Annotated in this window: 308 protein-coding genes, 26 tRNA genes, 4 rRNA genes, 3 pseudogenes, 2 riboswitches and 2 other annotated features (1 of these 345 cut by a window edge); of the genes and pseudogenes, 70 read left to right on the top strand and 271 right to left on the bottom strand. The window is 38.2% G+C overall.

From position 1 onward, the window contains the following. Window positions 1–28 precede the first annotated feature (28 nt). The 19 genes from BQ5341_RS04530 to BQ5341_RS04435 all read right to left on the bottom strand — a co-directional run bounded on the left by BQ5341_RS04530 (window position 29) and on the right by BQ5341_RS04435 (window position 20,747). Window positions 29–1,586, bottom strand: a 16S ribosomal RNA gene (locus tag BQ5341_RS04530). A gap of 642 nt (window positions 1,587–2,228) precedes the next feature. After that, window positions 2,229–2,579, bottom strand: coding sequence for a hypothetical protein (locus tag BQ5341_RS04520; RefSeq protein WP_083378593.1), 351 nt, complete (start codon window positions 2,577–2,579; stop codon window positions 2,229–2,231). 68 nt (window positions 2,580–2,647) lie between these two features. Then, a complete protein-coding gene (locus BQ5341_RS04515; protein ID WP_071130833.1) occupies window positions 2,648–3,016 on the bottom strand; it encodes a CvfD/Ygs/GSP13 family RNA-binding post-transcriptional regulator in 369 nt (122 codons plus the stop codon). Window positions 3,017–3,190: 174 nt separating this feature from the next. Further along, the gene (gene ileS / locus BQ5341_RS04510) at window positions 3,191–5,974 is read right to left on the bottom strand and encodes an isoleucine--tRNA ligase (RefSeq protein WP_071130832.1); all 2,784 of its coding nucleotides are present in this window, start codon (window positions 5,972–5,974) and stop codon (window positions 3,191–3,193) included. A 283-nt stretch (window positions 5,975–6,257) separates the two neighbouring features. Continuing rightward, window positions 6,258–7,079 carry a DivIVA domain-containing protein gene (locus BQ5341_RS04505; protein ID WP_071130831.1) on the bottom strand — a complete coding sequence of 274 codons (822 nt, stop codon included), beginning with the start codon at window positions 7,077–7,079 and terminating at the stop codon, window positions 6,258–6,260. Between the two features lie 17 nt (window positions 7,080–7,096). Further along, a complete protein-coding gene (locus BQ5341_RS04500; RefSeq protein ID WP_071130830.1) occupies window positions 7,097–7,879 on the bottom strand; it encodes a YlmH family RNA-binding protein in 783 nt (260 codons plus the stop codon). Between the two features lie 16 nt (window positions 7,880–7,895). Then, window positions 7,896–8,168, bottom strand: coding sequence for a YggT family protein (locus tag BQ5341_RS04495; RefSeq protein WP_083378592.1), 273 nt, complete (start codon window positions 8,166–8,168; stop codon window positions 7,896–7,898). Between the two features lie 11 nt (window positions 8,169–8,179). Next, window positions 8,180–8,701, bottom strand: coding sequence for a cell division protein SepF (locus BQ5341_RS04490; RefSeq protein ID WP_071130829.1), 522 nt, complete (start codon window positions 8,699–8,701; stop codon window positions 8,180–8,182). A 148-nt stretch (window positions 8,702–8,849) separates the two neighbouring features. Next, on the bottom strand, window positions 8,850–10,091 hold the full coding sequence (ftsZ, locus tag BQ5341_RS04485; protein ID WP_071130828.1) for a cell division protein FtsZ: 1,242 nt from the start codon (window positions 10,089–10,091) through the stop codon (window positions 8,850–8,852). Between the two features lie 12 nt (window positions 10,092–10,103). Next, on the bottom strand, window positions 10,104–11,417 hold the full coding sequence (gene ftsA / locus BQ5341_RS04480) for a cell division protein FtsA (RefSeq protein WP_071130827.1): 1,314 nt from the start codon (window positions 11,415–11,417) through the stop codon (window positions 10,104–10,106). Window positions 11,418–11,567: 150 nt separating this feature from the next. Continuing rightward, window positions 11,568–12,638 (bottom strand): cell division protein FtsQ/DivIB, encoded by a 1,071-nt coding sequence (locus BQ5341_RS04475; RefSeq protein WP_071130826.1) that lies wholly within the window; start codon window positions 12,636–12,638, stop codon window positions 11,568–11,570. 34 nt (window positions 12,639–12,672) lie between these two features. Next, a complete protein-coding gene (gene murG, locus BQ5341_RS04470; protein WP_071130825.1) occupies window positions 12,673–13,758 on the bottom strand; it encodes an undecaprenyldiphospho-muramoylpentapeptide beta-N-acetylglucosaminyltransferase in 1,086 nt (361 codons plus the stop codon). Next, on the bottom strand, window positions 13,755–15,128 hold the full coding sequence (murD, locus tag BQ5341_RS04465; protein ID WP_071130824.1) for a UDP-N-acetylmuramoyl-L-alanine--D-glutamate ligase: 1,374 nt from the start codon (window positions 15,126–15,128) through the stop codon (window positions 13,755–13,757). Before murD ends, murG begins: the two co-directional genes overlap by 4 nt. A 2-nt stretch (window positions 15,129–15,130) precedes the next feature. Next, window positions 15,131–16,108: a phospho-N-acetylmuramoyl-pentapeptide-transferase gene (mraY, locus tag BQ5341_RS04460; protein ID WP_071130823.1), complete on the bottom strand. Its 978-nt coding sequence runs from the start codon at window positions 16,106–16,108 to the stop codon at window positions 15,131–15,133. 36 nt (window positions 16,109–16,144) lie between these two features. After that, window positions 16,145–18,310 carry a penicillin-binding transpeptidase domain-containing protein gene (locus BQ5341_RS04455; RefSeq protein WP_071130822.1) on the bottom strand — a complete coding sequence of 722 codons (2,166 nt, stop codon included), beginning with the start codon at window positions 18,308–18,310 and terminating at the stop codon, window positions 16,145–16,147. Continuing rightward, window positions 18,311–18,691: a cell division protein FtsL gene (gene ftsL, locus BQ5341_RS04450; protein WP_071130821.1), complete on the bottom strand. Its 381-nt coding sequence runs from the start codon at window positions 18,689–18,691 to the stop codon at window positions 18,311–18,313. It lies immediately after the preceding gene. Further along, entirely contained in the window at window positions 18,684–19,646 is a 963-nt protein-coding gene (rsmH, locus tag BQ5341_RS04445; RefSeq protein WP_071130820.1) for a 16S rRNA (cytosine(1402)-N(4))-methyltransferase RsmH, read from the bottom strand. Before rsmH ends, ftsL begins: the two co-directional genes overlap by 8 nt. Before the next feature lie 15 nt (window positions 19,647–19,661). Beyond that, window positions 19,662–20,093, bottom strand: coding sequence for a division/cell wall cluster transcriptional repressor MraZ (gene mraZ / locus BQ5341_RS04440; RefSeq protein WP_071130819.1), 432 nt, complete (start codon window positions 20,091–20,093; stop codon window positions 19,662–19,664). Between the two features lie 294 nt (window positions 20,094–20,387). Further along, a complete protein-coding gene (locus tag BQ5341_RS04435) occupies window positions 20,388–20,747 on the bottom strand; it encodes a DUF3397 domain-containing protein (RefSeq protein ID WP_083378591.1) in 360 nt (119 codons plus the stop codon). 138 nt (window positions 20,748–20,885) lie between these two features. Between BQ5341_RS04435 and BQ5341_RS04430 the strand changes: the two genes are divergently transcribed. After that, the gene (locus tag BQ5341_RS04430) at window positions 20,886–21,008 is read left to right on the top strand and encodes a DUF4044 domain-containing protein (RefSeq protein ID WP_071130818.1); all 123 of its coding nucleotides are present in this window, start codon (window positions 20,886–20,888) and stop codon (window positions 21,006–21,008) included. Window positions 21,009–21,219: 211 nt separating this feature from the next. Here BQ5341_RS04430 and BQ5341_RS04425 read toward each other — a convergent pair whose 3' ends face one another. The 9 genes from BQ5341_RS04425 to BQ5341_RS04385 form a co-directional block, all read right to left on the bottom strand. Then, the gene (locus BQ5341_RS04425) at window positions 21,220–22,164 is read right to left on the bottom strand and encodes an aromatic acid exporter family protein (RefSeq protein WP_071130871.1); all 945 of its coding nucleotides are present in this window, start codon (window positions 22,162–22,164) and stop codon (window positions 21,220–21,222) included. Window positions 22,165–22,258: 94 nt separating this feature from the next. Further along, on the bottom strand, window positions 22,259–23,941 hold the full coding sequence (gene recN, locus BQ5341_RS04420) for a DNA repair protein RecN (protein ID WP_071130817.1): 1,683 nt from the start codon (window positions 23,939–23,941) through the stop codon (window positions 22,259–22,261). Window positions 23,942–23,972: 31 nt separating this feature from the next. After that, window positions 23,973–24,434 carry an arginine repressor gene (locus BQ5341_RS04415; RefSeq protein ID WP_071130816.1) on the bottom strand — a complete coding sequence of 154 codons (462 nt, stop codon included), beginning with the start codon at window positions 24,432–24,434 and terminating at the stop codon, window positions 23,973–23,975. Window positions 24,435–24,451: 17 nt separating this feature from the next. After that, complete coding sequence (locus BQ5341_RS04410) at window positions 24,452–25,267, bottom strand: TlyA family RNA methyltransferase (RefSeq protein ID WP_071130815.1); 816 nt, start codon at window positions 25,265–25,267, stop codon at window positions 24,452–24,454. A gap of 35 nt (window positions 25,268–25,302) precedes the next feature. Beyond that, complete coding sequence (locus tag BQ5341_RS04405) at window positions 25,303–26,184, bottom strand: polyprenyl synthetase family protein (RefSeq protein WP_071130814.1); 882 nt, start codon at window positions 26,182–26,184, stop codon at window positions 25,303–25,305. Between the two features lie 15 nt (window positions 26,185–26,199). Next, a complete protein-coding gene (locus BQ5341_RS04400) occupies window positions 26,200–26,430 on the bottom strand; it encodes an exodeoxyribonuclease VII small subunit (protein ID WP_071130813.1) in 231 nt (76 codons plus the stop codon). Further along, window positions 26,423–27,781, bottom strand: a complete 1,359-nt coding sequence (xseA, locus tag BQ5341_RS04395; RefSeq protein ID WP_071130812.1) for an exodeoxyribonuclease VII large subunit — start codon at window positions 27,779–27,781, stop codon at window positions 26,423–26,425. The genes BQ5341_RS04400 and xseA overlap by 8 nt, the downstream gene beginning before the upstream one ends. After that, entirely contained in the window at window positions 27,778–28,623 is an 846-nt protein-coding gene (locus BQ5341_RS04390; RefSeq protein WP_071130811.1) for a bifunctional 5,10-methylenetetrahydrofolate dehydrogenase/5,10-methenyltetrahydrofolate cyclohydrolase, read from the bottom strand. The genes xseA and BQ5341_RS04390 overlap by 4 nt, the downstream gene beginning before the upstream one ends. 209 nt (window positions 28,624–28,832) lie before the next feature. After that, the gene (locus BQ5341_RS04385; protein WP_071130810.1) at window positions 28,833–29,276 is read right to left on the bottom strand and encodes an NUDIX hydrolase; all 444 of its coding nucleotides are present in this window, start codon (window positions 29,274–29,276) and stop codon (window positions 28,833–28,835) included. Between the two features lie 233 nt (window positions 29,277–29,509). Between BQ5341_RS04385 and BQ5341_RS04380 the strand changes: the two genes are divergently transcribed. Next, window positions 29,510–30,970, top strand: coding sequence for a UDP-N-acetylmuramoyl-L-alanyl-D-glutamate--2,6-diaminopimelate ligase (locus BQ5341_RS04380; protein WP_071130809.1), 1,461 nt, complete (start codon window positions 29,510–29,512; stop codon window positions 30,968–30,970). Next, complete coding sequence (locus tag BQ5341_RS04375; RefSeq protein WP_071130808.1) at window positions 30,970–32,193, top strand: dicarboxylate/amino acid:cation symporter; 1,224 nt, start codon at window positions 30,970–30,972, stop codon at window positions 32,191–32,193. The genes BQ5341_RS04380 and BQ5341_RS04375 overlap by 1 nt, the downstream gene beginning before the upstream one ends. A 46-nt stretch (window positions 32,194–32,239) precedes the next feature. Here BQ5341_RS04375 and BQ5341_RS04370 read toward each other — a convergent pair whose 3' ends face one another. After that, a complete protein-coding gene (locus BQ5341_RS04370) occupies window positions 32,240–33,139 on the bottom strand; it encodes a deoxyribonuclease IV (protein ID WP_083378590.1) in 900 nt (299 codons plus the stop codon). Window positions 33,140–33,340: 201 nt separating this feature from the next. On the opposite strand from BQ5341_RS04370, the gene BQ5341_RS04365 reads away from it, so the two are divergent. Next, on the top strand, window positions 33,341–35,809 hold the full coding sequence (locus BQ5341_RS04365; RefSeq protein ID WP_071130807.1) for a transglycosylase domain-containing protein: 2,469 nt from the start codon (window positions 33,341–33,343) through the stop codon (window positions 35,807–35,809). A gap of 175 nt (window positions 35,810–35,984) precedes the next feature. Here BQ5341_RS04365 and BQ5341_RS04360 read toward each other — a convergent pair whose 3' ends face one another. From BQ5341_RS04360 to BQ5341_RS04320, 9 genes are all read right to left on the bottom strand, one after another. Next, window positions 35,985–37,781, bottom strand: a complete 1,797-nt coding sequence (locus BQ5341_RS04360) for a glycoside hydrolase family 2 protein (RefSeq protein ID WP_071130806.1) — start codon at window positions 37,779–37,781, stop codon at window positions 35,985–35,987. A gap of 85 nt (window positions 37,782–37,866) precedes the next feature. After that, on the bottom strand, window positions 37,867–38,880 hold the full coding sequence (locus tag BQ5341_RS04355) for a Gfo/Idh/MocA family protein (RefSeq protein ID WP_071130805.1): 1,014 nt from the start codon (window positions 38,878–38,880) through the stop codon (window positions 37,867–37,869). Window positions 38,881–38,899: 19 nt separating this feature from the next. Further along, the gene (locus tag BQ5341_RS04350; RefSeq protein ID WP_071130804.1) at window positions 38,900–40,060 is read right to left on the bottom strand and encodes a Gfo/Idh/MocA family protein; all 1,161 of its coding nucleotides are present in this window, start codon (window positions 40,058–40,060) and stop codon (window positions 38,900–38,902) included. After that, on the bottom strand, window positions 40,060–40,935 hold the full coding sequence (locus BQ5341_RS04345) for a sugar phosphate isomerase/epimerase family protein (RefSeq protein WP_071130803.1): 876 nt from the start codon (window positions 40,933–40,935) through the stop codon (window positions 40,060–40,062). The genes BQ5341_RS04350 and BQ5341_RS04345 overlap by 1 nt, the downstream gene beginning before the upstream one ends. Window positions 40,936–40,986: 51 nt before the next feature. Next, window positions 40,987–42,987: a glycoside hydrolase family 88/105 protein gene (locus BQ5341_RS04340; protein ID WP_071130802.1), complete on the bottom strand. Its 2,001-nt coding sequence runs from the start codon at window positions 42,985–42,987 to the stop codon at window positions 40,987–40,989. Between the two features lie 17 nt (window positions 42,988–43,004). Further along, window positions 43,005–43,649: a hypothetical protein gene (locus tag BQ5341_RS04335; RefSeq protein WP_071130801.1), complete on the bottom strand. Its 645-nt coding sequence runs from the start codon at window positions 43,647–43,649 to the stop codon at window positions 43,005–43,007. Window positions 43,650–43,654: 5 nt separating this feature from the next. Next, window positions 43,655–44,545 carry a carbohydrate ABC transporter permease gene (locus BQ5341_RS04330; protein WP_071130869.1) on the bottom strand — a complete coding sequence of 297 codons (891 nt, stop codon included), beginning with the start codon at window positions 44,543–44,545 and terminating at the stop codon, window positions 43,655–43,657. Window positions 44,546–44,553: 8 nt separating this feature from the next. Beyond that, a complete protein-coding gene (locus BQ5341_RS04325) occupies window positions 44,554–45,426 on the bottom strand; it encodes a carbohydrate ABC transporter permease (protein WP_071130800.1) in 873 nt (290 codons plus the stop codon). A gap of 16 nt (window positions 45,427–45,442) precedes the next feature. After that, window positions 45,443–46,735, bottom strand: coding sequence for an ABC transporter substrate-binding protein (locus BQ5341_RS04320; RefSeq protein ID WP_071130799.1), 1,293 nt, complete (start codon window positions 46,733–46,735; stop codon window positions 45,443–45,445). 251 nt (window positions 46,736–46,986) lie between these two features. On the opposite strand from BQ5341_RS04320, the gene BQ5341_RS04315 reads away from it, so the two are divergent. Next, window positions 46,987–47,895: an ArsR/SmtB family transcription factor gene (locus BQ5341_RS04315; protein ID WP_071130798.1), complete on the top strand. Its 909-nt coding sequence runs from the start codon at window positions 46,987–46,989 to the stop codon at window positions 47,893–47,895. Window positions 47,896–48,258: 363 nt separating this feature from the next. Here the strand turns inward: BQ5341_RS04315 and recD2 are convergent, their stop codons facing one another. From recD2 to BQ5341_RS04295, 4 genes are all read right to left on the bottom strand, one after another. Further along, a complete protein-coding gene (gene recD2 / locus BQ5341_RS04310) occupies window positions 48,259–50,838 on the bottom strand; it encodes an SF1B family DNA helicase RecD2 (RefSeq protein ID WP_235836367.1) in 2,580 nt (859 codons plus the stop codon). Then, a complete protein-coding gene (locus BQ5341_RS04305) occupies window positions 50,813–51,478 on the bottom strand; it encodes a histidine phosphatase family protein (RefSeq protein ID WP_071130797.1) in 666 nt (221 codons plus the stop codon). Before BQ5341_RS04305 ends, recD2 begins: the two co-directional genes overlap by 26 nt. Window positions 51,479–51,526: 48 nt before the next feature. Next, window positions 51,527–52,033, bottom strand: coding sequence for a tRNA (uridine(34)/cytosine(34)/5-carboxymethylaminomethyluridine(34)-2'-O)-methyltransferase TrmL (gene trmL, locus BQ5341_RS04300; protein WP_071130796.1), 507 nt, complete (start codon window positions 52,031–52,033; stop codon window positions 51,527–51,529). A gap of 195 nt (window positions 52,034–52,228) precedes the next feature. After that, complete coding sequence (locus BQ5341_RS04295; RefSeq protein ID WP_071130795.1) at window positions 52,229–53,065, bottom strand: methyltransferase domain-containing protein; 837 nt, start codon at window positions 53,063–53,065, stop codon at window positions 52,229–52,231. A 91-nt stretch (window positions 53,066–53,156) separates the two neighbouring features. On the opposite strand from BQ5341_RS04295, the gene BQ5341_RS04290 reads away from it, so the two are divergent. Beyond that, complete coding sequence (locus BQ5341_RS04290; protein ID WP_071130794.1) at window positions 53,157–53,792, top strand: copper homeostasis protein CutC; 636 nt, start codon at window positions 53,157–53,159, stop codon at window positions 53,790–53,792. Window positions 53,793–53,870: 78 nt separating this feature from the next. On the opposite strand, the gene brnQ is transcribed toward BQ5341_RS04290, so the two are convergent. The 6 genes from brnQ to yjbM all read right to left on the bottom strand — a co-directional run bounded on the left by brnQ (window position 53,871) and on the right by yjbM (window position 59,372). Beyond that, on the bottom strand, window positions 53,871–55,241 hold the full coding sequence (gene brnQ / locus BQ5341_RS04285; RefSeq protein ID WP_071130793.1) for a branched-chain amino acid transport system II carrier protein: 1,371 nt from the start codon (window positions 55,239–55,241) through the stop codon (window positions 53,871–53,873). Continuing rightward, a complete protein-coding gene (locus BQ5341_RS10395; RefSeq protein WP_071130792.1) occupies window positions 55,201–55,380 on the bottom strand; it encodes a hypothetical protein in 180 nt (59 codons plus the stop codon). The genes brnQ and BQ5341_RS10395 overlap by 41 nt, the downstream gene beginning before the upstream one ends. Continuing rightward, window positions 55,362–55,584 (bottom strand) — a binding site (T-box leader). (Overlaps the previous gene by 19 nt.) A 58-nt stretch (window positions 55,585–55,642) precedes the next feature. After that, window positions 55,643–57,004, bottom strand: coding sequence for a magnesium transporter (mgtE, locus tag BQ5341_RS04275; protein ID WP_071130791.1), 1,362 nt, complete (start codon window positions 57,002–57,004; stop codon window positions 55,643–55,645). Continuing rightward, window positions 56,988–57,884 (bottom strand): RluA family pseudouridine synthase, encoded by an 897-nt coding sequence (locus BQ5341_RS04270; protein ID WP_071130790.1) that lies wholly within the window; start codon window positions 57,882–57,884, stop codon window positions 56,988–56,990. Before BQ5341_RS04270 ends, mgtE begins: the two co-directional genes overlap by 17 nt. After that, complete coding sequence (locus BQ5341_RS04265; protein WP_071130867.1) at window positions 57,884–58,687, bottom strand: NAD kinase; 804 nt, start codon at window positions 58,685–58,687, stop codon at window positions 57,884–57,886. The genes BQ5341_RS04270 and BQ5341_RS04265 overlap by 1 nt, the downstream gene beginning before the upstream one ends. Further along, entirely contained in the window at window positions 58,683–59,372 is a 690-nt protein-coding gene (gene yjbM, locus BQ5341_RS04260; RefSeq protein WP_071130789.1) for a GTP diphosphokinase, read from the bottom strand. Before yjbM ends, BQ5341_RS04265 begins: the two co-directional genes overlap by 5 nt. 180 nt (window positions 59,373–59,552) lie before the next feature. Here yjbM and BQ5341_RS04255 point away from each other — a divergent pair, with 180 nt between their 5' ends. Together BQ5341_RS04255 and BQ5341_RS04250 are read left to right on the top strand one after the other, a co-directional pair. After that, window positions 59,553–60,143, top strand: coding sequence for a CYTH domain-containing protein (locus BQ5341_RS04255; RefSeq protein ID WP_071130788.1), 591 nt, complete (start codon window positions 59,553–59,555; stop codon window positions 60,141–60,143). 81 nt (window positions 60,144–60,224) lie between these two features. Further along, window positions 60,225–60,866: a DsbA family protein gene (locus BQ5341_RS04250; RefSeq protein ID WP_071130787.1), complete on the top strand. Its 642-nt coding sequence runs from the start codon at window positions 60,225–60,227 to the stop codon at window positions 60,864–60,866. Between the two features lie 77 nt (window positions 60,867–60,943). Here BQ5341_RS04250 and BQ5341_RS10390 read toward each other — a convergent pair whose 3' ends face one another. The 4 genes from BQ5341_RS10390 to BQ5341_RS04230 form a co-directional block, all read right to left on the bottom strand. Continuing rightward, complete coding sequence (locus tag BQ5341_RS10390; protein WP_071130786.1) at window positions 60,944–62,806, bottom strand: ABC transporter ATP-binding protein; 1,863 nt, start codon at window positions 62,804–62,806, stop codon at window positions 60,944–60,946. Beyond that, a complete protein-coding gene (locus BQ5341_RS04240; RefSeq protein WP_083378588.1) occupies window positions 62,787–64,613 on the bottom strand; it encodes an ABC transporter ATP-binding protein in 1,827 nt (608 codons plus the stop codon). Before BQ5341_RS04240 ends, BQ5341_RS10390 begins: the two co-directional genes overlap by 20 nt. Window positions 64,614–64,887: 274 nt before the next feature. Then, window positions 64,888–66,540 (bottom strand): MutS-related protein, encoded by a 1,653-nt coding sequence (locus BQ5341_RS04235; RefSeq protein WP_071130784.1) that lies wholly within the window; start codon window positions 66,538–66,540, stop codon window positions 64,888–64,890. Between the two features lie 94 nt (window positions 66,541–66,634). After that, window positions 66,635–69,322, bottom strand: a complete 2,688-nt coding sequence (locus BQ5341_RS04230) for a YhgE/Pip domain-containing protein (RefSeq protein ID WP_071130783.1) — start codon at window positions 69,320–69,322, stop codon at window positions 66,635–66,637. Window positions 69,323–69,502: 180 nt separating this feature from the next. On the opposite strand from BQ5341_RS04230, the gene BQ5341_RS04225 reads away from it, so the two are divergent. From BQ5341_RS04225 to BQ5341_RS04205, 5 genes are all read left to right on the top strand, one after another. Beyond that, on the top strand, window positions 69,503–70,831 hold the full coding sequence (locus BQ5341_RS04225) for a DUF1576 domain-containing protein (protein WP_071130782.1): 1,329 nt from the start codon (window positions 69,503–69,505) through the stop codon (window positions 70,829–70,831). Next, window positions 70,812–71,153: a hypothetical protein gene (locus BQ5341_RS04220; protein ID WP_158661737.1), complete on the top strand. Its 342-nt coding sequence runs from the start codon at window positions 70,812–70,814 to the stop codon at window positions 71,151–71,153. The genes BQ5341_RS04225 and BQ5341_RS04220 overlap by 20 nt, the downstream gene beginning before the upstream one ends. 55 nt (window positions 71,154–71,208) lie before the next feature. Further along, window positions 71,209–71,432 (top strand) — a binding site (T-box leader). Between the two features lie 329 nt (window positions 71,433–71,761). Further along, on the top strand, window positions 71,762–72,403 hold the full coding sequence (locus BQ5341_RS04215) for an amino acid ABC transporter permease (RefSeq protein WP_071130780.1): 642 nt from the start codon (window positions 71,762–71,764) through the stop codon (window positions 72,401–72,403). Window positions 72,404–72,414: 11 nt separating this feature from the next. After that, complete coding sequence (locus BQ5341_RS04210) at window positions 72,415–73,029, top strand: amino acid ABC transporter ATP-binding protein (RefSeq protein ID WP_071130779.1); 615 nt, start codon at window positions 72,415–72,417, stop codon at window positions 73,027–73,029. Window positions 73,030–73,042: 13 nt separating this feature from the next. Next, window positions 73,043–73,855 (top strand): amino acid ABC transporter substrate-binding protein, encoded by an 813-nt coding sequence (locus BQ5341_RS04205; RefSeq protein WP_071130778.1) that lies wholly within the window; start codon window positions 73,043–73,045, stop codon window positions 73,853–73,855. A 43-nt stretch (window positions 73,856–73,898) separates the two neighbouring features. On the opposite strand, the gene BQ5341_RS04200 is transcribed toward BQ5341_RS04205, so the two are convergent. The 5 genes from BQ5341_RS04200 to BQ5341_RS04180 all read right to left on the bottom strand — a co-directional run bounded on the left by BQ5341_RS04200 (window position 73,899) and on the right by BQ5341_RS04180 (window position 78,845). Then, window positions 73,899–75,233, bottom strand: coding sequence for a metallophosphoesterase (locus tag BQ5341_RS04200; protein WP_083378587.1), 1,335 nt, complete (start codon window positions 75,231–75,233; stop codon window positions 73,899–73,901). 64 nt (window positions 75,234–75,297) lie between these two features. Next, window positions 75,298–75,945, bottom strand: coding sequence for a tRNA (guanosine(46)-N7)-methyltransferase TrmB (gene trmB / locus BQ5341_RS04195; RefSeq protein ID WP_071130777.1), 648 nt, complete (start codon window positions 75,943–75,945; stop codon window positions 75,298–75,300). A 47-nt stretch (window positions 75,946–75,992) separates the two neighbouring features. Then, entirely contained in the window at window positions 75,993–76,778 is a 786-nt protein-coding gene (locus BQ5341_RS04190) for a phosphotransferase family protein (RefSeq protein WP_071130776.1), read from the bottom strand. 105 nt (window positions 76,779–76,883) lie between these two features. Further along, on the bottom strand, window positions 76,884–78,107 hold the full coding sequence (locus tag BQ5341_RS04185; protein WP_071130775.1) for an ABC transporter permease: 1,224 nt from the start codon (window positions 78,105–78,107) through the stop codon (window positions 76,884–76,886). Beyond that, the gene (locus tag BQ5341_RS04180) at window positions 78,108–78,845 is read right to left on the bottom strand and encodes an ABC transporter ATP-binding protein (RefSeq protein WP_071130774.1); all 738 of its coding nucleotides are present in this window, start codon (window positions 78,843–78,845) and stop codon (window positions 78,108–78,110) included. Window positions 78,846–79,002: 157 nt separating this feature from the next. Here BQ5341_RS04180 and BQ5341_RS04175 point away from each other — a divergent pair, with 157 nt between their 5' ends. From BQ5341_RS04175 to BQ5341_RS04165, 3 genes are all read left to right on the top strand, one after another. Then, window positions 79,003–79,431 carry an HIT family protein gene (locus BQ5341_RS04175; protein WP_071130773.1) on the top strand — a complete coding sequence of 143 codons (429 nt, stop codon included), beginning with the start codon at window positions 79,003–79,005 and terminating at the stop codon, window positions 79,429–79,431. An 18-nt stretch (window positions 79,432–79,449) separates the two neighbouring features. Further along, complete coding sequence (locus BQ5341_RS04170) at window positions 79,450–79,824, top strand: YtxH domain-containing protein (RefSeq protein WP_071130772.1); 375 nt, start codon at window positions 79,450–79,452, stop codon at window positions 79,822–79,824. A gap of 174 nt (window positions 79,825–79,998) precedes the next feature. Then, entirely contained in the window at window positions 79,999–81,018 is a 1,020-nt protein-coding gene (locus tag BQ5341_RS04165; RefSeq protein ID WP_071130865.1) for a peptidylprolyl isomerase, read from the top strand. Window positions 81,019–81,049: 31 nt separating this feature from the next. Here the strand turns inward: BQ5341_RS04165 and BQ5341_RS04160 are convergent, their stop codons facing one another. Next, complete coding sequence (locus BQ5341_RS04160) at window positions 81,050–81,592, bottom strand: EutP/PduV family microcompartment system protein (protein WP_071130771.1); 543 nt, start codon at window positions 81,590–81,592, stop codon at window positions 81,050–81,052. 91 nt (window positions 81,593–81,683) lie between these two features. Here BQ5341_RS04160 and BQ5341_RS04155 point away from each other — a divergent pair, with 91 nt between their 5' ends. Both BQ5341_RS04155 and BQ5341_RS04150 read left to right on the top strand, forming a co-directional pair. Continuing rightward, on the top strand, window positions 81,684–82,115 hold the full coding sequence (locus BQ5341_RS04155) for a hypothetical protein (RefSeq protein ID WP_071130770.1): 432 nt from the start codon (window positions 81,684–81,686) through the stop codon (window positions 82,113–82,115). A gap of 13 nt (window positions 82,116–82,128) precedes the next feature. After that, on the top strand, window positions 82,129–82,380 hold the full coding sequence (locus BQ5341_RS04150; RefSeq protein WP_158661736.1) for a hypothetical protein: 252 nt from the start codon (window positions 82,129–82,131) through the stop codon (window positions 82,378–82,380). Between the two features lie 65 nt (window positions 82,381–82,445). Here the strand turns inward: BQ5341_RS04150 and BQ5341_RS04145 are convergent, their stop codons facing one another. The 5 genes from BQ5341_RS04145 to BQ5341_RS04130 all read right to left on the bottom strand — a co-directional run bounded on the left by BQ5341_RS04145 (window position 82,446) and on the right by BQ5341_RS04130 (window position 87,136). Then, the gene (locus BQ5341_RS04145) at window positions 82,446–82,859 is read right to left on the bottom strand and encodes an ATP-binding cassette domain-containing protein (RefSeq protein ID WP_071130768.1); all 414 of its coding nucleotides are present in this window, start codon (window positions 82,857–82,859) and stop codon (window positions 82,446–82,448) included. Window positions 82,860–82,894: 35 nt separating this feature from the next. Next, on the bottom strand, window positions 82,895–84,010 hold the full coding sequence (locus tag BQ5341_RS04140) for an ABC transporter transmembrane domain-containing protein (protein ID WP_071130767.1): 1,116 nt from the start codon (window positions 84,008–84,010) through the stop codon (window positions 82,895–82,897). Between the two features lie 333 nt (window positions 84,011–84,343). Next, window positions 84,344–84,475, bottom strand: coding sequence for a FeoB-associated Cys-rich membrane protein (locus BQ5341_RS10385; RefSeq protein ID WP_106396166.1), 132 nt, complete (start codon window positions 84,473–84,475; stop codon window positions 84,344–84,346). 1 nt (window position 84,476) lies between these two features. Beyond that, entirely contained in the window at window positions 84,477–86,627 is a 2,151-nt protein-coding gene (gene feoB, locus BQ5341_RS04135; protein ID WP_071130766.1) for a ferrous iron transport protein B, read from the bottom strand. Next, window positions 86,624–87,136: a FeoA family protein gene (locus tag BQ5341_RS04130; RefSeq protein WP_235836370.1), complete on the bottom strand. Its 513-nt coding sequence runs from the start codon at window positions 87,134–87,136 to the stop codon at window positions 86,624–86,626. Before BQ5341_RS04130 ends, feoB begins: the two co-directional genes overlap by 4 nt. A 265-nt stretch (window positions 87,137–87,401) precedes the next feature. On the opposite strand from BQ5341_RS04130, the gene nrdH reads away from it, so the two are divergent. From nrdH to BQ5341_RS04085, 9 genes are all read left to right on the top strand, one after another. Next, window positions 87,402–87,623 carry a glutaredoxin-like protein NrdH gene (gene nrdH, locus BQ5341_RS04125; protein WP_071130764.1) on the top strand — a complete coding sequence of 74 codons (222 nt, stop codon included), beginning with the start codon at window positions 87,402–87,404 and terminating at the stop codon, window positions 87,621–87,623. Then, window positions 87,623–88,021 carry a class Ib ribonucleoside-diphosphate reductase assembly flavoprotein NrdI gene (gene nrdI / locus BQ5341_RS04120; protein ID WP_071130763.1) on the top strand — a complete coding sequence of 133 codons (399 nt, stop codon included), beginning with the start codon at window positions 87,623–87,625 and terminating at the stop codon, window positions 88,019–88,021. The genes nrdH and nrdI overlap by 1 nt, the downstream gene beginning before the upstream one ends. Then, window positions 87,984–90,149, top strand: a complete 2,166-nt coding sequence (nrdE, locus tag BQ5341_RS04115) for a class 1b ribonucleoside-diphosphate reductase subunit alpha (protein ID WP_071130762.1) — start codon at window positions 87,984–87,986, stop codon at window positions 90,147–90,149. The genes nrdI and nrdE overlap by 38 nt, the downstream gene beginning before the upstream one ends. A gap of 64 nt (window positions 90,150–90,213) precedes the next feature. Next, complete coding sequence (nrdF, locus tag BQ5341_RS04110; RefSeq protein WP_071130761.1) at window positions 90,214–91,170, top strand: class 1b ribonucleoside-diphosphate reductase subunit beta; 957 nt, start codon at window positions 90,214–90,216, stop codon at window positions 91,168–91,170. A gap of 86 nt (window positions 91,171–91,256) precedes the next feature. Continuing rightward, window positions 91,257–91,670, top strand: a complete 414-nt coding sequence (locus BQ5341_RS04105; RefSeq protein ID WP_071130760.1) for a GtrA family protein — start codon at window positions 91,257–91,259, stop codon at window positions 91,668–91,670. Between the two features lie 17 nt (window positions 91,671–91,687). Then, window positions 91,688–92,380 (top strand): response regulator transcription factor, encoded by a 693-nt coding sequence (locus BQ5341_RS04100; protein ID WP_071130759.1) that lies wholly within the window; start codon window positions 91,688–91,690, stop codon window positions 92,378–92,380. Next, complete coding sequence (locus tag BQ5341_RS04095; protein ID WP_071130758.1) at window positions 92,377–93,348, top strand: sensor histidine kinase; 972 nt, start codon at window positions 92,377–92,379, stop codon at window positions 93,346–93,348. The genes BQ5341_RS04100 and BQ5341_RS04095 overlap by 4 nt, the downstream gene beginning before the upstream one ends. Before the next feature lie 79 nt (window positions 93,349–93,427). Further along, window positions 93,428–94,201 (top strand): ABC transporter ATP-binding protein, encoded by a 774-nt coding sequence (locus BQ5341_RS04090; RefSeq protein ID WP_071130757.1) that lies wholly within the window; start codon window positions 93,428–93,430, stop codon window positions 94,199–94,201. Next, the gene (locus tag BQ5341_RS04085) at window positions 94,173–96,155 is read left to right on the top strand and encodes an ABC transporter permease (protein ID WP_071130756.1); all 1,983 of its coding nucleotides are present in this window, start codon (window positions 94,173–94,175) and stop codon (window positions 96,153–96,155) included. The genes BQ5341_RS04090 and BQ5341_RS04085 overlap by 29 nt, the downstream gene beginning before the upstream one ends. Before the next feature lie 56 nt (window positions 96,156–96,211). On the opposite strand, the gene dnaJ is transcribed toward BQ5341_RS04085, so the two are convergent. From dnaJ to hrcA, 4 genes are all read right to left on the bottom strand, one after another. Then, the gene (gene dnaJ, locus BQ5341_RS04080; RefSeq protein WP_071130755.1) at window positions 96,212–97,372 is read right to left on the bottom strand and encodes a molecular chaperone DnaJ; all 1,161 of its coding nucleotides are present in this window, start codon (window positions 97,370–97,372) and stop codon (window positions 96,212–96,214) included. Between the two features lie 375 nt (window positions 97,373–97,747). Next, the gene (dnaK, locus tag BQ5341_RS04075) at window positions 97,748–99,586 is read right to left on the bottom strand and encodes a molecular chaperone DnaK (RefSeq protein WP_071130754.1); all 1,839 of its coding nucleotides are present in this window, start codon (window positions 99,584–99,586) and stop codon (window positions 97,748–97,750) included. 34 nt (window positions 99,587–99,620) lie between these two features. Continuing rightward, window positions 99,621–100,208 (bottom strand): nucleotide exchange factor GrpE, encoded by a 588-nt coding sequence (gene grpE, locus BQ5341_RS04070; RefSeq protein ID WP_071130753.1) that lies wholly within the window; start codon window positions 100,206–100,208, stop codon window positions 99,621–99,623. A 24-nt stretch (window positions 100,209–100,232) separates the two neighbouring features. Then, window positions 100,233–101,282: a heat-inducible transcriptional repressor HrcA gene (gene hrcA, locus BQ5341_RS04065; protein WP_071130752.1), complete on the bottom strand. Its 1,050-nt coding sequence runs from the start codon at window positions 101,280–101,282 to the stop codon at window positions 100,233–100,235. Window positions 101,283–101,488: 206 nt separating this feature from the next. Here hrcA and hemW point away from each other — a divergent pair, with 206 nt between their 5' ends. After that, window positions 101,489–102,667 carry a radical SAM family heme chaperone HemW gene (gene hemW, locus BQ5341_RS04060; protein ID WP_071130751.1) on the top strand — a complete coding sequence of 393 codons (1,179 nt, stop codon included), beginning with the start codon at window positions 101,489–101,491 and terminating at the stop codon, window positions 102,665–102,667. Window positions 102,668–102,724: 57 nt separating this feature from the next. Here hemW and BQ5341_RS04055 read toward each other — a convergent pair whose 3' ends face one another. The 6 genes from BQ5341_RS04055 to adhE form a co-directional block, all read right to left on the bottom strand. Next, window positions 102,725–103,060, bottom strand: coding sequence for a hypothetical protein (locus BQ5341_RS04055; RefSeq protein ID WP_071130750.1), 336 nt, complete (start codon window positions 103,058–103,060; stop codon window positions 102,725–102,727). A 121-nt stretch (window positions 103,061–103,181) separates the two neighbouring features. Next, a complete protein-coding gene (locus BQ5341_RS04050; RefSeq protein ID WP_071130749.1) occupies window positions 103,182–103,877 on the bottom strand; it encodes a zinc metallopeptidase in 696 nt (231 codons plus the stop codon). A gap of 99 nt (window positions 103,878–103,976) precedes the next feature. Further along, window positions 103,977–104,930: a DHH family phosphoesterase gene (locus BQ5341_RS04045; RefSeq protein WP_071130748.1), complete on the bottom strand. Its 954-nt coding sequence runs from the start codon at window positions 104,928–104,930 to the stop codon at window positions 103,977–103,979. 79 nt (window positions 104,931–105,009) lie between these two features. Further along, complete coding sequence (locus BQ5341_RS04040; RefSeq protein ID WP_071130864.1) at window positions 105,010–106,335, bottom strand: DRTGG domain-containing protein; 1,326 nt, start codon at window positions 106,333–106,335, stop codon at window positions 105,010–105,012. A 15-nt stretch (window positions 106,336–106,350) separates the two neighbouring features. Beyond that, on the bottom strand, window positions 106,351–107,031 hold the full coding sequence (locus BQ5341_RS04035) for a metal-dependent hydrolase (protein WP_071130747.1): 681 nt from the start codon (window positions 107,029–107,031) through the stop codon (window positions 106,351–106,353). Window positions 107,032–107,137: 106 nt separating this feature from the next. After that, on the bottom strand, window positions 107,138–109,828 hold the full coding sequence (gene adhE, locus BQ5341_RS04030; protein WP_071130746.1) for a bifunctional acetaldehyde-CoA/alcohol dehydrogenase: 2,691 nt from the start codon (window positions 109,826–109,828) through the stop codon (window positions 107,138–107,140). A 557-nt stretch (window positions 109,829–110,385) separates the two neighbouring features. Between adhE and BQ5341_RS04025 the strand changes: the two genes are divergently transcribed. The 4 genes from BQ5341_RS04025 to BQ5341_RS04010 are packed head-to-tail and all read left to right on the top strand — an operon-like array spanning window position 110,386 to window position 113,780. Continuing rightward, window positions 110,386–111,570 carry a betaine/proline/choline family ABC transporter ATP-binding protein gene (locus tag BQ5341_RS04025; protein WP_071130745.1) on the top strand — a complete coding sequence of 395 codons (1,185 nt, stop codon included), beginning with the start codon at window positions 110,386–110,388 and terminating at the stop codon, window positions 111,568–111,570. Then, window positions 111,567–112,211: an ABC transporter permease gene (locus BQ5341_RS04020; RefSeq protein ID WP_071130744.1), complete on the top strand. Its 645-nt coding sequence runs from the start codon at window positions 111,567–111,569 to the stop codon at window positions 112,209–112,211. Before BQ5341_RS04025 ends, BQ5341_RS04020 begins: the two co-directional genes overlap by 4 nt. Continuing rightward, the gene (locus BQ5341_RS04015; RefSeq protein WP_071130743.1) at window positions 112,204–113,130 is read left to right on the top strand and encodes an osmoprotectant ABC transporter substrate-binding protein; all 927 of its coding nucleotides are present in this window, start codon (window positions 112,204–112,206) and stop codon (window positions 113,128–113,130) included. Before BQ5341_RS04020 ends, BQ5341_RS04015 begins: the two co-directional genes overlap by 8 nt. After that, a complete protein-coding gene (locus tag BQ5341_RS04010) occupies window positions 113,127–113,780 on the top strand; it encodes an ABC transporter permease (protein WP_071130742.1) in 654 nt (217 codons plus the stop codon). Before BQ5341_RS04015 ends, BQ5341_RS04010 begins: the two co-directional genes overlap by 4 nt. Before the next feature lie 175 nt (window positions 113,781–113,955). Here the strand turns inward: BQ5341_RS04010 and BQ5341_RS04000 are convergent, their stop codons facing one another. The 6 genes from BQ5341_RS04000 to BQ5341_RS03975 all read right to left on the bottom strand — a co-directional run bounded on the left by BQ5341_RS04000 (window position 113,956) and on the right by BQ5341_RS03975 (window position 119,192). Further along, window positions 113,956–114,762 carry a gluconate 5-dehydrogenase gene (locus tag BQ5341_RS04000; protein WP_071130740.1) on the bottom strand — a complete coding sequence of 269 codons (807 nt, stop codon included), beginning with the start codon at window positions 114,760–114,762 and terminating at the stop codon, window positions 113,956–113,958. A gap of 132 nt (window positions 114,763–114,894) precedes the next feature. Continuing rightward, window positions 114,895–115,689 (bottom strand): gluconate 5-dehydrogenase, encoded by a 795-nt coding sequence (locus BQ5341_RS03995; protein ID WP_071130863.1) that lies wholly within the window; start codon window positions 115,687–115,689, stop codon window positions 114,895–114,897. A gap of 44 nt (window positions 115,690–115,733) precedes the next feature. Further along, window positions 115,734–116,582 carry a 5-dehydro-4-deoxy-D-glucuronate isomerase gene (gene kduI / locus BQ5341_RS03990; protein ID WP_071130739.1) on the bottom strand — a complete coding sequence of 283 codons (849 nt, stop codon included), beginning with the start codon at window positions 116,580–116,582 and terminating at the stop codon, window positions 115,734–115,736. A 12-nt stretch (window positions 116,583–116,594) separates the two neighbouring features. Continuing rightward, a complete protein-coding gene (locus BQ5341_RS03985) occupies window positions 116,595–117,611 on the bottom strand; it encodes a sugar kinase (protein ID WP_071130738.1) in 1,017 nt (338 codons plus the stop codon). After that, window positions 117,612–118,262: a bifunctional 4-hydroxy-2-oxoglutarate aldolase/2-dehydro-3-deoxy-phosphogluconate aldolase gene (locus BQ5341_RS03980; protein ID WP_071130737.1), complete on the bottom strand. Its 651-nt coding sequence runs from the start codon at window positions 118,260–118,262 to the stop codon at window positions 117,612–117,614. A gap of 162 nt (window positions 118,263–118,424) precedes the next feature. Beyond that, window positions 118,425–119,192 carry an IclR family transcriptional regulator gene (locus BQ5341_RS03975; protein ID WP_071130862.1) on the bottom strand — a complete coding sequence of 256 codons (768 nt, stop codon included), beginning with the start codon at window positions 119,190–119,192 and terminating at the stop codon, window positions 118,425–118,427. Between the two features lie 164 nt (window positions 119,193–119,356). On the opposite strand from BQ5341_RS03975, the gene BQ5341_RS03970 reads away from it, so the two are divergent. After that, the gene (locus tag BQ5341_RS03970; RefSeq protein WP_071130736.1) at window positions 119,357–120,571 is read left to right on the top strand and encodes a hypothetical protein; all 1,215 of its coding nucleotides are present in this window, start codon (window positions 119,357–119,359) and stop codon (window positions 120,569–120,571) included. 44 nt (window positions 120,572–120,615) lie between these two features. Here BQ5341_RS03970 and tgt read toward each other — a convergent pair whose 3' ends face one another. The 6 genes and pseudogenes from tgt to BQ5341_RS03940 form a co-directional block, all read right to left on the bottom strand. Continuing rightward, window positions 120,616–121,905 (bottom strand): tRNA guanosine(34) transglycosylase Tgt, encoded by a 1,290-nt coding sequence (gene tgt, locus BQ5341_RS03965; RefSeq protein WP_071130735.1) that lies wholly within the window; start codon window positions 121,903–121,905, stop codon window positions 120,616–120,618. Between the two features lie 110 nt (window positions 121,906–122,015). Next, the gene (locus BQ5341_RS03960; protein ID WP_071130734.1) at window positions 122,016–122,771 is read right to left on the bottom strand and encodes an ABC transporter permease; all 756 of its coding nucleotides are present in this window, start codon (window positions 122,769–122,771) and stop codon (window positions 122,016–122,018) included. After that, window positions 122,772–123,692: an ABC transporter ATP-binding protein gene (locus BQ5341_RS03955; RefSeq protein WP_071130733.1), complete on the bottom strand. Its 921-nt coding sequence runs from the start codon at window positions 123,690–123,692 to the stop codon at window positions 122,772–122,774. Next, entirely contained in the window at window positions 123,689–124,048 is a 360-nt protein-coding gene (locus BQ5341_RS03950) for a DUF1048 domain-containing protein (protein WP_071130732.1), read from the bottom strand. Before BQ5341_RS03950 ends, BQ5341_RS03955 begins: the two co-directional genes overlap by 4 nt. Then, window positions 124,049–124,381, bottom strand: coding sequence for a PadR family transcriptional regulator (locus tag BQ5341_RS03945; protein ID WP_071130731.1), 333 nt, complete (start codon window positions 124,379–124,381; stop codon window positions 124,049–124,051). Window positions 124,382–124,566: 185 nt separating this feature from the next. Next, window positions 124,567–125,919 (bottom strand): annotated as a pseudogene (locus BQ5341_RS03940) (ABC transporter ATP-binding protein); the annotation flags it as partial. A 312-nt stretch (window positions 125,920–126,231) separates the two neighbouring features. On the opposite strand from BQ5341_RS03940, the gene BQ5341_RS03930 reads away from it, so the two are divergent. Then, complete coding sequence (locus BQ5341_RS03930) at window positions 126,232–126,507, top strand: acylphosphatase (RefSeq protein WP_071130729.1); 276 nt, start codon at window positions 126,232–126,234, stop codon at window positions 126,505–126,507. A gap of 223 nt (window positions 126,508–126,730) precedes the next feature. Continuing rightward, window positions 126,731–127,687: a membrane protein insertase YidC gene (yidC, locus tag BQ5341_RS03925; RefSeq protein ID WP_071130728.1), complete on the top strand. Its 957-nt coding sequence runs from the start codon at window positions 126,731–126,733 to the stop codon at window positions 127,685–127,687. A gap of 97 nt (window positions 127,688–127,784) precedes the next feature. On the opposite strand, the gene BQ5341_RS03920 is transcribed toward yidC, so the two are convergent. Continuing rightward, the gene (locus BQ5341_RS03920) at window positions 127,785–129,254 is read right to left on the bottom strand and encodes a DUF6287 domain-containing protein (protein WP_071130727.1); all 1,470 of its coding nucleotides are present in this window, start codon (window positions 129,252–129,254) and stop codon (window positions 127,785–127,787) included. 332 nt (window positions 129,255–129,586) lie between these two features. On the opposite strand from BQ5341_RS03920, the gene BQ5341_RS03915 reads away from it, so the two are divergent. Further along, complete coding sequence (locus tag BQ5341_RS03915) at window positions 129,587–129,898, top strand: DUF2316 family protein (protein WP_071130726.1); 312 nt, start codon at window positions 129,587–129,589, stop codon at window positions 129,896–129,898. 52 nt (window positions 129,899–129,950) lie between these two features. After that, a complete protein-coding gene (locus tag BQ5341_RS10545) occupies window positions 129,951–130,535 on the top strand; it encodes a hypothetical protein (RefSeq protein WP_071130725.1) in 585 nt (194 codons plus the stop codon). 40 nt (window positions 130,536–130,575) lie between these two features. On the opposite strand, the pseudogene BQ5341_RS03905 reads toward BQ5341_RS10545, so the two are convergent. The 14 genes and pseudogenes from BQ5341_RS03905 to BQ5341_RS03845 all read right to left on the bottom strand — a co-directional run. Continuing rightward, window positions 130,576–131,118 (bottom strand): annotated as a pseudogene (locus BQ5341_RS03905) (virulence RhuM family protein); the annotation flags it as partial. A gap of 247 nt (window positions 131,119–131,365) precedes the next feature. Beyond that, entirely contained in the window at window positions 131,366–131,518 is a 153-nt protein-coding gene (locus tag BQ5341_RS10480) for a hypothetical protein (protein WP_158661735.1), read from the bottom strand. Window positions 131,519–131,645: 127 nt separating this feature from the next. Continuing rightward, window positions 131,646–132,197: a hypothetical protein gene (locus tag BQ5341_RS03900; protein WP_071130724.1), complete on the bottom strand. Its 552-nt coding sequence runs from the start codon at window positions 132,195–132,197 to the stop codon at window positions 131,646–131,648. Window positions 132,198–132,538: 341 nt separating this feature from the next. After that, window positions 132,539–133,567, bottom strand: a complete 1,029-nt coding sequence (locus BQ5341_RS03895) for a galactose ABC transporter substrate-binding protein (protein WP_071130723.1) — start codon at window positions 133,565–133,567, stop codon at window positions 132,539–132,541. Between the two features lie 25 nt (window positions 133,568–133,592). Continuing rightward, a complete protein-coding gene (locus BQ5341_RS03890; protein ID WP_071130722.1) occupies window positions 133,593–134,555 on the bottom strand; it encodes a substrate-binding domain-containing protein in 963 nt (320 codons plus the stop codon). Beyond that, a complete protein-coding gene (locus BQ5341_RS03885) occupies window positions 134,545–136,431 on the bottom strand; it encodes a cache domain-containing sensor histidine kinase (RefSeq protein WP_205408733.1) in 1,887 nt (628 codons plus the stop codon). The genes BQ5341_RS03890 and BQ5341_RS03885 overlap by 11 nt, the downstream gene beginning before the upstream one ends. Then, complete coding sequence (locus BQ5341_RS03880; protein WP_071130721.1) at window positions 136,412–138,022, bottom strand: response regulator; 1,611 nt, start codon at window positions 138,020–138,022, stop codon at window positions 136,412–136,414. The genes BQ5341_RS03885 and BQ5341_RS03880 overlap by 20 nt, the downstream gene beginning before the upstream one ends. Before the next feature lie 219 nt (window positions 138,023–138,241). Next, entirely contained in the window at window positions 138,242–139,897 is a 1,656-nt protein-coding gene (locus tag BQ5341_RS03875; protein ID WP_071130720.1) for a galactose/methyl galactoside ABC transporter permease MglC, read from the bottom strand. Window positions 139,898–139,928: 31 nt separating this feature from the next. Continuing rightward, the gene (locus tag BQ5341_RS03870) at window positions 139,929–141,437 is read right to left on the bottom strand and encodes a sugar ABC transporter ATP-binding protein (protein WP_071130719.1); all 1,509 of its coding nucleotides are present in this window, start codon (window positions 141,435–141,437) and stop codon (window positions 139,929–139,931) included. Between the two features lie 220 nt (window positions 141,438–141,657). Continuing rightward, window positions 141,658–142,950 (bottom strand): substrate-binding domain-containing protein, encoded by a 1,293-nt coding sequence (locus BQ5341_RS03865; RefSeq protein WP_071130718.1) that lies wholly within the window; start codon window positions 142,948–142,950, stop codon window positions 141,658–141,660. Window positions 142,951–143,116: 166 nt separating this feature from the next. Beyond that, window positions 143,117–144,487: an NAD-dependent succinate-semialdehyde dehydrogenase gene (locus BQ5341_RS03860; RefSeq protein WP_071130717.1), complete on the bottom strand. Its 1,371-nt coding sequence runs from the start codon at window positions 144,485–144,487 to the stop codon at window positions 143,117–143,119. A gap of 307 nt (window positions 144,488–144,794) precedes the next feature. Beyond that, window positions 144,795–145,346 carry a sugar O-acetyltransferase gene (locus tag BQ5341_RS03855; RefSeq protein WP_071130716.1) on the bottom strand — a complete coding sequence of 184 codons (552 nt, stop codon included), beginning with the start codon at window positions 145,344–145,346 and terminating at the stop codon, window positions 144,795–144,797. Between the two features lie 492 nt (window positions 145,347–145,838). Then, window positions 145,839–146,849 (bottom strand): aldo/keto reductase, encoded by a 1,011-nt coding sequence (locus BQ5341_RS03850; protein ID WP_071130860.1) that lies wholly within the window; start codon window positions 146,847–146,849, stop codon window positions 145,839–145,841. Window positions 146,850–147,184: 335 nt separating this feature from the next. Beyond that, the gene (locus tag BQ5341_RS03845; RefSeq protein WP_442856697.1) at window positions 147,185–148,072 is read right to left on the bottom strand and encodes an NmrA family NAD(P)-binding protein; all 888 of its coding nucleotides are present in this window, start codon (window positions 148,070–148,072) and stop codon (window positions 147,185–147,187) included. Here BQ5341_RS03845 and BQ5341_RS03840 point away from each other — a divergent pair. Continuing rightward, a complete protein-coding gene (locus tag BQ5341_RS03840) occupies window positions 148,071–148,271 on the top strand; it encodes a winged helix-turn-helix transcriptional regulator (protein WP_328585387.1) in 201 nt (66 codons plus the stop codon). The two genes, BQ5341_RS03845 and BQ5341_RS03840, sit on opposite strands and share 2 nt — an antisense overlap. 690 nt (window positions 148,272–148,961) lie before the next feature. On the opposite strand, the gene BQ5341_RS03835 is transcribed toward BQ5341_RS03840, so the two are convergent. After that, window positions 148,962–152,138, bottom strand: coding sequence for a type ISP restriction/modification enzyme (locus BQ5341_RS03835; RefSeq protein WP_158661734.1), 3,177 nt, complete (start codon window positions 152,136–152,138; stop codon window positions 148,962–148,964). 476 nt (window positions 152,139–152,614) lie between these two features. Then, the gene (locus BQ5341_RS03830) at window positions 152,615–153,427 is read right to left on the bottom strand and encodes a helix-turn-helix domain-containing protein (RefSeq protein ID WP_002406006.1); all 813 of its coding nucleotides are present in this window, start codon (window positions 153,425–153,427) and stop codon (window positions 152,615–152,617) included. Window positions 153,428–153,588: 161 nt separating this feature from the next. On the opposite strand from BQ5341_RS03830, the gene BQ5341_RS03825 reads away from it, so the two are divergent. The 3 genes from BQ5341_RS03825 (at window position 153,589) to BQ5341_RS03815 (ending at window position 156,287) form a co-directional block, all read left to right on the top strand. Continuing rightward, complete coding sequence (locus BQ5341_RS03825) at window positions 153,589–154,845, top strand: replication initiation factor domain-containing protein (RefSeq protein WP_071130713.1); 1,257 nt, start codon at window positions 153,589–153,591, stop codon at window positions 154,843–154,845. Between the two features lie 89 nt (window positions 154,846–154,934). After that, window positions 154,935–155,132, top strand: a complete 198-nt coding sequence (locus tag BQ5341_RS10645) for a hypothetical protein (RefSeq protein WP_002372025.1) — start codon at window positions 154,935–154,937, stop codon at window positions 155,130–155,132. Window positions 155,133–155,237: 105 nt separating this feature from the next. Then, complete coding sequence (locus BQ5341_RS03815; protein ID WP_002406008.1) at window positions 155,238–156,287, top strand: tyrosine-type recombinase/integrase; 1,050 nt, start codon at window positions 155,238–155,240, stop codon at window positions 156,285–156,287. Window positions 156,288–156,343: 56 nt separating this feature from the next. On the opposite strand, the gene rpsI is transcribed toward BQ5341_RS03815, so the two are convergent. The 4 genes from rpsI to BQ5341_RS03795 all read right to left on the bottom strand — a co-directional run bounded on the left by rpsI (window position 156,344) and on the right by BQ5341_RS03795 (window position 158,525). Beyond that, window positions 156,344–156,736 (bottom strand): 30S ribosomal protein S9, encoded by a 393-nt coding sequence (rpsI, locus tag BQ5341_RS03810; protein ID WP_071130712.1) that lies wholly within the window; start codon window positions 156,734–156,736, stop codon window positions 156,344–156,346. A 13-nt stretch (window positions 156,737–156,749) separates the two neighbouring features. Then, complete coding sequence (rplM, locus tag BQ5341_RS03805) at window positions 156,750–157,235, bottom strand: 50S ribosomal protein L13 (protein WP_328585385.1); 486 nt, start codon at window positions 157,233–157,235, stop codon at window positions 156,750–156,752. Window positions 157,236–157,327: 92 nt separating this feature from the next. Beyond that, window positions 157,328–157,969 (bottom strand): DUF1054 family protein, encoded by a 642-nt coding sequence (locus BQ5341_RS03800; protein WP_083378583.1) that lies wholly within the window; start codon window positions 157,967–157,969, stop codon window positions 157,328–157,330. Continuing rightward, window positions 157,956–158,525 (bottom strand): GNAT family N-acetyltransferase, encoded by a 570-nt coding sequence (locus BQ5341_RS03795; RefSeq protein ID WP_071130710.1) that lies wholly within the window; start codon window positions 158,523–158,525, stop codon window positions 157,956–157,958. The genes BQ5341_RS03800 and BQ5341_RS03795 overlap by 14 nt, the downstream gene beginning before the upstream one ends. Window positions 158,526–158,641: 116 nt before the next feature. On the opposite strand from BQ5341_RS03795, the gene BQ5341_RS03790 reads away from it, so the two are divergent. From BQ5341_RS03790 to BQ5341_RS03750, 9 genes are all read left to right on the top strand, one after another. Next, window positions 158,642–159,127: a YueI family protein gene (locus BQ5341_RS03790; protein WP_071130709.1), complete on the top strand. Its 486-nt coding sequence runs from the start codon at window positions 158,642–158,644 to the stop codon at window positions 159,125–159,127. Between the two features lie 62 nt (window positions 159,128–159,189). Beyond that, window positions 159,190–159,609: a hypothetical protein gene (locus BQ5341_RS03785; RefSeq protein ID WP_071130708.1), complete on the top strand. Its 420-nt coding sequence runs from the start codon at window positions 159,190–159,192 to the stop codon at window positions 159,607–159,609. A gap of 317 nt (window positions 159,610–159,926) precedes the next feature. Next, window positions 159,927–161,003 (top strand): ABC transporter ATP-binding protein, encoded by a 1,077-nt coding sequence (locus BQ5341_RS03780; protein ID WP_071130707.1) that lies wholly within the window; start codon window positions 159,927–159,929, stop codon window positions 161,001–161,003. After that, window positions 161,003–161,887, top strand: a complete 885-nt coding sequence (locus BQ5341_RS03775) for a carbohydrate ABC transporter permease (protein WP_071130706.1) — start codon at window positions 161,003–161,005, stop codon at window positions 161,885–161,887. The genes BQ5341_RS03780 and BQ5341_RS03775 overlap by 1 nt, the downstream gene beginning before the upstream one ends. Before the next feature lies 1 nt (window position 161,888). Further along, entirely contained in the window at window positions 161,889–162,707 is an 819-nt protein-coding gene (locus BQ5341_RS03770; protein WP_071130705.1) for a carbohydrate ABC transporter permease, read from the top strand. Continuing rightward, window positions 162,691–163,974, top strand: coding sequence for an MBL fold metallo-hydrolase (locus BQ5341_RS03765; RefSeq protein WP_071130704.1), 1,284 nt, complete (start codon window positions 162,691–162,693; stop codon window positions 163,972–163,974). Before BQ5341_RS03770 ends, BQ5341_RS03765 begins: the two co-directional genes overlap by 17 nt. A gap of 11 nt (window positions 163,975–163,985) precedes the next feature. Beyond that, the gene (locus tag BQ5341_RS03760) at window positions 163,986–165,281 is read left to right on the top strand and encodes an extracellular solute-binding protein (RefSeq protein ID WP_071130703.1); all 1,296 of its coding nucleotides are present in this window, start codon (window positions 163,986–163,988) and stop codon (window positions 165,279–165,281) included. A 318-nt stretch (window positions 165,282–165,599) separates the two neighbouring features. After that, window positions 165,600–167,171: a bifunctional metallophosphatase/5'-nucleotidase gene (locus BQ5341_RS03755; RefSeq protein ID WP_071130702.1), complete on the top strand. Its 1,572-nt coding sequence runs from the start codon at window positions 165,600–165,602 to the stop codon at window positions 167,169–167,171. Beyond that, window positions 167,168–167,926, top strand: a complete 759-nt coding sequence (locus BQ5341_RS03750) for an alpha/beta fold hydrolase (RefSeq protein ID WP_071130701.1) — start codon at window positions 167,168–167,170, stop codon at window positions 167,924–167,926. The genes BQ5341_RS03755 and BQ5341_RS03750 overlap by 4 nt, the downstream gene beginning before the upstream one ends. Before the next feature lie 70 nt (window positions 167,927–167,996). On the opposite strand, the gene BQ5341_RS03745 is transcribed toward BQ5341_RS03750, so the two are convergent. After that, window positions 167,997–168,344 (bottom strand): cupin domain-containing protein, encoded by a 348-nt coding sequence (locus tag BQ5341_RS03745; RefSeq protein ID WP_071130700.1) that lies wholly within the window; start codon window positions 168,342–168,344, stop codon window positions 167,997–167,999. An 81-nt stretch (window positions 168,345–168,425) separates the two neighbouring features. On the opposite strand from BQ5341_RS03745, the gene BQ5341_RS10745 reads away from it, so the two are divergent. Together BQ5341_RS10745 and BQ5341_RS10730 are read left to right on the top strand one after the other, a co-directional pair. Beyond that, entirely contained in the window at window positions 168,426–168,752 is a 327-nt protein-coding gene (locus tag BQ5341_RS10745) for a hypothetical protein (protein WP_071130699.1), read from the top strand. Window positions 168,753–168,800: 48 nt separating this feature from the next. Further along, entirely contained in the window at window positions 168,801–169,451 is a 651-nt protein-coding gene (locus tag BQ5341_RS10730; RefSeq protein ID WP_071130698.1) for a DNA/RNA non-specific endonuclease, read from the top strand. A 2-nt stretch (window positions 169,452–169,453) separates the two neighbouring features. Here the strand turns inward: BQ5341_RS10730 and BQ5341_RS03730 are convergent, their stop codons facing one another. The 15 genes from BQ5341_RS03730 to BQ5341_RS03660 all read right to left on the bottom strand — a co-directional run bounded on the left by BQ5341_RS03730 (window position 169,454) and on the right by BQ5341_RS03660 (window position 186,545). After that, the gene (locus BQ5341_RS03730) at window positions 169,454–170,254 is read right to left on the bottom strand and encodes an ABC transporter ATP-binding protein (protein WP_071130697.1); all 801 of its coding nucleotides are present in this window, start codon (window positions 170,252–170,254) and stop codon (window positions 169,454–169,456) included. Further along, a complete protein-coding gene (locus tag BQ5341_RS03725) occupies window positions 170,255–171,157 on the bottom strand; it encodes an ABC transporter permease (protein ID WP_071130858.1) in 903 nt (300 codons plus the stop codon). A 27-nt stretch (window positions 171,158–171,184) separates the two neighbouring features. Further along, entirely contained in the window at window positions 171,185–172,141 is a 957-nt protein-coding gene (locus BQ5341_RS03720; protein ID WP_071130857.1) for an ABC transporter substrate-binding protein, read from the bottom strand. 315 nt (window positions 172,142–172,456) lie between these two features. After that, complete coding sequence (locus BQ5341_RS03715) at window positions 172,457–173,182, bottom strand: alpha/beta hydrolase (protein ID WP_071130696.1); 726 nt, start codon at window positions 173,180–173,182, stop codon at window positions 172,457–172,459. Next, window positions 173,169–173,678 (bottom strand): methylated-DNA--[protein]-cysteine S-methyltransferase, encoded by a 510-nt coding sequence (locus BQ5341_RS03710; protein ID WP_071130695.1) that lies wholly within the window; start codon window positions 173,676–173,678, stop codon window positions 173,169–173,171. The genes BQ5341_RS03715 and BQ5341_RS03710 overlap by 14 nt, the downstream gene beginning before the upstream one ends. 356 nt (window positions 173,679–174,034) lie before the next feature. Further along, window positions 174,035–176,407 carry an FtsK/SpoIIIE family DNA translocase gene (locus BQ5341_RS03705; protein WP_071130694.1) on the bottom strand — a complete coding sequence of 791 codons (2,373 nt, stop codon included), beginning with the start codon at window positions 176,405–176,407 and terminating at the stop codon, window positions 174,035–174,037. Between the two features lie 115 nt (window positions 176,408–176,522). Then, on the bottom strand, window positions 176,523–177,959 hold the full coding sequence (locus BQ5341_RS03700; RefSeq protein WP_071130693.1) for a glycoside hydrolase family 1 protein: 1,437 nt from the start codon (window positions 177,957–177,959) through the stop codon (window positions 176,523–176,525). 119 nt (window positions 177,960–178,078) lie between these two features. Beyond that, entirely contained in the window at window positions 178,079–180,160 is a 2,082-nt protein-coding gene (locus BQ5341_RS03695) for a DNA topoisomerase 3 (protein ID WP_071130692.1), read from the bottom strand. Window positions 180,161–180,224: 64 nt separating this feature from the next. Beyond that, entirely contained in the window at window positions 180,225–180,569 is a 345-nt protein-coding gene (locus BQ5341_RS03690; RefSeq protein WP_071130691.1) for a DUF1033 family protein, read from the bottom strand. A gap of 17 nt (window positions 180,570–180,586) precedes the next feature. Beyond that, window positions 180,587–181,708 carry a tRNA 2-thiouridine(34) synthase MnmA gene (gene mnmA / locus BQ5341_RS03685; RefSeq protein WP_071130690.1) on the bottom strand — a complete coding sequence of 374 codons (1,122 nt, stop codon included), beginning with the start codon at window positions 181,706–181,708 and terminating at the stop codon, window positions 180,587–180,589. 109 nt (window positions 181,709–181,817) lie between these two features. Continuing rightward, on the bottom strand, window positions 181,818–182,414 hold the full coding sequence (locus BQ5341_RS03680) for a metallophosphoesterase (RefSeq protein ID WP_071130689.1): 597 nt from the start codon (window positions 182,412–182,414) through the stop codon (window positions 181,818–181,820). Window positions 182,415–182,492: 78 nt separating this feature from the next. Beyond that, the gene (locus BQ5341_RS03675) at window positions 182,493–182,837 is read right to left on the bottom strand and encodes a DUF1831 domain-containing protein (RefSeq protein ID WP_071130688.1); all 345 of its coding nucleotides are present in this window, start codon (window positions 182,835–182,837) and stop codon (window positions 182,493–182,495) included. Window positions 182,838–182,894: 57 nt separating this feature from the next. Continuing rightward, window positions 182,895–184,040: a cysteine desulfurase family protein gene (locus tag BQ5341_RS03670; protein WP_106396164.1), complete on the bottom strand. Its 1,146-nt coding sequence runs from the start codon at window positions 184,038–184,040 to the stop codon at window positions 182,895–182,897. A gap of 100 nt (window positions 184,041–184,140) precedes the next feature. Next, window positions 184,141–185,106, bottom strand: a complete 966-nt coding sequence (locus tag BQ5341_RS03665) for a ribose-phosphate diphosphokinase (protein WP_071130687.1) — start codon at window positions 185,104–185,106, stop codon at window positions 184,141–184,143. A gap of 104 nt (window positions 185,107–185,210) precedes the next feature. Then, window positions 185,211–186,545: a CoA-disulfide reductase gene (locus tag BQ5341_RS03660; RefSeq protein ID WP_071130686.1), complete on the bottom strand. Its 1,335-nt coding sequence runs from the start codon at window positions 186,543–186,545 to the stop codon at window positions 185,211–185,213. A 139-nt stretch (window positions 186,546–186,684) separates the two neighbouring features. On the opposite strand from BQ5341_RS03660, the gene BQ5341_RS03655 reads away from it, so the two are divergent. Beyond that, on the top strand, window positions 186,685–187,251 hold the full coding sequence (locus tag BQ5341_RS03655; RefSeq protein ID WP_083378581.1) for a guanylate kinase: 567 nt from the start codon (window positions 186,685–186,687) through the stop codon (window positions 187,249–187,251). Between the two features lie 78 nt (window positions 187,252–187,329). Here BQ5341_RS03655 and BQ5341_RS03650 read toward each other — a convergent pair whose 3' ends face one another. The 17 genes from BQ5341_RS03650 to rpsU form a co-directional block, all read right to left on the bottom strand. Beyond that, a complete protein-coding gene (locus BQ5341_RS03650; RefSeq protein ID WP_071130854.1) occupies window positions 187,330–188,181 on the bottom strand; it encodes an aldo/keto reductase in 852 nt (283 codons plus the stop codon). 379 nt (window positions 188,182–188,560) lie between these two features. Beyond that, window positions 188,561–189,211 (bottom strand): MIP/aquaporin family protein, encoded by a 651-nt coding sequence (locus BQ5341_RS03645; RefSeq protein WP_071130685.1) that lies wholly within the window; start codon window positions 189,209–189,211, stop codon window positions 188,561–188,563. Between the two features lie 127 nt (window positions 189,212–189,338). Then, entirely contained in the window at window positions 189,339–191,054 is a 1,716-nt protein-coding gene (locus BQ5341_RS03640; protein WP_071130684.1) for a septation ring formation regulator EzrA, read from the bottom strand. 139 nt (window positions 191,055–191,193) lie between these two features. Further along, window positions 191,194–192,063 (bottom strand): Cof-type HAD-IIB family hydrolase, encoded by an 870-nt coding sequence (locus BQ5341_RS03635; protein ID WP_071130683.1) that lies wholly within the window; start codon window positions 192,061–192,063, stop codon window positions 191,194–191,196. An 11-nt stretch (window positions 192,064–192,074) separates the two neighbouring features. Continuing rightward, the gene (locus BQ5341_RS03630; protein WP_071130682.1) at window positions 192,075–192,896 is read right to left on the bottom strand and encodes a DUF72 domain-containing protein; all 822 of its coding nucleotides are present in this window, start codon (window positions 192,894–192,896) and stop codon (window positions 192,075–192,077) included. Then, on the bottom strand, window positions 192,889–193,620 hold the full coding sequence (locus BQ5341_RS03625; RefSeq protein WP_071130681.1) for an acyl-[acyl-carrier-protein] thioesterase: 732 nt from the start codon (window positions 193,618–193,620) through the stop codon (window positions 192,889–192,891). Before BQ5341_RS03625 ends, BQ5341_RS03630 begins: the two co-directional genes overlap by 8 nt. 9 nt (window positions 193,621–193,629) lie before the next feature. Continuing rightward, entirely contained in the window at window positions 193,630–194,400 is a 771-nt protein-coding gene (locus tag BQ5341_RS03620) for a tyrosine-protein phosphatase (RefSeq protein WP_071130680.1), read from the bottom strand. A gap of 267 nt (window positions 194,401–194,667) precedes the next feature. Beyond that, a complete protein-coding gene (gene glyS / locus BQ5341_RS03615; protein ID WP_071130679.1) occupies window positions 194,668–196,740 on the bottom strand; it encodes a glycine--tRNA ligase subunit beta in 2,073 nt (690 codons plus the stop codon). A gap of 1 nt (window position 196,741) precedes the next feature. Next, a complete protein-coding gene (gene glyQ / locus BQ5341_RS03610) occupies window positions 196,742–197,632 on the bottom strand; it encodes a glycine--tRNA ligase subunit alpha (protein WP_071130853.1) in 891 nt (296 codons plus the stop codon). Between the two features lie 218 nt (window positions 197,633–197,850). Then, window positions 197,851–198,639, bottom strand: coding sequence for a DNA repair protein RecO (gene recO / locus BQ5341_RS03605; protein WP_071130678.1), 789 nt, complete (start codon window positions 198,637–198,639; stop codon window positions 197,851–197,853). Between the two features lie 30 nt (window positions 198,640–198,669). Beyond that, the gene (gene era / locus BQ5341_RS03600; protein ID WP_071130677.1) at window positions 198,670–199,569 is read right to left on the bottom strand and encodes a GTPase Era; all 900 of its coding nucleotides are present in this window, start codon (window positions 199,567–199,569) and stop codon (window positions 198,670–198,672) included. A gap of 60 nt (window positions 199,570–199,629) precedes the next feature. Further along, a complete protein-coding gene (locus tag BQ5341_RS03595; protein ID WP_071130676.1) occupies window positions 199,630–200,034 on the bottom strand; it encodes a diacylglycerol kinase family protein in 405 nt (134 codons plus the stop codon). Then, window positions 200,018–200,500 (bottom strand): rRNA maturation RNase YbeY, encoded by a 483-nt coding sequence (gene ybeY / locus BQ5341_RS03590; RefSeq protein ID WP_071130675.1) that lies wholly within the window; start codon window positions 200,498–200,500, stop codon window positions 200,018–200,020. The genes BQ5341_RS03595 and ybeY overlap by 17 nt, the downstream gene beginning before the upstream one ends. After that, window positions 200,501–202,726, bottom strand: a complete 2,226-nt coding sequence (locus BQ5341_RS03585; RefSeq protein WP_071130674.1) for an HD family phosphohydrolase — start codon at window positions 202,724–202,726, stop codon at window positions 200,501–200,503. It lies immediately after the preceding gene. Next, the gene (locus tag BQ5341_RS03580; RefSeq protein ID WP_071130673.1) at window positions 202,701–203,666 is read right to left on the bottom strand and encodes a PhoH family protein; all 966 of its coding nucleotides are present in this window, start codon (window positions 203,664–203,666) and stop codon (window positions 202,701–202,703) included. The genes BQ5341_RS03585 and BQ5341_RS03580 overlap by 26 nt, the downstream gene beginning before the upstream one ends. A gap of 104 nt (window positions 203,667–203,770) precedes the next feature. Continuing rightward, window positions 203,771–204,214 carry a GatB/YqeY domain-containing protein gene (locus tag BQ5341_RS03575; protein ID WP_071130672.1) on the bottom strand — a complete coding sequence of 148 codons (444 nt, stop codon included), beginning with the start codon at window positions 204,212–204,214 and terminating at the stop codon, window positions 203,771–203,773. Window positions 204,215–204,258: 44 nt separating this feature from the next. Then, window positions 204,259–204,435: a 30S ribosomal protein S21 gene (gene rpsU / locus BQ5341_RS03570; RefSeq protein ID WP_002356740.1), complete on the bottom strand. Its 177-nt coding sequence runs from the start codon at window positions 204,433–204,435 to the stop codon at window positions 204,259–204,261. 231 nt (window positions 204,436–204,666) lie between these two features. On the opposite strand from rpsU, the gene BQ5341_RS03565 reads away from it, so the two are divergent. Continuing rightward, window positions 204,667–205,503, top strand: coding sequence for a pyruvate, water dikinase regulatory protein (locus BQ5341_RS03565; RefSeq protein ID WP_071130671.1), 837 nt, complete (start codon window positions 204,667–204,669; stop codon window positions 205,501–205,503). Window positions 205,504–205,796: 293 nt separating this feature from the next. On the opposite strand, the gene BQ5341_RS03560 is transcribed toward BQ5341_RS03565, so the two are convergent. The 28 genes from BQ5341_RS03560 to BQ5341_RS03425 form a co-directional block, all read right to left on the bottom strand. After that, entirely contained in the window at window positions 205,797–206,048 is a 252-nt protein-coding gene (locus BQ5341_RS03560) for an ArsR/SmtB family transcription factor (RefSeq protein WP_071130852.1), read from the bottom strand. A 103-nt stretch (window positions 206,049–206,151) separates the two neighbouring features. Next, window positions 206,152–207,882: a phospho-sugar mutase gene (locus BQ5341_RS03555; protein WP_071130670.1), complete on the bottom strand. Its 1,731-nt coding sequence runs from the start codon at window positions 207,880–207,882 to the stop codon at window positions 206,152–206,154. 201 nt (window positions 207,883–208,083) lie between these two features. After that, a complete protein-coding gene (gene trxB, locus BQ5341_RS03550) occupies window positions 208,084–208,998 on the bottom strand; it encodes a thioredoxin-disulfide reductase (protein ID WP_071130669.1) in 915 nt (304 codons plus the stop codon). A 167-nt stretch (window positions 208,999–209,165) separates the two neighbouring features. After that, complete coding sequence (locus BQ5341_RS03545) at window positions 209,166–210,947, bottom strand: ABC transporter ATP-binding protein (protein ID WP_071130668.1); 1,782 nt, start codon at window positions 210,945–210,947, stop codon at window positions 209,166–209,168. Window position 210,948: 1 nt separating this feature from the next. Beyond that, window positions 210,949–212,697 carry an ABC transporter ATP-binding protein gene (locus BQ5341_RS03540; RefSeq protein ID WP_071130667.1) on the bottom strand — a complete coding sequence of 583 codons (1,749 nt, stop codon included), beginning with the start codon at window positions 212,695–212,697 and terminating at the stop codon, window positions 210,949–210,951. 99 nt (window positions 212,698–212,796) lie between these two features. Further along, window positions 212,797–213,021, bottom strand: a complete 225-nt coding sequence (locus tag BQ5341_RS03535; RefSeq protein WP_071130666.1) for a YneF family protein — start codon at window positions 213,019–213,021, stop codon at window positions 212,797–212,799. A gap of 136 nt (window positions 213,022–213,157) precedes the next feature. After that, window positions 213,158–213,358 carry a cold-shock protein gene (locus tag BQ5341_RS03530; RefSeq protein WP_071130665.1) on the bottom strand — a complete coding sequence of 67 codons (201 nt, stop codon included), beginning with the start codon at window positions 213,356–213,358 and terminating at the stop codon, window positions 213,158–213,160. A 176-nt stretch (window positions 213,359–213,534) separates the two neighbouring features. After that, window positions 213,535–214,221 carry a RadC family protein gene (gene radC / locus BQ5341_RS03525; RefSeq protein ID WP_071130664.1) on the bottom strand — a complete coding sequence of 229 codons (687 nt, stop codon included), beginning with the start codon at window positions 214,219–214,221 and terminating at the stop codon, window positions 213,535–213,537. Between the two features lie 154 nt (window positions 214,222–214,375). Further along, window positions 214,376–215,035 (bottom strand): HAD family hydrolase, encoded by a 660-nt coding sequence (locus BQ5341_RS03520; protein ID WP_071130663.1) that lies wholly within the window; start codon window positions 215,033–215,035, stop codon window positions 214,376–214,378. Further along, window positions 215,028–216,347, bottom strand: coding sequence for a bifunctional folylpolyglutamate synthase/dihydrofolate synthase (locus tag BQ5341_RS03515; RefSeq protein ID WP_071130662.1), 1,320 nt, complete (start codon window positions 216,345–216,347; stop codon window positions 215,028–215,030). The genes BQ5341_RS03520 and BQ5341_RS03515 overlap by 8 nt, the downstream gene beginning before the upstream one ends. A 64-nt stretch (window positions 216,348–216,411) precedes the next feature. Beyond that, on the bottom strand, window positions 216,412–218,226 hold the full coding sequence (pepF, locus tag BQ5341_RS03510; protein WP_071130661.1) for an oligoendopeptidase F: 1,815 nt from the start codon (window positions 218,224–218,226) through the stop codon (window positions 216,412–216,414). Between the two features lie 51 nt (window positions 218,227–218,277). After that, on the bottom strand, window positions 218,278–219,318 hold the full coding sequence (locus BQ5341_RS03505) for a competence protein CoiA (protein WP_071130660.1): 1,041 nt from the start codon (window positions 219,316–219,318) through the stop codon (window positions 218,278–218,280). Window positions 219,319–219,392: 74 nt separating this feature from the next. Further along, window positions 219,393–220,748 (bottom strand): TrkH family potassium uptake protein, encoded by a 1,356-nt coding sequence (locus BQ5341_RS03500; RefSeq protein WP_071130659.1) that lies wholly within the window; start codon window positions 220,746–220,748, stop codon window positions 219,393–219,395. A gap of 7 nt (window positions 220,749–220,755) precedes the next feature. Then, complete coding sequence (locus BQ5341_RS03495) at window positions 220,756–221,388, bottom strand: V-type ATP synthase subunit D (protein WP_071130658.1); 633 nt, start codon at window positions 221,386–221,388, stop codon at window positions 220,756–220,758. Between the two features lie 2 nt (window positions 221,389–221,390). Next, complete coding sequence (locus tag BQ5341_RS03490; RefSeq protein WP_071130657.1) at window positions 221,391–222,764, bottom strand: V-type ATP synthase subunit B; 1,374 nt, start codon at window positions 222,762–222,764, stop codon at window positions 221,391–221,393. Further along, window positions 222,757–224,538 carry a V-type ATP synthase subunit A gene (locus tag BQ5341_RS03485; RefSeq protein ID WP_071130656.1) on the bottom strand — a complete coding sequence of 594 codons (1,782 nt, stop codon included), beginning with the start codon at window positions 224,536–224,538 and terminating at the stop codon, window positions 222,757–222,759. Before BQ5341_RS03485 ends, BQ5341_RS03490 begins: the two co-directional genes overlap by 8 nt. A gap of 4 nt (window positions 224,539–224,542) precedes the next feature. Continuing rightward, entirely contained in the window at window positions 224,543–224,866 is a 324-nt protein-coding gene (locus tag BQ5341_RS03480) for a V-type ATP synthase subunit F (RefSeq protein ID WP_071130655.1), read from the bottom strand. Then, window positions 224,856–225,857: a V-type ATPase subunit gene (locus BQ5341_RS03475; protein WP_071130654.1), complete on the bottom strand. Its 1,002-nt coding sequence runs from the start codon at window positions 225,855–225,857 to the stop codon at window positions 224,856–224,858. The genes BQ5341_RS03480 and BQ5341_RS03475 overlap by 11 nt, the downstream gene beginning before the upstream one ends. An 8-nt stretch (window positions 225,858–225,865) precedes the next feature. Beyond that, window positions 225,866–226,456 (bottom strand): hypothetical protein, encoded by a 591-nt coding sequence (locus BQ5341_RS03470; protein WP_071130653.1) that lies wholly within the window; start codon window positions 226,454–226,456, stop codon window positions 225,866–225,868. A gap of 10 nt (window positions 226,457–226,466) precedes the next feature. Then, a complete protein-coding gene (locus BQ5341_RS03465) occupies window positions 226,467–226,934 on the bottom strand; it encodes a V-type ATP synthase subunit K (RefSeq protein ID WP_071130652.1) in 468 nt (155 codons plus the stop codon). Continuing rightward, window positions 226,934–228,937, bottom strand: a complete 2,004-nt coding sequence (locus BQ5341_RS03460; RefSeq protein WP_071130651.1) for a V-type ATP synthase subunit I — start codon at window positions 228,935–228,937, stop codon at window positions 226,934–226,936. Before BQ5341_RS03460 ends, BQ5341_RS03465 begins: the two co-directional genes overlap by 1 nt. Beyond that, window positions 228,927–229,250 (bottom strand): hypothetical protein, encoded by a 324-nt coding sequence (locus BQ5341_RS03455; RefSeq protein ID WP_071130650.1) that lies wholly within the window; start codon window positions 229,248–229,250, stop codon window positions 228,927–228,929. The genes BQ5341_RS03460 and BQ5341_RS03455 overlap by 11 nt, the downstream gene beginning before the upstream one ends. Window positions 229,251–229,551: 301 nt before the next feature. After that, on the bottom strand, window positions 229,552–230,538 hold the full coding sequence (gene mgrA / locus BQ5341_RS03450; RefSeq protein WP_071130649.1) for an L-glyceraldehyde 3-phosphate reductase: 987 nt from the start codon (window positions 230,536–230,538) through the stop codon (window positions 229,552–229,554). A gap of 10 nt (window positions 230,539–230,548) precedes the next feature. Continuing rightward, window positions 230,549–231,367, bottom strand: coding sequence for an aldo/keto reductase (locus tag BQ5341_RS03445; RefSeq protein ID WP_071130648.1), 819 nt, complete (start codon window positions 231,365–231,367; stop codon window positions 230,549–230,551). A gap of 113 nt (window positions 231,368–231,480) precedes the next feature. Beyond that, window positions 231,481–232,737 carry an ABC transporter permease gene (locus tag BQ5341_RS03440; protein WP_071130647.1) on the bottom strand — a complete coding sequence of 419 codons (1,257 nt, stop codon included), beginning with the start codon at window positions 232,735–232,737 and terminating at the stop codon, window positions 231,481–231,483. Then, window positions 232,730–233,629 carry an ABC transporter ATP-binding protein gene (locus BQ5341_RS03435; RefSeq protein WP_071130646.1) on the bottom strand — a complete coding sequence of 300 codons (900 nt, stop codon included), beginning with the start codon at window positions 233,627–233,629 and terminating at the stop codon, window positions 232,730–232,732. Before BQ5341_RS03435 ends, BQ5341_RS03440 begins: the two co-directional genes overlap by 8 nt. A 78-nt stretch (window positions 233,630–233,707) precedes the next feature. Beyond that, entirely contained in the window at window positions 233,708–235,495 is a 1,788-nt protein-coding gene (uvrC, locus tag BQ5341_RS03430) for an excinuclease ABC subunit UvrC (RefSeq protein ID WP_071130645.1), read from the bottom strand. 27 nt (window positions 235,496–235,522) lie between these two features. After that, on the bottom strand, window positions 235,523–236,026 hold the full coding sequence (locus BQ5341_RS03425) for a hypothetical protein (RefSeq protein ID WP_071130644.1): 504 nt from the start codon (window positions 236,024–236,026) through the stop codon (window positions 235,523–235,525). A gap of 136 nt (window positions 236,027–236,162) precedes the next feature. On the opposite strand from BQ5341_RS03425, the gene BQ5341_RS03420 reads away from it, so the two are divergent. Then, window positions 236,163–237,359: a general stress protein gene (locus tag BQ5341_RS03420; RefSeq protein ID WP_071130643.1), complete on the top strand. Its 1,197-nt coding sequence runs from the start codon at window positions 236,163–236,165 to the stop codon at window positions 237,357–237,359. A 192-nt stretch (window positions 237,360–237,551) separates the two neighbouring features. Here BQ5341_RS03420 and trxA read toward each other — a convergent pair whose 3' ends face one another. The 4 genes from trxA to BQ5341_RS03400 all read right to left on the bottom strand — a co-directional run bounded on the left by trxA (window position 237,552) and on the right by BQ5341_RS03400 (window position 241,359). Further along, complete coding sequence (gene trxA / locus BQ5341_RS03415; protein WP_071130642.1) at window positions 237,552–237,869, bottom strand: thioredoxin; 318 nt, start codon at window positions 237,867–237,869, stop codon at window positions 237,552–237,554. A 71-nt stretch (window positions 237,870–237,940) separates the two neighbouring features. Next, on the bottom strand, window positions 237,941–240,304 hold the full coding sequence (locus tag BQ5341_RS03410; protein WP_071130641.1) for an endonuclease MutS2: 2,364 nt from the start codon (window positions 240,302–240,304) through the stop codon (window positions 237,941–237,943). 11 nt (window positions 240,305–240,315) lie between these two features. Then, window positions 240,316–240,867: a CvpA family protein gene (locus BQ5341_RS03405; protein WP_071130640.1), complete on the bottom strand. Its 552-nt coding sequence runs from the start codon at window positions 240,865–240,867 to the stop codon at window positions 240,316–240,318. A gap of 54 nt (window positions 240,868–240,921) precedes the next feature. Further along, window positions 240,922–241,359, bottom strand: a complete 438-nt coding sequence (locus BQ5341_RS03400) for a cell division protein ZapA (RefSeq protein ID WP_071130639.1) — start codon at window positions 241,357–241,359, stop codon at window positions 240,922–240,924. A gap of 134 nt (window positions 241,360–241,493) precedes the next feature. Here BQ5341_RS03400 and rnhC point away from each other — a divergent pair, with 134 nt between their 5' ends. Further along, the gene (gene rnhC, locus BQ5341_RS03395; RefSeq protein WP_071130638.1) at window positions 241,494–242,381 is read left to right on the top strand and encodes a ribonuclease HIII; all 888 of its coding nucleotides are present in this window, start codon (window positions 241,494–241,496) and stop codon (window positions 242,379–242,381) included. A gap of 50 nt (window positions 242,382–242,431) precedes the next feature. Here rnhC and thiT read toward each other — a convergent pair whose 3' ends face one another. After that, the gene (gene thiT / locus BQ5341_RS03390) at window positions 242,432–242,998 is read right to left on the bottom strand and encodes an energy-coupled thiamine transporter ThiT (protein ID WP_071130637.1); all 567 of its coding nucleotides are present in this window, start codon (window positions 242,996–242,998) and stop codon (window positions 242,432–242,434) included. A gap of 42 nt (window positions 242,999–243,040) precedes the next feature. Then, a riboswitch (TPP riboswitch) is annotated at window positions 243,041–243,142 on the bottom strand. Between the two features lie 45 nt (window positions 243,143–243,187). Continuing rightward, window positions 243,188–245,185 (bottom strand): beta-galactosidase, encoded by a 1,998-nt coding sequence (locus BQ5341_RS03385; protein ID WP_071130636.1) that lies wholly within the window; start codon window positions 245,183–245,185, stop codon window positions 243,188–243,190. Between the two features lie 109 nt (window positions 245,186–245,294). Here BQ5341_RS03385 and BQ5341_RS03380 point away from each other — a divergent pair, with 109 nt between their 5' ends. Next, window positions 245,295–246,101, top strand: a complete 807-nt coding sequence (locus tag BQ5341_RS03380; RefSeq protein WP_071130635.1) for an AraC family transcriptional regulator — start codon at window positions 245,295–245,297, stop codon at window positions 246,099–246,101. 188 nt (window positions 246,102–246,289) lie between these two features. On the opposite strand, the gene BQ5341_RS03375 is transcribed toward BQ5341_RS03380, so the two are convergent. The 11 genes from BQ5341_RS03375 to BQ5341_RS03325 form a co-directional block, all read right to left on the bottom strand. Then, window positions 246,290–246,832: a polysaccharide deacetylase family protein gene (locus BQ5341_RS03375; protein WP_071130634.1), complete on the bottom strand. Its 543-nt coding sequence runs from the start codon at window positions 246,830–246,832 to the stop codon at window positions 246,290–246,292. 1 nt (window position 246,833) lies between these two features. Beyond that, window positions 246,834–248,342: a glycoside hydrolase family 43 protein gene (locus tag BQ5341_RS03370; protein ID WP_071130633.1), complete on the bottom strand. Its 1,509-nt coding sequence runs from the start codon at window positions 248,340–248,342 to the stop codon at window positions 246,834–246,836. Next, window positions 248,339–249,448 (bottom strand): family 8 glycosyl hydrolase, encoded by a 1,110-nt coding sequence (locus tag BQ5341_RS03365; protein WP_071130632.1) that lies wholly within the window; start codon window positions 249,446–249,448, stop codon window positions 248,339–248,341. The genes BQ5341_RS03370 and BQ5341_RS03365 overlap by 4 nt, the downstream gene beginning before the upstream one ends. Beyond that, window positions 249,441–252,866: a glycoside hydrolase family 2 TIM barrel-domain containing protein gene (locus tag BQ5341_RS03360; RefSeq protein WP_083378579.1), complete on the bottom strand. Its 3,426-nt coding sequence runs from the start codon at window positions 252,864–252,866 to the stop codon at window positions 249,441–249,443. Before BQ5341_RS03360 ends, BQ5341_RS03365 begins: the two co-directional genes overlap by 8 nt. A gap of 59 nt (window positions 252,867–252,925) precedes the next feature. Continuing rightward, window positions 252,926–254,875, bottom strand: a complete 1,950-nt coding sequence (locus BQ5341_RS03355) for an alpha-glucuronidase (RefSeq protein ID WP_071130630.1) — start codon at window positions 254,873–254,875, stop codon at window positions 252,926–252,928. Between the two features lie 11 nt (window positions 254,876–254,886). Then, window positions 254,887–256,011 carry an SGNH/GDSL hydrolase family protein gene (locus tag BQ5341_RS03350; protein ID WP_071130629.1) on the bottom strand — a complete coding sequence of 375 codons (1,125 nt, stop codon included), beginning with the start codon at window positions 256,009–256,011 and terminating at the stop codon, window positions 254,887–254,889. Then, window positions 255,989–256,702: a DUF624 domain-containing protein gene (locus tag BQ5341_RS03345; protein ID WP_071130628.1), complete on the bottom strand. Its 714-nt coding sequence runs from the start codon at window positions 256,700–256,702 to the stop codon at window positions 255,989–255,991. The genes BQ5341_RS03350 and BQ5341_RS03345 overlap by 23 nt, the downstream gene beginning before the upstream one ends. Before the next feature lie 67 nt (window positions 256,703–256,769). Beyond that, window positions 256,770–258,428 (bottom strand): ABC transporter substrate-binding protein, encoded by a 1,659-nt coding sequence (locus tag BQ5341_RS03340; protein ID WP_071130627.1) that lies wholly within the window; start codon window positions 258,426–258,428, stop codon window positions 256,770–256,772. Between the two features lie 18 nt (window positions 258,429–258,446). Continuing rightward, entirely contained in the window at window positions 258,447–259,319 is an 873-nt protein-coding gene (locus tag BQ5341_RS03335) for a carbohydrate ABC transporter permease (RefSeq protein WP_071130626.1), read from the bottom strand. A gap of 10 nt (window positions 259,320–259,329) precedes the next feature. Continuing rightward, window positions 259,330–260,277, bottom strand: a complete 948-nt coding sequence (locus BQ5341_RS03330; protein ID WP_071130625.1) for an ABC transporter permease — start codon at window positions 260,275–260,277, stop codon at window positions 259,330–259,332. Window positions 260,278–260,351: 74 nt separating this feature from the next. After that, window positions 260,352–262,493 (bottom strand): glycoside hydrolase family 3 C-terminal domain-containing protein, encoded by a 2,142-nt coding sequence (locus tag BQ5341_RS03325; RefSeq protein ID WP_071130624.1) that lies wholly within the window; start codon window positions 262,491–262,493, stop codon window positions 260,352–260,354. A gap of 81 nt (window positions 262,494–262,574) precedes the next feature. Between BQ5341_RS03325 and BQ5341_RS03320 the strand changes: the two genes are divergently transcribed. Then, window positions 262,575–263,747, top strand: a complete 1,173-nt coding sequence (locus BQ5341_RS03320) for an ROK family protein (RefSeq protein ID WP_071130623.1) — start codon at window positions 262,575–262,577, stop codon at window positions 263,745–263,747. A 59-nt stretch (window positions 263,748–263,806) separates the two neighbouring features. On the opposite strand, the gene xylB is transcribed toward BQ5341_RS03320, so the two are convergent. The 7 genes from xylB to BQ5341_RS03285 form a co-directional block, all read right to left on the bottom strand. Continuing rightward, window positions 263,807–265,300 (bottom strand): xylulokinase, encoded by a 1,494-nt coding sequence (xylB, locus tag BQ5341_RS03315; RefSeq protein WP_071130622.1) that lies wholly within the window; start codon window positions 265,298–265,300, stop codon window positions 263,807–263,809. Between the two features lie 71 nt (window positions 265,301–265,371). Next, a complete protein-coding gene (gene xylA / locus BQ5341_RS03310) occupies window positions 265,372–266,682 on the bottom strand; it encodes a xylose isomerase (RefSeq protein ID WP_071130621.1) in 1,311 nt (436 codons plus the stop codon). A gap of 240 nt (window positions 266,683–266,922) precedes the next feature. After that, complete coding sequence (locus BQ5341_RS03305; RefSeq protein ID WP_071130620.1) at window positions 266,923–267,177, bottom strand: GlsB/YeaQ/YmgE family stress response membrane protein; 255 nt, start codon at window positions 267,175–267,177, stop codon at window positions 266,923–266,925. A gap of 57 nt (window positions 267,178–267,234) precedes the next feature. Then, the gene (locus BQ5341_RS03300; protein WP_083378599.1) at window positions 267,235–267,852 is read right to left on the bottom strand and encodes an Asp23/Gls24 family envelope stress response protein; all 618 of its coding nucleotides are present in this window, start codon (window positions 267,850–267,852) and stop codon (window positions 267,235–267,237) included. Between the two features lie 333 nt (window positions 267,853–268,185). After that, entirely contained in the window at window positions 268,186–268,377 is a 192-nt protein-coding gene (locus BQ5341_RS03295; protein WP_071130619.1) for a DUF2273 domain-containing protein, read from the bottom strand. A 9-nt stretch (window positions 268,378–268,386) separates the two neighbouring features. Further along, window positions 268,387–268,941 (bottom strand): alkaline shock response membrane anchor protein AmaP, encoded by a 555-nt coding sequence (gene amaP / locus BQ5341_RS03290; protein ID WP_071130618.1) that lies wholly within the window; start codon window positions 268,939–268,941, stop codon window positions 268,387–268,389. Between the two features lie 36 nt (window positions 268,942–268,977). Then, a complete protein-coding gene (locus tag BQ5341_RS03285; protein ID WP_071130617.1) occupies window positions 268,978–269,871 on the bottom strand; it encodes an SDR family oxidoreductase in 894 nt (297 codons plus the stop codon). Window positions 269,872–270,025: 154 nt separating this feature from the next. Between BQ5341_RS03285 and BQ5341_RS03280 the strand changes: the two genes are divergently transcribed. After that, window positions 270,026–270,970, top strand: a complete 945-nt coding sequence (locus BQ5341_RS03280; RefSeq protein ID WP_083378578.1) for a magnesium transporter CorA family protein — start codon at window positions 270,026–270,028, stop codon at window positions 270,968–270,970. Window positions 270,971–271,033: 63 nt separating this feature from the next. On the opposite strand, the gene BQ5341_RS03275 is transcribed toward BQ5341_RS03280, so the two are convergent. The 18 genes from BQ5341_RS03275 to BQ5341_RS03195 form a co-directional block, all read right to left on the bottom strand. After that, window positions 271,034–271,396 carry a hypothetical protein gene (locus BQ5341_RS03275; RefSeq protein WP_158661733.1) on the bottom strand — a complete coding sequence of 121 codons (363 nt, stop codon included), beginning with the start codon at window positions 271,394–271,396 and terminating at the stop codon, window positions 271,034–271,036. Then, the gene (locus BQ5341_RS10475; protein ID WP_158661732.1) at window positions 271,363–271,524 is read right to left on the bottom strand and encodes a hypothetical protein; all 162 of its coding nucleotides are present in this window, start codon (window positions 271,522–271,524) and stop codon (window positions 271,363–271,365) included. Before BQ5341_RS10475 ends, BQ5341_RS03275 begins: the two co-directional genes overlap by 34 nt. 141 nt (window positions 271,525–271,665) lie before the next feature. Then, window positions 271,666–272,082 (bottom strand): hypothetical protein, encoded by a 417-nt coding sequence (locus BQ5341_RS03270; RefSeq protein WP_071130614.1) that lies wholly within the window; start codon window positions 272,080–272,082, stop codon window positions 271,666–271,668. Window positions 272,083–272,569: 487 nt separating this feature from the next. Then, window positions 272,570–273,004, bottom strand: a complete 435-nt coding sequence (locus BQ5341_RS03265) for a VOC family protein (protein WP_071130613.1) — start codon at window positions 273,002–273,004, stop codon at window positions 272,570–272,572. A gap of 141 nt (window positions 273,005–273,145) precedes the next feature. Further along, window positions 273,146–274,351, bottom strand: a complete 1,206-nt coding sequence (locus BQ5341_RS03260) for an acetate/propionate family kinase (RefSeq protein WP_071130612.1) — start codon at window positions 274,349–274,351, stop codon at window positions 273,146–273,148. A gap of 20 nt (window positions 274,352–274,371) precedes the next feature. Beyond that, on the bottom strand, window positions 274,372–275,382 hold the full coding sequence (locus BQ5341_RS03255; RefSeq protein ID WP_071130611.1) for a class I SAM-dependent methyltransferase: 1,011 nt from the start codon (window positions 275,380–275,382) through the stop codon (window positions 274,372–274,374). A 573-nt stretch (window positions 275,383–275,955) separates the two neighbouring features. Next, complete coding sequence (locus tag BQ5341_RS03250) at window positions 275,956–277,728, bottom strand: ABC transporter ATP-binding protein (RefSeq protein ID WP_071130610.1); 1,773 nt, start codon at window positions 277,726–277,728, stop codon at window positions 275,956–275,958. Between the two features lie 70 nt (window positions 277,729–277,798). Further along, window positions 277,799–279,442 carry an ABC transporter ATP-binding protein gene (locus BQ5341_RS03245; protein ID WP_235836364.1) on the bottom strand — a complete coding sequence of 548 codons (1,644 nt, stop codon included), beginning with the start codon at window positions 279,440–279,442 and terminating at the stop codon, window positions 277,799–277,801. Next, complete coding sequence (locus BQ5341_RS03240; RefSeq protein ID WP_071130609.1) at window positions 279,439–279,879, bottom strand: MarR family winged helix-turn-helix transcriptional regulator; 441 nt, start codon at window positions 279,877–279,879, stop codon at window positions 279,439–279,441. The genes BQ5341_RS03245 and BQ5341_RS03240 overlap by 4 nt, the downstream gene beginning before the upstream one ends. Before the next feature lie 138 nt (window positions 279,880–280,017). Further along, window positions 280,018–280,437, bottom strand: a complete 420-nt coding sequence (gene comGG, locus BQ5341_RS03235; RefSeq protein ID WP_158661731.1) for a competence type IV pilus minor pilin ComGG — start codon at window positions 280,435–280,437, stop codon at window positions 280,018–280,020. Continuing rightward, a complete protein-coding gene (comGF, locus tag BQ5341_RS03230) occupies window positions 280,397–280,843 on the bottom strand; it encodes a competence type IV pilus minor pilin ComGF (protein ID WP_071130607.1) in 447 nt (148 codons plus the stop codon). The genes comGG and comGF overlap by 41 nt, the downstream gene beginning before the upstream one ends. After that, window positions 280,824–281,114 carry a PilV family protein gene (locus tag BQ5341_RS03225; protein WP_071130606.1) on the bottom strand — a complete coding sequence of 97 codons (291 nt, stop codon included), beginning with the start codon at window positions 281,112–281,114 and terminating at the stop codon, window positions 280,824–280,826. Before BQ5341_RS03225 ends, comGF begins: the two co-directional genes overlap by 20 nt. Before the next feature lie 11 nt (window positions 281,115–281,125). Continuing rightward, window positions 281,126–281,632 carry a competence type IV pilus minor pilin ComGD gene (gene comGD, locus BQ5341_RS03220; protein ID WP_071130605.1) on the bottom strand — a complete coding sequence of 169 codons (507 nt, stop codon included), beginning with the start codon at window positions 281,630–281,632 and terminating at the stop codon, window positions 281,126–281,128. After that, window positions 281,632–281,919 (bottom strand): competence type IV pilus major pilin ComGC, encoded by a 288-nt coding sequence (gene comGC / locus BQ5341_RS03215; protein ID WP_071130604.1) that lies wholly within the window; start codon window positions 281,917–281,919, stop codon window positions 281,632–281,634. The genes comGD and comGC overlap by 1 nt, the downstream gene beginning before the upstream one ends. Beyond that, on the bottom strand, window positions 281,920–282,954 hold the full coding sequence (comGB, locus tag BQ5341_RS03210; RefSeq protein ID WP_083378576.1) for a competence type IV pilus assembly protein ComGB: 1,035 nt from the start codon (window positions 282,952–282,954) through the stop codon (window positions 281,920–281,922). After that, window positions 282,911–283,882, bottom strand: a complete 972-nt coding sequence (gene comGA, locus BQ5341_RS03205) for a competence type IV pilus ATPase ComGA (RefSeq protein WP_071130603.1) — start codon at window positions 283,880–283,882, stop codon at window positions 282,911–282,913. Before comGA ends, comGB begins: the two co-directional genes overlap by 44 nt. A 332-nt stretch (window positions 283,883–284,214) precedes the next feature. Then, window positions 284,215–284,937 carry a YebC/PmpR family DNA-binding transcriptional regulator gene (locus tag BQ5341_RS03200; RefSeq protein ID WP_071130602.1) on the bottom strand — a complete coding sequence of 241 codons (723 nt, stop codon included), beginning with the start codon at window positions 284,935–284,937 and terminating at the stop codon, window positions 284,215–284,217. A gap of 36 nt (window positions 284,938–284,973) precedes the next feature. Continuing rightward, window positions 284,974–285,474: a VanZ family protein gene (locus BQ5341_RS03195; protein WP_071130601.1), complete on the bottom strand. Its 501-nt coding sequence runs from the start codon at window positions 285,472–285,474 to the stop codon at window positions 284,974–284,976. Window positions 285,475–285,579: 105 nt separating this feature from the next. Between BQ5341_RS03195 and BQ5341_RS03190 the strand changes: the two genes are divergently transcribed. After that, window positions 285,580–287,364 (top strand): M3 family oligoendopeptidase, encoded by a 1,785-nt coding sequence (locus BQ5341_RS03190; RefSeq protein ID WP_071130600.1) that lies wholly within the window; start codon window positions 285,580–285,582, stop codon window positions 287,362–287,364. A 55-nt stretch (window positions 287,365–287,419) separates the two neighbouring features. Here BQ5341_RS03190 and BQ5341_RS03185 read toward each other — a convergent pair whose 3' ends face one another. From BQ5341_RS03185 to BQ5341_RS03100, 18 genes are all read right to left on the bottom strand, one after another. Further along, window positions 287,420–289,177, bottom strand: coding sequence for a DNA-binding protein (locus BQ5341_RS03185; RefSeq protein WP_071130599.1), 1,758 nt, complete (start codon window positions 289,175–289,177; stop codon window positions 287,420–287,422). Window positions 289,178–289,303: 126 nt separating this feature from the next. Next, window positions 289,304–290,101, bottom strand: coding sequence for an alpha/beta hydrolase (locus tag BQ5341_RS03180; RefSeq protein ID WP_071130598.1), 798 nt, complete (start codon window positions 290,099–290,101; stop codon window positions 289,304–289,306). Window positions 290,102–290,103: 2 nt separating this feature from the next. Further along, window positions 290,104–291,567: an alpha-L-fucosidase gene (locus BQ5341_RS03175; RefSeq protein WP_071130597.1), complete on the bottom strand. Its 1,464-nt coding sequence runs from the start codon at window positions 291,565–291,567 to the stop codon at window positions 290,104–290,106. Window positions 291,568–291,576: 9 nt separating this feature from the next. Next, window positions 291,577–293,796, bottom strand: a complete 2,220-nt coding sequence (locus BQ5341_RS03170) for an alpha-galactosidase (RefSeq protein WP_071130596.1) — start codon at window positions 293,794–293,796, stop codon at window positions 291,577–291,579. 77 nt (window positions 293,797–293,873) lie between these two features. Further along, on the bottom strand, window positions 293,874–296,120 hold the full coding sequence (gene yicI / locus BQ5341_RS03165; protein ID WP_071130595.1) for an alpha-xylosidase: 2,247 nt from the start codon (window positions 296,118–296,120) through the stop codon (window positions 293,874–293,876). Continuing rightward, a complete protein-coding gene (locus BQ5341_RS03160) occupies window positions 296,117–296,998 on the bottom strand; it encodes an ROK family protein (RefSeq protein ID WP_071130594.1) in 882 nt (293 codons plus the stop codon). Before BQ5341_RS03160 ends, yicI begins: the two co-directional genes overlap by 4 nt. A 66-nt stretch (window positions 296,999–297,064) precedes the next feature. Next, the gene (locus BQ5341_RS03155; protein WP_071130593.1) at window positions 297,065–298,729 is read right to left on the bottom strand and encodes an ABC transporter substrate-binding protein; all 1,665 of its coding nucleotides are present in this window, start codon (window positions 298,727–298,729) and stop codon (window positions 297,065–297,067) included. A gap of 27 nt (window positions 298,730–298,756) precedes the next feature. Further along, the gene (locus BQ5341_RS03150) at window positions 298,757–299,653 is read right to left on the bottom strand and encodes a carbohydrate ABC transporter permease (RefSeq protein WP_071130592.1); all 897 of its coding nucleotides are present in this window, start codon (window positions 299,651–299,653) and stop codon (window positions 298,757–298,759) included. 12 nt (window positions 299,654–299,665) lie between these two features. Further along, the gene (locus tag BQ5341_RS03145; RefSeq protein WP_071130591.1) at window positions 299,666–300,628 is read right to left on the bottom strand and encodes an ABC transporter permease; all 963 of its coding nucleotides are present in this window, start codon (window positions 300,626–300,628) and stop codon (window positions 299,666–299,668) included. A 179-nt stretch (window positions 300,629–300,807) separates the two neighbouring features. Next, window positions 300,808–301,953, bottom strand: a complete 1,146-nt coding sequence (locus tag BQ5341_RS03140) for a hypothetical protein (protein ID WP_158661730.1) — start codon at window positions 301,951–301,953, stop codon at window positions 300,808–300,810. A gap of 89 nt (window positions 301,954–302,042) precedes the next feature. Next, window positions 302,043–302,699 (bottom strand): DUF624 domain-containing protein, encoded by a 657-nt coding sequence (locus tag BQ5341_RS03135; protein ID WP_071130589.1) that lies wholly within the window; start codon window positions 302,697–302,699, stop codon window positions 302,043–302,045. Further along, a complete protein-coding gene (locus tag BQ5341_RS03130; RefSeq protein ID WP_071130588.1) occupies window positions 302,696–304,102 on the bottom strand; it encodes a response regulator transcription factor in 1,407 nt (468 codons plus the stop codon). Before BQ5341_RS03130 ends, BQ5341_RS03135 begins: the two co-directional genes overlap by 4 nt. Then, a complete protein-coding gene (locus BQ5341_RS03125; protein WP_071130587.1) occupies window positions 304,102–305,874 on the bottom strand; it encodes a sensor histidine kinase in 1,773 nt (590 codons plus the stop codon). The genes BQ5341_RS03130 and BQ5341_RS03125 overlap by 1 nt, the downstream gene beginning before the upstream one ends. A 16-nt stretch (window positions 305,875–305,890) precedes the next feature. After that, window positions 305,891–308,542 carry a glycoside hydrolase family 3 C-terminal domain-containing protein gene (locus BQ5341_RS03120; RefSeq protein ID WP_071130586.1) on the bottom strand — a complete coding sequence of 884 codons (2,652 nt, stop codon included), beginning with the start codon at window positions 308,540–308,542 and terminating at the stop codon, window positions 305,891–305,893. 38 nt (window positions 308,543–308,580) lie between these two features. Then, a complete protein-coding gene (locus tag BQ5341_RS03115; RefSeq protein ID WP_071130585.1) occupies window positions 308,581–310,047 on the bottom strand; it encodes a glycoside hydrolase family 1 protein in 1,467 nt (488 codons plus the stop codon). A gap of 241 nt (window positions 310,048–310,288) precedes the next feature. Then, window positions 310,289–310,636, bottom strand: a complete 348-nt coding sequence (locus BQ5341_RS03110) for a DUF1292 domain-containing protein (protein WP_071130584.1) — start codon at window positions 310,634–310,636, stop codon at window positions 310,289–310,291. 23 nt (window positions 310,637–310,659) lie between these two features. Further along, complete coding sequence (gene ruvX, locus BQ5341_RS03105; protein ID WP_071130583.1) at window positions 310,660–311,082, bottom strand: Holliday junction resolvase RuvX; 423 nt, start codon at window positions 311,080–311,082, stop codon at window positions 310,660–310,662. Continuing rightward, window positions 311,079–311,348, bottom strand: a complete 270-nt coding sequence (locus tag BQ5341_RS03100) for an IreB family regulatory phosphoprotein (RefSeq protein WP_071130582.1) — start codon at window positions 311,346–311,348, stop codon at window positions 311,079–311,081. Before BQ5341_RS03100 ends, ruvX begins: the two co-directional genes overlap by 4 nt. A gap of 175 nt (window positions 311,349–311,523) precedes the next feature. Here BQ5341_RS03100 and BQ5341_RS03095 point away from each other — a divergent pair. Further along, window positions 311,524–311,594 (top strand) — tRNA-Gly (locus tag BQ5341_RS03095). A gap of 96 nt (window positions 311,595–311,690) precedes the next feature. Then, entirely contained in the window at window positions 311,691–311,942 is a 252-nt protein-coding gene (locus BQ5341_RS03090) for a hypothetical protein (RefSeq protein WP_071130581.1), read from the top strand. 50 nt (window positions 311,943–311,992) lie between these two features. Here the strand turns inward: BQ5341_RS03090 and metK are convergent, their stop codons facing one another. Beyond that, window positions 311,993–313,174, bottom strand: coding sequence for a methionine adenosyltransferase (gene metK / locus BQ5341_RS03085; RefSeq protein WP_071130580.1), 1,182 nt, complete (start codon window positions 313,172–313,174; stop codon window positions 311,993–311,995). Further along, window positions 313,172–313,250: riboswitch (SMK box riboswitch) on the bottom strand. It overlaps the preceding gene by 3 nt. 130 nt (window positions 313,251–313,380) lie before the next feature. Here metK and BQ5341_RS03080 point away from each other — a divergent pair. Further along, entirely contained in the window at window positions 313,381–314,151 is a 771-nt protein-coding gene (locus BQ5341_RS03080) for a hypothetical protein (protein WP_071130579.1), read from the top strand. 81 nt (window positions 314,152–314,232) lie between these two features. Further along, complete coding sequence (locus tag BQ5341_RS03075; RefSeq protein ID WP_071130578.1) at window positions 314,233–314,802, top strand: GNAT family N-acetyltransferase; 570 nt, start codon at window positions 314,233–314,235, stop codon at window positions 314,800–314,802. Window positions 314,803–314,843: 41 nt separating this feature from the next. Here the strand turns inward: BQ5341_RS03075 and BQ5341_RS03070 are convergent, their stop codons facing one another. Next, window positions 314,844–315,161, bottom strand: coding sequence for a DsrE family protein (locus BQ5341_RS03070; protein WP_071130577.1), 318 nt, complete (start codon window positions 315,159–315,161; stop codon window positions 314,844–314,846). Window positions 315,162–315,281: 120 nt separating this feature from the next. Between BQ5341_RS03070 and BQ5341_RS03065 the strand changes: the two genes are divergently transcribed. From BQ5341_RS03065 to BQ5341_RS03050, 4 genes are all read left to right on the top strand, one after another. Further along, window positions 315,282–317,357, top strand: a complete 2,076-nt coding sequence (locus tag BQ5341_RS03065) for a heavy metal translocating P-type ATPase (RefSeq protein WP_071130576.1) — start codon at window positions 315,282–315,284, stop codon at window positions 317,355–317,357. 116 nt (window positions 317,358–317,473) lie between these two features. Continuing rightward, on the top strand, window positions 317,474–317,731 hold the full coding sequence (locus tag BQ5341_RS03060; protein WP_071130575.1) for a hypothetical protein: 258 nt from the start codon (window positions 317,474–317,476) through the stop codon (window positions 317,729–317,731). Window positions 317,732–317,846: 115 nt separating this feature from the next. Then, the gene (locus tag BQ5341_RS03055; protein WP_071130574.1) at window positions 317,847–318,614 is read left to right on the top strand and encodes an ABC transporter ATP-binding protein; all 768 of its coding nucleotides are present in this window, start codon (window positions 317,847–317,849) and stop codon (window positions 318,612–318,614) included. Next, complete coding sequence (locus BQ5341_RS03050) at window positions 318,604–320,199, top strand: hypothetical protein (protein WP_071130573.1); 1,596 nt, start codon at window positions 318,604–318,606, stop codon at window positions 320,197–320,199. Before BQ5341_RS03055 ends, BQ5341_RS03050 begins: the two co-directional genes overlap by 11 nt. 45 nt (window positions 320,200–320,244) lie before the next feature. On the opposite strand, the gene BQ5341_RS03045 is transcribed toward BQ5341_RS03050, so the two are convergent. Then, window positions 320,245–320,610 carry a GIY-YIG nuclease family protein gene (locus BQ5341_RS03045; protein WP_071130572.1) on the bottom strand — a complete coding sequence of 122 codons (366 nt, stop codon included), beginning with the start codon at window positions 320,608–320,610 and terminating at the stop codon, window positions 320,245–320,247. Window positions 320,611–320,685: 75 nt separating this feature from the next. On the opposite strand from BQ5341_RS03045, the gene BQ5341_RS03040 reads away from it, so the two are divergent. Next, the gene (locus BQ5341_RS03040; protein ID WP_071130571.1) at window positions 320,686–321,396 is read left to right on the top strand and encodes a LytR/AlgR family response regulator transcription factor; all 711 of its coding nucleotides are present in this window, start codon (window positions 320,686–320,688) and stop codon (window positions 321,394–321,396) included. Next, window positions 321,383–322,498 (top strand): sensor histidine kinase, encoded by a 1,116-nt coding sequence (locus BQ5341_RS10640; RefSeq protein WP_235836363.1) that lies wholly within the window; start codon window positions 321,383–321,385, stop codon window positions 322,496–322,498. The genes BQ5341_RS03040 and BQ5341_RS10640 overlap by 14 nt, the downstream gene beginning before the upstream one ends. A 46-nt stretch (window positions 322,499–322,544) precedes the next feature. Here BQ5341_RS10640 and BQ5341_RS03030 read toward each other — a convergent pair whose 3' ends face one another. The 41 genes and pseudogenes from BQ5341_RS03030 to mfd all read right to left on the bottom strand — a co-directional run. Next, a complete protein-coding gene (locus BQ5341_RS03030) occupies window positions 322,545–323,699 on the bottom strand; it encodes a TraB/GumN family protein (RefSeq protein WP_071130570.1) in 1,155 nt (384 codons plus the stop codon). Then, window positions 323,683–324,585 carry an alpha/beta fold hydrolase gene (locus tag BQ5341_RS03025; protein ID WP_205408731.1) on the bottom strand — a complete coding sequence of 301 codons (903 nt, stop codon included), beginning with the start codon at window positions 324,583–324,585 and terminating at the stop codon, window positions 323,683–323,685. Before BQ5341_RS03025 ends, BQ5341_RS03030 begins: the two co-directional genes overlap by 17 nt. Before the next feature lie 105 nt (window positions 324,586–324,690). Then, window positions 324,691–324,762 (bottom strand) — tRNA-Glu (locus BQ5341_RS03020). 26 nt (window positions 324,763–324,788) lie between these two features. Next, window positions 324,789–324,862 (bottom strand) — tRNA-Ile (locus tag BQ5341_RS03015). A gap of 12 nt (window positions 324,863–324,874) precedes the next feature. Further along, a tRNA-Gly gene (locus BQ5341_RS03010) sits at window positions 324,875–324,945 on the bottom strand. 14 nt (window positions 324,946–324,959) lie between these two features. Next, window positions 324,960–325,032: transfer RNA gene (locus tag BQ5341_RS03005), tRNA-Phe, on the bottom strand. A gap of 6 nt (window positions 325,033–325,038) precedes the next feature. Further along, window positions 325,039–325,111 (bottom strand) — tRNA-Asp (locus BQ5341_RS03000). Between the two features lie 10 nt (window positions 325,112–325,121). Then, window positions 325,122–325,195 (bottom strand) — tRNA-Met (locus BQ5341_RS02995). Between the two features lie 17 nt (window positions 325,196–325,212). Further along, window positions 325,213–325,284: transfer RNA gene (locus BQ5341_RS02990), tRNA-Glu, on the bottom strand. 18 nt (window positions 325,285–325,302) lie between these two features. Beyond that, window positions 325,303–325,390 (bottom strand) — tRNA-Ser (locus tag BQ5341_RS02985). 9 nt (window positions 325,391–325,399) lie between these two features. Then, a tRNA-Ile gene (locus BQ5341_RS02980) sits at window positions 325,400–325,473 on the bottom strand. Between the two features lie 16 nt (window positions 325,474–325,489). Continuing rightward, window positions 325,490–325,560, bottom strand: a tRNA-Gly gene (locus BQ5341_RS02975). A 31-nt stretch (window positions 325,561–325,591) separates the two neighbouring features. Then, window positions 325,592–325,664: transfer RNA gene (locus BQ5341_RS02970), tRNA-Asp, on the bottom strand. Window positions 325,665–325,666: 2 nt separating this feature from the next. Further along, window positions 325,667–325,740 (bottom strand) — tRNA-Met (locus BQ5341_RS02965). Between the two features lie 15 nt (window positions 325,741–325,755). After that, a tRNA-Ser gene (locus tag BQ5341_RS02960) sits at window positions 325,756–325,845 on the bottom strand. Window positions 325,846–325,880: 35 nt separating this feature from the next. Further along, a tRNA-Ile gene (locus tag BQ5341_RS02955) sits at window positions 325,881–325,954 on the bottom strand. An 18-nt stretch (window positions 325,955–325,972) separates the two neighbouring features. After that, window positions 325,973–326,046: transfer RNA gene (locus BQ5341_RS02950), tRNA-Met, on the bottom strand. A 13-nt stretch (window positions 326,047–326,059) separates the two neighbouring features. Next, a tRNA-Ala gene (locus BQ5341_RS02945) sits at window positions 326,060–326,132 on the bottom strand. A gap of 11 nt (window positions 326,133–326,143) precedes the next feature. After that, a tRNA-Pro gene (locus tag BQ5341_RS02940) sits at window positions 326,144–326,217 on the bottom strand. 13 nt (window positions 326,218–326,230) lie between these two features. After that, a tRNA-Arg gene (locus BQ5341_RS02935) sits at window positions 326,231–326,304 on the bottom strand. A gap of 8 nt (window positions 326,305–326,312) precedes the next feature. Then, a tRNA-Leu gene (locus BQ5341_RS02930) sits at window positions 326,313–326,398 on the bottom strand. Between the two features lie 37 nt (window positions 326,399–326,435). Continuing rightward, window positions 326,436–326,507 (bottom strand) — tRNA-Gly (locus BQ5341_RS02925). An 8-nt stretch (window positions 326,508–326,515) separates the two neighbouring features. Then, a tRNA-Thr gene (locus BQ5341_RS02920) sits at window positions 326,516–326,588 on the bottom strand. 25 nt (window positions 326,589–326,613) lie between these two features. Further along, window positions 326,614–326,695: transfer RNA gene (locus BQ5341_RS02915), tRNA-Leu, on the bottom strand. A 9-nt stretch (window positions 326,696–326,704) separates the two neighbouring features. Continuing rightward, window positions 326,705–326,777 (bottom strand) — tRNA-Lys (locus BQ5341_RS02910). A 7-nt stretch (window positions 326,778–326,784) separates the two neighbouring features. Then, window positions 326,785–326,857, bottom strand: a tRNA-Val gene (locus BQ5341_RS02905). A gap of 28 nt (window positions 326,858–326,885) precedes the next feature. Further along, window positions 326,886–327,001 (bottom strand): 5S ribosomal RNA (rrf, locus tag BQ5341_RS02900). 75 nt (window positions 327,002–327,076) lie between these two features. Next, window positions 327,077–329,986 (bottom strand): 23S ribosomal RNA (locus BQ5341_RS02895). A gap of 175 nt (window positions 329,987–330,161) precedes the next feature. Next, a tRNA-Ala gene (locus BQ5341_RS02890) sits at window positions 330,162–330,234 on the bottom strand. Window positions 330,235–330,299: 65 nt separating this feature from the next. Beyond that, a 16S ribosomal RNA gene (locus BQ5341_RS02885) occupies window positions 330,300–331,857 on the bottom strand. The 16S, 23S and 5S rRNA genes sit together here with 25 tRNA genes alongside, the layout of an rRNA operon. A 542-nt stretch (window positions 331,858–332,399) precedes the next feature. Next, window positions 332,400–333,851 (bottom strand): lysine--tRNA ligase, encoded by a 1,452-nt coding sequence (gene lysS, locus BQ5341_RS02880; RefSeq protein ID WP_071130847.1) that lies wholly within the window; start codon window positions 333,849–333,851, stop codon window positions 332,400–332,402. 153 nt (window positions 333,852–334,004) lie between these two features. Next, a complete protein-coding gene (gene dusB / locus BQ5341_RS02875) occupies window positions 334,005–335,009 on the bottom strand; it encodes a tRNA dihydrouridine synthase DusB (RefSeq protein WP_071130569.1) in 1,005 nt (334 codons plus the stop codon). Between the two features lie 3 nt (window positions 335,010–335,012). After that, on the bottom strand, window positions 335,013–335,903 hold the full coding sequence (hslO, locus tag BQ5341_RS02870) for an Hsp33 family molecular chaperone HslO (protein WP_071130568.1): 891 nt from the start codon (window positions 335,901–335,903) through the stop codon (window positions 335,013–335,015). Window positions 335,904–336,547: 644 nt separating this feature from the next. Next, window positions 336,548–338,570, bottom strand: a pseudogene (ftsH, locus tag BQ5341_RS02860) (ATP-dependent zinc metalloprotease FtsH); the annotation flags it as partial. A 61-nt stretch (window positions 338,571–338,631) separates the two neighbouring features. After that, on the bottom strand, window positions 338,632–339,183 hold the full coding sequence (hpt, locus tag BQ5341_RS02855; protein WP_071130566.1) for a hypoxanthine phosphoribosyltransferase: 552 nt from the start codon (window positions 339,181–339,183) through the stop codon (window positions 338,632–338,634). Beyond that, a complete protein-coding gene (gene tilS, locus BQ5341_RS02850; protein WP_071130565.1) occupies window positions 339,173–340,300 on the bottom strand; it encodes a tRNA lysidine(34) synthetase TilS in 1,128 nt (375 codons plus the stop codon). Before tilS ends, hpt begins: the two co-directional genes overlap by 11 nt. Window positions 340,301–340,404: 104 nt before the next feature. Further along, the gene (locus tag BQ5341_RS02845; protein WP_071130564.1) at window positions 340,405–340,893 is read right to left on the bottom strand and encodes a S1 domain-containing RNA-binding protein; all 489 of its coding nucleotides are present in this window, start codon (window positions 340,891–340,893) and stop codon (window positions 340,405–340,407) included. A gap of 39 nt (window positions 340,894–340,932) precedes the next feature. Then, the gene (locus BQ5341_RS02840; RefSeq protein ID WP_071130563.1) at window positions 340,933–341,331 is read right to left on the bottom strand and encodes an FtsB family cell division protein; all 399 of its coding nucleotides are present in this window, start codon (window positions 341,329–341,331) and stop codon (window positions 340,933–340,935) included. A 71-nt stretch (window positions 341,332–341,402) separates the two neighbouring features. Continuing rightward, window positions 341,403–341,660, bottom strand: coding sequence for an RNA-binding S4 domain-containing protein (locus BQ5341_RS02835; RefSeq protein WP_071130562.1), 258 nt, complete (start codon window positions 341,658–341,660; stop codon window positions 341,403–341,405). 25 nt (window positions 341,661–341,685) lie between these two features. Then, window positions 341,686–343,278: a putative polysaccharide biosynthesis protein gene (locus tag BQ5341_RS02830; RefSeq protein ID WP_071130561.1), complete on the bottom strand. Its 1,593-nt coding sequence runs from the start codon at window positions 343,276–343,278 to the stop codon at window positions 341,686–341,688. A 15-nt stretch (window positions 343,279–343,293) separates the two neighbouring features. Beyond that, a protein-coding gene (mfd, locus tag BQ5341_RS02825; RefSeq protein WP_071130560.1) for a transcription-repair coupling factor crosses the window boundary here: on the bottom strand, window positions 343,294–344,397 show its end. It continues 2,388 nt past the right edge of the window; 1,104 of the gene's 3,492 nt are visible here — the last part of the coding sequence; its start codon lies beyond the right edge, outside the window — the gene reads right to left on this strand; the stop codon is at window positions 343,294–343,296.

Below are 344,397 nucleotides of genomic sequence, written 5' to 3'. Positions count from 1 at the left end.
AATTGTGTATTTCCGTAATATTCCTTAGAAAGGAGGTGATCCAGCCGCACCTTCCGATACGGCTACCTTGTTACGACTTCACCCCAATCATCTATCCCACCTTAGGCGGCTGGCTCCTAAAAGGTTACCTCACCGACTTCGGGTGTTACAAACTCTCGTGGTGTGACGGGCGGTGTGTACAAGGCCCGGGAACGTATTCACCGCGACGTGCTGATCCGCGATTACTAGCGATTCCGGCTTCATGTAGGCGAGTTGCAGCCTACAATCCGAACTGAGAGAAGCTTTAAGAGATTAGCTTAGCCTTGCGACTTCGCGACTCGTTGTACTTCCCATTGTAGCACGTGTGTAGCCCAGGTCATAAGGGGCATGATGATTTGACGTCATCCCCACCTTCCTCCGGTTTGTCACCGGCAGTCTCGCTAGAGTGCCCACCTTAATGATGGCAACTAACAATAGGGGTTGCGCTCGTTGCGGGACTTAACCCAACATCTCACGACACGAGCTGACGACAACCATGCACCACCTGTCACTTTGTCCCCGAAGGGAAAACTCTATCTCTAGAGCGGTCAAAGGATGTCAAGACCTGGTAAGGTTCTTCGCGTTGCTTCGAATTAAACCACATGCTCCACCGCTTGTGCGGGCCCCCGTCAATTCCTTTGAGTTTCAACCTTGCGGTCGTACTCCCCAGGCGGAGTGCTTAATGCGTTAGCTGCAGCACTGAAGGGCGGAAACCCTCCAACACTTAGCACTCATCGTTTACGGCGTGGACTACCAGGGTATCTAATCCTGTTTGCTCCCCACGCTTTCGAGCCTCAGCGTCAGTTACAGACCAGAGAGCCGCCTTCGCCACTGGTGTTCCTCCATATATCTACGCATTTCACCGCTACACATGGAATTCCACTCTCCTCTTCTGCACTCAAGTTCCCCAGTTTCCAATGACCCTCCCCGGTTAAGCCGGGGGCTTTCACATCAGACTTAAGAAACCGCCTGCGCTCGCTTTACGCCCAATAAATCCGGACAACGCTTGCCACCTACGTATTACCGCGGCTGCTGGCACGTAGTTAGCCGTGGCTTTCTGGTTAGATACCGTCAAGGGATAAACAGTTACTCTTATCCTTGTTCTTCTCTAACAACAGAGTTTTACGATCCGAAAACCTTCTTCACTCACGCGGCGTTGCTCGGTCAGACTTTCGTCCATTGCCGAAGATTCCCTACTGCTGCCTCCCGTAGGAGTCTGGGCCGTGTCTCAGTCCCAGTGTGGCCGATCACCCTCTCAGGTCGGCTATGCATCACAGCCTTGGTGAGCCGTTACCTCACCAACTAGCTAATGCACCGCGGGTCCATCCTTTAGTGACACCGTAAAGCGTCTTTCAAATTCTTTCCATGCGGAAAAAATTGTTATGCGGTATTAGCATCTGTTTCCAAATGTTATCCCCCACTAAAGGGCAGGTTACCCACGTGTTACTCACCCGTCCGCCACTCAACAAAGTCGTGGAGCAAGCTCCGGTGACTTTGTTGCGTTCGACTTGCATGTATTAGGCACGCCGCCAGCGTTCGTCCTGAGCCAGGATCAAACTCTCATTAAAAGTGTTTGAACGGATTGCTCCGTTAAGCTCATTTGTTACACTAGCGATTGCTCGCTTAAAAATTTTGTTACTTTTGGTTGTTTTGACTAATCAAAACGTCCTTACACAATTTGGTTCGTTTTCACTTTGTTCAGTTTTCAAAGGTCTACATTCACTTGTTTGTCGCGTTAGCAACTTTTATATCTTATCAAAAGCAGAAGTGAAAGTCAAGAACTTTTTTCTTAATTTTGAAAAGTTTTTTTAAAAGTTATTCGCTAAATTTGACAACTTAATTAGTTTACTAAAAAGCAATTGGAATGTCAACAACTTTTTTTTAAAATTAATTAAAAGTTATTAGCAATCTTCGTTAACTATCGTAGCAACGTGTTTAACTATATCAATAAATTTGATAGTCGTCAACACTTTTTTTAACTTTTTTTTGATTTTGCCATTTGTTTGAGATCTCTGATCTAAATGGTGGATAAACCAGCCATAAATAGTAGGATTTTTTTGTCTTAATGATCAGATAGAAACACCTTTTAGTTATGGTAAAGTCGTCCATTGATATGTCTTTTGCTTCACTCGACTTTTTCAAAAATTAATGTGCCAAATTAAAAAGCGACAAATCAGGAATTCTCCTGACTTGTCGCTCTTAGTGTGAATTTAAAATAATGGTGCTCCTTCTAAAGTTAAACCAATCAATGCTCGACGAAATTCTTCTGCTGGTCGCCAGGCAAAATCGGTGTCTGCTAACGGGATTTCATTTTCCAGACTGAATACAAAAAAAGGAAGTTGTTGTTGCTCCATTTGAACATTGGTTAATTCTACTAAATTTAGTTGATCGACAGGAATTGCTAAAGCTTTTAATGTTTCTAAAATGCTGGCTAGACCGGTAAGACCATCTTTCACGTCGCTGACGACAAAGTGAAGGGGTTCTTCAGTTAGGCGCATCAAAAATTTTTTAGCGCCACCGTTCTGATTTAAAATAATGGTTGCTGCAATTTGTTTTGTCACAATCTCACCTCAAAAATTTAAGAATACTCGTTTAGTTTAACATCATTGTTTATAAAATAAAGTGAAATTCATCTTTTTTCATGTAAAAAAGATTTTGTTTCGGCAATCCATTGCGGCATTGCATTTTCAATTGGTGTAAAGCCAATTTTTTTTCGTTTACTAGTGAAGTAGTGTTTCCGCTTATAGATGTGGGGTTCAAATTGACTTTGCAGTGTTCGCATCGATAATGAAATTTTTTGCGAAAATTCGTCAATATCAATAATTTGTACTTCCACTTTTTGTCCTATTTTTAAATATTCGTTGATTTCTTTAGTAAATCCATGTTGAATTTCGGAAACGTGAATTAAGCCTTGTTGATGATCATCTAAGGCTACAAAAGCGCCATATGGTTGTATACCGGTGATGGTACCAGCTAATTTTTGACCGATTTTAAGCATGTAGGCACCTCCTTTTACTTTAATTATACTAAAGATGTTTACAGAAAAAAAGGGGCATAAAATCCTTTCGATAAAAATGACCTGTAAATTCTTTTTACAAATGATAATTTTTAACATAGATCATAAAAATTTTGAAAAAAAGCCACTGACTTTAGCCAGTGACTTCTTGATTTATTATTGTTCGAACCCTGTCTCAACAGCTTCAGGAAATTCTTTTTCCACTACAGTGGCGCAACGATCGCATAACTCAGGCAAATGAATATGGCTTCCCACATCAGTTCTTACCGAGCGGCAACGAGGGCAAACGGTCCCACTTGCTTTTTCAATCAAAATGGCGCAATCAGAAAAGACCATAGCAGCTTCTGGTGCAGTTCCCTTAGCTAAGGCAAAATCAGAAACAATCAACAACTCACTCAGATTCGCATCTAGCGCATCTAAAAGAGCGGCTACCGGTTCTTCTGTTGGATAAACGGTAACTTTAGCTTCCATAGATTTACCGATTAATTTGGCGTTTCGGGCTTCTTCTAAAGCTTTTAACACTTCATCACGGAAGTCTAAAAATCCTCGCCAAGTATCTAACAATTCATCTTGATTATCAAAATCTTGGTAACCTGGCATTTCGCTTAATTGGACATAGTCATCTTCTTCTTGCAAATAGCCCCAAATTTCTTCAGCTGTATGAGGTAAAATTGGCGTCATTAATTTAGTTAAAGCGACAAGCGTTTCGTAAAAAACACTTTGCATCGAACGACGAGCCAAATTATCTTCTGTTTCGATATAAACGACATCTTTAGCAAAATCTAAATAAAATGAAGATAAATCAACCGTTAAAAAGTTGACTAAAATTTTATACACGTTAGAAAAAGAATATTTTTCGTAAGCTTGGCGCATTTCAGAAATCACTTGTTGCAAGCGAACGGTTAAATATTTATCTACTGAGCGGCGTTCTCCATAAGAAACGGTGTCTTTTTTCACATCGAAATCTTCCACATTAGCTAACATGAACCGCATCGTGTTACGGATTTTCCGATAAACTTCTGACACTTGGCCTAAAATATCCATAGAAACTCGGACATCAGACTCGTAATCTACTGAAGCGACCCATAATCTCAAAATATCAGCGCCGTATTGTTTGATCACTTTTTCAGGCAAAATAATATTACCTAATGACTTGGACATTTTTTTGCCCTCGCCGTCTAGAGTAAATCCTTGCGACAGGACGGCTTTATAAGGTGCAACGCCGTTAATGGCCACACTCGTCGTAATTGAGGAGTTGAACCAACCGCGATATTGATCGGATCCTTCCAAATACAAATCAGCTGGGAAACTCAAGTCATCCCGCCCACGTAATACCGCTTCGTGAGATGATCCGGAATCAAACCAAACATCCATAATATCTTTTTCTTTCGTAAATAAACCATTGGGACTTGCTGGATGAGTGAATCCTTCTGGCAATAAATCTTTGGCTTCTTTTTTCCACCAAATAATTGAACCATTTTCAGCAAAAAGTTCCGCTACATGATCAGTGGTTTCTTTCGTTAAAATGGGGGTGCCATCTTCAGCATAGAAAATTGGCAATGGAACGCCCCAAGCTCGTTGACGAGAAATCACCCAGTCCCCCCGGTCACGAATCATATTGTACAGACGGACTTTGCCCCAAGGAATAATCCAGTCAACTTTTTCAACTTCAGTTAGAACATTGGCTCGGAATTTATCAATGGAAGCAAACCATTGTGGCGTGGCCCGAAAAATCACCGGTTTTTTAGTCCGCCAGTCATGTGGATAAGAATGGACGAAGAAATCTAGTTTTAATAAGGCGCCCTTTTCTGTTAATAAATCTGTCACCATTGGATTGGCTTTATCGTAAAATACACCGGTAAATCCTGGTGCTTGTTCCGTAAATACGCCGCGGCTATCTACTGGAGATAAAATATCTAGGCCATATTTTTTACCGATAATATAGTCATCTTCCCCGTGTCCTGGTGCCGTATGAACTAAGCCAGTCCCGGCATCAAGTGTCACGTGGTCGCCACACATCACCAGACTTGTCCGGTCATAAAAAGGATGTTGAGCGGTCATATATTCCATGTCCGATCCGGCGATGGCTTTAATAACGACTGGATTTTCCCAAGCGAGTGTTTCAGTTACTTGAGTTAATAAATCTTTTGCTACGACATATTTTTGATCTCCTACTTGCACTTCCACATATTGATAAGCAGGATTGACTGAAATGCCTAAGTTTGCCGGAATGGTCCAAGGAGTTGTCGTCCAAATAATTAAATTTGTGCCAGGGTCTAAAATGTTTTTGCCGTCTACTACTTTAAATGCGACATAAATAGATGGTGATTTGACATCTTTATATTCAATTTCAGCTTCAGCTAAAGAAGACTCTGAAGATGGAGACCAATAAATTGGTTTTAACCCTTTATAAATATAGCCTTTTTCTGCCATTTTCCCAAAAACGCGAATTTGTGCCGCCTCATAATCAGGAGCCAAAGTCACATAAGGATGTTCCCAATCACCAGAAACACCTAAGCGTTTAAAGTCATTGCGTTGTTTGTCTACTTGACTCAAGGCATATTTACGGCACTCTTCTAAATAGTCCACTAAATCCATTTCTTTACGTTTCATACCAGCATTGGTTAAGACTTGTTCAATGGGCAAACCATGCGTATCCCAACCAGGAACGTAAGGAGCGCGAAAGCCCGTCATGGATTTGTAGCGAACAATAATATCTTTCGATACTTTATTTAATGAGTGTCCTAAATGGATATTCCCATTAGCATAAGGAGGTCCATCGTGCAAAATAAAAGTCGGTTTGCCGGCATTTTTTGCTTGTCGCATACCATATAAATCTACCTCATCCCAAGATTTTTGCCAGTCGACTTCCCGTTGTGGCAAATTCCCCCGCATGGGAAATGCGGTTTTTCCTAAATGTAATGTATCTTTGATTTTCAAATAAATTCCTCCTTTACAAACTTAAAAAAATATAAAAAAACTAAAAAGAGCCCTCCATCCGCAAGGGACGAAGCGCTCGTGTTACCACCCAAATTTAGAATACAAATTGTATTCCCTCAAGACGTTGTTAGCGGGGACTTCCTCGGTATTTTCTACTTCATTCAAAAATACTTAACTTAGATGATTTATTTTTAAATAGGGTCTGCCAATCTTTCACCTGTTATTGGCTCGCTAAAAGAATATTTAAAAATCTGTTCTAAGCTTGAAATAATAAACCGTGCATTTATTTTGAATCCGTTGCGTCAGTGACAACTTCTACAGCGTCAGCTTGATCTGATTCTTGAGAACCAGGTTCTACTTCAGCAGTTGAAGCAGAAATAATTTCTGTCGCTTCCGACTGATTTAACTCTTGAGATCCAGCTTCTATTTCAGTACCAATTTCAGTGCCTTTTTCAGTATCTACTTCAGCTTTGGACCCAGGATTCGCTTGGTCTTCTGTAAATTCTACCTTAGGCTGAGTTTCTTTGTCAAGCATCTCTTTGACGTGGCGATGATTGTCGCCGACAAATGATGAAAATGGTTCTAACAATTCATCCCAGTCATCGTTATTAACAATATCTATTTGAGATTCCAACAATAGACGGAGGCGTTGGTGGAAAGTTCTAGTTTTCTTTTTCAAGTCATCTGTTTCAGCGGCTAAAGCTTTGGCTTTACTAGACGCTTCGTTTAAAATTTGCGCGGCACTCGCTTGGGCTGTGTTCACCAAATCATGAGATTGTTGTTCAGCTTTAGCAGTGGTTGCTTGTGCTGTTTGATTGGCGGTTCCAATAATTACTTCGGCCTCTTTGTTGGCTGAAACTTTTACTTTATCAGCCGTATCTTGCGCCACAATAATTGATTGATTTAAAGCATCTTTTAATTCATTGAAATATTCCAGTTTTTCTTCGGCATGTTTCAATGATTTTTCCATTTCACGGTTTTTAGTGACGATGTCTTCGTAGTCACGAGTGACTTGATCCAAAAAATCATCTACGTCATCAGGATTATACCCTTTAAATTTAGTATCAAAACTTTTATTTTTAATATCTAGTGGAGTTAAAGCCATCATATACACCTCGTTTTTTATTTTCGTAACACGCCAATTTCCAGGCGAATTTTCTCTTTTTTAGTTTTTCCTTCGATATTTCGCAGCTGAATGCGACCGTATCCGCGAATCGAAAGAATATCTAATAGTTCGATGCCAAAATCCGGATGGGTATTTTCCGTCCAATTGACTTTGACTTTCCCTTGTTCCACCAGTTCTTTTGCCCGCTGGCGCGAAATATTATAAACACCGGCAATGACAACATCAAGCCTTAAAGAACTGAGGGTCGTTTGTTCAATTTCCCAAGCATCAATTGGCATAATTAAATCTGTATAATCTCGTTCTTCAAAACGAACACCTACGCGCCCGATTTTATCTACTTGGCTAGTAACGAAATTTTTCATTTCAGTAGCGACGAAAAATTGCCACTGGAGACCATTTGTCATAATATCACCAAAAAATTCTCGTTTCAGCCCAGTGCTCATCAATGTTCCTAAAATTTTCCCGTGGGACAATTTAGCAAACTTAGTAGGATAAACAATTTCAATTAAAGTGAGATTATAATCTTCATCACTAGGGGTGAAATACTCCGGATAAATTAAACAGCGGGCCCGTTCAGCCAGCCGATACCCCCCGTTAAATGAGTAAGAAAGTTCACTATTTTGGCGAATCAATGTTTCTAAAATATACATCTGGCGTGGATCTAAAAAGTCAGTTAAATAAGGAGCATATTGACTTTCCACGGTTTCAAGCCAATTACCGACTTCATCGATAAAATTCGATTCACTTTTTCTAAAATGTTGGTAAATTGTTTCATCCAATGAAAAGTCCTCCTTTTTAATAAAGAATCATCATAAAAAGCCAGTTGAGAATCCGCGTCAATAACTGTAAGCCAAAGAGGGCGACAATAATTGAAAAATCTAAGCCGGCAAATTGTAACGGTAGTTTTCTAAAAATGCTTAAATACGGTTCACAAATTCTAGTTAAAAACCGTCCAAGCGCGCTACCGTATCCACCAGGGAACCACGACAATAAGGCATAAATGACTAAAGCGATCGAATAAATATTGACAACTTCTAAAATAAATCTAAAAAGATTATACAAAAACAAATGAACGCCTCCTAAAATTGTTGGAATTCGTCTTGAAGTAAGCTTTTTGCTGTTGCTCCATCAATGACGATATTTTCTGGCGTACATAAGAAAATTTCGCTGCCAATCCGTTGAATGTCGCCACCTAAAGCATACACTGTCCCTGTAAGAAAATCTACAATCCGGCGGGCTTGCGCTTCTTCAATTAACTGAAAATTAACAATTACGGCTTCTTGATTAATAATTTTTTTAGCAATTGTTAAAGCCTCTGAATAAACACGTGGTTCAACAATGGTAATTTGAGCATTATTAGTACTTGCTCCCGTTTTTCTTTCAGGGTGACGCATAGGAACAATCTTTTCAGGACGACTTTGATAATTTTGATTAGGCGTTTCTTCTTGTTGCGGGCGACTTTGTTGAAAACGTGCTTGTTCTTGTCTTACGTTTTGATTTTCATTTTCTTGTGTTTCTTCTTGTTGATATTCTTCTTCATAGTCATCTTCGTCAGATAAACCAAAAAAGTTTGATAATTTACGGCGATTAATAATCGACATCACCATTCCTCCTACATTCATTGGATACTCTTAGTTTACCAATTTTTAGTTATTTTTACTATTTAAAAGGTAGAGGACCAATTTTATTTTCAAAAAAAGCTGTTAGAAAAGTCCACGACTTTCCCACAGCTTTTCGTTTTTCATTTTTTTAGCGTTTGCGACGGAAAAACGGCGGGGTGCTTAACCCTTCACCTTCTTCAGAATTGTTGTCTTTAAACGTATCAAAATCTTTTTTTTCAATACTATCAAATTGCGTATCTTCCACCCGTGGACGAATTGGTTCGTCACGACGAATATCCCAATCGCCAAAAGCTGAAGCTTGTTCTTCTGCTTCTTTTTGAGGTTTTTCTTCAAAATTATTGCGTGGTTGGGCGGTCGTTGTTTGCGTTGTTGCTACCCGATTAACGGCCCGAGGATTTTTTTTTTCCTTTTTAGTAGGATCAATCCCAGTTGCAATAACAGTGACGCGAATTTCATCACCAAGATCATCATTAATTGATGTTCCAAGTAAAATATTCACATCGTTACCCGCTGCTTGAGAAACAATATTTGAAGCATCTTGTGCTTCGAATAAAGTCATATCCGCGCCACCAGTAATATTTAAAAGAACTTGTTCAGCGCCATCAATAGATGATTCTAGTAATGGAGAAGAGATTGCTTTTTTCGTTGCATCGATTACCCGATCTTCACCAGAAGCTACACCGATACCCATTAAAGCTGTTCCTTGGTTTTCCATTACTGTTTTCACATCGGCAAAGTCTAAGTTCACAAAACCTGGTGCAGTAATTAAATCAGAAATCCCTTGAACCCCTTGACGTAAAACATTATCAGCTTCGCCAAATGCTTCCATCATTGGTGTCTTTTTGTCGACAACTTCTAACAAACGGTTGTTAGAAATAATCAATAAAGTATCCACGTTTTCTTTTAAAGCAGCGATTCCTTCAGCAGCATAACGACCGCGTTTTGGTCCTTCAAAACCAAATGGACGAGTCACAACACCAACTGTTAAAGCGCCTAATTCTTTTGCGATTTTAGCAACAACTGGAGCAGCTCCAGTTCCAGTTCCGCCACCCATGCCGGCAGTGACAAAAATCATATCTGCTCCTTGCAAAACTTCTTGCAAAACTTGAGAAGATTCTTCAGCTGACTTTTGGCCAACTTCAGGTTTAGATCCTGCACCAAGACCGCGAGTATATTTAGGTCCTAATTGAATTACAACTTCAGCTTTTGATTTTTTTAATGCTTGAACATCTGTATTAGCAGCGATAAATTCAACGCCTTTAACGCCATCATCGATCATCCGGTTTACAGCGTTTCCGCCGCCACCGCCAACCCCGATAACTTTAATCACAGCGCCAGTATTTTCTGTATTGTCTAACGTAAATTCCATGAATGCTTCCTCCTATTCAAATATATTGCCAAAAAGGTCTTTAAGTTTTTTGCCAAATGTCCCTGGTTTTTTTTCAGTAACAACATCATCTGTATAATCTTCTTCGACCTCAGGACTTTCATAAGTAACTTCCATTTGTTGTTCTTTTACCGGCACTGTTTTCTCGCCAGTAATCGCTCCTTTGGCAATATGATAAATATCGGTCAAATTGCTGACATAATCGACTAAACTAATCGCATTAGAAAATACTGGATTACGTAAACCCATGTGATTTGGCACATAAAGTCGTACATTAACGCCAAATGTTTCTTGGGCCAATTCCACAATTCCAGGAAGACTTGCAGCGCCACCTGTAATAACTAAACCACCGGGTAGGCTTAAGGCATCAATCGCCGTTAATTCTTGTTTGGCTTTATCAAAAATTTGTTCCAAACGCGCTTCGATAATTTCGGATAAATAATGTTCATCCACTTTTACCGGCTCACTTTGGCCAATGACATCCACTGGAAATTCTTCATTTTTACTTGTCCGCCCAGGATAAGCATCACCATAATTGATTTTCAAAGCTTCCGCATTATTAAACGATGTATTTAAAACGATGGAAATATCTTTAGTAATGAAGTCGCCACCTTCTTGATTGACATGGCTAAATTTCAGTTGTGAATCGTGCATCACAGCAGTTGTCGTTTGACCACCACCAAGATCCATCACAATTGTGCCAAAATCTTTTTCGCCTTCTGATAAAATTGAATCAGCTAAGGCTAAAGGCCCTACAACGAGTTCATTAATTTTCAAACCAGCAAGTTCCACACATTTTTTAATGTTATGAACAATGGTTTTAGGTCCTGTAAAGACGAGACCAAACATTTCTAAGCGAACCCCAATCATCCCGCGAGGATCTTTAATGCCCTCGAAACCATCTACCGTAAAATCTTGTGGTAAAATGGCGACAATTTGACGTTCAGGAGGTGTTGAGCGAACCAAAGCTGCTGAAGCAACATTGCGTACATCTTCATCAGTAATTTCTTTGGATTCACTGCTTACGGCAATCATCCCTTGGCAATTTTCAACTTCTAACATGTTGGCTGGAATACCAACATTAACACTTTTAATTTGAATGCCGGCTTTTTCTTCGGCTTGACGCACACTGCGGCTAATTGCTTGGACTGTTTTATCGATATCGACAATAATGCCGCGACTAACGCCGTCACTTTTCGCGTTTCCTACTCCAATGATATTCATTTGTCCGTCGACATATTCAGCAACAACAACTTTAACACTTGTTGTACCGATGTCTAGACCGACATACATTCCCGTTTTGGCCATAAATGGGATTCCCTCCTAAATTACTATCAGACTGCCAGTTAAGTTTTTATTTTTTATAGTTTAAGCATATCTTACTTCTTACGATTTTAACACAAGTCAGTAGTGTTTTAAAAGCGCAATTGTTATGAATTTTAAAAAAGTTTACGCATTCTACTTTTCCGTGGAAGCATCAGTGGAATCCACTGTGGAATTTTCCGTTGCTTCTTGACTTTGCGGGTAAGAAAATATCCCCGCTTCAAGATCAATAATGGAAGGTTCGGTTAAATTACCAACAATTTGCGGATATTTTTCCATTTTTTGTGCCAAGTCACTAATTTGGGCAATCACTTTATGTCCATCATTCATCGTTAACGTAATTTGTTTAACATTTTCACTCGTTCCAGAATAATAAATTTCAGAAATATTGACTTTGACACTATCCACGAGTTCTTTGTATTGATTTAGCGTTTGTAAAATTAAATCAGTTTGGCTGAAATTTTCTAAAATCGGCAGCCCACTTTGCACTGGCACCGCCTTTTCAGTTAAAACAACGCCGTTTTCTAAAATCGGATAGTACGCTTGATCTTTTAAAAGTAAGCCACTAGTTGCAAATTCGGCAACGGTAATTTCTAAAGAGTTAAGTGGTTGATACGTTACTTTCGCTTCTTTTACTTGGGGGATATTTAGCAAAATCGCTTCAGCTTGTTGGTCTGAACTAAAAACTTGTCCCCAAAGACCTTTATCCAAGGCGAAATTAGTTTGTTGCAAAATTTCTTGGTTGCTTACTTGTTGATTGCCTTCAATCGTTATTTTTTCTAATTTAGACAAAGGAGATAAAAAGTATAAGGTCAGTAAAATGACTAATAAAAAAGTTGAAATCAGTAAAATCAGACGGCCGGTTAAACGATTTTTCCGCACCTTATGCATATTAGGTAATTGATCGGCAAAACTATTTTTTTTCGGCAAAGGTTGATTAGGATCATTAGAAATAATCGCCGGCTGCCAAGTTTTTTCCTTTTGATCTTTTTTTATGTTCTTTTTTTCATGAGTTGGTACATTTGATTTTTCGGTGCTGTTTTTTTCAGAAACTTTATTTTCATCTAAGTTGTTTTCGGTAGGATTATTTTGACCGGTATTATTTTGGTCGATATTCTGTTTTTCCGATTGACCTTCCGGCAAATCAGCATTAGGTGGGGCTTTTTTTTGCGGATGATGATCCGCATAAACGAAATCGTCGCTCACAACATCCCTCCTTTCAAGTAAAATAAATCATTTTCTAATGATGCAAAAGCACTTCTTTTACCACTTTAAATAAATGCTCAGCCGCATCTGGATGTCCTAATTCTTTAGAAGCTTCCGCCATTATAGCTAGTTTTTTCGAATCATTCAACAAAGAATCTAATTCAGTAATTAAATTTTCTTTCGTCAGCTCCGCATCTTTAACAATCACAGCAGCGCCTGCCTCTGCCAAACTTTGGGCATTTTTTGTCTGATGATCATTAGTGACATAAGGACTAGGAATCAAAATGGAAGCAAGACCAATTGCTGTAAATTCAGCAATCGAAGTCGCCCCTGCTCTACCAACTAGTAGCGCAATATTGCCTAAAATATCTTGCATATTTTTTAAATAAGGAACAACTACAACATTTTTCGGTATTTTTTGTTGATTGAAAGCGGCAAAATACCGCTCACCTGAAGCATACAACACTTGATAAGATTTTTGGGCCAATTCAGACAAACTGGCTAAAATAACGTCATTAAATTTTTTCGCCCCTTGACTGCCGCCGAAAATTAAGACAGTTTTTTTAGCTGGATCTAAACCAAATTGCGTGAGAACATCGCTTTTTTTAGTTAAGACGATTTGACTGGCCCGCGGATTGCCGGTAAGCACCACTTTTTCAGTTGGAAAATAGCTTGCCGCTTGCGGAATTGAAATCGCAATCGCCTGGACATAACGGGCTAAAAATTTATTTGTAATGCCGGGTACTGAATTTTGTTCATGAATAATCGTCGGAATTTTTAAGCGACTAGCGGCATAAACCATCGCCCCTGAGACATAGCCACCGGTTCCAATAACAACATCCGGTTGAAATTTTTTTAAAATTTTCTTCCCGTCACGAACGCTTTTAAAAAATAAATGCAACGTCTTAAAATTTCCTAAACTTAAGGAACGTTTGAAACCTTGAATTTCTAGCATTTCATAAGGAATATCTGTTTCTGGCAAAATTTTATTTTCTAAGCCGCGTTTGGCACCGACATACATAAATTCAGCGCTAGCATCTTGCGTTTTAACATAATCAATAAAAGCTAAAGCTGGGTAAATGTGGCCACCGGTCCCGCCACCAGTCATTAAAATTTTCATTTTTCAACTTCCTTTTGTAAGGCCGCAACAGCTGCCATAAAAGCATCGCCCCGCGCTTCAAAATTAGGATATTGGTCCCAGCTGGCATTGGCTGGTGATAATAAAATAATATCGTCTGGATCAGATAGCAAGAAAGCTAACGGCACAGCACTCACCGGATCTTTTGTTGCTTTAATTATTTTCGTTCCAGCGGCTTTCGCTGTTTTTTGCAATTTCTCTGACGTTTCTCCAAAAGTAATAATCGCTTTTAAATCAGCAAAGTCTGGCAACAAATCATCAAATCCATTGCCACGATCAAGACCACCAGCAATTAAAATTGTTTTTTCTGGCGCAAAACCACGGAGCGCTTTTTGAGCAGCCAATGTATTGGTCGCTTTAGAATCATTATAAAATTTACGGCCTTTAATTTTCCCTAAAAATTGTGTCCGGTGCTTCACGCCATGAAAATGACTTAAGACATGAGTAATTGCGGCATTAGAAATGCCAAAAGCTTTCACCACCGTAATAGCCGCCAATGCATTTTCTATATTGTGACTACCAGGAAGCGCCACGTCTGATGCGGCCATAACTTTTTTCCCGTCGTACATTAGCCAATCATTTTCTAGATAAGCCCCGCGACTTTGTTCTTCCGTTGAAAAATAGCGAACAGCCGCTTGTGTTTTGGCACCCCATTTATGTAATTTTTCTTGGTTGCCATTTAAAATAAGCAAATCGTCTTTCGTCATATTTTTTTGAATTTGCCACTTAGCATCTTCATAGGCTTCTTGGGTCCCGTGATAATCTAAATGAGTTGAATAAATATTTGTTACTACAGCAATCACCGGATGAAAATCATTCGTCCCTAACAACTGAAAACTCGAAGTTTCCATCACGATAATATCCTCTTTAGTCACAAGTGGCGCTACTTCACTAGCAGGAATTCCGATATTGCCGGCTAAAAATGCTCGCCCTGGTGCAAGTTCGGCATTTAGCATTTCTCCAATCATCGTCGTGGTGGTGGTTTTTCCGTTAGTCCCAGTAATGGCCACAATCGGTGCCTCACTAACCGCATAAGCCAGTTCGATATCAGTCAAGACTGGAATTTTAAGAGCGACGGCTTTTTCAACTAAAGGATTATTGTAAAAAATCCCCGGTGTTTTAAAAACGGCCACATAACTTTCGTCAAATAATTCTAACGGTGGTTCACCTAAGATAACATCGATGCCTAATTCTTTTAGTTCTAACACTTCCGGATCGTCACTTTTTGCATGTAAATCGTTAACAGTGACAAAAGCTCCTAGTGTTTTTAGCAGCTTTGTAACTGCTAAACCACTACGAGCTAACCCTAAGACAAACACTTTTTTTTGATCGTAATCTTTAATTTTTTTCATAATTAGCCTCCCAAGCCATAAATGATTACCAAGGTCAGTCCACTCATAATTAGACCGACACTCCAAAATACGATATCAATCTTCCACTCTTTCCAGCCGCTCATTTCAAAATGATGATGAATCGGGGACATTTTAAAAAGTCGTTTGCCGGTCAATTTAAAGCTGGTCACTTGGAGCATCACCGAAGCAGTCTCTACTACATAAACAAAACCAATCAAAAGTAACGTCCATTCTTGGCGCAGCAAAATGGAAACCGCCGCTAGCACGCCGCCTAGTGAAAGGGCACCAACATCACCCATAAAAATTTTCGCTGACTTATGATTATAAGGGAAAAAGCCCAGTAAGCCGCCAACAACGGCAATACACAAAATGAAAACATCCCATTGTTGTTGTTGCCAAGCAATAATCGCATACGTGCCAAAAGAAATTGTGCCAAGGCCGGCCACTAAGCCATCGATTCCATCTGCTAAATTCACTGCATTGGAAAAACCAACGAGCCAAAAAATAACGAACACGCCGTATAATAAACCTAAAGGCAATTCCAAGCCAAATGGTAAATGTAAAGCATCGGAAAAATGTTCGCTGCGATAAACTAAATAAAAAATCAAACCACCGAGAATTTGTCCGGCCAATTTTTGCCAAGAACGTAAACCTAGATTTCTTTTTTGAAAGATTTTAATAAAATCATCGAGAAATCCTAATAAGCCATAAAGTGCCAAAATAAAAAGTAAAATCCATAAAACTGGCGTCACAGCGCCGACCCAAAATCCTGACCAAATAGCCGTTATCGCTGCAGCAAGTAAAAAAATCACGCCCCCCATGGTTGGAGTGCCCGCTTTGGCATTATGCCATTTCGGCCCATCTTCGCGGATTTGTTGACCTTGTTTTTTCATGCGAAAATAACCAATGAAAAACGGCATCGCCGCGACTGTTAGTCCAAAACTTGAAGCTATCGGTAAAAAGATTTGGGTCCATTCCATATTTTTTCTCCTTAATTTTGCTTAGGGCTGTTATTTTTATTGTAAAACAATTCGAATGGTTTCACTACCAAGAGCTTGTCCGGCGCTTAAACTTTGAGCCACAGCAAATCCTTGACCAATTATTTCAAATTGTACATTGAGTAATTCTTGTAAATGAATCAAATCATTTTTACTCCAGCCAGAAACATCTGGCATCGTTAACGTTCCTTTTGTCCGTAAGATTACTTTGGAATTAGAAAGCAAGCTAGTTCCAGCAGCAATAGATTGGGCATCGACTGTGGTGCCATCACCTAAAACAATGGGTTGCAAGCCTAAGACAGTTAAAGCACTTTTTGCTGTTTCAACATCTTGTCCTTGATAATTTGCGACTTCAGGGGTTAACGTACTGATTTGATTTTCTTTTAAATCCAATGCTCTTTTCATTAAAGGATTGGTAATACTTGGTAAGACCGCACTAGTATAAGTTGTCGGTTTTTTAATCGTTACATAAAGTAAATATTCCGGATCATCAATCGGCGCTGCCATCATTACAGAGTAAATATATTGATTGGTCCCGGTTAAATACCCGCCGCCTTCTGCAATTTGGGCGGTCCCGGTTTTAGCACCAACTTCATAGCCGTCAATGGCGTATCCATTCCCGGTCCCATATGTTTGATTTTCCACCACATCTTGTAAATGCGTTAAAACTTGGCTCGCCGTATCGTCGGTGACGACTTGTCCTAGTTGAGTAGGTTGCGTTACTTGCACCTCGCCGGTATTTTGGTCGACAGTTTGACTAATATAGTAAGGTTTTAACATTTGTCCGTGATTTGTAATGGCTGAATAAGCTTGCAGCATTTGCAAATCAGAAACAGAAATAGCTTGTCCAAATGACGACATGGCCACACTAACTGGTGAACTTTCCGGCAATGAGCCGCTTGTTTCATTTGGTAATTTTGACCCAGTAGATTGACCAAAACCAAAACGATTTAAATAATCTCGCCAAACATCGTCACCTAATTTTTGTTCTAGTAAAGTCATCCCGATATTACTCGACCAGGCAAAAGCTTGACTCATATTTAAAGTACCAATGGCGCCTAAATCATGATCATTAATAGTGGTGTCATAAAGCTTTAATGATTGATTGTTGTAAGTTTCGTATGGATTGAATTTATTTTCATTAATCGCCGCAGCTAACAACATCGTTTTCATGGTGGATCCTGGTTCAAAAGGATCTTCTGCCAATAAATTTCGATACAAGGTGTCTTCTTTAAATCCTTCTTGGGGATTATAAGTTGGTCTTTGGCTCATGGCCACAATTTCTCCGGTTTTAGCTTTCATTAAAACAGCAGTTAAATCTTCCGGTTGACTCGTCTCAAAAGCGGCATCCATTAAAGTTTCTAGATAACTTTGCAAATGACTATCAATTGTAGTGTAAATATCTTGACCATCTGTTGCTTGAGTAATTTCATCTACTGTGCCTGCCACCGGATTGCCATTATGATCTTTTTCAAAAGTTGTTTTCCCCGAGGTTCCTTGCAAGATATCGTTGTAACTTGCTTCAATCCCCATAATTCCCTCGAGTCCTTTACTCTCGTCTTTAACGTCTGTCAGTTGCGCGTAACCAATCAAATAAGAAGCGAAGTTGCCATTAGGATACAGACGTGCAGGATGTTCTTCAAAAAACAATCCTTTCCTATTATCTGCAGCCATTGCCTCTTCCATAGCTAATTTTTGTTCTAAATTCACATTTTTTCCCGCATTGCCAAACTCCACTTGAAATGGTTTCGAACCATCTTCTAACGTTTGTTGCATTTGGTCAAGTGAATAACTTTCGTCAATGGCTAAATACTGATTTAAAATTTGGGCAATCACTGGATAATCAGCTTCTTGGGCATAATATTTTGTGTCGCCTATTGTGTAATTAGTATTTAATACGACATAAACTGAATACGAAGTGGCATCTTCAGCAATGGCTTCTCCGTTGCGGTCATAAATCGTGCCTCGTCTAGCTGGTACACTACTTTCTCCATTGTATAATTTGGCAACTTGCGTAGAAAGCTTAGTGCCAGAAACCGAATCAGTAGCGACAATAGTAATTAGCCGAATAGCAAACAAAAAGAACAACCCAAAAGCCACAGCAAATAACAATCTGCCGACTTTTTTGCGATTGTTCTTAGGTGAGGACGCATTTTTTTCAAAAAACTTTTTCCACCGAGCCATTTATTTCACATTCCTTATATTTTCTTCTTGCAAGGTCAAGCCGAATTTCTCGGCAATTTCTTTGATCCGCGCGGCGGTGGATAATTCTGTTCTTTCTTGTTGAAGCTGAGTAATTGTTTTTTGGTGTTGATTAATCGATTGTTGAATGTTCGTCGTGTTTTCTTGAACACGGGTTGCTTCATTAGATAAATTAATTGTGGCAATCGCCATGACGAGTGTGCCGACAAGGAAAACGACGATTAAAAGTTTTTCCAACCGAGAAATTCGTTTGGATCTTTTAATAGGTAGGACGATGGGAACTTCTGGTGTTTGGGGAAGTTCTTGGGGCACTTGACTAGGATTTGCTTCATCGAAAATATATTCTTTTTTTAATTCAGCCAAGTGTCTCACCTTCCTTTACTTTTTCCGCCACTCGTAATTTAGCCGAGCGGGCACGATTATTATGTTCTAATTCTTCAGCGCTAGCTAAAATTGGTTTGCGAAAAACTAATTTCAACATGGGTTGGAATTCTTCAGGCACCATGGGTAAACCTGGTGGCAAATCTTTAGGATTCGCTTTTTCTTTAAACATGTTTTTTACGAGGCGATCTTCTAAAGAATGAAAAGTAATCACTGAAATTCTGCCGCCGATATTTAATAAATCAAAAGCTTGTTCTAGTGATTCTTCAACAGCACCCAGTTCATCATTGACTGCAATTCTTAAAGCTTGGAAAATCCGTTTGGCTGGGTGTCCGCCAGTTCGTCGGGCAGGTGCTGGAATGGCTTCTTTAATTATTTCTACTAATTCAAAAGTTGTTTCGATTGGTGCTTGCTGGCGTTTTTTTTCAATTAGACGGGCGACTTGTTTAGAAAATTTTTCTTCGCCATAACGGAAAAATATTTTCACTAATTTTTCATAAGGCCAAGTATTCACCACAATCGCCGCTGTAAGTTCTTGGCTTTGATCCATTCGCATATCTAAGAGCGCATCTTTTTGATAAGAAAATCCGCGCTCCGCAATATCAAATTGAGGCGAAGATACGCCTAAATCATAAAAAATGCCATCAACTTTAAAAACAGCAAGATCAGCTAGCGCTTCTCTCAGATTTCTAAAATTATTTTTTACTAAAGTTAACTTGCCAGAAGCAATTTCTTCAGGCAAGATTTCTTTAGCATGATCAATGGCGGTTTGATCTTGATCAAAACTATATAATTTCCCCGTCGTTAGTTGTTCCAGTAAATAAGTTGTATGACCGGCTCCACCTAACGTGCAGTCGACATAAATGCCGGTGGGATCCACGTTTAATTGGTCGACGGTTTCGTGTAATAAAACTGTTTCATGGTTAAATGCCGGCATGTCTGACTCCTTTACTTAAAATCCAAAATCGATCATATTTTCGGCAATTTCATCAAAGTTCTCTTCAGCATCAGCTGAGAATGTTTGCCAACGGGTTTCATCCCAAATTTCAATCCGGTTAGAGACACCAATGACGACACAATTTTTACTTAAGGTCGCATGGGTGCGCAGGGAACTAGGAATATTAATTCGTCCTTGTTTATCAATTTCACATTCAGTCGCCGAAGAATAAAAATAACGCACAAAAGTCCGGGCATCTTTTTTGCTGACCGGCATTTGTTCGAATTTTGTTTCCATCTGTTCCCACTCACTCAAAGGATAGCCAAATAAACAGCCATCAAGTCCGCGGGTGACGACGAATTTTTCACCTAGGGCTTCGCGAAATTTCGCTGGCATAGTCAAGCGCCCTTTTGGATCAATTGTATGTTGAAATTCTCCCATAAACATGACGCTCACCTACCTTCCACTAGATAGGATAAGTCTACCACATTCCCCCACTTTTCTCCACCAGCTTTTAAAAAATTGTGGTCCGCAAATTTTTTTTAATACCTACGTAACATTGCTGTAACATTAAACAGACATTATGGCATTTTTTATAAATATTTTTTGGAAATATTAGTTATTTTTAAGAAAAAGTTGCTGTTTTTGCGATTCATTTGCTGAAATTTTCTCGTTTGGAAAGTGGGGCAATTTTTAACAAAAAAAAGCCCCCGTTTTTTAACGGAGGCTTAGCTTAAGCGATTAGTTAAGATGATGAATAATGTTTAAAATAATAAAGACCAAATAAAGTGCTATGGTCATTAAAAAGGTCAGGCGCCAAAATAATTTAAAAAAGCGGGGGTATTCAATTTCGCCATAATAGTGACCTAGGAAAATGGCCACCGCGATTCCCATGAGCATCGTCATAATTAGCCAAAACGGAAAAAAAGATTGTCCATATGTATCTTGCGAAAGTATATGTAACCCTAAGACCAATAAAATCGTGGCCAAATCAACACTTTTAAGACTATATTTTTTAAAAATAAGGAATCGCGAGACAATAAAACCAGTCGCCAAAAGCACTACTAGCGGATAAATATACCAGAAAATGCGCCACCACATCGTCTTCACCTCCATCAAAATTTTAGAACTCATCTAGTATATCATGTTTACTGTAAAATTTTTGCTAAATTAAAAAAATTTTTTGCTTGTAATTTTATCTATTTCCGTTTAAAATGTGTTCATCGTGAGGTGCAATCAATGAGTGAAAAGAAAAAAGTAACTGGCTTTCAAAAAATTACCAAAATCATGATTTGGACTATGTTAATTCTAACCGTAGCCGGCGTTGTCCTAACCGCCCTCGCCCAAATGGGTGTTTTATAATGGGTTATATTTTTTTGCGTTTAGCACTGTAGAAAATTAGGAAAATCGAAAGACGAATGGTACATTCGGCAAAAATTTTATCTATTTTCCAAAGTGCGGCTAAAAATATACCGTCAATCAAGGTTATATTTTTAGTGTTGAGCACTGTAGAAAATTAGGAAAATCAAAAAAAACAAAAAATCCTTCTGTGGATCACCGCAGAAGGATTTTTTTATGTTTCACTAAATTCAGCTTTAATTTCGATAAAACTCGTAAATGATTGTAAAAACTGAAATAATCTGGCGCGGTTTTCGAATTCTTCTCTTGTTTGCGGGAGTGGTTTTTTTCGATAATTTTCGTAAACTTGCATGATTTCTGTCAAAATTTGTTTGCCATCATTGAACTCGGCAAATTCATCAGCGGTCATTTCCAATAAATAACGAATATCTTCAATGAAAGCTTCTTCGACAAAAATCTTGTCCAGTAAAGTAATCATATCCCCCAGCACCCGCAATTGGGTTTTTCGCATCGCAAAATATTCTGTAAAGTAAACATTTTGATCAAGCCACTGATTTTCACCGTCAATTTTTGCTCTTTTTTGCGCTTCAAAAATAAATTCCAGTAAACCTTGGCAGTTAGCACGCAGCCCTGCTTGTTCCACTTGATTAAGATGTAGCGCCATTTGTCGCAGTAATTTGCGAAACATTTCTTCAATGACCAGTTGATCTTCTTTTAATTTTTTTTGCATATCCGGCATGACTAGATTAAATAGGAGGGCAAAACCTACGCCAATGATCATTAACAGAAATTCATTTAGCAAAAGTTTGGGGGCAAACGAGGCCTCGATTAGATAGTGAGTCACCAAAACTGAATTCACCACAATGCCATCTTCTAGACCAAACTTCACTGAAATGCTGATAAATAGCAACAAATAAATACCAAAAGCGATTGGATGAAAACCAAATAATTGAAAGCAGACAAAAGCAATCGCTGTTGCTAACAACAAAGAGGCGATGCGTTTAATTGCCGTCATCAATGATGTTTTCTTAGTATTGCCCACACTCAAGACCGCAATGATTCCGGCAGATGGCGCATAAAGTAATTGTAAACTATAAGCTACAATCATGGCCAGTGTGGCCGCGACTGCTGTTTTTACAGTTCTTAATCCAATTTTAATCGCAATCACTCCTTGCTGTTTAATAGGTTTTAATTTCTTGTCCAAGTTATGGCGAAAATAATCAAATCAACCAATCATTTTTCTACTTTTTATTTCATTTTGTTTGTTCATTTTCCCCTTGCACCAATAATTCTTTAGCATGCTCTAAGCTAATTGGGGTCACGGTTTGTCCGCCAATCATTTTAGCCAAGACTTCGACTCGTTTTTCAAAATCTAAAAGTCGGACTTTAGTTTCGGTTCGTCCATGCTGAATTTCTTTTTCGATTAAATATTGTTGGTCGCTAACGGCCGCGACTTGCGGCAAATGAGTAATACACAAAACTTGCGAATTTTGAGAAATATGATGGATTTTATTAGCAATCGCCGTTGCCACCCGACCGGAAACCCCGGAATCCACTTCATCAAAAACAATCGAGGTGACGCCTAAACTTTTAGCAAATAAACTTTTCAATCCTAAGAGTAAGCGAGATAACTCGCCACCAGAAGCGACTTTTACTAATGGTTTTAAATCTTCCCCGACGTTTGTTTGGATGAAAAATTCAGCGCTAGCTAAGCCTTCTTTAGTAAAATGTTCTCCCAAATCAGTAAAGCGAACTTCAAATTGTGTATGTTCCATATACAATTCTTGGAGTTCTTTTTTTAATAGTGGGCTCATTTTGACCGCGACTTGTTGGCGGGTTTGTTGTAACTTTTGCCCGGATTTTAAAACAGCGTCTTTTTTTGCTTGTAAATTTTTTTCTAGCGCCTCTACATCGACGGCGCCACCGGCTGCAGCTAACTCTTCTGAAATTTCATCCCAATATTTTAAAATGGCGGGAATATCTTCCCCGTATTTACGTTTTAGCTGAAAAATAATTTCTAAACGTTCTTCTACTTGGTTTAAACGTTCCTCGTCAAACTCCAGCGATTCAATTTCAGCATTTAAACTAGGAATTGCTTCTTGAATAGCATAAAATGCCGTATCCAAACTTTCGGAAATTTCTTGGTAAGCCGGATGAATGTCGGCGATTGTTTCCATAACGGATCTGGCAGTTCCCAGTTGGTCAGAAACACTCCAGTCACTTTCTAGTGTTTGGTATGTTTCAGCTAGCGCCGTCATAATTTTTTGGTAATTGCCTAATTGATTGCGTTCTTGAATCAAGCCTTCTTCTTCGTCGGCTACTAGTTGCGCTTGTTCAATTTCATCCGATTGAAAAGACAGCATATCAATCCGTTGGGCGAAGGCTTTTTCATTTTGCTTTTGGGCGGCGACTTTCTGGGCAAGAGATTTATATTCTTGAAATTTTTCCTGATAATCCTTTAACAGAGGGGCAATCTTTTTTTTACCGAATTCATCTAATAAAGGCAGATGCCGTTCCACTTGCAATAGCGCTTGAGTGTCGTGTTGCCCTTGGATATCTACTAAAAAAATACCCAACTGTTTCAGCTGACTAATAGTTACCAAATGACCATTCACTCGGCAAATATTTTTCCCACTCGCTAAAATTTCTCGTTGAATTACTAATTGATCATCAGGAGCGCTCAAGCCCATTTCTTCTATGGTTTGGTCAAAGTTTGCTTGATTAGGCTTAGTAAATAAACCTTCCAAAGTACATTTGGCCGCCCCTTTTCGTAAAAAATCTGCTGAGCCCCGCGCACCTAATAATAAACCCACGGCATCAATAATAATCGACTTTCCCGCACCAGTTTCACCGGTTAAAGCCGACATGCCTCCTTGAAAATTCAAACGCAATTTGGAAATAATTGCAAAATCATGAATGCTTAATTCTAATAACATGGCTTTTCCTCACTCATACTCAGACTATTCATCACAGGCGGTCAATCCATTCGTTGATTTGTTGGTCCATTTTTTCAGCGGACGCTGGATTTTCGGCAAATAATAAGACATGACTATCATCAGTCATAATAGTAAATAATTCATCAGCAAAAACTTTTTCTAACAAAGAGCCGGCTGCTACAGCGGACCCTGGTTGTAAACGCAAAGCCAACAGATTATTTTGACGATCCATTTTGATTAAACTCGTTTTCAATATTTTTTTAACTCGCGGCAAGATTTCAGTGGAGCGAGTTTGTTGCGGCAAAGCGTAAACAGAACCGTAATTTTCCGCCGGCACTTTTATCAATTGCATTTCTTTAATATCTCGAGAAATCGTCGCTTGTGTCACGGGAATTCCTTGTTCTTTCAAGGCGGCGACAAAATCTTCTTGACGTCTAATCGGGGTCGTTTCCATTAAAATTTGCAATAACTTTTGCCGTTCTTTTTTTTTCATAATTCTCGCTCCTTTCTTTAATCTTGGCGCAATGTTTGATGGGCTTTTGTGACCACTTCTTTGATTTCTTCTTTTGAAACCAGTTGCTGCACGTCTTCATTATTTTTTAAATAAAGTAAAAATTCAATATTTCCTACGCCTCCGGTAATTGGTGAAAAATCTAGGCCGGCAATGGTAAACCCAGCATCGAGAGCGTAAGAAAATGCTTTTTCTAAAACCATTTGATGAACTTTAGGATCTTTAATGACGCCATGTTTTCCTACTTGCTCTTTACCGGCTTCAAATTGTGGTTTTACGAGTGCCACCACTTCACCATTGTGTACTAGAATATTTTTCAGTGGTGGGAAAATTAACCGCAGCGAAATAAAAGAAACATCAATCGTCGCTACATCTGGCAATCCCTTAGTAAAATCTTCCGGCTTACTATAACGAAAATTCACTCGCTCCATCACTTCAACCCGCGGATCTTGGCGCAAAGACCAAGCCAATTGATTGTAACCCACGTCTAGTGCATAACTCATAGCTGCCCCACTGCGTAAAGCTACATCAGTAAAACCACCAGTGGATGATCCGATATCTAAAATAATTTTATCCGTTACATCTAAGCCGAAACTGGCCAACGCTTTTTTTAATTTTAAACCACCGCGGGAAACGTAAGGGAACTTTTCCCCTTTAATATGTAACTTGGTTTCAGCTGGAATTTTTTCACCAGGCTTGTCGAAGCGCTGATTATTTTCATTGTATAAAAGGCCAGCCATAATACCCCGCTTGGCTTTTTCCCGCGTTTCAAATAATCCTTGTTGCACTGCTAATACATCGATGCGTTCTTTCACCGGATGCCTCCTTATTTTCTATGGTACTTCTTTTTTTATTTCAGTTGGTTAAGTTTAGCTAAAATAGCCGTTGTATCAAAATCTTCTGTTTGTTGGATGTTGGCTAAAATTTCTTGTGCTGATTTAATTTCTTTGGCTAACGCCTCTTTTGCGCCGTCTAATCCTAATAATTTAGGAAAAGTACTCTTATTGAGAATTTCATCTTGATGGGGCGCTTTTCCTAATGTTTCAAAATCCCCTTCCACATCAAGTAAATCATCTTTGATTTGAAAGGCCAAACCAAAATGCGTTCCCACTTCTTCTAGTTGCTTAATGACTTTCTGGGATTGATTGGTTAAAATGCCGCCTGTCATCAGACAAAATTCAATTAACGCGCCCGTTTTTAGCCGATGAATTTCGGTCAGCTGCTCTAAGTTTAACTGTTGACCAGTGGCGTTGATATCTAAGACTTGGCCGGAAACCATCCCATTAGTGCCAGCTTTTTTTCCTAAAAGTTTTGTTAGAGCCACCACTTGGTCTGCTGGATTTTCACTTGCTGCAAGTAGCGCAAAAGCTTCTGTTAACAGTCCATCGCCTGCTAAAATCGCTACAGCTTCTCCGAACACTTTATGATTGGTGAGTTTTCCTCGGCGATAATCATCATTATCCATCGCCGGCAAGTCGTCATGAATTAAGGAATAGGTGTGAACCATTTCGACAGCAGATGCTACTTGATAAACACCAACAGAAAGTGGTCCATGAAATCCTGCCACTACATCTAAGATTAAGTTTGGACGTAATCTTTTGCCACCTGCTTGAACGGAATACAACATGGCTTTTTTTAATGTTTCCGGATAGGTGTCTTCTAAACTTTTTTCTAGAGTGTCTTTTAAATTGCCTTTTAAAGTCGCGGCTAATTGATCATTTCCTTCAACCATTCCAACCACTCCTTTTTATTTGTCTTCTGCAAATACTTCTTCGCCGTTTTCTGTCATGATTTTCGTTAAAGTTTCCTCAGCATTGGCTAAAGTTTTTTGAAGTGTTTTGGTTAAAGAAATGCCTTGTTGAAAGGCGGTTAACGCTTCTTCCAATGGCACGTCGCCACTTTCTAATTGGCGGACGATAAGTTCTAGTTGTTGTAAATTTTCTTCGAATGTCTGAGCTTTCTTTTCTTCTTTAACCATTTTTCTCCTCTTTCTGATCTTTCTGATCTGTCTTATTCGTGACTGTGGCGGTGATTTGTCCTTGATGTAAATGAATTTGAATTTCATCTCCCACCGCAACTTGCTCACTTGATTTCACAATCTCTCTATTTGTCGTTACGTAACTGAAGCCCCGCTCTAAAATATTTAACGGACTTAGTAAATTCAAAGCACTGACTGTTTTTTCAAATTGAATTTTTTTGCTAGCCAATAAATCTTGGCTTCCCCGAGTCAAATCGATACTTAGCTGATTGACTTTTTGACTAGTTAACTCTAGTCGTTGGGGTAAATCCGTTTTTTGCAAACGATCTTGGACGACTCGTGTTTCTTGTGTTTTTTTCTGGAAAATTTTCTGGAAATTATTTGACAATTGTTGCGCATTTAAATCAACTTTTAAACTCAATCCTTCATAAAGTCGTTGTGGTTGCGTTAAGACATATGACTGAGCGAATTGATTGAAAGATTGTTTTTTCTGTTGCAATATTTTTTGTAAATTTAAGACGAGGGCATTTTCAAAATCGCTAATTTTTCTAAGTTCATCCACTAAAACTGGAACAGCCAATTCAGCTGCGGCGGTTGGTGTGGCTGCTCGTTTGTCGGCAACCAAATCAGCAATTGTCGTATCTGTTTCATGACCCACTGAAGAAATAATTGGCGTTTTGGCAGCAAAAATAGCGCGAGCGACAATTTCTTCATTAAAAGGCCACAAATCTTCAATTGATCCGCCACCGCGACCCATAATAATCGTATCAAAGCCAAGAGCATCGGCTTGTTTTAAATTAGAAACGATATTTTCAGCCGCTAAACTTCCTTGCACCAATGTAGGAAACAAAACAATTTTGGCAATCGGATAACGACGCTTAACCGTGGTGATAATATCTCGAATCACAGCGCCACTTGGACTAGTGATTACAGCAATTTTTTTCGGATATTTAGGGATTGGTTTTTTCGGGGCTGTAATTAAGCCTTCTTTGGTTAATTTTTCTTGCAATTGTTTCAATGCTTGAAATAAGGCACCTACGCCATCTGGTTCCATTTTTTCGACATAAATTTGATAATTACCGCTACCTTCATAAAGTGAAATACGACCGACAACGAGAACTTTTTGTCCTTCTTCAGGTCGGAATTTTAATTTAGCAAACGCACCTTTAAACATCACCGCCGAAATCTTGGCCCCATCATCTTTTAAAGAAAAATATTGATGGGCATTGGCTCGCGGCCGAAAATTTGAAATTTCCCCGGTCAAAAAGACTTGTTGCAAATAAGGATCACGGTCAAATTTTTGTTTTAAATAACCAGTTAAAGCACTGACGGTTAAATATTCTTCATTCATGATATGCCTCGCCGAATTTTGGCAGCTTTTACCGTTTGTTGCAGCAGACTCGTAATGGTCATGGGACCAACGCCTTTTGGTACCGGCGTAATAAAACTAGCTAGCGGTTCCACTTGTTTGAAATCGACATCTCCCACAAGTTTCCCTTCCGCATTGCGATTCATTCCCACATCCACCACAACGGCGCCTTCTTTAACATAGTCGGCTGTGATAAATTGACCGCGACCAATAGCGACAATTAAAATATCAGCTAATTTTGTCATTTCGGCTAAATTTTTTGTTTTAGAATGCGTCATAATTACGGTGGCGTCATTTTGTAAAAGGAGTTGGGCCATTGGTTTTCCCACAATATTACTGCGACCAACGACTGTAGCGATTTTTCCGGCCACAGAAATGCCGTAATGATTCAGTAAAGTCATAATTCCTAGCGGTGTACTTGGCACCAGTTGATTTTTTCCCGTCAGTAATAAGCCGGCATTTTCCGGATGAAAACCGTCCACGTCTTTTGCTGGATCGACAGCAGAAATAATTTTTTCTTCATTAAGATGTGCTGGTAATGGCAGTTGGACAATTAAGCCGTCTGTTTCTGGATCTTCGTTATACCGGTTGATCAATGCCAATAATTCTGCTTCCGAAGTTTCTTTCGGCAAATTTTCCACAACAGAAATAATGCCCACTTTTTCAGCGGCTCGTTTTTTATTTCGCACATATATTTCAGAAGCTCCATCGTCGCCCACTAAAATAACGACTAGTTTTGGAGAAAATGGTAATTGTTCCACTTCTTCTTTTAATTTTATTTGTAGTTGGTCGGCTAATGCTCGCCCGTCTAAAATTTCGCCCATTTTCCAGCCCTCCTAAAGTTCTTTTTTCTTTACATATCATAGCATAGCAACGCTTTTAAAAAAAGTTTCTAACCGCTGAGTCTTGGTATGAAAAAATCATCTTCTTAGTAAAAAGAGTCAAAAAAATTGTCTCTTAGCAAAGACAAAAACTGTGACAAAAAGTTTTTCTTTTCGTCACAGTTTTTATTGCTCATGATATTTGCAATCATTTATTTTTCTAATTTAAAAAATTGTTCTACCGCCCAACGATGTGATCCGCGTTTCAATTTTTTCAGTGCCGTTTCCACATCGAACCATTCCACATGATTGAACTGTTCCAAAGGCTCGGCTACTTGTTGGAACACTTGGCTGCCATAAAAGTAGCCAGGATTATAATAATCGGTCTTTCGATGATTAGAATGAAAATATTCATCCGCCACGCCTAAATACGCGGGATTATCTACGACAAACCCTAATTCTTCTAACAGTTCTCTTTTTAGAGCAAGTGCTTGGGTCTCGCCTTTTTCAATTTCACCGCCGGGTAAAAAATAAGCCCCATTTGGCGCTTGTACTAAAATAATTTCTTTTTTTTCTTCATTATAGATGACCACATAGACCCCGATGCGGGTTTGATAGACGCTGGCCGTCTTTTCACCAAAACTTGGAATTGTCATAGACATCCCCTCTCTTTACTTTATTTTAGCGACAAAGTATCAATCTGCCAAGTATTTTATTGAATTTTTTGAAAATTTTTCCCGCCATAAGTCGATTTTATTTTGAAATAATTTTTATTCATTTTTCAGTCACTAAAAATTCTTAAAAAAACTTTAAAATCAAGCTAGGCTTAAGACAACACTTGTGATATTATTATAAAAAAAATAGCAAGTCCATTAAAGGAGACGTTAACATGCGCTTGGGTAAAGTATTCCAAAATGTTTTAACCTTGAACAAAATTGATCAATTCCAAGATTTAGAAATTAGCGGTTTAACCCAAGATACGAAGGAGGTGCAACCGGGATATATTTTTATCTGTATAGCCGGTAATCATGTTGATGGTCATACGTTGGCTCAAGCAGCTTTGGAAAAAGGTGCTGTGGCTATTATTGCTGAAAAAAAATTAGCTCCTGAATTACCTGTTATTCTCGTCCCTTCAACCAATAAGGCTTTGGCGCAATTAGCAAATAACTTTTATGGCCATCCTAGTCAAAAATTATCACTTATCGGTGTCACTGGCACGAATGGCAAAACTACGATTACCCATATTTTAAAACATATTTTTCAATCTGTCGGTGAAAAACCTGGGCTGATTGGGACGATGTACGATGCCATTGGCGACAAAATAATTTCCACCAATAATACGACCCCCGATGCTCTCACTTTACAAAAATTATTTGCGGAAATGGTTCAAGAAAATGTGCACCATGTGGCGATGGAAGTTTCGTCCCACGCTTTAACATTAGGGCGCACTTGGGGAACGGATTTTTCAGTCGCCGTTTTTACGAATTTAACACAAGATCATTTGGACTTTCACGGCACAATGGAAAATTATTTAGCGGCGAAAAGTTTATTATTTTCCCAACTCGGCAATAGTTATCATCAGAAAAAAACCGCTGTAATTAATATTGACGATCCGGCTGGCGAAAAATTATCGCAAGTCACGGGTCAAAATGTGTTAACGTACGGATTTCATCACAATGCTCTTTTACAAGCAAAAAATATCCAGACTACGCAAAAGAGTACCCATTTTGAGCTTAGTTATCTTGGGGAAAATTATTTAGTGTCGACTCAACTGATTGGTGAGTTTAATGTTTATAATACTTTAGCTGCCATTGGTGCCGCTCTTGCCTCTGGTCTTTCCTTAACGCAAATTATTGATGCGTTGCAAACATTTGCTGGTTGCAAAGGGCGATTTGAGCAACTCACCACCGCTAAACATGTGACGGCAATTATTGATTATGCCCACACACCAGATGGTTTGTTAAATGTTTTAACGGAAGCTCAAAAAATAAAAACTGGCAAACTGATTTGTGTCGTGGGTTGTGGCGGCGATCGCGATAAAACAAAACGCCCAATTATGGCTGAAATTGCCACGGCCCATAGTGATTTTACTTTTTTCACCTCGGATAATCCTCGCACTGAAGATCCCGAAGCTATTTTAGATGACATGATTTCTTCATTAACTACAAATAATTTTAGCCGAATAACCGATCGGAAATTAGCTATCCAAGCGGCCCTTGATCTAGCTCAGCCAAATGATTTTGTTTTAATTGCCGGTAAGGGCCATGAAAATTATCAAATCATCGGTGAAGTGAAACATCATTTTGACGATCGTGAAATCGTTGAAGAATATAGTTTGGTTGGTGTCTAATGAAAAAAATTGTTCAATATAAAGATTCCCTTTTCTTATTAGCTGGCTTAATTTTAGGAGGCGGGGCTGGATTGATTTGGGGAGAAAAAACGGCCATTGTCAAACCTGTGGGCACTATTTTTTTAAATTTAATGTATATGATTTTAGTGCCGCTAGTTTTTTTCTCCATCTCAGCGGCGATTGGTCAAATGACTTCTAAGACGCGGCTTGGAAAAATTTTGGCCGCTACTTTTGGGACTTTTCTTTTCACTTCCTTGATTGCGGCGGTGATTGGCTTTTTAGGAGTCGCGTTGGTTCACCCAATCGATGCTGCAGATTCCGGTAAAATTTTAGCATTAATGGGCAGCGCCGATACTTCCGAAGCCCTCCCTATAACTGAGCGCATTGTCAATTTGTTAACTGTTGACGATTTCTCAAAGTTACTTTCCAAAAGTAATATGTTGCCGTTAATTATTTTTTCTTTGCTGATTGGTTTAGCCACTTCTGCTAAAGGAAAATCTGCCAAAGCCTTCCAACAATTTCTCGTGGCAGGAAATGCAGTTGTGATGCAAGTGGTTACTTACGTCATGTATTTAGCGCCCATCGGCTTAGGATGTTATTTTGCTGTGATCATCGGCGAGTTGGGGGCGCAAATTATTAATGGTTATTTCCGCGTCTTTGTCTTGTACTTAGTCGTTACGGTTATTTATTTTTTTGGGGTCTTAAGTTTCTACGCCTTTTTAGCTAGCGGAAAAGTTGGACTGCAGCGCTTTTGGAAAAATATTCCGGTGCCGGCTGCGACAGCGATGGCTACTTGTTCTTCAGCAGCCAGTATTCCAGCCAACTTAGAATACACGCAAAAAATCGGTGTCAGTCGCGATATTGTGGACACCGTTATTCCACTAGGGGCTAACGTTCATAAAGACGGTTCCGTTGTTGGTGGGATTTTTAAAATCGCTTTTCTTTTCTTATTATTCGGCCGCGACATTACTACTCCAATCAATATTCTAGCTATTATTTTTGGTGGTTTTTTTGTTGGCGCCATTATGGGAGCCATTCCCGGTGGTGGTCTGGTGGCTGAGACTTTAATCGTTTCTCTTTTTGGTTTTCCAACCGAAGCCATTCCGTTAGTGATTATTATTTCAACGATTATTGATATTCCAGCAACGCTGCTGAACTCCACTAGTAATATCGCCAGTGCCATGCTCGTCCATCGCCTAGTAGATAAAAAACAGAAACTCTAATTTCATAAAAAAAGTCGCCGACAAATTTTTTGTCAGCGACTTTTTATTATTCACTAAGTAATTTTTCTAGTAGCAAAGGATCAAAGGTGCCCGCTTTAAGCATGGCGATTTCTAAACCATACGGCGGCTTTTGCGTTTTTTTATCTACACCCACATACGGTGTTTCTAAAATTTTCGGTAACGCTGCTAAAAGCGGATGATGCACGATTTTATTTATTGCTTCAAAACCAATTTCCCCAAAACCAATATTGGCGTGGCGATCTTTATGTGACCCCCGCAAATTTTTGGAATCATTGACATGAACAACTTTCAAATAAGAAAGACCAATCACCTGATCAAATTCTGCTAACACATCGTCAAAATGATCTTTGACATCATATCCAGCATCATGCAAATGACACGTATCAATAGTTACTGAAATTTTTTCTTTCAATTCTACTTGATTAATAATCGCCGCCAACTCTGCAAATGTGCGCCCAATTTCAGTTCCTTTTCCAGCCATCGTTTCTAGAGCAATTTGCGGAATTTGTTCTAGCGTTAAAACTTCATTTAAGCCGCGGGCAATTTGGGCAATGGCCGCCTCTGGTCCAGCACCTACATGAGCTCCCGGATGCAAAGTAATTTGCGTAGCCCCTAAAGCTTGTGCTCGCATAATTTCTTCTTTGAGAAATTGCACGCCAAACGCATAATTTTCCGGCTTAAACGTATTGCCGAGATTTATAATATAAGGCGCGTGAACCACCAGATGACTGATGTCGTGCTCTTCCATAAATTTTAGACCCGCCGGAATATTCATTTGATCAACTGCTTTGCGGCGCGTATTTTGCGGTGCGCCGGTGTAAATCATCATGGTCGTTTCGCCAAATTGAGCCGCCATTTCTGCTGATCCTAATAACATTTTAGTGCCACTCATGGAAACGTGGGAGCCGAGCAATAATTTTTCCATTTTTTCCTCCAAGTTTTCTTTCTTCTTATAAGTATCTTATCAAAATCTTTGGAAAAAAACCTAAAATTCCGCCTCAAATTTTACATTTTGCTAAATTTTCTGTTACAAAGCCGAGGCAACGGGCGAATTCACTATCGAAAATGCTTTCTATTTGCTATAATCAAGCGACTATGTAAATTTGTAAAAACGAGGTGAACATATTTGCCGCAAGGATTTCAAGATTTCTTAAAGGCCACAAAAACTTTTTTCAAAAAAAATAGACAACAAGTTAAGACTTTTATTTTTGGTCTCAATGTCACTCTAGGCGTGGTTAAAAGATTAGCGCTATTCTTAGTTATCTTCCTATTATTAGGCGGATCATTGGCCCTAGGTGTTGGGACTGGATATTTTGCTTCTTTAGTTGCCGATACAACACCACCGACAAAAGAAGAATTGCAAAAAGAACTCAGCGATTACGAAGAAGTTTCGCAAATTACTTATGCTGGCGGTGAAAATTTAGCTACCATTAGTTCTGATTTGATTCGGACTTTTGTACCGTCTGAAGAAATTTCACCCTATTTAAAACAAGCCATTATCGCCACCGAAGATGAAAATTTTGAAGATCATCCTGGCGTTGTTCCAAAAGCTTTAGCACGGGCAGTTATTTCTGATTTAACCGGTTTGGGCGGTTCTTCAGGTGGATCGACCTTGACCCAACAATTAGTAAAGCAACAAATTTTAACTTCAGAAACAACTTTCAAACGCAAAGCCAATGAAATTTTGCTGGCCTTACGAGTGGATAAATATTTTTCAAAAGACGAAATTATTACTTCTTATTTAAATATCTCCCCTTTTGGTCGTAATAATAAAGGCCAAAATATCGCCGGTGTCGAAGAAGCCGCTGAAGGAATTTTTGGTGTAAAAGCCGCTGAACTTACGCTGCCACAAGCGGCCTTTATCGCCGGTCTGCCGCAAAGTCCCATTGTTTACTCTCCTTATTTAAATAATGGTGCACTAAGAGAAGATCAAAGCGCTGGTCTAGGTCGAAAAGATATTGTTTTATTTTCCATGTTAAGAGAAAAAATTATTACCCAAGCCGAATACGACGAGGCCAAAGCGGTAGATTTAACTAGTCAATTTTTGCCAACCGCTCATGCCACCGAAACCCAGCGCGGATTTTTATATTTCACCGTTCAAAAACAAGTGCTAGAAATTTTAATGGCTCAAAATTATACTAAAGATAAATTAACCCAACAACAAGTCATCGACGACGAGGCTTTGTACAATCAATATTACGAACAAGCCCAACGCCAATTATCTAAAGAAGGCTACACGGTGCAAACGACCGTTGATGCTTCGATTCAACAAACTTTAGATACCGCCGTTAGTGATTACGGTTATATTTTAGATGACGGTCGCGGCGCCTACGTGGAAAACGGCGGCGTCTTAATGGATAATCATACGGGACGAATTTATGGCTTTATTGGCGGACGAGACTTTGCTACGAGTCAAAATAATCACGCCTTTGATACAAAACGCGCGCCAGGTTCTACTATTAAACCTGTTTTAGCATATGGTCCTGCCGTTGATATTGGTTTAATCGGCACGCAAACGATGCTGTCTAATTTTCAAACTTTTTATAAAGAAGAACCGGAAACAGAAATTTGGAATGCCGGTGTTCCTCCTGACAATACGTTCCGTTCTAGCCTGGATGCTTTAACGAAATCATTGAACATTCCTACGTATCACTTGTACCAAGAAGTTTTGCAAAATACTGATCCTGGCGAATATATGAAAAAAATGGAATACGATGTGCCTGAGTCAGAATATTATTTAGAATCGTCGGCTTTTGGTCAAATGGATATGACGGTTTACGATCAGACAAAAGGTTACGCCACTTTAGCCAATGGCGGCGTGTATAATCGCGGCTATTTGATTGAAAAAATTACTACGAATGACGGCGAAGTAATTTATCAACACGAAGCAGCTCCGGTTGAAGTTTATTCTAAAGCTGCGGCATCTATTTTAAATGAAATGATGAAAAACGTGGTGAAAAATGGAACCGGACGTACTGCTTATTGGACTTTAGGCGAAGTGAATTCTACTTTAGCGAACGCTGATTGGGCCGGAAAAACCGGAACAACAACAGACAATAAAGATTTTTGGTTTATCGCGTCGACTCCGGGGATTACTTTTAGTTCATGGGCCGGTTATGACGATGGTACTTCCATGGCTTCAGGTACAGCGACTAGTAATCAAAAATATTGGGCGTATGTCATCAATCGCGTTTATCAAACCAATGCGACCATTTTTGAAGCTGATACTAAATTCACTTTAGACCCGTCTGTTAAACAAGTTCCTGTCTCTAATGTCACCGGAACTAAAATCGCTAATTTTTCTTATGAAGGAAAAACTTATGTTACACCGGGAACTCCGGTAAATAGTTTATATGCCACCGGCGATGCGCCGGCAACTTCATATGAATTTGCGATTGGCGGGACGAAAGAAAATTACGCTGTCGCTTGGAAAGATAAATTAAAACTTTACCAAGTAGAAATTCCGAAAGTACCAACAATTCCTTCCAGCAGCTCTAGCCCTTCCACAAGTTCTGATGCTGCCAAAGAAGAGACAACCCCCTCAGTTGAAAATCCAGCAGCAGAAACACCAGCTGCTGAAGTAACCCAACCATAATAAAAAAAATCCTGTGTCCAAAAAATGGGCACAGGATTTTTTGTTTCTATTAATTTCATTTATCTTGTTTATTATTTCATCAAATCCAGCGGCGTTAATTGATTCATCCCAATCATGGGATCAATGGACCAGAGATTTTCTAAAATAAGCTTTACCTTTTTCTAATCTACAAAAACTAAATTCTTGCAACATGATAGGCGTCATTAATTTCTTTTATTTTATCTAAACTACATTTGGGTTTTCGATCATAAGTTAAAATACCATTGATTTCTTGCTCTACATCTGTAAGCTGGGTATAGCAGAATCCCCAAAGTCCCTTTGATGAATAAACGGCATCCATTATCCGTTGATACTCTGAAATAAATTCCACAGAGGAGCTTACCGATGTATAACCCCAACCTTTTTGATTGCCAACCTCAAATCCAATTCCTCCGAATTCTGTCAACATCATTGGTTCGCCATGATTTTCAAATCCATTAGCGTAAATATCCCAAGAGGTTGAAGGAAATCTTAATATATTTTCTCTGGAATTAAGGCTTTCTTTGAAAAACTCATATTTTTTTGTCTCATTTAAGTTTCCGTGACTATAATTATGAATAGCACAAATATCTGTTTCAGTCATACTCCAACCGTCATTTGAAACTACTAATCTAGTTGGATCTAATGAATGAATATAATGATACATGGTCTGTGAGAAATGTTGTTGCTCGCGATTACGTTGAATATTGGGGATTCCCCAACTTTCATTTAGTGGAACCCAAGTAACAATACATGGGTGATTGTAGTCCCGTTCAACTATCTCTTTCCATTCATTGATAAGATGATTAACGGCATCAGTATTAAATATAGGTGCAGATGCACACTCTTCCCACACCAGATATCCTAAGTGATCCGCCCAATATAAAAATCGGGGATCTTCAGTTTTTTGATGTTTACGACATCCGTTAAAACCCATGTCCTTTGCCAACTCTATATCTTTTTTGAATGCATCATCATCAGGCGCTGTTAAAAGACTTTCTGGCCAGTATCCTTGATCTAACACTAGCTTTTGATAATATGGACGATTATTTAAATAAGTCATTCCCTGTTCTTGATGAATTTTCCTAAAACCAAAATAGCTTTTAATTATATCAAATGGAATTTCTTCTTCATTTGTTACTGTCAAAACAATGTCAAATAGATTCGGATTTTCTGGCGTCCATGACCAACCGTCACCATGGAAATTTGTTTGAAAAATTTTTTCTCCTAGAACATCAACTTGTAACTTTACTTTTCTACCATCAAAATTACAACTCCCGTCACAAATAGTTTTTTCTTTAAAAAATATTTGATAATTCAACCTAGAATTTTTACAATTTTTATTTAACTCAACGATTATTTCAACTTTATTCTCGTCAAAAAGTGGCGTTACTTTTAATTTTGTAATGTAAGAGTTTGGAACTTCTTCCATCCAAACCGTCTGCCAGATTCCAGTTGTGTTTGTGTACCAAATTCCTTTACTTTTTTGTTCCCATATTTGTTTTCCACGTAGAATACTTTCGTCCAATTGAGGATCACAGACTCTGACTATCAATGTATTTTGACCCTCTACAAATAGGGAATCAGTGACATCTACTGAAAATGAAGTATTACCACCTTCATGATGCATAACTAGTTGCCCATTCATATATATATCAGAATAATAATCAACGGCTCCAAAGTGTAAAATATATCTGTTATTGCCTTTCTTTATTAAATTGATGTGTTTTCGATACCATACGATATCATGCTGATCTGTAACTCCAATTCCACTTTTCTCCGTCTGGTAAGCAAAAGGCACTAAAATTTTTTGATTAAATTCTTCTCCAGAAAAATAAATTTTTTCCTTCACTCCTCGATTCTCATCATCAAAGAAAAAATCCCACTCTCCATTTAAATTTTGCCAATTATCCCGAACTAGCTGTGGTCTGGGATACTCATTTCTTATATTCACTTCAAAAATTCCTCCTTTTACTGCATACTTAAAAAACCCACCTAATTATCTATACATTTAGCGTGGGCTAAATCAAGATACATCTTTAAATTTCAGAGACTAGCTCCCATTTATTAGTGGCATTGCTTTGATATATCCTAGTTAAAAGTTCAAGTGCATTTTTTGCATCTGCATGAGCCAATAAAGGAATCAGAGGATCCTCAATTCCCTTTAGCTGATTAACAAAAGCGCGATAGAAGCGTTGATGCCCATCACCCCAAACATCTTTTTTGCCTTCCTCCTGTGAGTTTCCGCTACTTTTGATTAGATTTCCATCAATACGTAAATCATTCATTGTTAATTCCACTAAGCCTTCTTCAAAGTCAAATGTCATCAACGGGGTGGGATCTGAAGAATAATCGTTAGAAGCAAAAATGACAACTGGCACTCCGTCTGCCATTTGTGCAGTCGCCATCGCTGCATCTTCCACCTCTATAACATCTTCCAGAAGCGATGTCATGATTTTCCCCTTCACTCTCGTTGGTTGTTCGATTAGCCAAGAAATAGCATCTAACGTATGGATGGCTTGGTTAATTAAAACTCCCCCACCTTCTTTTTCCCAACTCCCCTTCCATTTAGCTGATTGATAATATTCTTTATTTCGTTTCCATGTCAATTCGCATTTTAATCCTTTTAGGTGCCCTAGTTGCTCACCGTCAATTAGGTGTTTAAGTTCAATAAAAGATGGGTTGAAACGATTTTGAAAACAAACTGCATATAGACAATCAGAATCCGCTGTTGCTTTTATGATTTCATTTGCTTCTTCAATAGTAACTGCCATAGGTTTTTCACAAATAACGTGTTTTTCAGCTTGTAAAGCTGCAAGCACCATTTCTTTATGGAGAAAATGAGGTGTTGCGATAGTAACAATATCTACATCACTTGCTAATAATTCTTGGTAATCATAATAATATTGACATTGATTTCTTGAAGCAAAAATCAGACCTTTTTCAATATTAATATCGCAACACGCAGTGATCTTAGCACCTTCGATTTTTTGAATTGCGGCCGCATGTATTCCTGAAATTGATCCACAACCGATAATACCAAATTTAATCATTTTACTCACCAACATTTTCTTAATAAGTATTTTTCGTGTCGAGAATTTTTTCGTTACCCTTCTTTTTCTTAGAAGAACCAATTCTATTTTTAAGTTCCTGCAAAAATTCTTCTTCATCGATAGGCAAGTCAACCCAACGTTGTTTCCATGCAGATAAATGAATAGCGTTTGAAATACTCAATCCATAGATTCCGTCACTTGCTGGTGCTAGCAACGGCTCATCAAACAAAATATTATTCACAAAGTTTTGGACAACTTTCCGATGCCCCGTTGTTCCATCAAATAGTACCGGAATTTTTATTTCCCATACCTCTGGTTCTCCAAATCCTCCAGTATAGGTGTCATTCCATTCGGTTTCATCTATAACAGTTCTCCAAAATTTCAATTGATCATTTTCAATCACAATCTTTCCTTGAGAACCTACAATTTCAAATCGATTGGTTCCTGGCGTCTCTGTCGTTGTTGTAACAAAAATTCCAGTAGCGCCATTTTTATATTCAGCATAAGCTGTAACTTCAGTTTCAACCTCAACATTTCTTCGCTTGCCAAAATAAGCGAATCCCATTACTCTAGTTGGCATTCCACAAATCCACTGCCATAAATCTAGCTGATGAGGATCTTGATTCAATAAAACTCCTCCGCCTTCACCAGCCCAAGTTGCTCGCCAGTTGCTGGAATCATAATAGCTTTGAGAACGATACCAGTTTGTAATGATCCAATTTGTTCTGCGCAATTCACCAAGCTGTCCTGCTTCAACTAATTCTTTTGCTTTTTGGTATGTCGGATTCATCCGCTGATTATACATGAGTGAAAATGTTAATTCGGGATTCCGATTAGACTCTTCAATCATTTCTCTAACATTTTTTGTAAACACTCCAGCTGGTTTCTCGATAAGGACATGTTTTCCAGCTTTCAGGGCCTCAATTGCAAGTATCGGATGATCGTAATGCGGTGTTGAAATAATCACTGCATCAATTTCTGGATTGGTCAGAAGCTTCTCTGCTGAAGAATAAAAGATATATTGAGCTCCAAATTTATTCTTTGCAATTTCTAATTTTTTTGGATTAGTATCACAAAATGCCACTATTTCAGCATGCTCTATTTTGTGCTCAGAAAGATAACTAGCATGTAAAGATCCTATATTTCCAACGCCAATAATCGCTATTCGAACTTTGCCCATTACTTCCACTCCTGACCCATCTTTTCTACTAGTATTTTTCTTAAAGCATTACTAGCTACGTTGAAGAGCGCTTCTCCATCGCTATTATCCTCTTCAACTAATGAATTTTCTTGTTCAAGATTTATAAAACCATCAAACATAGAAAGATGTGGTTCCAGAGAAGCAAAACCTCTAAATTTTTTGTCGACTAGGGCTTGTAATACATTCTGAACTTGACCATCGCCTAGACCAGCTGGTGTAACCTTATGATCAGAAAAATTAGCATCTTTAATGTGCATATATTCAATATCATCTTTTAATAAATTAAATGCATGGGGATATACCTCAACGTCACATTGAACAAAATTTGCCGGATCAAATGCAATTTTTACCTGCTTATCATTTAGTTTTTCTATTAGAACAGCACATCTTTCAGGTGTATCTCCGAAAATATCTTTTTCATTTTCATGTAATAAGGTGATATCCGGATAATCTTTTGCGACAGATAAAAATTGCTTCCACCGATTAATTACTTCATCTTGATATTCATTCGGATTATCATCATGATTTAGATAGAAACTAAACATCCGTATATATGGACTTTGAAAAATTGTGGCAATATCTAAAGTGTGTTTAAATTTTTCTAGATGTTCATGAAAGGGATCTTTAATATTTATTTTCCCAATAGGAGAACCAATGCTCGAAACTTTAATTCCATTTATATTTAACTTTTTTTGGTACCTTTTGGCCTCTGATAAAGTAAAGTCACTCACATTTTTTCCATCAATTCCACGAATCTCAATATGCGAAATATTATTTATTCGTAAAACGCGAATCTGCTCCTCAATATCATTGCTGATTTCGTCAGCAAAACCAGTAATTACAAAATTATTCATTTTTCACCTCATATACAATAATAGAAAAACACGTTAGATTTTAATTACTAATTAGGATTTATCTGTTACAAATTGAATAACTTTTTCATATTCAACTCCTGCTAGAGCTACGATACCGATTCCGTGAGCATCATTTAGAAGCCATCCTAAACTTTTATAATAATCTCTAGAAAACGAAAAACCAGAACCACGACAAACACCATATAAGTTCCCATTTTTATCAATACAATAAGTAATTAGCCCTTTCCAAGCCCGCTGAATTGCCTTTGTACTTATTTCAATTAATTCTTCATCTAAATAACCATTACGAATTCCACGAGACAACGCACAAATAAACATTGCTGAACATGAGCTTTCCGAATAAGTAGTCTCATCATCTATAATTTGATGCCACAATCCTTTTTCGTCTTGTTGAGCAAGCAGCCCTGTCACAAGTTGATTGTAAAATTTAACAAGTTTTGGTCGTTCTACGTGGTCCTCTGGTAGTTTATTCAGTAGTTCCGATAGAGAAAAAATTACCCAACCGTTTCCTCGACTCCAAGGGATGTTATTTGCCTTTTTAAACCGGGTGTCAAAGATATGGCTCATTATCTGTTTTTCTTCTAAAAAAAATCGTTCTTTGAAAAAATAAAATTGCTTAATCGCATCGTTTAAATACTGCTCATTTCTTGTTAGTTCCCAGTATCTAACAAGAAACGGTGTACTCATATATAAATCATCAACCCACATTGTTTCATTACTGCGATAGAAGGCACCATCTGGTTGTCGTAAAACACCTGCTTCCATAAAATCTGCAATTCTCTCCGCAATTAAAATCGCCGATTCATTTTTTTGATAATTTAAACTTTCTAGCATTAGATTTCCAAATGAACCACAGTCATCCAATTCATCTAGCCAATAAAACTGTGTGTTGATTATTGTGTAGTTATATTTCTCTTTGTCCCATTGCCCATATTGATCGTAGTCTGTAATTTGTTTAACCGAAGCAAGTGCATATTCTTTCCAACTTACTTCGTCAAAGAAATCACTAGCCTCTAAAAGCCCATACAATGTAACACCCATCCAATAAGTCCAATGAGCAAAAAGTGGAGCATTCCTTGCAAGACGAATATAAGCCCCTTTTATAGGTACTCTCCAATAAATTTTTTCTCTATCCGGACTTAGCTGAATTGTTTTAAAGTCGGTGACGAAATTTTCAGAAGAAGACACTGGCCCGCAATATAGCCAATTATTTTCTATATTGGATGGTCCACTTATTTTTGCCAAATCTTCACTCAAGGCAGTTCCCTTGTATATTAAGTCTAACCAACCATCATTATGAGTTATCTGAATAGCTTTTTCATTTAAAATCTGAGTTCCATCATTAAAGTATAGCTTTCCGTTTCCACGATAAGTTAGTACTTGATTAGCATCTGTTATTGCAATTTTAACTAAATAGGTCTCCTCTGCTTTAGAGCTAATCTCTTCTTTCTCCTCTATCCAAGAAGGTTCTACAAAATTTTCCAAAGATAGATTTCCAGAAAATTCGCTACAGTTAAAGCCCAACATGGGTAGGAAATAGTCTGCATTACGATAGAAATGTGTCGGATCCCATTGAGGCTTATCACTTCGTATACTAAATCCAAATCCTAATGGTGTTTTCTCAGTTATAATTACAAGCTGATTCCAACCTTTTTTCAACAAAATTGGAATCGCATTTTCAGTGCGGCAATTTTCTTGGGATGGATTTGAGACAAATACCTGAACTTTATCAACAAAAACAGTAGTCGGACCATAGCATTCTAAAATTAATGTCGCTTCCCTATCATTTTCTGCTGTCCAGTTAGTGTAGGCAGCGACCTTTTTACCTACTTCCAAGTAATCAAATTCCTTTTCCATAGACACCTTACACCAGCCTTTTCTGTTGTAAGGATATTGGTCTGGAAAGTCAACTACAGGATTATAAGGAATTTCTGGATTAGAGCCTATAAATCTTTGAATCAACGACTTGAGAATAGGCTTTGTTTGAGAGTTATAGTTATATTGAGCACTGTTTGCCGGATTAAAATACATGAAAATTCTCCTTTTATCTATTTTACTTTTTTTAAACCAATACGATATATTATTCCCCACAAAATTGAATTTCCTAAAATGATATTAATACCTTGAATATAATATCCAATGATCACCCATACCATTAAGATAATGAAAAGTAAGACTGTAGAGAAAATATACCGCCAACTGATGTAGGTTGCTTTTTTTATCATTTTTTTCCATCCAATTGTTTCTTGATTACAAATTATGATCGCATATACACCTGCGATTGCTAAGAACATAAAAGTAATATATAGAATTGGAGTTATTATCTTTAGATCCATTAGAAATATTAAAATGTAACTATCAAATAAGTAAAAGGAAGTAATAATTGTAATGGTCAAACTCACTTTAACTCTTTTCCAAAATTCATTATTAATTAAAAAAAAGAAATATTCTTTGATTGTTACATCATCCGTTTCATAAAAATGAAACAACGCCATGACATTTGGAATCATCAATAGAAAGGCAATAATGAAAAAAAATGAAGTCTCAGTCGAAAAGGTAATAAAAGTATTTACAATTGTCCATGGTAGAGAAAAAACAGTCATAAAAATACTAAGTTTAACCATACGATAAATAGCATAATTTGCTTCCTGAATTGTCTTTGGAGCGACTAAATTCTTTAAATTTTTAAACATTATTCTTATCCTTTCAATCCACCTGTAGACATCCCATCAATAAACTGTTTTGATGCAGAGAAGAATAAAATAATTGAAGGTAATAATGAAATTACAGACATAGCAATAATTTGATTCCAGTTAAACCCACCACTCGTCGTGTCCATAGCCATTTTTAAAGCAACAGAGACTGGGAATTTTTCTACGCTGGAAATATAAATTAGTGGACCCATAAAATCATTCATACTTCCCATAAATTCTAACAACCCGATAGTGACAAGTGCTGGTTTAACAATCGGTAATAAAATTCGAAATAAAAATTGAAGGGAAGTACACCCATCCATCATAGCTGCTTCATCATAATCACGTGGTATACCTCGCATAAATTGTACTAACATAAAAATGTTAAATGCACTTTGAGCAAATAATGTTCCCGCAATTAAAGGGACATACGTATCTAAAAAACCTAAATTGCGCCACATTAGATACATTGGAATTGTTTTTACTACACCTGGAAGAAACATTGTTGCAATCATGGCTGAAAAAAGTATCTTCTTGAATGGAAAATTAAATCTAGCAAATCCATATGACACAAAGACGGTTGAAATTAGAGTGAAAATAACTTTTGGGACAACAATTTCAAAAGTGTTAATGAAATAAGTTGTGAATGTAAATTCCGTTCCCGTTTCCCAACCTTTAATATATGGCGTAAAGTCAAAAGAACTTGGCCAAAAACCAATTGAGCTAAAAATTTCCGCATTAGTTTTGAAAGTTGCGCCAATCATCCAAATAATTGGATACAACATTATTAAAGCAACTACCATTAGAATTACATATCTAATAATTGCTCCAATTCTAATTGGGGTTTTATGATGCAAATGCTCTACAGATTTTTCAGCAGCTACCTTGTTATTCATCATAATTTTCACTCCTCATCTACATAATAAACCCATTTTTTCTGGCTCAAGAAAATAATACCCGTAAATATCATGATAACCACGAAAAGAATCCACGACATTGCACTTGCATACCCCATCCGGAAAAATTTAAAGGAGTAATTATAGATCATTAAGGACGTAAATTGTGTTGCTTTGAGTGGTCCACCACCTGTAATTAAATATGCACTATTAAACTCTTGAAATGCCCCCACCATTCCCATTACTAGGTTAAAAAATAGTGATGGGGTAATTAACGGTAAGGTAATCTTAAAGAATTGAGTGATTTTTTTTGCACCATCTATTTCAGATGCTTCATACAGTTCTACCGGAATATTTTGTAACGCGGCTAAGAAAATAATCATAGATGACCCAAATTGCCAAACCCTTAGTGATGAGACCACAATCATCGCCAAGTTAGGATCAGACATCCAAGGCAGTGAATTAATTCCAAAGAATCCAAGCGTTTGATTAATCAAACCATCACCAGTAAATAAAAATTTCCAGATAACAGAGATTGCCACATTTCCTCCTAAGATTGAAGGAATATAATAAGCAGTTCTAAAAAAATTAATCCCTTTAATTTTAAAATTCAATATAACAGCAATCAATAAAGCAAAAACTAAAGATGCTGGAACAGTTAGTAAAGCATATTTAAACGTTGCAACTAAAGAATTTAAAAATTCTTTGTCCTGGAATAATTCTTTGTAATTATCTAAACCTATAATACGAGGTGCTTGAATCATAGTGAAATCTGTAAAACTAATATACAGTGAGTTTAAAAAAGGATACACGGTAAAAATAATAAAACCAACTATCCAAGGTGATATATAAAGCAATCCTGTCCATTTATTTTTGCCCATTGTCCTCACCTCCTTATTATTTTTCTATTGTGCTCTTAACTTGCTCCACTGCAGATGTCATCCCATCAATTACATTTTGGGCAGCTTCTTTAGCTGTTATTTTCCCATAGGAAAATTCATCAAACGCATCATTATAGGGTTGCATTACTTTACTCATCTCAGTGTACTTACCGAAGTTTATTCCTTTGACATTTTGTACGTAGTCATTAACATCTTTATCTATTCCAGTAATTTGTCCATCTTGATCTAAAATATCGAACGCTTTTTGATTTGAAGGAACTCCACGAACCAGCCCCATCGCCTTAACACCTTCTGGTTCATTTAACAGGAAATTTAGCAATTTTGTCGCAGCTTCTTTATTTTTAGTGTGTTTTGAAATCGAAAATAGCATAGATGGCTTTGTCATGACTGCCTGTTCGCCACCGTCTGTTAATGTTGGAAATCCGGTTAAGATAAGTTCCTTCCCTGCTTCCTCGAGATTCTTAAATTCACCTGATACTTGTGACGACCACGTTGACAAAGTACCATATTCCCCATCTAACCACTTCTTAGAAGGTGCTCCTGGATTCGCATCAGCTTGTTCTTTTGTTTCTTGAATTGTCGGAATAACCTTGTCGTCGGTCATTTTTTGAAGCCAATCAAAAGCATCAATTAACGTTTCTTTATCGTATTGAAAAGCTCCATCTTCTGATAGGATAGATTTACCAGTTTTTTGTTGCATATAAACTAGTAAAGCGTATGTGTCAATACGAGCAGGAAACGATCCATCCTCAAACTCATCCGCTATTTCTAAATATCCATCCCAAGTGGTCGGAATTTCAATGCCTCTTTCGTCAAATCCTGTTTTATTTACCACCCATGCCCGTGCATTTTCACTAAATGGAACTGCTACTTGAAAACCATTTACTTTTCCAGATTCTAATATAGAATCATCATAACCTGATAGATCTAAACCTTCTAATTTACTTAGGTCTGAAAATCCTTCTCCATCAGGGGAGTATTGGGCTAACCAATCATAGTTAACCTGCATAACATCTGCCTCAGTTTGTCCAGTAATTTGCGTAGCCATTTTTTGTTCTATACCATCCCAACCACTGTATTCTGCTTTAACCTTAATATCGGGATTTTCTTTTTCAAAAGCCTTGATCGCAGCTAACGTAGCTTCATGGCGATCATCAGCTCCCCACCAACTAATTCTAACCGTAGTTTTACCATCCGCGGAGCTGTCAGAGTTGTTGCCACATGCGGCTAGGACCGTAGACCCTAATAAAACTACTCCTACAAATGTAACTATTTTACGCAACTTCATTTCATTTTCCTCCTTAATATAGGTACACTTTTTTATACACCCTTACTGAACAAACAAATAATATCATTTAAAGAAATCCTTTTCAACATTAAATTAAACCGTTTTCTATTTTCAACTATTTCAACAACCGTATCATTATCAAGCCTGATAGAAAACTAAATTAGTTGCTATTTTAGTGAACTATATTGATAATTTTTTCAAAAAGTGTAAAATAGATTCTAATAAAACCGTTTACGAAAGGAAAATTTAAAATGTATATTAAGTTGGACGAACAAGGTATCAATACACTTAAAACGTTAGCCTCAGATACCAGAATAGAAATTATAAAAAAACTATCTCTCATGCCCGCTTCTGTCACTGAAATTGCTAAGGAATTAAAACTTAGCAAATCTATAGTTTCAAGACATATGCGAATGCTTGAAGACTCGAAATTGATAAAATTACAAGAATCTGAAGATAGTATGGATAATAGAATAAAAAGATTTCATTTAGTGGTTGATCATATTGAAATCGATGTTCCACAAAAAATCCATTTACCATATAAAGAATTAGAAACTGAAATCAAATTAGGATACTACTCTGACTTTTTAGCTACCCCTACCTGTGGATTGGCAAGTTCTGACGAAATAATTGGTGATTTAGATGATCCAAGATCTTTTGTGTCTGATGATCGTATAAGAGCATCCTTGCTTTGGTTTTCTGATGGTTTTGTTGAATATATTATTCCTAATCATCTTCCACAAGGTGCTCATATAGAATTACTAGAATTATCCTTAGAACTTTCCTCTGAGTTTCCAGAATCAAATGACAATTGGCCAAGTGATATTTCATTTTTTATTAATGATATTGATTTAGGATTTTGGACTGCTCCTGGAAATTTTTCAGATGTTCGTGGTAGTTTAACTCCAAATTGGTGGGCTAGTGAGTACAGTCAGTATGGGATATTAAAGCACATAAGAGTTACAAATAAGGACACCGGAATTGATGGAAAAAAAATCTCTAGTACTACTTTAGATGATTTAAACTTAAATTTATCACCTTTTATCAAAGTTAAGATTGGGATAAATGAAAATGCAAAAAATAAGGGTGGTTTGACAATTTTTGGTAAAGATTTTGGAAATCATGTTCAAAATGCTATTCTCAAATTATTTTATTCTTAACCTCGTTTATTAAGTTGTATTAATAATTCCAGATATCCATATTGTGGCCATTAATAAGAGCCCATATTTCTTGACCTGACAAAAAAATGGTTCTTCTCGATTTTCTTAAAGTCGTTGGTTATGGAGTCGAGTTCAACGTTATAAATAGTAATGTTTTAGAATTATTTTAATTTCAAACACACTGTTTATGGGTACGTCCAGTAGTATATTGAACGTTTAAATAGAAATAAAAAAAAGGAGTAGATTTCTCTGCTCCTCAAAAGGTAGACCTATAGTTTTTGATGTTCAGTATGATTACTAATTTATCTAAAGCTGTTCATTTTCTATTTAATCCAGCTAAAAATTATTTTAGAACAACTAACTTTACTTCATCAAATCCAGCGGCGTTAATTGATTCATCCCAATCATGGGATCAATGGACCAGAGATTTTCTGGAGTCAAACGAAAATTCTGAGAAGAAATGTCCTCTGGTAAGGTGTCACTGTCCTGATCGATAATCGGTGTTTCAACTTTTTCAACTGGTTTTAGTTTTATTGTTGCGTCGGTTTTGCTGGCGGTTGTTTCTTCGGGTTGTTGCGTTGTATTTCCTGCAACTTGATAACTTGTTTCTTTTTCTTCAACTAGATGACCGACTAATTCGCCTTTTTCGTACATTTCTAATTCGAGGCGAATTTCTTGTTTTAAGTCGCCTTGTAATTTTTCTACTAAGGTGGTGGCCCGGCTGGCGGATAAATTCTTGACGCATGCTTGAAAGGCACTTTCCTCACCTAACAAAATCAATAAATTTTTGCTGCGGGTGACGGCCGTATACAATAAATTGCGTTGCAGCATGCGGGAATATTGATGGACCATGGGCAAAATCACCATTTCAAATTCGCTACCTTGGGATTTATGAATCGAGGTGCAGTAAGCTAAAGTAATTTTATTCCACTCGTTGCGTTTGTAAGTTACCTCAGTGGCGTCAAATTCAATCGTTAACTCATCAACTTTGTCTTCTGTGTCTTTGGCCAGCTGCAGTCCGACAATTTGGCCTAAGTCGCCATTAAAAACATTTTGTTCATTGTCGTTCACTAGTTGTAACACTTTATCGCCAATCCGAAAAATACCATCATTAAAATGAACTTCTTTTTTTCGCTTATCGGCATTTCCATTGAAAATTTCTTGCAGCTGGCGATTCAACACATTTATTCCAGCTGGACCTTTATACATTGGCGCCAAAACTTGAATATCCATATATGAAAAATTTTTATTTTTCGCTTTTTCGGCAATTTGACCAATCAGTGATTCGATTTGATTGGCGTGGGCGGGAAAATAAGAACGATCTCGCTGATTTTTCGTGAAGTCTTCTGGCAGGCGGCCTTCTTTGATTTCATGAGCTAAAGAAATAATTGAAGAACCATCTTCTTGTCGATAAATTTTTTTCAATTCGGCTTTAGGAATTTTTTCTGCTTGCAATAAATCGTGCAACACTTGGCCTGGTCCGACTGAAGGCAATTGATCTTTGTCCCCTACAAAAATCACTTGCATATTATCGGGAATTGATTTTAAAAGCGTATTGGCAAGCCATGTGTCCACCATGGACATTTCATCGACAATCAATAAGCCCCCTTCTAATTCTCGGGCTGTGTTGACTGAACTTTTTTCGCGGCCGGTTAGACCTAATAACCGATGAATAGTGGCCGCTGGTAACTCGGTGGTTTCATTCAATCGTTTGGCCGCTCGACCAGTGGGCGCCCCTAATAAAATGGGAAAAATTGCATCTGTGTAATCATTTAAATCTAGCGATAGTCCATTAAGTTCGGCAAATAAACTGACGATGCCTTTGACGATTGTTGTTTTTCCGGTGCCGGGTCCCCCTGTTAAAACAAAAAGTGGACTAGTGATGGCTTGTTCAATCGCATTTTTTTGGGAAGCATCGTAAGTAATACTTAAAAATTTTTCACAGGCGGCAAAACTTTTTTTCATTTCATCGGCGGGATAATGGATTTTTTTTCGGCGAGCTAACAGTCGTTCAATAGAACTGGTGATGCCCCATTCTGCAAAATACAGCGAGTTTTCAAAAATTTTCAAGCCTTCTCGTTGTAATTTGCCCTCTTCTTCTAATTGCAATAACATTTCTGCTACAAATTTGGGCGCAATTGCAATTGGCCGCGCTTTTTCTAGTAATTGCAAAGTTTGAACTAGTAAGGGCTTGGCCTCAATATAAGTGTCCCCTGTGTTCAGAGAATTTTCCAGCAGACAATGAAGGAGGCAAGCTTTAATTCGTTGCGGACTATCAGCCGGAATACCCAAATTTTCCGCCAAATTATCAGCGCGAGTAAAGCCAATTCCTTCCACATCTTCCACTAGCGCATAAGGATTTTCTTTCACCGTTTCTAAAGCTTCATTTTCATAGACGCGATAAATGGCAAAGGCCAGTTGCGTACCAAAACCTAGCGCCGTTAAGCCCATAATTTGTTGTTCCATGCCGAGATTTTCTTTTAAAGTGGAAATTAACATCTGGCGTTTTTTTTCGTTCAAGCTAGGAATTTTTTTTAGCGCTTCTGGGTCGGCTAAAATTTTATCTAGCGCATCCACGCCAAATTCAGTGACGATTTTTTCAGCGGTAATTTTACCGATCCCAGGAAATTTATCCGAAGCTAAATATTGAATCATCCCACTAGCGGTCGTTGGCCGCTCTTTTTGATAACTTTCTGCTTGAAATTGCAGCCCGTAACGAGGATGATCCACCGTATTTCCTACAAAACGATACGTTTCTTCTTCTTGCGTTTGACCAAAACTTCCAGTGACAACAATTTCTGGCTCTGGTAAATCCAAATCTGTTTCAGTCACGCGAACTAAAAGAACTTTATAAAAATTTCCTGGGTTCTCAAAAAACACCGCCACAATTGTGCCGGTGATAAAGTGTTGTTGGTTATTAAATAAGTTCATCTCCTGAGGCATGGACTCGCTCCTCTTTTAAAAAGCTGACGTCATTATAAGTAACTAAGTGAAATGGCAGCTGTTTATTTTCCGTAACTAATTGACTCAAAGAATTATTATTTATTCCGCCCCGTTTGCGTAAATCCGCAAGTTTTTCACCGGCCATTGCATTAATGGCCGCCGTCAACGTTGCTCCGTGACTGACAAATAAAATCGGCGCATCAACAGGTGTTTCGGCGATTACATTTACGACAAAGTTTTCAACGCGTCTGACCACTTGGCTAAATGTTTCGCCTTTATAAGCTGACGGATCGTATTTTTCAGGAAAGGCCCGCAAGCAATCTAATTGCTGGGGATAATTTTTTTGCATTTCAGGAATCATTTGTCCTTCTAAATCGCCTAAATTCATTTCTTTTAAAGCGTCAGTTTCGATAATTTCTACTGGATTGGCCAACTCTTGATTAATAAGTTCAGCGGTAGTTTTGGCGCGAAGTTGTGGCGAGGTATAAATTTTTTGGAAAGGAATTTCTTTGATACGTTGGCCCAATAAGGTGATTTCTTCGTAACTTTCTGGTAAAAGTGGCGAGTCACCATTTGACCCTTGAAAACGCAACTCTTTATTCCATTCTGTCCGTCCGTGGCGCGTAAAATATAAATCCATTTTCTAAATTTCGACCCCTTTTGCTGCTTAATCTATTGATTTAAATTTTTAATCGATTTTATCGTTAGCATAATGATGTTTCAGTTCAAGATTGGGAAAATTTTGTTGGCGTAATGCTTCATAAATTAAAATAGCTGCCGTATTTGACAAATTCAACGCCCGAACATGAGTGTCATCCATGGGAATACGCAAACATTTTTCAGCATTTTCCCGCATAAATTCTTCCGGCAAACCAGTTGTTTCTTTGCCGAACATGAAAAAATGATCTTCATCCGTCGTAAAATTTTCTTGTGTGTAAGATTTATTGGCAAACTTAGAAATCAAATACAACTTGCGATTTCCTAAATACTCCATAAAGGCTGGCAAACTTTCATGATAGACAATTTCCACTGCGTCCCAATAATCAAGGCCCGCTCTTTTCAGATGTTTGTCATCCACTGAAAAACCTAGTGGCTCAATTAAATGTAACGTTGTGTCTGTTGCCGCACAAGTTCGGGAAATATTTCCGGTATTGGCTGGAATTAAAGGTTCATATAAAACGATATGATTTTTCATTTTTATCTCCTTAAAATAAAAAAACGTAGTAACTCGGTGTTATCACGGCGAGTTTCTACGTTAGTGAAAGTTTTTTCACTAACTTTTATCAGCACAGGAGTCTGATAAAAATCACCGAAAAACACTATGGAAATACTATACCACCGCACTACTCATTTGACAAGTAAGAAATTCCTCATTTTCAAAAAAAAGCGACTATAACTGACATATTGCCACTGTCACGTCAACTGTAATTGTACTAAAAGGCTTTTGGAACAACTCCGCCAACTGTTTTTCATCTGCTGACCAAGACAAAGGCGTCATCTTCACAAGATCTGAGAATGTGAAATTTGACGTCGGTAACGTATAGGTCAAATTTTTTTCTTGTAAAATATTAACGGTTTCCCGCAATTTTTTTAAGACCGGGGCGTTGGAATAAGTCGCCTTCTCTCCAGTGTACAGTGCTTGGCGCAATTCTTTTAAATAAAATTGATTGGGAATCACTTTAATAAGCTGTCCACCGGGTTTTAAAACCCGAGCAAATTCATGATAATTTGACGGCGAAAAGATATTTAAAATCGTCCCAAACTGTTGATTAGAAAAAGGCAAATGGGTTAAATCGGCCACACAAAAGAAAGTATTAGCTGTTGTTTGTTCCGTCGCTAAATAAATTCCTTCTTTAGAAATATCAAACCCAATTTTAGCGGCACTGATATTTTTTCCGAGAATTTCTAAAAAACTCCCCTCACCACAGCCGACATCTAAAACCGGCGCGTCAGGTATCATCATTTGAGCAATTTCTGAAAGTAGCGGTTCATACAAACCTTGTTGAATAATATTTTTTCGGTGTAAAAACATTTCTTTCGTATATTCAGTAGTCATCTTTTTTTCCAAAAAAAAGAGCGTTCCTTTTTTACTTAAAGTAAAGGAGTGGTGATTTTGGCAAATTAATTCTTGTCCGTGGACATCCATTTTTGTTAAACATTTGGGACAAGCAAATAATTGATGATTTTTCACTAAAAATTGTTGGGCAACGTCGATTTTTTTTAACATAAGCTCCTCCATTTGTCTTTTATTCTACCATAAGATTGAAGAAAATCTGTGCTACAATATAGAAAATCGAAAGAAAAACAGGAGGAAGATTATGCTAAAAGAATTTTGCGCTGAAAATTTTACTAATATCCCGGCGGCCATTTCCGCTGGTGCTAAGCGAATTGAGTTATGTGATAATTTGTATGTCGGAGGAACGACGGTTTCTATTGGCGTTTTAGAAGCTACCGTTGAGTATGCCCATGAGAAAAACATTCCCGTCAATGCTATTATTCGCCCGCGGGGTGGAAATTTTATTTATAACGATACGGAACTGCGAATGATGACCACCGATGTCTTGGAATTTAAAAAATCAGAAGTTGACGGCATTGTCGTTGGCATGTTGACCGAAGACAATACGCTTGATTATGAAGGACTATCGACTATTTTTGATTTAGCTGAAGGTTTGTCCATTACTTTTCATATGGCCTTTGATGAATTATCTTTAAGCGATCAATTTAAAGCGATCGATTGGTTAGCTGAAAATGGTGTGGAGCGGATTTTAACTCACGGTGGACCTGCTGGCACAAATATTTTAGACAATTTAGCCCATCTGAAAGAATTAATTGCTTATGCGAAAGATCGTCTGATTATTTTACCTGGCGGTGGCGTAACTAGTGAAAATGCCGATAAAATTGCTAGTCAACTGAACGTCAAAGAACTTCACGGCACAAAAATCGTTTCTTTTTAAAAAATTTTTGAATCCTCAATTGCAATAAAAGCTCATGATTTAATCGAAAAGATTAAACATGAGCTTTTTTTTACTATTTTATTCGGAAACTTCTACGGCATCGGCTAAAGTTACCGGATTTTTTTGCAATTTAAAAATAAATAGACTGCCTAAAAAACCCACCAGTGTTGGCAAGACCCAACCAAGTCCGAGACTGGCTAAAGGTAAATAATGTTGATACCAATGAATTAAAGGTGCTACTAGTGTTGAATCGGAAATTATCGCAGGTGTGGCCGTTAACATATCCATTACTGCTGGCAAAACGGTAAAAGCAATCGTTGTTTTATAAACTAGCGGGCTCCGTTGATTCCATTTACTAGTTAGAGCCAATAAAATTAAAGCTAAGCTCAATGGATAAAGCAACATTAAAATCGGTAAAGAGTAAGCAATAATTTGGTCGAGTCCTAAGTTAGCGACTAAAAATGAAATAAAAGTCGTTAGCCGTAACCAATTTAAATAGCTGACTTTTGGAAATAATTTGTGGAAATCTTGAGCAAAAGAAACGACTAAGCCTACCGCAGTAGTGAAAACTGCCAAAGTAACTAAGACGCCTAAAAAAACCGTCCCAAAGCGACTAAAATAAAAACCAACAATTTGACTTAAGGCCGTTCCACCGTTTGATGAAAGATCAAATTTTGCTAAGCTTGTTGCCCCCAAAATAATTAAAACAAAATAAATTAAAGCAGCCGTTACAACAGCAATAATTCCTGCCTTCAATGTAGTTTTGGCGATTTCTTTTTCTCCAAGTCCTAAATGGCGCACGGCATGGACAAAAGTCACCGATAAGGCCAAAAGTGCCACGGCATCAACCGTATTGTATCCTTCCAAAAAACCATTGACTAAAGAGCCCGTTTCATAAGTGGCACTGGGGGCACTATTTAAAGGCCCAATCGGCATAAATAAAGCGACGACAAAAATAATTGCTAATAATGCAAGAAACGCCACGTTTAAATATTTTCCCACGTAGGTCAATAATCGATGTTGATGGGTCGCAATAAAATAAGCTGCTCCAAAAAAGAGTCCCGAAAATAAAATCATCCCCACCGTTATTACCGAATCTGGTAAAAAAGGTTTGGCCGCCATTTCAAAAGCTGTGGCCGCTGTTCGTGGTGTCCCAAATAATGGTCCAATCGTTAAATGAACCAAAACAAGAAATAAGCCGGCATAAAATTTTCCTACTGGTCGCGCTAAATCTAATAATCCATCAGAACGCGTCACGACAATTGCTAAAATCGCCAGCAAAGGAAAAACCGCCGCCGAAACAATAAAACCTAAACCAGCAGACAGCCAGTTGGTGCCCGCCATTTGTCCAAGATGGACTGGAAAAATTAAATTTCCTGATCCAAAAAACATTCCAAAAACCATTGAACTAACTACTAATAACATTTTCCATGAGAGTTTCTTTCCCATTATCTTTTCCTCCAATTTTTTTTAACATTTTTTTCCTCTTTGTTGCAGGCATTTCATAATCGGATACATTGCCAAAAATCAACTCCTTTAAATGACAAAAAGCGCCCTTTTCCCATCTGGGAAAAGGGCGCTTACGCACGGTACCACCTTTTTTTAGTAGTCAAAAAACTACACTTGTCGCCGACTAACATCAGCTAGCCTATTAACGAAGGCCGACGCTACAGCTAAAAATTCACCGCAGAACTCAGAAATGATTTTCCTTAAACATTTTGCCACCGCGTTTCAGCATCTACGGCTCCCTGTAGACAAGCAGAATAAGTACTCTTTTCTTCAAAGTCATTTATATTTTTTTATATCATAGCAATCTTGTGGGCTTCTGTCAATATATTTTGAAAATTTCTTCAAATGAATTGATTCATAAATAGCGCCGCAATATTAAAGTAAATTAAAACACTCGTTAAATCGGACAGCGTAGTAATAAATGGTCCCGAAGCTACCGCCGGATCAAAGCCTAATCGTTCCATCAACATCGGAATCAAACTGCCGGCAAGATTAGCTACAACAATGGCAAAAAGCATCGCCATGCCCACCACTAATCCAAGCGCAAAATTTTGTTTCCAAATGCCTACCATTAAGAAGACCGTCACACCCGTTACCACGCCGGTAATTAATCCTGTTAAAATTTCTTTTAAAATTAAACCAAAAAAAGTTTTTCCTTCATCGTCACCAATCGCTAAACGTCTAACAGCGACAGCCAAACTTTGCGTGCCAGCATTTCCTGCCGTTCCAGTAATTAAAGAAATAAAAACTGCTAAAATACTCGCTTCAGAGACGAGTTCTTCATAATGAGAAATTAAACTAGCGGTGGACATCCCTAAAAATAAGAGCGTCACTAACCAAGGCAATCGTTTCAATGAGGCCCGCAACGGATTTTCCGAAACAATATCCACATCGACCCCGGCTAAACCGGAGTAATCGCTAGTGGCTTCTTCATCCATCACATCTAAGACATCGTCGACGGTGATAATTCCTAATAAATGATTTTCATAATCCGTTACTGGTAAAGCGAGAAAATCATAATCACGAATAGTTTGGGCGGCTTGTGTTTGTTCATCGCCTACTTCAACGGTAATCACCCGCGTACTCATCACGTCGTACACGAACACATCGTCATCATTAACAATTAAATCCCGCAATGAAATAACGCCGGCCAAATGATTTTCTTCATCCAACACATAAATATAATAAATGGTTTCGGCTTCTTTAGCGGCTACTTTTAAAGCTAACAAAGCGGAACTTACTGTTTGATTGCCGACAATCGAGACAAATTCTGTCGTCATAATAGCGCCGGCCGTTTGATCTTCATAATGAAGTAGTTCTTTCATTTCTCCAGCATCTTGGCGACTCATTAGACTAAGATATTTCGCCATTTGATCAGGCTCTAATTGATCCAATAAATCCACCGCATTATCGATATACATTCCCGATAACATTTCCGCCACGTAAGCCGGACGCATTTCTTTTAAATAAATTGGAATTTGCCGATCATCTTCTTCAATTAAATCAAAAAGATCCGCGACTTCTTGCGGGGACAAAAAATTGTAAAATTCCACTCGCAGTTCTGAATCGATTTGTTGATAAAATTGGGCTTGATCATATAAATGCAAATCAAGAAATTCAGCGCGAAATTGTGTCATATCCGCATTTATTAATAATTTTTTTAATTCTTGAAATTTTTCTTGTAGGTTATTCTCTTCGCTCAAATAAATCCTCCTCCAAGGCCCGGATATCTTCAGGAATGGGGCTAGTAATTGTCATCTCTTTTTTTAAAAAAGGATGATAAAAAGTAATTTTCGTACAATGAAGTGCTTGGCGTGAAATTTTTTCAGTCGGACCATCATATAAATCATCGCCAAATAATGGACAGCCTAAATAAGCAAAATGAACCCGAATTTGGTGGGTTCGTCCTGTATGTAGTTGGACTTCCACTTCACAAGATGCTTGATTTTTTTGTCGTAGCCAATATTCCGTTCGGGCCTGCTTGCCGCTAGGATCGACTTGGCGTTTCATTAAAGATGATGGTACGCGAGCAATCGGAGCGTCAATTTCGCCATGATCGGCTATTTTTTTTAAATCGCCAGAAACGATCGCTAAATATTTTTTAGAAATTTTCGGACCCGATTCCAGCAACGCATGGGCAAAGCCATGTTTGGCAAATAACATCACGCCGCTCGTATCGCGATCTAAGCGGGTGACAATATGAATCACTTGGTTTTCATAATTTTGACTAACGTAATAATATTTCACCCGATTAGCCATTGTCTCATTAGGATGATATTGCGCCGGGATAGAAGCCACGCCAGCTGGTTTATCAACAATTAAAAAATGTTCGTCTTCAAATAAAATCGGAAAATCTTTCGGACAGGCCGCCACTGTTTCATGAAGGAGCTCGGCTGGAATGTGGACGACTATTTTATCGCCGGCACTAATTAAATAGCGCACCGTTTGTTCTTGATGGTTAACCAAAATTTTACCGTCTTGAAATTTTATTTTGGCTAATAATTTTTTTGAAATCCCTTGTCCTTTTAAAAATTCTCGCAAATATTTCGGATGCTTGTCGCCGACTTGATATAAAAATTCCATTAGACTTCTCCGATAAAAGCATCTTTCACCCGCGTAAAAAATGGTAAGTGGCGCGTGGCCACAAATTGAATTTTTTCAGCCGCCAAACGATACGTTATTTTTTCAATATCGCGATTTCCCATCGCCAATTGATCGACGGATAAATGATAATCATCGGCGGAATCAGGAATGATCGTTACCCAATCATTTTCGGCAATCACCATCGAAGAACCTAATGTGCGAAAGACGATATTATTTAACGAAGCAATTTCCGTCAGCTGAAATGCTGGTAATTCCGGATGCAAAATCGCCCCGCCGATACTTTTATTGTAAGCTGTGGATCCAGTAGGCGTGGAAACGACTAAGCCGTCTCCTCTAAAATGTTCAAAAAGTCGATCATTAATTAAGACATCGGCCACCATTGTTTTTCCGACGCGCCGAATGACCGATTCATTTAAAGCTAAAAAATGACCGCTATTTTCTTTATCACGATAATGAACGACAACATCTAACAACGGATATTGAATGGACGGCATGCTTGTGCCATTTTTTTTCAAACTTTCCACCATATCTACTAATTCATAATCGCGCCAGTCAGTATAAAATCCAAGATGCCCGGTATGAATGCCGAGAAATTGCACTTCATTTAAGCGATGATTAAAACGATGAAACGCCGACAAGAGCGTCCCGTCACCGCCAACAGAAATCACCACTTCCGGATGATCCGCATCAATTTCAATTTGATGACTTGCTAAACATTCCATCAGTTCTGGTAAAATCTTTAAGGTTTTTTCTTCTTGATTATGGACAATCGCAACTTTAATGTTTTTCACCTTCTTCATGATCTTCATGGTCGTGCTCTTCGTCTTCTTGATTGCGCCAGTCGGCACTTGATTTGCCGTGGGAAAATAAATGCTGCGCTTCTTGAATATCTTCGCGAATGCTAGACATTTCTTCGTCTAATTGATAAGCAGCTTCCGCCGAGCGCTTTAAACGTTCTTGTAATTCTTCAGGGAAATCCCCTTGATATTTATAGTTTAAACTATGTTCAATCGTTGCCCAAAAATTCATCGCTAAGGTCCGGATTTGAATTTCAGCGAGAATTTTTTTCTCACCGGTAATCATTTCAACGGGAAATTCCACCACCAAATGATACGAGCGATAGCCGCTTGGCTTTTGATTATTAATATAATCCCGTTCAATAATCACTTTTAAATCATTACGGGCCCGCAAAAGATCAATCACTTCATAAATATCTTCTACAAACTGGCACATAATTCTAAGTCCGGCAATATCTTGCATCTCTTCTTCCAAATTATCAATAGAAATATGGCGCATTTTGGCCTTTTGCAAAATACTTTCCACCGGCTTGACTCGTCCTGTCACAAATTCAATCGGGGTATGTAAGTTTTTTTCTTTATATTGTTTGCGAATGCCCCGCAGTTTTACTTTTAATTCCCGCACAGCTAGATCATAAGGTACTAAAAATGTTTCCCAATCTTTTTCCATTTGGCATCCCTCTATCCTGTGTTTTTCCTGATTTTTACACCTTTTCTAGTTTAACATAAATGCGCGCTTTTTGACTCTTGTTACACTAAGCTAGCAAAAAAAAATTCGAAAAATAAAATTTTCCTTGACGAATCCCCTTTTTTTTAGAACAATAGAAACAAGTGTGTTAAAGGAGAAATTATGGAAAGTCTAGAAATTGAATTCAAAACGCTTTTAACAAAGCAAAATTATGAAAAATTGCAGCAAGATTTACAATTACCAGCACAAGAGGCGGTTTGGCAAAAAAATTATTATTTCGATACTTACAAAACCCATTTAAAACATCGCCATTGTTCTTTGCGTTTACGAGAATTTACTAATAGCGGAGAATTGACTTTAAAAGTCCCACAGTCCTCTGGTAAATTAGAAATTACCGATCTTTTAACTTCTGAACAAGTCGCCCAAATTGCGAGCGGGAAATTTTTAAAACAAGGCGCTGTAGCTGATAAATTAGCGGAATTTCGGATTCATCCGGCAAAATTATCAGTCTTTGGCCAGTTAGAAACGTGGCGCAATGAATTACTTTTACCGATTGGCTTGTTGGCATTGGATCGCTCGGTCTATTATGGCTTTACCGATTATGAATTAGAATTAGAAGTGGAAAATGAAGCGCAAGGAGCGAAAGATTTTGCGGAATTTTTAAAAAAATATCAAATTCCCGACACCAAAGCGAAAAGTAAAATTCAGCGAATGCTCTTTGGAAAAAATTTTCCTGGCGCTAAAAATTCATAGGATAAGACAAAATATTTCAAATTCGTCCTCATTTCTGATAGATTATGAGTGTGAGTGATCAGGATAATTGGGGGAACATTGATGATAGAAATTTATTTATTCGTCAATCCGTTGGGCGTCGAGTGCTTCCAAGCGGAACGACAAATCCTTCGCTTAGTTGAAGCGGAGAGTCAAAAAAAAATTCAGTTTCGCTTTGTGCCGTTCGTTAATATGCACGTGGTGGACCGTTTTATGAAAATTTATAACTTGCCAAAAGGTGATTTGGCCTTGCGGAATGAAATTTTTCAAACTTTTTACAATGCTGCACTAGATTATAAAACACTGCAATTACAAGGCAAGAAAAAAGGCCGCTCGTTTTTATTACAGTTGCAAAAATTATGTGGCATCGAAAAATTAGCTTATGAACCAAAATTGGTAGATCAATTGGTTACTGCCGCCGGTGGTGATTTGGAAGAATTTCACCATGATCGGTCCAGTCGGTTGGTTAAAGAAGCTTTTTTAACTGATCAACAAATTGCCCATGATATGTCTATTGTCCAAACGCCTTCTGTTGTAGTTTACAATTACGCTTCCGGGCGCGACTTCGGTGTTTTATTAACTGGCGATGTTTGTAAAGAATTTTCAGCGATTGCTCGGTTATGCAATACTGAACAAGAAGAGCTGCGGGAAAATTTGGCAAATGGCCATCAACGACTTAAAAAAAATCATCTTCATCTCGTTTAATTTTATAAAAAAATAAAAATCGCTAATGAATTTTCATTCATCAGCGATTTTTTTGTGTTTTTTTTTAAGAAAATGTTTTAAGCAAATAAGGTTGCCACTTGTTCTTTATCAAGTTTTTCCGTGTAATAAGCTGCTTGGGCTTTAAATAAATTAGCATACATCCCCGCTTGATTCATTAACTCTTGATGGTTGCCACTTTCAATTATTTCGCCGTGGTCGAACACGACAATTTTATCGGCAAATTTGGTGGAACTCATCCGGTGAGAAATGTAAATGGACGTTTTATCCGCTACCAGTTGATCAAACCGGCGATACACTTCAAATTCTGAAAAAGGATCTAACGCTGAAGTTGGCTCGTCCAAAACAACGAAAGGCGCATCCCGATACCAAGCGCGGGCAATCGCAATTTTTTGCGCTTCGCCACCTGAAACATCAATCCCGTCTTCATCAATATTTTTGTAAAGAGTCGTCTCGATCCCTTTTGGAAAAGTCGCCACTTTATCTTGAATGCCGGCAATATATAATGCTTGATTGACCCGCTCGTTATTGGGTGTGTGACTGGCAGCGACATTTTCAGCGACACTAAAGGCAAATAATTTAAAATCTTGAAAAACAACGGCTAATAATTGTTGATATTCTGTGACATCGTATTTTTCAATTTCGATGCCGTTTAAAGTAATTTTTCCTTCCGTCACAGGATACAGGCGAGTTAATAGTTTTACTAACGTACTTTTCCCAGAACCATTGCGACCGACGATTGCTAATTTTTCGCCGATTTTTAATTTCAAATCCACATGCCGCAGACTCCATTCGTCGCTTCCTGGATATTGAAAAGAGACATCGTGAAATTCGATTTGATATTGGTTGTCGTCTCTTTTTTCTACGGGTAAAGTGCCGGTTTCTAAAGGCTTTAAATGCAAAAAGTCAAAATAATAAGCTAAAATTTCGACCTTGCCATTCATTCCAGCAAGCGAGGTAAATAATTGCGTTAAAGCGCCGGTCATTGTCAAAAAATATCCCGCATACAATAAAACTGACCCTACGCCAATTGCCCCATAATACGCTTTTAAAAAAACTAATAAATACACGGCGGCATTTAAAATACTGGCCAAAATGCTAGTGAAACTTTGCAATTTTCCTTCCGCATATGCTTGTTTTTGAAAAATATTTTCAGAAGCTTTTTGGAATTTTTTATAGCGGCCAACCATCGTCAGACCTGCTTGATATAAACGTAAGACGGGTCCATTTTCATAATTAATAAAAAGATTGAGCAAATAATTCGCTTGATTATTAATCTGAACCGTTTCTTCAAAAGAATTTTTTTCAATTTCCACTCGTTTAGTGGCGATTTTAATATTTAAGATAATCGGGACAAAAATCACTACTAATAACAGAAAAACAAACCAGATAGAATTACTCCATAAACCTGTTGGATCGGTCGTTTTAAAATATTGCAGTTGCCCTAATGAAATGATTCCAATGATTAAGGCAATCACCCCTTGCAGTAAGGCTGACATGCCGTTATCTAATAAGCTAGTAAAACCCCCACTATATTGCATGGAGTCTTGCGCCCGTTGATAATTTTCACGAATTTCAGCATCTTGCAGCTGATAATAAGGAATGCTTAATAATTTCAACGTGCCTTCTGCTTGTAATTTCAATTCAAATTCTTCATTGACAATTTCTGAGCGATTGGTGAGCCAGCTGTGTAACAGCGTAACTAAAAAAATGGCGCCTAAGAAAATGCCTGTTTGCGTTAATAAATTTTGCGCACTGAGGCCTGTTACTAATCCATTGACAATAATTGCCGACAACCAGAGGGCGAGATACGGCAATAAAATGGTCGTTAAGTCGAGGAAAAAGCCATAAACAAAAACTGATTTTTGAATCCGCCAAATAAGTTGAATAATCTTTTGATAATTAGGCCAAAGTTTTTTCATTTTCAGCGCCCTCCTTTTGATAATAATAACTTTGCACGTGATACATCTTAGCGTAAGCTCCATTTTTTTCTAGCAGCGCTTCGTGGGTGCCGACTTCTTTTAACTGGGCTTGTTCCATAAAGAAAATCCGATCACAAAAACGAGTCGATGCTAAGCGATGAGAAACAAAAATTGAAGTCTTTTGGTGAGCTAATTGATTGTAAGCTTCATATAATTCTTTTTCGGCCAGCGCATCTAAAGCGGCGGTTGGTTCATCTAAAATTAAAAGCGGCGCATCTTTATAAAGCGCGCGAGCTAACATTAATTTTTGTTCTTCGCCGCCTGAAAGTTCTATGCCATCTGCGTCTAAATAATGGGTCATAGGTGTATCGAAACCTTGTGGCAGTTGGGCAATTTTTTGATCCAAATGGCTATCTTTTAAAGCTTGTTCTACTTTTTTCACATCATACGTTTCCCCTAAAGAAATATTTTGCCCGACACTTAAAGCAAATACTAAAGCCTCTTGAAAAACCGGCGCAATTAGCGCTAAATAATAATCGTGATCCATGGTGGTAATATCTTGTCCGTTAATTAAAATTCTGCCGCTCGTTGGTTCCAAAAGTCCGGCAATTAATTTTACAATGGTGGATTTCCCAGCCCCATTTGCACCGACTAAGGCAATTTTTTCACCAGCCGCAATAGTGAAGCTGACATTTTCCACCGAATAAGTATCGCTTTGGGGATATTTAAAACTCACCGTCTCAAAAGTTAAAGAAATTTTTTCTGATGGGTCAATTTTCCCGTGTCTATTTTCATAAGGCAGCAAACTATCTGAAGCCTCTTGGTACCATTTGCGCAAATCCGTATTGTATTGATTGGCCCGGTCAAGCGTCATGCTGGCAGTCACTAAGTTGCTAATTAATTTGGCAAATTGATTCATAAAACCAAAGTACAGCGTAAATTGCGCAATCGTTAGCGTGCCGGCAGTAGCAGCAATAATTAATAAAGTGTAACCTAGCGCATTTTGCAATAAATTCATAGTCGCTTCTACACCACGTTGCAAGATGTTGCGTTGACCAGCTTCTTTTTGAATATTAATTTGTCCGTCAACATTTTGCGCAAGTAATTTTTGATACCAGCCCGTCATTTGATATAAACGCATATCTTTCCCATTTTCAATTTTATAAGCATTGTCTTTTAAATAGCGCATCTTTAAATAAAAGGCCATCAGTTTTTCGCGGATTTTAATAAAAGTTTGATTAAAATGAAGATTAACAAAAAAGGTTACTGCTCCACTGGCTAAAATCACCACTAAAATCCAAGGATTAAAAACTGTTAAACTGGTCAGGAAAATAATAAGACTCAAAACATTTTTCACTATTACATAGCTTTGATCAATATAACTTTCCATGCCGGAAGTATTTCCTAAAAAGAAAGCATTTTGAAATCCTTTTTCCAACGTTGTCCGAGTTTTGACACTTTCTAATTTTTCAAAAGGAATTTCCACCAGTTGAGCGTTGGCTTTACCCATTTCATCCAAACGAATGCCCATTTTAGGAACAGCGGCGTAAATTGTCCAAATTAGACTTTCACCCATTTGTGCCAAATTCAAAAAAAGAGCTACTAAAGCAATTTTAAGTAATGCTTGCCCCAGCGGCAAATGATCCACCACACTTGAGACAATAATGGCTGGTAAATAAGCCGTTAAAATAAGAGCTGCCGTATTTAAAATAACGCCCAAAAACATATAAACAAAAAGTATTGTCTTTTGTTTAACGACAATCTTAAAGTACCAAATAAAATTATTCCATAAACTAAATTTCATCATCCTCACCTCACTATTTAATATACACGCAATTTTCAAAAAAAAAGCACTTTTGCACGAACGGTCGAATTTTCAACCCGAAATGTAAAAAAAGGTTGTGTTGGGGCTGGTCAGCAGTGTAGAAAATTAGGAAAATGGTGCATGCGTGTGAAACGCGCAGAAAGTATTTTCTCTATTTTCCTAACTGCTAGCCCCCACACACCGTCAAAAAGGTTGTAAAAAAAGTGTTCAGCTCCGCAAAAAAATCCGACCATCTTTTCAGATGATCGGATTTTTTTTAATCGATTTCTCGCCAAGCGCGTTGTTCTTCAAATGAGCTGGCTTCATTTTGAGCGGCGGTAACAATTTCTGCTGGATATTTTAAAACTTTAAGTAAGGCTAAGGCGTTGCGGGTTTTGGCCGGGCCGTCTTTTAATTTGTAATCAAAGAAGACACCTTTTTTATTTACCGATTCAGAAAAATGAACGTTGGCGCATTGTTTTTTCAAAATTTCGGTTAACTCAATATCATGAGTCGCCACAAAGGATAAGGCGCCGTGGTCGGCTAGCCACGCCACGATTGAGCTGGAAGCGGCGATTCGTTCAATCGTATTGGTTCCTTTTAAAATTTCATCAATGAAACATAAAGTCGGCACACCTTTTTTCACGTGGTCGATAATTCGTTTCACTGATTTTATTTCAGCGATAAAATAACTTTCCCCGGCAAAAATATTATCTTCTAAGGCCATGGAAGAAATCACCAAGCTATGGGGCAAACTAAATTGCTCCGCCAAAGTGGTGTGAATCGTTTGCGCCAATAAACAATTGATCGCTACACCTTTAACGTAAGTGGATTTCCCTGAAGCATTGGACCCGGTAATCAGCGTGTTTTTAGTCCAGTCGATATCATTGACCACTGGCTCTTTTAACAACGGATGATAGACGTCTTTGGCGTGAACTTGCAATTCTTTTTGAAAAGTTGGTTGTGTAGCATAAGGCATAATTTCCCGGAAATTCAAAATAGCCGACGCGGCTTCCAAATCCCCCAGCAACTGCCATAGCGCTTGCGCTTCTTTTTGGTGATTTTGTAAAATTCCTAAAACAAAATTGTAAGAAATAAACGGCAGCAAGAAAATCATATTAAAATATTCCATAAATAAATCACCATCTGTATTGGTTTTTACGGAAAATGAAAATGCAAAACGAGTAATTTTTTCAAGCGGACGCAAATTTTCTTTGATTTTTTCTTGCGTAGGTTGGGTAATTTTTTTCATATTTTTTCCGCATAAAATCGTCTGAACTAAATACCCCATGGAAAGCAATTCGGTTTCCATTTGATTTTTTTTGCGGAAATAAAACACAACATTAAACGGGACACTAAAAATTAAAACAAGCAAACCTAATGCATTAAAAAAGAGCATGATTAACCCGATAATCGGCAAAATACCTAAAAATAAAAAGCTCCAAGGATTCCCTAATTGTTGTTTTTTCGGTTCTTTTAAGTAACTTTGAACGGCGTTATAATCCTTTTTCCCCAGTTTAGCAAAGGCCCATTGAAGATCCTCTTTTTCTTTAGGATGCTCTGACAAAAAAGTAATTAATTCTTCTAATTGTGAAAAATCTTGATCCAGTCCGTATTTGCGCATTCTTTGATATAGATTTTCAGAACCAATACTTGAAAATGTTTGGTTAATCATTTGAAAGACGGTAAACATATCCAGATCATTCCAAGTTAAATCATCTATTTCCACTTGATTTTCTCCAGTTGAACTTTGTTTAAAAGCTTCTTTTAAACTTTTTTCTGTATCACGCCCCGCCACAACGCGCGGAAACTTGCCTTGAGCGTTTCGGACAGATTTCTTTAGTTGGATATCTCCATTGACTTTAATAAATAATAGCAACGCAATGACAAATAAAACGACGCCGCCGATAAATAATTGTTCTTGACTCATTTTCCACAACCTTTCTCTTTTTATATTATACATGGTTGTAAGGCAAAAAGAAAAACTCGCTGAAAAAAATTTTTTCGGCGAGTTTTCTTTTATTTTAATGGAAAAAATGAGCACGATGACTATGTTCAGCTAGTTTTTTAGAAGCTTTAGAAACTTTCGGATATAAAATAACTCCCAAAACGAAAAAGCCGACGAGTAAACCAAATAAAATCCAAATATTTCCAGTGGCATTGGGCCAGTAAATTCCTCCCACAGGTTCTCGCAATAAATCAACGGCATGAGTAAATGGTAAGAGTGGATTAATCATTTGGAAAAATTTCCCCGACAATTGAATCGGATAATTTCCCCCACCGCCTGAAATCGACAGCACTAAAATAATAATCGCAATCCCTTTGCCGACATTGCCAAAGAGTGCCGCTAAAACGTAGACCATCGTCATAAAGGTGAGCGCCACAAGTTCGGCCCAAACAACAGTCCACACCGGATTGACTGCGTAAACATGGAGCAAGAATAAATTCCCCAAAGAAACAATTAATCCTTGGGCTAGGCCAATCACTTGGAAACTCAAAAGTCTGGCGGTAAATTTTTCTCGAGGACTAAATTTTTTCTTGTCGTCATCTTTTAAATAAACATCCGTCGAAGCGACACTAGATAGCAACAGGGCGCCTACCCATAAACAAAGAGCAGTATAAAAAGGTGTCGATGCCGAGCCATTATTAGGCACTGGATAAATCGGATTGTCCACTAGTTCTACCGGTGTGGTGAAAAAGTCGGCTTCTTTTGTGGCATCAAGTTTCAGTAAGGAAATAATTTCTCCTAAATCCGCATTATCTTCAGCCATATCAATAGCATCGCCTGCTTTAGCTAAGCCTGCTTCAATGGTTGGCCAGTCGTTTTCTAAAAGTTCGGCAGCCATTGCTAATGCATTTTCCACTTCTGGGAATTTTTCATTGACGACTGTCATCGTGGTGGTTAAATCATCTTCAATTTTCGGCCAATCATTTTCAATAAAAGTTGCCGCTTGATCTAATTTAGTTTCTAAAGTTGGCAATTCGTCTCGATATAAATCAGCCCCAGTCGTAATGGCACCAGTAATTTCGGTCATGTGGCCATTTAATAAAAGATTGGCATCATGAATTTCTTGTTTAATTTCTGGCAATTCTTTTTGATATTTTTCTAAAAGAGTAATCGCATCACTAACAGTGGTTTCAGTCGCTGTTAAAAACGATTCTAAATCCAGCGCTTGGGCCTTCGTGAGTAATTGATTGGCGGCATCTAGAGCCGTCAAAGATTTTTCTAGCGCCGTTTTAATTTCTGCGCTAAGATTTTTTGCATCAACGGCTCCTAGTTGGTCGCTTATAGTTTGAGCTAGTGTCGACAACGTTTGTAAATCAGCTTTAGCTTGTTCCATATCGCCATTATCTACTTGCGTTTTAATTTGCGTTAATCGCGTTTGCAAGACATCCAAATTACTTTGAGCATTTTGTAAAACTTGTGTCAGGGCCACAATTTGCGGATTATCTGTTCCTAGAAAGGCTAGCATTTTTTCAATATTAGCAATCGTTGTTTTTTGCGTATCCACTAAGCCGTTCAAATCTTCTAAGCCTGCAGAAAGTTCGGCTTGATTTTCTGATGTCGCTAATTCGGATAAATTTCCAGAAATTTGGGCGACATTGAGACTAGTTCCTTGCAACACTTGCAATGTAGCGCCAATAATTTGGTCGAGATTTTCTGGCAAATTCGTTTGCAATTGCGTTAAAGCATCCGACCCAAACGTCACCACTTCAGAGCTAGTATCGAGTAATGTTTCGATTTCTGGTAACGATGTTTCTACGGCTTGCAAAACGCCAAGACCGGTTTTTGCTTCTTCGATGCCGTTATTTAAAGTTGTTTCAATTTGTGAAAAATCGCTATCGACTTGGGCCAATTGTGTCCCGGCCGCTTCGATTTCGGGGATTTTTTCTTCTAACGTTAAAATAATACCCGCTTGTTCTTTTATTTCGGGGAATTTTTCATTTAAATCAACGACTTTTTCAGTTAACGCATCAACTTGGGGCAAATAATCCATAAATGTTTGGGCCAACGTGAGTTTTTCTTTAAATTCTGGCATCCGATTATTCAAAGAAATAATTTGATCGACATAGCCATTAATTTCATCATGATTGGCATTGACATCTTGAATTAAACTCGTGATTTTAGTAATAGAAACTAGATTACTATCCAGCTCAAAGCCAATTTCGTTAAACACTTTGACCAAAGTTGAACTGGCGGTATTAATAAATTCTGACGAAATCGTACTTTGAATACTGCTGGCCCCTTTATCCGTAATTTTTGGGGCAATGGCGTTAATTTTTTGATTGACGTAATATTCCAGTTGCGGTTTTTCAATTTCGCCAGTTGTAAAACTCAATAAATTTTCCGAAAAATTTTCCGGCAAAACAATTCCGGCATAATATTTTCCTGATTGCACACCTTTTGTTAAATCCTCTTTGGAATCGACAAATTGCCAACCCAGCTGATCATTATCGTGAAGATTTTCAATCACCTCACTGCCGATTTGAATTTCTTCATCGTTAAACGTCGCCCCATCATCGGCCGAATAAACGGCAATCGGCAGCTCGCTAGTATTTTCATATGGATCCCAGAGTGCTTTAATGTTAAACCACGCGTATAAACTTGGCAAAATCATTAAGGCAATCACTAAAAGAAGCGCCACTGGATGTTTACCGATTCGTTTCCAATCCAGTCCAAAAAGTTTTCTAATATTTTTTACATGTTTCATTATTTTCACCTCATATAAGTATGGAAAAGTTCAAAGAAAGGTCCGAGAAACAATGTACCACAATTTTTTTTTAACTGGAACTGACACAAGTTCGTTTTTGTCGTATAAAAATTGCCGAACTTACGGTATAATAAGTGTAAAGCGCTCCCTCAAACATTAAGTTTTTTTAAAGGAGGTTTTATGAAAAAAATTCCCCGTCTGCGTTTAAAATCTGGCTTAGCGACGATTCATCTTGCAAAACGCCCAAAAAATTTAGCAAAATTACATTTTGGCCCCCTTTTTGGTTATGGGTTCCTTTTATTTTTCTTAGGAATCTTTTTTGCGGATTTTTCTACGTTGGGTTCCCAACTTTTAAAAATTATTACTTCGCCGGCCCCACTTGTGACCGATTATATCGCTTTAACTAGTCTGGGAGCAACATTAGTGAGTTGCGGCTTACTAACACTTTTTGTTGTCTTTATTTCTTATCGGGCCAAAGTGTCCGTGTCCGGTCCTTTAGTGGCGGCAATTTTTATGGTTTCAGGCTTTGGATTATTTGGAAAAAATATTTTTAATTCCTTGCCGCTTTTACTAGGAACTTATTTGTATTCTTGCCATCAAAGGCGTCCCTTTTCGTCAGTTGCCATTGTTGCTTTATTTGGCTCATCGTTGTCGCCGGTTGTTAGCATGCTTATTTTTTCTGGACATCTGCCTACTGCTTACGGTTTGATTTTAGGCTTAGTCGTTGGCGTCGCCATTGGTTTTATCATTCCACCGTTAGCAACTCATTTTCAAAGTTTCACCCAAGGATTTAATTTATACAATGTCGGCTTTACTTCCGGAATGATTTCCATGGTGGTCACCGGACTTTTTCGACTTTTTGGTTGGGAAATAGATTCTACTTATCTCGTCTCTTCAAATACGGACCAGACATTATTTTATTTATTAGTCGGCTTAGCTATTTGTTTATTTCTATTAGGTTTTTATTTTTGCTGGTCCGAAAAAAATTGGCACCTAATAAAAATTTTCAAACGTTCAGGAAAAATAATGACGGACTTTATTAATGATAATGGCCGCGGACCGACGCTGATTAATATGGGTCTGATGTGTTTATTGATGTTACTTTTTGTCCGCCTGACTAACGGCACTTTAAATGGACCTGTTGTTGGCGCCATTTTGTCAGTAATTGGTTTTAGTGCTTACGGCAATCATCCGCTAAACTCGGTGCCACTTTTAATTGGTGTATATCTCGCCGGTCTCGTTAATTTTTATCCAATGAAAGAAGCTAACTTTTTAATGGCGGCTATTTTTTCCACTACTTTAGGACCAGTTGCCGGATTTTACGGACCGATTGTTGGCGTTGTCGCTGGATTTTTACATTTGGCATTAGTCACAAACGTTGGTTATTTGCACGGTGGCTTAAATTTATACAACAATGGTTTTTCTGGCGGATTTATTGCCGCTTTAATGGTTCCAGTTTTAGATCATTTAGGCATTGGGAAAGGACGACATGATGGAAGAAAGACATAAGGCGATTCGCATTTGCGATGAGTTGGTATTATTTATGGTGCTACATTACGCCCAAAATATTCAAACGGCTCTCGAATTTTTACCAGATGGTTTTTTAGTCACCGTTCAAGGCAATCCGCAAGTGACTGATTTAGAATTAAGTGAGCTGGCTGATACTTTAAAAGTGCCGCGCAATCCGTCATTGGAAGATTATTATGAAGAATTATTAGGAACCAATTACCACGAGTCTGGCGATTTTAAATTAATCGGAATGATGGTAGATGAAGTAGATATTGCCTATGATCAAGAAGTTTTACAAATCACTTGCTTGCGCCGAAATTAAAAAAAACAAAAAATATTTGACAGCTAGTTTTTATTAGCGTATGCTAAGTTCAATAAAAAAAACTTTGAAAAGCTCAGTACAATAAACGAAGACAGCAGCGACCTTCTGGCGGTGAAAAGAAGGCTTCAGTGAATTGGAAACACAGCTTGGAGTTGATTTTTTGAAGCTAGTGCAAACTAGTCTAGGAAAATCCGGTCACCCCGTTACCGAGGAAATTATTTCCCTGAGGCTGATTTATCAGCGAAAAAAGGTGGCACCACGAGTCAAATCGTCCTTTAGCGTTTTACGCTAAGGGACTTTTTTTATATCGACAATTTTAAGACAAACGGAAAAATAATGACAGAGACTTTGGATAAGCTGAGACCAAAGAAATTTTTCTTCACCCTTAAAAGTCAAAAAAGCGAACGAATAAACAATTTTAAGTATTTCATTGTTTGATTCCTATTAGTTTTTTTCGTATAACGGCGTTAACGTTGGCTGTTTAAAACAGTCTGAGGTTTTTTCGCGAGAAAAAAACGAATTGAGGTGGCACCACGAAATTTTCGTCCTCTGGTTATTCATAGTAACCAGTGGGCGTTTTTTATTTAAAAAAAATTGGAGGAAAAAAGATGCAATATTTATTAGATATTTTACCGGCTTTACTAACCGGAGTTCTCACCACTTTGAAATTATTTGGCTTAACTTTAGTTCTATCGATTCCCTTGGGACTTTTGGTGAGCTTCCCACTACAAAGCAAATTTAAACCATTAAAATGGATCTTTGATTTGTATGTCTTATTAATGCGCGGCACGCCATTATTATTACAATTAATTTTTGTTTTTTACGGCCTACCGCTTTTACATGTCGTCTTTGACCGATTCCCTGCAGCGCTTCTAGCCTTTACTTTAAATTATGCCGCCTACTTTGCTGAAATTTTTCGTGGTGGTTTTAATACCATTCCCAAAGGTCAATTTGAAGCTAGCCGCATGTTGAAACTTTCTAAAGGACAAACACTTAAAAAAATTATTTTGCCCCAAGTGACTAAAAATGTTGTGCCTCCCATGGGTAATGAAATTATTAATTTGATTAAAGATTCGTCATTAGTTTATGTTTTAGGTTTGTCCGATTTATTAAAAGCCGGCCAAATTGCCATGCAGCGTGATGTGACCCTCGTGCCACTTTTGGCTGTTGGAGTTGTTTATATCGTCCTTATTTTACTGATCACTGCACTTTTGAAAAAAATCGAAGCTGGCTTTAATTATTATCAATAGGAGGAAAAATTATGTTGGAATTTAAAAATGTGACTAAAAAATTTGGCGAAAAAAATATTTTTGAAAGTTTATCCTACTCTTTACAAGAAGGAGAAATTTTAACGATTGTCGGACCAAGCGGCCAAGGGAAAACGACTTTGCTCCGGATTTTAGCAGGCTTAGAAACAGCCGATAGCGGTGAATTTTTTTGGGACGATCGCCCTTTTCATCCAGAAAATGAAAAGGAACAAATTTTAGGCTTAGTTTTTCAAGATTATCAATTGTTCCCTCATTTAACAGTCGAAGAAAATATTACGTTGGCCCCTCGTTTGAATCCAAATAGCAAACAAGCCTCCGCTCCTGAAATCGAAAATTTATTTAGCAAATTAGAACTCAATGATTTAAGAAAACAATATCCATTTCAATTATCTGGCGGTCAAAAACAACGAGTGGCCATTGCTCGGGCGCTGGCTTTAAAACCGGATGTTTTAGGTTACGACGAACCCACCGCCGCATTAGATCCGGCTTTACGCGATACCGTTAGTCAACTCATTTTACAATTACAAAAAGAAGGCATCACTCAAATTGTTGTTACCCACGATCCGCTTTTTGCACAAAAAATTGCTACTAAAACATTAAATTTATAGGAGGCTTGTTGCTATGGGCAAAAAAATATTATTCATTTTTACCATTTTTTTGACAACTTTCACTTTAGGCGCTTGCCGGAAAACCAACCAAGAATCCGACACTTACTCACTAGCCGTAGCCGGACAAGAAATTATTGTTGGACTCGATGATACCTTTGTTCCCATGGGTTTTAGGCAAAAAGATGGCACGTTATCAGGTTTTGATATTGATTTAGCCAAAGCTGTTTTCGATAGACTTGGCTTAACGGTTCGCTTTCAAGCTATTGATTGGTCCATGAAAGAAACCGAATTGAAAAACCAAACGATTGATTTAATTTGGAACGGGTATTCCAAAACGCCACAACGAGAAGAACAAGTTTTATTTTCGATTCCTTATTTAGCTAATCATCAAGTGATTTTAACTAGTAAAGAAAATCAATTTACCGAATCAAGTCAACTTGCCGGTAAAATTCTCGGCGTCCAATCGGCCTCTTCTGGTTATGAGGCGCTGGAAAGTCAGCCGGAAATTTTAAAAGATGTGGTAGCTGAAGTGGTCACCTATCCAACTTTTACAGAAGGCTATCTCGATGTCCAAGCCGGCCGAATCGATGGGTTGTTAATTGACGAATTATATGCCAATTATTATTTAGCCCACGATGTAAATGGCGCTAAGTATATGACCTTTAACACCGATTTTCCTAGCGAAACATTTGCGATTGGCATGCGAAAAAGTGATACTTTACTAAAAGAAAAAATCGACAACACCTTACAAGAACTTGTCACCGATGGCACTTACGGCAAGTTGACTGAAAAATGGTTCCAAGAAAATCTCACTTTACCTGAATAAAAAAAGATCAACGCCTATAGTGACGTTGATCTTTTTTTATTTTTTATTTATCAGTTAAATCAATTTCTAAATGCAAATTATCTGGCGTATTCGGATCGACTAAAGTAGATTCCACATATTTTAAAAGCGACTGATCATATTTTTCTAAGAGCGCATACCCTGGCTCTGCTTTAATCGCTGCAATCTCTTGTGCTGATAAATTATTGTTCCCGGTAAAATAACGCAGATTGGCCTGACCTACAAAATCGGCAATAGGATCCACAATTTCATCTTCGTAAATGTCTTGGCCAAATAAATTTTGGTAAGCCATTCTTTTTCCATCTTCCATAAATAATTGTTGAATGTAATTCGGATAATTTTGCAAATCTGTCTGATTTTTTTCGGCCGTACTTAAATAGGACGTTGGATCAAAACTTTCTGCTTGATAACTTATTTTATTGGGCGACAAATGGAGATGACCGACTTGCGTTTTAGCAATACTAAATGATGAGCTAGTGATTTCATAAAAACCATTTTTGCTATCTTCCATAATATCTTGAACATGAATGTGCCCGGAAAAAACGAGGGGCACTTGATACTTCTTCATTAAAGGAATCACTTCAGCGGCGTTATTTAAAACATAACCATCATGAATTCGCTCGTTATGTTGCAAAAGATTATGGTGCATAAAAACAATGGGCTGCTGGCCGTCATTTTGACAAGCTTGTAGCTGTTGGTCCAGCCAAGAAATGTTTTCATCTTTAAAACGCCCGGCAGTAATGGGCGCCATATGACTTTTTTCAATTGTGTACAAATTACTATCCATCATAAACAACCGATACGTCCCAAAATCAACCGTGTAAGAAAGAGACGACGAATCACGACTAATAGACAAATCAAAGCCATCCGGTAAATATTTTTCAAAATCATCTGTCGAAATTTGTTCAATAACTTGTTGCTTGTCGCCGATAAAACTTCTTGCCCAACCGTCAAAAATATCGTGATTGCCAGGAATTGCCAACACGGGAATCTCGGCTTCTTTTAATGGCGCAAAAATCCGATTCAACGCTTGTAGACTAATCAATTCCCCATTTAAAGTGACATCGCCTGTTAAAATTAAGACATCTGGTTTTTCGATTAACGCTTTTTGCACCAACGCCTCTAAAATTTCTTCGTTATAAACAATATCTTTTCCGGCGGTAGTGGCGGCAATTTGTTGAAAAGCTTTCCCATCATCATGTAAAGATCGGGCCAACAAATGATTATCAGAAATAATCCAAAAATCAGCATTTGTTTCTGTCGGTTTTTCTTTGGCGCCTAATTGATTGACCCAAAATAAACCAGCAAAAATAAGCACTAAGCATCCTACGCTCGCCAAGGTCCATAAAATTTTTTTCAAATTGTCGACTTCTTTCTATCTTTTAGCGGCCAATAAATTTATTTAATTTGCTTCTTTTGCAAGCTCATTTTTTTAAAGGAAACTGCGCTTCTAAACGATAAATTCGTTTGCCTTGTTGGGCAAATCGTTCTTCGTATTCCGTCATAATATTTCCCACAAACTCACTTTGGTGCAAATCAAGGGAAATAAAATCAAAAGTCATTCCAAAATTAGCCAAGCTCATTAAAGAATATTCAAATAATCCTTGATTATCGGTTTTAAAATGAATCGCTCCATCTGGTTCCATAATTTCTTGATATTGTTGCAAAAAAGTTTTATAGGTCAAACGACGCTTCTCATGTTTTTTCTTAGGCCAAGGATCAGAAAAATTCAAATAAATCCGCGCCACTTCATTTTCAGCAAAATAGTTCGTCAGTTTACTACCATCTGCCCATAATAATTGTAAATTTGGCAAGGGATTTTCCACCAGCCGATCTAAAGCTGTCACTAGTGCATTGATTTGCATTTCCATAGCGATATAATTTATTTCTGGATGAGCTGCGGCCATATCATATAAAAAACGGCCTTTGCCGGAACCTACTTCAATATGGATTGGTTGATTTTTTTCAAAACGACTTTGCCATTTGCCCCGAAAATTTTCCGGCTGACCGGTGGCATAGTTTTCATTTTGTTCAAATGTTTCTTGCGCCCAAGGTTTGTGACGTAAACGCATTGCATAACTTCCTTTCCATAAAAAAAGGAGACCGCAGCCCCCTCTTTTTACAAATAATTATAATTTGTTTTTAAAATCAAGATCTCTTCGTTCATTTTTTTGAAATTACGTTTTCGATATTGAACTTTAATTTGTTCCAGTTGATGCATGGTGCCGTACCAGTGAATTCGTTCCATAACTTCTTTTTTTGGCGTTGTTCCGTATGCAACGAGCCAAGCTGACCATTTTTCCATTGGCACATAACGCCCTAAAATACAGCCCAAGTCCACTGCTGGATCACTCAACATCGCCGAGTCCCAGTCAACCAAATACAACTGGTTGGTGTCACTTAACATCCAGTTGCGATGATTCGTATCACCGTGAACGGCCACATAATTTTTCGGATCAAAACTTGGCAAATGATCTTCCAAATGACGAAAAACTTTTGTTAAATAGGTGTTGTCTCTTAATGCTTGAGGCAAATCTTCAGCGTAATGCAATAACAGGTCAAAAGCTGAAATTTCTTTTCCGCCCACTTTTTTTAGCATATTTGTTAATGAGGGACTATGATGCAAATGTCGCAAAATCGTAATCACTTCTTGATAACGACCGACTTCATTTTCATTTAAGACTCGTCCATCTAACCACTCTTGGGCCGTTAACACATCGCCATTACCGGCGCGTTTGGTCCAGACAAGTTTTGGGGTGATGCCTTCTCTGGAAAGTGCTGCTAAAAAAGGTGACGTGTTTCGCTTGATAAACACTTTTTCGGCGGCTCTGATGCCCATAAATGCTTGGCCAGTATCGCCGTCAATCGGTTGTAAATGCCAATCATTATCCAACTTCAGTCCCATGAAAGCTCCTCCTCCACAATTTGTGCGCAATATTTATTTTAGCGAGAGTTTTCTCTTGAGTCAAGGGGATATATGTTCTCTTTTTTGAAATTAAACCATTAAAAATCAGGCTAAATTTTTTTTAAGGCGGACTGGCGCGTATCCAGCGGTGAATAAAAAACTTTCCAAAAGTAAAAATAAAAATAAAATTCCCGCTTGAGCTATTGTTAAAAACCAAATGCTTAAAAGACTCAACAATAAACTTTCTAAAACTAAAATAAAACCTAATAATTTCTGGAAATTTTTAATTTTAAGCGTGTTGTCCACCGGATAAAGTTGCGTCATGGTCATGTAATCAAATTGGCGAGCTAAGGGCAACAATTGGAAGCCGAATAAATAAAGAAAGAGCGCCGTTAAAATAACCACGCCATAAAAATTGGAAAAGACCGCCATCATGGCTACGGCTAAACTTGTCAAGGATAAAAACAAACTCCGATACTCATTGCCTCGGACAAAGCGGCGGGCAAATAAATACAAATACGTGTGACTTTGATTTTTAGGAATCCATTGAAGTAAGAAATCAAGATATTTGCGGCGGGAAATTTTACTAGAAACCTCAGGCACATCAGTAAATAAAGCGATAAACGCCCAGATTTTTTTTTGCCGAGCTTGTTCTTGTTGGGTAAAATAATCCCATTGAAAAAGTGGCCGGCTAGCCGTTTTAAATTGTGCAGAATCAATATTAGAGAAAGTTTTTTGATATAAGAAAACAAAAATCAAAAGCGCTACCGCCATCAAAGGCCAAATCATCGTCCATAAACTAGCGAACAATAAGACTGCCACAAGCGGTAATATCCAGCGGCTGACTGGTTCTTTTTTATAATTGGCCCGCACTTGAAATAACAGGTCAATCATTTTTAAAAAGACTAACGACAAGAACAGGCCAATTAATTCGGCGACCGAAAAATTGCCTACTAATATTAATAAAGGACCCGTCAAGACGACACCGGCTAATAAAAGACCAATCGGTAAGAAAACCGAGTGCCAAAAAGATTTTTTTAAATAAGCTAGCATCGCACTTTCTTGTGGCAATAGAAAATATTGGTCGGCTGGTTTAGCAAAAGTCGCCAAATGTCCAAAGGGAAACAGAATCAGTAAAAAAAATCCCGCCAACCAAACAAATTGCGTGGCCTTCTGATCAATGGTTTGTAATAACTGGCTATAAAAAAATAAAAAGCCACCTAACAGAAAAAACAAAACAATCGTAAAATGATCATTAAATACATAGCGTAAATATTTCATTAAAAGACGTAGCTGGGCCTGACGTCGCTTTTTAAATAAGTCATTCATCTATTGCACCTGCTCTATTTGCGTTAAGGTGAGATAAATTTCATCTAAGCTTTTCCCTGGTTGATTGAACTGCTCTTGCAAATCTTTCAGCGATCCATCGGCGATAATCGTTCCTTGGTGCATCACTAAAAAGCGATCGCAATAAATTTCAGCTGTCGCTAAAATATGTGTCGACATTAAAATCGCCGCCCCGTTTTTTTTCGCCGTTGTTAATAATTCTAATAAATCATGAATCGCCAACGGATCCAAGCCTAAAAAAGGCTCGTCGATAATTAATAAGCTGGGGTTAATCATCAGCGCGGTGACGACCATCACTTTTTGTTTCATTCCTTTTGAAAAATGAACCGGCAACCAGTCCAAGCGCGTGTCTAGGCGGAAAATTTTTAATAAGCCTTCTGCTAACGCCCATGCTTTGTCCCAAGATAAATCATAAGCCATGGCGGTAATTTCTAAATGTTCTTTTAAAGTAAGTTCTTCATATAAAATTGGGCTTTCGGGAATATAGCCGATTTTCTTCCGATAATCGCCAGGATTTTTAGCTAATGTCAAATTATCTAAAGAAATCTCACCACTATATGGCTGCAAGAGTCCGATAATATTTTTAATGGTGGTAGATTTTCCGGCGCCGTTTAAACCAATAAGTCCAACCATCTCCCCGCTTTCAATCGATAAATTCACATCTTTTAACACTGGTTTATTGCCGTACCCGGCGTTTAAATGATTCAAAATTAAAGTCATTTGCTTTCCTCGTTTTTAATTGAATTTTTGCCTGAATTGGCGTTCATTTTTCTTCGTTTGTTCTATTATAAAGCACAGAGATTATTTTTGCGAAAAATTTTCGCCAGCATTTTACTTTTGTGGTAAAGTTAAGGTAAATAATTAAGGGGGATTTTAGATGTCTGATTGTATTTTTTGTCAAATTATTAAAGGAGATATTCCTAGTTACAAAGTCTATGAAGATGATGTGGTTTTTGCTTTTTTAGATATGACCCAAGTGACAAAAGGCCATACGCTAGTTGTGCCAAAAAAACACGTGGAAGATCTTTTTGCTTACGATGAGAAATTGGCCGCCGATGTCTTTAGCCGCATTCCAAAAATCGCCCAAGCCCTTGACGATGCATTTCCGGAAGCTGACGGCTTAAATGTCTTAAATAATAATCGCCAACTGGCCTATCAATCGGTTTTCCATTCACATTTCCATCTGATTCCTCGTTATGGCAAAGACGATGATTTTTCGATTCATTTTGGCAATCATCAAGCAGACTATCCGCCCGAAAAAATGCAAGCTATTGCTGATCAAATTTCTAAACATGTCGCTAAATAAATAAAGGAGGATTTTTTTATGTCATTGAAAAAATTTATCCACGGTTTATTTTTTGGGAGTCTCGCCGGGGGCCTTTTCGGTTTATTTGTTGCCCCAGCTAGTGGTAAAGAAACCCGAGAAGCAATCCAAACCGATTGGACAGATTTAAAAATCGCTAAAGAAAATTTGCAAACAAGTTTTCAAGCGGTGAAAAAAAATGCCCAGAAATTAAAAGACACGATGCCTATCCTCAATGTATTGACTAGTGATTTGCAAAAATCATTTGCCGATTATCAGTTTCAAATGGAGCCACGCTTAGCCCAAGTCACTGAAACGCTAAAAAAAATACAAGATGAAATGATTCCTGCTCAAAAACCGCGTTACGTTCGCTATTATTTACCAAAACGTAAATAAAACATCAAAATAGTCGCTAAACTTTATTTAAAATTTGGCGACTATTTGTGTTTTTTTTTTGAATTTATTTCGAGAATTTAGCAAAGGGCTTTTTCAAAGGCTACAAACTGTGGTATAGTTATTTTCGTTAGCTTAAATCTTTTAAAAAAAAATAATGAGGTGCCCCAAATGAACATGAAAAAGAAAATCATCCTAGCTGTCGTAAGCGCGGCCAGCGTCCTAACTTTAGCTGCTTGCTCAAGTAGTTCTTCCCAAGAAATTGCGACTATGAAAGGTGGCAAAATTACGGTAGAAGATTTTTACGAAGAAGCAAAAAGTCAATCTACTTCCCAACAAATCGTCCAAAATATGGTGATTTATAAAGTTTTTGAAGAAGCTTATGGCGACGACGTTACGGATAAAGAAATCCAAGAAAAATACGACGAAACAGCCGATCAATATGGCGATACATTTGAAGATACTTTAAAAACTAATGGCTTAACAGAAACAAGTTTCAAAGCGCAAATTAAACAAAGCTTAGCCTTTGAAGCCGGATTGCGCAGCCACGTTGAAGTGACTGATGATGATTTGAAAACAGCTTGGGAATCTTTCCACCCTGAAGTAGAAGCACAAATTATTACTACTGCTTCTGAAGAAGATGCTACAGCTGCTTTAACAGAAATTACTGGTGGTGCTGATTTTGGCGATGTAGCTAAAGAAGTATCAACCGATACTACAACTAAAGATGACGGCGGAACAATTAAATTTGATTCTCAAGACACCGACACCGTTCCAGCTGACGTTCAAGCAGCCGCTTTTGCTCTAGAAGATGGCGCTGTTTCTGAAGTCATTACAGTTACTGGCCAATATGCAAATACTTTCTACTTAGTTAAAATGGTGAAAAACCAAGCTAAAGGCAATTCCATGGATCCTTACAAAGACGACTTAACTGAAATCGCTACTCAAACACAAATGAACGATTCTACTTTTGTAACGAGTGTTATCCAAGAAGAATTGAAAAAAGCCAATGTTAAAATCAAAGACTCCGCCTTTGACGAAGCTTTGTCTCAATACTTAACAACTGACTCCTCTACTGCTGAAACAAGCTCAAGCGCTGCAACAGAAACAACGGAAGAATCTACCGAAGCATCGACTGAAGCTTCAACCGTTGAATCTACTGAAGCATCAACAACTGAAACTACTACAGCAGAATAATTTTTAATAATCAATAAAAGCGACTGACCAATTAATTTTGGCTAGTCGCTTTTTTTATTTGTAGGATCACTCTTTTTCTCTGTTGTTTCGTTTGCACAATAATTATTTTTTGGGCGCTGTTAGGAATCTTTTGTAAAATATTTTCAATCTTGCGTGCTGATTTTTTTGGAAAATCCCAAACAAATTTTAAAAATTCTAAGTACTCGCGGTCAAATTTTTCTTCAAATTCTGCAGCCATATCCGGTCGACTTTTTTTGGATAATTTTTGTTTTAGACTGCGCCAGATAACGCGCTTTAAGGCGACGATTCGTGGTACTTTTAGCCAAATAATCAGATCACAATCCGCCGCTCTTATGGCTAATGTTCCGGCATAATTGCCGTCAATAATATAATTTTCGTTGTTCTTCATAAAATCAGCGACAACTTCTGCAAACCAAATTTCAGCTTCTGAGCTGTAATCAGTCGTGTGCCAAATTTTATCTAGATGCAATACTGGATAATTTAAAATCTCTGCTAGTTTCCGGGTTAAAGTTGATTTTCCAGCACCAGATGATCCAATTAAAATAATTTTCATTTTCATCTCCTTCTTTTAATGTAAAGGTTTGCTTTTTGGAATTTTAAGAATATAATGAAGGTGTTCAAAAAAATAGAGAGAAGGTTTTAGTATGAAGAAATTTTTATTATTCGCTTCACTTTTGGTTGGATTTATTGGTTTTGCTGGAATCAAAAATGTGTCTGCAAGTGAGGAGGTGATTTCTCCCGTTGTTACAAACAACGAAACTGCTCAACTTTTTGATGAATCTGGGAACTTACTGGATGGTTTTATTATCACTGAAGAAAGTGAAGCCTACTCAAAACCTTCTGATTTACTCCTTAGAAGTTCGGTTGGTCACATGGTTTATAAAGATATTACTGTGACCAGATCTTCTCAAGTCACTGTAGTTCCCAAAACAATAATCTATTCACAACTTGAACCGGGGTACTCAACTCCATTTTATGGAACACTGTATTATCAGGGATATACAGTTATTCCAATGACTTCTTATAATTTATATTACATCCGTTATTCTGGAACGGTTTCAGCCTATTTAGGGTAGAAAGTGAGTTATCATGCGTCCGATAAAATTATTACTAGTAACTATCAGTTGTCTATTATTTATGGTAGCTTGTACCCCGGCTAAAAATACCGAGAACACAATTACTTTCACTTCCACCAATGAAACTTTCCACGCCGAAGATTATCAATCGGCTACTTTTGAAACAAAAAAAGAAATTCCCGAAAAGAAAAATTTTGACGGAAAAGAATTGACCTTAAAATATATTGAAGAAGATGGCAAAACAATTACTGCTTACTATGAGTAATGCTCCTCATTATAACAAAAAATTGACCGCAAGAAAATTTGCGGTCAATTTTTTTGGTTATACGCTTAAAAATTCACTACTTCATCAGCCAGCTCAGCAATTCTCGCATCCAAATGATGAGTAATAATTACAATTGTTAGATCCTCTTGCGAAAAAAGCTCTTTTTCAATTTTGTATTGCAACTCACTATTTAAAGAAGAAGTTGCTTCATCCAAAATCAACACCTGTTGCCCTTGATAAAGTGCTCTAGCTAGATGGACTCTTTGCTTTTGTCCGCCAGATAATTTCGTCAAATCATGATTTAAATTTTTTAATTCCAGTAAATCAAGCAACTGATTTAGCTCTGGCTCTTGCGGATCTTCAAACAAGGTAATGTTATTTTGCAGATCGGCGGAAAATAAATACGGCGTCTGCTCCACATATAAAACCGATTTTCGATAGTCTTTTTCAGAAATAGTTTTTAACTCCGCTCCATCCACCAAAACTTCCCCGGTGTAATTTTGATAGTAACCGGCTAATATTTTAGCAAACGCTGATTCCCGCCTCCACTGCGGCCAGTGATAATAATTTTGTCTCCGTGCTGAATCGTCAAATTAAAATCGCGAAAAATAATTTCTTCCCTAAAAGAAAGAGCGAGATTTTTAATTTCAATTTGCTTCATGTCAATAGGTGAATTGACTTCAGCTAATACTAGCGACTCATTTTCAATGTCTTGGGCTAAGTCAAACTTTTGCAACAAGACGCGGCTAGATTTAATTTCCACAAAATCGTTAGTAATATTAGAGAGCGAAAAAGTTAATTTTCCCGACAGATTCCCCGTTGAACTAATGGACCCCACCGTAACAACTCCTGCAACGGCCAGAAACCCGGTGAGCAAATCGATGACAATTTGGCCAAAGAAACCAACTAAATTTACCGCTGCAAAAACTTTTTCTTTTTCTCTTTGCAAATTTACCGCAGCGTCTTCTGTTTCCACAGAACTTTGGCGAATCATCTTCACCATGGTGGGCAATCGATCGAAAGCATAAAAAATCGAAAATCCACCAATAATGCTATTAGATTTACTAAGAAATTTTTCGTATTGATCGGATAAATCCCGACTTTTGATACTCACATTTGCGCTTAGTTTCCTTGGCACATAGATCATCATCACGGTCGTTAACAAAGCTGCGATCATAACTAGCAGACTGTAATAAAGTAGGGCAATTGTTGCAAAAATAATTTGCGCTCCTAAATCCACGGCATGAAAAATAGCGGTAAATCCTTCATCTTGCAATCTTTTCATATCGTTAGTCAGCCAAGAACTATAACTTTCCGACTTGGTGCCCTCATATTCAACATAAGACATCCCGCCAATTTTTTTGACAATGTCGATGCGAATATCAGTGACCATTCTTTGAATAATTTTTTCCTGATAAACCGATTCAAAATAATCAAGCCAAGTTAAAAAAATACGGATGACCACAATAATTCCTAACCAAAAAGAAAAAGTGCTAAAATCCAACTTGATTAACGCATCGGTAGAATAGGTCATTAAAAATGCGGATAGCACGGTTAAACCAGAATACAAAACGAGCATTAGACAAATTAAAAAATTTGAAGTTTTACGGCGTAACATATACTTAATCAAAATACTCCTCCAAAAAAGGCCCTTGCAGCCTCCAGTTATTATAAATAGTTAAACTGAGCAAAACGACTGCAAAAAAAAGCTAGCTCACTAGAACATTTTTTTGCAGTTTAAGTGCATCTTTAAATTACTTTTTAGAACGATTAAACCATTTTATTTTTTATTTTTCATTGGAATCACCTTTTATTTTTTTTTTAATATTATCTTAAATCTAAAGTAATGTCAATAAGTTTTTAAAATATTCTAATATTTTCACCGCTTATTTTGGCTAAATAAAAGAGGAAGCATCGAAATGCTTCCTCTTTTATTCAATCCAGTTGCGCTTTTAAAAATTTTTTAGCTTTTTTTCAAATCTTTTACCGCACAAGCTGTTGTGCAATCTTCACAACTGGATCCTCTTTTAATTGTTTTATATATTACTAAACCACAGCTACCGAAAATGAATACCCCTAAAATAAAAGTTGACACTTTATCGGCTCCTTTCCAATTGTCCAGATAAACTTACTGTTGCTACTGATTTTTTTGGTTTCCGAACGACAAAATAAGTTAATACACCGACAAAAACTAGCGCCATATAAAAACCAAATCCAATTTGTCCACCTTCAAAGGCCACATGACCTACTTGATAAAAAATCAAACTTACCACATAAGCCAAACCACATTGATAAGAAATAGCTAAAGCTGTCCATTTGCGATTATTCATTTCTTTGGCAATCGCCCCCATCGCCGCAAAACATGGGGCGCATAATAAATTAAACGCTAAGAAAGAATAAGCCGCCATTGGAGTGAACATGGTTTGCAGTTGTGGCCAGACTTCCGATCCGGTATCTGAAACTTGAGATAGGCCGCCTAATAAAACGCCAAAAGTTCCTAAAACATTTTCCTTAGCTACCAGTCCCATTAATGTCGCCACTGTTCCTTGCCAAGTTCCCCAACCAAGTGGCGCAAAAATTGGTGCTAAGAAGCGACCGAAATCAGCCAATAGACTTTCATTTTCACTTACGAATTGCAAATGCCAATTAAAATTAGACAAGAGCCAAATAAATACGCCAGATACAAAAATAATTGTTCCTGCTTTTTTTACAAAAGATTTTCCTCGTTCTAACGTATGGAAAATCACGTTGCGTGGTTGTGGCCAATGATAATTTGGCAACTCCATAATAAATGGCGCCGGGTCTCCTGCAAAGAGTGCTGTTTTTTTCAAAGCAATCCCCGATAAAACGATCGCCGAAATTCCTAAGAAATAACTAGACGGTGCCACCCAAGAATTGTGCGGGAAAAATGCCCCCGAAATTAAAGCGATAATCGGTAATTTTGCTGAGCAGGGCATAAACGTCGTCACCATGACGGTTAACTTGCGGTCGGCTTCATTTTCAATCGTGCGAGAGGCCATAACGGCGGGCACCCCACATCCGGTGGCAATTAACATGGGAATAAAACTTTTTCCTGACAGTCCGAATTTTCGAAATAGACGATCCATCACAAATGCAATCCGCGACATATAGCCGCAGTCTTCTAAAATCGCTAAGCAGAAAAATAAGACTAATAATTGTGGTAAGAAACCCAGGACCGCTCCCACACTTCCTACAATTCCATCTAAAACTAAACTTTGCATCCAAGGGGCGACGTGAATCATTTGCAGAAAGTTTCCAATCGTCGTTGGCACCCATTGGCCAAATAAAACTTCATTGACCCAATCAGTGGCTAGCGTTCCAATCGTTTGAATCGATAAATAATAGACTGCCCACATGACTAAAGCAAAAATCGGTAAAGCTAAAAAGCGATTGGTGACAATGGCGTCGATTTTATCACTGACAGAAAATTCCGCGCTCGCTTTTTTTTCGGTACATAAATCCAAAACGCGTTCAATAAATGCGTAACGTTCATTTACCACAATCGACTCGGCATCATCTTTAAAAATTTTTTCAGTCAAATGAATAACTTCAGCGATTTCTTTTTTTTGTAATGGATTTAAAATTAGCTGCGACAAAATTGCCTCATCACGTTCAAAAACTTTCATTAAATAAAATCTAGTAGCCGTTTTTGGTAAACTATTGCCTAAAATATCAGCCAGTTCACTAAGAGCAGCTTCTAGGCGTGGATCATAACTTGGGGGCATTTGATTAATTGAACTAGCAGCGTGACTAAGAGATTTTTTTACTAGTTCGTCTAGGCCTTTTTTCTTTAAAGCTGATACACCCACAACCGGCACATTTAGCCCATATGCTAATTTTTCTAAATTAAGCACTTGGCCGCTTTTTCTCAATAAATCCATCATATTTACCGCCACAACTAACGGCTGACCGATTTCTAATAGTTGTGTCGTTAAATATAAATTTCGCTCCAGATTCGTAGCGTCCACCACATTAATAATGCCGGAAAATTCTTCTTCCAATAAATAACGACGGGCGACAATTTCTTCTGGCGTATAAGGAGAAAGTGAATAAATTCCTGGCAAATCTTGTAAGGCGATTTCTTTATTTTTTTTCAAGACGCCTTCTTTTTTCTCAACGGTGACCCCTGGCCAGTTTCCTACATATTGACTAGAACCAGTGAGTTCATTAAAGACGGACGTTTTTCCGGCATTGGGATTGCCCGCTAATGCGAATATTTTTTTCATCTATCGTCCTCCAGCGTCACCATAATTAGTTCCACTTCTTGTTTCCGTAACGTGAGTTCGTAGCCGCGAATTTTAATTTCAATGGGATCGCCCATGGGCGCGACTTTTCTCAGTAAAATTTCTGTTCCCCGCGTTAAACCCATATCTAATAACCGTCTTTTCACCGCTCCGGTGCCAAGGACAGCAGCAATGTTTCCTTTTTGATTAGGTTTTAACGTAGCAAGTGCGTAGCGAGGTTTTTCTTCAGTGATTTCGGTAATTAATATTTTTTCTAAAATTTCTTGATTCAGCGCTATTTTTGTCGGTCCCATGGTGACAATCCCACCATCTACTTGTGGAGCAATCAATCGAATGGAACTGCCCATCGTTAATCCTAAATTGCGCAAATGATGATCTTGCATTAAGGACGGGTGGAATCCAGCGATTTGGTAATTTTTCCCGACAACTCCTTGAGCTAAAGTGAGCAAGTTATTTTTCTCCCGTTCCTTTAAGTTGAGAATGATTCTCATTTCCAATTAAAACGATACCCTTATTAATGGCCAAAGTCAATGAAAAATTGCGTTTTCTTGGTGTTTCTAATCAAAAATAAAAAGCCTTTTTTAACTCTTCTAACTAAAAAAATTTTTTGTTATTTATTTTTTGCACAATCCGCTGAATCCGTCACTTACCCACTATGGATAGTAGTCGATATGTTTTTGCATACATTATCTTGTGTTATTTCGTTGACTTTTAAAATATTTCTCGTATACTTAAGGCAAGCAAGGAGGAAGAAAAATGACAACTGTTTATTCAAAAAATAATTGTGTGCAATGCAAAATGGTGAAACGATATCTCGAGGCGCATGACGTGCCTTTTCAAGAAATAAATATTGACGAACAACCGGAAAAAATCGCTTGGCTGAAATCACTTGGCCTAGTCAGTGTACCGGTGGTCTTTTATCAAGATGATATGATTGTGGGTTTTAATCCCGATCGTTTAAAGGCGCTGGCTAGCTAATGAAAATTATTTATTTTTCAGTTGCCGGGCAAACGCGGCGCTTTATTCAAAAATCCCCTTTTACAAACACTTTAGAAATTACGCCCCTTGATCCGTTCAAAGCGATCAAGGAGCCTTTTATTTTAATCACCCCAACTTATGAGCGAGAAATAACCGATCCAGTTTTTGAATTTCTAGCTTATGAAGAAAATGCCCGTTATTGTATGGGGCTTGTAGGAACAGGCAATCGAAATTTTGCGGAACTTTTTATTTTTACTGCCAAAGATTTGGCCAAAGAATTTCAGCTACCGATTCTTTATAGCTTTGAATTTTCAGGGACGACACGCGATATCGAAAAATTAACGGAAGTGGTGGAACAACTTGAGTCTCAAACAATTACCAGAAGTAACTTACTTTAAGTTAAATAACGAAATCAACCGACCAAAAAATGGCCAAATTCCTTTGCATAAAGATTTGGAAGCTTTGTCTGCTTTTTTTAAGGAAAACGTCATACCAAATACGAAAACTTTTGCTAGCGTTGAAGAAAAACTTTCTTGGCTAACAGAAAATGATTATTTGGAAACTGAATTTCTTCATCAGTATTCCTTAACCTTTATTGAAAAACTTTTTGCTTTTCTAAGAGAGCAAAATTTTCGTTTTAAATCATTTATGGCCGCTTATAAGTTTTACACCCAATATGCCTTAAAAACTAACGATGGCACCCTTTACTTAGAAGATTTTTCTGATCGAGTCGCTTACAACGCTTTGTATATGGCTGGCGGCGATGAAGATTTGGCTTGGAAGTTAGCTGACGAAATGATTCACCAACGCTATCAACCGGCGACTCCAACATTTCTCAATGCCGGACGTAAACGACGGGGCGAATTGGTTTCTTGTTTTTTAATTCAAGTGACTGATGATATGAATTCCATTGGCCGCGCCATTAATTCGGCCTTGCAATTGTCACGGATTGGCGGCGGCGTGGGAATTACTTTGTCTAATTTACGTGAAGCCGGCGCTCCTATTAAAGGTTATGCCGGTGCTGCTTCTGGCGTGGTGCCGGTGATGAAATTACTAGAGGATAGTTTTTCCTATTCCAATCAATTAGGTCAGCGGCAAGGTGCTGGGGTGGTTTATTTGAATATTTTCCATCCGGATATTGAATTATTTTTATCGTCAAAAAAAGAAAATGCCGATGAAAAAATTCGCGTCAAAACGTTATCACTAGGCGTTATTATTCCAGATAAATTTTACGAATTAGCGCAAAAAAATGCCGATATGTATTTATTTTCTCCTTATTCAGTGGAAAAAGAATACGGAAAACCATTTTCCTATATCGATATTACCGCTGAATATGACAATCTCGTTGCGAATCCAAAAATTTCCAAAACAAAAATTAAAGCTCGCGCTTTAGAAGAAGAAATTTCTAAGCTCCAGCAAGAATCGGGCTATCCTTATGTAGTAAATATTGATACTGCCAATCGCCATAGTCCAATTGCCGGAAAAATTATTATGAGTAATCTTTGCTCGGAGATTTTGCAAGTCCAAGAACCTAGTGTCTTAAATGACGATCAAAGTTACGCCACTCTGGGGACCGATATTAGTTGTAATCTTGGCTCGACAAATATTGTTAATCTGATGAAGTCACCTGACTTTGGCCAGTCGGTTGAAACTATGACCCGCGCCTTAACTTTTGTCACCGATCATTCGGAAATTGATGTCGTCCCTTCCATTAAAAATGGCAATCAAAAAGCTCACACTATTGGACTTGGCGCTATGGGCCTGCATACTTTCTTAGCCCACCACCAGCTGACTTACGGTTCAGATGCGGCTTTAGAATTTACTGATTTGTATTTTATGTTGCTAAATTATTGGACCTTAACAGCTTCCATGAAAATTGCTAAAGAGAAAAAGGAAACTTTTGCCAATTTTGAAAATTCCACTTACGCATCTGGCGCTTACTTTATTCCTTATTTGGAAAAAGATATCGTTATTCATCAGCCACAAGTCGCTGAATTATTTAAACATATTTTTATTCCTACTACTAACGATTGGGCCCAACTGAAAAAAAATATTCAACAGTTCGGACTTTATCATCAAAACCGGCTAGCCGTAGCTCCCAATGGTTCGATTTCTTATATTAACGATACTTCAGCTTCGATTCATCCGATTACTCGTTTGATTGAAGAACGGCAAGAGAAAAAAATCGGCAAAATTTATTTTCCGGTGCCTCTTTTAAACAACGATAGTTTGCCTTATTACACGAGCGCCTACCAAATGGATATGCGCAAAGTCATTGACACGTATGCCATCGCCCAAAAACATGTCGATCAAGGAATGAGTTTGACTTTATTTATGCCGGCAGTGATTCCTAATGGTCTTTACGAGTGGAAAAATGGCGGTACCGATAAACAAACGACTCGCGATTTATCAATTTTGCGCTATTATGCGTTTAAAAAAGGGATTAAATCCATTTATTATGTCCGGACTTTTACGGAAAATAATGAAGAAATTGGCGCCAATCAATGTGAAAGCTGTACGATTTAACAGCGTCAATCTAAAAAGACGCCCAAATTTTTTGCCTAACATTCAAGGAGGATTCAACGAAACTATGACTGAAACTTATTATTACGCCATCAACTGGAATGAAATTGAAGATGCCATTGATAAAGCGACTTGGGAAAAACTAACCGAACAATTTTGGCTAGATACCCGCGTGCCTTTATCCAATGATTTAGACGATTGGCGCAATCTTTCCGCGCTAGAAAAAAAAGTCGTCGGCCATGTTTTTGGCGGACTGACACTTTTAGATACCGTCCAATCAGAATCTGGGATGGAGCAACTGCGCCATGATGTTCGCACCCCTCATGAAGAAGCGGTTTTAAACAATATTCAATTTATGGAAAGTGTCCATGCTAAAAGTTATTCGTCGATTTTTTCAACTTTAAATACGAAACAAGAAATTGATGAAATTTTTCAATGGACTCATGAAAATCCTTATTTGCAAAAAAAAGCCGAAATCATTAATGAAATTTACAAAAACGGCACCCCACTAGAGAAAAAAATCGCCAGCGTTTTTCTAGAAACTTTTCTATTTTACTCAGGATTTTATACGCCGCTCTATTATTTAGGCAACAACAAACTTCCCAATGTCGCCGAAATTATTAAACTCATCATTCGTGACGAGTCGGTCCACGGCACTTATATCGGTTATAAATTTCAACAAGGGTTTAATGAACTGGATGATACCGCTCAAGAAAATTTAAAAGAGTGGCTCTATGATCTCCTCTATAAACTTTACGAAAATGAAGAAAAATATACCGAAGAATTATATGATGGGCTTGGTTGGACGGACGAAGTGAAAATATTTTTGCGTTACAACGCCAATAAAGCGCTGATGAATCTTGGCTTTGATCCGCTATTTCCCGATACCGCCGAAGATGTCAATCCGATTGTGATGAACGGAATTTCCACCGGCACTGTCAATCACGACTTTTTCTCCCAAGTCGGTAACGGTTATTTATTAGGCCAAGTGGAAGCCATGAATGATTCAGACTACAAAATTTAAAACTCAGACTTAAGTCGGCTTTTTATAGCCGACTTTTTTGGTATACTGAAAGAAATTAACTGGAAAAATTATAGGAACAGGTGCCTATGCTTAAAATATTTAAAATACTTGAAAAAAATCGCCAACTTCTAACTTATCTATTTTTCGGCGGATTAACTACCGTTGTAAATTACGCCGTTTACTTTCTGACAACTTATTTAACTGGCTGGGATTATCGCTTAATAAATTTTCTCGCATGGTTTTTTTCTGTCCTTTTTGCCTATGTCGTAAATAAAGTTTGGGTTTTTCAAACAGGAGAAAATCGCCGCGGACAAAAATTTTGGCGGGAAATTTCGTTATTTTTTGGCGCACGAATTTTTTCTTTAGGACTAGACATGCTCTTGATGATTGCTTTAATTAGCGGCCTTTCCTGGTCAGATTTTTGGGCTAAGACCTTGACGCAAGTAGTCATTGTCGTCACCAACTATTTTTTGTCCAAAAAAATTATTTTCAAAAAGTAAGGAGACATCAGACTGCCATGAAGATTTTTTTAGTAGAAGATGATCAACATTTAGCTCAACAAATTCAACAACACCTCGAAAGATACAACTATCAAGTGACTGTCTGTCAGGATTTTCAACAAGTCACCGATAATTTACGGCAAAATGATCCCCAGCTTGTTTTAATGGATGTCAACTTGCCTTATTTTGATGGTTTTTTTTGGTGTTTAGAAATCCGTAAATTTTCTACGGTTCCCCTGATTTTCCTCTCAGCCCGCGAACATCCCATCGATCAAGTGCGGGCTTTAGAATGCGGGGCTGATGATTATATTACTAAACCTTTTTCTTACGAACTCCTTTTGGCCAAAATTAAAAGTCATTTGCGTCGCGTTTATGGCGCTTATAATCCCCAATTAAAGGGAAATTTTATTGAAAAAAATGGGCTCACTTACTATCCCGAGCGCCTCAGTGCGACTTATCTAAATCAAACAATTAATCTTAGCAAAAAAGAAGGCGATCTTTTAGGCTGTCTTTTAGAAAAATTCCCTCAAGTTTGTGATCGTAAGCAGCTGCTGGCTCTTTTGTGGGACGATGAGCAGTTTGTCGATGACAATACTTTATCTGTCAATGTTACCCGGTTGCGCAAAAAATTAGCCGAACTTGGCTTACCAAACACGATTCAAACCTTGCGTTCCATGGGTTATGGACTTTCTTTTGAGGAAATTTCATGAAAATTTTTTGGCAACAATATCTGACCCATTTTATTAGCCACTTATTCTTAATGTTAGTCGTTATGGTTTTATTTTTTTTAGACGGCTATGAAAATTTTTTATTGTTTGGCTATGGCTTTTTTATTTTCTTTATCTTAGAAGCCGCGCTCCTTTTTCGTTCATACTGGAAATCTCGGCATTTTTGGGGATTTTTAGCCGGCCAAAAATCTGCCGCTACTTTAAAAAAAGATACCAGCCCTATGAGTCTTGCCTTAGCTCAATTGATTGAAGCCAATCAACTTGCCCATGAGCAAAAAACAAATCAACTGCTGGAAACTCAAAAACAGCAACAAGATTTTATCGAACTTTGGGTCCACCAAATGAAAACACCTGTCACTATTTTGACGCTTTTAGCGCAAGAAGACCAAGTTGATCCGCGCCAAATCGTCGCAGAAACCAAACGTTTAAAAGAAGGACTGGATTTGGCATTGAATATGTCCCGGGCCACTAGCTTTGAACATGATTTTCACCTGCAAAAATTAAATCTTAAACAAGTCGTCCAACAAGCCATTATCAAAGAAAAAATGAGTTTTATTCAGCGGGAAATTTATCCGAAAAATTTTTTGCCAGACCTGACCGTCACTAGTGATGAAAAATGGCTGGCTTTTATTTTGCAACAATTGCTACAAAACAGCTTAAAATACAGCCCTTCCCACTCTCAAATTACATTTTCAGCTACTGTTTCTAATTCACAAGTCACAATCTTGCTCACCGATTACGGCCAAGGGATTCCTAAGCAAGATTTGCCTCGCGTAAAGGAACCATTTTTCACTGGCACCAATGGTCGAATATTTCCTGAAGCGACTGGTATGGGTCTTTATTTAGTCGATAATATTGCTAAAGAGTTGGCGATTGATTTTTCCATCGCTTCAACCCAAGGCGTCGGGACAACTTTTTCTTTAACTTTTAAAAAAACTTTGCCAAGCTGACAAAGATGTAAGAAAACTGTCAACAAAATCGCTATCGATTTTCCTAAATGTTTTGTAAAATCAATCTGAGGTGAATAAAATGAAAATATTAACAGTCAATCAATTGACGAAAAATTATGCCGGTGAAGTGCCGGTAGAAGTTTTAAAAAAAATGAATTTCACAGTGGAAACTGGTGAATTTGTAGCTATTATGGGACCATCTGGTAGCGGGAAAACGACGCTTTTAAATTGTCTAGGTACTCTCGATCAACCCACAAGTGGCACGATTTTATTAAACGATGAAAATCCCGCCACTTATGATAAAGAAAAACTGGCCACCTTCCGCCGTCAGCAATTGGGCTTTATTTTTCAAAATTATAATCTGCTCTCGCCATTAACTGTTGCGGAAAATATTATGTTGCCCTTAACTTTAGACCATGGAAATTTAACTGAAATGGAAAGTCGCACTCGCGAGTTAATGGCTGAACTAGGCATTGAAAAATTAGCTAATAAAAGAGTCCATGAACTTTCCGGCGGTGAGTGTCAGCGTGTGGCCATCGCCCGGGCTTTAATTCATGACCCGAGCCTTATTTTAGCCGACGAACCTACCGGAAATCTCGACTCGAAGGCCGCCGGAGACGTGATGGAAATTTTGCAACAGCTAAATCAGACTAAAAAAGTTACCACGCTAATGGTGACCCATGATCCGATTTCAGCAAGTTATGCTAAGCGGGTAATTTTTATTAAAGACGGTGAACTCTTTAATGAAGTTTATCTTGGAGAAAGTCGCGAAGCCTTTTACCAAGAAATTTTAACGGTCTTAAGTCATTTGGGAGGTGGGCGCCATGAATTTTCGACAACTCATTTGGCGTAACATTTCCCGCAATACTCAGACGTACGGCAGTTATTTTCTCTCCAGCGTCTATTCGGTTTTTGTTTTTTTTATTTTTGGTCTTCTCTATTTCCATCCCCAACTGCAAAATAATCTCCCGGCTAATTCTGACACCATTTCTGCTCTAGCTAAAATGGGGCTGGGGGTTTCCCAAGTGGTGATTATTGTTCTTTCGATTATTTTTCTCTGGTACTCTTTTGCCAATTTTTTAAGCGCCCGTAAACGGGACCTCGCCATTTATTTAATGTTGGGGATGTCGCCGAAAAATTTGCGGAAAATGGTTGTTGGCGAAAATTTAACTTTAGGCAGTATGGCTATTTTTTCTGGCGTTTTGCTCGGTACTATTTTTGCCAAAATTTTCCTTTTAGTGGCGCAAAAAATGCTTCATTTAACCGACACTTTAAAATTTTATTTCCCTTGGCAAGCGATTATCCTTTCCGTCGTTAGTTTTTTCTTGATTTTTATTTTAATTTCTTTTTTAGAAACCCGAAAAATTGAAACGGAAAATTTAACCGATCTAGCCAAAGGAGAAGAAAAAGCCCCTGCCACTCCCAAAGCAAAATTATCACTAGCTATATTAGATGTTGTTAGTTTAATCGCCGGTTACGGTTTGCTCATTTATTTTGTTAGAGGATCGGCCAACTTCTATCTTCTGTTAGCTTGCGTGTTGCTAACTATCTTAGCCACATTTTTGCTGCTCCACCAATTTTCGATTATTTTTTTACAATACTTGAAAAAAAAGCCCCGCAACAAATTGGGCCAACGTTTACTGTTAATCAGTGAATTAATTTTTCAAACGAAAAAAAATGCCTCCATGTATGCCTTAATTGCCTTAACAGCTTCTGTGGCTTTTGTCGGTCTTGGCGTAACCATGGCCATTGGTTCAGCTAACTTAGCGCAAAATACGACGATTAGTTTCAGCTATATTTTATCGCCATCAAAAGAAACGCAAGAAATTAGTCAAAAAATCACCGAAAAAATTCAAGAAAAATATCCAGAGGCACAACAAGTGGCGCTAGAATTTACAGTGAACACCTTAGAAGTGAATTACCAAACGCCATTTACTCCTAATAATTTTTGGCCCACTACGCCAACTTTCATTAAAGCTTCTCAATATAATCAACTCGCCACATCCGCTGGCTTGCCGCCTCTTCATCCGACTGGTAGCAAGATGTACACTTTTGCCAGCTACAATTCAGAATTAAAAACTTTGAAAAGTCAAAGTGCCAAAGAACGGACAGCTCAAGGAACGATGACCTTTCAAGGTGAAGAAATTCCCGTTGTGATCGAAAAAATTCCCGATTTTTTAAATGTTAATTTGTGGGACGCTGTCGTAGTAGAAGATGCTCTTTTTGAAAAAATTTATCATTCGCCTGAAGAACAAGCTGTTGGCACCCCTACTAAAGTTTGGATTATTAATTATTCCCAGTGGGCCAAAGATGCCAAATTTTCCCAATCCATTGATAACCAGCTGACTGAATTTCAAGAATCGTATAACCAAAAGTATCTCGACGATTCATTTTTCTTTACTTCTCGCTATCAACAATGGCAAGCCGGCCGCCAAGCGAACGGTCTAATTATGTTAATTGGGATTTTATTAGGCGGTGTCTTCTTTATTTTCGCCGCTTCGATTCTCTCCTTTAGACTTTTCGGCCAAATTCCTCAAGCAAGAAAGTATCAACACGCACTAGACTTATTAGGAATCCCTGAAAAAATGCGCAAAAAAATTATTCGCCGCGAAATGCTTTTAATGTATTTCTTACCGGGAATTATTGCCACACTTCATTTCACAATGGCCTTTTGGGCACTCCAACTTTTGAGCGCCATCAGTTTTTGGAATATTTATTTCCAAATTTTGCTTGTCTATTTTATTTTCCAATTCTTATTTTTCCTTTTTTCCAGTCGTTACTATTTCCGCCAATTAAATTTAAAATAAAAAAACAGAAATTCTAAGGATCCTTCCATCCTCAGAATTTCTGTTTTTTGTTTTATTTATTTTTTCTTTTTACCAAATACTTTGTCGAAGAATCCTTCTTCGCCTTGTTCATTTACCTGGTCGCCACCAGCTTGTGCAAACGTACGTAAAGCATCACGTTGCGCTTCTGTTAAGCTCTTTGGTGTCAGCAAGTTTACTTTCACTTGTTGATCGCCGAAGCTTCCACCGCGTAACTTAGGTGCCCCTTTACCACGCAAGCGGAAAGTTGTTCCTGTTTGCGTGCCTGCTGGAATTTTTAATTTTACTTTACCATGAACAGTTGGCACTTCCACTTCATCGCCTAAAGCTGCTTGGACAAAGCTAATGGGCATATCGTAGTAAATTTCTGAACCATCACGATCAAAAATATCACTTTTTTCAACATAGAAAACAACATACAAATCGCCATAAGGACCTTTATTGATCCCAGCTTCCCCTTGACCTGTCAAACGCATTTGTTGACCATCTTCCACACCGGCTGGAACATTTACTTTCACCGTATGAGAAGATTTTTCGTGTCCCGTTCCATGACAAGTTGGACATGGATCTTTAATTTCTTTACCAGTCCCGCGACAAACATCACACGTTTGGCGACTCATCACACGCCCAAGTGGCGTTTGACGTTCCACGTTGATCGTCCCGGCTCCGTGACATTTATGACAAACGACCGGACTCGTCCCAGGTTTTGCCCCAGAACCGCCACAAGTATGACATTCATCTTCACGATTGTATTTGATTTCTTTTTCAACACCAAAAATGGCTTCTTCAAATTTCAAATTCAAACTGTATTGCAAATCTTGGCCTTGCCGTGGGGCTGTTGGATCAACTTGACGAGATCCGCCACCGCCAAAGAAGGAATCAAAAATATCTTCAAAGCCAAAACCACCGCTACCACCAGAGAAACCACCACCGGAAAATCCGCCAAAACCGCCGCCACCAGCTCCATAATTAGGATTGGTACCAGCATGACCGTATTGATCGTAGGCCGCTCTTTTTTGTGGATCGCTTAAAATTTCATAGGCTTCCGCCACTTCTTTAAATTTATCTTCAGCTCCGGCTTCTTTATTAATATCCGGATGATATTGTTTGGAAAGCTTGCGGTAGGCTTTTTTTATTTCATCTTCATTGGCACCTTTTGCAACGCCCAGCACCTCATAGTAATCGCGTTTATCCGCCATCAAAAAACCTCCAATAATTAAATTCAAAAATCTATCATATCATAACATATTTTACTAAGATACTCTAGATTCACTCGCCTAAGAAAAAAAGCCAAAAGAAATCTTTGGCTTTTTAAACATAGCGTGACAACTTGCGACAACTTATTTTTTCGGTGTCTTAAGTGCAACTGCCTAGGGAAAAAGATAATTCTTCTGGCGAATGTTCCATTCACTTTCAGAATTTCTATTTTCCTACGGCACTAAACGCACTTGCGACAACCTTTTTTTCGGTGTCTTAAGCGCAGTGCCTAGGGAAAAAGATAATTCTTTTGGCGAATGTTCCATTCACTTTCAGAATTTCTATTTTCCTACGTCACTAAACGCACTTGCGACAACCTATTTTTTGTCGTCGTCTACTTCGGTGAAGTCGGCGTCTACTACGTCGTCTTTGCCATCTTGGGCTTCAGCTGCTGCATCAGGATTTTCAGCTTGTTGCGCTGCAGCTGCTTGTTCGTATAATTTAACGGTTAGGTTTTGAACGATTTCGTTTAGAGAATCGCGTTTAGTTTTCATATCTTCAATGTTATTTTCTTCGACAGCTTTTTTCAATTCGTCGCGGGCGTCTTCGGCTTTTTTAACTTCATCAGCATCAACTTTACCGTCAAGATCTTTCAAAGTTTTGTCGACAGTGAACAACAATGCATCAACATCATTGCGCAAATCAACTTCTTCTTTGCGCGCTTTATCGGCTTCGGCATTAGACTCAGCGTCTTTAACCATCCGTTCAATTTCATCGTCAGATAAACCGGATGAAGATTTGATCGTAATTTTTTGTTCTTTCTTCGTTCCTAAATCTTTAGCGGAAACATTAACGATCCCGTTTTTGTCGATATCAAATGTAACTTCGATTTGTGGTACACCACGTGGAGCTGGTGGCAAATCGGTTAATTGGAAACGACCTAAAGTTTTATTATCAGCAGCCATTGGACGTTCCCCTTGCAAGACATGAATATCTACAGCAGGTTGGCTATCAGCAGCGGTTGAGAAGACTTGTGATTTGCTCGTTGGAATTGTTGTATTGCGATCGATTAAACGAGTGAAGACACCACCCATTGTTTCAATCCCTAGAGATAATGGTGTTACATCAAGTAAAACGACATCTTTCACGTCACCGGTGATAACTCCACCTTGAATAGCAGCACCCATGGCTACAACTTCATCAGGGTTTACAGATTTATTTGGTTCTTTATTTGTTTCTTTACGAACGGCTTCAACTACTGCAGGAATCCGAGTTGAACCACCGACTAAAATAACTTCATCAATATCAGATTGAGAAAGTCCAGCATCACGCAACGCATTGCGGACAGGAGTTTTCGTCCGTTCAACTAAATCAGAAGTTAAATCGTCAAATTTAGCACGAGTTAATGTATTTTCTAAGTGCAATGGACCATTAGCGCCGGCAGTGATAAATGGTAAGGAAATTTGAGTGCTAGACACACCGGATAAATCTTTTTTCGCTTTTTCAGCAGCATCTTTTAACCGTTGAACGGCCATTTTATCTTTAGATAAATCAACGCCATTTTCTTTTTTGAATTCAGCCACTAAGTAGTCGATAATTTTGTTATCAAAATCATCCCCACCAAGTAAATTATCACCAGATGTTGATAATACATCAAAGACGCCATCGCCTAATTCCAAAATAGAAACGTCGAATGTCCCACCACCAAGGTCAAAGACTAAAATTTTTTCGTCGCGGTCGGTTTTATCTAAACCATAAGCTAATGCTGCAGCGGTTGGTTCGTTAACAATCCGTTCCACTTCTAAACCGGCAATTTTACCAGCATCTTTTGTTGCTTGACGTTGCGCATCGTTAAAGTAAGCAGGAACTGTAATAACTGCTTTTTCAACTTTTTCCCCAAGATAATCTTCAGCAAAACCTTTCATGTATTGCAAAATCATCGCTGAAATTTCTTGTGGTGTATAAGATTTGCCATCTACTTCCGTTTTGTAACCTGCTTCGCCCATATGACGTTTAATGGAAGAAACAGTATCAGGATTGGTTACTGCTTGACGTTTAGCAACTTCACCGACTTGAATTTCACCATTTTTAAAAGCAACAACAGATGGTGTTGTGCGGTTACCTTCTGGATTTGTAATAATTTTTGCTTCTCCGCCTTCAAGAACAGCGACTGCAGAGTTTGTTGTACCTAGGTCAATACCAATAATTTTAGACATAAGAATTTCTCCTTTTAAATTTAATTTTTTATTTTTATTGAGCAACAATCACCATAGCCGGACGTAACACCCGTTCATGGAGTTGGTACCCTTTTTGTAACACAGAGATGATGGTGTCAGCTGGGAATTCATCACTTGCTGCCACGGTTTGGACTGCTTGGTGTAAATTAGGATCAAAAGCTTGAGCTAAGGCCGGAATTTCTTCGACGCCTTCTTCTTTTAAGGCATGGCGCAATCCTTCTAAGACCATTTCCACGCCTTTTTTCAAAGCCGCTGCTTGATCGTCGTTAACTTCAGTAGCTAACGCGCGTTCCAAATTGTCCAAACTTCCTAAAATTCCTTTGGCCAAATCTTGCGAGCGATAACGCGTCAATTGTTCCCGTTCTTGGCGAGAACGACGAGTCATATTAGCAATTTCTGCTTGAGCTCGTAAAAATTTGTCTTCCATTTCAGAAAGTTGCTCCGTTAAATCAGCAACTGGATCGACTTCATTTTGAGCTTCACTTGTTGCATCTGTTGTTTCCTCTTCAGGAAATTTGAAAATTTCTTCTGAGTGATTTGTTTCTGTTTGGTTTGCTTTAACATCCTCAGAAAACTTTTCTTCCTGCTTTTTTTTAGCCAATCATGAAACCTTCTTTCTAACTTTTTAATTTTTCCCGTCTAACAAGCGGTAATAGGCGCTCAGACGGTTTTCCATTTCATTTTTAAAAACATCTAACAGACCCAATACTTTTTCATAAGGCATGTTAGCTGGTCCAAGAATCGCAATCCGCCCTTGCCCGTGACCATTGATTTCATAATTTGAAGTAATCAAGGCCAAATCGTTCAAAGAGCTATTGCCAATCTCTTCACCAATAGCAATGGCGGTTGGTTTCTGGTCGCTGCCTTGTCTTTCCAATAATTGCGAAAGGGCCGCGCCGTTATCCATCAGCGTAATCAATTGCCTGAAATGATTGACATCATGAGTCATCTGAAAATCCAGTAAATTCATTTTTCCACCGACAAAGACCCGCTCATCAAAAGTCGTAGCGAATAATTGTTCGAATAAATTCAAAATACCTTGCGGCGTTTGAAAATATTTTTGCAAAACTAAAGGAATTTCTGTTCGCAACTTATGATAAACACTCAGTAAGGGTTGATTAACAAGGCGTTCATTAATGATTCGGACCATTTTTTCTAAATCTTCGGCGGACAATTGATTAGGCAAATTAAAAATTTGACTTTCCACATTGCCGTGATCAGTCACAATGACAGCCACAATTTGCCGGGCATTTAATGGTACGATTCGAAATCCTGTCAATCTTCGTTCCGAAAGTTCCGGTCCTAGAGAAAAAGCGGTGTAGCGCGTCAAACTCGATAAAATGCTCGCTGAAGCTTCGATAATATCGTCAATTTCTTTGAACGGCTGTAAAAATGCTTGTTGAATCGTTGTAACTTGTTCATTGGTTACCGCAGAAGGAACTAACAGATGATCAACATAATATCGCAAACCAACTAACGACGGCACTCGTCCTGACGATGAATGAGTTTTATTGAGTAAACCCAATTGTTCTAAAGCACTCATCTCGTTACGAATGGTGGCACTAGAGGCCTGGATACCGTGTTCCATCAAAAACTTCGAGCCCACGGGTTGTCCGGTGGTGGTGAACGTTTGAATAATCAGACGTAAAATATTTTCTTGACGACTCGTTAACATTGTTCCACCTCCTTACTAGCACTCCTATACTCTAAGTGCTAATACTTCTGTATCATATCAAGTTTACAAAGGGTTGTCAAGGATTTGACTTAAAAAATTAGCACTTAATTGTCTCGAGTGCCAACTTGAATTTCTAGCCTGGTGATTGCAATTTGAAAAATCCGTGGTAGCATAAAAAGAAAGCAAGATAATTAGAAAGGATTATTATGGAAGAAAAAAAAATCATTTTGTCCCAATCCTTAATTCAACCAAAAATTTCCGCCTATATTCACATCCCTTTTTGTGAGCATCTTTGTTATTACTGCGACTTCAATAAATTTTTTCTTGAAGGTCAACCAGTAGATGAATATATTCAAGCTTTGCTAAAAGAAATTCGCTTAGCTAAACAGCAACAACCATTTGACGTCAGCACTCTTTATATTGGCGGTGGCACGCCGACTGCTTTAAGTGCAAAACAATTAGACGTTTTACTAGCTGGTTTACAAAAAGAATTGCCCCGCGATAACGCCATGGAATATACGGTTGAAGCCAATCCTGGTGACTTAACAGCGGATAAATTAGCGGTCTTGAAAAATTACGGCGTCAATCGTTTATCTTTAGGTGTCCAAACTTTTGATGATCGCCTTTTAAAAAAAATCGGTCGAAAACATTCTGCCCAAGATGTTTATGATACTTTAAAACTTATTGACCAAGCCGGATTTACGAATGTTTCTATTGATTTGATTTATGCCTTGCCTGGCCAAAGTAAGGAAAATTTCCAACAAACATTAGATCAAGCCGTTGCTTTAGATTTGCCGCATTATTCGTTGTATTCATTGATTTTAGAAAACAAAACTCGCTTTATGAATTGGGTGCGCCAAGGACGGCTGGCCATGCCAGATGATGATTTGGCTGCTGATATGTTTGAAATGGCTCTTACTTCCTTAGAAAAAGCGGGCAAAATGCAATACGAAATTAGTAATTTTTCCGTTCCTGGTCTGGAAAGCCAACATAATCTTATGTATTGGAATAATGAACAGTATTTCGGTTTTGGTGCGGGAGCTTCCGGATTTTTAAGAGATATTCGCTACCGAAATTTCGGGCCAATTCCTCATTATTTAAATCCAATTGCGGAAAATAAATTACCTATTTTAGAAAAAGAAAAATTAACGACCAAAAATCATTGGGAAGAAGAAATGTTTTTAGGTCTCCGAAAAAAACAAGGGGTCTTTTTACAACATTTTTCCAAAAAATTTGGCGTCGATTACTGGTCTGTCTACGGCGATGTGACAAAAAAATTAATAAATGATAAATTACTCGTTTTAGAAGATGGCTGGTTAAAACTCACCCCCAGAAGTTTATTTATCGGCAATCTCGTTTTTGAAGAATTTTTATTAAGTGAATAAAACCAAAAAACACCTCCTGCGCGTAAAGGCCAGAGGTGTTTTTTTGGTTAAAATTTCTTACATTAAATCTTCGACGAAATTAACTAATTTGTCTTTTAGATCTTGGGTATTTTCTTTTAAAGCATTACCGTACACCGAAATATGATCTTTACTATCTTTCACTTTTCCAGCAATGGCAGTTACATGATCTAGATCTTCATCAGATAATTTATCAACCATCGCCATGATTTTTTCATTGCCGTCAAGTTTATCGCGAACAAAACCTTTTACTTGATGACGCTTTTTGGCATGGGCAAATTTTTCACCGGCAAACTTAACAGATAAAATAGCACCGCTGGCTACTACAGCACCGGCAACAGTTACGCCTAAAATAACTTTTGTTGAAGTTTTCATATTATCAGCTCCCTTTCCTTAATTGTACCACAGTGAAATTGAAAGCCGTAACAATATGAATTGACTATCTAAAAATCTCAAAAAAAAGGAAACTCGCGTCAATGAGTTTCCTTTTTCGCTATTAATCTCTGTTGCGACCACCAAATAAAATGATCAAACGCAACAACTGTAAAAAAGTACTTAAAGCTGCGGCCACATAAGTGAGTGCAGCAGCAAACAAAACTTTTTTGACCATGGGCACTTCTTCTTCAGTCAATAAATTTCCCGCCGATAAAATTTTGACCGCCCGTCTCGAGGCATCAAATTCTACTGGCAAAGTCACTAATTGAAATAAAAGGGCGAAAGAAAAAGCAAAAATTCCTAAGTAAATCAGCGTTTGATTGTAACTTAAAAGGACGCCAACTAAAATTAACGGAAAGGCAATCGTTGACCCAAGATTTGCTACTGGGACAATTGCATGGCGAATTTTCATAGGAATATAATTTTTTTGATCTTGGACGGCATGCCCACATTCATGAGCTGCTACGCCAATCGCTGCTACAGACATCGATTGAGCAGTACTTTCAGACAAGTTCAAAGTTTTATCTTTTGAATTGTAATTATCCGATAAATTCCCGGAAATCGGCCGAACCATGACATCAGTAATGCCACTGTCTTGCAAAATAAATTGAGCAGCTTGCGTTCCGGTAACATTTTTTCGACTGCGTACTTCGTCAAACTTTTTAAACGTACTGTTCACATAGGCCGAAGCTAACCCTGAAATAGCAATCCCAATAATTACTAAAATATACGTTGGATCCCAAAAAAATGGAAACATCCGACCACCTCCTGTTGAATTTTCTTCTATTCTCTTTTTAGTCTAACAAATTTTGGCTAATCTACCACTTTTTAATCTGCACCTTAAAGAAATTTAAACTTATTTTGTAGAAAAATCTCGAACAATAGTTTGCAACTGACGATAAATTTCTTCTGTTTCTGTCACATCTTTAGCTTTGGCACCTGATGCCATGGGATGACCGCCGCCATGATGTAATTTAGCTAGTTCATTAATAACTGGCCCTTTTGACCGAAAATGAACGCGGAACGTCCCATCTTCTTGGGCTACAAAAATTGTCCAAGCTTGTGCTTCTTCAATTTTCCCGGGTAAAGAAACAATCGACGAAACTTCTGCATCTACCACATCAAATTTTTTCATTACGTCGCTGTCTAACATTAAAACACCAGCGCCAAATTCATCTAAGGTCACATTTTCAAAAACATAGCCAAATAATTTAGCGATTTTCATCGGAACGGAGTCGAGTTTCCGATTTAATGCTGCAGCATCAAAAGAAAATTCTCGCAAAGCTGCGGCCATTCTTAACGTTTCGGGCGTTGTCCCTGGATATAAAAAGCGCCCCGTGTCACCAACAATCCCGGCATATAATAGTAGCGCCCCATTATCAGATAAGCTCAACTCGTCTTGATGTTGCAAATAAAAATCAGTAATCATCTCAGAACAAGAACTCGCATCGGTATTAACGTAGCAAATATCGCCATAAGGTTGATCGTTAGGATGGTGATCGATTTTAATCCATTTTTTCGCTAAATCATAATTTTCGCCATCAATTCGTGGTGTATCAGCGGTATCGACAATAATGGCCAGCGCCCCGTCATAATCTTTAGCCGTTACTGAATCCATTTTCGCCAAAAAGTCTAAACCATCCGTCGTTTCACCGGCAAGTAAAATCTTTTTAGCTGGAAAACTTGTTTTTAAAATTTCCCCAAGACCCGCTTGTGAACCGATGGCATCAGGATCAGGCCGTTGATGGCGGTGGATAATAATCGTCTCAAATTGTTTAATCATTTCTAAAATTTCGTCAGTAATATTCATTATTCGCGTAAAAACGCGTCACTTCCTTTTTTAAATTATTTATCTTTTATTTTTTTCCAGCCAACTTTGCCGCATTTAATCATTGGGAACGTTCCATCACTTGGCAAATCACGATGGATTTTGCCACAATACTGTTTTCCAAAAAGACCTCAATATCTAGTTTCGCACTGCGGCGGCCAATTTCTAAAATCCGTGGTCGAATTGACAGCTCACTTTCTAATTGAATCAATTTAAAATAATGCAAATTCACTTGTTCAATCAGCACATTGCGTTTTTGATGGGTCACCATAATGCGTTGGGTGACGGTAGTTATTAGTTCGCTTAAAACGCCAAAAGAAATCGTCCCTACTCCGTTAACCATTTGTGGCGTCACGACAAATTTATATTCAAAGCCGGTGGGCACTTTGGTTTCTTCAACTGTAATCACTTGACCGGAAATTTGGTCGGAAAAAGTATCAGTCATTTGCGGTTGCCGTTGCGCCAGTTGCATCGACTTCATCACATCACGGCGCGTAACAATCCCCATTAATGTCAAATCATCTTCCACTACAGGCATTACTTCTAGTCCGTCCCAAATCATTTGGTGCGAAACGCTCGCTACACTCGTTCCTTTTTTCACCGAATTTGGATCTTTAGTCATGGCTTTGTCGATGGTTTGTGCATCATTTTTCCCCACCACATCTTTGGCGGTAATCATGCCTAATAAACGTAAATGTTGATTCACCACTGGAAATCTGGAGTGACCTGAACTAGTGGCCATTTTTCGATAATCGGCGATTGTTTCAATTCCCCGCAAATAATTTGTTTTTTCTAGCGGCGTATAAATATCTGAAACCAGCATAATATCTTTTTTAATAAGCTGATCAGAAAGAGCGCGGTTAATCAATGTCGCCACCGTGAACGTATCATAAGTCGTCCGCAACACCGGCATATTCAACTCATCCGCTAAAGCAGCAATTTCAGGAGTTGTTTCAAAGCCACCGGTAATTAAGACCGCCGCGCCTAGTTGTAAGGCTAATTTTTGAACATCTAAACGATTGCCGACAATCATTAATGAATCTGGCGAAATGTAGCGTTCCATCGCCTCAACGGTCATAGCGCCAATCACAAATTTATTTAAATCCCGCTCTAATCCAACTGCACCGCCTAAAACATCGCCTTCTGTAATTTTTACCACTTCATTAAAAGTTAGTCGCTCGATATTTTTTTTAAGTTTGCGTTCAATCCGAATCGTACCAACTCTTTGAATAGTGGAAACAACACCAGCATTTTCGGCATCTTTAATGGCCCTGTATGCAGTTCCTTCGCTGACACTGAGATTTTTTGCAATACTACGCACACTAATCCGCTCACCCACTGGCAAAGCTTCGATAAATTGTAATATTTGATCGTGTTTGGTGGCCAACATTTTTCCTTCTCTCTATATAATCAGTTCTTCTTCAGCTTTTAGAATGCTCACGACACCGGCCGGTAAGCTTTTTGCAAATTTTTCTGGATCTTGTTTAATGGCTGGAAATGTATTGTAGTGAATGGGCAATACTTTTTTTGCCTCCACAGCTTTTGCAGCTTTAACGGCATCTTTTATCCCCATTGTAAAATTATCGCCAATCGGTAGCACCGCCAAATCAATTACAAAATCATCGGCAAGTAATTTCATATCAGAAAAATAAGCCGTATCTCCTGCCAAATAAATTGTTTTGCCATCTGCTTGTAAAATAAATCCCGCCGGTTCGCCTAAGTAAATAGTTTTTCCATCTTCAGTAAAACTAGAAGAATGTTGGGCTGTCACCATTTTAATGTGTCCAAATGGAAATTCAAAGCTTCCGCCAAGATTCATGCCGTGACTTTTCGCGCCATTTTTTTTAGCCCAACTAGCAAGTTCGGCAATGGCAATCACTGTCGCTTTATTTTTTTTAGCAATCGGCAGCAAATCTTGAATATGATCGTTATGGCCGTGCGTTGCTAAAATATAATCACAACTTATTTCCTCAGGTTTTACTGTACTCCAAGAATTTCCGGTAAAAAAAGGATCAACTAAAATTCTTGTTCCGTCATTTAAAATAACCGATAAAGTGGCATGTCCATGATAAATTATTTTCATTTGTTTGCTCCTTTCAATTCTTTAAGATAATTATAACAGATGAAACAATATAATAGTACAGAAAAAAACACCGACCTGAAAAAGCGTCGGTGTTGCAAAAAATATTTTAAAATTGGTCAATTAACATTTGGCGAATTTCAGCAAGAGATGGTTGACGTGGGTTCGCTGTCGTACATTGATCGTTGTAAACTAGATCAACTAATTTATCGATTGATCCGTCAAATTGTTCTTTGGTGACACCATTTCCTGACAAACTTGTGTCAACTTCTAAAGCTTTAGCTAAATCAGCAATTTTTTGGCAAAGAGCTTCAACTAATTCAGCATCTGTATTGCCTTTCAGATTTAAGGCCCGAGCAATATCAGCATAATCTTTTTGACCGCGATATACTTCGTAACGTGGGAATGGCGTCCGTTTAACATTGCCGGCAACTCCGTTAAACCGTACCACGTGTTGCATAGCAATTGTAATTGCTAAACCATGTGGCAAGCCGAATTCACCACCTGTTTTATGGGCAAATGAATGATTAATTCCTAAGAAGGCATTGGCAAAAGCCATCCCAGCTAAAGTCGCGGCATAATGCATATTTACTCGCGCCGTTTCGCCAGCTAACGTTGGATTTTTTGGATCGAATTTAAACGATTCTTCCAAGTTTTCAAAGACTAATTTAATGGCTTCAAGTGACCAAGGACGAGTAAAATCAGAAGCCATCACAGAAACATAAGATTCTAAAGCGTGGGATAAGCTATCTAATCCAGACAATGAAACCGTCCGACGTGGCACAGTCAGAACAAATTCAGGATCAACAATCGCCACTTGTGGGGTCAATTCATAATCTGCCAATGGATATTTTACATGAGTATTGTCATCAGTAATAACTGAAAATGGTGTAACTTCAGAACCAGTCCCTGATGTAGTTGGAATGGCGATTAATTTCGTTTCTGTTTGGTGATGGAAACGAACAATTCTCTTACGAATATCCATGAATTTTTGTTGGAGTTTGTAGAAAAGTTCAGAAACTTTTTCATAACTTTCTAAAAATCCAGCTTCTTGATCTAGTGAATATTCATAAATAAAACGAGCGATTTTGGCAGCATCTAAAGCTGATCCACCACCGATAGCAATAATTGTATCGGGTTTAAATTGTTGCAGTTGTTGGGCAATTTCAATTGTTTGTCCTAGAGTTGGGTCAGGGCGGACGTTGCCGTAAAGTGAAGTCTTAACTGTTTCGTCCCGCAATTCTAATTGGGAATAAACACTATCCACAAAGCCAAATTGCACCATACCAGGATCGGCCACGATAAAGACGCGATTCATTTCTTCCGCATCATCTTGTAAATAAGAAATGGCATTTTTTTCATAATAAACTTTTTCTGGCAACCGAACCCATTGCGGACGATTTCTCCGTTTGGCAACCGTTTTAACATTGATTAAGTCTGAGGTGGTTAAGTTATGTGACATTGAATTTTTCCCCCATGATCCAGTTCCTAAAGTTAAGCTTGCTTTCAGTGCGTCGGTGTAAATATCACCAATTCCACCGATGGAATCTGGTTGATTAACAATAATCCGCGCCGCATTAGTTTTTTCGGAAAACTCAGCTACAAATGGATCAGCTTGTGAACCGATTTGAATGGCTGCATTGTGTCCCGCCCCTTGATAAGCTAACAGTTGGGCAACAATCTGAATGCCTTCTTGTCGATCTGCTGCTTTATAGACCGATAATAATGGAGATAATTTTTCAGAAGAAAGTTTTTCGCCGATATTTTTAGCATCTAATTCAAATAATAAAACATCACATTCGGCAGGTAATTCAACGCCCGCTTGATCACAAATCCAGTGAGCAGACATTCCAGCGACGGCTCCATTTACACCGTGACCTTCATTAAAAACAAAGTCAGCTAATTTTTGATAATCTTTTTTCGGAACAATGTAAGAACCTTTTTCTACCATTTTAGCTAACCATTCATCATAAATTGGCGCTTCAACGACAGCTGAATTTTCTGTGGCACAAATCATCCCATTATCAAAACGTTTTGACAAAAGTAAATCTTCCACTGCCCGATCAATGTACGCTGTGTGATCCACATAAATCGCTCCGTTACCAGCACCGACACCTAGTGAAGGATTACCAGATTTCAAAGCGGCATTAACCATACCCGGTCCACCTGTTGCTAAAATCGAAGCAATATTTGGATTTTGGATTAAAGCTGTCGTGTTCTCTAAAGAAGGAACTTCCACCCATTGAATAATATCTTTAGGCGCTCCGGCGGCAACAGCGGCATCATACAAAATTTTAGCCGCATGACTGGAACATTTTTGCGCTTGAGGATGGAAAGCAAAAACAATTGCATTCCGGGTTTTTAAAGCCATTAATGATTTAAACATGGAAGTACTCGTTGGATTCGTGGTTGGGACAATCCCTGCTAACACACCAAGCGGGGCAGCAATTTGGACTTGACCTTTAATTTTATCTTCGCCGATAATCCCGACTGTTTTTTCATGTTTGATTAAATTGTAAATATTTTCAGTAGCAAAACGATTTTTCGTATCTTTATCTTCAACAACACCACGTTTGGTTTCGTCAACGGCTTCATGAGCCAACATTAAGGCAGCTTCGGAACCAGCTAAGGCAGCGGCTGCGACGATTTTATCTACTTGTTCTTGGGAAAAATGAGCATAGGCATTTTCTGCAACGAGTGCTTTTTGAACCAATGTATCGGTGTAGAGGCGAGCTTGTTCCATTTTAGCTGCTTTTTCTTCAGCAGTTGGTTTTGTTTTTGGGGCAATTGTTTTAGCCATATTAATTTCCTCCTGAATGTTGTTTAAAAACACTTTAGTGAAGTTCATCACTTGCTTACATTTGTTATCATACACAAATGAAAACCAAATTGCAAGTGTACATGTGATAAAAATCACACTTTTTTTTTACTTAAAGCGGGCATTTTTATGCTTTCACTAGGGAAATCCACAAAAATTAGCTTTTGTATGCTCTTTAATTCACAATGAGTTTGTGTAAAAAAATAAAAAAATTTTTTTCATTAAATAATTGATTCGCTTTCAATTTTGCGCCCGGCTTTAATAAAACAAGATTAAAAGTTTCTCATTTTAGAAAGTTCGCTTTTTCCCGTTATTTCAGCTAAAAAGTTGGATTAGCAACGATCACCAGTCGACCGCTACCTCACTCCCTTCCATTATTTGTGAAATTCAGCTGTTTTTTTGTTATTTTAAAAATTTATTCTCACGATTTATTAAAAATAAAACCTTGTAAAATCGCCATAATTTGCTTTTGACGGCGATTTTTGTAACAATTAGTAAGGAGATTTTCGGGTATTTTTAATTTTTAAGGAGGAAATGCGATGATTGAATTTAAACAAGTATCAAAGATATATAAAGGTGGCAAAATTGCCGTGGAAGATTTAAGTTTTTCCATTGAAGAAGGGGAATTTATTTGTTTCATCGGAACATCTGGCTCTGGTAAAACTACCACTATGCGCATGATTAACCGCATGACCGAACCGACAAGTGGCACCATTTTAATTAATGATGAAGATATCCATAAAGAAAATGCGGTGACTTTGCGGCGGAAAATCGGCTACGTTATTCAAAATGTGGGTCTCTTACCTCATTTAACGATTGGCGAAAATATTACCCTCGTTCCCCAATTATTAAATGTCGAAAAAGAAAAACGCCAAGCGATTGCCAAAAAAATGATTGCTTTAGTTGATCTGCCTGAAGAAATGTTGGCTCGGTACCCTCATGAACTTTCTGGAGGGCAACAACAAAGAATTGGTGTGATTCGCGCTTTAGCCGCCGATCAAAAAGTTATTTTAATGGATGAACCTTTTGGCGCTTTAGATCCTATAACACGTGATACGTTGCAAGATTTGGTGAAAGATTTACAAGTCCGCCTTGGAAAAACAATTGTCTTTGTCACCCATGATATGGATGAAGCTTTAAAATTAGCTAGTCGGATTGCCATTATGAGTGAAGGAAAAATTATTCAATTTGACACACCGGATAATATTTTACGACACCCGGCCAACGCTTTTGTAGAAGAACTGTTAGGGGCCGACCGCCTGTTACAAACAAAACCTGACATCACCACCGTCGGACAAGTGATGTTAGCCCACGCTGTTTCCATCACGCCAGAAAAATCTTTAGCTCAAGCCATCTCTTTAATGAGAGAAAAACGCGTCGACACATTATTAGTGGTAGATGAAGCCCAAGTTTTAAAAGGCTTTATTGATATTGAATCCATTGACGCCAAACGCAAAACCGCCACCAGTGTCGGCGATATTTTAAATACGCAAGTGTTTTACGTGCAACAGAGCGCTCTTTTAAGAGATACGTTGCAACGCATTTTAAAACGCGGCGTGAAATATGTCCCCGTGACTGATAGTAAAAAACGTTTGGTGGGCATTCTCACCCGCTCGTCTTTAGTCGATATTGTTTATGATGTTATTTTTGGTGAGGAAGAAACGTTGCAAGAAGCAGCTGCCAATCAAGAGGCAACTCCGGGAATTACGGAGGTGTTGAAATGACCGCATTTTTTAGAACTTATGGCGGTGAATTATTAGTAAAATTTGGTCAACATTTTTTAATTTCTTTTACAGCTTTAGCGTTGGGGATTATTATCGCCCTACCTTTAGGGATTTTGATTGCCCGAACAAAAACTTTAGCAAAAATCGTCATGGGGATTACTTCAGCCTTGCAAACCGTCCCTAGTCTAGCTCTTTTAGCCATAATGATTCCGATTTTTGGGATTGGTTTTACGCCAGCTGTTCTCGCGCTATTTATTTATTCACTGCTACCAATTATGCGTAATACTTTTTTGGCTATGAAAAATTTAAATCCCGACGTTATCGATGCCGGCGTTGGCATGGGGATGACCCGCCAACAATTATTATTTAAGGTGCAACTTCCTTTAGGGATTCCCACGATTATGGCCGGCGTGCGATTGGCTAGTGTGTATGTGATTGCTTGGGCCACTTTAGCTTCTTATATTGGTGCCGGTGGTTTAGGTGATTTTATTTTCCAAGGGTTAAATTTGTATCGTAGTGATTTGATTTTTGCCGGGACGATTCCGGTGACTATTATGGCTCTTTTGACGGATTATTTATTAAGCAAATTAGAACATCGCTTAACGCCGAAACCTTTGCTGGAGGTGAAGCAAGATGTTTAAAAAAATGACCAAACTTCTGGGTCTCCTAGGTGCTTTACTCCTGCTAGGTAGTTGTTCGCTGCCGGGTCTTGCCAGTAACCACGATAAAAATAATATTTCAATTATTGGTGGAATTACTACTGAGAGTCAGATTATGGCAGCCATGATTAGTCAACTTTTGGAACATGATGGCAATTTTGAAACTACACTAGTAAATAATTTGGCCACCACCAGTATTATTCATCAAGCGTTAGTCAATGGCGACGGCGATATTGCTGCTGCTCGTTACACAGGAACTGACTTAACGACTGTTTTAAATCAAGAGCCGGTCACCGATCCTCAAAAAGCACTTAGCTTAGTTCAAGCTGGTTTTCAGGAAAAATTTCACCAACAATACTTTCCTAGTTACGGTTTTGAAAATTCCTATGTTTTTCTAGTGACAAAAGAAACCGCCGAAAAATATCATTTGCAAAAAGTTTCTGATCTTCAAAATTATGCTGACGAGTTATCAGTCGGCGTAGACTCTTCTTGGCTGAATCGTAAAGGTGATGGCTATCCAGGCTTTATTTCTGCCTATGATTTTTCTTTTGCCAAAACTTATCCGATGCAAATTGGCTTAGTTTACGATGCTGTTGCAGCTGGGCAAATGGATGTCATCTTAGGTTATTCCACTGATGGACGAATCGCCAGTTATGACTTGGTGATGTTAGAAGACGACCGCCATTTCTTCCCGCCGTATGATTGTGCCATGGTGGTCAACGAATCACTTTTTGAAAAACATCCCGAAGCTGAAGGGATTTTGGAAAAATTGACTGGAAAAATTTCCACTGAAGAAATGCAAGAGTTGAATTATCAAGCCGATAACAACTTATTAGAACCTGCAGAAGTGGCCAAACGCTTCTTAGAAAGTCATAATTATTTTCAGGAGGTGGCAAAATGAAAGATTTAAATGTTTGGGAACAATTTTTCTATTATTTAAGAACTAACGGCGTTTATGTTTGGCAACAATTTTCCCGTCATTTCTTAATTGCCATTTATGGCGTTTTGTTTGCGGCGATTATTGCTATTCCATTGGGCATCTGGCTTTCTCGCCATAAAAAAATGGCGCCAGCTCTCATTACGCTTGCTAATATTATTCAAACCATTCCGTCGCTAGCGATGCTGTCGATTATTATGCTAGGCTTGGGGCTTGGCGTAAACACAGTTATTGCGACCATCTTTTTATATTCCTTGTTACCCATTTTAAAAAATACTTACACCGGCATGAATCAAGTCGATGGCGATATTTTAGATGCAGCTCGCGGGATGGGAATGACTCGTTGGCAACGATTAAAAATGGTGGAACTTCCCTTGAGTATTTCCGTAATTATGGCCGGTATTCGTAATGCTTTAGTGATTGCCATTGGGATTACGGCGATTGGCTCATTTGTAGGCGCCGGTGGCTTAGGCGATATTATTATTCGCGGCACTAACGCTACAGACGGCACAGCGATTATTTTAGTCGGCGCTCTACCAACTGCTTTAATGGCCATTTGTACCGATTTATTTTTAGGCATGATTGAACGAAAATTAACCCCTAATAAAAATTAAAAAATAGCAGAAAAAAGACCTTCCAAAAATTAAACTTTTGGAAGGTCTTTTCAATTGCACTTATTTTTCGGGCATTTTTTGCTAGCTTCTTGGAAAAAAGATAAACTATTTTGTGAGCGTTGCTCACTTCACATTTTCCTATTTTTCTGTCGAAGCTATTCAGCAAAAATTGCACCTATTTGATTAAATCATTTTTTTGGCGTCCGATATAAGCTAGCATGCCGCCGTCAACGTATAAAATTTGACCATTGACAAAATCACTGGCCGAACTAGCTAGAAAAACAGCCGGCCCTTGCAAATCCTCCGCCTCACCCCAGCGACCTTGTGGCGTTTTACTATAAATAAAAGCATCAAAAGGATGTCTCGAGCCATCTGCTTGGCGCTCTCTTAAGGGCGCAGTTTGACTAGTCGCGATATAGCCAGGCCCGATGCCATTACATTGAATATTAAACTCACCAAACTCGGCGCAAATATTTTTCGTTAACATCTTAAGGCCACCTTTAGCCGCTGCATATCCGGCGACCGTTTCGCGACCAAGTTCACTCATCATGGAACAAATATTAATGATTTTTCCGTGATTTTTTTCAATCATAGCAGGGATGACCGCTTTGGCTACGATAAATGGACCCGTCAGATCCACATCCACTACTTTTTTAAAATCTGCCGCTGCCATTTCTAGCATCTGTGTCCGCTGAATGATCCCGGCATTATTGACCAAAATATCAAGCGATCCTAAATCTTTTTCAATTTGAGCCACTAATTGCTCCACTGCTGCTTCGTCGGTAACGTCAGCCACATAACCGTGGGCAGCAAGCCCAATTTTATTGAAATTTTCCAAACCGCGGGCGACACTTTTTTCGCTAGTTGCGTTAAAAGCAATCTCGGCACCGGCTTTTCCCAACGCTTCAGCCATGGAAAAACCTATTCCGTGAGCCCCACCAGTTATTAAAGCCACTTGCCCTTTTAAATCAAATGTAGACATTTGAGACCTCCATTTCAGATAAAAAAAGACGGCACAGCACGTGTCGTCTTTTTTCATTTCAGAGAACTTATTTTTTGCTAGCTAAATTTGCCCTTTATTTATCAGGCAATTTTTGCTAGCTAAAATTGCACTTTATTCTGGTTGTTTACCGAATGATGCTAACATACCGCCGTCAACGTACAAGATGTGGCCGTTAACAAAGTTGCTGGCGTCGCTGGCTAAGAAAACACCAGGTCCTTGTAAGTCTTCAGTGTCGCCCCAACGTGCAGCTGGAGTTTTGTCGATAATGAATTGGTCAAATGGATGACGAGATCCGTCAGCTTGACGTTCACGCAATGGAGCAGTTTGAGGAGTGGCAAAGTAGCCAGGTCCAATGCCGTTACATTGAATATTTGCTTCACCAAATTCAGCACAAATATTTTTAGTCAACATTTTCAATCCGCCTTTTGCAGCAGCATAGCTAGAAACTGTTTCACGACCAAGTTCACTCATCATTGAACAAATGTTAATGATTTTGCCGTGGCCTTTTTTGATCATGCTTGGTAATACTGCTTTAGAAACGATAAATGGTCCGTTTAAGTCAATATCAATAACTTGACGGAAATCTTTAGCAGACATTTCTAACATTGGAATCCGTTTAATAATCCCAGCATTATTTACTAAAATATCAATCACGCCAACTTCTTTTTCAATTTGAGCAACAAGGTCGTTGATTTGGTCTTCATTGGTAACGTCAGCTACATAACCATGAGCGTCGATTCCGATTTCTTTATAAGAAGCAAGTCCTTTGTCAACTAATTCTTGTTTCACATCGTTAAAAACGATTTTTGCTCCAGCTTGTGCAAAAGCAGTAGCTAAAGAGAAGCCAATTCCGTAAGATGCGCCAGTAATTAACGCAACTTTTCCGTCTAAGCGGAAATTTTTCATATCAAATGCCATTATATTTTCCTTCTTTCTTTTATTAAATAATATTATTTCAAATCTTTCATGTCGACCATATCCATGTCGTCATAAGTGATGTTTTCGCCACACATTGCCCAAATAAATGAGTAATTAGAAGTACCAACACCAGAGTGAATTGACCAGCTTGGAGAAATAATTGCTTGGTCTTCAGACAAGACTAAGTGTTTTGTTTCGTCAGGTTTGCCCATCATATGGAAAACGCGAGTGTCGTCAGTCGCAAAGTCGAAGTAAACATAAGCTTCCATCCGACGTTCATGAGTGTGACAAGGCATTGTGTTCCAAGAAGAACCTGGTTCCAAAATGGTGTAACCCATTTGTAATTGACAGCTTTCGCAAATATTTGGATGAATGTATTGATAAATTTTCCGTTCGTTCATTGTGTTGCCTTCGCCAGTTTCACGAGGTTTTACTTGATCGATAGAAATTTTTACATTTGGATATACTTTATGAGCAGGTGTTGAAGAAATATAAAATTTAGCAGGGTTTTTAGCATCTTTAGATGAGAAAACAACATGTTTAGTTTCTTTCCCAATATAATAACCATCTTGTTTTTTCATATCATCTTTTTTGCCATCAATTTCAATGACACCAGGTCCACCGATGTTAATCACACCAAGTTCGCGACGTTCTAGGAAAAAATCAACACCTAATTCTTTAGACAAAGTAATTTCTAAAGGTTCAGTTGTTGGCGTTACGCCCCCGAAAATCATCCGGTCATTGTGAGTATAAGTTAAAGCAATTTCCCCAGGAACAAAGATTTTTTCTACTAAAAATTCCCGACGCAAATCTTCTGTTGAATAGTGACGGATATCTTCTGGTGAATGAGTGTAACGTGTTTCCATATTTTGGTTTGACATTTTAAAATCTCCTTATCGTATTATTTTTCCAGATCCAGCTTTCAAAAAGTTTTGGACCTCGAGTTCACTAAATTGATTACAGTCACCGTGGACTGTATGTTTTAAGGCCGATGCCGCGGTGCCAAAGTTAACCGTATCTTGCAAGGACCATTTTTGAATTAAACCGTGGAGGACTCCACCGGAAAAGGCATCGCCGCCGCCAACGCGATCGACAATCGGTTCAATATGATGCGTTCCTGATTCAAAATATTCTCCGTCTCCATTATAAATGGTTCCGGTCAAATCATTGCTTGAAGCTGATTGCACCTTACGATATGTCGCATAAAAAACTTCGATATTTGGAAAAAGTTGGTGCATTTTTTCGTAATAATATTGACGTTCTTCTTTAGAGTTAGCCTCGCCAGCAAATGGTTCAACATTTAATAAATATCGTGCATCCATCGATCCAGCTGAACAATAATCAACGAGTGGCAACATTTTTTGTAAAAATTGTCCGCATTCTTTTTGTGTCCATAACATGCCTCGATAATTGACATCAAAGCTTACTTTCACGCCAAGATTTCGTGCTGTTTGAGCAATTTCAATCGATAATTGTTGCCAAGCAGGCGATAACGCGGCGGTAATTCCTGACATATGCAAAACTTTAGCGTCTTGTAAGATTTTTTTTAAGTCCCATTGTAAAGAAGTGGTGGCAGCAAAGCTAGAGCCGGCGCGATCATAAATTACGCTAGCTGCCCGCTCAGAGACACCAGTTTCCATATAATAAGTTCCTAAACGTGGTCCATTGGTCACAACATAATCGGAATGCACACTGAATCGTTGCAAATGTTTTTTTACAGCCATACCCAAACCATTTTCCGGCACAACTGTAGCTAAATAAGCTTCGTGACCATAATTAGCTAGAGAAATAGCGACATTCGCCTCGCCGCCACCATAATGAACTTGCAAATCTTCGGCCAATTGCAACCGAGCGCCCAATGTGGTGGAAAGTCGCAGCATGATTTCGCCAAGTGTTACGACTTTTGCCATCTATTTAATACCTTTAATTTCCTTGAACTTAGCAACATATTGTTTCGCTACTTCAGTCACTTGATCAAAGTCGCCCGTTTCAACAGGAGCTAATAAATTCCCGCCAACGCCAACTGTTACAACGCCTGCTTTAAACCATTCAGCCATATTATCAAGACTTACGCCACCTGTTGGCATAATTGACAAATAAGGTAGTGGAGCAGTGAAAGCTTTAATAATACTTGGACCGTATGCTGAACCTGGGAACAATTTGATAATATCGGCGCCAGCTTTTAAAGCATTTTTCATTTCAGTAATGGTCATGCAACCTGGCAAGTAAGGAATTTGATACAAGTTACAGATTTCAGCTGTTTCTTGGTCAAATGTTGGGCTGACAATAAATTTAGCACCAGCCATAATAGCTAGACGCGCTGTGATGGCATCAAGAACAGTTCCAGCTCCCACAACAACTTCAGCGTCATCAGCATATTTTTCTACCAATTCAGCAATGGCTTGATCCGCATTTGGCACGGTGAAAGTTAATTCGATTCCCTTCATGCCACCAGCGATAATTGCATCGACAGCTTTAATAGCTTCTGCTTTGTCTTTTCCCCGGACTACAGCAATCACTCCGGACTGTTCAATCTTTTGTAATAATTCTACACGTTTCATAAAAGACCCTCTTTTCTTATTTGGAAATTTGCTTTTCTATAAAGAAACTACACTTTTATTATACTAAGCTTGAGAAATTTAGCAAGCGACATCAATTAAATTTTGGCAAGTTCTCATAAATTGTTTGGAAAAATCTTTGAAAATTCCTGATTTACCGATTTTTTAGCTTTTTCCGCTAAGTTTTTTCTCTAATTTTTCTTTTGTTTTTAATACTTCTTCAATCATAAATTCTTTTTTTTCGGAGTTCAATCGATATTTAGGAATTGAAATCGAAAAGGCGCCGCGAATTTGATGATCAACAACTAGGGCTGCTCCTACGCAAAAAATATCATTTTCCATTTCTTCATCGTCAAAAGCGACTCGCGTTTTTTCAATCGTTTGCAATTCATTTTTCAAACGTAATGGATTAGTAATTGTATTTTCGGTATAGGCCTTAAGCGGTGTTGTTTGGGTCAAATAATCTTCCAGTTGGCCTTCTGGAAAATTGGCCAAGACCGCTTTGCCCATAGCGGATGAATAAAGTGGCCGGGTAACGCCAACTTTTGAAGACATGCGAATATTTTGGTTTTTCGGCTCCAACTTGTCTACATATAAAATCGTATTATTTTCTAGGATGCCCAGATGAATCGTTTCATCAATTTTTTGCTGCAATTGATGTAAAAAAGGTTTAGCAATTTCTGATAAATTCATTTGCGAAAGACTCGCACTGGCAAAATGGAAAAATTTTGTCCCTAGTGAAAATTCTTTTTGTTCATTTCTGTCCACATAATGAATGATTAACAGGGTGTCTAAAATTTTTAAAGTGGTCGATGAGGTTAATTCGCAGGCTTTAGCAATTTCTTGTAGCTTCGAGCGGGGATGTTCGGCTAAAAAATCTAAAATCAGCGCTGCTTTTAAGAGGACTGTGCCATATGGTTTGCTATCCAAGATTCTTTCCTCCTTCCAAGAGAATATTTCCTTATAAGAAAATTGTATTCTATTTAAGAAATTTGTCAAGAATTTTATTAAACGCCTTTTTCTAATTTGTGCTAAAATGAAATCGTAAGCATCAATGATTCAGCAAATAAATAAATTACAAAGAAAGCTGTGAAATTATGATCCGTTACGAAGCCCAACCAACAAGTTTGCTCCATACGAATAGTTTTCAAACATTCTATCCTTCTGTTCTTGGCTATTTAAAAGTCGAAGTTCCTGTGAATCTTCAGCGTTTCACTGAAGCTGTTGAAAAAATGTCTAAAGTCTTTCCGCAAATTTTTTGCCGTTACGAATTAAGTGACAATTATTTTTATCCGGTTACCGAGACAGCTGCAACGATCATTCATCAACTAGATAGCGAGGAAAGTCCCTTTACCTTCCCGCTTGATTTTTTAAAGAAACCGCAGCTAGAAATTTTCTTGCGGACAAAAAAAGACTTTCAAGAAATTTTCTTTCTAGAAAGTCATATTGTGGCAGACGGTGCCGGTTTAAAGCTGGTCATGGCTTGCATTCTAGCTTTTTACAATAATCCGGATACAAGTTTTGGGAAAAATCATCAAGATTTAAATGAAGTCGTCGCACATGTGCCAAAAGACTTTTTAAATGAAGCCAAGCGCCAAGACACAACAGGGATTACATTGGATTTACCTTTCCCAGAAACTAGTGAATCTGCTTTTTACGCCGTTCAACATGTGGCGCTAGATGAATTGCAATTTGCTCACCTCCACGAAGCAACGAAAAAAAATAACCTAACATTAAATGACGTGATGCTCACTTCATTTATGCGGATTTTAGCCAAATATAATCCAGAAGCTGCTAAAATTCCACTAGCTTGCCCGACGGATACTCGCCAATTTTTACCGAAAAGTCTGAAACACGAACTTCATATTGGTAATTTCACTGCCCGTTATAATCCACAACCTGAGATTTCTTATAAAGAAAGTTTTCTAGCATCCGGGAAAAAAGTCCATGACGAAATGAAGTTTCTTAAAGATCACTATCAATTTTTGCAATCGACTTTAACAATTATTGAAAATTATCAAACCCAAACTCTCCTCCAGTTGCGAGAAGATGCTAAAAAAAATTACCATATGCGGAGTATTTCTTATACTAATATGTCGCAACTTTCCAGCCAACAGTTTTCCTTAAAAGAAAATACAATTCTTGAAGCTTACACTTCAGGTGCGTTTCGTAAGACGCCTATGTTTCAAGTTTGCTTTAGCAGTTTTTCTGGCCGTTTAAATTTAGTCGCTAATGTAATTGGAGACGACAAACAACAACAATTTGCCAAAGAATTATTACAAGAAATTAAAAATGAACTTTTAACACTTTAAAAAAAATCTGCTTACTGTTTGCGTCAGTAAGCAGATTTTTTATTTTAGCGCCATTCCTCTGGGCTAGTCGCTAGAAAATCAGCTGCTCTTTCTGCCCCGTAATAGTCCGTTAAAAATTCTTTTTTGTATTGCCAAAATTGTTCCGGTCCGGCATTTATTTTTTGACGAATCTCTTCGACTGTCCGAACTACAAAACGCTCATTATGAATCGATGCTAAGACAAGGCCAGTCGTTTCATTAGCTTTAAATAAATGACGCAAATAAGCCCGCGTGTGGTGTTGGCAAGTATAACAATCACAATTTTGATCAATCGGTTGAAAATCTTCGGCAAATTTCAAATTTTTAATATTGATGCGACCGCCATACGTGTAAAGCGCCCCGTTGCGAGCTTGGCGAGTTGGGGCCACGCAGTCAAATGTATCACACCCAAATTCAGCGCCTAAAAATAAATCCGCCGGTTGAGCCCCCATCCCTAACAAATGGCGCGGTTTATTTTCAGGTAACGTGCCATTGACCCAAGTTAAAACATCTGGTAATTCTTCTGGTTGAAAAGTACCGCCAATCCCAAATCCGTCAAATTGCGCCCCAGTTTCTAAGGTCAACTCCCCTAAAAATCCCGCACTTTCTAAACGAAAATCTTCTTCTCGTGCTCCTTGAACAACCCCAAAGAGAGCTTGCAAGTTTTCACCAGCGGCTACATGTTGTTGATTTAATTCTTCGTGGCGAATTAGACCACGTTTCGCCCAAGCATGTGTGGTATCCATAGCTTCTTTAATTTGTTCCCGGCCCGATAATGGCGAGGTCAATTGATCAAAGGACATATGAATATCGGCGCCGATTTTATGTTGGAGCTCCATGGAAATTTCAGGTGACATAAAAATTCGATCGCCATTTAAATGACTTTTAAACCAAACGCCATCTTTTTCTACTTTAGATAATTGATCCGGACTCATAACGGCATTTTCCGATGAACCTTTCGTCGTATGACTGGTAGCATCAAGGCCTTTTTTATAAGCCATCCCTAAAGAAAACACTTGAAAGCCACCGGAATCAGTGTAGAGGGGTTTATGATAATTCATAAATTGATGAATTCCGCCAGCGGCCGCAATTAAATTGGCACCGGGGCGCAACATTAAATGATACGTATTACTTAATATCGATTGGGCGCCTAGCTCGTCAATTTCCGCATTGGTCAAAGTTTTCATCGTTGCTGCCGTGGCCGCACCGATATAAGCCGGCGTTTGAATGACTCCATGAGGGGTCGTAATGGTTCCTGTCCGGGCTAACGTGCCGGGGATTTTATTTTTAATCGTGAAATCTAACGCTTTATCCAAAATAGTTACTCCTTTAATTTTTATCTTCGTGCCTCGATTATACCATTTTCTAGAGGCTGACTAAAGGAGTAAAATTAAATCCAATTTTGCCGGCTAATCTATTCATAGATTTAAGCCAAACGCTTTTTATATAAAATCAGCGCCGCCCAACGAAAAGCTGTCCCCATAATAACTAGCGCCAAAAGCCCCCACCAAAAATCAGCCGTGAGCTCCTGATTTACTAACAAATTTCGCAATCCATCAATGATCCAAGTAAATGGTTGGTGGTTGGCGACAAATTTCAGTCCACTTTTCATTGTCGAAGTCGGGGCAAAAGCCGAGCTAATAAAAACGAAAGCCATCAATACATAACTGAAAATACTGGCCGTTTCAACATTTTTTGCCAGTAAGCCAAAAAATACACCAATCCAAGTCACTGCCAAATTAAGAAATAACAATAAAAGGAACGCTAACACAATTCCACTGAAACTTGTTTGGAGCCGAAAACCAAATAAAAATGCCGCCAAAACTACAAAGATCACCGAAATAAAATTATACAAAACACTCGTGTAGACGTGCCCGCCTAAAATAGAACTTTTGGCAATTGGCATCGAGTGAAATCGCTCAAAAATGCCTTTTGTCACGTCTTGATTTAAGCGATAAGCCGTATAAGATGATCCCGTAATCACCGTCAAAACCAAGATTCCCGGCACGACATAATCAACATAACTAATCGATCCCACTGACATCGCCGATCCATAAATGTAAACTGAAGCCAACATAATCATCACCGGCATCAAAACGACAGTAATTAATGTATCAATACTTTTTAAAGTGTGTTTCAACACCCGTTGTGTCATGGTGTATGTATCTTTTATAGCTTCCATTTACTTTCCCTCCTGAATAATTTTTAAGAAGACATCTTCTAATTTATTTTCCATTTTGCCAAATTTTCTAAAAGTCACGCCCGCTTTTTCCAAATCCACCACTACTTGGGCAAAATCCTCAGCGCTCCCGGTCGTAATTACTTGCAGGCGCAATATCTCTGGAAAAAACTGCAGCGTGCGCCCTTGCAAAATCGCTATGGCCTGCTGATAGTCGGCCATATTATAAAAACTCAGATCGACACCTTGATCGACTTCCGCCATTAAATCTTGCGGCGTCCCTTCTTTAATCAACGCTCCGTTTTTTAAAATACCTACTCGATCGGCTAACTGCTCAGCTTCTTCAATATATTGCGTAGTCAACAAAATCGTTACTTGCGCTTTTTTTAAATCGCGAATAAAATCCCAAACTTGCAGACGACTTTCCGGATCCAAGCCGGTCGTTGGTTCGTCTAAAAAAATAATTTTGGGGCTGCCCACTAGACTCATGGCTAAATCCAACCGCCGCTTCATTCCACCAGAATAAGTAGCAACTAATTGATTTCCAGCTGCCGTTAAGCCAAATTTTTCTAGCAAGGTCACTGCAATTTTTTGCGGTTCTTTCAAATGGCGCAATTTGCCAATTAACACCAAATTTTCTAATCCCGTCAACATTTCATCCACCGCTGCAAATTGGCCAGTTAAAGAAATGACTTCCTGCACCTTTTGCGGATTTTTTTCCACATCAAACCCGCCAACTTCAGCAAAACCACTATTTTGATGAGCGAGTGTTGCCAAAATTTTGATCGTTGTGGTTTTTCCAGCTCCGTTGCTGCCTAATAATGCATAGATTTCGCCTTTTTGTAAGCTAAAAGAAAGATCTTTCAAAACTTCCTTTGCACCAAAACTTTTCTTTAAGTGGGCCACTTCAATCATCGCGCTCATCGTTTTTCCTCCTTAAAGTTAGCAATCTTTTTATTGAGTTTTTGCTTGCGATCTTCCATCCAACTATCAGCAATTTCCCGCACAATATTTTCCGCAAATTCCCCCACGTCTGGTCCCGTAATTTCAATAACATCTTGCTGATCAGCGGCACCTTGAGCAAACATTTCGTAAAGATCGTTTAATACTTTTAAAGTTTTTCGCCCCGAGGCATCAGAAAAATTCCACAAATATTTTTGAATTTCGTTAAAAACAAACCGATAATCCTCCGGTAGAGCTGCCACTTTTTGTTTAAATAATTTATACTCTTTCTTTTCCTGGCGCCAATTTTCACCAAAAATCAGTTCTGTAAATTTCATTTATTTTTCCTCCAATTGATTTTTCACATTAGCCATTTTTTCGGTTAAAAACGTCCAACGCTCCCAAAAATGTTGCAATTCTATTTGTCCTTGCTGATTCAAACGATAAAATTTGCGCATCGGTCCTTTTTCAGATGGTTTTTTTTCAATTTCCACTAGCTGATTTTTTTCCAAGCGCAATAAAATCGTGTAGACTGTTCCTTCGACAATATCGGCAAAGCCCATTTCATTTAAAGTCTTAGTAATCTCGTAGCCATATGTTTCTTTTTTGGAAATAATTTCTAGAACCAAGCCCTCTAAGACACCTTTTAACATTTCCGTTAATTTATCCATCATTTCACCTACTTCTTATTACTTAGTACTGGTATATAATAATACCGAGTAGCTAAACTTGTCAACTACTTTGTGTCACTGAATAGTAAAATTTTTCTTAACTTTTTTAAATAATTCTGACTCCAATTCAAAAAAGCAGCTCCCACTTGGGAACTGCTTTTTAATTACCAATACTGGATCTTGGTTTATTCAAAAACAAATTGATTATGGTAAAGTTCGGCGTAAAAGCCGTTTAACTCAAGTAACTGGTGGTGATTTCCTTCTTCAATTACTTGGCCGTCTTTTAACACAACAATCCGATCTGCTCGCAAAATTGTTTTTAGGCGGTGAGCAATTACAAAGCTGGTCCGCCCCATAATGGCCGTCTCCATTGCTTTTTGAATTTTAGCTTCAGTAACAGTATCCACATTGGAAGTCGCCTCGTCTAAAATTAATAAATCAGGATTGGTCAACAGCGTCCGAGCAATACTAATTAATTGCTTTTGCCCCGTTGAAAAAATAGAATTTTCATCGGAAATTTCTGTCTGATAGCCTTTTTCTAATTTGATAATAAAATCATGAATATGGGCTTGCATCGCCGCTTCATAAACTTGTTCTTCGGTAGCATCCGGCGCTCCAAAGGCAATGTTTTCAAAAATCGTTCCGGAAAATAGAACGGAATCTTGTAAGACAATCCCCACGTGGCTACGCAAAACATCTAAATCCAGCTGCCGAACGTCTACATCATCAAAAGTCACCCGACCACTTTGGACATCATAAAACCGATTCAATAAATTCATTACGGTAGTTTTTCCAGAACCCGTCGGACCAACTAAAGCGACCATTTGACCTTTTTTAACATCGATTGAAACATCTTTTAAGACTGGCTGATTTTCTTTGTAGCCAAACGTAACATGTTCCAAGGCGACATGGTTTTCAATGCCGGAAAACATTTTTCCTTCTGCTGGCTTGATTTCATCAGGTTCGTCAAACATTTCATTTAAGCGGCGAGCGCCGGTAATGGCTAGTTGGATCATCGAATAGCCGGAAGAAATTTGTCCCAGTGGTTGATAATACAGTTGCGAATATTGAACAAATGAAACAACTAAACCTAACGCCACTCCTTGTCCCAAATCGCCATTTACCGCTAGCCAACCGCCAAAGAAAATCACAATCGCTGTATTGACCACGCTCATTCCTTGCACTAAAGGAAACAGCAAACCAGAATAGACTTGCCCTTTGTAAGTCGCTTGGCGCACGGCGTTATTGTGTTCCACAAATCCTGCCACTGTTTCTTCTTGCAGACCATAACTAATGACAATTTTTTGGCCGGAAATTTTTTCATCCATATAACCGTTTAATTTGCCGACTTCATCTTGTTGCAAATCAACATATTTTTTAGCTTTATTAATGACCAGCACACAACTTATTACGACAATAGGCGTTGTAGCAATCGTCGCCCAAGTTAATGCCACACTTTGTTGGAACATCATAATTAAGATCCCCACCAAAAGCGCCACATTAGTAAAAACTTCTAACAAAGCTTGATTTAAACTATTAAAGAAATATGCCCCCGGATTATTGGCGATTTACCAACCTTTACTGGAGTCTGCTTTCGCTCAAGCAAAAACGCCCGCAGAAATTCAAAACGCCGTGGCCTCCTTGTTAGAAGCCAAAAAATTGTTCAAGACACCCGCAACTTTCATCAAATACTTGTTTACTTTACAAGAAAAATTCGCCCATAAAAAATCTGTAGCACAAGAGATCGCTCGATTAAATCCGGAAATGTAACTAAGATAGCATTTTCCTTGCCCAAATAAAAATTTCTCGCTAGACTTGTAGTAAAGGGTAAACACAAAGGGGCGATGAATATGAAAAAAGTGAAGATGACCGTCCACGGCCGGGTGCAAGGTGTGGGGTTTCGTTATATGACCAAGATGGTGGCGGATAAATTGAAAATTTCTGGCATTGTTAAAAATTTGGATAATGGTGAGGTTTATATTGAAGCTGTTGGTGCGCCGGAGCAAATGGAGCTTTTCATTAAAGCTATCAAAACTTCGCCTAGTCCCAGTGGGCGTGTCAGTGAAATTGAAGTCGTTGAAGATCAAACTTTGCCGGATTATCAGAAATTTAAAGTGACTGGGTAAAAGTAAAATTTTTTTGCTAGGTTAAAATGAAACTTTTCTTTTTATTAGCGTTCAAAAAAATAGGACTTTTCCCATTATTGCGGAAAAAGTCCTATTTTTTGTAATTTTAGCACCAGTTCTCACAAATTTTTCTTAAAATTTTCTGAAATCTCCAAGTTTGATTGAAATCTCTCTCATTCCTTGTTATCATATTCTTTGTTGATTAACATTTAAAGGAGAATTCATGAAAAAATTAAATAAGTGGCTACTAACTTCCGGCCTATTTGGAGCAGTGTTATTTTTAAGCGGTTGTGTGCAACGTGCCAAAGATGGTACGCCGACTGGTGAAGGTTGGGTGTATTTGTATCTCGTGCGCCCGATGAGTTTTGCGATGGATTATTTTGCTGATCTAATGGGTGGCAATTATGGTCTGGCGATTATTCTGATTACGATGATTGTGCGCCTGATTATTTTGCCGCTAGGTCTGCATCAAAGTCGTTCCAGCATTATCCAACAAGAAAAAATGGCTGCTTTGAAACCACAGATGGATCAAGCGCAAGCCAATTTAAAAGCGGCCACGACTACTGAGGAACAACGCAAAGCACAAATGGAAATGTCTTCTTTATACAAAGAAAACGGCGTCTCCATGACTGGCGGTATCGGCTGTTTGCCATTACTCATCCAAATGCCGATTTTCTCAGCGTTATTTTATGCCGCCCAATATACAGAGGGTATCTCAACTTCCGTATTTTTCGGCGTGAATTTAGGGGAACGGAATTTGATTTTCGTTGCTTTAGCTGGTTTATCGTATCTCGGCGTGAGCTTAGTGAGCATGATTGGCGTGCCCGACTCACAAAGAAAAACAATGCGGACCATGATGTTGATGAATCCGTTAATGATTCTCTTCTTCTCGTTCTCGTCGCCTGCGGGTGTGACGCTGTACTGGATTGTCGGCGGGATTTTCTCCATGCTGCAAACTTACATCAGTAATGTCATTATGAAACCAAAGATCAAAGCAAAAATCAGCGAAGAACTGAAACAAAACCCACCAAAAACCGTTATTAAACCAGTAGTGCGCAAAGACGTAACTCCTGAAGATGATGGCAAGAGTGGTAGTAACACCCAGAAAAAAAATCGCAATCGTCAAATCGAAGGCGGACAAAACCAAGGTCGTAACAGCGGCAAGCAACAACATAAATAAATGAAATGAATTAGAAAATGAAAATCCAGCCTGTGTAGGCTGGATTTTTTTGTGTTTTATAAGAGGATTAAATGTACGTTTTCTAAAATTCTTAGTTTTATTTAACTTTGTAATACACTTGCTCTTCTGGAATAGAATCAATGCTACTTTGCGTGGAAAGAGAAACTATTTTATCTTGATTAAGATCGCCAACTGTTAATTCTCCCCTCGTTCCTTCAGGCAAGAAAAATAGGTGATAACCTGAGTCAATGAATGAGCCAGTTAACTCAAGGATTTCTTGATTTTCTTTGATTTCTAGCTGCGGATCGTATTCTTTTCTTTCTGTGCCGGCCCATTCTTCAAGTTGGGGCTGACCATTTTCATCATTAAAATCTGGAACATCTATCGTTAACCCGCTGACTGTGCCTGCCGCGCCAAAACTATTGATATTAGAAAAATTTAGAACATCTTTATCTGCAGTAATTGTTTCGCCCAAACCATTTTGCCAACTACCTATGATACTTTCATAATTTCCTGTGCTAATGGCAGCCAAATCCATTTTTGATGCTTTGTTTGCATCAGATTCCGCAGTTGCTGCTTCTGAAGTTGTTGAATCTGAACTTGTCGAATTCGAAGTTGCGCTGGCCGCACTTTTTGGACTAACCCGTTGAAACACCATTGTTAAACCCATGTTACTCGTTCTAAGGGAAATCCGTTCCTTGTTTTGGTCAATTGCGATTGACTGATTAGGAATTGAGGCGCCATAAACAGCCCCTTTTGGATAAAAACCAATATTCCAAATAATGGCGCCCTCCTCAGTATCTGCTCGTAAATAATCATCCTCTTCACGATATATGACTGCTTTTTCTTCAGGATCCAGCAAAATATTTCCACGTAAAGTCATCCCACTAACAGAGATTTCACTTTTGGTAATCGTGATTTGATCATCGAAAGTATCTTGCCAAGTAATTCCATCTCCTCGATACATATTAACGGCCATCGCCACTTCTTCCCATTCGCCCATCAGACTAGAGTAGTCACCTTGTTCAATCTGAGAGAAATTCATAGTTTCTGCGGCAATTTCTTCGGCTCGTTCATTATAATCATCCAAGCGGTCGACAATTTCTCCGATGATTTCTTCTGCTTCTTTTTTTGTATAGACGACTTCTTGCGTTTCTTTGATTGTTTCCTGAAGTCCTTCTAAAGATTTCACTTTTTCTTCAAGCTCTGACTGTTCTACTGTTTGTAAATCTGCCACTTCATTTTCAGCCAGGATTTTTTGGTGCTGTTCTTTGAAATAAGCTTGTTCTTCTTTAATTGTTTCCTTAAATTTTTGAATGGCTTTCTTTTGTCGTGCATGTTTTTTTTGATAACTTTCAGCATCTGCTATTAGTTTTTTGGTGTAGGCGAGTTTTTTTGTATCATCTTTTTCTTCAGTAAAATCATTTTGTTGCTGCTCAATTTTTTTGATTTCAGTAACCATCATCTCAGTTTCTGCTGCTTGATTTTTATAATAAAAAAATCCTCCAAAACCTAGTACTAACAAAGCTAATACCAACCCTAAAACTAATTTTTTCCTCTTTTTCATCGAACTATCCCCTTCAATTAAATATTGCATTTTGCTTGATTCACTCTTGGCTCCAAGTTACTCAGCTTGAAGTTCATGATTGGATTAAAGCTACAATAGCCATGCTAGCACTTCATTTTTTACCTGTCTAGTTGAAATTTTCAAACTTGTAGTATCAATATGACTACAACTTCAGCGCCTCGCCTTTTGAAATTGATTTGCCGAAATTTAAAATCACACTCTAGTAAACTCTGTTGCGCATCTTCCTTTCATTTAGAATTATTACCTCCTATAATAAAGTGGTTAGTGATTCAAGCAATAAAATCAGTAATTATTTTTAAGGAGGCTACAAAATGTCGTTAAATTCCCAGCAAGTTAAAAACACCATCGATGAGTTACATGAAAATTTTTTCCGCAGTGGTCTTACCAAAGAACAAGTGGCCGATGATTTAAATATTAGCTTAACGAAGCTCGATCATTTATTTTCATTAACGCAAAACTCACTGAATGACCCTTGGATTTTGCGGAATTATTTAATTGAAAAAGTAGAAGAAAATGGTGAAGAATCAGTTGAATTTACCGCCCTTGTCGGCGATTATCATCAATATTGGTTTTTAAATTCCAACTTAATTGATCAACAACAAATCTCTGCAGGCGATAACTAGGTCAACAATTTCGCCTCTAAATTTATTTTCATAAAAAAAGGTGAATAAAAAGATGAATGATTTTGAAACGATTAGTCAATTAGTACTAAAAGAGCGGATGTTCCGCGGTCGGCACGTTCCCGAAATTGCCGATTGTTATTTTTCCGATGCCACCGTTAGAACAAGTTGGCAGAATGGGCCGGTGAATACATTTCTTGGAAAAGAGCCGGTAGAAGTGGATCATAGCTTGCCAATTGTTGGTCGCTTTGGTACGCCGGTTATTCACCAACATGGTAACCGGGCTTACGTTGAGCTAGCTTCCACCACCAGTCGTTGGCAGCTAGTTAATGGCGTGGAGGCCGTTCTTAAATCTTATATGCGCTTAATTTATTTGGTGGAAAAAAGAGAAAATCACTGGAAAATCGTCAATTTAACTTCCATTGATGAAAGTGATCAATTATCGGCCGCCATTCCTGGTGAAGATTTGAAAATTAATCCTAAAGATGTGGCGGGTTTGCGCCGCAGCTATCGCTATTTAGCTTATGTACGACTCAATGCTGACGGAAAAATCAGCCAAGATTTGCTTGGTACTGATCGACCGGCTGATGAAAAGAATTTATATGCTCAAGCTGAAACTTGGATTAACGAAGAGAAATAACTAAAAAAGTCCCGCAGCTAGTTTTCAAACTAATTGTGGGACTTTTTGTAATGTCAGAATTCTTATCATAGTCAAAAGATATTTCAGCAAATACATCGGTAATCTGTTGCCAAATTCGTCTTTCGCTGGCGCGAATCGACCGAACAGTTTCCAATAATTCTCGAAAATAATCTTTGCCAAAAACATTTTTACCTTGCTTCATCCGTTCAACATCAATCTTGAACCCTTTTTGGATATAATCTTTTAAAATGTCCGTTGCCCAAATACGAAACTTGGTCGCTTTTTGCGAGTTGACCCGATAGCCAATCGAAATAATGGCATCGAGATTGTAGTATTTTACTTTTTGAGTTTGCGTTTTTCCTGCTATGGCACCATGTTGAGTGGTATGTGCAATTTCTGCACACACCACTTTTTCATTTAGTTCACCGGTCTCAAAAATATTTTTCAGATGGCGTGTGATAGACGTTCTGTCTACACCAAACAACTCAGAAATTGTCTTTTGCGTCGCCCAAATAGTTTCATCTTGAACCAAAACTTCAACTTTTTCATTATCCTCGTACATTAAAAATTGTATTTCATTCACCGAATATTCCCCCCTTCTAACCTCATTTACCCTCCTTGTGATGAAACGTCTGAACTCTTTTATTCCTTTGATCGATGCTAAAATTCAATTCCTGTTTCAACCAAATTATCCTATGTTTCGAGGATATCAGTATCTCCGAATTTTGTCGACCTTATTTAAAATATACGCATAATCCTTTCCAATTTAAGATTTTTCTGTGAAAAAAAATACCTATCACACCTATCACTAAGTAGAGTACTTGAAACAATTATTCGTCGACTAAATCCTCAGTATCGGCATCGTGTACCTGGTGCAACTTCAATAAAACAAAGCGGGCAATTGGTTGGGCGATTGGGCCTTCAACGGCAAAGGCAATGACGGCGCCACTAAACATGTCTAACCGTTCTTTTAGTTTGTCCATCTCATTCGTTTCTCCTTTTCCAGACAAAAATTCTTTTTAATCTTATCGCATTTTAAGCCAAATAAAAAGCCATAAAGTCGAAATGACCTCATGGCTTTTTATTGATTGTTTCACTAAATATTCGTTTTTATTGTGCCAGTTCAATCTTGATAGTTTGGGCGTCACCTGCTTTAGGTGTTACCGTGATTTCCACCGGATCATTTTGATTGTCCAACTGGAAAGTAAGCTCGAAATCTTCAATCGCTTGAACCGCCACTGAATCAGAAAAATCATCGTCAGTTTCAATTAAAGCTAAGGATTTTCCGTTCTGTTGAACCGTCATTTCTGCCAAGTTAGCAAACATTTGATTAGCGGTTGTCAGGTTTTGCCAACTAATTTCTAATTCTAAATGATTGCTATCTTCCCATTCGGCTTCAATTTCCGTTACTAACAATTCATCGAAGGTCCAGACTTCTGGCAATAAAGAAATTTTATCGTCGGTGTTTTGTCTCAACGTTTGATTAGATTGAGTGATCGGCTCTTGGTCGATACTACTGGATTGTTCTGGCTGGTTACTGTTGGGGTCATTGACAACATCGCTGCTCATTTCATTGTTGGATTCTGGTGTGATTTCTGTTGAATTACAAGCAGTCAATAGGGCTACTGAGGCGGCTAAAATGACTAAGCTCAGTTTCTTCATGGTCGCTCACGTCCTTTTCAATTAGTTTTGTTGATATATAAAGCATAACAAACTAAGTGAAATAGGACTAATAATGAACTCTGTCAGATTAAAAACATAAAGACAGTAAAATTCTAAAAATACATCTCCCTTCGATAATAACCCGATACTTTAATGTATTAAATCGTCCGGTAAATTAATACCTTCCTAAAATGCCTATGCGTCAAGGTTATCTAGCTATCGTCCGGTGGAATCATCCGATAGATTTTTATTTTCTTCATTCATCTAAACTATTTTCATTTTGGAAACGGTCCACTAGTCCTTCTGCCCGCGTAAAACAAGCTCATCACCCAACCCCACCTCTACTCATAATCCCCCACATTTTCCTGGGTGATTTTACTATTAGAGGCGTAAAATTTTCGATCATTAGCTAAATAAATATTCGGAATTCTTTTATTTGTGGCTAAGGCCGTAGCTATTTCTGCCATAGCTTCAGCTTGTTCTTCTTTATTATTATAAACAGTGCCGGCTAGTTGCCCGTCTTTGATTGCCTCGAGACCTTCTTTCGTCCCGTCAATCCCGAAAAATATCGGAATGCTTGCTTGCGTTCGGTTTAATTTGTGATACGCATCGAGTCCGCCTAAAGCCATCTCGTCATTATTTGCCAGAACTAATTCAATATCATTTTGATGTTGATTGATCAGTTGTGTCATGCGATTGGCCGCTTGTGCTCGATTCCAGTTGGCAACTTCATAGCCTAATTTTTCCAGAACAATTCCTTGCTCTTTCAGGGCGTTGACGGCTTCTTCAGTTCGAATAATGGCATCTTGGTGACCCGTTTCGCCTTCCAAAACTACATATTGGATTTTTCCATCTTGATTATGATCAATTTGTGGCTGATTCAAAATAGCTTCAGCGGCGATTTCGCCTTGCATTTGTCCGGATTCTTTCGCATCTCCCCCCACATAATACAAACTATCCCATTGATTTAAATCTTCCATAACAGGTTCGCGATTGAAAAAAATGACGGGGACATCTTTCTCTCTAGCAAGTTCAATAATTTTCGATGGCGCTGTCCGGTCCACAAGATTTACCACCAAAACACTGCAGCCAGCATCGAGAAGTTCTTTCACTTGAATATCTTGTCGGCGCTGGGAGTGGGCGGAATCTCTAGTGGTGACTAGCGTGGTGAGCTCTTCTTTTTCCCCAAACTCTTCCATTTGTCCTTCAAAACTAGTAATCAATTCATTCATAAATATATCTTCTTGATTGTAACTAGCCAGGCCAATATGAATTTTACTTTGCTCTTGTACTTCAGATTTTCCGCAACTTACTAAAAATAGCGCTGGTATTAATAAAAAAGTTATCGGCAAAAAAAGTTTTAATTTCATTTGACATCTCACTTTCAAAAAATGATTACTGACTGATCATAAATAAAAGTTCTTCATTTTCTTTAGTAAATAAATCATCTCGACGGACAATTTTATAAGAAATAATCTCGTTGGATAATCCAGAAAATGGCTTTTTCAAACGTTGTGCCGTTTTTAAAACACTTTGATAACCCGCCTCAAATTCATCGGGGATCACTAAACAAGAAATCAAATCGGTATCCAAATAGTAAATAGCTTCATTGGAATGTCCAACCCCATAGACCACCGCTCCTTTTAAATCGTTGGTGGCGGCAAATTGACCGGCTGAAACTAAACTTCGATCATCTAATCCCACAACAATGTTAACTGCCGGAAGGGTTCGCGGAAATGGTGACGGCGCATCGTTCACCGGCGCACTGGCTTCCCAAGAAATAAGACCGCCTTTATTTTTAATTCCTGCTTCAAAACCTTCTTGCCGGCTGTGAGTTTCTGGATCCTTTTGCTGAGTGGAGACAAGACCTATCGTTTTTCCGGTTAAATCATTTGAATAATCTTTTAAAACTTCGGCAGCTAAAGCCATCCCGATTTGATAATTATCTGTTTCAATCGCATTTATTTTTGATGTTTGTACTGCTTGGGCATTGAGGGAAAGAATCGGAATTTTTTGGGCCAGATTGGCTAACATCGCTTCTGTGTCTGCTTCAACAGTCGGTTGCAAAATGATGGCCTCTGCCCCGTTTGCAATTTCTTGTTCAATTAAATTTTGTTGATCGGCTGCCGTTAGTTTCTCTTTCGTATCCACAATATACAAATCAATCTGAGCATCGTCGGCCGCCATTTTCAGGCCATATTTTAATAAAACCCATTGGCTAGAATCAGAGTCTGGCACAATCACGGCCACTTTTCCGGTATTAGCCGCTGTTGTGCCATTTAACATTACAATCGTTAAAATGACCGCGATTAAGGCGAGGATTCCTTCGATTAAATAGAAAATTTTATTATTTTTCATTTAGATTATCCTCGACATCCTCTTTAGTTGCTCTGCCTACCATCTTCTGCCCGCCATAATGAAAACCTTGTTCTAAGATTTGACGATTTTCTTCTGTATACAAAATAGCCGGCATAAAAATCGTCACCGTTGTTCCAAAATCCAATTGACTTTCAATTTTCAAACCATAATCTTCGCCAAAGAAAAGCTGCAGACGCTTATTAACATTCACTAAACCAACGCCGGAACCTTTGCTATTTTCTTTCGGCTGGCCATTCAAAAGGTTAGCTACTTGTGTTTCAGACATTCCCATCCCATTATCGGAAATAGAAATAATAATTTTATCATCTGCCAGACGTCCTTCAATTTTTATAAACCCGTCATCTTCCACATCACTCACCGCATAGTTCAAACTATTTTCCAAAATCGGCTGCAAGATTAGTTTTACCGTGGCAAATTTTTCAATATCCGGATCCATATCAAAGATGACTTCCACCTTGTCTTGATAACGTTGCTTTTGAATATTCATGTAGCTTCTAGCGTGTTGCAGCTCATCGCCAATGGAAATAATCGTTTGTCCTTTAGATAAACTTATCCGGAATAATTTCGCCAGTTGGGTCACCATAAATGAGGCCTTATCATTTTGCTCGCCTTCAATCATCCAAGTAATCGACTCTAATGTATTATATAAAAAGTGAGGATTAATCTGACTTTGCAAAACATCTAATTCACTTTTTCGTCTTTCATTGTGCTCGGTAATAATTTCTTTCATTAAGGTGTCGATTTGCGTATAAGAATCTTCTATCGATTGTCCTAAATGAATAATTTCTGATGAACCACCAATATAAATTTCCGGTTTTTTGCCAGATTCATAGTCCATTACTGAATCATTTAGCCGTTGAATTGGCCGCGATATTCTTGAAGAAATCAACCGGTTCAAGACTAACAAGACCATCGTAATTAACACTAGATACAGCGCGATAAATAAACGAATTTGAAAACGATCTTGCGCAAAAGTATCCGCCGGCATGACTCCGACTAATTTCCAACCGGTATAACTCACATCATCGACAATAATATTTCTTTTCTGACCGGCAAAAGTTTCGTCGTAACTGCCTTTTGGATATTGGGTCACTTGCAAATTATTTTCCTGGGCCAATCCTTTCAGCAGTTGGATTTGTTTAGGATGATAAATAATATTTCCTTGACTGTCACTTAAATAATAATATTTGGCGCTATTGGAAGTATTCAACTGCTCCATCATATGAGAAATGTAATAGTAATTCATATCCACCAGCAGCACGCCTTGTTGGGTTTGCCCGCCGTTATTTAACTCCACGGCGCGACTTAAAGAAATCACCCAGTCGTATCTTTGGGTCCCATTATCAAAAAGATTTTGCACATGAGGCGTTGAAAAATGAATATTTTCCACTTGATTTAAAGCTGCTTGATACCAGTCTTGTTTCGTAATCTCCGGCGATTCTTTTTGCAAAGCTACCGGTTCAGCCGCCACCAGACTGCCATAATTATTATAAATCGCTACACTTGCTAGATTATCTTTATTACTTTCGTATAAAATATTCATTCCTTGGTGGATATTGTTGACTTGAAAGGAAAAGTCATTTTCTTTTACGACACTGTAATAGACCGTATCAGAAATTTGGCGCATTCGCATTAAATAATCTTCCATCGCTTCTTTTGTTTGGCGGACAGTTTCTTGCGTTGCTTTGACTTCCATTTGCTTAGACGTATCAGAGAATTTTAAATAGAGCAAAAACCCTGTCACTAAAGCAATTAAAATCGATAAAACTGTAAAAACAATCATAATAATTGACTGCATACTTAAGGAAGAAAATTTTTGTTTTGGACTAACTAATTTACGTTTCACTGACTTCATGCCCCATTCGATATTTTAGCGGTGACTGGCCAAAGCGGCGTTTAAAAACATAACTAAAATAATTTGGATCGGCGTATCCGACTTTTTCACTAATCACATAACTTTTTTCATCCGTCTCAAGTAAAAGCCGAGAAGCGATATTCAATCGATAATTGGTTAAATAACTAATAAATGTTTCGCCAGTGACTTTTTTAAAAATCGACGAAAAATAAGAATTAGAGACGCCTAAAATTTCCGTCAAATCATCTAGCGATAAACTAGTATCGGAAAAGTGATGCCGCACATATTCTTGGGCTTTTAAGACCAAAGTTTGGGTGGAACTATTTCGGGCGCTGGCTAATTTTTCATTCAACGTTAAACTAACTTCTACTAACCATTTTCTTAGAGCTTCAGGATTTAAATCCGGCAGCCATAAATACAATTCCTTAATATTTCCTAAGATTTCTTCGACACTCAAACTATTATTCGTAGTAAATTGATACAAATCACCAATTAATTCAGAAACCGCCACCGTATGTTGATGAAACAGTTGCGCTTGAGCATAAAGATGATCCAAAAAATGATTCGCCGAATCTTCAATTTCACGCTTAGAACCGGTATGGATTTTTTTAAAGAGATCAGAAATATCTGTTTCATTAGTTAAATTGTACTGTTCCGCTTCTTGGGGCGCCACTTCATTAATATTAATCACCCGCGAAGCTCCGTAAATTCCCCGGTAAGAAACTGCCATTCGCCCACTCGTATACGATTGTTCTAACTTAATAATCGTATCGCAAATTTGTCCAATCCCAATAGTCACCACCGCTTTTATCAAATGAAGAACATATTTACAAAAACGGTCACATTCATCAGTTAACTCCGATAAATCTTGCGTGTTTTGTAACTGGACTAAGATAATCGTCTCTCCTAAATAACTAAAAAAGTGCGCTTGCCATTTGGTGCTGAAATATTTTTGCGCTTGTTGTTGAACAGACGTTGCCATTAAGACTGGATTTAACTCATCAGGCACTTGAGAAAGCGAAGTATGTAGCACTAAACAACAATAGTAAGGCGCATTCAAAGGAATTTGATAGTTCACCAAATATTTATCAAGATCCTCCTCTTTAATCCGCCCTTCTAACAAGTTCGAATAAAAATTATTTTGCATTAAAGGCAGCGACTCTTGATAAAAAACTTCCAGATTTTCCACATTGCGGCTTTCGCTAATTTCTTGATCTAGTTTGACTTTTAATTGGGTAAAAATTTCCGTCAGCTCTATAGAACTGACCGGCTTTAAAATATATTCTCCCACTTCTAAGCGCAGCGCTTCTTTCACATATTCAAATTCATCAAAACCAGAAAAAATTAAAATTTTGGTGGCGGGAAATTCCGTCCGCACGCGTTGACTAAGCTCTAGACCGTCCATATATGGCATGCGAATATCGGTCATCATAACATCGGGTTGGTATTTTTCCATCATCTCGATTGCTTTTAGCCCATTATCGGCAGTACCTATTACGGTAAATCCTAAAGATTCCCAGTTGATTTTTTTAATCATCACTTGTAAAACTTCTGCCTCATCATCGACGATTAGTAATGTATATTTTTCCATCTTTTCTCCTTATATGTAAACAAAAAAATGATTAGCTGTCACTATATATTATGGACTAAATCCCTTCATTTAGAAAGACGATTCGCCATGTAAATCCATTCTTTATAAAATAAAAAAACGGATCACCGCTGATGAAGAAACTCTTCATGTAATCGATGATCCGTTTTTTTATCCTGTCGTTTTTTTTAAAAAACTTTTTAACTTTAGTAAACAGACTTATTATTTTTTCTGAACGTATTTCAAAGAGTCCAAAGTAACGGCTACTAAAATAATAATCCCAGAGAAAACAAATTGTAAGTTCGTGTCAATTCCTAGAATTGTCAAAGCATATGTTAAGGCCGTGAAAATAGTTACCCCAACAACCACGCCTGAAATTTTACCAATCCCACCGGTAAATGAAACCCCACCGACTACGCAGGCTGCAATGGCGTTCATTTCCCAACCTTGACCGTAAGCAGCTGAACCAGAACCTACCATCCGGGCTGTTTCTAACCAAGAACCGAATCCATATAACACACCGGCTAAAATAAATGCGCCCATCGTAACGGCGAAGACAGAAATCCCAGAAACTGCTGCAGCTTCAGGATTACCACCCACCGCGTACAAATTTTTCCCGAATTTTGTTTTATTCCAGATAAACCAGATGACAATAATAGCGGCGATAGCCCAAATAATAATCGTTGGAAAACCATTTAATTTTGGAATAATCATATTAGGAATCGCTGGATCAATTGCCCCAAAGGAAACCCCTTTAGTCGCATAAGTTACTAACCCAAAGATGACTAACGTGTTAGCCATTGTGGAAATAAATGGATGCATTTTAAAGCGCGCCGTGAAGAATCCGGCAATCGTGGTGAAAATAGTTGTCAAAATAATTGTTGCAATCAAGGCAAAAACCACGCGAACACCTAAAGGAAGTGTTGAAAAGTCAAAGATTTTTCCAAAAACACTACCGGTATTAATTCCTTGGTGCATAATAATTGTTGAGGCGGTCATCCCCATCCCGACCATCCGACCAATGGAAAGGTCAGTACCAGTTAAGAGAATTAAACCTGCCACACCTAATGCTAAGAACATTTGTGGAGAAGCTTGTTGCAAAATGTTAATCACATTGTTGTAAGTTAAAAGAGGTGTCCCTTTAATCATTGGCGTAATAATAGCTAGGACGATAAACACTAAGATAATGGCGATGTACAGTCCATTTTGCAAAAGGAAATCCCGACGATTGAAAGAGTACTTGTAATTTTCCCATCTTTGTTCCAGCGTTTCTTTCACGCTGAATCGAGACATTTTTAAGAAATCTAACAATTGGAATTTATGGACAAAAGCTTCATGGACACGGTCTTTAATCCGCCGTTCTTCACTTTGATATTCCATTTTTGCATCAAAAAGTTTGTTTTTATGAACATATTTTTCTTCTTTAATTTCTTGATGATCAGAAATTTTAGCAACATCTTTTTTATGGGCTGCAGTTAATTCTGCCACTTTTTGTTGGTAATGTTTTTTAGCCACAACTTCTTCTTGGGCGGCACTTACTTTGACATGCCGCAAATAATCTTTGTCATAGTGAGCATCTAAATAACTTTCTGCTTCAGAAGTTAGCTTAGAAACGGCATCTTTATTTTTTGCTTCGTCTTTTTTGGCTACTTCTAATTCCGCATGAAGTCGGTCAGTAATTTGTTTTTTTTCTTCTTTTGATAGACTGCGATCACGTTTAGTATTTTCAATTTCACTATTGGCTGCAATTACTTTATCGGTACCTGTTACTCTGATTTGATTGACTTTTTCTTGAATTTCCCCAACATGTGCATCAATCGGGCGTCGTAAATTCAGTTCCTCTTCCTCAGTCAGGATCTTACTTTTTTCTGTTGCCATCCTTTAATTCTCCTCTATTATCAATTATCTATTATAAATATTTCGCACTAAGTTCTAAAAGCTCTTCTTGATTAGTTTCCTTTGTATTAACAATTCCAGAAAGGTGGCCATTTGACATGACGCCAATTCGATTGGTCAAACCAAGAATTTCTGGCATTTCAGAGGAAACTACAATAATGCTTTTCCCTTCTTTAGCCATTTTAATGATCAATTCATAAATTTCGTATTTAGCACCTACGTCAATCCCACGAGTGGGTTCATCCATCATAAAGACTTTCGGATTTCGTTCTAACCATTTCCCGAAAATAACTTTTTGTTGATTCCCACCGGAAAGACTAGCAATCGATTCATTTGGTCCCATGGTTTTTGTGCGCATGACTTTAATCTCATTTAAAGTAGCTTTTTCCATTTTAGCATTGGAAAGAGCCGCTCCTTTTTGATATTGAGGTAGATTGGCAATTGTCGTATTAAAAATCAAGTTTCCTTTTTCAAAAATACCGTTAGCTTTTCGTTCCTCAGTAATCATGGCAAAACCATTTTCCATCGCTTCTTTAGGACTACCAAAGTTCATTAGTTTTTCATTGTAATAAACCCGGCCAGCAGCTCTCGTACGAATCCCAAAAATAGTTTCTAACAGTTCTGTTCTTCCGGCACCAACTAATCCGTATAAACCAAAAATTTCTCCTTCTTTAACATCGAAGGTCACATCTTGGAGTTGGGGGGCAAATTTTGTCGAAAGATTTCTAATAGATAAAATTGGTTTACCAGGAGTATTGTCCACTGGTGGGAAGCGATTATCTAAAGAACGCCCTACCATTGCTGTAACTAAATCTTTCATATTCGTGTCTTTCGTATCTTGGGTCATAACTAATTTCCCATCACGAAGAACGGAAACTTCATCACAAATTTCAAAAATTTCATCCATTTTGTGAGAAATATAAACGATCGAAATTCCTTGATCTCTAAGCATCCGCATCATTTCAAAAAGTTTATCTACTTCTTGAATCGTTAATGAGGAAGTCGGTTCATCTAAAACAATCAATTTTGACTTGTAAGAAATAGCTTTGGCAATTTCACACATTTGTCTTTGCGAAACGGACATGGTGCGCATTGGTTGATTTAAATTAACGATAATCCCTAATTTTCTAAATAACTCGGAAGCTTCACGCCGCATTTGTCGTTCGTCGACAACGCCAAGTGCATTGACTGGATAACGACCTAAAAATAGATTATCAACAACATTTCTTTCTAAAGCTTGGTTTAACTCTTGGTGCACCATGGCAATTCCATTTTCAAGGGCATCTTTTGGTCCAGAAAAACTGACCTCTTTATTTTCTAGGAAAATAGAGCCTTCATCTTTTTGGTAAGTTCCGAAAAGGCATTTCATCATCGTTGATTTACCGGCGCCATTTTCTCCCATTAGGCCCATAACGGTTCCCCGTTTCACATCTAAATCAATATGATCTAAGACGCGGTTACGACCAAAAGACTTGCTCATGCCTCTTATTGATAAGACGATATCATCTTTTACATCACTCATATTTCCTTCTCCAAACTTTTACTTGATAGTTTTTCACTTTGTTATTTTTTCTAAATTTATAAAAACATATTAACATTATCTAACGTCAGAATTCTTTTGAAATCTGCTAGATTTATGTAAAATCCAACTTGTCTCAAAAGAAACAAGTTGTTACATCAGCTATCCTTTAAATAGGGACTGCAACAATATTACTGTCACAGTCCCAATCTTTTTGCTACTTTTATTGATTTAAAATTGAAGTATATGAAGCTGCATTATCGGTCTTAACCATGTTAATAGCAAATGCGTCATATTCCGTTGGGTTACCAAGACGGTTAGTGATGTTAGATTCTGTTTGACCATCGCCACCGATGTATTCAACTTTTAAGTTCAATAGGTCGTCATATTTTTCTAACAAAGGTTGGTAAGTTGATCCTAAGAAGTTATCGCCTGAATTGTAAATGTTCAACCAAACTTTCTTTTCTGGAGATTTTGCTGCATCTAATTGTTTAGAAACTGGTTCGTAAACCATTGTAGAATCAGTAAAGTCTTCATAGTTTTCAGCAGTTACGGCAACATTTAATGCGTAGTATGAACGGTCTTCTTCGCTGTAAGTGTAAGTATCTTCAGCTAAAACATTCCCTGCTTCATCTGCAGTACCAATCCCAGTGTCCACATCAACGCCGTCTAAAGCATTACGCAATACACGAAGCGTTAAATATGCTTGAACGTCAGCATGTTGGCTAATTGTTCCGCCGTATCCTTCAGCAATAGCAGCTACTGCATCACTGTTAGCATCATATCCGAATGTTGGAACATCATTATCTTTTGACCATGAGTTAAACATGGACATACCCATACCGTCATTGTTTGAAGCAATGACATCAATTTGTTCCCCAAATGAAGAAGCCCAAGTGCCAATTCCGTTTCCGGCTGTGGCTGCATCCCAAGTAGCTCCAGAGTTATTTTTCATTTCTTGAGAAGCAAGTTCTCTAATTGTATATTCTTTGCCGTCGACTTCTAAAGTTCCATCTTGAACGTTAGTTGCTTTTCCGTCAGCGTTTGTTCCGATTGGTTCACTAATAATGTTGCCATCTTTTTCTACGCTAGTACCAAGAGCTTTACGAACCCCTCTTGTCCGAGCGATTGAATCATTATGACCAACGTCTCCAATAGCTAAAACATAACCGATGATACCGTCACCATTTTTATCGACAGTAGCAATGTTTTCTTCAATATATTCTTTAATCATTGTCCCTTGAACTTCGGCCCCTTGATTAGCGTCAAATCCAACATAGTAAGTGTCATCGTTAAAGCTAAGAGCGGCTTTATCTAACTCACCGGTTGAAGAGTTGGAAGGTTGGCGATTGAACCAAACTAGTGGTTTATCTTTGTTTGCTACACTAGATGCTGAATCTCCGCTACCTGAACCAGAACCATCAGTGCCTGCATCGTCGCCTGAACTACATGCGGCTAAAGAAGTTGTCAATCCAAGTGCAAGTGCTAATGTTAAAAATGCTGTTTTCTTTCTCATAAATCTTTCTTCCTCCTTTTTAGCGCTTACGTATGCGCTTTACTTTTATAGTATACGTTTACGTTCGTGAAAAGGACATAGGAAATTTTTAAGAAAATATTGAAATTTTTACGATTCAGCAAAAAAAAAGGACATTTCAGCAAGTGAAATGTCCTTTTAAGTACTATTATCGTTTCGCCGTTAGAACTAAATGCTCATTCACAAAGGCATCAAAGCCAATTTCTGCCATTTCGCGACCATACCCTGAATTTTTAACGCCGCCAAATGGTAATTCTGGTAAAGATGTCCACGCTTGATTAATGAAAGTCATTCCCGTTTCAAGCTGCGAAGCTACTTGTTTGGCATGCTCTAAATCTTCAGAGAAAATAACACTCCCTAAACCATAACTAGAATCATTAGCCAAATCGATGGCTTCTACTTCTGAATTAACTTTATAAACAGTTGCGACTGGGCCAAACATTTCTTGGTCAAACATAGGATTGTCACGCTTAATATCAATTAAAATAGTTGGTTGGAAGAATTGACCAGGTAAATCAACTGGTTCATTGCCATAATAAACTTTAGCTCCAGAGGCTACTGCCTCATCAACTTGTTTTTGTAAATTTTTCTTAGCATCAGGTGAAGATAAAGGAGCTAAAGTAGTGTCGCGATTCATGGGATCGCCTAGTTTCACTTGCGAGAAGGCTTCTTTTAACATTTCGAGGAAGGCTTCATATTTATCCGCCATTACAATAAAGCGTTTGGAAGCCGTACAAGTTTGCCCGGCGTTAGAAATGCGTGCAGATGGGGCAATCTTTTTGACTTTATTCATATCAGCATCATCTAAAATAATAAAGGGATCATTGCCGCCTAATTCCAAACTAGATTTTTTAAGATTTTCGCCGGCATTTTTGGCTACCGAAGCCCCACTACGCTCAGAGCCAGTTAAGGCCACACCAATCACCCGTTTGTCAGCAATCGTTTGATCCACTTGATCATAATCAATGAAAAGATTCGTTAAGCTACTTTCCGGCGCCCCCGCTCGACGAACAATTTCAACAAAAGCTTCGGCACTACTTGGTGTAATCGAGGCATGCTTTAACATCATGGGATTTCCAATCATAAAGTTAGGCGCAAAGACTCTCATAATTTGGTAATAAGGAAAATTCCACGGTTCCACCATAAATAAAACACCGAGGGCTTGCTTTTCATAATAAGCATCGCCTGCATCAGTCACTAGTGGCGTTGGTTTTAAGAATTCTTCGGCCTGATCGGCAAAGTAGTCGGCAATATTAGCACACAACTCCACTTCAGCTTCCGATTCGGCAATTAATTTACCCATTTCTTTGGTCATAACTGTCGCTAATTGCGTCTTTTCAGCTCGCATTAACTCCGCTATTTTATGCAAAATTTCCTTACGTTCGTCAATTGGTCCCCCGCGCCATTTTTTATAAAGTGCGTGACTATCGGCTAGCATCTGTTCTAATTTTTCATCTGAAATATTTTCATAAGACTTTAAGACCTCGTTATTAAACGGATTGATTGTTTGATAAGCCATTTTTTAAATTCTCCTTTTAGATCGTTTTTTATTTTTTAAGGTAAGCCAACTACTCGATCAAGCTGGTTGAACTATTCCTTTTTGTTTTACGTTTGTTTTTTATCGCCTCCAACCTTTTTACAATGAAACGTTCACAAAACTCATACAATAAGCGTATCCTACATTCTAAGAGTTAGCAAATATGTTGATGTTTACCTATTGAAAAGTAAAGTATCACTTCAACTAATGGAAATAATTTTTAAGTCACTTAACCATAAACAAAAAAAATACCGCCACCTCAGCAATGGAGGGGTTCCGGTATTTTTACTTAAATTGATTTAATTTTTCGTGCCGGCACACCGCCGACTAACGTGTTATCAGGAACATCATGGGTGACCACTGCTCCAGCGGCGATAATCACATTGTTACCAATCGTTATTCCCGGCATAATTGTCGATTTTCCCCCAATCCAGACATCGTTACCGATTGTTACAGGCGATGCTTGCGCTAAATACTTTCTTCGTCCAGCAACAGTCATTGGATGATTAACCGTATAAATATCGACATTGGGACCAATGATAACATCATGTCCAATATTAACTGGAGCTACATCCAAAATAGTTAAATTATAATTACTCAAAAAATCCTCACCAACATGGATATTTTTACCATAATCACAATTAAAGGTTGCTTGCACTGACACTCGCTCACCTGTTGAACCTAAAATTTGCTTAATCTTTTTAGTCTGCGCCACTGGATCGGTGGCACTGATTTGATTAAATTCTTGGCACAATTGGGCTGCATCTGCCTTGCGTTTAGCAACTTCCTCGTCTAAAAAATAATATTCTTTTCCTGCTGTTAAATTTTCTAATTCTGTCATATATACTCCCCATTCCCAAATTAATTTCCATAGTCATCCGATAGTTTATCGTTGTCTTCAATCAGAGAGGTTTCAAAAATGATCTCATCCTATTTTAACACAACACTTGCGCACAAAGTATGAGCACCATTTCTTGTGCTAGTTCACAAATTGAATCATTTAAAACAAAGAATTTACGTATTGTCGAATTAAGACTTGCTTCAAATATCGTTATCTATTAATTAATTTGTATCAAAAATGCAGCAGCCTAAAATTTTAGCTCTATAATTTATTGGAGTGATGGAATAAAAATTCTGTCGGTCCATGTTTATATTAAAAAATAAAAAAACATACAAATTTTCCGTCAGAATAGAATCACCACAATCACATTCTGAGAAGGAAAATTTGTATGTTCGAATTAAATGATATCAAAAAAATTCTTAGAATAAAAACTCTAATATTGGAATTCAAAAAAGTTGATAAAAAAAGAAAAATAAGAAACTCTCTAGCAGTTTAAACTTTCTTTTCGTCAATCAATACCGTTCCTTGAGGCGGATTTTGGGCGATGGCACCAACAATTTCATGAGGCACATATAGCTCTTCTAAATAATGAACATCTTCTGCAGTGAGTTTCAGCGCCAAGGCAGCAACAGCCTCGTCTAAATGGTTAGCTTTAGTGGAACCAACAATTGGTGCGGTCACACCTTTTGCCCACTGCCAAGCTAAAGCAATTTGCGTCATTGATACATTGTACTTCTTAGCTAATTCATCTACCCGCTCAACAATCCGTAGATCCTCAGTTTCAGCCCGATCATATTTCCCCATCGCCACGCGATCAGTCTGGCTTCGCAACGTGTCTACTTGCCATTTGCGATGGCTTAAATGGCCGGCTGCCAATGGACTATACGGCATTAATGAAACCCCCATTTTTTTACAAATGGGAATCAATTCCCGTTCATCTTCTCGATATAACAAATTATAGTGATTTTCCATCGTTTGAAATTGGGCCCAGCCGTTATCTTTAGCCACTTGCTGCATTTCAAAAAACTGATACCCATACATGGCCGAAGCACCAATTGCCCGGACTTTACCCGATTTAACCAATTCATTTAACGCCGACATCGTTTCTTCAATTGGCGTATCGTAATCAAACCGATGGATAATATATAAATCTAAATAATCAGTTTTCAGCCTTTTTAAAGAACCTTCAATTTCATGGTGGATGGCAGCGCTAGATAATCGGCCAGGATTAAAATAAACTTTTGAAGCAAGAACAACTTTGTCTCTGGCAATCTGACTCTCTTTTAAAGCTTGTCCTAAATATTCCTCACTAGTACCTGCCGAATAAACATTAGCCGTATCAAAAAAATTAATTCCTAGGTCCAACGAGTGCTGGATAATTTTTTTACTGGCAGGATAATCAAGACTCCAATCGTGCATTGTTCCAGGCTTGCCAAAACTCATTGCACCGATACATATCTTAGAAACGTTAATCTCAGTTTGACCTAATTTACCATATTTCATTTCCATTTTTAATCCTCCTATTTAAATAAAGTTTTTGTAAAAACAGTTGTGGTTGCTAGTAAATTCAAAAAGCCAATCAAGCTAGTTGTTGCTTCAAAGCTGGTTTTCTACTTTAACAAGTGCTCTCGGTTGTATTTTCGAAAAATAAAATCTCCTTATTTAGTTCTAGTTTAGCCATTTAGCTAAGATCAATGCAAGTCAAAGCACTCAAAAAAGTTAAAAATCCCGATGAAATCATTTTAAGATTTCGTCGGGATTTTTTAAGATGTCGTTGGAGGTTTCTAGATTTTGAAAAGTTGAAAACATGTTGATCTACAATAAATTTGCACATAAAACTAGTCTATTTTGAATTGATTTTTATTTTTTTGAGCAAACTCTTTAAATGAAGTTAATTTGATATTGTAGTTTTTCAATAAATCAATATCCACATTGTAACCAACTGCATTGTCCCAAAGTTGACTTGATACAGAGAGCGGATGGATTCCCGCGTTTTCCGCTTCTTCAGCGCTAAGTGTTATGACTTTAATTTCTTTTCCAGTTACCTCTGAAATAATCTCAGTGATTTCTTTATACGAGATTGATTCAGCAGCTAGTTCAATACTTTGTTGATTGAATTTTTCAGGATCTTCAAAGGCTGCACAAACAAATACAGCCAGATCTTCAACTGAAATGTAATCTATACGTGTATCAGGAAATGTTGCGGTTTTTATTTCTCCATGTTTAAAATCAGGATACATCAGTTCAACTTTTTCGGTGAAATTTTCCATAATCATTGCCGGTTTTAGTATTGTCCAAAAAGGAAATCCTGCTGAACGAACGGCTTCTTCTACATCCCACTTATCTGTCCAATATTTTTCAAACCAATAACCAGTTCCCCATCTTGGAAATTCAGTGTGTCTACTTGTGGCCGCAACGGATGTATGGACAAATTGTTTTACACCACTTTTTATCGCACTGTCAATGACTGCAAAAGCTTGCTTTCTCTCCCGATCCGTTTCAACCGCATCTATTCCAGATATTGGCACTAAAAAAACAGCATCAACATTTTTCATAGCATTTTCTAAAGAAGGTCGATCATCAAAATTACCGACTACAGCTTCTACTCCTTTTTGAATAAGTGCTTGCGTTTTAAGAGCATTAATATTTCTAACTAAAATGCGCACTTTAAACCCTTGCTTTAAGGCTTCGTTGGCCACAGCGCCACCTTGACGATTCGGAGAAATTAACCGCTGCTTTCCGGATATGACACAATCAATGTTGACTAAGCAATTGAGAGAATTAGAGCAAGAAGACCTTGTCCATCGTGAAGTCTACAAAGAAGTTCCACCAAAAGTAGAATATTCATTAACAGAGTTGGGCGCAAAGTTCTTCCCAATTATAGAAGAAATGTCTGAATGGGGAGATAAAAATCTAGAAGATTGATCTTTTCTAGATGAGTAAACTTCATTATGTAAATAAAGTTAAAACAAACAGCGGTCAATCCGGATTACAAGTCAGGATTGATCGCTGTTTGTTTTATATTGAGGTGAATTGTTTTTTCTGAAGTTATTTTCTTCGGTTAATTTTATCTTCATTACAAATTTAAAAAACACCTCCTATACAGGAGAGTGTCTGAAACATTGATATTAATAATATTAACGTTTTGAGAACGGACAACCGTAATTTTTAAGAATCTCAATCTATAGGAATCCTTTTATATCAAGGTTTCAGCAGTATTCACGTTACATCAAAATCGATAAAAAAGGATTTCTATAGACAGTATTTGAACCAATTTGAACCACGATAGATGGTAGTTGAATACAATTTTCTTACTAGTTTATCAATCTATTTTGGGAAATTATTTCTTTGAGACAGTATTGTGTGTGTACTGAAAATCTGGTAGTACTTGACTCAACACAAACCACTTTAAATCATCACTTCAGTCCTAATAGTTTTTGTATACCTTCTCAAAATCAAGAATCATCTTTATGATTAATTTCATTATGTTAATTTTTAATAAACTTTTCTATTTTTTGTTTAAAGGACTTTCAACAGTAATTCTGGATGATACTGTAGGCTTATTAATTACAAATTGTAATAACATCACTTATATTTTATATTTTGAAAATGCACTCATTTGAGTCTTGCTTGAATTTTAATCGTTTCATCAATTACGGCTACAACACGAGAGATGTGATTATATTTTTCATAATCGAAAACTTCACCTTTATGAGATTTAAACCATTTATCAAGAACTTGGTATCCACCAATTTTATAAAGCCATGTTTCTTCATTGATACCCTGTAACTTGGTGTTCTTATTGATATTAAGTACACCAGCTTTAAACTTAATGTTCTCTATCACCATATTTTGTTTATCATCTTGTTCAATAGTCAACTCAGCTGAAACTTCAGTCTGCAAAAGATGGAGTTTACGTAATTCACTGCCTGCTTTAACATATTTTGTAAAAGTAAGTTGATCCACAGGTATAGGTACTCGTGGGTAACCACGCTTGAGAAATTCATCGTATTTCTTGATATAAGATAAATCATAGAGTATTCCATAACTGTAATCAAAGATGTCTATTACCGAAGGTTCTTCTGAAAGATTCTTTGTCAGAATTGACAAAGCTTTATTATTTATATTTGGAGTCCAGTCATCTGAAATTTCATTGTAAAGGTAAAGTGGAGCGATATAAGAATAGTCTGTTTGAGCTGAGAAAATTCTAACTTCAGTAATTGTATTTGAGATAAAAGGCGATACGAAATATCTTGAAGTTTTCCCAAAAATCAATCCTATGTTTTTTCCAATAGGAGTTGGGGTGGATTTCAATAAATTTCCCATAGTCGATTTTTCTCTTGGTCTAAATATCCAGCCTGTTGAGTTACCCGAATGAAAAGTCCAACGTTCATCAAATGGGCGATAAGTCAAAGGAGCAACAATACCATCTGAAGTTAGTACATCATTTTTAATTTTCTCAGCAGTTTGACCGGTACTATATTTTTTCCACAGACTGTCAATTTCTGAGTTATCTATCGAATTTTTAACCAACTCTATTCGATCAATTATTTCTTTCCTTGAATTCGCAATAGCTGCTTTATCATTATTCGTTTGCAAACCTGAAACATGAGTTGGGAATAGTTCAGATAAACTTACTCCATTCTCATAATTGTCTTGTTCAGCATTTCCAAACGGAAGAAAATAAGCCATTTTTTTATCAATTTGTATTTCTTCAAATTCTATATTTTCATCTTCTAGTTGCTTGAATTTATAACTCTTTCTCCCATATAAATCCGCATATTGTAAATTCGACCAGGATTTAGATCCTGTCGTTTTGATTCCAATGAAAATTGCCGTTCCTTGCATTATATTGAATACATTTTCGTCCTTACTTCCATCAGGAGCTACCTCTAGTTTTCGTGAACTTCCATGTAAATTCACTATATAAATTTTATCAAACGTACGTAATAGGCTTGCTCTCATCCCTCTAGATGTAGGACTATCTAAATAACCATTATTTGAAATAAAAGCAAGTATACCTGTTTCATTTGTTTGAATTATTTGTTCAGCAAATCTGAAAAATTTAATATAATCGTCGTTTAACTTATGCTTACGTTCTCCGAAGTTTGTTATTCCATCAGTTTCAGTTTTGTATGCTGATACATCATAAGGATTAGAAGAGGCCCCGTTGTAAGGAGGATTCCCAATTACTACCTTAATCGGTCTACGATTTTTCCATGTATCAGCGTGATAAGCTTCATCAGAAATAGCTCCTGAAAAGTCCATAAAAAGATTGATTTCTTCTATTCTTTCTTTATCAGTATGAGCAGGCGCTAACGTATTGGTCAAAAATATATTACTTGGCAGCTGCTTTTTGCTTACATGACCTAGTGTTTCGTCAATTGTGCGGCGAATTTTCAAATGAGCAACAACATAGCTTGTCATCATAATTTCAAAAGCAATTAAACGCGAGATTAGTCCATCTTCTTTTTCAATCCACTCTTCATAAAATGCAGACTTACCTCCTGGGAAATATTTTTCCTTAACAAATCTAATAATTTCAGCAGGAAAAGTTCCAGTGCCTGTAGCTGGATCTAATATAGCTACTTTTGGAACTGTAACCTTTTTTGTATTTTTTATCACAGCATTTTTACGTTTTGAGCTAGCATATTCCTCAGAAGGCACTTCTATTTCAAAGGTATCATTATTTGATAACCCACCTTGAATTCCGAACTCATTGTATAAAAACTTGTCGACCATTGATACCATATAGCGAACTATAGGTTGGGGCGTATAAAATACTCCTAAAGATCTGCGTAATGCAGGATCGTAAGCATTCAAAAAATCTTCATAAAAATGAACAATAGTATCCCTAGATTCTTCCTTATCCAATAGACTTACTAAATCACAAAGTTTGTAAAGTTCACACAACTTATCAATAACAGCAATCAATGTAGGATGTTGATTTTGTGCTGTGGTAATGTGGATAAAAAACTGTTTGAGCAGTGCGGATTCTTTCTGTAGTAATCCTAGCGCTTCGTTCCTAGAAAATTTTTCTGGAGTTGGATCATTATATCTGGCTATAAATAATCCATAAACAATTGTTTGAGCATACATATCTGCAAAATCATTACTTTTAAGTTCGGGACTAAGCTCAGCCTGAATCTTTCTATAAAGACCATATAGTTCTCCAAACATGGGCAGTTTTTGTTGATGTTCATTTATTAGTGGGGTACCTTGATCATTCTCCTTCAAAATTCCCATAATAACATCACGTATTGTCTGCGCATGTATGGCCATATACTCAGCAAGTTTACCCGAACTTTGAATTTTTGATGGACTCTGAAGCATGAAATCACGCACTAAGCTGATAAACAACTGTATATTTTCTTCCTTGAGATTTAGTATACCTTTATCATAATCAATCAACCTAATCCCGGTATACATCCTAGGTTTATTATTTTCATCTAAATGCCAGAACTCCCATCTCGAATTATCGGTCAGGATAACATTGCCATAGGCTTTAGTTTCCACCAAAATATTCTGTTTCGCGCGATTATCTATCCCCCCGACTTTCTTAACTTCGACTCCCGCAAAAGGTTGAAATTCAGAAGTTTCCTCACCAGCATGCCAAAGTTTGATGTCAATATTTTCACCTATTGTACCAGAGCGACCGCCAGATAAATCGCGTGCAACACAATCAAATTCTGTTAACATTTCCATTATTGGAGCATTATAAGCAGTTTCTGTATTTCCAAGTTTATATGCTTCATTCACTCTTTCAAAATACCTTCTTATGATTTTTTCCATAAACATCAATCTTCCTAATATAACAAATTTTGTAAAAAATAAGATTACCTTGATTATATCAAACATGGAGCTGTCTCTCATTAATCATTTTGTAGATGAAATACAATACTTTATATCAACCAACTTTTATCTACCAAAAAATGTAGAAAATATTTATACTTTTCTATTTAACTAACTATATCATTTAATCATTTTTACCTTGAATTTTTTCAAAGCAATCACTCAAAGTTCCTATATAAAAGATTATTTAGAATTGTTCATTTTCATCATTAGGCAATCCCCAAGAAGGGTTTCGCCCAAGGCGAACTACCCTTCTTAGGGATTTTGCCTGTTGCATAGCGGCGCAGTCGCTATGCATGTTTTTAAGCCCCGGATTCTAACAGGGGGCTAACAAAGAACAGGAAACTGTGACAACTACCCATTTGGGAGTGTCCTAGCAGTGTTTTCTTTGTCACATGCTTATCAATCTTGTCACCTTATTTTGATTGCGGATACGCTGCATTTAACAGGCGTTCTTTCTCGATTTCCATTGCGAATGGAAGATAGAGGTATTGTTGTTCTAATAGGTATAGATTATCTTCTGTGTATTGATAGGAGGCTGTTTCTTTTGAATAGACTAATGGGGCGATTCGCACATCGCCGGTCAATTGATTGATCGAGTATAGAAGAATGACTTTTTCACCTAGTTCCTTGGGCAAATGTTTCCCAAAATAGGAATAGGATTCTTGATTTGCTAAATAGACGAGTAAGCGATCCACACTAAAGTTGGAAAAGGTAAAGGGCAGAATGTGCAGAATGTGATTTTGATTATCATGGTGTAAATAGAGTTGAGCTTCTTTACCAAATTTAGTTGAACCAAGGTAAAGCTGCTTTTTCTCATCGATACATTGATAAGTAAATTGGTCTTGTTCCGTTGGTGGAATGAGGTTTATAATAAAAAATTCAATCATCCGATCCATTTCTTTTTCACTAACAAGACCGGCTTGTTTCAGTTCGTCTACTATTAGCCCTTCAATCTTAGGATCAAGCTTACCTGCCTTCTTTTGAAGCATTTCTAAAATGTATTGGTTTTCTTGAGTACCATACAAAAGATATTCGTTGGTGACATGGCCTATTTCTGCAATTTGGTGAAGGGTTTCGGTTTTTGGAAGGTTAATCCCACGTTCCCAGTTATTGACTGTACTTCGTGGTAAATCACCAATTAGTTTGCCAAATTTCTCCATACTCAACTTTAACTCTTGACGAATCTGCCGAATTCGATTGCCCACTGCTTGCTTGTCTATCTCCATGAAAAATCCTCCTCATGATAAGTTCTTAAATTCAGTATACGCTTGTACTTAAAAAAAGTCAAAATGTATTGACTTAAAATAAATACAGGCGTACAATCGATTTGTACTTAAAATAAGTCTGATGGTTCTTTGACAATTTAATAGCAGAAGGAGGTTTTTCTATGAACCAAGTCAATCAAAATGATCTCGGGGAAGCCATTCGAGTTTCTCGAGAAGAAAGGGGGTGGACCCAGCGATATTTAGCAGAAAAAGTGGGGATTTCGAGGTCGTTACTATCAAAGGTAGAAAAAGGAACGAGACGATTAAGTGCAGAAAAACTGAATCTTGTATTGGATAGTTTGCAAGAAGAGATTGTTCCAGTTAATCGTGTTTTGATTGATTATCTAACCATTCACTTTTTCTCGAATCAACATTTAAAGTTGATTGAAGAGATTATTGGCATGCCTATTGAACGCTTTGAGGAACTGGATTATGCGCCAAAGGGCTATATTGGGCAATATGTTTGGAATCAAGTAATCACGATTCGGTATTCCATTGACGATACGGTAAAAGGAACCGTAATGGAGTTTTCAGGTCAAGGCTGTAAACATCTTGCCATGCGTTTGAAGACCGCAAAATCAAACTGGCAAGAGTTCTTCCGTAAGGTATTAGATTATCAGGGAAACTTTACACGGATTGATTTTACTTTAGATGATTTTGTGGGGAGTCTCAGCATTCCAGAACTGAAGCGTAAGGTAACACTAGGCCATGTGTGGACCACTTTTCAAGTGAGTGAATCTCATGGCGGTACGGATATCATAAACAATGAATCAAATGGTGAGACCTTGTATTTAGGCTCAAAGAAGAGTCAGTGTCGCTTTTGCTTTTATCAGAAGGATTATGAACAACGAAAGCGACGAGGAATTTCTTTAGAAGAAGCAGAAGTAAAAAATCGCTTTGAACTACGGTATCGAAAAGAGAAAGCACAAAGCTTGGCAAAGATTATTTCAAAAACCCATGATTTAACCAAACTATTCTTTGAGTTACTTAATGGGGCAATTTGTTTTTATGACCGTGCTCCAAATGATCCAGGTGCAAAAGTCGATGCCAAATGGGCAGCCTTTATTGGCAATCATGGCGCAATCACCATTTCTTTAGAAACAATTCCTCAAAGCTTTGAGAAAAGTATGAATTGGTTAATTCACAGCGTTTCTCCCACCCTCGCATTTATTCAAGAGGTAGATAATCATTTTGATTCAAATTTGATTAACGAGATTATTAGCTGTGGGGAACTTAGTTCAAGGCAGCAAAAAATATTAGAAAATTTGATTGCTGAGCCTGATTATTATCAGGAAGAAGTAGAATTTTATATCCAGTGTCTTCAAAATATGAAGGCAGAAAAAATACACGAAAAAAGCAAAGCACAGCTTACACATTAAAATGTATAAACGTACTCCGCCCTAGACAAGTTGAGTATAGCACATTTCCTTGTGTCAGCCAAAAAACATTTTTGGAAAGGAAATAAACTATGAAAAATACAATAACTACTTATGAATTGCCCTATCTACTTACTAGAGAACAAGCTTCTCATTTTTTAGGGATCGATCCAAAATCTTTTGATAAATTCGTTCGCGCAAACGATGAGTTAGAGCGTTTTATGATAGGAAGACAAGAACGATACACTGTCACTTCCCTCATTAATTTTATTAAGACGCACTCTATCTAGCTAAAATATCGTAGGATGGTTGATTAGATGCTTTTCGCCATGTAGAATGACGGTGTATTCAACTAGCATTTATCAACCATCTTTCAGTGAAAGGATTTGTTATAAATGCCTAGTATAATTAAACGTGGTAACTCATATAGAGCTCAGATCTCACTTTACAATCATGGTCAACATAAGAAATTGACAAAATCATTTAGCTCTAAAAAGGAAGCAACTCGTTGGGCTTTGGAAAATGAATTGGAGAAAGGAAATGGAAAACAATTAGCAGAGCGTACAACAACATTTGCTGACTTCTTTGAAAACTGGATTCATATCATAAAGAAAAACGATGTAAAAGAAACGACTTTTCAAAATTATCAAAGGACTTCTCAAGTGGTGAAGAAATTATTTGGCGATATACAGTTAAAGGATTTGAACGATATTGTAGTACAACGAAAAATAGATAAGTATGCAGAAACTCATTCTCGTAAAACCACTCATGAAGTACTATTGAAAATCAAAACGGCATTACGTGATGCTTATGCTCGTGGCTATCTTGCTACCGATTTTGCAAATTTAGTCAAAACACGAGGGAAAGTTTTAGATAAGAGAAACCGTGCACTTTCTATTACCGAATTAAAGAAACTGCGTACTTATGTCATTAATCATCGAGAAAATGAGTTTAACATTCTTGTACTCCTTGCCTTAGAAACTGGCATGAGACGCGGAGAGCTTTTAGGTATACGTCCCGAAGACCTCTTTGAATATGGTATCCATGTCAGACGTTCCCTTAGTCCAACTTCTGAAGATACCTCGTTAAAAACAAAAAATTCAAGACGAGATATTTCCATTAACCAAGAAGTCTACGATATTCTAAAATCTGTCCCGATTAAAGATAATGGATATTTTTTTGATCCTGACGGCTTTCAACAATCTGCTAAGCTCGCCAGATTACTGAAAAAACTAGATATTCCAAAAACTACCTTCCACGGCCTAAGAGATACTCATGCTTCTTTTCTATTTTCACAAGATATTGATATTGCCTATGTATCAAAACGCTTAGGTCATATCAATATTCAAACAACGCAGAACTATTATCTTGAATTGATGCCAGAAAAAAAGCACCAGCAAGATGCTGATGCTTTAAACCTCTTAAATTCTTTGTCAAATTTATAATTTGAACCAACTTGAACCAAAAAATTCTTGTAAACGTTGATACAATAAGGAATTGATTAACGTTTTGAGAATTGGCTTGCTTTACGAGCTTTTTTAAGACCTGGTTTTTTACGTTCTACCATACGAGCATCACGTGTTAATAAACCAGCGCGTTTCAAAGCTAGACGGAAGTCAGGATCAACTTCTAGCAAAGCGCGGGCGATACCATGACGGATTGCGCCGGCTTGACCTGAATATCCTCCACCGTCAACGTTCACTAAGACATCATATGCGCCTTTAGTTTCAGTCACGCCAAATGGTTGGTTGATTACTTCGCGTAAATCAGCATGTGGGATGTATTCTTCAACATCTTTTTTGTTAACAGTAATTTTTCCTGTGCCGGGTACTAGGCGTACACGTGCTACAGAAGTTTTACGACGGCCTGTGCCGATATATTGAACTTGTGCCAAAATAATTCCCTCCTTAAATTAGGTTAGTTAAATCTAAAACTTCAGGTTGTTGAGCAGCGTGATTATGTTCAGCGCCACCGTAGACATGCAATTTCGTCAATTGTTGACGACCTAAAGTGTTTTTAGGAAGCATCCCTTTGACTGAGTTTTCGATTAAGCGACGAGAATTTTTAGCACGTAATTCACCAGCAGTAACGGATTTTAATCCACCTGGGTAATTTGAATGACGATAATAAATTTTTCCATCTGCTTTGTTACCTGTTAATTTGATTTTATCAGCGTTAATGACAATTACAAAGTCACCCGTGTCAGTGTGAGGGGTGAAGGTTGGTTTGTTTTTACCGCGTAGTACGGATGCAACGACTGATGAAAGACGTCCTAATGGGATGTCAGTCGCGTCCACTACGTACCAGTTACGTTTTACTTCGCCAGTTTTGGCCATATATGTTGTACGCACGTTTTGTTTCCTCCAATTTTCGTTTAGATGTTTGACAAACATTTGAGTTTCCGGGGCTCTTTTGTGGGGCAAACAATACCATTTAACATGATACCGATAAAACGACTCTCTGTCAATGGAAATTCTCGAAAAAATTAGCTTCCCGGCAAATTTTTGTAAATTTTTGCCAGTTGCTGATAAGTATCATGGAAAAATGTTTGGCGAGCAGATGGATTTTGCCATAAAGGATCGTTATGCGTGATAAATCGACCGATTTCTAGTTCGGATTTTTTGATCGTTGTTAGGCGATTCAGTGCTGCAGAAAAATTTTCGGCCAGTGGTTGGAAACTATTTTTCGTGTGATCCGTGGAGACGATAAAATCTTTTGGCAACTGGTTAATTAATTCGATATTCTTCCTTAGTGACTGCGCGTATTCAGCTTCTAGTTTTGGTTGCTCGAGAATACTTAAGAGGAGCGCCACTCCATTTCCGCCAATTCTCAATTGAAAATGTGCGCTCATTTTGTAGCCGCGTTTGGAATTGGATATGGCTAGCAAGGTAGTGTCTGGTGGATAAACGGTCCGGCGTTGATGTTTGGCGATGTGTAAATACAGCGGCTTAGTGGAAGCTGGTTGAACAATCGGCATAATTTCTGCGCCTAATAATAAAAATTTTGGTTGCAACTTCGCGCGAATCAAATCCATTCGTGCTTCTAAACCAGGCACTTGAAAAACGGCAAAATCTTCGTCAGTAAAAGTTACTTCGTTAGTTTTTGCCATTAATTTATTTTCTGCCAAAATATTTCTCCTTAGTAATACCAAATTGCAAACTCGTCGCTAGCTCCCCTTCAAAAATACGCTCATTCGGAATTTCGGCTTCTAAGGTCATACCGATTTTTTTCATCACTGTTTGAGAAGGAATATTTTCCTTTAAGCAGTCGGCACACATATGAGGCAGTTTTAAAGTTTCAAAACCTAATATTAATAAAGCTTCCGCGGCTTCTGACATCAGTCCTTTACCCCAGAAATCTTCATTTAAAACGTACCCCATTTCTCCTGAGATGCCATTGATTCGCAGTTCGATTGATCCAATCATTTCCCCAGTTTCTTTTAATTCCAAGGCATATTTTCCTAGGGGCTCTTTTATAAAATAATTGGCGACCCCTAATTTAGTTTCTTCAATATTGTGATACATCGGAAAAACATAGCGGGTATTGCTTGGTTTGCTTCCATAATTAAAAATGGCCGGCACGTCTGCTAAAGTTATCGGGCGCAAGATTAATCGGCTTGTCTCCAGGCGGGCATTTTCAGCAATTAGTAAGTTTAATTTTTCATTATTTAAAAGTATTTCCATCGTTAAACCTTCTTTCATTTTTCAAGTATAGCAAAAAAGTTTCGCTACTAAAAATATTTGAGGATTGTGCTATAATGAACTTGAAATCAGCGAATAACCATAAAGGAAGTGCGGCTATGACTGACGATTTAGAAAAACGACTGACCCAAAAAAGTTTGACCGGAACACCACTACTAAAGCCCGACGAGCAGCATCAATTTCTCGGCACTTTTAAAGAGCGCTGTGTCGCTATGTTGCCAATTGATGCTTTAGACGAAGAGATTTATTTGGAAAAATTAAAAAATGAAATTTCTCAGCGTCCCGGCGGTAAACTGCTAATTAACGGCGCCATAGATGAACCGTTGCAGGACAAATTATTAGAAATAGCTCAAACTTGCAACGTGCTTTTTACTTTTGTTAATGATCAAGATACCCGAAATCCTAGTCCCATCGGTGTTGTTTACAGCTTTTCTGAAGCGCAAAATGTCGACGAAATTGATTTAACAAAAAAATCGGCAAAACAATCCACAGCTCCTGCCATCACACCGGCGGCCGATTCAAAAAAAGAACAAGAACCTGAGCAAGAAAAGAAAAAAAGTTTTTGGTCAAATTTATTTTCTTAAGCTTTTTTAAGCTTGATGAAAATTTTGAAATATATCAATTGCCTAAAGGAGGCAGATTTTTTATGACTGAAAAAATTGACAAAGAAATTTTGCGCCACGACTTGACCGAAGCGCTCACCCAACACATTCACCTTTTGCAAGAAGTGGAAGAAATTGACGAAGAAAATATGGAAGCTTTCACTTTTATGATGCGCAGCTTTGGCTTCATGTTGGACCGGGCGCCGAAAGTTTTGTACCGTGAAGCAGACGAAGACGATCTCAACTATATGATGTTTCAATATTATTCATTGTTAACCGAATTGAAATACAATATTTCCATGAGCTACCCTTACGCCACGCTAAATGACAAAACGTTGCTCCAACTCGCCGAAAGTTTCCCTTCTACTTATGAACGTGAATTAAAAAATTGGTGGGAAGAAAAGACCGGCCTTTCTGTTGACGAAACCAAACAAACCATTTCCGTCCCCGAATTTAAGTATTAGGATGTGAAAAAGGTGTAAAGCGTCGTAAGAAATTAGAAAAATGGTGGATGACAGCTTGCCTGTCAGAAGGCATTTTATCTATTTCTCTAGACGCTACCTTTTGAACACCGATAACTAGGATATGTAGGAGCTTTTTCTTTTTAAGGAAAAGCTCCTTTTTTGTAATTTTTTTAACGGTGTTTTTTTTGTAAAATGAGTCTTCGGTAAAAATTAGCAAAGAAAATTAATTTTCGGCGATTTTATGAAGAAATTTAGAAAATCTTAAGCTATAATATGGGTGGACATTTGTCAAAAAATCTAAAATATGGGGTTGTCGTATGATTGAAGTAACGAATCTGAAGAAAGTCTACGAAAATGGCTTTGAAGCGTTGAAATCTGTGAATTTCAACATCGAAAAAGGAGATTTAGTTTGTTTGTTAGGTCCATCCGGCTGTGGGAAATCCACTATTTTGAATTTAATCGCCGGACTTTTGACGCCAACGAGTGGCGATATTGCTTTTGCCGGTCAGTCGATCGTCAAAACAGAACCAAAAGATCGTAACATTGGGTTTGTTTTTCAAAACTATGCCCTCTATCCACACATGACGGTTTTTCAAAATGTCATGTTCCCGCTGACGGTTGGCGCAAAAAAAATGCCCAAACAAGAAGCGGCTGCCATCGCCGAAAAATATATGAAACTCACCAACATCGAAGATTTAAAGGATAAAAAACCAGGTACATTATCTGGTGGACAACAACAACGGGTTGCTATTACTCGGGCTTTAGTCCAAAATCCGCAAGTACTTTTACTTGATGAACCTTTATCGAACTTGGATGCGCGTTTGCGTTTGAGAATTCGAGAAGAAATTCGTCGTTTAGTAAAAGAAGTTGGCATTACGACGATTTTTGTTACCCATGACCAAGAAGAAGCTTTATCCATCTCTGATAAAATTATTTTACTTAACGAAGGCATTATTCAACAAAATGACGATCCGCAAAATTTATATTTAGAACCGGCGAATCTTTTCGTTGCTCAATTTATTGGTAACCCGATTATTAATATTTTACCTGTTGAAGTGAAAAATGGCACGATGCATTACGAAACATTTAGCGTACCAAATGAACGTTTTGTCTCTGATCGTTTTAAAGATACGATGCCTGAAGGAAAATATTTCTTAGGGATTCGGCCTGAAGATGTGTTACCAGTCGAGGCAGGTGACGGTGCCTTTTCCGCTGATATCGATGGCGTGGAACTTATCGGGCGCGAACGGATTTTGAAATTTGATGTGGGTAGCGAGCATTTGAAATCAATTGTTAAAGTGGAAGATCAAATCGAAGAAGGAGCCCACTTGCATTTTGATTTTGCTTACCATAAAGCCTTCATCTTTAAAGAATCCGGCGAGAGGATTTACTAATGCTGAAAAAAAATTACAACCCAGAAAACCAACCAAAAGCTTGGTTCTTCCTTCTGCCTGCTTTAGTGGTCGTCCTTATTTTTAGTATTTATCCGCTGTTTCGTTCCTTATATATGTCTTTTCAAAAAGGGTCACTGATTCGTCAAAGTTTTACCGGTATCGATAATTATCGTACGGTCTTAACGGATCCGGTTTTTTATAAGGCGTTACGCAACACGGCGCTTTTTGCTTTTACAGTTGTACCGATTGGTTTAGTGATTTCCTTATTGATTTCTTGGATTATTTTTGAAAAAGTGAAACATAAAAGTTTTTTTGAAACCATTTTCTTCATGCCTTATGTGACAAGTACGATTGCTATTGGGATTGTTTTCCGTTATTTCTTTAACGGTTCTTACGGGCTAATCAACTATTTGTTGGGCTTTATCGGCATTGGACCGATTAATTGGCTGGATAATATTCATATGTCCATGACCACCTTAATTATTTTCGGGATTTGGTCAGGACTTGCCTTTAATATTATTATTTTGCTTTCCGGATTTCGAAATATCGACTCCGAGCATTTTAAAATTGCTAAAATGTTTGGCGCCACCAACTGGGAAATTTTTCGGCGGATTACTTTCCCCGAATTAGTACCCACCATTACTTTTTTACTATTAGTCAATGTGATTTCTTCGTTTAAAGTTTACACGCAAGTTTACGCTTTGTTTGGCGGTCAACCAGGTCTGGCCAAATCAGCTACTACTGCTGTGTACTACATTTACGATAAATTCCACGTGGCTGGCCGTCCCGGCATTGCTATGGCTGCCACTGTCATCTTGTTTATTGTCATTTTAATTATTACCTTCATTCAAAATAAAATCATGAAGAAAGTGGGGAATCGTTAAAATGAAAAGAGTCATTAATATTATTTGCTACTTGTTTCTAATTATTTTTGCCATTGCGACGCTATTTCCTTTTATTTACATGGTCTTAGCCGGACTGATGACATATAGCGAGGCCACTAGCATCCCGCCAACAATTCTGCCGGCGGAATTTCAATGGGTAAACTATGCGCAAGTTTTTGCCAAATCACCTTTCTTACAATATTTTATCAATACCGTATTTGTTTCGGCGGTGACAACCATTGCCACTTTAATTACTTCGACTCTCGCTTCATTTGCCCTTACTAGCTTGAATTTCAAATTTAAAAATGTCGTTTTAGCGGTGATGGTTTCCTTATTGATGGTGCCTTACGAATCGATTATTTTCACCAATTACAATACCATTTCTAAACTCGGCTTATTAAATACGTACACGGCGCTTATTATTCCGTTTTTAACAAGTATTTTTTATATTTACTATTTAAATACGTACTTGCGGGGAATTTCGTCTACTTTTTACAAAGCTGCCAAAATTGATGGCGCTAGCGATTTAGAATATATTTGGAAAATTTTAATTCCCATGTCCAAACCAGCCTTAACTACCGTGGGGATTTTGACTTTTATTTCTAGCTGGAATTCTTTCTTGTGGCCACTTTTGGTTACTAATGACAAATCAATGCGTCTGTTAAATAACGGGTTGTCTGCTTTTGCAACGGAATCTGGTTCAGATATTCATTTGCAATTAGCAGCCGCTACTTTAACTGTGATTCCGATTTTAATTGTTTACTTGATCTTTAGAAAAGAAATTATTCGGGGGGTCGCTAAAGATGGCATCAAAGGCTAAAACAACAGTCACCTTCCATAGTGGCGTAATGACCATCGGCGGTACGGTTATTGAAGTCGCTTATGAAAATGCGCATGTTTTCTTTGACTTTGGTACCGAGTTTCGTCCTGAAATTCCTCTTCCCAATCAAGATCTTGAAACACTGCTAGAATATCGTTTGATTCCTCAACTGCCTGGCTTATATGATTCTAAACTTGCCGGTAGTCAGCACGATGAAGAAAATTTTATTAACACGGCCGTTTTTATTTCTCATGTTCATCTAGACCACACGAAAATGATTAATTATTTAGATGCTAAAATTCCTTTGTACGCCCTAGATGCGACGGCTAAAATTTTGCCCCTTTTAAATCGTAACGGGACCTTTTTATTGCCAGCTTCTGGACACGAAAATAATTTTACCCGTGACATTATTGGTGTCGCTCCGCAAACAGAAATTTCTGTCGGGGAGATTTCAGTCAAACTTGTGCCTGTCGATCACGATGCATATGGCGCTTGTGGTTTAATTATTACAACACCGACTGCCAAATTGGCTTACACTGGTGATTTGCGTTTGCATGGTTTACAACCAGAAAATGTCTGGGATTTTTGTCAGCAAGCGTATCACACCGATTGTTTAATGATTGAAGGCGTCAGTATTTCATTTCCGGAGCGAGCTGAAAAAAGTTTATCAGTATGTGATTCAGAAACGGAACTGGTTGAACGCATGGCCCGCCTCGTTAAAAATAATCCCGATCGGCCGATTACTTTTAACGCTTATCCAGCCAATCCTTTACGCTTTTTAGAAATGGCCAAAAAAATTTCCCGGACGACCGTGTTAACGGCTGATATGGCCGCTTTACTAAAAGAACTTTTGCAAAAAGACGAACATTACTACTTAAATCCGGGACAAATTACCCCATCTACTCTTGACCCCGCTCTTGAAGTTGCCTATGATTGTTTATTGAAGGAGCCGGAAAAATACTTTTGGCAAGTAACACAGGATTTTGAAAATTTATTAAATAATACCCTCTACATTCACTCCGACGCTGAACCGCTGGGAGATTTTGATCCGGCGTATGCGAAGTTTATAGATTTATTAGAAAAACTGGGGATTGAATTTGTCCGACTGTCTTGCTCGGGACATGCGACACCAGGCGATTTAAATAAAATCGTCAGTGCTATCGAGCCTAAACTTTTGGTTCCTATCCATTCGTTGCATCCAGAAAAATTGGAGAATCCGTTTGGCGAAAGAATACTGCCTGTTCGCGGGCAAAAAATACATTTTTAAGGAGAGAGAAAATGAATTTCAAAAAATGGGCTACAGTTATGTTGGTCACAGCTTCTGCTTTAACCTTGGCCGCTTGTTCTAATGGCGACGACAATGCTTCTGATGGAGGCAGCTCCGAAAGCTCTGAGATCGTAACTGAGGTCAAAGAAGGTACAACGGTATCGTTTTGGCACGCAATGAACGGTGTGCAAGAAGAAGCATTGACGAAAATCGCCGATGATTTCATGAAAGAAAACGAAAATATTAAAATTGAATTGCAAAACCAAAGTTCTTATGGTGATTTGCAAGCCAAAATTAATTCCACCCTCCCTTCACCAAAAGATTTACCAACTATTTCTCAAGCATACCCAGGTTGGTTATGGAATGCAGCACAAGACGACATGCTTGTGGATTTAAAACCTTATATCGAAAATGAAACAATCGGTTGGGGCGACCAAGAAGAAATCAAAGAAAGCTTGCTCTCCGGTGCTGAAATTGATGGAACACAATACGGTATCCCTTTTAACAAATCAACTGAAGTTTTAGTTTACAATGCTGATATGCTTAAAGAATATAACGTTGAAGTACCAACTACTTTAGACGAATTAAAAGAAGCTGCTCAAACAATTTACGAAGAATCTGATGGCGCTGTTGTTGGTGCCGGCTTTGACTCTTTAAATAACTACTACGCTATTGGTATGGAAAACAAAGGCGTTGAATTAACAAAAGACTTAGATTTATCTTCTGACGAATCTTCTGAAGTCACTCATTACTATGCAGACGGCGTTAAAGAAGGTTACTTCCGGATTGCAGGTTCTGATAAATATTTATCTGGTCCATTTGCTAATGGTCAAGTAGCGATGTTCATCGGCTCAATGGCTGGCGAAGGTTTCGTAGCAAAAGATACAGCTGGTAAATTTGAATATGGCGTTGCTCCTCGTCCTGAAAAAATTAATATCCAACAAGGGACCGACGTTTACATGTACGATGCAGCATCTAGCGACGAAAAAACAGCTGCTTTCTTGTTCATGAAATATTTGTCAACACCTGATGTTCAATTATATTGGGCTAACCAAACTGGCTACATGCCAATTGTTGACTCAGTAATTAACTCTGACGACTATAAAAATTCTGAATCAATTAAAACACCAGCAATCTTGGCTGATGCAACAAAAGAATTATTCTCTATCCCAGTTGTAGAAAATGCAGATCCTGCATACAACGAAATCCGCACCATTATGGAAACAGTCTTAGCTGACCCAAGCCAAGATGTTGACCAAGTATTATCAGACTCCCAAGCACAACTAGACGACGCCTGGAATCAATAAGACCTAGGTTATGAAAAAAGTGAGTTGCGACGTAGAGAATTAGGAAAATTTTTCGAAAATCCCGCTTTTGGATTTTTAAAAATTTTATCTATTCTCCTAGTCGCAGCTTTTTTCATACCGTCCACCAAGGCTGTCGAAGGCGCGTTTAACGGTGTAGAGAATTATCTTTTTTCCTAGTCACTGCGCCAGAGACACCGTCCATCAGGTTGTCAAACCTGAATCAAGAAACCGGAACGTTTCCTTTTGGAAACGTTCCGGTTTTTTTTGTTTGCTGAATTTGTTACACTAGAAAGCGAAGTTACATCAAAGGAGGACAAAATGAAATTAACAATTATGGCGACAAGTGACATGCATGGTTACATCGCCCCTACTAATTTTGCCGAGCGTAATCAGGATTTACCCTTTGGCGCGGCAAAAATTTATTCCATCATGAAAGAAATTCGAAAAAATACAAATGGTCCAGTCGTTACGATTGAAAATGGCGACTTTATTCAAGGATCAGCCCTCAGTTATTACATCGCCAAAAGTCCAGATCATGAAGTTTCTGAGTTAACGCAAATTATTAATCTAATGGACTATGATGTGGGTATCATTGGTAATCATGAATTTAATTATGGTTTATCCTATTTAAAAGCAGCCATCAAAAGTTATCATCATCCGATTTTATGTGCCAATATTTTAAATCAAGACGATACGGAAGCATTTGGCAAACCTTATACGATTATTGAAAAAGACGGTGTGAAAATTGCAGTCTTAGGACTCACCACCCCTTACATCCCTCACTGGGAAAAAGTTGAAACCGTCAAAGATTTACAATTTAAATCAATCGTTGAAACTGCCAAAAAATACGTGCCTGAATTACGTGGGTTAGCTGACGTAGTTGTTGTGGCCTATCACGGCGGATTTGAGCGAGATTTAGCTACTGGTGAACCAACAGAACGCTTGACTGGAGAAAATGAAGGCTATCAATTATTACAAGAAGTTCCTGGCATTGATGCTTTTATTACTGGCCATCAACATCGAGAAATTGCTGAAATTTTAAATGGCGTTCCTGTCATTCAACCAGGGTATCGCGGTGCTAATCTTGGCGTGATTGAATTAGAACTAGAAAAAACAGCCGCCGGATTTGCAGTTACCTCTTCTTTGGCTGAAATTATCTCGGCAGCCGATTACCCAGCAGCTCCTGAAATTTTAAGTGTCTTTGAAACATTGACACCAGAAGTAGAAACTTGGCTAGATCAACCGCTAGGAAAAGTTACTGGCGATATGATTATTCACGACCCCATGAAAGCTCGCCTTGTTGAACATCCTTATGTAGAATTTATCAATCGCGTCCAAATGTCTGCCAGTGGCGCAGATATTTCTGGTACCGCCCTTTTCAACAATGAAGGCCGTGGTTTTAATCCCTTAATTACGATGCGGGACGTGATTACCAATTACATTTATCCTAATACTTTGGCAGTTCTAAAAATTACTGGTGCCGATTTACGTCAAGCGCTAGAGCAAACGGCTAATTATTTCCAATTGGATGACGACGGAAAAATTATTTTCAATCCAAAATTTATTATGCCTAAACCACAATATTATAACTACGATATGTGGGAAGGTTTTGATTATACGCTTGATTTGCGAAACCCCGTTGGTAGCCGAGTGACAGAGTTTTCTCGTAACGGTCAGACAATTGACCCAGATGAAACTTTAGAAGTCGTAGTCAATCAATATCGAGCTGTAGGTGGTGGCAACTATCAAATGTTTTCCGCCGAAAAAATTGTTCGCGAAATTCAAATCGATATGACGGAACTGATTGCCGACTACCTTAAAGCTCACCCGCAAATTGAAGCTACTGTAAATCACAACTTTAAAATTTTACCAACTGAGGGCATTGAATGAAATCCATGATTTTGCATCGGAATATTGCCGGTGTTCCATTACTGGAAATTTTTCCCGCAGATAAAAAAAATCAATTACTTCCGACAATTTTTTTCTACCACGGATGGCGTTCACAAAAAGAATTAGTCTTAACTCAAGCTCGAAAACTCGCCGCTAAAAATTTCCGCGTGATTGCCCCTGACGCTTTAAACCATGGTGAACGGAAACAACCTGTTTCCAAGGTTCCTTCCCTGACTTTTTGGCAAAGCATTCAAGGAAATGTCGCTGAATTTTCTTTGTTAGTCCATGAATTAACTAAGAAAGGCTTAATCGATCCTGAGTTGGTAGCCGTGGGTGGTGTTTCCATGGGAGGTATGACGACAGCTATGCTATTAACCCAGCACCCCGAAATTATCGCAGGCGCTTGTCTTATGGGGACACCCAGTCCTCTTAGTTATCGTCAGTTCATTTTTCACCACGCCAAACGAGAAAATTTTTTCATTCCTGATGATTATTTTTCTCTGATGAGTTGGTTGGAAAATTATGATTTGAATTCGCAACCGGAAAAAATTGCCGAACGCCCCGTTTTATTTTGGCACGGTACACAAGATCCGCGAATTCCTTATCAAGAGGTTGCTGATTTTTACAAGAAAATTCGCCAGCAACCGTATGCCAAAAAAGTTGAATTTTTCACTGGCGAAAATGAAGGACATCTTGTTCAACCTGAATTAATGAATTTAACCGCTGATTTTTTTGCCAAAAGTTTCGAAAAATAAAAAAGCCATTTCGGCTTTTTTATTTTGGAGTGAAAAAAATATTTTTACCTGAATTTTTTAGATAATCCTTTTATAAAAAATCTTCTCTTTCCGGCGTGAATGAATCTAAAAGACGGGCGTCATCCGTCAAAGGAAGACAGCCATGCAGGACATCACTAGGAAAATAGATGGCGTCGCCTTGTTGGACGATTTTTTCCTGATAATTATCCGGCTCATCGATTACAAATTTAAATTTCCCTTGTAAAACATAAGTTGTTTGCACATGTTGATGACGATGCAAAAGAATCGGTTGGTCCGGATCTTGTCCTTTTTCAAAAATAATTAAAGCATTCATCAATCCTGATCCATGCGCTAGCAAAATGCGGGTCGTATTTTCATCAACTTTTTGGGCAACTCGTTCCTCTTTTGTAAAAAACATAGTTAGAACTTCCTTTCGTCTCTTTCTTTTCCTGGATTTCTCCCCTATAATAACGCTATTAGGGTAAATTGGGAGGAAAAAATGAAAAAATTACGTAATTATTTACTGATGGCGACAGCCTTATTGGTATTAGGGACTAATCTTGCAGGCTGCACAGCGGGCACCGGCAAAGAGGCGCAAGCAAATACGAAAACTTCTGAAGTCATTTCTGACAAACAATCTAGTGCCTCTTCATCCGTTGAAAAAAGCACCGCCGACTCTAGTAATGGAACAGAAACATCAAGCACTACAGCGGAAATTGTCGAAACACCTGCATCTGTGGCAACTACTAACAATGAAACTTTAGCACAAATGGAATTTTCCGGTACGCAAACTATTGAAATTAATAATAATGTGCCAACATTTTAAGCCGAAGAACTCGCTTTAAGCCAAGGAGCATTTGAACATTATGGCGACTTGGATTCTTTAAACCGCGTTACGGCAGCCGATGCTTTATTAAATGTTTCTTTAATGCCGACTGAAGAACGAGAATCTATTGCTAACGTTACGCCAACTGGTTGGAAAAATAAAAAAATTAAAAGTGGCTATTTGTTTAATCGTTCGCATTTAATTGGTTTTGCATTGGCTGGAGAAAATGACAACTGGAAAAACTTAATGACGGGTACCCGCCAATTAAATTCACCAGAAATGCTCCGCTTTGAAATGGATGTTAAAACTTATTTGGAAGCTGATAGTCAACGTTATGTGCGTTACCAAGTGACCCCCATTTTTCGTGGCGATGAACTGTTAGCTCGTGGCGTTCATTTGATGGCCCAATCAGTTACTGATAACAGTCTGGCTTTCAATGTTTATATTTTTAATATCCAAGATGGCGTTGAATTAAATTATGCCGATGGATCAAGTACGATTTCAGCGGCCGCTGTGACGACGCCACCTAGTGCGCCAGTGGAAACACCCGTCCCTGCTGCAGCCACTGGCGAAATGGTTTATGTCACTCCTACCGGCAAACGATATCACACACATCCTCATGGTAATGGGACTTTCACTCAAGCGACATTAGAGGAAGCCTTGTCTCAGGGTCTCACTCCTTGCCAAACGTGCTATTAATTTTAACTTAACAACACCGCATCATCATTCAGCTCTTGACCGCTGGCATTTTTAAATAATGCTAGGAGCTGTGGGATGGTGAGGTGTTTTTTTTCATCGCCAGAAATATCTACGGCGATTTTTCCGCGGTCCAACATAATTAAACGATTCCCGTAATCAATGGCGTCTTGCATATTGTGGGTAATCATTAAAGTGGTGAGTTGTTGTTGCGTGACTAGTTTTTCAGTTAAATCCATCACCGTAGCTGAAGTTTTAGGATCGAGTGCGGCGGTGTGTTCGTCTAACAATAACAATTCTGGCGTTTTTAAAGTAGCCATCAGTAAAGTAATTGCTTGTCGTTGGCCGCCAGAGAGCAACCCGATTTCTGCGGATAAACGATTTTCTAATCCTAAATTTAATTGCGCTAGTTTTTCTTTAAAAAATTTTTTCTGGCGTGATTTAACACCCGGTTGCCAAAAATTTCGCCACTGCCCGCGAGATAAAGCTAAGGCTAAATTTTCTTCCACAGTTAATAGCGGTGCCGTTCCTGCTTTAGGATCTTGAAAAACACGGGCAATATGGCGGGCTCTTTTGGCGACACCCTGATACGTTACATCTTGGCCATTAATTTTAATTTGGCCACGCGTGACCGGAAGACTGCCGGCGATGCTATTTAATAAAGTTGATTTGCCGGCTCCATTACCACCGATAATCACTACAAAATCTCCATCATCCAATTTTAAATTAATCCCTTTTAACACTTTCGTTTCATTAGATGTGCCCGTTTCAAAAATTTGCTCTAGATTTTTAATTTCCAAACTCATTTATTTGCCCTCCATTTCTTGACGATTTTTTTGGCGCAGTTGGCGTTGTTTTATTTTTTTAGAAATGAACGGGAAGCTTAAGAAAATAGTTAGCAGTAACGAATAAAATAAACGTAAAGCGTTCGGATCAACGCCGCGATCTAAGACAAAAGCGATAATCAAACGGTAAATAATTGAGCCTAAAATAATTGTTAACAACCGTTGGCCAAAGGTAATATTTTTCAGTAGAATTTCAGCAATAATAATCGCCGCTAGCGCAATAACTAACGTGCCAATCCCCATAGAAATATCGGCAAAGCCATTCATTTGAACCATCAGCGCCCCACATAGCGCAATCAATCCGTTAGAAATCATATAAACAATCATTTTCATATTATCGACACTAACGCCATTAGCAGCGGCCATATTTTGATTATTTCCTACTGCGCGTGCGGCTAGTCCCATTTCCGTATTGAAAAATATTACTAGCAATAAAATCACGGCCGCAACTACGATTCCCCCGACAATAAAAATCGCTGTATTTTCGTTAGCCACCGGAGTCATAGTGAAAATTGTTTTTTCGCCTCCCAGTAAAGAAATATTCGCTTTTCCCATCACAAACAAATTAATCGAATACAGTCCGGTCATGGTCAAAATCCCAGTAAGAAGAGCGGGAATTTCTAATTTGGTATGCATAATTCCAGAAATAAAACCCGCCGCCATACCGCCTAAAAATCCAAACAATGTAGCGATTATCGGTGACCAACCGTTCACAATACAACTGGCACAAATCGCGCCCCCTAACGGAAAACTTCCTTCTGCAGTCATATCAGCAATATCTAAAATCCGAAACGTTAAGTAAACGCCAATGGCCATCAAAGACCAGAGTAGTCCTTGGTAAATACTTGCGATAATAATTGAAATAGACATTTTATTTTTCCTCGATTCTTTTTATTTTTCTGGTAAATCTTCAACGGTTAAATCAAACAGTGCCAATCGTTTTTCATCATAAACTAAAGTGACCGCCGCCGGATCTTCCACGGGAAGTTGGGCAACTTTTTCACCATTTAAAATTTTTATCGCCAGGCGAGCTGTTTGTCGTCCTAAATCTTGATAATTAATTCCTAACGTTGCGATACCAGCATATTGAATCATAGTGGCATCAGCGGTAATTACTGGCACTTTCATTTTTTCAGAAACTTTTCCGATGGTGGGCATCGCCGCTGCGGCCACATTGTCAGCGGGAATATAGATGACGTCGCTTTGATCGGCTAAGGCAGTGGCGGCTTGTTCCACGTCATTAGTTGATGCAATAGTTTTTTCCACTACTTTCAAATTTAATTGCGCCAATTTTTTTCGAGCTAGTTCGATTTGAAAAACTGAATTGGCTTCAGCGGCGTTATATAATAAGCCGACTGTTTGCGCTTGTGGAAATAATTCATGCAAAAAATCAATTTGGCCGGCCACATCGACGCGGTCGGTAACGCCGGTGAAATTTTCTTCAGGTGCCGCCAGATTTTCTATTAGACCCGCCGAAACTGGATCGGTAATGGCGGTAAATAAAAGGGGCGTTTGATTATCTGATTTTTTTAAAGCTTGTGCTGCTGGGGTGGCAATGGCGATATTTAAATCATTGTGGCGATTTTTTATTTGATCGGCCATCATTTTTAAATTACTTTGATCCCCTTGCGCATTAAGAAACTGAATAGCAACTTCTTCTTTGCCATATCCTAATTGTGCCAGCTCCTCTTCGAAACCTTGGCGAACATCATTTAAAGCGGTTTGATCTAAAAGTTGCAAGATGCCGATTTTTATTTTACCGGTGGTATCTTCTTGATTGGTGCAAGCAGCAAGAGATAAAAATCCGATCATCATTAAGACGATGAAACTGATTTTTTTTACTTTCATTTTAATTCCTCCAATTTTTGTAAACAAAAAACCAGTCGCAAGAAAAATCTCTCCGCGACTGGCCAAGTAAAAGTCTAAAAAAAGACCACACGGAAATTTTTCTTCCATGTGGTTGATTGCATTGTTGAATGCGACCATCATGGATACAAGCTTCAGCCTGCATCCAGTGCAAACTGTCTTATCCGTAATAGCCGTAATAATAGGCGTTATTCAGTTGTGCTGAAAAATTATTGGTTGGTCCAGTCATTTTGCAACACTCCTTGCCCTTTAGTGGTTTAACTTTACCGCGATGTTTCCCACTTGTCAAGAAAAAAATTAAAATTTTTCTAACCAAGTTGTCAAAATATCAGTCAACATCTCTTGTTGCTGATTATTCGATATCGCCGCTGTCCCGTCCCCTTTTTGTTTTCCATAGCTTCCAAAGCCGGCATGATTGCCGCCACGAATTTCAATTAAGGTCGTATCAGCTGGTAAAAATTTTTGACTTTCTTGCCAAGTTTTTTGGTTTAAAACTTCATCATTGGTCGCTGTAACCGAAAGCGCCGATAAATTTTTATCCGCTAAACTCCCTTTTTCATCCGGGTAACTCGCCAAATAAAAAATTCCTTTCAACTGACTGTCACTAGTCTGGGCTGCAAATCGGCTCGCCATAACTCCACCTAAAGAATGGCCACCAATAATGTAGTCTTGACTCGGATTTTTTTCGACAATTTTTTTTGCTGCGTTAGGACTAAAAATGGCTAAATGCATTGGCAACTGCAAAAGATACACCGGATACCCTGCTTGTGCCAATTGTTCCGCCCAAATACTGTAACTTTTTTCAGTCACTAAAGCGCCACTATAAAAAAGAATCATTGGCTTTTCAGAAGTCGATGCTGGTGGGAAATACAAGGCGTCATTATTTTCTTTAGCTGATGCAGCAGACTTTTCGGCAGTCTCTGTTGGCTGATAAGTCGCTTGTTTTACATAAACCAAACTACCACCAACAATCACCAAGATAGTTATTAGCAGACTTAGTAATATTTTTTTACTTTTTTTCATCGGGATGTTTAAACTCCTTTAAATCGTGCTGTTCAATTGTTAAAAGACTTATTTTTTTATCCAGACCGCCAGTGTAACCTACCAAATTTTTGTTCGTTCCAACCACCCGATGACAAGGAATTAATATCGGCAAAGGATTTTTCCCGACTGCGTGACCAATCGCTTGAGCAGAAAGTTTTGCTGTGTTACGTTTAGCGCCAACTTTTTTAGCCAAAGCGCCATATGTGGTCGTTTGACCATAAGGAATTTCTTGCAACGCTTGCCAAACATCGAGCTGAAAATCAGTTCCTTCCATAGCAATTGGAAAATCAATTGGTAAGTTTTCTCCGGAAAAATAATGATCCAACCAATTAATTATCGGCAAAAAAGAATCCGAATTTACTGGCGTGTCGTCAACAATCTGCTCAACGAAATTAATTTCAGCCAAAACATGATTGCGGGCAATTAATTCTAAATAAACAAACGGCAAAGGTGCTTTATAATAAGTGACTTCCATTGTTGATTCTCCTTTTTGACTTTCTAGGGAAAAAGAGGAAATGATTTCTGACCGCAAATGGCCATGATCATTTCCTATTTCTTACAACCTAGTTGGACGCACTCTCGACATCCTTATTTATCGGTGTCTCTAGTGCAACGGTTAGGAGAAAAGATAAAATAATTGAAAATCCAAAACCGGGATTTTTAATTATTTTCCTATTTCTCTACACCGCACAACGCACTCTCGACATCCTTATTTATCGGTGTGAAAAAAGCTGTGGCTAGGAAAATAGATTAAATTTTTAAAAATCCAAAATCGGGATTTTCGAAAAATTTTCCTAATTCTCTACGCCCCAAAACGCTTTTTGTCACATCCTATTCTTCTTCTACTTCTTTTGTTGGTTCTTGTAATACTTTGCGGGGTTTGGCGCCTTCTGATGGGCCGACGATATTGGCGGCTTCTAGTTCATCGACAATGCGGGCGGCGCGATTGTAGCCGATGCGAAATCGTCTTTGCAATAAAGAAACGCTGGCCGTTTGCATATCAATGACTAAGTTTTTTGCTTCTTCAAATAATTCATCATGATCTTCAAAATTTCCGCCAACATTCTCTTCTACATCAGGAACCATCATATCTTCACGATAATCGGATCCTTTTTGATCGGTAATAAATTTAACAATCCGTTCAACTTCACCATCAGAAATAAATGCGCCTTGGACCCGGATTGGTTTATTTTCACCCATTGGTAAAAAGAGCATATCGCCGCGGCCTAATAATTTTTCGGCGCCATTGGAGTCAATAATTGTTCGAGAATCAATCCCTGAGCTAACTGCAAAAGCCATTCGACTCGGCACGTTGGCTTTAATAATTCCGGTAATGACATCGACACTGGGGCGTTGGGTGGCGAGAATCATATGAATTCCGGCAGCCCGCGCCATTTGTGCCAGGCGAATAATGGCATCTTCCACTTCGTTACTGGCCACCATCATTAAGTCCGCCAATTCATCGACAATCACCACGATAAATGGCATCAAAGGTTCCGCCGTTCCATTTTCCAAATTATGTTCAATCACAAATTCATTGTAGCCGGTAATATTGCGAACACCGGTTGCGGCAAATTTTTCGTAACGTTCTTCCATTTCGGAAACAACTTTTTGTAATGCTTGGGCCGCTTTTTTCGGATTCGTTACTACGGGCGTTAACAAATGAGGAATGCCGTTATAGACATTTAGCTCCACCATTTTTGGATCCACCATCATCAGTTTTACTTCGTGGGGCTTGGCTTGCATCAAAATGGAAATAATAATCCCGTTAATCGCCACTGATTTCCCCGATCCAGTGGAACCGGCAATTAACATGTGGGGCATTTTAGCAAGATCGGCGTAAATAATTTGACCAGAAATATCTCGACCTAACGGCACTTCTAACAAGCGATCGGGATGCGGCGGCTTGTCGGCGATAATTTCTTTAAAACTAACGGTGGAGACTGTTTCGTTGGGGACTTCAATTCCGATTAATGATTTCCCGGGAATTGGAGCTTCCATCCGGACGTCTTTTGCCGCCAGCGCCAAGGCAATGTCGTCAGTTAATGAAACAACTTTTGAAACTTTGACCCCGACAGCAGGTTGGACTTCAAATTTCGTCACGGCTGGTCCCAAGGAAGCTTTAACTACTTTGGCATCAACACCAAAACTGGCAAATGTTTTTTCCAGCACGCCAACATTTTTTTCGATTTTTTTATATTCACCACTTTGATCAGCTTGTTGATGATCATCTAGTAAATCAGTTCCTGGCAAAATATAATCTCGATCTTCTGTTTCTTGGGAAATCTCAAATTCCAAAACACCGTCGTCTTCTGCGCTTTGTTTTTCTTTGTTGTCACTTTGTTTGTCCTTGACGGGCGCGGGATTAGATTTCATATTTTGTTGAAAATGATCAATTAGTAAGCTTGTTTCTTGATAAACTTCTTTTTGTGGATCGCCTGGTCCATCGGCTGCTTGCATTTCTTGGGCCAATTTTTCACCTGGTGTTAAGCTTCGGACATCGTTGACCCGCTTTTCTTCAGCTAAAGCGGCAAATTTTTCTTTTTGGTCAGCTTCTTTTTTGGCTTTTTTCTGCGCCCGTTTATCTTGAAAATTTTCTTTTAAGGTCGCATTTTTTTCTTGTATTTTTTGATGATTTTGAGTAATTTTTTCAAAAAAATGGAGCACCGACAAATTAAAGAAAACCACCACGCCGCAAATCACTAAGAGGCCTGCTACAATATACGATCCGATTTGAGCGATTAAAAAATTTGTCCCGGTGTATAACAACGCTCCGAGAAATCCGCCACCGGCATCAGATGTGACGGAAACATTTTTAATATCGGCAAATAAATTCGTGAAGAAAACTTGCAGGACACCACCATCTTTTGCCAGGCCTGCTCGAAACTGCCAGGCAGTTAAAAATAAAAGAGCGCCTAAAAAAATTAAACCTGCGCCAATAAAGGGCCGGGATTTTTTAAATTGGGGTACGCCGCCTTTAATCATCACCATTAAACCGTAAATTCCAATCAGGACGGCAAAAACCAAGTAAGCATTCCCTACAAAAAATCGAAAAACATTGGCTAACATCATCCCTAAAAATCCTAATCTTAATCCACCAAAAACACTAAATAAAAGCAAAATCAAACCCATCACCATAAAGCTGAGACGTTCTTTTTCTTGCTGCTGTTTTTTTGTCACTCTTTTTTTCTTTTGTTGCGCCAAAATGCTCACTCCTTTGAAGCCATTATAACAAAAAAAACTAGCGCCGTGACAAAAATTTTGCCAGCGCGCTAGTTGATGGACATTCAGAAATTTTTAAAATTTCCTTGTCCCAAATTTATTTTAAATTTTCGCCATTTTCAGCGATAGTTTTTTGATACCAATAAAATGAATCTTTTTTCAAACGATTTAATGTTCCTTCTTGTGTTTCGTCTTGATCGACATAAACAAAGCCGTAACGTTTTTGATAACCGTTGAGCCAAGAAAGTAAATCGGTGAATGACCAAGTGCAATAACCTAAAACATCCACGCCTTCTTTAATAGCTTCATTAATGGCTAGGACATGTTTTTGCAAATAATCAATCCGGTAATCATCATGGACCTTTCCATCTTCAACTTTATCGTATTCCCCTAAACCATTTTCCGTAATTAAAATTGGCAAACGGTAACGACTTTCCAAACGGCGCAAGCCAATTTGCAAACCGACAGGATCGATATTCCAATCCCAGTTAGTTTTTTCTACAAATGGATTATTGACCGACTTGTACAAACCTGGCACGCCAGATTCTGAACTAGTTCCTTTTTCCCCGCTAGTGTTGGCAACGCCGGCACCGACGCCTCCAGCAAGTGGGTTGAAAGCCATCGTGTTGGTTTGATAATAGTTAATCCCTAGAAAATCTGGTTTGGCTGCTTTTAATAATTCACGGTCAGCATCAGTAATTTCAAAATCTAAGCCATTATCTTTTAAATATTTCAAAACAGGTTTTGGATAAACGCCCCAAACATAAACATCTAACCAATTGTGGGCTAGAAAATCTTCGGCATTTGTTTGCGCCAATTCATTTTTAGGGTCAGCATCAATGGCATATGTTGGTGAATAAGCAAAACTTGGACCGATTTGGCCAGGCATTTTTAAATCATGGAATTTTTTAATAATCGCCGCGTTCACCAAGTTAGCATGATGATTCACTTGATAAAAACGTTTTGGATCTTGGACACCAGGCGGATGCGTCCCCATTAAATAGCCGTGGGAAGTGAAAATATTTTGTTCATTTAAGCTGACCCAATATTTTACTTTGCCGCGGAAAGTTTCAAATAAAAGCGTGGAATATTCTACAAAGTCATCGACAATTTTGCGCGATTCAAAGCCTTGATATTCTTCTTGAAGCGCTAGTGGCAAGTCCCAATGATAAATGGTCAAAACCGGTTCAATTCCATTTTCAATTAGTTCATCTACTAATTCTTTGTAAAAATTCAATCCGGCTTCGTTTACCGTGCCGCGACCATTTGGTAAAACTCGTGACCAAGCTACTGAGAAGCGGTACGCTTTTAAGCCTAACTCTTTCATTAAAGCGACGTCTTCTTTGAAACGGTGATAATGATCCACGGCTAATTCGCCGTTGGTTCCTTTAAAAGTTTTTCCAGGAATTTTGACAAATTCGTCCCAAATAGAAGGACCTTTGCCATCAAGATCATAGGCACCTTCAATTTGATAGGCGGCAGATGCCGAGCCCCACAAAAAATTCTCGGGAAAAACAATTTTATTTTCGCTCATACAATTTCCCTTCCTCAAAATATATTTTTGTTCCTCTTTAGTGTACGAATTTTAAGGTTAAATGTCTAGTCATTTGATAAAATTTAAAAAAAAGACTGGAATTTGGCAGTTTTTTTATGTTAATCGTCTTTCATTGCGGCTTTTAAAGCTAATGCTAATGGACTTTCGATTTCTTCGGATTCTTGATTTACTTTTTTTAGTAATTTTTTTTCTTCATGCTTAGAAATTTTTTGGCGTCGTTCGTGTTTATCAGGGATTTTTTCTGTTGTTCCGTCAAATTTACAGCGGAAATAAGCACCATTTTTTCCGTCGAGAATTTCCATTTTTCGATGACATTGAGGACAACGATGATTAGAAACTTTCGGATCTTTCCGGCGACGGTACTGACAATTTTCATTCGTACAAACATAAATTTTGCCATCGCGGGTATTTTTTTCTCGCAATAGACTGCCGCATTCGGGACAAACTTTCGTCGTGATGGAAAAGTCTTGATAGTCGGCCTTGGAATCTTTAATTTCGGTAACTAATTTTTTGGTGTCGGTAATGATTTCACCGATAAATTGTTGCGGTGCTAATTTTTCTTGGCCGATTTTTTCCAATTGTTTTTCCCATTTACTCGTTAACTCTGGAGTGACTAGTGAGGGATTGACTAGTTTCAACAATTGTTTGCCTTTTGGCGTCACAGTTAACGCGGCGCTGGCACTTCTGGCCATCAGTTCGCTTTTGATTAATTTTTCGATGATTTCAGCGCGGGTGGCTGGCGTTCCTAAGGCATTTTTTTCCATATAACCTAAAAGTCCGGCTTCGGTTTCTAATTTAGGCGCTTTAGTTAAAGATTTCTCAATAATAAATTGACCTTTCACCGTGGTTTCTTTAGTGAAATGTGGTCCTGATTTTTCCACCGGCGTATTTTCTTTAAAACCAGCTTCTAAAACGATGCTTTGTTTTAATTTAAATTTCGCCCCGTTAGAAAAGCCAATGGTCACAGTCGTTTGTTTTTCCCGATGATCGTCTGCAAAAAGGCCGAGGAAACGACCGACAATTAACCGATAAATTTTCAGCTCGTCACTAGACAAACGTAAAAGTGTCGGCGTTTGTTCAGTGGGAATTAACGCATAGTGATCAGTAACTTTTGCATCATTAAAAACACTCGTTAATTTTACTTGGGGATTTTTCAAGAATTTTTTAGCTCTTGGATCTAAGGAAACGACCGCTTGTAGTCGTTCTTCCATAGTTGATTTAACATCTTGTGGTAAATATTTTGAATCGGTGCGGGGATAAGAAACAATTTTGTGAGTTTCATATAAACTTTGCACCAGACTCAAAGTTTTTTTAGCGGAAAATTGATATTGTTGGTTGGCAACTCTTTGAATTTCCGTCAGGTCAAAGGGTAACGGTGGCCGCTCGCGAGTTTCTTTTTCAGAAATATCCACCACTTTTCCGATTTTTCCTTGGATCTCGGCAACGAATGCTTCCGCACTTTCGCGGGTTAAAAATTGTTGCGGCTTATCTGTTACTAATGGTGCGCTAAATTCATCGGTCTTCAATGAAATTTTATAAAAAGTTTGCGGGATGAATTTATTTATTTTTTCTTCTACTTGGTTAACAGCGGCCAACGTCGGCGTTTGCACACGACCGGCGGATAAATTATCACCATATTTAACCGTTAGTGCGCGAGTAACATTTAAACCGACTAACCAGTCGGCCTTCGAGCGCGCTAAAGCTGATTCGTATAAAGCGTCGTATTTTTTAGCCGGTTGTAATTGTTTAAATCCTGTTTCTACAGCTTTTTTTGTTTGCGAAGAAATCCATAATCGTTCTACTGGTTTATTAAAACGAACCCATTGTAAAATTTCGCGCGCGACAAGTTCCCCTTCACGTCCAGCATCGGTGGCGATAATTGCGCCTGTAACGTCTCCTCTTTTGGCTAATTGTCCAATAGCTTTTAGTTGGCCAGTCGTTTTTGGTAGAGGTTTAATTTCCCATTTTTTGGGAATCATGGGCAGTGTCTCCATCGCCCAAGTTTTCCAATTGGAATCTATATCTTCTGGCATTTTTAAAGTGAGTAAGTGACCTAATGCCCAAGTGACAATATAGTTTGGTCCTTCAAAAAAGTTTTTTTGTTTTTGTTTGGCGCCTAAAATTTCTGCCAAATCTCGGGCGACACTCGGTTTTTCAGTAATCACTAATTTTTTTCCCATTTGATCACGTCCTTTCATTTAACCATAACAAAAAAACAGGCGGGAATCAAAATTCCCAGCCTGTTTACGCCTGTTGACTCAACGGACAAACGCGTCCGTGATGTTCAATGGGCGTTTCATTTTCAATTTTATGCCCGTCTTTTAATAAAAGGAGTCCTTTGTATTGTTGCAAATCGTCGTCACATTCTTGGCAAAAACGCAATTCGCCTTCATTCCAAAATGTTGTTAAAAATTGATCTTTCGCCCGCTCTTTACTATATTTTTCAGCTAGGATTTTCTCGCGAGTCGAAAAATAATTTTGCGCAGTTTCTAAAGTTGAAAATTGTTTTTTTTCTTGAATATCTTTTTCCCAACCGGTAAAAAACCACCACGGCTCGTAATCGCCGTACATTTCAATGACTTCAAACATCCAGACACCCTCCTTTTTTAGACATATTGCAATTCATGTTGATTTTGGTAAGCTACATCAATTAGACCGCCACCAAGACACTCGTCTCCGTCGTAAAAAACTACTGCTTGTCCAGGCGTAATGGCGCGAACCGGCATATCAAAAACAACCGTGGCTTGGTTATTTTCTTTTAAATGCACCGTGACTGGCACATCTTGTTGGCGATAACGAAACTTCGCTGTACAATGAAAATCTTTTTTCGAAAAATTATCCACAGTAAAATGAATTTCAGAAGCAGTCAACGTGTCAGCATATAACGCCGGATTTTCAAATCCTTGACCCACAAGTAATGTGTTAGTGGATAAATCTTTTCCCACCACAAACCAAGGATCATTGGTAATTCCTGTGCCACCAATGCCGAGACCTTGCCGTTGACCAATCGTATAATACATTAAGCCATCATGGCCGCCCATATCAACGTCATCTAAAGTTTTCATCCGACCAGGCGTGGCTGGTAAATATTCACTAAGAAACTTTTTGAAATTTTTCTCGCCAATAAAGCAAACACCGGTAGAATCTTTTTTCTTAGCCGTAGCCAGTCCTGCCCGCTCAGCAATTGCTCTAACTTCTGGTTTTTCCAAATGACCTAAAGGAAACATCACTTTAGAAAGTTGAGCTTGCGATAATTGGGATAAGAAATAAGTTTGATCCTTATTGTTATCAGCGCCTCGCAACATTTTTACCGTTCCATCAGGCATCTTTTGAATTTGCGCATAATGACCAGTAGCCACATAATCGGCACCTAGTTCAATCGCATAATCAAGAAAGGCTTTAAATTTAATTTCCTTGTTACACATTACATCAGGATTAGGCGTGCGTCCTAAGCGATACTCCGCCAAAAAATATTCGAAGACGCGGTCCCAATATTCTTTTTGGAAATTCACGGAATAATAAGGAATTCCAATTTCAGCAGCTACTGCAGCAACATCTTTATAATCCTCGGTTGCCGTGCAGACACCAAATTCATCGGTATCATCCCAATTTTTCATGAAAATCCCCACAACGTCATAGCCTTGCTCTTTTAAAAGCAACGCGGTGACTGAAGAATCCACGCCGCCACTCATGCCCACAACGACGCGTATTTTTGAATTGTCTTGCATCTTTCTTTCACCATCATTTCATTTCATCTTGATTTCACGATTTGAAGGTCGTTTTAAATCAGTAAAAATTATTTTACACTATCTTTTTCAAAAAAGCACGTTTTTTAGACTATTGACTTCCACTTATCCGGGCAATTTCCGCTTTTTTTGCCTCATAAATTTCTATTAATTGATTTTCTGAAATGGGCGCACCAAACTTCGGACGCGGGTTTAAAAAATCATTTTCCGGCGCGTCAATTCCTACATTAATATTTTCGGCAATCGGCAACATAGCGTGATGAATATGCCCGTGAAGATTAATCGAATTAATCGACTTACCCATTAACATCGGATAATGAGTAAGGAAAAACTGATGATGATGGAATTTTTTAATTAAGCCCACATCATGATAAGAAAATTTTTTCGGATCCGCCTTAATTAAATAATTTAAAAAAGCCCGCGAATCGTGATTGCCTTTTACAAAAATAATTTGTCCGGAAAGTTCTTCTAGAATGGCTAAAATTTCCAGGAAACCCGCTTCGTGTTTTGGATGGACAGCAATATCGCCCAAATGATAGACGATATCATTGGGACCGACTACTGCGTTCCAATTGCTGATAATGGTTTTATGGAGTTGGGCAATATTTTCAAAAGGCCGCGGGGCAAAATCATTCATCCCTAATAAATCGGCGTGAAAAAAATGCGTGTCGCTAGTAAAATACCGCAAAATAATCCCTCCTAACAAAAAAATCGTGATGACCTCTCACGATTTTTGTTTTTTAAATGAATAAATCTCAACGAAAATTTACGCTACTTTTTCAAAAAGACCACGATCAATCATGCCATCCAAAAGAAAATAAAATTTTTCTTGGAGCATTTGATGTTGATCCCCTTTAAAAATATCAATCGATTGTAAACCATTTTTGCTGACAATGGACATTTTTAATAATTGAACTTCTTTGTCCACGGTAATTTTTAATTTGAATCCTTCTTGACTTTGGGGCGTGGCGGTAATGGGAACCAACAGCTGATAATTGCCGCCATTTGTTTCAGTGAACCCGTTGTCTCTAAGTGTGTAACGTTTGGCGCTAGGATTTAATTTGTATTGAACTGGGCAACCGAGAACAGTCGCCGTTTTGGCAAATGCCATATGAACACCTCATTTCTTTCTTATCATTCTATTATACTGGAAAATTGAACTTTGTGCTTATTTTTTTAAGCGCTGTACTTCGGCAATTAAAATTTCCAAAAATTGATCGATTTCGTCTTCTGTATTTTCATACCCTAAAGAAATGCGGATACTTTCATCTACTTGGGGTGCATCATGTCCATACATGGCTTCTAAGACGTGGCTCGGCTCAATGGTGCCTGCTGTGCAAGCTGACCCGGAAGACACGGCTACCCCGGCTAAATCTAAGCGCATCAATAAAACATCACGATGAATTCCTTTTAAATAAAGATTTAAAACGTGGGGCAATTTATGTTGTGGATCGCCATTTAAAGAAAAATCAATTCCGGCATCTTTTAGTTCAACTAAAATTTTAGTTGCCAATTCTTGGTAGCGATGCTTCCGATTTTTTTTCTCAAGTGGGGTTAGGATTTTTACCGCTTCGGCCATTCCGACAATTGCTGGCAAATTTTCGGTACCGGCCCGCCGTTTTTCTTCTTGCTGGCCACCTTTTAGTAAGGCTGGCAGACGGACGGATTTATTTTTGTATAAAAAGCCCACTCCTTTTGGCCCCGAGAATTTATGGGCGGAGACTGATAATAAATCAATATGTTGTTTTTTTACATCAATATCAAAAGCGCCATACGCTTGGACGGCATCGGTATGAAAAATTGCTTGGTGCTCAACTAATAATTCGCCAATTTCTGAAATGGGCAAAATATTTCCCGTCTCGTTATTAGCTGCCATAATAGAAACTAAAATCGTGTCTTCCCGTAAATTATCGGCCACTTGTTGAACCGTAATTTGACCTTTTTCATCTACAGGTAAATAAGTTACTTCAAAGCCTAAGCTTTCCAAATAATGAAGCGGCTCAATAACCGCCGGATGCTCAATGGAAGTCGTTATAATATGTTTGCCGAATTTTTGTTGGGCCAAAGCCGTTTCAATTAAAGCGGTGTTATCGCCTTCTGTTCCACCAGAATTAAAAATAATTTCTTCCGCTTCTGCATTTAAACTTCCTGCAATTAATGTCCGGGCGGTCATTAAAGATTTTTTCCCGGCCCGACCAAAAGCGTGGACTGAACTAGGATTGCCGAAATTATTTTCCATTTCCGCTACCATCGCAGCAATAACGGCTGGATGCATGGGCGTGGTAGCCCCGTGATCTAAATAAATATTTCCCAAAATTTTCACCTCAATTATGTTTATTTTAGCCAATTCTTTTAAAAAGTGCAAAAAATTCTGCCGAGGATTGTCGACAGAATTTTTACAGGAAGATTATTTCTTATTTTTTTTCATCTTTGTGTAATTTGAATAAAGGACTCATTGGCGTATTCGTGTGAATGCGGCGAATCGCTTCGGCCAAAAGAGGGGCGGCAGAAAGTTCGACTAATTTGTCCTCGATGCCAGTCGGATCAATTGCTACTGAATCAGTCACGCAAACTTCTTTTAAAGGAGATGCGGCCAATAATTCTTTAGCGCCATTTGAAAAAAGGCCATGGGAAGCACAAGCATAAAGATCGCCTGCTCCGCTTTCAGCTAAAATTTTAGCTCCTTGACTAAAAGTTTGACCGGTATTTAAAATATCGTCAATCATGATACACGTTTTATTTTTGACTTCACCAATAATGTAGCCGGTAGTTGAGCCATCATCTTCTTGGAAATAATCAATAATAGCAATCGGCACATCTAAATCAGTCGCTAATGAACGCGCCCGTTTAATTCCAGAATTTTTCGGAGCTACGACGACTAAATTTTTCAAATCAAGATTTTTTTCTAAATAATATTTTGAAAACATCGGTACTGTAAATAAATTATCCACCGGAATATCGAAAAACCCTTGGACTTGAACAGTATGCAAATCCAAAGTCAGCACCCGAGTGGCGCCAGCTTTAACTAACATATTAGCAACAAGTTTAGCAGTAATCGGTTCTCTTGGTTTAGCGGTCCGATCTTGGCGGGCATATCCGTAATAACTCAAGACGACATTAATTGATTTTGCACTGGCACGTTTCAACGCGTCAATCATAATCAAAAGCTCAAGCCAATGATCATTTACCGGATCGTTAGTTGCTTGAATTACAAAAACTTCATAGCCGCGCACCGTTTCTTCAATATTAATTTGAATTTCACCGTCGCTAAATTGTTTGACAGTTAATTTTCCAAGATCTTGGCCAATTTCTTTGGAAATTTTTTCAGCCAAAGCAGGATTAGCATTTAAACTAAAAATTTTCATGGAATCCGGGGTCATAAGTTCCTCCAGTTGATTTGTTTTTCTAACCATACCACAATTTGAGCGACTTTTAAACTGCCAATTGGACAAGTTACAACTTATTTAGCAACTTATTTTATAACTTATTTTGCTACATTGCCAGCGACATTCAACGCTTCCCACGTGCGAGAAAATGGTGGTGCGTAAACGAGATCTAAAAATCCGAGATCTTCTGTCGTCATTTTAGCAAAAATAGCCGCCGCTAATGTATCAATTCTAAGAACAGCATCACTTTCACCAGCAATTTGTCCGCCAAGTAAAACTTTTGTGTCGGCGTGATAAATTAATTTAATGTAAATATCTTTTTGACCAGGATAGTAACTAGTGTGATTTTTATCTTTAATAAAAACGGACTTGAAAGGAATATTTAATTCTTTAGCTTGTTGTTCAGTCAGCCCCGTGCGCGCAGCTTCCATCCCTAAAATTTTCAATCCACTAGTCACTAAACTTCCTGGATATTCTTTTTTGTTCCCAGCTAAATTTTCACCAACAATCCGGCCCATTTTATTGGCCCCAGTCGCTAGCGGCACATAAATATTTTCGTCAGTTAGAAAGTGAGGAATCGTTGCACAATCACCTGCGGAATAAATATTTTCAAGATTCGTTTGGCCGCGCTTATTAATAATTACCGCCCCATTTTTATCTAGTTCAATGCCGGTATCTTTTAAAAATGCCGTATTTGGTCGAACACCTGTGGCTACAATGACTAAATCAGTCGGGTACTCGCCTTTATTAGTAATGACCGACTCGGCGTTTACTGAACCGTTAAAGCCCACCACTGTTTCTTTTATATGCAAATCAATTCCGGCATTAATGAGCGTATCGGCCATTAATTCAGAAATTTCATGATCAAAAGCATCCGGCAAAAGTCTTTCTTCTAGTTGAATCATTCGAACATTTTTCCCTTGATGCTGCATGGCGTGGGCCATTTCTAAACCGATAGAGCCACCACCAATAATTGTGACATCTTTGATTTTTTCATCTTCGGCGTATTTTTTTAATTTTTGACCATCGGATAAAGTTTTGACTACACTAATATTTTTTAAATCGCGATTGGTAAACGGCGGCATAATCGGCGTTGATCCAGTAGCAATCATTAATTGATCATAATTGTCGGTAAAAATTTCACCAGTTGCTAAGTTTTTAACTGTAATTTCTTTTTTTTCAGGATCAACACTTAAGACTTCATGGCCGGTTTTAACCGTCACACCAGATTTTTCAAAGGCGGCAATTGAGCGAGCAATCATTTCATTTTCGTCATTAAAAAAATCGCCAATAAAATACGGCAGACCGCAAGAACCGAAGCTGACCACTTCACCTTTTTCATACATAATACACTGGGCATCTGGCAACAATCTCCGCGCTTTAGCTACTGCCGAAGTTCCGGCGGCAATTCCACCAATAATTACAATTTTCATCTTCTGGCCTCCAAATATTTTTCTTTATTTAGTGTAGCTGAAAAAAATTTTATTGTAAATTTAACTGTCTGATAAGATTTTTTTTGCGCTCCATCTATGGTAAAATGAAAACAATTTGATATGAAAGGACGTGCCACAAGTGGAAACACTGCTTCATCCGTTGATTTGTTTTATGGGACCGTCTGCTTCTGGTAAAACATTTATTTCCGAAAAAATCTTTCAAAAAACGCAAAAAGTAATTACCACCACCACGCGCCCAAAACGTCCCGCCGAAAAAAATGGGCAAGATTACTATTTTATTCGCTCAGAAACTTTCCAAGAAAAAATGTCGGCTGGTGAATTTTTTGAAACCGATCAATACGCAGACCAATATTATGGCACAGAACGTCAAGAAGTTTTGAATCGTACGAATTATAGAACCGCCTTTGCTATTGTGACGGTGCCTGGATTTTATCATTTGCAAAGTCAAATTTTCCCCATTGTGCCCGTCTATTTACAAATTGACGAAAAAACATTTTTACGGCGTTTGAAACGTCGAGAATTACCGGTTGAAGAAACGAAAAAACGAGTCGCCCTTTTCAAAGAAGAAACTGCTCAATTAACCGAGCTTAAAAAAAATGTCCCTAATCTAATTGTTATGGACAACACCAATGATCCAGCGCTGACCATTTATCATTTGAAAGAAAGATTGCGTCTTTATCGTTAAAAAAAATCCGCTGCAAAGTCCACTGTCCAAAGTACGATTTCTACTTTGGAAAGCCGGCTTAATGCAGCGGATTTTATTTTAAAAATTCGTTGTATCAGGATCTTTTTGTTTACCAACAACACCATCAAGACTATCTAACAGCCGCATATCTTCTTTGTCCAATTCAAAATCAAAAATTTCCGTATTTTCTTTAATTCGACTAGGGGTAACTGATTTTGGTAATGGTAAAAATTTATGTTGCAAACTCCACCGCAAAGCCACTTGGGCAATTGTTTTCTGATGTTTTTCAGCGATAGTTTTCATTTCTGGTACTGAAAATATTTTCCCAGTGCCTAGTGGACTATAAGCTTCTAATAAAATTTGGTGGGCCGCACAGTAGACGCCCAAATCATGTTGAACCTCACCGGGAGCTAAGAAAACTTGGTTAACCATTGGCCAAATTTTCGCTGTTTTTTCCAGTGCTTCTAAATGGTGAATCATAAAATTCGACACACCGATCGCTTTAATTTTTCCTTCTTGATATAACTCCTCCATCGCCCGCCACGTTTCCGCGTTGGTTTTTTCCCAATCGTCACGAAAAGTTACCGGATTAGGCCAATGAATCAAAAATAAATCCACGTATTCCGTTTGAAGTTTGACTAAACTTTCGGCAAAAGCTTTTTTCGTTGCTTCATAACCATGACTTTCGTTCCAAAGTTTTGTCGTTAGAAAAATATCTTCCCGTTTGAGGCCGGATTTTTTAATCGCGTTGCCGACACTTTCTTCGTTTTTATATCCTTGCGCCGTATCGATATGGCGATAGCCCACTTTCAGTGCTTCTAAAACAGATTTTTCAGCCACATCGCCCGCTGGTGTTTGCCACGTACCAAATCCTACTTGCGGAATCTTGACGCCATTTGATAATAAATAAGTTGATGTTAAACTCAAAATAAATTCCCCCTTTTTATTTTTCTTCTCTTTTATTCTCGCAAAATAAGAATAAAAAGGCAAAAATTAGTGTTTATTGGTGAAAAAGAAAAAAAACACTGCGAAAAGTTTTCGCAGTGTTTTTTGATTTATGATTTTCTGCAGCCTTGTTTGACGGTGTCTCAAAGCCTGCGCTTAGGAAATTAGACAAAATGCCTTCTGACCGCTTTGCGTTCATTCACCATTTTACTAAATTTTTACAGCGCAAATCGGCTTTTCGACAACTTTGTTTGACGGTGTAATTTGTCTTGCAGTTAGGAAAATAGATAAAAATTCCGGCGAATGTTCCATTCGTCCTCATTTTTCCTAATTCTCTACATCACTTAACGCCCTTTCGACATCCTTATTCTTCACTGCCTAGGAATTTTCCGCATAATGCGGCAATTGCGGCGCCGACTACTGGGGCGCAGAGATAAACCCAATAATGACTTAAGGCTGATCCGCCGGCAAATAATGCTGGTCCGAAACTTCTAGCTGGATTTAAAGATCCGCCAGTTAAATTCAAAGAAACGATAATTAAAAAACTCAAAACCAATCCAATGGCTACGGGTGCCATGGTGCTGTTGCCCCATTTTTTACTTGTGACTAGAATAATTACTAGAACAAATAAGAAAGTGATCACTGCTTCCCATAAAAAGGCCAGTCCTAAAGAAATGTCAGGGAAATCAGTTTGACCAAATCCATCTGATGGCAAACCTAACGCTTGAATAAAAATTGCTAGAAAAGCTGAAGCCGCAATGGCTCCTAAAAATTGCGCAACGATATAAAAAATACCGTCCATAATTGTTGTCCGTTTATTAATTATCATGGCTACCGTGACTGCTGGATTAAATTGTCCACCAGAAATACCGCCAACTGCATAAGCCATAATCGTAATAGCTAAACCAAAACTCAGACCAATCGCTAGCGTATCACCACCTGCAATAACTACAGTCCCCGTTCCTAAAAAAACCAACATAAAAGTTCCTAAAAATTCTGCAATATATTTTCGCATTGTTCATACTCCTTTCTTTTAAAGTACATTCATTATAACGAAAATTAGCCGAATAAAAAAATAATTGCCCTTCAAAAAAAACAGCAAGCAAAAAGATTTTCTCTTTTTGCTTGCTGTCTGCAAATTTTTAAGCTTGATTGGCGTAATAAAATGCTTCGATTCGTTTGAAAGCTCCTGGTTCCACTTGTTCTAACGCGGTCCCAATTTCATCTAGTGCATCTTGATATTGATAACGTTTTGTAAATAAAACCAAAGCTTGATCGATTGCTTGTTTAATATTTTGATCAGAGTGACGATAACGATTAGCATATTGCATCATTTGTTCGGTTAAAGCTGCTGCATCTACTAAGTCGTGAGTCTTTTGCTCCAACAATTCCAAATCTTCTCGGCATAAACGCACTAAGCGATTGACATCATCCATATTGATTCGGATGCGATTGAGTTCCTGAGATAAATCTTCAATGTGATCAGTAACCGCAAAGAAAAATTCCAGATAATCTCCTGGCAGACCTGGCAAACGTTGTTTTTCTACGTAACGTTTTAAAGTCCGCAATTTAAATTCAAAGTCATCAATTTGTCCTTGCGCTTCTTTTTCGCCAGCTTTTAAATCTTGTAAACTTTGCGCGATTTCTACTTGTTGGGTTTCAATATCTTCCAACAGGTTGAAGGTATCTTTAATGAAAACTTCTACTTCAGAAAAAATAACCGTGTGTTCTTTTAATTTTGGTTCAAGGTCAGCGTTTTGTTTCATGACTTCTTCAATTTGTCCTTGGAAGCCTCGGACGCGTCCTAATTCATTTTTCGTTAAGGCGTAACTTTGACTGGTGTGATCTAGTTCGATTAATAATTGGCGATTGTTTTTTTCAGCGTGAGCAACAAATTCACCTAATGCCGTAACGTTGCTGTCCACTTCGACTTTGGCTTTCATTTCTCGTTCTAAAATGGCGTACAAGTCGTCGATTTCTTCTTCCAATTGGAGATTGGTTTCTTTGACATCGTCAATTTCGATTTTTTCCAAATCTTTAATATTGCTAGCTACTTTATTTTCAGAAGCTTTGATTAATTTTTCTAAATCTTTTTCTGGGAAAACATAATGTTCTTTTTGCAAACGATGATACGTATCTTTAATTTCTTTTAGTTGGCTAGGATAAGTTTGTTTCAACAAGTCGTAGCTAGCTGGAATTTGTTCCATTATTTTTTGCATTTCAAAAGTTTTTTCTTCGGCTTCTTGTAAAACATCGCCGGCTTCGATAGGGTCACCGGAAGTATTTAAGGAAACAAAAGTAGTAAAATGCGTTTCGATATTTTTAAGTTGTTTTTTAATTTCAGGAAGGGCTGGGCCAAATTTTTGTCCGTCGTCTTTAGCTTCAGCTTTCAACTCGTCGTAAACATCTAAGGCATGTTGAACGGCAAGAGAATTTCGCTCTTCACTTTCGCGCAATTCTTTTAACCCGGCGCGAATTTCGGTCGCTTCTTGTTCCATCACTTCGACAGTATCGTTTGCTTCTTCAATGCTTGATTTGACTTTAAAAATACGAAAAGTATCATTTAAAATTTCTGCATCATTGACTTGCGTTTCAAAATCGGCAAAGCGCGACGTTGATAAATCTTGCCATTTTTGATTCCATTCTCGGAAGGTATTTTGACTTTGACCAACTAAGTGCATTTTTTTCACGTCGTCGATTTCTTCTAAAATTGGCAAATCAAAAAGCGCGATTCTTCTTTCTTCTAAGGCATCTAATTTTTCTTGATTGGCTTTTTTTAAAAAATATCCTACCAGGTAAACAATCGCGGCAATGACAATTATCGCCACCACGATCAAAATAATCACTTTGCTGTCCATTATTGTTCCTCCGAATCATTACTTTTCAATGTGTTTGACATTTTCATTTTCATTTGAAACGGTCACTTTATTTTTGGCATCTACATGAAATTATAGCATAGTCTAGCCCTTGATTCACTAATTGTTTCAAAATTTTTAATTAAATTTTTGGCGGCAAAAATTGTTCCGGCTCATCGATCAAGCCAAAATGAACAAAGGCTTGATAGATGCCATCTTGATCGTTGGAGCCCGTCACATAATCTGCTTTTTTTTGCACCTCGCGCGGAGCATTGCCCATGGCCACTCCGATGCCGGCTTCTTGAATCATTTCCAGATCGTTCCATGAATCCCCAAAGACCATCACTTCAGAAATTGAAATGCCAAATGGTTCGGTAATTTTTTTAATTCCTAAAATTTTGGAGCCGCCTTTAGGAATAATGTCCACCGTTAATTTATTGGAGCGGGTAAAATGACAATCGGGAAATTCTTTTTTCAAGCGCGCCAATTCTCCCATGGGACTTAACATCACCACTTGGTAAATCGGCGTTTTTAAAATAGTTTCCACATTAAATCGAGTAGGTCGAGCAATTTTTTTAATGACTGAGACCATCTTTCTAAAAGCAACCACTGGAAACCATTTTGGTAATAGACGAAATAATTTTTGGGCCATTCGCGATTGGGCAAAGCGCAACAAGCGCGATCCTAACACTTTGTAGCGGGTGCCAAACATCATTTGGCGCTGATTTTTTTCAGCAAAATTCATCAGTTGCGTTAAAGTTTCTGGTGCAAAACTTTGGGCAAAAAGCGTCCGCTTTGGCGAGTAAACTAATTGTCCATTATAGGTCACATAAATATCCATTTCCAAATGATCAATTTGTTTTTCCAGTCGATAAGGCCCACGCCCGGTGGCCACGCCAACGAGAATTCCTTTTTTATTCACCAGCTCCAGCGCTTTTTTAGTCGATTGAGCGGCATGACCAGATGAATCGAGTAACGTCCCATCAATATCAAAAAAAATGGCTTTAATCATGCCCTCACCTCCTAAAATAATTTTAATTGTTGTGGATTTAGTTTCAGTGCATCTTGCGGCCAGATTTGTTCAAAGCTCGCCAAGTTTTGTGCGGCGTGTCCGCCCGCATTATTATTAAAAATCACAAAAATATTTTTAAAATCAGCGGCGACTTCTTGTATTTGCATTGTTAAATTCAAAAGTTCTGCTTGCGAATAATTATAAAGCGTTCGTTGGCCTTTTTGCCCAGAAAGCCAGCCGGTTAAATTGCGTCCATGAAGACGGACAAAAAGATTTTCAGTAGTTTTAGTTATATAAAAAGGTACCGGATTAGTGATGATTTGCGGCTCGTCAAGTGCTAGCAAACTAATTTGTAATTGTTTTAAGACATTTTCTGTTGTGGCTAAATTTTCTTTTGCCCACCAAGAACCGTGACGAAATTCCACCGAAAGCGGCCAATCGGTTAAGTATTTGCGGATTATTTTTAACTGAGCCAAAGCTTCCTTGGAAAAATAAAATTCAGCCGGAAATTGAAACAACACCGCAGCAAGCTGTTCCCTTTTTAAAAGAGGCGTAAAACTTATTTTAAAAGCGTCAAACATCGCCTTTTCGCTCACAAAAAATTTTCTAAAATCACTTTGTCCAGTCATGCCAGCGTAAGCTTTCACAATAAAAGTAAAATCTTTCGGTACTTGTTGTTGCCAATTTTCCACCGTGGACACTTGCGGAATTCCATAATAAATACTGTCTAATTCAATCAAAGATAAATGGCTAGCATAATCAAACAAAGTTGATTTTTCGTGAAGAAATAGCGCGGGATGATCTTTGAAACTAGACAAACCGTATTTACGCACGATCTTGCCACCACACTTGCGCATTGGCAAAAAGATCTGGTCCTTCTTTAATTTCATGCAAGGTGGAGCCATCGTCTAAAATTTCCACATAACTTTGCACTTCTTGACCGTATGCAACCTCTTTATCAAAATGAATCGTCACTTTTTTTACTTCGTGTGCATTTAAAAAATCGGCGCCTAACGCATCTAACATCCAAGAAAAATAATGAGAATTGTTGACGTGCTGATTGGAATCCAAATCAAAATAGCGGACCCGATATGGTAAAAAATCTGTCGCATTAAGGGCCGGAAGTTTCGGCGAACGCTTAATTTTATTTTCCTTGTAGCCTCCAAAAGGCGCGATAATATTTTCAGGGACACTTTTTAATTTGCGCTCGGTTAAATCCATCAAAACAAAAGTCGCACTCATTTCAATGATGACTTCTCCGTTTGCATCTTTCACCCAAAAATTACGGTAGCAAAAATATTTATTCCAACTTGTAGCTTGAGTTAAAAATTCTAATTTTTCGCCTAAAATCGGCATCCGGACAAAATCCATTTCATATTGAGTAATGACCCAGCCAAGATTTAACGGGGCCAAATACGCTGCGTCTCGACCGACAAAAGTGCTTTGTTCTTCGGAAACCAAAACACAGACGGCCACTAAGCGCTCTAGGGTCATCCGTTTTTTAACATCGGTATCATAGTAGACCACTTCATAAGGTAATTTAAAAATATTTTCCATCGTGATCTCCTAGTCTAAATAAATTTTTTTCAAATCATTTAAATCGGCATTTGTTAAATGCAGACCGTCTTGCAAAAAATGATTTACCGAACCAAAATTTTCAGCAATCGTATCGATTGAAGTTTGTAAATAAGCCGTTTTTGCCACTAGTAAGTCGTAAATATTTTCCACCAAAAGATCTGGTACTTGCTGATTTTTAGCTTCTTGAATTAGAAATTTTACCCGTTGATCAGAACTGATATTGGTTAATAAATAATCATCCCAAATTGTTTGCGTCGGAACTTCTAAGGCGCTCAATAATAAAAAGGCAGCAAAACCTGTCCGATCTTTTCCAGCGGTACAATGAAAAATCACCGACTGATCGCTTAATAGATGTTTGAAAAAAATCGCATACGTTTCCCGAGCTTGCTTTTCAATCACAAAATCACGATACGCTTCTTCCATTTTTAGCTGTCCACTTTGGCCGGCTAAAATTTTTTCAAATAAAGCCGTGGGTGTAATCGTGCTTTGCGTTTCATCTTCTTTAAAGACTGGCAACTGAAAATAATTGGCCCGTGCAATCAGCTGATCGGGGGCGTTTAACATTTCTTCTTTCGTTCGAAAGTCCAACACTTCAGTGACGCCATAATTTTCCAAAAAGGTGAGGTCTTCGGCAGTTAATTGCTCTAAAGCAGCCGCCCGAATGATTTTTTTTGATTTAATTTTTTGTCCATGGATATTTTCTAATCCACCCAATTCCCGAAAATTAAATCCACCTTGCAAACGAATTTCTCTATCCATTATCTTACCCCTTTTCACAATCCAAACTTATGGAAAGTATAACAAAAAGAGGCGTTATTGTACAAAATTCACCGCTGAAAGAAAAAAGAAAATCAATAAAAATCCAAAAACAGGATTTTTATTGATTTTCAAAATCTTTTTGACAGCCTTTATTTGACGGTGTCTCAAAGGTAACTGCTAGGAAAATAGATAAAACTTCCGGCGAATGTACCATTCGTCCTCAGTTTTCCTAATTTTCTACGCAGTTAATCACCTTTTCGACAACCTTTATTTCACATTTAATAGTTCTAGGCTGCCGATGACAAACGTTAGGTCGGCGATTTCTTTTAATTGGGTGAGGCGATTTTTTTTGATAGCAACATCATCGCTCATGACCATTGTTTCAGCAAAATAATTTTCAATCAAATCTTGCAGTCCAGCTAACTTTTCATATTGTTCTTCTAAAGTTAAATCTGGAAATTGTTTCTTCAAATCTTCCACGGCATCATATAAAGTGCGCTCGCTATTATTTTCAAATAAATCAGGATTGACCTTCAACTCAGCTAAGTCCATCGCTTTTTTGCCAAGATTAATAACTCGCGTCAAGGCTTCAACAGCGGATTTAAAATTATCGTCACTTAAATGTTTTTTCAAAAGACGCGCTGCAGACAGCATTTTATTTAAATCTTCATGTTGACCATTGACAATAGCTTCAATCACATCGTAGCGAATATTTTCACCGGCAAACAATTGACGAAGACGTCCTTTAACAAAAGTAAAGAGCAGTTGTTGGTCGTCTCTAAATTCTAAACCAAAAGTGTCGACATCTTGATTATAAATTTCCACTGCTTCACTGAGAAGTTCGGGAATAGAAAGTGACCATTTTTCATTTGCCAAAATCCGAATCACACCGTACGCTTGTCGGCGTAAAGCATATGGATCATTGGAAGATGTTGGTGCCAAGTCGACATTGAAAAATGTCAGCAGTGAATCAAGTTTATCCGCCACTGCTAAGACCGCCCCAACAGAAGTTTCTGGCAACTCTCCTTCAGCTGAACTTGGCAAATAATGTTCGCGAATCGCCGTAGCAACCGCTGCATCTTCTCCTTGTTTTTGCGCATAGATTTCTCCCATGACGCCTTGCAATTCTGGAAATTCTCCTACCATGTTGGTAACTAAATCAAATTTATAAATATCACTTGCTCGTGCTAAATCAGCTAACTGCGTATCATCTAATCCAATTCTTGCGCCAATTTTTTCGGCCAAAACATGGACACGAGACATTTTTTCATAGACAGAACCGATTTTTTCGTGGAAAGTGACGTTTTTTAATTTTTCTACGCAGTGATCAATTGATAATTTCAAATCTTCTTGATAGAAAAATTCGGCATCTTCCAAACGAGCCGTCAATACTTTTTCGTTTCCTTTTTGAACATTGGCGATTTTTTCGCTATTGCCATTACGAACAGCGATAAAATGTGGCAATAATTTGCCATCAGCATCTCGCACATCGAAATAGCGTTGGTGTTCTTTCATGGAAGTCACTAAAACTTCTTGCGGTACTTCCAAATATTTTTTTGAAAAATTCCCGACAAAAGCAGTCGGATATTCCACCAAATTATTCACTTCTTCTAATAAATCTTCGTCTAAAACAATTTGCCAAGAATTATCTTTAGCAAATTTAGCGATTTGTTGGCGAATCATTTCTTTACGAGCTGAAGGGTCAACAATGACGAACTGCGCCAATAAACTCTCTTCATAACTTTCAGGATTCACAACAGTCGTGTCTTTTCCTAAGAAACGATGACCGCGAGAAACATTTCCTGCTGGAATCTCAAAAATTTCTAACGGTAAAACTTCTTCATCTAAAAGAGCCACGACCCAATGAACGGGACGAATGTAAGTAAAATCATGATTGGCCCAGTGCATCGTTACTGGAAAGTTTAAATTTTCCACGATTCCTTTAAGATTTAACAAAACATCAGCTGTTTTTTTACCGATATTATATTTGTTCACATAAACATATTCCACTCCATTCAGTTCTTTAAAAAATAAATCTTCAGGCGCCGCACCTTGGCCACGAGCAAATCCTAGAGCAGCTTTTGTCCAATTGCCTTTGTCGTCTTGTGCGATTTTTTTGGCGGGTCCTTTTGCTTCTTCCTGGGTATCTTCTTGTTTTTCTGGTAGCCCCAAAATTTGTAACGCTAAGCGACGAGGAGTGGCAAAACTATTAATAGTCGCATAACTAATGCCCGCTTCAGCTAAAAAGTTTTCCGTTTTTTCTTTTAGTTGTTGTAAAGTTGGGGTCACTACATGGGCTGGCATTTCTTCTAAACCAATCTCTAATAAAAAATCATGCATCTTAATTCTCCTCCTTAGCTAATAATGGGAATCCTAATTTTTCACGTTCGGCAACGAAAATTTTGGCCACAGATTTTGCCATATTTCGAATTCTTGCCAAATATCCAGCCCGCTCGGTAACAGAAACTGCTCCACGAGCATCAAGTAAATTAAAAGTATGGGAACATTTTAAAATATAATCGTACGCCGGATGCACAAGATTATCTGCCAGACAGCGTTTGGCTTCTTGTTCATATTCGTCAAAATGGCGCAACAACATCGCTTGATTAGAAACTTCAAAAGAATATTTAGAGTGTTCATATTCTCCTTGTTGGAAAATTTCGCCGTATTTCACGCCGTCTGACCAAAATAAATCATAAACACTTTCCACTTCTTGAATATATGAAGCTAAGCGTTCCAAGCCGTAAGTAATTTCAGAAGTTACTGGTTTACAAGGAAGTCCACCCACTTGTTGGAAATAAGTAAATTGAGTAATTTCCATCCCATCAAGCCAAACTTCCCAACCAAGACCCGCACAACCCATGGAAGGATTTTCCCAGTTGTCTTCTACAAAACGAATATCGTGTTCTAAAGGATCAACGCCTAACAAACGCAAACTTTCTAAATACAATTCTTGAATATTTTCTGGTGATGGTTTCATCACTACTTGAAATTGATGATGTTGATAAAGGCGATTGGGATTTTCTCCGTAACGTCCATCAGCTGGACGACGTGAAGGTTCCACGTAAGCCGCTTTCCAAGGTTCTGGTCCAATAGCTCGCAAAAAAGTATAAGGACTCATGGTGCCGGCGCCTTTTTCTGTATCGTAAGCTTGCATCAACATACAGCCATTTTCCGACCAAAATTTTTGCAACGTTAAAATCATTTCTTGCATCGTTAATTTTTTCATAATTTCCTCCTTTAAAATAAAAAAAATCCCTATGTCAAATGACATAGGGACGTAAGTTTACGCGGTTCCACCCTACTTCCGAAAAATTCCGGCAGCTTTTGGTCTGTGCTAAAAGGGCCTTTTGAAAATATTCTTGATCTAGCTCTCACCACCGCTAGACTCGCTGAACAAGTCAATTTTCTACTTTTCTTTTTACGCACGATTTAATTTTATACTTTATTCTAATCAGTTTCATTTTTTTTGTCAATTTTTGGCGCCATCATTTTTTCCCATTTTTTCATTTCATCAATAAAATGTTTACTTTTCAAATGAATCCCCACATATTGATCGTAAATCTCATCAATGACCGTCCGGAGATTTTTTTTCGTCGTCTCAGAAACATTAATTTTTCCAAGGCGGGTAATTGGCAATTGAGAAAAAATTTTTAATAAGTAACAAGCTTTAGGATCTGCATGGAGACGTCTAGGATCTTGGTCAAAATGTTTGGCACACAGTAGTCCGTGAAATTTCTCCGAAAAGTCAAAAGGTCCTTTCGTATTGCCACAAACAGCACAACCAGAAAGTTCTAAAGAAATCCCAAAACGGGGCAAAATTTGTAGTTCAAAAATATTAGTGACCACTTCTGGATCTTTCTTGGCATTTAAAGCTTTCAGACACGTTTCTAAAAAAGTGTAGAGTAGCTGGTCACTCTCGCGGTCCACAATGGCAGCATCGGCTAAATTTAACAAATAAGTAGCATAGGCGTTGGCGAAAATATCTTGCTGTAAAAAATAAAAAGGTTCAATTTCTTTGGCGACATTTAAAAAACTTAAGCCGTCTGTTTTAAAATCACCACTGTATAATGCTTCAGTCATAGGCATAATGGCCGCGCTCAACGGATTATTTTTGCGATGAGCACCTTTAACGAAAAAAACCATTTTACCGTATTTTTCCGTAAAAATTTTTACCAGCTTATCTTTTTCTTTATGATCTCGACTGTAAATTATCAGCCCTCGACTTTCGCCAAACATTACCGCCCACCCCTATTTAGATTCGCCTGTTTAATACTCGTCTTTTTTATAACCAAAGTCTTGCAAATTCACTTTTTTATCGCGCCAATCTTTTTGCACTTTCACCCATAATTCTAAATAAATTTTTTCACCAAGCATATGTTCAATATCAACCCGCGCTTTTTGACCGATAATCCGTAACATTTTGCCGCCTTTACCAATAATAATTCCTTTTTGGCTATCGCGTTCCACGATAATGGCCGCTCTAATGTGTAATTTTTCGCCTTCAGGTTTTTTCATAGATTCTACAACAACCGCCACTGAATGAGGCACTTCATCTCGCGTTAAAAGCAAAACTTTTTCCCGAACCAATTCAGAAACAACAAAATATTCTGGGTGATCAGTAATTTGATCTTCTGGATAAAATTGTGGACCTACTGGCATTTCAGCCGTCACAGCTTCCATTAACGTTTCCAAGTTGTTGCCATTCGTTGCTGAAATTGGAATAACTTCTTTAAAGTCCATTTGTTTAGAATAATCCTCAATAAATGGCAATAATTGATCAGGATGGACGCGGTCGATTTTATTGACGATTAAATAAACTGGCACGTCACTATTTTTTAAGCGCTCGATAATTAAATCATCGCCGGTGCCGCGTTTTTGATCCGCCGGTACCATAAATAAAATTACATCGACTTCACGAATAGCAGAATAAGCCATATCCACCATGAAATCTCCCAGTTGGTTTCTAGGTTTATGAATCCCTGGTGTATCTACAAAAACAATTTGACTATCTTCTGTTGTATAAATTCCTTGAATTTTGTTACGCGTTGTTTGGGCTTTATCTGACATAATAGCCACTTTTTCGCCAACGAGTTGATTTAATAAAGTCGATTTGCCGACGTTAGGCCGACCAATCAGTGCTACAAATCCTGAATGAAATTCGCTCATTTTTTTCTCCTTAAAAAGAAACTTGCCAAAAATTTTTGCCAAGTTCTTTGTTTTTATTTTTTAATTAAATAGTGTCGACAAAAGCGCCCACAGTTTCGGTCCAAAGATAGTAATACCAATGACAATCGCAAAAACTGCTGTTAATAAAACGGCAGCGGCGGCCATGTCTTTAATTTTTTTAGCAATGATATGGAAATGAAAATCTGTCACCATATCCACGACATTTTCAAAAGTGGTATTAATAATTTCTACGAGCACTACTAGAAAAATCGCTAGAAGAAGCCAGCGCCACTCATTTAAAGTCAAACGAAAAATAACGCCCGCGGTAATTGCCAAAATGGCCGCACACGTATGGACGCGCATATTTTTCTCTTCTTGAAAGGCCGTCTTAAACCCATGCCAAGCAAATTCAAAACTAGACAGAAAGGTTTTATTTTTATCGATTTTCTTATCTTTTGAGTCCATAGGCGTCTAAAATTTCCTTTTGTAATGAGAACATTTCTTTTTCGTCTTCCAGGGTCATATGGTCATAGCCGTTAATGTGTAAAAAACCATGGAGGGCTAAAAATCCTAATTCCCGATGAAACGAATGGCCATATTCTTCAGCTTGTTCGTGGGCTTTGTCTAGAGAAATCATAATGTCGCCGAGATTTCTAGGCAACTGAGAAATTTCCATTTCTTCATCAAAAATAATCGGTGGCTCGTCATCTGTTTCTTCTTCTAAAGCAAAACTAATCACATCAGTAGGTCGATCAATCTGTCGATACGTTCGATTAATTTCGTGAATTGCCGCATTGTCCATCATGGTCACCGACATTTCAGTGTCTTCTGGCAATTTCAAATAATCCGCCGCAAAATCCAGTAATTTTTCCACGTCTTGCATTTCTGAATCTTGCAAAGTTTCGGTTTCATCCAACATGGTAATGTCCATTTATTTTTCGGTCCCTTCTGATTTTAAGCTAGGATATTTAATTCGGGAATGGAAAGTGGAGCCGAGCCCTGAGACAATCGATTTTTCCATTAAGCGAATTTCTTTCATGGTCAAATCACATTCGTCAAATTGCCCATCAGCAATTCGTTTAGCAATTATATTATGAACAAATGTTTTTACTTTGTCTGGTGTCGGATGATCCATCGCCCGCACGGCGGCTTCACAACTATCGGCAATGCTCACTACGGCGGCTTCTCTTGTTTGTGGTTTTGGTCCGGGATAACGAAAATCAGCTTCCGTCACTTCCGGATTGCGCTCTTTGGCTTTCACATAGAAAAATTGCATCAACGTTGTGCCGTGATGTTGCCAACAAATATCTAACACCATTTGTGGCATTTGATATTTTTCTAAAATCTTCACGCCATCTGTTACATGGGCAAAAATAATTTGCTTAGAATCTTCTGGCAGTAAAAAATTATGGGGATTTTCTGCACCATTTGGCAAATTTTCTACAAAAAAGTTGGGATGTTTAATCTTTCCGATATCATGATAATAACACGCCACCCGCGTTAAAAGCGAGCGCCCGCCAATTTCCGCCACCGCATTGGCAGAAAGATTGGCCACCATCATCGAATGATGATACGTTCCCGGTGCTTTTTCCAATAATTCTTTTAACAATGGATGATTCGGATTGGATAATTCATTTAAAACTAAATCTGAATCGTCGTATAAAACAAGTTCAATATACGGATGCAAACCGACCGAAAGTAAATAAGCTAAGGCAGAACCGGCAAAGCCGCACAGTAAAGTCATCAAAGTCGTTTTATCAAATAAAGATATCCCTTGGTAAGTGACCATAATGATATTAAATAAAAATGGCATCAAAATAATCCAAACAAATGCGCGTCCGGCTTGAGTGGCCAAACGATGCCGTCGAACTAATGTCGCCATGGTGCCACTAAATAAATAAATTGCTCCTAAGACGAGTAAATAAGTTGTGCCTACTTGGGAAAAATATAAAAAACAAACAAAAAGCATTTGGAAAACGGCCGCCAACATTCCTAGTCGACGATTACAAAAAATCGTTAGGACAAGTGGTGCAAAAGCGACTGGAAAAATTTGGGCGATATAGTTAAGTTGTTCTGTTTGGAAAAGTTGGAATAATTTCATCACCGCGATACTGGCGATCATGACTGTGGCATAAATGCTCGCTTGTCGTAATTTTTCGGTCCATGAACGGTCATAAGTTAAAAACCAAAAAATAAAGACTTGGAAAACTAATAACATTCCTAGCGCCACTAAAGGAAAAATCGACGTATTTTGCTTGGTCATTCCTAACAGTTCAATTTTTTCTAGCGCTTTAGCGTCAATTTGATTGCCTTCACGAACAATAATTTCCCCTTGATAAATCATCACTGGAGTGACGGCATCGCGGGCTTGTTGTTGTAATTCTTCGGTTCGCTTTTCATTATAAAATTCATTTTCGACAATTCCTTGGTTCACTAAATAACGGACTTGTTGTTGAAGTTCATTGCTTAAAGTCGTTAATTGCAAATCATAGAGCGCATTTTGCTTAGCTTGAGCTAAATTCGTTTCCCGAATCCGTCCATCCATCGCTTCGTCAATTAAAGTAACAGCTTCATCTTCAACTCTACTTAATTCAGTAGCTGACAGCGAAAAAATATTTTCAAAAAAAACTTGCGGCAAACTTTGATAAAAGGCTAAGGCATTTTCATCCACCGTTTCAAATTTCTTTTTTAATGCGGCAATTTTTTCTTCGACACCTGGTTCAGCTAAAGTATTGGCGGCAAGTTGCTCTGGTGTTAATTTGGCCAAAGCTTCTTGATAAGCCGTTTTTGTTTCATCATTAACCGCCGTAATAAAGGTGAACAGCCGTTGAATATATCCGGTTTGCGTTTCTTTTAAATCCGCCTGAAAACTATACTCAGGCACCACCGCTTCTTCTGCCAGTTGCCGTTTATTTTCAGTTTCGGTGGCATTTTCAATTGTTTTACTGGCCCGAATCGTTTCTTCAGCCGGTTGACCGACTTGCAGTTGCAACTGATTTTGCTTGACGCTCCCAAAAATCAGCAAAAATAAAATAACACTAAAGACTGAAAATAATACTATAAATGAACTTTTTGGATAAATTTTAAGTAACCGTTGGAATTTTTTCAAGAAAAGCTCCCCCAATCTTGCACTAACGCATCTCGTGTTCTTCCTCATAAGCGGCAATAATTTCAGCCACTACCGGATGACGAACCACATCTTGCACAGTAAAATCAACAAAAGCAATTTTTTCAACTTGAGCTAACACTTTTTTAGCATGAACCAACCCACTCATAGCGCCTCGTGGCAAATCAATTTGCGAGACGTCACCATTAACAATCATTTTGGAATTAAAACCAAGACGGGTTAAAAACATTTTCATTTGCGCAACCGTTGTATTTTGCGCTTCATCTAAAATAACAAAAGCATCATCCAATGTCCGCCCCCGCATATAAGCTAAAGGTGCAATTTCAATCACGCCTCGCTCCATTAGGCGATTGGTATGTTCCAACCCGTAGACTGCATAAAGCGCGTCATAAATTGGACGTAAATAAGGATCAACTTTTTCTTTTAAATCCCCCGGTAAAAAACCAAGACTCTCGCCAGCTTCGACGGCCGGACGAGTCAAAATAATTTTTGGGACTTGACCGGATTTTAAAGCAGAAATCGCCATTACCACGGCTAAAAATGTTTTCCCGGTGCCGGCTGGACCAACGCCAAAAGTCACGTCATTTTTTTTAATCGCTGTAATATATTGTCGTTGTCCTAAAGTTTTCGCCCGGATACTTTTTCCGCGAGCATCTTTTAATAATTCTTCATCGTATAAATTTGTAAATTCTGTTAACGTGCCATTTTTCCCCATTTTTAAGGCCGTCACCACATCAGGCGTGCTGATTTTTAAACCGCGTTTAAGTAATTGTTGCAAGGCCGCAACTATTTGGCTGGCAACTAGCGCGTCCGGACCTGAAATTTCCATTTCTAAACCACGAGAAAAAATGTCAATATGTAAATTTTCTTCTAAAAATTTTAAATGTTTATCTTGTGGACCCAACAGCAAACTGGCGTCTTCTGGCGTTTGAAACACAATTTTTTCCACCGTCCCCAGCTCCTTTATCATTCATTTAAATTCCCTTTCATCATACCATAAATGATTATCATTAAAAAGCTTTCATGAAGTGAAAAAAAGAAGACAAACGCCAACATGACGTTTGTCTTCCAACATTAATTGAGTAAGTTTTTAACGGCTTCATTGACAACTTTGCCGTCTGCTTTTCCTTTAACTTGAGGCATCACTAGACCCATCACTTTACCAAAATCACCTTTGCCTTTTGCATCCACTTTTAAAATGGCGGCTTTAACAATTTCTTCGACTTCTTGGGTCGTCAATTGTTTAGGCATATAGCGATCTAAAATAGCAATTTCTTTTTCTAGTTGTTCCACCAAGTCAGCGCGTCCCGCGTTGGAAAATTCAACCAAAGATTCTTTTCTTTGCTTCATTTCCCGAGCTAAAACGGTGAGCTCTTCATCAGATGTTAATGTGTCACCTTTTTTGATGCCTTCATTTTGCAATGAAGCTTTCACCATCCGCACCACGTTTAATGTTTCTTTATCGCGGGCTTTCATGGCTATTTTAACATCTTGGTTAATTGTTTCGACTAAAGACATAAAATTCTCCTTTATCGATGGAAATTTTCTAAACAAAAATTAATTTAGAATTTTTTCCGTTTTCTAGCGGCTTCAGATTTCTTCTTCCGTTTAACACTAGGTTTTTCGTAGAATTCACGTTTACGAGATTCTTGTAAAGTTCCCGCTTTGGAAACGGAACGTTTGAAGCGACGAAGAGCATCGTCAAGAGATTCATTTTTACGAACCACTGTTTTTGACATTAAAATTCCCTCCCTCCGAGCTTAAAAAGTAACCGTCACATTTAGGATAACCTATCGAAACTGTCCTTTTATTATTATACCCAAGGATTTTCTTTCAGTCAAATAGGTTTTTAAAAAATTTTAAAAATTTCCTCAAGAAAAATTATTTTTTGCCTCTTCTACTGAATAAGTTACCGGCATTAAAAAAAGAATCATATGGTATACTGAAGAAAAAAGAAAGGGGTTTTCCCCATGGAAAATGACTTAGAACCTGTTGTTAATATTTTTGTAATTTCCGATTCAGCTGGAGAAACCGCCACAAAAACAGCCCAAGCGTGTATGGCTCAATTTCCTGATGTTGAATTTTGTTTATTTCGCCGCACTTTAATTAATGAAACGGAACTTTTATTGCAAGCACTAAAAGAAGCAAAAGAAGTGAACGCCATCGTTTTACACACAATTGCCAATGAAAAACGTTTAGAAATGTGCCGAACTTTTTGTCAGGAAAGCCACTTAAAAGCTTTTGATTTGCTTAACCCGATTGTCGATGAAATTTCTTTGCGAGCTAGTGCGACACCTACCCGCGAACCAGGTGCGATGCATCATTTAAATGAAAATTATTTCAAACGAATTAAAGCGATGGAATTCGCGGTGAAATATGACGACGGAAAAAATCCTAAAGGCTTTTTAAAAGCCGATGTGATTTTATTAGGCGTTTCTCGCACTAGTAAAACGCCGCTAAGTTTATTTTTGGCCAATAAAAACTTGAAAGTCGCCAACTTGCCTTTAGTTCCTCAAGCTCACATTCCCCAAGAAATTTATCAAGTCGACCCAAAAAAAATCGTCGGCTTAACTAATGATCCGTCGATTTTAAATCATATTCGTCAAGAACGGATGAAATCATACGGCCTCAATCCCGACACAGCTTATTCGGATATCGACAAAATTAAAGAAGAACTACTCTTTGCCCAAAATTTATACGAAAAACTCGGTTGCGTCGTCATTAACGTTGCCCAATTATCCATTGAAGAAACTGCCTCGTTAATCTTAGAAGCTCTAAACTTAAGCGATACAAGTTATAATCAATAAACAATAATGCAAAAAAACTTCGCCGGCGAAAATTTATCGGCGAAGTTTTTTGTTTTTTTATGAGTGGTGTGTTTTGCCTTGGGTTTAGGAAAATAGATAAAATCCTTCACGAATGTGCCATTCGCTGTGGCTTTTCCTAATTTTCTACGCCATTTAACAGACAAAACACAGCCTTAGCTCACGGTCTATTTTCGGTAGCACTTAGAGAAAAAGATAGAATGCCTTCAGAGCGTTTCACGCTCTTATACCATTCTCCTATTTTCTTACAGTGCTGAACACCAAAAATAGAACCTTTAGCTATGCAGGACGTGTTCGAAGGTTTGGTTTAAAATATCCATCACGTGGTGGTCGGCTAGGGCATAGTAGATCACTTTTCCTTCACGGCGGGAGATGACAATTTTATTGTCCCGCAATAATTTTAGTTGATGGGACACGGCAGATTGTTCCATGGCCACTTCTTGGGCGATCGTGGTGACATTTTTTTCACCACTTTTTAAAAATAATAAAATTTTCAGCCGCGTTTTGTCGCCTAAAACTTTATACATTTTGCTAACTTGTGCAATGACAGTCTCTTCCACTTTTGAACTCCCTGGATTTATTTTTATTTGCTATGTACAAACGACGCCCACACAGGCGCCGTTTCTTTATTTATTCTTGGGTAAGATTTTTTAAATCAGCTTCAAGTTTGGCTACTTTAGCGATTGCTTCATCAAATGTCTGACCAACGACGCCAACGTAAAACTTGATTTTCGGTTCGGTTCCTGATGGCCGGACCGCAATCCACGTGCCATCTTCTAAATAATATTTTAAAACATTAGCTCGCGGCATATTTAATGGTTCTTCCAAATGACTAGATAGTTCGATTTTTTTCTGCGTATCGAAATCTTCTACATAAACGACTGAGACACCGGCAAAATCAGTCGGCACATTTTCTCTTAGGCCACTCATTAACGTTTTAATTTGTTCGGCGCCTTTGATACCATCTAAAGTTACCGCCGTTGTTTTTTCTTGATAGAAACCGAATTTCTCAAAAATTGCTTGCAAACCATCGTATAAAGTTTGCCCTTGTTTTTTATAAAAGGCGGCAACTTCAGCTAACAAGACTAATGTTTGAATAGCATCTTTGTCTCTGACAAAAGATTTAATCAAATAGCCGTAACTTTCTTCAAAACCAAATTCGAACGTATGGTTGCCATTTGTTTCGTATTCTTCAATTTTTTCAGCAATAAATTTAAACCCGGTTAAGACGTTGACGGTTTCCACGCCATAACTTTTGGCAATCGCCGTTGGTAATTCAGAAGAAACGATGGATTTTAAAATCACCGCATTTTCTGGCAGAGTACCGGCCACTTGTTTAGCTTGCAATAAATAATCTACCAAAAGAGAAGCAATTTGATTACCAGTTAAGACTTGGTACTTTCCATCTGGCAAGCGAACAGCCGCGCCAAGTCGATCGGCATCAGGATCAGTGGCGATTAAAAGATCCGCATTTTCTTCTTCGCCTAACTTCATGGCATATTCAAAAGCTGCTGGATCTTCTGGATTAGGAGATTTGACAGTAGTAAAATCAGGATCAGCTACGGCTTGTTCGGGTACTAAAACAAATTTTTCAAAACCGGCTTGACGCAATGCGCGTTCACCGATCATTCGTCCAGTGCCGTGGAGCGGCGTATAAACAAGACGCAAATCTTTGCCCATTTCCGCAACTAATTTTTCATTGACGGTGACGGTTTTTATTTTTTTTAAGTAAGCTGAATCTACTTCTTCACCAATAATATGAATTAAACCGGAATGTTTCACTTCTTCTTCCCGCAAAACAGGAATCTGCAGCGGATTATCCACTTGGCGCACAAATTCAGTCAAACGATCGGCGTGAACTGGCGGCATTTGCCCACCATCTTCACCATATACTTTGTAGCCATTGTATTTGGCAGGATTATGCGACGCGGTAATCATAATGCCAGCAAAACTTTCCAAATGGCGCACAGCAAACGAAAGTTCTGGCGTTGGTCGTAAACTTTCAAAAACAAAACTTGGAATATTGTGGTAAGCCAAAGTTCGAGCAGCTTCCATAGCAAAATCAGGTGACATGTGGCGCGAATCATAAGCAATAACTACGCCGCGCTTTTTAATTTCTGGTTCTTGCAAATCCATCAACAAGGCGAGCCCTTCAGTTGCTTGGCGCACTGTGTAAATATTCATCCGATTAATTCCCGGGCCAATAATTCCCCGCATTCCCGCCGTTCCAAATTCTAGTGGCGCATAAAATGCATCCTCAAGTTCTGCTTGGCTGAGGGCTAAATTATTTAGTTGTGCTTTTAAATCGCTGTCTAGTTCCTCAAAATTTGCCCAGTTTTGATAAATTTTTTCCCATGACATCGCCAACACCTCTTTTTCAAATTTTAACAAGCTAAGTATATCATACTTTTAAATCTTCTTTAAATTCTGAAATGGTTTTCTATAAAAAAATAACAGGAGGAGATAATTCATTCCGCCCCAAATAAGAAATCTGTTTTTACCTCAGCTATTTTAAATTTGGCCAAAGAAAAAGCTGTGACAAAAATTCATCACAGCTTGCTTTTATTTCGTTTCTTCTAAATAATTATAAACTTGTTGACCGGCGATACCACCTTCACCAACCGCCGTAACGATTTGACGAAGATTTTTTTCACGAACATCTCCTACCGCAAAAATGCCTGGAATGTTGGTGCGCATTTCGATATCTGTTTCAATCCAGCCTTCTGCATTAGTAATATTTAAATCTTCAAATGCTTGCGTTAAAGGATCTAAGCCAACATAAATAAAGACACCATCAGCTGGTAAAACTTCTTCAGTTTCTGTTTTAAGGTTTTTAATTTTCACTTGTGTGACTTGCATTTGATTTCCTGAAATTTCTTCTAAAACCGAATCCCATTTGAAATCAATTTTTGGATTAGCAAACGCGCGATCTTGAATAATTTTTTGCGCCCGCAATTCATTTCTCCGGTGCACAATAGTTACTTTTTTAGCAAATTGGGTTAAATAAATGCCCTCTTCCACTGCTGAGTCGCCACCGCCGATAACATAAAGTTCTTTTTCACGGAAAAACGCCCCATCACACACGGCACAATAAGAAACACCGCGGCCCGCAAATTCTTCTTCCCCCGGCACGCCTAGTTTACGATGGACACAGCCGGTGGCAATGACGATAGTTTTTCCTTTGTAATCTTGATCTTCACAGTGAACTAATTTATATGTACCAAAATCTTTGACACTTTCTACAATGCCGTATGCATTTTCTGCGCCAAATTGATTCACACCTTCATACATCTTGTTGGCAAGCTCCGGTCCCATAATTGAATTGAAACCTGGATAATTTTCCACTTCGGCGGTGTTGTTCATCTGTCCACCGGGTGCGCCCCGTTCAATTAAAAGCACTGATAAATTCGAGCGTGAAGCATAAAGCGCTGCGGTCATCCCAGCCGGTCCAGCACCAATCACAATTACATCATACATTGATTATTCCCCTTTTCATTTTCTTTTTTCACACTACAATAAAATAAGTCACCTCGCAACTTTTCTGCTTAAAAAAAATGTCGCAAAATTTTTTGCGACATTTTTTAAACAGTGTTTTGAGGGATTTTTTTGATTTTCTGTGGTGCTTAACGCACCTTCGACATCCTTTAATCTTCTGCGCTTTGTAGTAGGTACATGTCGTAATATAGGCCTTGTTGGGCGAGGAGTTCTTCGTGGGTGCCGCGTTCAACAATTTTCCCTTTATCTAAAACTAAAATTAAATTGGCATCGCGAATCGTTGACAGACGATGGGCAATAGCAATTGTTGTCCGGCCTTGACGCATTTTTTTCAAACCTTCTTGAATCAGACTTTCAGTTTCCGTATCAATATTGGCCGTCGCTTCGTCCAATACTAAAATTTTCGGATCCGTAACAATTGTGCGGGCAAAAGTAATTAGCTGCCGTTGTCCGGAAGAAAAACTAGCGCCGCCTTCAATTACTTTGCTATGATATTGCCCCGGCAAATTTTCAATAAAATAATTAGCTTGTACAAATTCAGCCGCTTTGCGAATTTCATCGTCGGTAATTTTTTCATTAAATAAGCGAATATTGCTGGCGATATCCCCATAAAATAAAAACGCATCTTGTAAAACGAGTCCCGTTTTTTTCCGCAATTCCTCCATGGGAAAATCACGAATATCCCGGCCGTCAATTAAAATTTCTCCTTCAAAAAAATCGTAAAAACGCATCATGACATTAATGATTGAACTTTTCCCGCTCCCAGTATGGCCAACTAAAGCCACGGTTTCGCCAGGGTTCGCAACAAAAGAAATATCATTTAAGACATTGTTTTTTCCGTCATAGGAAAAAGTTAAATGTTTGAATTCAATTTTCCCATCTTCAATCACGCTAGCCGCGGTCTTATTTTGTTGCGGCGCAACTTCAGGATGATCCATAATCGTTAAAATCCGCGATCCTGCCACCAAGCCATCAGTAAAAACTGACAGAAAATCCATCATTTGGCTCATGGGATTGAAAAAACTTTGGACATACGTTGTAAAAACATAAACCATCCCGACTTTTACCGGATTGTCTAACGCGTTAATTCCGAAAAGCAGCAGCACTAATGCCACGGCCAAGGCGTACAACATGGAAATAACTGGCGAAAGTAATAAGGCATTGGTTTTAATCATGGAAAAACGTGTTTTCAAATATTCATTATTAATCGTCTCAAATTCATCTTCCAAACGATTTTCTTGACGAAATTGTTGCACAATACTCATCCCAGAAATTGTTTCATTTAATTTAGTATTCAATTGGCTGAGACGTTCCCGCATACTCCGGTACAATTTGGAGGAAAATTTTTGATAGTACCAAATAATGACTAAGAGAATCGGCAGAAATAATAATAAAAACAGCGCGATTTTAGCGTCGATTGAAAACATGGCGATAAAACTCGTTACTACCGCAAAAATTCCTGTTAACACAGTTAAAAAAACATACCAAAAATCAAATAATGTTTCCGTATCGTTGGAAACTCGAGAAACAATTGATCCGGCTGGCGTTTGGTCAAAGTAACGCATTCCTAATGTGTGGAGCTTTTCAAACAATCGGACGCGAATAAATTGATACGTTTTAAGACTGGCGACAGAATACAAAAATCCTTGAAAAAACCAGACGAAACTTTTTAAAATCGCCCCTAATAAATAAAGTCCGGCAAATCCGAAAATAATTTTTGTAGTAGCTGTTTTCGATTCTAAATAATGGTCAATTAAAAATTGTAAAACTCGTGGTAAATAAATATTAATTAAGCTCAAAGCAAAGGCAAATAAAATCGCCACACCAAATGATTTTCGAAATGGCTTCGTGTAAACGAACAGACGCTTAATAATATTTTTTTGTTCTTTTAAGGGAATTTCTTTGGACCAAGCGGATTCGAATTTTTCCATATTATTCCCCTCCTTCGATTTTAGCTTCTAATTGTTGTTTGTAATACATTTTCGCATACCAACCACCATTTGCTAAAAGCTCGTGGTGATTTCCCCGCTCGATGATTTGTCCTTGATCAATAACGATAATTTCTTTAGCATGCATTACCGACGACAAGCGGTGGGCAACAATAATCGTCGCTTGCGTGGCTCTTAATTGTTTTAAATTTTGCAAAATTGTTTCTTCTGTTTTGGCATCAACGGCCGACAACGCGTCATCTAAAATTAATAATTCCGGATTAACTAAAAGGGCTCGCGCAATGGAAAGACGCTGCTTTTGCCCCCCAGAAAGAGAAACGCCACGTTCGCCGACCATTGTTTGATAGCCATTAGAAAATCCTAAAATATCTTCGTGGACATCGGCTAATTGCGCCGCTTTTTCCACTTGTTCCATCGAAGCCTCTTGATTGGCAAAGCGAATATTATCGGCTACCGTCATAGAAAATAAAAAATGATCTTGCGGCACGTAACCGATTTGTGGTAAAAAACTATCCAATGCGTAATCTTTAATATTTACACCATTCCAAGTAATTTCACCGGCGTAATTATCGAATTCCCGCAACAATAATTTAATAAGGGTGGTTTTGCCTGCGCCTGTTTTTCCCACAATGCCTAATGTTTCGCCTGGCTCCAACTCAAAATGAATATTTTGTAAATTAGCCACTTTTTCTTCCGGATATAAAAATTTATTGACGCCATATTTAATTTTCCCAGCCGCTTTAGTCACTACCGGCACTTGCGCTTCAATAATATGCGTTTTTTCCTGCAATAAGATTTGCACCCGGTCGTAACTTGCTGAACCGCGTTCCAAAACATTAAACAAGCGGCCTACAGCAAACATCGGCCAAACAAGTAAACCAATATATGAAATAAAGGAAACCAATTCCCCAATGGTCAGCTCGTTGTTCATAATCAAATGTGATCCTAAAATAATCGTCAACACATAAGAAATACCAATGATCAACGTAATAAACGGATCAAAAAGTGAATCTAGCAAATAGACACGCTTATTTTTTACAATCGCTTGGGCTACTTTGTTATCAAAATCAGCCAAATCTTCTTTTTCTTGACCAAATGTTTTAATGACTTTAATTCCAGTAATACTTTCTTGCGCTTTATCATTAATATCGGAAAATGCTTCTTGACTATCCCGAAATGCTTCGTGCATTTTGCTACCGAGAATCCGGGCGACTAATGCTAAAAAGGGCAATGGAATGACAGCAATTAACGTTAAGCGCCAGTCAACAAATAAAATCATCGCAATTAAAGTTGATCCGCCAGTAATTAAAGAATCGGCAAAAGTTAAAATCCCTTCTCCAGCTACTTTTTGAATTGCTGAAAGGTCGTTCGTGGCATGCGCCATTAAATCGCCTGTTCGATGGGTTTGAAAAAATTGGTGATCCATTTTAGTAAAATGATGAAATAATTGCTTGCGTAAAGTTTTTTCTAACAGTGCCGCGCTGCCCCAAATATTTTTACGCCACAAGTAGCGCAATAAATATTGCAAAATAGCCATAATGACTAAAACAATCACCCAAGTGACAATTTTTTGCATGGACATATTTTGATCGGCGATTTCATCGATGACAATCCCAATGACTTTCGGCGGCACGACTTGAACAATTGCTACTAAAAGTAAGGCGGTAATTCCGATGATGTAAGCTTTTTTTTCTTGGCGGAAAAACCAACCAAGCTTTCTAAAAATCTGCATATGTATCTCCTTTGTTCATTTAATCAAAGCGATTAAAATTTTTTTTGCAAAAAAAAGCATAAAAAAAACGGGCTGAAAAACTATCAGCCCGCAAAAAAGCTATTTCTTCTTGCTTGGTTGCTTCATTTGCGCCATCATTTGTCGAATTTTCTTTTCAGAAGGTTTTTGACCCATCGACATCATCATGGAGCGTAACATTTCCTCATTAATTGGAGGGTTTTGTTCTAGATAGCTTTTCATATAACGACGTGCTAGGAAAAATCCCCCAACGGCGCCTAAAATTAATGCTAAAACTGCGATTAATACAACCCAAACTGTATCCATCTTCAAGCTCCTTTCTCCACATGTATTCTCAATGTTTCATTTTACTAGAAACTGACCGAAATTAAAAGACTTTTAAAAATTTTTTTGTAAAAAAAAAGTCCCACACGAATGTGGGACTTTAAAAGTCTAAATTGAATTAAGCTTTTTCTACGTTAGCAGCTTGTGGGCCACGGTCAGTATCTTCAACATCGAATGTTACTGCTTGACCTTCTTCTAGAGTTTTGAAGCCGTCACCTTGGATAGCTGAGAAATGTACGAATACATCGTTGCCATCTTCTTGTTGAATGAAGCCAAAACCTTTTTCTGCGTTAAACCATTTTACTGTACCTTTTGCCATGTTAAATGGACCTCCTCGTATAGACCTAAAATTTGTAAAGATGTGGTTCGTACGATAGAGGCGTTAAACTTTTAAACAACTTCTATAGTAAACCCAAAATCACTTACTCAATTAATATAACCCATCTCCCTTGGAATTGCAAGTAATCCTACCAAACTTTTTTAAAATCCAATGATTTATTTAATAAATCCTTCTTCTTTTAAACTCAAATAATCACTTTCTCCAACAATCAGATGATCCAATAATGGAATTCCCATCAATTCACCGATCTCTGCAACTCGTTTAGTAAAAGTCAAATCATTGGCAGACGGCGTCAAATTCCCTGACGGATGATTATGAGCCAAAATAATATTGGCCGCTGAGGATTTTATAGCACCTTTAAAAATTTCTCGCGGATGAGCAATACTTTGATTAAGTGAACCGATAAAAAGTGTTTCTTGTTTAATAATTTCATTTTTCGTATTGAGATAAATGCCGATTAAGTGCTCTTGTTGAAGATCTTTCATTTGCGAAATTAAATTTTGCCCCAGATGATAACTGGAAACAATTTGGCCAAGTTTATTGCGTTTGGCATTATTTAATCGACTCCCAAGTTCCATAACCGCTTTTAATTCGATGGCCTTGACTTGACCTAAGCCGTGAACTTCTTGCAATTCTTCTAGTGAAGCTTCTTTTAAGCCGTGTAACGAGCCAAACGTGTGCAAAATTCGCTCAGCAAATCGTAAAACATTTTCTTTTCGCAAACCTGTTCGTAACACAATCGCCAAAATTTCCGCATCACTTAAATTTTGCGCCCCCACTTGCAATAATCGTTCCCGCGGCCGAATTTCTGTCGGCACTTCTTTTAATAAAAAATGAGTCATAAAATCCCTCCCTTATAAGAAGGTACGCAAAAACCAGATTATCGAAGCGTATTGCGTGAGGTAAGAAAATAGAAAAATGAAGCAAGTTAGTCTGCTGGTGGAAGACAGCGTCAAAAAAGCCCAGCAAAAAAATTTCACTGGGCTTTTTCTTTTTTTAGTTATTGTTCGCTAAATAATCTTTTACCGCCAATAAATCTGGGAATACTTTTGTGGCCAGATTTTCCATCTCAATAGTCGGTTCCATTAAATCAGGCACTAGAAAAACGGGGACTCCAGCAGCATTGCTAGCTTTCAATCCATTTAGAGAATCTTCTAGCATAACTAAATTTTTCTTTTCTGTTTTAAAAAATCCCGCCGCTTTTTCGACAATTTCTGGATCGGGTTTGGCTAAAGTAACATCTTCCGCTGAAAAAATTGCCGCAAAATAATCTGTTAACCCGGCACGGTCTAATAAAGTTTCAATCGCACTGCGAGCATTGGAGCTAGCTACGACGCAAGGAATATTTTGTTCTTTCGCCCACTTTAACAATTCTTCGGCACCTTTTTTAACCGGCACAATTCCTTGATCAAAAACATCATAGGTCACGTCATACGATTGCTTAATAAATTGATCGACTTTTTCTCGCCCGAATGCAGCAAAATCTCGATAATAATTTTCAAATAATTCAGCATCAGAAATCCCTAAATAATTTAAATAAAATTCGCGCGAATAAGGGATTTCTAAAGCGTCCGCCACTTGTTGTGTGGATTGGTAATACACTTCTTCGGTGGCAAATAACAAGCCGTCCATATCAAAAATAATTCCTTCAGTCATGTAGACCTCCTACAAAAATTTCTCTTACTTGGCTAGAAAAATAGAGCGAACCGCAAATAATTACCACATCATTTTCATCCATTTGTTGCAAAATTTCTCTCAAGGCACCCGCCCAATTTTCTCGCACGTCAAAGCCTTTAGCCGCTAGATTTTTCAAATCATCTAAACTCATGGCCTTTGGATAATCAAACGTAGTCACTAGTAAATGGCTATGGGGAATTTTTTTTAAATCCAACAACATTAAATCAATGTCTTTGGTCACAATGGAAGAATACAACAACCAAATCTCGCGATTTTTAAAACGCACTTTAATATTTTCTACTAAACGTTTCACCGCATGATCGTTATGAGCGCCGTCTAATAAAATCAACGGGTCCTCTTGTAAAACTTCCATTCGCGCCGGCCAAACTGTCTTCATAAGACCATTTTGAATATCCCGCGCTGCAAAATGAATTTGTTCTTTCTGGCAATAAGTAATAAACAACGCCATAGCCATGCCAGCATTTTCCACTTGATGACGACCAATCAAAGGAATATGAATATGAGATATCTGCCAATCGTCCATGGAAAATCCAAGACGTTCCCCTTGTAGTTCATCTTTTTCAAAAGTTACTTGATAATCTTTAGCAAAAGCAATTACTTGGCTATGATGATTTTTGGCAATTTCTTTAATGGTATTCAAAGCTTCAGGAACAATATTTCCCGTAACCACCGGAATATTTTGTTTAATAATGCCAGCTTTTTGCGTGGCAATTTCTGGTAACGTATTGCCTAAAATATCCATATGATCGTAGCCAATGGTAGTAATTCCAGTGAGCGTCGGCGTTAAAACGTTGGTGGAATCTAAGAGGCCACCAAGTCCCACTTCAATCACAGCCACATCGACTTTATCTTGAAAATATAAAAAGCCCAACACGGTATTAATTTCAAATTCGGTTAAACCTTTCAACTCTTCATCTTGATCCATTTCTGCGACAAAAGGTAAGATTTTTTGAATTAAAAAAAGCAACTCTTCATCAGAAATAAATTCTCCGTTGATTTGAATTCGTTCGTTGAATCGAATAATAAAAGGCGAAGTGAACGTGCCAACGGTTAAGCCCGTTTCTTCTAACATATTCGCTAAAAATTTGACCGTCGAACCTTTGCCATTCGTGCCAGCAATATGAATAAATTTTTGATCAGCTTCTGGATTACCAAGACGATCTAATAAAGTTTCAATCCGTAAAAGTCCTGGACGCAAGCCAAATTTCAAACGACCGTGCAGCCAATCAATTGCTTCTTTAACATTAGTTATTTTTTCTATTGAGGACATTATTCCCTCTTTTCTGCAAAAAACAAAATACAAAAGGCAGGCCTCTTGCATTTTGTCTCTAGGCTTATTTTTCTAATTGAGCGACCAACTCTTCAAGTTCTGTTAAACGAGATGCAAACACTTGGAAAGCCTCTTTTAAATAATCGGCTTTAGTCATATCGACGCCGGCTTTTTTCATCACTTCAATTGGGAAATCAGAATCGCCAGCTTTTAAGTAATTTAAATAATTTTCCAAAGCATTTTCTTCTTTATTCCAAATTTTCTTAGATAAAGCAGCGGCAGCGGAAAATCCGGTAGCATATTGATACACATAATAATTATAGTAAAAATGAGGAATCCGGGCCCATTCGTAAGAAATCTCAGGATCACGTGCTACATCTGGACCATAATATTCAGCATTCAAATTCCCGTAATATTCATTTAAGACATTACTAGTCAAAGGAGTTCCTGCTTGATCTTCTGTGTGCAAGAAATGTTCAAACTCAGCAAATTGTGTTTGCCGGAAAACGGTTCCTTTAAATCCATCCAAGTAGTGATTTAAAACAAAAGCGCGCACTTTCGGATCAGTTTCTGTTGCTAGTAAATATTCCGTTAAAATATTTTCATTAGTAGTTGAAGCAATTTCAGCTAAGAAAATAGTATAGCTGCCATAAACATATGGTTGGTTAGAACGAGAATAATGACTATGAATGGAATGACCCATTTCATGAACTAACGTATACAATTGATCCAAGCTATCGTGCCAGTTAAGCAAAATATATGGATTCGTATCGTAACTTCCTGATGAATAAGCACCAGAACGTTTACCAATATTTTCTGTAACATCAATCCAACGTTGGTCAAATGCTTCATGAACGTGTTTTAAATAATCTTCACCCATCACACTTAAAGCTTCCAAAGATTTTTCTTGCGCTTTGTCATAAGAATATTTAATCGCCGGTTCCCCTAAAAGTGGCGTGTATATATCGTACATATGAAGTTCATCCAGACCTAACATTTTTTTCCGTAAAGCTACATAACGATGCAACAGTGGCAAATGCTCGTGCACTTCGGTAATCAATGTATCATAAACAGCTTCTGGAATATGATTGTTCGATAATGCTGCTTCTCTAGCTGAAGAAAAATGGCGAACGCTAGCTTTATAGTTGTGCATTTTAGCGTGCGACGATAAAGTTTGCGCTAAAGTATTTTGGAATTGTTCAAAAACTGAATATAATTTCTCGAACGCTTCTTTACGGACTGAACGTTTGGTGGATTCTAATAATTGACCGTACAAGCCGTGCGATAATTGAACTTTTTCGCCGTCTTCATTTTCCACTTCTGGAAATTTCAAGTCGGCATTATTTAAAATGCTAAATGTTTTAGACGAAGCATCAAAAATTTCTTCAGCAGAAGCTAGCAATGCTTCTTGTTCAGCTGGTAAAACGTGGGCCCGATTAGCGGTAATATTTTCTAAAAAGTGACGATAACCTTCTAATTTAGGTTCGTCTTTAAAATATTTAGCCAATTGGTCATCTGATAAACTCAAAACTTCAGGATCAAACCAAGCAAAAGCGGAACTAACTTGCGTAGCTAAATTGCTAGCTTTCGTGTGCATCGCTTGATACTCAGCATTTTTTGTATCTTGGTCATTTTTCAAATGAGAATATACATAAATAATTTCCAGTTTCCGGAAACTTTCTAGCATAAATTCAATGGCTGTAAGCAAACTTTCGGCGCCATTTTTTAAAGTACCTTGCAATTTTTCAGCTGCAGGAATTTCACTTTGAGCTTTTTTAAAAGCTGCGGCAAATTCTTCATCGGATTTAAAAATTGGTGTTAAGTCCCAAGTTAAACTTTCTTCGACTGCGGAACGTGTGGGTAATTGTTGTGCTGACACATTGATCACTCCTTCAATATTTTAAATCTATCTTATCATATTTTAAGAGATTTATACCAATTCTCCACCGCTTTTCAAAAATTTTACGCCCATTTTTCCATAGTTTAAAATCCCCGCTTTTTGAAGATCCGGAAAATAAGTTTTTACATAGCTTTGAAAATAATATTTTGGCGCAACTAGCGGCATTTCTTGCTGTTCGTTCAAAATAGGTTGCCAAATATTTTCCAGCTGCTCCCATGGGTAAAATCGTTTTTCTACTTGCTCTAATAAATGAAATAGCAGCGAACAGGCCGGCCATGTCATAAAAGGCAACGTAACTTGAGCCATTTGATAAAAAATTTCCGGTAAAGATAAAAGATTGCGTTGCCGTCGATAAAAAAAAGCTTGTTCTTTTAAAAGGGCCGGTTGCCGGTAGTAAAGACCCCGCGCTATTTTCTTTTTAACAAGTTGCGGTGATTGGGGCCAAAGCATTTTTTCTGGTTGCCCCCAATTTTGCACTTGCCATAAACTAAGAAAGTTTTCGCTTGTTTTAATTTTTTGCCTTTTAAAATGAGCCACATTGTTAATGCTTAAACAGTGCTGGTACAAAAATAATTCATCCTGCAAAATAAAAAAATAAAAACCTAGTGCCGGATCATATTGCATAAATTTTTTTTGACTACTAGTAAAATTTTTTTTGATTAAATAACGCCGCCCCAAAATCCATTGTAAGTCAAAACCTTGCTGCAAATAATCTTGGGTTCTTTTTTTAATTTCTATGTCTGACATGGGTGAACATTGAATTTCTAAAACCTTTTTTTGTTCATCTAAAAAAAGATCGCCGCGCCGACTCCCCTTTAATAAACGCTCTTCGACTCTTGGCTGTAAAGCTTGGTTTTCTCCCCAACTTAAAAAGAAATTTTTCCCATTTTGATGCTCCCAAGATTCCCCGTGCACAACTTGCTCTTTCTGGTGAGCAAAATGCGGTCTTTTTTTCGCAGATTTTCGCAAAACTAATCTTTCTCCACATTCTAAACAATAAAAATCTTGACTTGGATCTTTTAGCTTTAAACTATTCACCATTTCCCCTGCTTGATTTTTTGCCTGAAACATTTTTCTCACCTCAAGAAAAAATACGCAAAAAAAGTTGCCCTGTTTAAAGGACAACTTCAAGAAAAAATATTCATTTAACCAATCAGAACGCTCTCTTCTGGGAATTTGTAATGAGCTTCTTGCGCTTGGGCTTTTTTCATAATAGAAAATCCAACGGTGAAAATTCCCACCCGACCAAGATACATCAAAAGCATAATTAAAATTTTCCCGCCAATCGTCAGCTCTGGTGTAATACCCATCGTCAGACCCACTGTCGCGAAAGCTGAAACAACTTCAAAAGCAATATATTCAATCCCAAAACCATTAGGAATCGTTTCAGTAATTGTCAAAATAGTCGTAGCCACAATAACTAAAGTTAAACTTAAAAAGAAAAATAGAAAAGCCCGAAAAACTACTGAACTTTTAATTGTTCGGCCTTGAAATTCTGCATTCGTCCGACCAGAGAATAATGATTTAATTTGAATAAACAAAACCCCAATTGTCGTTGTTTTTAATCCACCAGCTGTAGATCCTGACGTTCCGCCAATAAACATTAAGACGATCGTCAAAATAATTCCCGCATGATTCATATCACCATAGTTGACGGAATAAAAACCTGCCGTCCGCGGGGTTACGGTTGTAAACCAAGTGTTGGCCACATTATCCCAAAAAGATAAATTCGGCGCTAATTTGCTAGCTGCTCCAGTGAAGAAGAATAAAAGAAAACCGCCCACTAATAAAATTCCGGTCACACTTAAAGCAAGTTTTGTGTGAATCGATAATTTTTTTGTCTGGTGATAATTTAAAACATCTCGCCAAACAATAAAACCAAAACCACCAGCGATAATCAGAAACGATAAAATATACATAATATAAGGTTTCGTTTGATAAGGTACTAATGATTCGCCTAATAAATCAAAACCGGCATTACAAAAGGCTGAAATAGAATGGAAAATCGAATAAAAAATTCCTTTGCCCCAACCAAAATCAGGAATAAATTGGAAGCTTAATAAAACGGCTCCCACCCCTTGAATAATTACCGCTAGCCGCAAAATGTATTTCATTAAGCCGACTGCTCCTGATACATCGTCAAGATTTAAGGCATCTTTTAGTAACATTCGAGTAGAAAACTGAATTTTCTTCCCTAAAACAAAATACACTAAAACGGGAAACGCCATAAATCCTAAGCCGCCCGACTCAATTAAAACCATAATCACAACGTGTCCGGCTGTGCTCCAATGAGCCAATGTATTGACTGTTGTTAAACCGGTGACACAAACAGCTGATGTCGCCGTAAAGACGGCATCAATATATGGTGTCCACGTTCCATCTGCTGAGGCAAATGGAAAAGTCAGCAAGATGCTCCCAACTAAAATTAAACTTAAAAACCCTAGCGCTAAAATTTGCACCGTGGAAAACCGATGCCAGCGTTTCTTATTTTTCTTTTGCATAAGCTCCTCAACTTTGTCCCAAATCTTTTACTTTAATTAAACGGGTAATGTTAGACCGTTCGTTTTCTTCTAACTTCATGCGAATATAGCGAATCGTTTCTGTCAACTGTGGCATAGTCATATATTCTAAAGCATTGACCCGGCGCCGCGTTTTTTCAATTTCAGCTGCCATCAATTGACACGTTTTTTCAACTTCTGTTAAACGCAATAATTTTGGTAAGACTTCGGTAATTTTTTCCATAGCAACATCTAATTCTTGCGATGAATTTAAATAACCATATTTCAATGGCAACTGCAATCCGTCTTGATCATATTGAAAGTTCATTAAGGGCACTTTGACACTCATAATATTGTCCTCAATAATATCTACTTCAATATTTTCTGCCGGAATAGCAAAGAGTTCGCCGATAAAAGATTCGTTCACCCCCGCATGGGCCAGTACGAAATTTTCCATACTTTTTACTAAACTCTCTTCAACTTCTTTACGCAAAGCATCATTTTCTTTAACCATCAAAATAAAGCGACGCATTAATTCGTCTTGTTTATCTTTTAACAGTTTATGCCCTCTAGTGGCTGTCGTCAATTGATTTTTTAAGCGGGTGAGTTCCATTCGCGTAGGATTAACATTCAATCGAGCCATGGTTACACCTTCTTCATGTATTTTTCAATCATCGATTCTTTAATTCGTTTTAATTCTGAATGAGGCAACATCGCCAATAATTCCCAACCTAGATCAAGCGTTTCTTCAATCGTTCGATTGGTTTCAAATCCTTGATTGACATATTCTTTTTCAAAACGATCAGCAAACTTGGCGTAAATTTTATCCGTCTCAGATAATGCTGAATCCCCTAAAATAACTGCCAATTCTTTGGCTTGTTTCCCTTGGGCATAAGCAGAAAAAATTTGGTTCATGGTGCTGGCGTGATCTTCCCGGGTTTTTCCGACACCGGTTCCTTTATCTTTCAAACGAGACAAACTAGAAAGAACATCAATCGGCGGTTCAATACCTTGTTTAAATAATTCCCGTGACAAAATAATTTGCCCTTCAGTAATATAACCTGTTAAATCGGGAATTGGATGAGTTTTGTCATCCTCTGGCATGGTTAAAATTGGAATTTGTGTCACTGATCCTTTAAGTCCTCTAATCCGTCCAGCGCGTTCATATAAAGTTGCCAAGTTCGTATACAAATACCCTGGATACCCACGACGCCCTGGAACTTCCCGCCGCGCTGCCGAAATTTCTCGCAGTGCTTCACAGTAGTTCGTCATATCCGTCATAATGACTAAGACGTGCATTCCTTTTTCATAAGCTAAATATTCAGCAGCAGTTAAAGCCATTTTTGGAGTAGCAATCCGTTCAATTGCTGGATCATTAGCTAAATTCATAAACATGACCGAGCGATCAATCGCTCCTGTTTTACGAAAATCTTCCATAAAAAATTCAGCTTCTTCAAAAGTAATCCCGATAGCCGCAAAGACTACCGCGAAATCTTCATTGCTATTAAGTACTGTTGCTTGTCGAGCAATTTGGGCGGCGAGTTCTTTATGAGGTAACCCCGACGCTGAAAATACAGGCAACTTTTGTCCACGCACAAGCGTATTTAAGTGGTCAATTGAAGAAATTCCAGTTTGAATAAATTCATCTGGATAATCACGAGCAACGGGATTAATAACTTCCCCATTAATATCCATTTTTTTCTCTGGCAAAATGGCTGGCCCTTGATCTTTTGGCCGACCTAGTCCATCAAACACACGTCCCATCATATCTAACGAGACACCTAATTCTAAGGGGCGTCCTAAGAAACGTACTTTAGAATCGCGTAAATTGATGCCGGAAGTCCCTTCAAAAATTTGGACTAGCGCCTTGTCTTCTTGTGCTTCTAACACTTGACCGCGACGAATTTGCCCGTCTTGCATCCGAATTTCAATTAATTCTTCATATTTGACGCCGGCAACTTTTTCCACCGCCATCAAAGGACCAACAACTTCGCCGATTGTCCGATATTCTTTAAGCATGTTTCACTCCCCCTTCTTGTAGAATATTTTGCATAGTTTGTTTCATATTACTAATCAAATGATCCAACTGGTCCAGTTGATCTTCTGGCACATATTTCATTCGGCCAATTTTTTCTCGTAAGCTAGCTGTATTTTTAATAATCTCATCAAAATAAGCGCCCAATTGTAAAGCTTTTTTCCCTTCGTTGAAAAAGGTCAAAATCAAAGTCAGCATTTTCAATTGTTTTTCATAACTAGTAAATGAGTCAACATCGTCAAAGGCATCTTGTTGCAAATAATCTTCCCGAATCATTTTGGCTACTTCTAGCGTCAGTCGATCTTCATCTGATAAAGAGTCGATCCCTACAAGGCGGACAATTTCATCTAATTGAGATTCTTTTTGTAAAAGTTCCATCGCGCTTTTTGTATGCTCGCTCCAATTACTTTGCAACAGTCGATCCATATAAGTGCCGACTTCATTTTGATACAAAGAATAACTTACTAGCCAGTTAATCGACGGAAAATGCCGTCTTTGCGCTAAAGTAGCGTCTAATCCCCAATACACTTTTACCACTCGCAATGTATTTTGCGTAACGGGTTCTGAAACGTCACCACCAGAAGGCGAAACAGCCGAAATTGCTGTAATACTTCCTTCCCGATGATCTGATCCTAAGGCCACCACGCGACCACTGCGTTCATAATATTCGGCTAGACGACTCCCTAAATAAGCTGGATACCCTTCATCGCCGGGCATTTCTTCTAAACGACCAGACATTTCCCGCAAAGCTTCCGCCCAACGCGAAGTTGAGTCGGCCATAATCGCTACCGAATAGCCCATATCTCTAAAATATTCAGCAATCGTAATCCCGGTATAAATCGAAGCTTCCCGAGCTGCTACTGGCATATTTGACGTATTAGCTACAAGGACGGTCCGTTCCATTAATGAACGACCGGTGGAAGGATCGATTAGTTTAGGAAATTCATTCAAAACATCGGTCATTTCATTTCCACGTTCGCCGCAACCCACGTAAACAACCACATCAACATCTGCCCATTTAGCAATTTGATGCTGCACTACAGTTTTACCCGCGCCAAATGGACCCGGAACAGCTGCTGCTCCCCCTTTAGTCACTGGGAAAAAAGTATCAATCGATCGTTGACCGGTCCGCATCGGTTGATTAGGATTTAATTTTTCTTGCACTGGCCGACCACGTCGTACGGGCCATTTTTGCAGCATCGGAAATTCTTTTTGCTCATCATCGTTTTCCAAAACATAAATTGTTTCAACGATATTATAATCTCCGCCATTAATAGATGAAATGGTTCCAGATTGGCCAAAGGGAACCATAATTTGATGACGCAAAGCTGGAGTTTCGTCCACGTAGCCGACAATATCCCCCGCTTTTACCACGTCACCAACTTGTTTTACCGGGACAAAAGTCCATTTTTTTTCTTTATCTAAAGCCTCGATTTGGACACCGCGGGCTAAATAATTACTTTGGGTGATATCCATAAAACGTTCCAGCGGCCGTTGAATGCCGTCAAACATGCGTGAAACAACACCCGGCGCTAGTTCAACAGATAAAGCTTCCCCTGTTGTAACGACCGGCTCACCTGGCCCGATGCCAGATGTTTCTTCATATACTTGGATGGAAGCTGTGGTGCCGCGCATCTCGATAATTTCTCCGATTACTTGTAAATCTCCCACCAGACACATATCTTGAATGGCGGCATCCCCCATATTTTCTGCCAAGACCAGAGGACCTGAAACTTTAATTATTTTTCCTGTTTCCACTATGTTACTCCTTTGGTTGTAAGATATTTTGTCCTACTGCTTTTTCCACATTTTCTTGAATGCTTCCTTGCCCAATGCCTAATGAACCGGCATGATTAGGAATTAAAATAACTGCTGGGGTCATCTTCTCTTGAAAACGAGCAATTACTTCCGGAATTTTAGCAGCTTCAGGTTCAGTAATATAAATTATGCCATAATTTTTTTCAGCCATTTCATTAAGAAGAGCTGTGCTATTGGCGGCATCATAACTAAAACGGACGTCAAAGCCAAATAATTTAAATGGCAATACTGAATCTTTATCGCCAATCACGCCGATTTTATAGCTCATGATTTCCCCGCATCCTTTCAGCAATCAATTCTTTAGAAAAACGATTGTTCATCCCGGTGACAATTAACCGCAGATTTTTTTCTTCTAACTCTTTTGCATTAATTAACGCCAATAACGGCAACGGTCCAAAGGCAATTGTTTTACTTTTGGTAAACATATTGGACAAATAATCATCCCGCAATACCGCCATTTTCGATAAAGAAAGAACAGCGTTATCCAAACTTAAGGAAATCAATTCGTGATAGCTTGAATTTAATAAATACTGGGTAAATTCTGCCAAAGTTGCGCCGCTAAATTCTAAGTATTCGCTTTTTTCAATTTTTCCTGAGCTAGATAAGACTGTCGATAAAAATGTCGGCGTTTGTTTTTGCTTAATCGCCCGGGCGGTGATCATAATATTACTTAAATCAATAAAACTAGTCACTTCATTTAATAGCTCGGGATAATTTAACTCAACGGCAATTTTTTTAATTTGCGTTAAATAAAGTCGGTCGTAAATAATATCAATCCCTTGCAAAATTTTCCCTTCTGCAAAATAATCCGCCACTTCTTGAATGCCAGCGACTAAATAATCCGGCAAAATACTGGAAGCTTTCGTATGAACTGCTGATTTTAATTGGTCAAAGGTAAACCGTCCATCTTCAATCAATAAATCATCAAGGTTTTGGCCGGTAAATTCTGCTTTAGTTAACACTTTTAAATTATGATGCGTATATCTTAAAGTAAATAAATCCACCAATTCTTTTTCTGGAGCAACTTCATACGCCCACGAAAAAAATTCGTTGCGCATCTGTTGCAGCGTGTCTTCAAAAGTAAGTTGAAAATCTTTTTGCCGAACATAGGGCGCATAAATAGTTGTAGATAGAATTTTTTGCACCGCGGAAAGACTAGTGGCATTTTCTAAAGATTGCCAGGTGGATCTTTTTAACAATTCGTCTTCTTTTACTCTTACCAGAGGATTGACTTGATTATAAAGTGTATCTTTTTGCATAAGTCCCCTCAGCTTTCTTTAAACAAAATTTCAGCAATCGTAAAACTTTCGGTTTCTTTTAGTTCGTTTACTAATGCAGAAAATAAGAAATTATATTCTACGCCTTCTTGATCCACTACAAAGCCACCTTGTTTTTTTTCAAAAGTTTCTGAAAAAGTCAAAGGAAATTGTTTTTGGGCGTTGACTTTGGCTAGCCACGTGTCATCTAGCTTGTCTTTGGCATATTCACCTAAAATAACTACTGAATTTTTGGCATCCGGCACTTGTAATATGCCTTGGGTGCAAAATTCTTGATAAGTTTCTTTAGGCCATTGATTCATAGCAGTAATCGCCTCTTCAAAAAGTTTCGTTAAATAATCTTGTTTGATATTTAACGTTTCCCGGCGAAAAGTAGTTTCTTGGCGAGAATATTCTTGAGCGAAATCTTTTTCCAGTGCTTTTTTACTTTTATCAGCAGTAACTTTTGCTGCTTTTTCCAGCTCTACAAGTTGTTGTTGGGTTTCAGTAAACTGGCGATTTTTTTCTTTTTTTAAGTAATCTTCTACTTTCTGTTGGCCCTTAGCTAAAACTTGGGCCACCATTTTTTCTACAGCATCCATTTTTCTCCTCCTAAACGTTCGTAACTAGCAAGAAGGAAATAACGAATCCTAAAATAGCGTAAGTTTCTACCATGGCCGCAAAAATAATCCCTTTAGTAGCATGTTCTGGTTTTTTAGCTAAAATTTGGATCCCGGCTGAAGCCACCCGACCTTGAGAAATCGCCGAGAAAAGTCCGGTGAATGCCACAGGTAAGCTAGCGACAAAATATTCAAGACCTTGTGTCAAAGTTAAATCACTTGAAACGCCTAAGAAAATAATAAAGGCGATTACGAAACCGTACAATCCTTGGGTACCTGGTAATAGTTGTAAAATCAGCGCTTGACCGAATTTTTCTGGTTGTTCCGTTGTTAGTGCAGCGGCTGCTTCACCAGTCATCCCCACACCTTTTGCAGAACCAATCCCACTAAAAATAGTTGCCACTGCCATCCCTAAGACAGTGAAAAAAATCCCACCGTTTGAAATCATATAATCCATCATTATTTTTTCCTCGCAATTTCTTCTTTTTTAGTTTTATTTTCAACATTGATATATTTTTCTTGCGTCGTGAAAGGTTTGAATACCCGACCGCCGCCTGTGAAAAATTTTCCGAAAAACTCTACATATTGGAGACGCGCGCCATGGACATAAGCACTAAGTAATGACAAAAATAAATTTAAAGCTTGTAAACCGATAATTAAAACCACCCCAAATGTGAAACGAACGACTGGCGGCATGTATCCGACTAGCATATTAAATGCTGCGGCAATACTCCCCCCAGAAATTCCTAAAGCCATTAGTCGAGTGTAACTTACTAAATCTCCAATATAACCGGTGACTCCGTATAAGCCGTAAACACCTTTGGCTAAGCCTTTTAATTTGGAAGTACTTTGGAAAATGGGAATAGTGACAATCGACAAGGCACATAAAGCCGCCACAATAATTCCTAAATATAAAATAGTGGAATTGTGTAAAATCATTTGGCCTAAAAGAGCAATCACTAAGCCGATTAATAAACCTTGCCAAGCAAAGCCCTCTTTGACAGCATTGAGATATTCTTTTTTTCGAATGTGTAAAACGCCATTGACTAAAAGTCCAAACATAATTTGGATAAAGCCGAAAACCACCGATAATAATAAAATCGTTGTTACATCATCAGTAGTGGACAAAATTGGAAATGGTGCCGGCAAACTGGCGCCAAAAAACGAGCCGTAAATTAAGCCCCATAAAATGGTTGGAATCGATAAAATCATAAAGAAGTCCACAAAACGAGTCATCCCTCGTTTTAAAACAAAGAAACGTCGAGCAATAAGAGTACCAATTAACATCACTAGTCCATAACCAATGTCGGCTACCATCATACCGAAAAAGACTAAATAAAATGGCGTCATTAAAGGTGTCGGATCTACTTCATCATATTTAGGTAAAGAATACATTTCCGTCAGCATTTCAAAAGGCGCTACTAAGCGATTATTTTTTAAATGCGTTGGAACGTCCTCGCCTTTAATCGCATCAGAAAATTCTACTACGATGTTATCTTGCGGAATTTTTTCGTGAAGAGCTGCTAATATATTGGCTTGATTTTCTTTAGGAAGCCAGCCTTCTAAGACAAACAGATCTTCTGATTTGGCCATTAAAGTTCGGGCAGCTTGTCTTTGTTGACTTGCTAAAATCACTTCTTCAGCCAATGATAAAGAGGCGATTTCTTTGGCGAGATTGCCAATTTCTTTTTTTAACTTGCTTTCTTTTTTAGAAATGTCCGCCAGTTCTTGTTTAATTATTTTATATTGTTCTTTCGGTGTGACGTCATACGGATAATTAACCGTCTTGAAGCTCACTTGATCTAATAGCTGGCTAACGGCTACTTGCTGATCTTGCAAATACAACAAGAAATAATAATTATGATGTGGCGAGCTATACACTTCTTCGGTGTAAATATCCGGAATTTGAGTAAGACCGGCGGCGAAGAGTTCTTGATTTTTGTTATTAATGATCCCAATCACCACACGGGTGCTATCGAGGTTGGTATTTTTTGGTAAGACATCTAAATACTGCCAGCGAGCAAATTCATTTTCTTGGACGGATAATTCTTTTTTTTGGCTAGCAAATATTTGTAATTGATTGGACAATTGTTCAATTTCAGCTAATTTTTCTAATAACTCTTTTTCATGATAGCTTGCTTGCAGTTGATCCATCGTGACATTTTTTCGTTTTAAAGTCGATTGTTTGTCATCAGGTGAATAGCGTTTTAAAAAGACAAGTGCATCTTGCACGCGTTTCAGCAATCGATTGTAATCAACAGAAGTTTCTTTAACGTCAGACGCTTCAGCATTTTCATCTTCTTGATCAGGTGTCGTGTACGGTGTCAAAATTTCGTCATTGGAAAGATTGTTGTTGGCAGAAATTAATTCGACATTGCGCATTCCTTGGATAATTTGTAATACTTTTTCTTCCAAGCCTAGCGGGCCAATGACGGAAATTTTTTCCATTTGGCTAACGGCCATAATTCTCCCTCACTTTCGCAATAATATATTGAGTTGCCTCAGGGGCATTTTTTTCATATAGTGCTTCAAAATGTGCCTGGGCCTCTTGTTGATTAGAAAAAAGATGCGCTTGTTTTTCTTTTAGTTCAGCGGTTAATTTTTCTTTTAACACGGCTAATTCTTCTTGCAGTTGGTCATGATGTTTCTTTTGCGCTGCATTTAATTGCGCTTCTTGTGTTGTGACAAGTTGCGCCACTTCTTCTTGGGCCGCTGCCCAGTTTTTGTGATTTCTTAATTCGGCGGCTTTAATTTGTTCCAATACTTCTCTTGCCATTTCTTTCACCTCCAAAATACAAAAAAGCGCCAACCTTCATTAGAAAGTAGCGCGGAATTTTTGATTCGAGCTTACCTTCACGTCCAAATAAAAGTTTCTCTTAGCCCCTTGAGAAACATAATCCTTGAAAGCTTGCGCCCAACCTCGATATTATTTAATTACATAAATAAGTATAACAAACAAATAAAACCTTGCCAAGATATTTTGGAAAATAGTTCAGATTTATGGCAAAGGAACAACATTTAAAAAAGCCGCGACAAAAAAAATTTACTTTTTTTGTCGCCACTTTTTGTTCGTTCATTTATTTTAAAACGTTATCAATCGTTGTTAATTCTTCTTTAGAAAAATCAAGATTGTTTAATGCTTTTACATTATCTTCTAATTGGCTTACTCGGCTGGCTCCGATTAAAACAGAAGCGACAGCTGGATTTTGCAAATTCCAAGCTAAAGCCATTTCTGCTAATGTTTGGCCGCGTTTTTCAGCCACATCGTTTAATTTTTTCACTTTAGCTAAAGTTTCTTCTACTCTGTCTTCAGTTAAAAATGGTGAATCTGAACGACGCGCGCGTGAATCTTCAGGAATGCCGTGTAAATAACGGTTAGTCAATAACCCTTGAGCCAATGGAGAAAAGACAATCGCTGATTTTCCTTGTTCTAACAATTCATCGGTTAAACCCTCTTCAATCCAACGATCCATCATGTTGTAGCGCGGTTGATGAATAATAAATGGTGTTTTTAACTCTTTGAAAATTTTCCCGATTTCCCGCGTTTGTTCAGCAGAATAATTAGAAATCCCAATATAAAGAGCTTTACCACTTTTCACCAATTGATCTAACGCTAAGGCAGTTTCTTCAAAAGGCGTTTCAGGATCTGGACGGTGGGAATAAAAAATATCAAAATAATCTAGACCAGTCCGTTTTAAACTTTGATCAGCTGAGGAAATAATATATTTACGAGAACCCCATTCACCATAAGGCCCGGACCACATATGATAGCCGGCTTTACTAGAAATAATTAATTCATCCCGGTAAGATTTGAAATCTTCTTTAAAAATCCGCCCGAAATTTTTTTCAGCACTACCAGCTTCTGGACCATAATTATTAGCTAAATCAAAATGAGTAATTCCTAAATCAAATGCCCGGTGTAAAATCGCCCGTTGATTTTCAATTAAATCCGTATCGCCAAAATTATGCCATAAACCTAGTGAAAGAGCGGGAATTTTTAAGCCGGATTTTCCGACGCGATTGTAAACCATGGAATCATAACGTGCTTCATTTGCTTGATACATTTTTTTCCTCCTAGCGTTTATCGTAATCGTCAGGGTTGGTTCCTTGGCGATCATCGGTATTTAATTTGTCGATGGCTTCGATGTCGACTTTATCTAATTCAAAATCAAACACATTAAAATTTTCAGCAATTCGTACTTCATGACTGGATTTTGGAATGACCAAAAAGCCATGTTGTAAGTGCCAACGAATAATGACTTGGGCCACTGATTTTTGATATTTTTCGGCGATTTTCAGGAGTTCGGGATTTTTCAAATCACTCCCTTGTCCTAATGGTCCCCAACATTCGACGGCAATATCGTGACGCGCCAGCCACGTCCGCAATGGGACTTGACTTAATGTGGGATGGAGTTCGATTTGATCCACCGCTGGCACAATAACCGCGTCTTGCAATAAATCTTCTAGATGATGAATATGAAAATTAGACACACCAATTGCTCGTGCTTGTTTGTCTTGATAAATTTTTTCAAGCGCCCGCCAAGTTTCTTTATATTTTCCTTTAACCGGCCAATGAATTAAATACAAATCAAGATAATCTAATTGTAATTTTTTTAAACTTTCGGCAAAAGCGGCTAGTGTTTCTTCGTAGCCTTGATCATCATTCCAAACTTTTGTTGTGATAAATAATTCTTCCCGAGCAATGCCAGAATCTTTAATGGCCCGACCGACACTCTCTTCATTGCCATAAACTTTAGCCGTATCGATTGCTCTGTAGCCTGCTTTAAGTGCCCAAGTAACAGCATCATAAGCTTCTTTTCCATCTTGCACTTTAAAGACGCCAAAACCTAATTGAGGCATTTTGACTCCATTATTTAATAAAATCTCTTGCATCTACTTCACTTCCTTTTTATATTTTGTCTTCTTCATTTTACACCGGATTGTTGAAAAAGAACACGGAACACGCATTTATTTAGTGAATTTATTTGCCGTGCTCGTTTTAAATTTTAAGCTTTTTCGTTTTTCATAATGCCAAACGATTGTTTTAAGGATTTGAAAATCCCGCCCTCGCTATAAACTAAAACATTGGCTTTATACATCCGTGCTGAAAATAAGGTGAGTAAAATAGTGGAGCCAAATAAAATGGCTAGTGATAATATAATTTGACTTGTGGACACTGTATCAGAGGCCAAGCGCACTGGCATGGTAAATGACGAAAGAAACGGAATGAAGCTCGTTACTTTTACGACGATATTTTCCGGATCACCCGTTCCAATGGAAATACCAATTAAATAACCAATTAGCGCCAAATACGTCACCGGCATCACTGCTTTTGGCACATCTTCATTTTTATTAACTAATGAACCACAAAGCGCCGCTAAGACGGAATAAATCATCACCCCGCCAAAGAAAAATAATAAATTATAGACAAGAAAACTACCGAAAATTTTCGATAAATCTAAATTTCCAATAAAGCTTGCTACAAAATCTTGCTTTTTAATAAATGGCCAAGCGACTACGCCAATCACAATATACGCCGCAAATTGGGTTAAGGCCGCTAACAAGACGCCGACGATTTTTCCGTAAAAATGGGTTTGCGCTGTCGTTGAAGACAAAATGACTTCCATAATCCGGGTCCCTTTTTCAGCCGCCACTTCTTGGGCAATAATCGATGAGTAGGTCAAAATGACAAAGAAAATAATAATAACTAAGACAAAGCCCACTGCAAATTGCAAATCTTCATTTTGAGTATCAGGTACTTCTTTTCCATCTTCAAAAGTGACTTTTTGCGCAGAAAATGTCGCTGGTGTTTGGACGGCAGTTAGTTGGTCTGGCGTTAAATTAAGCGACGACATGACGAGACTTTGTTGGTAGCTAGACAAAAAAGCGCTGATAATTGTTTCGTCATTGCTGCCAAAACTAGTCGTATTGGTTAAATGCCCGCTGACTTTTTGCTGGTCCACGGTTATTGTTAAAACGCCATCGACTTTTTCATCCGCTAAAGCTTTTTTAGCTGCAGCTTCATCGGGATAATCTTTTAAATCAAAATCATTTTTCAATGCTTCTTCCGCACTTTGTAAAATTTGTGGATCATCGCTAATCACCGCTAAAGCTTGATCGGAATTAAAGCCGCCAGAAGAAAAATAGCCAATCACGTAAATAAATCCCGCCATAATAAAAGGCACTAACAGCATCAGCCAAAAAGAAAATGTTTTAACATTTTTGCGATAGACATCGCCAACAATTACTTTAAATTTATTCACGGATTTCACCTGCTTTCATTTTGAAAATTTCTTCTAACGTTGGTGGCTGCTGATTAAACATGGTGATATAGCCATCAATCGTCACTTTATCAAAAATTTCCCGGCCGACATTAGGATCTTCTAAAGTAATTTCAGTGACCCCATCTTCGCGCTTTGTAACTTGTGAGACGTCGGCCATTTCTAAAAATACCTCATTGGTGATTGGTGTTTCTAAATATACTTTCGTCCGGCCGAAACTTTCGCGAATCGCTTGCACTTGCCCATTTAAAACCATTTCTCCATTGCTTAACATAACTAAGTGATCACAAATTTTTTCCACATTGTCCATATTATGAGATGAAAAAATAACACAGGAACCTTTTTCTTTTAAATCGAGAATTCCTTGTTTTAATAACTCGGCATTCACTGGATCTAGTCCGGAAAATGGTTCATCTAAAATAATTAATTGCGGTTCATGAATTAATGTGGCAATCAGTTGGACTTTTTGCTGATTCCCTTTGGACAAACTTTTAACTTTATCAGTTCTCTTTCCTTTAACAGCAAAACGATCCAACCAGAAGTCAATTTTAGGAGATATTTCTTTTTTCGATTTTCCTCTTAAAGCAGCAAAATAATAGAGCTGATCTTCAATTGAAATTTTTGGATACAAGCCGCGTTCTTCTGGCAAATAACCGATAATATCATAATCTTTTTTAGTTAACGGGTGCCCGTTCCATAAAATTTTACCAGAATCAGCCGTTAAAAAATTTAAAATCAAACGAAAAGTCGTCGTTTTCCCGGCGCCATTTTGACCAATTAAACCGAGAATTTTCCCCGGCATAATCGTAAATGAAACATCAGAAACGGCAGTATAATTGCCGAATTTTTTGACTAAGTGACTTACTTCTAACATTTTTCCCTCCATTGTAAAAATACTATTTATTTAAGAAACAAAAATAGTTGAGAAACATTTTCCCAACTTATTTTGTTTTTATTTTTCGCTGTTTTCTTCAGGGTGAATCGCTTGATAAACATTTTCGGCAACTTTTTTAGGAATGCTGCCGATTGTTAGTTCTTCCACGCTGGCTTCTTTCATTTTTTTCAATGATTTAAATTCTTTTAATAAAAATTGGCGCCGCTTTGGTCCAAGACCCTCCACATCATCAAGCACTGAGGCAAACGTATTTTTACTGCGAAGTTGGCGGTGAAAAGTAATCGCAAACCGGTGAACTTCGTCTTGAATGCGTTGCAATAAGAAAAATTCTGCTGAATTTCGCTTTAAAGGCACCACGTCTAAATTCGGTCCGAACAATAATTCGCTAGTTTTATGTTGATCATTTTTAGCTAGACCGGCCACGGGAATATCAAGTCCTAATTGATTTTCTAAAACCTCCCGGGCGGCATCCACTTGTCCTTTGCCCCCATCAATTAAAATCAACTCCGGCAAGTCTAATCCTTCTTTAACTACCCGCGAATAACGACGGTAAATGACTTCCCGCATGGACGCATAGTCATCGGGACCGATGACCGTTTTGATTTTATATTTGCGATATTCATTTTTCGCTGGCACCCCGTCAATAAAGACTACCATGGCTGAAACTGGCGACGTCCCCATAATATTTGAGTTATCAAAAGCGTCAATCCGCGTTGGCGTTGGTAAATTCAAAGCATCGCCTAATTTTTCCAAAGCACCGGTTGTTCGTTCGGATTGACGAGTCACCAAATTAAATTTTTCTGATAAAGCCACTTGGGCATTTTTATTGGCTAACATGACCAATTGTTTTTTTTCGCCTCGTTGCGGTTGCAAAACTTTAGTTTTTAACAAGGCCTCGACACTAAGTAAATCAATATCATTAGGAATTAATACTTCTTTAGGAATAATATGTTGCGGATTTTGATAAAATTGCCCAATATAGGTGAGAAAATCTTCTTGCGCTTCGTTATAAAATGGAAATTGTTGCACGTCTCGTTGAATAAGTTTTCCTTGGCGAACAAAAAATACTTGAACGCACATCCAGCCTTTGTCTACTGCATAGCCAAAAACATCCCGATTGACTAAATCGGCATTGGTCATTTTTTGCCGGACCATCACCGTATCAATGGCTTTAATTTGATCACGCAATTCAGCGGCTCTTTCAAATTCCTGATTTTCAGCAGCAAATTGCATATTTTCCACTAACATTTTTTGATAAGTGACATAGCCGCCGTTGAAAAACTTTTTAATTTCTTCTACCATATCCACAAAAACTTGCGGATCGGTATGAAAGACGTACGGACAGAGACATTGACCTAGGTGATAATACAAACAAGGATCTTTTTTATTAGAACATTTCCGCAGCGGAAAAAGTCGATCTAATAATTTTTTAGTTTCATTAGCCGCCCCCACATCTGGATATGGGCCAAAGTAGACGCCTTTATCTTTGTAAACTTTGCGGGTAATCAAAAGGCGAGGATATTTTTCATGGGTAATTTTAATAAAAGGATAACTTTTATCATCTTTAAGCATGATATTGTATTTCGGATTATATTGATGAATCAGATTAATTTCTAGAAGTAGCGCTTCAATATTAGATTCAGTAACAATATACTCAAAATCAGCAATATCGGCCACAAGTCGCTCCGTTTTTGTATTATGACTGCCAGTAAAATAAGAGCGGACGCGATTTTTTAAAATTTTCGCCTTCCCCACATAAATTACTTTACCAGTTTCATTTTTCATTAAATAACACCCTGGTTGATCAGGGAGTAGCGCTAGTTTATTTTTAATTTTTTCGTTCATGGTAACCTCAATCTATAGAAATCTATATTATTTCCCAAATAAACGGGCTAAAAATGATTTTTTTTCACCAGTTTCGCGTTTTACTTGGGGAACTTGTTGGAAAATTGCTGGCAGAATTTCTACCGTTTCTTTTTGTTGCCAATTATTCATCAATAAAATATCTTTAACAGCAGCTAATAAGCGCCGTGCTTGACCGTCAGTGAGCGATGCATTTTCTGTTGGTTCATCGACCATCTGTTGTAAAAGTTGGACGAGTCCGCCTAATATTTTTTGTTGGCTAGCTAATTCTTTTTGCCAAAGCCCTACCAATTCGCCGATTTCTTCTTGTGTAATTTCAGCTGGCGTAAAGGCGCCTTTCGCTTCCATAGTGGCGACTTCTAAGGCTCGCAAATAATCTCGCGTGCCTAAAAACCATTCTTTTTCTTCTTCAGAAAGTTGCTCAAGGTTTAATTTTCCCTCAAGTTTCTTTTGTAAACCGTCTGCTATTTCGTGAGATTTTTTTAAGTTATCTAAAATTAATTCAAAATTCATTGTCCATCCTCCTTATTTTAAGCGTAGCGGAATTTATCCATTTGTCAAGACTGCAGGGCTTTCATTTGGCACAACTGAATATCCATGGGACAATTAATGTGTAAGAAAAATTATTTTTTGAAAGGAGCAACACCATATGTCTTTAAGTCTGAAAGGAAGTTATACCAATGTCTTGGCCGCTAAAAGTGTGCTAGACACGATTATTGCCCAAGGAACACCTAAAGAAAAGATTATCGTTTTTTGTTCAAAAGAACAAGCTGCTGAGTTTGAGGATCAATCTTTGCGTTTCGAAACCGATTTTTCTTCTTTAGAAGAAGAGCAAACTTCATGGTGGGATAAAATTAAAGAGTTTTTTGGTGCTGATACACCAGAAGATGATTTAGAAGCTTTGAAGCCTTATTATAACGAGTTGGCTCAAGGGCGAATTTTATTAGCCGTAGAAGATGGTGGCTTAATTGAAGAGGTCACTGATAACCGACAAGTTGGCGCCATGCCAGAATCTTCAACAGAAACAGATTTAGCATCAGATGCTAGTCCTATGTCTGATTTAAAAAACCAAGGAAGCCCTGCTAATACAATTATCGGCCAACCTGGTTCTTTAAATGAAAATCCACTAGGAAATATTCCGCCAGTCACTCCAGGAATGCCTGGTGAAATACCAAGTGAACCAACAGACGGCATGCTCAACCCTAATCGGACAAATCCAATTCAAAACGCAGCTGATCTCGACAATCCAGATTTAATTCAAGATGAGGTGAATCCAAAAAATCCTTTTAGTAATCAACAAGATACGCTGGATAAAGATCGCTTGCATGATGAAAATCGTGATCATCCAGTAAAAGACGCTGTTTCTGATGTTAAAGAAGGCGCAAAAAACATCGCAAAAAAAGGCGCTAACGCATTAAACGACAATGACGATCCTGGAAAAAATAATTTAGGCACTGACGTCTCTGGTGACTCGCATTTTGGTATTAAGTCAGAACCATCCACGATGGTAGAACCACAACGCGGACCAATGTCTAATTTGCAAAATCAAGGCAGTCACCCCGATCCTGTAGTTAGTGATTCCGGTTCTATGAGTGAAATTCCCGATAATATGTTGGATTCCGATCGTGAAAATCCAATTCCAAATCCGATTGACCCTGAAAATCCTGGTGTCATTCAAGATGCGGTGGATACTCCAGACAACAAAGATATTCCGCTCCAAAGAAATGGTTTAGTTGATGAAGATTTTTCTCACGAAAATCCCGAAATCATGAACGATCCAAGTCTAAGAGATCGTGACTATGCAGCGGATGTGAAAAAAGCTGAAGAAGCTAGAAAAAAATTATAAGATGTAAAAACAGGCTGTGACAAGAAATCGTCACAGCCTGTTTTTTTGTTTTTTTTAAATGCACTTTCGACATCCTGATTGACGGTGTGAAAATTGGTGTTCCTAGGAAAATAGATAAAAGTCTACGGAAATTAAAAATTTTCTATGCCTTTTCCTAATTTTCTACGGACCAAAACCCAATTTCTCACAGCCTTATCCTAAATGTTTGTCGATTAGTTCTTTTAATTGTGGTTTTGTGTGGACGCCGATTACTTTTTCTACGACTTCGCCATCTTTTTTAAGTAGCAAAGTTGGAATTGACATAATGCCAAATGAGCGTGGTGTTTCTGGATTTTCATCCACATCCATTTTTACAATTCGAAATTCATCTTCGTCATAGTCTTCTGCCAATTGATCTAAAATTGGTGCTTGCATCCGACAAGGGCCACACCAGGTTGCCCAAAAATCGATTAATACTAATCCTTTATCGGTTGTTTCGTGAAATGTTGCATCGGTAATTACTTCAGACATATTAGTTCCCCCTTTTTATTATCGCCATAAGTATAGCATCGAAACTTAATTTCCCGGAAATTATTTGCCTACTATTTAAAATAAACAATAGTAGCGCCATTGCCACCTTGATTATTCGGCGCAAATTCATATTTAGCCACGGAACGATGATTTTTCAAATAATCCGTGATGCCCTTGCGTAAAGCGCCAGTCCCTTTGCCATGAACAATTGTCACTTGCGGATAGCCAGCCAAAATCGCTGCATCCAAATATTGATCTACTTCTTCCAATGCTTCGTCATAACGTTTGCCCCGTAAATCTAATTGCGTAGCGACGTGACTTGCACTGGCCGATTGTACATTGACGATTCGGCGAGTAGGTTCTTTTTCAGCTTGCGCTAAAGTTAAATCACTTTCAGGTAGCGACATTTTTAAAATACCCATTTGAACTTGCCAGCTGTCATTTTTTTCAGGAGCTAATAAAACGCCTCGTTGTCCATAAGTTGCTGAAATTACTTCATCGCCGACTTTAAATTTTTTCTTATTTTTAGCCCGACGTAAAACTTTATTTTTTTCTAGCGGTGCATGGTGGGTGGCAAGAGCTGCTAAAGCGGATTTTGCAGCGATAAATTCGTGTTCTTTAATCCCTTGGTTGCCCCCGGCCAATTGTTTGTTCCGCAATTCGGTAATAATCGTTTCGGCTTTTTCTTGGGCCTCGGCTACTAATGCATTGGCTTTGTCTTGGGCTTTTTTCATTTCGTCTTCGCGTTGGGTGAAAAATTCTTCGTAAGCTTTTTGCAAATCAAGATGCAGCTTTTCTGCTTCAGTGGTATGTTGACGCATTTCTAAATATTCCAACTCAGTCATTTTTCGTTGGTTTTCAAGATCGGCAATCATTTCATTTAAATCTTGACTTTCGCCATCTAAAATTTGCTTAGCACTTTCAATCACTTCTGGATTTAAACCAAGACGTTTAGAAATTTCAAAAGCATTTGAACGACCGGGCACGCCAATTAGCAAATGATACGTTGGACTCAAAGTATCCACATCAAATTCCATGGAAGCATTGATTGTATTGGGACGATTGTAGCCGTAAACTTTCAATTCTGGATAGTGCGTTGTTGCCATCACATAACTCGAACGGCTCCCAAGAAAATCGAGAATCGAAATGGCCAAGGCCGCACCTTCTTGGGGATCTGTCCCGGCGCCTAATTCATCAAAAAGCACCAAGCTTTCTTCGTCAGCTTTGGCTAAAATTTTTACAATATTGGTCATATGAGAAGAAAACGTCGATAAATTTTGTTCAATCGATTGTTCATCGCCAATATCGGCATAAATTTCTTGAAAAATACCGATTTGCGAATTTTCAGCTACCGGCAAAGCCAAGCCGCTTTGGCCCATCATTTGTAGTAAACCTAACGTTTTTAAAGTGATGGTTTTCCCACCCGTGTTAGGTCCGGTAATGACCACCGCTTGAAAATCTTTGCCAATAAATAAATCATTTGCTACAGCGGTATCTTGATTTAATAAAGGATGCCGAGCAGAAAGCAGGCGGACTTCTTTATTTAAAGAAAGCGCAGGGATAGTCGCTTTTAAATCCCGGCCGTATTTGGCTTTGGCGTTCATCAAATCCATTTGTCCTAAAACTTCTGCGTTGTGGCGAATTTCTCTAACATAAGGAACAAGTCGAGCCGACAATTCAGATAAAATTCGTAAAACCTCATCACGCTCTGCAATTTGTTGCTGGCGCAAACGATTATTCAACTCAACAACTGATTTTGGTTCAATAAATAATGTTTGACCGGAGGAACTTTGATCGTGAACTACCCCGCCAAAAACACCGCGATATTCAGCTTTTACCGGAATTACATAGCGATCATTACGAATGGTAATAATATTGTCGGACAAATATTTATTATTGCCCCCCCGAATAAAGCTATCTAATTGTTCCCGAACATTTTGTTCACTGCGTTTAATTTGTTGGCGCAATTGTTTTAATAAAGAAGAGGCTTCATCGTTGACTTGACCGTCTTCATCAATCGATCTTTTTAAGTCTCGGGTTAATTCTGGCAATAAAAATAATTGGTCCATCCATTCATACAAATAGTGAAATTCTTGTTCTTGTTCCGCCAGTTCGTGTAAAAAGTCAGCGACTTCTTTAGTAGACGTTAAGACGCGGGTAATTTGAGCGAGTTCCACGCCGTTAAGATCGGCCCCAATATCAATTCGTTTTAAATGGGGACGAATATTTTCTAACTTAGGTACTGGCAAGCCGCCTCTTAAGCGCAAAACTTTAACAGCATCTTCAGTTTCTAACAGAGCGCGGGAAATTTTTTTCTCAGCCGTTTCTGGCGTTAAATTACTAACTAACTCGCCGCCAATTTTGGTGACGGTAAAACTTTTTAATTGTTGTAACACTTTTTTGTACTCTAAAGTTTGTAATCCTTTTTCATTCATTTAAACACTTCCTAACTGTGAATCATTTTCGTAATCCATAAATCATACATTTGTTTTGAAAAAATCGGTGTTTTTTCTACCATCCAATGGGCCAAACTGCTACTTTCAAATTGCGATTGGATAAAATCTAGCGGCACTAAACTTAGCAAATATAATAAAAGAAACACGGCCACATACGTTACTACAAAACTTAGCAAGCCACCGCCTAGCCAATTAAGTTGGTGAACTAACGGTAAAAACGTTAAGGAATGGAAAAATATTCCAATAAATCTCGTCACTAAAATACCCGCTAATAAAATTACTAGAAATGACACGCCCGCGTAAAACGCTTGGTCAAGACTGAGACTCAATGTTTCATCAAAGAAAACTAATTTTGAGTCGATTGTCGCTGAGGGGTAGGGAATAAAAAGTTCTAGTTTTGGGGCCAAATCTTGATAATAATGACGGGCCACTAGAAACGAGGCGAGATAGCTGATGGAATAAACTAGTTGCAAGACTAATCCACGTCTAGCTCCAGTATAAACGGCAAAAGCTAAAATCAATAATATTAAAATTGTCAGCATTTTATTCCTTCTTTCTGATTGCAATTATTCAGCGCTTATTTTTTCTTAGCGCTTTTAATCTGTGGTTCCCGCTTTATGTTGAATTTTTTGTTTTTGTAATTCGTTTAAGACTTGTTGGGCTTGAATCGGATTCGTAATTTCTTGATCGATTCCCGCTTCTTTTAAGCCATTACGAGCTTTTTCTTCTACTAATTCCATTTGACGAACTTTATTTTCTAAGATTCGCATTTGTGCGTTGGCCCGTTTTAGTTCGGCCATTTCTTTTTGTTGCATTAAAATTTGCGTTTGTTTTTTCAATTGATCATTGACGGCATTTACCGCCACTAAAATTGCGGCATCTTCTGTCGTTAAAGTACTGGAAAGATTTTTCACCTCAGTTAATTGCTCGTTAATCAGTTGGGTGACCATCTCTAATTGACTTTTTTCTTCCGTCCCGACAATCGTATACGTTTTATTATTAATCACAGCTTTAAATCTTTTTTTCTCAGCCACAAAAAATCCTCCTTAAGCTAGTTCTCGCTAGTATTTTAACACATTTTCCCTTGAGTTTTATTAAAAATTGAGGCAAGATGAATTTAGTTTGATTTCGTTTAAAGATGAGTTTATTTGAAAAAGGAGTTTGAAAAATGATTATCCTCTTAAATAAGAACCAATTAGCGTCAGCAAAAAAATTTTACATCGACTATTTAGTGGCTAAGATCCCACCTTATGCGTTATTTTCTGCCAAAAAAAATGGCACCACCATCACCGGTTATTTATCCGGCAAAGTTTTATTTCAAGGAACAAATGCTGAAACAGAAGGTGCGGCGCTGAGCAAATTTTTCGGATTAAAAAGTTCAGAAACAGCAACGACCCCACCATTAGCTAACCTTTCCCTTTTAGGAAGCGATGAAGTGGGCAATGGCAGTTATTTTGGCCCGTTAGTAGTCGTAGCGACCTTTGCTGAAGAAAAAATGTTACCTACCTTGCGCAAACTTGGCGTCAAAGATTCCAAAATGTTAAAAGATCCCGAAATTAAAGAAATCGCCCAGCAATTAATGACGATTTTGCCTTATAAAACTTTGGTAGTCACACCAAAAAAATACAATGAGTACCAACAAAAATTCAATGCCGTAGAAATGAAAGTTCTTTTTCATCACCATGTCTTAACCCAACTGGCCAAAGAATTACCGGTGAAACCCGCGGCAACACTAGTCGATGCATTTACCACCAAAGCTAGTTTAACGAAATATTCTAAAACTCATAATTTAACTTGGCCGCAACCTTTTTATTTTGTAGAAAAAGGAGAACAACAACATTTAGCCGTAGCAGCTGCCAGTATGATTGCTCGCAAACTTTTTCTAGATTATTTGGAGCAAGATGGCGCAAGTCTAGGACTTCCCTTACCTTCTGGTGCTGGAGCGAAATCAGATTTAGTAGCTGCAGAAATTTTGCGACAAGGTGGCTTAGATCTTCTCGGCGAACATGCGAAATTACATTTTGCTAATACGCAAAAGGCGGAAAAATTAATGTAAAAAATAAAAGCTGGACCAAAAAAGAAAACTTTTTTGGTCCAGCTTTTTAATTAGGCGAGAATTAAGCGTTTAAAGGAACGTCCCGTTTGCGAGATTAAAAGTAAAACAACAATTAAAAGAACCGAATTGGCGATGGCCGATCCGCCGTTAGCAATTAGCGAATAAACAAATGGGCTTTGTCCTTCTGGCGCGTAACTTCCCCAAATAAAAACCCCGGCCCAAAAATGCCAAAACCAACGAGAAAAGACAGCGACTAACGCAGTGAGGACTAACCAAAGATTTTTATTTTTCCCATCATTTGAAATGGCTTGTTTTACTTTGATAGAAAAAATTCCCCCCAGACCACCAAAAGCAAAAGCAAATGGATATTCAAAAATTACTTGCGGTACCGTTACAATATAAGCCTTACCAGTTAAAATCGACAACGTTCCCCATAGAACCCCAGCCAACATCGCCGGACCCGCACCTCGTCGTAAAGAAAAAATCACTAAGGGAATCAACCCTAACGATAAATCAAAGGCGGCATTGGCCGATTCGATGGGAATTAATCCCAAGACGTAACATAATGCCGCAATGACTGCGACTTCTACCCAGACAACTAACTTCTGTTTTTGCATAAAAAGACTCCTCCTTAGACTTTCACCATACAAGGAGGAGTTATGTAAACTCCATCACATTCCTACGTTTGTCTTAACAAAATCAGGTTCGAAGGGTCTCGAGTTTCCTCGATCTCAGCAATTATCGCACCCCTTGTGATGGTTAATATCTATTTAATTTTTTTTTGGAACATTTCTACTTTAGTTTTTTTATGACCGCTTGTCAACTATTAAGTAGCTGGCAAATGCGGGAACGTTTTGTTTGGAATTGAGCATTTGATTTTTTAAGACATCGACTTTACCGGCAAATTCAGCTGGTAACACTTGTTCTTCGGCACTTAAATTTAAAATAAAAGTAAATACTTTTTCTTGACTAAATCGTTGCGTAATTTCTAGTTTGGTTTTTTCATTTAGCAATGGTTGAACATTCGCTTGACTGACTGCTTGATCTAAAATTTCATTTAACAGATTGTCACTTAAATCAGTCCCGAAATAATACGCAAGACCGGCGCCAAAATGATTGACCGTCGCCATTGGCATGCCCGCGTAAAAATTACTCGTGTATTCTCCTAGACTTTCCGCCGTTTCCAAATGAATCAAATCTGCGACTAATTTCCCGGTGCCACTTGTTCCATTTTTTAATTGCACGGTATTGGTTTGTTCCGGAGCAAGAGCGTCGATTTCTTCTACCCAAATCCCGCTGACTTCCCGCAATGGTCCAGGATATCCGCCTAAATAAACATTATCTGATTCATTAACAATTCCCGACATATAAGTCGTCAAAAGCGTGCCACCATTTTTAACAAATTCCGTCATTTTTTCGCCGAGGCCAGCTTTCATTAAATATAAAACTGGAGCGACAATAAATTTATATTTCGAAAAATCACTATCGACTGAAATCATTTGCGCCGGAATATGATTTTCATAAAAATAACGATAATATTTATGAATTTGATCAACATAACGCAAATCTATATTCGGGCCGGAAGTATATTCTAAGCCCCAATAATTTTCCCAGTCGAAAATAACGCCTACCTCAGCTTGTGACGTTGCTCCAACCAATTCATCTAGGCGGGTCAATTCTTCTCCCAGTTCAGCCACTTCACCAAAAACGCGGGTGTGTTCGTGCCCAACATGTTCAATGACTGCCCCATGAAATTTTTCACAGGCGCCGACACTTCTGCGCAATTGGAAAAATTGAATGGAATCACCACCATGAGCTAATGTTTGATAACTTTGCGCCCGCATTTGACCAGGTTTTTTTAAAGAATTATACGGTTGCCAATTTTGTTGGCTCGGCGTTTGTTCCATTAAGAGAAACGGTTGATCTTTCAAGCCGCGCATTAATTCATGATTCATAGCAACAATCGACCACGGAGTATTGTATGCCGGATAATTATCCCAAGAAATAATATCCATTTCTTTAGCCCATTTGAAATAATCCAAGCCTTTAAAGGTCCCCATTAAATTAGTAGTCACCGCTGCCTGAGGAACAATTTTTTTAATCGCATCTCGTTCCATTTTGTAATTATTTAAAATAGCATCAGAATTGAAACGACAATAATCTAAAGACATGCCGGCAAACGCCGAGCGATAATCACTCATTCCGTCACCTAGCTCGTTAGGCGCTACGATTTCATCCCATTCATAAATCGTGTGTCCCCAAAATTCTGTATTCCAAGCCGCATTTAATTGGTCTAACGTTTTGTAATGATCTTGTAGCCATACGCGAAAGGCCTTAGTACAATTTTCGCAATAACATTCGCCACCATATTCATTATTCACGTGCCAATAAGCAATATTCGGATTATCTCCGTAGCGTTGGGCCAATTTTTCCGCTAGCGCTTGAGCATATTTTTGATAAACAAGAGAATTCGGACAAGCATTGTGGCGGTGACCAAATTTATGCTGGCGCCCTTGATAATCGGTGCGCCCCACTTCTGGATATTTTTTGAAAAGCCAAGCCGGCAGTGCGCCAGTGGATGTAGCCATAACGATTTCTTTTTTTTCATCGGAAAGTAGTTGAACGATTTTATCTAATTCAGAAAAATCATAGACATTTTCAGACGGTTGAATTTTAGCCCACGAAAAAACATTAATCGTTGTGGAATTAATGTTCGCCAAATGAAACATCCGCATATCTTCTTGCCAAATCTCTTCTGGCCATTGATTTGGATTATAGTCGCCACCATATAAAATTTTTTTCACTTAAAAAAACTCCTTTTTGTTCCTATTTTTTCTATATTATAAGCGATTTTTGTTTTATTAAGTGTTCTCTGCTAAACTTGTGATATAAAAAAAAGAAACAGGTGAAGTCATGCCGATTTATTTTGATGTTATGAATAAAAATTGGCCATTTGCCATTGAAAGTATTGGCAACGATTGGTATCAAGAAGATATCAACCGTCCTAATGGTCATCCGTATTATCACTGGCTACAAACGAATGAAGGCGTAGGAGAGGTCCAGTTAGCCGACCAGAAAATTTTATTACCAGCAGGATCTGGGCTACTACTTTCCCCTTTTTTAGCCCACCGTTATTATCGTAAATCAAATGCCGCTTGGAAAACTTCTTTTGTGACTGTTAACGGCCGCTTTTTGGAGCGCATGCATGAGATTTTATCCGATGAAGCTTTTATTTTTGTATCAGACGGCCAATTTTTTTCTCAATGGATTGATAAGATGATTTCCCATATTCAAAAACGCGATGCAACACCTAAAGATTTCTCTATTGCCACTTATGCATTTTTGCTGGAGTTAAGTCAGCGACACCCAAGTCAGCCACCATTAGAAAATAAACTTTTTGCTGATTATTTAAAACCAACAATAACGTATATCGAAACACATTTTTCTGAAGATATATCCGTTGAACAATTGGCCAAAATTGTTTTTATTACCCCACAATATTTAAATCGCCTTTTTCAACGATTTTTCCATCTGACGACTACCCAATACATTCGCCAATTCCGCCTCAAAAAAGCCAAAGAATTATTAATCAATAAAAATGAAATGGAAATTCAACTACTCGCTGAACTTGTTGGTTTTAAAAGTAGCAGCCACTTTATTGCCAGCTTCAAAAAAGCCACCGGATATACCCCGCTGGCCTTTCGATTGTTGTATGTTTGAAGAAAACATTAGCTAATCTATTAGTTAAAATTTCTTTACCAAACATTAAATTATTTTTTACTTTGATTCTTTCATTATTCTCTAGATTTAAATATTGGACGGCTGAATTCTAAACCTTTATCTTTCGCTATTTGTAATAATTCCTGATAATACTTTGGATGAAGATTCTGCGAATCATCGTGAGCATGTTATAGAATGATTTGTCTTTGCTCATTAGAATTGTGGGTAGAAAAATCTTTTTCACGTACTCGTTGAATTATTTCTGAATACTTTTTTTGCTGTTGAGGTATCAAATATTCTTGAAAATCAAAATCACAGGTAATATTTGTCGCTTGTTGTGCTGTTTGAGCTAAGTTGACAAAACCATGATATTTTAAACATTTTTCTAACTCCACTGCATTTTCCCCTCCTTGATCAAAATAAGGGAATCGAAAAAGTTTTGCTGGCCTCTCTTTTCCAGCTTTTTGATACAACCTATTCAATAACTCCTCTGTCAGCTCAATTTCTAGAATTGCTTGTTTTAGAGTTATCTGGCTAAAAACTGGATGGGAAAAACTATGATTTCCTAAGATAAATCCTTGTTGTAATGCTTTTAACAAGATTTTTTCTTGTTGTTCAATTCTTTGCCCAATTACAAAAAAGATTGTTATAATTTTTTCTTGCACAAAATAATCTAACATTTCATCCATTACATTGTTTGGTCCATCATCAACTGTCAAATAAGCGTTCATTTTACACCTCTAATTCGGAGATTGTTAGATTTTTAAACAGTGCCCGGGTTGAGCTTGCCCTTCCATTACTCGAACCATAAACACCAAAAGTATTTCCAACAAATCCGCCGGCGTATTCGGTTGATAAAAAACGTGAATCAACACCTGAGATAAGTAAAACTGATATTTCAGCGGATTCTGTAAAGTAAAATGAAAGTTCTTGATTTTCTTGTTGGATTTCTAACTTAACTATTTTAGCAGAAATTTTTCGGCTTGCTAAAACTTCTTCTCCTTCAATAGAAATTTTTCTAACTTGAATAAGCAATCCTTCCGATTCGAGACGCAAGACTAAACGAATGCTAGCTGAATCACTTTGCAAAATTAGAAGTCCTGCTTCTTCCAACAATTGAACCGGTTGAAAAGTAACTTCTGTTTGTAAACGATAAAAAAATGTTTTTTGACGAAAACCTAGATAACTAATAGTACTAAGATCAGCTACAGTTTCTTTAGCCAAAATTAAATCCAAGCCATCTTGCTGAAAAACATAATTCTCTTCAAATGGATTTCGTAAAAATAATGCGCAATCAGGTTTCCCTTTTTTAAAATCATACACTTCATTTTGATTTTCAAATTCCTCAGAGCATACCAAATGACCTAAACCAGGATTAATAACTGGCCAATCGTTTTCCCAAACAACATTTGCTAAAAAAGTTTCACGTCCTAAATTACTTGCTCCTTTTACAGGACGTTGGCCTAAACAAACTAGAAACCATTCTCCGTCAGCCGTTTCGACTAAATCTCCGTGCCCAACATTTTGTATAGGATATTCTTTTCCTAAATGGCGATGAGTGAGAATTGGATTACGAGGATTCCCTTGGTACCAATCGTCAATTTCTTTGCTTCGTGCAACAGTGATCGCGTGGTTATCTCCTGTCCCACCTTCTGCAATTAATAAATAATAATATTCTCCACGTCGATAAAGATGTGGTCCTTCTGGCCAAATAACATTTCGCAAAGCGCCTTGCCAAATTGTTGTACTTACTCCAAGTAACTCAAAAGTGTCTAAATCTATTTCTTGAATCCAAATTTCCCAATTGCCTTCATAATGAAGACCTTTTCGACTAGGGCGGGTTCCTAGGTAATAAGAATGCCCATTTTCATCAAAAAATAAACTAGGATCGATTCCTTCCGTTGGCAAATAGTGTGGTTCACTCCAAGGTCCAGTTGGTAAATCCGCAGTCACAATAAATGTTCCACCGTGTGAAACATTAGTAGTAATGAGGTGAAATTTTCCTTTATGATAGCGAATGGTAGGCGCGAATATACCATTTGAATGAGTAACTTCCTTTAATGGCAATTGACTTTCCCTATTTAATATATTTCCAATAAATTCCCAGTTTTCTAAATCATAACTATGATAAATCGGCACACCTGGAAAATAAGAAAAGCTTGAATTTACTAAATAATAATCTTTTCCAACTCTACAAATGGAAGGGTCTGGGGAAAAACCAGCAATAATCGGATTTTTCATTCTGACACCTCCCCATATATACGATAATTTCCGCTTAAAGCCAAAAAGGAAAACGCATATAAGAAATTATCATAGTAGCGACGATCGCCTACTCGTAAAGGCGTATCCCAAAATTTTTGCGCCCATTTTTTAGATAACTCATTTTCAAGTGCTAGTGAGCCCTCAGCTGAGCTAGCAATTAGCCCAATTGGATGTAGTACTTTTTCATGCGCTAAAGTACCATCAATATAGTACACCTCTTCTTGATCAATTCTCTCCGCCAAAAATTTTTGTAGTCGTTCTACAACTTCGCTTAAAGCTTTTGTTTTTCCAAACCATTGGGCATCCAAACCAATATTTGCAGCTACCCGATAGGCATCAGAGAAAAAACGGTCATGATCTTTTACATTTTTCGGTGTACCATCATATTCCGCATACTCTGCACTTAATCCTGTAATTGGATGGCTAGCCAGCACAAGATATTTGCGACTTTCACTGCTCGCTTCCTTCCAGAAGGACCGATCTTCCTCGTTTGCCCAGTAACTAAACAGTTGATAAAAATGTGGCAGATGATAAGAAGGATCAGAAAAATCCACATTGGGAACAAATTTAATTAATTTATTTTCTTGATTCCACATGCTGTATCCGGGGAATTTTTCATCTTGGTGTAAGCAAGTTGCTAAAATTTCCCGGGCTTGATTTTCATAATGGTAAATTCCTTGATCGTCGCCAAAACGATGACTTGCAAAAAAGAGGGCCATCGCAAAATATTCTTCACCATCCGGTGCTGGACCGTTGGAGTTTTTTTCACCCGAAGGCCAAACTGACCACGCAAAATATCCTTGATTAGGTCCTTGGGTCAAATACATATTAAATTTAGCCCAAGTCCACAATTTGTCAAATACATCTTTTCTATCATATTGCACTGCGAGCATCATGGCATAGCTCATACCCTCTGATCTAACATCGTGATTACCGGTATCTAGTACATATCCACCTATTTCATCCGTAAAATAAATTTTGTGTTTACCTACAAATAGATGCTCCCAGATTTCTTTTTTACGTTGCTCTATTTCTTTTTCACTAATCTGTATTTCCGAAAAAAAATTACGATAGACTTTAGTCATCTTTTACCCCACTCTTAGCTTCAAAAGCAAATTTGTAAAAATTAAAATTTGAACCCGGTAAAAAAATAAACTCTACTTCATTTTCCCCATAGATTGTTGGTAATGAAAATTCAACCCACTGAGCGTGTTCGGTCGAATCAAATTCTAACAAAATTGTTTCTTCAGTTTTCACACCTAAAATTTTTAATCGTACTGTATTATGGCGCTCTAGTGCTTGCCCATAAATTCGAAGGCGATTGGCTCCAATTGTTCCAAAATCAAATCGGTAAAATCCTACAGTTACATTATTACCGATAGCTAAAATTCCATCAGGAGCTTCCTTAAATTGATCTCCATATAGGTAATTATGCTGGTTTGTATTGATAACTTGAAAATTCAGTTTAGGTTCATCAAACCAAAACCCTTTCATGTGTACTTTTTGATCAAATACGAAAGATATAGTTTGTCGTCCCATTAGTTTTTGATTCAATTTAAAACTTTGATCTTGATAAGTATTCCAAATTGTCCCCTTTGTATAGTTAACTATTTCCAACAGTTGGCTACCTTTTTCATATGGATATCCTTGCCATATTTCAATTGGAAAAACATTTCCCTCTAATGGAAATAAAGACAACGTCAATCGATCGGCTCCTAATAGACCGAATTCTATTTCATCGAAAGAAACAAAACTTCTAACTCCACGCAGTGTTGCAATTCCACGTTCATTACCGCTAGTTAACTCTTGATTGCTTCGTGAATATTTACCTCCAGAAATTAGCTCGTAGGGATTTAGAAATGGTTCTTGTCGACCAATAATTTCAAAATTTAAAGAACTATAAAAATCAAGATGATCTTTTTCATTCAAAACACCGCATCGAATTACGATTTTACCGTTAGCTATTGGAGTAACTTTAATCGAATCATCAAAAATCTCCATGGTAGCTAAATCAGAATCAATGCCTTTTTCATCGGTAATTCGCCAAATAAGTGATTGAGTGTCTGCATTCACTGGAAAAGTTTGAGCTAAAACAGAAAAACTTTTTACTTGTGAATCGATGACATTACTTTTTAATTGATTTATTAACGAAATTTTCCGGATAGGAACTTTTAATTCTCCTATTTTTTCAATCAGTTGACGTGGTAAAAAAGAAGATATCCCCTCTCTTAAAAAGACCCTATTACTTTCTAAGGTTAGCGTTGTTTCCTGTTCTTTACTCGAAACTTTTAGTAATATTTCGCCTTCTTGTTTAGTGGTTCCAATCATTATTAATAATTTTCCATTAAACATTCGCTGCCTAGTGCTTTGATAACTTATGATATTCGTACTATCTCCATTATCAGCTCCCAAAAAAACACATGGTCCTTTAAGGCTGATATCTACTTCACAATTAGCGTTGTCCACAAAATTCCCTTGCAGATCGGAGGCTTCAAGTGTCACAAAAAAAATATCATCACCATTTGCTTGTCCGATTTTTTTATCGCTAATTAAGATTAAATTTTCTACATCACCGAAAGATTGTCGCGTTTGTTCGATGGCAATCTTCCCGTTTGGAAAATAACCAATCACTTGAATTGTCCCTGGAAGATAAGAGATTTTCCAATCATGAAGAATTTTTTCTCCGTGAGTTTGATCATTCCAACTTTTACCTAAAGATTGCTTATTAAAAAATAGTTCTACACAAGGCAAGTTACTAGCCACTCTTACGTTGATTTCTTGTCCTAATGAAAAATCCCAATACGGGAAAACATGTATCATTGGATGATTATGGTAGTCCGTCCACCCAGCTTGATAAACATAATAACTATCTTTGACAAATCCAGCCGTATCTATCTGACCAAAATAGGAGTTTTTTGTATGATAAGGAGTCGGCTCTCCCAAGTAATCTGTCCCTGTCCAAATAAATTGACCCATTGAATATGAAGTGTAGCGGTCGTTTAAAATCATCTGTTCAATATCCTTAGCGCCCCAACTCGTTGGACTATTTCCTAAAGATGAACATTGCAAATCGTCATCACTTAAAATTTTTTCCTCTAAGGGGAAATGATAGACACCTCGACTTTGCACAATTGAGCCTGTCTCACTACCATAAATAATCCAATCAGGATGTAATTGGTGATGCTTCTCATATAAATTTTCTCCGTAATTATAGCCAACTACTTTTAATAAATCAGCTGCTTTTTGTGTCTTATCCCAAAGCAAATAGTTGGAGCCAAAAGTAATTGTGGCGTTTTGTAAAAAATCATATTTTTGTACTTCATTTTTTAAAAATAGCAGTGTTTCCTCTCCATCATCTCGCCCGTGCGTATCATAAATTTCATTACCAATACTCCACATAAAAACGCTAGGGTGATTACGGTCACGGCAAATCCAATTTTTTACATCAATTGATTTCCATTCGTCAAAAAACTGAGCGTAATCATAAGTGGTTTTTGGATGTTTCCAAACATCGCTAAATTCTGACTGAACTAAAAATCCTAGCTCATCTGTTAGGGCTAATAATTCACGAGCTGCAGGATTATGTGCCGTTCGTATAGCGTTGACTCCCATTTCTTTTAAGATAAGGAGTTGCCTCCGAACAGCTTGCTCTTGAAAAGCAGCTCCTAACGCGCCTAAATCATGATGTTGACACACACCATGAATTTTTAAATGTTGTCCATTAAGAAAAAGTCCCTGATTAGCATCGAGAGTGATTTCCCGAAAACCAATTTTTTCGTGAATAATTTGACCAAAACCATCGCCCAGTATACTTATTTCTAAATCATACAGATTTGGAGAGTGTGGGCTCCACAAATTTGGTTGAGGAACTAACGTACTAATCACAATTTTTTCTTGTTTTTGATTTCCAGATAATCGCAAGAAATTTTCTTCAGTTAAAACAATTTTATCATTCAAAAATACCTTTTGAATAATTTGTAATGGACCAGAATAACATTGCGGGTTTTCCACCAAAAGTTCTGTTTGTACTTGCCAATCTAGCGAATCTTTTTGTTTTTGAGTATGCAGATAAACATTATCTGAAGGACAATACACTTGATCAAATTTTTCTAAATAAATATTACGGTAAATACCTGCCCCAGAATACCATCTTGAATTTGGTGCTTGATGTTTCCCTCGAACAAAAATCTCATTTTCTCCTACAACCAAAAATGGATTCAACAGAAACGAAAATGCTGTATAACCATTTTTCCATACTTTGGCCAGTTGACCATTTAAATAAATTTCACAATTAACATAAATACCATCAAACGTTAACTGCCAATTTTTTTTTAACTCTGAAGAATTAACCGCAAAAATTTTTTTATACCAACCCTCACTATTACGATATAGGTTTTGACTATCAGTAATTAACCAATCATGAGGGATTTTTACAGGTTGGAAGCCTGGTGCTTTTTGCCACATTTCCTCTGGGATTTCCTCTTCATGAAGTTGTTGTTCCACAAATGTCCATCCATCGTTAAAATATACTATTACACTCACTCCTTTCTGACCGGATTAACCTAACGATAAATCAATCGACCTAGTTCGTCTTCCACACCGGATTTACGGTAAAAATACGTATTAATCTGATCACGCCATTCACGAGCACATCGAACTTGTTCTTGAAGCCTACTCTCGAGATTTTGGGCACTAGCTTGGTCTAACTCAAGAGACAATTCAGCAATTATTTTTTGATCGATGAGAGCTTGTTGAAAGCCTGAAAAGTGAGTATCGTAAATATGTTGAATGACTGTTTTCCCACTCTGTAAAACATGATCATACGGTACATGATGGAAAAAGAGTAGCAAATTATCCGGACAAGTTGCTATGTTCTCATATTGTTTTTGATGCTCCCCTAAATATTGTTGGGTATATCCAGTACCCGTTTTCTGAGTTCGATCTACACCAATACCATTACGGTCAGCAAAATGATATGTGCCCCAACGTGAATATTCGTATCCGTCAACGTTAGGTCCATAATGATGATTAGGTTCCACCATAAACCCTATTCCAAGTGGCGCAGTGTAGTCTTCATATGTCTGTCGTGAATGTAATAAAATTTCGGAAAGTTTCTCTTTATTTTCTTTTGACAAAGTAAAACTTAACTCTAACCAATCATTAGCAATTTCTTCAGCTGTCAAATCGTTATCCCAAATAATTTTTCCATAGCCATACAAATTAGCTTGAGCTAATTTATGACCGGTCCAATTATTATCCATTCCAACATTTACTACTGCGGCGATGCCAGAGTTTTGTTTCTGAGGAGAATTTTTTGCCAATATTCTCTTTACGGGCGAAGAGTTATTTCCTGATATAGAGAAATCTAAGACTTCTTTCCACATTGGAAGCAAATAACAAATGTGTAATTGTTGTCCTGTGTATTCTTGTGCTATCTGAAATTCTAAAATTTGGTTAGTTTTTTGTAAACTACCAAATAGTGGTGAAATTGGCTCTCTTACTTGAAAATCAATAGGACCATTTTTAATTTGCAAAATGACGTTATCATCAAAGTTACCATCCAACGGCATAAAGTTGTCATAGGCGGCTTTTGCCCGATCAGTAGAACGGTCGCGCCAATCTTGTGCGCAATTATAAACAAAACAACGCCAAATAACTTTTCCGCCAAAATGTTTTAAGGCTCTTGCCAAAACATTAGCCCCTTCATCATGATTTCTACCATAAGTAAACGGTCCAGGTCGGTTCTCTGAATCTGCCTTAACTACGAATCCGCCAAAGTCAGGGATTTCTTCATAAATATTTTTGACGGTTTCCTCCCAAAATTGAATAACTTCTGAATCTAAAGGATCCGCTGTTTTTAAATCACCAACTTCTACTGGCGCAGCATAATTCAAACTCAAATATGTTTGAATACCATAAGCTGCAAATTGATCCGCAACCCTCTTTACTTCTGGTAAATATTCTTTGGTTATAAATTTTGTTTCTACTTCATGTACATTGACATTATTAATCGAAATTGCATTAATACCAACTGAAGCCAAAAACCTTGCGTATTCAGTTACGATTTCTAAATCTTTTTTGAATGCTCCATTTTCATAAAAAATGGATTGTCCAGCGTAACCCCGTTCCACACTACCGTCTGCATTATCCCAATGATTAATCATGCGAATAGATTGTTGAGGAATATAATTGTTTTTCTTAATTTCCTTTTTCAAAACAAGCATTTCATACAAATGGAAAAATCCATAAAGTAATCCTTCACTTGTATTAGCAGAAACAACAATTTTTTCGTCGACTATTTCCATATGAAAACCTTCTAAACCAACGGAAGAAAGAATATCAATTTTAAGTTCTATATCGCATTTTGCAAGTGTTGAAAAGTTACTTTCAGGAAAAAGTTCCTTAATTTCATTTTTAAGCGTCGTTGCCAATTTTTGATTTTCATCAAAGTAAAAACTATATTTTTCTTGAACTTTTTTAGATAACCACGCCGAATCTCGCGAAATTTTCATTAATGCTCCTCCTATAAATTAAAAATGCTCAAATCCATCTTAGACGCTGCTAAATGACCACCAGCCAATGAGTAATGTAACCCATCACCAGTATCAGCTTCAGCCAACAATAGACTTGGATCGTCAGGATCTTTTAAATACTCATCTAAATCAATAATGCCAGAAAATTTTCCCGAACTCCGATACCAATTATTCAATTGTAACCGGGCATTTTCAAATTTTTCATTAAAAAAAATAGATTTTCTTAATGGTGAAATTGTCACCCCGATTGGCACGATACCGTATTCTTTAGCAATTTTGCAATATTGTTCTAGGCCCGTAATGATTTCTGGAACTTTTACAAAATCTGTTTTAGGATACATAGATTGATGGACTAAATCATTAATACCATGTTGAATAACCAAAAAATCTGGCACATCACGTCCGAAAACATCATCTTCAAATCGAGATAAGCCAGAATAACCATGTCGATAATAACCATCTTCACTATGATCCGTTTCTTCTAAAACTCGATTACCACCGATTCCGATATTTAAAATAGCAATATTTTCTTTCTTTTCTTGTCGCAACCGCAGTTTCATTCCATCAATCCAAAAACCTTGTTGAGTTAACGAATCACCAAAGACGGCAATCGTTTTTGTTTGTTCTGTACATAATTGCTCCAAAGCTATAATTCCATAGACCATACACATACGAGGATTTTCTTTAACCATCCTAAATTGTTCGCTTTGCTTGATTAGGTGCCCTTCTTGAAAATTTTCTACGCTCATCACTTGTCTTGAATAGGTAACCGTTCCAGAAGTAACAATTGTATTTGCAGCTAAATGAGAACTAAGTAAAATTTCATCCGTAGCTTTCAAGGAAACCATCAAAATATCACTAGAGAATGTTTCTCCAGGATAAATAACTATTTTTTCTTCATGATTTTTAGTTACAACGTACTGATCCTCATTTACTTTTAAATTTACTTGTTCAAATACAATTGGTTCTACACCGAACTCGTTTCCGAAAATTACTCTCAACCGTTGACTATCCACATTTGTATTTACTTTAATTTTTTGGATTTCTTTTTTCAAAAATGAAGGCCAAGTACGGTAATCTTGTTGCCTATAACTAAATGTTGTTTTCCATTTCATCTAAATCTACCTCGTTCTCTTGCTTTTTTGTAAAATTATTTTCAATATCGCTTAAAATAGGTGGGAAATCAGCAATAAACAACTTCAAAATGATACCTGTAAATAATATCAACAAAAAATCTGTTAAAAAAAACATTACTGCTCCTATAATCACTAAGTAACTTAAGATTTTTAAGGTTACCTTCCATTGCGTGAAAGTATAATACAGACTCAGCCGAAAAATATCTCTTAATCTAAAACTGAATTTAACATTAATGATACCCGCATAAATTGTAACAATGCTTAAGAAAACCAAAAGTGCGATAAAGAACCAGGCTACGAAGAAATAATCCGTATGTATTTGATATTGAATATCCACTAAAAAAATACTAGCTAGAACTAATATTGGAATTTCTAATTTCACAGCATCTCCCAAATTTTGTCGATATTTTTGGAAATACAGTTTAAAAGGTGAATACTCACTATGATTCTTTTTCAGTAAACAGCCAATCATTGCAGCTAAACTTGGTCCTAAAAACATCGAAAAAACGATCCATAAAATAATGTTAGAAACACTTCGTTCCAAAAATAATAGTGCTACTAAAAATGGGCTGCTGACTGCTAAAAATGAAATTTGCCAAGCAACTAATTCATACGCTTTCGTTGAAAATTTATACATTTTTCCATCGGTAAATTCTTGTTTGTTTGCCATACGAATCTCCTCTTAAAAAAATTTAGGAACCAACTGACCAGAGGCCTGCTGGTTCCTAAAAACCTAATTATTTGTTTTCTGATTGATATTTAGTGTAGGCGTCATTAATCATATCAATATACTGAGTTCCGCCCTTACTATCTACTTCTTCTACATATGCTTTCCATTCACTTAAATCGCGTTGTCCAACAATAAATTGGAGTGTACTTTGATCAACATAATCTTTCACTGGCGTAGAGATTAACGTAGCTTGTTCTAGCTGCATATCATCTAGTGGTGCTGGTGGTTGGAGTGGCAATTCCTCTCTTTCGGAATCCATTTGTTCTAGCCAAGCAACTTCAGTTTCATTCATCGTTGATCTTACCAAATCTTTAGTACCACCATATGAATATACACCACCTGAGAAACCATAATCTTTTTGCAAATCTTTGGTCCCATCAGGATTCAATCCTTTGAAGTTTATGTCTGAGGTTAAAGTATATTTTCCATCTATTAATTCATAAGTTGTGCCTTCAATACCCCATTTTGCAAAAACTTGGCCTTCTTCGCTGTACCATAACCAGTCGATAAATTGCAAAATGGCTTTAAAATTAGGACTATCTTTTAATTTTGAAGAGAGCATAATTCCATTTTCCAATCTATGTTCTGCAATATATGGACCTTTTTCTCCTTCGGGAGTTAGACTTTTTGCAATTGAATATTTGTCTTTTCCAATTGTTTCATCCATATTACCTTCCATAGTGATAAGCTCCTGACCATTTGTAGAAATTACAAATGATTCTCCGGTGTAGAATTTTTGCAATGCAGTCTGATCATCTTGTGTAAAGCTTTCTTTATCTAACAATCCTTCTTCAATGAGTTTATTAAAGTACTCTACCATTGCTTTATATTCGTTGGTTGTTCCAGTATAAACAAATTTTCCTTCTTTTTCGTCGAAAGTTTTATTATCATAACTCCACCCTCCCGAAACACCATATGAAGCTGCAGCTATTTTGAGCAGAGAATTTCCTTGCCATCTATCAGAAAAGGGAATAGATTCTGGATATGCTTCTTTAAGCGCTTTTAGGACAGTATATAGTTCATCCCAACTCGTAGGAATTTCCAATCCATTTTCGTCTAAAATATCCGTTCTAAATGCTAATGTGTAATCTTGCCAAGCTACTTCATGAATACCAGGTAACACATAGTATTTTCCATTATTCTGACGTAAGGTATCCATTGTAGGATTCATTTCCCATTTTTCAATAGTTTCCTTCAAATTTGGCATATAATCTAAATAATCGCTAATTGCCAAAATTGCGCCTGAAGATACAAAAGGAACCTCTGATCCCGGATATGTCTTAGGAATAATATATGGAGAGTCGCCCGAGCTAATCAGCAAGGATCGCTTTTGTTCGTAATCTGAGCGTGGAATCAATGTTGGGTCTAATGTAATATTTGTTAATTTGGTCAACTCGGTATTGAATAACCAATCTTCTTTATAAGGATATGCTTCATGATCTGAATACATGATACTAACATCTAATGGTTCTGACGCTTTAAAAGTTTTACCTACTGCATAATCTTCCATTGCACCTTTTGAGTGATCTGCATCTATCACTGTTGAAGATGAATCAGTTTCCGTATCAGCACTCGATCCTTCTTTCTCGTTCCCACCACATGCGACCAATCCGATTGATACCAAGCTTAATGAAACCCCTGCTAAAATTCTTTTTTTCCAAGACATATTTTTGTCTCCTCCTTTTTATTGTTTAACTGATCCCAACATAATTCCTGACACAAAATATTTTTGAACAAAAGGATAAACCGTTAAGATAGGTAAAACTGATAGTACCATAGTTACAGCTTTGATATTAGCTGAAACTTGCCGTTGATTATCTGCATCCATTCCTCCTGTCGCTTGACCTCCTGTAGCACCTTTTACCATATTTCTTAGATAAACTGTTACTGGGAATAAATCTCGCTTGTCAAAATATAAAAACGCGCTGAACCATGAGTTCCAATATGCAACTGCATAAAATAATATCATTGTTGCCATTATGGGCTTACTTAATGGAAGTACAATTTTAAAAAGAATTCCATAGGTACTTAGACCGTCAATTGCTGCTGCCTCCTCCAATGAATCAGGCATAGCCTCAAAGAAAGCTTTCATGATTAACATGTTATAAACACTTAGAGCTCCTGGTATGACAACTGCCCAAATTTCATTAATCCATCCAAGCGAACGAATTAAAACATAATTAGGGATTAATCCACCATTGAAAAACATGGTGAACACCGCAAACGCAATAAAAAACTTCTGACCAACTATATGTTTTTTTGATAAGGCATACGCCAACATAGTCGTCAGTACCATGGATATCACAGTTCCTAACACTGTATAAAGAACTGTATTTTTATAGTTCACCCAAAACATTTTATCACTAGCAACAATTTTGTAAGTATCTAAGTTGAACCCTCTAGGAAAGAGTGTAACTTTACCTGAATTGATGAATGCTTCACTACTGAAAGATTGGGCAACTACATTTATAAACGGAAACAAGGTCACAAAGACTATCAAAATCAAGATAATCGTATTGACAACTTGAAATATTTTGTAACTCTTAGATGTTCTCATTGTCAACCTCCTACCACAGACTTGTGTCCGTTATTTTTTTAGAAATTAAATTAGACGATAGAACTAAAACTAAACCAATTAATGATTCAAATAATCCAATTGCAGTAGCGTAACTAAAATTACTTGACTGTAGCCCTATTCGATACAAATACGTACTAATAACATCTCCAGTAGAGTAGGTTAGTGGATTATATAAAAGTAAAATTTTCTCAAAACCAACACCGAGGAAACTACCCACATTCAAGATTAATAAAGTAACTACTGTAGGAAGAATACCTGGTAAAGTGACATGAATAGTTTGTTTCCATCGATTAGCACCATCGATTTTTGCTGCCTCATAAAGTGTCTCATCAATATTTGTTAGAGCTGCCAGATATAAAATTGCTCCCCAACCAGTTGTTTGCCATACTTGTGAAATAACATAAACAGGTCGGAACCATTTTGCATTTTGCATGAAGTCAATTGTGTGACCAGTAAAAGCTTTAATTACATTATTAATAACTCCATTGGTTGCTGTAATTTGTAAAATCATCCCTGCAATAATTACCATCGAAAGAAAATAGGGTAGGTAGGAAGCTGTTTGCACAAATTTTTTAAACTTTCGTGATTTTACTTCGTTTAGTAATAGTGCAAATACAATCGGTAATGGGAATGTAAAGAGTAAACTCAATCCTCCCAAAATAATTGTGTTCTTAAAGACATTCCAAAATGCTTGATCGTGCATGAACATTTTGAAATAATGTAACCCAACCCAATTTTCACCAAACATGTTTCCACCAGGTATAAATCGTCGAAAGGCAATTACATTTCCAACCATAGGGCCATATTTAAATACTAACAAGAAAACTATTGGTACAATCAACAAAGAATATAGTTGCCAATCTTTTTTGATTCGTTTCCAGGTATTTTTTTTGTTTTTTTTCACTTGCTTATTTTTTAAAACAGGAACTTCCTCCATATAAAACTCCTCCATTTCCAGTTAGTATGTTCGATAAACCAACCTATGTGATGAGTATAACGCTTACACCTAATTTAAGCAAGCGGTTTTTTATTTTTTTTTAAACTTTCAACTAAAATCTGCTGTGGAGCTTGTCCCATCAAGGTTACAGAGCGTTCATCTGGTTGAGAAAAACCGATATAAAAGGTGAATTTGTCCCCGTCAAAAACTTTTTCTCCCTTTTCATCGACAACTTTTAATTGTTCAACTGGAATTTCTAAAGCAAAGTTTTGTATTTCGTTTTCCTTTAAAGATACTCGCTTAAAACTTAACAATTTATGATTTTTCGGCGCTAAAGAAGTTCCCTCAATTTTCAAATAAACTTGGACCACTTCTTGAATATTTACGGAACTTACATTTTTCATTTGGCCGGAAATTTTCACCAAATCATCTTCAATTTGGACCGTAACTTCTTTGATTTCAGCTTGGCCATACGTCAATCCATAGCCAAATGGATACAAAACATCAGCTTTCGTATTTTGATACGTCCGCTCTTGCATGGAGTAATCGTTAAAATCAGGAAGTTGGCTGGTATCTTTGTAAAAAGTTACCGGTAATTTCCCACTAGGACTGACTTTGCCAAAAATAATATTAGCCAACGCTGTTCCGCCAAAACTTCCTGGATACCACGCTTGAATAATCGCCCGCAAATTCGGATGATTTTCTAAACCATCTAAACTCAAAGCAGATCCGGCAGCTAAGACTACTACAACAGGTTTTCCTTGCGCTAAAATTTTTTCTAATAATTGTTTTTGTCGTCCCGGTAAAGATAAATTATATTTGTCCCCTGAACCGTAGACGTTACCAGAATCTCCTTGTTCTCCTTCAATCGTTGGATCTAATCCTAAACAAACTACGGCCACATCAGCATGTTTTGCAGCAATTAAGGCTTCTGATTCTCGTTCATTTTCTTTAGATAATCCCGATTCGGCATGCTCTTTATATAAATGACTCCCTAATGCATAAAAAGCGCGGCCGCCATTTTTTTCAATTTCAGTACGAATCCCGTCCCAAAAAGTGACATACTGACTAGAAGTTCCAAAATAATTTCCTTGCAACGCTTCTAAATTTCGAGCATTCGGTCCAATGACCGCAATATTTTTTATTTTTTGAGTCGATAATGGCAAAAAGTTTTCATTTTTCAATAACACCATACTTTTTTCTGCCGCCGCCAAAGAAATGGCGTGGTGTTTAGGAGAATCATTTTCTTCATAAGAAATTTCATCAAAAGAGCAGTCCTCAGCAAACATTCCTAAGCGAACGCGCGTGGCGTACAAAGAAACCACCGCTTGCGTAATTTCTTCTTCCGTAACTAAATGGCGCGAAATTGCATCGTTTAATGCATCAGAAATATTTCCAGCACATAAATCACAACCAATTTTCATTGCTAGACTCATAGTTTCCGCCGCATCACTTGTATACTGATGATGCTGATGGACATCCTCTAACGCGCCGTAATCAGAAACAACATGGCCCAAAAATCCCCATTGTTCCCGCAAAATATCTTGCAACAATGTATGATTCACTACAGCAGGCGTCCCGTTGACGGCGTTATAGGCGCCCATCACACTTTCCACGTCGGCCTCTGTGACACATGCTTCAAAAGCTGGTAAATAAAATTCCCACAAATCTTTTTGATTGACCGCTGCATTAAATGAATGGCGATCAGCTTCTGGTCCAGAATGAACCGCGAAATGTTTGGCACAAGCTGCTAATTTTAAATATTTGCCATTTCCTTGCAGCCCTTCAATAAAGGCTACTCCTAAACGCGCCGTTAAATACGGATCTTCGCCGTACGTTTCTTGTCCCCGACCCCAACGCGGATCGCGAAATAAATTAACATTTGGCGACCAAAACGTCAATCCTTTATAAATATCGCGGTCGTTTTGTTTGACGTATTGATTGTATTTCGCGCGACCTTCTGTGGCAATGACTTCACCGATTTCTTTAAGCATTTTTTCATCGAACATCGCCGCCATACCGATTGCCTGCGGAAATACCGTCGCCACACCCGCGCGAGCCACCCCGTGCAAAGCTTCGTTCCAATAATTATATTCAGGAATATTTAAATGCGTAATCGCTGGGGCGCGAAAATTAATTTGGCCAATTTTTTCGGCTAAAGTCATTTTTTCAACAATTTTAGTTGCTTGCTGCCGTGCTTCTTGATGGGTAATCATCTTTTTTCTTCCTTTCTTAAAGCAAAAGCAATTGTATTTTATTAATTCGTACGATAAACTAACCCTTGAGAGGTGTAAAACATGATTTTAAGTAAATATATTATTCGCGAACAAAATGAAGCGACAGTTCTTAAGGCGATTATCGATCACTATGGAATTTCTCGTGCGCAAGTTTCCACGCTGACTCATTTAAATAAAGCGTCAGTTTCTAGCATTACCAAAACTCTTTTGGACAATCAATTAATTTTTGAAATTGGAATCGGCGATGCTTCGGCACTTGGCGGGCGCAAGCCGATTCGCCTAGAATTTAATGGTCACGCTGGAATCGGAATCGCTCTAGATATTGGTTATAACTACATTACGGCCATGATGGCTTTTTTAAATGGCGACAAGATTGCCGCCAAAACTTTTGACGAAGTAGATATCCATGCTAGTAATATTATGGAGCATCTGGAAAAAATCATTTCGCATTTTGAAAAAATAGCTCCTGAAACACCCCACGGCATCATCGGCATTTCCCTTGCTGTCCACGGTATCGTTTCTGATAATCAGATTGCTTTTACCCCCTATTATGATTTGGATAAAATTAATTTACAGGCCATCTTGGAAGAAAAATACAACTATCCGATTATTTTAGAAAATGAAGCGAATTTGACGGCTCTCGGGGAATATTGTTTTTCTGATGATCAGCAGAAAAATGTCGTCAGCGTGAGTGTTCATAGCGGAATTGGCGCCGGAATTGTTTTAGATGGAAAGCTGCACACCGGGTTAAATGGTACGGCCGGTGAAATTGGTCATACGATTCTTGTTCCCCATGGCAAAAATTGTCCTTGCGGCAATCATGGTTGCTTGGAACAATATGCTTCTAATAAAGTTCTTTTTGAAAATTATGCCGCTCAAAAAAATCTACCGCCAATTAATTCCGATGATTTTACGAAGGCCTTGCAGACAAAAGAAATGCTGGCTGAAAAATTAATGAAAGAAAATATGGAACTGTTGGCGATTGGTTTAAACAATGTTGCTATGATGTATAATCCCGAAGTTATTTTTATCAATTCTTCTATCTATCGGAAAAATCCTGACTGGACGCTACGCTTAAAAGAACAAATACACAGTTTTGTTGTCCAAGATATCGTCATTAAAAACGGCACGCTAGCCGATCTTGCCACTTTATACGGTGGTATCGCCAATCTTTCCATGAATTTTTTAAATATTTCTCAACTTCATTTCAATAATCCATTAGCGCAAATTTAACCAAACTTGCGCTAATTTCAAGTTGACGCGAAAATTTTCGCGTTTTTTTGTACTCTGATTTATTGTTCCAATAGTTGATGACTAATTTCTTTTGTAGCTCCGTAAACTTCTTGATAGATAGCATAAATTTTTTCATAAGTGGCCACATTTTTTTCATTCGGTTGATAATGTTGTGTCCGATATTTTACAAAAGTATCGACACAATCTTGCGGCGTTTCAAACCAACCTAAGCCGAGTGCCGCCAACATCACCGCCCCCAGTCCCGGACCTTCTTCAGCCTCTAAAGTGAAAATTTCAGCATTAAAAATATCGGCTTGCATTTGGAGCCAATCGGGATTTTTTGCCCCACCGCCGACAGAAATAATTTTAGAAAATGATTTTCCCACTGAAGTCATCAAGTTTTGACTATCTTTCAAAGAAAAAGTAATTCCTTCTAAAACCGCCCGGGCGAAATGATCACGCGTATGGCGAGCATCCATCCCTAGAAAACTGCCACGAATTTTCGCATCAATATGCGGTGTCCGCTCTCCCATAATATAAGGGGCAAATAAAAGCCCATCTGAACCAGCAGGAATTTTTCCGACATTTTGTAAAAGCTCGTTAAACTGAATTTCCGGCGCAAAAGTTTTCTTAAACCAACTTAAACTTTGTCCAGCGGCGATTGTCACGCCCATGGCATAATATTGATTCGGCAAAACATGATTAAAATAATGTAATTTTCCTTGATAATGGCCCTTTTTTTCTCCTTCGTAACTCAGAAAAACGCCGCTAGTACCAATGCTTGCCAGACCAATTTCTTCAGAAACTATCCCCGCCCCCAGTGCAGCACAAGCATTATCGGCTCCCCCCGCAAAAACTTTAGTTGTTGAAGAGATTCCTAACTTTTCAGCCAATGCTGGTCGAATTGTGCCGATTAAATCCGTTGATTGAACAAGGGGCGGGAAAATATTTTTTGGTAATTCAAAAATTTCGGCAAGTTCCTCAGCCCAAACTTTTTTCTCCACATCCAATAACAATGTCCCGGCCGCATCAGATAATTCCATTTGTTTGTTTCCGGTAAAGTAAAATCCGAGATAATCTTTTGGCAATAAGAACTGGTGAACTTTTGCAAAATTTTCCGGTTCATTTTCTTTTACCCACAAAATTTTCGGTAAAGTAAAGCCTTCTAAAGCAATATTTTGCGTTAATTTTAAAACAAGTTTCCCGGCCCATTCCATAATTTCTTGACATTGTTTAGTGGTACGAACATCATTCCATAAAATCGCCGGACGAATCACTTGATCATTTTCATCTAGTAAAACTAAACTGTGCATTTGCCCGGAAAAACTGATGCCGACTAAATGTTCTTTTAAGTCTGCGACATTTTCTTTTAATTTTGCAATTACCGCGTTAGCACCTTTGATCCAATCAGCAGGATCTTGTTGGGAAAATCCTGGCGCTGGCGTGGAAAGTCCGTAGTCGCTACTGGCTGAACTTACCAATTGCCCTTTTTGATTCATTAAAAGACCTTTAATGCTCCCCGTTCCAAGGTCAAGTCCTAATACATAATCCATATTTCCTCCTAATTTAAAAAAGGGCTGTGCAACGAAACTCCACAGCGCCTTTTTTTTATTTTTCAATTGAATTAAACTAAATAATCGTTTAAGAGCGATTTTACATATTCCAAATGATTGGATTCTGTTTTAATTTCACCATGAGTTAAAGCATAATCTGCTAATGATTCAAGATCCGCTTTTCCATCGACAATTTCTTGGCCGATACCGGTAGTGTAGCTAGCGTAACGTTTTTCTTTTAAATCATCGAAGAAACGATCTTCTTTTAATTTAGCTGCTGCGCGCAACCCTCTGGCAAAAGTATCCATCCCGACAATATGAGCCAATAATAAATCTCCTTGTTCAAAACTTGTCCGGCGCACTTTGGAATCAAAATTAATGCCACCAGGTTGGATGCCGCCATTTTCCAAAACTTCATACATTGCTAAAGTTGTATCATAAATATTTGATGGGAATTCATCAATATCCCAGCCGATTAATGGATCACCTTGGTTGGCATCCAGTGAACCTAGTGCATTGTAATTGCGGGCGGTATTGATTTCATGTTGGAAAGTGTGCCCGGCTAAAGTGGCGTGATTGGCTTCTAAGTTTAATTTGAAATTCTCAGTTAAATCGTATTTTTGCAAGAAAGCCATAGTGGTGGCCGCATCAAAATCATATTGATGGGTCATTGGTTCTTTAGGTTTTGGTTCCAATAAAAATTGTGGTTGATGATTAATTTTTTTCGCATAATCAACTGCCAAATGGAAAAATCGCGCAATATTATCTTGTTCAAAGCCCATATTAGTATTTAATAAGGATTCGTAACCTTCACGCCCGCCCCAGAAAACATAGTTGGCGCCATTCAGTTTTTTAGAAATTTCCAATCCTTTTTTCACTTGAGCGGCCGCATAAGCATACACTTCGGCATTGTTGCTAGTTGCCGCGCCGTTAACATACCGGGGATGGGAAAACATATTGGCGGTGTTCCACAATAATTTGATGCCGGTTTGATCCATTTTTTCTTTAATCAAATCCGTAATCACATCTAAGTTAGCTAAAAATTCTTCTAGTGAATCTCCTGTTGGGGCAATGTCGATATCATGGAAACAAAAATATTCAACATCTAGTTTTTGTAAAATTTCAAAAAACGCCTCGACCCGATTTTTAGCCGTCTCCATTTCATTTTCGCCCCACCAATTTCGTTGGTTGACTGGACTACCGAAAGGATCAGATCCATCTTGAGTCATAGTATGCCAATAAGCCAAGGCAAATCGCAAATGCTCTTTCATAGTTTTCCCTAAAATTACTTCTTCAGGATTGTAGTGACGGAACGCATAAGGATTTTTTGTTGTTGTCCCTTCATAAACCACTTTTTCTGGTACTTCATTAAAATAAACCATTTTTCTTCCTCCTAAAATTTTTAGTTAGTTTGCACGATAAACAAACTCGATGAGTTAAGAGTAATTCTTTTTAAAATGATTGTCAAGCGGTTTCAACAATTTATTTTCTCAACAAAAAAATATTCCCTCAAATAGTTGAAAGCCGCCAATTTGAAGGGGAAATTTTTTTCAGTGCTCCACCACAAAAAAATCCCTAGGAAAAATAAATTTTCCCGGGGATTTTCTTTTACTTATTTTAATTTAGGCTGATTGACCGCGTCGTCCAAAGATAAAGGAAACAATCGCCACAAGAATGACTGCTCCAATAATGGAAGGAATCACTGCCATGCCTCCAACAATCGGTCCCCATGTTCCTAAAAGAGCTTGACCAATGGCTGAACCGACCAAACCGGCGATAATATTAGCGATAATGCCCATCGACCCGCCTTTATTCATAATAGCACCAGCAATGGCGCCAATCACGCCTCCAACAATTAATGACCAAATAAATCCCATGATAATTCCTCCTTAAAAAAGTTTTTTGAGTCAATGACTCTTTTTGTGCATCTTTTTTTATTCCACGCGAGGACGTTGACTTTCCCGCGCTTTATCAGCACCACGATTAATGGATCTCTTTGCTTTATCGGTTTGACGTCCAGCAAAGTCTCCTGTTTTTTCTGCTGCTCGACCCATTTTATCTTGGATGGTATCGGCATCTTTTTGATATTCTTCACGAGTTTTAATATCTACAACATTGACGTTGACCTCGATCACATCTAGATGAGTCATTTGTTTCACTTCATCACGAATTAAATCTTTCATATCAGAAAAAATATTTTCAATATCATAGCCATATTCCACCACAACATCCATATCAACAGCGACTTGTTTTTTGCCAACTTCAGCTTCAATTCCTGCAGAAACATTATCAGTATTAACTAATTTCTCAGCCATATTGGAAAAGAATCCGCCGTCTACCGTTAATAATCCTGGAATTTCGCATAAAGCAAGACCAATAATTTTTTGAATTACTTTTTCATCATAAGTCAACTCGCCACTTAAATCTGCACCACTTCCTTTTTCACGGTGATGGCCTTGATGACCTTTGTGATCATGCGGATGTTGGTGATCGCGCGGCGTTCTTGGACTTCTTTGTTGCCAAATACTTTCTTTTCCTTGACGTTCAGGCATTTCACCTTGATAGTCTTGATTGATATTTTCAGCGGAAGTTTGCGCACCTTCTGGAATAAACGAATCTGGCATCGGTTGATCGAAGCGAGAGTCTTCTAACTGATCGGCTGGTGCATCTGGATGTAAATCTTTTTTGGACCATAACTCTTCATCAGGTCTAGCTTGAATACTTTGTCCAACCTGACTCGCGTCATTTTTAAAGTCATTTTTATTTTTGTCTACCACCGGCGTTCCACCTTTCATCTCTTGTTTAATTTGTTGGCTTTCGTCTTTTTCTAATACGGGATTGTTAATTTTATTTTTTGCCATGAAATTCTCCTTCTCGTTGATTATTTAATATCTTTTAAAACGATCTAAGATTCCTGTTTTTTCCAAATAAAATCCGCCAGCTACCCCAAGACAGATTAAAATAATTAAGAACAACGTCTTAAAAAATCCGACTGTAAACCACAAGATACCTAGCAATAGAGCCAATGCCCCACACAGGATAGGGAGGCGATACATCATAAAAATATTTTTTAACATAAGCCCTCCTTACTCCACACGGGGATGATTATTTTTAAGCGAGTTATTCCGCTCGGTGTCTTCAAAGCGAATATGAACCCGTATTTTTTGTTCACTACCTACAATCGCTTGCACTTTTTGTTGGACAGTCATCATCCAATCTTCCGCATGATTAACGACTTGGCTTGTCCGTTTAATTTGTCCAGCTACGCGAATATTAATCATATTTCTAGTCGCTTGGACTTTCACTTTTGGCTGATCAACAAAATTTTCCTGATTTAATTCAGTCCTTACTAGACCTTCAATTGCGCGACGGTCAAGTGTTAAAGTGCCACTTTCATTTTTCAAGATAAATTGTTCTTTAAACCTTGGATAAAACAAAATAGCAATAATGCTTAACAAGACTAAGCCTACAAAAATTAGACTGACCCAAAATAAATATGAACCGACGATTGAACTTTGAATCATCGGCGTCCACCAAAGATGGTAACCAAAAACTTGGGGGTGCCCTAATAATACGGAAAGGAGCACCGTCAACAACAGTAAAAGCAAGATAATCAGAACGACCTTCTTCCCTTTACGCATAGCATCCCTCCTTTCAAAGAAACATAATAAGTAAAACTATAAATTAATCGGCGTGCCGCCTGTCACTCCATAAATTTGTCCGGTAACAAAGCTCGCTTTATTCGATGCTAAAAAGACATATACTGGCGCTAACTCGACAGGTTGTCCGGCGCGCTCCATTAAACTATCTTGACCAAATTTCGGCAACGCATCTTTTGGTTGTCCTTGATCAAGTTGGAGTGCTGTCCAAATCGGACCAGGAGCAACCCCATTGACCCGAATGCCTTTTTTAGCAAAATATTGTGACATATTTACTGTAAAATTAGCAATCGCCGCTTTAGTGGCTGCATAATCCATTAGATGCGTGGATGGATGGAATGCTTGAACCGAAGTGGTGGTCAAAATTGCTCCACCAGCTGGTAAATATTTTTCAGCAGCTTTGACTAAACCGAACATGGCGATGATATTTACTTTGAACGTATCTTCAATTTGTTTTATAGAAAGATCTGCTAAAGATTCTTGCGCAATTTGTTGGGCGGCATTCATTACTAATGTGTCCAGTCCACCAAATGCTGCAATGACATTTTCGATAACTTCTTTTGGTGCACCATCCTCTTGAAAATCACAAGGAATTAAAAGCGACTTGCGGCCGGCTTTTTCGATCCAGTCAGCTACTTGCTGGGCATCTTTTTCTTCCCCTGGGAAAAATTGAATGGCTACATCGGCTCCTTCTCTTGCAAAAGCAATTGCTACTGCTCGGCCGATTCCTGAATCTCCGCCGGTAATTAAAACACGACGATTTAATAATTGTTCGTTACCAACATAACTTTCTTCACCACAGTCGGGCACGGGGGTCATCTCACTTTGGAGAGCGGGTGTGTCCTGATCTTGCTTTTTAAAATGATCCACGTGATATAATTTTCGCGGATCTTGTAAATTAGGTTTGGTCATTATTCCTCACTCCTTTAAATTAAGTGTAATCGATTCAAGAATTTCTGGGAAACAATTTGACTAAATCCTAATTGTATCAGCATATTTTCACTTTTTTTAGATGTCTGTTACCATTAAAGGAGAGTAAAAAATATTTTTTTGGAGGTGTTCATTGATGGAAAGTTTTTTAATTACCGAAGAAAAATTAATTATCACTGATCATGAAGATTCGGCTGTTTTACAATTGATTCCTCAAGAAAATCAAGACAAAGTGAATGAATACCGAAAAAAATATTACCTTCCTGATGACTTATTTGCTTGGGACCATGTGCCTGAAGTAGCGCCACGCTTTGAAAAATTACCTCACGCCAACTTGCCTGATGCTTTCTTGCTCGTTTTGACCAATATTGTTCCCACCGATGATTTTTCTCCCATTACAGATCAATTCGAAATTTTTACTATTGTCTATTCAAAAGATTTACTGCTCTGTTTTTATCCGGAATCTTCCGTTTTTTTCAAAAATGTCATTCATACTCGTGAGGAAAATTTTTCTAGTTTGGCAAATTTTGTTGGTCACTGTTTTTTGCATCTTTATCAAAATTACACTAAAGAACTGCAGTTTAAAAAAAAGTGCATCGACAAATTGGATCAAGCGGCCCGCGATTCAACTTCTAATGAAGAACTTTTTAGATTAACGGACACGACGCGGAATATGGTTTATTTAGAAAATGCCTTAGAAACTCTCGATTTGACCGTGCAATCTTTGGCTAAGCAAAAAGATTTTATGGACTCACTAAATGACCAGGCCCTGGCCATCGACATTCAAATGTATAATCGGCAAACGGTAAAACTTGTCCATTTGTATCGTGATTTACTAGAAACTATTAGCGGACTTTTTTCTGATATGATGAGTAACCATTTAAATCATTTGATGAAATTTTTAGAATCGACGGCTTTAGTGATTTCTGTTCCTACTTTGATTGGCGGATTTTGGGGGATGAATACAGGCGGACTTCCCGGGAGACACCACGGATTTGGCTTTTGGTTAGTCGTGATGATCGCCGGTGCTCTAGCTTTAATCATGGCACTTTTTTTAAAGAAAAAAAATTATTTCAAATAAAAAAAAGTGACCACAAAAAGATTTCTCTTTTTGTAGTCACTTTTTATTTTAGGCGCTTATTTTTTAAGCACTCACTGACTGCTTTTTTTGAAAATTACAGTCATCGCTATTTGTCTTTTCATGATCGTGATGCTCTTTGCAGTAGTTTTCCACCGCTTGATTCATAATTGGTGCAAACTCTGCAAAAAACCGAGCGCAATTTTTTTCCAGACGTTCAAATTCCGCTGGCGTTTCAAACAAATAAACATCTTTAGCTAAATCAGCAAAGACATGACTTTCTTCCACCACTTTTAAATGGCCAAAATCATTTTCAGCTTGTAATGGAACGAAATGCACGGCCATTTGCATCTGTCTTTTCTCACTATTCGCTTCAATGACTTGATCATGCAAAGTTAAATAGGTCTGTAAGAGGCCTTTTTTTGCCAATTTTGATTCATTAAAACCAGCTGTTGTCGATCAGCATCGCCGACAATTAGCCAATGTTTGTGAGTCCCTTCATTCGCTGCTTGATCCAATGTTTTTTCTAAATGCAAATATAAATGACTCCGATACATTTCTCCCAGTCCTCCCCGAAACTTTTCTCATCAATTAAATAAATTACTCCATTTAAACTTGTCTTAATTAAGTTTGGTTACTTCCCTCGCTTAAAATTTACCGCTTACAAATTTTTCTAAAAAAAACCGTCCCCACGGTTTTTAAAGAAATACTTCCGGATCATTGTGACTTTTTTTCAGCATTTGATGAATAATTGTGTGATCGCCATAGCCGACATTTAACACATAATCCCGCCAGAAAAATTCCTTTTCTTCAAGCATGTATTCGTCAAAAGACATTTCTAAACCAATCGCTAAATTACGAACGAGAAATGCTAGTCGGGCATCAAGATACATAACGTCTTTAATGTATTCTAATTTTTCTTGTGGATCTGTCGTTTCCGGATTGTTCAGTAAAGCAGCTTTCATTTCTTCTTGCAAACTAGCAAAGTAACTGTAAAATTCTTCTGGAATTGGTAAGTCGCTAACGGTCCCCAGTAATTCCCGGCCGGACCAACGCTGCTGTGCAATTTCAATTTTTTCTTCCAAGGTACCTTCCCAAAGGTATTCCCATCTCATCTTTTTTCCTCCCTGACAAAAGTATGTGGAACATTAGGGACAAAAATGTCCAGACCCCAAAATTTTTCCCACAGAACAGCTTTTTAGCTCTTTTCCCCAAAAGAACATTGAAATCTCGTAGTAGAATTTGTCTCTATTATATAAGACTTATTCAAAATATTCAAGTAAATTCTCACTAATAAATTCAATAACAGCAAGGGTTTGAGGATTCTTTCACAAAAGCTTTAAATTCGGGTTGTCTTGACTGTTTATGAAGTGATTTTTCTTTTTCAAAAAAATAAATATTGTTTATAAAAGCAACTGTTGACGCTCTTTTCAAAGTAATTTCCAACTTTTATTTCACAAAATATATTTTGGTGATATTGTCATTTTAAGCTTTTCAGAAAAGTTTCAGAAAATTTAAAAAAACAAAATAACCTAAAAATTCCGTCAAAAACGGGACCATTTAGTAAAAGAATTAAAAAATATTTTTCTTCAAGCTGCCTGTTTAGTCAATGATGAGCATATTATTTTCATCGAATTTCCAGCTGGAACCATATGCTACTTCCCAATAATAGCCATCAAGGTCGGTAAAATAACCTGAATAACCATCCCAAAGAGGATTTTTTGTTGGTAATTTAATAATTGTACCGCCACTTTTTTGGACCAAGTCAAAAAATTCATCCACTTCTTTTGTTGAGTGGAGATTGATTGCTAAAGTAATCCCTGGAAAACCTTTCGTTCTAGCTGGCGGATTTATTTCGTTAATATCTTTGGCCAAATTCGGTAATGGAAAGAGTTCTAATTTCGTCCCTTGATTGTTAAAAAAAACAATTGGTGGCTGTTGATTTTCTTCTAACGTTTTAAATCCCAGCGCTTTATAAAATTGTAACGATTTTGCTAAGTCCTCGACCCCTAGACAAATTAAGTTAATTCGATTCATTTCTAATTCTCCTTTTTGAATTAGTATATCATTAAAAGAGGGGATTCATTAGTTTGACGTTTACCACACATTTATTTTCAGATAAGCCAAAAAGCATCCAGAAGACTAATCTCCTGGATGCTTTTTTTGAATTTTATTTAATTATTTTTTCAAACGTTCCACGTCACGAGCAATCATGACTTCTTCATCAGTGGCGATTACGTAAACTGGAATTTTAGAATCAGCGGCCGTAATTTCCCCTTCAAAGCCAAGATAGCCTAAAGTTTTCTCGTTTTTCTCATCGTCAAGTTTAATCCCAAACCAGCTTAAACCGTCTAAGACTTCTTTACGCATGTAAAAAGCATTTTCCCCAACGCCTGCGGTAAAGACAATGGCATCAACGCCATTCATTTCGGCAATGTATTGGGCAATGTATTTTTTAATCCGGTCAGAATATAATTCAATCCCTAATTGAGCTGTTTCATTGCCATTATCGGCAGCTTCGTGGATTTCCCGCATATCAGAAGAAATACCAGTTAACCCTAAGATACCTGATTTTTTATTTAAAATATCAATCATTTCTTCAATTGTTCCAATGCCTGCTTTACGCATTAAGTAAGGCAGTAAAGAAGCATCGATATCACCAGAACGCGTTCCCATTGTAACACCGGCAAGTGGCGTGAAGCCCATGGAAGTGTCGACTGATTTTCCGCCATCAACTGCGGTAATTGAAGCGCCGTTCCCAATATGACAAGTAATAATTTTTGTTTCTTCAATCGGGCGACCTAATAATTCAGCCGCTTTTTCAGAAACGTAGCGATGACTTGTTCCGTGCGCGCCATATTTACGAGCCGCATATTTTTCGTAGTATTCAGTAGGAATCGAATATAAGAAATTAGATTTTGGCATTGTTGTATGGAAACTTGTATCAAAAACTGCAACGGACGTAATATCTGGCAATAAGTTTTTGAAAGCTTTAATGCCCATCGCATTCGCTGGGTTGTGTAAAGGTGCTAATTCGGAAAGTTCAACGATTTTAGCATAGACATCATCGTCAATAATCGTGGAATCCTTGAAATATTCGCCACCAGCTACTACCCGGTGGCCAACGCCTGTGATTTCATCATAGGAACCAATGATATTTAATTTCAATAAATTATCTAAAAGCATTTGAACCGCAATTTCGTGGTTGGAAATATCTTCAATGGTTTCAAATTTTTGACCGTCACCATATTTAATCGTGAAAATCGAATCATTTAAACCAATCCGTTCGACGATTCCTTTAGCGATCACTTCTTCTTGAGGCATATTATAAAGTTGCCATTTCAAACTAGAACTTCCGGCATTAATTGCAATTGTTTTAGACATTTTTTTCTCCTTTAAATGGTTTATTTTAAATTTTCTGTTTTCCAAGTTGTAAATTGTTGCGCAAATTTTTGAACTTCGGATGGTTTTTGTAAATCTCCTAGTTGCAAGAGTAACACTTCTGGTGCTTGTTGGCTAGTGGATCCTGGTTTTTGTAAAATCAAAATCGATTTTTGCGAGTCGGTATTTTGGAATAACTTTTTCGGCAAAGCAATCATTCCTTGCAAATACGCCGATTCTTTCAACCATTGAGTAAAATGCATTGCTTGAGCGGATTCAAATAACTTGGTGGGAACTAGGAAAAGGGCTACGCAGTCTTCTTTGACGTATTTAAAACTGGCTTCAATTAACAAATGATGGGCATAAGCGAGTTCTTCAGTCACATTTTTCCCTGTGATAAATTTTTGGGCGACATCTTTTTGCGGGTAAAAACCAATCGGCAAATCCGCAATTACTGCATCCACCGGTTCAATGAGTAAAGGTTGCAAGGCATCTTGATGAAAATATTGAATCGGCAAATCTAAATATTCAGCATTCGCTCCGGCCACTTCAATTAGCAAATCATCATTTTCAACGCCAATTGCTCGAAAATCTTTTTTAGATTCTTTAGCCCCGACTAAGACGGTCGTCAATAAATTTCCTAATCCTGACGTGGGGTCAAGAATCGTCAACTGTTTTTTTTGAGAGAAAAACTGTTCTAGTAAAAATAAAAAAAGATAGCCCAATGAATCTGGCGTCAGCTGATGATTGGCTGATAATTGATCACTTTTGGCACCGGCGAGCATTAACAGTTGCGTCACTTGCCGTTTTTCTCCGTCACTTAAATCAAGAGCCGCTAGTTCTTGGTACCAGTCGTTTAACTGCTTTGTATCAGCTTCATTAGGCAGTCCATCTTGCACTTTTACCTGTCCATCAATCAAATTGCCAAAACTTTCTAAATACCCTTCTAAAAATGGGATATCTAAAACGCCCGCGAGAAGGTCGATACTTTTTTGTAAAAGATCATAGGCCGTTTCAATTTTGCCGCTTGTCATTGATTCCCTCCTTATTATCAAACACCAACGCATACTGTTTTATTTTAACGAAACTTGTCTGGGAAAACAAGTGCTTTTTAGGTGGGGAAATTTTAAAAATTTAGCAAGCTTTAACAAACAGAAAGCAAAAAGGCCAATCTTATGGTTAGTAAGCTTGGTCTTTAGTTATGCATATGAGATTCTATTTCTTTTTGGCCCAACCTTTTAAAATTTTGGTCATCACATTTGCTCGCCACAAAAAAATAATGAATAGAAGAATCCCAAAAGAAATTTCCAGCCAAATCATGACATCATCTCCTTTAATTAAATGGCCTCTATAAACAATAAAATTGGAGTACGGCTTTTTAAATCTATTTTGTTGTAATCATTTCGACTGTTCTTTATTTTAAACATAGTAACTGATCCGGTTTCATTGATCCGGTTTCATTGATCCGGTTTCATTGATCCGGTTTTATTATCGTTTAATAAAATATTAAAGCAAGCAATCATCATCTTACATATTAAAAAGAAAACATAAACTTTCCCAAATCATATCTGCTAACTCATCTTAATCCTACTATATACTAAACGTGGTTACTTCTCAAATTGGGCGGCATATAAATTAGCATACATTCCATTTTGGTCCAGTAGTTCCTGATGTCGCCCTTGTTCAATAATACGCCCTTGATCGACGACCAAAATATGGTCGGCGTTAATAATTGTCGACAGACGATGGGCGATGACGAAACTTGTTTTACCGATCATTAAATTTTTCATCGCTTCAGCAATTAAAGCCTCGGTTTGCGTATCTACGTTGCTCGTAGCTTCGTCTAAAATTAATAAATCAGCTTCTAGTAAAAAGGCCCGGGCGATGGTCAATAATTGTTTTTGTCCTTGCGATAAACTGCCGCCATCTTCATCAAGCTTAGTATCATAATTTCTTGGCAGTTGCATAATAAATTCGTGACAACAGGCGGCCTGACAAGCGGCCTCTACTTCCTCTTTGGTCGCCGAAGTTTTGCCATACGTTAAATTTTCCCAAATAGTTCCAGTAAACAGCCATGTATCTTGTAAAACCATAGCATACGCCTGGCGCAAACTTTTGCGGGTAGCTTTTTTAATATCATGACCATCAAGGAAAATTGCCCCCGCATCAGGATCGTAAAAACGCATGAGAAGATTGACAATCGTTGTTTTTCCCGCACCGGTGGGTCCCACAATCGCGGTGACACTCCCGGCTTTAGCGGTGAGATTTAAATCTTGAATCGTCGGACGAGCTGCATCATAACTAAAATCAACATGTGAAAATTCTACCGTTCCAGAAACTTTTTCAAAAACGAACGCATCTGGGGCATCTTGAACTTCAGAAGGTTCATCTAGCAAACGAAAAACCCGTTCAGCAGCGGCGAGTGCCGATTGCAAATCAGAAAAAATATTGGCAAACTCATTAATAGGTCCAGAAAATTTGCGGGAATATAAAACAAAAGAAGATAAATTTCCTAAAGTGAGCGCATTTTGCAAAAATAATACTGCGCCAAAAACGGAAATCAACGACAAAGATAAATTATTAATAAAATTAACAGAAGGACCCGTCATGCTACCATAATATTCGGCGTTGTAATAAGCATCCACGGCTTCTTGGTTTTTCACATCAAAGCGTTCTAAAGTATGTTCTTCTTGATGATAAATTTTAATTGTTTGATTTCCTGAAACCAATTCCTCCACAAAACCATTAAGATCCCCTAAAAGTCGGGAGCGTTTGGCAAATAATGGTTGGAAACGACTAGTTAAAAATTTTGTTAGAAAAATCGCTGCTGGAACAGTAATTAAAAAAACTAAAACAAGTCGCGGTGAAATGATGATCATCATGATTAAAGAACCAATGACCGTAATAACCGAACTTAGAATTTGCACTGTATCATTGGAAAGTGACGTATTAATATTGTCAATATCATAGGTCATCCGGGAAATGATGTCGCCGGTTTGATGCTTATCATAAAAACCTACCGGCAATTGGGACAGTTTTTCAAAAACTTCTTTGCGCAAGTTCGCCACCACTTTTTGACTAAGACGAATCATTAAAATAGAAATCACATAATTAAAAATACTGGACACAAAATAAAAGAACAGCATCCAACCACAATAATAAAAGACTTTAGCAAAAATCACTTTCCCCGGCCCCGGTTGAATAGCATCTATGGCGTATCCAGAAAGGAGAGGCCCGATTAAAGCGAAAAAATTACTTGTTATCGTTAAAATTAAACATAACAAAAGGAGCCATTTGAATTTATATAAATATTGCCAAAGACGAACCAGCGCTTGCCGGCGATTTTTAGGTTTTTCATTCACTGAGCGACTGCGAGCCATCGATTTGTCCTCCTTGGGAAATAAATATTTTTTGGTAAAAAGAATTTTCAGCGAGTAACGATTCATTTGTTCAGTGACCAACAATTTTTCCATGGTCTAAAACGATAATTTGATCAGCAAAAGCAATGGAGCTGATGCGTTGGGCAATTAAAATTTTAGTCGTTTGGGTAAGTTGTTTTAAATTTTTTCGTAATTGGGCATCGGTTTTATAATCTAGCGCCGACGAAGAATCATCTAGCACCAAAATTTCTGGTGGGCCGGCTAGTGCCCTTGCTAAGAGAACTCTTTGTTTTTGTCCGCCAGATAAATTGCTCCCTTTTGCTTCTAATTGGAACTGCCTTTTTTCAGGTAATTTTTCAATAAATTCTCTCGCTTGTGCTTGATCGATAGCTTTTTCAACCTGACTATCTGAAAGATTGCGACCGAGGCGGATATTTTCTTCAATCGTATCGGCAAACAAAATGTCTTTTTGTAAAACAACACCAAATGCGTCGTACAATTCTTCTTTAAGCACCGTGACTAAAGGTCGATCTTTGAAATAAATTTCGCCAGAGTCAGGATCGTAAAGTCGCAATAATAATTTCATTAAAGTAGTTTTTCCGCTGCCGGTGCCGCCAATAATGCCAATGGTGGAACCAGCCGGAATCGCCAAAGAAATATCTTCTAGCACCGAAGCGCCATCTGGATAATGAAAATTCACTTGTTGAAAAGAAATCAAGGGAGATTGCGGTTCTTCATTTAAAATTGGCAAAGCGCTCTGTGTTTTTAAATCTGCGGGCATGACTAAGACTGCTTCAATTCGATTGGCGGAAGCTAATCCGCGGGAAAAGGCGACAAAAATTCGCGTGATACTCATCATGGCATTTAAAATAATTGTAAAATAAGTTAAAAAAGCGACAATTACACCTGGTTGCGTCAAATTGCTGTTGACGCGAAAAGCCGCCACTAAAATGACTAATGTTAAACCGCCATTTAAAAAGAAATTCATAAAAGCTGGCGTGATGGCCATCGTTTGATTGGCGGAAGTTTCGGCCGCTACTAAATCTTGATTGACGCCTTTAAAACGATTCACCTCATAAGGCGTTTTAGATAATGCTTTAATCACGCGCGCGCCGGTCACATTTTCCCGTACAACTGTGACTAAAGCATCAATTTGCTTTTGCAACTGGGCGAATTTGGGAATTCCTTTTTTAGAAACGATGTAGATCGTTATTAAAGTAAAGGGCAAAACGGCAACTAAAACCAATGTCAACACCGGATCTAGCGTGGCGGTGATAATAATTCCACCAATTAATAAAATCGGCGCGCGAATGCCAATCCGCTGACTCATGCCGATTGTTTGATGAATATTATAAGTGTCGGTGGTGAGGCGGGAAACTAAAGAAGACACGCCGAAACGATCAAATTGCGCCGTCGATAGACTGCCAATTTTTTCAAATAAATCATGCCGTACTCGTCCAGTCGTATCGCGAGCCACCCGGGAGGCCATGCGATTGGCAATAATATTAGTCAACATCGCCAAAATCGAACAAATCACCATCACCACGCCCCACCAAATGATCGGCGTGATTCTTTTTTGCGGAATCACCGAATCAATGATGTAAGCTAAAATCCACGGCAAAAGTAAATCCATAATTGAACCCACGAATTTAAAACTCATTCCTAGCGTAATCCGCCCGACTAAAGGCTTTAAATATTTCAAAAAAAGTTTCATTTATTGGCCTCCTGTTCTGAAACAATTTTTTGTGCTTTGTCTAAAATAATTTTCAGTTGACTTAGTAAAAGTTCTTGCTGATCGGCAGGAATTTCTGCTAAAAATTGACCATTTAAATCTGTTAACATCTCATGAATCACCGGACGAATCGCCAAAGCTTTTTCGGTAGGATAAACTAGCATTTTTCGTTTATCAGTTGGTGAGACGCTGCGGGTAATATAATTTTCTTTTTCTAAAAATGCCAGTTGGCGCGTGACATTGGATTTGCTAACAGAAATCATCTGCGCCAATTGCTCTTGGGTGAGACCGGGATTTCGACAAATATTTATTATGTAAGTATGATGTTGCCCGTTCAAATGATAAGGCGCCAACTTTTCTCCTCGATATAAATTAGAAAGTCGCGCAATGCGATTAATGTAGCGCGTAAAATGTTCCACGGCGATCGCTCCTTTTTTTTGATTCATCTAAGTATAGAGTAAGTATAGAAAAAAACCGTTGCACATGCAACGGTTTCCCCTGAAAAAACTTTAACTTTGTCATTTGCGGGTAAAAAATCGACTCATTTGACGCAAATTTTACTTTTGGGATTCTGTAGTGGTTTCTTCTGTTTCTTCTGTTTCTTCTGTTTCTTCTGGATCTGGATCCGGTTCTGGTAAAATTCCGTCATAAAAGAAAAATTCTTGTCCATTAATTTGAACTAGATACTCCATCCTTTGAAGATTTTCAAAGAATTGAATTTGAACAGCTCCTTCTTGAAAATAAAAAATAGTTTGGTGCGGATTTTCTTTTAGAGAATGTTGGCTCCACGTTTTCAAACTGGCCGCTACATAATAATTTGCGAGGCGTTGTTGGAAATTCATCTTCACCCGGTAATCTTGTAAAAAAAGCAATAGTAAAAAAGCCAGCAGCAACAATAAACTTAAGACACTAAATAAAATGCCGCCGCCGATTTTTTTATTCCGGGAAGACCACATATCCTTTATACGTTTCACCATTTCTAAAAGTCACCTCAATTTTTGAACCGAATTTATCAGGTTTCAATTGCCAATCTCTGACGTTCATTAGTAGCGGCTGGTGTCCCCCTTTATAATGCTTGCGAATCATGAAACTGGGATCTCCCGTGTTGGCGTACAGCTGAAAGACACTATCAAGTAACAATTCATCCTGAAAATAGAGTTCCTTGGGGAAATAATTTTGCTGCCGGTAAGTAAACCCCCGCATCTCATATTCTATTTGCAGCAAAAACACTTGAAAATCATCTTGATACTCCCTAAAAGAAATTTGTTGAACACGTCGTAATTGGCTAACGCCCACTTGAAATAATAAGAGGACAACACTGAGAATCAGGAGCGCGCAAATAGCTTCAACTAAAGTAAATGCTTTAATTTTCTTGAAAACCAATTGTCACCTCACCTCGTTTCACTTGAATACCGTTAGAGTGAACGTTGACAGTATAACTCACACCATCGCGAATTTTTTCTGAAGTGTTGATTCCATTTACATATTTTTCGGTTTCTTCCATTAATAATCGAGCTGCCACTACTTTTTCTTGGGCAGCCCGACTTTGGTTTTCTAAAAAAACAAATTGAGGAATCAGCAAACTCAAGACCACCGTCATGGCTAAAAGTGCCACCAGTCCTTCTAAAAACAAAAAGCCGCGGATTTTAGCCATCGGGTCCTCCTTTAAATTTTCACTTCTCTTTTAGTGTAACGACCGTTACTCATTTGAATTTGATAGGTGATTTCTAGTCGTAACGTTTCGCAGCGCCAAATATAGCTTTTCAACGATCCGTTACGTCCAGAAATACCTTGAAAAAAAATAGTCTTCGGCACTGATTGACTAATAATTGTTTCTGGAACTTCTAGAACAAATTGATTTTTCCAAACGCCGGTCGTCTGATTAGCAAAAGATAAGGAACGTCGATCTTGACTGGCGTTAATTTGCGCTTGTCGACCGGTAATCATCGCCATTTTTTGCGTATACAAATAATGGGTCTCAAAAGTCTTTATAAATTGTTCTTCCGCTAGACGATTTCTAGCGCGTGTAAAGTTAACGTTTCCTACTAAAAGCAATACGCTAACTGCTACTAAAACAATTAAACTTTCAAGTAAAGTAAAGCCGGATAATTTTTTTTTGAACTTTCCACAGAATATTTTTTTAGTGTTTTGTATTAGTGTATATTTTCCCATTATGGTTCATCAACAGTACCAGTGGCAGCTCTGTATCTCTCATACTGTTCTTGAGTTAAATAGTCACCCACAAGGTCTTCTGGGGAAGGATCTCTATCAGGATAATCCAAACGATATAGTTCCAGCTGTGTTTCCACTACTTTAACGATTGACTCATCGCCTGTATCATTAATCCTTTCCCGTTGGCTCGACAAATTCGGGATGAATAGTAAAAGTAACACGCCGATAATTAGTAAAACTACTAGCATTTCCATTAAGGTAAAAGCTTTTAATTTTCTTTTTTTCATTTAAAACCCCTCCAAACCATTGCCATACATTGGCAGTAACAAGGCTGCGTATAAGAAGACAATCATTAGGGCCACACTTAAAAAAACGATTGGCTGAATCCATTTTAGACTGCCTTCAATTTTTTCGACTAATCGTTGCCACAAATAGCGGCTAAAATATAGTAACTCATCGCCTAATTTACCTTTCATTTCTCCTGTTTGGATCATCATCACTAATTCTGGTTGGAAAAATTTTTCGCTAGCTAAAGTGGTAATTAATTCTTCGCCATTAGTGGCAGCAAGTTGTCCTTTTAAAGCTAGTTCTTGCATTAAGGGGTGCAGATCTTGTTGGGCCATTAACTCATAAATTTGGCGCAAATCAATCCCGAATTTAAATAATTTTCCAAATTCCCGACTGAAAAGGGCCGTAATATATATTTGATAAAGTTGGCCGGCAAAAGGTAAGCGGGCTAAAAAGTTCGTCCGAACAATCGCCGTTTTTTTCTGTAAAATAAATTTTCCAATTAAAAAAACTAAAGCCAGTCCGGCTACAACAGCTAGCACAATATTTGGTAATTGTTCCACCACTTGTAGCAATGGTGAATCTAAATCGCCTGAGGACATTAATTGCGGCAGCAAGAAAAATTTCAGCACGAGTAAAATCACTACTAAAAATCCTACCAGTAAAAGTGGATAGGCCAATACTTTTTTCAGTGCTTGGCTTTGTTTTTGTTGTAAAGCTAAAGTTTCTGCCATGACGCTTAAGGTTTCCGCTAAGTCGCCGTGAATTTCAGCCAGTTGCAGCTGTAATAATAAATTTTGCGAAAAATCCACCGCTTGAAAAGCCACCGGCACACTGGCACCTTGTCCAAGCTCTGCTAATATTTTTTCGCCAAAATAACCAAACTCATGGGGTAGTTTGCTGAAAAATTGCATGATTTCTTGTAATGAAAAACCATTTTCCAACATTTGGGCAATCATTTGACAAACTTTTTGGCGAAATAATGTCGTTTTAATCTTTTTCTTGTAAATACGTGTCTGCATTAATGAAGCCATACGCCCACGCCTTTCTTAATTGTTGCGACCATTTTTGCGCCGGATGCACCGATACTAGACAAGCATCATGTATTTTTTGGCAATCGAGATTTTTTGTATTTCCACACACCGGACAAATAATTTCCACCATCCGCTGAAACGTCACCGACTGCATGACACTTTCCACTTGGGCTTTCTTTAGTCCCAACTCTTCCAATCGTGTATACGTTTCTGCTAAATTTTTTGCGTGTAATGTGGCAAATACCACGTGACCTGTCAAAGCTGCTCGCAAAACCATCATCGCCGTTTCTCCATCACGAATTTCTCCGATGATTAAACAATCGGGGCGATGCCTAAGACAAACTTTAATCAACGCTTCATAGGTCAAACCAATTTGCGCATTAGTTTGTAGTTGTAAAAAACTTTGCTCCTCAATTTCTACTGGATCTTCAATAGTAATCACTTGTTGAAAATGCGGATGATTTTTGGCAAGACGATACATTAAAGTTGTTTTTCCTGAACCAGTTGGTCCCACAAAAAGATGTAGTCCGCGCTTTTTAGTTTGGCTCTCTAAATAATTTTGCGGGTACAACAAATAACGATTGGTAATTGACTCATCCTCTTGAAAAAATCGCAGCACTAAACTTTCCGCCCCTAAATAATCCCCCACGCTAGACAAGCGTAAACGAATTTGCAAATCATTCATTTGACTCGTAAAAGCACCCAGTTGTGGCTTGCGCTTTTCCGCAATATCCATATTGGCTAAAAATTTAAAATGGCGGACCAGTTGGCGACCATCTTCTTCTGGCAGCGTTTCGTGGAGCCAACGCCTATTTTGTCTGCGGAAAAAAATCTCAAATGATTTTTTTCGTGGCAAAAGATAAACGTCAGAAACTTTTTCTTGCCAGCTGCTGTGCAATAACTTTTGGGCAAACCCACTCACATCCATCCTCTGCCCCCCTTGTAAAAAAATACGCAAAAAAAATCTTACCGGAAAAATTTCCAGTAAGATTTTTTTGGTATGAGTTTTTACGACATCCTTATTTGACGGTGTCTTTGGGCTATCCTCTAGGAAAATAGATAAAATGCCTTCAGCCCGCAAGCGTGCTTATGCCATTTTTCTAATTTTCTACGAGGCTAATCAATCCCAAAGACATCCTTTTTTTTGACGGTGTCTTTTCGGTAACGACTAGGAGAAAAGATAAAATTTTTCAAAATCCAAAAACGGGATTTTTTAAATTTTCCTATTTCTCTACGTCGTTAACCACCGTAAAGACATCCTTATTCTGCTGAGGTATAGACTTCTGAGATATCATCGTCGTCTTCTAATTTTTCAATTAGACGTTCTAATTGTTCTTGTTTGTCCTCAGGAACTGCTACTGTATTTTGTGGCACCATCGTAAGTTCGGCGTTGGCCAAAGTATAGCCGTCTTCTTCTAATTTATCGCGAACGGCTGTGAAGTCGCCTGGTTCGGTGTAAATTTCAAAAACTTCTGGTGTGGTTTGTAAATCTTCCGCGCCGGCTTCTAAAACTTCTTCAAACATGTCGTCTTCGGATTTATCCAAACCTTCACGTTCAATAGCGATATAACCTTTACGATCGAACATGTAACTTACGGATCCAGTTGCTCCTAGTGCGCCGCCGTTTCTTGAAAAAGCCACGTGGACGTTAGTCGATGTCCGATTGCGATTATCAGTTAAGGCGTGGACTAAAATCGCCACCCCGTTTGGTCCGTATCCTTCGTAAACTACTTCATCATAATTTTCTGTGTTGGCTGCTGAACTGGCTTTTTTAATCGCCCGATCAACATTATCATTGGGCATATTTTGCGCTTTGGCTTTATCTACTACAAGTCGTAATGCTGGATTCGTGGCCAAATCGGGTCCGCCGGCTTTAGCCGCCATATAAATTTCCCGCGATAATTTTTGGAAAATTTTCCCTCGCTTAGCATCTTGTGCATTTTTACGTCCTTGAATATTATTCCATTTTGAATGTCCTGACATTTTTACTCCTCCTTAAAATAATCTAACTATAGTGTACTACTTTTTGCGCCGGAAAAAAAATCGAAAGAGCGCTACAATGAAAACGCCTGTCAATGCGCCAACTGCGTCTAAGGCAACATCTTGAAATAGCGGCGTTCGACCGCCCGTGAGCATTTGATGAAACTCGTCTAACCCGGCGTAACCGGCAGCGGCCAGCCACGATAATAGTCCGGTAAAAAAATAAATTTTCGACCTGGGAATAAATCCGAGAAAAAAACTAGCGCCTAAAATAAAATAGGTTCCGAAATGGGCTAATTTACGAATAAAAAATTCGATAAAAGAAAAGTATCCTTGGCTAGCGATGGAAACTTCCGAACCGGCGTAATCAAAAGAGATTTTTGACAAACTTTCTTTAAAAGGTTGACTGTGCAAGAGTTTTTCTAATAAGCCGATTTGCGATTGTTGCTGATAAGTTTGCGAGCTAGAGTAAAACAAAATCGCCATCATAACGATTGCTAACCCTAAATAAAAATTACCACTTCTTAAATGTTTTTTCATATCTACCTCACTTTCCTTCATTTATCCTATCGATATCCTACCGAAATTTCGCTTAATACACAAGACTTTGCTATACTAATTAAAAAAAAGAAAAGGTGTGATGAAATGACTTACAGTGGAAATTGGGATTTAACAACTATTTTTACAGGAGGAGCCGATTCTCCAACCCTCCAAGAAAAATTAGCCACTTTGAAAAAACAAATTACAGATTTTAAAACGTTAGTCGACAATTACGATCAAGAAAATCAGCCAGAAGAACTTTCGAAAATTTTAGATTTACAAGAAACAATTGATAATGGTTTAAGCCAAGCAAGTAGTTTTATTACGGCTTTAAATTCTGACAATATTTATGATGAAAAAGCTAAGGCGCTCCAAGGGCAGCTGATGACTTTGATTCCGTTACTTTCCGTACCTGATACTTTACTTGGAAAAAAACTCGCCGCCATGAATGATGCCGCTTGGGGAAAATTAATGGCTGAAGATTCATTTGCGCCGGTAGCTTTTGCTTTAAATGAAAAACGCCGAGACGGAAATCGTTTATTATCAGAAGACGAAGAAAATTTACTTAGTCATTTAACGATTGACGGTCTAAATGCTTGGAGTGAGCACTACGACACGTTAGTTTCCACAATTGAAATTCCTTTTGACGGCGAAAAATTATCAGCCGGTCAAGCGTTCAATCGGATGATGTCAGATCCTGATGAAAAGGTTCGAGCAACTCTTTTTGCTAGCTGGGAAAAAATCTGGGGGGAAAAAGAAAGTTTATTTGCCGATACGTTGAATCACTTGGACGGATTTCGTTTAACTGATTACCAATTTCATGACCGGAAACATTTTTTAGATGCTGCTTTGGAGGGCAATCGCCTGCAAGGAGAAACTTTAAAAACAATGTGGCAAGTGATTTCTGACAACAAGCGGCCTTTTGTCGACTTTTTAAATCGCAAAGCTCAATTATTAGGAAAAGAAAAAATCGACTGGTTCGACCAAGATGCGCCAATTATTTTAGGCGATTTAAGTGAAAAACGCTATTCATTTGATGAAGGTGCTGCGTTTATTTTAGAGAATTTCCGTAAATTTTCTCCAAAAATGGCCGACTTTGCTCAAGTCGCTTTTGAAAAAAGTTGGATTGAAGCTGAAGATCGCCCTGGCAAACGGCCCGGCGGTTATTGCACGAGTTTGCCTGAAACCCATGAGTCGCGGATTTTTATGACATACGGTGGTTCCATTAATGAAGTGGCCACTTTGGCTCATGAATTAGGCCACGCCTTTCACTCTAGTGTCATGTGGGATTTGCCAAGTTTGAACCGTAATTATGCCATGAATGTCGCGGAAACGGCTTCGACTTTTGCTGAATTAATTGTTGGCGATGCCGCTTTAAAAACGGCTGCAACTGACGAAGAAAAAATCAATTTACTAGATACTAAAATGCAAAATGCCATCGCCATGTTTATGAATATTCACGCCCGTTTTATTTTTGAAAATAATTTTTATGCCGCGCGCCAAAAAGGCCTCGTTCCGGCTTCTCAAATTACAAAAATGATGACCGATGCCCAAGAAGAAGCTTACGCGGGTGCATTAAAATCTAACCATCCGCATTTCTGGTGTTCGAAATTACATTTTTATATTGATGATGTTGCTTTTTATAATTTCCCCTACACTTTTGGTTACTTGTTCTCACAAGGGATTTACAGTTTAGCAAATGAAAAAGGCGCCGGCTTTGAAGATGATTACATTGCGTTGTTACAAGACACGGCCGCCATGACGACAGAAGATTTAGTTCAAAAACATCTCGGCGTTGATTTAAGCCAACCAGATTTTTGGCAAGCTGGCATTGATCAAGTGAAAAAAGATGTCGCTGAATTTATGTGTTTATCAGAAAAATTCATTTAAATAAAAAAACGTTTCTCGGAAAACCCGAGAAACGTTTTTTTATTTTTAAAACAATTTATTCAGCGGGACTTTCCATATTATCAAGTCCTTCAATCGTTAACTGTTGGACCGTAGTAATTTTTTGATTTTGGCTAAGGTTCGCCTGGAAACTTACCTGATCGCCAACTTGTAAAAATAGCGCCATGGGATTATTCGTGACATTGATCGTGTAAATCATTTGATCATTTTCCAAAATAAAGCTAGCCGTGGTAGTTTTACTATCACTCAAAACTTGCACCCGCAAAACCGTGCCCGTAATATCCGTTAAGTCAGCCGTCTCGGTATTTTCATTGTTGCTGCCGCTTGTGGCCAACTCCACCCGATAACTATCTAGCGTCGCCTGGGCGGTGTCGCCGTCAATCACCATATCATTATTAACCGCGTTCACGTAGACATATTTTTTGAAAATCCCTTTACTATCTAAAAGAGAAATAATCCAAGTCGGCACGCCGTCAATATTATATAAAATCGGCATCTCGGCTTCCCATTTTTTCTCAGGATAAATTTTTTCTGCAATAGAAATGGCGCCATCTGAATCCATCAAACCAACACCTTCGTCCCGATAGTAAGTCAATTCACCAGTCCGGGCGTTCATCAGAGAATATCCTAGTGCTGAATCTTGATTATCATCTTCTGAAGTAAAATCGGTGAAATATAATAATTCGCCGGCTTTAGAAAGGAGTGGCGTAATTCGGCCAGATGCGTATACGCCATTTTCTGTGGGGAATTTAACATTTTTCTTGGAACCAAAAAGCGATTGATTCCACCAACCTTCACTGTAACGACCAAAATACGTATTCATACTATCGGCCGCTGAGCTAGTAATTGGCGCTGAAATAAATTCTGGCGCATCTTTGGCGTCGTATAATTTCACTTCACCGGTTTGCGCATTTAAGACAGCCGTTTTAAATTCATCATAATGCATTTTGCCGGACACACCGTATTCTTTATACAATGTTTGGACGTAAAACGGATTGCCCTCGTCATCGATTTCTAAATTAATCGTGCCGGTGGAAGCAAAGTTCGGAAATGCCGCATAAATTTTCCGCCCAGCATCTTGGCTAAAGTAAGCATTAGGAGAATATTTGATTGGTTTTTTAATAAATTCTGGCTGGGCGTTTACGTCGGTTGCCGAAATCATAAAATAACCTGGCACTTCTTTTAATTTTAACCATTTGAAAAATCCATTGAACTCAACCGTAGCCACGTACACATATTTCCCATCGATTAATTGGGCGGTGATGCCGTCAAGTGAGAACATATTAGAATTTTCAATGACTGAAAATTGTTGAAGCATTTTGCGTTTCGCCGTGTCTGGCGCAATGGCGATTGGCGTTTCATCCGTCGAGGCCAAGACTTCACTTTTTTCAGAAGTTTTTAAAGGAATCGTGCTATATACTTCATCAACACTAGTAAAACTCATAATAAAGCTTACCAAAAGCAATCCCAAAAACGCCACCACCGTTGCGCCCAACATCAGAGCCGGTACATTGCGAGTAATACTTTTTTCCTGACGGTTAGCCGTTGCTTGCCAAATCAACAATAACAAGCCGGCATTAATCATCGCACCAATTAAATTTGTCTGTAATAAGCCTGACAAAGTTTTATCCGGTAAAATAAAATAACAAACAATAGCTAAAACCAGTAATTCAATCACCGTTAAAATCACAACATCTTTTTTATTTTTCCCTTTGAAAAAAATAAATCCAATAACACTAGTGACTATTATCCCAATTCCAAATAAAAACGTCAGCTGCAAAAAATCTAAAAACATTTTCTCTCCTCCTTTAATACTACCCATTCTATCATAGTTACTAGCAAAAAAATATCCGCCTGAAGATGGAGCGTCGGCGGATATTTTTTTAAAGAAGTGAATTGGAATAACTAGTTTCCTGTAGTTTTAAAGATTATTTTCCACCCAACGAGCAAAAAGTTCCGGCCAAATTGAAACTTCGTCCACTAATCCGTATCCGCCGTTAATTTGTGTTTCTTGACTAGCTAGGCTCAATCCATGACCTCCGCGAGGAAAAAGATGTAATTCGTAAGGAACTTTCACCTTTTGCAACGCCTGAGCAAAAAGCAAAGAATTTTCTGGCGGTACAAGATCATCTTCTATCGTATGCCAAATAAAACTTTTCGGTGTGCTTGAAGTAACAAAATCTTCTAAAGAAAATTGATTTTCCGCTGATTCTAAAGACTTTCCGGAAACATTCTCGATTGATTCTCGGTGGGCAAATTCATGCGCTGTGATAACAGGATAAGCTAGTAATAAACCATCTGGCCGCATTAATTTAGCCTCACCCATATCCGCTAATATTTTTTCTTGCCAAAAAACGCCAAGGCTTGCTGCCAAGTGTCCCCCCGCGGAAAAACCTGCAACGACGATTTTTTGAGAATCAATATGCCACGCTGAACCTTTTTCTCGCAAAAACATGACAGCCTCTGCCAACTGGCGCAAGGATGTCGGAAAAATTTCTGGCTTGATGCTATACTGTAAAACCGCGGTTTGAAAACCTAGACTCAACATTTTTATTGCCACCGGCTCGGCTTCCCGGTCAGAAAGATACGCATAACCACCACCAGGACAAATGATAATCAGTGGTCGAATCCGCTGATTATCAATTTCGGCTGAGTTATCTAATCCGTAAAAAGTGAGTTGCCCGCTAGATTTTGGTAAAGTAATTTTTTTATATATCATTTTTATTTCACCTTAATTTTAAATGTAATTGGTAAATCTTGGGTAATTTTTTTTGTTTCAATATGAAGACCATCCTCCTGATTATCCCAGCGCAAAATTTCTACTTGCGAATCTAAGGAAACAACTTCTTCAATAATACCGTGAAAAGTAGCGCTATTTGGATTTTGCATAACGCGCAGATTCTTTAAAATAAAATGATTTTCTAAAAATGGAGCCATTACAAAAGCAAAAATACACTCTTCAGCGACCGTATAGCGAATATCTCCAACGACATATTCTCCTTGACCTTCTGAAAATTTTCCCTCAAGAATTTCGGTAGGTCCTTCTCCTGCTTTCCGCCAGCATTTGCTGTGATAAATCCCACTACCATTTATTTTTAGCCACTCACCAATTGTTTTCATAATTTGTAAATCTTCAGTAGCGAAACTCCCATCGGCTTTAGGTCCCACATTCAATAATAAGTTGCCATTCTTACTAACAGCTTCAATTAAAGTTTGAATAATTTCTTTAGGCGTTTTGTACTGTAAATTCGTTGTGTAAGACCAAGAATTATGAGCGATTGCCGTATCAGTTTGCCAATAGAAAGGTTGGGCATCTTTAAATTTTCCCCGTTCTATTTCTACAATACCGCAGCCAAACATCAAAGCATCATGCTTGTAACAAATGGCTACCTTTTTTCCCCAAGATAATCCACGATTATAGTAAAAGGCTGTTAAAATTTGTAGGTATTCTTTAAAAGCATCATGCTGAATCCACCAGTCAAAATATAAAATTTCTGGTTGATAGTTTTCAATTATTTCTACCGTACGCTGTAGCCAATCGTCCAAATATTCTTGGGTAGGATAGGGATGACTAAATAAATCTTGATTATCCGGTTCTGTTTGAGCAGGCCAGTAAAAATCTCCTTTTTTTAGCGGCTCGTGAACATCGCTAGGAAATTCTTTGCCATGGCCCATAAAAAACCAATGTTCCGCTCGATGTGAAGAAGTACAAAAATGTAAATCTAACTTTTGAAAAGCTGTTTTTAGTTCACCTAAAATATCTTTTTTTGGCCCCATTTTAAAACTATTAAAATCTGAAAGCTCACTTTGATACATTTGAAATCCATCATGATGTTCGGCTACCGGAAAAACATATTCAGCTCCAGTTTCTTTAAACAGCTTCCCCCATGCGTCAGCGTTAAATTTTTCTGCTGTAAATAAAGGAATAAAATCTTGATAGCCAAACTCATCTTGCATTCCAAACGTTTGGCGATGATGAAGATATTCTGGAGAATCTTTGATATACATATTTCTTGAGTACCATTCGTTGTTAAAGGCTGGCACACTGTACAAGCCCCAATGAACAAAAATACCGAATTTTGCTTGTTGAAACCAGATTGGCATTTGAAATTGTTGCAAACTCGACCAATTTGGTTGAAAAGGACCTGCTTGCGCAATTTTTTTTATTTCATTAATTGAAAGCATTTTGTTCTCCTATTCAGGTTGCATTTGTTGAAGATGAAAAATACGACTGGAAAAATCATGTTGTTGTTGGCGCGTCCAATATTCTTTCGTTCGATCGGTATAATTTTCGTTCAAAATTAGTCCGATGTTTTCTAAACTACTACTTGTGCGCAATTTTTCGCCATTTACTTGATAGGATGTATCCTTAGCCAACCCAGTTAATTTTAAGCGGACATAGGGTTGATTAGGTTGGGCTAATATTTGATAGAATCCTACAAGCGCTTCTTGCTTATTTTTAGAGACTACTAACCAAGCAACTTGGTTAGTTTCGCAAGCTAATTGGTAGAAATCTCCCGTTTGGATCAACGAAGAATATTTATGATAGGTTTGAATTTGTTGGGCAATTTCTTGTTTTTCTGCAGCGTTTAATTGATTCAAATCCAATTCATAGCCAAATGTTGAAAATAAAGCTACGTCCCCGCGCATTTTTAAAGTAGTCGTTCGGCCTACTTGATGATTAGGAACTGCCGAAATATGACCGCCAATCGTTGACAGAGGATAAACCATTGAAGCGCCACTTTGAATTTTCAACCGTTCAACAGCATCCGTATCATCGCTAGCCCAAGTCTGCGGTGCATAATATAAAAGACCCGGATCAAACCGTCCCCCACCACCAGCGCAAGATTCAATAAGTAAATCAGGAAATTTTGTCAAAATTTTTTCGTAAAGATTATACACACCTAAAATATACCGGTGAAACACTTCGCCTTGTTGTTCTTTTGACAAAAACGAGGAGTAAGCTTCTGAGATATAACGATTCATATCCCATTTCACATATTCAATTTCAACCGTTGATAAAATTGCAGCCATTTGTTGAAAAATAGTTTCCACAACTTCAGGATTACTAAAATCTAAAACATATTGGTTACGGCCGTGAGAAATATTTTTTTGACTTTGTCCTAGACGATACTCAGGATTTTTTTGAAAAAGCGGTGTATCACTAGAAATCATTTCCGGTTCGAACCATAATCCGAACTTCAAACCGACCTGATGAATTTTTTCCGAGAGATTAGGCAATCCATTGGGGATTTTTTTTTCATCAACTTGCCAGTTTCCTAAACTAGTCTCATCATTATTGCGTCCTTTAAACCATCCGTCGTCTAAAACTAACATTTCTATCCCGCATTCTTTAGCGGATTGTGCTAGTCGAAGAATTTTTTCTTCCGTAAAATCAAAGTAGGTTGCTTCCCAATTATTCACTAGAATTGGTCGCTCCTTCTTTACCCATTTTTGATTGATGAGATGATTGCGAAATAAATCATGGAAGTTTTGACTCATGCCATTTAAACCTTTTTTTGTAAAAGTCAAAACAGCTTCCGGACTATGAAAACTTGTCCCTGGAGCTAACTGCCATTGAAATTGAAAAGGATTTATTCCAATTTGACAGCGAGATACATGGTATGTATCTACTTCAACTTGAGCCGAAAAATTCCCACTATAAATTAAACTAAATCCATATACTTCTCCTAATAGTTCAGTCGTATTTGGACGACACAAAGCCATAAACGGATTGTGAATATGACTGGAAGCACCTCTTGTAGAAGAAATTTCTTGCCTTCCAGTAAAAAGTTGTTTCCTTTCAATGTGTGTTTCTCGAGCCCAGGCTCCTGTTAAATGAACAAGCTCATAATCATTATCCGGTAAATCAAACGAAGCACTAGCTAGCTGTTCTATTTGAAAAGTTTCACTGCCGTTATTTTTAATCTGTGCCGAGCGAATAATACTTGCACTATCAGTAAAAATAGTATAAAAAAGTTCCAATACTAGCTTTGAGTATTGATCTTGCAATTGGACAATCAGCGTTTCACAATTTTCTTTTTTTCCAAATGTTTGTGGAAGACCAGAAATTTTTTCTTTACCTGCTATAATGCGATGACTTTGATAACGAAAATGACTAATTGTGTCACCAGCAGGATATTTAACGGAAATCGCCGGATAACGAAAATCAGTAGTGCCATAGACTGGAAATTCCTGTTTAATATGTTCCAACGACGACGTATAATCCCCTGTCAGTAGATTATTTCCCGTACGTAATTCTCGCTCAACTAAATACAAATAACTTTTCTCTGAAGCAATAGCTGCTCCAAAATATAAATGTTCTAAGATTCCGGTTTTTTCCATTACTCGAAATATATAACTGACCTTACTATTTTTTATGTGAAACTCTAACGCTTGATTCACTTCAATCATAAAAAAATTTCCTTTCTAAAAAAGACTGATTTTTCCATATTAGAAAAATCAGCCTTTCCTTTTATCAATATGATTTTCTAAAAAATATTTAATTCTCCTAATTGGTGATCATGAACCAAAATTTTTGCATCAACAAATCCTTTTTGTTCAACGGTAAACTCTGAACCATGTCGTTTTACTAAAACTTCAGCAATGATTTCTTTATCATCATTATAAATCACGCTGCTGCACGTTCCCTCGTCAGCTAATTCATAAACATGAATGGTTACACCTTCATTAAAAGCATATTCAGCTTTTTGACTTTCTTTTCCGACGATGAGAATTGAATTTGGTGCTACCAATAGTGGCAAATGGAAGTAATCGTATTTTTCTTGATACCATTGACCACTTGAATATGTTTTTCCTGTAAGAAAATCTGTCCAAATTCCTGAAGTATGGGGTACATAGAAATCTCCCAATCCTTCTTCATTAAAAATAGGGGCAACTAATAGATTTTCTCCTAACATATATTGCCGATCTAAAGACTGACAAGTGGGATCATTTGTATAGTCTAAAACCATCGCTCTCATCATTGGCAAACCTGTCTGACTAGTCTTCACCGCTTGAGTATATAAATAAGGCATTAAGGATAATTTTAATTTCGTAAAACTACGAGTGACATCTACCGCTTCTTCACCATATAACCAAGGCACCTTATACTCCCAAGATCCGTGATATCTAGAATGAGAAGACAATAATCCGAATTGGGTCCACCGTTTATATAAATCCGGAGTAGCACCTGCTTCAAAACCAGAAATGTCATGGCTCCAATAACCAAATCCTGATAAACCAAAAGACAATCCAGCTCTTAAAGATTCAGCCATGGATGGATAATCAGAAGTTGAATCTCCTCCCCAATGAACAGGGAATTTTTGTGATCCTGTAAAAGCTGCTCGTGCAAAAACTACAGCATCTTTCGCTCCTTTTTCTTCCACCAAAAAATTATAGACTGTTTGATTATATAAATAAGCGTAATAATTGTGCATATAAACCGGGTCACTGCCATCAAAATATACTGCATCAGTAGGAATTCGTTCGCCAAAATCTGTTTTAAAGCTATCGACACCCATATCTAACAATGTTTTTAGTTTACCAGTGTACCAAGCCGCAGCTTTTGGATTTGTAAAGTCAACAATCGCCATTCCTGCTTGCCAACGATCCCACTGCCAAGTATCTCCATTTGGCCGTTTTAAAAAATATCCTTGTGCATGACCTTCAGCAAAAAGTGGTGATTTTTGACCAATATACGGATTAATCCAAACACAAATTTTTAATCCTTTAGCTTTTAAACGCGCCAACATTTTTTCTGGTTGCGGAAAAGTTCGCTCATCCCAAGTGAAATTACACCATTCATATTCTTTCATCCATAAACAATCAAAATGGAATACTTCTAAAGGAATATCTCGCTCAATCATCCCATCAACAAATGAACTGACTGTTTCTTCATCATAACTAGTTAAAAAAGAAGTGCTCAGCCATAAACCAAAAGACCAAATCGGCGGCAAAGCTGGTTTTCCTGTTAAATCTGTATAGCGTTTCAAGACATCGGGTAATTTTTCTCCCGCGAACAAATAATATTCTAAATGTTCACCAGGAACACTAAATTGAACCCGCGCAACTTTTTCACTGCCGACTTCAAAACTTGCTTTATTTGTGGTATGAAGATAAATCCCATATCCTTTATTACTCAAATAAAAAGGAATATTTTTATAGGCTTGCTCCGTTCCTGTGCCACCATCTTCATTCCAAATATCAACCGTTTGTCCATTTTTAACAAAGTTTGTAAATCGTTCGCCCAATCCATAAATGTTTTCTCCAACGTCTAACGTTAACTGCTCACTTAAATAGGAACAATCATTAGCGTCGGTAACGTAGGCTTTGCTACGAGGTTTACTAGCAGTTAAAAAATGATTTTTATACCAAAAACGCATCGTCATATTTTCATCTTTAGTAATTTCAACTCTTAAATCCCCTGTTTGAAAAGTTAACTCCGACTCATTTTCACTAATATTTGGAACTACTTCTTGAACGGATAAAGGAATTTGAGGAATTTTTTGATTACTACCTTTAAAATTATCCATCGTAATGCCAATTACATCTTTTAATGGACTAGAAATTTTCACAGTCATTAGTCCACCATCTAAGGTTGCCCCTTTATTGGAAATATAACTGTACGGTAAATACAAAATTAATTTGTCTGGGCTTATTTGCGACTCATATACATGAACTGCATATTTAACTTGATATCCTTCTTTTACTAACCAGCCACCATCTGAAAATTTCATTCGCTCAACTTCTTTCTACATAAATAATAAGCACCCAACAAGCCCGAATCATTATGGAACTGACAAGGCTCAATTGGAACTTGAAAATCTTCCCAAAAAGGGTTCTGAACTAAAGCATCTTTAATTAGCGGAAGTAATTGGGAATTTTGACTTATTCCACCACCAATTAAAATTTTATCTGGTGACAAAGTAACCGCTACATTAAAAATCATCACCGCAACTTTCTCCGCCCATTTTTTTAATACAGTTTTGGCCTCAATACGCTGATCTTGAAAAATCATTTCTCCAGTCACCTCTACACTCTCTGGAATATTAAATGTTTTTCGATATCCGTTTACTAAGGAACTAGTGGCCGCCAAATCATGAAGTGTATGATAACCATTTTCAATATCAATCATCATCATCCCAAGTTCTCCACCTTTAAATTTATGTCCGTAAAAAATTTCTCCATTACGTATCAACGCCCCACCGATGCCTGTACCTATTGTAATTAGGCATAATTCAGAAACACTTTGGCCATTTCCAGCCATGTATTCAGCGTATCCAGCGCAATTCCCATCATTTTCAATGACAATAGGAATTGAGTTATCTACATTTTCTTTAAATAAATTCAAAAGATTTGTTTGATTAAAGATGGGTAAGGCTCCTGCATAAATAGTTTCTCCAGTTGCTGGGTCAAAAATACCAGGAAAACTAACGCCGATTCCTTGAAAGAAATATTTTTTTTGATACTCTTGAAATTTTTCTTTAATTACTTGAAAAAATGCCACTTGACTATTTTTAGGGGTAGGAAATTTTTCTTTGACAACAAAATTCCCTTCTTTATCGAAAATGCCTAGTTTAATAAAGGTGCCCCCTACATCTAAACAAAAAATCATCTTCTATCCTCATCATGTAATAAAAAAGGACGAGAAATTTCTCGCCCTTTTTAAAATTTTTAGTTATTATTCACTCCACAATTCCATGCGGTCTTGAACTAATTTTGTCATTTCTTTATCAGCATCTTCAATATTTAATTTAGATAACTCATCTTGCATAGCAGACCATTTTGTTTCAAAATCATCTGGGCTAGAGATAATAATGTCAGTAATGGCTTGAGTAGTATAATCATCTGCTCTTTGTTGCGTCACAGTTAGATCACTGTCTGCAGGAATAGCAATTTCATAAGCCCGGCCGTGCTTAGTGCCACCAAGTTCTTCAGCGCTTGGGAATAAATCAACCCAAAGCTGTGCATCATAAGCTTTTAATACTTCTTTTTCTTCAGCCGTATAAGTAGCTTCTTTTAATTCTTTTGTTGAATCACGAGCAATTGGTTGACCAGTAGAGTCTTCAGCTCCGTTACCCCATTGTGGGAAAGGCCAAATATAACTACCAATACCGGTTTTATTTTTGTATTGTGGATCGGTTTGGGCTTCATCCAAGTCAGTTGCTACCCGTTTACCGTCTTTAATTTCGTAGTTGACTCCTTCAAGTCCCCAGTTAACCAAAATTTGAGCTTCCTCTGAGGCCATCCAATCTAAGAATTCAAAAGCTTCTTCTGGATGTTCGCTAGTTGAGGAAATGGAAATACCTGTCGTTCCGGTGAATCCATAATCTTTCGTACTTGGAGATAAAATATCCTCAGATAAAGTAACTGGAAGTGGAGCAAATGTCCGCCAATTTTTACCGTCACCTTTAAGTGCAGCTACAGCTGAGGAAATATCCCAGTCTTGGTCTGCTACTGCTAAAACATTCCCAGCGGAAAGTTTAGCAATATAAGTATCGTATTTTTGAGTGAAAGATTCTGGGTCAATCAAACCTTCTGCATACATATGGTTCAACCATTTAAAGTAGTCTTTAATTTTTTCATCTTGGAATTTATAAGTTGTTTCTCCAGATTCTAAATCTACAATCCATTGGCCATCATCTTGATATCCAGCTGCAAATCCAGAAGGATTTCCGACAGTAATCAACCAGCGCCAATCACTACCAAGTAAGGACATCCCAACTGTTTTTTGACCGTCAATCTCAGGATTTTTAGCAATATAATCTTTTAGTGCACTTTCGAAATCTTCCAAAGTGCGAATCGTTGGATATCCTAATTGTTTCAAGACATCTAATTGAATTTGGAAGGTCCCACTAGTTGCGTTATAAACAGTTTCAACGCCCCCAGTTCCTAGATGATAAATTTGAGGATCTTCTAAACTATTTTTCAAACGATCTAAATTACCTTCATACAATTTTTTAATATTTTCGCCTTTTTCTTCAATCAAATCATCTAAAGCTAAAGCACCACCAGCTTCAATTAATTTGTTCAAATCACCTTTAGCAAATAACATATCTGGATAATCTCCAGAGGCAATCATCAAAGGCACAGCTTGTTCATCGCCGCCGACTGGATGTGATATTTCTAAAGTCACACCCGTTCTTTTAGTGATTTCTTTGGCAACAGGGTTATCAAATTTATCATCTTCTGTTAAGTCTGCTGAAAAGAAGCTCAAAGTAATTGGTTCTTTTCCTCCAGAACTTTCTTTAGTCGTTTCCTTGTTATCAGCAGATCCTGATGAGCAAGCCCCCATCAATACAGTGGCAAATAATAATCCGCCAATTAACATATTTCTTTTCTTCATTTTCAATCCTCCAAATTTTTATTTTTTCTAGCTCTTGACGGCGCCAAGAGTTAAACCCGTAACAAAATATTTCTGTAAAAAAGGATAGACGATTAAAATAGGCACAGTAGCAATAATTGTTATCGCCATTTTAATTGATTCTGGTGTGGTCTTTTTAGCGTTTTGCATTTGTTCTAAAGAACTTCCTGCTCCAGCTACACTTGATGCCGACTGCGACGTATTATCGAGAATTTTCATTAACTCATATTGCAAAGTCGTCATTTTTGGATTACTTCTGGCATACAAATAAGTATCAAACCAACTGTTCCACTGACCAACAGCAATGAACAGGGCTACTGTTGCAATCGCAGGAATACATAACGGCATAATAATTTTGAAAAAAATTACAAAATCATTTGCGCCATCTATTTTGGCAGACTCTTCTAAAGCGTCTGGCAGTCCGTCAATGAATGAGCGAATGACGATGACGTTAAATGCCGATAACAAACTTGGCAAAATGTAAACCGCAAAGTTATTAATCAAGCCTAAGTTCCGAATCAAAATATAAGATGGAATGAGACCTCCGCTGATATACATCGTTAAAATGAGTAAAATAGAAACTGGCTTTCTAAAAATAAAATCGCGGCGACTCAATACATAAGCCATGACGCTAGTACAAAAAACGCCAGCAGCAGTTCCAAGTACCGTCCGCAATACTGAATTAAAAAACGCCCTTAACAATTGTGAATTGTTAGAAAAAATTTCCGCGTAGTTATTCCAAGTAAACTTTCGCGGTAAAATATGCAGCCCCCCCTTAGCAGTATCCACAGATTCATTTAAAGACACAGCCAGAACATTTAAAAATGGATATAAAGTAACGACAATAACTGCGAGCATAAACAAGGCGATGACAAAATCCGTTTTTGTATATTTTTTACTTTTCATTTTTGACACCCCCTAAATAATTTGTCCTTCGCCTGTTTTTTTCGCAATCTGATTAAAAGTGAAAATTAAAACCACACTAACTACGGATTTAAAAATACCAATGGCTGTTCCGTATGAATACCGAAACATCCCAATCCCATAATCCAATGCGTATTTATCAAGCACTAATGCTTTGTCAGCTACAATATTATTGCCTAAAAGCATTTGCTTTTCAAAACCGATATTAATTAAATTTCCGATACTCATGATCAGCAGAACCATAATGATTGGTCGAATTGACGGCAAAGTAATGCGCGTCATTTTTTGCCAACGATTTGCTCCGTCAATTTCAGCGGCTTCGTACATTTCTTTATCGATACTTACCATCGCCGCTAAATAAATAATGGCGTTCCAACCCATTTCTTTCCAAACATCAGATAAAGTAACGATATACCAAAATTTACTTGGATCACTCATAAATTGAATGGGAGCATCAACAAAATTCACTGCCATCAGAATTTGATTCACAATACCATTAGTTGACAACATAGAAGTGACAATATTAGCCACAATAACCCAGGATACAAAGTGAGGTAAATAAGAAACCGTTTGGGTGAATTTTTTAAATCTAGTAAAGCGCAACTCATTAAGTAATAATGCAAAAGCAATTGAGCTGACTGTCCCAAATGTAATTCCTAAGCCGCCCATCCCTAAAGTGTTTTTTAAGGATTGATAAAATAAATCATCTTTAAAAAGTGCAATAAAATGTTTTAAACCTACCCATGGAGATTTTAAATATCCTAACGCTGGTTTGTAATCTTGAAAAGCCATCAACCAACCAACTAGTGGTGCATAAGCAAAAACCAACAACCAAATTACTAACGGCAATGACATCAAAATTAAAACTTTTTGATCTTTAATCTTTTTCCACGTGATATTTCTATGACGTACTTTTTTTCGAGCAAGCTCTGTATTTGTTAGCGCGGCTTTCTCCATAAAAACTCCTCCTATCCGAATCCGCTTACAGGTATAAGTATAGACATTTAGAACTGATAGCGCTACCGCAAATAATAGAGGTCGAAGTAGTCAAAAGTAGTCAAATTACGGTAGCGGATTCATTCTTTCTGGAAATAAAAACAGTTTTGGCTAGATCAGCCAGACCTGCTCTTTGAAAATTATTTTTTTACTAACGTTTGTATTTGCTTAATCATTTCTGCTACTTGACTTTGATTGCAAATAAAGTCAATCACACCGTCCTTTTCAACAGCTAACCGGTCCTCATCGTCAGTAAGCGGGAAAAATTTTAAGTTTCGCTGCTGACTTTGGCCCTCACTTGTAAAATCATAAGTGAGACTATACTGGGGATCTTTTTGATAAGTTTCTCCTTGATATTCAAAATCAGCACTTAAAACACCGATATATTGATAGACTTTTCTAAACGATTCTTCATTTATTTTTTGATCACCAACAAAAAATTCCGACTGAATTTTCGTTTGATCGGCGTTTAAAGTATGTGTACTAGAAATTTTCCAGGTTTGATCTTCTGTTTGAATAGTTAATTTATCTAATGCATCAGCCATAATCAATGCTAAGAAGCGATCGATTAAGTTGAATGGATGCATCTCTAATAGTTTCCCTTGATAGTCTGGTAGTTGCCAAACTCGATTTAAAGCATCTTTTAGATAATATTTCCCGTCTACTTGGTATAATTTAAAAATCTGCTCATTCATGGAAAACTGTTGCTGTAAATTTTCTTCTGGTAGAGAATCGGTAATCACTTTTCCCCGAAAATTTGTAACATTAATCAGTAATTCCTCTCCTTGATCATAAGCCACAGAAAAATCTTGCGTATAATGATTAACTAAAAACCAGCCTCCAATAAAAGGAGCAGATTCAATTTTGGATAATTTACTTTCTTTAGCTAAGGTAAACTCTTCATCTGTTCCCTGTTCAAAAGTCATTTGACTGAGGCCTTCCATCATAACACTTTGAATTGGCTGACCAGTAAATAGAATTTCATCATAATTTGCAAGAATTGGGGCAACATTTGCTAGTTCATAAAATTGTCGGCCTTTTTTAAAAAAGTAGCTTGTATCTTTTTTTAAAATTTGGCCTTCAATTTCTGGCGTTCTCACAGAGTACAAGGATTGATAATCTTTTACTTCGGATACTTTCTTGCCTCGGACTTTACCTAATTTTTCAACGAAGTAATCTGCTACAGAATCTGCTACTTGTTCTACTTCCCAACTAGATCCTTTTTGTAAATTAATCGTCGATCCATTTTTTATAATCGAAAGTTTTGTTAATGACTCAGTATTCAAAATTACCTCCGAGTCTGAGGCGGCACTTTGATTATTTTTCGCGCAACCTGCTAAACAAAGGAATGCTAGAAAAACCAAAAGATATTTTTTCATTCGATTTGAAACTCCTTTGCTAAATTTTTTAACATCTTGTTCAACTCTTTCATCATTAGATAACCACAAAGGGCAAAACCCACTAGAACTGCAATACTAGGTAGATAATATAAGGCAGCTAGAAGAATCATTAAACTTGAAGCACTTAAAAATAGTCGTGGAAAATGACGATACATTATATAAGGTGCAATTTTCATTAAATTGATAAACTTCATTTCAAAACGGCCTAAAACTGCACTTTGTCCCAAGTAAACCATCATGACCAAAATTAATAAAAGGCCCATTCCTAACATCATAATTCCATTTCCTTTTTCCAAATGGAATAGTATATCCACAAAAATCACGGTAAATAAAGTGAGAAAAATCAGACCAAGTAAAAAGGCTTGGCGGAAATTTTGCCGATAATCGTTGAAGTATGTTTTCCAAATAGTCCAATCTTGCTCTCGCAAATACCGCCCCACTGTAGCTTGTAATGCAGTAATGCTAGGGCCTAATGTTAGTGAAGCTAAAAAAAAGAATAAAATATGTTCTAACGAAAAAGGAATCAGTAAAAAGAGGATAAAAAGTGGTAAATTGCTGATTAAAAACAAGAGATTTAAAATAAACAGACTTCCTAGTTTTGTTAATAATGTATATAAATTACTTACTTTCATATTTGACCTCCACGAAAATCATTGGGAGAGGCATGAAAAAAAGCTTTGAATTTCTTGTAAAAATAATCAACGTTTGGAATTCCTACCATTTCTGCAATTTCATAAACCATCAAGTTACTCGTTTGTAAAAGTTGTTGTGCTTTTTCCATTCTTACTTCTTCAAGATAATCCAAATAGTTTTGTCCCACTTGGCGGGTAAATTTTTTCCCCAAGTAAGCCCGATTGTAATTGAACAGCTCGGCCATTTTTTTTAGGCTAAGATCTTCACTTAAATGTTCAGCAGAATATTTTTGAATGCGGGCTACGATATTAGAGCTATTTAGTTCGGCTTGAACTTGTGCCAATAGCAAGAAATATTTTTCATTCACAACTTCTTTCACTTGATCAATGCTAGCTAAGCTTTTTATTTCATTGTAAAAATTAACTTCTTGAATGCTCATTCCTTTTTCACTTTGCAAATACTTCTCAACTTGCTCATAATCTTTTTGAACCTGCCAACAAATTTCTTGGCTAGTGACGGGTACTAAAGTAAAATGCTCCCAATATGTTGCAAGTATCGTACTTAGACTCTTATCAATTACCAGTGCTTCAGCTATTTTTTTCATTGAAAAATTGAATATTGAATTTTTTTGGCGACGTAAAACTTGATCATAAACTAGGTGTTGATTAGGGTACAAAAAAGTATAATTTCCCAAAAAACGAATTTGATCATATACCTCTTGTAAATTTTTATCTGTTGTCAGCCAATTTGAAATTAATATTTCTTGGTGGTCAATTTTTTGAATTTGCATTGGGAGTCGTAAATCGTTCGGTTCTTCTTTACTTAAAAAAAGCACATGGAAAAATTCTACATGTCCTAATATGACTACTGAAAAACCCTCGGATTCACCAATTGTTTTTAACTGTTGAGCGACTTCTTGGCTTTGAACCCGGAAATTGCGAATAAATCCAAAACGTAAGTAGCCACTTTGATCATTGCCAAAAATTTTGGCGAATAAAATTTGGGTGTCATTTTTTGGAGAAAAATCACGATTTTCTTGACTAATTTTTTTTAAAATCTCGATTAGCTCGTCTTCATCGATTGGTTTTAATAAATAACTAGCCGCACCTATATGAATTGCTTCTTTAGCATAAGAAAAATCAGAATAACCCGACAAGATAATAGCATAAAAGTCAGTGTGCCCTTGCTTTTGAGCTTCTTTCAACATTTCTAAGCCAGTTAAGATTGGCATCCGAATATCAGTAATTACTACATCAGGTTGAAACTTTTTAATCGCCGCCAACCCTTCTTTTCCATTAGGAGCAACAGCACAAATTTCATAACCCAGACTTTTCCAATCAATTAATAGCGGAAGACCTTCTTGGATTGCTGGCTCATCATCAACAATTAATACTTGCTTCATTATTCTGCCCCCTTTTTGATTTTTGGCAACCAAATTTCAATAATTGTTCCTTCATGTAAAATACTTTCAATCCGTAAACCATATGCCGGACCAAAACGATAAGTCAGTCTTTGATGGACATTAGCCATTCCGAAGTGTTTTGTTCGGTTTTTTTCATTTAAATTTTCCATTACTTCGAATAATTTTTCTGGCGTCATACCACTCCCTGTGTCAACAACTTTAATAAGTATTTTGTCTTTTACATCCAAAATATGAATTCCTACAAACGCTGGACCATTCTTTAATTCGATACCATGGGAAAATGAATTCTCCACCAATGGTTGCAAAATTAAAGGTAAAGTGAGGTATTCTTCTTCATTAACATTGCTAGAAATTTCGTAAATCAACTTATCCTGATAACGGATTTTTTGAATTTCCAAATATAAACGAGCACCAGTCAGCTCTTCAGCGATTGTAATTGTATCAGCCAAATTTGTTTCTAACGAGCGACGTAATAATTTGCTGAGTAATTTCACGCTAGTAGCTACTTCTAAATCTTGATTAATAACAGCTTTCATTCTAATCATCTCTAGCGTATTGTATAAAAAATGCGGGTTAATTTGACTAGCCAATACTTTAAATTCAGAGTCTTTTTGCATAATTTGCCAATTCTTTTCCTGTAATTGATATTCATAGTGCTCTTCTAGCAAATCTTGCATGCTTTTCATCGTGGCATATAACTTTTGATAAATATCAGTAATTTCATCAGAACCGGTAATCTTTTCAGGAATAATAAAGTTACCCGCCGCTACTTTATCCATTGAATTTTTGAGCATTAATACTCGTTGGTTAAAAGTATGGGTGAAAAAAAAGATGACACCTAAAACAATGACTAATACAGCTAAAATGATGCCGTAACTTTTTGTCATCGTTTGATTTACCTCGCGAATTAGTTGGCGCTGTTCGACTATACCGTATAAAGAAAAATTTGTTAAAAATGATTGTTGCAACTCAATGTTTACTTTAAAGTAATGGCGTTCGCTATCACTTTTATTAATAATTACATCTGAAGATGAAGAGTCAGTCTCAAAAGAAAGATTTCTAACTTGTTGAATTTCTGATTTATTAAAAAGTGACTTTTGTTGAAAGTCGAGTGAAATTTGATCCAAGGTCACAAAATTTTCTACGGAAGAAGGTGACACAATATCTCTGATTTCTAATTGATTGATAAAAAGTGTTACTACACCAAGAAAAACCCCTTCTTTATTCCAGACTGAACGAATTAAAGCTAGTTCTTCCAATTTAGTGATTGGATCTTGAATCTTTGCCCAACGAATTCGTCCATGATCACTAACGGCATTTTGATACCAAGTCTGCTCCAGAATATTTGAAGTCGATAAGACAAAGTTAGAATTACTAAGCATCGAATCATTATTAATAAAAAACCGAATATTGGAAATAACATTGTAATAACGTAGATAAACATCAAAAGAGTCAAACTCTTCATATCCGAAAATCATTTCTTGCGGGTTGTTATAATGAGTTAAAATCAAATCCGTTAGATCAGCATCTTGATAAATCCAGTTAGAAATTTGAATGACTGAATTAAGTTTCTCTTCTAAATTAACTTTTATCCGTTCCATCTCCACGAGCCCGTCTTTTTCTTTGGCTTCAAGGATTTCATTTTTAATACTGAAAGTAAAACTTAGACCTACTAAAACAAGCGGTAAAACAATGAGAGTAAAAATAATCAAAAACCGTTGTTTAATTGTTTTTGGTTTAAAGACTCGCATTGTTTTTACCTCCAATTTATTTTTTTGAAATTTTTTCTAATCTCAACTCGCGACTGACCGATATTTTTAAAACACTAGATTTTAAAGTGAATTTCACTTGGTTCAATCCAGGTTGGAGAACAAATTCTTCCTCGTTAATCCAAATTTTCTGATGGACTAAACTGTGAGCGGTTAGTTGAAAGTTTCCTAGATTTTCTTCAAGCCCATTATATAAAATCGATCCTTTCGCCTGAATTAAAACCGTTCGTTGATACTTGTCATCGGTTTCAATCGTACACTTATTATAGCTATCAAAAGTAAAAATTGAAAGCTCTTTCGAACTAATTCTAATCGGACGTTTGACAGCTAGTCCGTTTGTAAATTCCCAGCTAACTTGTTGGTCTATACTCGAGAATCCTGCAAATAAATGCAGCGTACCGCTTAAAGGTTCAAAGCTCATCTTGTGTAGTTCATAATAGGTGAGATCGTCCTTGGAAATAGTTAAGGTCACTCGTTTCTTTTGTTGTCCTGATATTTTTACTTTTTCAAATGAAATCAATTTTTTTTGTGGTAAGAATGACTGCTCTTGATTCGTCAAATAGATTTGAACCGTCTCTGTGACTGGATATAGCTCTTTGTTTTCTAAAACAAAAGTTACTTGCCAATTTTTAGGTGCTTCTTGCCAGTTTTCTAATTGAAGTATCTTTAAAGAACCATATGTTTTCCCAAAACCAAATGGGAATAAAACAGATTTAGAAAACTGATGATAAGTATGAGGAAATTTGAGTAAATCATAATTAGTGATTGCTGGTAAATCTTCGATATTTTTCACCCAAGTTTGCGTTAATTTTCCTGTAGGTGCACTTTCCCCAGCTAAAATTTCCGCTATTGCATCTCCAATGGCTTGACTGCCGTGAGTTGTAAATAAAATAGCCGGTACGTGCTCTATGGCCCAGCTTAAATCAAACGGATAACCTCCCATAATAATTAAAACGATGTTTGGATTGACCGCATAAATAGCTTCTAAAAGTTCTTGTTGATGTTTAGGTAATGATAAGTTTTTCCGATCAATTTCTTCTTTAGCGCCAAACATCGGATGATTTCCCAGTACCAGAATTACTTTATCTGCTTGCTGAGCTAATTGAACGGTTTCGGATTGTCCGGAAACCACAACTTTTTGAGAAATTACGCCTTGCGTTTTTCCGCATCGAACTACATTATCGACTAAACCTATATCTTGACCCGACCAATTAACAAAATGACCGCCTTTTTCTTGCCACGTTTCCTTCATAAACCAATCATATAATTCACTTTGATGATGGACAAAAGCTTTTTGTTCTTCGTCATCAAAAGCTAAGTAGCGATTATTTTTTTGATCTTTTAAAACGAATGAATCACTCGTCCAACTTTCTTTTAAAAAAGTTTGTGCATTGCCGCTTTGTAGTTTTCCCTCTTTCATCGCCAAACTTAGACCATCAATAGAAATCTCTACTTGGTCATGACCAGATTTACTACCAATAAATTGCTCTTTCCAAAGTTTGGAAACCCCCTGAGCTATCGTCGTAAATTTGGCAGGTGTTCCTCCGTACCAATCTCGTGTAAAATCGTCAGCCAAAGGTCCTAATACAGCGACTTTTTCTTTAGTAGATAAAGGTAAAAAGTTGTTCTGATTTTTTAATAACACCGTGCCTTCTTGGGTAGCTTGTTTAGCTAAATCATTATGAACTGAACTATTTAATAATTGCCGATCAACTTTATCGTAAGGATTGTCACTAGTAAAATGACCTAGTTCAGCTCGAACAGTTAAGATTCGACCAACCGCCCGATTTAAATCGACTTCATTGATCAATCCTTTTGATAAGGCTTTTGTAGCAGCTTCTTCTACTTTTTCAGAGTCATCTACGAAACAATCTATTCCAGCTTTTAGAGCTGCCGCTACCGCATGTGGATAATCGTCAAAATAATGATAGTTTTCTACATTTAAGGTTAATGCTCCTCCATCACTAACAATGAAACCAGGAAAATCCCACCGATCTCGTAAAATAGTTTGTATTTCCGGCATCTGCATAGCTGGAACACCATTAACCCCGTTGTAAGCTGTCATCAATGAGCGCGCTCTTCCTTTAGTGATGGCTTTTTCAAATGATTTTAAATAAAATTCTTCCTGAACTTTCAGTGGCACGAAATTACTCGTATCTACTCGTCCATCTTCATTATTATTTGCAAAAAAATGTTTGGGAGCAGCAGCCATTTGGATATATTTTTCATCTGTACCTTGCATACCGATGATTAGTTGTTGAGATAACTCGCCTGTTAAGAAAGGATCTTCTCCATAGCCCTCTTCATTGCGACCCCAACGTGGATCCCGTTCCAAATCGATAGTTGGAGCCCATAGAGTCAACCAACTTTTTCGATCACTTTGTAAATATTTAATACGTGCTTCTTGACCAATGGCGTTACCAATTTTTTGTAAAAGTTGTGGATTCCACGTTTGTGCTAGTCCTAAAGGCAATGGAAAACTTGTGGTTGGCTCGCCAGATCGGTCGACCACTCCATGAGCTGCTTCACCGCCGATATTATATTCTCTAATATGCAACCGCGGTACTGCTCGCTGTTTGGTGGAAAGAAGCCTTACTTTTTCATTTACAGTCAACTGTTGAATTAAATTATTAACAAATTCATTCCACATGTATTCTCCTACTTTCCTCTAGCTTTATTTTTCATCTACTATTTAAAATCAATTCCATTAGCTTGAATGACTTGTTGATACCAATAGAAACTGTCTTTTTTGATACGTTCCAAATTTTTTTCTTCTTGATCGTTACGATCAACATAAACAAAACCATATCGTTTTTGATAACCATTCAACCAACTTAGCAAATCAGAAAATGACCAAGCGCAATAACCGATTATATCTACCCCATCACTTATTGCCTTTTGTACTTCAACTAAGTGTGTTTGTAAATAATTTATCCGATAAGAATCGTGTACTTTCTTATCTTCAGTTAATTCATCTTTAGCACCCAAACCATTTTCAGTAATAAATAATGGCAAATTATATTCAGCGTAAACCCGTCGCAAAGCTACTCTAAAACCGACAGGATCAATTTCCCAGCCCCAATCCGTTTTTTTTAAATAAGGATTTTCAACATTTTGGAACATCAATGTCTCTGGATTTTGACTTTGTAAATCTTTTTCTTGCATTAAGTACGGATCTGTTTTAGAAAATTCGCGTTGATTAGCTGTTGGTTTCTCAATTCGATTTTGGGCAACTGTTCCGCCGTGATAATAATTGATACCTAAAAAATCTGGATGACTATCCTTATCTTGCAAAACGAGTTCGTCTTCAGCGGTAATAGTTGGAGCTATTTGAAATTTTTTCAGCGTATTCAAAGCAAATTTAGGGTAACGACCGTGACAATAAACATCCATCCACCAACGATTATTAAAACTATCTGCATTTTCCGCAGCCAGAACATCTTCTGGATTACTTGTGGCAGGATATATCGGCCCATAACCAAAACTTGGGCCAATGAATCCTTGAGGTACTTTCTGATGGAATAATTTAATAGCTCGTGCATTTGCCAAGTTAACCAGGTGATTGGCCGCGTACATTCTTTTCAAATTTGTCACCATTGGCGGATGACCGGCCCAACGATAACCTAAAGAAGTAAATACATTTTGTTCGTTAAAAGTGACCCAATATTTTACTTTCTTACCAAAAGAATCAAATAAAATCTCACAGTATTCAAGAAAAGCCGTAATTGTTTCACGACCTTCCCAGCCATTATAATTATCCTGCAATGTTTGCGGTAAATCCCAATGATAAAGCGTTAGAACAGGTTCAATTTTATTTTCCAACAACTCATCAATCAAGTTTTCATAAAACTTCAATCCAGCTGCATTAACTTCTCCACTACCATTTGGCAAAATTCTGCTCCAACTCACACTAAATCGATACGTTTTTAACTCTAATTCTTTCATTAAAGCTACATCTTCTTTGTAGTGATGATAATGGTCAATAGCTACATCACCATTAGTCCCGGCAAAAGTTTTACCAGGAATTTTAGAAAATTCATCCCAAATTGATGGACCCTTACCATCTAGTGTTGCTGCTCCTTCAATTTGATAGGCTGCCGATGCAGCTCCCCACAAAAAATTTTCCGGAAATTTTTTTAATTCTTCATGATACATATAAACCACCCTTTCTGATACTTCCAAGATACTGAAAAAAAAAAGTTTGGTCAACCGCTTACATTTTTGAACATTACTTTCAAAAGTAGTGATTTTTATGAATAATTGAATTTAGAACCTGAATAATCTACAAAGTTATTTAATGCAGAAGCTTCATCAGACAATGTATAACAACTTGCTCCTATCCTAGTTTTCTCCAAAAAAAATAAACCCTGGTCACCCAGAGTTTACTTTCAAAAGTTTATTCTTCGTCTTCGTCAGCCATAAAGGTGTTGAAAACTTCTTCAATCATGTCCCATTCAGCATCGGTTTCGATTTCTTCAAGTTCGCCTTCAGTGCCGTCGTCGTTTTCAGTGTAGGCATAAGCTTGCAACTCAATTTCAGTATCGTCGTCTTCGTCAATTCCTGCTGGATAAACTAAAACATAATTTTTTTGGAATTCTTCTTGACCGTCAACAGTCAATAAAATTTCGTATAGTGATTCATTTCCTTCGTCGTCGACTAAAGTGATGAATTCTTTTTCTTCATGATTATGGTCATGTCCTTCGTGATCGTGATTGTGGTCGTGCCCTTCGTGTTCGTGGCTCATTATTATCTCTCCTTTAATTTCCTTTATTGTTGGTGGCCGTCTAAATAATTTTGCAAAATCATCACAGCAGCCAACTTGTCGATAACTTTCTTGCGTTTTTGGCGGGAAACATTTCCTTCATTAATTAACATTTTTTCCGCTTGAACGGTGGTTAGACGTTCATCTTGATAAAAAATCGGAAGACCTGTTAATTTTTCTAAGGCCGCGCCATATCTTTGGGATGCTTCGGCTCGTGGTCCGATGGTGTTATTCATATTTTTCGGCAGTCCGACAACAAAAAGTTCGACTTCGTATTGGGCAGCTAACTCCGCTACTCGTTCAAAGCCAAATTTTTCGGTTGCCTCATCAATCCGGACAATTTCTAATCCTTGAGCGGTCCAGCCCAAAGGATCACTGACAGCAACGCCGACTGTTTTTGAGCCGACATCTAGTCCCATGATCCTCATTTGACATTCACTCCATGATTTTCTAAATATGATTTAACTAGCACTTCCATTACTTCATCGCGTTCATGACGGCGAATTAAGTTCCGCGCGTCTTGGTAACGAGGAATGTAAGCCGGGTCTCCTGATAAAAGATAGCCGACAATTTGATTAATTGGATTGTACCCTTTTTCAGCCAATGCTTGGTAAACGGTAGTTAACGTTTCGGAAATTTCCCGTTTTTTGCTATCATCAAAATCAAAGCGTACTGTTTCGTCTGTATAACCCATCTTTTCCACCTCTATTTCTTTCACAAGTCTATCATACAAGAAAGCGGTGGAAACCACAAACAAAAATCGCTAAATTTATAACGATTTCAAAAATATTTTCAATTTCTTTAAAAAAGTTTCGAAAAAATATCTCTTGCTAAAGATTTTTTCGTAAGGTATAATTAATTTCGTTGTTGCGGGTGTAGTTTAGTGGTAAAACATGAGCTTCCCAAGCTCACGTCGCGAGTTCGATTCTCGTCACCCGCTTTTCTTTAAGACTACAAAGTTCTTAGTAATAAGAATTTGTAGTTTTTTTATTTTACTAATTTACAATTTAAAAATAGGACTATAAAGGAGAAAAAAATGCGTTTCTATGATGATTTACAAGAATTGATTGTTGAACTGATTGCGGATATCGCCGATATTGGGAATGAAAACATTTGGGCCTTCTATGAAGAAAAAGACGGCAAAAAATTATACACTGATTATCGCTTCAAAAATGACCCGGCTGAAAAACAACCGGCAGGCTTCGGGGTAGAAAAATCAGAAGAAATAAAAGCTAGTCAACTTTTACCTCTATTAAAAGAACAAAAACAGAACCATCCTAATTTTTAAAAAAAATCTCCAACACGTCCTTCTACTGAAGTTGCGTGTTGGAGATTTTTTTATTTGCCTAGACTATGCAGTAAATCTTCGACTTTATCTAAATGTTCCCAAGGTAAATCGACATCTGTCCGACCAAAATGACCGTAAGCAGCTGTTTGGCGATAAATTGGACGACGTAAATCCAGCATTTTAATAATGCCAGAAGGACGCAAGTCAAAATTTTTGCGAACGGCTTTAACTAAAGCTTCTTCGCTTACTTCACCAGTACCAAATGTATCAATATTAATAGAAACTGGTTCCGCCACACCAATGGCATAGGCTAGTTGAATTTCAACTTTACGAGCGAGGTCTGCTGCGACAATATTTTTAGCAATGTACCGGGCAGCATAACTTGCTGAGCGATCAACTTTAGTCGCATCTTTTCCAGAAAACGCACCGCCGCCGTGGCGAGCATATCCGCCGTACGTGTCGACAATAATTTTCCGACCAGTTAAACCGGCATCGCCTTGAGGTCCGCCAATGACAAAACGGCCAGTTGGATTAATAAAATATTTTGTTTGATCATCGAGTAAATCTGCTGGAATTTCATTTTGAATGACTTCTTCCATCACAAATTTTTTCAACGTTTCGTAATCGATATCTGGATCGTGTTGAGTTGAAATCACTACCGTATCCACGCGGACTGGTTGTTGATTTTCATCATATTCTACTGTCACTTGGCTTTTGGCATCGGGACGTAGAAAAGAAACGTGCTGAATTTTTCTTAAATAAGCAAGACGTCGCACTAGTCGATGACTTAAAGCAATCGGTAAAGGCATCAGTTCTGGCGTTTCATCAACAGCAAAACCAAACATTAAACCTTGATCGCCGGCGCCAAGATTTTCCGCATCTTCCCCGCGAGTCTCTATTGCAGCGTCAACACCTTGAGCAATATCTGGGCTTTGTTCATCTAAAGCGGACAAGACGGCTACTGAATCCCCATCGAAACCAAATTTTGCTCGCGTATAACCGATTTCTTTAATCGTTTGGCGCACAATTTTTTGCAAATCAATTTTAGCTGTGGTAGAAATTTCTCCAAAAACTAAAACCATTCCGGTGGTCACCGAAGTTTCACAGGCGACGCGCGCCATGGGATCCTCGGTTAAAATAGCATCTAAAATAGCATCAGAAATTTGATCGGCGACTTTGTCTGGATGACCTTCTGACACCGATTCAGAAGTAAATAATTTTTTTTCGGACATTTGGTATTCCCCCTTAATAATTTTCCGGTTACAAGGCAGCTGCAATAAGCATCCTCTCGGGAACTTTGTAACGAGCTAAAGTATAACAGAAGTTGCTTAAAAATGCTTGAAGATTTTAAAAAATCCGCTCCTAAGTTTAAAAAGCATTGACGGGGAACTTTTTTTTCCTTAACATAGAAGATAATTGATAAAAAGGAGGGCCGCCCATGCAAGAAAGTCTACCTGCCAAAAAAAACATTTCCGTCTCCATTCTTTTCTTACTCGTCTTATTACAAACCGCACTCAGCATTTTGCCTGGCGTTTTACTGTACCACCAACAAGACGGCGAAAATTGGCAAGGCGCTGCCTTATTGATTTTTTATTTATTCGTCTCTAATTTCAGCGAGCTTACTGTCCGAATGCAATATAAAAAACAAACTAGATTTCCTATGGTAGCTTACGGAATTAAACTTTTAATCTGTTCCGTCTTAATTATTTTCTTTGCTAGCCAAACGCAATGGCAATTTGCCCTGATTTTATTTGGCTATGAACTCTTTCAAACATTAGCCAACTCGAAACAATATTTTTATTTAGATAGTTTTTATTACACGTTGCTTAATCCGATTTTTAAAGGGCTTGTGCTAAATTTATTGTTTTTAATGAAGGCACCGATTTTTTTTGATATTCATCAAATCACCGCCTTATTGCCTGCCCTTTTAGCTAGCCTGACTTTAACGCTATTCCAGCAAGGACAAGTTTCCCAGCGCAATCGCAAGTCAATTTTTGTAATTGGTTTTGCTCTTAGCACGCTATTAAGTTTAGTCGGTATTTTTTACTTACATTATAGTTATGACTTTTTTGATTTATGGCGCGTGGTGAGTTTCGCTGTCTTTTTAGTGATTGCCACCTTTTTTACGTTTCGCCAAAATCATTTTCTTAAAGCTGAAATCGCGCTGAATTTATTTTATTTAGTTGGTTTAGGACTGCTCTATTTTTAAAATGAAAACCATCTGTCAACTGACGGATGGCTTTTTAATTAATTTTCTACATTAACTTTAAAAAAACAAGGAGTTATGACGATGAATATTCGACCAGCAACTACTGAAGATTTACCAGAAATTATCCGCTTAGTTCAAAAAAGTTTTGCAGATGAAGTTTTTACCGATCACGATGAACACAATCTAGTCAAACGTTTATGGACGAGCCCCTCAGCTTTGCCCCAATTTACTTTAGTAGCCGAAAGCGATCATAAACTAGATCTCCCGACAGAAAATTCCAGAGACCCTCAATTAAATTTCCAACAAAATAAACAACTGGCAGGTTTTATTCAATTTAGTCGTCTAACTGTAGGAAACTTAAATGCTTGTGCTTTAGCACCGCTAGCTGTTTTACCTGCGTGGCAACATCATGGTATTGGCAGTCAATTAATTGAAGCCGCCCACGCCAAAATTGCCCAAACTAATTTTGACTGTAGCATTGTCTTAGGTCACGCCAACTATTATCCAAAATTTGGTTATCAACCAGCCGATGCTTTGCAAATTTTCCCGCCGTTTGAAGTACCGGCAGAGGCATTTATGGTGAAAGTTTTCCGCCCATTTACATTAAATGAAAAAACAATCGTTGGCTATGACCCGGCTTTTGGTATATAAAAAAAAGACCTGTCAAAAATTTAATTTTGGCAGGTCTTTTTTTATGGTTTCAAATAAGCAAAACCTTTTTCTTGAAGTGCAATTAAATCAAGAACGCCGGCTGGTACGATCGAAACATTTTTCGGGAAATTTTCCAACTTCACATGATACGTACTTAGCGCATTGTGGCAGGCGTGAATTTCTACCCCAGGAAATTCGGCGATAAATTGTTGATGAAAAGGTAAATAAAATCCTTCCACTGCGACGCCATTAATCAGTAAAATAATTTCGCAATCTGGTGCGGCACTCAATAAATTTTTAATATTTTTTTCGGCTTCCCGCCACTTGTCGGCCTCATCTACATGAAATACAACTTTCATTTGATCCACCCCTTTTCTTTTTAGTGTAGCATAAAATCGGTTTCTCTTGACATATGAATGAATTATCATATATACTAAGAATGAAAAGTGATTCATATGTTTCACTTAGGAGGCTATCGTATGAACTATTCATTTCATTTAAAAGGTCTGGATTGTGCTAGTTGTGCTGAAAAAATTGAGCGCGCTGTTGAAAAAATGCCCGACGTCACTAACGTCTCAGTGAATTTTGCGCAAAGTTCCATCCAATTTGCCACTAGTCCTGAAAAATTAATTGCCGTTGAAGAAAAAATTACCCAAGTAGAGCCTGATGTCACCTTGATCAATAAAAATGCCGCTACTAAATCCAGCAGTGCGGCTAACAGTACATCGACTGATGAAAAATCGGCGACATCACCGCTGATTAAAATCATTGGCATTTTTTTGGCGCTAGTCATTATGCATTTTATCGCCTTGCCGAAAATAGTAACGATTGTTTTGTACGCCATTTTATATCTAGTCATTGGCTGGCCCGTTTTAGCAAAAGCTTTTTCTAATTTGCGCCGCGGACAAGTTTTTGACGAAAATTTTCTGATGTCCATCGCCACACTGGGTGCCTTTTCTATTCAAGAGTTCCCCGAAGCTGTGGCCGTGATGCTTTTTTACGAACTAGGAGAATATTTTCAAGATTTGGCCGTTGATAATTCCCGCAAATCCATTCAAGCGGCTTTACAATTGCGGCCAGAAATTGCCCATTTGCAAAATAATGGTCAACTATCTGATGTCAAACCAGAAAATATCTTAGTCGGCCAACAATTAAAAGTTTTGCCGGGAGAAAAAATTCCTTTAGATGGAAAAATTATTGCAGCAGGCGCGCTAATTGATACGGCCCCTTTAACTGGTGAATCTGTCCCCCGCTTTTTTCAAGCAGGCGACGAAGTTTTAGCCGGTATGGTCAATACCAATGCGCCATTTTCTATGGAAGTCACCAAAGATGATCAACATTCCACTGCTAGTAAAATTTTAGAATTGGTGGAAAATGCCACCAGTCAAAAAGCGCCGGCGGAAAAATTTATTACTAAGTTTGCTCGAATTTATACGCCGATTGTGGTGGCTTTTGCAGCAATTCTCGGTATCGTTCCCCCCTTATTTTTCGCTCAACCATGGTCAGAATGGATTTATCGCGCTTTGACTTTTCTAGTCATTTCTTGTCCTTGTGCACTAGTTATTTCCGTGCCGCTTAGTTTTTTTGCCGGGATTGGCGCTGCTTCAAAAAATGGTGTCCTCATTAAAGGAAGTCATTTTCTGGAAAATTTAGCGCAAACTAAAACAATTTTATTTGATAAAACGGGGACCTTGACGAAAGGTAATTTTGCTTTAACAAAAATCGTCAGCTCTGAACCAGAAAAATTATTGCAACTTGCCGCTAGTTTGGAAGTCCATTCTACTCATCCGGTTGGTAAAGTGCTAGTAGCTGAAAATAAAGCGCCGCTTTTGCCCATGACCGAAGTTGAAGAAAAAATTGGTTTTGGATTAACTGCCAATTATCAAGGAACGGAAATTTTAGTCGGCAAACAAGCCTTATTAACTGATCGAAAAATCGAAACACCGACTGTTGATCAAACAGGAACCATTATTTTTGTAGCCCAAGATAATATTTATCAAGGGTATTTCGTCATTCAAGATGAAATCAAACCTGAAGCTAACGCCGCTCTTTCCGAACTTAAAAAAATGGGTATCAAAAAAATAATTTTACTAACTGGCGACACGCAACAAGTGGCTGAATCCATTCAAAAACAAGTCCCACTAGATGAAATTCATAGTCAACTGTTGCCTCAAGATAAAGTGGCGGTCCTTGAAGAAACTTTAGCTAAGAGCGATACTAGTGTCGCTTTTGTCGGGGACGGTTTAAATGATGCGCCGGTTTTAGCCCGGGCCGATGTGGGTATTTCCATGGGGGGTCTTGGCAGTGACGCGGCGATTGAAGCCTCGGATGTAGTCTTAATGGAAGATCAATTGACCCGGTTGCCGGTAGCTATTCAAATTGCCCAAAAAACGATGCGCATCGTTAAGGAAAATATTATTTTTGCTTTAGTCGTGAAATTTATCGTGCTGATTTTAGGGGCTTTTGGAATTGTCTCCATGGGTCTGGCCGTCTTTGCTGATGTCGGTGTAACTTTAATCGCCGTTTTAAACGCCTTGCGCGCCTTAAAAAAATAAAAAAAATCGTTGCGGCTATTTCAAACTGCAACGATTTTTTTTATTTTCGGCGCCAGCTGATTTGCACATTTCCCCTTTTTGAAAAAACAAGTATACTGAATGCAGGAGGATTTTTTATGACAATCATTGTATTTATCGGTTATTTTCTCGTGCGTCTGTTGGTCAACGGCTGGTTAAAAAAGAAAGTGCCCGCCGAACAATTTATCTTACAATCAAATAAAATTTATACTTTTACTTCCCTTATTTTCGGGGTAGCGTTATTGGCAAGTGGCGCGGCGAATGACTTTTGGGGCCGGGTGGCTGGATTTTTATTATTAGCCGACAGCTTTTTATCTTGTTTATTAGTGATTCATTTTAACAAACGCCCATTATAGCTTGCTGCTTAAAAATTTTACCGTCCAAATTACAGATAGCACAGGCGCAAATTGTACTTGCACCCGCGCTACTTTTAGTGTAGGCTCAAGCTAGATTTAAAAAGGAGGCTCTTTCATGATTCAAATTCAGTATATTTCCAAACAATATGAACAAACAACCGCGTTAAAAGATCTCACTTTAGAAATTCCTGCTGGTAAAATTTTTGGCTTTCTCGGCCATAACGGCGCTGGAAAATCGACCACTTTAAAATGTTTAACTTCGATTATTGAACCTACTTCTGGTGAGATTTTTTTCAATGATTTATCGCTAAAAGAACATCGCCACGAAATTAAAAAAATGATTGGCTATGTGCCAGATACGCCGGATTTATTTTTACAATTGTCGGCAAATGAATACTGGCAACTGATTAGAGCTGCTTACGAAATTGATTCGGTGCAAGTGATTAATCACCAAAAAGAATTGATCGCCTTGTTTGATATGAATGATCATGTAGATGAAACGCTGAACAGTTTTTCCCACGGGATGCGGCAAAAAGTGATTATTATCGGCGCTTTATTAGCTGATCCGGAAGTTTGGATTCTTGACGAACCAATGCAAGGACTAGATCCGCAAGCGGCTTTTGATCTTAAAGCACTCATGAAACAACACGTTGAAAAAGGAAAAACCGTTATTTTTTCGACTCATGTCTTAGACACCGCGCAACAATTATGCGATGAACTGGCGATTTTAAAAAAAGGCGAACTATTATATAACGGCTCCGTGGATGATTTACTGGCCCAATCTCCCAATGAATCACTAGAAACGATTTATTTGAAAATGGCCGGCCGATTATCGCAAGAAGGACATTTGCTAGAAGACGTGGAGGAAAGCCATGAATCGTAAAAAATTGGCGATTCTCTTTAATGTTAATCTTCTTTACGCCAATCCTCAAACCACGGACCAACAACGGAAAAAAGGTAAAAAAGGTCGGAAATTATTCCGCAGTCTTCTTAATCAATATATTCTTTTGTCGGTGATTTTTGTCCTGTCTTACTCCGTCATGTTTATTAGTATTGATTTGGCAAATTATCCCGGATTTTTCACAATGTATCTCGCGCTTTTTGCTTTAATGGCCTTTGCCCAAAGCGTTTCGGTGATTTATAATGTCTTTTACGAAAGTCACGATTTAGAAGATTATTTACCGTTACCATTTAAACAAAGCGAAGTATTTTTTGCCAAATTCGGTATTGTGGCGGTGACTATTTTTCCATTTGTTTTACCGATTCTAGCTATTTTTCTTGTCACTACTTTAAGAAGTAATATTTTACTACCCGTGGCTGTCTTGTGGTCGCTAGTTTTATTCTTCCTCTTTTTTGCGCTGATGTTTTCTTTTTATTTGCTCGTTGTGGCCAGCCTAACGCAAACTAAAGTTTTTTTGCGCCATAAATCTATTTTTTCCACAGCTATGATGTTTTTGTCTTCCCTGGGAATGATCGCTGGTATCTTTTATATTAATAATGCCTCGGAATACACAACGGACGCGCAAGGTGTGCTGGTCTTAAAAGATCAACCGACGCTCTTGATTTTTGCCCCGTTCCATCAATTAGCTGTTCATCCAGCCACTTTGACTAGTCTGTTAATTTTCGTCGCTTGTCTGGCGTTACTAGCTTTACTTTTATTTTTAATTGTTAAAATAGTCATTCCCAAATTTTATTTACAAGCGAACATTACACCGGCTAAAAAAGCCCACAAAATCAAAGAAAACACCACCCCACAAACAATTAGCCGCCAATTGTTGACGTATAATTTTAATTTGATTAAAGATCCGACCTTACTGATGCAATTTTTTTCTTCAAGTATTATTATCCCCGCGGCGTTCATTATGCCCTTTGCCATTTCGTCTGGCCTTGGTTTAGGCCAACTAGACTGGAAATTCACCGGCGTCTCGGTATTAGTAGGTGCAGTATTTGCCTATCTAGCTACTGGAAATGCTTCGATTGTCTCGGTGATTATTTCATTGGATCGGGAAAATTTTAATTTTATTAAAAGTCTGCCCTTTTCACTACGCCACTATTTAAAAATAAAATATTGGTTTGCCGCTAGTTTTCAAGGGCTGCTGACGGGCGTTATTATGCTGATTGGCGGGATTGCTTTACATTTGCCGTGGTTTTTAACTGTTGGTCTAGTCGCTGGTAATCTTCTTGGCACCATTATCTTTTCTTGGTACGCTTTTTACCGTGATTATCGTCTGCTAACTTTAAATTGGACAAATATTACCCAATTGTATTCTCGTGGCGGCGGAAATTTCTCCCGAATGCTCGTTTTACTAGTAGGGACATTTGTCGGCATCTTAGCCATTGTTTTACTCGCTTTACTATCAAATATTTGGCCTATTGTCGGCAATTTATTGGTCCTTATAGGGATTGTTTTAGCTGCTTTCATTGCTGCGACGCATTACGAAAAAGTTTTTTGGAAAAAATTAGACTAAACAATTTAAAAAATAACGACTGCCAAATTTTTGGCAGTCGTTATTTTATTTATCGAGTTCTCGCCGTTGATGATAACCGGCTTCTTCAAATGGTTGTAATTGTTCCAGCCAAGATTTCTTTAAATGTCGCAACTCGTCTTTCATATTTTTCACTTCGGCATTTTCTTTTTCCCATAACACTTCGTAAGAAAAATTTTCACCTTTTTGTTCTTGCCAGTCAGCTAACAGCGCCCGATTTCCAAAATTTCCTGAATTTAAATTCAGCTGATAAAACTGCCACCGATTTTTCAAGTTCGCCACCGCATCAATAAAAATTTTTCCATTGACGTTATTTTTAATTTGAACGACACCATAAAACGTCGGCTGCATTTTAAAAGCTTGCTTCAATTCTTTTTTTCGCTGATTTTCCATTTCCTCACCTCATTTGTATTATACTAAAGTCAGACTAAAAATAAATACAAAAACGAATTTAAGAAAGGAGCCTTTATGCAACTTGCCCTCGTTGAAGACGATCCCATTTATCAGCAACAATTTCAAACACTTTTAAAAGAACTCCCTGTTGATTTCACCCTTGAGCTGACTATTTTTAATAGCGGCGAGCAATTGCTTGTTGCCTTAGAGCAAACGATTTTTACGGCTATTTTTCTAGATATTAAATTGGGCGCAGGGCTATCCGGGATGGACACTGCCAAAAAAATTCGCCAAACGGATCCTCATTTGCCGCTCGTTTTTTTATCTAACTATGACGATTACGTCTTTGACGGTTATGACGTGGGGGCCACAGGTTATGTGATGAAGCCCATCTCGGCTGAAAAACTAACCGCTCTTTTGCTAAAAATTCAAAAAAGTACCAAAAAACCTACTCTTGCTATCCAAACGTTGACTCAAGGTCTGGTCAACTTACCCCTTTTTGAAATTATGTATTTAGAAATTACCGGCCACACGTTACATATCGTGACCCAACGTGGTGAATTTTCCACCAACAGTAAGTTATCAACTTTTGACGACAAATTAAGCGACAACTTTCTGCAAGTTCATCGCAGTTTTAAAGTGAATTTAGCGCATGTGGTGCGCTTTTTAGATAATGACTTGGTGATGCAAAATGGCGACAAAATCCCAGTTGCTCGTAGTCAAAAGCAAAACGTGAAAATGAAGCTTTTAGCCCACTATCGGAGGATTGCTGATGATAATCAATAGTTTATTCGTCCTGTTTCTGGCGGTAACTATTTATTTTATCGCTAAAAAAGGAAAACTTGTCCAAACTCTAGCCAGCCTTCTATCTTTTATTTTTTTATGGACTGTCTGGCCAGCTTTAAGTTTTATTGTGTTGGGCCTTTTTTCGCTGATTTTTAAAAAAATTTATTCTACGGCCAATTGGCTTTTTATCGGTGGCACTTTTTTATGCGGCGGATTAACATTTTTCTGGCCACAATTTATTCCGCTTTACCTCTGGCTTTTAATTGCGATTTTTTTCAAAGAAATCATTTCGCGCCTCAATCTCAAATCACAAATTCTATTTTACACGCTAGCACTCGCGCTTCTAGTTACTTTCTACCTGAGTACAGCTGTCGTCCAAATTTTTTTAATTTTTATTTATTTTCTATTGCTAGCTTTGACCCGTTCTTTGGTTCATTTTTTATATCAAGAAACGGATATGATTTACGCTCGCTCGCTGGATCAAATGATGGCTAATTACGTCCAGGAACTTAATGACTTGTATGCCCAAATTCGCGGTTGGCGCCATGATTATCATAATCATTTGCAAACTTTATCCGCCCAACTCCAAGCAGGCCAAGTCAATCAAGCGCAAAATTACTTAGCGGAACTAGCCGAAAGTTTAGGCGAGATTGATCAAATCGTTAAATCCGGCAACACGATGTTAGACGCCGTGGTTAACTCGAAGCTAACGATTGCCACCCGTTTAAATATTCCCCAAAACGTCAAAGTTTTTGTCGGCAGTCAAACATTAGCTCATGAAGTGGATTTGGTGGTGATTTTAGGCAATTTATTAGACAACGCCATTGAAGCAAACGCCGAAATCCCCGTGCTAAAAGAGCGCCTATTGCGGGTTTACATCGGCATTTTGGAACAGCAATTATATATTTCCGTCACCAATGCCCGACCGCTATCTCAAGCAATCAAGCCAGATTTCGCTTCTACTAAAAATGACAAACGGGGACTAGGAATTCGCCGTGTCAATACTCTTGTAGCAAATTTTCACGGCCTGATTAATCGACAATACGAAGAAGGATTTTTTGTCACCGAAGTTCTGCTACCTTTAGAAAATATTTCAAAATAAAAATGACCCCGCCGATTTGCTTAAATCAGGTTGGATCATTTTTTATTTAAAATAAATTGCGAATCATTTGTAAGCCGCCAATAAAATTTCCTAAAGCGCCACCTAATGATGAAACAAAAAAGATCAATAAAATTTTTAGGGCGCGATTTTTATAAAAACTTTTTACATGCAACACATCTTCTTGCAGATGATTAAAATCTTTCACCCGTGGTTTTCTCAAGAAAGCTTCCGAGATGGCGGTAAAAAAGCCCACCGCTAAGACTGGCGACAAGGTGCCAATGGGAGCTGTGACAAAGGCCACCAGTATTGTCAGGGGATGAGGGAGTGTAAAAGCCGTAAAAAGCGCCGCTAAGCCGGAATTCCACAACAACCAGATAGAAAGCTGTCTCCAACCAGTTTCAGCGCTAGCAACAAAACTCCAGGCAACTAGACCCACCAGTAATGCGGGAATGATCCAGTTAATCACCTTACTCGTCCATTTCTTTTTCGGAATGATGTCCATCGCTACCAAATCAATATTTTCCGGCAATTTTTCAATAATTCCTGGCACATGAGCTCGACCCACCACGGCGACGATTTTTTTCCCGGGGGCATTTTTTATTTTCATAGATAAATAGCTATCCCGATTTTCAATGAGTTCCTCATATGGTCCCGGCAATTGCTCTTTCAAACTTAAAAAAGTTGAGTCTACTAAATCCGATTCATAAAAATCCTCTAGTGTCGTTCCAGTTAATTTTTCTTCATCAATGCTATCAAAGGCCATAAATGGCAGGCGAATTTTTTGCCAAAAAGATAGCGAACGCCACATTTTTTTAAAAGTCACTTGAATATCGCGATCTACTAATTCAATGCTAGCGCCAATTTCTTTTGCACTAGCAAGAGCCGCTTCCATATCACCACCGGCTTTTTGACTACCCATTTTTTGGGCCATCTTTTTTTGTAAAGCTCCATAAAGAAGTTGCACAAAGAAAAGAATCGTTTGTTTTTGGCGAATAATTTGAATAATGTCGGTTTCTTCCCAATTTTTTTGATTTGAGCGAGCCGCATAACGTTTTTCATCCAGTTCAACACAGACGGTTTCCGGTAGCTCTTTAGCTATAACTTCTTTCACCACTTCAGCAGACGACGCTTGGGCATGATTGGTTCCCACTATTATAATTTCTTTTCCTTGATAATTAACGCGCTCAATCAACTCTTCCATCAGTTCCCGCCTTTTGTAAAAATTTTAAAATGAGATCAAAGACAGTTTTACTGTCAATTTCATTTAATACTTCGTGTTTCATCCCACTCATAATGATACTTTCCACATTTTGATAACCAATTTTCTTTAAAGTGGCCACTGTATCATTGAGGCCTTTAGTCCCACCAGTAATTTTTTTATCTTCAGCACCAGCAATTGATAAAATAGCTAAATTAGGATTTTTACATTGGAAATTTTGCACTTGTTTCAGTTGATAATTACTTTCCCAAATCGTTAAACTTGTTTGCACCGGATATTGCTTCAACATTTTTTCATCCGTTTTAGCTTTCAAGTTGTTCTCCGGATTATTAGACAACCAACTATTATCTTTGGCTTCTAAATCTCCCGTTAGTTTAGCTAGCAAGGCAGAATGCCCTTGCGCTCCATATATTTTCAGAAACATTTTCGATAACTTGCGGCCAACAGCCACCACCGGAATATAATTCACTGTTCCCGTTAAAATCAGTTTTTCAATTTCATCATCATGCTCCTGCAAAAATAACCGCGCCAAAATCGAACCAAAGGAATGACCAAATAAATAAAGTGGCACTTCCGCAACCTTTTCTTTAGCAAAATGACAAACTGCCAGTTGATCGGCGATTAATTCTTGATAACTTTCCATCAATCCCACCGGCTGGTTTTCATTAATTGAGCCACCATGGCCACGATTATCTGATAAAACTACTGCATAACCATTCTCTTCTAGAAATTTCGCAAAAGGAAAATACCGTTCCTTGTACTCCAAGGCTCCGTGAATGATTTGCACAATTCCTTTCGGCTGCTCAGGTAAAAACATAGCTAGTTGAATCAGTCGATCATTTATTTCCATATCAAAATACTCCACCATTTTACTCACACTCCTTGAAGTTCATTATACCTATTTTTAGCAGATTTCCTAGATAATTTATATTTAATGGTACAAAAAAAGGAATGCCACAAGCATTCCTTTAGATGACCCGTACGGGAATCGAACCCGTGTTACCGCCGTGAAAGGGCGGTGTCTTAACCGCTTGACCAACGGGCCAACAAGAATTCAAAATTCAATTTTAATGGGCCCAAATGGACTCGAACCATCGACCTCACGCTTATCAGGCGTGCGCTCTAACCAGCTGAGCTATGGGCCCAAATGTTACAAGAGCGGGTGACGAGAATCGAACTCGCGACAACAGCTTGGAAGGCTGTGGTTTTACCACTAAACTACACCCGCAAAATTTAGTGAAGTGGCGCGGGACAGAATCGAACTGCCGACACACGGAGCTTCAATCCGTTGCTCTACCAACTGAGCTACCGCGCCAAAAAGCGGTTCCGACGGGAATCGAACCCGCGATCTCCTGCGTGACAGGCAGGCATGTTAACCCCTACACCACGGAACCTTTACTTTAATTGCGGGGACAGGATTTGAACCTGTGGCCTTCGGGTTATGAGCCCGACGAGCTACCTGACTGCTCCACCCCGCGATAATATAAATGAAACATGACCCGTACGGGAATCGAACCCGTGATACCGCCGTGAAAGGGCGGTGTCTTAACCGCTTGACCAACGGGCCATTTAAAACAATGTAAAACGGAGAAGGAGGGATTTGAACCCTCGCGCCAGTTTCCCGACCTACACCCTTAGCAGGGGCGCCTCTTCAGCCACTTGAGTACTTCCCCATTACTTTATGGGCCCAAATGGACTCGAACCATCGACCTCACGCTTATCAGGCGTGCGCTCTAACCAGCTGAGCTATGGGCCCATAATAAAAATGGAAAAGCGGGTGACGAGAATCGAACTCGCGACAACAGCTTGGAAGGCTGTGGTTTTACCACTAAACTACACCCGCAGGAAATTTCTTCCCTAAAAATTTGAAATGACGGTTCCGACGGGAATCGAACCCGCGATCTCCTGCGTGACAGGCAGGCATGTTAACCCCTACACCACGGAACCAATTGCGGGGACAGGATTTGAACCTGTGACCTTCGGGTTATGAGCCCGACGAGCTACCTGACTGCTCCACCCCGCGATAATATTAAAAAAAAGGAGGATAAGGGATTCGAACCCTTGCGTGCTTTTACACACCTGACGGTTTTCAAGACCGTTCCCTTCAGCCGGACTTGGGTAATCCTCCATAAAATAATGCCCTTAAAGCCATTGATCACTCAATGGACCTTGTAGGACTCGAACCTACGACCGGACGGTTATGAGCCGTCTGCTCTAACCAACTGAGCTAAAGGTCCAGGCTTTTTTCAAAAAAATAGCGGCGAAGGGGATCGAACCCCCGACCTCCCGGGTATGAACCGGACGCTCTAGCCAGCTGAGCTACACCGCCAAAATATATTAAATGGAGATTAGCGGGATCGAACCGCTGACCTCTTGCATGCCATGCAAGCGCTCTCCCTGCTGAGCTAAACCCCCATCAATATCAATCGGGAAGACAGGATTCGAACCTGCGACCCCCTGGTCCCAAACCAGGTGCTCTACCAAGCTGAGCTACTTCCCGAAAATAAAACAAGCGCGCCCAGAAGGAGTCGAACCCTCAACCTTTTGATCCGTAGTCAAACACTCTATCCAATTGAGCTATGGGCGCATAAATAGTGCCGAGAATCGGAATCGAACCGATACGGTGATCACTCACCGCAGGATTTTAAGTCCTGTGCGTCTGCCAGTTCCGCCACCCCGGCATCTCTGAAATCTGGCTTTTCCTCTATAATAGAGAAAAGCGGAAGACGGGGTTCGAACCCGCGACCCCCACCTTGGCAAGGTGATGTTCTACCACTGAACTACTTCCGCATTTTTAATGCCGGCTAAAGGATTTGAACCCTCGACCCTCTGATTACAAATCAGATGCTCTACCAACTGAGCTAAGCCGGCCTTATGTGGTTATTCTTTTTTAAAATGCGGGTGAAGGGACTCGAACCCCCACGCCGTTAAGCGCTAGATCCTAAATCTAGTGCGTCTGCCAATTCCGCCACACCCGCATATTTTTATGAGCCGTACAGGGCTCGAACCTGTGACCCTCTGATTAAAAGTCAGATGCTCTACCAACTGAGCTAACGGCTCAAAAAAATGGGGGCTAACGGGATCGAACCGCTGACATTCTGCTTGTAAGGCAGACGCTCTCCCAGCTGAGCTAAGCCCCCATAAATATTAAAAAAATAAAAAACTTAAGCGTGGCGACGTCCTACTCTCACAAGGGGAAACCCCTCACTACAATCGGCGCTAAGAAGCTTAACTACTGTGTTCGGCATGGGAACAGGTGTATCCTTCTTGCTATCGCCACCACACTTGGTGTTTTTTTTGAATGAACTTTCTTCATTCAAAACTGGATCTGAATTAACTTACTGACAAACCTAAACCTTTTGGTTAAGTCCTCGATCGATTAGTATCAGTCCGCTCCATATATCACTATACTTCCACTTCTGACCTATCTACCTGATCATCTTTCAGGGATCTTACTTTCTTAAAGAAATGGGAAATCTTATCTTGAGGTGGGCTTCACACTTAGATGCTTTCAGCGTTTATCCCTTCCCTACATAGCTACCCAGCGATGCCTTTGGCAAGACAACTGGTACACCAGCGGTAAGTCCATCCCGGTCCTCTCGTACTAAGGACAGCTCCTCTCAAATTTCCAACGCCCGCGACGGATAGGGACCGAACTGTCTCACGACGTTCTGAACCCAGCTCGCGTGCCGCTTTAATGGGCGAACAGCCCAACCCTTGGGACCGACTACAGCCCCAGGATGCGACGAGCCGACATCGAGGTGCCAAACCTCCCCGTCGATGTGGACTCTTGGGGGAGATAAGCCTGTTATCCCCAGGGTAGCTTTTATCCGTTGAGCGATGGCCCTTCCATGCGGAACCACCGGATCACTAAGCCCGACTTTCGTCCCTGCTCGACTTGTAGGTCTCGCAGTCAAGCTCCCTTGTGCCTTTACACTCTGCGAATGATTTCCAACCATTCTGAGGGAACCTTTGGGCGCCTCCGTTACACTTTAGGAGGCGACCGCCCCAGTCAAACTGCCCATCTGACACTGTCTCCCACCACGATGAGTGATGCGGGTTAGAGTGGTCATAACACAAGGGTAGTATCCCACCAACGCCTCCATCGAGACTAGCGTCCCGACTTCCTTGGCTCCTACCTATCCTGTACGTGTGTTACAAACACTCAATATCAAATTGCAGTAAAGCTCCATGGGGTCTTTCCGTCCTGTCGCGGGTAACCTGCATCTTCACAGGTACTAAAATTTCACCGAGTCTCTCGTTGAGACAGTGCCCAAATCGTTACGCCTTTCGTGCGGGTCGGAACTTACCCGACAAGGAATTTCGCTACCTTAGGACCGTTATAGTTACGGCCGCCGTTTACTGGGGCTTCAATTCGTACCTTCGCTTACGCTAAGCACTCCTCTTAACCTTCCAGCACCGGGCAGGCGTCACCCCCTATACGTCATCTTTCGATTTTGCAGAGAGCTGTGTTTTTGATAAACAGTCGCTTGGGCCTATTCACTGCGGCTGACCTTGCGGTCAGCACCCCTTCTCCCGAAGTTACGGGGTCATTTTGCCGAGTTCCTTAACGAGAGTTCTCTCGCTCACCTTAGGATCCTCTCCTCGACTACCTGTGTCGGTTTGCGGTACGGGTTGTTGTTTTCTAACTAGAAGCTTTTCTTGACAGTGTGGACTCAGAAACTTCGGTACTATAATTTCCCTCCCCATCACAACTCATCCTTAAAAAGAAGCATTTGACTCCTCTTCAGACTTATTGCTTGGGCAGACACTTCCAGTCGTCTGCTTTTCTTATCCTCCTGCGTCCCTCCATTGTTCAAACAAAAACAACAAGTACAGGAATATCAACCTGTTATCCATCGCCTACGCCTTTCGGCCTCAGCTTAGGTCCCGACTAACCCTGGGCGGACGAGCCTTCCCCAGGAAACCTTAGTCATTCGGTGGACGGGATTCTCACCCGTCTTTCGCTACTCATACCGGCATTCTCACTTCTAAGCGCTCCAGTAGTCCTTACGATCTACCTTCAACGCCCTTAGAACGCTCTCCTACCATAACACTTACGTGTTATCCACAGCTTCGGTAATGTGTTTAGCCCCGGTACATTTTCGGCGCAGGGTCACTCGACTAGTGAGCTATTACGCACTCTTTAAATGGTGGCTGCTTCTGAGCCAACATCCTAGTTGTTTAAGCAACCCCACATCCTTTTCCACTTAACACATATTTTGGGACCTTAGCTGGTGGTCTGGGCTGTTTCCCTTTCGACTACGGATCTTATCACTCGCAGTCTGACTCCCAGAGATAAGTCGATGGCATTCGGAGTTTATCTGAATTCGGTAACCCGAGACGGGCCCCTAGTCCAAACAGTGCTCTACCTCCACGACTCTTACTCTGAGGCTAGCCCTAAAGCTATTTCGGAGAGAACCAGCTATCTCCAAGTTCGATTGGAATTTCTCCGCTACCCACACCTCATCCCCGCACTTTTCAACGTACGTGGGTTCGGTCCTCCAGTGCGTTTTACCACACCTTCAACCTGGACATGGGTAGATCACATGGTTTCGGGTCTACGACTACTTACTGATGCGCCCTATTCAGACTCGCTTTCGCTACGGCTCCGTCTCTTCAACTTAACCTCGCAAGCAATCGTAACTCGCCGGTTCATTCTACAAAAGGCACGCCATCACCCATTAACGGGCTTTGACTTGTTGTAGGCACACGGTTTCAGGTTCTATTTCACTCCCCTTCCGGGGTGCTTTTCACCTTTCCCTCACGGTACTGGTTCACTATCGGTCACTAGGTAGTATTTAGCCTTGGGAGATGGTCCTCCCGGATTCCGACGGAATTCCTCGTGTTCCGCCGTACTCAGGATACTCCTAGGTGTTGTTAAAATTTCATCTACGGGGTTTTTACCCTCTTTGACAGACCTTTCCAGGTCCTTCGACTATTCTAACAAACTACCATATTGGAGTCCTACAACCCCAAAGAGCAAGCTCTTTGGTTTGGGCTTTTCCCTTTTCGCTCGCCGCTACTCAGGGAATCGAATTTTCTTTCTCTTCCTGCAGGTACTTAGATGTTTCAGTTCTCTGCGTGTACCTCGTTTATACTATGTATTCATATAAACGTAACATTCTATGACAAATGTTGGGTTTCCCCATTCGGAAATCTCTGGATCACAGCTTACTTACAGCTCCCCAAAGCATATCGGTGTTAGTCCCGTCCTTCATCGGCTCCTAGTGCCAAGGCATCCACCGTGCGCCCTTATTCACTTAACCTTCAAATCGACTTTCGTCGACGGTTTAATACTACGCACAAGCGATTGTGTTTCGTATTCAAATAAGTAATTGAATTCGTCTTTCAACTCATTCAACACGTTGTTCTCGGTTTGTTTTGCTTTATTAATTCAGTATCCAGTTTTCAATGAACAAAGTATGAGAGAAATCCTCTCAATGGAGCCTAGCGGGATCGAACCGCTGACCTCCTGCGTGCAAAGCAGGCGCTCTCCCAGCTGAGCTAAGGCCCCGAGGGTAAACCTCTCAAAACTGAACAAAGTGAAATCGAATTGTGTATTTCCGTAATATTCCTTAGAAAGGAGGTGATCCAGCCGCACCTTCCGATACGGCTACCTTGTTACGACTTCACCCCAATCATCTATCCCACCTTAGGCGGCTGGCTCCTAAAAGGTTACCTCACCGACTTCGGGTGTTACAAACTCTCGTGGTGTGACGGGCGGTGTGTACAAGGCCCGGGAACGTATTCACCGCGGCGTGCTGATCCGCGATTACTAGCGATTCCGGCTTCATGTAGGCGAGTTGCAGCCTACAATCCGAACTGAGAGAAGCTTTAAGAGATTAGCTTAGCCTTGCGACTTCGCGACTCGTTGTACTTCCCATTGTAGCACGTGTGTAGCCCAGGTCATAAGGGGCATGATGATTTGACGTCATCCCCACCTTCCTCCGGTTTGTCACCGGCAGTCTCGCTAGAGTGCCCAACTTAATGATGGCAACTAACAATAGGGGTTGCGCTCGTTGCGGGACTTAACCCAACATCTCACGACACGAGCTGACGACAACCATGCACCACCTGTCACTTTGTCCCCGAAGGGAAAACTCTATCTCTAGAGCGGTCAAAGGATGTCAAGACCTGGTAAGGTTCTTCGCGTTGCTTCGAATTAAACCACATGCTCCACCGCTTGTGCGGGCCCCCGTCAATTCCTTTGAGTTTCAACCTTGCGGTCGTACTCCCCAGGCGGAGTGCTTAATGCGTTAGCTGCAGCACTGAAGGGCGGAAACCCTCCAACACTTAGCACTCATCGTTTACGGCGTGGACTACCAGGGTATCTAATCCTGTTTGCTCCCCACGCTTTCGAGCCTCAGCGTCAGTTACAGACCAGAGAGCCGCCTTCGCCACTGGTGTTCCTCCATATATCTACGCATTTCACCGCTACACATGGAATTCCACTCTCCTCTTCTGCACTCAAGTTCCCCAGTTTCCAATGACCCTCCCCGGTTAAGCCGGGGGCTTTCACATCAGACTTAAGAAACCGCCTGCGCTCGCTTTACGCCCAATAAATCCGGACAACGCTTGCCACCTACGTATTACCGCGGCTGCTGGCACGTAGTTAGCCGTGGCTTTCTGGTTAGATACCGTCAAGGGATAAACAGTTACTCTTATCCTTGTTCTTCTCTAACAACAGAGTTTTACGATCCGAAAACCTTCTTCACTCACGCGGCGTTGCTCGGTCAGACTTTCGTCCATTGCCGAAGATTCCCTACTGCTGCCTCCCGTAGGAGTCTGGGCCGTGTCTCAGTCCCAGTGTGGCCGATCACCCTCTCAGGTCGGCTATGCATCACAGCCTTGGTGAGCCGTTACCTCACCAACTAGCTAATGCACCGCGGGTCCATCCTTTAGTGACACCGTAAAGCGTCTTTCAAATTCTTTCCATGCGGAAAAAATTGTTATGCGGTATTAGCATCTGTTTCCAAATGTTATCCCCCACTAAAGGGCAGGTTACCCACGTGTTACTCACCCGTCCGCCACTCAACAAAGTCGTGGAGCAAGCTCCGGTGACTTTGTTGCGTTCGACTTGCATGTATTAGGCACGCCGCCAGCGTTCGTCCTGAGCCAGGATCAAACTCTCATTAAAAGTGTTTGAACGGATTGCTCCGTTAAGCTCATTTGTTACACTAGCGATTGCTCGCTTAAAAATTTTGTTGCTTTTTGGTTGTTTTGACTAATCAAAACGCCCTTACACAATTTGGTTCGTTTTCACTTTGTTCAGTTTTCAAAGGTCTACATTCACTTATTTGTCGCGTTAGCAACTTTTATATCTTATCAAAAGTAAAAGTGAAAGTCAAGAACTTTTTTATTTTATTTTTGAAGGAAGTTGAAAAGTTATTTCAGCGACTTTAATAATTTAACATAACAATAATTCTCTGTCAACGACTTTTTTTAATTTTTTTAAAAAAAATTATGAAGCGTTGCAAAGGTTGAGATAAGTTAGTTAATTACTCAAGCGACGTATTTAAATATACCAAGAGTTTGTCAAAAAAGCAACAATTAAATTACATTTTTTTAAGTTTTTTTCAAAAGGCGTTCAATGATGTTTGATTCGAAAATATCTTTCGGATTCCTTGTAAAAAAAAGAAGAAAGGCGAAAGAAAATGAATTTTCTTTCGCCTTTTTATTTTAGCGCATTGTTGGAAATAATAGCACGTCTCGAATCGATTGGACATCAGTTAATAGCATCACCAAACGGTCGATACCAATTCCTAATCCTCCCGTTGGTGGCATACCATATTCTAGCGCTTCTAAAAAGTCTTCATCAATCCCGTGAGCTTCATCATTTCCTTGATCACGTTCTTTTTGTTGCCCTTCAAAGCGAGAGCGTTGGTCGTCAGGATCATTTAATTCGGTAAAGGCATTGGCAAATTCTTTTCCGACAATAAATAATTCAAAACGATCGGTAAAACGAGGATCGTCAGCATTTTTTTTGGCTAGCGGAGAAACTTCTACTGGATGTCCATAAACAAATGTCGGTTGAATTAAAGTTTCTTCTACAAAGGTTTCGAAAAATTCATTTAGAATATGTCCTACACTCATGTGCTCAGTGATTTCCACATGATGCTCTTTGGCAAGCGTGCGGGCTTGGTCAATAGTTAATTTTTGCCAAAAATCTACACCAGTTACTTCTTTTACCGCATCCGCCATATGGACTTCGGCAAATTTTTCTCCTAGGTGAATGATTTGGTCAGCATAAGTTAAATCAGGAGTTCCGTTCACCTTTTGATTGGCGTGGCGAATGATTCCCTCCGTTAGCTTCATAACGTCTTTAAAATCGGTATAAGCAGTGTATGCTTCTAGCATAGTGAACTCAGGATTGTGCGTGGTGTCGATTCCTTCATTACGAAAGACCCGGCCGATTTCATAGACTTTCTCCATCCCACCGACAATTAGTCGTTTCAAATGCAATTCCAAAGCAATCCGCAAATACAAATCAAGATCCAGCGCATTATGATGCGTAATAAAAGGTTTCGCCGTTGCGCCACCTGCTTCGTTGTGTAACGTTGGCGTTTCTACTTCAAGGTAACCTTGGCCATTTAAATATTCACGAATCGATGAAATAATTTGACTACGATGAACAAAACGGTCAAAACTTTCCCGATTAGAAATTAAATCTAAATACCGTTGGCGATATCGTTGCTCCACATTGGTTAAGCCGTGAAATTTATCTGGTAGCGGGCGCAATGCTTTGGTCAAAAAAGTTAATTCGGCAGGTTTAATCGTTACTTCACCTGTATCAGTTTTCATAATTTCACCAGTTACGCCGATAAAATCCCCAAGATCAGCATGCTTAAATAAATCGTAAGCTTCTTCTCCTACGTTATCTTTACGGACATAAATCTGCACTTGCCCGGTGCGATCTTGCAAATGAGCAAAGCCAACTTTTCCTTTGCCACGTTTCGTCATCATCCGCCCTGCTACAGTGGCGGTCAAATTCATTTCAGCTAATTCTTCTTTAGTTTTATCGTTAAATAAGGCATGAAGCTCACTAGCTAAATGCGTCCGTTCAAAACGCGTGCCAAAAGGATCGATACCTTCTTCTCTTAAATGATCTAATTTTTCGCGGCGGACTTGCATTTGGTCATTTTGCAAATTTTGTCCGTTATCTTCTGCTGCCAATCTATTTCCTCCTTCAAAACTGCATGATTATGATTATCATGCCACAAATTAGTCGTCTTCTCAATCATTTTTCATAAATTTTTAGCTTAAGACGCGACTAAAATTAATTTTCTAGTGGCTAACCCGTTGATAAACAGCGTTGCCTGCTATTTTTTCTAAAAAGTCACTGAAAATGTCGATAATTTCAGCTTGGGTATCTGCTTGATTAATGGCGGCTTTCACTTTGGCAGCTCTAGGAATCCCTTTTAAATAATAAGCCGCGTGTTGACGAAATTCGTGGGCGGCAACTTTTTCGCCTTTTAAGTCAATCAGACGTTCCAAATGTTTTTCCGCCACCTCGATTTTTTCAGTTGGCGTTGGTTCGGCGATTAGTTCGCCGGTTGCTAAATAATGTTCAGTCCGATGAATCATCCACGGATTTCCTAAAGCGGCGCGCCCAATCATTACTGCATCGCAGCCTACTTCGTCTAACATCCGTTTGGCATCTTCTGGAGTTTTCACATCGCCATTTCCCATAAATGGAATCGTGATATTTTTTTTCACTTCACGTAAAACATCCCAGTTGGCAAGACCTTCATACATTTGCACCCGCGTTCTACCATGCATTGCCAATGCACTAGCTCCACCAGCTTGGGCAGCTTTGGCATTTTCTACTGCAAAGACGTGTTTATCATCCCAACCAATACGCATTTTTACCGTAACAGGTTTTTTCACCGCAGCAGTTACTGCAGAAACCATTTCGTACACTTTATTAGGATCTAGTAACCATTTGGCACCAGCGTCGGCTTTAATGACCTTGTTCACTGGACAGCCCATATTTATATCAATAATGTCAGCGGCCGTATTTTCTGCCACAAAGACCGCAGCTTCCACCAAAGATTCTTTAGTGCCACCAAAAATTTGCACACTTAGCGGATGTTCTGTTTCATCAATGTAGAGCATTTCTAACGTTTTTTTATTGCGAAAATGAATCCCTTGATCAGAAATCATTTCACACACTACAAGTCCGGCACCAAATTCTTTAACGGTTACCCGAAAAGCAGCGTTGGTAATTCCCGCCATGGGAGCTACGACTACTTGATTAGGAATAACGATCTCCCCAATTTTCCATTCCATCGTCTATTCCCCCTTTTTTTGCCGTGCAGCAGCGGCTAACTCTAGCAAATCATCTTCACTATATTGGTAATGATTATTACAAAAACGGCAAACAGCTTCTGCGCCGTGGTCTTCTTCAATCATAGCTAAAATTTCTTTTTCGCCTAGAGAAATCATCGCATCGCCAAATTTTTCCTTGGAGCAATCACATGCAAAACTTACTTGCATTTTTTTTAAAACAGAAACGGGGCTACCAATTAGATCATTTAACAATTCCTCAGGGCTTGCCTCGGCTAATATTTTTTGACCGAAGTTGTTAGCTTCAGCTAAACCATTTTCCACTTGAGCGATGGTACTTTCTTTAGCTCCTGGCAGTACTTGAATCATAAAGCCCCCAGCCGCCGTTACACCGCCGTCTTCATCAAGAATAACTGACAAACCAATGGCAGAAGGTACTTGCTCAGAGAGCGCCATATAATAAGTGAAATCTTGACTAATATCACCGGCAGTCAAAGGCACTTGCCCGGAAAATGGTTCCTTCAAGCCGAGATCTTTAATCACTGAAAGCACACCATTTCGCCCAATTGTTGCTGGCAAAGATGGTTGATTATTTTCGTCTGGTTGCAAATAGACATGCGGTTGTTGAATATATCCTTTGACAGTCCCGTGACCATTGCTATCTACAACAATGGAACCTGTTGGCCCGTCACCTAAAATTTTTACCGTGATTTTATCTTCACCTTTTAAAGTTGCACCTAGTAAAAGTGCACCTATCATGGTTTTTCCTAATGCTAAAGTTGAACCTGAATATGTATCGTGACGCTTCACTGCCTCTTGAACCGCCGCTGTGGCACAAATGCCATACGCCCGAATTTCATCATTAAGTGCTAATGCCTTTATTAAATAATCTTTCATTATATCCTCCTTAAAAAAATTGTTTCAAAAAATTCTTGCATAAGAGTAACATTTTCCCAAAGAATATGCAAAACAACAGATTGTCTTTTGAGCGGTTAAGGGTGTAACAAATTAGGAAAAATTAAAAAATCCCGTTTTTGGATTTTATTAATTTTTATCTATTTGTCTAACCCTTGCTCAAAAGACATCGATTATCAAGATTGTCTTTAAGGTGATTAGGGACGTAGAGAAATAGGGGAGTGAACCAAAATCCCGTTTTTGGATTTTTGATCACTCCATCTTTTCTCCTAGTCACTACCTTAAAGACATCACCTATCAAGATTGTCTTTAACATCCCGCCAACCTGTCCTTCCGGCGCAGCCGTTTTTTTGTGCAGCAAAAAAGCAACGATCCTAGAATCGTTGCTTTTCCATCTTTTTAATCTTTCAAATCTTTTTCGCTTGGAAATTCTGGTTCTTCTGAATCAGCTTGTTTTTCTTCAGTCTTAGCATCTTCGACAGTATCTTCTTTAACCTCTTTAGGTTCTTTTGAAAATGGAGCATCTTGTTGGCTTTGTTTTGCCAATTCATCCTTCACTTCTTCAAGATCTTGTTTTTCTTGAACGGGAACATCTTCGAGATGTTGTCGATCAATATCTGCTTTGATTTCATCTAAGTCTTTTTTCTCTTGAGCTTGTTTTTCAGCATCTTTTGCTTCTAAAGCGCGTTTAGCTTCTTCAAAAGTTGCTCCGCCGTCTTTTTCGCTAGGGAAATCGTCGCCTTTTTTATCTTGAGGCATCACGCCATCTTCAAATAATGACTTGATAGCTTTCGCATCTAAGGTTTCAAATTCTAACAATTTTTCAGCGATTAATTTATGTTTCTCGCGGTTGCCTTCAATGATTTCTACAGCTTTGGCATGACCTTCATTCATAATCCGGCGTACTTCGCTATCGATTTCATAAGCAATTTGTTCAGAGTAAGCTTTTGTTTGACCATAATCGCGGCCAACAAAGACTTGGTGATTGCCTTCATATTGAATGGGTCCAAGTTTTTCACTCATCCCGTATTCAGTCACCATAGAACGAGCTAAAGATGTTGCTTGTTCGAAGTCATTGGAAGCCCCAGTAGATTGAACGCCGAAGACAACTTCTTCAGCAACCCGTCCACCTAATAGGCCAACAATTTGTTCAAACATATCGTCTTTAGTCATTAAGAATTGATCTTCTTTAGGAAGTGCAATCATGTAACCACCTGCGCGGCCACGAGGGATAATGGTTACTTTGTGAACGACACGTGCGTTGGATAAAATCAAGCCAACAATCGTATGTCCAGCTTCGTGGAAGGCCACCATTGAACGTTCTTTTTTGGAAATAACCCGGTCTTTTTTAGCAGGTCCGGCAATCACACGATCTTCTGCTTCATCAATATCAGAAGCATCGATTTTTTTCTTGTTCCGACGAGCAGCAACTAAAGCTGCTTCATTTAAAACATTTTCTAAATCAGCACCAGCAAAACCTGGTGTTTGTTGAGCGACAACTTTTAAGTCAACATCATCAGCTAAAGGTTTGTTACGAGCATGGACTTTCAAAATAGCTTCCCGACCTTTGACATCTGGACGGCCAACTAAAATTTGACGGTCAAAACGGCCTGGACGTAATAACGCTGGATCTAAGACGTCGCTTCTGTTTGTAGCGGCAATAACGATAACTCCTTCGTTACCATTAAATCCATCCATTTCAACAAGCAATTGGTTTAAAGTTTGTTCACGTTCATCATGACCGCCACCCATACCAGCGCCACGTTGACGACCAACAGCATCAATTTCATCGATGAAAATAATCGCTGGAGCAGTTTTCTTAGCATTTTCAAATAAATCACGTACCCGACTAGCACCGACTCCGACAAACATTTCTACAAAGTCAGAACCAGAGATCGAGTAAAATGGTACGCCAGCTTCACCAGCAACAGCTTTAGCTAGCAAAGTTTTACCAGTTCCGGGAGGTCCTTCTAAAAGAACACCCGCTGGAATTCGAGCGCCGAGTTCGACAAAACGACGTGGATCTTTCAGAAATTCAACAACTTCAACAAGTTCTTGTTTTTCTTCTTCCGCACCAGCGACATCAGAGAAACGAACTTTGTTGGCTTTTTTGTCTGATTCTTTGGCTTTTGATTTACCAAAGTTCATCACGCCACGGCCACCGCCGCCACCGCCTTGTTGACCTTGACCCATCATCATATATAAGAAGAAAACCATAATAATAATTGGTAAGAAGCTAAAGAGCAATGATAGCCAAACGCCAGAAGTAGACTCTTCTTTAATTTTGACCTCAGTATCACTATTAGCGGATAGTTCTTGAATTTTAGCAATCGATGAATCATTAGCTAAAATAATTGTGGTAAAACTTTTTGTTGCTACACTGGAGCTGCCCCATAATGGAAGGCCACCGGTGTTTTCGATTTCTTGTTCCTCTTCATATTCCCCAGTAATCGTTAGCACGCCGTTAGACGGTTGCATCGTTACTTCGGAAATTTTTCCATCTTCTAATTGTTGCGTAAAGGTGGAATATTCAATGTCTGGCGATTGTTCTCCCGTATTTCCTAAAAAGAAATAGGCCGCCAAGGCTAATAATAAAAGCAGCAGTACATAATACAGGCCGTTTTTCATTCCGCCATTTTTATTCTTCATTGCTGACCTCCTAGAATTTTGTTTCCTTAATTATTTTAACACATTTATTAAGGTCTACTGCTTAATTTGCGTCTTTTTCGTAAATTGCTGGTTTCAGGATACCTACAAAAGGTAAATTGCGATATTGTTCTAAATAATCTAGACCATAACCTACCACAAATTCTCCTGGTACGGAAAAACCAACGTAATCTGCTTCAATGGCTTTGGTGCGTCCTGAAGGTTTATCTAACAAGGTGACGATTTTTACAGATTTGGCTTGGCGGTATTTAAATAAATCAACCAAATAAGATAAAGTTAAGCCGGTGTCGATAATATCTTCGACGATTAACACATCACGCCCAGCAACGTTAGTATCTAAATCTTTCAAAATTTTTACTTCACCAGAGGAATGGGTTTCGCGGCCATAACTAGACACGTCCATAAAATCCATCTCCATTTGCATATCGCAAGCGCGAATAATATCCGCCATAAAGGGAACGGCCCCTTTTAAGATACCAATCACTAAAGGGTTTTTGTCTTGATATTCAGCGGCGAGAATTTTTCCCAGCTCCACTGTTTTTTCATGAATTTGCTCTTGGGTAATCAGCACTTCTTCAATATCATTAATTAACATGCTCGTCTCCTTTGTTTTCCTTTACATAAATGAGTATGTAAAGTATTTTATCAGTTTCCAAATAAGAACTCAAATAAGATTTTCCATTTGGCTGCGACCATAAGATATTTTTAAGATTATCGGCCACAACCCAGACTTCAGGGCGCTTTTCTAAAGGAACCTTGGCATCAATTAAATAACGCCGCAACTTTTTTGTGTAATTTTCTTTTTTTAAAGCTAAAAGGTCCCCAGCTTCCGGATGACGAACGATCAAATTATCAGGAATTTCCTGATAAAAAGGGACGATCGTTGCTGCACCGCTATTCGGCCAAGCTGGCGGTAAATTAGGATCAAACAAGCCGATTTTTTCTGTTGGAGAAAGTTGCAGCCAAGTGTTTTTGGCTAAAGGATATTTTACTTGTGGGATAACTTGTGGTGCGGTAGTTTCCGGTGACTCTTTTTTTTGCGGTGCTGGCTTTTGTTTTAGCGGAATTAAGGATTGATTAAGTTTAAACATTTGCGTGTTCAAGCGGGGATTTTCCTTTTGCAAAAGCGGAATAATTTGGTGACGATAGCGATTTCTAGTAAAACGCAAATCAAAATTACTTTTATCAATAAAAAAAGTCAGCTGGTGATAATCGGCATACTGCTGGATTTCATCTTTCGAAAAAGACAATAATGGTCTAAATAAAAGACCCGCGCCAAAAATTTGTTGGGCGTCCACTGCCAAATGATCGAGATTCGTTCCCCGCGTGATTTTCATCAATAAAGTTTCGGTTAAATCATCTAAATGATGCGCCGTGACTAAAATCGCCTCTTCAGTCAATTCGTTTTTAAAAAAAGAATAACGAAAAGTGCGCCCTATTTCTTCAGTGAATTTTTCATTTTTGGGGAAATATTTTATTTTAAGCTCCCGCTGATTTTTTTCGGCCCACTTTTTTAAATATTCGGTCTCACTGTCGGCTTCTTTTCGCAAACCATAATTGACATGGAGCAAGGTTAAGCTTTGTGTGGGAAATGCTTTTTGCAACAAATCTAGTAAAACCATCGAATCCACACCACCAGACACCGCCAAAAAAATGGGACGCTCCAACAGCTCCTGTGGCCAATGACCCAAAAAAGTTTTACCAGTAAGCATACTTCTACCCCCATGTAAAATGTGAATTTAATTGCCGTAGAAAATTAGGAAAAGAGGCTGGAACAAAAAGAAATTCTTTTTGTCCCAGCCTTCGTTTTTATTTACTAATTTCTTCGGCCACCGCGTCCGCCGCGTTTGCCTTCTGTGTTGCGTTTAAGGCTTGTTAAGCGATCGTCAGAGTCTTTCAAAAAGGAACTCATTAAACTATCGAAATCTTCTTTTTGTGGTGGAAGATTCGTTTTTCTTGGAGCACTGTTTCTTGGAGCACTGCTACGATTGTCGCGATTATCGTGCGGTTTGGCGCTGTGATGATTGTCTCTGTTACTTGGAAATTCTCTTTTTGGTCGTTCTGGTTGTGTGTCATCGGCTTTACGAATCGACAAACCAATTTTCCCATCGTTTCCGACTGTAGTAACTTTAACAGTCACTTCATCATTGACTTTTAAAACATCGTGAATATCTTTGACATAGCCATTAGATACTTCACTAATATGAACGAGGCCAGTTTTGCCTTCGCCTAAATCAATAAAAGCCCCAAAATTTGTGATACCGGAAACTTTTCCTTGTAACTTTGCTCCTACTTCAATTGCCATAAAAAAATTGCTCCTCCTTGAAAGCGGTTCGTTTCATTATTATTTATTTTCAGTCGTACTTGATGACTGTTCGTTAGGAATGGTATAGACTTGCTCGCCATCTTTGGACAATAAGTAGCGACTTCTGGCAAGTTTAGCTACATATTCTTCATCATGAAGTAAGGCTACATCATCTTTTAAATCCTGTTCTTGTTGTGCAAGTTGTTCTTCTTGGGAAATCATTGCGGTTTCTTGCTGACGCAAACTTTGCAATTTTTGTCCGTCCGCAATTAATTTAGCTCCGAAAGTCGCTACTAGAATAATCGCCAAGACAAAAATGACCGTCAAGCGCCGGCGTTTAAAGATGATCTCTCTTTGCACCTGGTGAAGTTTGACAAGTTGTTCTTTGTGAAACTCATTTTTGAGAGGTGCAATTTTATTGTTTGGCTGATTATTCATAAAAAACCTCCAGAGATATTTCTTGCCCCATTATATCAACTTGTAAACGCCTTGTCTAATGTTAATTTCAGCTATTTGGGGGAAGTTTCTTCTAAAATTTCATACATTAGTGCAGCCATTTCTTTTTTTACCGTTTCGGCTACGGACAAAACCTTGATTTTAAGGGTTTTATTGCCAAATTGAATCACTAAAACATCGCCGACTTTTACATCAGTAGAACTTTTTGCTTCGCGATCATTGACTGATATTCTTTTTTTATCCGCCACTTCTTTAGCGACTGTCCGTCGTTTAATAATTCGTGATACTTTTAAAAATTTATCTAAACGCATAATATCCTCCTATTTGCTGTCGGCTTTAATGCCGGCCACTGAAAAAACGCCATAAATATTTGCCGTGGGGAATTAAGAGCCACTCCCGCACTGTTAATAATTGAAAGCTGACTGCCATTTTCAAAAAAACAACAATCCCTAGAAAAACGCCTACTACACTTAAAAGTAAAGCGTTTGTTCGACTTTGTAAAGCAAAATCCGCAAAAATAACGCGAAAAATGAATAATGCCCCACTCATCCATAATAAACTTTCCAAAAGTTTCCAGGCAAAATAATTTGGGCGATAAAAATGTTTAACGACACCTGTTTGTGGTAATAAATAAAGATTCATAACTAAAAGTCCCAATACAGTGGAAAGACTGGCGCCGGTTGTGCCAAACATTTGGGTCAAAAAATAAGTTGTCCCTAACTTGAAGGCCAATCCTAAGAGCGCAGATTTTAAAGCGAGGCGGTATTTATTTTGACTTTGCAATACATTGACCAAAGCTTGGGCCACGCTCAGTAGGAAAATGCCGGCCATAAATATCGTCAAAGGAACTAGTCCTGCTTGATCTTTAAACAAGGCGAAATTAAGCCAAGGCATTAGTAACATCAAGCCGACGCTGCTGGCTGCTGCAATGGTCGCAGTGAGTCTAAGAAACATCAACGTATATTGTTTGAATTTGGAATCTTGATGTTGACTGAAAGCCCGCGTTAACATTGGTAAAAAAATCGAAGAAAGAGCCAAGCCGACTACTAAACCTAATTGCACAAATGGTTGCCCGCGATCGAAAATTCCTTTAGCAACTTTAGCTGCCTCATCGCTTAGTCCAGATGAGATGAGTCCTGATTTTACAGTGAAGGAGTCGACTAATTGATACAATAATAATAGGCCGCTATAAATAAAAATTAAGCCGCCTTCAATTGTTAAGCGGTGGAGCAAAGGTTTGATTTCTTTTAATGAAGGTAAAATCCAAAACTTAGCCGCCAAATGAAAGCGAAAATGCGTCATCCGCTGATTTTCATGGAGTAAAATAATTAACGCTAACACGCCACCTAGTAAGCCACCGAAAAACCCAATGCTAGCTGTTTGATAGACGGATCCGAATCCTTGCCGAAATAAAAGAGCAGCGCCGATAATTACAAAGACTCGTAAACTTTGTTCGGCGATTTGTGATTTGGCTGTCGGGGTCATCCACGGAATTCCTTGAAAATTCCCCCGCAAAAAAGACAGGGCCGGTGTTAGCAAAAAGAGAAATGACACGGTGCGAATGGAGCCGGCCAATTGGACGTCTCCCATAGCTCGTGCTAATAACGTGCTGCTTAAAAAAATACTAGCAAACAAAAATAAACTGACATAAAAAATCAAAGGAAATAGTTGATCTAGCAGTTTTTGTTTTTTAGCTAGATCTGGTTCTTCTTGGGTAATTTTTGATAAAAAAACGGGCAAACTTGTTAAACTTAAAGTCATTGCTAAGCCGTAAAACGGATAAACTTGTTGATAGACATAAAAGCCCACATCGCCGACTAAATTTTGATAAGGGACCCGATAGACAGCCGATAATATTTTGACTAGCAGTGAGGCTGCTGACAAAATCGCTGCTGCTCTAAGCATTTCTTGCATTTCGTTTTTTGCCATCGCCTTGCCTCCTGCTTAGTTTTTCTCCGCCCGTAAAGCTTGCGTGAAGTTCACCAACTCTTGCAGCCAAACATCCACGTCCACTTTTTTAGGTAATTGGAAATGCAGATGCATCTTGTCGTCTTCCACACCTAATGAAGCTTTGAGTTTTGTATGACTGAGCGCTTCGAATAATTGTTCAACAGAATAACTCTTGGTCCCCATTTTAGTCAAATGCAAATCAACTTTCAAATCATTTTTGGAAATTTTTTCAACTAGCGCACGATCGCCATCCATTTTTATCTGGCCAATCATCAATAATTGATTGACTTCTTCTGGATAATCACCGAATCGATCAATCAAATCATCTTGCAACTCATGGAGCATTTCCACTGATTCCAATTGGCGAATCCGTTTGTAAATTTCAATTTTTTGTCGTTGATCACTAATATACGTATCTGGTAAGTAGGCATCAATGCCCAAATCAATTTCCACCGTAGATTTCACTTCTTTTTCAGCTTGACCCGTCTTGCGACCCACGGCATCTTCTAGCATTTGCGTATACATATCAAAACCGACAGCATCAATAAAGCCGTGTTGTTGGCTGCCTAATAAATTCCCGGCGCCACGAATCGACAAATCTCGCATAGCAATTTTAAAACCAGAACCTAATTCGGTGAAATCTTTAATCGCTTGTAATCTTTTTTCGGAAACTTCATTCAAAACTTTTTGCGGCTGATACATAAAGTACGCATAAGCGACACGATTGGTCCGGCCCACTCGACCGCGCAATTGATACAAAGTAGACAGCCCCATATAGTCAGCGTTCTCTACAAAAAGCGTGTTAACATTAGGAATATTAACGCCTGTTTCAATAATCGTCGTGGTGACTAAAACATCATAAACACCATCAATAAAATCGACCAAAACATTTTCCAGTTGAACTTCACTCATTTGACCATGAGCAAAAGCAATCCGGGCTTGTGGGACGAGTTCTTGAATTTCAGCGACTTTTTGGTCAATGGTTTCGACGCGATTATATAAATAAAAAACTTGACCGCCGCGCGCTAATTCTCGTTGAATCGCCTCGCGAATCGCGCCAGGATTTTTTTCCATGACATACGTTTGGACGGGGTAACG

Source organism: Enterococcus timonensis (genome assembly GCF_900104595.1).
GTDB classification, from domain to species: domain Bacteria; phylum Bacillota; class Bacilli; order Lactobacillales; family Enterococcaceae; genus Enterococcus_J; species Enterococcus_J timonensis.
The sequence above is the reverse complement of the archived record's forward strand: the minus strand, read 5'-3'. Positions and strand labels throughout refer to the sequence as shown.

Excerpts from the sequence above, each read along its gene's own strand:
- BQ5341_RS04515 (WP_071130833.1), bottom strand. The coding sequence starts at position 3,016 with ATGCTTAAAATCGGTCAAAAATTAGCTGGTACCATCACCGGTATACAA.
- BQ5341_RS04505 (WP_071130831.1), bottom strand. The coding sequence starts at position 7,079 with ATGGCTTTAACTCCACTAGATATTAAAAATAAAAGTTTTGATACTAAA.
- BQ5341_RS04490 (WP_071130829.1), bottom strand. The coding sequence starts at position 8,701 with ATGTCGATTATTAATCGCCGTAAATTATCAAACTTTTTTGGTTTATCT.
- ftsZ (WP_071130828.1), bottom strand. The coding sequence starts at position 10,091 with ATGGAATTTACGTTAGACAATACAGAAAATACTGGCGCTGTGATTAAA.
- ftsA (WP_071130827.1), bottom strand. The coding sequence starts at position 11,417 with ATGGCCAAAACGGGAATGTATGTCGGTCTAGACATCGGTACAACAAGT.
- murG (WP_071130825.1), bottom strand. The coding sequence starts at position 13,758 with ATGAAAATTTTAATGACTGGTGGCGGGACCGGTGGCCACATTTACCCA.
- murD (WP_071130824.1), bottom strand. The coding sequence starts at position 15,128 with ATGAAAAAAATTAAAGATTACGATCAAAAAAAAGTGTTTGTCTTAGGG.
- mraY (WP_071130823.1), bottom strand. The coding sequence starts at position 16,108 with ATGGAATGGACCCAAATCTTTTTACCGATAGCTTCAAGTTTTGGACTA.
- BQ5341_RS04455 (WP_071130822.1), bottom strand. The coding sequence starts at position 18,310 with ATGGCTCGGTGGAAAAAGTTTTTTGAAAAAAATGCGTCCTCACCTAAG.
- rsmH (WP_071130820.1), bottom strand. The coding sequence starts at position 19,646 with ATGCCGGCATTTAACCATGAAACAGTTTTATTACACGAAACCGTCGAC.
- mraZ (WP_071130819.1), bottom strand. The coding sequence starts at position 20,093 with ATGTTTATGGGAGAATTTCAACATACAATTGATCCAAAAGGGCGCTTG.
- BQ5341_RS04435 (WP_083378591.1), bottom strand. The coding sequence starts at position 20,747 with ATGTGGTGGCGCATTTTCTGGTATATTTATCCGCTAGTAGTGCTTTTG.
- BQ5341_RS04430 (WP_071130818.1), top strand. The coding sequence starts at position 20,886 with ATGAGTGAAAAGAAAAAAGTAACTGGCTTTCAAAAAATTACCAAAATC.
- recN (WP_071130817.1), bottom strand. The coding sequence starts at position 23,941 with ATGTTATTAGAATTAAGCATTCATGATTTTGCAATTATTTCCAAATTG.
- BQ5341_RS04415 (WP_071130816.1), bottom strand. The coding sequence starts at position 24,434 with ATGAAAAAAAAAGAACGGCAAAAGTTATTGCAAATTTTAATGGAAACG.
- BQ5341_RS04405 (WP_071130814.1), bottom strand. The coding sequence starts at position 26,184 with ATGGTTGAAGGAAATGATCAATTAGCCGCGACTTTAAAAGGCAATTTA.
- BQ5341_RS04400 (WP_071130813.1), bottom strand. The coding sequence starts at position 26,430 with ATGGTTAAAGAAGAAAAGAAAGCTCAGACATTCGAAGAAAATTTACAA.
- xseA (WP_071130812.1), bottom strand. The coding sequence starts at position 27,781 with ATGAATGAAGAATATTTAACCGTCAGTGCTTTAACTGGTTATTTAAAA.
- BQ5341_RS04390 (WP_071130811.1), bottom strand. The coding sequence starts at position 28,623 with ATGGGCGAAATTTTAGACGGGCGAGCATTAGCCGACCAACTACAAATA.
- BQ5341_RS04385 (WP_071130810.1), bottom strand. The coding sequence starts at position 29,276 with ATGACAATTCCAAGTTTTGGTGAAAAGACGGCCAGCGTCTATCAAACC.
- BQ5341_RS04380 (WP_071130809.1), top strand. The coding sequence starts at position 29,510 with ATGCGCTTGGGTAAAGTATTCCAAAATGTTTTAACCTTGAACAAAATT.
- BQ5341_RS04375 (WP_071130808.1), top strand. The coding sequence starts at position 30,970 with ATGAAAAAAATTGTTCAATATAAAGATTCCCTTTTCTTATTAGCTGGC.
- BQ5341_RS04370 (WP_083378590.1), bottom strand. The coding sequence starts at position 33,139 with ATGGAAAAATTATTGCTCGGCTCCCACGTTTCCATGAGTGGCACTAAA.
- BQ5341_RS04355 (WP_071130805.1), bottom strand. The coding sequence starts at position 38,880 with ATGATTAAATTTGGTATTATCGGTTGTGGATCAATTTCAGGAATACAT.
- BQ5341_RS04350 (WP_071130804.1), bottom strand. The coding sequence starts at position 40,060 with ATGGGCAAAGTTCGAATAGCGATTATTGGCGTTGGAAATATAGGATCT.
- BQ5341_RS04345 (WP_071130803.1), bottom strand. The coding sequence starts at position 40,935 with ATGAATAATTTTGTAATTACTGGTTTTGCTGACGAAATCAGCAATGAT.
- BQ5341_RS04340 (WP_071130802.1), bottom strand. The coding sequence starts at position 42,987 with ATGTATTTTAATCCGGCAAACAGTGCTCAATATAACTATAACTCTCAA.
- BQ5341_RS04335 (WP_071130801.1), bottom strand. The coding sequence starts at position 43,649 with ATGTTTAAAAATTTAAAGAATTTAGTCGCTCCAAAGACAATTCAGGAA.
- BQ5341_RS04330 (WP_071130869.1), bottom strand. The coding sequence starts at position 44,545 with ATGAATAACAAGGTAGCTGCTGAAAAATCTGTAGAGCATTTGCATCAT.
- BQ5341_RS04325 (WP_071130800.1), bottom strand. The coding sequence starts at position 45,426 with ATGGGCAAAAATAAATGGACAGGATTGCTTTATATATCACCTTGGATA.
- BQ5341_RS04320 (WP_071130799.1), bottom strand. The coding sequence starts at position 46,735 with ATGAAGTTGCGTAAAATAGTTACATTTGTAGGAGTAGTTTTATTAGGG.
- BQ5341_RS04315 (WP_071130798.1), top strand. The coding sequence starts at position 46,987 with ATGTATATTAAGTTGGACGAACAAGGTATCAATACACTTAAAACGTTA.
- recD2 (WP_235836367.1), bottom strand. The coding sequence starts at position 50,838 with ATGCCTCAGGAGATGAACTTATTTAATAACCAACAACACTTTATCACC.
- BQ5341_RS04305 (WP_071130797.1), bottom strand. The coding sequence starts at position 51,478 with ATGGATTTATATTTTACGCGCCACGGACGGACAGAATGGAATAAAGAG.
- trmL (WP_071130796.1), bottom strand. The coding sequence starts at position 52,033 with ATGAAAAATCATATCGTTTTATATGAACCTTTAATTCCAGCCAATACC.
- BQ5341_RS04295 (WP_071130795.1), bottom strand. The coding sequence starts at position 53,065 with ATGTTAAAAAAAATCGACGTTGCCCAACAATTTTTAGTGAAAAATCAT.
- BQ5341_RS04290 (WP_071130794.1), top strand. The coding sequence starts at position 53,157 with ATGCTAAAAGAATTTTGCGCTGAAAATTTTACTAATATCCCGGCGGCC.
- brnQ (WP_071130793.1), bottom strand. The coding sequence starts at position 55,241 with ATGGGAAAGAAACTCTCATGGAAAATGTTATTAGTAGTTAGTTCAATG.
- BQ5341_RS04270 (WP_071130790.1), bottom strand. The coding sequence starts at position 57,884 with ATGGAATTTTTATATCAAGTCGGCGACAAGCATCCGAAATATTTGCGA.
- yjbM (WP_071130789.1), bottom strand. The coding sequence starts at position 59,372 with ATGGAAAAAGATTGGGAAACATTTTTAGTACCTTATGATCTAGCTGTG.
- BQ5341_RS04255 (WP_071130788.1), top strand. The coding sequence starts at position 59,553 with ATGGAAAGTCTAGAAATTGAATTCAAAACGCTTTTAACAAAGCAAAAT.
- BQ5341_RS04250 (WP_071130787.1), top strand. The coding sequence starts at position 60,225 with ATGATAGAAATTTATTTATTCGTCAATCCGTTGGGCGTCGAGTGCTTC.
- BQ5341_RS10390 (WP_071130786.1), bottom strand. The coding sequence starts at position 62,806 with ATGAAAAAACTTTGGCCTAATTATCAAAAGATTATTCAACTTATTTGG.
- BQ5341_RS04240 (WP_083378588.1), bottom strand. The coding sequence starts at position 64,613 with ATGATGAAATTTAGTTTATGGAATAATTTTATTTGGTACTTTAAGATT.
- BQ5341_RS04235 (WP_071130784.1), bottom strand. The coding sequence starts at position 66,540 with ATGAGTCAAGAACAATTATTTATCGGCGGCGTCGTTTTATTTGTCATT.
- BQ5341_RS04230 (WP_071130783.1), bottom strand. The coding sequence starts at position 69,322 with ATGAAACATGTAAAAAATATTAGAAAACTTTTTGGACTGGATTGGAAA.
- BQ5341_RS04225 (WP_071130782.1), top strand. The coding sequence starts at position 69,503 with ATGAAAAAAATTCCCCGTCTGCGTTTAAAATCTGGCTTAGCGACGATT.
- BQ5341_RS04220 (WP_158661737.1), top strand. The coding sequence starts at position 70,812 with ATGATGGAAGAAAGACATAAGGCGATTCGCATTTGCGATGAGTTGGTA.
- BQ5341_RS04215 (WP_071130780.1), top strand. The coding sequence starts at position 71,762 with ATGCAATATTTATTAGATATTTTACCGGCTTTACTAACCGGAGTTCTC.
- BQ5341_RS04210 (WP_071130779.1), top strand. The coding sequence starts at position 72,415 with ATGTTGGAATTTAAAAATGTGACTAAAAAATTTGGCGAAAAAAATATT.
- BQ5341_RS04205 (WP_071130778.1), top strand. The coding sequence starts at position 73,043 with ATGGGCAAAAAAATATTATTCATTTTTACCATTTTTTTGACAACTTTC.
- trmB (WP_071130777.1), bottom strand. The coding sequence starts at position 75,945 with ATGCGTTTACGTCACAAACCTTGGGCGCAAGAAACATTTGAACAAAAT.
- BQ5341_RS04190 (WP_071130776.1), bottom strand. The coding sequence starts at position 76,778 with ATGGGACTGAAGTTGGATAATGATTGGCATTTACAACCGATTGACGGC.
- BQ5341_RS04185 (WP_071130775.1), bottom strand. The coding sequence starts at position 78,107 with ATGAATGACTTATTTAAAAAGCGACGTCAGGCCCAGCTACGTCTTTTA.
- BQ5341_RS04180 (WP_071130774.1), bottom strand. The coding sequence starts at position 78,845 with ATGACTTTAATTTTGAATCATTTAAACGCCGGGTACGGCAATAAACCA.
- BQ5341_RS04175 (WP_071130773.1), top strand. The coding sequence starts at position 79,003 with ATGTCTGATTGTATTTTTTGTCAAATTATTAAAGGAGATATTCCTAGT.
- BQ5341_RS04170 (WP_071130772.1), top strand. The coding sequence starts at position 79,450 with ATGTCATTGAAAAAATTTATCCACGGTTTATTTTTTGGGAGTCTCGCC.
- BQ5341_RS04165 (WP_071130865.1), top strand. The coding sequence starts at position 79,999 with ATGAAAAAGAAAATCATCCTAGCTGTCGTAAGCGCGGCCAGCGTCCTA.
- BQ5341_RS04160 (WP_071130771.1), bottom strand. The coding sequence starts at position 81,592 with ATGAAAATTATTTTAATTGGATCATCTGGTGCTGGAAAATCAACTTTA.
- BQ5341_RS04155 (WP_071130770.1), top strand. The coding sequence starts at position 81,684 with ATGAAGAAATTTTTATTATTCGCTTCACTTTTGGTTGGATTTATTGGT.
- BQ5341_RS04150 (WP_158661736.1), top strand. The coding sequence starts at position 82,129 with ATGCGTCCGATAAAATTATTACTAGTAACTATCAGTTGTCTATTATTT.
- feoB (WP_071130766.1), bottom strand. The coding sequence starts at position 86,627 with ATGAAAAAAATATTCGCATTAGCGGGCAATCCCAATGCCGGAAAAACG.
- BQ5341_RS04130 (WP_235836370.1), bottom strand. The coding sequence starts at position 87,136 with ATGAGAATCATTCTCAACTTAAAGGAACGGGAGAAAAATAACTTGCTC.
- nrdH (WP_071130764.1), top strand. The coding sequence starts at position 87,402 with ATGACAACTGTTTATTCAAAAAATAATTGTGTGCAATGCAAAATGGTG.
- nrdI (WP_071130763.1), top strand. The coding sequence starts at position 87,623 with ATGAAAATTATTTATTTTTCAGTTGCCGGGCAAACGCGGCGCTTTATT.
- nrdF (WP_071130761.1), top strand. The coding sequence starts at position 90,214 with ATGACTGAAACTTATTATTACGCCATCAACTGGAATGAAATTGAAGAT.
- BQ5341_RS04105 (WP_071130760.1), top strand. The coding sequence starts at position 91,257 with ATGCTTAAAATATTTAAAATACTTGAAAAAAATCGCCAACTTCTAACT.
- BQ5341_RS04100 (WP_071130759.1), top strand. The coding sequence starts at position 91,688 with ATGAAGATTTTTTTAGTAGAAGATGATCAACATTTAGCTCAACAAATT.
- BQ5341_RS04095 (WP_071130758.1), top strand. The coding sequence starts at position 92,377 with ATGAAAATTTTTTGGCAACAATATCTGACCCATTTTATTAGCCACTTA.
- BQ5341_RS04090 (WP_071130757.1), top strand. The coding sequence starts at position 93,428 with ATGAAAATATTAACAGTCAATCAATTGACGAAAAATTATGCCGGTGAA.
- BQ5341_RS04085 (WP_071130756.1), top strand. The coding sequence starts at position 94,173 with ATGAATTTTCGACAACTCATTTGGCGTAACATTTCCCGCAATACTCAG.
- dnaJ (WP_071130755.1), bottom strand. The coding sequence starts at position 97,372 with ATGGCGGATAAACGCGATTACTATGAGGTGCTGGGCGTTGCAAAAGGT.
- dnaK (WP_071130754.1), bottom strand. The coding sequence starts at position 99,586 with ATGTCTAAAATTATTGGTATTGACCTAGGTACAACAAACTCTGCAGTC.
- hrcA (WP_071130752.1), bottom strand. The coding sequence starts at position 101,282 with ATGTTAACGAGTCGTCAAGAAAATATTTTACGTCTGATTATTCAAACG.
- hemW (WP_071130751.1), top strand. The coding sequence starts at position 101,489 with ATGGAAGAAAAAAAAATCATTTTGTCCCAATCCTTAATTCAACCAAAA.
- BQ5341_RS04055 (WP_071130750.1), bottom strand. The coding sequence starts at position 103,060 with ATGAAAACTTCAACAAAAGTTATTTTAGGCGTAACTGTTGCCGGTGCT.
- BQ5341_RS04050 (WP_071130749.1), bottom strand. The coding sequence starts at position 103,877 with ATGTTTCCATTTTTTTGGGATCCAACGTATATTTTAGTAATTATTGGG.
- BQ5341_RS04045 (WP_071130748.1), bottom strand. The coding sequence starts at position 104,930 with ATGAATATTACTGACGAAATTTTAGAAATGATTAAACAATTTGAGACG.
- BQ5341_RS04035 (WP_071130747.1), bottom strand. The coding sequence starts at position 107,031 with ATGAAAATAATTTATCATGGACATGCCACTTTATCGGTTATTTTAAAT.
- adhE (WP_071130746.1), bottom strand. The coding sequence starts at position 109,828 with ATGGCTAAAACAATTGCCCCAAAAACAAAACCAACTGCTGAAGAAAAA.
- BQ5341_RS04025 (WP_071130745.1), top strand. The coding sequence starts at position 110,386 with ATGATTGAATTTAAACAAGTATCAAAGATATATAAAGGTGGCAAAATT.
- BQ5341_RS04020 (WP_071130744.1), top strand. The coding sequence starts at position 111,567 with ATGACCGCATTTTTTAGAACTTATGGCGGTGAATTATTAGTAAAATTT.
- BQ5341_RS04015 (WP_071130743.1), top strand. The coding sequence starts at position 112,204 with ATGTTTAAAAAAATGACCAAACTTCTGGGTCTCCTAGGTGCTTTACTC.
- BQ5341_RS04010 (WP_071130742.1), top strand. The coding sequence starts at position 113,127 with ATGAAAGATTTAAATGTTTGGGAACAATTTTTCTATTATTTAAGAACT.
- BQ5341_RS04000 (WP_071130740.1), bottom strand. The coding sequence starts at position 114,762 with ATGTCTACATTTGATTTAAAAGGGCAAGTGGCTTTAATAACTGGTGGG.
- BQ5341_RS03995 (WP_071130863.1), bottom strand. The coding sequence starts at position 115,689 with ATGAAAAATTTCCGCTTAGACGGAAAAGTTGCGTTAATTACTGGCGCA.
- kduI (WP_071130739.1), bottom strand. The coding sequence starts at position 116,582 with ATGTCAAACCAAAATATGGAAACACGTTACACTCATTCACCAGAAGAT.
- BQ5341_RS03985 (WP_071130738.1), bottom strand. The coding sequence starts at position 117,611 with ATGGCAAAAGTCGTAACACTTGGCGAAATCATGCTGCGACTTTCCACC.
- BQ5341_RS03980 (WP_071130737.1), bottom strand. The coding sequence starts at position 118,262 with ATGAAACGTGTAGAATTATTACAAAAGATTGAACAGTCCGGAGTGATT.
- BQ5341_RS03970 (WP_071130736.1), top strand. The coding sequence starts at position 119,357 with ATGATCCGTTACGAAGCCCAACCAACAAGTTTGCTCCATACGAATAGT.
- BQ5341_RS03960 (WP_071130734.1), bottom strand. The coding sequence starts at position 122,771 with ATGGAAGCTATAAAAGATACATACACCATGACACAACGGGTGTTGAAA.
- BQ5341_RS03955 (WP_071130733.1), bottom strand. The coding sequence starts at position 123,692 with ATGAGCGCGATGATTGAAGTGGCCCACTTAAAGAAAAGTTTTGGTGCA.
- BQ5341_RS03950 (WP_071130732.1), bottom strand. The coding sequence starts at position 124,048 with ATGAAATTTACAGAACTGATTTTTGGTGAAAATTGGCGCCAGGAAAAG.
- BQ5341_RS03945 (WP_071130731.1), bottom strand. The coding sequence starts at position 124,381 with ATGGATAAATTAACGGAAATGTTAAAAGGTGTCTTAGAGGGCTTGGTT.
- BQ5341_RS03930 (WP_071130729.1), top strand. The coding sequence starts at position 126,232 with ATGAAAAAAGTGAAGATGACCGTCCACGGCCGGGTGCAAGGTGTGGGG.
- yidC (WP_071130728.1), top strand. The coding sequence starts at position 126,731 with ATGAAAAAATTAAATAAGTGGCTACTAACTTCCGGCCTATTTGGAGCA.
- BQ5341_RS03920 (WP_071130727.1), bottom strand. The coding sequence starts at position 129,254 with ATGAAAAAGAGGAAAAAATTAGTTTTAGGGTTGGTATTAGCTTTGTTA.
- BQ5341_RS03915 (WP_071130726.1), top strand. The coding sequence starts at position 129,587 with ATGTCGTTAAATTCCCAGCAAGTTAAAAACACCATCGATGAGTTACAT.
- BQ5341_RS10545 (WP_071130725.1), top strand. The coding sequence starts at position 129,951 with ATGAATGATTTTGAAACGATTAGTCAATTAGTACTAAAAGAGCGGATG.
- BQ5341_RS10480 (WP_158661735.1), bottom strand. The coding sequence starts at position 131,518 with ATGGACAAACTAAAAGAACGGTTAGACATGTTTAGTGGCGCCGTCATT.
- BQ5341_RS03900 (WP_071130724.1), bottom strand. The coding sequence starts at position 132,197 with ATGAAGAAACTGAGCTTAGTCATTTTAGCCGCCTCAGTAGCCCTATTG.
- BQ5341_RS03895 (WP_071130723.1), bottom strand. The coding sequence starts at position 133,567 with ATGAAATTAAAACTTTTTTTGCCGATAACTTTTTTATTAATACCAGCG.
- BQ5341_RS03890 (WP_071130722.1), bottom strand. The coding sequence starts at position 134,555 with ATGAAAAATAATAAAATTTTCTATTTAATCGAAGGAATCCTCGCCTTA.
- BQ5341_RS03885 (WP_205408733.1), bottom strand. The coding sequence starts at position 136,431 with ATGAAGTCAGTGAAACGTAAATTAGTTAGTCCAAAACAAAAATTTTCT.
- BQ5341_RS03880 (WP_071130721.1), bottom strand. The coding sequence starts at position 138,022 with ATGGAAAAATATACATTACTAATCGTCGATGATGAGGCAGAAGTTTTA.
- BQ5341_RS03875 (WP_071130720.1), bottom strand. The coding sequence starts at position 139,897 with ATGGCAACAGAAAAAAGTAAGATCCTGACTGAGGAAGAGGAACTGAAT.
- BQ5341_RS03870 (WP_071130719.1), bottom strand. The coding sequence starts at position 141,437 with ATGAGTGATGTAAAAGATGATATCGTCTTATCAATAAGAGGCATGAGC.
- BQ5341_RS03865 (WP_071130718.1), bottom strand. The coding sequence starts at position 142,950 with ATGAGAAAGAAAACAGCATTTTTAACATTAGCACTTGCACTTGGATTG.
- BQ5341_RS03860 (WP_071130717.1), bottom strand. The coding sequence starts at position 144,487 with ATGGCTTATCAAACAATCAATCCGTTTAATAACGAGGTCTTAAAGTCT.
- BQ5341_RS03855 (WP_071130716.1), bottom strand. The coding sequence starts at position 145,346 with ATGACAGAATTAGAAAATTTAACAGCAGGAAAAGAATATTATTTTTTA.
- BQ5341_RS03850 (WP_071130860.1), bottom strand. The coding sequence starts at position 146,849 with ATGAAATATGGTAAATTAGGTCAAACTGAGATTAACGTTTCTAAGATA.
- BQ5341_RS03835 (WP_158661734.1), bottom strand. The coding sequence starts at position 152,138 with ATGGAAAAAATCATAAGAAGGTATTTTGAAAGAGTGAATGAAGCATAT.
- BQ5341_RS03830 (WP_002406006.1), bottom strand. The coding sequence starts at position 153,427 with ATGGAGATAGACAAGCAAGCAGTGGGCAATCGAATTCGGCAGATTCGT.
- BQ5341_RS03825 (WP_071130713.1), top strand. The coding sequence starts at position 153,589 with ATGAACCAAGTCAATCAAAATGATCTCGGGGAAGCCATTCGAGTTTCT.
- BQ5341_RS10645 (WP_002372025.1), top strand. The coding sequence starts at position 154,935 with ATGAAAAATACAATAACTACTTATGAATTGCCCTATCTACTTACTAGA.
- BQ5341_RS03815 (WP_002406008.1), top strand. The coding sequence starts at position 155,238 with ATGCCTAGTATAATTAAACGTGGTAACTCATATAGAGCTCAGATCTCA.
- rplM (WP_328585385.1), bottom strand. The coding sequence starts at position 157,235 with ATGTTTGTCAAACATCTAAACGAAAATTGGAGGAAACAAAACGTGCGT.
- BQ5341_RS03795 (WP_071130710.1), bottom strand. The coding sequence starts at position 158,525 with ATGGAAATACTTTTAAATAATGAAAAATTAAACTTACTAATTGCTGAA.
- BQ5341_RS03790 (WP_071130709.1), top strand. The coding sequence starts at position 158,642 with ATGACTGACGATTTAGAAAAACGACTGACCCAAAAAAGTTTGACCGGA.
- BQ5341_RS03785 (WP_071130708.1), top strand. The coding sequence starts at position 159,190 with ATGACTGAAAAAATTGACAAAGAAATTTTGCGCCACGACTTGACCGAA.
- BQ5341_RS03780 (WP_071130707.1), top strand. The coding sequence starts at position 159,927 with ATGATTGAAGTAACGAATCTGAAGAAAGTCTACGAAAATGGCTTTGAA.
- BQ5341_RS03775 (WP_071130706.1), top strand. The coding sequence starts at position 161,003 with ATGCTGAAAAAAAATTACAACCCAGAAAACCAACCAAAAGCTTGGTTC.
- BQ5341_RS03770 (WP_071130705.1), top strand. The coding sequence starts at position 161,889 with ATGAAAAGAGTCATTAATATTATTTGCTACTTGTTTCTAATTATTTTT.
- BQ5341_RS03765 (WP_071130704.1), top strand. The coding sequence starts at position 162,691 with ATGGCATCAAAGGCTAAAACAACAGTCACCTTCCATAGTGGCGTAATG.
- BQ5341_RS03760 (WP_071130703.1), top strand. The coding sequence starts at position 163,986 with ATGAATTTCAAAAAATGGGCTACAGTTATGTTGGTCACAGCTTCTGCT.
- BQ5341_RS03755 (WP_071130702.1), top strand. The coding sequence starts at position 165,600 with ATGAAATTAACAATTATGGCGACAAGTGACATGCATGGTTACATCGCC.
- BQ5341_RS03750 (WP_071130701.1), top strand. The coding sequence starts at position 167,168 with ATGAAATCCATGATTTTGCATCGGAATATTGCCGGTGTTCCATTACTG.
- BQ5341_RS03745 (WP_071130700.1), bottom strand. The coding sequence starts at position 168,344 with ATGTTTTTTACAAAAGAGGAACGAGTTGCCCAAAAAGTTGATGAAAAT.
- BQ5341_RS10745 (WP_071130699.1), top strand. The coding sequence starts at position 168,426 with ATGAAAAAATTACGTAATTATTTACTGATGGCGACAGCCTTATTGGTA.
- BQ5341_RS03730 (WP_071130697.1), bottom strand. The coding sequence starts at position 170,254 with ATGAGTTTGGAAATTAAAAATCTAGAGCAAATTTTTGAAACGGGCACA.
- BQ5341_RS03720 (WP_071130857.1), bottom strand. The coding sequence starts at position 172,141 with ATGAAAGTAAAAAAAATCAGTTTCATCGTCTTAATGATGATCGGATTT.
- BQ5341_RS03715 (WP_071130696.1), bottom strand. The coding sequence starts at position 173,182 with ATGAAAAAAAGTAAAAAAATATTACTAAGTCTGCTAATAACTATCTTG.
- BQ5341_RS03710 (WP_071130695.1), bottom strand. The coding sequence starts at position 173,678 with ATGGAAGTCACTTATTATAAAGCACCTTTGCCGTTTGTTTATTTAGAA.
- BQ5341_RS03700 (WP_071130693.1), bottom strand. The coding sequence starts at position 177,959 with ATGAGCGAAAATAAAATTGTTTTTCCCGAGAATTTTTTGTGGGGCTCG.
- BQ5341_RS03695 (WP_071130692.1), bottom strand. The coding sequence starts at position 180,160 with ATGGGAAAAAAATTAGTGATTACTGAAAAACCGAGTGTCGCCCGAGAT.
- BQ5341_RS03690 (WP_071130691.1), bottom strand. The coding sequence starts at position 180,569 with ATGTTTGAAGTCATTGAAATGTACGGCGATTACGAGCCGTGGTGGTTT.
- mnmA (WP_071130690.1), bottom strand. The coding sequence starts at position 181,708 with ATGCAAGACAATTCAAAAATACGCGTCGTTGTGGGCATGAGTGGCGGC.
- BQ5341_RS03675 (WP_071130688.1), bottom strand. The coding sequence starts at position 182,837 with ATGGCATTTGCCAAAACGGCGACTGTTCTCGGTTGCCCAGTTCAATAC.
- BQ5341_RS03665 (WP_071130687.1), bottom strand. The coding sequence starts at position 185,106 with ATGACCCCGGATTCCATGAAAATTTTTAGTTTAAATGCTAATCCTGCT.
- BQ5341_RS03660 (WP_071130686.1), bottom strand. The coding sequence starts at position 186,545 with ATGAAAATTGTAATTATTGGTGGAATTGCCGCCGGAACTTCGGCAGTA.
- BQ5341_RS03645 (WP_071130685.1), bottom strand. The coding sequence starts at position 189,211 with ATGCGAAAATATATTGCAGAATTTTTAGGAACTTTTATGTTGGTTTTT.
- BQ5341_RS03640 (WP_071130684.1), bottom strand. The coding sequence starts at position 191,054 with ATGGACAGCAAAGTGATTATTTTGATCGTGGTGGCGATAATTGTCATT.
- BQ5341_RS03635 (WP_071130683.1), bottom strand. The coding sequence starts at position 192,063 with ATGATTAAAGCCATTTTTTTTGATATTGATGGGACGTTACTCGATTCA.
- BQ5341_RS03625 (WP_071130681.1), bottom strand. The coding sequence starts at position 193,620 with ATGGAAAATATTTTTAAATTACCTTATGAAGTGGTCTACTATGATACC.
- BQ5341_RS03620 (WP_071130680.1), bottom strand. The coding sequence starts at position 194,400 with ATGGATAGAGAAATTCGTTTGCAAGGTGGATTTAATTTTCGGGAATTG.
- glyS (WP_071130679.1), bottom strand. The coding sequence starts at position 196,740 with ATGCATGATTTTTTATTAGAGATTGGTTTAGAAGAAATGCCAGCCCAT.
- recO (WP_071130678.1), bottom strand. The coding sequence starts at position 198,639 with ATGTTTGGCGAAAGTCGAGGGCTGATAATTTACAGTCGAGATCATAAA.
- era (WP_071130677.1), bottom strand. The coding sequence starts at position 199,569 with ATGAGCGAATTTCATTCAGGATTTGTAGCACTGATTGGTCGGCCTAAC.
- BQ5341_RS03595 (WP_071130676.1), bottom strand. The coding sequence starts at position 200,034 with ATGGACTCAAAAGATAAGAAAATCGATAAAAATAAAACCTTTCTGTCT.
- ybeY (WP_071130675.1), bottom strand. The coding sequence starts at position 200,500 with ATGGACATTACCATGTTGGATGAAACCGAAACTTTGCAAGATTCAGAA.
- BQ5341_RS03585 (WP_071130674.1), bottom strand. The coding sequence starts at position 202,726 with ATGAGGAAGAACACGAGATGCGTTAGTGCAAGATTGGGGGAGCTTTTC.
- BQ5341_RS03580 (WP_071130673.1), bottom strand. The coding sequence starts at position 203,666 with ATGATAAAGGAGCTGGGGACGGTGGAAAAAATTGTGTTTCAAACGCCA.
- BQ5341_RS03575 (WP_071130672.1), bottom strand. The coding sequence starts at position 204,214 with ATGTCTTTAGTCGAAACAATTAACCAAGATGTTAAAATAGCCATGAAA.
- rpsU (WP_002356740.1), bottom strand. The coding sequence starts at position 204,435 with ATGTCAAAAACAGTGGTTCGTAAAAATGAATCTCTTGACGATGCTCTT.
- BQ5341_RS03565 (WP_071130671.1), top strand. The coding sequence starts at position 204,667 with ATGGAAAATGACTTAGAACCTGTTGTTAATATTTTTGTAATTTCCGAT.
- BQ5341_RS03560 (WP_071130852.1), bottom strand. The coding sequence starts at position 206,048 with ATGTATAAAGTTTTAGGCGACAAAACGCGGCTGAAAATTTTATTATTT.
- BQ5341_RS03555 (WP_071130670.1), bottom strand. The coding sequence starts at position 207,882 with ATGTCATGGGAAAAAATTTATCAAAACTGGGCAAATTTTGAGGAACTA.
- trxB (WP_071130669.1), bottom strand. The coding sequence starts at position 208,998 with ATGTATGATGTAATTGTGATTGGTGCTGGACCGGCTGGGATGACCGCA.
- BQ5341_RS03545 (WP_071130668.1), bottom strand. The coding sequence starts at position 210,947 with ATGGAAAAATTCGAATCCGCTTGGTCCAAAGAAATTCCCTTAAAAGAA.
- BQ5341_RS03540 (WP_071130667.1), bottom strand. The coding sequence starts at position 212,697 with ATGCAGATTTTTAGAAAGCTTGGTTGGTTTTTCCGCCAAGAAAAAAAA.
- BQ5341_RS03535 (WP_071130666.1), bottom strand. The coding sequence starts at position 213,021 with ATGGATACAGTTTGGGTTGTATTAATCGCAGTTTTAGCATTAATTTTA.
- BQ5341_RS03530 (WP_071130665.1), bottom strand. The coding sequence starts at position 213,358 with ATGGCAAAAGGTACAGTAAAATGGTTTAACGCAGAAAAAGGTTTTGGC.
- radC (WP_071130664.1), bottom strand. The coding sequence starts at position 214,221 with ATGACTCATTTTTTATTAAAAGAAGTGCCGACAGAAATTCGGCCGCGG.
- BQ5341_RS03520 (WP_071130663.1), bottom strand. The coding sequence starts at position 215,035 with ATGACTGAAGGAATTATTTTTGATATGGACGGCTTGTTATTTGCCACC.
- BQ5341_RS03515 (WP_071130662.1), bottom strand. The coding sequence starts at position 216,347 with ATGTCCTCAATAGAAAAAATAACTAATGTTAAAGAAGCAATTGATTGG.
- BQ5341_RS03505 (WP_071130660.1), bottom strand. The coding sequence starts at position 219,318 with ATGTTTCAGGCAAAAAATCAAGCAGGGGAAATGGTGAATAGTTTAAAG.
- BQ5341_RS03500 (WP_071130659.1), bottom strand. The coding sequence starts at position 220,748 with ATGCAAAAGAAAAATAAGAAACGCTGGCATCGGTTTTCCACGGTGCAA.
- BQ5341_RS03495 (WP_071130658.1), bottom strand. The coding sequence starts at position 221,388 with ATGGCTCGATTGAATGTTAATCCTACGCGAATGGAACTCACCCGCTTA.
- BQ5341_RS03490 (WP_071130657.1), bottom strand. The coding sequence starts at position 222,764 with ATGCTTAAAGAATATCGGACAATCGGCGAAGTTGTTGGTCCTTTGATG.
- BQ5341_RS03480 (WP_071130655.1), bottom strand. The coding sequence starts at position 224,866 with ATGAGCTATAAAATCGGCGTGATTGGCGATAAAGATTCAGTATTGCCA.
- BQ5341_RS03475 (WP_071130654.1), bottom strand. The coding sequence starts at position 225,857 with ATGCAAAAAGATACACTTTATAATCAAGTCAATCCTCTGGTAAGAGTA.
- BQ5341_RS03470 (WP_071130653.1), bottom strand. The coding sequence starts at position 226,456 with ATGGATGCTGTAGAAAAAATGGTGGCCCAAGTTTTAGCTAAGGGCCAA.
- BQ5341_RS03465 (WP_071130652.1), bottom strand. The coding sequence starts at position 226,934 with ATGATGGATTATATGATTTCAAACGGTGGGATTTTTTTCACTGTCTTA.
- BQ5341_RS03460 (WP_071130651.1), bottom strand. The coding sequence starts at position 228,937 with ATGGCCGTTAGCCAAATGGAAAAAATTTCCGTCATTGGCCCGCTAGGC.
- BQ5341_RS03455 (WP_071130650.1), bottom strand. The coding sequence starts at position 229,250 with ATGGCAAGAGAAGTATTGGAACAAATTAAAGCCGCCGAATTAAGAAAT.
- mgrA (WP_071130649.1), bottom strand. The coding sequence starts at position 230,538 with ATGTATCAAGCAAATGAAGCACGTTATGATTCCATGGTTTACAATCGC.
- BQ5341_RS03445 (WP_071130648.1), bottom strand. The coding sequence starts at position 231,367 with ATGCAAGAGATTTTATTAAATAATGGAGTCAAAATGCCTCAATTAGGT.
- BQ5341_RS03435 (WP_071130646.1), bottom strand. The coding sequence starts at position 233,629 with ATGTTAGAAGTAAGTCACTTAGTCAAAAAATTCGGCAATTATACTGCC.
- uvrC (WP_071130645.1), bottom strand. The coding sequence starts at position 235,495 with ATGAACGAAAAAATTAAAAATAAACTAGCGCTACTCCCTGATCAACCA.
- BQ5341_RS03425 (WP_071130644.1), bottom strand. The coding sequence starts at position 236,026 with ATGAATTTTGAATTAATTTTAGATAACTTAAAAAAATCTCACGAAATA.
- BQ5341_RS03420 (WP_071130643.1), top strand. The coding sequence starts at position 236,163 with ATGTCTTTAAGTCTGAAAGGAAGTTATACCAATGTCTTGGCCGCTAAA.
- trxA (WP_071130642.1), bottom strand. The coding sequence starts at position 237,869 with ATGTCTGAAGTAATTACCGATGCAACATTTCACGAAACAACCGATAAA.
- BQ5341_RS03410 (WP_071130641.1), bottom strand. The coding sequence starts at position 240,304 with ATGAATGAAAAAGGATTACAAACTTTAGAGTACAAAAAAGTGTTACAA.
- BQ5341_RS03405 (WP_071130640.1), bottom strand. The coding sequence starts at position 240,867 with ATGCTGACAATTTTAATATTATTGATTTTAGCTTTTGCCGTTTATACT.
- rnhC (WP_071130638.1), top strand. The coding sequence starts at position 241,494 with ATGATTATCCTCTTAAATAAGAACCAATTAGCGTCAGCAAAAAAATTT.
- thiT (WP_071130637.1), bottom strand. The coding sequence starts at position 242,998 with ATGCAAAAACAGAAGTTAGTTGTCTGGGTAGAAGTCGCAGTCATTGCG.
- BQ5341_RS03380 (WP_071130635.1), top strand. The coding sequence starts at position 245,295 with ATGCCGATTTATTTTGATGTTATGAATAAAAATTGGCCATTTGCCATT.
- BQ5341_RS03375 (WP_071130634.1), bottom strand. The coding sequence starts at position 246,832 with ATGAACGCTTATTTGACAGTTGATGATGGACCAAACAATGTAATGGAT.
- BQ5341_RS03370 (WP_071130633.1), bottom strand. The coding sequence starts at position 248,342 with ATGAAAAATCCGATTATTGCTGGTTTTTCCCCAGACCCTTCCATTTGT.
- BQ5341_RS03365 (WP_071130632.1), bottom strand. The coding sequence starts at position 249,448 with ATGACTAAAGTCTATCGTAATTTTTTTTCGGAAATACAGATTAGTGAA.
- BQ5341_RS03355 (WP_071130630.1), bottom strand. The coding sequence starts at position 254,875 with ATGAAAATTTCGCGAGATTCGGCGTGGTTATCTAAAAAAGTTCAAGAA.
- BQ5341_RS03350 (WP_071130629.1), bottom strand. The coding sequence starts at position 256,011 with ATGAAATGGAAAACAACATTTAGTTATAGGCAACAAGATTACCGTACT.
- BQ5341_RS03345 (WP_071130628.1), bottom strand. The coding sequence starts at position 256,702 with ATGGCAAACAAACAAGAATTTACCGATGGAAAAATGTATAAATTTTCA.
- BQ5341_RS03340 (WP_071130627.1), bottom strand. The coding sequence starts at position 258,428 with ATGTCTTGGAAAAAAAGAATTTTAGCAGGGGTTTCATTAAGCTTGGTA.
- BQ5341_RS03335 (WP_071130626.1), bottom strand. The coding sequence starts at position 259,319 with ATGAGAACATCTAAGAGTTACAAAATATTTCAAGTTGTCAATACGATT.
- BQ5341_RS03330 (WP_071130625.1), bottom strand. The coding sequence starts at position 260,277 with ATGGAGGAAGTTCCTGTTTTAAAAAATAAGCAAGTGAAAAAAAACAAA.
- BQ5341_RS03325 (WP_071130624.1), bottom strand. The coding sequence starts at position 262,493 with ATGATTACCCATCAAGAAGCACGGCAGCAAGCAACTAAAATTGTTGAA.
- BQ5341_RS03320 (WP_071130623.1), top strand. The coding sequence starts at position 262,575 with ATGATTTTAAGTAAATATATTATTCGCGAACAAAATGAAGCGACAGTT.
- xylB (WP_071130622.1), bottom strand. The coding sequence starts at position 265,300 with ATGGATTATGTATTAGGACTTGACCTTGGAACGGGGAGCATTAAAGGT.
- xylA (WP_071130621.1), bottom strand. The coding sequence starts at position 266,682 with ATGGTTTATTTTAATGAAGTACCAGAAAAAGTGGTTTATGAAGGGACA.
- BQ5341_RS03305 (WP_071130620.1), bottom strand. The coding sequence starts at position 267,177 with ATGGGATTTATTTGGTCATTAATTGTTGGAGGCGTGATTGGCGCCATT.
- BQ5341_RS03300 (WP_083378599.1), bottom strand. The coding sequence starts at position 267,852 with ATGCCTGAACGTCAAGGAAAAGAAAGTATTTGGCAACAAAGAAGTCCA.
- BQ5341_RS03295 (WP_071130619.1), bottom strand. The coding sequence starts at position 268,377 with ATGTTAAAAAATATTTTTATGATGTATCGCCTCCCTATCCTGTGTGGG.
- amaP (WP_071130618.1), bottom strand. The coding sequence starts at position 268,941 with ATGCGTAAAGGGAAGAAGGTCGTTCTGATTATCTTGCTTTTACTGTTG.
- BQ5341_RS03285 (WP_071130617.1), bottom strand. The coding sequence starts at position 269,871 with ATGACCAAACCTAATTTACAAGATCCGCGAAAATTATATCACGTGGAT.
- BQ5341_RS03280 (WP_083378578.1), top strand. The coding sequence starts at position 270,026 with ATGGAAAGTTTTTTAATTACCGAAGAAAAATTAATTATCACTGATCAT.
- BQ5341_RS10475 (WP_158661732.1), bottom strand. The coding sequence starts at position 271,524 with ATGTATCGGAGTCATTTATATTTGCATTTAGAAAAAACATTGGATCAA.
- BQ5341_RS03270 (WP_071130614.1), bottom strand. The coding sequence starts at position 272,082 with ATGAGATGGGAATACCTTTGGGAAGGTACCTTGGAAGAAAAAATTGAA.
- BQ5341_RS03265 (WP_071130613.1), bottom strand. The coding sequence starts at position 273,004 with ATGAATCGAATTAACTTAATTTGTCTAGGGGTCGAGGACTTAGCAAAA.
- BQ5341_RS03260 (WP_071130612.1), bottom strand. The coding sequence starts at position 274,351 with ATGTCTAAAACAATTGCAATTAATGCCGGAAGTTCTAGTTTGAAATGG.
- BQ5341_RS03255 (WP_071130611.1), bottom strand. The coding sequence starts at position 275,382 with ATGACAAGCGGCAAAATTGAAACGGCCTATGATCTTTTACAAAAAAGT.
- BQ5341_RS03250 (WP_071130610.1), bottom strand. The coding sequence starts at position 277,728 with ATGGCTCGCAGTCGCTCAGTGAATGAAAAACCTAAAAATCGCCGGCAA.
- BQ5341_RS03245 (WP_235836364.1), bottom strand. The coding sequence starts at position 279,442 with ATGAAACTTTTTTTGAAATATTTAAAGCCTTTAGTCGGGCGGATTACG.
- comGG (WP_158661731.1), bottom strand. The coding sequence starts at position 280,437 with ATGGTGAAACGTATAAAGGATATGTGGTCTTCCCGGAATAAAAAAATC.
- BQ5341_RS03225 (WP_071130606.1), bottom strand. The coding sequence starts at position 281,114 with ATGGCTAAAATCCGCGGCTTTTTGTTTTTAGAAGGACTGGTGGCACTT.
- comGD (WP_071130605.1), bottom strand. The coding sequence starts at position 281,632 with ATGGGAAAATATACACTAATACAAAACACTAAAAAAATATTCTGTGGA.
- comGC (WP_071130604.1), bottom strand. The coding sequence starts at position 281,919 with ATGAAAAAAAGAAAATTAAAAGCTTTTACCTTAATGGAAATGCTAGTA.
- comGB (WP_083378576.1), bottom strand. The coding sequence starts at position 282,954 with ATGGCTTCATTAATGCAGACACGTATTTACAAGAAAAAGATTAAAACG.
- comGA (WP_071130603.1), bottom strand. The coding sequence starts at position 283,882 with ATGGATGTGAGTGGGTTTGCCCAAAAGTTATTGCACAGCAGCTGGCAA.
- BQ5341_RS03200 (WP_071130602.1), bottom strand. The coding sequence starts at position 284,937 with ATGTCAGGACATTCAAAATGGAATAATATTCAAGGACGTAAAAATGCA.
- BQ5341_RS03195 (WP_071130601.1), bottom strand. The coding sequence starts at position 285,474 with ATGAAAAAACATTTAAGAAGTGGTAATTTTTATTTAGGGTTAGCAATC.
- BQ5341_RS03190 (WP_071130600.1), top strand. The coding sequence starts at position 285,580 with ATGACTTACAGTGGAAATTGGGATTTAACAACTATTTTTACAGGAGGA.
- BQ5341_RS03185 (WP_071130599.1), bottom strand. The coding sequence starts at position 289,177 with ATGTTTTTAGATTTTTTGCAGCTGACGTTTTTATTTGGAATTGGGATA.
- BQ5341_RS03180 (WP_071130598.1), bottom strand. The coding sequence starts at position 290,101 with ATGATATATAAAAAAATTACTTTACCAAAATCTAGCGGGCAACTCACT.
- BQ5341_RS03175 (WP_071130597.1), bottom strand. The coding sequence starts at position 291,567 with ATGCTTTCAATTAATGAAATAAAAAAAATTGCGCAAGCAGGTCCTTTT.
- BQ5341_RS03170 (WP_071130596.1), bottom strand. The coding sequence starts at position 293,796 with ATGATTGAAGTGAATCAAGCGTTAGAGTTTCACATAAAAAATAGTAAG.
- yicI (WP_071130595.1), bottom strand. The coding sequence starts at position 296,120 with ATGAAATTTTCAGATGGTGGCTGGTTAGTAAAAGAAGGATATCAAGTT.
- BQ5341_RS03160 (WP_071130594.1), bottom strand. The coding sequence starts at position 296,998 with ATGATTTTTTGTTTAGATGTAGGGGGCACCTTTATTAAACTAGGCATT.
- BQ5341_RS03155 (WP_071130593.1), bottom strand. The coding sequence starts at position 298,729 with ATGAAGAAAAGAAATATGTTAATTGGCGGATTATTATTTGCCACTGTA.
- BQ5341_RS03150 (WP_071130592.1), bottom strand. The coding sequence starts at position 299,653 with ATGAAAAGTAAAAAATATACAAAAACGGATTTTGTCATCGCCTTGTTT.
- BQ5341_RS03145 (WP_071130591.1), bottom strand. The coding sequence starts at position 300,628 with ATGGAGAAAGCCGCGCTAACAAATACAGAGCTTGCTCGAAAAAAAGTA.
- BQ5341_RS03135 (WP_071130589.1), bottom strand. The coding sequence starts at position 302,699 with ATGAAAGTAAGTAATTTATATACATTATTAACAAAACTAGGAAGTCTG.
- BQ5341_RS03130 (WP_071130588.1), bottom strand. The coding sequence starts at position 304,102 with ATGAAGCAAGTATTAATTGTTGATGATGAGCCAGCAATCCAAGAAGGT.
- BQ5341_RS03125 (WP_071130587.1), bottom strand. The coding sequence starts at position 305,874 with ATGCGAGTCTTTAAACCAAAAACAATTAAACAACGGTTTTTGATTATT.
- BQ5341_RS03120 (WP_071130586.1), bottom strand. The coding sequence starts at position 308,542 with ATGTGGAATGAATTTGTTAATAATTTAATTCAACAGTTGACTGTAAAT.
- BQ5341_RS03115 (WP_071130585.1), bottom strand. The coding sequence starts at position 310,047 with ATGTATCATGAAGAATTAAAAAAATTTCCGGAAAATTTTTTGTGGGGA.
- BQ5341_RS03110 (WP_071130584.1), bottom strand. The coding sequence starts at position 310,636 with ATGAGCCACGAACACGAAGGGCACGACCACAATCACGATCACGAAGGA.
- ruvX (WP_071130583.1), bottom strand. The coding sequence starts at position 311,082 with ATGAGGATCATGGGACTAGATGTCGGCTCAAAAACAGTCGGCGTTGCT.
- BQ5341_RS03100 (WP_071130582.1), bottom strand. The coding sequence starts at position 311,348 with ATGGGTTATACAGACGAAACAGTACGCTTTGATTTTGATGATAGCAAA.
- BQ5341_RS03090 (WP_071130581.1), top strand. The coding sequence starts at position 311,691 with ATGCGTTTCTATGATGATTTACAAGAATTGATTGTTGAACTGATTGCG.
- metK (WP_071130580.1), bottom strand. The coding sequence starts at position 313,174 with ATGTCCGAAAAAAAATTATTTACTTCTGAATCGGTGTCAGAAGGTCAT.
- BQ5341_RS03080 (WP_071130579.1), top strand. The coding sequence starts at position 313,381 with ATGCAAGAAAGTCTACCTGCCAAAAAAAACATTTCCGTCTCCATTCTT.
- BQ5341_RS03075 (WP_071130578.1), top strand. The coding sequence starts at position 314,233 with ATGAATATTCGACCAGCAACTACTGAAGATTTACCAGAAATTATCCGC.
- BQ5341_RS03070 (WP_071130577.1), bottom strand. The coding sequence starts at position 315,161 with ATGAAAGTTGTATTTCATGTAGATGAGGCCGACAAGTGGCGGGAAGCC.
- BQ5341_RS03065 (WP_071130576.1), top strand. The coding sequence starts at position 315,282 with ATGAACTATTCATTTCATTTAAAAGGTCTGGATTGTGCTAGTTGTGCT.
- BQ5341_RS03060 (WP_071130575.1), top strand. The coding sequence starts at position 317,474 with ATGACAATCATTGTATTTATCGGTTATTTTCTCGTGCGTCTGTTGGTC.
- BQ5341_RS03055 (WP_071130574.1), top strand. The coding sequence starts at position 317,847 with ATGATTCAAATTCAGTATATTTCCAAACAATATGAACAAACAACCGCG.
- BQ5341_RS03050 (WP_071130573.1), top strand. The coding sequence starts at position 318,604 with ATGAATCGTAAAAAATTGGCGATTCTCTTTAATGTTAATCTTCTTTAC.
- BQ5341_RS03045 (WP_071130572.1), bottom strand. The coding sequence starts at position 320,610 with ATGGAAAATCAGCGAAAAAAAGAATTGAAGCAAGCTTTTAAAATGCAG.
- BQ5341_RS03040 (WP_071130571.1), top strand. The coding sequence starts at position 320,686 with ATGCAACTTGCCCTCGTTGAAGACGATCCCATTTATCAGCAACAATTT.
- BQ5341_RS10640 (WP_235836363.1), top strand. The coding sequence starts at position 321,383 with ATGATAATCAATAGTTTATTCGTCCTGTTTCTGGCGGTAACTATTTAT.
- BQ5341_RS03030 (WP_071130570.1), bottom strand. The coding sequence starts at position 323,699 with ATGGAAGAGTTGATTGAGCGCGTTAATTATCAAGGAAAAGAAATTATA.
- BQ5341_RS03025 (WP_205408731.1), bottom strand. The coding sequence starts at position 324,585 with ATGGTGGAGTATTTTGATATGGAAATAAATGATCGACTGATTCAACTA.
- lysS (WP_071130847.1), bottom strand. The coding sequence starts at position 333,851 with ATGCAAGTCCGCCGCGAAAAATTAGATCATTTAAGAGAAGAAGGTATC.
- dusB (WP_071130569.1), bottom strand. The coding sequence starts at position 335,009 with ATGGAATGGAAAATTGGGGAGATCGTTATTCCTAATCAAGTAGTCGTA.
- hslO (WP_071130568.1), bottom strand. The coding sequence starts at position 335,903 with ATGAAAGATTATTTAATAAAGGCATTAGCACTTAATGATGAAATTCGG.
- hpt (WP_071130566.1), bottom strand. The coding sequence starts at position 339,183 with ATGTTAATTAATGATATTGAAGAAGTGCTGATTACCCAAGAGCAAATT.
- tilS (WP_071130565.1), bottom strand. The coding sequence starts at position 340,300 with ATGCTTACTGGTAAAACTTTTTTGGGTCATTGGCCACAGGAGCTGTTG.
- BQ5341_RS02845 (WP_071130564.1), bottom strand. The coding sequence starts at position 340,893 with ATGGCAATTGAAGTAGGAGCAAAGTTACAAGGAAAAGTTTCCGGTATC.
- BQ5341_RS02840 (WP_071130563.1), bottom strand. The coding sequence starts at position 341,331 with ATGAATAATCAGCCAAACAATAAAATTGCACCTCTCAAAAATGAGTTT.
- BQ5341_RS02835 (WP_071130562.1), bottom strand. The coding sequence starts at position 341,660 with ATGCGTTTAGATAAATTTTTAAAAGTATCACGAATTATTAAACGACGG.
- BQ5341_RS02830 (WP_071130561.1), bottom strand. The coding sequence starts at position 343,278 with ATGGCAAAAAACGAAATGCAAGAAATGCTTAGAGCAGCAGCGATTTTG.